Source organism: Conexibacter sp. W3-3-2 (assembly GCF_009707605.1).
In the GTDB taxonomy this organism is placed as follows: domain Bacteria; phylum Actinomycetota; class Thermoleophilia; order Solirubrobacterales; family Solirubrobacteraceae; genus Paraconexibacter; species Paraconexibacter algicola.
Window position 1 is genome coordinate 782,430 of record NZ_WLYW01000001.1, and the last position, 452,579, is coordinate 1,235,008.

The 452,579-nt window shown below is 72.3% G+C and carries 432 protein-coding genes, 8 tRNA genes, 10 pseudogenes and 2 riboswitches (1 of these 452 only partly in view); of the genes and pseudogenes, 190 read left to right on the forward strand and 260 right to left on the reverse strand.

Annotated features, from left to right (window positions below):
* The first annotated feature begins 52 nt into the window (after nt 1-52).
* Together GKE82_RS03970 and GKE82_RS03975 are read left to right on the forward strand one after the other, a co-directional pair.
* Nucleotides 53-1,189: an exonuclease SbcCD subunit D gene (locus tag GKE82_RS03970; RefSeq protein ID WP_107570832.1), complete on the forward strand. Its 1,137-nt coding sequence runs from the start codon at nt 53-55 to the stop codon at nt 1,187-1,189.
* Nucleotides 1,189-4,209, forward strand: a complete 3,021-nt coding sequence (locus GKE82_RS03975) for an AAA family ATPase (protein ID WP_154732391.1) — start codon at nt 1,189-1,191, stop codon at nt 4,207-4,209. The genes GKE82_RS03970 and GKE82_RS03975 overlap by 1 nt, the downstream gene beginning before the upstream one ends.
* An 80-nt stretch (nt 4,210-4,289) precedes the next feature.
* Here the strand turns inward: GKE82_RS03975 and GKE82_RS03980 are convergent, their stop codons facing one another.
* From GKE82_RS03980 to rpmB, 8 genes are all read right to left on the reverse strand, one after another.
* Nucleotides 4,290-5,309: a hypothetical protein gene (locus GKE82_RS03980; RefSeq protein ID WP_154732392.1), complete on the reverse strand. Its 1,020-nt coding sequence runs from the start codon at nt 5,307-5,309 to the stop codon at nt 4,290-4,292.
* A gap of 1 nt (nt 5,310) precedes the next feature.
* Nucleotides 5,311-5,607 (reverse strand): hypothetical protein, encoded by a 297-nt coding sequence (locus GKE82_RS03985; protein ID WP_107570460.1) that lies wholly within the window; start codon nt 5,605-5,607, stop codon nt 5,311-5,313.
* A gap of 35 nt (nt 5,608-5,642) precedes the next feature.
* Entirely contained in the window at nt 5,643-6,113 is a 471-nt protein-coding gene (locus GKE82_RS03990) for an ATPase (protein WP_107570461.1), read from the reverse strand.
* A 95-nt stretch (nt 6,114-6,208) separates the two neighbouring features.
* Complete coding sequence (coaD, locus tag GKE82_RS03995) at nt 6,209-6,718, reverse strand: pantetheine-phosphate adenylyltransferase (RefSeq protein ID WP_107570462.1); 510 nt, start codon at nt 6,716-6,718, stop codon at nt 6,209-6,211.
* Nucleotides 6,715-7,260 (reverse strand): 16S rRNA (guanine(966)-N(2))-methyltransferase RsmD, encoded by a 546-nt coding sequence (gene rsmD, locus GKE82_RS04000; protein ID WP_154732393.1) that lies wholly within the window; start codon nt 7,258-7,260, stop codon nt 6,715-6,717. Before rsmD ends, coaD begins: the two co-directional genes overlap by 4 nt.
* The gene (recG, locus tag GKE82_RS04005; protein ID WP_154732394.1) at nt 7,257-9,398 is read right to left on the reverse strand and encodes an ATP-dependent DNA helicase RecG; all 2,142 of its coding nucleotides are present in this window, start codon (nt 9,396-9,398) and stop codon (nt 7,257-7,259) included. The genes rsmD and recG overlap by 4 nt, the downstream gene beginning before the upstream one ends.
* A 47-nt stretch (nt 9,399-9,445) precedes the next feature.
* Nucleotides 9,446-11,131, reverse strand: a complete 1,686-nt coding sequence (locus GKE82_RS04010) for a DAK2 domain-containing protein (protein WP_154732395.1) — start codon at nt 11,129-11,131, stop codon at nt 9,446-9,448.
* 29 nt (nt 11,132-11,160) lie between these two features.
* A complete protein-coding gene (gene rpmB, locus GKE82_RS31205; protein WP_375336986.1) occupies nt 11,161-11,457 on the reverse strand; it encodes a 50S ribosomal protein L28 in 297 nt (98 codons plus the stop codon).
* Between rpmB and GKE82_RS04020 the strand changes: the two genes are divergently transcribed.
* Nucleotides 11,401-13,050, forward strand: a complete 1,650-nt coding sequence (locus tag GKE82_RS04020; protein WP_154732396.1) for a serine/threonine-protein kinase — start codon at nt 11,401-11,403, stop codon at nt 13,048-13,050. The genes rpmB and GKE82_RS04020 overlap by 57 nt on opposite strands.
* A 33-nt stretch (nt 13,051-13,083) precedes the next feature.
* Here GKE82_RS04020 and GKE82_RS04025 read toward each other — a convergent pair whose 3' ends face one another.
* From GKE82_RS04025 to GKE82_RS04055, 7 genes are all read right to left on the reverse strand, one after another.
* On the reverse strand, nt 13,084-13,416 hold the full coding sequence (locus GKE82_RS04025) for a hypothetical protein (RefSeq protein ID WP_107570467.1): 333 nt from the start codon (nt 13,414-13,416) through the stop codon (nt 13,084-13,086).
* A 49-nt stretch (nt 13,417-13,465) separates the two neighbouring features.
* Nucleotides 13,466-13,891 carry a 6,7-dimethyl-8-ribityllumazine synthase gene (gene ribH / locus GKE82_RS04030; protein ID WP_230316085.1) on the reverse strand — a complete coding sequence of 142 codons (426 nt, stop codon included), beginning with the start codon at nt 13,889-13,891 and terminating at the stop codon, nt 13,466-13,468.
* On the reverse strand, nt 13,891-15,186 hold the full coding sequence (locus tag GKE82_RS04035; protein ID WP_107570468.1) for a bifunctional 3,4-dihydroxy-2-butanone-4-phosphate synthase/GTP cyclohydrolase II: 1,296 nt from the start codon (nt 15,184-15,186) through the stop codon (nt 13,891-13,893). Before GKE82_RS04035 ends, ribH begins: the two co-directional genes overlap by 1 nt.
* Nucleotides 15,183-15,767 (reverse strand): riboflavin synthase, encoded by a 585-nt coding sequence (locus tag GKE82_RS04040; protein ID WP_107570469.1) that lies wholly within the window; start codon nt 15,765-15,767, stop codon nt 15,183-15,185. The genes GKE82_RS04035 and GKE82_RS04040 overlap by 4 nt, the downstream gene beginning before the upstream one ends.
* A gap of 5 nt (nt 15,768-15,772) precedes the next feature.
* Complete coding sequence (gene ribD, locus GKE82_RS04045; RefSeq protein WP_154732397.1) at nt 15,773-16,891, reverse strand: bifunctional diaminohydroxyphosphoribosylaminopyrimidine deaminase/5-amino-6-(5-phosphoribosylamino)uracil reductase RibD; 1,119 nt, start codon at nt 16,889-16,891, stop codon at nt 15,773-15,775.
* Nucleotides 16,892-16,964: 73 nt separating this feature from the next.
* Nucleotides 16,965-18,827, reverse strand: a complete 1,863-nt coding sequence (locus tag GKE82_RS04050; RefSeq protein WP_154732398.1) for a glycosyltransferase family 39 protein — start codon at nt 18,825-18,827, stop codon at nt 16,965-16,967.
* Nucleotides 18,814-20,340, reverse strand: a complete 1,527-nt coding sequence (locus GKE82_RS04055) for a hypothetical protein (protein WP_107570472.1) — start codon at nt 20,338-20,340, stop codon at nt 18,814-18,816. The genes GKE82_RS04050 and GKE82_RS04055 overlap by 14 nt, the downstream gene beginning before the upstream one ends.
* Nucleotides 20,341-20,509: 169 nt before the next feature.
* Between GKE82_RS04055 and GKE82_RS04060 the strand changes: the two genes are divergently transcribed.
* From GKE82_RS04060 to GKE82_RS04070, 3 genes are read left to right on the forward strand one after another with little or no spacing between them, the layout of a single operon-like run.
* Nucleotides 20,510-21,562, forward strand: a complete 1,053-nt coding sequence (locus GKE82_RS04060; protein ID WP_107570473.1) for a glycosyltransferase family 2 protein — start codon at nt 20,510-20,512, stop codon at nt 21,560-21,562.
* Complete coding sequence (locus tag GKE82_RS04065) at nt 21,559-22,191, forward strand: bifunctional 2-polyprenyl-6-hydroxyphenol methylase/3-demethylubiquinol 3-O-methyltransferase UbiG (protein WP_107570474.1); 633 nt, start codon at nt 21,559-21,561, stop codon at nt 22,189-22,191. The genes GKE82_RS04060 and GKE82_RS04065 overlap by 4 nt, the downstream gene beginning before the upstream one ends.
* Nucleotides 22,192-22,196: 5 nt before the next feature.
* Nucleotides 22,197-23,504, forward strand: coding sequence for a lipopolysaccharide biosynthesis protein (locus GKE82_RS04070; protein ID WP_154732399.1), 1,308 nt, complete (start codon nt 22,197-22,199; stop codon nt 23,502-23,504).
* Between the two features lie 5 nt (nt 23,505-23,509).
* On the opposite strand, the gene GKE82_RS04075 is transcribed toward GKE82_RS04070, so the two are convergent.
* Nucleotides 23,510-26,047 (reverse strand): ABC transporter permease, encoded by a 2,538-nt coding sequence (locus GKE82_RS04075; protein WP_154732400.1) that lies wholly within the window; start codon nt 26,045-26,047, stop codon nt 23,510-23,512.
* 9 nt (nt 26,048-26,056) lie between these two features.
* Nucleotides 26,057-26,797 (reverse strand): ABC transporter ATP-binding protein, encoded by a 741-nt coding sequence (locus tag GKE82_RS04080; RefSeq protein ID WP_154732401.1) that lies wholly within the window; start codon nt 26,795-26,797, stop codon nt 26,057-26,059.
* A gap of 85 nt (nt 26,798-26,882) precedes the next feature.
* Here GKE82_RS04080 and GKE82_RS04085 point away from each other — a divergent pair, with 85 nt between their 5' ends.
* Nucleotides 26,883-27,548, forward strand: coding sequence for an MBL fold metallo-hydrolase (locus tag GKE82_RS04085; RefSeq protein ID WP_107570478.1), 666 nt, complete (start codon nt 26,883-26,885; stop codon nt 27,546-27,548).
* Between the two features lie 25 nt (nt 27,549-27,573).
* On the opposite strand, the gene rpe is transcribed toward GKE82_RS04085, so the two are convergent.
* The 19 genes from rpe to GKE82_RS04180 all read right to left on the reverse strand — a co-directional run bounded on the left by rpe (nt 27,574) and on the right by GKE82_RS04180 (nt 46,882).
* Nucleotides 27,574-28,233 carry a ribulose-phosphate 3-epimerase gene (rpe, locus tag GKE82_RS04090; RefSeq protein WP_107570479.1) on the reverse strand — a complete coding sequence of 220 codons (660 nt, stop codon included), beginning with the start codon at nt 28,231-28,233 and terminating at the stop codon, nt 27,574-27,576.
* A 13-nt stretch (nt 28,234-28,246) separates the two neighbouring features.
* A complete protein-coding gene (locus GKE82_RS04095) occupies nt 28,247-28,471 on the reverse strand; it encodes a zinc-ribbon domain-containing protein (protein ID WP_107570480.1) in 225 nt (74 codons plus the stop codon).
* A 12-nt stretch (nt 28,472-28,483) separates the two neighbouring features.
* Entirely contained in the window at nt 28,484-29,674 is a 1,191-nt protein-coding gene (gene rsmB / locus GKE82_RS04100; protein WP_154732402.1) for a 16S rRNA (cytosine(967)-C(5))-methyltransferase RsmB, read from the reverse strand.
* A 50-nt stretch (nt 29,675-29,724) separates the two neighbouring features.
* Nucleotides 29,725-30,546, reverse strand: coding sequence for a methionyl-tRNA formyltransferase (locus tag GKE82_RS04105; protein ID WP_309233398.1), 822 nt, complete (start codon nt 30,544-30,546; stop codon nt 29,725-29,727).
* Between the two features lie 11 nt (nt 30,547-30,557).
* Nucleotides 30,558-31,193 (reverse strand): peptide deformylase, encoded by a 636-nt coding sequence (def, locus tag GKE82_RS04110; protein WP_230316086.1) that lies wholly within the window; start codon nt 31,191-31,193, stop codon nt 30,558-30,560.
* 32 nt (nt 31,194-31,225) lie between these two features.
* Nucleotides 31,226-33,304 carry a primosomal protein N' gene (priA, locus tag GKE82_RS04115; RefSeq protein ID WP_154732403.1) on the reverse strand — a complete coding sequence of 693 codons (2,079 nt, stop codon included), beginning with the start codon at nt 33,302-33,304 and terminating at the stop codon, nt 31,226-31,228.
* A gap of 73 nt (nt 33,305-33,377) precedes the next feature.
* Complete coding sequence (metK, locus tag GKE82_RS04120; RefSeq protein WP_154732404.1) at nt 33,378-34,598, reverse strand: methionine adenosyltransferase; 1,221 nt, start codon at nt 34,596-34,598, stop codon at nt 33,378-33,380.
* Nucleotides 34,595-36,097: a hypothetical protein gene (locus GKE82_RS04125; RefSeq protein ID WP_154732405.1), complete on the reverse strand. Its 1,503-nt coding sequence runs from the start codon at nt 36,095-36,097 to the stop codon at nt 34,595-34,597. The genes metK and GKE82_RS04125 overlap by 4 nt, the downstream gene beginning before the upstream one ends.
* On the reverse strand, nt 36,097-37,413 hold the full coding sequence (gene der, locus GKE82_RS04130) for a ribosome biogenesis GTPase Der (protein WP_154732406.1): 1,317 nt from the start codon (nt 37,411-37,413) through the stop codon (nt 36,097-36,099). Before der ends, GKE82_RS04125 begins: the two co-directional genes overlap by 1 nt.
* Nucleotides 37,410-38,003, reverse strand: coding sequence for a (d)CMP kinase (gene cmk, locus GKE82_RS04135; RefSeq protein WP_107570487.1), 594 nt, complete (start codon nt 38,001-38,003; stop codon nt 37,410-37,412). The genes der and cmk overlap by 4 nt, the downstream gene beginning before the upstream one ends.
* A 61-nt stretch (nt 38,004-38,064) precedes the next feature.
* Complete coding sequence (gene aroA, locus GKE82_RS04140; RefSeq protein WP_309233400.1) at nt 38,065-39,387, reverse strand: 3-phosphoshikimate 1-carboxyvinyltransferase; 1,323 nt, start codon at nt 39,385-39,387, stop codon at nt 38,065-38,067.
* Nucleotides 39,384-40,457 (reverse strand): prephenate dehydrogenase/arogenate dehydrogenase family protein, encoded by a 1,074-nt coding sequence (locus tag GKE82_RS04150; RefSeq protein ID WP_196189048.1) that lies wholly within the window; start codon nt 40,455-40,457, stop codon nt 39,384-39,386. Before GKE82_RS04150 ends, aroA begins: the two co-directional genes overlap by 4 nt.
* 11 nt (nt 40,458-40,468) lie before the next feature.
* A complete protein-coding gene (aroF, locus tag GKE82_RS04155) occupies nt 40,469-41,281 on the reverse strand; it encodes a 3-deoxy-7-phosphoheptulonate synthase (RefSeq protein WP_154732407.1) in 813 nt (270 codons plus the stop codon).
* Nucleotides 41,282-41,392: 111 nt separating this feature from the next.
* Nucleotides 41,393-41,515, reverse strand: coding sequence for a hypothetical protein (locus GKE82_RS29720; RefSeq protein WP_255450656.1), 123 nt, complete (start codon nt 41,513-41,515; stop codon nt 41,393-41,395).
* 34 nt (nt 41,516-41,549) lie between these two features.
* Nucleotides 41,550-43,070 (reverse strand): lipase family protein, encoded by a 1,521-nt coding sequence (locus GKE82_RS04160; RefSeq protein WP_196189049.1) that lies wholly within the window; start codon nt 43,068-43,070, stop codon nt 41,550-41,552.
* Between the two features lie 118 nt (nt 43,071-43,188).
* A complete protein-coding gene (locus GKE82_RS04165) occupies nt 43,189-44,274 on the reverse strand; it encodes a histidinol-phosphate transaminase (protein ID WP_107570491.1) in 1,086 nt (361 codons plus the stop codon).
* A 44-nt stretch (nt 44,275-44,318) separates the two neighbouring features.
* The gene (gene aroH / locus GKE82_RS04170) at nt 44,319-44,684 is read right to left on the reverse strand and encodes a chorismate mutase (RefSeq protein ID WP_107570492.1); all 366 of its coding nucleotides are present in this window, start codon (nt 44,682-44,684) and stop codon (nt 44,319-44,321) included.
* A gap of 14 nt (nt 44,685-44,698) precedes the next feature.
* Complete coding sequence (locus tag GKE82_RS04175) at nt 44,699-45,424, reverse strand: pseudouridine synthase (RefSeq protein ID WP_309233401.1); 726 nt, start codon at nt 45,422-45,424, stop codon at nt 44,699-44,701.
* Between the two features lie 132 nt (nt 45,425-45,556).
* Nucleotides 45,557-46,882, reverse strand: a complete 1,326-nt coding sequence (locus GKE82_RS04180) for an IS256 family transposase (protein ID WP_196189050.1) — start codon at nt 46,880-46,882, stop codon at nt 45,557-45,559.
* A gap of 289 nt (nt 46,883-47,171) precedes the next feature.
* Here GKE82_RS04180 and rlmN point away from each other — a divergent pair, with 289 nt between their 5' ends.
* Complete coding sequence (rlmN, locus tag GKE82_RS04185) at nt 47,172-48,152, forward strand: 23S rRNA (adenine(2503)-C(2))-methyltransferase RlmN (protein WP_154732409.1); 981 nt, start codon at nt 47,172-47,174, stop codon at nt 48,150-48,152.
* A gap of 21 nt (nt 48,153-48,173) precedes the next feature.
* Here the strand turns inward: rlmN and scpB are convergent, their stop codons facing one another.
* From scpB to GKE82_RS04240, 11 genes are all read right to left on the reverse strand, one after another.
* Entirely contained in the window at nt 48,174-49,124 is a 951-nt protein-coding gene (scpB, locus tag GKE82_RS04190) for an SMC-Scp complex subunit ScpB (RefSeq protein WP_154732410.1), read from the reverse strand.
* A complete protein-coding gene (locus GKE82_RS04195; RefSeq protein WP_233243920.1) occupies nt 49,121-49,885 on the reverse strand; it encodes a ScpA family protein in 765 nt (254 codons plus the stop codon). The genes scpB and GKE82_RS04195 overlap by 4 nt, the downstream gene beginning before the upstream one ends.
* Nucleotides 49,886-49,974: 89 nt before the next feature.
* Nucleotides 49,975-51,600 (reverse strand): calcium-binding protein, encoded by a 1,626-nt coding sequence (locus GKE82_RS04200; protein WP_154732412.1) that lies wholly within the window; start codon nt 51,598-51,600, stop codon nt 49,975-49,977.
* 22 nt (nt 51,601-51,622) lie between these two features.
* Nucleotides 51,623-52,642, reverse strand: a complete 1,020-nt coding sequence (gene trpS / locus GKE82_RS04205; protein ID WP_154732413.1) for a tryptophan--tRNA ligase — start codon at nt 52,640-52,642, stop codon at nt 51,623-51,625.
* Between the two features lie 102 nt (nt 52,643-52,744).
* Nucleotides 52,745-54,070: a hypothetical protein gene (locus GKE82_RS04210; protein ID WP_154732414.1), complete on the reverse strand. Its 1,326-nt coding sequence runs from the start codon at nt 54,068-54,070 to the stop codon at nt 52,745-52,747.
* A gap of 44 nt (nt 54,071-54,114) precedes the next feature.
* On the reverse strand, nt 54,115-55,503 hold the full coding sequence (locus GKE82_RS04215; RefSeq protein ID WP_154732415.1) for a hypothetical protein: 1,389 nt from the start codon (nt 55,501-55,503) through the stop codon (nt 54,115-54,117).
* Between the two features lie 23 nt (nt 55,504-55,526).
* Nucleotides 55,527-56,072, reverse strand: coding sequence for a DUF4333 domain-containing protein (locus GKE82_RS04220; protein WP_154732416.1), 546 nt, complete (start codon nt 56,070-56,072; stop codon nt 55,527-55,529).
* A gap of 20 nt (nt 56,073-56,092) precedes the next feature.
* Nucleotides 56,093-56,809: a hypothetical protein gene (locus tag GKE82_RS04225; RefSeq protein WP_154732417.1), complete on the reverse strand. Its 717-nt coding sequence runs from the start codon at nt 56,807-56,809 to the stop codon at nt 56,093-56,095.
* Nucleotides 56,806-58,158, reverse strand: a complete 1,353-nt coding sequence (locus GKE82_RS04230; protein ID WP_154732418.1) for a hypothetical protein — start codon at nt 58,156-58,158, stop codon at nt 56,806-56,808. The genes GKE82_RS04225 and GKE82_RS04230 overlap by 4 nt, the downstream gene beginning before the upstream one ends.
* Before the next feature lie 33 nt (nt 58,159-58,191).
* The gene (locus GKE82_RS04235) at nt 58,192-58,953 is read right to left on the reverse strand and encodes a hypothetical protein (RefSeq protein ID WP_154732419.1); all 762 of its coding nucleotides are present in this window, start codon (nt 58,951-58,953) and stop codon (nt 58,192-58,194) included.
* Nucleotides 58,953-59,699 (reverse strand): hypothetical protein, encoded by a 747-nt coding sequence (locus tag GKE82_RS04240; RefSeq protein WP_154732420.1) that lies wholly within the window; start codon nt 59,697-59,699, stop codon nt 58,953-58,955. Before GKE82_RS04240 ends, GKE82_RS04235 begins: the two co-directional genes overlap by 1 nt.
* 249 nt (nt 59,700-59,948) lie before the next feature.
* Between GKE82_RS04240 and GKE82_RS04245 the strand changes: the two are divergent.
* Nucleotides 59,949-61,185: pseudogene (locus GKE82_RS04245) on the forward strand (IS256 family transposase).
* Between the two features lie 601 nt (nt 61,186-61,786).
* On the opposite strand, the gene gcvPB reads toward GKE82_RS04245, so the two are convergent.
* The 17 genes from gcvPB to GKE82_RS30540 all read right to left on the reverse strand — a co-directional run bounded on the left by gcvPB (nt 61,787) and on the right by GKE82_RS30540 (nt 81,263).
* Nucleotides 61,787-63,298, reverse strand: coding sequence for an aminomethyl-transferring glycine dehydrogenase subunit GcvPB (gene gcvPB, locus GKE82_RS04250; protein ID WP_107570838.1), 1,512 nt, complete (start codon nt 63,296-63,298; stop codon nt 61,787-61,789).
* A 110-nt stretch (nt 63,299-63,408) separates the two neighbouring features.
* Nucleotides 63,409-64,809, reverse strand: coding sequence for an aminomethyl-transferring glycine dehydrogenase subunit GcvPA (gene gcvPA / locus GKE82_RS04255; protein WP_309233402.1), 1,401 nt, complete (start codon nt 64,807-64,809; stop codon nt 63,409-63,411).
* Nucleotides 64,810-64,840: 31 nt separating this feature from the next.
* The gene (gcvH, locus tag GKE82_RS04260; protein ID WP_107570506.1) at nt 64,841-65,227 is read right to left on the reverse strand and encodes a glycine cleavage system protein GcvH; all 387 of its coding nucleotides are present in this window, start codon (nt 65,225-65,227) and stop codon (nt 64,841-64,843) included.
* Nucleotides 65,228-65,276: 49 nt separating this feature from the next.
* Nucleotides 65,277-66,356 carry a glycine cleavage system aminomethyltransferase GcvT gene (gene gcvT, locus GKE82_RS04265; RefSeq protein ID WP_309233403.1) on the reverse strand — a complete coding sequence of 360 codons (1,080 nt, stop codon included), beginning with the start codon at nt 66,354-66,356 and terminating at the stop codon, nt 65,277-65,279.
* 100 nt (nt 66,357-66,456) lie between these two features.
* Entirely contained in the window at nt 66,457-67,542 is a 1,086-nt protein-coding gene (ftsZ, locus tag GKE82_RS04270) for a cell division protein FtsZ (protein WP_107570508.1), read from the reverse strand.
* A 221-nt stretch (nt 67,543-67,763) separates the two neighbouring features.
* Complete coding sequence (locus GKE82_RS04275) at nt 67,764-68,654, reverse strand: cell division protein FtsQ/DivIB (protein ID WP_154732421.1); 891 nt, start codon at nt 68,652-68,654, stop codon at nt 67,764-67,766.
* Between the two features lie 72 nt (nt 68,655-68,726).
* On the reverse strand, nt 68,727-70,073 hold the full coding sequence (gene murC / locus GKE82_RS04280) for a UDP-N-acetylmuramate--L-alanine ligase (RefSeq protein WP_154732422.1): 1,347 nt from the start codon (nt 70,071-70,073) through the stop codon (nt 68,727-68,729).
* An 11-nt stretch (nt 70,074-70,084) separates the two neighbouring features.
* Complete coding sequence (locus tag GKE82_RS04285) at nt 70,085-71,158, reverse strand: UDP-N-acetylglucosamine--N-acetylmuramyl-(pentapeptide) pyrophosphoryl-undecaprenol N-acetylglucosamine transferase (RefSeq protein WP_309233405.1); 1,074 nt, start codon at nt 71,156-71,158, stop codon at nt 70,085-70,087.
* The gene (locus GKE82_RS04290; protein WP_230316089.1) at nt 71,076-72,266 is read right to left on the reverse strand and encodes an FtsW/RodA/SpoVE family cell cycle protein; all 1,191 of its coding nucleotides are present in this window, start codon (nt 72,264-72,266) and stop codon (nt 71,076-71,078) included. Before GKE82_RS04290 ends, GKE82_RS04285 begins: the two co-directional genes overlap by 83 nt.
* A 121-nt stretch (nt 72,267-72,387) precedes the next feature.
* Nucleotides 72,388-73,629 (reverse strand): UDP-N-acetylmuramoyl-L-alanine--D-glutamate ligase, encoded by a 1,242-nt coding sequence (gene murD, locus GKE82_RS04295; protein WP_154732424.1) that lies wholly within the window; start codon nt 73,627-73,629, stop codon nt 72,388-72,390.
* A gap of 13 nt (nt 73,630-73,642) precedes the next feature.
* Nucleotides 73,643-74,611 (reverse strand): phospho-N-acetylmuramoyl-pentapeptide-transferase, encoded by a 969-nt coding sequence (gene mraY / locus GKE82_RS04300; protein WP_107570514.1) that lies wholly within the window; start codon nt 74,609-74,611, stop codon nt 73,643-73,645.
* The gene (murF, locus tag GKE82_RS04305; RefSeq protein ID WP_154732425.1) at nt 74,611-75,948 is read right to left on the reverse strand and encodes a UDP-N-acetylmuramoyl-tripeptide--D-alanyl-D-alanine ligase; all 1,338 of its coding nucleotides are present in this window, start codon (nt 75,946-75,948) and stop codon (nt 74,611-74,613) included. The genes mraY and murF overlap by 1 nt, the downstream gene beginning before the upstream one ends.
* A complete protein-coding gene (locus GKE82_RS04310) occupies nt 75,941-77,377 on the reverse strand; it encodes a UDP-N-acetylmuramoyl-L-alanyl-D-glutamate--2,6-diaminopimelate ligase (protein ID WP_154732426.1) in 1,437 nt (478 codons plus the stop codon). The genes murF and GKE82_RS04310 overlap by 8 nt, the downstream gene beginning before the upstream one ends.
* Nucleotides 77,378-77,392: 15 nt before the next feature.
* Nucleotides 77,393-79,054, reverse strand: a complete 1,662-nt coding sequence (locus GKE82_RS04315; RefSeq protein WP_154732427.1) for a penicillin-binding protein 2 — start codon at nt 79,052-79,054, stop codon at nt 77,393-77,395.
* A 4-nt stretch (nt 79,055-79,058) separates the two neighbouring features.
* Nucleotides 79,059-79,844, reverse strand: coding sequence for a hypothetical protein (locus GKE82_RS04320; protein WP_154732428.1), 786 nt, complete (start codon nt 79,842-79,844; stop codon nt 79,059-79,061).
* Nucleotides 79,841-80,713: a 16S rRNA (cytosine(1402)-N(4))-methyltransferase RsmH gene (gene rsmH / locus GKE82_RS04325; protein ID WP_309233406.1), complete on the reverse strand. Its 873-nt coding sequence runs from the start codon at nt 80,711-80,713 to the stop codon at nt 79,841-79,843. Before rsmH ends, GKE82_RS04320 begins: the two co-directional genes overlap by 4 nt.
* A 91-nt stretch (nt 80,714-80,804) precedes the next feature.
* Nucleotides 80,805-81,263 (reverse strand): division/cell wall cluster transcriptional repressor MraZ, encoded by a 459-nt coding sequence (locus GKE82_RS30540; protein ID WP_154732429.1) that lies wholly within the window; start codon nt 81,261-81,263, stop codon nt 80,805-80,807.
* A gap of 427 nt (nt 81,264-81,690) precedes the next feature.
* Between GKE82_RS30540 and GKE82_RS04335 the strand changes: the two genes are divergently transcribed.
* On the forward strand, nt 81,691-83,268 hold the full coding sequence (locus GKE82_RS04335; RefSeq protein ID WP_154732430.1) for a DUF3352 domain-containing protein: 1,578 nt from the start codon (nt 81,691-81,693) through the stop codon (nt 83,266-83,268).
* Nucleotides 83,269-83,314: 46 nt separating this feature from the next.
* Here GKE82_RS04335 and GKE82_RS30545 read toward each other — a convergent pair whose 3' ends face one another.
* The 9 genes from GKE82_RS30545 to GKE82_RS04380 all read right to left on the reverse strand — a co-directional run bounded on the left by GKE82_RS30545 (nt 83,315) and on the right by GKE82_RS04380 (nt 92,660).
* Entirely contained in the window at nt 83,315-84,163 is an 849-nt protein-coding gene (locus GKE82_RS30545; RefSeq protein ID WP_154732431.1) for a type II secretion system F family protein, read from the reverse strand.
* On the reverse strand, nt 84,160-85,011 hold the full coding sequence (locus tag GKE82_RS04345; protein WP_154732432.1) for a type II secretion system F family protein: 852 nt from the start codon (nt 85,009-85,011) through the stop codon (nt 84,160-84,162). The genes GKE82_RS30545 and GKE82_RS04345 overlap by 4 nt, the downstream gene beginning before the upstream one ends.
* Entirely contained in the window at nt 85,008-86,192 is a 1,185-nt protein-coding gene (locus GKE82_RS04350; protein WP_154732433.1) for a CpaF family protein, read from the reverse strand. The genes GKE82_RS04345 and GKE82_RS04350 overlap by 4 nt, the downstream gene beginning before the upstream one ends.
* A gap of 7 nt (nt 86,193-86,199) precedes the next feature.
* Nucleotides 86,200-87,360 carry an MFS transporter gene (locus tag GKE82_RS04355; protein WP_154732434.1) on the reverse strand — a complete coding sequence of 387 codons (1,161 nt, stop codon included), beginning with the start codon at nt 87,358-87,360 and terminating at the stop codon, nt 86,200-86,202.
* A 31-nt stretch (nt 87,361-87,391) separates the two neighbouring features.
* Nucleotides 87,392-89,338 carry a hypothetical protein gene (locus tag GKE82_RS04360; RefSeq protein WP_154732435.1) on the reverse strand — a complete coding sequence of 649 codons (1,947 nt, stop codon included), beginning with the start codon at nt 89,336-89,338 and terminating at the stop codon, nt 87,392-87,394.
* Nucleotides 89,339-89,686: 348 nt separating this feature from the next.
* Nucleotides 89,687-90,343: a Flp pilus assembly protein CpaB gene (locus GKE82_RS30550; RefSeq protein ID WP_107570526.1), complete on the reverse strand. Its 657-nt coding sequence runs from the start codon at nt 90,341-90,343 to the stop codon at nt 89,687-89,689.
* Nucleotides 90,340-91,080 carry a HAMP domain-containing sensor histidine kinase gene (locus tag GKE82_RS04370; RefSeq protein WP_154732436.1) on the reverse strand — a complete coding sequence of 247 codons (741 nt, stop codon included), beginning with the start codon at nt 91,078-91,080 and terminating at the stop codon, nt 90,340-90,342. Before GKE82_RS04370 ends, GKE82_RS30550 begins: the two co-directional genes overlap by 4 nt.
* Nucleotides 91,077-91,808 (reverse strand): response regulator transcription factor, encoded by a 732-nt coding sequence (locus GKE82_RS04375; RefSeq protein WP_107570528.1) that lies wholly within the window; start codon nt 91,806-91,808, stop codon nt 91,077-91,079. Before GKE82_RS04375 ends, GKE82_RS04370 begins: the two co-directional genes overlap by 4 nt.
* Nucleotides 91,809-91,898: 90 nt before the next feature.
* Nucleotides 91,899-92,660 (reverse strand): SDR family NAD(P)-dependent oxidoreductase, encoded by a 762-nt coding sequence (locus GKE82_RS04380; protein WP_154732437.1) that lies wholly within the window; start codon nt 92,658-92,660, stop codon nt 91,899-91,901.
* Between the two features lie 135 nt (nt 92,661-92,795).
* Here GKE82_RS04380 and GKE82_RS04385 point away from each other — a divergent pair, with 135 nt between their 5' ends.
* Nucleotides 92,796-93,260 carry a hypothetical protein gene (locus tag GKE82_RS04385; RefSeq protein WP_107570530.1) on the forward strand — a complete coding sequence of 155 codons (465 nt, stop codon included), beginning with the start codon at nt 92,796-92,798 and terminating at the stop codon, nt 93,258-93,260.
* Nucleotides 93,261-93,357: 97 nt separating this feature from the next.
* Here GKE82_RS04385 and GKE82_RS04390 read toward each other — a convergent pair whose 3' ends face one another.
* The 7 genes from GKE82_RS04390 to GKE82_RS04420 form a co-directional block, all read right to left on the reverse strand.
* Nucleotides 93,358-94,644 carry a Rho termination factor N-terminal domain-containing protein gene (locus tag GKE82_RS04390; protein WP_107570531.1) on the reverse strand — a complete coding sequence of 429 codons (1,287 nt, stop codon included), beginning with the start codon at nt 94,642-94,644 and terminating at the stop codon, nt 93,358-93,360.
* Between the two features lie 102 nt (nt 94,645-94,746).
* Entirely contained in the window at nt 94,747-95,439 is a 693-nt protein-coding gene (fsa, locus tag GKE82_RS04395; RefSeq protein WP_154732438.1) for a fructose-6-phosphate aldolase, read from the reverse strand.
* A 9-nt stretch (nt 95,440-95,448) separates the two neighbouring features.
* Nucleotides 95,449-96,369, reverse strand: coding sequence for a dihydropteroate synthase (gene folP / locus GKE82_RS04400; RefSeq protein WP_309233407.1), 921 nt, complete (start codon nt 96,367-96,369; stop codon nt 95,449-95,451).
* Nucleotides 96,366-97,232: a dihydrofolate reductase family protein gene (locus GKE82_RS04405; RefSeq protein WP_196189051.1), complete on the reverse strand. Its 867-nt coding sequence runs from the start codon at nt 97,230-97,232 to the stop codon at nt 96,366-96,368. Before GKE82_RS04405 ends, folP begins: the two co-directional genes overlap by 4 nt.
* Nucleotides 97,124-98,815 carry an RNA polymerase sigma factor gene (locus tag GKE82_RS04410; RefSeq protein ID WP_154732440.1) on the reverse strand — a complete coding sequence of 564 codons (1,692 nt, stop codon included), beginning with the start codon at nt 98,813-98,815 and terminating at the stop codon, nt 97,124-97,126. Before GKE82_RS04410 ends, GKE82_RS04405 begins: the two co-directional genes overlap by 109 nt.
* A gap of 57 nt (nt 98,816-98,872) precedes the next feature.
* Entirely contained in the window at nt 98,873-100,795 is a 1,923-nt protein-coding gene (locus GKE82_RS04415) for a PKD domain-containing protein (RefSeq protein WP_154732441.1), read from the reverse strand.
* A gap of 117 nt (nt 100,796-100,912) precedes the next feature.
* Complete coding sequence (locus GKE82_RS04420) at nt 100,913-102,637, reverse strand: glycerol-3-phosphate dehydrogenase/oxidase (protein WP_154732442.1); 1,725 nt, start codon at nt 102,635-102,637, stop codon at nt 100,913-100,915.
* A gap of 117 nt (nt 102,638-102,754) precedes the next feature.
* On the opposite strand from GKE82_RS04420, the gene GKE82_RS04425 reads away from it, so the two are divergent.
* Both GKE82_RS04425 and GKE82_RS04430 read left to right on the forward strand, forming a co-directional pair.
* Complete coding sequence (locus GKE82_RS04425; RefSeq protein ID WP_154732443.1) at nt 102,755-103,606, forward strand: hypothetical protein; 852 nt, start codon at nt 102,755-102,757, stop codon at nt 103,604-103,606.
* A 49-nt stretch (nt 103,607-103,655) separates the two neighbouring features.
* Nucleotides 103,656-103,841, forward strand: coding sequence for a hypothetical protein (locus GKE82_RS04430; protein WP_154732444.1), 186 nt, complete (start codon nt 103,656-103,658; stop codon nt 103,839-103,841).
* Here GKE82_RS04430 and GKE82_RS04435 read toward each other — a convergent pair.
* On the reverse strand, nt 103,838-105,649 hold the full coding sequence (locus tag GKE82_RS04435) for a hypothetical protein (protein ID WP_154732445.1): 1,812 nt from the start codon (nt 105,647-105,649) through the stop codon (nt 103,838-103,840). The two genes, GKE82_RS04430 and GKE82_RS04435, sit on opposite strands and share 4 nt — an antisense overlap.
* Before the next feature lie 65 nt (nt 105,650-105,714).
* Between GKE82_RS04435 and GKE82_RS04440 the strand changes: the two genes are divergently transcribed.
* Nucleotides 105,715-106,791: an SDR family oxidoreductase gene (locus tag GKE82_RS04440; RefSeq protein WP_154732446.1), complete on the forward strand. Its 1,077-nt coding sequence runs from the start codon at nt 105,715-105,717 to the stop codon at nt 106,789-106,791.
* Between the two features lie 3 nt (nt 106,792-106,794).
* Here GKE82_RS04440 and GKE82_RS04445 read toward each other — a convergent pair whose 3' ends face one another.
* A complete protein-coding gene (locus tag GKE82_RS04445) occupies nt 106,795-107,391 on the reverse strand; it encodes a TetR/AcrR family transcriptional regulator (protein ID WP_154732447.1) in 597 nt (198 codons plus the stop codon).
* A 115-nt stretch (nt 107,392-107,506) separates the two neighbouring features.
* On the opposite strand from GKE82_RS04445, the gene GKE82_RS04450 reads away from it, so the two are divergent.
* On the forward strand, nt 107,507-108,967 hold the full coding sequence (locus tag GKE82_RS04450; RefSeq protein ID WP_107570542.1) for an MFS transporter: 1,461 nt from the start codon (nt 107,507-107,509) through the stop codon (nt 108,965-108,967).
* A gap of 121 nt (nt 108,968-109,088) precedes the next feature.
* On the opposite strand, the gene GKE82_RS04455 is transcribed toward GKE82_RS04450, so the two are convergent.
* From GKE82_RS04455 to GKE82_RS04495, 9 genes are all read right to left on the reverse strand, one after another.
* Complete coding sequence (locus GKE82_RS04455) at nt 109,089-109,499, reverse strand: PPOX class F420-dependent oxidoreductase (RefSeq protein WP_154732448.1); 411 nt, start codon at nt 109,497-109,499, stop codon at nt 109,089-109,091.
* 190 nt (nt 109,500-109,689) lie between these two features.
* Complete coding sequence (gene pntB, locus GKE82_RS04460) at nt 109,690-111,108, reverse strand: Re/Si-specific NAD(P)(+) transhydrogenase subunit beta (RefSeq protein WP_154732449.1); 1,419 nt, start codon at nt 111,106-111,108, stop codon at nt 109,690-109,692.
* A 3-nt stretch (nt 111,109-111,111) separates the two neighbouring features.
* Nucleotides 111,112-112,638 carry a Re/Si-specific NAD(P)(+) transhydrogenase subunit alpha gene (locus GKE82_RS04465; RefSeq protein WP_107570545.1) on the reverse strand — a complete coding sequence of 509 codons (1,527 nt, stop codon included), beginning with the start codon at nt 112,636-112,638 and terminating at the stop codon, nt 111,112-111,114.
* A 293-nt stretch (nt 112,639-112,931) separates the two neighbouring features.
* Nucleotides 112,932-113,438: a prenyltransferase/squalene oxidase repeat-containing protein gene (locus GKE82_RS04470; protein WP_196189052.1), complete on the reverse strand. Its 507-nt coding sequence runs from the start codon at nt 113,436-113,438 to the stop codon at nt 112,932-112,934.
* Nucleotides 113,401-114,390: a DUF6580 family putative transport protein gene (locus GKE82_RS04475; RefSeq protein WP_154732451.1), complete on the reverse strand. Its 990-nt coding sequence runs from the start codon at nt 114,388-114,390 to the stop codon at nt 113,401-113,403. Before GKE82_RS04475 ends, GKE82_RS04470 begins: the two co-directional genes overlap by 38 nt.
* Complete coding sequence (locus tag GKE82_RS04480; RefSeq protein ID WP_309233409.1) at nt 114,387-116,042, reverse strand: ATP-binding cassette domain-containing protein; 1,656 nt, start codon at nt 116,040-116,042, stop codon at nt 114,387-114,389. The genes GKE82_RS04475 and GKE82_RS04480 overlap by 4 nt, the downstream gene beginning before the upstream one ends.
* Complete coding sequence (locus tag GKE82_RS26785; RefSeq protein WP_196189053.1) at nt 116,039-116,920, reverse strand: energy-coupling factor transporter transmembrane component T; 882 nt, start codon at nt 116,918-116,920, stop codon at nt 116,039-116,041. Before GKE82_RS26785 ends, GKE82_RS04480 begins: the two co-directional genes overlap by 4 nt.
* A complete protein-coding gene (locus GKE82_RS04490; RefSeq protein ID WP_196189054.1) occupies nt 116,917-117,888 on the reverse strand; it encodes a DUF4430 domain-containing protein in 972 nt (323 codons plus the stop codon). Before GKE82_RS04490 ends, GKE82_RS26785 begins: the two co-directional genes overlap by 4 nt.
* Nucleotides 117,889-117,893: 5 nt before the next feature.
* Nucleotides 117,894-119,090, reverse strand: a complete 1,197-nt coding sequence (locus GKE82_RS04495; protein ID WP_154732453.1) for a hypothetical protein — start codon at nt 119,088-119,090, stop codon at nt 117,894-117,896.
* A gap of 26 nt (nt 119,091-119,116) precedes the next feature.
* Nucleotides 119,117-119,291: riboswitch (cobalamin riboswitch) on the reverse strand.
* 32 nt (nt 119,292-119,323) lie between these two features.
* On the opposite strand from GKE82_RS04495, the gene GKE82_RS04500 reads away from it, so the two are divergent.
* Nucleotides 119,324-119,899, forward strand: a complete 576-nt coding sequence (locus tag GKE82_RS04500; RefSeq protein ID WP_154732454.1) for a cob(I)yrinic acid a,c-diamide adenosyltransferase — start codon at nt 119,324-119,326, stop codon at nt 119,897-119,899.
* Nucleotides 119,896-120,642 carry an adenosylcobinamide-GDP ribazoletransferase gene (gene cobS / locus GKE82_RS04505; RefSeq protein ID WP_196189055.1) on the forward strand — a complete coding sequence of 249 codons (747 nt, stop codon included), beginning with the start codon at nt 119,896-119,898 and terminating at the stop codon, nt 120,640-120,642. Before GKE82_RS04500 ends, cobS begins: the two co-directional genes overlap by 4 nt.
* Here the strand turns inward: cobS and GKE82_RS29735 are convergent.
* Complete coding sequence (locus GKE82_RS29735) at nt 120,612-121,508, reverse strand: phosphatase PAP2 family protein (RefSeq protein WP_154732456.1); 897 nt, start codon at nt 121,506-121,508, stop codon at nt 120,612-120,614. The genes cobS and GKE82_RS29735 overlap by 31 nt on opposite strands.
* Before the next feature lie 77 nt (nt 121,509-121,585).
* On the opposite strand from GKE82_RS29735, the gene GKE82_RS04515 reads away from it, so the two are divergent.
* From GKE82_RS04515 to GKE82_RS04540, 6 genes are all read left to right on the forward strand, one after another.
* On the forward strand, nt 121,586-121,798 hold the full coding sequence (locus GKE82_RS04515; RefSeq protein WP_107570552.1) for a hypothetical protein: 213 nt from the start codon (nt 121,586-121,588) through the stop codon (nt 121,796-121,798).
* Nucleotides 121,799-121,856: 58 nt separating this feature from the next.
* Nucleotides 121,857-123,200 (forward strand): serine protease, encoded by a 1,344-nt coding sequence (locus tag GKE82_RS04520; protein WP_154732457.1) that lies wholly within the window; start codon nt 121,857-121,859, stop codon nt 123,198-123,200.
* The gene (locus GKE82_RS04525) at nt 123,197-123,406 is read left to right on the forward strand and encodes a hypothetical protein (RefSeq protein ID WP_154732458.1); all 210 of its coding nucleotides are present in this window, start codon (nt 123,197-123,199) and stop codon (nt 123,404-123,406) included. The genes GKE82_RS04520 and GKE82_RS04525 overlap by 4 nt, the downstream gene beginning before the upstream one ends.
* Before the next feature lie 37 nt (nt 123,407-123,443).
* Nucleotides 123,444-124,337, forward strand: coding sequence for a calcium-binding protein (locus GKE82_RS04530; RefSeq protein WP_154732459.1), 894 nt, complete (start codon nt 123,444-123,446; stop codon nt 124,335-124,337).
* A 78-nt stretch (nt 124,338-124,415) separates the two neighbouring features.
* On the forward strand, nt 124,416-125,186 hold the full coding sequence (locus tag GKE82_RS04535; RefSeq protein ID WP_107570555.1) for a hypothetical protein: 771 nt from the start codon (nt 124,416-124,418) through the stop codon (nt 125,184-125,186).
* A 50-nt stretch (nt 125,187-125,236) separates the two neighbouring features.
* Nucleotides 125,237-125,473 carry a hypothetical protein gene (locus GKE82_RS04540; RefSeq protein WP_107570556.1) on the forward strand — a complete coding sequence of 79 codons (237 nt, stop codon included), beginning with the start codon at nt 125,237-125,239 and terminating at the stop codon, nt 125,471-125,473.
* A gap of 39 nt (nt 125,474-125,512) precedes the next feature.
* On the opposite strand, the gene GKE82_RS30555 is transcribed toward GKE82_RS04540, so the two are convergent.
* Entirely contained in the window at nt 125,513-127,396 is a 1,884-nt protein-coding gene (locus GKE82_RS30555; protein WP_309233410.1) for a PKD domain-containing protein, read from the reverse strand.
* Nucleotides 127,397-127,575: 179 nt separating this feature from the next.
* On the opposite strand from GKE82_RS30555, the gene GKE82_RS29740 reads away from it, so the two are divergent.
* Nucleotides 127,576-127,698 (forward strand): hypothetical protein, encoded by a 123-nt coding sequence (locus tag GKE82_RS29740; RefSeq protein WP_255450661.1) that lies wholly within the window; start codon nt 127,576-127,578, stop codon nt 127,696-127,698.
* Nucleotides 127,699-127,795: 97 nt separating this feature from the next.
* Here GKE82_RS29740 and GKE82_RS04550 read toward each other — a convergent pair.
* Nucleotides 127,796-127,868 (reverse strand) — tRNA-Glu (locus GKE82_RS04550).
* Between the two features lie 112 nt (nt 127,869-127,980).
* Nucleotides 127,981-128,580, reverse strand: a complete 600-nt coding sequence (locus GKE82_RS04555) for a hypothetical protein (protein ID WP_154732460.1) — start codon at nt 128,578-128,580, stop codon at nt 127,981-127,983.
* 113 nt (nt 128,581-128,693) lie between these two features.
* On the opposite strand from GKE82_RS04555, the gene GKE82_RS04560 reads away from it, so the two are divergent.
* Nucleotides 128,694-128,777 (forward strand) — tRNA-Leu (locus GKE82_RS04560).
* Nucleotides 128,778-128,832: 55 nt separating this feature from the next.
* Here GKE82_RS04560 and GKE82_RS04565 read toward each other — a convergent pair.
* Nucleotides 128,833-129,915, reverse strand: coding sequence for a hypothetical protein (locus tag GKE82_RS04565; protein WP_154732461.1), 1,083 nt, complete (start codon nt 129,913-129,915; stop codon nt 128,833-128,835).
* Nucleotides 129,916-129,969: 54 nt separating this feature from the next.
* Entirely contained in the window at nt 129,970-131,043 is a 1,074-nt protein-coding gene (locus GKE82_RS04570) for a UDP-N-acetylmuramate dehydrogenase (RefSeq protein ID WP_154732462.1), read from the reverse strand.
* A 99-nt stretch (nt 131,044-131,142) separates the two neighbouring features.
* Between GKE82_RS04570 and GKE82_RS04575 the strand changes: the two genes are divergently transcribed.
* On the forward strand, nt 131,143-132,834 hold the full coding sequence (locus GKE82_RS04575) for a B12-binding domain-containing radical SAM protein (RefSeq protein ID WP_154732463.1): 1,692 nt from the start codon (nt 131,143-131,145) through the stop codon (nt 132,832-132,834).
* Between the two features lie 644 nt (nt 132,835-133,478).
* Nucleotides 133,479-135,038 carry an ATP-binding protein gene (locus GKE82_RS04580; protein ID WP_196189056.1) on the forward strand — a complete coding sequence of 520 codons (1,560 nt, stop codon included), beginning with the start codon at nt 133,479-133,481 and terminating at the stop codon, nt 135,036-135,038.
* Nucleotides 135,039-135,048: 10 nt separating this feature from the next.
* Here GKE82_RS04580 and GKE82_RS04585 read toward each other — a convergent pair whose 3' ends face one another.
* From GKE82_RS04585 to GKE82_RS04635, 11 genes are all read right to left on the reverse strand, one after another.
* Entirely contained in the window at nt 135,049-135,444 is a 396-nt protein-coding gene (locus tag GKE82_RS04585; protein ID WP_154732465.1) for a hypothetical protein, read from the reverse strand.
* 54 nt (nt 135,445-135,498) lie between these two features.
* Nucleotides 135,499-136,107: a TetR/AcrR family transcriptional regulator gene (locus GKE82_RS04590; RefSeq protein WP_107570573.1), complete on the reverse strand. Its 609-nt coding sequence runs from the start codon at nt 136,105-136,107 to the stop codon at nt 135,499-135,501.
* 3 nt (nt 136,108-136,110) lie between these two features.
* The gene (locus tag GKE82_RS04595; RefSeq protein WP_309233412.1) at nt 136,111-137,034 is read right to left on the reverse strand and encodes a crotonase/enoyl-CoA hydratase family protein; all 924 of its coding nucleotides are present in this window, start codon (nt 137,032-137,034) and stop codon (nt 136,111-136,113) included.
* Nucleotides 137,031-138,638 carry an acyl-CoA dehydrogenase family protein gene (locus GKE82_RS04600; protein ID WP_107570575.1) on the reverse strand — a complete coding sequence of 536 codons (1,608 nt, stop codon included), beginning with the start codon at nt 138,636-138,638 and terminating at the stop codon, nt 137,031-137,033. The genes GKE82_RS04595 and GKE82_RS04600 overlap by 4 nt, the downstream gene beginning before the upstream one ends.
* A 58-nt stretch (nt 138,639-138,696) precedes the next feature.
* Nucleotides 138,697-139,239: a carboxymuconolactone decarboxylase family protein gene (locus tag GKE82_RS27850; protein ID WP_375336988.1), complete on the reverse strand. Its 543-nt coding sequence runs from the start codon at nt 139,237-139,239 to the stop codon at nt 138,697-138,699.
* Nucleotides 139,236-139,880, reverse strand: coding sequence for a helix-turn-helix domain-containing protein (locus tag GKE82_RS04610; RefSeq protein ID WP_309233414.1), 645 nt, complete (start codon nt 139,878-139,880; stop codon nt 139,236-139,238). Before GKE82_RS04610 ends, GKE82_RS27850 begins: the two co-directional genes overlap by 4 nt.
* 55 nt (nt 139,881-139,935) lie before the next feature.
* On the reverse strand, nt 139,936-140,142 hold the full coding sequence (locus GKE82_RS04615) for a hypothetical protein (RefSeq protein WP_107570577.1): 207 nt from the start codon (nt 140,140-140,142) through the stop codon (nt 139,936-139,938).
* 126 nt (nt 140,143-140,268) lie between these two features.
* The gene (locus GKE82_RS04620) at nt 140,269-140,751 is read right to left on the reverse strand and encodes a DUF6691 family protein (protein WP_154732467.1); all 483 of its coding nucleotides are present in this window, start codon (nt 140,749-140,751) and stop codon (nt 140,269-140,271) included.
* Entirely contained in the window at nt 140,752-141,213 is a 462-nt protein-coding gene (locus GKE82_RS04625) for a YeeE/YedE family protein (protein ID WP_107570579.1), read from the reverse strand. It lies immediately after the preceding gene.
* A 30-nt stretch (nt 141,214-141,243) separates the two neighbouring features.
* Nucleotides 141,244-141,684 carry a thioesterase family protein gene (locus tag GKE82_RS04630; RefSeq protein ID WP_107570580.1) on the reverse strand — a complete coding sequence of 147 codons (441 nt, stop codon included), beginning with the start codon at nt 141,682-141,684 and terminating at the stop codon, nt 141,244-141,246.
* Between the two features lie 22 nt (nt 141,685-141,706).
* Entirely contained in the window at nt 141,707-142,681 is a 975-nt protein-coding gene (locus GKE82_RS04635) for a fibronectin type III domain-containing protein (RefSeq protein WP_154732468.1), read from the reverse strand.
* A 72-nt stretch (nt 142,682-142,753) separates the two neighbouring features.
* Here GKE82_RS04635 and GKE82_RS04640 point away from each other — a divergent pair, with 72 nt between their 5' ends.
* Together GKE82_RS04640 and GKE82_RS04645 are read left to right on the forward strand one after the other, a co-directional pair.
* Nucleotides 142,754-143,665: an alpha/beta hydrolase gene (locus GKE82_RS04640; protein ID WP_154732469.1), complete on the forward strand. Its 912-nt coding sequence runs from the start codon at nt 142,754-142,756 to the stop codon at nt 143,663-143,665.
* Nucleotides 143,662-144,048 carry a VOC family protein gene (locus GKE82_RS04645; RefSeq protein WP_107570583.1) on the forward strand — a complete coding sequence of 129 codons (387 nt, stop codon included), beginning with the start codon at nt 143,662-143,664 and terminating at the stop codon, nt 144,046-144,048. Before GKE82_RS04640 ends, GKE82_RS04645 begins: the two co-directional genes overlap by 4 nt.
* 6 nt (nt 144,049-144,054) lie before the next feature.
* Here GKE82_RS04645 and GKE82_RS04650 read toward each other — a convergent pair whose 3' ends face one another.
* Nucleotides 144,055-145,362, reverse strand: a complete 1,308-nt coding sequence (locus GKE82_RS04650; RefSeq protein ID WP_154732470.1) for a glycerophosphodiester phosphodiesterase family protein — start codon at nt 145,360-145,362, stop codon at nt 144,055-144,057.
* Nucleotides 145,363-145,386: 24 nt separating this feature from the next.
* On the opposite strand from GKE82_RS04650, the gene GKE82_RS04655 reads away from it, so the two are divergent.
* Nucleotides 145,387-146,187 (forward strand): SDR family oxidoreductase, encoded by an 801-nt coding sequence (locus tag GKE82_RS04655; protein ID WP_107570584.1) that lies wholly within the window; start codon nt 145,387-145,389, stop codon nt 146,185-146,187.
* Between the two features lie 6 nt (nt 146,188-146,193).
* Here the strand turns inward: GKE82_RS04655 and GKE82_RS04660 are convergent, their stop codons facing one another.
* Complete coding sequence (locus tag GKE82_RS04660) at nt 146,194-146,970, reverse strand: alpha/beta fold hydrolase (protein WP_154732471.1); 777 nt, start codon at nt 146,968-146,970, stop codon at nt 146,194-146,196.
* Nucleotides 146,967-149,192, reverse strand: a complete 2,226-nt coding sequence (locus GKE82_RS04665; RefSeq protein WP_309233415.1) for a molybdopterin-dependent oxidoreductase — start codon at nt 149,190-149,192, stop codon at nt 146,967-146,969. The genes GKE82_RS04660 and GKE82_RS04665 overlap by 4 nt, the downstream gene beginning before the upstream one ends.
* Nucleotides 149,193-149,282: 90 nt before the next feature.
* Between GKE82_RS04665 and GKE82_RS04670 the strand changes: the two genes are divergently transcribed.
* The gene (locus GKE82_RS04670; RefSeq protein WP_107570587.1) at nt 149,283-149,861 is read left to right on the forward strand and encodes a hypothetical protein; all 579 of its coding nucleotides are present in this window, start codon (nt 149,283-149,285) and stop codon (nt 149,859-149,861) included.
* A gap of 9 nt (nt 149,862-149,870) precedes the next feature.
* Here GKE82_RS04670 and GKE82_RS04675 read toward each other — a convergent pair whose 3' ends face one another.
* The gene (locus GKE82_RS04675) at nt 149,871-151,580 is read right to left on the reverse strand and encodes an Ig-like domain-containing protein (RefSeq protein ID WP_154732473.1); all 1,710 of its coding nucleotides are present in this window, start codon (nt 151,578-151,580) and stop codon (nt 149,871-149,873) included.
* Between the two features lie 58 nt (nt 151,581-151,638).
* Between GKE82_RS04675 and GKE82_RS04680 the strand changes: the two genes are divergently transcribed.
* Nucleotides 151,639-151,941 (forward strand): hypothetical protein, encoded by a 303-nt coding sequence (locus tag GKE82_RS04680; RefSeq protein WP_154732474.1) that lies wholly within the window; start codon nt 151,639-151,641, stop codon nt 151,939-151,941.
* A 26-nt stretch (nt 151,942-151,967) separates the two neighbouring features.
* Here GKE82_RS04680 and GKE82_RS04685 read toward each other — a convergent pair whose 3' ends face one another.
* Together GKE82_RS04685 and GKE82_RS04690 are read right to left on the reverse strand one after the other, a co-directional pair.
* Complete coding sequence (locus tag GKE82_RS04685; protein ID WP_309233416.1) at nt 151,968-152,375, reverse strand: PPOX class F420-dependent oxidoreductase; 408 nt, start codon at nt 152,373-152,375, stop codon at nt 151,968-151,970.
* A gap of 13 nt (nt 152,376-152,388) precedes the next feature.
* A complete protein-coding gene (locus GKE82_RS04690; protein ID WP_154732476.1) occupies nt 152,389-153,429 on the reverse strand; it encodes an NAD(P)-dependent alcohol dehydrogenase in 1,041 nt (346 codons plus the stop codon).
* 87 nt (nt 153,430-153,516) lie between these two features.
* On the opposite strand from GKE82_RS04690, the gene GKE82_RS04695 reads away from it, so the two are divergent.
* Complete coding sequence (locus tag GKE82_RS04695) at nt 153,517-153,675, forward strand: hypothetical protein (protein ID WP_154732477.1); 159 nt, start codon at nt 153,517-153,519, stop codon at nt 153,673-153,675.
* Between the two features lie 9 nt (nt 153,676-153,684).
* Here the strand turns inward: GKE82_RS04695 and GKE82_RS04700 are convergent, their stop codons facing one another.
* A complete protein-coding gene (locus GKE82_RS04700) occupies nt 153,685-155,457 on the reverse strand; it encodes an LVIVD repeat-containing protein (RefSeq protein WP_154732478.1) in 1,773 nt (590 codons plus the stop codon).
* A 75-nt stretch (nt 155,458-155,532) separates the two neighbouring features.
* On the opposite strand from GKE82_RS04700, the gene GKE82_RS04705 reads away from it, so the two are divergent.
* On the forward strand, nt 155,533-156,126 hold the full coding sequence (locus tag GKE82_RS04705) for a metallophosphoesterase (protein ID WP_196189057.1): 594 nt from the start codon (nt 155,533-155,535) through the stop codon (nt 156,124-156,126).
* On the opposite strand, the gene GKE82_RS04710 is transcribed toward GKE82_RS04705, so the two are convergent.
* From GKE82_RS04710 to GKE82_RS04735, 6 genes are all read right to left on the reverse strand, one after another.
* Nucleotides 156,053-157,498 (reverse strand): ATP-binding protein, encoded by a 1,446-nt coding sequence (locus tag GKE82_RS04710; protein ID WP_154732480.1) that lies wholly within the window; start codon nt 157,496-157,498, stop codon nt 156,053-156,055. The two genes, GKE82_RS04705 and GKE82_RS04710, sit on opposite strands and share 74 nt — an antisense overlap.
* A 78-nt stretch (nt 157,499-157,576) precedes the next feature.
* Nucleotides 157,577-159,232 carry a GAF domain-containing sensor histidine kinase gene (locus GKE82_RS04715; protein ID WP_154732481.1) on the reverse strand — a complete coding sequence of 552 codons (1,656 nt, stop codon included), beginning with the start codon at nt 159,230-159,232 and terminating at the stop codon, nt 157,577-157,579.
* A 26-nt stretch (nt 159,233-159,258) separates the two neighbouring features.
* A complete protein-coding gene (cydC, locus tag GKE82_RS04720) occupies nt 159,259-160,890 on the reverse strand; it encodes a thiol reductant ABC exporter subunit CydC (protein ID WP_154732482.1) in 1,632 nt (543 codons plus the stop codon).
* A complete protein-coding gene (gene cydD / locus GKE82_RS04725) occupies nt 160,887-162,596 on the reverse strand; it encodes a thiol reductant ABC exporter subunit CydD (RefSeq protein WP_154732483.1) in 1,710 nt (569 codons plus the stop codon). Before cydD ends, cydC begins: the two co-directional genes overlap by 4 nt.
* On the reverse strand, nt 162,596-163,642 hold the full coding sequence (gene cydB, locus GKE82_RS04730) for a cytochrome d ubiquinol oxidase subunit II (protein WP_154732484.1): 1,047 nt from the start codon (nt 163,640-163,642) through the stop codon (nt 162,596-162,598). The genes cydD and cydB overlap by 1 nt, the downstream gene beginning before the upstream one ends.
* Nucleotides 163,643-163,679: 37 nt before the next feature.
* Nucleotides 163,680-165,086, reverse strand: a complete 1,407-nt coding sequence (locus GKE82_RS04735) for a cytochrome ubiquinol oxidase subunit I (protein ID WP_154732485.1) — start codon at nt 165,084-165,086, stop codon at nt 163,680-163,682.
* Nucleotides 165,087-165,281: 195 nt separating this feature from the next.
* Here GKE82_RS04735 and GKE82_RS04740 point away from each other — a divergent pair, with 195 nt between their 5' ends.
* Entirely contained in the window at nt 165,282-165,977 is a 696-nt protein-coding gene (locus tag GKE82_RS04740) for a response regulator transcription factor (RefSeq protein ID WP_309233417.1), read from the forward strand.
* A 45-nt stretch (nt 165,978-166,022) separates the two neighbouring features.
* Nucleotides 166,023-168,305 carry an alpha-N-acetylglucosaminidase TIM-barrel domain-containing protein gene (locus GKE82_RS04745; protein ID WP_154732486.1) on the forward strand — a complete coding sequence of 761 codons (2,283 nt, stop codon included), beginning with the start codon at nt 166,023-166,025 and terminating at the stop codon, nt 168,303-168,305.
* A gap of 14 nt (nt 168,306-168,319) precedes the next feature.
* On the opposite strand, the gene GKE82_RS04750 is transcribed toward GKE82_RS04745, so the two are convergent.
* Entirely contained in the window at nt 168,320-169,480 is a 1,161-nt protein-coding gene (locus tag GKE82_RS04750; RefSeq protein WP_154732487.1) for a DNA polymerase IV, read from the reverse strand.
* Nucleotides 169,481-169,563: 83 nt separating this feature from the next.
* On the opposite strand from GKE82_RS04750, the gene GKE82_RS04755 reads away from it, so the two are divergent.
* Nucleotides 169,564-170,325, forward strand: a complete 762-nt coding sequence (locus GKE82_RS04755) for a hypothetical protein (protein ID WP_154732488.1) — start codon at nt 169,564-169,566, stop codon at nt 170,323-170,325.
* Nucleotides 170,326-170,347: 22 nt separating this feature from the next.
* On the opposite strand, the gene GKE82_RS04760 is transcribed toward GKE82_RS04755, so the two are convergent.
* The 5 genes from GKE82_RS04760 to GKE82_RS04780 form a co-directional block, all read right to left on the reverse strand.
* On the reverse strand, nt 170,348-171,817 hold the full coding sequence (locus GKE82_RS04760; protein WP_309233418.1) for an MFS transporter: 1,470 nt from the start codon (nt 171,815-171,817) through the stop codon (nt 170,348-170,350).
* Between the two features lie 51 nt (nt 171,818-171,868).
* On the reverse strand, nt 171,869-172,984 hold the full coding sequence (locus tag GKE82_RS04765; RefSeq protein WP_107570604.1) for an ATP-binding protein: 1,116 nt from the start codon (nt 172,982-172,984) through the stop codon (nt 171,869-171,871).
* 53 nt (nt 172,985-173,037) lie between these two features.
* Entirely contained in the window at nt 173,038-173,223 is a 186-nt protein-coding gene (locus tag GKE82_RS04770) for a hypothetical protein (protein WP_154732489.1), read from the reverse strand.
* A 594-nt stretch (nt 173,224-173,817) separates the two neighbouring features.
* A complete protein-coding gene (locus GKE82_RS04775) occupies nt 173,818-175,245 on the reverse strand; it encodes an SGNH/GDSL hydrolase family protein (protein WP_154732490.1) in 1,428 nt (475 codons plus the stop codon).
* A 158-nt stretch (nt 175,246-175,403) separates the two neighbouring features.
* Nucleotides 175,404-176,312, reverse strand: a complete 909-nt coding sequence (locus tag GKE82_RS04780; RefSeq protein WP_154732491.1) for a phosphorothioated DNA-binding restriction endonuclease — start codon at nt 176,310-176,312, stop codon at nt 175,404-175,406.
* 533 nt (nt 176,313-176,845) lie between these two features.
* On the opposite strand from GKE82_RS04780, the gene GKE82_RS04785 reads away from it, so the two are divergent.
* Complete coding sequence (locus GKE82_RS04785) at nt 176,846-178,693, forward strand: hypothetical protein (protein WP_154732492.1); 1,848 nt, start codon at nt 176,846-176,848, stop codon at nt 178,691-178,693.
* Between the two features lie 235 nt (nt 178,694-178,928).
* Here GKE82_RS04785 and GKE82_RS04790 read toward each other — a convergent pair whose 3' ends face one another.
* On the reverse strand, nt 178,929-180,254 hold the full coding sequence (locus tag GKE82_RS04790) for an IS256 family transposase (protein ID WP_154732000.1): 1,326 nt from the start codon (nt 180,252-180,254) through the stop codon (nt 178,929-178,931).
* 100 nt (nt 180,255-180,354) lie between these two features.
* On the reverse strand, nt 180,355-180,633 hold the full coding sequence (locus tag GKE82_RS04795) for a hypothetical protein (RefSeq protein WP_154732493.1): 279 nt from the start codon (nt 180,631-180,633) through the stop codon (nt 180,355-180,357).
* Between the two features lie 111 nt (nt 180,634-180,744).
* Here GKE82_RS04795 and GKE82_RS04800 point away from each other — a divergent pair, with 111 nt between their 5' ends.
* A complete protein-coding gene (locus tag GKE82_RS04800) occupies nt 180,745-182,070 on the forward strand; it encodes an IS256 family transposase (protein WP_196189050.1) in 1,326 nt (441 codons plus the stop codon).
* Here the strand turns inward: GKE82_RS04800 and GKE82_RS04805 are convergent, their stop codons facing one another.
* Nucleotides 182,071-182,742, reverse strand: a complete 672-nt coding sequence (locus tag GKE82_RS04805; RefSeq protein ID WP_154732494.1) for a hypothetical protein — start codon at nt 182,740-182,742, stop codon at nt 182,071-182,073.
* A 21-nt stretch (nt 182,743-182,763) separates the two neighbouring features.
* Between GKE82_RS04805 and GKE82_RS04810 the strand changes: the two genes are divergently transcribed.
* The 4 genes from GKE82_RS04810 to GKE82_RS30560 all read left to right on the forward strand — a co-directional run bounded on the left by GKE82_RS04810 (nt 182,764) and on the right by GKE82_RS30560 (nt 187,679).
* Nucleotides 182,764-184,089 (forward strand): IS256 family transposase, encoded by a 1,326-nt coding sequence (locus GKE82_RS04810; RefSeq protein ID WP_154732000.1) that lies wholly within the window; start codon nt 182,764-182,766, stop codon nt 184,087-184,089.
* Nucleotides 184,090-184,377: 288 nt separating this feature from the next.
* Nucleotides 184,378-185,973 (forward strand): ATP-dependent endonuclease, encoded by a 1,596-nt coding sequence (locus GKE82_RS04815; RefSeq protein ID WP_154732495.1) that lies wholly within the window; start codon nt 184,378-184,380, stop codon nt 185,971-185,973.
* On the forward strand, nt 185,966-186,796 hold the full coding sequence (locus tag GKE82_RS27855; RefSeq protein ID WP_154732496.1) for a UvrD-helicase domain-containing protein: 831 nt from the start codon (nt 185,966-185,968) through the stop codon (nt 186,794-186,796). The genes GKE82_RS04815 and GKE82_RS27855 overlap by 8 nt, the downstream gene beginning before the upstream one ends.
* Nucleotides 186,786-187,679, forward strand: coding sequence for a 3'-5' exonuclease (locus GKE82_RS30560; protein WP_309233792.1), 894 nt, complete (start codon nt 186,786-186,788; stop codon nt 187,677-187,679). The genes GKE82_RS27855 and GKE82_RS30560 overlap by 11 nt, the downstream gene beginning before the upstream one ends.
* Before the next feature lie 49 nt (nt 187,680-187,728).
* Here GKE82_RS30560 and GKE82_RS04830 read toward each other — a convergent pair whose 3' ends face one another.
* Nucleotides 187,729-187,926 carry a hypothetical protein gene (locus tag GKE82_RS04830; RefSeq protein ID WP_154732498.1) on the reverse strand — a complete coding sequence of 66 codons (198 nt, stop codon included), beginning with the start codon at nt 187,924-187,926 and terminating at the stop codon, nt 187,729-187,731.
* 260 nt (nt 187,927-188,186) lie between these two features.
* Between GKE82_RS04830 and GKE82_RS04835 the strand changes: the two genes are divergently transcribed.
* The 3 genes from GKE82_RS04835 (at nt 188,187) to GKE82_RS04845 (ending at nt 191,594) form a co-directional block, all read left to right on the forward strand.
* Nucleotides 188,187-189,512: an IS256 family transposase gene (locus GKE82_RS04835; RefSeq protein WP_196189050.1), complete on the forward strand. Its 1,326-nt coding sequence runs from the start codon at nt 188,187-188,189 to the stop codon at nt 189,510-189,512.
* A gap of 680 nt (nt 189,513-190,192) precedes the next feature.
* The gene (locus GKE82_RS04840; RefSeq protein WP_154732499.1) at nt 190,193-191,212 is read left to right on the forward strand and encodes an IS110 family transposase; all 1,020 of its coding nucleotides are present in this window, start codon (nt 190,193-190,195) and stop codon (nt 191,210-191,212) included.
* Nucleotides 191,213-191,291: 79 nt separating this feature from the next.
* On the forward strand, nt 191,292-191,594 hold the full coding sequence (locus GKE82_RS04845; protein ID WP_154732500.1) for a hypothetical protein: 303 nt from the start codon (nt 191,292-191,294) through the stop codon (nt 191,592-191,594).
* Here GKE82_RS04845 and GKE82_RS04850 read toward each other — a convergent pair.
* Complete coding sequence (locus GKE82_RS04850) at nt 191,591-192,850, reverse strand: site-specific integrase (RefSeq protein ID WP_154732501.1); 1,260 nt, start codon at nt 192,848-192,850, stop codon at nt 191,591-191,593. The two genes, GKE82_RS04845 and GKE82_RS04850, sit on opposite strands and share 4 nt — an antisense overlap.
* Entirely contained in the window at nt 192,847-193,059 is a 213-nt protein-coding gene (locus tag GKE82_RS04855) for a helix-turn-helix domain-containing protein (protein WP_154732502.1), read from the reverse strand. Before GKE82_RS04855 ends, GKE82_RS04850 begins: the two co-directional genes overlap by 4 nt.
* Before the next feature lie 320 nt (nt 193,060-193,379).
* Here GKE82_RS04855 and GKE82_RS04860 point away from each other — a divergent pair, with 320 nt between their 5' ends.
* A complete protein-coding gene (locus GKE82_RS04860; protein WP_154735015.1) occupies nt 193,380-194,615 on the forward strand; it encodes an IS256 family transposase in 1,236 nt (411 codons plus the stop codon).
* Nucleotides 194,616-195,228: 613 nt separating this feature from the next.
* Here GKE82_RS04860 and GKE82_RS04865 read toward each other — a convergent pair.
* On the reverse strand, nt 195,229-196,464 hold the full coding sequence (locus tag GKE82_RS04865; protein WP_154735015.1) for an IS256 family transposase: 1,236 nt from the start codon (nt 196,462-196,464) through the stop codon (nt 195,229-195,231).
* A 43-nt stretch (nt 196,465-196,507) separates the two neighbouring features.
* Between GKE82_RS04865 and GKE82_RS04870 the strand changes: the two genes are divergently transcribed.
* Both GKE82_RS04870 and GKE82_RS31210 read left to right on the forward strand, forming a co-directional pair.
* Nucleotides 196,508-197,569 carry a site-specific integrase gene (locus GKE82_RS04870; RefSeq protein WP_154732503.1) on the forward strand — a complete coding sequence of 354 codons (1,062 nt, stop codon included), beginning with the start codon at nt 196,508-196,510 and terminating at the stop codon, nt 197,567-197,569.
* A 107-nt stretch (nt 197,570-197,676) separates the two neighbouring features.
* Nucleotides 197,677-197,898 (forward strand): helix-turn-helix domain-containing protein, encoded by a 222-nt coding sequence (locus GKE82_RS31210; RefSeq protein WP_154732504.1) that lies wholly within the window; start codon nt 197,677-197,679, stop codon nt 197,896-197,898.
* A 457-nt stretch (nt 197,899-198,355) separates the two neighbouring features.
* Here the strand turns inward: GKE82_RS31210 and GKE82_RS04880 are convergent, their stop codons facing one another.
* From GKE82_RS04880 to GKE82_RS04890, 3 genes are read right to left on the reverse strand one after another with little or no spacing between them, the layout of a single operon-like run.
* Nucleotides 198,356-198,961, reverse strand: coding sequence for a cadmium resistance transporter (locus GKE82_RS04880; RefSeq protein ID WP_154732505.1), 606 nt, complete (start codon nt 198,959-198,961; stop codon nt 198,356-198,358).
* A gap of 60 nt (nt 198,962-199,021) precedes the next feature.
* Nucleotides 199,022-201,205: a cation-translocating P-type ATPase gene (locus GKE82_RS04885; RefSeq protein WP_154732506.1), complete on the reverse strand. Its 2,184-nt coding sequence runs from the start codon at nt 201,203-201,205 to the stop codon at nt 199,022-199,024.
* Nucleotides 201,202-201,552 (reverse strand): metalloregulator ArsR/SmtB family transcription factor, encoded by a 351-nt coding sequence (locus tag GKE82_RS04890; protein WP_154732507.1) that lies wholly within the window; start codon nt 201,550-201,552, stop codon nt 201,202-201,204. Before GKE82_RS04890 ends, GKE82_RS04885 begins: the two co-directional genes overlap by 4 nt.
* Before the next feature lie 45 nt (nt 201,553-201,597).
* Here GKE82_RS04890 and GKE82_RS04895 point away from each other — a divergent pair, with 45 nt between their 5' ends.
* The 3 genes from GKE82_RS04895 to GKE82_RS04905 are packed head-to-tail and all read left to right on the forward strand — an operon-like array spanning nt 201,598 to nt 203,131.
* Complete coding sequence (locus tag GKE82_RS04895) at nt 201,598-202,044, forward strand: hypothetical protein (protein ID WP_154732508.1); 447 nt, start codon at nt 201,598-201,600, stop codon at nt 202,042-202,044.
* 3 nt (nt 202,045-202,047) lie between these two features.
* Nucleotides 202,048-202,650 (forward strand): isoprenylcysteine carboxylmethyltransferase family protein, encoded by a 603-nt coding sequence (locus tag GKE82_RS04900; protein ID WP_154732509.1) that lies wholly within the window; start codon nt 202,048-202,050, stop codon nt 202,648-202,650.
* Nucleotides 202,651-202,702: 52 nt separating this feature from the next.
* Nucleotides 202,703-203,131: an adenylate/guanylate cyclase domain-containing protein gene (locus GKE82_RS04905; RefSeq protein ID WP_154732510.1), complete on the forward strand. Its 429-nt coding sequence runs from the start codon at nt 202,703-202,705 to the stop codon at nt 203,129-203,131.
* Nucleotides 203,132-203,492: 361 nt separating this feature from the next.
* On the opposite strand, the gene GKE82_RS04910 is transcribed toward GKE82_RS04905, so the two are convergent.
* Entirely contained in the window at nt 203,493-204,656 is a 1,164-nt protein-coding gene (locus tag GKE82_RS04910) for an MFS transporter (RefSeq protein WP_154735016.1), read from the reverse strand.
* Between the two features lie 379 nt (nt 204,657-205,035).
* Between GKE82_RS04910 and GKE82_RS04915 the strand changes: the two genes are divergently transcribed.
* Nucleotides 205,036-205,212, forward strand: coding sequence for a hypothetical protein (locus GKE82_RS04915; protein ID WP_154732511.1), 177 nt, complete (start codon nt 205,036-205,038; stop codon nt 205,210-205,212).
* Nucleotides 205,213-205,319: 107 nt separating this feature from the next.
* Here the strand turns inward: GKE82_RS04915 and GKE82_RS04920 are convergent, their stop codons facing one another.
* Nucleotides 205,320-206,645, reverse strand: coding sequence for an IS256 family transposase (locus GKE82_RS04920; RefSeq protein ID WP_196189050.1), 1,326 nt, complete (start codon nt 206,643-206,645; stop codon nt 205,320-205,322).
* 116 nt (nt 206,646-206,761) lie between these two features.
* Between GKE82_RS04920 and GKE82_RS04925 the strand changes: the two genes are divergently transcribed.
* From GKE82_RS04925 to GKE82_RS04945, 5 genes and pseudogenes are all read left to right on the forward strand, one after another.
* Nucleotides 206,762-209,050, forward strand: a complete 2,289-nt coding sequence (locus GKE82_RS04925; RefSeq protein WP_154732512.1) for a cation-translocating P-type ATPase — start codon at nt 206,762-206,764, stop codon at nt 209,048-209,050.
* Nucleotides 209,050-209,517 (forward strand): annotated as a pseudogene (locus GKE82_RS31215) (ATP-binding cassette domain-containing protein); the annotation flags it as partial. The gene GKE82_RS04925 and the pseudogene GKE82_RS31215, both read left to right, overlap by 1 nt.
* A 268-nt stretch (nt 209,518-209,785) precedes the next feature.
* Nucleotides 209,786-210,427: a hypothetical protein gene (locus tag GKE82_RS04935; protein ID WP_154732513.1), complete on the forward strand. Its 642-nt coding sequence runs from the start codon at nt 209,786-209,788 to the stop codon at nt 210,425-210,427.
* 62 nt (nt 210,428-210,489) lie between these two features.
* The gene (locus tag GKE82_RS04940; RefSeq protein WP_154732514.1) at nt 210,490-211,131 is read left to right on the forward strand and encodes an ABC transporter permease; all 642 of its coding nucleotides are present in this window, start codon (nt 210,490-210,492) and stop codon (nt 211,129-211,131) included.
* On the forward strand, nt 211,049-212,278 hold the full coding sequence (locus tag GKE82_RS04945) for an alpha/beta fold hydrolase (protein WP_230316090.1): 1,230 nt from the start codon (nt 211,049-211,051) through the stop codon (nt 212,276-212,278). Before GKE82_RS04940 ends, GKE82_RS04945 begins: the two co-directional genes overlap by 83 nt.
* Nucleotides 212,279-212,810: 532 nt before the next feature.
* Here the strand turns inward: GKE82_RS04945 and GKE82_RS04950 are convergent.
* Nucleotides 212,811-213,470, reverse strand: coding sequence for a F510_1955 family glycosylhydrolase (locus GKE82_RS04950; protein ID WP_154732515.1), 660 nt, complete (start codon nt 213,468-213,470; stop codon nt 212,811-212,813).
* Between the two features lie 154 nt (nt 213,471-213,624).
* A riboswitch (cyclic di-AMP (ydaO/yuaA leader) is annotated at nt 213,625-213,766 on the forward strand.
* Between the two features lie 2 nt (nt 213,767-213,768).
* Here GKE82_RS04950 and GKE82_RS04955 point away from each other — a divergent pair.
* Nucleotides 213,769-214,872 (forward strand): peptidoglycan DD-metalloendopeptidase family protein, encoded by a 1,104-nt coding sequence (locus GKE82_RS04955; protein WP_154732516.1) that lies wholly within the window; start codon nt 213,769-213,771, stop codon nt 214,870-214,872.
* Here GKE82_RS04955 and GKE82_RS04960 read toward each other — a convergent pair.
* The 9 genes from GKE82_RS04960 to GKE82_RS27870 all read right to left on the reverse strand — a co-directional run bounded on the left by GKE82_RS04960 (nt 214,865) and on the right by GKE82_RS27870 (nt 220,399).
* Entirely contained in the window at nt 214,865-215,719 is an 855-nt protein-coding gene (locus tag GKE82_RS04960) for a class I SAM-dependent methyltransferase (RefSeq protein ID WP_154732517.1), read from the reverse strand. The two genes, GKE82_RS04955 and GKE82_RS04960, sit on opposite strands and share 8 nt — an antisense overlap.
* Nucleotides 215,720-215,761: 42 nt before the next feature.
* Nucleotides 215,762-216,049, reverse strand: coding sequence for a GlsB/YeaQ/YmgE family stress response membrane protein (locus GKE82_RS04965; protein WP_154732518.1), 288 nt, complete (start codon nt 216,047-216,049; stop codon nt 215,762-215,764).
* A gap of 39 nt (nt 216,050-216,088) precedes the next feature.
* Nucleotides 216,089-216,745, reverse strand: a complete 657-nt coding sequence (locus GKE82_RS04970; RefSeq protein WP_154732519.1) for an adenylate/guanylate cyclase domain-containing protein — start codon at nt 216,743-216,745, stop codon at nt 216,089-216,091.
* A gap of 70 nt (nt 216,746-216,815) precedes the next feature.
* Complete coding sequence (locus tag GKE82_RS04975; protein ID WP_154732520.1) at nt 216,816-217,469, reverse strand: DUF305 domain-containing protein; 654 nt, start codon at nt 217,467-217,469, stop codon at nt 216,816-216,818.
* 89 nt (nt 217,470-217,558) lie between these two features.
* A complete protein-coding gene (locus tag GKE82_RS04980) occupies nt 217,559-217,897 on the reverse strand; it encodes a hypothetical protein (RefSeq protein WP_154732521.1) in 339 nt (112 codons plus the stop codon).
* Between the two features lie 49 nt (nt 217,898-217,946).
* Nucleotides 217,947-218,894, reverse strand: coding sequence for a hypothetical protein (locus tag GKE82_RS04985; protein ID WP_154732522.1), 948 nt, complete (start codon nt 218,892-218,894; stop codon nt 217,947-217,949).
* A gap of 4 nt (nt 218,895-218,898) precedes the next feature.
* Nucleotides 218,899-219,279: a BlaI/MecI/CopY family transcriptional regulator gene (locus GKE82_RS04990; RefSeq protein ID WP_154732523.1), complete on the reverse strand. Its 381-nt coding sequence runs from the start codon at nt 219,277-219,279 to the stop codon at nt 218,899-218,901.
* Nucleotides 219,280-219,330: 51 nt separating this feature from the next.
* Nucleotides 219,331-220,107, reverse strand: coding sequence for a heparan-alpha-glucosaminide N-acetyltransferase domain-containing protein (locus GKE82_RS04995; protein WP_154732524.1), 777 nt, complete (start codon nt 220,105-220,107; stop codon nt 219,331-219,333).
* Nucleotides 220,108-220,162: 55 nt separating this feature from the next.
* The gene (locus tag GKE82_RS27870; RefSeq protein WP_309233420.1) at nt 220,163-220,399 is read right to left on the reverse strand and encodes a YibE/F family protein; all 237 of its coding nucleotides are present in this window, start codon (nt 220,397-220,399) and stop codon (nt 220,163-220,165) included.
* A 406-nt stretch (nt 220,400-220,805) separates the two neighbouring features.
* On the opposite strand from GKE82_RS27870, the gene GKE82_RS05005 reads away from it, so the two are divergent.
* The 13 genes and pseudogenes from GKE82_RS05005 to GKE82_RS05065 all read left to right on the forward strand — a co-directional run bounded on the left by GKE82_RS05005 (nt 220,806) and on the right by GKE82_RS05065 (nt 230,252).
* Nucleotides 220,806-221,561, forward strand: coding sequence for a GNAT family N-acetyltransferase (locus tag GKE82_RS05005; protein ID WP_230316445.1), 756 nt, complete (start codon nt 220,806-220,808; stop codon nt 221,559-221,561).
* 23 nt (nt 221,562-221,584) lie between these two features.
* Nucleotides 221,585-222,550 carry a hypothetical protein gene (locus GKE82_RS05010; RefSeq protein WP_154732527.1) on the forward strand — a complete coding sequence of 322 codons (966 nt, stop codon included), beginning with the start codon at nt 221,585-221,587 and terminating at the stop codon, nt 222,548-222,550.
* Nucleotides 222,547-223,380 (forward strand): prolipoprotein diacylglyceryl transferase, encoded by an 834-nt coding sequence (locus GKE82_RS05015; RefSeq protein ID WP_154732528.1) that lies wholly within the window; start codon nt 222,547-222,549, stop codon nt 223,378-223,380. Before GKE82_RS05010 ends, GKE82_RS05015 begins: the two co-directional genes overlap by 4 nt.
* Before the next feature lie 48 nt (nt 223,381-223,428).
* A complete protein-coding gene (locus tag GKE82_RS05020) occupies nt 223,429-224,403 on the forward strand; it encodes a L,D-transpeptidase (protein WP_154732529.1) in 975 nt (324 codons plus the stop codon).
* Between the two features lie 105 nt (nt 224,404-224,508).
* Nucleotides 224,509-225,291, forward strand: a complete 783-nt coding sequence (locus GKE82_RS05025) for an FkbM family methyltransferase (RefSeq protein WP_154732530.1) — start codon at nt 224,509-224,511, stop codon at nt 225,289-225,291.
* Between the two features lie 24 nt (nt 225,292-225,315).
* Nucleotides 225,316-225,565, forward strand: a pseudogene (locus tag GKE82_RS27875) (heavy metal translocating P-type ATPase); the annotation flags it as partial.
* A 23-nt stretch (nt 225,566-225,588) separates the two neighbouring features.
* Nucleotides 225,589-226,116: a hypothetical protein gene (locus tag GKE82_RS05035; RefSeq protein ID WP_154732531.1), complete on the forward strand. Its 528-nt coding sequence runs from the start codon at nt 225,589-225,591 to the stop codon at nt 226,114-226,116.
* Between the two features lie 205 nt (nt 226,117-226,321).
* Nucleotides 226,322-227,239 (forward strand): ArdC-like ssDNA-binding domain-containing protein, encoded by a 918-nt coding sequence (locus GKE82_RS05040; RefSeq protein WP_154732532.1) that lies wholly within the window; start codon nt 226,322-226,324, stop codon nt 227,237-227,239.
* 650 nt (nt 227,240-227,889) lie between these two features.
* The gene (locus GKE82_RS05045) at nt 227,890-228,099 is read left to right on the forward strand and encodes a hypothetical protein (RefSeq protein WP_154732533.1); all 210 of its coding nucleotides are present in this window, start codon (nt 227,890-227,892) and stop codon (nt 228,097-228,099) included.
* The gene (locus tag GKE82_RS05050) at nt 228,096-228,386 is read left to right on the forward strand and encodes a hypothetical protein (protein WP_154732534.1); all 291 of its coding nucleotides are present in this window, start codon (nt 228,096-228,098) and stop codon (nt 228,384-228,386) included. The genes GKE82_RS05045 and GKE82_RS05050 overlap by 4 nt, the downstream gene beginning before the upstream one ends.
* Nucleotides 228,383-228,688 carry a hypothetical protein gene (locus tag GKE82_RS05055; RefSeq protein ID WP_154732535.1) on the forward strand — a complete coding sequence of 102 codons (306 nt, stop codon included), beginning with the start codon at nt 228,383-228,385 and terminating at the stop codon, nt 228,686-228,688. Before GKE82_RS05050 ends, GKE82_RS05055 begins: the two co-directional genes overlap by 4 nt.
* Nucleotides 228,689-228,847: 159 nt before the next feature.
* On the forward strand, nt 228,848-229,066 hold the full coding sequence (locus GKE82_RS31220) for a helix-turn-helix domain-containing protein (protein WP_196189059.1): 219 nt from the start codon (nt 228,848-228,850) through the stop codon (nt 229,064-229,066).
* Between the two features lie 158 nt (nt 229,067-229,224).
* Nucleotides 229,225-230,252: pseudogene (locus GKE82_RS05065) on the forward strand (tyrosine-type recombinase/integrase).
* Here the strand turns inward: GKE82_RS05065 and GKE82_RS05070 are convergent.
* From GKE82_RS05070 to GKE82_RS05080, 3 genes are read right to left on the reverse strand one after another with little or no spacing between them, the layout of a single operon-like run.
* The gene (locus GKE82_RS05070; RefSeq protein ID WP_230316091.1) at nt 230,203-231,888 is read right to left on the reverse strand and encodes an NAD(P)/FAD-dependent oxidoreductase; all 1,686 of its coding nucleotides are present in this window, start codon (nt 231,886-231,888) and stop codon (nt 230,203-230,205) included. The pseudogene GKE82_RS05065 and the gene GKE82_RS05070 overlap by 50 nt on opposite strands.
* Nucleotides 231,889-231,921: 33 nt before the next feature.
* Nucleotides 231,922-233,325 (reverse strand): cytochrome P450, encoded by a 1,404-nt coding sequence (locus tag GKE82_RS05075; protein WP_230316092.1) that lies wholly within the window; start codon nt 233,323-233,325, stop codon nt 231,922-231,924.
* Between the two features lie 38 nt (nt 233,326-233,363).
* Entirely contained in the window at nt 233,364-233,684 is a 321-nt protein-coding gene (locus tag GKE82_RS05080; RefSeq protein WP_154732538.1) for a 2Fe-2S iron-sulfur cluster-binding protein, read from the reverse strand.
* A 138-nt stretch (nt 233,685-233,822) separates the two neighbouring features.
* On the opposite strand from GKE82_RS05080, the gene GKE82_RS05085 reads away from it, so the two are divergent.
* Both GKE82_RS05085 and GKE82_RS05090 read left to right on the forward strand, forming a co-directional pair.
* Entirely contained in the window at nt 233,823-234,413 is a 591-nt protein-coding gene (locus GKE82_RS05085) for a TetR/AcrR family transcriptional regulator (RefSeq protein WP_154732539.1), read from the forward strand.
* A 227-nt stretch (nt 234,414-234,640) separates the two neighbouring features.
* On the forward strand, nt 234,641-235,666 hold the full coding sequence (locus tag GKE82_RS05090; RefSeq protein ID WP_196189060.1) for a BtrH N-terminal domain-containing protein: 1,026 nt from the start codon (nt 234,641-234,643) through the stop codon (nt 235,664-235,666).
* A 9-nt stretch (nt 235,667-235,675) separates the two neighbouring features.
* Here the strand turns inward: GKE82_RS05090 and GKE82_RS05095 are convergent, their stop codons facing one another.
* A complete protein-coding gene (locus tag GKE82_RS05095; protein ID WP_154732541.1) occupies nt 235,676-236,344 on the reverse strand; it encodes a TetR/AcrR family transcriptional regulator in 669 nt (222 codons plus the stop codon).
* Between the two features lie 65 nt (nt 236,345-236,409).
* On the opposite strand from GKE82_RS05095, the gene GKE82_RS05100 reads away from it, so the two are divergent.
* The 8 genes from GKE82_RS05100 to GKE82_RS05135 all read left to right on the forward strand — a co-directional run bounded on the left by GKE82_RS05100 (nt 236,410) and on the right by GKE82_RS05135 (nt 246,598).
* Entirely contained in the window at nt 236,410-237,642 is a 1,233-nt protein-coding gene (locus tag GKE82_RS05100) for a cytochrome P450 (RefSeq protein WP_154732542.1), read from the forward strand.
* Nucleotides 237,643-237,678: 36 nt separating this feature from the next.
* Nucleotides 237,679-239,304 carry a GMC family oxidoreductase gene (locus GKE82_RS05105; protein ID WP_154732543.1) on the forward strand — a complete coding sequence of 542 codons (1,626 nt, stop codon included), beginning with the start codon at nt 237,679-237,681 and terminating at the stop codon, nt 239,302-239,304.
* Nucleotides 239,304-239,816, forward strand: a complete 513-nt coding sequence (locus tag GKE82_RS05110; RefSeq protein ID WP_154732544.1) for an SCP2 sterol-binding domain-containing protein — start codon at nt 239,304-239,306, stop codon at nt 239,814-239,816. The genes GKE82_RS05105 and GKE82_RS05110 overlap by 1 nt, the downstream gene beginning before the upstream one ends.
* Nucleotides 239,817-239,930: 114 nt before the next feature.
* Nucleotides 239,931-241,124, forward strand: coding sequence for an acyl-CoA dehydrogenase family protein (locus tag GKE82_RS05115; protein WP_154732545.1), 1,194 nt, complete (start codon nt 239,931-239,933; stop codon nt 241,122-241,124).
* 1,469 nt (nt 241,125-242,593) lie between these two features.
* On the forward strand, nt 242,594-243,181 hold the full coding sequence (locus tag GKE82_RS05120) for a TetR/AcrR family transcriptional regulator (RefSeq protein ID WP_154732546.1): 588 nt from the start codon (nt 242,594-242,596) through the stop codon (nt 243,179-243,181).
* Between the two features lie 41 nt (nt 243,182-243,222).
* Nucleotides 243,223-243,948 carry an Abi-alpha family protein gene (locus tag GKE82_RS05125; RefSeq protein WP_154732547.1) on the forward strand — a complete coding sequence of 242 codons (726 nt, stop codon included), beginning with the start codon at nt 243,223-243,225 and terminating at the stop codon, nt 243,946-243,948.
* On the forward strand, nt 243,945-245,174 hold the full coding sequence (locus GKE82_RS05130; protein ID WP_154732548.1) for a DUF445 domain-containing protein: 1,230 nt from the start codon (nt 243,945-243,947) through the stop codon (nt 245,172-245,174). Before GKE82_RS05125 ends, GKE82_RS05130 begins: the two co-directional genes overlap by 4 nt.
* A 263-nt stretch (nt 245,175-245,437) precedes the next feature.
* Nucleotides 245,438-246,598, forward strand: coding sequence for a CaiB/BaiF CoA-transferase family protein (locus tag GKE82_RS05135; protein ID WP_154732549.1), 1,161 nt, complete (start codon nt 245,438-245,440; stop codon nt 246,596-246,598).
* Nucleotide 246,599: 1 nt separating this feature from the next.
* Here the strand turns inward: GKE82_RS05135 and GKE82_RS31225 are convergent, their stop codons facing one another.
* Nucleotides 246,600-247,223 carry a TetR/AcrR family transcriptional regulator gene (locus GKE82_RS31225; RefSeq protein WP_196189062.1) on the reverse strand — a complete coding sequence of 208 codons (624 nt, stop codon included), beginning with the start codon at nt 247,221-247,223 and terminating at the stop codon, nt 246,600-246,602.
* 4 nt (nt 247,224-247,227) lie between these two features.
* Nucleotides 247,228-248,429 (reverse strand): annotated as a pseudogene (locus tag GKE82_RS05145) (lipid-transfer protein).
* Between the two features lie 121 nt (nt 248,430-248,550).
* Here GKE82_RS05145 and GKE82_RS05150 point away from each other — a divergent pair.
* Both GKE82_RS05150 and GKE82_RS05155 read left to right on the forward strand, forming a co-directional pair.
* The gene (locus GKE82_RS05150; RefSeq protein WP_154732550.1) at nt 248,551-249,012 is read left to right on the forward strand and encodes a MaoC family dehydratase N-terminal domain-containing protein; all 462 of its coding nucleotides are present in this window, start codon (nt 248,551-248,553) and stop codon (nt 249,010-249,012) included.
* Complete coding sequence (locus GKE82_RS05155) at nt 249,009-249,434, forward strand: MaoC/PaaZ C-terminal domain-containing protein (RefSeq protein WP_154732551.1); 426 nt, start codon at nt 249,009-249,011, stop codon at nt 249,432-249,434. Before GKE82_RS05150 ends, GKE82_RS05155 begins: the two co-directional genes overlap by 4 nt.
* Nucleotides 249,435-249,493: 59 nt before the next feature.
* On the opposite strand, the gene GKE82_RS05160 is transcribed toward GKE82_RS05155, so the two are convergent.
* From GKE82_RS05160 to GKE82_RS05290, 27 genes are all read right to left on the reverse strand, one after another.
* Nucleotides 249,494-251,047 carry a class I adenylate-forming enzyme family protein gene (locus GKE82_RS05160; RefSeq protein ID WP_230316095.1) on the reverse strand — a complete coding sequence of 518 codons (1,554 nt, stop codon included), beginning with the start codon at nt 251,045-251,047 and terminating at the stop codon, nt 249,494-249,496.
* A gap of 193 nt (nt 251,048-251,240) precedes the next feature.
* Nucleotides 251,241-252,377: an acyl-CoA dehydrogenase family protein gene (locus GKE82_RS05165; RefSeq protein WP_154732553.1), complete on the reverse strand. Its 1,137-nt coding sequence runs from the start codon at nt 252,375-252,377 to the stop codon at nt 251,241-251,243.
* Nucleotides 252,374-253,585 (reverse strand): acyl-CoA dehydrogenase family protein, encoded by a 1,212-nt coding sequence (locus GKE82_RS05170; RefSeq protein WP_154732554.1) that lies wholly within the window; start codon nt 253,583-253,585, stop codon nt 252,374-252,376. The genes GKE82_RS05165 and GKE82_RS05170 overlap by 4 nt, the downstream gene beginning before the upstream one ends.
* 16 nt (nt 253,586-253,601) lie before the next feature.
* Nucleotides 253,602-254,372 carry an enoyl-CoA hydratase/isomerase family protein gene (locus GKE82_RS05175; protein ID WP_154732555.1) on the reverse strand — a complete coding sequence of 257 codons (771 nt, stop codon included), beginning with the start codon at nt 254,370-254,372 and terminating at the stop codon, nt 253,602-253,604.
* A complete protein-coding gene (locus GKE82_RS05180) occupies nt 254,365-256,401 on the reverse strand; it encodes a biotin carboxylase N-terminal domain-containing protein (RefSeq protein ID WP_309233422.1) in 2,037 nt (678 codons plus the stop codon). The genes GKE82_RS05175 and GKE82_RS05180 overlap by 8 nt, the downstream gene beginning before the upstream one ends.
* Nucleotides 256,402-256,406: 5 nt before the next feature.
* Nucleotides 256,407-258,014, reverse strand: coding sequence for an acyl-CoA carboxylase subunit beta (locus tag GKE82_RS05185; RefSeq protein WP_154732556.1), 1,608 nt, complete (start codon nt 258,012-258,014; stop codon nt 256,407-256,409).
* A gap of 2 nt (nt 258,015-258,016) precedes the next feature.
* Nucleotides 258,017-258,325: a hypothetical protein gene (locus tag GKE82_RS05190; protein ID WP_154732557.1), complete on the reverse strand. Its 309-nt coding sequence runs from the start codon at nt 258,323-258,325 to the stop codon at nt 258,017-258,019.
* Nucleotides 258,312-259,712, reverse strand: coding sequence for an acyclic terpene utilization AtuA family protein (locus GKE82_RS05195; protein WP_309233423.1), 1,401 nt, complete (start codon nt 259,710-259,712; stop codon nt 258,312-258,314). The genes GKE82_RS05190 and GKE82_RS05195 overlap by 14 nt, the downstream gene beginning before the upstream one ends.
* Nucleotides 259,709-260,683 carry a MaoC family dehydratase N-terminal domain-containing protein gene (locus tag GKE82_RS05200; protein WP_196189063.1) on the reverse strand — a complete coding sequence of 325 codons (975 nt, stop codon included), beginning with the start codon at nt 260,681-260,683 and terminating at the stop codon, nt 259,709-259,711. Before GKE82_RS05200 ends, GKE82_RS05195 begins: the two co-directional genes overlap by 4 nt.
* Entirely contained in the window at nt 260,680-260,910 is a 231-nt protein-coding gene (locus tag GKE82_RS31230; RefSeq protein WP_154732560.1) for a zinc ribbon domain-containing protein, read from the reverse strand. The genes GKE82_RS05200 and GKE82_RS31230 overlap by 4 nt, the downstream gene beginning before the upstream one ends.
* A gap of 6 nt (nt 260,911-260,916) precedes the next feature.
* Complete coding sequence (locus GKE82_RS05210; RefSeq protein WP_154732561.1) at nt 260,917-261,834, reverse strand: SDR family NAD(P)-dependent oxidoreductase; 918 nt, start codon at nt 261,832-261,834, stop codon at nt 260,917-260,919.
* 107 nt (nt 261,835-261,941) lie between these two features.
* Nucleotides 261,942-262,691, reverse strand: coding sequence for a DUF4386 family protein (locus GKE82_RS05215; RefSeq protein ID WP_154732562.1), 750 nt, complete (start codon nt 262,689-262,691; stop codon nt 261,942-261,944).
* On the reverse strand, nt 262,688-265,015 hold the full coding sequence (locus GKE82_RS05220) for an MMPL family transporter (RefSeq protein WP_154732563.1): 2,328 nt from the start codon (nt 265,013-265,015) through the stop codon (nt 262,688-262,690). The genes GKE82_RS05215 and GKE82_RS05220 overlap by 4 nt, the downstream gene beginning before the upstream one ends.
* A 120-nt stretch (nt 265,016-265,135) precedes the next feature.
* Entirely contained in the window at nt 265,136-266,509 is a 1,374-nt protein-coding gene (locus GKE82_RS05225; protein WP_154732564.1) for an MlaD family protein, read from the reverse strand.
* Nucleotides 266,506-267,783, reverse strand: a complete 1,278-nt coding sequence (locus GKE82_RS05230) for an MlaD family protein (protein WP_154732565.1) — start codon at nt 267,781-267,783, stop codon at nt 266,506-266,508. The genes GKE82_RS05225 and GKE82_RS05230 overlap by 4 nt, the downstream gene beginning before the upstream one ends.
* Entirely contained in the window at nt 267,780-269,165 is a 1,386-nt protein-coding gene (locus GKE82_RS05235) for an MlaD family protein (RefSeq protein WP_154732566.1), read from the reverse strand. Before GKE82_RS05235 ends, GKE82_RS05230 begins: the two co-directional genes overlap by 4 nt.
* Nucleotides 269,162-270,343, reverse strand: coding sequence for an MlaD family protein (locus tag GKE82_RS05240; protein WP_196189064.1), 1,182 nt, complete (start codon nt 270,341-270,343; stop codon nt 269,162-269,164). Before GKE82_RS05240 ends, GKE82_RS05235 begins: the two co-directional genes overlap by 4 nt.
* Before the next feature lie 110 nt (nt 270,344-270,453).
* Complete coding sequence (locus GKE82_RS05245) at nt 270,454-271,983, reverse strand: MlaD family protein (protein WP_154732568.1); 1,530 nt, start codon at nt 271,981-271,983, stop codon at nt 270,454-270,456.
* Nucleotides 271,980-273,347 (reverse strand): MlaD family protein, encoded by a 1,368-nt coding sequence (locus GKE82_RS05250; RefSeq protein ID WP_154732569.1) that lies wholly within the window; start codon nt 273,345-273,347, stop codon nt 271,980-271,982. The genes GKE82_RS05245 and GKE82_RS05250 overlap by 4 nt, the downstream gene beginning before the upstream one ends.
* A gap of 4 nt (nt 273,348-273,351) precedes the next feature.
* Complete coding sequence (locus GKE82_RS05255; protein ID WP_230316096.1) at nt 273,352-274,218, reverse strand: ABC transporter permease; 867 nt, start codon at nt 274,216-274,218, stop codon at nt 273,352-273,354.
* 2 nt (nt 274,219-274,220) lie between these two features.
* Nucleotides 274,221-274,964 (reverse strand): ABC transporter permease, encoded by a 744-nt coding sequence (locus GKE82_RS05260; protein ID WP_154732570.1) that lies wholly within the window; start codon nt 274,962-274,964, stop codon nt 274,221-274,223.
* 241 nt (nt 274,965-275,205) lie between these two features.
* Nucleotides 275,206-276,063, reverse strand: a complete 858-nt coding sequence (locus GKE82_RS05265; RefSeq protein ID WP_154732571.1) for an ABC transporter ATP-binding protein — start codon at nt 276,061-276,063, stop codon at nt 275,206-275,208.
* Nucleotides 276,060-276,431: a hypothetical protein gene (locus GKE82_RS05270; protein ID WP_154732572.1), complete on the reverse strand. Its 372-nt coding sequence runs from the start codon at nt 276,429-276,431 to the stop codon at nt 276,060-276,062. The genes GKE82_RS05265 and GKE82_RS05270 overlap by 4 nt, the downstream gene beginning before the upstream one ends.
* A gap of 22 nt (nt 276,432-276,453) precedes the next feature.
* A complete protein-coding gene (locus GKE82_RS05275; RefSeq protein WP_154732573.1) occupies nt 276,454-277,398 on the reverse strand; it encodes a hypothetical protein in 945 nt (314 codons plus the stop codon).
* Nucleotides 277,399-277,411: 13 nt separating this feature from the next.
* Complete coding sequence (locus GKE82_RS05280) at nt 277,412-278,941, reverse strand: aldehyde dehydrogenase (protein WP_154732574.1); 1,530 nt, start codon at nt 278,939-278,941, stop codon at nt 277,412-277,414.
* Entirely contained in the window at nt 278,938-279,999 is a 1,062-nt protein-coding gene (locus GKE82_RS05285) for a zinc-binding dehydrogenase (protein WP_154732575.1), read from the reverse strand. Before GKE82_RS05285 ends, GKE82_RS05280 begins: the two co-directional genes overlap by 4 nt.
* A gap of 2 nt (nt 280,000-280,001) precedes the next feature.
* Complete coding sequence (locus GKE82_RS05290; RefSeq protein ID WP_154732576.1) at nt 280,002-280,397, reverse strand: SCP2 sterol-binding domain-containing protein; 396 nt, start codon at nt 280,395-280,397, stop codon at nt 280,002-280,004.
* 97 nt (nt 280,398-280,494) lie between these two features.
* Here GKE82_RS05290 and GKE82_RS05295 point away from each other — a divergent pair, with 97 nt between their 5' ends.
* Nucleotides 280,495-281,460, forward strand: a complete 966-nt coding sequence (locus tag GKE82_RS05295) for a LuxR C-terminal-related transcriptional regulator (RefSeq protein WP_154732577.1) — start codon at nt 280,495-280,497, stop codon at nt 281,458-281,460.
* Here the strand turns inward: GKE82_RS05295 and GKE82_RS05300 are convergent.
* From GKE82_RS05300 to GKE82_RS29745, 4 genes are read right to left on the reverse strand one after another with little or no spacing between them, the layout of a single operon-like run.
* Entirely contained in the window at nt 281,366-282,283 is a 918-nt protein-coding gene (locus GKE82_RS05300) for an SDR family NAD(P)-dependent oxidoreductase (protein ID WP_309233426.1), read from the reverse strand. The genes GKE82_RS05295 and GKE82_RS05300 overlap by 95 nt on opposite strands.
* Complete coding sequence (locus tag GKE82_RS05305) at nt 282,280-283,464, reverse strand: acyl-CoA dehydrogenase family protein (protein WP_154732578.1); 1,185 nt, start codon at nt 283,462-283,464, stop codon at nt 282,280-282,282. The genes GKE82_RS05300 and GKE82_RS05305 overlap by 4 nt, the downstream gene beginning before the upstream one ends.
* 34 nt (nt 283,465-283,498) lie before the next feature.
* Nucleotides 283,499-283,972 carry an enoyl-CoA hydratase/isomerase family protein gene (locus tag GKE82_RS05310; RefSeq protein ID WP_309233427.1) on the reverse strand — a complete coding sequence of 158 codons (474 nt, stop codon included), beginning with the start codon at nt 283,970-283,972 and terminating at the stop codon, nt 283,499-283,501.
* Nucleotides 283,969-284,301 carry an enoyl-CoA hydratase/isomerase family protein gene (locus GKE82_RS29745; RefSeq protein ID WP_154732580.1) on the reverse strand — a complete coding sequence of 111 codons (333 nt, stop codon included), beginning with the start codon at nt 284,299-284,301 and terminating at the stop codon, nt 283,969-283,971. The genes GKE82_RS05310 and GKE82_RS29745 overlap by 4 nt, the downstream gene beginning before the upstream one ends.
* A gap of 203 nt (nt 284,302-284,504) precedes the next feature.
* Here GKE82_RS29745 and GKE82_RS05320 point away from each other — a divergent pair, with 203 nt between their 5' ends.
* The 4 genes from GKE82_RS05320 to GKE82_RS05335 all read left to right on the forward strand — a co-directional run bounded on the left by GKE82_RS05320 (nt 284,505) and on the right by GKE82_RS05335 (nt 289,131).
* Complete coding sequence (locus GKE82_RS05320) at nt 284,505-285,677, forward strand: thiolase family protein (RefSeq protein ID WP_154732581.1); 1,173 nt, start codon at nt 284,505-284,507, stop codon at nt 285,675-285,677.
* 91 nt (nt 285,678-285,768) lie between these two features.
* Nucleotides 285,769-286,920: an acyl-CoA dehydrogenase family protein gene (locus GKE82_RS05325; RefSeq protein WP_375337037.1), complete on the forward strand. Its 1,152-nt coding sequence runs from the start codon at nt 285,769-285,771 to the stop codon at nt 286,918-286,920.
* Nucleotides 286,921-286,964: 44 nt separating this feature from the next.
* Complete coding sequence (locus GKE82_RS05330; protein ID WP_154732583.1) at nt 286,965-287,867, forward strand: MBL fold metallo-hydrolase; 903 nt, start codon at nt 286,965-286,967, stop codon at nt 287,865-287,867.
* Nucleotides 287,868-287,883: 16 nt separating this feature from the next.
* Nucleotides 287,884-289,131 carry a cytochrome P450 gene (locus GKE82_RS05335; RefSeq protein WP_309233428.1) on the forward strand — a complete coding sequence of 416 codons (1,248 nt, stop codon included), beginning with the start codon at nt 287,884-287,886 and terminating at the stop codon, nt 289,129-289,131.
* Here GKE82_RS05335 and GKE82_RS05340 read toward each other — a convergent pair.
* Nucleotides 289,115-290,671 carry an acyl-CoA synthetase gene (locus GKE82_RS05340; RefSeq protein WP_154732584.1) on the reverse strand — a complete coding sequence of 519 codons (1,557 nt, stop codon included), beginning with the start codon at nt 290,669-290,671 and terminating at the stop codon, nt 289,115-289,117. The genes GKE82_RS05335 and GKE82_RS05340 overlap by 17 nt on opposite strands.
* A gap of 178 nt (nt 290,672-290,849) precedes the next feature.
* On the opposite strand from GKE82_RS05340, the gene GKE82_RS05345 reads away from it, so the two are divergent.
* On the forward strand, nt 290,850-292,427 hold the full coding sequence (locus GKE82_RS05345) for an AMP-binding protein (protein WP_309233429.1): 1,578 nt from the start codon (nt 290,850-290,852) through the stop codon (nt 292,425-292,427).
* A gap of 65 nt (nt 292,428-292,492) precedes the next feature.
* On the opposite strand, the gene GKE82_RS05350 is transcribed toward GKE82_RS05345, so the two are convergent.
* Together GKE82_RS05350 and GKE82_RS05355 are read right to left on the reverse strand one after the other, a co-directional pair.
* Nucleotides 292,493-293,722 carry a cytochrome P450 gene (locus tag GKE82_RS05350; protein ID WP_154732586.1) on the reverse strand — a complete coding sequence of 410 codons (1,230 nt, stop codon included), beginning with the start codon at nt 293,720-293,722 and terminating at the stop codon, nt 292,493-292,495.
* A 70-nt stretch (nt 293,723-293,792) separates the two neighbouring features.
* A complete protein-coding gene (locus GKE82_RS05355; protein WP_309233430.1) occupies nt 293,793-294,761 on the reverse strand; it encodes an SDR family oxidoreductase in 969 nt (322 codons plus the stop codon).
* A 176-nt stretch (nt 294,762-294,937) separates the two neighbouring features.
* On the opposite strand from GKE82_RS05355, the gene GKE82_RS05360 reads away from it, so the two are divergent.
* The 4 genes and pseudogenes from GKE82_RS05360 (at nt 294,938) to GKE82_RS05375 (ending at nt 298,560) form a co-directional block, all read left to right on the forward strand.
* Complete coding sequence (locus tag GKE82_RS05360) at nt 294,938-297,055, forward strand: MMPL family transporter (RefSeq protein WP_154732587.1); 2,118 nt, start codon at nt 294,938-294,940, stop codon at nt 297,053-297,055.
* The gene (locus GKE82_RS05365; protein WP_196189065.1) at nt 297,052-297,498 is read left to right on the forward strand and encodes a PaaI family thioesterase; all 447 of its coding nucleotides are present in this window, start codon (nt 297,052-297,054) and stop codon (nt 297,496-297,498) included. The genes GKE82_RS05360 and GKE82_RS05365 overlap by 4 nt, the downstream gene beginning before the upstream one ends.
* Nucleotides 297,495-298,067 (forward strand): annotated as a pseudogene (locus tag GKE82_RS31235) (MBL fold metallo-hydrolase); the annotation flags it as partial. The gene GKE82_RS05365 and the pseudogene GKE82_RS31235, both read left to right, overlap by 4 nt.
* A 118-nt stretch (nt 298,068-298,185) precedes the next feature.
* The gene (locus GKE82_RS05375; protein WP_154732589.1) at nt 298,186-298,560 is read left to right on the forward strand and encodes a hypothetical protein; all 375 of its coding nucleotides are present in this window, start codon (nt 298,186-298,188) and stop codon (nt 298,558-298,560) included.
* Between the two features lie 29 nt (nt 298,561-298,589).
* Here GKE82_RS05375 and GKE82_RS05380 read toward each other — a convergent pair whose 3' ends face one another.
* Entirely contained in the window at nt 298,590-299,210 is a 621-nt protein-coding gene (locus GKE82_RS05380) for a TetR/AcrR family transcriptional regulator (protein WP_309233431.1), read from the reverse strand.
* A gap of 151 nt (nt 299,211-299,361) precedes the next feature.
* On the opposite strand from GKE82_RS05380, the gene GKE82_RS05385 reads away from it, so the two are divergent.
* From GKE82_RS05385 to GKE82_RS05395, 3 genes are all read left to right on the forward strand, one after another.
* Entirely contained in the window at nt 299,362-300,780 is a 1,419-nt protein-coding gene (locus GKE82_RS05385) for a wax ester/triacylglycerol synthase family O-acyltransferase (protein WP_154732591.1), read from the forward strand.
* Nucleotides 300,781-300,859: 79 nt separating this feature from the next.
* Nucleotides 300,860-303,457: an MMPL family transporter gene (locus tag GKE82_RS30565; protein WP_154732592.1), complete on the forward strand. Its 2,598-nt coding sequence runs from the start codon at nt 300,860-300,862 to the stop codon at nt 303,455-303,457.
* Nucleotides 303,412-304,161: an MMPL family transporter gene (locus GKE82_RS05395; RefSeq protein WP_309233794.1), complete on the forward strand. Its 750-nt coding sequence runs from the start codon at nt 303,412-303,414 to the stop codon at nt 304,159-304,161. Before GKE82_RS30565 ends, GKE82_RS05395 begins: the two co-directional genes overlap by 46 nt.
* Nucleotides 304,162-304,171: 10 nt before the next feature.
* Here GKE82_RS05395 and GKE82_RS05400 read toward each other — a convergent pair whose 3' ends face one another.
* Nucleotides 304,172-305,590 carry a cytochrome P450 gene (locus tag GKE82_RS05400; RefSeq protein ID WP_196189067.1) on the reverse strand — a complete coding sequence of 473 codons (1,419 nt, stop codon included), beginning with the start codon at nt 305,588-305,590 and terminating at the stop codon, nt 304,172-304,174.
* A 186-nt stretch (nt 305,591-305,776) separates the two neighbouring features.
* On the opposite strand from GKE82_RS05400, the gene GKE82_RS05405 reads away from it, so the two are divergent.
* From GKE82_RS05405 to GKE82_RS05430, 6 genes are read left to right on the forward strand one after another with little or no spacing between them, the layout of a single operon-like run.
* A complete protein-coding gene (locus tag GKE82_RS05405) occupies nt 305,777-307,102 on the forward strand; it encodes an MlaD family protein (RefSeq protein WP_154732595.1) in 1,326 nt (441 codons plus the stop codon).
* Nucleotides 307,099-308,613, forward strand: a complete 1,515-nt coding sequence (locus GKE82_RS05410) for an MlaD family protein (protein WP_154732596.1) — start codon at nt 307,099-307,101, stop codon at nt 308,611-308,613. Before GKE82_RS05405 ends, GKE82_RS05410 begins: the two co-directional genes overlap by 4 nt.
* Before the next feature lie 3 nt (nt 308,614-308,616).
* Complete coding sequence (locus GKE82_RS05415; protein ID WP_154732597.1) at nt 308,617-310,005, forward strand: MlaD family protein; 1,389 nt, start codon at nt 308,617-308,619, stop codon at nt 310,003-310,005.
* Nucleotides 310,002-311,543, forward strand: coding sequence for an MlaD family protein (locus GKE82_RS05420; RefSeq protein WP_154732598.1), 1,542 nt, complete (start codon nt 310,002-310,004; stop codon nt 311,541-311,543). The genes GKE82_RS05415 and GKE82_RS05420 overlap by 4 nt, the downstream gene beginning before the upstream one ends.
* A complete protein-coding gene (locus GKE82_RS05425) occupies nt 311,540-312,814 on the forward strand; it encodes an MlaD family protein (RefSeq protein WP_154732599.1) in 1,275 nt (424 codons plus the stop codon). The genes GKE82_RS05420 and GKE82_RS05425 overlap by 4 nt, the downstream gene beginning before the upstream one ends.
* Before the next feature lie 35 nt (nt 312,815-312,849).
* Entirely contained in the window at nt 312,850-314,226 is a 1,377-nt protein-coding gene (locus tag GKE82_RS05430; protein ID WP_154732600.1) for an MlaD family protein, read from the forward strand.
* A gap of 8 nt (nt 314,227-314,234) precedes the next feature.
* Here GKE82_RS05430 and GKE82_RS05435 read toward each other — a convergent pair whose 3' ends face one another.
* From GKE82_RS05435 to GKE82_RS05450, 4 genes are read right to left on the reverse strand one after another with little or no spacing between them, the layout of a single operon-like run.
* Complete coding sequence (locus tag GKE82_RS05435; RefSeq protein ID WP_154732601.1) at nt 314,235-314,846, reverse strand: TetR/AcrR family transcriptional regulator; 612 nt, start codon at nt 314,844-314,846, stop codon at nt 314,235-314,237.
* 7 nt (nt 314,847-314,853) lie between these two features.
* Nucleotides 314,854-315,318: a PaaI family thioesterase gene (locus GKE82_RS05440; protein ID WP_309233432.1), complete on the reverse strand. Its 465-nt coding sequence runs from the start codon at nt 315,316-315,318 to the stop codon at nt 314,854-314,856.
* A gap of 17 nt (nt 315,319-315,335) precedes the next feature.
* Entirely contained in the window at nt 315,336-316,379 is a 1,044-nt protein-coding gene (locus GKE82_RS30570) for a BtrH N-terminal domain-containing protein (RefSeq protein WP_154732602.1), read from the reverse strand.
* Nucleotides 316,376-317,590 (reverse strand): cytochrome P450, encoded by a 1,215-nt coding sequence (locus tag GKE82_RS05450; RefSeq protein ID WP_154732603.1) that lies wholly within the window; start codon nt 317,588-317,590, stop codon nt 316,376-316,378. Before GKE82_RS05450 ends, GKE82_RS30570 begins: the two co-directional genes overlap by 4 nt.
* Between GKE82_RS05450 and GKE82_RS05455 the strand changes: the two genes are divergently transcribed.
* From GKE82_RS05455 to GKE82_RS05480, 6 genes and pseudogenes are all read left to right on the forward strand, one after another.
* On the forward strand, nt 317,547-319,151 hold the full coding sequence (locus GKE82_RS05455) for an MFS transporter (RefSeq protein ID WP_196189068.1): 1,605 nt from the start codon (nt 317,547-317,549) through the stop codon (nt 319,149-319,151). The two genes, GKE82_RS05450 and GKE82_RS05455, sit on opposite strands and share 44 nt — an antisense overlap.
* A gap of 52 nt (nt 319,152-319,203) precedes the next feature.
* Nucleotides 319,204-319,353: a hypothetical protein gene (locus tag GKE82_RS05460; protein ID WP_154732605.1), complete on the forward strand. Its 150-nt coding sequence runs from the start codon at nt 319,204-319,206 to the stop codon at nt 319,351-319,353.
* Between the two features lie 361 nt (nt 319,354-319,714).
* Nucleotides 319,715-320,257 carry a TetR/AcrR family transcriptional regulator gene (locus tag GKE82_RS05465; RefSeq protein WP_154732606.1) on the forward strand — a complete coding sequence of 181 codons (543 nt, stop codon included), beginning with the start codon at nt 319,715-319,717 and terminating at the stop codon, nt 320,255-320,257.
* Nucleotides 320,258-320,308: 51 nt separating this feature from the next.
* Complete coding sequence (locus GKE82_RS05470; protein WP_154732607.1) at nt 320,309-321,121, forward strand: enoyl-CoA hydratase/isomerase family protein; 813 nt, start codon at nt 320,309-320,311, stop codon at nt 321,119-321,121.
* Nucleotides 321,118-321,990 carry an SDR family oxidoreductase gene (locus tag GKE82_RS05475; protein ID WP_154732608.1) on the forward strand — a complete coding sequence of 291 codons (873 nt, stop codon included), beginning with the start codon at nt 321,118-321,120 and terminating at the stop codon, nt 321,988-321,990. The genes GKE82_RS05470 and GKE82_RS05475 overlap by 4 nt, the downstream gene beginning before the upstream one ends.
* 49 nt (nt 321,991-322,039) lie before the next feature.
* Nucleotides 322,040-323,578, forward strand: a pseudogene (locus GKE82_RS05480) (FAD-dependent oxidoreductase); the annotation flags it as partial.
* A gap of 195 nt (nt 323,579-323,773) precedes the next feature.
* Here the strand turns inward: GKE82_RS05480 and GKE82_RS05485 are convergent.
* The 4 genes from GKE82_RS05485 to GKE82_RS29765 all read right to left on the reverse strand — a co-directional run bounded on the left by GKE82_RS05485 (nt 323,774) and on the right by GKE82_RS29765 (nt 327,913).
* Nucleotides 323,774-324,934, reverse strand: coding sequence for an acyl-CoA dehydrogenase (locus GKE82_RS05485; protein ID WP_196189400.1), 1,161 nt, complete (start codon nt 324,932-324,934; stop codon nt 323,774-323,776).
* Nucleotides 324,935-325,161: 227 nt separating this feature from the next.
* Nucleotides 325,162-325,764 carry a TetR/AcrR family transcriptional regulator gene (locus GKE82_RS05490; RefSeq protein WP_154732609.1) on the reverse strand — a complete coding sequence of 201 codons (603 nt, stop codon included), beginning with the start codon at nt 325,762-325,764 and terminating at the stop codon, nt 325,162-325,164.
* Nucleotides 325,761-327,224 carry an MMPL family transporter gene (locus tag GKE82_RS29760; RefSeq protein WP_154732610.1) on the reverse strand — a complete coding sequence of 488 codons (1,464 nt, stop codon included), beginning with the start codon at nt 327,222-327,224 and terminating at the stop codon, nt 325,761-325,763. The genes GKE82_RS05490 and GKE82_RS29760 overlap by 4 nt, the downstream gene beginning before the upstream one ends.
* Before the next feature lie 5 nt (nt 327,225-327,229).
* Nucleotides 327,230-327,913 (reverse strand): MMPL family transporter, encoded by a 684-nt coding sequence (locus GKE82_RS29765; protein WP_154732611.1) that lies wholly within the window; start codon nt 327,911-327,913, stop codon nt 327,230-327,232.
* A 198-nt stretch (nt 327,914-328,111) separates the two neighbouring features.
* Here GKE82_RS29765 and GKE82_RS05505 point away from each other — a divergent pair, with 198 nt between their 5' ends.
* The 3 genes from GKE82_RS05505 (at nt 328,112) to GKE82_RS05515 (ending at nt 330,742) form a co-directional block, all read left to right on the forward strand.
* On the forward strand, nt 328,112-328,549 hold the full coding sequence (locus GKE82_RS05505; protein WP_230316100.1) for a PaaI family thioesterase: 438 nt from the start codon (nt 328,112-328,114) through the stop codon (nt 328,547-328,549).
* On the forward strand, nt 328,542-329,588 hold the full coding sequence (locus tag GKE82_RS05510; protein ID WP_154732613.1) for an LLM class flavin-dependent oxidoreductase: 1,047 nt from the start codon (nt 328,542-328,544) through the stop codon (nt 329,586-329,588). Before GKE82_RS05505 ends, GKE82_RS05510 begins: the two co-directional genes overlap by 8 nt.
* 236 nt (nt 329,589-329,824) lie before the next feature.
* Entirely contained in the window at nt 329,825-330,742 is a 918-nt protein-coding gene (locus tag GKE82_RS05515) for an ArdC-like ssDNA-binding domain-containing protein (RefSeq protein WP_154732614.1), read from the forward strand.
* Nucleotides 330,743-330,748: 6 nt separating this feature from the next.
* Here the strand turns inward: GKE82_RS05515 and GKE82_RS05520 are convergent, their stop codons facing one another.
* Nucleotides 330,749-331,084, reverse strand: coding sequence for a hypothetical protein (locus GKE82_RS05520; RefSeq protein WP_154732615.1), 336 nt, complete (start codon nt 331,082-331,084; stop codon nt 330,749-330,751).
* A gap of 309 nt (nt 331,085-331,393) precedes the next feature.
* Between GKE82_RS05520 and GKE82_RS05525 the strand changes: the two genes are divergently transcribed.
* From GKE82_RS05525 to GKE82_RS05550, 6 genes are all read left to right on the forward strand, one after another.
* Nucleotides 331,394-331,603 (forward strand): hypothetical protein, encoded by a 210-nt coding sequence (locus GKE82_RS05525; RefSeq protein ID WP_230316101.1) that lies wholly within the window; start codon nt 331,394-331,396, stop codon nt 331,601-331,603.
* Nucleotides 331,600-331,890 carry a hypothetical protein gene (locus GKE82_RS05530; RefSeq protein ID WP_154732617.1) on the forward strand — a complete coding sequence of 97 codons (291 nt, stop codon included), beginning with the start codon at nt 331,600-331,602 and terminating at the stop codon, nt 331,888-331,890. Before GKE82_RS05525 ends, GKE82_RS05530 begins: the two co-directional genes overlap by 4 nt.
* Nucleotides 331,887-332,114, forward strand: coding sequence for a hypothetical protein (locus GKE82_RS05535; RefSeq protein WP_154732618.1), 228 nt, complete (start codon nt 331,887-331,889; stop codon nt 332,112-332,114). The genes GKE82_RS05530 and GKE82_RS05535 overlap by 4 nt, the downstream gene beginning before the upstream one ends.
* Nucleotides 332,111-332,602: an RNA polymerase sigma factor gene (locus GKE82_RS05540; RefSeq protein WP_154732619.1), complete on the forward strand. Its 492-nt coding sequence runs from the start codon at nt 332,111-332,113 to the stop codon at nt 332,600-332,602. Before GKE82_RS05535 ends, GKE82_RS05540 begins: the two co-directional genes overlap by 4 nt.
* Nucleotides 332,603-332,720: 118 nt before the next feature.
* On the forward strand, nt 332,721-335,603 hold the full coding sequence (mobF, locus tag GKE82_RS05545; RefSeq protein ID WP_154732620.1) for a MobF family relaxase: 2,883 nt from the start codon (nt 332,721-332,723) through the stop codon (nt 335,601-335,603).
* Between the two features lie 36 nt (nt 335,604-335,639).
* The gene (locus GKE82_RS05550) at nt 335,640-336,008 is read left to right on the forward strand and encodes a hypothetical protein (RefSeq protein WP_154732621.1); all 369 of its coding nucleotides are present in this window, start codon (nt 335,640-335,642) and stop codon (nt 336,006-336,008) included.
* A gap of 9 nt (nt 336,009-336,017) precedes the next feature.
* Here GKE82_RS05550 and GKE82_RS05555 read toward each other — a convergent pair whose 3' ends face one another.
* The 10 genes from GKE82_RS05555 to GKE82_RS05595 all read right to left on the reverse strand — a co-directional run bounded on the left by GKE82_RS05555 (nt 336,018) and on the right by GKE82_RS05595 (nt 346,737).
* On the reverse strand, nt 336,018-336,992 hold the full coding sequence (locus GKE82_RS05555) for a nucleotidyl transferase AbiEii/AbiGii toxin family protein (protein WP_196189069.1): 975 nt from the start codon (nt 336,990-336,992) through the stop codon (nt 336,018-336,020).
* On the reverse strand, nt 336,989-337,468 hold the full coding sequence (locus GKE82_RS26790; RefSeq protein ID WP_196189070.1) for a hypothetical protein: 480 nt from the start codon (nt 337,466-337,468) through the stop codon (nt 336,989-336,991). Before GKE82_RS26790 ends, GKE82_RS05555 begins: the two co-directional genes overlap by 4 nt.
* Before the next feature lie 341 nt (nt 337,469-337,809).
* The gene (locus GKE82_RS05565; protein WP_196189071.1) at nt 337,810-339,453 is read right to left on the reverse strand and encodes a type IV secretory system conjugative DNA transfer family protein; all 1,644 of its coding nucleotides are present in this window, start codon (nt 339,451-339,453) and stop codon (nt 337,810-337,812) included.
* A 25-nt stretch (nt 339,454-339,478) separates the two neighbouring features.
* Nucleotides 339,479-340,381, reverse strand: coding sequence for a lytic transglycosylase domain-containing protein (locus GKE82_RS05570; protein ID WP_154735027.1), 903 nt, complete (start codon nt 340,379-340,381; stop codon nt 339,479-339,481).
* A gap of 186 nt (nt 340,382-340,567) precedes the next feature.
* Complete coding sequence (locus GKE82_RS05575; RefSeq protein WP_154732625.1) at nt 340,568-342,784, reverse strand: hypothetical protein; 2,217 nt, start codon at nt 342,782-342,784, stop codon at nt 340,568-340,570.
* A gap of 17 nt (nt 342,785-342,801) precedes the next feature.
* Nucleotides 342,802-344,211, reverse strand: coding sequence for an ATP-binding protein (locus GKE82_RS05580; protein WP_196189072.1), 1,410 nt, complete (start codon nt 344,209-344,211; stop codon nt 342,802-342,804).
* A gap of 331 nt (nt 344,212-344,542) precedes the next feature.
* The gene (locus tag GKE82_RS26795; protein WP_196189073.1) at nt 344,543-345,196 is read right to left on the reverse strand and encodes a hypothetical protein; all 654 of its coding nucleotides are present in this window, start codon (nt 345,194-345,196) and stop codon (nt 344,543-344,545) included.
* Nucleotides 345,193-345,633: a hypothetical protein gene (locus GKE82_RS05585; RefSeq protein ID WP_196189074.1), complete on the reverse strand. Its 441-nt coding sequence runs from the start codon at nt 345,631-345,633 to the stop codon at nt 345,193-345,195. Before GKE82_RS05585 ends, GKE82_RS26795 begins: the two co-directional genes overlap by 4 nt.
* Nucleotides 345,634-345,814: 181 nt before the next feature.
* Nucleotides 345,815-346,051 carry a hypothetical protein gene (locus GKE82_RS05590; protein WP_154732628.1) on the reverse strand — a complete coding sequence of 79 codons (237 nt, stop codon included), beginning with the start codon at nt 346,049-346,051 and terminating at the stop codon, nt 345,815-345,817.
* 14 nt (nt 346,052-346,065) lie between these two features.
* Nucleotides 346,066-346,737 carry a conjugal transfer protein gene (locus tag GKE82_RS05595; protein WP_196189075.1) on the reverse strand — a complete coding sequence of 224 codons (672 nt, stop codon included), beginning with the start codon at nt 346,735-346,737 and terminating at the stop codon, nt 346,066-346,068.
* Between the two features lie 559 nt (nt 346,738-347,296).
* Here GKE82_RS05595 and GKE82_RS05600 point away from each other — a divergent pair.
* Nucleotides 347,297-348,004, forward strand: a complete 708-nt coding sequence (locus tag GKE82_RS05600) for a hypothetical protein (protein WP_154732630.1) — start codon at nt 347,297-347,299, stop codon at nt 348,002-348,004.
* Nucleotides 347,997-350,084, forward strand: a complete 2,088-nt coding sequence (locus GKE82_RS05605; RefSeq protein WP_154732631.1) for a DEAD/DEAH box helicase family protein — start codon at nt 347,997-347,999, stop codon at nt 350,082-350,084. Before GKE82_RS05600 ends, GKE82_RS05605 begins: the two co-directional genes overlap by 8 nt.
* On the opposite strand, the gene GKE82_RS05610 is transcribed toward GKE82_RS05605, so the two are convergent.
* Entirely contained in the window at nt 350,012-350,326 is a 315-nt protein-coding gene (locus GKE82_RS05610; protein WP_154732632.1) for a hypothetical protein, read from the reverse strand. The two genes, GKE82_RS05605 and GKE82_RS05610, sit on opposite strands and share 73 nt — an antisense overlap.
* A gap of 216 nt (nt 350,327-350,542) precedes the next feature.
* Between GKE82_RS05610 and GKE82_RS05615 the strand changes: the two genes are divergently transcribed.
* Entirely contained in the window at nt 350,543-352,504 is a 1,962-nt protein-coding gene (locus GKE82_RS05615; protein WP_196189076.1) for a hypothetical protein, read from the forward strand.
* Nucleotides 352,505-352,558: 54 nt separating this feature from the next.
* Here the strand turns inward: GKE82_RS05615 and GKE82_RS05620 are convergent, their stop codons facing one another.
* Nucleotides 352,559-357,142 (reverse strand): AAA domain-containing protein, encoded by a 4,584-nt coding sequence (locus GKE82_RS05620; protein WP_196189077.1) that lies wholly within the window; start codon nt 357,140-357,142, stop codon nt 352,559-352,561.
* Nucleotides 357,143-357,335: 193 nt separating this feature from the next.
* Between GKE82_RS05620 and GKE82_RS05625 the strand changes: the two genes are divergently transcribed.
* On the forward strand, nt 357,336-358,661 hold the full coding sequence (locus GKE82_RS05625; RefSeq protein ID WP_196189050.1) for an IS256 family transposase: 1,326 nt from the start codon (nt 357,336-357,338) through the stop codon (nt 358,659-358,661).
* 797 nt (nt 358,662-359,458) lie between these two features.
* Here the strand turns inward: GKE82_RS05625 and GKE82_RS05630 are convergent.
* The 3 genes from GKE82_RS05630 to GKE82_RS05640 form a co-directional block, all read right to left on the reverse strand.
* Entirely contained in the window at nt 359,459-359,602 is a 144-nt protein-coding gene (locus GKE82_RS05630; RefSeq protein ID WP_154732635.1) for a hypothetical protein, read from the reverse strand.
* Entirely contained in the window at nt 359,599-360,330 is a 732-nt protein-coding gene (locus tag GKE82_RS05635; protein WP_154732636.1) for a DUF6338 family protein, read from the reverse strand. Before GKE82_RS05635 ends, GKE82_RS05630 begins: the two co-directional genes overlap by 4 nt.
* 102 nt (nt 360,331-360,432) lie before the next feature.
* Nucleotides 360,433-361,758 (reverse strand): IS256 family transposase, encoded by a 1,326-nt coding sequence (locus tag GKE82_RS05640; protein WP_196189050.1) that lies wholly within the window; start codon nt 361,756-361,758, stop codon nt 360,433-360,435.
* A gap of 125 nt (nt 361,759-361,883) precedes the next feature.
* On the opposite strand from GKE82_RS05640, the gene GKE82_RS05645 reads away from it, so the two are divergent.
* The 4 genes from GKE82_RS05645 (at nt 361,884) to GKE82_RS05660 (ending at nt 367,131) form a co-directional block, all read left to right on the forward strand.
* A complete protein-coding gene (locus GKE82_RS05645) occupies nt 361,884-362,516 on the forward strand; it encodes a hypothetical protein (protein ID WP_154732637.1) in 633 nt (210 codons plus the stop codon).
* A 41-nt stretch (nt 362,517-362,557) separates the two neighbouring features.
* Nucleotides 362,558-363,496: a hypothetical protein gene (locus GKE82_RS05650; RefSeq protein ID WP_154732638.1), complete on the forward strand. Its 939-nt coding sequence runs from the start codon at nt 362,558-362,560 to the stop codon at nt 363,494-363,496.
* A gap of 302 nt (nt 363,497-363,798) precedes the next feature.
* Nucleotides 363,799-365,175, forward strand: a complete 1,377-nt coding sequence (locus GKE82_RS05655) for a hypothetical protein (protein ID WP_154732639.1) — start codon at nt 363,799-363,801, stop codon at nt 365,173-365,175.
* A 3-nt stretch (nt 365,176-365,178) separates the two neighbouring features.
* On the forward strand, nt 365,179-367,131 hold the full coding sequence (locus GKE82_RS05660; protein WP_154732640.1) for a DEAD/DEAH box helicase family protein: 1,953 nt from the start codon (nt 365,179-365,181) through the stop codon (nt 367,129-367,131).
* A 74-nt stretch (nt 367,132-367,205) separates the two neighbouring features.
* Here GKE82_RS05660 and GKE82_RS05665 read toward each other — a convergent pair whose 3' ends face one another.
* From GKE82_RS05665 to GKE82_RS30575, 8 genes are all read right to left on the reverse strand, one after another.
* Nucleotides 367,206-367,760, reverse strand: a complete 555-nt coding sequence (locus GKE82_RS05665; protein WP_154732641.1) for a hypothetical protein — start codon at nt 367,758-367,760, stop codon at nt 367,206-367,208.
* Nucleotides 367,761-367,824: 64 nt separating this feature from the next.
* The gene (locus GKE82_RS05670; protein WP_154732642.1) at nt 367,825-370,002 is read right to left on the reverse strand and encodes a hypothetical protein; all 2,178 of its coding nucleotides are present in this window, start codon (nt 370,000-370,002) and stop codon (nt 367,825-367,827) included.
* On the reverse strand, nt 369,999-371,261 hold the full coding sequence (locus GKE82_RS05675) for a sigma-70 family RNA polymerase sigma factor (protein WP_154732643.1): 1,263 nt from the start codon (nt 371,259-371,261) through the stop codon (nt 369,999-370,001). The genes GKE82_RS05670 and GKE82_RS05675 overlap by 4 nt, the downstream gene beginning before the upstream one ends.
* A 308-nt stretch (nt 371,262-371,569) precedes the next feature.
* A complete protein-coding gene (locus GKE82_RS05680) occupies nt 371,570-373,033 on the reverse strand; it encodes a hypothetical protein (protein ID WP_154732644.1) in 1,464 nt (487 codons plus the stop codon).
* Nucleotides 373,034-373,536: 503 nt separating this feature from the next.
* Nucleotides 373,537-373,610, reverse strand: a tRNA-Pro gene (locus tag GKE82_RS05685).
* A gap of 48 nt (nt 373,611-373,658) precedes the next feature.
* Nucleotides 373,659-374,072 carry a hypothetical protein gene (locus tag GKE82_RS05690; protein WP_154732645.1) on the reverse strand — a complete coding sequence of 138 codons (414 nt, stop codon included), beginning with the start codon at nt 374,070-374,072 and terminating at the stop codon, nt 373,659-373,661.
* Nucleotides 374,073-374,131: 59 nt separating this feature from the next.
* Entirely contained in the window at nt 374,132-374,758 is a 627-nt protein-coding gene (locus GKE82_RS05695) for a response regulator transcription factor (protein WP_107570617.1), read from the reverse strand.
* Nucleotides 374,755-376,062, reverse strand: coding sequence for a sensor histidine kinase (locus GKE82_RS30575; RefSeq protein WP_154732646.1), 1,308 nt, complete (start codon nt 376,060-376,062; stop codon nt 374,755-374,757). The genes GKE82_RS05695 and GKE82_RS30575 overlap by 4 nt, the downstream gene beginning before the upstream one ends.
* A gap of 115 nt (nt 376,063-376,177) precedes the next feature.
* On the opposite strand from GKE82_RS30575, the gene GKE82_RS05705 reads away from it, so the two are divergent.
* The 5 genes and pseudogenes from GKE82_RS05705 (at nt 376,178) to GKE82_RS05725 (ending at nt 380,990) form a co-directional block, all read left to right on the forward strand.
* Nucleotides 376,178-376,660, forward strand: coding sequence for a hypothetical protein (locus GKE82_RS05705; RefSeq protein ID WP_154732647.1), 483 nt, complete (start codon nt 376,178-376,180; stop codon nt 376,658-376,660).
* Between the two features lie 82 nt (nt 376,661-376,742).
* Nucleotides 376,743-378,431, forward strand: a complete 1,689-nt coding sequence (locus GKE82_RS05710; RefSeq protein ID WP_196189079.1) for a calcium-binding protein — start codon at nt 376,743-376,745, stop codon at nt 378,429-378,431.
* Nucleotides 378,432-378,535: 104 nt separating this feature from the next.
* A complete protein-coding gene (locus tag GKE82_RS05715; RefSeq protein ID WP_154732649.1) occupies nt 378,536-378,973 on the forward strand; it encodes a MarR family winged helix-turn-helix transcriptional regulator in 438 nt (145 codons plus the stop codon).
* Nucleotides 378,974-379,077: 104 nt separating this feature from the next.
* Nucleotides 379,078-380,516 (forward strand): annotated as a pseudogene (locus GKE82_RS05720) (MDR family MFS transporter); the annotation flags it as partial.
* 15 nt (nt 380,517-380,531) lie between these two features.
* The gene (locus GKE82_RS05725) at nt 380,532-380,990 is read left to right on the forward strand and encodes a universal stress protein (protein WP_154732650.1); all 459 of its coding nucleotides are present in this window, start codon (nt 380,532-380,534) and stop codon (nt 380,988-380,990) included.
* Between the two features lie 75 nt (nt 380,991-381,065).
* On the opposite strand, the gene GKE82_RS05730 is transcribed toward GKE82_RS05725, so the two are convergent.
* Genes GKE82_RS05730 through GKE82_RS27905 form a run of 3 tightly spaced genes read right to left on the reverse strand, consistent with a single transcriptional unit; the run spans nt 381,066 to nt 384,939 of the window.
* On the reverse strand, nt 381,066-382,100 hold the full coding sequence (locus GKE82_RS05730; RefSeq protein ID WP_309233442.1) for a beta-eliminating lyase-related protein: 1,035 nt from the start codon (nt 382,098-382,100) through the stop codon (nt 381,066-381,068).
* Entirely contained in the window at nt 382,097-382,837 is a 741-nt protein-coding gene (locus GKE82_RS05735; RefSeq protein WP_309233443.1) for an SDR family oxidoreductase, read from the reverse strand. The genes GKE82_RS05730 and GKE82_RS05735 overlap by 4 nt, the downstream gene beginning before the upstream one ends.
* Complete coding sequence (locus GKE82_RS27905) at nt 382,834-384,939, reverse strand: DUF6421 family protein (RefSeq protein ID WP_230316102.1); 2,106 nt, start codon at nt 384,937-384,939, stop codon at nt 382,834-382,836. The genes GKE82_RS05735 and GKE82_RS27905 overlap by 4 nt, the downstream gene beginning before the upstream one ends.
* 66 nt (nt 384,940-385,005) lie before the next feature.
* On the opposite strand from GKE82_RS27905, the gene GKE82_RS05740 reads away from it, so the two are divergent.
* Complete coding sequence (locus GKE82_RS05740) at nt 385,006-385,458, forward strand: Lrp/AsnC family transcriptional regulator (protein WP_107570847.1); 453 nt, start codon at nt 385,006-385,008, stop codon at nt 385,456-385,458.
* 299 nt (nt 385,459-385,757) lie between these two features.
* Here GKE82_RS05740 and GKE82_RS05745 read toward each other — a convergent pair whose 3' ends face one another.
* Both GKE82_RS05745 and rpsD read right to left on the reverse strand, forming a co-directional pair.
* Nucleotides 385,758-386,417 carry a hypothetical protein gene (locus GKE82_RS05745; RefSeq protein WP_154732651.1) on the reverse strand — a complete coding sequence of 220 codons (660 nt, stop codon included), beginning with the start codon at nt 386,415-386,417 and terminating at the stop codon, nt 385,758-385,760.
* Entirely contained in the window at nt 386,414-387,046 is a 633-nt protein-coding gene (rpsD, locus tag GKE82_RS05750; protein ID WP_107570627.1) for a 30S ribosomal protein S4, read from the reverse strand. The genes GKE82_RS05745 and rpsD overlap by 4 nt, the downstream gene beginning before the upstream one ends.
* A 91-nt stretch (nt 387,047-387,137) precedes the next feature.
* On the opposite strand from rpsD, the pseudogene GKE82_RS30580 reads away from it, so the two are divergent.
* Nucleotides 387,138-388,823, forward strand: a pseudogene (locus GKE82_RS30580) (DEAD/DEAH box helicase); the annotation flags it as partial.
* A gap of 11 nt (nt 388,824-388,834) precedes the next feature.
* Here GKE82_RS30580 and GKE82_RS05760 read toward each other — a convergent pair.
* Genes GKE82_RS05760 through GKE82_RS05770 form a run of 3 tightly spaced genes read right to left on the reverse strand, consistent with a single transcriptional unit; the run spans nt 388,835 to nt 393,430 of the window.
* Nucleotides 388,835-390,112 carry a CdaR family transcriptional regulator gene (locus tag GKE82_RS05760; protein ID WP_154732653.1) on the reverse strand — a complete coding sequence of 426 codons (1,278 nt, stop codon included), beginning with the start codon at nt 390,110-390,112 and terminating at the stop codon, nt 388,835-388,837.
* A 16-nt stretch (nt 390,113-390,128) separates the two neighbouring features.
* The gene (locus GKE82_RS05765) at nt 390,129-391,616 is read right to left on the reverse strand and encodes an NAD(P)/FAD-dependent oxidoreductase (protein WP_107570630.1); all 1,488 of its coding nucleotides are present in this window, start codon (nt 391,614-391,616) and stop codon (nt 390,129-390,131) included.
* Nucleotides 391,613-393,430 carry a DUF3556 domain-containing protein gene (locus GKE82_RS05770; protein ID WP_154732654.1) on the reverse strand — a complete coding sequence of 606 codons (1,818 nt, stop codon included), beginning with the start codon at nt 393,428-393,430 and terminating at the stop codon, nt 391,613-391,615. Before GKE82_RS05770 ends, GKE82_RS05765 begins: the two co-directional genes overlap by 4 nt.
* 176 nt (nt 393,431-393,606) lie before the next feature.
* Between GKE82_RS05770 and GKE82_RS05775 the strand changes: the two genes are divergently transcribed.
* Entirely contained in the window at nt 393,607-395,154 is a 1,548-nt protein-coding gene (locus tag GKE82_RS05775; RefSeq protein WP_154732655.1) for an acyl-CoA carboxylase subunit beta, read from the forward strand.
* Nucleotides 395,155-395,243: 89 nt separating this feature from the next.
* Here the strand turns inward: GKE82_RS05775 and GKE82_RS05780 are convergent, their stop codons facing one another.
* Entirely contained in the window at nt 395,244-395,612 is a 369-nt protein-coding gene (locus GKE82_RS05780; RefSeq protein ID WP_154732656.1) for a P-II family nitrogen regulator, read from the reverse strand.
* Complete coding sequence (locus GKE82_RS05785) at nt 395,609-397,021, reverse strand: ammonium transporter (protein ID WP_107570634.1); 1,413 nt, start codon at nt 397,019-397,021, stop codon at nt 395,609-395,611. The genes GKE82_RS05780 and GKE82_RS05785 overlap by 4 nt, the downstream gene beginning before the upstream one ends.
* 272 nt (nt 397,022-397,293) lie before the next feature.
* Between GKE82_RS05785 and GKE82_RS05790 the strand changes: the two genes are divergently transcribed.
* The 3 genes from GKE82_RS05790 to GKE82_RS05800 are packed head-to-tail and all read left to right on the forward strand — an operon-like array spanning nt 397,294 to nt 399,312.
* Nucleotides 397,294-398,238, forward strand: coding sequence for a sensor histidine kinase (locus GKE82_RS05790; protein WP_154732657.1), 945 nt, complete (start codon nt 397,294-397,296; stop codon nt 398,236-398,238).
* A complete protein-coding gene (locus tag GKE82_RS05795; RefSeq protein ID WP_107570636.1) occupies nt 398,235-398,879 on the forward strand; it encodes a response regulator transcription factor in 645 nt (214 codons plus the stop codon). Before GKE82_RS05790 ends, GKE82_RS05795 begins: the two co-directional genes overlap by 4 nt.
* Before the next feature lie 37 nt (nt 398,880-398,916).
* Nucleotides 398,917-399,312 (forward strand): PaaI family thioesterase, encoded by a 396-nt coding sequence (locus GKE82_RS05800; RefSeq protein ID WP_154732658.1) that lies wholly within the window; start codon nt 398,917-398,919, stop codon nt 399,310-399,312.
* A gap of 27 nt (nt 399,313-399,339) precedes the next feature.
* On the opposite strand, the gene GKE82_RS27910 is transcribed toward GKE82_RS05800, so the two are convergent.
* Entirely contained in the window at nt 399,340-400,281 is a 942-nt protein-coding gene (locus tag GKE82_RS27910; protein WP_309233446.1) for a helix-turn-helix domain-containing protein, read from the reverse strand.
* 359 nt (nt 400,282-400,640) lie between these two features.
* On the opposite strand from GKE82_RS27910, the pseudogene GKE82_RS31240 reads away from it, so the two are divergent.
* The 3 genes and pseudogenes from GKE82_RS31240 to GKE82_RS05820 all read left to right on the forward strand — a co-directional run bounded on the left by GKE82_RS31240 (nt 400,641) and on the right by GKE82_RS05820 (nt 403,497).
* A pseudogene (locus GKE82_RS31240) lies at nt 400,641-402,144 on the forward strand (flavin-containing monooxygenase).
* A complete protein-coding gene (locus GKE82_RS27925) occupies nt 402,141-402,983 on the forward strand; it encodes an SDR family NAD(P)-dependent oxidoreductase (RefSeq protein ID WP_309233797.1) in 843 nt (280 codons plus the stop codon). The pseudogene GKE82_RS31240 and the gene GKE82_RS27925 overlap by 4 nt, the downstream one beginning before the upstream one ends.
* Nucleotides 402,984-403,032: 49 nt before the next feature.
* Complete coding sequence (locus GKE82_RS05820) at nt 403,033-403,497, forward strand: hypothetical protein (protein ID WP_107570641.1); 465 nt, start codon at nt 403,033-403,035, stop codon at nt 403,495-403,497.
* Nucleotides 403,498-403,548: 51 nt separating this feature from the next.
* Here GKE82_RS05820 and GKE82_RS05825 read toward each other — a convergent pair.
* Nucleotides 403,549-403,619, reverse strand: a tRNA-Gly gene (locus GKE82_RS05825).
* Nucleotides 403,620-403,973: 354 nt separating this feature from the next.
* Here GKE82_RS05825 and GKE82_RS05830 point away from each other — a divergent pair.
* Nucleotides 403,974-404,384 (forward strand): hypothetical protein, encoded by a 411-nt coding sequence (locus GKE82_RS05830; protein ID WP_154732659.1) that lies wholly within the window; start codon nt 403,974-403,976, stop codon nt 404,382-404,384.
* Here the strand turns inward: GKE82_RS05830 and GKE82_RS05835 are convergent.
* Nucleotides 404,381-405,040, reverse strand: a complete 660-nt coding sequence (locus tag GKE82_RS05835; RefSeq protein WP_154732660.1) for a site-specific integrase — start codon at nt 405,038-405,040, stop codon at nt 404,381-404,383. The two genes, GKE82_RS05830 and GKE82_RS05835, sit on opposite strands and share 4 nt — an antisense overlap.
* A gap of 288 nt (nt 405,041-405,328) precedes the next feature.
* Between GKE82_RS05835 and GKE82_RS05840 the strand changes: the two genes are divergently transcribed.
* Genes GKE82_RS05840 through GKE82_RS05855 form a run of 4 tightly spaced genes read left to right on the forward strand, consistent with a single transcriptional unit; the run spans nt 405,329 to nt 406,111 of the window.
* On the forward strand, nt 405,329-405,493 hold the full coding sequence (locus GKE82_RS05840; protein WP_154732661.1) for a hypothetical protein: 165 nt from the start codon (nt 405,329-405,331) through the stop codon (nt 405,491-405,493).
* Entirely contained in the window at nt 405,490-405,663 is a 174-nt protein-coding gene (locus tag GKE82_RS05845; protein WP_154732662.1) for a hypothetical protein, read from the forward strand. The genes GKE82_RS05840 and GKE82_RS05845 overlap by 4 nt, the downstream gene beginning before the upstream one ends.
* A gap of 2 nt (nt 405,664-405,665) precedes the next feature.
* A complete protein-coding gene (locus GKE82_RS05850) occupies nt 405,666-405,920 on the forward strand; it encodes a hypothetical protein (protein ID WP_154732663.1) in 255 nt (84 codons plus the stop codon).
* The gene (locus GKE82_RS05855; RefSeq protein ID WP_154732664.1) at nt 405,917-406,111 is read left to right on the forward strand and encodes a hypothetical protein; all 195 of its coding nucleotides are present in this window, start codon (nt 405,917-405,919) and stop codon (nt 406,109-406,111) included. Before GKE82_RS05850 ends, GKE82_RS05855 begins: the two co-directional genes overlap by 4 nt.
* A 77-nt stretch (nt 406,112-406,188) precedes the next feature.
* Here the strand turns inward: GKE82_RS05855 and GKE82_RS05860 are convergent, their stop codons facing one another.
* The 7 genes from GKE82_RS05860 to GKE82_RS05890 form a co-directional block, all read right to left on the reverse strand.
* On the reverse strand, nt 406,189-406,578 hold the full coding sequence (locus GKE82_RS05860) for a hypothetical protein (RefSeq protein ID WP_154732665.1): 390 nt from the start codon (nt 406,576-406,578) through the stop codon (nt 406,189-406,191).
* Nucleotides 406,575-406,805, reverse strand: a complete 231-nt coding sequence (locus GKE82_RS05865) for a hypothetical protein (protein WP_154732666.1) — start codon at nt 406,803-406,805, stop codon at nt 406,575-406,577. Before GKE82_RS05865 ends, GKE82_RS05860 begins: the two co-directional genes overlap by 4 nt.
* A gap of 70 nt (nt 406,806-406,875) precedes the next feature.
* Nucleotides 406,876-407,553, reverse strand: coding sequence for a hypothetical protein (locus GKE82_RS05870; RefSeq protein WP_154732667.1), 678 nt, complete (start codon nt 407,551-407,553; stop codon nt 406,876-406,878).
* Nucleotides 407,550-407,945 (reverse strand): hypothetical protein, encoded by a 396-nt coding sequence (locus tag GKE82_RS05875; RefSeq protein WP_154732668.1) that lies wholly within the window; start codon nt 407,943-407,945, stop codon nt 407,550-407,552. The genes GKE82_RS05870 and GKE82_RS05875 overlap by 4 nt, the downstream gene beginning before the upstream one ends.
* Complete coding sequence (locus GKE82_RS05880; RefSeq protein WP_154732669.1) at nt 407,938-408,192, reverse strand: hypothetical protein; 255 nt, start codon at nt 408,190-408,192, stop codon at nt 407,938-407,940. The genes GKE82_RS05875 and GKE82_RS05880 overlap by 8 nt, the downstream gene beginning before the upstream one ends.
* The gene (locus GKE82_RS26805; RefSeq protein ID WP_196189081.1) at nt 408,193-408,822 is read right to left on the reverse strand and encodes a hypothetical protein; all 630 of its coding nucleotides are present in this window, start codon (nt 408,820-408,822) and stop codon (nt 408,193-408,195) included. It abuts the gene before it with no gap.
* Entirely contained in the window at nt 408,746-409,102 is a 357-nt protein-coding gene (locus GKE82_RS05890) for a hypothetical protein (protein ID WP_154732671.1), read from the reverse strand. Before GKE82_RS05890 ends, GKE82_RS26805 begins: the two co-directional genes overlap by 77 nt.
* Before the next feature lie 166 nt (nt 409,103-409,268).
* Between GKE82_RS05890 and GKE82_RS29785 the strand changes: the two genes are divergently transcribed.
* The 22 genes from GKE82_RS29785 to GKE82_RS05990 all read left to right on the forward strand — a co-directional run bounded on the left by GKE82_RS29785 (nt 409,269) and on the right by GKE82_RS05990 (nt 419,470).
* A complete protein-coding gene (locus tag GKE82_RS29785) occupies nt 409,269-409,403 on the forward strand; it encodes a hypothetical protein (RefSeq protein ID WP_255450666.1) in 135 nt (44 codons plus the stop codon).
* A complete protein-coding gene (locus GKE82_RS05895; RefSeq protein WP_154732672.1) occupies nt 409,403-410,779 on the forward strand; it encodes a hypothetical protein in 1,377 nt (458 codons plus the stop codon). The genes GKE82_RS29785 and GKE82_RS05895 overlap by 1 nt, the downstream gene beginning before the upstream one ends.
* Before the next feature lie 9 nt (nt 410,780-410,788).
* The gene (locus GKE82_RS05900) at nt 410,789-411,121 is read left to right on the forward strand and encodes a hypothetical protein (protein ID WP_154732673.1); all 333 of its coding nucleotides are present in this window, start codon (nt 410,789-410,791) and stop codon (nt 411,119-411,121) included.
* 3 nt (nt 411,122-411,124) lie between these two features.
* Nucleotides 411,125-411,250 carry a hypothetical protein gene (locus tag GKE82_RS29790; protein WP_255450667.1) on the forward strand — a complete coding sequence of 42 codons (126 nt, stop codon included), beginning with the start codon at nt 411,125-411,127 and terminating at the stop codon, nt 411,248-411,250.
* Nucleotides 411,250-411,543, forward strand: a complete 294-nt coding sequence (locus tag GKE82_RS05905) for a hypothetical protein (RefSeq protein WP_154732674.1) — start codon at nt 411,250-411,252, stop codon at nt 411,541-411,543. Before GKE82_RS29790 ends, GKE82_RS05905 begins: the two co-directional genes overlap by 1 nt.
* An 8-nt stretch (nt 411,544-411,551) precedes the next feature.
* On the forward strand, nt 411,552-412,241 hold the full coding sequence (locus tag GKE82_RS05910; protein ID WP_154732675.1) for a hypothetical protein: 690 nt from the start codon (nt 411,552-411,554) through the stop codon (nt 412,239-412,241).
* 15 nt (nt 412,242-412,256) lie between these two features.
* Complete coding sequence (locus tag GKE82_RS05915) at nt 412,257-412,406, forward strand: hypothetical protein (protein WP_154732676.1); 150 nt, start codon at nt 412,257-412,259, stop codon at nt 412,404-412,406.
* Nucleotides 412,406-412,708: a hypothetical protein gene (locus GKE82_RS05920; RefSeq protein ID WP_154732677.1), complete on the forward strand. Its 303-nt coding sequence runs from the start codon at nt 412,406-412,408 to the stop codon at nt 412,706-412,708. Before GKE82_RS05915 ends, GKE82_RS05920 begins: the two co-directional genes overlap by 1 nt.
* A 3-nt stretch (nt 412,709-412,711) precedes the next feature.
* Entirely contained in the window at nt 412,712-413,428 is a 717-nt protein-coding gene (locus tag GKE82_RS05925) for a hypothetical protein (protein WP_154732678.1), read from the forward strand.
* Nucleotides 413,429-413,459: 31 nt separating this feature from the next.
* Nucleotides 413,460-413,840, forward strand: coding sequence for a hypothetical protein (locus GKE82_RS05930; protein WP_154732679.1), 381 nt, complete (start codon nt 413,460-413,462; stop codon nt 413,838-413,840).
* A 10-nt stretch (nt 413,841-413,850) separates the two neighbouring features.
* On the forward strand, nt 413,851-414,093 hold the full coding sequence (locus GKE82_RS05935) for a hypothetical protein (RefSeq protein ID WP_154732680.1): 243 nt from the start codon (nt 413,851-413,853) through the stop codon (nt 414,091-414,093).
* Entirely contained in the window at nt 414,090-414,785 is a 696-nt protein-coding gene (locus GKE82_RS05940) for a lytic transglycosylase domain-containing protein (RefSeq protein ID WP_154732681.1), read from the forward strand. Before GKE82_RS05935 ends, GKE82_RS05940 begins: the two co-directional genes overlap by 4 nt.
* Nucleotides 414,782-415,516, forward strand: a complete 735-nt coding sequence (locus GKE82_RS05945) for a hypothetical protein (RefSeq protein WP_154732682.1) — start codon at nt 414,782-414,784, stop codon at nt 415,514-415,516. The genes GKE82_RS05940 and GKE82_RS05945 overlap by 4 nt, the downstream gene beginning before the upstream one ends.
* A gap of 5 nt (nt 415,517-415,521) precedes the next feature.
* Nucleotides 415,522-416,004, forward strand: coding sequence for a hypothetical protein (locus GKE82_RS05950; protein ID WP_154732683.1), 483 nt, complete (start codon nt 415,522-415,524; stop codon nt 416,002-416,004).
* On the forward strand, nt 416,004-416,468 hold the full coding sequence (locus GKE82_RS30350; protein ID WP_154732684.1) for a hypothetical protein: 465 nt from the start codon (nt 416,004-416,006) through the stop codon (nt 416,466-416,468). Before GKE82_RS05950 ends, GKE82_RS30350 begins: the two co-directional genes overlap by 1 nt.
* Complete coding sequence (locus GKE82_RS05960) at nt 416,468-416,959, forward strand: hypothetical protein (RefSeq protein WP_154732685.1); 492 nt, start codon at nt 416,468-416,470, stop codon at nt 416,957-416,959. Before GKE82_RS30350 ends, GKE82_RS05960 begins: the two co-directional genes overlap by 1 nt.
* On the forward strand, nt 416,956-417,267 hold the full coding sequence (locus GKE82_RS05965) for a hypothetical protein (protein ID WP_154732686.1): 312 nt from the start codon (nt 416,956-416,958) through the stop codon (nt 417,265-417,267). The genes GKE82_RS05960 and GKE82_RS05965 overlap by 4 nt, the downstream gene beginning before the upstream one ends.
* Nucleotides 417,264-417,557: a hypothetical protein gene (locus GKE82_RS05970; protein ID WP_154732687.1), complete on the forward strand. Its 294-nt coding sequence runs from the start codon at nt 417,264-417,266 to the stop codon at nt 417,555-417,557. Before GKE82_RS05965 ends, GKE82_RS05970 begins: the two co-directional genes overlap by 4 nt.
* Entirely contained in the window at nt 417,557-418,213 is a 657-nt protein-coding gene (locus GKE82_RS05975) for a hypothetical protein (RefSeq protein WP_154732688.1), read from the forward strand. The genes GKE82_RS05970 and GKE82_RS05975 overlap by 1 nt, the downstream gene beginning before the upstream one ends.
* A 12-nt stretch (nt 418,214-418,225) precedes the next feature.
* Nucleotides 418,226-418,756, forward strand: coding sequence for a hypothetical protein (locus tag GKE82_RS05980; protein ID WP_154732689.1), 531 nt, complete (start codon nt 418,226-418,228; stop codon nt 418,754-418,756).
* A gap of 8 nt (nt 418,757-418,764) precedes the next feature.
* Entirely contained in the window at nt 418,765-418,995 is a 231-nt protein-coding gene (locus GKE82_RS05985; RefSeq protein WP_154732690.1) for a hypothetical protein, read from the forward strand.
* Nucleotides 418,996-419,095: 100 nt separating this feature from the next.
* Complete coding sequence (locus tag GKE82_RS05990) at nt 419,096-419,470, forward strand: hypothetical protein (protein ID WP_154732691.1); 375 nt, start codon at nt 419,096-419,098, stop codon at nt 419,468-419,470.
* A 450-nt stretch (nt 419,471-419,920) separates the two neighbouring features.
* On the opposite strand, the gene GKE82_RS05995 is transcribed toward GKE82_RS05990, so the two are convergent.
* The 3 genes from GKE82_RS05995 to GKE82_RS06005 all read right to left on the reverse strand — a co-directional run bounded on the left by GKE82_RS05995 (nt 419,921) and on the right by GKE82_RS06005 (nt 420,276).
* Nucleotides 419,921-419,993 (reverse strand) — tRNA-Gly (locus tag GKE82_RS05995).
* Nucleotides 419,994-420,046: 53 nt separating this feature from the next.
* Nucleotides 420,047-420,118 (reverse strand) — tRNA-Trp (locus tag GKE82_RS06000).
* A gap of 76 nt (nt 420,119-420,194) precedes the next feature.
* Nucleotides 420,195-420,276: transfer RNA gene (locus GKE82_RS06005), tRNA-Leu, on the reverse strand.
* A 72-nt stretch (nt 420,277-420,348) separates the two neighbouring features.
* Here GKE82_RS06005 and GKE82_RS06010 point away from each other — a divergent pair.
* The 3 genes from GKE82_RS06010 to GKE82_RS06020 all read left to right on the forward strand — a co-directional run bounded on the left by GKE82_RS06010 (nt 420,349) and on the right by GKE82_RS06020 (nt 421,468).
* Nucleotides 420,349-420,837, forward strand: a complete 489-nt coding sequence (locus tag GKE82_RS06010) for a hypothetical protein (protein WP_107570642.1) — start codon at nt 420,349-420,351, stop codon at nt 420,835-420,837.
* 25 nt (nt 420,838-420,862) lie between these two features.
* A tRNA-Leu gene (locus GKE82_RS06015) sits at nt 420,863-420,944 on the forward strand.
* Nucleotides 420,945-421,069: 125 nt separating this feature from the next.
* Nucleotides 421,070-421,468, forward strand: coding sequence for a PPOX class F420-dependent oxidoreductase (locus GKE82_RS06020; RefSeq protein WP_158276931.1), 399 nt, complete (start codon nt 421,070-421,072; stop codon nt 421,466-421,468).
* Here the strand turns inward: GKE82_RS06020 and GKE82_RS06025 are convergent.
* Nucleotides 421,465-422,235: an inositol monophosphatase family protein gene (locus GKE82_RS06025; RefSeq protein ID WP_154732692.1), complete on the reverse strand. Its 771-nt coding sequence runs from the start codon at nt 422,233-422,235 to the stop codon at nt 421,465-421,467. The genes GKE82_RS06020 and GKE82_RS06025 overlap by 4 nt on opposite strands.
* Nucleotides 422,232-423,665 (reverse strand): amidase, encoded by a 1,434-nt coding sequence (locus GKE82_RS06030; protein WP_154732693.1) that lies wholly within the window; start codon nt 423,663-423,665, stop codon nt 422,232-422,234. The genes GKE82_RS06025 and GKE82_RS06030 overlap by 4 nt, the downstream gene beginning before the upstream one ends.
* Nucleotides 423,666-423,777: 112 nt before the next feature.
* Here GKE82_RS06030 and GKE82_RS06035 point away from each other — a divergent pair, with 112 nt between their 5' ends.
* The 4 genes from GKE82_RS06035 (at nt 423,778) to GKE82_RS06050 (ending at nt 428,878) form a co-directional block, all read left to right on the forward strand.
* Entirely contained in the window at nt 423,778-424,983 is a 1,206-nt protein-coding gene (locus GKE82_RS06035; RefSeq protein ID WP_154732694.1) for a M28 family peptidase, read from the forward strand.
* Nucleotides 424,984-425,067: 84 nt separating this feature from the next.
* Nucleotides 425,068-426,075, forward strand: coding sequence for a hypothetical protein (locus GKE82_RS06040; protein ID WP_154732695.1), 1,008 nt, complete (start codon nt 425,068-425,070; stop codon nt 426,073-426,075).
* Between the two features lie 54 nt (nt 426,076-426,129).
* A complete protein-coding gene (locus GKE82_RS06045) occupies nt 426,130-426,864 on the forward strand; it encodes a DUF4389 domain-containing protein (protein WP_154732696.1) in 735 nt (244 codons plus the stop codon).
* Between the two features lie 13 nt (nt 426,865-426,877).
* A complete protein-coding gene (locus GKE82_RS06050) occupies nt 426,878-428,878 on the forward strand; it encodes an acetoacetate--CoA ligase (protein ID WP_154732697.1) in 2,001 nt (666 codons plus the stop codon).
* Between the two features lie 985 nt (nt 428,879-429,863).
* Here the strand turns inward: GKE82_RS06050 and GKE82_RS27935 are convergent.
* The gene (locus GKE82_RS27935; RefSeq protein ID WP_309233450.1) at nt 429,864-430,793 is read right to left on the reverse strand and encodes a hydroxymethylglutaryl-CoA lyase; all 930 of its coding nucleotides are present in this window, start codon (nt 430,791-430,793) and stop codon (nt 429,864-429,866) included.
* An 11-nt stretch (nt 430,794-430,804) separates the two neighbouring features.
* Complete coding sequence (locus GKE82_RS27940) at nt 430,805-431,227, reverse strand: hypothetical protein (protein WP_230316103.1); 423 nt, start codon at nt 431,225-431,227, stop codon at nt 430,805-430,807.
* A gap of 158 nt (nt 431,228-431,385) precedes the next feature.
* Between GKE82_RS27940 and npdG the strand changes: the two genes are divergently transcribed.
* Genes npdG through cofE form a run of 4 tightly spaced genes read left to right on the forward strand, consistent with a single transcriptional unit; the run spans nt 431,386 to nt 434,382 of the window.
* The gene (gene npdG / locus GKE82_RS06060; RefSeq protein ID WP_230316104.1) at nt 431,386-432,060 is read left to right on the forward strand and encodes an NADPH-dependent F420 reductase; all 675 of its coding nucleotides are present in this window, start codon (nt 431,386-431,388) and stop codon (nt 432,058-432,060) included.
* Complete coding sequence (gene cofD, locus GKE82_RS06065) at nt 432,057-432,974, forward strand: 2-phospho-L-lactate transferase (protein ID WP_309233451.1); 918 nt, start codon at nt 432,057-432,059, stop codon at nt 432,972-432,974. Before npdG ends, cofD begins: the two co-directional genes overlap by 4 nt.
* Complete coding sequence (cofC, locus tag GKE82_RS06070) at nt 432,971-433,630, forward strand: 2-phospho-L-lactate guanylyltransferase (protein ID WP_107570653.1); 660 nt, start codon at nt 432,971-432,973, stop codon at nt 433,628-433,630. The genes cofD and cofC overlap by 4 nt, the downstream gene beginning before the upstream one ends.
* The gene (cofE, locus tag GKE82_RS06075) at nt 433,627-434,382 is read left to right on the forward strand and encodes a coenzyme F420-0:L-glutamate ligase (RefSeq protein ID WP_309233452.1); all 756 of its coding nucleotides are present in this window, start codon (nt 433,627-433,629) and stop codon (nt 434,380-434,382) included. The genes cofC and cofE overlap by 4 nt, the downstream gene beginning before the upstream one ends.
* A 24-nt stretch (nt 434,383-434,406) precedes the next feature.
* Here the strand turns inward: cofE and greA are convergent, their stop codons facing one another.
* Both greA and cofH read right to left on the reverse strand, forming a co-directional pair.
* On the reverse strand, nt 434,407-434,877 hold the full coding sequence (gene greA, locus GKE82_RS06080) for a transcription elongation factor GreA (RefSeq protein WP_107570654.1): 471 nt from the start codon (nt 434,875-434,877) through the stop codon (nt 434,407-434,409).
* Nucleotides 434,874-437,120, reverse strand: coding sequence for a 5-amino-6-(D-ribitylamino)uracil--L-tyrosine 4-hydroxyphenyl transferase CofH (gene cofH / locus GKE82_RS06085; RefSeq protein ID WP_154732699.1), 2,247 nt, complete (start codon nt 437,118-437,120; stop codon nt 434,874-434,876). The genes greA and cofH overlap by 4 nt, the downstream gene beginning before the upstream one ends.
* A 107-nt stretch (nt 437,121-437,227) precedes the next feature.
* On the opposite strand from cofH, the gene GKE82_RS06090 reads away from it, so the two are divergent.
* The gene (locus GKE82_RS06090; protein WP_158276932.1) at nt 437,228-438,187 is read left to right on the forward strand and encodes an ABC transporter substrate-binding protein; all 960 of its coding nucleotides are present in this window, start codon (nt 437,228-437,230) and stop codon (nt 438,185-438,187) included.
* 15 nt (nt 438,188-438,202) lie between these two features.
* Here GKE82_RS06090 and GKE82_RS06095 read toward each other — a convergent pair whose 3' ends face one another.
* Nucleotides 438,203-438,565, reverse strand: a complete 363-nt coding sequence (locus GKE82_RS06095; protein WP_107570657.1) for a hypothetical protein — start codon at nt 438,563-438,565, stop codon at nt 438,203-438,205.
* Between the two features lie 35 nt (nt 438,566-438,600).
* On the opposite strand from GKE82_RS06095, the gene GKE82_RS06100 reads away from it, so the two are divergent.
* Nucleotides 438,601-439,572, forward strand: a complete 972-nt coding sequence (locus GKE82_RS06100) for a folate-binding protein YgfZ (protein WP_154732701.1) — start codon at nt 438,601-438,603, stop codon at nt 439,570-439,572.
* Here the strand turns inward: GKE82_RS06100 and GKE82_RS06105 are convergent.
* A complete protein-coding gene (locus GKE82_RS06105) occupies nt 439,541-441,319 on the reverse strand; it encodes an exonuclease domain-containing protein (RefSeq protein WP_154732702.1) in 1,779 nt (592 codons plus the stop codon). The two genes, GKE82_RS06100 and GKE82_RS06105, sit on opposite strands and share 32 nt — an antisense overlap.
* A 121-nt stretch (nt 441,320-441,440) precedes the next feature.
* Here GKE82_RS06105 and GKE82_RS06110 point away from each other — a divergent pair, with 121 nt between their 5' ends.
* The 5 genes from GKE82_RS06110 to GKE82_RS06130 all read left to right on the forward strand — a co-directional run bounded on the left by GKE82_RS06110 (nt 441,441) and on the right by GKE82_RS06130 (nt 444,450).
* A complete protein-coding gene (locus GKE82_RS06110; RefSeq protein ID WP_107570660.1) occupies nt 441,441-441,659 on the forward strand; it encodes a hypothetical protein in 219 nt (72 codons plus the stop codon).
* 109 nt (nt 441,660-441,768) lie between these two features.
* Nucleotides 441,769-442,200 carry a hypothetical protein gene (locus GKE82_RS06115; protein WP_154732703.1) on the forward strand — a complete coding sequence of 144 codons (432 nt, stop codon included), beginning with the start codon at nt 441,769-441,771 and terminating at the stop codon, nt 442,198-442,200.
* A 26-nt stretch (nt 442,201-442,226) separates the two neighbouring features.
* Nucleotides 442,227-442,799 (forward strand): hypothetical protein, encoded by a 573-nt coding sequence (locus tag GKE82_RS06120; RefSeq protein WP_107570662.1) that lies wholly within the window; start codon nt 442,227-442,229, stop codon nt 442,797-442,799.
* Between the two features lie 68 nt (nt 442,800-442,867).
* Complete coding sequence (gene ccrA / locus GKE82_RS06125) at nt 442,868-444,124, forward strand: crotonyl-CoA carboxylase/reductase (protein WP_107570663.1); 1,257 nt, start codon at nt 442,868-442,870, stop codon at nt 444,122-444,124.
* Nucleotides 444,124-444,450 carry a hypothetical protein gene (locus GKE82_RS06130; RefSeq protein WP_107570664.1) on the forward strand — a complete coding sequence of 109 codons (327 nt, stop codon included), beginning with the start codon at nt 444,124-444,126 and terminating at the stop codon, nt 444,448-444,450. The genes ccrA and GKE82_RS06130 overlap by 1 nt, the downstream gene beginning before the upstream one ends.
* Before the next feature lie 89 nt (nt 444,451-444,539).
* Here GKE82_RS06130 and GKE82_RS06135 read toward each other — a convergent pair whose 3' ends face one another.
* From GKE82_RS06135 to GKE82_RS06145, 3 genes are read right to left on the reverse strand one after another with little or no spacing between them, the layout of a single operon-like run.
* Entirely contained in the window at nt 444,540-444,827 is a 288-nt protein-coding gene (locus GKE82_RS06135; protein ID WP_107570665.1) for an ATP-dependent Clp protease adaptor ClpS, read from the reverse strand.
* 11 nt (nt 444,828-444,838) lie between these two features.
* Nucleotides 444,839-445,702 carry an MBL fold metallo-hydrolase gene (locus tag GKE82_RS06140; RefSeq protein ID WP_154732704.1) on the reverse strand — a complete coding sequence of 288 codons (864 nt, stop codon included), beginning with the start codon at nt 445,700-445,702 and terminating at the stop codon, nt 444,839-444,841.
* On the reverse strand, nt 445,699-446,517 hold the full coding sequence (locus GKE82_RS06145; protein WP_154732705.1) for a class I SAM-dependent methyltransferase: 819 nt from the start codon (nt 446,515-446,517) through the stop codon (nt 445,699-445,701). Before GKE82_RS06145 ends, GKE82_RS06140 begins: the two co-directional genes overlap by 4 nt.
* 29 nt (nt 446,518-446,546) lie before the next feature.
* Between GKE82_RS06145 and GKE82_RS06150 the strand changes: the two genes are divergently transcribed.
* From GKE82_RS06150 to GKE82_RS06165, 4 genes are read left to right on the forward strand one after another with little or no spacing between them, the layout of a single operon-like run.
* Nucleotides 446,547-447,476 carry a YihY/virulence factor BrkB family protein gene (locus GKE82_RS06150; protein ID WP_154732706.1) on the forward strand — a complete coding sequence of 310 codons (930 nt, stop codon included), beginning with the start codon at nt 446,547-446,549 and terminating at the stop codon, nt 447,474-447,476.
* A 10-nt stretch (nt 447,477-447,486) separates the two neighbouring features.
* A complete protein-coding gene (locus GKE82_RS06155; protein ID WP_107570669.1) occupies nt 447,487-449,469 on the forward strand; it encodes a protein meaA in 1,983 nt (660 codons plus the stop codon).
* A 7-nt stretch (nt 449,470-449,476) separates the two neighbouring features.
* Entirely contained in the window at nt 449,477-450,439 is a 963-nt protein-coding gene (locus tag GKE82_RS06160) for a GTP-binding protein (RefSeq protein WP_309233456.1), read from the forward strand.
* Nucleotides 450,439-450,591, forward strand: a complete 153-nt coding sequence (locus tag GKE82_RS06165) for a hypothetical protein (protein ID WP_154732707.1) — start codon at nt 450,439-450,441, stop codon at nt 450,589-450,591. Before GKE82_RS06160 ends, GKE82_RS06165 begins: the two co-directional genes overlap by 1 nt.
* Here GKE82_RS06165 and GKE82_RS06170 read toward each other — a convergent pair.
* From GKE82_RS06170 to GKE82_RS06175, 3 genes are all read right to left on the reverse strand, one after another.
* Complete coding sequence (locus GKE82_RS06170) at nt 450,578-451,249, reverse strand: zinc ribbon domain-containing protein (protein ID WP_154732708.1); 672 nt, start codon at nt 451,247-451,249, stop codon at nt 450,578-450,580. The genes GKE82_RS06165 and GKE82_RS06170 overlap by 14 nt on opposite strands.
* Nucleotides 451,250-451,294: 45 nt before the next feature.
* Nucleotides 451,295-451,420: a hypothetical protein gene (locus GKE82_RS29795; RefSeq protein ID WP_255450669.1), complete on the reverse strand. Its 126-nt coding sequence runs from the start codon at nt 451,418-451,420 to the stop codon at nt 451,295-451,297.
* Nucleotides 451,421-451,505: 85 nt separating this feature from the next.
* Nucleotides 451,506-451,937 carry a hypothetical protein gene (locus GKE82_RS06175; RefSeq protein ID WP_107570671.1) on the reverse strand — a complete coding sequence of 144 codons (432 nt, stop codon included), beginning with the start codon at nt 451,935-451,937 and terminating at the stop codon, nt 451,506-451,508.
* Between the two features lie 24 nt (nt 451,938-451,961).
* Between GKE82_RS06175 and moaA the strand changes: the two genes are divergently transcribed.
* Nucleotides 451,962-452,579, forward strand: partial view of a GTP 3',8-cyclase MoaA gene (gene moaA, locus GKE82_RS06180; RefSeq protein ID WP_107570672.1) — the 5' portion only. 384 nt of this gene lie beyond the right edge of the window; 618 of the gene's 1,002 nt are visible here — the first part of the coding sequence; its start codon is at nt 451,962-451,964; its stop codon lies beyond the right edge, outside the window.

Sequence of the window (452,579 nt, forward strand, 5' to 3'; positions counted from 1 at the left end):
GCGCTTGCAGGACCGTCAGATCGCGTCCGGCGCGAGCGACATCCTCGGGGTGATGCGCCTGCTCCACACCGCCGACTGGCACCTCGGCCGGACCTTCCACGGGGACCCGCTCCTCGACGCCCAGGCGCGGGCGATCGACACGCTCGTGGACGTGGCGCGGGACGCCTCGATCGACGCCGTCGTCGTCGCCGGGGACGTGTACGACCGCGCGCTCCCGCCCGTCGACGCGGTCCGGCTCGCCGACGAGGCGCTCGCCCGGCTGAGCGAGCTGTGCCCGGTCGTCGTCATCAGCGGCAACCACGACTCGGTCGACCGGCTCGGCTTCGCGGCCCGGATCCTCGAGCGCGGCGGCGTGCACGTCCGCACCCGCGTCGACGACGTGGCGACCCCGATCCCGGTCGCCGACGGGCTCCTCTACGCGCTCCCCTACCTCGAGCCCGACCTGACCGCCACCGTGCTCGGCGCGCCCGCGCGCACGCACGAGGCGGTGCTGCGCGCGGCGATGGACCGGGTGCGCGCCGACCTCGCCGCGCGCGGACCGGCCCCGCGCCCGACCGCGGTGACCGCGCACGCCTTCGTCTCCGGCGCGGACGCGTCGCCCAGCGAGCGGGACCTCGCGGTCGGGGGCAGCGCCTGCGTGCCGGCCGGCACGTTCGCCGGGATCGACTACGTCGCCCTCGGCCACCTCCACGCGCCCCAGACCGCCGGGCCGGCGGGACGCTACGCGGGCTCCCTGGTGCCGTTCTCGTTCCCCGAGGCCACCCGGCCGAAGTCCTGCGCGGTCGTCGAGGTGCTGCCGCTGGGCACCACCTGCGACCTCGTGCCGCTGCCCGTCTGGCGGCCCCTGGCCAGCCTCCGCGGGACGCTCGAGGAGCTGCTGCGCGACGCGGCGCTCGCGGTGCACGAGCCCGCCTGGGTCCACGCGACCCTCACCGACGCGGTCACCCCGCGCGACGCGATGGCCCGGCTGCGGGCCCGCTTCCCGCACGCGGTCGCGCTGGCCTTCGAGCCCGTCGGGGCCGCGCCGCGTCCCGAGGGCTCCTACGCGGCCCGCCTGGAGGGCCTCGACGACCGCGAGCTCGTCGCGCGGTTCGTCACCGACGTCCGCGGGGTCGCGCCGACCGCGGAGGAGGCGCGCGTGCTGGACGAGGCGTTCGTCGCGCACCGGACCGAGCAGGTCGCGGCGTAGTGCGGCTGCACCGCCTCGAGCTGCGGGCCTTCCTGGCCTTCCCCGCGCGCGAGGTCGTCGACTTCGACGCGCTCAACGAGGCCGGCCTCTTCCTGCTGACCGGGCGCACCGGTGCCGGGAAGACCGCGATCCTCGACGCGATCTGCTTCGCCCTCTACGGCCAGGTGCCCGGCACGCGCGGGATCCGGCGGCTGCGCTCCGACCACGCCGAGCTGGACGAGCCGACCGAGGTCGTGCTGGAGCTCACGGTACGCGGCCGGCGGCTGCGGGTGACGCGCCGCCCGGAGCAGGAGCGGCGCGCGCTGCGCGGCGGTGGGCGCACGCTCGCCAAGGCGGAGGTCCGGCTGGAGGCCGTGGACCCCGACGGGTCCGTGGCGCTGCTGGCGAACCGTCACGAGGAGGTCGGGCAGGAGCTGCAGGACGCGCTCGGCATGACGCGCGACCAGTTCTGCCAGGTCGTGCTGCTGCCGCAGGGCGGCTTCCAGCGGTTCCTGCACGCCCCCACCAAGGAGCGGGAGCCGCTGCTGCGCGAGCTGTTCGACGTCGCCCGGTTCGGGGACCTGGAGCGCTGGCTCGACGGGCGCCGCGTCGACGCGGTGCGCGCGGCGGAGCAGGCGGTCCGCGCGATCCGCGACGTGGTGAGCGCGGCGGCGCACGTCGTCGCGACCGCCCCGGAGGGCACGCTCGCCGCGCCGCCCCTCGACGCGGAACGCGACCCGGCGGCCGCGGAGGGATGGCTCTCCGAGCAGGCCGTCGTCGCGGAGGCGCAGGCGACCACCGCGACCGAGGCGCTCGCGCAGTCCGTCGCGGCCCGCGAGGCGGCCGAGCAGGCCCACGCCACCGCCCGGGACCTGCACGAGCGTCAGGCGCAGGCGCGCGCCGCCGCCGAGGCGCTCGCCGCCTGGGAGGCGCGGGCCGACGCGCGCGAAGCCGCGCGCGTCCGGCGCGACGCGGCCAGGGCGGCGGCGCCCGCCCAGGCACTCGTCGCCGCCTGGGAGGACCGCACCGCCCGCGCCGCCGCGGCCGCGCAGGAGGCCCGGGACGCGCTCGCCGCCGCGCGCGCCGCCGACGTTCCCCTCCCCGCCCTGGACGACCTCGCCACGGTCGCACCGGCGCTCGGAGCGCTCGCAGACCGGCTGCGGACCGACGCGGGCGGCGCGTCCGCCCTGCTGCCGATCGAGGAGCAGGTCGAGTCCGAGCGGCTCGCGGTCGACGCCCTGCGCCGTCGTGCGGACGCGCTGGCGCGGGAGCGCACCGCCGACGAGGAACGCCTGCGCACGGCGCGCGCGGCGGTCGCGGACCTCGAGGCGCGCGACCGTGACGCGCAGGCGGCCGGTGACCGGCTCGACGCGCTCCGCGAGACCGCGGGGACCGCCGAGGTGCGCGCGCGGGACGCCGCGCGCCGCGACGCGCTCGAGGAGCAGGTCCGGACCGCGCAGCTCGACCACACCGACGCGCGCGAACGGGCCGTGGCGGCCCGCGAGGCACACCAGACCCTGCTGCGCCAGCACCTCGACGGCATGGCCGCCGTGCTCGCCGCCCGCCTGCGCGACGGCGAGCCGTGCGCGGTGTGCGGGGCGACCGAGCACCCGGTCCCCGCGCACGACCACGCGTCCGTGGACGCCGACGCGGTCGAGGCGGCCGCGCGGCACGCCGACGAGCTGACCGCGGTGCGCGACCGTCGCGCGGAGGAGCTCGCGACGATCCGCGCCGACCTCGCCGCCGCGACGGGGGCCGCGGGCGCCGCGCCGCTGCCGGAGCTCCGGGCCGCGGCGGAGACGGCCGCGCAAGCGGTGGCGGAGGCGACCGCGACCGCGGCGCAGGCGGGTGCCGTGGCCGAGCAGCTCGGCGAGCGCCGCACGGCGGTCGCGGCGCTCGAGGAGCGGATCCGTGCCGCGGCGCTCGAGCACGCGGCCCTGACGGCCGACGCCGACGCCCGCGGCGCGGCACTCGAGACCGACCTCGCACGGGTCCGTGCCGCCCGTGCCGGGGCACCGTCCCTGACCGCTCGCGTCGCGTCGCTGACGCAGGCCGCGACCACCGCCGACGAGGCCGCGAGCGCGGTCGCTGCCGCGGTCCGCGCCACCGGCGAGGCACAGGACGCCCAGGACGCGGCGGCGGACGCGGCGGGCGCTGCGGGCTTCGACGACCTCCCCGCGCTGCGGGCGGCCCTCCTGTCCACCGCCGAGCTGGCGGAGCTCGACGCGCGCATCGAGACGTACGACACCGGGCTGGTGGAGCGGCGCGCGGCTTCCGGGCGGCCCGAGCTCGTCGCGGCACTCGCGCAGCCGCCCGCGGCGGTCGAGGCATCCGCGGCGGCATGGCGGGGCGCGAAGGCGGCGGAGGGCGAGGCGCTCGCGCTGCGCGAGGCGGCGGTGAGCCGTCGCGGCCAGCTGCGCGGCCTGGCCCAGCGGCTGACCGCGGCGATCGAGCACAGCCGGCCGCTGCTGGAGCAGCGCGCGCTGCTGACCGACCTCGCGGAGCTCGCGACCGGGCGCGGCGCCGCGAACCGGCTGAACATGAGCCTCAGCGTGTACGTGCTCGCCGCACGGCTCGAGGAGGTCGCGGCCGCCGCGACCGACCGGCTGCTGGAGATGACCGATGGCCGCTACGCCCTGGAGCACGCCGACGACACCGCGAAGGGACGGTCGCTCGGCGGCCTCGACCTCGTCGTGATCGACCACTGGAACGGCACGACGCGGTCCCCGTCGACGCTGTCGGGCGGCGAGACGTTCATGGCCTCGCTGGCCCTGGCGCTGGGCCTCGCGGACGTGGTCGCCGCCCAGACGGGCGGCGTCCGGCTCGAGACGCTGTTCGTCGACGAGGGCTTCGGCTCGCTCGACGACGAGGGCACGCTCGACGGCGTGCTCGAGGCGCTCGACGCGCTGCGCGAGGGCGGCCGGACCGTCGGCGTCGTCTCCCACGTCGGGGAGCTGCGTCAGCGCATCCCGACGCAGCTGCGCGTCGAGCGCGGGCGCAACGGATCACGGATCCGCGCCGCGACGACCCTGCCGGCCTGACCTCGGCCCGTCGCGAGCGAGAACCCGGGCCGGACTGTCCATATCCGGCCCCTCTGGGGGCGGGAGATGGACAGTCCGGCTCAGGGTTCGCGGGCGGCGCGGGCGGCGTCCCGCGCCGCGGCGGCGGTCGCCTGGGCCGCGGCCAGTTCGTCCTCCGCGGTGACCAGGGCCGCGGCGGCGCGGTCGCGTCGGGAACGCGCACGCTCGAGCGCCCGGTCGGCGTCCCGCTGCGCCCGCTCCGCGCCCCGGAGCGCCGCCGCCTTCTCACGCGCCGCCTCCGCCTCACGCGCCGCCGCCGCCTCACGCGCCGCCTCGGCCTCACGCGCGGCCGCCACCTCACGCGCCGCCGCCGCCTCACGCGCCGCCTCCTCACGCGCGGCCGCCGACCCACGCACGGCCGCCGCCTCACGCGCGGGCGCCGCCTCGCCTGCCGCTTCCGCCTCACCCGCCGCCTCGCCGTCGCGCGCGGCCGCCGCCCTGCGCGCCGCCGCCCCACGGGACGCCGCCCCACGCGCGGACCGGGCCGGTCTCGCTGCCGCCCGACCGGTCCCGCCCGACGCGACCGCGGTCTCGGCGGCCTCGCCGGTCGCCGCCACGCTGCTGCGCGCCGCCGGGCGCGCCGGCGCGGCGCTCGCGCCGACCCCGGCCGCGATGCCGGAGTACCGCAGCTCGCGGACGAGCCCGCCGGCCAGGACCGTCTCGCGCGCCGCGGGATCGACCGCGGCGGCCTGGAACGTCTCGCGCACGCGGTCGACGACCCCGGGACCGACCTCCAGGACCGCCGCGCGCTCCCCCAGCGCGGCGAGGGCGGACCGCAGCTCGCGGGTCGCCGTCCGGGTCGCGGCGCGGTCCCCGGTCCCGGCCAGCAGCGCGTCCTGCGCGGCGATCAGGCCGTCGCCGGCCGCGACGAGGTCCCGGACGGCGTCGCGCGCGGTGCGGACGAGCTGGTTGACCGCCCACGCCGCGACCGTCGGCTTGCGCAGCGCGGCCACCGCGACGGCCTCGTCACGGCGGCCCTCCGCGCGCAACGCCTTGACGGCCGCGGCGCGCTCCGCCACGAACGCGTCGAGCGGCAGCGCGTAGAGGCCGTCGGCGTCCACGTCACCAGACGTAGCCGTTGAGGACCTCGAGCATCTCGTCGCGCGACACCGGCCCGAAGCGCACGATCCACGCGTCGACCCCGTCCTGGCGGAGCGACACCGTCACCCCGGCGTCGCGGAGCTGGCGGTCGATGACCTCGGCGCGGCGGAAGCCCGCCGCGCCGTGGAAGAGCACGTCGATGCCGAAGCGGTCGACCTCGACCGGCCAGATCGAGATGCGGTCCGGTCGCGTCGGACCGGGGAGCTGCGGGCCGCGGGGCTCGCGCTCGGGCGGGACGTGGCGGTAGATGCCCGGCACGTCCCAGAGACTACGGCCCGCGTCGGGCCGCGGTCTCAGGCGGCCTCGTCGTCGAGCTCCTCGCTCTTGCCCTGCAGCCGCTCGCGGCCACGCTGGACGGCCCCGATGAACTTCGAGAGGTTCACCTCGAGCGTGTTGAGGATCTCGTCCGCGTAGTCCTCGGCGCCCAGGCGGATCTCCCGCTCGCGGGCGCGCGCGTCCTCGATGATGTCCTCGGCGGCGCGCTCGGCCTGCTTGGTGATCTCCTCCTCGGAGACCAGCCGCTCGCCGCGCTCCCGGGCCTCCTTCACGAGGCGTTCGGCCTCGCGCTTGGCCTCGGCCAGCATCTCCTGGCGCTCCTTGACGATCCAACGCGCCTGCTTGATCTCCTCGGGGATCGTCGCGCGCATCTGATCGAGGATGTCGTAGATCTCCTCCTTGTCCACCCGGACCTGATCGGTCATGGGCACGCCCTTGGCGTTGTGGACGAGATCGTCGAGCTTGTCGATGAGGACCAGGACGTCCATAGCAACCCTTCAGTTCGCCGCGTGGCAGGGGGTTCCTGCCCACGCGCCGTCGAGTCTAGACATGTCGCGCCGCAAATCGTTCGCGCCGCAACGATTCACCCGCGGGACAGCTCCTCCAGCAGCCGCGCCTTGACGTGCTCGGGGACGAGCCCGTCGATGTTGCCGTTGAAGGTCGCGAGTTCCTTCACGCCGCTGGAGCTGAGGAACGAGTACTGCGGGCTGGCCATCAGGTAGAAGCTCTCGATCTCCGGAGCCTGACGGCGGTTCAGCTGGTTCATCTCGAACTCGTACTCGAAGTCGGAGATGGCGCGCAGGCCCTTCACGATCGTCTGCGCCCCGACCTGGCGGGCGAAGTCGACGATCAGCGTGTTGAACGGCAGCGGGCGCACGTTCTGCAGGCCGAGGTCGGCGGTCGCGCGCTCGATGAACGCGGTCCGCTCCTCGAGTGAGAACAGCGTCCGGCTCTTGCGGACCGAGTTGTTCACGATCGCGACAATCACCTCGTCGAACAGGCCGGCGGCCCGGGAGATGACGTCGAGGTGGCCGTTGGTGATCGGGTCGTAGCTGCCGGGGCAGACGGCGATCTTCTTCGCGGGCGGAGTCATGTGGTGGCGCTGTGGATGCGGATGAGGGTGTCGCCGTAGCGGCGGTCCAGCACGCACGGCAGTCCGAGCTCCAGCGGGGCCCGCCGGTCCATCTCGGCCACGACGCGCGCGCCGGGAGCGAGGAGGCCGGTGAGGCCGTCGGTGAGCTCGTCCCCGAGCGCCGGCGCCAGCCGGTACGGAGGGTCGAGAAAGACGAGACTGTAGTGGTCCCCCCTCTCCCGTGCGGTTCGCAGCGCCGTACGGGCGTCGCCGCCGCGGACCTGCGCCGCTGGCGCCGGGACGCTCAGGTCCGCGAGGTTGCGGCGCAGGACGGCGAGCGCGCGCCGGTCCTGCTCGACGAACAGGGCGCGGGCCGCCCCGCGCGACAGCGCCTCGATCCCCAGCGCCCCGGTGCCCGCGAACAGGTCGAGGACGACGGCGCCGTCGAGCGGGCCGAGCGCGCTGAACACCGCCTCCCGCACCCGGTCGGACGTCGGTCGGGTGCCGTCGCCCCGGGGGGCGTGCAGGCGGCGGCCCCCGTAGATGCCGGCGACGACCCTCATGCCGGGATCGGGACGGCGTCGAGCTGCGGGTGGGACCGGTGCAGCGCGTCGCGCAGCAGCACGTGCACCGGGTCGTCGAGCTCCGGGTCCTCGTCCATCAGCCGCTCGGCGACGCGCCGGGCGCGGTCCAGCAGGTCGGCGTCCGCGGGCAGCTCCGCCACCCGGAAGCTCGCCAGGCCGGACTGCCGGGTGCCGATCAGCTCGCCCTCACCGCGGAGCTCGAGGTCGATCTCGGCGAGCCGGAAGCCGTCCGTGTGCTCGGCGAGCGCGCTGAGCCGCGGGGCGTCCTTGGGCCCGAACAGCAGGCAGAGCGACTCGTACTCGCCCCGACCGACCCGGCCGCGCAGCTGGTGCAGCTGGCTGATGCCGTAGCGCTCCGCGTTCTCGATCAGCATCACGGTCGCGTTGGGGACGTCGATCCCGACCTCGATGACGGTCGTGGCCACGAGCACGTCGGACTCGTGCCGGGCGAACGCCTCCATCGCCGCGCGCTTCTCTGCCGGGCGCATCTGGCCGTGCAGGAGCGACACGCGGTGGTCGCGCAGCTCGCCGTCGCGCAGCCGCTCGAACTCGGCGGTCGCGGCACGGGCGGCCAGGGCGTCGCTCTCGGCGACGAGCGCGCACACGACGAACGCCTGGCGGCCCGCCGCGAGCTCCTCGCGGATCCGCTCGTAGGCGCGGGCGCGCTCCCGGTCCCCGGACGCGACGTGCGTGCGGATCGGCTTGCGGCCGCGCGGCAGCTCGCGCAGGACGGTGACGTCGAGGTCCCCGTACCCGAGCAGGGCGAGCGTCCGCGGGATCGGCGTGGCGGTCATGTGCAGGACGTGCGGGGCGAAGGGGGTGCCGTCCGGGGCCCTCCCCGCCTTCGCGTCGAGCGCGGCGCGCTGCCGGACCCCGAAGCGGTGCTGCTCGTCGACGACCGCGACGGTCAGGCGCTGGAACCGCACCGGCTCCTCGATCAGCGCGTGCGTGCCGACGACCATCGCCAGCTGCCCGTCGGCGAGCCTGCCGAGCACGTCGCGCTTGCGCGCCGCCGGCGTGGAGCCGGTCAGCAGCGCGACCGGCACGGCGAGCTCGCCCCAGCCGCCCAGCAGCGCCTGAAGCGTGGCGAAGTGCTGCTCGGCGAGCGTCTCGGTCGGGGCCATGAGCGCGGCCTGCGTGCCGTGTTCGACGGCACGCAGCATCGCGTGGAGCGCCACGACGGTCTTGCCGGAGCCGACCTCCCCCATGAGCAGGCGCTGCATCGGCTGCTCGCGCGCGAGGTCGCCCGACAGCGTCTCGATCGCCCGCTGCTGGTCCCCGGTCGGGGTGAAGGGCAGGTGCTCGGACAGCCACGGGGCCGTCAGCGTCGGCGGTCCGTCCAGCGCGGTCGCGCGCGCGGCCCGCTCCCGGGTGCGCCGCCGGACGAGGTAGGCGAGCTGGGTCAGGAGCAGCTCGTCGAACGCCAGGCGCCGACGGCCGCCCTCGGCGTCCCCGACGTGCGCCGCGACGAGCGCGGCGGAGCGGTCGGGCAGCTGCTCGGCGGCGCGCAGGAGGCCCGGGAGCGGCTCGTCGGCGTCCGCGGCGGCCGCGAGGTGCGCGCGGACGAGCGCGAGGATCTGCGTGGAGGACAGGCCCTCGGTGGCGGGGTAGTGCGCGACGACGTCCCCGGAGGCGGTGGCCTCGAGCGTCGGGGCGTGCGAGCGGACCTTGAAGCGGTTGCGGGCCTCGAACTCGCCGTGCAGCACGAGCCGCGTGCCGACGGGGTACTTCGACTGCAGCCACGGCTGGTTGAAGAACACGACCTTCATCGGGCCGGTCTCGTCGGCGACGGTCGCCTCGACCAGCGGCTTCATGCCGCGGCGGCGCACCGGCCGCGTCGTGATCGTGCGGACCTCGACGACGACGGTCGCGATCTCGCCCGGGACCAGCCCGGCGACCGTGCGCGCCTCGCGCCGGTCGCGCGGCAGGTGCTCCAGCAGCCGTCCGACCGTGGTCAGGCCGAGCGCCGTCGCGGCCTCCTGGGCCTTCTCGTACGGGAGCTGCGGCGCGGCGCCGAGCACCGCCGGACGCCGCCACCGCACCGGTGCCGCGAGCAGCTCGGCGCGGGACGGCAGCCGGCCGTCGGCGAGGCGACGCGGAGGGGGCGGGACGGACATCGTGGCGATCATGGCGGCCCGGGCGGACCGTCAGGTGCGCCGCGGACTCACTCGGCGCTGAGCAGCCACCAGTAGGCGGGCTGCCCGCCGCGGGGCTGCTCGAGCTCGATCGCGTCGGGCGCGAGCCCGGCGACGGTGGCGTCGTCCAACGGGGCCCCCTCACCGGCGATGCAGGTGACGAGCTCGGCACCGTCGGAGAGCCGGGCCATGACGTCCCGCAAGGTGTCCTGCGGGCTGCCCCAGGCGACGAGCTGGTCGTCGACGAAGCCGACGGCGTCGCCGATGCCGAAGCGGCCGTCGGGGTCCTGGCGGGCGGCGGGCGCGACGGCCCCGGTGCGCAGGTCCTCGACGGCGTCCGCCATCGCGGCGGCGTTCTCGTCGGCCGAGAGATCGGCGAGCGACGCGAACGCGGCGGCGAGCCCGGCCTGCAGCGAGCGGGTGGGCACGACGCGGACCGGCTTCTCCGCGAGCTCGGCCGCGCGCTCGGCGGCCATGATCACGTTGGGGCTGTTGGGCAGCAGGACGACCTCGTCGGCGGCGATCTCGTGGATGCCCGCGAGCAGCTCGTGGGTCGACGGGTTGAGGGTGGCGCCGCCGTCGAGCGGGTGCACGCCGAGGCTCGCGAACAGGCCGCGCAGACCGTCGCCGGCGACGACGGCGAGGACGCCGCAGCGGGTCCGCTCCGGGGCCGCGTCGCCGTCCGGACCGCCGAGGGTGCCGCCGTCACCGCCCGCCGCCAGTCGCGCCTCGCGGTCGACGACCTGCGCGTGCATGTCGGCGACGTCCAGCCGCGAGGTCTCCGCGATCCCGGCGAACACGCCGGTCGCGCGCTCGGGCTCGTCGGTGTGGACGTGGACGCGCAGCGTGACCGCGTCGCCGACGACCAGGACGCTGTCGCCGATCGCCTCGAGCTCGGGGACGAACCGCTGGGCCTCCAGGCCGCTGCCGGTGACCGCGAAGTTCACGCAGTAGCGGAACGTCGAGCTCTCGTGCTCGGGCTGCGTGATGCGGGCCGGGGCGACGTGCCGCGTGAGCTGCGGGGCGTCGTTGCCGCGGAGGACCGCGACGACGCCCGCGAAGATGACGGTGACCGCGTACCCGCCCGCGTCGACGACCCCGGCCTGCTTGAGCGCGGGCAGCAGCTCGGGGCCCCGGCGGACGGACTCCTCGCCCGCCTCGATCGCGCGCTCGAGGACGTCGGCGATCAGCGCGTTCTGCTTCTCGGGATCCCAGTCGGAGCCCAGCCGGGTCTCCGGCATGTGCGCCAGCTCGGAGGCGACGCGCGCCGCCATCTCGCGCATGACCGTGAGCATCGTGCCCTCGGCGGGCTCGCGGACCGAGTCGTAGGCGCGCTGGGCGGCCCGGGCCATCGCGGCACCGACGAGCACCGGGTCGATGAGCTCTCCGGGACGGGAGATGAGCTCCTCCGCGGCGCCGCGGACGAGCTGGGAGAGGATCACGCCGCTGTTGCCGCGCGCGCCCAGCAGGGCGGCCCGCGCGACGCGCTCGGTGATCTCGGTGCGCCCGATCTCGTCGATCAGGCCCTCGCCCTCGCTGGCGAGCGCGTCGAGTTCCTCGAGGCAGGCGCGCAGCGTGAGCGCCATGTTGTCGCCCGTGTCGCCGTCGGCGACCGGGAAGACGTTGAGGTCGTTGATCTCCGACCGCCGCGACTCGAGGTGCGCCAGAGCACCCTCGACGACGGCCCGGAACCGGACGAGACTGCGATCGGACATGGGAACCGGACCGCCGAAGGGCGGTCGGGTCAGGCGGCCTTGGTGACCTTGCCGGCCTTCAGACAGCGCGTGCAGACGTACACGCGGCGCGGCGCGGAGCCCACGAGGACCCGGACCTTCTGGAGGTTCGGATCGAACCGGCGCTTCGTCGCGACCATCGAGTGGCTTCGACTCTGGCCGAAGGCGGGACCCTTCCCGCAGCTGTGACAGACCTTTGCCATGAGGCGAAGGAGTGTAGCGAGGACCCGCAGTGGGAAGCTTTGCGGTCGATGGGTTCCGCCGATCTCCCCTTCGAGCTGCCTGCACGCTACCGCCCGCTGCGCCATCTGGCCAACGGCGGGATGGCCGCGGTGTGGGTCGTCCGCGACACCCTCCTGGACCGTGACGTCGCGGTCAAGGTGCTCTCGCCGGCGCTGGCCGCCGACGACGACGCCCGCACCCGCTTCACGCGGGAGGCGCGCGCCGCCGCGCGGCTGAGCGGCCACCCGCACGTGGTGACCGTCTACGACGCGGGCGAGCACGACGGGCAGGCCTACCTCGTGATGGCCCTGTACTCGGGGGGCACGGTCGCCGACCGCCTGCGCGACGACGGGCTGCCCCCGACCGCGACGGCGCTGCGCTGGCTGCGCGAGGCCGCCGACGGCCTCGACGCGGCGCACGCGGCCGACGTGGTGCACCGGGACGTCAAGCCCGCCAACCTGCTGCTGGACGAGCGCGACCGCGTCGCGGTCGGCGACTTCGGCATCGCCAAGGCCGCCTGGAACGCGTCGGTGACGCAGACCGGGTTGGTCGTCGGGACCGCCGCCTACCTGGCTCCCGAGCAGCGCACCGGGGGCACCGCCACCGCGGCGACGGACCGCTACGCCCTCGGGGTCGTCGCGCACCAGCTGCTGACCGGCACGCGCCCGCCCGACGGGCAGCTCGACCCGTCGCTGCCCGGACCGGTGAAGGCCGCGCTGGCGCAGGCGCTCGCCCCCGTTCCGGAGGACCGGCCGCCGTCCGCCCGCGCGCTGGTCGCCGACCTCGAGCGGGCCCTCGACGCCGACGACGGGGACGAGGCGACGACCGTGATGGCCGCCCGCGGCCGTCCGCGCCCGCGAGCCCCGCTGCCCGTGCCGGTCCCGGCGCCCGACCTCGACCCGGACACCGACGACGGGGCCACCGCCGCGTGGGACGTCGAGCCGACCGCACCGCGGGTCGTCGCCGCCCGCGAGCCGCGACCGCCGCGCCGCGGCGCCGGCACTCCCGCGGCACCGCCGCCCGACCAGCCCGCGCGCGCGGGCGGCGGGTCGCGCGCCCGGACGCTCGTGCCGGTCGCGGCCGTCCTGCTGGCGCTCGGCACCGGTGCGGCCGTGCTCGCCTCCGGTGGCGAGGAGGCGGACGGCGGCTCGGGCGCGACCACCGCGCAGCGGGCCGACACGACGGCCGAGCCGACCCCGACGCCCGAGCCGACCGCGACGCCGACCCCGGAGCCGACGGCGACCGCCACGCCGCAGCCGACCCCGACCGCCGAGGCCCCGGCCCCGGACGAGGACCCGAAGGCCCTCAACGACGCGGGGTTCGCGCTGTTCAACCAGGGACGCTACGCGGAGGCGCTGCCCCTGCTGGAGCGGGCGCTCGCCGGCCTGCAGAGCACGCCGCAGGACCAGTACTACGCGTTCGCGCTCTACAACCTCGGTGCGACACTCCGCCGGCTCGGCCGCCCGGCGGAGGCGATCCCGTACCTCGAGCGCCGCCTGCAGGTCAGCGACTTCAAGCGCGGCGTCGTCGAGCAGGAGCTCGCGGCGGCGCGCAGCGAGGCGGGCGGCGGACCGGGGGCCTCGGGACAGCCGCAGCAGGGGCCGAAGGGTCGCGGACGCGGTCGCGGGCCGCGCGACGCGGGCGACGTGCTCGACTTCTTCCTCGACGGCGACGACTGAGCTCGAGGACCGGCCCTGGGCCGGTCCCGCGAGCTACTCGGCGCCGGTGCGCTCCGGCACGCGGGCCGGCTGCGGGGCGTGGTCGGGGCGGCGCGCGGGACGCGGGTGCGCGTCGGCCAGGCGGCCGGGCTCGCGCAGACGGATGCGCGCGGGCGCCGACTCGGGAAGCAGGTCGGGACCACCCGGGAGCATCGGCTCGGGCTCGATCGGGTCAGGCCCGCCGCCACCGTCCTCGTCGTCCGGCCAGAGGCTGCGCCAGTCCGGCCGGTTGTCGCCGTCGAACATCGCCCAGACGAGGACGACCGCGCCGATGACGTGCACGACGAGCGTCAGGATGATGGCGGCGACTTCTGCTTCGAGGGTCACGGTCCGTCAGACCCTAACGCGCCCGATGCCGCGGCGGCGCCGAATTCCCCTACGAGAGCTGCTCGCGCAGTGCCACGAGCGCCAGGACCGCCTCGGCGGCGTGCGCGCCCTGGTCGCGCTTGCCGCCGCCCGAGCGCGCGAGCGCCTGGTCGAGGTTCTCGACCGTCAGGACCCCGAACGCGCACGGCACGCCGGTCGCGAGCTGGACGTCCATGATCCCGCGGGCCGACTCGCCGCAGACGTAGTCGTAGTGGGTGGTCTCGCCGCGGATGACCGCGCCGAGGCAGGCGACGCCCGCGTAGCGCCCCGACTCGGCCGCGTACTTCGCGACCATCGGGAGCTCGTAGGCGCCCGGCACCTCGAAGACGTCGACGCCCTCCGCCCCCGCCTCCTCGAACGCGCCGCGCGCGGAGTCGATCAGCCGGTCGGCGAGGTCGCGGTAGAACGTCCCGACCGCGATCGCGTAGCGCGCCATCAGGCCTGGTCCCCGGTCTCGCGCTTGGCCCGGTCGGCCTCGCGCTCGGTGTGCAGCAGCTCCTCGTCGAGGTTCAGGCCCTGGTGGTGCAGCATGTGCTCCATCCGCTCCTTCTTCGTGCGCAGGTACGCGGCGTTGTGCGGGTTCGGGGCGTGCTCGATCGGCACCTGGGCCGCGACCGACAGCCCGTAGCCCTCGAGGCCGCGGATCTTCTTCGGGTTGTTCGTGAGGATGCGGATCGACGACAGGCCGAGGTCGACGAGGATCTGCGCGCCGATGCCGTAGTCGCGCAGGTCGGCGGGCAGGCCGAGCTTGAGGTTGGCCTCGACCGTGTCGTAGCCCTCCTCCTGCAGCTTGTAGGCCTTCAGCTTGTTCAGCAGGCCGATCCCGCGGCCCTCCTGGGAGAGGTACAGCAGCACGCCGCGCCCCTCCTGCTCGATCATCGAGAGCGCCGACTCGAGCTGCTCGCCGCAGTCGCAGCGCAGGGAGTGGAAGACGTCCCCGGTGAGGCACTCGGAGTGCACGCGCACGAGGACCTCGTCCTGGCCGTCGACGTCGCCCTTGACCATCGCGACGTGGTGCTTGTCGTCGACGAGGCTGCGGTAGCCGATCACGGTGAACTCGCCGAACGCGGTCGGCATGCCGGTCGCGACGACGCGCTCGACGAGCTTGTCGTGGCGGCGCCGGTACGCGATGAGGTCGGCGATGGTGATGAGCTTGAGCCCGTGCTTGGCGCAGTACGGCACGAGGTCGGGCAGGCGCGCCATCGTCCCGTCCTCGTTCTGGATCTCGCAGATCAGGCCGGCGGGCTGGCAGCCCGCGAGGCGGGCGAGGTCCACGGACGCCTCGGTGTGCCCGGTGCGCTCGAGCACGCCGCCGTCACGGGCCTTGAGCGGGTGCACGTGCCCGGGGACGACGATGTCGGCCTTGCCCTTGGCGGGGTCGACGGCGGTGCGGATCGTCGTGGCCTGGTCGGCGGCCGAGATGCCCGTGGTGACGCCCTCGCGCGCCTCGATCGTGACCGTGAACGGCGTCTCGTAGGCGGACTCGTTCTTCAGCGACATGAGCTCGAGGCCGAGCTCGTCGCAGCGGTCGGGCGTGAGCGCGACGCAGATCCAGCCGCCCGCCTGGCGGGTCATGAAGTTGATCGCCTCGGGCGTGACGAACTCGGCCGCCATGACGAGGTCGCCCTCGTTCTCGCGGTCCTCGTCGTCGACGACGACGATCATCTTGCCGGCGGCGATGTCCTCCAGGGCCTCCTCGACCGTGGAGAACGCGATCTCCTGCGTGCTCATCGTCCCACCAGCTTCTCGACGTACTTGGCCACGATGTCCACCTCCAGGTTGACGGGCGCCCCGGGCGCCAGCGTCCCGAGCGTCGTGCGCTCCAGGGTCTCGGGGATCAGGGAGACGGCGAACGAGTCCTCGTCCACCGCCGACACGGTCAGGGAGACGCCGCTGACGGCGATCGATCCCTTCTCGACGACGTACCGCAGCAGCGACGGGTCGGCCGCGAAGGTCAGGACGCGCGAGAAGCCCTCCTCGCGGATGTCCCGCAGGGTCGCGACGCCGTCGACGTGCCCCTGCATGATGTGGCCGCCCAGGCGCGCGTCGGCGCGCAGCGCGAGCTCGAGGTTCACCGGCGAGCCCTGCTCGAGTGCGCCGAGCGCGGTGCGGCGCAGGCTCTCCTGGATCGCGTCGGCGGCGAACGTCTCGGCGGTCGGGTCCAGCGCGGTCAGGCAGCAGCCGTTCACGGCGATCGAGTCGCCCTGCCCCAGCTGCGCCGCCAGGCGCGTGCGCACGACGATCCGTGCGCCGTCGTCGGTCTGGTGCAGCTCCTGCACCGTCCCGAGATCTTCGACCAGTCCCGTGAACATTCGCTTCACCACTCCCGCAGTCGTGCGCTGATGAGGATGTCGTCGGCGATCCGCTCGGTCTCGAGCGTGAGCGCCCGCAGCGCCTCGGAGATCGTCTCGGCGCCCTCGCCCTCGAGCGGGTCGCGGGCGCTGCGGCCGCCGAGCAGCAGCGGCGCGAGGAACAGGCGGACCTCGTCGATCTCGCCCGCGTCCAGGAACGCGCCCGCCAGGCGCGGCCCGCCCTCCAGGAGGATCGAGGCGATCCCGCGGTCCCCGAGGGCGGCGAGCGCGGAGCGCACGCGCGCGGGCTCGTTCTCGCCCGCTGCGACGATCACATCCGCCCCGGCCATCTCGAGCGCGTCGGTGGCGGTGCGCGGTGCGGCGCGCGACACGATCACCGAGAGCGGCAGCTCGGGGGCGGCGGCGATGAGGGCGGAGTCCAGCGGCAGCCGGGCCTCGGAGTCGAACACGACGCGGCGCGGCTGGCGGGTGGCGCGCTCGATGCGCGAGGTGAGCTGCGGGTCGTCGGCGAGCGCGGTGCCGATGCCGACGACGACCGCGTCGACCGTGCTGCGCCACCAGTGCGCGAGCTCGCGGCTCTCCTCGCTGGAGATCCACTTGGAGTCGCCGGTCTTCGTGGCGACCTTGCCGTCGAGCGTCATCGCGCTCTTGAAGAGCACCCAGGGCCGGCCGGTGCGCGCGTGCTTGCGGAAGGCCTGGTTCTGCAGGCGGGCGCGGGCGGCGAGCTCGCCGCCGGCGACGTCCACCTGGATGCCCTCGTCGCGCAGGATCCCCAGGCCGCGCCCGGCGGCCTTCTCGCTCGGGTCGTCGGCCGCGACGACGACGCGGGCGATCCCGGCCTCGACGATCGCCTCGGTGCACGGCGGCGTCTTGCCGGTGTGGCAGCACGGCTCCAGCGACACGTACATCGTCGCCCCGCGCACGTCGGCGTCGCCGCAGGCGGCGAGCGCGGCGCGCTCCGCGTGCGGTCCGCCGAACTCGGCGTGGTGCCCCTCCCCCACGACCGTGCCGTCCTTCACGACGACCGCGCCGACGACCGGGTTGGGGTGCACGCGGCCCACCCCGAGCTCCGCGAGCTCGATGGCGCGGGCCAGGTGGACGTGGTCGGTCTCGGTCCGCTGCATGGGGCCACCTGCAGGATAGGGACCGCGGGCCTCGGGCCAGGGTCCGGGTGGCCCGCCGCGGGCGGGGCCGCGCCTACCGGCCCTTGAAGGCGCAGCGGCCGCCGGTCAGCCGGTACACGCGGATCAGCGGACCGGGCCGGTGGTAGGCCAGCGGGTAGTACTGGAACGACCAGTCGAAGTTGAAGTCGACCGGGTCGGCGCCCTCGCGGTACGGGGAGTCCTCGCGGACGAGGATCGACCGCTTCTCGAGCTCCTTGTAGTACGCGATCGCGCCGGGCACCTGCTCGGGCTCCGCCTCCGCGCGCCCGCGCTGCGTCGAGCCGGACACGACGTAGCAGTACTGGTCCTCCTCGTAGCGGTCGATGAGCTCGGGGGCCAGCGTGCGCTCGTAGTCCTCGATGTTCACGATCCGTCCCGGGTCGGGGATGAACGACCCGTCGTTGGCGATGTTCGAGCGGCTCGTCGGGAACTTGATCCAGCGGTTCCCGTTGCCGGTCGTCTGGCGCATGATCGACTCGGCGTCCTGGGCCCAGGCGTCGGGGACGATCGGCTCGACGACGATCTTCGAGCGCGGCGCGACGTTCTCGACCATCCACGCGCGCGTCAGGTTGCGGGTGTCGTCGCGGCTGAGCACGAGGCCGCTGTGGAGGCTGTAGAGGAGTCCCTGGCCGCACAGCAGCACGACGCCGAGGCTCATCAGGGCGGGCTTCCAGGTCGGGCCGGTGCGGCGGGCGAGGCGGTCGACGGCCCAGATGACGACGAACGCGGCGAGGATGCAGGCGATCGGGAAGATCGGCAGCAGCCAGCGGCCGAAGAACCGCTCCTGGCCGCCCATGAAGTAGAGGAAGATCAGCGGCGCGGGCGCGAGCACGACGGCCATGCGCCGGTCGACCGCCAGCAGCACGCCGATCGCGATCGCCGCGGCGAGGATCGGCACCCAGCCCAGGCCCCAGGTGAAGGCCCAGAGGTAGTACTCGATGCCGTTGTCGTGGGTCAGGCCGAGCTTGCCGAACGAGTCACCGGAGACCGTCGTCTGGTGCTCGAGTCCGTCGCGGAACTCGTCGAAGGCCAGGACGGCGTAGGGGTTCGCGGCGACGAAGCCGATCGTCGCCATCACGCCGGCCAGGAGGACGCGGCGCAGGTGCACGAGCGCCCCCTCGGTCGTGCCGGCCTGGAGCATCTGGAAGACGGTGGCGGCCAGCAGCGGCAGCAGCACGATGCCGCCGGTGTACTTCGTGGCGCAGGCGAGGCCGAGCCCGAGCCCGGCGACCACGTAGTCGCGGGTCCAGCCGCGGTGCAGGATCCCGGCGGTGCCCCACAGCGACAGGCAGATCGGGGCGAGCGTCGGGACGTCGTTGAGCGCCAGGTGGCTGTAGAAGACCGGCAGGAACGCCACGGCCATGAGCCCGGCGGCGAGCAGGCCGACGCGCCGGTCGAAGAACCGCTTGCCGGCCAGGTAGAGCAGCCAGATCCCGAGCGTGCCGAGCGCCGCAGCGGTGACCCGGGCGACGACCCAGACCTCGGTCGGGTCGCTGGCGAACTGGCTGGCGACCGCCTCGCGGCCGCCGAACCAGCCCGCGAAGACGATGTGCAGGACGTACGTGTAGGCGGGCGGGTTGACGAAGTAGTGCGGGTTCCAGCCGTGGCCGAAGAGGCCGATCGCCTTCGGCAGGAAGTGCGCGTTCTCGTCCGCGTTGTACGCGTACGGCATGCCGTGGTCGACGCCCCAGATGCGGACGAGGAACGACCCGAGCAGCAGCGCGACGATCGCCGCCGACCAGCGCGTGGGACGCCAGGCACGGGCCCGGGCGACGGTGTCGCGCAGCTCCGCCCGGGCGCGGTCGCGCGCGCCACGGCGGCGCGGCGGGACGCCCGGCGGCGGCGACGCCGGGGCGCGGTCGCGGTCGCGGTGCGTCAGGTGATCAACAGCGGACATAGGCCCCGTAGGCGTCCGAGGACGCGGCGTAGGTGTAGCCCGGCAGGATCGACGTCTGGGCGGGCGCGTCCATGCCGTCGGTGAGGACCTGCCGGATCAGGACCGAGCGGTTGGCCGCGTAGATCGCGACCCCGCCCTGCTCGGCGCGGCGCAGTCCGTCGCCGCCCTTCCCGGTCTCCTTGTCGGGGACGGTGTCGGTCCGCGCGACGACCTTGTCGGCCGGCAGGTCGAGGATCCAGCGGACGTCGGCGATGAGCTTGTGGTTGGGGACCGACACGACGCCGCACTTCAGGCCCGCCTGGACCGCGGGAGAGCGCAGGACGTCCTCGAGCCCGGTGCGGTACTCGCTGCGGAAGGTCAGCTCGTTGTCGAACACCTTCAGGTTCACGCGCGTCGCCGTGTAGAAGGTGCCGCCGAGGACGACGAGCACGGAGGCGACCGCCCAGGCCGTGCGGGCGCGGCCGGCCTGCAGCAGCGTCCAGCCGCCGAGCGCGACGGCGGCGAACACCATGACCATGAGCGAGGGCACCAGCAGGTAGCGCTGGATCACCGACAGTCCGGCGAGGCCGACGGCCGCGAAGGTGCCCAGGCCCACGAGGAACAGCGCGGTCGGCATCACGACGCGGCGCGGCACGAGGTAGGCGGCCAGCGCGAAGCCGGCGAGGCCCGCGATCGCGACGGGCGCCTTGTCCAGGCGGGTGAGGAACTCGACGGTCGCGGAGGGCACGGCGCCGATCCCGGAGGCGCGGCCCAGCTCCTCCGCCAGGCCGCTGGTGTGCGTCAGCGAGTACATCGGGTCGCCGGTGACGATCAGGTCGGTCAGCGCCCAGATCACGGGGCCGCTCGCGGTCCAGACGGCGTAGCGGACCCGCGTGCCCCAGTCCGCGGGCCAGGCGCACCAGAGGAAGTACAGGCCGATGATCAGCCAGGCCTCGGGGCGCAGCATCGCGGCGAGCGCCAGCAGCGCGAACACCGGGGTGCCGCGGCGCGGGCGCTCCTGCTCCAGGCAGGCGGCCCACACGATCATCGCGAGGAACGGGATGTCGAGGTAGCCGCGGGCCGCGAGGAACGGGAAGTCGAAGCGCGTGCACAGCAGCGCGGCGGTGATCAGCCCGATCGTGGGCGTGAACGCGCGCGCGGCGAGCCGGTACATCCCCATCGTGAGCACGACGAAGCTCAGCCAGGTGAACGCGATCATCACCCGGTCCGCACCCTCGCCCAGCGGCACGAGCGCGGCGCCGAACAGGATCGCCAGCGGGTGCTGGGTCGGCGCGCGGTAGGCCTCGAAGCTCAGGTTCGTGCCGTCGAGCAGCTCGCGACCCCAGACCAGCGAGTAGACCGAGTCGTAGTTCGGGTAGGTCGGGTAGACGAAGAACCCGACCACCACGGCGACCACGAGGCCCGCCAGCCCGAGCGCCGGGACGAGGCGCCGGCCGCGTGCCGGCAGGCGCGCGGCGAGGCCGGACCGCGCCTGCGGTCCGGACCGGGGCCGGGTGAGGGTCGCGGATTCCATGGACGAGCGGAGGACCGGCGCGAGCGCGTGCTGCCGGGCCCTCTGGGATACTGCGCGTCGAGTGTACGGCACATCGCCGACCCTTCCGCCGCCCGCGCCCCGGCGGGCAGGCACGCGCTCCGGCAGTAACTCGGGCGGACGGCGCGGGTAGACCGGGCGGACCTTCTCTATGAAACTCATCATCCAGATTCCCTGCTTCAACGAGGAGGAGCAGCTCCCCGCGACGCTGGCGGACCTCCCCCGTGAGGTGCCCGGCTTCGACGTGGTCGAGTGGCTCATCATCGACGACGGCTCGGTGGACCGGACGATCGCGGTCGCCCGGGCGGGCGGGGTCGACCACATCGTCAAGCTGACGAACAACAAGGGCCTCGCCGCGGGCTTCCAGGCGGGCCTCGACGCGTGCCTGAAGCTCGGCGCCGACGTCATCGTCAACACCGACGCCGACAACCAGTACTCCGCGGCCGACATCCCGCGCCTCGTCGAGCCGATCGTCGCGGGCCGCGCCGACATGGTCGTCGGCGACCGCGAGACCGACAACATCGAGCACTTCTCGCCGCTGAAGAAGCGGCTCCAGAAGGCGGGCTCGTGGGTCGTGCGCCAGGCGTCGGAGACGACGGTCCCCGACACGACCTCGGGCTTCCGCGCCTACAACCGCGAGGCGGCGATCCAGATGGCGGTCGTCTCGAAGTACACGTACACGCTCGAGACGATCATCCAGGCGGGCAAGCTGCTCGTCGCCACCGACCACGTCGCGATCGGGACGAACCCGAAGACGCGCGAGTCGCGGCTGTTCCCGTCGATGGGCTCCTACGTGCGGCGCAACGCCGTGGCCATCAGCCGCATCTACACGCAGTACGAGCCGCTGAAGGTGTTCCTGCGGATCGCCCTCGTCCTGGCGCTGCTGGCGATGATCCCCTGGATCCGGTTCTTCGTCGCGTACGTGCAGGACGACGGCGCCGGGCACGTGCAGTCCCTGATCTTCGGCGCCGTCCTGTTCAACGCCGCGGTCGTCGTCGCCGTCCTCGGCGTCATCGGCGACCTCCTCTACGCCCAGCGGATCATGTCCCAGCGGATCTTCGAGCGCGTGCGCCGGATCGAGCTGCAGCTGGGCGTCCCCCCGTCCCACTACGAGCCCGGCGCCAAGCCGACCGGCCAGCCGCCCACCACGGGCGCCGGGGCCGGCGCGCAGCGCACCGGGGAGCACGAGGCCCTCAAGGTATGACCCCCTCCACGACCACCGACGCCGAGGGCGTCGTCACCGGCAACACGTACGACAAGTACGGCTCGACCAACCCGGTCGTCAAGCGGCTGATGGCGAACTTCGAGTCGACCCTCGACGAGCTGTTCGAGGCCGCCGATCCGCAGTCGCTGCTGGACGTCGGCTGCGGCGAGGGCGTGCTCATCCACGAGTGGGCGCAGAAGCTCGGGGACAAGCGCGTCGTCGGCATCGACCTCGAGGAGGAGTCGATCCAGGCCGGCTGGGCCCAGCGCCAGGCGCCGAACCTCGAGTACAGGATCATGAAGGCGGAGGACCTCCCGTTCGCCGACGGCGAGTTCGACGTCGCGACCGCGATCGAGGTGCTCGAGCACGTGCCGGACCCGGCGCACACCGTCGCGGAGATGGCGCGCGTCGCCAGCCGCTGGCTGCTGGTCAGCGTCCCGCGCGAGCCGCTGTGGCGCGGCCTGAACATGGCCCGTGGCGCGTACCTCAAGGACCTCGGCAATACCCCGGGGCACATCAACCACTGGTCCAAGCGCTCGTTCGTGCAGCTGCTCTCGCAGCACGGCGAGGTCGTGCAGGCCCGCTCGCCGTTCCCGTGGACGATGCTGCTCGTCCGCCTCGCGAAGTAGGGCGCGTGGCGGCCGCGCCGGCCGCGCCGTCCGACGACGGCGCCTACGCCCGCGGTGCGCGGATCCTCTCGCTGGGGATCGCGTCCACGGGCGTCTTCACGTTCGCGTACTTCGCGGTCGCGTCGCACACCCTGAGCCCGTCCGAGTACGGGGCCGTCGCGTTCCTCTGGAGCGTGCTGTTCGTCGTGATGTCGGTGATCTACCGACCGGTCGAGCAGCTGCTGTCCCGCACGCTCGCGACGTCCCGGGCGCTGGGGGGCGAGGCCGCCTCGCTGCGGACCCCGCTGATCATCCAGGGCTCGTTCGCGCTGCTGTTCCTCGTCGTCGCGCTCGCGTTCAAGGGCACGCTGGAGGACCGGCTGGAGTCCGAGACGCTGTTCTGGATCTTCGTCGGGGCGGCGCTGGCGTACGCGGCCTCGTACTTCGCCCGGGGCTACTTCGCCGGGCACCAGTGGTTCGCGCTCTACGGCGGCCTGGTCCTGTTCGAGTCGATCGCCCGGATCCTCTTCCCGGTGGCCGTCGCGGTCGGGATCGCGTCCGGCCAGACGGCCGTCGCGCTGGGGATCCTCGCCGCGCCGTTCGCGTCGCTGCTGGTCGTGCCCGCCGCCCTCGTGCGGTACCGCCGCCGGGAGGCCGCCGGCGAGCTGCCCACGGCCCCGGCCGCCGCGCCTGCGGGTCGGGGCGAGCTGCGGGAGGGCGCGGACTTCGCGCTGTCGGTCGCGATGGTCCAGCTCGCCGAGCAGACGCTGCTGAACGTCGCGGTGCTGACCGTCGCCGCGTCGGCGGGCAACGCGCTGGCGGGCGTGGTCTTCAACGCCTTCATGATCGCCCGCGCACCGCTGCAGCTGTTCCAGTCGATCCAGACCTCGCTGCTGCCCCATCTCGCCGGGCTCGAGGCCACCGAGGGCCGCGAGGCGTTCGCCCGCGCGATCCGGGTGACCGTGCTGGCGATCACCGGGTTCGCGGCCGCGATCACGCTCGGGCTGCTCGTCCTCGGCCCGTTCGCGATGGACCTGCTGTTCGACGAGGCCTACGACTACGGGCGGCTCGGTCTCGCCGCCGTCGGGGTCGGGATGGGCTTCCACCTCGTCGCCGGGACGCTGAACCAGGCCGCCCTGGCGCGCGGCCGCGCCCGCCTGGCCGCGGGCGCCTGGCTGCTCGGTGCCGCCGTGTTCGTCGTCTGGATGGTCGTGCCGGTGATCGACGACCAGCTCGTGCGCGCGGAGACCGGGTACCTGGCCGCCGCCGCGCTGCTGTGCGCGCTGCTGACCGCGGTGTACCGCGGCGGGACGCCCGCGCGCCCCGCCGCCTGACCGGCCTACTCGTGGGCGAGCGCCTCGAGCACGTTCAGCCGCGCCGCGCGACGGGCGGGCAGGGCCGCGGCGAGCACCCCGGCGAGCGCGGACAGCGCCAGCAGCAGCACGAGCGAGATCCCCGGGACGTGCAGGACGATCTCGTCGATCGCCTGGGTGAAGACGATCGACAGCACGACCCCGACCGCGAGGCCCAGGACGCCGCCGATGACCGCGATGATCACCGACTCCTTGCGGATCATCGCCTTGACCTGCCGGCGTGAGGTGCCGATCGCGCGCAGCATGCCGAGCTCGCGCGTGCGCTCGGTGATCGACAGCGCGAGCGTGTTGACGATGCCGAACAGCGACACGATGATCGCGAGCGCCAGCAGCGCGTAGATCATGCCGAGCAGCTGGTCGATCTGGCCGGCCTGCTCGTCCTTGAACTCGCTCGCGGTCAGCACCTCGGTCTGCGGGAACGCCCGGTCCAGGACGCGCGCGACGGCTCGCTTGGTGGCGGCGGTGTCCGTCCCCGGCGCGTAGCGCAGGAAGACGTAGGAGTCGTTGGCCACGCCGACGTCGCGGGCGACGGTGGCGTCGGGCAGGACGAGGTCGCCGAGCAGGTCGGCCTTGTCCTCGAACGTCCCGGCGACGCGCAGCCGCAGCTGCGACCGCCGCGGGGTGCGCACGGTGAGCGTGTCGCCCGCCTGCAGGCCGCGGTCCTTCGCGAAGTCGCGGGACACCGCGACCTCCGAGTCCCCGAGCCCGGAGATCACGTCGCCGCCGCTCGTGACGTTGTAGACGCGGGTGACCGTGCGCGGGTCGACGCCGGTGACGTCCTCGTCCTCGCCGTCCAGGCGCACCTGAGCGAAGCGGAAGCCCGACAGCGTCTCGACGCCACGGACGCGCGCGACCCGGTCGGCGACCGCGCCGGAGAAGGGGTCGAAGCCGTTCTGGTGCTGGATGACCGCGTCGCCCGCGAGGCCCCGGTCGATGAAGCCCGACACGGTCTCCTTCGCGCTCGCGGCGAAGATCGACGCGAAGCTCACCAGCGCCACGCCGATCATCAGGGCCGCGGCGGTCGCGGCCGTGCGGCCCGGCTGGCGCACCGAGTTCTCGCGGGCCAGCCGCGCGGTGACCCCGCTGCCGAACACGCGGCCGACGACGGCGGCGATCGGGCCGACGAGCTTCGGGCTCATCAGGCCGACGCCGAGGAACGTCGCGGCGGCGCCCGCCCCCGCCAGCGAGAGCCCCGTCGTCGCGTCGTCGACCGCGACGAGCGCGACGACGAGCAGCACGATCCCGATCGAGGTCAGGACGACCGCGGCCGGGAACGCCAGCCGCGACGAGCGGCTCTCCGGCAGCGCGACGCCCTCGCGCAGCGCGGCCACCGGCGGGACGCGCGTGGCGCGCAGCGCCGGCGCGAGGCTCGCCAGCAGCGTCACGAGCACCCCGACGACGAGCGAGACGACGATCGTGCGGGTCTCGAGCACGGTGCCCTGCGACGGGAGGTCGAACCCGACGGCGTAGAACAGGGCCTTCAGCAGCTTCGCGACCCCGATGCCGAGCAGCAGTCCGACCGCGCTGCCGAGCGCGCCGAGCGCCAGCCCCTCGGTCAGCACGCTGCGCAGCACCTGGCCGCGGGACGCGCCGAGCGTGCGCAGCAGCGCGAACTCGCGGGCGCGCTGCGTCACCGTGATCGAGAACGTGTTGAAGATGATGAACGCGCCGACGAACAGCGAGATGCCGGCGAAGGCCAGCAGCGCCGTCGGCAGGAACGACAGGTTGTCCTTGATCGTCTCGGTCTGGTCGCGCGCCTCCTCCTGCCCGGTGCGCACGTCGTAGCGCCGGTCGGGCACCGCGGCGCGCACGGCGTCGCGCAGCGCGGACGGGCTCGTGCCGTCCTTCGCGGCGATCGCGATCTCGTCGAAGCGGCCCGCCTTGCCGGTGATGCGCTGCGCCTCCGGGAGCGTCATCAGCGCGACGGCCGCGCCGCCGTAGGAGTCGACGCCCGCGACGCCGACCAGACCGACCAGTCGGTAGGTCCGCCGCGGCTCCTTGGCGACGATGTCGACGGTGCCGCCGACCTCGAAGCCCTTGCGCTCGGCGGTCGAGCGGTCGAGCGCGACCTCGTCGGCGCGCCGCGGCAGGCGGCCCTCGAGCACGTCGAAGGACTCGAAGCGCCGGTCCTGCTGGATCGACGCGACGAAGTTCGGGGCGCCCGAGGACACCGGGTCGCCCTTGCGGTCGAGGATCGTCGCCTCCTGGTCGAAGACGCTGCCGCCGACCGAGGCGACCTGCGGGAGCGTGCGGATGCGGTCCGCCACGGAGGACGGGATCGACTCCGTCTGCCCGAACTGGGCGGCGGTGACCTCGTCGTCGGGGGTCACGACGGCGTCGGTCTGCGCGTAGGAGGCCGCGAAGATCCGGTCGAACGACGAGTTGATCGTGTCGGTGAAGACGTAGGTCCCGGCGATCAGCGTGACGCCGAGGGCGACGGCCAGCGCGGTCAGCGCGAGCCGGGTCTTGCGGGCGAGCAGCCCGCGGAGGGCGACCTTGCGCATCGTCGGCCCCTACGCGCCGGTCGGCACGCGCGGCGTGACGCGCTCGTCGGAGACGACGAGGCCGTCCTGGAGCGTGACGAGCCGGTCGGCGATCGCCGCGGCGTCGGGGTCGTGGGTGACCATGACGATCGTCTGACCGAACTCGTCGACGCTGCGGCGCAGCAGCGCCAGCACCTCCGCGGAGGTCTTGGAGTCGAGGTTGCCGGTCGGCTCGTCGGCGAACACGATCGCCGGCCGGGAGGCGAGCGCGCGGGCGACCGCGACGCGCTGCTGCTGACCGCCCGACAGCTCCGCGGGACGGTGGGTGAGCCGGTTCTGCAGCCCGACGATGCCGACGAGCTGGTCGATCCACTCGCGGTCGGGCCGGCGTCCGGCGATCGAGAGCGGCAGCAGGATGTTCTCCTCGGCGCTGAGGACCGGGACGAGGTTGAACGACTGGAAGATGAACCCGATGCGGTCGCGGCGCAGCTCGGTGAGCTTCGCGTCGTCCAGGGCGGTGATCTCCACGCCGTCCAGGCGCACGGTGCCGCCGGTGGGCCGGTCGAGCCCGGCGAGGCAGTGCATGAGCGTCGACTTGCCCGAGCCGGAGGCGCCCATGATCGCCGTGAACTCCCCGGCGGGGAACGTGGCGGAGACGCCCGCGAGGGCGTGCACGGCCGCCTCGCCCTCCCCGTAGCGGCGGGTCAGCTCGTGGGCGACGACGAGGTCGGCGGCCGTGGGCGCCGCAAGACCGGAAGGGTGGGTGGACATGACCGTCAGCGTCGCAGACGCGCGGGTCGTCGCCCATCGGGAACCTCCCCTACGGCACCCCGGGGAGCCGGGGTAGGGTCCGCGGATGCGCGAGATCGCCCCGGACGTCCACCTGATCACCGGCTTCCCGCCGCTGGCCGTCAACTGCTTCCTCATCGGGGACGTGCTCGTCGACGCGATGGGCCGGGGCGACGCCAAGCGGATCCTCAAGGCGCTGCAGGGGCGCACCGTCGCCGCGCACGCGCTGACGCACGCGCACCCGGACCACCAGGGCTCCTCGCACGCGGTCTGCGAGGCCCTCGGGATCCCCCTGTGGGTGCACGAGCTCGACGCCCCCGCGGTCGAGGACCCGTCGCTCATCCGGCAGCGTCAGCGGTCCCACCCGATCAACACGCTGATGGACCGGCTCTTCACCGGACCCGCGCACCCGGTGGCGCGCACGCTCGCCGAAGGCGACGTGGTCGGCGGCTTCACGGTGCTGGAGACCCCGGGGCACTCGCTCGGCCACGTCTGCTTCTGGCGCGAGTCCGACCGCGTCCTGATCGCCGGGGACGTCCTCAACACGCAGCACTCGCTGCTGCTGTTCCCGCGCGGCCCGCGCGAGCCGGTCGGCTGGTTCACCCCCGACCCGGAGACCAACCGCGCGTCGCTGCGGCGTCTTGGGGAGCTCGAGCCGGCGGTCGTGTGCGTCGGCCACGGGCCGGTGTGGACCGACACCGCCCGGTTCGTCGCGTTCTGCCGGTCGGTCTGAGCGGTCCGCGGCGCCGCCGCGCGCGTCAGGCCGCGCCGCGCGCGGCCGCCTCGATCTCGCGGAAGGCGGCGGCCGGGTCGGGCTTGGAGAAGACGGCGGAGCCGGCGACGAGCTTGTCCGCCCCCGCCTGCACGACGACCGGCGCGGTGCGGGCGTCCACGCCGCCGTCGACCTCGAGCGCGACGTCGGGACCGACGAGCGCGCGCATCCGCTCGATCTTCGCCGGGGACGTCGGGATGAACGGCTGACCGCCCCAGCCGGGGTTCACGGTCATGCAGAGCGCGAGGTCGACCTCGACCTCCTCGAAGACCCCGAGCGGCGTGCCGGGACAGACGGCGATCCCGGCCTTGACGCCGTGCTCGCGGATCGCCTGCACGACGCGGTGGCTGTGCGCGGTCGCCTCGGCGTGGAAGGTGATGACGTCGGCGCCCGCCTGCGCGAACGCGTCGACCTGCCGCTCGGGCCGGTCGATCATCAGGTGGCAGTCCAGGACCACGCGGTCGCCGAACGCCTCCCGCAGCGCGCTGACGACGATCGGGCCCATCGTGATCGGTGGCACGAAGACCCCGTCCATGACGTCGATGTGCACCCACGTCGCGCCGGCCTCGACGACCGTGGCGACCTGGTCGTGCAGGCGCGCGAAGTCGGCGGAGAGGATGGACGGGGCGATCTCGATGGAGCTCATGCCACCGGGGGTTCTACACCTCGGCGAGCATCGATGCCCCGCAGTGGTTGCAGAGCGTCATCGCCGTGGTGCTCATCCGCACGATCGTGCCGTGCTCGCCGCAGTCGGCGCACACCGACAGCAGCTCGAAGCGGTGCAGGCACGAGACGCAGCGGTAGCGGCCCGGCAGCGACGTGGGGCGCAGCCAGGGCTCCTTGCAGCTCGGGCACGCCGGCCCGATCTCCCACTCGGCGGACATCGAGCAGGGAGCCTACGGGGTCTCCCGGGCGACGTAGAACCCGTCGGTCCCGTCGCGGTGCGGGAGCGTCTGGAAGCGCTCGTCGCCGACCAGACGCTCCTCTTCCCGGGAGATCGTGCAGGTGGAGTAGACGAGCGTGCCCCCCGGCTTCAGGGCGCCCCGGGCGGCCTGGAGCATGCGGTCCTGCAGCGCGGCGAGCTGCGTGATCGCGGCCTCGGTCACGCGCCAGCGCAGGTCCGGGTGCGAGCGCAGCGTGCCCAGCCCGGAGCACGGCGGGTCCAGCAGCACGCGGTCGAACGGCCGGTCGGTCTGGAACCGCGACGCGTCGGCGACCACGACGGTGACGTTGCGGGCGTGCAGGCGCTCGCAGGTCCGCTGGAGCACCCCGGCCCGGCCGGTGTGCTGCTCGACGGCGACGAGGTCCCCCTCCCCGCCCATCAGCGCGGCGAGGTGGGCGGTCTTGCCACCCGGTGCGGCGCAGAGGTCGAGGACCCGCTCGCCCGGGCGCGGCCCGAGGAACCGGGCGACGCGCTGCGCGGCCCGGGACTGCGGGGTGATCGCGCCCGCGGCGAACAGCGGCGAGCCCGCCAGGTCGAACGGCCCGTCGAGCACGAGCGCGTCGTCCTCGCGGCGGCCGGGCGGCAGCTGCGAGGCGTCGACGGGGACGAGCGTGTTGATCCGCAGCACGAGCTCCGCGGGCTCGTTGTTGGCCGCCAGCAACGCCCGGGTCTCGTCCGCGCCGAGCTCGTCCCACCAGCGGCGCACGAGCCACTCCGGGTGGCTGTGGCGGATCGCGGCGCCCTGCGGGTCGGTGTCGGCGGGCAGCTCGATCCCCTCACGCTGGACGCGGCGCAGGATCGCGTTGACGACCTTGTGGCCCGGGCCGGGCTTCGCGAGCTCGACGCTCTCGGAGATCGCGGCGTGGTCGGCGATCCCGTCGAGGAACAGCAGCTGCTCGAGCCCGAGCCAGAGGGCGGCGCGGACCTCGGGCTGCAGGCGTCCCTTCGCGTGGCGGGAGACGATCCACTCCAGCGTGCCGTGCCGCTGCACGACCCCGAACACCAGGCGCTTGGCGAGCGCCCGCTCGCGGGGATCCAGGCCCTCCGCCTCGGCGCGCAGCGCCCGGTCGGCGTAGGCCCCCTGCTCGAAGACGCGCCGCACGACCCGCAGCGCGGTCGCACGCGCCGGGCTGACCGCGGACATGGGCCGGACGGTACCTCAGCGCCGACCGCGGAGGTCCTGCGCCGGGACGCTCAGCTGCGGCCGCGCAGGTAGTCCGCGTAGGACATCGTTCGCTTGCCGGGCGGCTGGACCTCGAGCAGCTCGAGCGTCCCGTCCTCCCCCACGCGCGCGTCGCGCACGCCGAGGAACGAGCCGTCGGGCAGCTGCAGGCGCGCGCCGATGTGCGGGCTCAGGGCGCGCACGACGCGCACCTGCTCGGCGGCGGGGGCGCCCGGGTCCAGCGTGCGGTCCTCGGCGGTGAGCTTCTCCGCGTAGGTGACGCCGTCCTCGACCTGCTCCTCGTAGACGGGCGGGTCGTCGAGGGCGCGGATCAGCAGCGTCGCGCCGAGGTCCTGCAGGCGGCGGGCGAGCGCCCCGTAGGTGTCGTCCTCGCGGATCGGCTCGCGCTCCAGCAGCCCGACCGGGCCGCTGTCGAGGCCCGCGGTCAGGCGCATGATCGCCACGCCGGTCTCGGCGTCTCCGGCCATGATCGCCCGCTCGATCGGGGCCGCGCCGCGCCAGCGCGGCAGCAGCGACGGGTGCACGTTGAGGATCTCGTGCGCGTCGAGCAGCTCCTGCTTGATCAGGGCGCCGAACGCGCACACGATCAGCACGTCGGGCCGGGCGGCGGCGATCCGCTCGCGGGCCTCGGGACCGTTGACGTCCTGCGGCTGGTCCAGCGGGATGCCCAGCAGGCGCGCGAGGTCGGCGACCGGCGGCGACTGCAGCGCGCGGCCGCGCCCCTTCGGGCGGTCCGGGCGGGTGACGACGAGCTCGGGGCGGTGCGGCGTGTCGGCCAGCCGGCCGAGGATCGCGGCCGCGAAGTCCGAGGTGCCGAGGTAGACGGTGCGCACGCGGACCGGGCTCAGTCGCCGAGGTCGGGGCCGCGGACCCCGCGCTCCTGCGCCTCGCGCAGCGCGCGCATCGCCTCCTTGCGCTGGGCGCGCGTGGTGCGGTCGAGGATCAGCACGCCGTCGAGGTGGTCCATCTCGTGCTGGATGACTCGGGCCTCGAGGCCGGACGCCTCGATGATCTGCTCCTCGCCCCACTCGTCGAGCGCGCGGACCCGCACGTGCACGGGGCGCTCGACGTCGACGACGACCGCGGGCAGGCTCAGGCAGCCCTCCTCGAAGACCTCGGTCTCCTTGCTGGACCACTCGATCTCCGGGTTCACCAGGGCCGCGAGCGGCGCCTCGGAGCTCAGCCGGTAGACGAGCAGGCGCGTCGGGACGCCCAGCTGCGGCGCGGCGAGCCCGATGCCCATCGAGTCCTCCATCAGCGAGCCCATGCGCTGCACCTCGAGCCGCAGCTCGTCGTCGAAGTCCTCGATCGCCCGGGCCTTCGTCTTGAGGACCGGGTCGCCGAACTGCTTGACGAGCTTCAGCGCCTCCCGGCGGCGCGCGAGCGCCTCGGGGTCGGGCGGCGGGACCTCGCGGGTCGGGCGGCCGCCGTCGGCCTCCTCGTCGGGGACCAGCTCGGTCTTCTCGTCGACGTCGGACATCACCCCAAGGGTATCGGCGCGCGGCCCCGGGCCTACTGCGGGTCGACGTCGACCGACAGGTTCGCGGTCCGGTGGGCCTTCGCGGCCCGGACGGCGGCGGCCGCGACCCCCGCCGCCTCGATCGCCGCGTAGCGGTCCGGGCCCTTGACGACCAGCTGGCTGCGCTCGCGGCCCCGCAGCCGGAACAGCGGTGCGGGACCGAGCAGCATCGCGCCGTCCCCCGCGCCCCCGGCCGCGTCCACGGCGGTCCGGACCGCGTGGGCGGCGGCGTGCGCGGCGCCCGGCTCGGTGGAGGAGCAGACGATCCGGATGAGTGTCGCGAACGGCGGGTAGCGCAGCGCGCGGCGGCGCTGGAGCTCGCCCTCGAGGAACCCGTCGCTGTCGTGCCGGACGGCGTGCATGATCGACGGGGCGTCGGGGTCGAGCGTCTGCACGAGCACCCGGCCCGCGCCCCCGCCGCGACCCGCGCGACCGGCGAGCTGGGTGACGAGGCTGAACGTCCGCTCCTCGGCGCGGAAGTCCGGGAACCGCAGCGTGCCGTCGGCGTCGACGACCACGCCGAGGTCGACGTCGGCGAAGTCGTGGCCCTTGGCGACGACCTGCGTGCCGACGAGGATCGCCCGGTCGGCGCGCTCGAAGCGCTGCAGCGCCTCGCCGGGGTTCGCGACCCCCGCGTCGAGGCGCACGACGGGCGCGATCCGCGCGAGCTCGTGCTCGAGCCGCTCGGTGCCGGTCCCGTGGCGGGCCAGCGACACCGAGGCGCACTCCGGGCACGCCCGCGGCACCGGCTCGCGGTGACCGCAGTGGTGGCAGGACATCGCGCCCTCCGCGCGGTGCAGCACGAGCGTGACGTCGCACTGCGGGCACTCCCACGTGTGGCCGCAGGAGCGGCAGGTGAGGAAGTTCGACCAGCCGCGCCGGTTGAGCAGGACGATCGCCTTGCGGGCGTCGACGAGCGCGTCGTGGGTGCGGCGGTGCAGGACCGTGCCGGCCGCGGTCGCGCGCATGTCGACGATCTGGACCGGCGGCAGACGCGCCCCGTCGGCGCGGTGCGCCAGCCGGATGCGGCGCAGCGCGTGCACCGACTCCGGGCGCGGCGTGGCGCTGCCGACGACGAGCACCCCGCCGGAGAGCTCGGCGCGCCGCTGGGCGACGAGGCGGGCGTCGTAGCGGGGGTCGCCCTCGTGCTTGTACGTGCCGTCGTGCTCCTCGTCGACGATCACCAGGCCGACGCCGCGCAGCGGCGCGAGCACCGCGGAGCGCGGCCCGACGCAGATCCGCGCCTCGCCGTCGCGCAGGCGCCGCCACTCGTCGTAGCGCTCGCCCTGGCTCAGGCCCGAGTGGAGCACCGCGACGGTGTCGCCGAAGCGGTCGACGAAGCGGGCGATCATCTGCGGCGTCAGCCCGATCTCCGGCACCAGGACGATCACGCCGGCCCCGGCGCGCAGCGTCTGCTCGGCGGCCCGCAGGTACACCTCGGTCTTCCCCGAACCGGTCACCCCGTGCAGCAGCAGCCGTTCCCCGGGCCCGGCGGTGGCGATCGCGTGCACGGCCGCCTCCTGCTCGGGGTTGAGGACGGGCGGGTCGCGGCGCGCCCCGACCGCGACGTGCTCGGGGGCGCGGCGGCGGTCCCGCGGTGCGACCGTGACGAGCCCGCGCTTCTCCAGGCGCCGCAGCGCCCCGAGGTCGGTTCCCGCGAACCGCGGCAGCGCGGCGAGCAGCGCGCGCTGGTTGTCGGTCAGGCGGACCTCCGGGCCGGGGTCGCGGCCCGCCGCGGTCGGCTCCGCCCACAGCTGGGCCTTCGCGCGCACCCCGGAGGGCGGCAGCATCAGCGACAGCGCCCGCGCGGGGGTCGAGCAGTACTCGCGGGCCATCCACAGGCCGAGGGCGACGAGCTCCGGCGGGATCGCCTCGGGCAGCACGCGGCGCGGCACCGCGAGCTCGTGCGGGCTGCTGTCGGCCAGGGCGGTGACGACCGCGCGAAGCGTCTGGCGGCCGAACGGGACCTCCAGCAGCGACCCGACCTCGGCGCCCTCCGGCCGGACGTAGTCGAACGGCCCGCGCAGTGCGCGGGCGGTCGTGAGCGGCTCGACCTGGACCACGGACTGCACGGACCGACCAGAGTACGGACGAGGGCGGCCCGACCGGGCCGCCCTCGTGGACGCTGCGGGTGTGGCGCGGGCGCTAGACGCCCGCGGCCGCCTTGAGCTCGTCGACCTTGTCCAGGTTCTCCCAGGTGAAGTCCGGGTCCTGGCGGCCGAAGTGGCCGTAGGCCGCGGTCTTCTGGAAGATCGGGCGGAACAGGTTCAGGTGCCGGCGGTACGCGAGCGGGCGGAGGTCGAAGACCTCGCGGACCGCGGCGTTGATCTTCGCGTGCGGGATCTTCTCGGTGCCGAACGTCTCGACGAGGATGGAGATCGGCTGCGCGACGCCGATGGCGTAGGAGACCTGGATCTCCGCGCGGTCGGCGAGGCCCGCGGCGACGACGTTCTTGGCGACCCAGCGGGTCGCGTACGCGGCGGAGCGGTCGACCTTCGAGCTGTCCTTGCCGGAGAACGCGCCACCACCGTGGCGGGCGGCGCCGCCGTAGGTGTCGACGATGATCTTGCGGCCGGTCAGGCCGGTGTCGCCGACGGGACCGCCGATGACGAAGCGGCCGGTCGGGTTCACGAGGAACTCGCCCAGCAGGGTGTTCTCGTCGTAGAGCTCGGCCGGCAGCACGGGCTTGACGACGTGCTCCCAGAGGTCGGCCTTGATCTTCGCCTGATCGCTGTACTCCGCGGTGTGCTGCGTGGAGATCAGCAGCTTGTCGATCGAGACCGGCTTGCCGTCGCGGTAGCGGACGGAGACCTGGGTCTTCGCGTCGGGGCGCAGGTAGTCGAGGTCGCCGTTCTTGCGGACCTCGGCGAGGCGCTCGGCCAGACGGTGCGCCTGCTGGATCGCCACGGGCATCAGCTCGGGGGTCTCGTTCGTGGCGTAGCCGAAGATGATGCCCTGGTCGCCCGCGCCCTCGAGGTCGAGGTCGTCGGCGGAGCCGCCCTTGTGCTCGGCGGCGTCGTCGACGCCGGCGGCGATGTCGTCGGACTGCGGGTCGATCGCGTTGAGGACCGCGCAGGAGTCGGCGGAGAAGCCCAGCGCCGCGTCGGTGTAGCCGATCTTGCGGATCGTCTCGCGGGCGATCTTCTGGATGTCGATGTACGCGTCGGTGCGGATCTCACCGGAGACGACGGCCAGACCCGTGTTGACGAGCACCTCGCAGGCGACGCGCGCCTTCTCGGGGTTCGGGTCGTTCGCCAGCACGGCGTCGAGGACGCCGTCGGAGATCTGGTCGGCGACCTTGTCGGGGTGCCCCTCCGAGACGGACTCGGACGTGAACAGGTATTCGTTGTCGGCGTAGGTGCTCATGGGATCGAGAGAAGGATCTCCGCGGTGGATTCGTCCGCACTGCCGCTCGAGCGGGCTCCGATCGCCCGGACCTTCACCAGGTCGTCGCGGACGGCCTGGTAGGCGCGGTCATCGTTGAGGCCGGTCTGCTCGGCGAGGCGCAGAAGCTGACTGAGGTCGAGAAAGACTAGCGAGGTGGTCGGCTTTCCGCCGTTTCCGAGCACCGCCCGCCACGCGTCGCTGCCGGCGAGGCCGCCGTCGGCGCGCCGCGCGTCCAGGACGCCGTCGCGCCGGGTGGCGATGAGGACGCGTCCCTCGTCGACCGCGTAGTGGACCTCGATGCCCGCGGTGAGCCGCAGCGACGCGACCCCGTCGGCGCGCGTCCAGCGCGGTGTCGGCCCGCCGGAGGGGGCGAGGATGCGGGCCAGCGGCGCCTCGACGCGGCGCAGCGCGGCGGCGGTCGCGTCGCGGTCGCGGGCGGCGACCGCGACGGTCAGGGTCGGGGCGGGCAGGCCCGGGGTGAGCGTCAGGCCGACCTCGCCGCGGAACAGGTCGAGCAGGTCGCGCTGCAGGCCGGGGGTCTGCCGGGCGAGCTCGCGGCGGGCGCGGACGAGCAGCGGGCCGAGGCCGGCGAAGCTGCCGCCCGCGACGTCGGCGATGCGCGCCAGCCCGCCGGAGACGCCGCTGACCGCGAGGTACGCGAGCGCACCGCGGGGCGCGGTGTCCTGCAGCCGCGGCGTGAACGGCCGGAACGTGCCGGCGGCGCCCGTCGGCCGCTCCAGGGCGGAGCGGACCGTCAGCAGGGCGCCGTCCTCGCGCGAGCTGACCGCGATCGCCGCCCCGACGAGCCCGGGCTGCGCCAGCAGGGTCCCCGCCCCGCCGAGCAGGCCGCCCCGGGGGGCGAGCAGCCGCGCGACCCCCTCGCGGGAGACCCAGCCGTCGGCGACCCGGTCGGCGGGCAGCTGCGCGGTGGCCCGGCGGTACCGGGCCTGCTGCGCCAGCGACCGGCCCTTGCCGCGGGCGAGCTCGCGGGCGAGCTGCAGCGTCTGCGGCTGCCCGACCGCGAGGAACCGACCGATGCGCGCGGTCTGCACCGGGCCGCACTGGCGGTCGCGCGGGGTGCCCTGCGGCTCGCGGCCGGTGTCGAGCAGCACGAGCGACCCGGCCGTCCCACCGCCGGTGTCGAGGAAGGCGAGCGCGGCCTCGGCGCCGCGGACGTCCGCCGCGCGCACGCCGCAGCTCGGGGCGGTGAGGCGGCGCACGACGTCGTCGCGCACGCGCGCGAAGCCGGGGAAGCGGCGGGCGATCGCCTCCGCCTCCCGGGTCCCGGGGCGCTGCGCGTCGGTCGAGAGGTGCAGGTAGACGAGCGCGTCCGCGGGGATCAGCGCGGTGGCGCGCGCCGCGGGCGGCGCGTCGGGCGCGTCGTCACCACCGGTGAGCAGCAGCACGAGCGCCGCCGCGACCGCGACGACGAGCGCCGCCGCGAGGACGGCGAGGAGCCGCGGGCGTCCCGCGGGCATCAGCGGTCGCTGCGCCGCTGGTCGCGCTCGTTGAAGTCGATGATCACCGGGACCCCGTCCAGGCCGTAGCGGGCACGGAGCCGATTCTCGACGAAGTACGCGTAGTCGCGCGTCACCCGGTTGCGGGAGTTCACCTGGATCGCGAACCGCGGCGGCCGCTCGTCGATCTGCGCCATGTACAGGAGCTTGAGCCGGTGGCCCTGCTTGGCCGGCGGCTGCTTGGCCTGCACGGTGTCCGACAGGAAGCGGTTGAGCTCCGAGGTCGGGATCCGGCCCTTCATGCGGTCCCCGAGCGCGATCGCCTCGGTGAGGATCCGGGCGACGTGCCGCCCGGTCTGCGCGCTGGCGGTGAGGACCTTCGGTCGCAGCCGCAGCTTGCGGGTCGCGTGCGCGCGCTCGTGGTCGAGGTCGGCCTCCTGCATCGGGGCGGCGTCCCACTTGTTCAGCACCAGCGCGGTCGCGCAGCCCTCCTTCATCGCCAGCTCGGCGATCCGCAGGTCCTGCGCGGTGATGCCGTCCTGCGCGTCGCAGATCACGAGCGCGACGTCGGCGCGCTCGACCGCGCGCTGGGAGCGCAGCGTCGTGAAGTACTCGACGGACTCCTGGACCTTCGCCTGGCGGCGCATGCCCGCGGTGTCGACGACGATGAGCTTGCGGCCGTCGACCTCCAGGGGCATGTCGATCGCGTCCCGGGTCGTGCCCGCGACGTCGCTGACGATCACGCGCTCCTCGCCGAGGAAGCGGTTGAGCATCGTCGACTTGCCGACGTTCGGACGGCCGATCAGCGCGAGCCGGATGACGTCGTCGTCCTCGTCGGCCTCGTCCTCCTCGGGCAGCAGCGCGGTGATCGCGTCCAGCAGGTCCCCGGTCCCGAGACCCTGGGCGGCACTGACGGCGATCGGGTCGCCGATGCCCAGCGCGTAGAACTCGGCGGTCGCCGCCGCCTGCTCGACGCTGTCGACCTTGTTGGCGGCCAGCAGCACCGGCTTGTCGTGGCGGCGCAGCAGGTCGGCGAGCTCCTCGTCGCCCGGCCGGATGCCCGCGCGCGCGTCGACGACCAGCACGGTCACGGCCGCCTCCCCCATCGCGGCCCGGGCCTGCGCGCGGATCGAGACGCCCATCGGGTCCTCGTCCAGCGCGTCCATGCCGCCCGTGTCGATGAGCGTGAAGCGGCGACCGTTCCAGTCGCACGGCAGCTCCTTGCGGTCACGCGTGATGCCCGCGCGCTCGTGCACCACGGCCTCCCGCGTGCCGGTCAGGCGGTTGACGAGGGAGGACTTCCCGACGTTGGGGTAGCCGACGATCGCGACCTTCATGCGGATGCTCCTGGTGTGCGCGGGACGAGCGCGACGATGGCGGCGACGACCTCCTCGATCGTCAGCCCGGTGGTGTCGACGTGCACGGCGTCCGGGGCGGCGACCATCGGATCGTGCTCACGGGTGGCGTCGCGCTCGTCGCGTTCGAGCAGGTCCTCGACGGGGATGCCGCGGCGGGCGGCGCGCTCGGCGGGGTCGGCGTCGAGCCAGACCTTCACCTCGGCGTCGGGGGCGACGACGGTGCCGATGTCGCGGCCCTCCGCGACCCAGGCGCCGTCGGCGATCAGCGCGCGCTGCCGGCCGACCATCGCCTCGCGCACGCGCGGGTCGGTGGCGACGCGCGAGGCGGCCTGCCCGGCCTCGGGCGTGCGGATCGCCTCGCTGACGTCCTCGCCGTCGAGCAGCACGCGGTCGCCGTCGAAGCGGATGTCGAGCCGGCCCGCGTCGGCGAGGTCGATCGCGTCGGCGCGCAGGCCGACACACCGGTACATGGCACCGGTGTCGAGGTACGTGTAGCCGAGCGCGTCGGCGACGGCGCGCGCGACGGTGCTCTTCCCGGCCCCCGCAGGACCGTCGATCGCGACCAACATGGCCCCGATGGTGGCACGCCGCCGCGTCGCGGGGCGGTGCGGCGCCCCGCGGCCGGTCGGCTCAGCGGCGCAGCAGCGCCGTGATGTCCTCGGTGAACGTCGGGTAGGAGACGGCGGCCGCGTCCATGCCGACGACCGTGACGCCCTCCCGTGAGGCGAGGCCCGCGACGGCGCCGAGCATCGCGAGGCGATGGTCGCCGTGGGACTCGATCGTGCCGCCGCGCAGGCCGCCGGTGCCGGTGACGACGAACCCGTCCTCGGTCGCCTCGATCTCGGCGCCGAGGCCGCGCAGGCCGTCGACGACGAGCGCGATCCGGTCGGACTCCTTGAAGCGGAGCTCCTCGGCGCCGCGGACGACCGTCTCCCCCTCGGCGAAGCAGCCCAGCAGCGCCACGAGCGGCAGCTCGTCGATCGCCAGCGGCACCTCGTGCGGCTCGACGACGGTGCCGACGAGCGAGCCGTGAGCGACGTCGAGGTCGGTGATCGGCTCGACCCCGGGGATCTGGCCGTCGCCCGCCGGGTCCTCGAGCTCGCCCAGGACGACGCCGCCCATCCGCTGCAGGATCCGCACGAAGCCGGTGCGCGTCCAGTTCGCGCCGCTGCCCTTGACGAGCAGCCGGGACTTCGGGACGAGCACGCCGGCGGCGATCGCGAACGCGGCGCTCGACGGGTCGCCCGGCACGGTGATCGTGTCGAGCACGAGCTCGTCCGCGTTGGTGACGGTGATGCGGTCGCCCTCGCGGTGCAGCGACACGCCCGCGGCGGCGAGCATCCGCTCGGTGTGGTCTCGGCTGGGGACCGGCTCGACGACCGTGGTCGGCCCGTCGGCGGTGAGCCCGGCGAAGAGGACGCACGACTTCACCTGGGCACTGGCGACCGGCAGCGTGTACTCGATGCCGCGCAGCCGCGCCCCGGTGATCGTGAACGGCGGGTAGCGCTCGTCGGTCGCCTCGATCGACGCGCCCATCTCCCGCAGCGGGATCGCGACGCGGTCGACGGGCCGCTTGCGGATCGACGCGTCCCCGTCGAGCGTGTAGCTGCGGCCCTCCTGGGAGGCCAGCAGGCCGGGCAGGAGCCGCATGAGCGTGCCCGCGTTGCCGACGTCGATCGGCCCGTCGACCTCGGAGGACTCGCGCAGGCCGGTGCCGCGGACGACGATCTCGTCCGGGCCGCGCTGGACGATCGCGCCGAGCGTGCCCATCGCGTCGAGCGTCGAGGTGGTGTCGGCCGCCTCGAGGTAGTTGCGGATGACGACCGGCTCGGTCGCCATGCCGCCGAGCATCGCGGCGCGATGCGAGATCGACTTGTCGGCCGGCGGGACGATCGAGCCCTTCAGCCGGCCCGCCGGATCGAACCGGACGGTGGTGCCCTTCCCTGCGCTCACGCTTCCCCCTCGATCTGCAGCCCCAGGCCGGCGACGAGCTCGGCGGCCCGCCCGGCCCGGTCGGCGGCCACCCACAGGGCGACCTCCCCGGTCCGCCGGTCGGCGGACGGCGACAGGGTCATGTCGTTGATGTTGATGCCCGCCCGCCCCAGGGCGAGCGCGATCTCGGCCACGATGCCGGGCCGGTTGGTGACGGTCACGCGCAGCTCGCGTGCCGGTCCCTCGCCGCCGGCGAGCCCGACCTGCAGCAGCGCCTCGCGGTCCGCGCGGGCCGCGTCGTTCCAGCGCGCGATCGCGCCGGCGTCCTGGGCGACGAGCGCGGCGCGGACGTCCTGGAGCCGCGCCACGGCGTCGTCGAGCTGGTCGACGAGCGCGTCGCGGTTGGCGAGGTAGATGTCCGTCCACATGGTCGTGTTGGCCCCGGCGACGCGGGTGGCGTCGCGGAAGCTGGGGCCGGTGGCGGGCAGCGACCCGTCGCCGCCGAGCGCCTGCGCGGCCTGGGCGACCATGACGTTGGCGATCACGTGCGGGAGGTGCGACACCGACGCCATCAGACGGTCGTGCGTGGCGGCGTCGATCGCCTGCGGGCGCGCGCCGATCCCGGCGACGAAGCGCGTGAGCCGCTCGAAGTGCACGCCCGAGGTGGCGGACGTCGGCGTCAGGTACCAGGGGGCGCCGTCGAACAGGTCGGCGCGGGACCCCGCCGCCCCGGCGGTCTCTGCCCCGGCGAGCGGGTGGCCGGCGATGAAGCGCGGGTCGGGCAGCGCGGCGACGACGTCGCGCTTGGCGGAGCCGACGTCGGTGACGATCGCGTCGGGGCGGGCGGCGGCGAGCGCGTCGGCGGCGACCGCGGGGATGCGGCCGACCGGCGCGCAGACGACGACGAGGTCGGCGTCCCCGACCGCGGCGGCGAGGTCGTCGGCGGGCGCGTCGAGCGCGCCGACCGCGAGGCCGGTGCGCACCGCGTCGCCGTCGGGGTCGTAGCCGACGACCTGCGCGCCCAGCCGCTCGCGGGCGGCGAGGCCCACGGACCCGCCGATGAGCCCTACTCCGAGGATGGCCAGACGCACGGGGGCGAACCCTACGCGACCATGGCCGACCCGGCGGTCAGCGCGCGCCCGCCGATGGCGGCGGCGTCGCGCAGTCGCGCGACGTAGGCGGGGAGGTCCCGCGTGTGGAGCTGCTGGGGCCCGTCGCAGACGGCGGCGTCCGGGTCCGGGTGCGTCTCGACGATCAGCCCGTCCGCCCCGGCGGCGATCGCGGCGAGCGACAGCGGCTCGACGAGGTCGCGGCGGCCGGCCGCGTGCGAGGGGTCGACGATGACCGGCAGGTCGGTCATCCCCTTCAGCACGGGGATGGCGAGGATGTCGAGCGTGAAGCGGTAGGCGGTCTCGAAGGTCCGGATGCCCCGCTCGCAGAGGACGACGTCGTCGCTGCCGCCGTTGCGGATGTAGTCGGCGGCGCTGACGAGCTCGGCGAGCGTGGCGGACAGCCCGCGCTTGAGGACGACGGGCATCCCGGCGCGCCCGAGCTCGGTGAGCAGCGTGTAGTTCTGCATGTTCCGCGCGCCGACCTGGACGACGTCGGCGACGGCGGCCACCCGCTCGACGTCGCGGGGGTCGACGCACTCGGTGACGATCGGCAGGCCGGTCCGCTCGCGGGCCTCCCGCAGCAGCTCGAGGCCCTCGGGGCCGAGCCCCTGGAAGCTCGTGGGCGACGTGCGCGGCTTGTACGCGCCGCCGCGCAGCATCGTGGCGCCCGCGGCGAGCACCGCGTCGGCGGCGGCGGTGAGCTGGGCGCGCGACTCGACCGTGCAGGGGCCGGCGATGAGCAGCAGCTCGTCGCCTCCCACGGTGTGGCCGGCGATCGTTCGGGGAGTGGTGCGGTGGGTCATGGCGGTGGCGTCCTTCGTCAACAGGGATACGGTCGGCGGGTGGAGCCGGGATGGCTCCGCGGCGGCGGCGCTCGGCCCTGAGGGCCTCAACGAGGGGCGATTCGCGCCCGGTCAGGACGACGAACGGCCGAGCGCCTGGCGAAATCGCCAGGACCGGGCATAGGACGCGGCGCGATGGGCCACGGGAGAGCCGACGGCGGTGCGGGTGCTGCTGCTGTCGGCGAGGAACGTCACGGGCGCTGCGAACCGTAGCAGCGCCCGCGCCCGGTCACGAGCGGCGCGGGGCGCAGACCCGGTAGGTGCGGGTCTGCACGAGGCGCGCACCCGTGCTGGTCCGCGCGACGATCCGCAGCGTCACGAGCCCGGGTCGGCGGCCGGCGAGCCGCACCCGCACGACGGACCGGCCGCGACGGTCGCGGCCGACGGCGACCCGGCGCCCGCCGAGCGTGGCGCGCACGGCGACGAGGCGTCCGCGGGCGGGGCGGCGCACGGCGACCGCGAAGGTGCGGCGTGGTGCGCACGGGCGGCCGGGTGCCACGGCGGGCGGGCGGGCGCCCGGGGTGGCTGACGGGGCGGGATCGGGCGGGACGGTGCAGGTGCTGTTCGCCGGGCGTCCCGCGAACCGGGCGGCGAGGAACCGCAGGGCCCCCGGCTCGCCGACGGCCACCTCGGTGAAGTGCTCGCCCGGGTGCTCGACGTGCTCCACGGGCACGCCGGCCCGGCAGAAGCGGCGCAGCAGCTCCCGCGAGGGGGCGATCGGGGCGAGCTCGTCGCCGGTCGCGTGGTAGTCGTAGACCGGGACCGCGGGGACGCCGGGATAGGTGAGCGGGCTGGCCTGCCGGAAGACCTCGGTGAACGGCTCGCGGTCGATCGCGCCCGGGTCGGTCAGGCCGTCCGCCGCCCGGAACGCGGGGTGCTTCAGGGCGGCGTCGACGATGCAGTCGTCCTGGCTGCGCGCGACGGCGGCCCGTCCCCGGGCGGAGAGGAACGAGGTGAGGCGCGCCTGCGGGTAGGCGCGGTCGAGGCCGATCAGCCCGATGACGATCGCGCCGCCGGCGGGCCCCCCGTCGAAGGCGCGCAGGCCCTCGCGGATGCTGGCGTTGTTGCCGCCCAGCGCGACGCCGACGAGCGGCAGCTCGGGCGCGTGGGTCGGGTGCAGCTGGGCGGCGGGGCTGGAGGCGATCGCGCCGCCGGAGTAGCCCCAGAGGCCGATCGGGGCGCGCGGGTCGATCCCGGCGGGCGCGAAGGCACGGGCGGCGCGCAGCCCGTCCAGGACGCCGCGGGCCTGCCCGTCGGCGCCGAGCCAGGCGGAGTCCGGGCCCTGGTAGTCGGGGACTACGACGGTCCAGCCGCGCTCGACGGCGGAGGCGACCGTCTGCGCGTCGGGCGTGGTGTTGGTGGGCGCGCGCAGGCCCTGCGTGAGCACCCACGAGGGGGCGCAACGCAGCCCAACCCCGTCTTCGGGCATCTGGTAGCTGAGGACCGGGCGCGGTCCGTCCCCCGTCCACGGCGTCCGGGGCCGCAGGACGGTGGTGAGGTAGGCCGAGGGCGCGCCGGTCGTGTCGCGGGTCTTGAAGCGGACCTGCCAGGCGTCGGCGTCGATCGGCAGCGAGAACCGGGTGGCGGTGACCGGTCGCGCGTCGATGACGGTCCCGTCGGCGAGGCCGGCGATGCCCGCGGGCACCCCGTAGAAGGGGTCGTCGTCGGGCCGGGCCTGGGCGGTCGCGGTGGCGACGGGCGCGGCGGACAGCAGGGCGGCGGCGAGCGCCAGGACGCGTCGGCGGGACATGCGCTCCTCCCCGGAGGCAGATCTGGTCACGGGCATGACCGGATGGACGGGGCGACCGTACCACCCCCGCCCGCGATCCGGCAAGCGCCCTGACCAGACGGCTGGCGCCGTCGGTCCGTCAGGCGCCGAGCAGCACCCCGAGCTCGTGGAGGAAGCGGTCGTTCTGCTGCGGCGTGCCGTAGGTGACGCGCAGCGCCCCCTCGCGACCGAGCGCGCTGCCTGCGCGCACGAGCACCCCGCGGGCGGCGAGGCCGTCGACGATCGCCTTCTCCTCGTAGCCGTCGGGCAGGTCGAACCAGGCGAAGTTCGCCTGCGAGTCCGCCGGGGTGATGCCCAGCTCGGCGAGTCCGGACTCGAGCTCGACCCGCGCGATCACCGCGCGCTCGACGCGCTCGGCCACGGCGTCCTGGTGCTTGAGCGCCTCGATCGCCGCCGCCTGCGCGGCCTGGTTGCAGAAAAACGGCTGGCGGACCTGGTTGACGGCGGTGGGGAACTCGTCACCGCCGCAGAGCGCGTAGCCGACCCGCAGGCCGCAGAGACCGTAGATCTTGGAGAACGTCCGCAGCAGCACGAGGTTGTCGTGCTTCTTCAGCAGGTCGATCGACGAGTCCGGGTCCTCCAGCGTGTTGTACTCGCAGTACGCCTCGTCCAGCAGCACGCAGACGTGCCGGGGCACCTTCTCGAGGAACCTGGCGATGTCCGCCAGCGGGATCGCGGTCGAGGTCGGGTTGTTCGGGTTGCAGACGATCACCAGGCGCGTCGCCGCGGTGATCTCCGCCGCCATCGCGTCGAGGTCGTGCTCCTGGCGGTCGTTCAGCGGCACGCGGATGCCACGCGCGCCCGAGGCCGCCTCCAGGTGCGGGTAGACGCTGAAGCTCGGCCACGCGTAGACGAGCTCGGCGCCCGGCTCGAGCAGCGCGTCACCGGCCGCCAGCAGGATGTCGCAGCTGCCGTTGCCGATCGCGATGCGGTGCGGCGGCACCTCGGTGCGGTCGCTGAGCGCGCGACGCAGCAGTGCGTTGGTCGGGTCCGGGTAGCGGTTGAGCCCGCCGAGGACCTTGGCGACCGCCTCCTGGACCGCCGGGAGCGGCGGGTCCGGGGCCTCGTTGGAGGCCAGCAGGGCGACGTCCTCGGGCAGCGCGTAGGCGCTGGCCGCAGGGTAGACGGGGATGCGCGCGACGCGCTCGTTGAACTCGATGGCCACGCCAGCAGGCTACCGCCCGTGCGCGCCGTCCCGGCGCCGTGCGGCTACTGGGCGGAGTCGAGGTCGGTGCGCAGGGCGCGCGCCTCCCCCAGGTACACGTGCCGGGCCTCGTGGCCGTCGGGCGCGTAGTAGTGCATCAGCACGCGGATGACCTTCGGGAGCGCGCCGGGGACCGGGATCTCCTGCGCGCACAGCAGCGGCACGCGGTCGAAGCCCAGAGCGCGCGCGGCGACGGCGGGGAAGTCGGCGTCGAGGTCGGGCGTGAGCGTGAAGATGCAGCTGACGACGTCGTCGGGGGTCAGCTCGTTGCGCTTCATGATCTCGCGCATCAGCCAGTCGGTCGCGCCGAGGATCGCCTCGCCGGAGTTCTGGTCGACGGACGAGGCTCCGCGGAGGGCGAACAGGCGCATGGACGCGGATTGAATCAGCCGCGCGGCGGCGGTGACGGGCGCCCCGCCGCGCGCAGCCGCTCGACCTCCGCGGCGGTCAGGCGCCGCGCGCGCCCCTCGGCCAGACCGGTGAGCCGCAACGGGCCGAACGCGACGCGCTGGAGCGCGACCACGGGATGGCCGACCTCCTCGAGCATGCGGCGGACCTGGCGCTTGCGACCCTCGCGCAGCGTCAGCTCGACCTCCTCGCGCGAGAGCGCCCGGGCCTTCGCGGGGAGCGTCATCCCGTCGTCGAGCCGGACCCCCTCGCGCAGGCGTCGCAGCGTCGCCTCCTTGACGGGCGGGTGCTCGACCCGCGCCCGGTAGGTCTTGGGGACCTCGAAGCTCGGGTGGGTGAGGTGCTGGGCGAGCTCGCCGTCGTTGGTCAGGAGCAGCAGGCCGGTGGTGTCGGCGTCGAGGCGACCGACGGGGTAGAGCCGCACGTCGGCGTCGACGAGGTCGACGACGGTCGGGCGCCCGTGGGTGTCGCGCGCCGTCGAGACGACGCCGGCGGGCTTGTTGACGGCGTAGACCACGCGGGCCTGCGTCGTCGGGGAGGCGATCTCCAGGCCGTCGACGGTGATGTGCTCGGTGCCGGTGACGTCGGTCGCCGGGTCGAGCACGACGACCCCGTCGACCATCACACGACCCTCGAAGACGAGCTTCTCCGAGGCGCGGCGGGACGCGACGCCCGCGTGGGCGAGATGCTTCTGCAGACGCACGCCCAGCACCGTACCCCGCCCGGGCCCTGGGGCGACCCTGCGACGCACCGCCCCGACGGCGCCCTGGGAGCGCCGCCGCACCCCTGGAGGATGTCCCGGTCGCCGTGGAACTTCTCGGCGGCGGTTCGGTGATCAGTGAGCGGGTGCGAGCGTAGCGGCCGGCTCGGGGGTCGTGGTGGACATGGTCGGCGAGGCGGTTGCGGAGCGTCGGGCGGCGAGGTCGCGCTCGACGGCGATCGTGAGTGTGGCGAGGTGGTCGACGCCGATGATTTTCCGGAACTGCTGTTCGGCTTCGAGCATGCCGGCGGCGGTCCATCTGAGGCACATGTCGCCGGACTGCCAGCGCTTCACGTTCCTGGAGGTGCGGCGGACGAACTCGATCATCGACTCGATCGGGTTCGTCGAGGCGAGGGTGCGGCGGAGTTGCTCGGGGCAGCCGAGGCGCTGCAGTGTGAGCGTCTCGGGGAGGCCTTCGCGCAGCGACGCCGCGGCTCCGGGATGGGAGTGGGCGAGTTCGTCGGCGAGCCGGTTGAGGCCGTCGAGCGCGAGCTCGTAGTTGGACTGCTTCCAGGCGGTGCGCAACCTGCGCTTGACGAGGTCGCGATCGGCCTCGGGGAGGTGGTCCAGGACGTTCCTCTCCTTGTGGCGGATGCATCGCTGGACGGGGACCGGGCCGAGGACCTGGTCGACCGCCGCGCGCAGCGCCTTTCCGCCGTCCAGGACGACCAGGACGCCCTGGTCGAGGTCCAGGCCACGGTCGACGAGGTCGGCGAGGAGGTGCCGGGCGACCGTCTGGTTCTCGGTGCTGCCGTCCCAGAGGCCGAGCGGGACCTTCACCCCATCGGTCGTGACCCCGAGGGCGACGACGCAGCAGCGGCCTTTGAGCTCGATCCCGTCGAGCATCAGCGCCGCCAACCGCACGTCGCCCAGGTCGCGCGACATGAGCGCGCGCAGGTGCTCGGTCGTGCGCCCGACGAACTCGCGGCTGACCGCGCTCTTGGAGGTCGACCGCTCGGCCGCGGTCACGTGCTCGCCGACCGGCTCCCGGGTGCGCGCGAACCGTCGCGTGGAGACGCCGGCGAGCATCTGCTCGAGCACGACCCGGGTGAGTGGGTCACGGTCGGCGAAGTGCGCGTAGGTCTGAAGGCGGATCTCGCCGCTGCCGTCAGCGGCCCGCACCCGCGGGCGTTGCACGCCGACACGCCGGCCGCCCAAGGTGACCTCGCCCGGTTCGTGGCCGTGGCGCACCGCGACGCGGTCCGGGTCGCGTCGGCCTTTCGGGCCGACGACCTCGGTGACCTCTTCTTCCATCAGCGTGTCCAGCACGCCGAGCCCGACGCCGACGCTCAACGCCAGCAGCCCGTCCTTGGCGGCATTGACGAGCTCTCCGAGCGCCTCCTGCACAGCGGGCGGCAGCGCGAGCTCGCGGCCGTCGGGGTCCTGCTCTACGTTCCTCACGGCGGTTCTCCTGTCTCGGATGGACTTCAAGCACCCGTCACGCTCCCAACGGGAGCGGACGAGGCGGGAGAACCGCCGCCTACAAAGTTCTACGAGCTACGGGACAACCTCCACCCCTGCCTGCCGGACCTCAGCTCGCGGGTCCCGCGAGCTGAGGTCCGGCGGGCCGCGCCGGCCCGCGGGTCGCGCCGAGCGAGCCACGGTCGATCGACCGGCCCACCGGACCTGCCGGTGACGTCGGGGAGGTGGCCGCGATGCCTCGGACGCCCCGCCGACCTACCATGGGCGGGTGGACCTCGCGCTCCTCGACAGCACGCTCGCCGACCTCGGCCAGCCCGCCTTCCGCGCCAAGCAGGTGTGGGAGTGGGCCTCGCGCGGCGCCGCCGGCTACGAGGAGATGACGAACCTGCCCGCTGGGCTGCGCGACGAGCTCGCCGCGCGCGTGCCGTTCTCGACGCTCGAGCTCGTCCGGGAGGCGCACGCCTCCGACGGGACGGTCAAGGCGCTGTTCCGCACGCAGGACGGCCGGCTGATCGAGGCGGTCCTGATGCGCTACCGGGACGGCCGCCGCTCGGTCTGCCTGTCCTCGCAGTCCGGCTGCCCGCTGACCTGCACGTTCTGCGCGACCGGCACGATGAAGTTCGGCCGCAACCTGTCCGCCGGGGAGATCCTCGACCAGGCCCTGCACTTCCGGCGGATCGAGCCGATCGACAACGTCATCTTCATGGGCATGGGCGAGCCGATGATGAACCTCGACAACGTGCTCACCACCTGCGAGCGGCTGCCCGACGTCGGGGTCGCCCACCGCCGTCAGGCGATCTCCACGGTCGGCTGGATCCCCGGCATCGACCGGCTCGCGCAGCAGGAGCGGCCGATCCGTCTCGCGCTGTCCCTGCACGCCGCCGACGACGCGCTGCGCTCGGAGATCATGCCCGTGAACGAGCGCTACCCGCTCCGCGACGTGCTCGCCGCCTGCGCCCGCTTCTACGCGCGCAAGAAGCGCAAGATCTTCGTCGAGTACGTGATGCTCGAGGGCGTCAACGACGCGCCCGAGCAGGCCGTGCAGCTGGCCCGGGTGCTCGACCCCAAGGTCTACAAGGTGAACCTCATCCCGTACAACCCGACCGGGTCCTACGACGGGTCCTCGCGCGAGGTCATCGACGTCTTCCGCGACACGGTCGAGGCGCACGGCGTCGAGGCGACCGTGCGGCTCACGCGCGGCCGCGACATCGACGCGGCCTGCGGCCAGCTGGCCGCGAAGTCCGCCTGAGCCCCTCGACCGCGGCGCGGGTCAGGCGGCGGGCGACGGCGCGGGATCGGGCTCGAGCCCGGGAACCGTGCTCGGACCGGTGTCCGCGTCACCCGGCTGGGCGACGGCGGTGGTGCCGGCACGGGCCTCGCCGGCGCGCAGCAGCCGCTCGCGCAGGTCGGCCTCCTCGTCGGGCGAGGGGTCCCACTCGGTGACCGGCGGCAGGTCCTTCAGCGACCGCAGCCCGAACAGCTTCAGGAACAGCGGCGTGGTGCGGTAGAGCACGGCGCCGAACTGGGAGCGGCCCGCCTCCTCGATGAGGCCGCGCTCGAGCAGTGTCTGGCTCGCGCTGTCGGCGCTGACGCCGCGGATGCGTGTGATCTCCGGGCGCGAGGCGGGCTGCAGGTAGGCGACGATCGCCAGCGTCTCGGCCTGGGCGGGCGACAGCGGCGGGGTGCGCGGCTTGGCGAGCAGCCGCCGCGCGGCCGACTCGGTCTCCGCCGCGGTGGCGAGCGCGTAGCCGCCGCCGACCTCGCGGAGCACCAGCCCGCGACGGCCCTCGGCGAGCTCCTCGCGCAGCAGCGCGATCGCGGCGGCCAGCTCGTGCGGCTCGCACTCGCAGGCGTCCGCGAGCTGCGGTGCGCGTACGGGCTCGGAGGACAGGAACAGCAGCGCCTCGACGCTGCGGCCGATCTCCGCGGCGCGCGCCGGGGCGACGTCCGCCGGGTCGCCCACGAGCTCGGGCTCCGCGGCCGGCACGTCCTCGGCCGACGAGACGGCGGGCTCCGCGTCGGCGGGCGGCGCGTCGGGTGCGACGTCGACCGCGGCGGCGTCGTCGGTCGCGACGGTCGCTTCCGGGACGGCGCCGTCGGCGGCGGGAGCGGGGTCCGCGTCCGCGGCGGGCACCGGGACGGGCGTCGTGCCGGGCGCGGTGGCGCGCTGGCCGAACGGGACGACGACGGCGCGGGGCTCGTCGCGGCGGTCGTCGCTCATGCGGTCACCGCGTCCCAGATCGGCCGCTCGTCCTGCCGCGGCGGGCGGATCGCGATGTCCCCGAACGGCTCGGCCTGCTCCCAGGTCGCCTCGCCCTGCTTGTAGAGCTCCAGCAGCGCGAACAGCGTCACCGCGACCGTCATCCGGTCCGCGCCGCGGACCGCGTCGTCGAACGAGCAGGTGCCGCGTCGCAGCAGCGAGCGCAGGATCGACAGCCGCTCGGCGACGGTGACCTTCGGGATGTTCAGGTGGTGCAGGCTGATGCGCTCGGGCATCTTCAGCAGGCCGCCCATGGCCTTGCCGAGCCGTCGCGGGTCGTAGACCGAGTCGGCCTCGTCCTCGCGGAACTCGCGCAGCCACCGCGGCAGCGGCGCCTCGCGGTAGCGGTGGTGGTGCTCGCCGGCCAGGCGGCGCTGCAGCTCCTCGGCGGCGCGGCGGTAGCGGACGGCCTCGAGCATGCGGGCCAGCAGCTCCTCCGCGGCCTCCCCCGGCTCGAGGTCCAGGAGGTCCTCCTCCTCACGCGGGAGCATCAGCCGCGACTTGAGCTCCAGCAGCGCGGCGATGAGCACGAGGAACTCGGTGGCGACCTCGAGGTCGAGCTCGCCCTTGGCCTCGAGGTGGTCGATGTAGGAGAGCACCACGTCGGCGAGCTCGACCTCGAGCAGGTCGACCTCCTCGCGCAGGACGAGGGTCAGGAGCAGGTCGAACGGCCCGCTGAAGACGTCGAGGTCGAGCTCGAGCTCTGCCACGGTGATCGGCACGCCCGGCACGCTAACGGCCCGATCGGACGGCGGCGAACCATTTCGGGAAGTCCCTGCAACCGTGATGGTTCGGACGTGAACGGCCCCGGTCAAGGGGCGAGCCGGGCGACCGCGACCGGCGGCCGGACGCCGTCCAGACGCCAGTGCGCGAGGTCCCCGCCGCGCAGCGCCGGACCGCGGAGGTCCCGGCCGCGCCCGGACGGCACGTCGAGCCGCCGGCGCAGCACGATCCGTCCGGCCCGCTGCACGGTGACGACACCGCGGCAGCGCCGGGCGTAGGGCCGCACGGGCGCGCGGTACACGCGCGGGCAGCGCACCCGCAGGCGTGACGGGGCGGTGCGGCGCGTCACGCGCAGCACCGGCCGCTGGCGGCCACGGACCTCGCAGCCACGCAGGTCGTCGACCGGGTCGACGACGACCTGGTCGAGCCCGGAGCCGCAGTCGAGCACGTCCCGGACGCCGTCGAGGGCGCTGATGCGATCGTCGCCGTCCCCGCCGTCGAGCACGTCCCGGGCGGTCCCGCCGACGAGCCGGTCCTCGCCGCCGAGGCCTCGCAGCGTCACCGGCGTGATGCCGCCCGCCAGGAGGTCCGCGGCGGTCGCCGTGCCCTCGACGATCTCGACGTCGCGGCCGATCCGGTCGCGCTCCCCGGACTCGCCGTCGTCGGCGATCTTGTCGAGCGTCACCCGCACCGGGCCGCCGACGAAGATCGAGGCGTACGCCACCCGGTCGACTCCCGCCCCGCCCTCGACGGTGTCGTCCCCGCGGTCCCCGAGGAGGACGTCGTCCCCTCCCCCGCCGCGCAGCACGTCGTCGCCGCCGCGGCCCGACAGCCGATCGGCGCCGTCGGAGCCGACGAGCAGGTCCGGGCCCTCGCCGCCGATGAGCTCCTCGATCCCCAGGAGGTTCCCGGTCGCCGCGCCGCGCGGTCCGTCGTTGGCGCGGCCGTCGAGACTCAGGACCATCGGGACGGACCCGAGGTGGCGCGCCACGTCCCCCTCCCCCGCGCCGCCGTCGCACACGTCGGGACCGGGCCCGCCGAGCAGGCAGGCGTCGTCGCCGGGCCCGCCGTCGAATCGGTCCTCGCCCGCCCCGAGGTCGACGACGTCGTCCCCGCCCCCGCCGATCACGGTCTCGTCGGCGTCGGTCCCGCGGACGAGGTCGTCCCCCGCACCGCCGACGACCACCTCGACCTCGCGCACGTCGTCCTGCTCGCCCAGGCGCCCGTCGTCCTCGCCGCCGCCGAGCGTGACCGCCACCCCGTCGTCGTGGCGGCCGTCGTCGTAGCGGACCGTGTCGCGCCCGGGGCCGCCGACGAGCCGCTCGGGGCCGGCGCCGCCCGTGAGCTCGTCGTCGCCCGGGCCGCCCGACAGCAGCGTCGGCCGGGCGACCCGCGTGACGAGCCGGTCGTCCCCGTCACCCGCCTCGACCCGCACCACCTCGACGGGCGCCGCGGCGCACACGACGGCGAGCGGCGTGTCGGGGGCGGCCGCGCAGCCGTCGCGCGCGACCGGTGGGGTCGCGGCGTCGGTCACGCGCACGAGCTCGCCCTGCGGCTCGACGAGCAGGTCGTTGCGCTCTCCGGGCGCGGCGGTCACGGTCAGCGCGCCGTCCCCGACCGCGACGGTCGCGGCGGCGGCGGTCCCGGGGAGCGCCAGCCCCACGAGCAGCGCGAGGACCGAGACCCTTCCGTGCCGCTGGACCCTGCCGCCCATGGCACGGACCCTACGCCGCGGGTCAGCGGCGCGGGCCGACGCCCATGACCTCCCGGACGTCCGCGAGGACCCCGGAGGCGATCGCGCGGGCCTTCTCCGCCCCGGCGCCGAGCGCCTCCTCGATGGCGGCTTCGTCGGGCCGCAGCTCGGCGTAGCGCTCGCGGACCGGCGCGAGCAGACCGTCGACCGCCTCGGCGGTCGCGAGCTTCAGGTCGCCGTACCCGCGGGCGTCGGCCATCGACGCCTGGGCGTCGGCGATGGTGGTCCCGCGCGCGACGGCCAGGAGCTCCAGCAGGTTGCTGACCCCCGGCTTGGCCGCGCGGTCGAAGCGGATCTCGTTGTCGGAGTCGGTGACCGCGCGCTTGAACTTCTTCACCAGCGCGGCGGGCTCCTCGAGGACGTAGAGCGTGCCCTCGATGCTGCTGCTCGACGTGGACATCTTCCGCGTCGGCTCCTGCAGGTCCATGATCCGGGCGCCGACCTCGGGGATGCGGTGCTCGGGCACGACGAGGACCGGCTCACGCTCGGCCGCGAACCGGGCGTTGAAGCGCAGCGCGATGTCGCGCATCAGCTCGACGTGCTGGCGCTGGTCGTCGCCGACCGGCACCTCGGTGGCGCGGTAGGCGAGCACGTCGGCGGCCATCAGCGTCGGGTAGAGGAAGAGCCCGGCGGACACGAGCTCGCGCTGCTGCGCGCTCTTGTCCTTGAACTGGTGCATGCGGTTGAGGTCACCGTGCGCGGTGACGCTGCACAGCAGCCAGCAGAGCTCGGCGTGCTCCTGCACGTCGCTCTGGCGGAACAGCACGCAGCGGGCGGGGTCCAGCCCGGCGGCGAGCAGCAGCGCGGTCGTGTCGTAGAGGCGCTCGCGCAGCTCGGCCGGGTCGTACTGGACCGTCGTGGCGTGCAGGTCGACGATGCAGAAGATCGCGTCCCCGCCGGCCTCGACGGCCCGCTCCTGGCCGGCGACGTACTGCCGGATCGCCCCGACGTAGTTGCCGAGGTGCTTGCGGCCGGTGGGCTGGATCCCGCTGAAGATGCGCATCGGCCGGTCAGCCTACCCCTCGCGCCCGGTCCCCCGACCCGCGGTGGGGGACGCGCGGCGCGTCGTGGCGCCCGCCCTGCGCGGGCGGACGCCGGTGCCGGTTCAGCGGACGACGATCGGGATGTTGACCCGCGCCGCGTTGCCCGTGCTCGGGACGTAGCGGAAGCGGATCGTGCGCGTCGAGTAGTTCGTCGGGTTGAACCAGGTGATCGCGCCGCGCTGGCGCACCGTGGCGCCGGACTTCGCCGCGAAGCGGCCGCGGACGATGTTCAGCACCTCGACCGCGGTCCCGGCGGGCGCGACGACGCGCTTGCCCCTGTCCCTGCAGGTGAGCGTGCCGCGGAAGCGGTAGCGCTTGCCCTTGGCGAAGATCGCCGCCCCGGAGGACGTGCGACCGACCGGCTGCTGCGACAGGCGGACCGTCAGCCGCGGCACGAGGCAGCGCCCCGGATCCGCGGTGAGCGGGAGCGCCTGGCCGAGCACGCTGCCGTCGGGCAGCCGGTTGACGGCGGGCGAGTTGTCGATCCGCACGTCGCGGTCGAGGATCGTGCTGACGTTGCCCGACAGGTCGGTCACCCGGACGACGAAGCGGTGCTTGCCGTCCGCGACGGTCTTCGTGTCGAAGCTCAGCGTCGGGGTCGCGCTCTTCGGGCACGCCACCCCGACGGCGAGGTCCACGCCCGGACGGGCGGGACCGATGTCGGCGCACGCGGCACCCGCGAGGTCGACGGTCTGCCGCAGCACCCCGTCGACGAGCAGCTCGACACGCTCGAGCCCGGTGCCCTCGTCGCTGGTGGTGGCCACGAAGCTCATCGTGTTGCGGCCGGGCTCGCTGAGGCTGCCGACCGAGCCGTTCGGGGCGCGGTCGTCGCTGACCGTGAGCGTCAGCGCGCTGACGTCGACCACGGCCGCGCTGCCGGAGCAGGCTGCGGGGAACGAGGAGGTGCAGGTCAGCGAGGTCTCGGCGAACGGCCCGGAGGCCGCGCCCGTGACGGTGCCGGCGCCCCCGGCGGCCGCGGTCGTCTCGAGCTGCTCGATGATCCCGCCGCCCGACGAGGCGAAGCGGTACACCCCGGGCTGACCGCCGCCGGGCCCGCCGAAGCCGCTCAGCGCACGCTGCGCCGAGGCCGCGGACACGGTGACGCCGCCGGGCGAGGTGATCCGCCAGGCCGCGCTGCTGCCGGAGGCGGGCGCCCCGCTGGTGAACGCGAGGCGCAGGCCGTCGCCGGCCGCGGTCCCGGAGCAGCCGGAGCCGACCGTCGTGGCGATCGCGTTGCCGGCGTTCGTCGCGAGGAGGCCGTCGAGGCCCAGGGCCTGTCCGGCGGGGCCGTGGCAGCCCCAGTAGGTGACGGTCCCGGCCTGGGCGGCGGCGGTCGGGCCGGCGAGGATCGCCAGCGCCACCGGGGCCGCGAGAAGGGTCTTGCGCATGAGTCGGTTCTCCTGGAGGTCGTCGGATCGGTTGCTGGTGCCGATCACGGCCCCGTGGCCAGGACGGTGAACGTGAGGGTCTTGCCGTAGGTGCCGGAGCGCAGCGGCTCGTTCGCGGCGATCTTCTGACGGATGTCGACGGACGTCGTCTGGAGCGTCGGGCCCGTGATCGGGTCCGTCAGGGTCGTGAGGAAGAGCGGCGCCCGCCCGATGGCCTCGTAGCCCGCCGCGCCGACCCGTGCCTCGAGCTTGCTCTGCAGCAGGCCCGGGGTGCCCTGGGCCGGGTTGATGAGGTAGCCCGGGTCGTCGCCGAGGTCCTGCACGGTGACCGTCGAGGGACCGGCATCCGACGTGACGCTCAGGGTCAGGGACCCGGTGTAGTCGAGGTTCGTGTCGGACGGCCGGAAGCCGAGGCCGTTGTTGATCAGCTCGCCGCTCCCGCTGATCGCCAGCGACACCGTCGGGATGACCACGGTGTAGCTGCGGCTCGCGGTGGTCGACGTCCCCCCGTTGGAGGCGGTGACGACGATGTTGTGGGTGCCCAGCGACGAGGTCGGCAGCAGGTCGCCGTCGGCGATCGGGGTGCCGTCCACGGTCGCGGTGCAGCTCGTGGCGTCGGTGCAGCCGAAGTCGATCGGCACGCGACGGTCGAGGCCGATCCGCTCGCCCAGGATCGGCCGGGAGATCGTCGCGGTCGGCGTCGGGACGGTGATCGTCGGTGCGACCGAGTCGCCGGCCACACGGGTCCGGAAGGTGAAGGACCCGCCGGCCGGGATCGTGGCGCGCTGCTCGATCAGCATGCGCGCGTCGCCCGAGGTGACCGTCGGCACCGGGCCGGCGTAGCTCAGGGTCGCCGTGAAGTCCTCGGGATTGATGCCCGTCCAGCGGCCGTCGGGGGTCTGCCCCGAGATGAAGGTGTAGAACCCGGCGTTGCCGGTCTGGCGCAGCCCGTTGGCCCCCTCGACCGCCGTGCTGTTCGACTCCCGCGCGGGGATGTCGAGGTCGACGTAGTGGTAGTAGGCGTAGGTGCGCGGGACGGCCTCCTGGTTGGTGACCGTCACCGCCCGGGTCATGTAGCCGGTGGCGCCGGCGTCGGTGACGCTGACCGTGGTGGCGACGGCCGTGCCGGCATCGCCGGACGGCGCGCCGTTCGCGGTCGCGGTCGACCCCGAGACCGTGGGCGTCGAGTACTCGATGAAGCGCTTGCTGGTGTCGACACCGATCCGGGCCACGCTCATCGTCTCCCGGAACAGGTCGTTGCGGCCGTTGATGAGCTGCAGCGTACCGAGCACCCCGTTCGCGCTCACGTTAGCTGCGACGTCACCGTCCTGGATCTGCTGCGCTGCCGACAGCCCAGGGGTCGCCGCGAGCACGACGATGGCCGTGACGGCACCTCGAGTCAGCGTGCGCTTCATGAAGTTGAACTCCCGCATGTGTATCGGTCCCCGTTTCCTGCTCAGGCCCTGAGCGTGAACGTGACGCGCCCTGAACCAAGCTGCGTCACGTCGTAGATGTATCCCTGACGTCCCGTGTCAGAGGTGGTCCCGTCCCCCGCCGCCTCGGTGCCGTAGCACGGGAAGCGGTCCCCCGCCTTGACGGCGCGGCGGAACGGGCAGGTGAAGTCGGCGATCGCCCCCTGCTTCGTCACCAGGTCCTCGGCGATGCGGTACTCGATGTCGCGCAGGAGCAGCCCGAGGGGGGCCGCGACGAACCCGCCCTTGGTCGACGTGAACCGTACGCGGATGGTCGTGGCGTCGCCGGTGGCGAAACGCGCCTTGCACCGCGAGATCGACCCGGGCGCGTAGCGCACCGTCGTGTTGCACTTCACGCTCGTGGCGGTGATGCGGAAGGTCGTCGTCAGACGCTCGGCGAGCCGCTTGGCGAAGACCGTCCCCTTGACGGTCGTGCCGGTGGTCGTCGTCGATGTCTGTCCGTGCGTGGCGGCCGGCGCCAGCAGCAGGGCTGCGGCGGCGAGCGCGGCGATGGTCGTCCGTGTGGGCATGCTGCTCCTGGTCTCCTCGGTCACGGCACCGGCGGTGCGATCGTGACCATGACGTGCTTCTGGCGCAGGTCCTTGACCTGCTGGCCCTTGCGGACGCGCTGCGTGAGCTCGACCCGCACCGGGCTGTTGGTGACCGCGTCGTCGAACTCGACGAGCGGCGGGCGCACGGGCTCGCTGAGCGCCTGACGGCGCCCGTCGACCGCGGCGACGATCGGCAGTCCGAGCCGGCCGGCGCTCGTGGCGATCCGTCCACGGGCGGCTCCCGTGCTGTCCGCGTCGTCCGCGCCGATCGTCACGCGATCGGTCGTGGTGACCCGGACGACGAGCGTGCTGCGCAGCTCCCGCAGCTCACCGACGAGGTCGGGCGTGAACTCCCAGCTGGTGGGCGTGCTGATCGCCGCGCCGATGATCCGACCGACGACCAGTCCGACGCCGCCGCCGAAGTCCCCGCCGGTGCCCTCGGGCACCGGGGTGGGCGTGGGCGTCGGCTCCGGGTCGGGCGTCGTGGTGACCTTGATGCCCTCGTCGGGAGCCGGCGTCGGCTGCGGCGTCACGACCGGTTCCGGATCGGTGGACGGCCCGGACGGCCCCGTGGGGTCGGTCGGACCGGCGACGCCGGTGGGACCGGTCGGACCCGTCGTGGCGGGGTCGGGGTCCTGCGCCCACGCTGGAGCGCCGGTACCGACCATCGCCAGGACCACGAACAGCAGCAGGGATGTCAGCCCGCCGCGCTTCACCGCACGATGATCCGCTGGGTCACGCGCGCCGCCGAGCCCGTACGCGGGCGGTAGCGGAACTCGATCTCACGGGTCGTGTAGTTCGCCGGGTTGAACCAGGTGATCTCGCCGCGCGTGCGCACCGAGGCCCCGGACTTCGACACGGCCTTGCCGCCGATGCGGTTGACGACCTCGATCGCCGTTCCGCGCGGGGCGATGACGCGCTTGCCGTTGGACAGGCAGGTCAGCTTGCCGCGGAAGCGGTAGCGGCGACCCTTCTTGAAGATCGGCACGCCGCGCCGGTCACGGCTGGCGGGACGCTGCGACAGCACCATCGTCAGGCGCGGGCTGAGGCAGCGGCCGGGGGCCGAGGTGAGCGGCAGCGACTCGGCGCCGACGAGGCCCTCCTGCAGGCCACCGCCGATGTTGATCGCGACCGAGGTCGAGCCGGGGCGCGCCGCCGAGTTGTCGACGCGGACGTCGCGGTTGAGCAGCTCGACCGCGTTGCCGGAGATGTCGGTCAGGGTGACGACGAACCGGTGGTTCCCGTTCGCCAGGCCCGTCGTGTCGACCGTCAGGGCCGTGTTCCCGGTCTTCGGGCACGCGACGCCGACCGGGAGGTCGTAGCCGGCACGGGCGGGGCCGATGTCGACGCAGGACGCGCCGGCGAGGTCGGCCGTCTGGCGGAGCACGCCGTCGACGGTGAGCTCGGCCTTGAGGAGCCCGAGGCCCTGGTCGCTGGCCTGGACGTTGATGCTCGCGGTGCCGCGGGCGGGCTCGGTGAGCCCGGAGACGCTCCCGTTGGGCGGGAACGCGTCGTTGACGGTGAGCGAGAGCGACCGCACGTCGACCGTCGGGAAGCCCGTGGTGCAGGTCGTCGGGGCCTCGCAGCTGAGCTGGGCCTGGACGAAGTCACCGGAGGCGGCGCCGCCCGTGCTGAGCGTGCCGTTGGCGGTGCCGTCCGAGGACAGGCGCTCCTCGACGGACGCGCCGGTGCCGGTACGGAGCCGGTAGGCCCCCGGCTGCGCGCTCGCGGTGCCGAAGCTGCCGAGCGTGCGCTCGATCGCCGCGGAGGTCACCGTCACGCCTCCCGGCGAGGTGATCCGCCAGGCGGCGAGGCTGCCGTTCTGCGGGGTGCTGGAGGTGAACGCCAGCCGCAGGCCGTCGCTCGCCCCGGAGCCGGAGCAGCCGCTGCCCGTGGTGTTGGCGATGGCGCTGCCGTTGCCGAGGGCCAGCAGGCCGTCGGTGCCGAGCGGGGCGCCCGTGGGACCGTGGCAGCCCCAGAGCGTGGCCGTGCCGGCCTGGGCGCTCCCGGCCGCGGCCAGGGCGATGGCCGCCGCGAGCGGGGCCGTGAGGAGGAAGTTGCGCATCGTTGGTTCTCCTGATGACGGTCGGGTCGGCGGCTACCCGCCGACGACGACCTGACGCTTGACGTTGGCCACGACGCGGCCGCCCTGGCTGAGGCGCGCGGTGAGGGTGTAGGTGCCGCGGTTGAAGCCGCGGGTGCTGAGGACGGGCACGTCGACGGCGTAGCCGGGCAGGACGCGGACGGCCTGGATCGAGCCGCTGCGGCTGCCGGCCGCGTTGGCGAGCCGGTAGGTGCCGGTGATCGGCGCCGCGGTGTTGCCCGCGTTGCGCACGGACAGCTGGAGCACGCGCGAGCGCACGGCGGCGGTGCCGGCCTGGACCCGGAGACGGCGACGGGCGGTCGACGGGTTCAGCCGCAGCGCGCCGATGAGGCGGTAGCTGACCTTGACCTGCCCCTTCTTCTGGCCGCGCGGGGTCGCGATGAACTCGGCGTTGCCGTACAGCGAACCCGTCGACGGCATCGACGTGAGGTCGACGCGCACGGTCCGCGAGCCCCGGGCGGGCAACGCGAAGCTGCGGGTGGAGAGCTTGACGCCGGTCAGGGACCGGCTGCGGTCGGGCGTCACTGCCCCGGTACGGGACTGCAGCCAGGGACGCGCCGCGACGCGGACGTCCACGGTCCGGCTGAGACCGTTGGTGATCGTGATCTGACCCACGCGACCCTTGGCCGCCTGGCGCTCGATGATCGAAGGAGAGAGCGTCAATCCGGACGCCGCCCCCGCGTCCTGCCGCCCGAGAGCGAGCGGCAGGACGAAGGCGACGCCGGCGAGCCCGGTGAGGAGCTGCCGGCGATGCATTACGGCGTGCTGGTCGAGAGCGTGAACAGGACCGGCATCGCGTACTGGCCGGTGCGGATCGGCTCGTTCGGGACGATCGACTGCTTGAACGAGACGCCGACCGACTTGTTGGTGACCGGGTCGTTGATCGACGCGATCTGGACCGGCGGGTCGGACTGCATGGACGCGTCCGTCACGGTGCCGGTGATGTTCGGGTCGACCGAGGTCGAGCTGATCTTCAGCGGCGTGTTGAGCGTGTACGGGCCCGTCACGTTGTTGTTGACGAGGAAGCCGCGACGCGCGTTGCCGACGGGGCTGCCCGCATCCTCAGCGGTCAGGTACGCCTGGTCGGCGGTCGAGACGATGGTCAGCGAGAGGCTGCCCGAGTAGTCCTCGTTGGCCGCGCTGGTGTTCGGACGGAACGCGCCGAAGCCCGAGTTGGTCAGCGTGGTGGTGCCGACGTTGGTCGGGGTGAGCGTCAGGACCGGGGCGACGTTGCCGACGACGGTCGTGGTCGACGTGGTCGACGTGCGGACGTCGAAGTTCAGGCCGAAGCAGTGGATGCCGTTGTTGTCCAGAACACGGAGGTGGTACGTCCCCGCCGTGGTCGGGACCGCGGACGGCGACACCGTGGTGCCCGGGCCCGAGGTGCCGCAGCCGGCCGGCTGCGGGCCGGAGACGATCTGCAGCGTCGTCGGACCGACACCGGAGAAGGCGACGTTGCCCGCCGGCGACTGGCCGATGAGGAAGTAGTCGTTGATCCCCACCGGAGCGTCGGTGATGTTGTTCAGGGTGACCGACGCGCTACCGGCGGTAGCGGTGATCGTGGCGGCGTTCGCCGCCGGCGCGACCGCGCCGACAGCGGCGACCGCCGCGGCCGCGACAAACGCGCGGCGCAGGTGAGGGTCACGTCGGTAGAAGTGGTGTAGGAGGACACCGGGTCCGGACGTAGTCCGACCACCGTGGTGTCCATGCTCGTCGGTCCCTTCCACAGGATCGATGAATGGAGCACCACGATGGCCGAGGACCGGATGATGACCCCTGCCGATGTCGTTGCGCGAGCGATGAGCGGCGAGCACGGAGATCTGTTGCGCGACGCGGTCGCGCTGGTCGTGCGTGAGTTGATGGAGGCCGAGGTCGCGCAGCTGACCGGGGCGGGCCGCGGTGAGCGGTCCGAGGACCGCGTCGCGAATCTCAACGGGTACCGCCAGCGGGCGTGGGACACCCGGGTGGGGGAGCATCGAGCTGGCGATCCCCAGGACGCGGTCCGGGCCGTCGTACTTCCCGAGCTTCCTGGAGCCTCGGAGCCGGTGTGAGCAGGCGATCGTGAGCGTGGTGATGGAGGCCTACGTCAACGGCGTCAGCACCCGCAAGGTCGATCGGCTGGTGGAGCAGCTGGGGATCGGGGCGATGAGCAAGGACCGCGTCAGCCGGCTCTGTCGTGATCTGGACGAGCTGGTGGCCGAGTTCCGTGAGCGCGAGCTCACGGACGCCTATCCGTACCTGTGGCTGGATGCCAAGCACGTCAAGGTCCGCGAGCGCGGCCGGGTTGTCTCGAAGGCGCTGGTGGTCGCCTACGCGGTCAATCAGGACGGGGTGCGGGAGGTGATCGGCCTGGATATCGGCCAGGTCGAGTCGGGCCCGTTCTGGGTGGCGTTCCTGCGCTCGCTGAAAGCCCGTGGGCTGCACGGGGTGCAGCTCGCGATCAGCGACCACCACGAAGGCCTGAAGGCGGCGATCGCGCAGGTCCTGGACGCGCCGTGGCAGCGCTGCACCGTGCACTTCGTCCGCAACATGCACGGCCACTGCCGCCGCAACGAGCGCGGCCTGATCAGCGCTGGCCTGCGCGAGGTCTTCCAGGCCGCCGACGGCACCGAGGCGCGCCGCCGCGTCGGCGAACTGCTCGATCGCCTCGCACCGGTCGCTCCGAAGGTCTGCGAGCTGCTCGATGCTGCCGAAGAGGACCTCCTGGCGTTCTACGCGTTCCCGAAAGCGCACTGGAGCAAGCTGCGCTCGACCAACCCGCTGGAACGGGTCAACAAGGAGATCGGCAGGCGTTCGGATGTCGTCGGGATCTTCCCCAACGACGCGTCCGCGATCCGGCTCTGCGGCGCCGTCCTGATCGAGCAGAACGACGAGTGGCTGACCTGCCGGCGCTACCTCTCCGAAGAGTCGATGGCGGTCGTCCTGGCGGGCCCCATCGAGGACGCCGACGAGGTCCACGACCTGGAGGTCGCGAGCCTTGCGGCCTGACCCCCTCCGCTGGAGGCTGCACGCGTTGGGGGTCTCGCCTCGGCTCGCCCTCCGGGCTCACCTCAGCGACACCCCCAACGCGATCCGAGAGGAGAAGAGCCCCCTCCACACGGCCTGACACGCCGCGATGTACCCGACGAGCGAGCTACACCACAACACGCGACTTGACTCAGGTGAGACGTCATTGAGATTCCTCTCGTCGGACCCTCCGGGCTGCGCCGATGTCGATGCACGCGGATTGCTGACCCGTGCACCTGACTTCCGTCCCCCGCCCCCGGCTGACCTATGGATGTTTGGACCTCCGGTCCGGGCCGCTCATCCTCGCGGTCCGAAACTGGAGATCCGGATTATAGCGACTCGCGCCGACGTTCCACAAGTCCCGGTGGATTCCCTGCACGAAAACCTGGTCCGTCGGACGGGCCAGGTGTCTCGTATCGGACGCGCGGCGGGGGAATCGCACGTCCTGCGCGGGACGAATGACGCTCATGCACCGTGTCCCACCCCACACAACGACGTGATCCACAACGACCTCGACCGCCATTCGGCGGTCGAGGACTACGTCATATGTCGTGCGTACTTCTGCGCGCGCGAACGCGCCAGGTCAGGCCGGCAGCGGCTGCCGGATCACCGGCTGCTTCGCCGCGGCGGCCTCGTCCAGGCGGCGGACGGGCGTCGTGTACGGCGCGTTCTGCGCGATCGAGGGGTCCTCCTGCGCCTCGCGCAGGATCGCGACGACCGCGTCGGCGAACGCGTCGAGCGTCTCCTTGGTCTCCGTCTCGGTCGGCTCGATCATCAGCGCCTCGTCGACCAGCAGCGGGAAGTACACCGTCGGCGGGTGGAATCCGTGGTCCAGCAGCCGCTTGGCGAGATCGAGCGTCTTGATCCCGAGCTCCTTCTTCATCGGCGCGCCCGACAGGACGAACTCGTGCATGCAGCGCTCGCCGAAGCCGAGCGGGAGGTACTCCCTGACGCCCTCGGCCTGCAGGCGGGCCAGCAGGTAGTTCGCGTTGAGCACCGCGGTCTGCGACGCCTCCTTCAGCCCCTCCCCGCCCAGCGAGCAGATGTAGGAGTAGGAGCGCACGAAGCAGCCGTAGTTGCCCTGGAAGCCGCGCAGCCGCCCGATCGACTTCGCCCCGGGCGCCCCCTCGGGCAGGCCCTCGGCGACGAGGTCGAAGACCGGGCCGTCCGCGCTGTCGGTGCGACGGATCACCGGCGTGGGCAGGTACGGCGCGATCCGGTCGCTCACCGCGATCGGGCCGGAGCCGGGGCCGCCGCCGCCGTGCGGCTGCGTGAACGACTTGTGCAGGTTGTAGTGGACGATGTCGAAGCCCATGTCGCCCGGGCGCGACACGCCCATGACCGCGTTGAGGTTCGCGCCGTCGTAGTAGAGCGTCGCCCCGACCTCGTGGACGATCCGCGAGATCTCCTCGATGTTCGGGTCGAAGATCCCCAGCGTGTTGGGGTTCGTGAGCATCAGGCACGCGACGTCGCCGTCGGCCTTCGCGCGCAGGTCGTCGAGATCGACGCCGCCGTCGGCGTTCGTGCCGACCTTCACGACGGTGTAGCCCGCCATCGTCACGGTGGCCGGGTTGGTGCCGTGCGCGGTGTCCGGGGTCAGGACCTTGGTGCGGACCTCGCCGCGGTCCTCGTGGTAGGCGCGCGTGACGAGCAGGCCGGCGAGCTCCCCGTGCGAGCCGGCGGACGGCTGCAGGCAGACGTGCGGCAGGCCGGCGACCTCCCCGAGCGCGCGCTCGAGGTTGTACATCAGCTCCAGCGCGCCCTGCGACCGCGACGGGTGCTGCAGCGGGTGCAGCCGCGCGTGGCCGGGCAGGCCCGCGACGCGCTCGTGCAGCCGCGGGTTGTGCTTCATCGTGCACGAGCCCAGCGGGTAGAAGCCCGAGTCGAGGTCGAAGTTGCGGCGGCTGATGCGCACGTAGTGGCGCACGAGCTCCGGCTCGGACACCTCGGGCAGCCGCGGCGGCGCCATGCGGCGCAGGCCCGCGGGCAGGAGCTGCTGGGGGTCGACCTGCGGGACGTCGAGCTCCGGGCACGTGAACGCCCGTCGGCCGGGCGCGCCCTTCTCGAAGATCGTGACGACGCGGTCGCGCTGCATCGGCGTCTCCGCCGTGGGGACGGACGGCGCCGTGGGCGACGCGGTGCCCGCGTCGGTGCCGAGCTCGCCGTCGGCGAACTGGCTGGCGGTCTGGGCGGACGGCAGCTCGCTCATGCCGGGACCTCCGTGCTCGTCGTGGCGGTGGCTCGCTCGGCCGCCACGGCCTCCGCGAGGACCTCGGCGAGGCGGTCGATCTGCTCGCGCGTGCGCTGCTCGGTCAGGGCGACGAGCAGGCCCGTCGGGTGCCCGCCCTCGTCGCGGCCGAGCGGGTAGCCGGGGTTGTAGCCCGCCGCGCAGCAGCGCGACACGACCCGCTCGACGCCCGCGAGGCCGTCGACGTCGAGGTCCAGCGCGAACTCGCGCACGACCGGCTGTTCGTGCAGCGTCGAGACGCCGTCGACCGCCGCGAGCGTCGTGCGCGCGTAGTGCGTGCGCTGCAGCAGCAGCTCGCCGAGCTCGACGATCCCCTGCCGGCCGAGCCAGCTCAGGTACACGACGCCGCCCAGGGCGTTGAGCGCCTGCGAGGTGCAGATGTTCGACGTCGCCTTCTCGCGGCGGATGTGCTGCTCGCGCGTCTGCAGCGTCAGCACGAAGCCGCGGCGGCCGTCGACGTCCTTCGTCTCGCCGGCGATGCGGCCGGGCATGCGGCGCAGGTAGGCCTCGGTCGCGCAGAAGAAGCCGAACGACGGGCCGCCGAAGTCGAGGCGGTTGCCGAGCGCCTGGCCCTCGCCGACCGCGACGTCGACGCCGCACTCGCCGGGCGGGGCGAGGATGCCGAGCGTGATCGGGTCGTACTGCCCGACGACGACCGCGGGCGAGTTCTTCGCCGCGTCGGCCAGCGCCTTGGCGTCCTCGACCGCGCCGAGGAAGTTCGGGTTCTGGAAGAACACGGCGCTCGTGTCCTCGTCGATCGCGGCCGCCCACGCCTGCGGGTCGGTGACGCCGTCCTTCAGCGGCACCTCGACGACCTCGATGCCGTAGCCGACGGCCAGCGTGCGCAGCGTCTGCGCGGAGTGCGGGTGCAGCCCGGCGCTGACGACGAAGCGGCCCTTGCCGTTGGCGAGCTTCGCGAGGTAGCCGGCGGCCGCGACCGCGGACGGCCCCTCGTAGACCGACGCGTTGGAGACCGGCAGGCCGGTCAGCTCGGTCATCGCGGTCTGGTACTCGAACATCACCTGGAGGCCGCCCTGGCTGATCTCCGGCTGGTAGGGCGTGTACGGCGTGAGGAACTCCGAGCGGCTCATCAGCATGTCGATGAGCGCCGGCACGTAGTGGTCGTACATGCCGGCCCCGAGGAACGTGACCTCGTCCTCGGCGGAGACGTTCTTGCGGGCGAGCTCGAGCAGGTGCGCGTACACGTCCTGCTCGGGCAGGCCCGCCGGGAGGTCCAGGCCGCCGTCCAGGCGCACCCCTTCCGGTATGCCGGCGAAGAGCTCGTCGATCGAGCCCACGCCGATCGCCGCGAGCATCTCGCGGAGGTCGTCGGGGGTGGTGCTGATGTAGCTGCTCACAGGCGGTCTGTCCCTCGGGTGCGTCGGGTTCTCAGGAGAGCGTCGCGACGTAGGCGTCGCGGTCCAGCAGGGCGTCCTTCTCGGCGGGGTCGGAGAGGCGGACCTTCACCATCCAGCCGGCGCCGTACGGGTCCTCGTTGACCGCCTCGGGCGTGTCGCCGAGCGCCTCGTTGACCTCGACGACCTCGCCGCTCAGCGGGGCGATGACGTCGGAGACGGCCTTCACGGACTCCACCTCGGTGTACGGCTCACCGGCCGTCACGGTGCTGCCGACCGCGGGCGCCTCGAAGAAGACGACCTCGCCGAGGGCGTCCTGGGCGAACCAGGTGATGCCGAAGGTGGCGACGTCCCCGTCGATCTGGGCCCAGTCGTGCTCGGGGTGGTACAGGAGGCCCTCGGGGTAGCTCGCGTCGGCCATGGTGGTGGTCTCTCTCCTCGTGTGTGGCGGGTCGGTGCGGCTGCGGAGGCTACGCGGCCGGTCGGGCGTACAGGGGCTTGGCGGACACGACGGCCTGCCGGGTCCGGCCGCGGACGTCGATCTCCAGCGCGGTGCCGACCTCGGCGCGGTCGGCGGGCACGTAGGCCATGCCGACGCCGACCTCGAGCGAGGGCGACATGGTGCCGCTGGTGACCTCTCCCCCGCCGAGCACCGGGTTGCCCTGGCGGGCGATGCCCCGGTCGGTGATCGTGAACGCGACGAGCCGCTCGGCGGGACCCTCGGCGCGGACGCGCGCGACGGCCTCGGCGCCGATGAAGCCGGTCTCCTCCTTGCAGGCCCAGCCCAGGCCGGCCTCGATCGGCCCGCGCTCCTCCATGAGGTCGTTGCCGTAGAGGTGGAAGCAGACCTCCAGGCGCAGCGTGTCGCGGGCCGCGAGCCCGGCGGGCACGGCGCCGCGACGGACGACCTGGTCCCACACGTCGGCCACGACCTCGGGGGCGCAGAGGATCTCGACCCCGTCCTCCCCGGTGTAGCCGGTGCCGCAGACGAGCGCGTGGTGGCCGGCCAGGCGCGCCGAGCCCGCGGTCATCCGGGACGGCAGCGGGCCGTCGGCGACCGCCTGCACGATCTCGCGCGCGAGCGGGCCCTGCACGGCGATCATCGCGTGCTGGTCGGCCTGGTCCTCGACGGCGACGTCGGGGAACGCGCGGGCCTGCTCCTGGAACCACGCGAGGTCCTTCTCGTGGTTCGCGGCGTTGGTGACCGTCAGGTAGGTGTCGGGCGCGAGCCGGTAGGTGAAGAGGTCGTCCAGGACGCCGCCGTCCTCCTTGCACAGGAGGCTGTACTGGGCGCCGCCGACCGCGATCTTCTCGACGTCGTTGGAGAGCACGCGCTGCAGGAACGCGAGCGCCTGCGGGCCGGAGGTCTTGATCTGCCCCATGTGGGAGACGTCGAACACCCCGGCGGCGGTCCGCACCGCGAGGTGCTCCTCCTTGATCCCGGCGTACTGCACCGGCATCTCCCAGCCCGCGAACGGGACGATCTTCGCCCCCGCGGCGACGTGGGTCTCGTAGAGCGGGGTGCGCCTGAGGGTCTGCGCCTGGGTCACCCGCTCCACGGTATCGGAGAGCGCCTCGACGGCTTGTCGAGCGGGCGCCGCCGCGCGGTCCGGGGGACGCCGTCGTGGCGCGCCCCCGGTCGGGCGGTGGCTAGCGCAGGAACGGCGGGATGTCGATGTCGTCGTCGCTGATCTCCAGCGACGAGCGCTCGACGCGCGGCGAGCGGTCCTTCGTGGTGCGCTCGGCGCGCTTGGAGGTCTCCTCGCGCGCGGTGCGCGGGCGGGCGCGGCCGTGGTCGAAGCCGGTGGCGATGACGGTCACGCGGACTTCGTCGCCCATGCGCTCGTCGATGACCGAGCCGAAGATGATGTTCGCGTTGGGGTCGGCGGCGCCCTGGACGATCTCGGCGGCCTCGTTGACCTCGAAGAGGCCGAGCTCGTGCCCGCCGGTGATGTTCAGCAGGATGCCGGTGGCGCCCTCGACGCTGTCCTCGAGCAGCGGGCTGGAGATCGCCGCCTTCGCGGCGTCGCCGGCGCGGTTCTCGCCGCCGGAGGTGCCGATGCCCATGAGCGCGGACCCGGCGTCGGCCATGATCGTGCGGACGTCGGCGAAGTCGAGGTTGATGAGGCCGGGGATCGTGATCAGGTCGGTGATGCCCTGGACGCCCTGGCGCAGCACGTTGTCGGCCTCGCGGAACGCCTCGATGATCGTCGTGCGGCGCTCGACGATGCCGAGCAGCTTCTCGTTCGGGATGACGATGAGCGTGTCGACGACCTCGCGCAGGCGGGCGATGCCCTCCTCCGCCTGGCGCATCCGCTGGGAGCCCTCGAAGGAGAACGGCTTGGTGACGACGCCGACGGTGAGCGCGCCGATCTCGTTCTTGGCGATCTCCGCGATGACGGGCGCCGCGCCGGTGCCGGTGCCGCCGCCCTCGCCCGCGGTGACGAAGACCATGTCGGCGCCCTTGAGCGCCTCCTTGATGTCGTCGCGCGACTCGGCCGCGGCGCCGAAGCCCACGTCGGGGTTGGCGCCGGCGCCCAGGCCCCGGGTCAGGTCGTGCCCGATGTTGAGCTTGATGTCGGCGTCGCACATCTGCAGCGCCTGCGCGTCCGTGTTGGCCGCGATGAACTCGACGCCACGAAGGCCCGCGTCGACCATGCGGTTGACCGCGTTGGTCCCACCACCGCCGACGCCGACGACCTTGATGACCGCGAGATAGCTGCCGCTGCTGTCCATGTAAGAAAATTCCGTCCGACTCTGGAGGGACACTTGAGAGTTTGGTGTTCTGTCCCCCGCTTGGGGGCACGCACGGTACGCGCGCCCTTTGCGTGGTGTCAACGGGAATCCTACCCCGCAATGGGCATTGCATGACGGCCAACCCTCGACCTGAGCAGGAGATTTCCGGCTCGGCCGAGGCTCGACCTGAAGTTGAGGGTTGAGGTGGGCGTGGCCGCCGGTTAGGGCGTCACCCCGTCGGTCGAGCTCGCCCCCGGGTCGGCCGCGCCGGTCGCCCCGGCCGCGCCGGTCACCGCCGCGCCGGGCGCCGTCGCCCCCGCCTCGAGGGTCTGCTGCTGCTGGGCGGCGACCTGCTCGAGGCCCCCGGCCGTCGGCCGCTCCGGCAGCCGGACGTCGAGGTAGGTCGCCCCGCGCGAGCTCGGGTCGGCGAGCACGCGGGCGACCGCCGCCCACTTCGCGGCGATCCGCTCGGTCGTGCCGAGGTAGAGCGCCGGCCCGGCGGTCAGCCGGACGGTCAGGCCACGCGGCCCGACGAAGACCTTGGAGAACGTCTCCCGCAACGGCGCGGGCGCGGCGCCCAGGGCGGCGACCACGCGGGCCGTCTGCCCGGCCGGGACACGGTCGCCGGCGGGCGGGGTGCGCAGCGGCAGCACCGGCAGGCCCTTGGCGTTGGAGCCGCGCAGCAGCGTGCCGTCGCTCGCGACCGGGACCCGTCGCCCGTCGACCCCCACGGCCGCGACCGGCACGTGCTCGACCACGTCGATGCGCAGCCCGTGCGGGAAGTCCGGGGTGGCGCGCACGTCCTTGACGATCGGGTACGGCGCGACCGCGGTGCGCAGCGCGTCGACGTCCACGTGCAGCGTCGTCATGTCCTGCGCGGCGGACTGCAGCGCGCCACGGATCCGCTCCCCCTCGCGACCGGCGACCCCGGTGACCTCGACGTCGCGGACGGCGACGAGACTCGACTCGCGGACGATCAGGAACGTCGCGACGACGAGCCCGGCGACCGCGAGCACGGCGAGCAGGCGCCGGCGCGCGTGCGGGCTGCGCGGCGCGACCGGACGGGCCGCCGACACGCGCAGGCGCGGCAGCGGGATGGAGCGGGCACTCACGACTCGGCGTTCGCCGCGCGGACGGCAACTCCTCCCCGCGGTGGACGCCCGGGCGACCCGGCGCGCGGGCGGTCAGGCCACCAGCGCGCGCCCGAGGGCGTCGACGTCACCGGCGCCCATGACGACGCAGAGGTCGCCCGGGCGCAGCAGCGCGCCGACGACGCGCTCGGCGTCGGCCAGCGACGGCAGCCAGTGGACCGGCATGCCCGGCCGGGCGTCGCAGGCGGCCTGCGCGATCAACAGGCCGCTGATCCCCGGGAAGTCCTCCTGGACCTCGCGCGCCGGGTAGATCGGCACGACCGCGGCGACGTCGGCCAGCGCCAGCGCGGCCCCGAACTCGCGGTGCAGCTGCTGCGTGCGGCTGAACAGGTGCGGCTGGAAGACCGCGACGACCCGGGAGCCGTAGGAGCGCGCCGCCTCGAGCGTCGCCCGGACCTCGGTCGGGTGGTGCGCGTAGTCGTCGATCACCGGCACCCCGAGCGCGGTCTCCCCCAGCCGGTCGAAGCGCCGGCCCGCGCCGCGGAAGGTCGCGAGCGCGGCGACCGCCTGCGCCTCGTCGGCCCCCGCCAGGCGGCAGGCCTCCAGCGCCGCGACCGCGTTGCGCGCGTTGTGCTCGCCCGGCACCGCCAGCGTCACCTCGTGGCCGCGCCAGGCGAAGCGGCTGCCGCCCGGCACGAGCGTCACGTCCGTGGCGTCGAACGGGACGACCGGTGTCCCGGGGTCGCGCAGCTCGAGCAGATCGGGACGGTCCCAGATCACCGCCTGCGGCGGGCCGTCCAGCAGCTCGCGGAAGACCTCCCGGACCTCCTGCAGCGACCCGTAGGTGGCGTGGTGGTCCAGCTCGACGTTCGTGACGACGGCGACGTCGACGTCCAGGCGCAGCATCGAGCGGTCCGACTCGTCGGCCTCGACGACCAGCCAGCCGTCACCCGCGGGCCAGTCGGCGTGCAGGCCGGTCGTCGTGAGCGCCCCGCCGATCAGGTACGCCGGGTCCGGGCCGTCGACGGCCAGCAGCACGTGCGCGGCCATCGACGTCGTCGTCGTCTTGCCGTGCGCCCCGGCGATCGCGAGCGTCCGGCGCAGCGCGCTCAGCTCGGCCAGCAGCTCGGCGCGCGGCACCGCGCGCAGCCCGCGCTCGCGGGCGGCGGCGCGCTCGGGGTTGTCCGCCGGGACCGCCGAGGAGTAGACGACCTCGACGTCGTCCCCCGCCGGGACGTTGGCGGCGTCGTGGCCGACGTGGACGTCCACCCCCAGCTCGCGCAGGCCCGGCAGCTGCGGGCCCTCCGCGCGGTCGCTGCCGCTGACGCGCGCGCCGAGCTGGGCGCAAACGCGGGCGTAGCCGCTCATGCCGGCGCCACCCACCCCGATGAGGTGCAGGCGGCGGTGGGACCAGGGACCGTCGGGGCGGGACGCGGGCATCGCGCCGCAGCCTACGACGCGCGGGCGGCGGCCAGCACCTCGGCCGCGATCGCGGCGGCCGCGTCCGGGCGGGCCAGCCCGGCCGACGCGGCGGCCATCGCCGCGAGCCGGTCGCGGTCGGCCAGCAGCGCGTCGACCTCGCGGCGCAGCCGGTCGGCGTCGAGCTCGGCGTCGGGGACGAGGACCGCGGCACCCCCGTCGACCATCCAGCGCGCGTTGCCGGTCTGGTGGTCGGCGGCCGCGTGCGGGTAGGGCACGAGCACCGCGGGCCGTCCCGCCGCCGCGACCTCGAAGACCGAGCCGCCCGACCGGGCGACGCACAGGTCGCAGGCCAGCAGCGCCTCGCCGAAGCCGTCGATGTACGGGCGCAGGTCGTAGTGCGCCGGCGCGGGATCGCCCAGGCGGGCGGCGAGGTCGTCATGGTCGCGCCGGCCGGCCGCGTGGAGGACCCGCAGGCCGGCGGGCGCCGCCGTCCCGTACGCGCCGATCGTCGCCTCGTTGAGGCTGCGGGCGCCCAGCGACCCGCCGAACACGAGCAGGCACGTGTCCCCGTCGGCCAGGCCGAAGCGGGCGCGCGCCGCGGCCCGGTCGGTGGCGGGCGGCGGCACCGGACGGCCGGTGACGCGGTAGCGGTCACCCTCCCGTCCGGGCAGCGGGAAGGCCAGGCAGACCCGGGTCGCGCGTCCGGCGAGCAGGCGGTTGGTCAGGCCCAGGTGGCTGTCGGCCTCGGTGAGGACGAGCGGCAGCTTCGCGCGCAGCGCGGCCGCGCCGACCGGGCCGGCCACGTAGCCGCCGCCGCCCATCACGACGTCCGGGCGCTCCTCGCGCAGGATCCGTCGCGCCGCGCGCAGCGCCCCCGCCGCGCGACCGACCGCGCGCGCGGCCTTCAGCGGGTTGGAGCGGCTGATGCCCTCGACGTGGATGCGGTGCAGCCGGTACCCGGCGGCGGGCACCAGCTCAGCCTCCGCGCGGTCCCCGCCGACGAACGCGACCTGGGCGCCCTCAGCCCGCAGCGCGTCGGCGACCGCCAGCGCCGGCACCACGTGCCCCGCTGTCCCGCCGGCGGCGATCACGACCTTCGTCACGGTCGTCCATCCTCGGTCGGCGGCGGGGAGCCTGACGGGCGCGCAGCCCGGTCGTCCCCCCGCTCGCGATGTTCAGCAGCAGGCCCATCGAGGCCAGGACGGTCCACAGGCTCGTTATCCCGTAGGAGACGAACGGCAGCGTGACGCCGGTGATCGGCGCCAGCCCGAGGACCGTGAAGATGTTCAGGCAGGCCTGGCCGAGCACCATCGCCGTGATGCCCGCGGCCAGGAGCTTGGCGCCCGGGTCCCGCGCCATCTTCGCCACGCGCAGGCCCGCGTAGCCGATGACGCCGAAGAGGAAGAGGATCCCGGCGATCCCGGCGATCCCGAGCTCCTCGCCGATGATCGCGAGGATGAAGTCGGTGTGCGCCTCGGGCAGGTAGTAGATCTTCTGCACCGACTGGCCGAGCCCGAGCCCGAAGAAGCCGCCGGATCCGAGCGCGATCTGTCCCTGGACCGACTGGAAGCCGGTGGTCCCCGCGGTGTCCCAGGGGTCGAGGAAGCTCGTGAGGCGCGCGCGGCGGTAGTCCGCCGACAGCGCGTAGAGCAGCGCCAGGAAGCCCGCGACCGCGACGACGACGAGCAGCCAGCGCACGGGCACGCCCGCGGCGACGAGCACCGCCGCGACCGTGAACGACACGACGATCGCGGTCCCGAGGTCGGGCTGGCTGGCGATCAGCAGCAGCAGCGGGCCGGCGACGACCGCGAGCGGCATGAGCTCGCGCGGGTGCTGCGGCGGGCCCGGCTTCACGGCGAGCATCCGCACCGCGTAGAGGATCAGCGCGAGCTTCGTGAGCTCCGACGGCTGGAACGTCAGCGGCCCGACGCCCAGCCACGACTGCGCGCCGCCGCCGCTGACGCCCAGCGGCGTGCGGACCGCGAGCAGGCAGACGAAGCAGAAGATCAGCAGGCCCGGGGTGAACGCGAGGATGCGCGGCAGCGAGGCGCGCGACAGCACGGTCAGGCCGACGAACCCGAGCGCCCCGAACACGAGGTACTTCACGAGGTAGGAGGTGCCGTCGCCGTGGCCCTCCAGGAGCGTGGTGGCCGACGAGGCGCTGAAGACCATGACGGCGCCCGCGGCGAGCAGGCACAGCGTCGCCGTCATCAGGAGGTTGTACTCCAGGGGGTGCGCAGGGGTCCTGCGCTTCGCGGTGGCGGCGACGCGACGCATCCGGACCTCTGTTCGCCGCGGCGTGACGGGTCCCTCCCGCCGCGGACGGTGTTCGCTACGGGTGGCGCGCGGCCACGAGCGCCGCGAAGTGCCGGCCGCGCTCCTCGAAGTCCCGGTACTGCCCGAAGCTCGCGCACGCCGGGGACAGCAGGACGACCTCGCCCGGACGGGCGAGCGCGGCCGCGGCGGCGACCGCACGCTCGAGGTCGCCGCGGTCCTCGCCGCGGCCGAGCGCGTCGCGCAGGCGCCCCGCGGCGGCCCCGACCAGCTGGACCGAGGCGGCCTTCGCGGCGACCGGGGCGCGCAGCGGGCCGAAGTCCTCCTGCTTGGCGTCGTCGCCGCCGAGGATCAGGTGCAGCGGGACGTCGAACGCGGCGAGCGCGGTCAGGGCCGACTCGACGTTCGTCGCCTTGGAGTCGTTGACGAACCGCACGCCGCCGACGGGCGGGAGCTCCTGCAGGCGGTGCTCGACCCCCGCGAAGGTCACGAGCGCCTGTGCGATCGCCTCCTCGGGGATGCCGCGCGCGCGGCACGCGGCGGTGACCGCCCGGGCGTTGACCCGGTTGTGGGCGCCCTGCAGCGCCGGCTCGGCGGGCAGCTCGACGAGGTCGAGGTCGATCGCCGCGCCGTCGCCGGGGAGCGGCAGCAGCGCCCCGGGGGCGATCGCCGTGTCGGCCGCGTGCTGGCGGGCGAACATGCCGTGGCGCTTGGCCTCCCGGTAGGCGTCGACCGTGCCGTGCCAGTTCAGGTGGTCGCTGCCGAGGTTCAGCAGGATCCCGACGTCGGGACGGAACGCGAGCGTGTCGTGCAGCTGGTAGCTCGAGCACTCCGCGATGACGGTGGCGCCCGGCTCGTGCGCGTCGATCAGCGAGGTGTACGCGGTCCCGACGTTCCCGACGACGTGCACCGGCCGGCCGGCGACCCGGTGCGCGTGGCCGAGCCACTCCGACACCGTGGTCTTGCCGTTGGTGCCGGTCACCGCGACGACGTCGAGCGGGACGAGCCGCCAGCCGAGCTCGAGCTCCCCCAGCACGGGGATGCCGCGCTCGCGGGCGGCGGCGACGACCGGGGCGTGCGGCGGCACCCCGGGGGACTTCACGACCGCGCCGATGCCGTGCGCGTCGAGCAGCGCGAGCCCGTCGCTGCCGCCGTGGACCGGGAACCCGGGGTCGGCGGGCAGCTCGGGCCGCCCGCTGTCGACGCCGACGACCGCGTGCCCGGCGGCGACCAGGGCGCGCCCGGCGGCGAGGCCCGAGCGGGCCAGGCCGACGACGAGGTACGGGCCGGGAGGCAGCACGGGCGCGGCGCGGCTAGGCGACGGACTGCTGGTAGATCGTGAAGCCGATCGCCGCGCAGACCGACGCGATGATCCAGAACCGCAGGATGATCTTCGTCTCCGACCAGCCCGCCATCTCGAAGTGGTGGTGGATCGGCGCCATCAGGAAGACGCGCTTGCGGAAGTTCTGGAACCAGAACACCTGGATGATCACGCTCAGCGCCTCGACGACGAAGATGCCGCCGAGCAGCACGAGCAGCTCCTCGGTCTTCGTCATCACCGCGAGCCCGGCGACGGCACCACCGAGGCCGAGCGACCCGGTGTCCCCCATGAACACGGTGGCGGGGAAGGCGTTGTACCAGAGGAACCCGATGCAGGCCCCGACCACGCAGCCGCAGAGCAGCGCGAGGTCCTCCTGGCCGCTGGTGATGAACGTGATGCCCAGGTAGGCGAGCATCACGATCGCGACGCAGCCGGCCGCGAGACCGTCGAGGCCGTCGGTGAGGTTGACCGCGTTGGTCGTGCCCGCCACCACGAGGTAGATGAGCACCGGGTAGAAGACGCCGAGGTCGATCGTGGCGTCCAGCGACCGCAGGCGCAGGGTCGGCGGCAGGTCGGCCAGCTCGACGGCGACGAACCACAGCAGCAGCGAGATGCCGATCGTGACGATGAGCTTCCACCGTCCCCGCAGGCCCAGGGAGCGACGCTGGAAGATCTTCTGGGCGTCGTCCGCGAAGCCGAGCATGGCCGAGAGGATCGCGACGCCGAACACACCGATCGAGCGCCAGTCGTAGTCGCTGAGGATCAGGAACGGGACGCTGATGGCGGCGAAGATGATGACGCCGCCCATCGTCGGCGTGCCTGCCTTGGCGTGGTGGCCGGCCGGGCCCTCCTCGCGGATGTGCTGGCCGAACTGGCGGCGGCGCATCCCGGCGATGAACCGGGGGCTGAGGAAGACGCAGATGAGCAGCGCGGCGGTACCGCCGATGAGGATCTCGCCCATCAGCGCGCCCCGTCCGCGGGGGGCCGGGCCGCGCGCAGCGCGGCGCTGACGGCCTCCAGTCCGACGCCGCGCGACGCCTTCACGAGCACGGTGTCTCCGTCCTGCACGAGCGTCGGCACGAGCCGCGCGGCCTGCTCGGCGTCCTCGACGGACTGCACGGCGCCCAGGCCGGAGCCGGCGCCCAGGTAGGCGGCCAGCGGGCCGACGGTGACGAGGACGTCGACCCCGACGTCGCGGGCGTGCACGCCGAGCTCGCTGTGGAAGCGGCCGCCGTCGGGGCCGAGCTCGAGCATGTCGCCGAGCACGGCGACCTTGCGGCCGGGCGCCGTCGCGGCGAGGTCGTCCAGGGCGGCGCGCATCGACATCGGGTTGGCGTTGTAGCAGTCGTCCACGACGACGACGCCGCCCTGCAGGCGCTCGCGCTGGCCGCGCATGGCGCTGAGCGCGACGTCGACCTCGCCCGCGGGCTCGACCCCGGCGGCGCGCGCGGCGGCGGCCGCGGCGAGCGCGTTGCGCGCCATGTGCGCCGAGGTGAGCGGCTGACCGGCGGACAGCAGCGTGACGCCGGGGAGCTCGGTGACGTCGCCGCCCGGCCCGAACCGCACCACGTGCAGGTCGTCGCGCAGGTGGGGCTCCAGCAGCGGCTCGTCGGCGGGCACGATCGCGGTGCCCCCGGGACGCAGGTCGTCCAGCAGCTCGGCCTTCGCGCGGGCGATCGCGCCGATCGACCCGAGCAGCTCGAGGTGGACGGGCCCGATGTTCGTGACGATCGCGATGTCCGGCTCCGCGATCCGCGCGAGCTCGGCGATCTGGCCGGGGCCGCGCATCGCCATCTCGAGCACGAGGACCTCGGTGCCGTGCGGCGCCGACAGGACCGTCAGCGGCAGCCCGATCTCGGTGTTGAGGTTCTGGCTGGTGGCGGTGACGCGCCGGCCCGCGGCCCGCAGCATCGCGGCGAGCACGTCCTTCGTGGAGGTCTTGCCGGTCGAGCCGGTGACGCCGATGACGACGGCGGCGAGCTGGCGCCGCCACGCGGTCGCGAGGCGCTGCAGCGCCGCGAGCGGGTCCTCGGTGGCGAGCACGACCCCACCGGTGCCGGGCGGCAGGCTGTCGGCGTGCCGGGGCTCGACGAGCACGCCCCAGGCGCCCGCCTCCAGGGCGGTGGCGGCGAAGTGGCCGCCGTCGACCCGCTCGCCCGCGATCCCGACGAACAGGTCGCCGGGGCCGACGCCGCGCGAGTCGATGACGACGCGGGTGGGGCCGTCGCCCGCGGACTGCGGCTCGCGCAGGTGCGCGCCCGCCGCGTCGGCGATCCACTGGGGTGATCGGTCAAGCATCGCGCAGCGCCTCCCGGGCCACCGTGACGTCGTCGAACGGGATCTTCTCGCCCCCGGCCAGCTCCTGCCCCTGCTCGTGGCCCTTGCCCGCGACGACGACGACGTCGCCGGTGCGGGCGGCGCTGATCGCGTGGGCGATCGCGGCGCGGCGGTCCTCGATGACGACGGCGTCGTCGCGCTCGATCCCGGCGGTGATGTCCGCGAGGATCGCCTGCGGGTCCTCCGAGCGCGGGTTGTCGCTCGTGACCACGACGACGTCGGCGAGGCGCGCGGCGATCTCCCCCATCAGCGGCCGCTTCGCGCGGTCGCGGTCACCGCCGGCCCCGAAGACGCAGAGGACGCGGTGCCCGGCGGCGAGCCCGCGCGCGGCGGCGAGCACGTTCTCCAGCGCGTCGGGGGTGTGCGCGTAGTCGACGAGCACGCCGAAGTCCTGCCCCTCGTCGACCGGCTCGAAGCGGCCCGGGACGCGGCCGAACGCCGCGAGGCCGTCGGCGATGACCTCGTCCGGCACGCCGTGCGCGCGCACGGCGGCGATCGCGCACAGCGCGTTGAGGACGTTGAAGCGGCCGGGCAGCGACAGCGACCAGGAGCGGCCCGCGGCGGTGAAGGTCGTGCCCGTGACGCGGCTGACGACGTCGGTGGCGCGCAGCGACGCGTCCTCGCGGTCGATCCCGACCGTCACCACGCCCGGGAGGTCGGCGGCGAGGCGGGCGCCCCACGGGTCGTCGACGTTGACGACCGCGGTCGCGGGCGGGCGGCCGGCGGGCGAGACGGGGACGAACAGCTCGCGCTTGGCGGCGAAGTAGTCGTCCATGTCGGGGTGGAAGTCGAGGTGGTCCTGCGTGAGGTTCGTGAAGACCGCGACGTCCCAGTGGATCGCGTCGGCGCGCCGCAGCCGCAGCGCGTGCGAGCTGACCTCCATGACGCAGGCCGCGTCGCCGCCGTCGAGCATCGCCGCGAACGTGCGCTGCAGGTCGATCGCCTCCGGCGTGGTGCGCACCGACGCCGTCTCCTCCCCGCCGACGACCTGGGTGACGGTGCCGAGCATGCCGGTGGCGGTGCCCGCGTGCTCCAGCAGCGCGCGGACGAGGTGCGCCGTCGTGGTCTTGCCGTTCGTGCCGGTGATGCCGATCGTGCGCAGGCGCGCGGTCGGGTCGCCGTGCAGGCGGGCGGCGGCCGGCGCCATCGCGGCGCGCACGTCGGGGACGACGACCTCGGGGACCCCGAGGCCCAGCGGCCGCTGCACGACGAGCGCCGCCGCGCCCCGGGCGACGGCGTCCGGGGCGAAGTCGTGCCCGTCGCGGGTGAACCCGGGCACGCAGAAGAACACGGTCCCGGGGGTGACCGTGCGGTTGTCGTAGGCGAGTGCGCTCACCTCGACGTGCGGGGCGTCGCGGGCGGCGTCGCCGATCACCTCGCGCAGCGTCATGCGTCGGGCAGTGTGTCAGCTGGGCGGGACGCGCAGGTGGGTCAGCGCGAACTCGGTGATCTTCCCGAAGGCCGGGGCGGCGATCTTGCCGCCGTAGATCTCGCCCTTGGGCTCGTCCACGATCACCGACACGAGCAGCTCCGGCCTGGCCGCGGGCGCGAAGCCCGTGAACGAGGCGATGTAGTTCGCCTTGGAGTACTCGCCCGTCTTCGTGTCGACCTTGTTCGCGGTGCCGGTCTTGCCCGCGAGCTTGTAGCCGGGGATCGCGACCTCCGCGGCGGTGCCGCCCGGGGCGAAGACGCCCTCGAGCATGCTGCGGATCTGCGCGCTGGTCGTGCGGCTGATGATCCGGGTGCCCTTGGCGCGCGGGACGCGGCGGCCGTTGACCGCGCGGATGATCTGCGGAGACCGCAGGACGCCGCCGTTGGCGATCGCCGCGTAGGCGGAGGTCATCTGCAGCGGCGTGACCGAGAGGCCCTGGCCGATCGGCAGGTTGCCCATCGAGGAGCCCGAGTACTGGTTCACGCGCGGCACGATGCCGCGCTCCTCGCCCGGCAGGTCGACGCCGGTCGGCGTCCCGAAGCCGAACTTGCGCACCCAGCGGTCGAACTCGACCTTCCCGAGCCGCTGGCCGATGAGGATCGACCCGACGTTCGAGGACTGGGCGAGGATCCCCGCTGTGCTCAGGGTGATCGGGCCGCGCGGGTGCGACTCGCCGATCGTGCGGTCCGCGACGACGATCTGCGGCGGCAGGTTGAACTGGGTGTCGGGGGTGACCTTGCCGTCCTCCAGCGCCCCGGCGACGGTGAACGCCTTGAACGTCGATCCGGGCTCGTAGGTCAGGCCGACCGCGCGGTTCTGCAGCGCCTCGGGCGGGGCGGCGCCCGGGTCGTTGGCGTTGACGCGCGGCCAGTTGGCCATCGCGAGGACCTCGCTGGTCTTCGGGTCCATGACGATCGCGGTGGCGCTCTTGGGCCGGTAGCGCTCGCCGACGTCCCCGAGGACGCTCTCGACCTTGCTCTGGAGGGCGGCGTCGAGCGTCAGCTCGAGGTTCTCGCCGGGCTTGGCGGTCCGCAGGTCGGTCGTCTCGATCGGCTCGCCCTTGGCGTCGCGGACGGTGCGGCGACGCCCGTCGGTGCCGTGCAGCTGCTCGTCGCGGAGGTACTCGATGCCCGCCAGTCCGTGCCCTTCGGTGCCGACGGTGCCGAGCACCTGGGTGGCGAGCCAGTCGCGCGGGTAGACGCGGCGGGTGCCGGGCGTGAGGTCGATCCCCTCGATCTTCAGGCGCTCGACGCGGTCGGCCTTGTCGGCGGCGACGCGGCGCGCGAGGTAGACGAAGCCGGTGTCGCGGCGCGAGAGCTTCTCGGTGAGCTCGGCGGACGGGATGCCGAGGATCGGGGCCAGGCGCGCGGCCGCCCGGACCGGGTCCTTGACGAGGTACGGGGTGGCGCTGACGTCGTCGGCCGGCTCGCTGACCGCGAGGTCGACGCCCTCGCGGTCGACGATGAGCCCGCGCTGGGCGGGCACCTCGGCGGTGACGACCTGCTGCGTGTTCGCCGCGCGCGCGAGGCTGTCGCCGCGCACGGCGCCGAGCCAGAACGCGCGGACGAACGCGAGCGTCAGGAGCAGCAGGAACGCCGCGAACAGCAGCGAGATGCGGCGGTCGACGATCGTCACGGCGCTATCCCGCCGTCGGGTCCGCGGCGACGCCGCCGGCGGTCGGCTGCTGCGCGGGCGCCGACGTGGTCGGGGTGCCGGGGGGCGCGGCCGTGCCGGCGGGGGCGGTCGTGGTCGAGGTCTGCGGCGCGGCGGTGGTCTGCGCGGGCGCCTGGGCGGCCTGCGCGGCGGGGTCGGGCGCGGTCGCGGCCGGCGCGGCGGCGGTCTGCGTGGGCGCGGCGGCCGGCGTGACCGCGGGCGCGGCGGTGGCGGCCGGGGCGCCCGCGACGCCCGTGGCGCCGGGCTCGAGCGCCTGCTGCACGACCGGTGCGGGCGCGGTGATCGAGCGGGCGGCGCGGGCGGCGTCGCCCGGGCGGACGGTCAGGTAGTTGCGGTCGCCGGGCGCGGGCATGACGAGGCCGAGGCCGGTCGCGGCGGTCTGGATGCGCTCCCCCGCGTCGAGCCGCGCGATCTCGCCGCGAAGCAGCGCGTTCTGGCGCTCGAGCGTCGAGGAGGTCTGCACCGCCCGGCCGATCCCGGAGTTGAGCTTCAGCAGCGACACCTGCAGGAACACGAGGCCCATCAGCGCGCCGGCGAGCAGGACGATCCACAGGCGGCCGCGGATGATCCGGTCCAGCAGCGTCAGCTGGGACCCGCGCGCGGCGGCGGGCCGGGCCGCCGGACGGGCGGCGGGCCGTCCCGGGCGCCGCGCGGGCGCCGGGGCGGGCACCGGCCGGGGCCGCGGCCGTGCGGCGGGCCGGCGGGCGGGGGCGTGGGTGCTGCGGGCGGCTGCCGCGGCGGGCGGGGTCATGCGACGGGTCCTTCCTGGAGCTTGCGGGCGGCGCGCATCCGTGCTGAGGCGGCACGCGGGTTGTCGGCGATCTCGCCGGGGGTCGGCACGACGCCGCGTCCCAGCAGCTCGGCCTGCGGGGTGCGCCCGCAGGCGCACACCGGGAAGTCGGGCGGGCAGATGCACCCCTGGGCGAGGTCCGCGAGGAACCGCTTCACGCGGCGGTCTTCGCCCGAGTGGAACGAGATACCTGCAAAGCGGCCGTCCACGCGCAGGACGTCCCACGCGACCGGGAGCGCGCGGTCGACCTGGCCGAACTCGTCGTTGACGGCGATGCGGATCGCCTGGAAGACGCGCTTGGCCGGGTGGCCGGCGGCGAACCGCGCCGGCGCGGGCACGGCGGCGGTGATCACGTCGACGAGCGCGGTCGTCGTCTCGAGCGGGCCGGCCTCGCGGGCCCGGACGATCGCGCGGGCGATCGGGCGGGAGAACCGCTCGTCCCCGTACTCCTTGAACAGCCGGCCGAGGGCCCGCTCGTCCCAGGTCGCGACGAGCTCGGCCGCGGTGAGCTCCTGGGTGGTGTCCATGCGCATGTCCAGCGGCGCGTCGTAGCTGTAGGAGAACCCGCGCTCGCGCGTGTCGATCTGCATCGAGCTCATGCCGAGGTCGAGGTAGACGAGGTCGGCGCGGACGCCCTCCTCGCGGAGCTCCTCGAGCCCTTCGGCGAAGCCCGCGCGCAGGAAGCGGGTGCGGCAGGGCAGCTCGGCGGCGAGCGCGGCGAAGCGGCCCTCGGCCTCGGGGTCGCGGTCGATGGCGATGAGCTCGCCGTCCGGCCCGAGGCGCTCGGCGACGAGCCGGGCGTGCCCGCCCGCCCCGAAGGTGCAGTCCACGGCGGTCTCCCCGGCGCGGGGGCCAGGAGGTCGATGAGCTCGCCGGCGAGGACGGGGACGTGTTCGCGGGCCACGATGTCGAGCAGCCGGCTCACGCCTGGCCGAGGGTCGGGAGGCGGGACGCGCCCTTGCGGCGGCGCGAGATGTCCTGGACGGCGTCGGGGAGCCGCTCGCTGCGCGCGTCCCAGGTGCTGCGGTCCCAGATCTGGATGTGGGTCTTGCTGCCGACGAGGACGACGTCCTTGGTGATGCCCGCGTACTGCGCGAGGCGCGAGGGCATCGCGATGCGGCCGGCGCTGTCGAGCTCGACGTCGTGGGAGCCGCCGACGAGGTGCGAGTCCAGCGTGGCGTAGTCCTCGTCGAGCGGGTCGAAGCCGCTGAGCATGTCGGTCGAGTACGCGTCGAACTCGGCCGGGATCCAGAGCGAGACGTTGCGGGTGAGGCCCCGGGCCAGGACGGCGCCCTCGGCGAAGTGGTGGCGGACCTTGGCCGGCACGGTGAGCCGGTTCTTCGCGTCGAGGGTGTAGTCGAAGGATCCGCGGAGGAGCACTGTCCCGCCCCTGTGAAGGAGGCGCGAACCGGGGGAGGAGGAGTGGGAGGAGCCCCTCCACCCCGGTTCGCTGGCCCGGGAAGCTAGCCCACCCTCTCCCACCGGTCAACACCTTTCATGCAACTTTTCCCACAGGAGTTCGTGCAAGGAGGACGACGCGGCGAAAACCTCAGTGTTCATCGGGGATTCCGCGTGGGACGACCGGCTCCTGCACGGGACGTTGCAGGCCTGACACCCGTCCACCCGCGGGCCCTCCGGGGGCTTCCGTCCGCCGGATGTGCGTCGGAGGGGCGTTCCGGTGGGGAATCGTGTGAGGAGCGGTGGGAGCGGGTGTGCGCGGGGGCCGCAGGGGGAACGGTGTGAGGCGACCGTCCCGAGGCGGCACTACCATGAGCGGGCCGTCGTCCCCCCGTCCGAGGAGCCCCGCGTGCCCGCCCCGACCCTTCCCGACCTCCGACGCCTCGCCCTCGGTGGCGCCGCCGTCGCCGCACTCGCCCTCGCCGGCTGCGGCGACAGCGAGAGCGGCGACGCGGGCACCGACCCGGCCGCGGTGATCCCCGCCAGCGCCCCGCTGTACTTCGAGCTGACGGTCCGCCCGGACGGCGACCTGCGCAGCGACGTCGAGGCAGTCGCCAAGAAGGTGCTGCGCACGCAGGACCCGGCGGCCGAGATCACCAAGGCCATCGACCAGGTGGTCAAGGACCAGGACGGGGCGAGCTTCGACAAGAGCATCGACCCCTGGCTCGGGGACAAGGCCGGCGTCGCGATCACCTCCCTGCGCGATCCGGAGAAGCCCGACTTCGCCGTCGCGATCGCCTCGAAGGACAACGACAAGGCGTTCGAGGCGCTCAAGGGCGACGGCAAGGACACCGTCGAGGCCGAGTACGACGGCGAGAAGTACCTGCGCGAGACCGGCGACGACGACATCGTCGCGGGCCCGGCCGGGGACACGTTCGTGATCGGGACCGAGGCGGGCTACAAGTCCGCGGTCGACGCCGCCAAGGCGGACTCGCAGCTCGACGACGCGGCCGCCTTCAAGAAGGCGCGCGAGAACACCAGCCAGGACGACGCGCTCGGCTTCGTCTACATCGACGTGCTGAAGGGCGTCCAGGCGCTGACGGCCAGCGAGCCGCTCATCGCCTCCCAGATCGAGCCGCTGCAGCAGGCGCTCGGCGGCGCGACCTCGGTGACCGCCGCGATCGCGGTCGACGACGGCGCGATCCGCATCGAGACCGCCCAGCAGGGCCTTCCCGCGCAGCAGGCGGCCGGTGACCCGGCGGCCGCGCTGGCCGACCTGCCCGGCGGCACCGTGCTGGGTGTCGGCCTCGGGGAGATCGGCGCGATCGCGCGTCAGGCGATCCAGCAGATCGGGGCGATCGGCCCGGTCGCCGGCCAGGACCCGCAGACGCTCCTGCGCGGCCTCGAGTCCTCGCTCGGCCTCTCGATCGAGGACGACCTGCTCTCCTGGATGGGCCAGGGTGCCCTGTTCGTGCAGGGCCGCTCGCTCGCGGACGTCGGCGGCGGGCTCGTGGTGACCTCGAAGGACCCGGCCAAGACGAAGGCAGCGCTGACGAAGATCGTGCCGCTGATCGAGCGGTTCAGCGGCCAGCAGGTCGTGCAGCGCGCGCCCGCCGGCGCCGACGCCGGGTTCCGCGTCCCGCTCGGGGACGGCGCCCCGTTCGAGCTGCTCGTCGGGCTGAAGGACGACCGCTTCGTCGTCGGCGTCAACCCGACGCTCGTGCAGAAGACGCTCGAGGGTGGCTCCGGCGACCGGCTCGGCGACCAGGCCGCGTTCAAGGCCGCCGCCGCGAAGGTCGGGGACGGGATCAAGCCCGCGTTCTACCTCGACTTCCCGACCGTCGTGTCGTTCCTCGCGCTCGGCGCGGGCAGCGACCCGAGCTTCCAGCAGGCCAAGCCCTACCTCGACGCGTTCGGCGCGATCGTCGCGGGCGCCAAGCGCGAGGGCGACACCTACCGCTCGCGCTTCGTGCTCACCGTGAAGTAGCCGGTCCGCGTCGCGGTCGGCGCCCCGGATCGGGGGCGCCGACCGCTCAGAGCGTGCTGACCATCGCCGCGGCGACCAGCAGCAGGACCCCGGGGACGAGCAGCAGCGCGATCACGAGCTGGATCTTCGGCGCGGCGCGGGCGGCGTGGTCGGCGAGCAGCCGGACGCGGTCGGCGCGCGCGTCGGCGGCGATCGCCGCCAGCGCCGGGGCGAGCGGCACCCCGTGACGCTCCGCCCGGCGCAGCGCGGCGACGAGCGCCGCGACCGCCGGGAGTGGGCACCGCGCCCGCAGCGCCTCGAGCGCCTCCTCCCGGCGCGTACCCGCCCCGATCTCCCGCGCGGTGCGCCGCAGCTCGGCGGCCAGCAGCCCCGGGTGTCGGCGGCCGACCTCCGCCAGTGCGCGGACGGGCCCGCGCCCGGCCGCCACCCCGACCCGCAGCAGGTCGAGCACGTCGGCGACCTCGACCGCCATGACCGCCGCCCGCCGGCGCGCGCGCAGGACCAGCCAGCGGTCGGGGACGAGGAAGCCTCCGCCCGCGACGGCCAGCAGCAGCGGCAGCGCCGCGGTCCCGCCGAGCGCCGGGAGCAGCGTCAGGCCGACGGCGGCGACGAGCAGCACTGTCGCGCCCTTGATCGCCATCAGGTCCGCCGGGGTGAGCCGCGCGTCGAGCCCCGCGGCGGCCAGGCGCCCCGCCAGGCCGCGGCTCGGCCGCGGTGCGCCGGTCCGGCGGCCGAGCCGCAGCAGCGCGGCGAGCGCCGGGCCCGGGGCCGGCGCGCCGCGGTCGGCGGCCGGCTCGGCGCGCGGCGGCCGCGCCGCGTGGGCCTGCGCCGCCGCCCCGAGCGCCGCGACCGCGCTCGCGGCCGCCAGTCCGGCGGTGAGCGCCGCGACGCTCACCGCGGCACCCGGGCGAGCTGCCCCACGACCACGAGCGCCGCGACCAGCAGCACCACCCCACCCGCGGCGAGCAGCCGCGAGAGCGGCTCGGCGAGCATCCCGGTGATCGTGCCGGGCGCCGCGAGCTCCGCGAGCGCCGCGGCCCCCACGGGCAGCCCGGCGACGAGGCGTGCGGTCAGCCGTGCCTGCGCGGTCGCCGTCCGGGCGTCGGCGGTCGCGCGGCGCCCCTCCTCCAGGTCGCCCGCGAGGTCGCGCAGGAGCCCGGCGAGATCTCCGCCGGACTCGCGCTGCAGCAGCACGGCGGCGACGAGCACGTCCGTGCCGGGGGACCGCAGGCGGGCCCCCCAGTCCTCCAGGGCGACCGGGGTCGGGCGGCCGAGCTCGAGCTCGCGGGCCAGCGCCCGGACCTCGACACCGGTGGCACCGCGCACCGCACCGTCCTGCGCGGCGGCGAGCACCGCGCCGCGCAACGAGCGGCCACCCGCGAGCGCGTCGGCGAGCGCGCGGGCCAGCAGCGGCACGCCCTCCCCCGCCCGGATCCGCCAGCGCTCGCGCCGGGCACGCAGCAGGCGCCCGGCGGTCCACGGGCCGGCGACCGCGCAGACGAGCGCCGGGCCGATGCCCAGCACGAGCCAGGCGGCGGCCGCGATCGTCGCGCCGCACACGATCCCGAGCCGGCGGCGCTCCGCGTCGGTGACGTGCCCGTCCCGCCCCGCCGAGCGCCACGGGTCCGTGAGCCGGGCCGCGAGCCGCCCGAGGCCGCCGGCCTGCACGACCCCCACGAGCTCGGCGAGCGCCAGCACGGCCAGTGCTCCCGCGCCCGCCGCGCACAGGACGGTCAGGCTCACGGCGCCACCGCCGCGACCGCCGCCCGCAGGCGCGGGTCCTCCGGGTGCCGCCAGGTCGGCCGGCTCGACTCGTCGGTGCGCAGCAGCTCCACGGGCTCGGCGCTGCCGTCGTCGCGGCGGCGGACCTCGGCCACCTGGACCACGCGGCGCGAGCCGTCCGCGTGCCGGGCCTGGTGGACGACGAGGTCGATCGCGGCGGCGACCTGCTCGCGCACGGCCGCGTGCGGCAGCCCGACGTCGGCCATCAGCGCGAGGACCTCCAGGCGCCGCAGCGCCTCGTGGGTCGATGACGCGTGCACCGTGCACAGCGAGCCGTCGTGGCCGCTGGACATGGCGGCGAGCATGTCGAGCGCCTCGGGCCCGCGGACCTCCCCCACGACGATCCGGTCGGGCCGCATCCGCAGCGCGTTGCGGACGAGCCGGCGGATCGTGACCTCGCCGCGCCCCTCGACGCTGGCGGGCCGCGCCTCGAGCCGCACGACATGCGGCTGCTGCAGCCGCAGCTCGGCCGTGTCCTCGATCGTCACGATCCGCTCGTCGGGCCCGACGAACGCCGAGAGCGCCCCGAGCGTCGTCGTCTTCCCCGAGCCGGTGCCGCCGCAGACCAGGACGTTCAGGCGCTGCCGCACCGCGGCGTGCAGCAGCTCCCGCGTGCCGGCCGGCCAGCTGCCCCGCGCGACGAGCTCGTCGGCGAGCAGCGGACGGCTGCGGAAGCGGCGGATCGTCAGCTGCGGCCCGTCGACCGCCAGGGGCGGCAGCACGACGTTCACGCGCGAGCCGTCGGGCAGCCGCGCGTCGCACAGCGGCTCGGCCTCGTCCACGCGCCGGCCGACCGGGGCGAGGATCCGCTCGATCGCGTGCCGCAGGTCGTCCTCGCGCGCGAACCGCACCGTGGTGGGCTCGAGCCGGCCGTGGCGCTCCACCCACACGGGGCGGGTGCCGCCGACCATGATCTCGTCGACCTCCGGGTCGGCCAGCAGCGGCTCCAGCGGCCCGAGCCCGAACGACCGCTCCGCGATCCGCGCGCACAGCGCCTCGCGCGTGTCCGCCGGCAGCACCGCCGCCTCGCGCTCGACCAGCCGCCGGATGCGGTCGGTCAGGTCGTCCGGGCCGTCGTCGATCGCCACCTCCCGCAGCAGGCGGTCGCGCAGCTCGACGGCGAGGTCCTCGACGGGGTCCATGCCCCCACTAGGGGGCGACGGCCTGCGACTCTCCCCCCAGGCGCACCGGCCGGACCAGCAGGACCGCGAGCGTCACCGCGCAGCACAGCGCCGCGATGCCCAGTGGCACGCCGTCCGCGCTCGCCTCGGCGAGTCCGCCGCCGAGGCCCGAGCCCGCCACCTGCCCGGTCGCCCAGGCGAGGTTGACGAGGGCGAACGCGAGCCCCTGCTGCAGCCGCGCGGACTCCGCGGCGTCGGAGAGCATCGCCATCGCGGGCGCCCAGAACGTGCCGAGCGCGGCGCTCGTCGCGACGATCGCGATGCCGAGCAGCAGCGCCGTCTGCGGCACGGTGACCAGCGCGAGCACGACGGTCGCCGCGGCGAGCCCGGCCCGGACGGGCACGAGCCGGCCGCGCCGGTCGCTGACGCGGCCGACGAGCGGGCTGACGACCCCCTCGACCGCGGCGGCGACGAGGAACGCGGCCCCGACGGCCGCACCGCCCGCGCCGAAGCCGTCCATCCGCAGCGCGCCGAGCACGCCGACCATGCCGAACGCGAACGCGGGGAGCGCCACGAGCCACATCGCCACGAGCACCGGCGCGGTGCGGACCGCGTCGACGAGCACGCGCAGCGGCTGGGCGTCGGGCCGTCCGGTGCCGGGGGTGCGGGCCGCGGCCAGCGCCAGACCGCCCGCGAGCACGACGACCGAGCTGAAGACCGCCTCGGGCGAGGTGGCCTCCGCGAGCGCCCCGACGACCGGGCCGAGCAGCGAGCCGCCGATCGCGGCGCCGAGCGCCGTGCCGATCACCGCGCCGCGCGTCTCGGGCGGCGCCGCCTCGACGAGCCAGGCGAGGCCGCCCGCCCAGGAGCAGGCGCCGCCGAGGCCCTGCACGAAGCGGGCGCCGTCGAGCACGACGACGTCCCCGGCGAACCCGAACGTCAGCGTCGAGACCGCGAGCAGCGCGAGGCCGAGCAGCACGGTCGGCTTCGCGCCCAGGCGCGCGGCGACGATGCCGGCGGGGATCGCCCCGATCAGCGTGCCGGCCGGGTAGGCCGCCGCGAGGATCCCCGAGGCGGTCTTGCCGAGGTCGAGCTCGTCGGCGTAGGTCGGCAGCAGCGGCGTGACCACCGCGTAGAACATCGTGTCGACGAGCACGATGGCGCTGACGAGGAGGACGAGGCGGCGCACGCGACGTGCACCGTACTCCTCCTCCCCGGGACTACGGGCCCTGCTGGTGGTGCGGGCTCTCCCAGTCCTCGTTGCGACCGTAGTAGGCGAGCGGCGCCTTGACGTGGCAGGCGTCGGAGTAGACCGGCTTGCACGGGTTGAACGGCTGCATCCGCGCGAGCTTGTCGGTCCCCGGGTGGCCGGTCGACACGTAGGTCGTGCACCAGTCCGACGGGCGGCCCTGCTCCATCGCGTTGGTGAAGCCGTCGTGGTCGATGTCGTCGGCCCCGTCCTTCAGGCCGTCGCCGTCGGTGTCCGCGTCGACGAAGTTCAGGCCCTGGTAGGCGGGTCCGGGGTACACGGACTCCATGTAGTCGGGCGTGCACTTGACCGACTCCTGGGAGGACCAGATGTCCCACCACTTCGGGTCGCTGAGCGACGAGTTCGCCTCGACGTCGTTGGCCAGGCCGTCGCGGTCGGCGTCCTTCTCGTTGTCGGAGAGGGTGCCGTCGCCGTTGTTGTCGTAGCCGGTGCCGACCGGGTAGCTGCCGACGGGCAGCTTGCCGCCGGTCCACTGGGTGCCGGCGCTGTAGCTCAGCGGCAGCGTGCCGCCGGTGAGCCGCCAGGCCTTGTACTCCTGCACGAGCGTCAGGCTGTCGCCGTCGTGGTCGCCGGCGCCGTCCTCCCCGTCGAGCGGGTTGGGGTACGGCCGCTTGCCCGGGTACGGGAGCGCGGCGGAGTTCAGGTCGATCGCCGAGTAGTACTCGTAGCCGTCGGTCACGCCGTCGCCGTCGCTGTCGGCGACCAGCGGGTCGGTCTTGATCCGGCGCTCGTCGACGTCGCTGATCAGGTCGCCGTCGTCGTCGGTGTCGTCGCGGTTGTCGAGGCCGTCGACGTCGATGTCGACGCCGCCGAGCAGGCAGTAGCGCGAGTCGGAGTTCGGGATGCAGGCGTCGAGGTGCCGGTAGCGGCGGTCCGCGTTCGGGGTCGCGAGCTCCTCGAGGTACTCCTGCAGGTTGGGGACGTCGTCGTGGTCGACGTCGTCGCGGTCGTCGCGGATGCCGTCCCCGTCGGAGTCGGCGTCGACCCAGTCGAGCGTGTCGACCTTCGAGACCTTGACCGCGCCCTGGTCCAGCGAGTCCAGGCAGTAGAACGGCACCTGGTTGATCCCGCCGCACCGCGGCTGCGTCTGCTTGGACTGCACCGCCGCGATCTTGTCCATGTAGGTCTGGCCGAACAGGCCGTACTCGAAGAACCGGGGGTCGTCGATGTCCGCGATCAGCCCGCGGGCCGCGTCGGCGGTCGTGCGCTGCTCGTCCATGTTCGGGATCTGGTCGCCGTCGGCGTCGCGCTCGAAGTCGCTGAGGAAGCCGTTGCCGTCGCGGTCCATGTAGGCGAGCGCGTCGGGCCGGCGGCTGCGGCCGTCCGAGGCGGGGCTGCCGCCGCTGTAGCTCAGGCGGCTGGTGAACGGGTCGTCGTCCTGCGGCTTGAGCGCACCGGAGTGCGTCACCCAGGCGATGTACTCCTCCACGTTGGTGAGCCCGTCGCCGTCGTGGTCGATCGCGCCGTCGGCGCCGTCGAGCGCGTTGGGGTAGGGCTTGCGGGTCGGGGCGGGGACGGCCTTGCCGTTGCGGTCGAGCGCCGAGTAGTGCTCCCAGCCGTCGGTCATGCCGTCCTTGTCGCTGTCGCGCAGGCACGGGTCGGTCTTCAGCGACGCCTCGGTCGTGTCGCTCAGGAGGTCGTTGTCGTCGTCGGTGTCGCGGGCGTTCTTCAGCCCGTCGCCGTCGCAGTCGTCGGTGGCGACCTTCACGTTGCGCGGCAGCGGCCCGATCATCGGGCTGGCTTTCGCGCTGGTGTAGCGGCGACCGAAGCGAGCGGCGAGGACGCGCACGCGGAAGCGGGTGGAGACCGGCTGGCCGGCCTTCTGCGCGAGCATCGGCAGCAGCTTGGCGGGCAGCAGGACCGAGATCCGCTTCGTCGAGGTGCCGGTGGCGCGCACGAAGATCGCGCGCTTGCCGTCGCGCTTGAAGACGACCGTGTTGCGGTTGCGGCCCTTGCGGAAGCTCTTGCCGGTGATGACGAGCCGGTCGCCGATCCCCGCCTGCTTGGGGCTGACCTTCTGGATCGACGGGTAGAGCTTCGTCGGCGTGGCGGCGCGCGAGGCGGCCCCGGCGCCCGCGGGGGAGCACCAGGAGCGCCAGCGCCGCGAGCGCGAGCAGCGCCGGGGCGAAGAAGCGGATGGGCGGGAACGGGCGTGGGATCATGAGCAACGGGCCTCCCTGCCCGTATCGGCGTGGTGCCGGATCCCTTGAGCGCCCGGCCCGGGCGTCCAGACCGGCTGGACGCCTCATCCCGCGCGACCGCGGTCCCCGGCAGCCCGCGACAGCACGCGCACTTCCCGGGCGTACTGCTCGGCGTCGGCGAGCAGCATCGCCTGCCGCACGGTCACCCGCAGGGACACGCGCACCCGCTCCCCGGGCTCGCGCGCGTCCCCGTCGACGGCCGCCGCGTCGAGCACCTCGGCGTCCTGCAGGGCCAGCTCGGTCCGACCGTCGCCGCCCTGCGGGCCGTCCCGGGTGACGAGGACGTCGACCCGCATGCCGGGCCGCACGAGCTCGGGCGCGCCGCGGGCGACGATGTCCGCCACGCGCTCCCCCGGCCGCACCGGCGCCCCCGGTCCCGCGTCGGCGCGACCGTCGTCCAGCAGCGCGGGGACGAGGTCGGTCCCGGCCGCGAGGTCGGCGGCGGCCCGTATGCCGGCGAGGCCGCGCGGGCGCGCGAACGCCCCGCGCGGGGCGTAGCGCTCCGGCACCTGCCGGACCGCGAGGCTCGCCGCCGGGATCGGGTCCCCGGCCGCGACCGGTGCGCGCAGCACCACGACCCCGACCACGGGCTGCAGCTGCCGCTCCAGCGCCCCCTCGCGGCGGCGCACGTCGCTCGCCGCCAGCACCCCGAGCACGATCGCGAGCCCGGCGAGGAGCGCGGCCCGCCGACGCGGGCTCACGCGACCAGCCGCCCGTCCGCGACGGCTGCGGGCAGCACGAGCGCCACCCCGTCCCCGGGCGGCGCGCTCAGCCGGCCACCGTGGGCGAGCGCGACGGCGTGCGCGACCGCGAGGCCGTGCCCGTGCTCGCCGGTGCCGCGGCGCGCACGGGCCAGCAGCCGCTCGACGGGCACGCCCGGCCCGGGCCCCTCGTCGCGGACGACGATCCGCACGGCGCCGGCCTCGCGGACCAGCTGCACGACGACCTCGCCGCGCCCGTGCTCCAGCGCGTTGGCGAGCAGGTTGCCGGTCGCCTGCGCCAGGCGCACCTCCTCCCCGGGCACCGGGCACGACGCCTGCGCCCCCTCCCAGCGCAGCGTCCGGCCGCGCGCACCCGCCACGGGCTGCCACGCGGCGACCTGCCGGCGCACGAGCGCGGCGAGGTCGACCCCGGCGCCGACGGGCCGGACGTGTCGGCCCGGCGCGGCCGCGCGGCGGGCCCGTGCGGCGTCGAGGTCGGCGAGCGCCGCGACGACGCGGTCGAGCTCGCCGCCGATCACGCGCGCCCGCTCCCCGACGCCGTCCGGCGGGATCCGGTCGAGCCCGGCGAGGCCGAGCATCACCGCCTGCAGCGGCCCGCGGACCTCATGCGAGGCGCGGGCCAGCGCGACGTCGCGCCGGTGGGCGCGGACACGGCAGACCACGAGCGTCAGCGCCGACGCCGAGGCGAGCAGCCAGCCGAGCAGCGAGACGGTCACGACGACGGCCCCGGCCCGTCGATGAGGCGGTAGCCGACGCCCCACACGTTCACGATGAAGCGGTCCCCGTCGCGCCCGAGCTTGTGCCGCAGCCGGCAGGCGTGCGAGTCGAGCGTGCGGCTCGTCCCGATCGCCCGGCAGCCCCAGACGGTCTGCATCAGCTCGTCCTTGGTCCGCACCCGGGTGGGCTCCTCCAGCAGCGCCTGGAGCAGCGCGAACTCCTTCTGGGAGAGGTGCAGCAGCTCGCCGTTGAGCCGCACGAGCCGCGCCCCCGGGTCGAGCTCGATCGGCCCGACCCGCATCCGCCCGCCGCGCCGCCGGACCGCGGCGCGCCGCAGCAGCGCCGCGATCCGGACCTGCAGCTCCGCGTACGCGTAGGGCTTGGCGACGTAGTCGTCGGCGCCGCGCTGGAAGCCGCGGATGCGGTCGATCTCCGCGGCGCGACCGGACAGCAGCATCACCGGCAGGTCGCGGTCGACGCGGTTGGCGACCCCGTCGCTCTCGCGGATGCGGTCCAGCAGCTCCAGGCCGGTGCCGTCGGGCAGGCCGACGTCGAGGATCGCGACGTCCGGATAGCGGGTCTCCGCGAGCCGCATACCCTCCGTCGCGGTCGCGGCGACGAGCAGGTCGTACCCGTCGGCGGTGAGGTTGTCGGCGAGGAACCGGCGGGTGAGGTCGTCGTCCTCCACCAGCAGGATCGTCGTCGCGGTCTGGTCGTTGTCGCTCATGGCACAGCCACTAGGGCGACCGCGCACGAACTCTCCCCCCGGCCGTGACGGACCGGGGCCGATCCGTGACGGTCGGCGGCCGGCCGCGGCTCAGGTGCGCTGGCCGGTGGGCCGCACGAGGATCTCGTTGACGCTCACGTGCGCCGGCTGCTCCAGCGCGTAGACGATCGCGGCGGCGACGTCCTCGCTCTCGAGCACCTTCCCGATCTCCTGGCGACGGTGCGCGGCCCCGGCCTGGACCATCGGGTCGGTGTTGTGGTCCAGCAGCTCGGACGCGGTGAAGCCCGGCTCCACGACGGTGACGCGGATCCCGTGGTGCAGGACCTCCTGGCGCAGCGCCTCGCTGAAGCCGCAGACCCCGAACTTCGTCAGGTTGTAGACCGCCGCGCCCAGGGAGGCGTTGCGGCCCGCCGTCGAGCTGACGTTGACGATGTGCCCGCCCGCCGGGTCGGCGTTGCGCTGCATCACCGGGATCGCCGCGTGGGTGCAGTAGAGGAGCCCCAGCACGTTGACGTCGATCATCCGCCGCCACTGCGCCGTGTCCGCCCCGGTGACCGCGCCCAGCAGCATCACGCCCGCGTTGTTGACCAGGCCGTCGAGGCGGCCGAACGCCTCGTAGGCGTGCTCGACGAACGCGCGCGCCTGCCGCTCGTCGGTCACGTCGGTCGGCAGCGCGACCGCCCGGCCGCCCTCCTGCTCGATGCGCTGCGCGAGCGCCTGCACCCGGTCCGCGCGCCGTGCCGCGAGCGCCACCGACGCGCCCGCGCGGGCGCACGCGAGCGCCGTCGCCTCCCCGATCCCGGAGGACGCCCCCGTGATCGCGATCGCCTGTCCGGTGAGGTCCTGGGCCATGTCGGCGACCCTATCCGGGCCCCCGCGGGCGCGGGGTGCAAGACCGGTTGCATTCCGTCCGTCCGCGCAGGGTTCTCCCATACGATGCCGACGCACCGAGGGGGCGATGCCCGCCGCCTCCGTGCCCCTCTATCTATGGACATGACCCGCCGCGGCAACTACGACTCCGGAGAGGACTTCGTCCTCGAGTACGGGGAGCTCCGCTTCACCTTCAACGAACGCGATTTCGCGGAGCGCTGCGAGCAGGCCGCCCTGAAGCTCGGCTTCGTCGGAGGCCGGCTCGAGGACCACGAGCTCGAGGACCTGGTGAACCTCGCCGTCAACGGCGAGATCCAGGACCCGGCCTCCGCGCTGGGCGAGCACGTCAACGACTGCTGGCCCGAGCTCGTCGGACCCTCGGACCGCTCGCTGGTCCACTGGCTGCGCCGCCTGGTCTTCCGCTCCGCCTGGCTGGACCAGCGCGTCAAGGAGGGCGAGCTGGACGTGCGCTTCGACGCGGACGCCCAGACCTTCGCGTACGTGCAGCCCGAGCGCGACGGCGAGCCCGTCGAGCTCGCCCCCGAGCCCTCCTGGGGCCGGGTCGCCTACTCGCGCCGCTAGGTCGCGCGGCGCCCTCTCCCCCTCCCGTCCGGCCGCGACCGGACGGTCACCGCGTGCGCGGCGCGACCCCGACCGGGGCCGCGCCACCGGCACGGCGCTAGGCCAGCGCGCTCGCGCGGGCCGAGGCGATCGCCTCGGCACCGGCGGCGCCGACCAGCAGCTCCGGCTTCAGCGTGCCCGACGCGACGAGGTCCAGGGCCGGCAGGCGGCCCGTGCTCGTGAGCGTCTGGTCGAGCGCGATCACGGTCGTCTCGCCGCCCAGCGGCGCGCTCGCGGTCGCGATGACGGTCAGCGAGCCGCCGTCGACGACGTTGCGGGCCGCGGCCAGCGCGCGCCGCGCGACGCTCTCGTGCACGCCGTCGAGCGTGTCGATCAGCACGACGGCGTGCCCGCCGCGGGCCACGACGCGCTTGGCGGCGTCGAGCGCGCGCTCGATCGCCTGGCCGCGCGCGTCGGCGCTGGCGCTGAACGGCAGCGCCGCGACGGGCTCCACGCCCTCCGGGGCGGAGGCGAGCTCCTCGGGCCGCACGCCCGCGAGCACGAGCGAGGTCTCGACGCCGTCCTGGCCGGCGAGCGCGCCCGCCAGGCGCAGCAGCGCCTCGGTCTTGCCGCTGCGCGCCGCGCCGCTGATCGTCACGCGCGAGCCGCGACCGATCGGGGTCAGCCACTCGATCGCCTTCAGGGTCACGTCCTCGCCGCCGAGCGCGAACCGCTCGGTCGGGAACGTCGCCGCGAGGTCCTCGAAGCGGGTGCCCTCGGCGACCTCGTCGGCCGGCCGGTCGTTGATCGTGTCGACGCGCACCAGCGACGGGTAGCGCTCCGAGCGGCGCGGCTCGCGCCGCGGACCGCTGACCGTGTCGCCGCTGACGAGCTCGCAGCGGCGCACCTGCGCGGCGGAGATGTAGACGTCGTCGTCGGACGGGTCGGGCGGCGACACGCGCAGGAAGCCCGAGCCGTTGCCGAGCACCTCGACGACGCCCGAGACGATCACGTCGTCGCGGCCGGGCGCCTCCTGGGACTCCTCGTCCTCGGCCGCCGCACGGCCGCGGCCGCCACGGCCGCCACGCCGCGAGCGGGGCCGCGGGGCCTCCTCGTCGGCGTCGGCGTCCTTGGAGGCCGTGTCCTCCACGCCCTCCGCGTCGGCATCGGCGTCGGCGCTCGCGGCCTTCGCGCGGCTGCGGCCGCCGCGGGTGCGGCGGCGCGGCGCGGGCGCCTCGTCGGCGTCGGCGGCAGGCGCGGCCTCGCCGCCGGCGGCCTCGAGCATCTGGTCGATCAGGTCGGCCTTGCGCAGACGGCGGAAGCCGTCGACGCCGAGCTCCGCGGCGATCGCGTGCAGGTCGGCGAGCGGCGACGCCTCGAGGGCGTCACGGGTCAGTACGGACATGGGGTCCTCCGGTGGGGATGGGTCGTCGGTCGGCGTCCGGACCGCGTTGGACAGCGGCCCGGCGACGCGTTGCCCCGGGGAGGCTAGCGCAGGAAGTGGCGGCTACGCAGGGGCGTTGGTCGTCGCGACCAGGCCGGCGAGCCACTCGCCGAACTCCGGGCGCGACTCCCAGTCCTTCTCGAACTGGGCGATCCCCGACGTGGTGAGCGGATGCTCGAGCATCTGCTTGAGCACCTTGCCGGGCAGCGTGGCGACCTCGCAGCCCAGGGCGGCGGCGGTCACGACGTGCAGCGGGTGGCGGATCGAGGCGGCCAGCACCTCGGTCTCGGTGTCCGACTGGCGCAGGACGTCGACGATCTCGGAGACCACCTGCGTGGAGTCCACGGAGATGTCGTCCAGCCGGCCCATGAAGCAGGAGACGTACGTGGCGCCCGCCTCGGCGGTCAGCAGCGCCTGGTTGGGCGAGAACACGAGCGTCATGTTCACCGGGTGGCCGTCGTCGGTCAGCTCGCGGGTGGCGGCGAGGCCCTCGGCGGAGAACGGCACCTTCACGCACACGTGCTCGTGCAGCGTGCGCAGCGCGCGCCCCTCGGCGACCATGCCCTTCGCGTCCTTGGCGACGACCTCGGCGCTGACCGGCCCGTCGACGAGCTCGCAGATCCGCCGGATGATGTCCGCCGGATCGCCGTCCTCCTTCGCCAGGAGGCTCGGGTTGGTGGTGGCCCCGGCGAGGACGCCCCAGCGGGCGATCTCCTCGACCTCGGCCACGGATCCGGTGTCGATGAACAGGCGCATGCCTCGAGACTACCCGTCCCCTGCGATGTCATCCGCCGACGCGCGGATCCACTTCAGGCGGTCGTCGTCGGCGTCGAAGTCCGGGACGGGCTCGTGCCCGTCAAGCACGAGCTTCACGTCGAGCAGGTCACGCGCGGCGCGCACGTCGTGGACGCGCAGCATCGCGGCGCCCCGGTCCGCGCTCCAGCCGACCGCGGCCAGCGTGCCGGCCAGCCGCTCGCCGGGCGCCCGGCCCGTGATCGCCCCGACGAAGTACTTGTTGGACACCGCCAGCAGGACCGGCAGGCCGGTCGCGTGGAGCGCGTCGAGGTCGTGCAGGCACGCGACCGTCTCGGCCGGGGTCTTCGCGAAGTCCGGGCCGGGGTCGAGCACGAGCTGCTCGTCGGCGACCCCACGCTCGCGCGCGACCCGGGTGATGTCGGCGAGGAACGAGCGCACGTCGGCGGCCACCGCTCCGCCGTAGTCGGCGAAGTGCACCTCCTTCGGGGCCGCCCGCGTGTGCATCAGGACGAGCGCCGCCCCGGTCTGCGCGCAGAGGTCCGCGAACTCCGGGGAGCGCAGGCCGCTGACGTCGTTGAGCATGTGCGCCCCGACGTCGAGGACGGCGCGCGCGACCGCGGGCTTCCAGGTGTCGACGGAGACGATCACGCCCTCCGCGACGAGCCGCTCCACCAGCGGGACCACGCGCTCGATCTCGACCTGCTCGGCGGTGACGCCGGTGTAGGTGACCCCCGACTCGCCGCCGACGTCGATGAGGTCCGCCCCGGCGTCCACGAGCGCGAGCGCGTGCTCGACCTGCGCGTCGAGCGTCGTCAGCCGCCGCGTGTCGGAGAACGAGTCGGGGTTCGCGTTGACGATCCCCATGAGCATCGGGCGGCCCGCGGGCACGGTGACGCGCCGGTCGCGGAAGCGGATGACGTGGTCCTTCACGGGTGCTCCCGGGTGTAGTGCAGGAAGAGGTGGTCGCCGGCGCGGTGCACGTCGGCGAGCGCGAGGTCGATGCCGGTGTCGCCGAAGCGGTCGCCGGTGAGCATGGTGAGCGTCTCCCCCGCGACGAGCTTCGGGGCGACGGTGACGAGCAGGTCGTCCAGGCACTCCTGGGCGATCAGCTGGCGCAGCAGGCCCGGGCCGCCCTCGCAGCTGACACCGCGCACGCCGTGGGCGTCGGCGAGGTGCGCGAGCACGCCCGGGAAGTCGAGGGTGCCGGGCGTGAAGCGGGCGACCTCGACGTCGGCGTCGCAGCCCTCCAGCGTGGCGGTCTGCTCCTCGGTCGCGACGACGATCGGGACGCCCGCCTCGTCGAACAGCGGGATCTCGGCGACCGGCACGTCGAGGCGACGGGACACCGTGACGACGACGGGGTGCGGGGCGCGCCCGTGCGCGAGGCGGTGCTCGCGCTGGTCGTCGTCCAGCAGCGTCGCGTAGCGCTCGGCGTGCAGCGTGCGGGTGCCGGCGAGGACCGCGTCGGCACCCGTGCGCAGCTCGCGCAGGAGCGCGCGGTCGGCCGCGTTGCCGAGCCCGACCGACCGGTCGGTCAGCTGCGCGCGCCCGTCGGCGGAGACGATCATCGCCGCCGCCACGCGCGGGCGGTCGCCGACCGGCTCGTCCAGCCGCAGGGCGCCGACGACGTCGCGGGCGGGACGCGGCGCGGCGGCCGCGTCCAGCGGGGTGAGGCGGTCGTCGCTCAGGACGGTCGGCGGGTCGGCGCGGTGGGCGCGCGGGCGGGCGCCGGGGCGAGCGAGCGCGAGCAGCCGGCCCCGGTCGGCTGGCAGCCGGTGGTCGTCGGCGCGCACGCGGTCGCGGTCGGGCGGCACGGTGCCGGGGTCGGCGTCGGGTCGGGCTGCGCGGTCGGGGCGGGCGTGGGCTCGGCGGTCGGCGCCGGGGTCGCCGCGGGCGCGGGATCGGGCTGCGGCGCGGGCGCCTGCGGCTCGGCGGTCGGGGCGGGTGCCGCGGGCGTGCCCTTCAGGGGATCGCGTCCCCCGGACTGGCCGCCGCTGCCGCCGCCCCCGCCGGAGGTGTCGACCGTGCCCCGTCCCGGCCGGGACGGACGGCGGGTCCCCGGGCGGCGCGTCGCGACGGGCGTCGTCGGCGCGGCGGTCGGGGCGACCGGGATCTGGATCGTCTGGGTGACGCCGGGGGCCACGACGACCGGTACGGCCCGCGTGCGCGGGCGGCTCTTGCGGTCGGCGGTGCGGCGCGTCGGCGTCGTGGCGGTGGTGGTGGACGCGGGCGTCGCCGCCGCGCCGGTGGGGCCTGGGGTCGGCGTGCCGATCGCGCTGGCCGGGGTCTCGGTGACGAGCCGCTGCGGCTCGTCGTCGGTGCCGGCGACGAACGCGACGGTGCCCGTCACGATCAGCAGCGCGGCGGCGAGCAGCCCGGCGAAGAGGCCGCGGCGTCGGCGGCGCTCGTCGTCGGCGACGTCGGCCGCCGCGTCGACCGCGGCACCGACCCCGGCGAGCACGCCACCGGCCCCGGCGGCCGCACCCGTGCCGGTCCCGGCAGCGCCCGCGCCGCCGTCCGCTCCCGGACGCCCGATGGCGCTCCAGTCGCTGCCGGTGAGCTCGGCGGCCTTGGCCATCGTGTCGCGGAACAGGAACGCCGCGGGAACGATCGGCGTCCAGGCGCGGTAGCTGACGCCCGCCTCCTCCATCGCCTCGACGCTCACCTGGCAGGTCGCGCAGGCCGCCACGTGCCCGGCCAGCCAGTCACGGTCCTCGCCGTCGCCCAGCTGCCCGTCCTGGCGCATCGCGATGAGCGGCAGCGCGCGCTCGCAGTCGGCCGAGCTCGCCGCCACCGAGGCCAGCGCGCTGCCGCGCAGCTCGTCCCGCAGCTTGATCCGCGCCCGCGAGATGAGCTGCGCGACCGAGTTGCGGTTCATGTCCATGATCGCCGCGATCTCGTCGTAGGAAAGCTCCTCGAGCTCGCGCAGGGCGAGCACCTCGCGCTGGCGCTCGGGCAGCCGCTCGTTCGCGCCGCGCACGGACTCCTGCAGGGCGCCGAGCATCGCGGCGCGCTCCGGGTCGACGTCCAGCGGCGCGCCGTCGCCGTAGACGGGCCGCGCCCCGGACTCGGGGATCTCGTCGACCGCGTCCGCCTTCTTGCGACGGCCGATCACGTCGTAGCTCGCGTTGCGGGCGGCGGTGAACAGGTACGCGCCGAAGTTGAGCTCGCGGTCCTGGAGCGCGGGCAGGCGCTGGAGCACCTTGAGGAATGCGTCCTGCGTGGCGTCCTGGGCGTCCTGCTCGTTGCCCACCAGCCGGAAGCAGAAGGTGTAGATCCGCTGCTCGTAGGCGTCGTAGAGGCGCGCGAAGGCCTGACCGTCGCCTGCGGCGGCGGCACGGGCGAGACGACCCTCGTCCAGCGGGCCCCCGGACATGGGCGCGATGCTACTCCCCCGCCCACCGGATCTCAGCCCTGAACACCGACATCGGTCCTACCTGCCGGCCTTTTTGATCGTGATGCGGCGGGTGACGGCGACCGCGTTGCCGGCCTTGTCGGTGGCGCTCACGCGGACGGTGAAGGTGCCGCGGCGGAAGCGGTGCGCGACGGTGCCGCGGTTGCGGCCGCGGACCGTGACGGTCGGGGTGCGGTCGCCGAAGTCGATCCGCACGAACGAGAGGCCGGACGCCTTCGCCCCGGTCGACGACGCGTCCGACGCGGTGAAGGCGACCTTCACGAGCCGGTTGGCGCGGCGCGTCCCCGAGACGGTGAACCGGACCGTCGGCGACGTCGCGTCGACGCGGAGGTTCTTCAGCGGCGTGACGGTCTGCTGGCCGCGGCGGTCCTTGGCGATCACGCGGACCCGGTGCAGACCGTCGGTCAGCGGCGTCGCGGGCGTGAGCTTCGTGTCCTGGGTGGTGCCGACCGACACGCCGTCGACCTGCACCTCGTAGGTCGGCGGGCCCCACAGCTCGAACGAGGGCGACCAGCTGATCGTCGGCCGGGCGATCCCGCGGACCTTCGTCGTCGTGTAGACGCGGAAGGCGCCGGGCGCGCGGTCGAAGCTCGCGGACATCAGCTTGCGGTCGCCGCCGCTGCCCTGGACGAACACCGCGACGAGGTCGCCCGCCCGGTTGCTGGCCGCGTCGAAGCCGCCGTCCGGGTCGACCGGGCCGAGGTCGGGGTTGCTCAGGGGGACGACGGGCGCCGGGGCGGGCACGGTGCGCTTGGCCGGGTCGATGTCCCACGTGCGCACCCGCACCTGGGCGCCGACCGGGCTCCCCTCCAGCCAGGTGACGTAGCCGTCACCGGTCTCCGGGAACGCCGGGACCGGCAGCGGCGCGACGGCGTTGCCGCCGTCGAAGCGCACCGACGGGAAGATCTTGTCGTCGTGCACCGGCGTGCCGATCGCGCCGAACTGGGAGACGGTGCCGGCGGTGATGATGCCCTCGCCACGGCCGTTCAGCTCGACCCGCGGCGTCCCGGCGGCCTCCCCGTTGCCGGTCGCCTGCCCGTCGACGACCGACGGCGCCTCGAAGGCCGAGCCGACGAGCCGCCGGGTGATCACGCGCGCGGTCGAGCCGAGGCCGTCGGCGAACGCCTGCCGGAAGGCGACCCACGCGAAGCTCGAGTCGTCCTCGATGTCCAGCTCGGGCGAGTCCGCGTCGCGCGCGGCGCGCCCGTCGAGCTCGGGCAGCGACAGGTCCTGCGGCGCGGCGGAGATCCGCTGGCCGAACACGCGGCGGCCGTAGACGTGGCTGCGCCCGTCGGTCCCCTGCTCGCCCCAGACGACCAGGCCGGTCCCGTCGGCGGAGATCGCGACCTTCGAGCGGCGCGGACCGTCACCCGCCTCGAGGCCCGGGACGATGTCGAGCGTGTCGGGCAGCACCGTGAACGCGGTCTGGTCGCGCTCCAGCCGCGCGACGCGCACGTCGCTCGGGGAGGCGCCCGGCGCGGTGAAGGAGAGGTAGGCGGCGCCGTTGATCGACATGTCGATCGCGGGGTTGGAGCCCGCGGACGCCACGAGCGTCGGGGCCGCGAACCCCGGGGCGCCGGCGGGCCGCGAGACCGCGAACAGCGAGCCGCCGCTCACGAACGCCACCGCCACCCGGCCCCCGTCGGCGGCCGCGACGACCGGCTGGGAGCCCGCGGCGCCCAGGTCGCCGTCGACGCGCACCGGCGCGCTCCAGACCCCGCGCTCCAGCCGCGACACGAAGATGTGGTCGACGCCGCCGTCACGCTTGACGTACGCGAGCGCCCCGGTCCCGTCGCGGGCGACGTCGAGGTCGCCGAACCGGACGATGTCCCCGCTCGGGCCGTCGATCGGCTCACCTGGGAAGAACCCGGCCTGGGCCGGCCCGGCCAGGGCGAGCGCGGCGGCGCCGGCCGCGATGAGCGTGGGGATGGTGCGTGACATGGACGTTCGTGACTCCGTTGCTGGTTCCGAGTGGGTGCGCGAACCGCCCGTACGCTGCCATGCGGGGCGGTCGCTCCGTGCCGGTTCCGAGGTTCCAACCGGCGAGTGGGCCAGGAGTTACGCCGCGGGTTCGGAGGATGTCGCGGCCTGCGCGACGATGCCCTCCGCGGCGGCCTCGGCCAGGAAGGTCGAGACCTCCTGCGCGACGCGCGCGTCGTCCCAGCCGAGCTCGGGCGCCATTGCCCGCGCGACGCGCTCGGCGGTGACGCCGTCGGGGGCCGCGACCTCGCGGGCGGCGGTCAGCCCCAGCCGGGTGCGGCGCAGCAGCACGTCGCCGACCGAGCGGGCCTGCTCGCGCCGCGCGGCGTGCACGACCTCGGCGAGGAGGTCGGCCGGGCCGCCCTCGACGACCGGCTGGGCGAGCTCGCCGCGCTCGGCGGCGATCCGCAGCACGTCGTGCGCGGCGTGGCCGTAGCGGCCGGCCAGCTGCGCGTAGGCCTCCTCGGGGACGCCCTCGACGCGCGGCAGCTCGTCCGCCCCGACCGCGAACCCCAGCGGGATCTCGTGCGTGCGGCACGGCGCGTCGCGCGCGTCGCGCTCGACCAGCCGGTCGACGGCCATCTTCGCCATCCGCCGCCAGGTCGTGAGCTTGCCGCCGGTGATCGTGATCATGCCGCTGGAGGTCTCGTAGAGCTCGGCCTTGCGGGAGATGTCGACCGACTTGCCCGGGTCGCCGGTGGAGATGAGCGGCCGCACGCCGGCGAACGCGCCCGTGATGTCCTCCACGCCCAGCGAGGTCCCGAAGAAGCCGTTGGTGGCCTCCAGCAGGTACTCGAGGTCCTCGGCGGCCGGCTGCACGTGGTCGAGCGCCCGCTCGCCCTCCGGGTCGAAGTCGTTGTCGGTCGTGCCGATCAGCGTGCTGCCCAGCCACGGGAGGGCGAAAATCGTGCGGCCGCCGCCCGCCGGGACGATCGCGCCGCTGACCAGCGGCACGTCCTTGGCGCTGAGCGTGATGTGCGTGCCGCGGGACGGCCGGATGCGCGGCACCTCGGCCTCGTCGTGCAGCTCGTCGGGGCGCAGCCGGTCCGCCCAGACCCCGGTCGCGTTGACGACGTTCGCGGCGCGCAGCGGGAACGTGTCGCCCGTCGCCACGTCGCGGACGTGGACGCCGGCGGTACGGCCGCCCTCGTCGAGCAGCTCGGTGACCTCCAGGCCGTTGCAGCACACCGCGCCGAACCGCTCCGCCTCGGCCAGCACGGTCATCACGAGCCGGCTGTCGTCGGTCTGGCAGTCGTAGAAGAGGTAGCCGGAGGTCGGCTCGCGGTCGGCGAGGGCGGGCAGCCGCTCCACGACCTCCTCGCCGCTGATGACGCGGTGGCGGTCCGGCGCCCAGTCGGCGAGGCCGTCCCCGTCGACGTCCTCGGCCACGTCGCCGCGGCGGCCCTTGCGACGCAGCCGCACCTTGTCGAGCGACATCACGTCGTAGAGGTTCAGCCCCGCGCCGACCTTCATGTCCAGGCGCTCGTCGTTGAACGCGGCGACCACGAGCGGCAGCGGCTTCACGAGGTGCGGCGCGAGCCGGACCATGACCTGCCGCTCCAGGAGCGCCTCGCGGACGAGGCCGAGGTCGAAGTTCTGGAGGTAGCGCAGGCCGCCGTGGACGAGCTTGGAGCTGCGGCTCGAGGTGCCGGAGGCGAAGTCCGCGCGCTCCACGAGCGCGACGCTGTAGCCGCGGGTGGCGGCGTCGAGCGCGACCCCGGCGCCGGTGATGCCGCCGCCGACCACGACGACGTCGTAGGAGTCGGCCGCCAGGGCGGCGAGGGCGGTCTCGCGGGCGATCACCCCTCGGAGTCTACGAATCGCGATGACGGGCTACAGGTTCGCCGGGGTGCTGCCGATAGGCGCCGTAGGAGCCCAGGGGAGGCTCCCGATCCACGTGAACCCAGGGGACCACTTGCCATGACGGCCCGCACCGCCCGCACCATCGCCCTCGCGGCACTCGCCTCCACCGCCGTCGCGGCGCCGGTCGCGAGCGCCGCGACCGCCGAGCCGCAGGAGCGCGCCCTCGGCGTGCCGCTCGCCGACGTCGGCAAGATCGTCGCGCAGCTCGGCAGCACGATCGGCGGCATCGTCGGCGGCACGATCCCCGGGGTCGGGGCGATCATCACCGAGACCACGAACTCCGTCGGCGGGCTGATCAGCGGCACGACGCTCGCCGTGAGCGAGTCGGTGGACGCCACCATCGGCCAGGTGCTCAACGACAGCGGCCTGGGCGGCATCATCGGCCCGGACACGCCGGGCGGCGGCGCCAAGGGCGGCCTGCTCCCGACCGACGCCCTGAACAATCTGCTCAAGACGCTCGGCATCCCGACGGTCGCCGGGACCGGCACCGGCCAGGCGGTCGCCCCCGACGGCACGGTCGTCGCCGACGCGCAGGCGCCCACGGCGCGCTTCACGGTGCTGTCGAAGCTCCGGGACGTGCAGAAGGACGGGAAGCTGCGCCTGCAGGTCACGACCGACGAGCCCGGCGTCGTCGCCTTCAGCAGCACGCTACGCCCCGGCGTCGCCCGCGCCACCGCCGCCCGCAGCGGGACCCGCGCCGTCGCGCACTCGCGGCGGGTCATCCACATCCCCACCGTGACGCTCGGCTTCCGCCAGGCGGGCACCCTCAAGGTGACCGTGCAGCTCGCCAAGACCGCGCAGCGCACGCTCGGCAACGCCAAGGACGCGCGGATCTCCGTCGGGATCGTCGCGGCCGACAGCGCCCGCAACCAGGTGTCCGGGCGCGTCAAGCAGACCGTCGGGCGCTAGACGCCGCCCGGCGCGACTGCACCGGCCGTGTCCCGGGAATCCCCCGGGCATGGCACCTCGCGGACGACCGGACGAGCAGCGCCGGCAGGCGAAGGCGGCGGCGATCGGCGGTCTCGCCGGCGTCGTCCTCATCGGCGTCGTGATCGTCCTGCTCGGCTACCCGCTCGGGCTGATCCCGCTCGCCGGGTCGCTCGTGATCCTCGGCATGGTCTACCGCGGCACGTTCGACCGCTAGCCCGCGGCGCCCTCGCGGCCGCCGGGACGCCGCCAGACCTCCCAGAACGGCCCGTCCCAGACGCGCGTGTAGCCGGCCGGCATCTGGCCGGGGGCCCCGACGCGGCGCACGAGCAGCGCGTAGACCGCGAGGTCGGCGGCGGCGACGCGGTCGACCGGGACCTCGGTGTAGTCCGGGGCCAGCGAGCCGTCGACGAGCCGCACGAAGCGGTCGCGGCGCTCGGAGGCGCCCTCCACGTCCATGTCCCGCAGGAAGTGGCGGGTCGCGTAGACCTGGTGGCCGAGGAACAGCGTCGGTCCCTGCCCGTCGAAGCGCTCGCCGATGTCGCGCAGCGCGGTCAGCTCGTCGCGCGGGACCCCCGGGGTGCTGCGGGCGACCGCCGTCGTCGACACGGCCACGGCGACCGCGAGCAGGACCGCGGCCGCGGCGGCGGACCGCCGGCCCCGGTCCACCGTCTCGTGCGCGACGAGCGCCAGGGCGCAGCCGAGCACGAACGGCGACGTGATCGCCAGCGACTTCGCGTCGATCCACGGGGAGCCGAGCGCGACGATCCCGACCGTGCCCGGCACGACGATCGCCAGCAGGACCGCCGGCGCGTACGCCCGGCGACGGACGCCGACGACGGCGGCCGCCAGGGCGAGCGCGACGACGCCGAGCGCCAGCAGCGTCACGAGCGTCTCGGCGCTGGAGGCGGTGCGGAAGTCCTCCTGCGGCCACAGGCCGGCGCCCTGCAGCAGGTTCAGCGGGGCGAGCAGCCGTCCGAGGCCCTCCGCCTCGGTGATCGCGTTGGCGCCGAACGTCGTCGGGCTCGTCTTCACCAGCAGGTCGGCCATCGACAGCGCCGGGAGCGCGGCGAGCCCCCCGACCGGGAGCAGCCAGAGCGCCGAGCGGCGCAGCACGCCCCGCTGCGCGACCACGAGCCAGCCGACGAACGCCAGCAGCACCGCGGGCAGGACCCACGGTCCCGCACTGACCCCGAGCGTGCCCGTGAGGCCGCCGACGACGAGCACGACCGCGAGAAGGGTCCGCTCCCCGCCCAGGCGCCAGGAGCGCGCGACCAGCGGCGCGAGGGTCGCGAGCAGCGCGGCGGCGGCCAGCTCCTTGACCCCACCCCACTGCGCGTAGCCGTACAGCAGCGACGCCTGCGCGGCCCCGAAGCCGACGAGCGCGGCGGCCACGCGGGAGGCGACGAGCGTGCGCGCCACCGCGTAGAGGGAGCACGACACGACGACCGCGTACATGCCGATCGTCGGCTGGTAGGCGTTGGCGACGTCCTGGCCGGAGAGCCGCGCACCGACCCCGACCGGCAGCAGCGAGCCGACCGGGTACCCCTGCGCGAGGTAGTCCTGCAGGACGCGGGTGTACGTCCCGGGCGGCAGGCCGGTGACCGCTCGACCCTGCTCGATCACGCGGTCGGTCAGGCCGAGCCAGGTCGCGGAGTCGTCCAGGCGCCCGTAGCCCGCGATGACCGCCCCGTCGAGGAGCGTCGGCAGCGCCTGCACGACCAGCACGCCCGCCGCCGCGAGCAGCGGCGCGGCCCAGAGCCGCAGATCCGCGCGCGCGAGCCGCTCGCGCCCGAGCACGAGACCCAGGACGGCGCCGGCCGCGGCGAGCGGCGCGGCCAGCGGCCCCGCGCCGTCGCGCAGCACGACGAGCCCCGTGGCGCAGATCATCGCCGCCAGGCCGACGCCGGGCAGCACCGCGGCGGGCAGCTCGCGGCCGGTCAGGCGGTCCACCAGCAGTCCCCAGCCGACGGTCACGACCGTCAGGACGAGCGGGACGAGCAGCCAGCCTCCGGCGGCGGTCACGGGCGGGTCGGGTCGGGCACGGGCGACCAGCGTAGTGGTCCTACAGCGGTGTACATTCCCGCGCCATGGCTCGCACGGTCCTCTTCACCGGGTTCCCCGGGTTCATCGGCGCCCGGCTCATCGGACGCGTGCTGCAGGACGACCCGGACGCGACCGTCGTGGCGCTCGTCGAGCCGCGGATGGTCGGCCGCGCGCGCGAGCTCGGCGCCGAGCACGGGCCGCGCCTGGAGATCGAGCCCGGCGACATCACCCGGCCCCGGCTGGGCCTGGAGCCCGACCGCTACGCGCAGCTCGCCGGCCGCGTCACGAGCGTCGCGCACCTCGCGGCGATCTACGACCTCGCGGTGCCGCTCGAGCTCGCCGAGGCCGTGAACGTCACCGGCACCCAGAACATCCTCGACTTCTGCCGCGCGTGCCCGAACCTCGAGCGCCACGACTACGTGTCCACCGCGTACGTCGCGGGGCTGCGCTCCGGCGTCGTGCGCGAGGACGAGCTCGCGGCCGGCCAGGCGTTCAAGAACCACTACGAGTCGACGAAGTTCGCGGCGGAGGTGCTCGTCCGCGCCTCGATGGACGAGATCCCGACGACGATCTACCGGCCCGCGATCGTGGTCGGCGACTCGCGCACCGGCGAGACGCAGAAGTTCGACGGTCCCTACTACGTGCTGCGGTACATCTCGCTGAACGCGGGCCGGCCGCTGCCGATGCTCCAGACCGGCAGTACCGCGTCCTCGTTCAACGTCGTCCCCGTCGACTTCGTCGTCGAGGCGATGGCCGCGGGCATCCGCGACCCGCGCATGACCGGGGAGACGCTGCACCTCGTCGATCCCGAGCCCGTGACCGCGGCCGAGCTCGTCGAGCTGCTGACGCGGACCTACAGCGGCCGCTCCCCGTCGCTGCGGCTGCCCCAGGGGCTCGTGGAGTTCACGCTGCGCCGCCCGCCGCTGCGGCGCTTCCTCGCCGCCGACACGCCGGTCGAGTCGATCGCCTACCTCAACCACCCGGTGACGTTCGCGACGACGCGCACCACGCCGCTGCTCGCCGAGCACGGGCTGCGCTGCCCGCGCTTCACCGAGTACGTCGGGGCGATGGTCCGGTTCTTCCAGGACCACGAGACCGACCCGGCCTACGTGGCCCACTGAGCGTCAGCCGGGGAGCGAGATCCCGGCGATCACGATCTCCAGCAGCCGCCGCCAGTCGTGGCGCTCGCCGCCGGGCCCGGACGCCATCAGCATCGCACTGCCCAGGGAGCACATCATCACCGGCATGTCGGTGACCGAGAAGTCGGGGTGCAGCCGCCCTTCCGCCTGCGCTCGCTCGATCAGCGCGCCGCCGATCCGCTGCAGCCGCAGCTGGGCGTCGAGGGCGTGCGCGAACGCCTCCTCGGAGCTCTCCCACATCATCCGCTGCTGGGCGACGTCGCTGGCCATGTGCTCGGCGCTCTCGCGGACGAACGCCTCGAAGTTGTCGTAGGCGGAGCCGGGCAGCTCGTTGTAGTGCGTGGCGCGCTCCACGAGCCGCTCGAACTTCAGCCGCACGAGCTCCCCGACCAGCGCGTCCTTGGTGGGGAAGTTCCGGTAGACGGTGCCGACGCCGCAGCCGGCGCGGCGGGCGACCTCGTCGATCTGCGCGAGTCCGCCGTACTCGGAGAACACCTCGCGGGCCGCGGCGATGATCCGCTCGCGGTTGCGCCGCGCGTCGGCGCGCAGCGGGCGGTCGTCCGTGGCCTGCGGGGTCGCCATCCCTCGACGGTAGCACGCCCCCTTGACAACCGGAACCGCTGTTCCGTATCGTCCCGCGCCGCACAACCGGAACCACGATTCCTCTTTCCCCTCTCCCCCCTCCCTCCCCTTCTCCATGACCGACACCACCGCCCCGGACCGCACGAAGTGGCTGGCCCTCGCCCTCCTGGCGATGGCCCAGTTCGTCGTCGTGCTCGACGCCTCGATCGTCAACGTCGCCCTGCCCACGATCGGCGAGAAGCTCGACTTCACGCGCGAGAACCTCACGTGGGTCGTCAACTCCTACACGCTCGTCTTCGGCGGCTTCCTGCTGCTCGGCGGGCGCCTCGCCGACCTGCTCGGCCCGCGCCGCATGTTCCTCGGCGGCATGGTCGTCTTCGGGCTCGCGTCGCTCGCCGGTGGCTTCGCCCAGAACGAGGCGCAGCTGATCATCGCGCGCGTCGTGCAGGGCCTCGGCGCCGCGATTATCTCCCCCGCCGCCCTGTCGATCGTCACCCGTACCTTCGCCGAGGGCAAGGAGCGCAACACCGCCCTGGGCGTGTGGGGCGCGGTCGCCGGCTCCGGCGGCGCGGCCGGCGTGCTGCTGGGTGGCGTGCTGACCGAGTTCCTCTCCTGGCGCTGGGTGCTGTTCGTGAACGTGCCGATCGCCGTCGCCGTCGTGCTCGCCACCCCGCGGCTGCTGCAGGAGTTCACGGGCCGCCGTGACCAGGCGTTCGACTTCGCCGGGGCGGTCACCGTCACCGGCGGCCTCGCGCTGCTCGTCTACGCGCTCGTCGACGCCGAGAGCGCGGGATGGGGCTCCACGCAGACGCTGGTCCTGATCCCCGCGGCGCTGGCGATCCTGGCGGCGTTCGTGGTCATCGAGACCCGCCAGAGCTCGCCGCTCGTGCCGTTCTCGATCTTCCGGCTGAAGACGCTGCGCGGCGCGAACATCGTCGGCCTGCTCGTCGGGATGGGCCTGTTCTCGATGTTCTACTTCATCACCGTCTACATGCAGTTCGTGCTCGGCAAGGACGCGCTGGCGACCGGTCTCGCCTACCTGCCGCTCGCGCTGACGATCATCTTCGCCGCCGGTGCCGCGTCGCAGCTGGTCACGCGCATCGGGTTCAAGAACACGCTGATGATCGGCCTGCTGCTCGTCGGTGCTGGGCTGTTCTGGTTCTCGCGCGTGTCCGCGGACGGCTCCTACGCGGCCGACGTGCTCGTGCCGTCGATCATCGCGGGCGCCGGCCTGGGGTTCTCGTTCGTCCCCGTGACGATCGCCGCGGTCACCGGCACCAAGCCGCAGGAGGCGGGCCTCGCCTCCGGCCTCATCAACACCTCCCAGCAGATCGGCGGGGCGCTCGGTCTCGCGATCCTCTCGACGATCGCGACCGCCTCGACCAACGACGCGGCCGGACCGGCCGGGCAGGTCACGCCGCTGGCCCTGACCGAGGGCTACCGCGACGCGTTCCTGGTCGGCTCGATCTTCGCGCTCGTGGCGGTCGTGCTGTGCCTGACGATCATCAGCAGCCGGGACTCGCGCGAGCAGGCCGAGGCCGCCCGCCGCGGCGAGGCCGCGCCGGTCGCGGTCTGAGCCCGGCCGGACCGCAGCTCGCGGGCCCCGCGAGCTGGCGTCCGCCATCCTCGCCCGCCGCCCGTCGGCGGACCCCAGCTCGCGGCGCCCGCGAGCTGGGGTCCGGCGGGCGGCGGCGCCGTCAGCGCACGTGCTGCACGCGCTGCGGGCGGATGCGCAGCAGGACCCGCACGTCGCCCTCGCGGTGGAACGGGTAGCGGTCCTGGCCGAGGTACTTCTTCGCCATCCGGTCGCCGTGCTCGAACGCGCCCTCGGTCGCCTCCGAGGCGACCTCGCCGCTGATCGACACGTACTCGTAGGGGTTCTCGCGGTCGGCGAGGGTGATCGTGATGTGGCCGCGGTCGCGCACGTTGTGCAGCCAGCGGCGCCGCTCCTCGGTGTTGAGGAGGACCTCGTCGCCGTCGACGTCCACCCACGTCGGGACGGTCAGGATGCTGCCGTCCTCGCGCAGGGTCGAGACGAAGGCGAGATTCGGCTGCTCGAGGAGCGCACGGACGCCGTCGTCGAGGGTCGGGTTCGGGTTCGTCGCCATGCCTCGAGGCTAGCGCGGCGCCCTCCACGCCCCACCGGCCGCCGGACGGCTGACCTGAGCTCGCGGGGCCCGCGAGCTGCGGTCCGGCGGGCACGGGTGCGGGAACGACCGAGGGGGCGATGCGACCGGTCCCCGCGCGCGGCGGGGTCGATCGCATCACCCCCTCGGGTGACGCAGGGCGACGGTGGCGCTACATCGCGCGGAGGATGTCCTCCACGCGGTCCTTCGCGTCGCCGAACAGCATCGCGGTGTTCTCCTTGAAGAACAGCGGGTTCTGCACGCCCGCGTAGCCCGACGCCATGGAGCGCTTGAACACGATGACGTTCTCGGCCTCCCAGACGTTGAGGACCGGCATGCCCGCGATCGGGCTCGACGGATCGTCGTTGGCCGCGGGGTTGACGGTGTCGTTGGCGCCGATGACGAGGACGACCGACGTCTCCGGGAAGTCGTCGTTGATCTCGTCCATCTCGAGGACGACGTCGTACGGCACCTTCGCCTCCGCGAGGAGGACGTTCATGTGCCCGGGCAGGCGGCCGGCGACCGGGTGGATGCCGAACCGCACCTCGACGCCCTGGTCGCGCAGCTTGCGCGTCAGGTCGGCGACGCCGTACTGCGCCTGGGCGACCGCCATGCCGTAGCCGGGCGTGATGATCACGCTCTTGGCGCTCGTCAGCAGGTCGGCCGCGCCCTGCGCGTCGATCTCGCGGTGCTCGCCGTAGTCCTTGGCCTCCCCGGACGGCGCCTCGATGCCGAAGCCGCCGGCGATGACGGAGATGAACGAGCGGTTCATCGCCTTGCACATGATGTAGCTCAGGTACGCACCCGAGGACCCCACCAGCGCGCCGGTGATGATCAGCAGGTTGTTCGAGAGCAGGAAGCCGGACGCGGCGGCGGCCCAGCCGGAGTACGAGTTGAGCATCGACACGACGACCGGCATGTCGCCGCCGCCGATCGAGGCCACGAGGTGCAGGCCGAGCGCGAGCGCCAGCACCGTGATGAGGATCAGGGCGACCAGCGTCGGGTCGGCCGTGAACCACACGGTCAGGACGCCGAACAGGCCGAGCGCCCCGAGGTTCAGGTAGTTCTTGCCCGGCAGGACCAGCGGGTCGGACTTCATCTTCGCCGACAGCTTCAGGTAGGCGATGATCGAGCCCGTGAAGGTCACGGCACCGATGAAGATGCCGATCGCGACCTCCGCGTGATGGATGCCGAGGAGGTCGAGCGCCTCCAGGCGCAGCGCCTCCTCCCCGTCGAGGTGGTTCTCGACGTGCAGGTACCCGTTCCAGCCGACGAGCACGGCGGCCATGCCGACGAACGAGTGCAGGAGCGCGATGAGCTCCGGCATCCCGGTCATCTCCACGACGCGGGCGCGCTGCAGGCCGATGGCCGCACCGATCACGGTCGCGGCGAACAGCAGGACGAGCCCACCGGTCTGGATGTCCTGGTCGATCGCCAGCACGATCGTGGCGATCAGGGCGGTCGCCATGCCGGCGATGCCGTAGGTGTTGCCCAGCTTGGCCGTCTCGTGACGGGACAGGCCGGCCAGGGCGAGGATGAAGAGCAGGGCCGCGACGATGTACGCGGCCTGTGCGGCGATGTCGGCGCTCATGGTCTAGCTCCTGGTGAACATGGCGAGCATGCGCCGCGTGACCGCGAAGCCGCCGAAGATGTTGATGGACGCCAGCAGGATGGCCAGCGCGGAGACGATCGTGATCGCGTCGTCGCCCTGCCCGATCTGGAGCAGGCCGCCGACGACGATGATCCCGGAGATCGCGTTGGTCACCGACATGAGCGGCGTGTGCAGCGCGTGGTGCACGTGCCCGATCACGTAGTAGCCGACGACGATCGCCAGCGAGAACACGAACAGCTGGTTGATCAGCGCGTTCGGGGCCTGCGAGACGATCAGGAAGAACACGAGCGCGGCGACGCCGACGATCGTCAGGCGCTTCTCGTCGGTCATCGGCGCGGGGGGCTCCGCCGCGGGCGCCGGGGCGGCCGCGGGCGCGGCGGCCGGGGCCGCGGAGACCTCGACCTTCGGCGGCGGCCAGGTCAGCTCGCCCTGGCGGACGACCGTCATGGCGCGCTGCACGACGTCCTCGAAGTCGAGCACGAGCTGCCCGTCCTTCTCCGGCGTCATCAGCTTCATGAGGTTCACCAGGTTGGTGCCGTAGAGCTGCGACGCCTGGGCGGGCAGGCGGCCCGCGAGGTCGGTGTAGCCGATGATCGTCACGCCGTTGTCGGTGACGACCGCCTCGCCGGCGACCGATCCCTCGACGTTGCCGCCGTTGATCGCGGCCATGTCGACGATGACGCTGCCCGGCTTCATGCTCGCCACCATCTCGGCGGTGATCAGGCGCGGCGCGGGCCGGCCCGGGATCAGCGCGGTGGTGATGAGGATGTCGACGTCCGGGACCTTCTCGGCGTAGAGCGCCGCGGCCCGCGTGTTGTAGTCGTCGGACATCTCCTTGGCGTAGCCGGTGGCGCTGACCTCGACCTCGTCGGACTCGACGCTGAGGTACTCGCCGCCGAGCGACGCGACCTGGTCGGCGACCTCGGGCCGCGGGTCGGTCGCGTAGACGATGGCGCCGAGGCTGCCCGCCGCGCCGATCGCGGCAAGGCCGGCGACGCCGACGCCCGCGACGAGCACGGTGGCGGGCGGGACCTTGCCCGCCGCGGTCACCTGGCCGGTGAAGAAGCGCCCGAAGACGTGGGCGGCCTCGACGACGGCGCGGTAGCCCGCGATGTTCGCCATCGACGACAGCACGTCGAGGGACTGGGCGCGCGAGATCCGCGGCACCGCGTCCATCGAGAGCGCCGTGATCGGCCGCTTCGCGAGGTCCTCGACGATCTCCGGCTTCAGCATGGGCGACAGCAGGCTGATCAGCGTGGCGCCCTCCTTCAGGCCGTCGAGCTGCGCCGCCGTCGGCGTGTTCACGCCGAAGACGATGTCCGCGGCCAGCGGGTCGCCGACGGTCGCGCCGGCCTCCGCGTACGCCTCGTCGGAGAAGCTCGCGGCTGCTCCGGCTCCCGGTTCGACGACGACCTCGTAGCCCAGCTTCAAGAGCTGCGCGACGGTCGCCGGAGTGGCGGCCACGCGGGTCTCGCCCGCCTGCGCCTCCTTCAGAACCCCGATATTCACGTCCTCATCACGTCGGCGAGGGTAACGAAACCGGGGCGTCGACGCCCCTCAGCGGGACACGCACCGTGACCGGTCAGAGCGTCCGAGCAGGGCGGCCCTGACAGGGCGCGTCGGGACGCCCTGTCAGCGGATGGGGAGCGGACGGCGCGCGAGCGCCGCGACGGCCTGCGCGGTCACCCACACCGGGGTCTGCACGCGCGTGCGCGAGTACCTGACGCTCCCGTCCCCCGCCTGCAGCGAGCGCAAGTAGGCCAGCGGCGAGCGGGACCCCCGGCGGGTCACGCGGTCGGGGTTCACCCCGGCGGCGAGGAACGCCTGGACGGCGAACGCGGTGGACTGCGCGTTGGACGCGCTGCCCGGGGACAGCGGGAACCCCCGTCGGCGTTCTGGCGGCGGCGCAGGAACGTGACGGCCTTGCTGATCGCCCCGCCGCGCCCGCGGCCGCGGCGCGCCGCGACGAGGCCCTGGACCGCCGCGGCGGTGTCGTCGATCCCGCTGGAGGCGCCCTTGCGGGCGAACGAGAAGCCGCCGTCGCGGTTCTGCTGGCGCAGGACGAAGCGGGCGGCCCCGACGACCGCGCCGTCCCCGGCGCTGCGGCCGCCGGCGCGCAGGGCGAGGATGCCGAACGCCGAGAGGTTCGTGAGACCGTCGAAGGAGCCATCGCGGTCGCGGCGGCCGACGAGGACCGCGATGAGGTTGCGGCCGCCGACCCGGCGCGGGTCGAGGCCGGCCGCGCGCGCGGCGAGGATCGTGCGCTCGAGGTCACCGGTGGCGGAGACGCGCCGGGCGACCGCGGTCACGTAGTCGCGGGCGGTCCGCCCTCCCCCGACGCGGACCGCGCTCGCGCGCACGCCCGCGGCGCGCAGGCCGAGCACGACCCAGCCGGAGTACAGGGGGCTCGACGCCTGCCCGCGGGCCCCGCCGAAGCCGCCGTCGCGGTTCTGCGCACGGCGCAGGAACGTGGCGCCGCGGCGCGCCGCGCTGCTCGCGGCCGCCCTCGGCGGTCGGCGTCGCGGCGCGGGGCTGCGCCGACGCGACCCCGCCGCTCCCGGTCACGGGCCCGGCGGCGAGCAGCAGGCCGCCGGCGAGCACGAGCGCGACGAGCGCCGCGGGCACGACCGGTGCGGCGCTCGCGGGGACCGCCGGGCGCCAGGTGATCTCGAAGCGCGAGCGGTAGCGCATCAGCGCGCGGACGAACACGGGTCCGAACGCCAGGCAGAACACGAGGTTGCCGATCGCGTGCGCGAGGTTGAAGGTCAGCGACGTGCCACTGATCGCCAGGTACTGGTCGAGGGTGTGCGTGCCGCTGTAGGACACCCAGGCGCTGAAGTCGAGGATCGCCCCGTAGATCAGGCCGGCGCCCAGGCACGCCAGGGCCAGCGGCCAGCGGCCCAGCCGACGGCCGCTGAGCGCTCCGAGGCCCGCGCCGATCAGGCCGCACAGGCCCCAGGCGCCCATCTGCCACGGCGTCCACGGGCCCTGCCCGAAGACGATGTTCGACGCCAGCGCTCCGACCGCGCCGACCGCGAAGCCGGGAGCGCCGCCGAGGACGTAGCCGGCGAGCAGCACGATGTCGGTCGTCGGCTTGACGTTCGGCAGCGGCGCGAACGCGATCCGGCCGAGCGCGGCGAGCGCGGCGAGCGTCGCGACGAGCGCGAGCACCTTCGAGGTCGGGTGGGAGCGCTCGTACCACCAGAACCCCGCGAACAGCGCGAGGCCGAGGATGGTGAACGCGGCGAGCGGCCAGGTCATGGTCGGACCTCCAGGGTCTGCAGTCGGCGCCGCAGCAGCTCGGCGCCCTCCTCGGGCAGCAGCGCGCCGCCCTCCCCGCCCAGGATCCGGGCGGTCTCGGTGGCGAAGTACCAGCCGCCGGCGAGCACGTCGCGCGGGGCGCCGTCGGCGATCGGCCGACCGTCGGCGAGCAGCACGACGCGGGTCGCGAAGGCGGCGGCGAACTCGGTGTCGTGCGTGGCGACGATCACGGCGGCGCCGTCGCGGGCGGCCGCCCGTAGGCGCTCGGCGAGGTCGCCCTTGTCGACCCGGTCCATGCCGCGCGTCGGCTCGTCGAGCGCGAGCACCGCCGGGGCGGGCCCGTCGCCGACGACGATCGCGAGCGCGAGCCGCTGGCGCTGGCCGCCGGAGAGGTCGCGCGGGTGGCGGTCCTCGAGGCCGTCGAGGCCGACCGCGTGGAGCGCCGCGGCGGGCGCCTCGTCACCGACGCGCTCGTGCAGCACGTAGTCGCCCGGGTGCTGGAGCAGCAGCGCGACGCGACCTGCGGCGCTGACGGTGCCGCGGGTGGCGTCCTGCAGGCCCGCGAGGTGGCGCAGCAGCGTGGACTTGCCGGCGCCGTTGCGGCCCATGAGCGCGACGCACTCGCCGGGCTCGACGCGCAGGTCGACGGCGCGGAGGATCGTGCGGCCGCCGGGCAGCTCGTGCCAGAGGTCGCGGGCGGCGACCGCGGCGCCGTCGTCGGACGGGCGGCGCAGCAGGCGGCCGACGGCGGCGAGCGGTCCGCCCGCGTCGACGGTCGCGCCTTCGGCGTCGGGAAGCGGCGCGGGACCGACCGCCTCCTCGTCGGCGAGCAGCCCGTGGCCGCGCAGGGTGCCGCGCGCGTCCTTGACCCCGGCGGGCGGGGGGCGCAGCCCCGCGCGCTGGAACAGCCGCGCCCCGGGGGTCAGGAGCGCCGGGTGGTGCTCGGCCGCCCAGTGCAGGAACGCGCGGGGCGCGGCGTCGCAGGCGATCCGCCCGTCCTGCATGACGACGACCCGGTCGGCGTGCCCGAGGCAGCGCTCGAGCCGGTGCTCGGAGAGGACGACCGCGGTCCCCCACTCCTCGTTGAGGCGGCGCAGCAGCCAGACGAGCTCGTCGCCGGCGACCGGGTCGAGCTGGGAGGTGGGCTCGTCCAGGAGCACGATCCGCGGGCGGCCGGCGAGCGCGGCGCCGAGCGCGACGCGCTGCAGCTCCCCGCCGGAGAGCTCGTGGGTGGCGCGGTCGAGCAGGCCCTCGATGCCGAGCGCGAGCGCCGCCTCCTCCACCCCGCGCGCGACGGCGGCGGGGCCGTGCCCGCGGTTCTCCAGCGGGAACGCGAGCTCCGCCCGGACGGTGCCCATGACGGTCTGCGACTCGGGGTCCTGGAAGAGGCTGCCGACGACCCCGGCGAGGTCGGCGGGTCCGTGCTCGCGGGTGTCGAGGCCGCCGACGAGCACGCGTCCGGCGAGCGTGCCGCCGTGGAAGTGCGGGACGAGGCCGTTGGCGGCGCGCAGCAGCGTCGACTTGCCGGAGGCGGAGTCGCCGGCGAGCACGACGAACTCGCCGGGCTCGATCGTCAGCGACACGTCCTGCAGCGCGGGCAGCGTCGCGTCCGCGTACGTGTAGGTGAGTGCGTCGACGCGCAGGACGCTCACGGCTCGATCCCCCGGCGGTCGAGGAACGGCAGGACGCTGACGAGCACGATCGCGCTGGCGACGGCGAGCTCGCCGGGCCCGACGGGCGCCTGCAGCAGCGGGTAGGCCTCGAAGCGCCCGATCCCGGCGAGCGCGGAGCCCGCGAAGAGCAGCACGAGGACGAGCGCGGCGGCGAGGAACGCGAGGTCGTGCCGCGACCAGGGACGGTGGGCGGGCCGGGCGCGGTGCGTGGCGCCGTAGCCGCGGACCTCGAGCGTCGCCGCGACGTCGACGGCCCGGTCCAGCGCGCCGGACGCGACCGCCCGGAGGATCACCACGCGGTCGGCGCGGCTGGGTCCGGCACCGTCCGGAGCGACCGCGCGCGAGCGGCGCGCGAGCTCGAGGCGGCGGCCGTCGCGGGCGAGCACGGGCACGAGCCGGGTCGCGAGCGTCGCGGTGAGCGCCGAGCGGAACGACACGCGGCGGAAGAGCTTCAGCAGCTCGTCCGGGTCGACACAGGCGGTGAAGAGCGCGAAGGCGAGCGCGACGACGACGATCCGCGCCCCGAGGATCACCCCGTAGAGGAGCGCCTCGACGGTGAGGTCGACCTGGCCGAACGGCGGGATCTCCCCGAGCCGCGCGAACACGGTGAGACCCTCGCGCACGACCAGCGGGTTGATGAGCCCGAAGACGATCGCGAGCGGGACGACGTACTTCGCGGTCCGGCCGAGGTCGGCGAGCACGCCGGCGCCGGCGGCGCTGACGAGGACGGCGGTGGCGACGGCGCCGAGCAGGAGCGGGTGCTCCAGCAGGGCGCCGGCCGCGAGCACGAGGCAGAAGAGGGCCCCGGCGGACGCGCGGGTCGCGTGCAGCGGGCTCGCGAGCCGCCGGTAGGTCACGGCGTGGCGGGCGCGGCGGTCGTCGGGACCTCGGGCAGCCCCAGACCGCCGTCGGGGGCGCCGCCGCCGCTGGCGTAGGCGAACTTCCGGGCGAGCGTCGCCGGGTCCAGGGCGCTGGTCGCGGCGCGCAGGCCGGTGTCGTCGGTGCCGGTGAGCACCCAGACGGGCGGGGCGTCGTCGACGCGCACGGCGGCGACGAGACCGGCACCGGGGCCGAGCGTCCGCGTCGTCCGGCCGCGCGGGTCCAGCACCGCGATCGACCTGCCGTCGGCGGCGGGTCGCGCGTAGACGCCGCTGACCTTCGGGCCCTGCTCGAGCTGGCGGACGGTCTTGTCGGCCCGGATCTGCTCGTAGCGGCCGACGATCACGCGGATCGTCTCGGCGGCGAGCGAGCGCTGCAGGCCGCCCTTGCCGACGACGATGCCGAGGCTGACGAGCCGGTCGCGGACGGCGTCGCAGGTCGTGCTCTCGAGCTCGACGCACTCGACGCGGACGGGCAGGCGCTTGCCCTCGACCCCGTGCACGAACGGCTCCGGGTAGGTGCCGACGACGGCGGGCACGTCGTTGGTGAGGCCCCAGTCGTGGTGGTCCCACCAGACGTGGTCGCCCTCCTTGACCTCGTAGGAGGTCGCGCCCTCCTGCGAGAGGACGCCGTTGACGTAGAAGAACCAGTCGACCGGCCGGCCGTCGCGGGTGCCGCCGGCGACGCCGTCGATCGACTGCACGAAGCCGCCGCCGTAGCGGGTCTGCACCTTCGCGTTGCGCTGCAGGAGCCGCATGACGGTGTCGGCGCCCCGGGACTGCGGGTCGTCGCGCTCGTCGAGGACCTTCGTGCCGAAGTCCTGGGTGATCGTCAGGCGGGTGTCGGTCGGGGTGGCTCCCGCGCCCAGCCCGCAGGCGGCGAGCGTCGTGCTCGCCCAGACGAGGGCGAGCAGCGCGGCGAGGCGGCGGACGGGACGCGGGCGCACGGTCATCAGGACACGAAGAACACGACGCGGTTGCGGCCGCGCTGGAGCGTGCGGTCGACGTTGCCGGTGCTGTCGGTGCTGCGGACGTCCAGAACGTAGCGGCCCTTCGGGAGCGCGGACGGCAGCAGGTAGGACCAGTCGGCGCTGGTGCCGGCGTCGAAGAACGTCGCGTTCGCGGCGCCGCACTTCTTGGTCGTGACGAGCCGCTCACGGGCCCCGTCGAACCGCTGGCAGGTCCGGCCGTTGGTGCGGGTCAGCCGCAGCTGGACCTTGGCGATGCCCTGGGCGTCGGTCGCGCGGCCCGCCAGGGTGCGCGGTCCCTTGCCGCGCGCGAACCGCTGCTGCTCGGTGACCGAGGCGATGCTGCCGCCGGGGGCGCGGGTGTCCTTCGTGCCGCAGAGCCCGTCGTCGCCGAGCGTCTGGCAGGGGGCGGGCAGCGTCGTCGGCTGCGGCGCGGGCGGCTGACCGGGCTTCGTGGTGCCGCAGAAGCCGTCGGCGCCGTCGGTGACGCAGACGGTGACGGCGGGCGAGCGCGAGTCGATCACGAGGCCGCCGGTCTGCGTGCCGGGCAGCGACGCCTTCAGCGTCGTCTCTCCACGCTGCGTGAGCGTGACCGTCGCCTTGCCGTCGGCGGCGGTCGTGACACCCGCGCCGCGGATGGTGGCGCCGCCGGCCGGGGCCTTGACGCCCTCGCCGGGGCTCCCGGTCGGCGCGGTGTACTTGTCGACCTGCACGGTGAAGGGGGTGCCCGGCGAGACGCGGGCAGGGGCGCCGGTCAGCGTCAGCGGGACGACGGTCGGCTCGAACGAGCTGCCGCTGACGTCGGCCATCATGACCACGCGATCGCCCTCCGCGACGACGTCGCTGCACGCGCCGCCGCCGTACTTCTCGTTGAGCCACTCGCCCCAGTAGTCGTTCTGGGTGAAGGTGTGGCTCTCGCCGAGGATCGTCGAGGTGAACGCCTGCCGGTCCCAGTTGCCGGCCGTCGCCTTCTCGATGGCGGCGGCGACCGTGTTGGCGGGGCAGTTCCCCGGGGCGGGCGTCGGGCGCCCGTCGAGCGTGACGGTCGTCTGCTCCAGCAGCGTCGCGCTGGCGCCCTCGATGCGGACGGTGACGGTGGGCGCCGCGAGGGAGACGGCCGGCGCCGCGAGCGCGACGGCGGTGAGGGTGGCGGCCAGGAGGCCGCGGGTGGCGTGCTGCATGGCAGGCAACCCCTTTCCACGAGGGTCGTGTGCTGGTGGTCGGAGGCAGGTCTCCTGGCTCCCGGGCCTACCCCTCCGCGCCTTCCCGTGGTCGATGACCCGGTGGCGTCGTGCGGGGGGCGTCCCCGGTCACAGTGGCGGGTCCGCGCCGGATTCGCACCGGACTTCCCTTCACCACCGACCTTGAACGCGGGGAAGTCTACGCGCGCGACGCATCTGACATCGTTGCGGCCATGACCGTCAACCTCACCCGCATCTACACGAAGCTCGGCGACGGGGGCGAGACGCACCTCGGGGACATGAGCCGCGTGCCGAAGACGCATCCGCGGATCGAGGCGTACGGCGACATCGACGAGCTGAACTCGCAGATCGGCGTGACGATCACGGTCGACGGGCTGCCGGAGCGGTACGTCGCCTGGCTGCAGCGCGTCCAGAACGACCTCTTCGACCTCGGTGCCGACCTGTCGGTCCCGGAGCCGGAGCCGGCCGCCGACGGGGAGGCGCCCGCGCGCGAGCGGCTGCGCGTGCGCCCTGAGCAGGTGGCGTGGCTCGAGTCGATCTGCGACGAGGTCAACGCGACGCTCGCCCCGCTCAAGAGCTTCATCCTGCCGGGCGGCACCGCGGCCGCCGCGCACCTGCACGTGTGCCGCACGGTCTGCCGCCGCGCCGAGCGCCGCTCGATCCTGGTGACGGACGCCAACCCGGAGGTCGTGCGCTACCTCAACCGGCTCTCCGACCTGCTGTTCATCCTCGCGCGCGGCGCCAACGGCGACGCCGAGCCCCTCTGGGAGCCCGGCCGCTACCGGTGAGCGGGCCGCTCGCCGACGCGCGGACCGCGGTCGCGTTCCTCACGCGCATCCCGGTCTCCGACGGCCGGACGCTCGACGCCGCCGGGCTGAGCCGGGCGGCGATGTGGTTCCCGGCGGTCGGGCTGCTCGTCGGCGGCGTGCTCGGCGGCACCCGGCTGCTCGCCGACCTCGCGGTCGATCCGGCCCCGGCGACGTTGCTGGCGCTGTTCGCCGCGATCGTGATCACCGGCGGCTTCCACGAGGACGGGCTCGCCGACGTGTCCGACGCCTACGGCGCGCACGTCACGCGCGAGCGGCGCCTGGAGATCCTGAAGGACTCGCGGGTCGGCACCTACGGGGGCCTGGCCCTGGTGTTCATGGTGCTGCTGCCGTTCAGCGTCCTGGTCGGCCTGTCCGGCGAGGACGTGCTGCTGGCCGCGCTGACCGCGCACGTGCTGGGCCGCTGGTCGGTCCTCCCCCACTCGCTGCTCGCGGCGCCCGCGCGCGCGGGTGGATCCGGGACGCTCGTGCGCGCGACGCCGGTGGGCCTGGCGGTCACGTCGGTCTTCGCGGTGGCGGTCGCGGTGCTGTGCGCCGGGGTCGGGCCGGGACTGCTGGCGGTCGGCGTCGCGGTAGTGCTGACGTTCGGCGGCGGGCTCGTGCTGGCCCGGCAGTTCGGGGGCGTGACCGGCGACAGCTTCGGCGCGGTCAACAAGGTCGTCGAGCTGGCGACCTACGTGGTGCTCGCGGCCGCCTGGTCCTGAGCGTCGGCGACCGGTCCGCCGAGCGTGCGTGCGAGCGCGGCGGCGAGCAGCGCGGCGAGCCCGGCGATCGCGATCGCCCCGGCCGTCCACGTCGGGCGCGTGAGCGTGTACTCGGCGACCTTGCCGGGTCGGCTGAACGCCACGGCCCCGACCATTGCGGCCGCGCCGGCGCCGAGCGCGATCGGCCCGACGGCGTCGATCGGCCGCGCCTGCCCGTCGCGGACGAGCGCCCAGCGGGGGCGGCGCTCGGGTCGGCGCTGCTCGGCGAGGGCGAGTGCGGTGACCGCGAGGAGCACCCACATCGCGGCGTTGAGGAAGCCGCCGATCACGTCGGACGGGAAGTGCCAGCCGAGCGCGAGGATCGAGTAGCTGACGCAGATCGCGAACGCCCCGCCCGCGGCCGCGGCGGTGGGCCGCAGGCGCGGCGGCATCGCGAGCACGGCGAGCAGGCCGAGCGTCATCGACGCGCTGGCGTGCCCGCTGGGCCAGGAGGCGGCGGCGATCTGCCCGTTGCCGAGCCAGTCCTCGTAGCGCTCGGTCGCCAGCAGCGGCTTGAGCAGCGTGGTGGTCGCGCCCGCGCAGACCAGGACGACGGGGATCAGCGCGGCGAGCCGCACGCGACCGCGGGCGAGCGCGACGAGCGCGAGCGAGAAGCCGATGAGGCCGTAGGCGTCGGGGTCGGCGAGGTGCGCGATGCGGTCGATGATCGGCGTGACCTCGGGCTGGTTGAGCCCGACGAACCCCTGCAGCGTGGCGCTGTCGCGGAACTGGGCGCGCGGTGAGAGCAGCGCGATCGCGCCCGTGACGGCGAGGCCGACGAGGCACATGAGGGCGCCGAGCGCGGGTGGTCCGGGACGACGGAGCACCCTTCCAGGGTAGCGGGCGTCCTGCACGGTCCCGCCCGGTCGCAGGGGGACGCCGACGCGCCGCGAACTCCCCGTCCATGAGCAGCGTCGGCGAGATCCCCAGCTGGGTCGGCACGCGCGTGGAGGGCCTCGACGGCCGTCCGGTCGGGCGCGTGGAGGCGGTGCAGATCGCCGACCGGGCGGCGTGCCCGACGGGGCTGCTCGTGCGCCTGTCCGACGGCTCGCGGGCGCTGGTGCCGCTGCAGGGCGCCCGCCGCGGTCCCGGGGTCGTGCGCGTCCCCGTGCACTGATCGACCGGATCCGCGACGATCGCCGCCAGTTCCGGGGCCGGCGGTCGTTCCCGCCTGCATGCCCCTCGCCCGGATCGCGCTCCTCGCGACGCTGCCCCTGCTGCTCCTGCCCGCCGCGGCGGACGCCCAGAAGCGGATCGTCGGCGGCGGGCCGACCGCGCCGGGCGCCTACCCGGCACAGGCGCACCTGCGGATCGACCTCGGCGCGGCATCCCTGTCGTGCGGTGGCACCCTCATCTCGCGCACGAAGGTCGCGACCGCCGCCCACTGCCTCGACGCGGCGAACTACGCGCTGCCGCTCGTCGTGCCCCGCCCGGTCGCGATCGCGCCGGAGCGCGTGACGGTGTCGCTGGGCTCCGACCTCGCCGGCCAGGGCGACCGGCAGGTCGCGTCCGCCGTCCAGCTGCATCCGGACTACGACCCGCGCACGTCGGCCAACGACGCCGCGGTGATCACGCTGCCACAGCCGGCGACCCAGCAGCCGCTGAGCGTCGTCGACCCCGCGGTCGACGCGGCGTCCTACGCGACCGGCCGTCCCGCGGTGGTCATCGGCTGGGGCCGCACGACCGACGGCGGACAGGCGTCCGCGCGCCTGCTCGAGGTCGAGGTGCCGGTGGTGAGCGACGCGGACTGCAACGACGCGAACTCCTACGCGGGCAGCCTCGTGGTCGACGTGATGCTGTGCGCGGGCCTGCCCGAGGGCGGGAAGGACTCCTGCCAGGGGGACTCCGGCGGGCCGCTGATGACGCGCTCGAGCGGGGCGCTGAAGCTCGCCGGGATCGTGTCGTTCGGCGACGGCTGCGCGGCGCCACAGAAGTACGGGGTCTACACGGAGGTCGGGGCGGCCGCGATCCAGGGCTTCCTGGCGACCGCGGCCGGCGCGCCGCCGAAGGCGACGGTCGACGCGGTAGCCGGGGCGGTCGCGGGGCGGGCCACGACGGTCCGCGTGAGCGCGAGCGATCCGACCCCGGGCGGCGGCATCGCCGCGGTGGCCTGGGACCTCGACGGCGACGGCGCGTTCGACGACGCCACGGGCCTGAGCGCGCCGTGGATCCCCACGGCGGCCGGTGACCAGGCGGTGCGGGCGCGCGCCAGCGACAGCGACGGGATGGTCGTCGTCGCCGAGCGGGTCGTGACGGTCGCCGCCCGCGGCTCCGAGGGCACGGCCGCGTCGCCGTCGGTCTCCGGCGCGTCGGCCGGGTCGACGCCCGCGGGGTCGACGCCCGCCGGGTCCCCCCGGCCGGGTCCGCGACGGCGACGACCACCACGGCGTCCGGTGTCGCCGCGGCCGGTGGGCCCGCGTCGCAGTCCGGGGCGGCGGGCACCGGGAGCGGGCGGGCGCGGCTCGCGACGGTCAGCGCCCGCGGGGTCCGCGGCACGCTGCGGCTGCGCGGCACCGTGACCGGGACGACCTGCCGCGCCGCGCGCGTCCGGGTGACCGTGACGCGCTCCGGGCGCCGCGTCGCGCGCCGCACGGTCGCGGTCGACGGGCGCTGCGCGTTCGGTGCGGCGCTGCGCCTGCGCGGCCGCCTGACGATCGGGCTGGAGCTGCTGCAGTCCGACGGCACGGTGACGCGGCTGGGGAGCCGCACGCGCCGCGTGTCCTAGTTCCCCGCGAGGCGGTGCGTCCTGCCAGACTGCTCCGATGGTCCGCATCTCCACCCTGCTGCTCGCCGTGGTCCTGCTGCTCGGCGCCTCCGTCGCCGTCGCCAAGTCCGTCGACGGCGGCCGCGGACCCGACCGCCTCGGCGGCACCGGCGCGGAGGACCGCCTGTCGGGCAACGGCGGCAACGACCGCCTGCGCGGCCTCGCGGGCGACGACCGGCTGAACGGCGGCACGGGCAACGACGACGTCGACGGCGGCCCCGGCGAGGATCAGATCGACGGCGGCCAGGGCGACGACAAGATCGTCGCCGGTCCCGGCAACGACACGGTCGAGGGCGGCGACGGCCACGACACGATCTACGGCGGCGAGGGCGACGACGTGATCCGCGGCGGCCGGGCCGGGGACACGATCTTCGGCGGTCCCGGCGACGACGTGATCTATGGCGGCAGCGCCCCGGACACCGTCGACTGCGGGCCGGGCGACGACGTCGCCTACTTCAACCTCAACAGCGAGCGGCGCACCCGCTACCGCAACTGCGAGACGCTGCGCAAGGAGGAGACCCAGCCGGTGCGCTCCTGCGCGGCGGGCGGCACGGGCGCGGCGGAGACGGTCATCGGCACCGACGGCGCGGACACCTGCTTCGGTCGCGGCGGCAACGACTACGTCGAGGGCGCGGGCGGCAGCGACCAGCTGTTCGGCGGCGAGGGCGACGACGAGCTGTTCGGCCGCTTCGGCGACGACCGGATGGACGGTGGCCCCGGGAACGACGTGCTCGAGGGCGGCCGCGGGAACGACACGCTCTTCGGCGGCGAGGGGAACGACCGCATCAACGGGGGCTTCGGCACCGACGTCATCGACTGCGGCCCCGGATCCGACATCGCCACCGTGAGCGGCGACGACCGCACCGTCAACTGCGAGAAGGTCAACCGCTGATCGGGCGCCCTGGCGCGCTTGCGCGCCGATTGTCGCAGTTGGGGTAGGAATTGGCCGGTTGCGGGGAAATACCGGTCCATGAGCGAAACCCCGACGACCACCCCAACGTCCGACGCTCCGGCCACGACGCCTGCCCCGACCCCGGAAGCGACATCGGTTACGCCATCGCCGACGCCTGATCCGGCCCCGGCCGAGACCACCGCGTCCGCGACGTCGACCGAGCCGCCCGCGGCCACGACGCCCCCGCCCGCGCCGCCGAAGCCCACCGGCCCGTCGCTCGGTGAACGCGCCGCCCGCAAGGCCGGTCACGGCGCGGAGAAGGCCGCGCGCAAGGCCGGCCAGGGCATCGAGCGCGGCACGCGCGCCGCGTGGCGCGGCCTCGCCGAGCGTCGCGGCCTGCGGGTCGCGCTCGCGGGCGCCGTCCTGCTGCTGGTGGCGCTGCAGCTCGGCACCGACTCGGCGCTCTCGGTGCCGCTGCTGGTCGTCGGCCTCGTCATGGTGATCGCCGGCTCGATGGGCCCCCGCCTGCGCGGCCGCTTCTCGCTGGAGTTCGGGCCCGAGGGCACGACGATCGAGGTGCAGACCCACATCGCCGCCCCCGGCAAGGTCGCGCAGCCCGCGCCCGCGCTCCCGGCCGGTCGCCCGCGCATCGCGCTCGTGCACTCCGCCCCGGCCGCCGTCGAGGCGCCCGACGCCGCGCCGCAGCCCGCCGCCTCCCTCGGCCCGGCCACGGACGCCGAGCCCGAGCCGCAGGACGCGCTCGTCGTGGAGGGCCACGGCGAGACGATCGAGATGGACGTCGAGCAGCTCCGCGCGCTGCTGGCCGCCGAGCGCGGCGCCGCGTCCTGACCCACCCGCTGCCGTCCCGCCACGCCGCCCGGCCCCGTACGCTGGGCGGCATGGCGCAGGACGGCTACCTCGACGTCGCCTGGATCGGCGGCCCCTACGACGGCGCCGACCTGCCGCTGCCGACCCTGTACCGGGGAGCCGCGGTGGTCGACATGCCCGATCCGGCGACCGCCTACGCCGACGGCGGCCTGGAGCCCGCGATCTACACGGGCCCGACGCACCGCTACGCCCTCGCCGACGAGGCGACGCAGCTGCGCGCGACGTTCCTCGAGACGTCGGGCGGCTGAGCGCCGGGCGTTGCTCCGCGGCGCTCGGCGGAGCCGCCGTCAGCGCCGCACGACGAAGGTCAGCCGCACCGGCGTGGACCGCTTGCCGTCCGCGATCGCGGTGAGGACGAGGCGGTAGCTCCCCGGGACCAGCCGACGCCCCTTGAGCCTCGGGGTGAACGCCCGGCGACGGCTCCCGGCCGGCAGCGTCTTCGTCGTCGGCAGGGACCCGACGGTCCGGAAGCGGGTCCCGCGGCGTCGCTGCAGCACGAACGCGACGCGCGCCCGCCGGTCGAGCGTGAACCGCAGCACGAGGCCCGCCTGCGTGGCGCGGAAGCGGCGCCGGGAGAGAGACGCGCGGGTCAGGCGCGGCGCGCGCGGCGCCGTGGTCGGCGGGGTCACGACCGGCGGCGGGGTGACGACGACCGGCGGTGCCGGCGCTGCGGCGACGTCGATCGTGCCGGTGGCCGTCGCCGTCTGGCCGGTCGGGTCGGTGACGACGACCTTCCACGTCCGCTGCCCTGGTGCGTAGCTGTGGCTCACGCTCGGCCCGGCGCCGCCGGTGCCGTCGCCGAAATCCCACGTGTAGGTGAGCGCGTCACCGGCGTCGGGATCGGTCCCGGTCGCGGTGAGCGTGACGACCTGGCCGCCGGTGGCCGTGGCCGGGACGGTCGCGGCCACCGCCGGGGCGCGACGCTGGTACTCGAACGCGCCGACGTCGGCGGCCGGCCCGACCTCGCGCGGGTCGCCGCCGAGGTCGAGCTCGCCGGGCGAGGCGACGAAGGCGGGCGGCTCGCCGACGTCGATCAGCGGCGAGTCGAACCGGAGCCGCGGGTCGCTGTCGGAGACGAAGCCGAAGCTCGGCGCGAGCGCGTCCTGGACGAGGCTGCCGCCGCCGCCGCTGGTGACCTTCGCGGGGCTGCTGTCGTAGGCGGAGCGCCGGGTGGTCACGGACATGGACCCGCCGGCGTTGCTCTGCTCGCGGCGGATCGAGAGTCCGAAGCCGCTGATGATCGAGCGCTCGAGGAAGACCTGTGTCGTGTCGGTGTTGTTCACCGCTGCGCGGACGCCGACCCCACGGAGGTTGGCCGCGGCGCTGCCGTCCGGGGGGCCGATGAGCGTCGTGTTGAGGATGTTCGCGGTGTAGCCGCTGTCGCCGCTCTGCACGTCGATGCCGCTCAGGGAGGCGGCGGGGGCGTCGATCCGCACGACGCTGTCCCGGACGGTCGCGGCCCGGGTGATGACCACCCCGGTGGTCCGGGCCGTGATCCGGAGCCGGTCGAGCAGGACCGGCAGGGCGGAGAAGCCGGTGGCCACGCCGATCCCCGCGTCGATCGCGACGTCGCGGACGAGGCTGATGTTGCCGCCGGTCAGGCGCAACCCGATACCGCTCGCGCCGGCGACGCTCGTCCCCCCGATCCACTGGAAGGTCGCGCCCGAGACGACGTTGTCGGCACCGACGCCGGCGGGCTGGTCGGGGTTGAGGACGTCGACGCGCTCGAGCGTCAGCCCGCGGGCGGCTCCGGAGGTCGGTCCGACGATGCCACGGTGCATCGCCCCGGGGGTCGCGCGGACGGTCAGGTCGCGGATCGTGGTGATCCCGGTCGCCACGTCGGTCCGCAGGACGTCGGCGGCGTTGCTCGTCGTCAGGACCGTCTGGCCGCGACCGGCCCCGACGACCGTCGTCGGGTCCGTGTTGTTGACGTCCTTGACCGAGAACGGAACGGCGGACGTGTTGGTGTAGGTGGCGGCTCCCAGCCGGATGGTGCTGGCCTCCCCGTCGCTGGCGGCCGTGTCGAGCGCGTTCTGCAGCTCGGTCTGCTCGAACGTGTCGACGGCCGCACAGCCGGTGGCGGGCTTGACGCAGAACGTGCCGGCCGAGGCGACGCCGGGGGCGCCGAGGCCGACGAGGAACAGGACCGGGACGAGTGGGAGACGGCGCACGGCGGGCAGTCTGCCACCGACGGGACCGAGGTGCGAGGCCTCGATGCACTTCGCCCCGGCGCTGCGATGGTGCGCCCGCCAGGTCGGCATGCGGGCGGCGGCCCGGCGGACCGTCCTGCGCCGCGTCGCGCCGTAGCGCGGGCAGGGCCCGCCTCCGGGCCACGACAGGGTCGCGCGGGATGCGCCTGACCTGGGCGGGACACGTGCGCGCCTGGAGCGCCGCGGTCCGGCGGTCGATCTCCTGGGTCGCGCTGTCGCAGGCGGGCCCGGTGCGCCTGCGCGTGGTCCTGGACGACGTGTGATGCCGCCGCGAGCGGCGAGCCGCGGGCGACTGCCGTGCACCCGGCAGCAGCCTCCCCGAGAACGACGAAAGCCCCGGTGTTCCGGGGCTTTCTGAGGTACCGCTACGGGGATTCGAACCCCGGTTTCCGCCGTGAGAGGGCGGCGTCCTAGTCCCCTAGACGATAGCGGCGCGGGGAACGGCAGAGTAGCAAGAGACGCGCGACGGCGCGGTGCGGGCGGTGGGACACGCCCGGCGCACCGCGCCGTCGGGCTCTCGGGGCGCGGTCGGGGACCGCGGCGCCCTACGACCCGGGGGTCGGGGTCGGGGCGGGGGTCGGCGCCGGGGCGGGAGCGGGCTTCGCCGGCTTCGGGTCGTCGAACTTCACGCGACGCAGCTCGACCTTCGGGGCGTCGGTCGACGCGTCCTTGCGGCCGTGGCGGTGCTCGACGCGGCCCTCGAGCTTCACGCGGTCGCCGGCGCGCACGTCGGCGAGGTCGACCTTCTGGTCACCGGTGCGGTCGTCGGTCTTCACGGAGAGCTTCGCGTCGTCGAGCGTGAAGGTCGTCTCCTTCGTCACGACGGTCTTCGGGCCGCGCTTGGCGGTCCGGACCTTCTTGCTCGTCTTCACGACGACCGTGCCGTCGACGGTGCCGTCCGGGTTGACCGTCAGCGCCTGCGACACGAGCGTGCCGTGGACGTCGAACGCGTGCCAGTGCGTGCGATGCCCCTTCTTCTCGCCGCGGTCGCCGCGGTCGCCGTCGTCCGGGCGGTCGTGGCCGACGGGCGCCGTCTTGACCGGCTTGACGTCGAGCTTCTCGGCGTGCTCGGGCTTGTCGGCGACGGCCGTGGCGCTCAGGGACAGGGAGGCCAGGCCGGCCAGGATCAGCGGGGACTTGCGCATCATGCGACTCCTCGGGTGGGGTACGCCTGTCCGAACGCGGCACCCGGCCGGAGGTTGGAGAGTGACGTCGGACGTCGTCGCGCGCGCGGTTTCGCTATCGTCGCCGCTCGCCTGCGGATGTGGCGGAATTGGTAGACGCGCGGCGTTCAGGTCGCCGTGGAGGTAACTCCGTGGAGGTTCGAGTCCTCTCATCCGCACTGCAGGCCCGAGGCCCCCGGCACCCGCCGGGGGCCTCGCCCGTTCCGGGGCGGATCAGCGACGCCGGGCGGTGAACCGGGCCGTGCCGCTGCAGACGCCCTGGGAGAGCTCGGCGATCCCGTCACGCAGCGTCCCGCCGACGAGCCGGCCGCTGATGCGCGTCGCGGTGCCCGACCGCGACGCGACGGCGACGAAGCTCCCGTCCGGGGCGATCCGCGCGCGCGGGACCAGCGCCGTCGCCGCCTGCGTCGTGAAGGCCGACACGAGGCCCGGGGTCGGGCACAGCAGGCTCACGGCGACGCGCAGGTCGCGGATCTCCCGTCCCACGACCCGCAGGCCCGTCACCCCGCCGCCGGACCAGCGGCCCGCGCGGACCGCCGTCCGCGGAGCCGACGCGGAACGCACCGCGACGGTCCGCTCCGCGCTCGTGAGCACCTGTCCACCGACGGTCAGCCGGGCGCGCACGCTCCCGCGGGGAAGGGTCGTGGTCACCCGGGCGCGGCCCGCGGCGACCGTCCCCCGCCCGGCGCGGACCCACCGACCGGCGGCGCGCCGCTCGACGTCGACGACCGTCCCGGCCGGCACCCCCGCCCCGGCCTGCACGGTCGCGATGACGGGGAATCCCGCGTAGCGTCGCGCCGGGAGCGCGAGCGCCGGGCGCGCCTCGGTGACGAGCCGGAAGCGCTGCACCGGCCCGGTCTCGAACGGCGGTGCGCATCCCGCGCACAGCCTGGAGACCTGCCAGTACCAGGTGCCGGGGGTGAGCTGCGGCGCCGGGACGGCGGTGCTGCCCAGGAGCGCCCGGCAGGTGTTCGGGTCCTGCGGGGTCGAGGAGCCCGTGACGCGGGCGACGGGGTTCGCGAGGCGGCCCTCCGCGTCGAGCGCCGGCGAGGCGGACATGAGCACCGCGTAGTCGGTCTCCCCCGCCAGCCGCGGGTTGCCGTCGCCGAAGTCCTGCGTGCGGTAGAGCGGGCACGCGTACGACACGGGGATGCCCGCGGCCGCGGTCGGCACGGTCGCCTCGGGCGCGGGCGACAGCGGCGTGACGGGCGGGTCGCCGGGCAGGGCCCGGGCGGTGCCGCCGCCGAGCGCGAAGAGGACGGCGGCGAGGAGCAGGGTCGGGCGTGCGCGGCTCACGAGACGCGATCGTAGTCGCGTCTGCCGCGGCCGGCCAGGTCCCGGCGGCGGGCCTCAGAGCGTGACGCCGACGAGCACCGGCTCGGGGACGAGCCGCACGCCGAAGCGGACCTCCACCCCGTCCCGCACGTCGCGGGCGAGCGTCAGCAGGTCCGCGGTGGTCGCGCCGCCGCGGTTGGTCAGCGCGAGCGTGTGCTTCGTCGACAGCGCGACCCGGCCCCCGAGCCCGGCCGGCCCCGCGTAGCCCTTCGCGAAGCCGGCCCGCTCGATCAGCCAGGCGGCGCTCGTCTTGACGCGGCCGTCCGCCTCCGGGTAGCGCGGCGGCTCGAGGTCCGCCCCGGCCCGCTCGACGAGCGCCGCGAACGCCTGCGGCTCGAGGATCGGGTTCGTGAAGAACGACCCGGCGCTCCACGTGTCGTGGTCAGCCGGATCGAGCACCATGCCCTTCCCCGCGCGCAACCCGAGCACCGCCTCGCGCGCGGCCGCCAGCGGCACGGCCGCTCCCGCCTCGACCCCGAGCGCGCGCGCGAGCTCCCCGTAGCGGGCGGCCCCGCCGTCCGGATCGCGGCGCAGCGCGAACGTCACCGCGAGGATCGCGAAGCGGTCGTCCCCCTTGAAGCGGCTGTGGCGGTAGGAGAACGCGCAGTCGGCGGCGGCGAGCTCGACCACCGCGCGCTCGACCCGGTCGTACGCGCGGACCGCGACGATCGTCTGCGCGACCTCCTGCCCGTAGGCGCCGACGTTCTGGATCGGCGTGGCCCCGGTCGCCCCCGGGATCCCCGCCAGGCACTCGACGCCCGCCAGGCCGTCGGCGACGCACCGCGCCACCACCGCGTCCCACGGCTCACCGGCCGCGACCTCGACGTGCACGAGCCCGTCCGCGCCGGGTGCGTCGCGCACCGTCACGCCCCGGGTGGCGACGTGCACGACGGTGCCGTCGTAGCCGTCGTCGGCGACGACGACGTTGCTGCCGCCCCCCAGCAGCAGCGTCGGACCGCCCTCCGGGTCGGGGGTCGCGACCGCCTCGACGAGCTCCTCCTCGGTCGTCACCGTGACGAGCCGGCGGGCCGGCCCGCCCAGGCGGAGCGTCGTCAGACGGGAAAGCGATGCGTCGGCGCGGAGGCTCATCGGGGTCCCGGATGATCGCAGTGGACGCTGGCGCGCCGCCCCTTCACGCCCTACTGTGCGCGAAACGGACGTCTCTTGGGGAAGGGATTCAGGGTGGGGATGAAGATCGCGCTGGTGTCGCTGGAGGACGGGATCACGGCCTGCGGGTTCCGCAAGTTCGCGGCCCGCGCCGCCGAGCTCAACGAGGACACCACGACGTACTACGTGTCGACGAGCCGCTGGGCCACGGTCCGCGGGGCGATCAAGGGCACGATGGGCGACCAGGGCGACCTGACGTCCGGCCAGATCGACGAGATCGTCGCCGGCCTGCGCGGCGCGGACCTCGTCGGCTTCAGCTCGATGACCGGCTACGCGAAGCTCACGCACCGCATCATCGAGCGGCTGCGCGAGACCGCGCCGGACACCTACCTGATCTGGGGCGGCATCCACCCGATCATCCACCCCGAGGACGCGATCACCGCCCCGGTCGACGCGATCTGCACCGGGGAGGGCGAGTTCGCGTTCGAGCAGCTGCTGCGCCGCCTCGAGGCCGGGGAGCGCCCGACGGACGTGAAGAACTTCTGGTTCCGCGACGGCGACGGCGAGGTCGTCCGCAACAGCTTCCTGCCGCTGATGACCAGCGCGATGATGGAGGAGCTGCCGTTCCCCTCCTACGGCGCGGACGGCGAGCAGATCTACCGGCTCGGCCACGGCTTCGAGGACATGACCCTCGACGACTACCTCGCCAACGACGGCCTGAGCTACACGGCGCTGTGGTCGATCGGGTGCCCGTTCCACTGCACGTACTGCGGCAACACGGCGTTCATCGCCAACGACCGCACCTACAAGAAGATCCGCCACCCCTCCGCGCGGTACATCGTCGAGGAGATCAAGGCGGTCCGCCGCCGCTTCCCGCACCTCAGCCAGGTCAGCTTCCTGGACGACTCGTTCATGGCCATCCCCTACCGGCAGATCGAGGAGTTCGCCGAGCTCTGGCACGACGAGGTCGGCCTGCCGTTCGCGGTCTACGGCGTGATCCCGAACTACGTCAAGCAGGACAAGTTCGAGATCCTCACCTGGGCCGGAATGAACCGCGTCCGCATGGGCGTGCAGTCCGGCTCCGAGCGGATCCTGAAGTTCTACCAGCGCCCCTCGCCGCCGCCGAAGATCCTGGCCGCCGGGAAGGTCATCGCGTCGTTCTCGCCGCGGTACCACATCCCCCCGGCCTACGACATCATCATGGACAACCCGATCGAGACGCGACAGGACGTCGTCGACACGCTCGAGCTGCTCTACGAGATGCCGCGGCCGTACACGCTGCTCATCTACTCGCTGAAGGTCATCCCCAACACGGAGCTGGCCCGCGCGATGGAGGAGGAGGGCATCGACCTCGAGGAGATCTCCTCCTCCTACCTGTGGATCCCGCCGCGCGCCGGGAACCTGCTGCTCTACCTGCTGGCGATCGTGCGCCCGCCGCGCTGGCTGTTCGACCGGCTGCTCACCCATGTGCGGGCGAGCAGCGAGCCGCAGAAGGAGTACCCGCGCCTGGGCATGGTGCTCCGCACCGGGTACCTCGCCAAGCGCGCGCTGCAGCACCTGTGGTTCATGGACTTCTCGATCATCCCCGGCCGGGCGGGCTACCTCGCCTGGCGGGTCGGCGCGGTCGGCTTCTGGCAGAAGCACGTGCGCCGGCGCATGGAGCGGCCGGCCCCCAAGCCGCGTCCCAAGCGCGAGATCGTGCTCCCGGACGTCGCGGTGATCCCGCCGTCCCCCGCCGATCCGGCGCTCGACAAGCCGCCGATCGTCGGCTAGGGTCGCACCTCCCGTACTCGCGGGAGGTTCATCTCATGACCGTGTCCCGGACGCACAACCGCCCCGATGTCCGACGCCTCTCCGGCGTCACGCATCGCGCCGCGTCCGCGCCCCGGTCCTGAGTCGAAGCTCTCCGGGTCCCGCGGGCGCCTCGCCGCCCAGGGACCCGGTCCTCCGCACGCCTCACGCGTGACGCAGCACCACCGTTCTCCGGGCGGTCGGCACACACCGATCACCACCACCAAGGAGCACGCCGTGCATCTGCTGCTGCAGAAGGAGTACCTCGACGCCACCGCATCCCGCGGGCGACCCGAGCCGCAGGACAGAGCCGTCCCCCGGCGGGGACGGCCACCGTCGTCGCCGCCGCGGCGCTGGCTCGCGACGGGCCTCGCCCGCGCGGCCCGTGTCGCAGATCGCGAGGCGGCGCGTCGCGCCGTCGCCTGAGCGCCGCCCCGTCGCCAGCCGGGCGCCCGACCGGGCGCCCGGCGCGCGAGGGACGGATGGCGTACGGACCCTGCGTCCGACGCTCTAGAGTGCCGGGTGATGAGCACCGGACCGATCAGGTTCCCGCCCCCGGGTCCCCGGGTTCGCCGGCGCTCGACCCGCAGCGCCGGCTCTTCGACGCGCTGTACCGCGACAGCCGCATGTTCAAGGCCATCGTGCTGGCCGACGGGACGCTCGTCGACGCCAACCCCGCGGCACTCGCCGCGGGCGGCCCGGCGGCCGCCGAGAGCCTCGACCGGCCGTTCTGGGAGGCCGCCTGGTGGGGGCCCTCCGCCGAGCAGCGCGAGATCGTCCGGGCGATCGTCGAGCGCACCGCCACCGGTGAGCGGATGGCGGGCGATCTCGCCTACCTCCACGCCGACGGCACACGACGGGTGCTCGACTTCACCTGCGACCCGGTGATCGACCCGGCGACCGGCCGTCCCGACTACCTCGTGTTCTGCGGCACCGACGTCGCCGGCCGCCGCCAGGACGAGCGGCGGCTCGCGCGGGAGCGCGCGCAGATCGAGCGCGAGCGCGACCAGGCCGAGGCCGACCACGCCACCACCACCGCGTTCCTGGCGAACATGAGCCACGAGATCCGCACGCCGATGAACGCGGTGATCGGGTTCACGTCGCTGCTGCTCGACACCGACCTCGACCCGCAGCAGCGCGACTTCACGCAGACGATCCGGTCCTCCGGCGAGCACCTGCTCGGCCTGATCGACGACGTCCTGGACTACTCCAAGCTCGAGGCGGGCGAGATGACGCTCGCGGCCGTCCCGTTCTCGCTGCGCTCGACGCTCGAGCGGTGCCTCGGCCTCGTCGCCGGGCCCGCGCGCGCCAAGGGCCTGCGGCTGCACGCCGTCGTGCAGCCCGGCGTCCCCGATCGGCTCGTGGCGGACGACCGCCGGATCCGCCAGATCCTCCTGAACCTGCTCGGCAACGCGGTGAAGTTCACCGAGCGCGGCGAGGTCGTCGTCGAGGCCGACGTGCGCCGCGGGCCCGAGGGACCGATCCTCGTCCTGCAGGTCCAGGACACCGGGCCCGGCATCACGCCCGAGCACATGGCGCAGCTGTTCGAGCCGTTCCGCCAGGGCGACCAGACGCTCAGCCGCCGCCACGGCGGGACCGGCCTGGGGCTGGCGATCTCCCGCCGGCTCGCCCGGCTCATGGGCGGGGACATCACCGCGGTGTCCGCGGCGGGCGAGGGCACCCGCTTCACCTTCGCGCTCGGCGTCGGCGTCTTCGGCCCCGGGACCGCGGAGGCGACGCCGGTGGCCGAGCAGCCGCCCTCGCCCCGCTCGCGCCGGTCCCCCGGGCAGCCCGTCGAGCCGGGCGACCGCCCGCTGCGCGTGCTCGTCGCCGAGGACAGCCCGGTCAACCAGCGGGTGCTCGTGCTGTCGCTCGGGCAGCTCGGCTACGAGCCCGACGTGGTCGAGAACGGGCTCGCCGCCGTCGAGGCGGTGCAGCGCCAGCCCTACGACGTCGTGCTGATGGACATCCAGATGCCGGTCATGGACGGGCTGCGCGCTACGCAGGAGATCCACCGCCGGCTGCCGCCCGAGCGTCGGCCCCGGATCATCGCCGTGACCGCGCACGCCCTGGAGTCCGACCGCTCACGCTGCCTGGCCGCCGGGATGGACGACTACGTGTCCAAGCCCCTGCGGCCCGGCCAGCTGCGCAAGCTGCTGGCCGAGACCGCGCCACTGCCCGTCTGAGGCGCGCCGCTCAGCGGGTCACGCGCACCGCGGCGCGCCGCACGACGCGACGACCGGCGCCGTCGGTGGCCGTGAGCACGACCGTGTACCGCGCACCGCCGCGCAGGCGGCGCACGAGCGACAGCCGGACCGTCCGGCTCGCGCGCAGCGACGTGACCGCGCTGCGCAGGACGGTCCGTCCGGCGCCGTCGAGGACCCGCAGGCGGGCCGCGCGCAGCACGCCGCCGCGCAGCCCGACGCGGACGCCGTCGGCGCGCAGCCGGGTCGTGTCACCGACCTCGTCGCCCGGATCCTGAAGCCCGACTGCCGCAGGAACCGCCCGACGTCGGTGTACGCGCGGTTGATGACGAACGTCTGCACCTGGGTGCGAGGCCCCGAACTCGCGGACGGCGAGCGTCTCCGGCACGGTGAACGGGGCGATGCCGCGGTAGTGGCAGCCCGGACCCGCCGGACCCGCCGATCATGCGGTCGCCGTCGCGGATCCGACGGCTCGGCGCGCGAACACCCGCAGCGCGGCGACGAGCGCCGCCGGATCCGGCCGGTCCTCCGCGGCGGGGGCGAGCGGTCCGACGAGCGCCTCGCCGACGGCGCCCACGAGCGCGGCGGCGGTGAGGTCCGGGTCCTGCGCCGGGATCTCGCCGGCGGCGACCGCCTCGGCCAGCAGGCCCGAGAGCAACGCCCGGTAGGTCTGCCGGTAGGCGAGCCGCTCGGCGTCCACGAGCGGGTCGACCGGCTCGGCCAGCAGCGCCCACGCCAGCCGCGGGTTGGCCAGCGCCCGGGTCGCGAACACCGCGAGCGTCTCCTCGACCCGCGCGACACCGGGCGCCCCGGTCGCCGCGACCGCCTCGGCGGCCCGCTCCATCGCGGCGATCTCGCGCCCGCAGACCGAGCGGAAGACCTCGACGAACAGCTCCGCCTTCGAGGGGAAGTGCCGGTACATCGCGCTGGCCGCCACCCCGGCGCGGGCCCCGATCCCGGCGACGCTCACGGTCCCGTAGCCGCCCTCCTGCAGCAGCGCCTGCGCGGCGGCGATCAGCCGCTCACGGGTCGTGCCGGTCGTCGCGACCACGCCTCAGCCCTTGAAGGTCGACGGTCCCGCGTCGCCGAACGGCCCGTCGCGCTCGAGGACCGCCTGACGGAAGCCGGCCTCCGCGGCCCGCTGCTGGAAGGCGTACCCCTCCTTCGTGTGGCGGGTGATGCCGTCCAGCAGCGTGCCGAGCACCTGCGTGGAGTGCAGGCCCTGGCTGTAGAGCTCCTGGTTGACGAGCAGCTTCATCATCTGCAGCTGGTTGACGGGGTTGCGCGCGATCCGCTGCACGAGGATCTCGGTGCGCTCGTCGAGCTGCTCCGGGGCGGGCGCCTCGATCGCCATCCCCCACTCGAGCGCCTCCTCGCCGCTGAGCGAGTCGCCGGTGAACAGCAGCCGCTTGGCGCGCTGGGCGCCGAGCCGGTGCGCCCACAGCGCCGTCGTGGGCGAGCCCCACACCCGGGCGGGCGGGTAGCCGATCTTCGCGTCGGCGGCCATCACCAGCAGGTCGGAGCACAGCGCCATGTCGGTGCCCCCGGCCACGCAGAAGCCGTGGACCTTGCAGACCACGGGCTTGGAGCAGTGGAAGAGGCTCATGAACCCGCGGACGTTGCGGCCCATCATCGCGTAGTCGACCATCGGGTCCCACGTGCCGGACGGATCGTGGTTGGCGGCCATCACCTGCGGGTCGATCGCGCTGCCCGCGGGCGGCGGGGCGAACGAGTCGCCGAGCCGGCCGGCGCCCTCGGCGCTCTCGACCAGGTCGTAGCCGCCGCAGAAGCCCTTGCCGTTGCCCGACAGCAGCAGCACGTGCACCGCCGGGTCGAGGTCGGCCTGCTCGACGCAGTGCTCGAGCTCCTGCACGAGCCGGCGGGTGATGCCGTTGCCGCGTTCGGGCCGGTCGAGCGTGATCCGCGCGACGCGGCCGTCGACCGCGTAGGTGAGCGCCTGCAGGTCGCCGACGCTCACGCCGGGAGGGCCCGGTCGACGATCGCGGCCGCGTCGACCCCGACGGGCAGCGTGCCGTAGGCGTGCCCGGCGCCGCCGGCGCTGAGCCGCGAGGCGCAGAACGCGTCGGCGACCGCGGCCGGCGCGTGTCGCACGAGCAGCGCGCCCTGCAGCGCGAAGCCGAGGTCCTCGACGATCCGGCGGGCCCGGAACTCCGCGTCCTGCGGGGTCAGCGTCGCGAGGTCGGCCTGCACGCGGTCCAGGTGCGCGTCCAGGCGCGCGTCGCCGCCGCGGGCGAGCTCGCACTCGGCCAGGAACGCGGGCAGGCCCTCGGGCTCCTTCACGAGCGCGCGCAGGACGTCGAGCGCGGCGACGTTGCCCGATCCCTCCCAGATCGACTGCAGCGGCGCGTCGCGGTACAGCAGCGGCAGGCCCGACTCCTCGACGAAGCCGTTGCCGCCGAGGCACTCGAGCGCCTCCCCCGCGTGCTGCGGGGCGCGCTTGCAGACGTGGTACTTCATGACCGCGGTGGCGAACCGGCGGAACGCGCCCTGCTGCGGGTCGTCGAAGGCGCGCGCGACGCGCAGGGCGGCGGCGGTCGCCGCCTCGGACTCGACCGCGAGGTCGGCGAGCACGTTGCGCATCAGCGGCTGGTCGACGAGCTGCGCCCCGAAGGCGGCGCGGTGGCGGGCGTGGTGGATCGCCTGCATGGTGCCGTGGCGCATCGAGGTCGTCGAGCCGAGCAGGCAGTCGAGCCGGGTGTGGTTGACCATCGTGATGATGGCCTTGACGCCGCGGCCCTCCTCGCCGACGAGGCGGCCGACCGCGCCGCGGAACTCGACCTCGCTGGAGGGCAGCGAGCGGGTGCCGAGCTTGTCCTTCAGGCGCTGGAACTCCATGCCGCCCTCGGCGCGGTCGACGAGGAAGCAGGAGAGGCCGGCGTCGGTCTGCGCGAGGACGAGGAAGACGTCGCACGGCGGGTAGGAGCAGAACCACTTGTGGCCGGTGATCGCGTACGTGCCGTCGCCGGTGGGCACCGCGACGGTCGTGTTCGCGCGGACGTCGGAGCCGCCCTGCTTCTCGGTCATCGCCATGCCGCCGAGCGCGCCCGCGTCGTAGTCGGGGAGCGTCAGCCGGTCCTCCCAGCGGGCGGCGAGCTCGGGCGCACCCGCCCGCAGCGCGGGGACGATGGCGTTGGTCATCGAGACCGGGCACAGGACGCCGCCGTTGGCGTGGCCCCAGGTGCTGAACAGGGCGGCACGGGCGACGTGCGCGCCGTCGCGCGCCTCGCGCCACGGGACGCTCGCGAGGCCGTGCTCGATCGCGGTGCGCAGCAGCGCGTGCCACGACGGGTCGAGCTCGACCTCGTCGACGCGGTGCCCGTAGCGGTCGTGGGTGCGGAGGATCGGCTCGTTGCGCTCGGCCCGCTCGCTGTGGGCGAGCGTCTCGGGCCGGCCGACGAGCTCGCCGAGGACGTGGACGCGGTCGTAGGCCCAGCCGCCGCCCTCGCGCTCGAGCGCCTCCTGCAGCGCGAGGTCGAGCGCGAAGAAGTTCGCGGGCCGCAGCGGGGCGGCCTGGTTGTGGACCTCGTGCGTGGCGTGCGAGGGGCGGGCGATGGTGGCCATGCCCGCAGCGTAGTGAATCCGGATTCACACGGTCAAGGGCCGCACCTGCGACGCCGGGTCAGCGCCGCGGCCGGTCGGGCTGCACGCGCAGGACGTGCAGTGCCGTCGCGAGCAGCTCGTAGTGCCCGGCGAGCATCACCAGCTCGATCAGGCCGCGCTCGTCCAGGTGCCCGCGCAGCAGCTCCCACGTCTCGTCACCGAGGTCGCGGGTGTGGTGCAGCTCGTCGGTCGCGAGGAGCAGCGCGCGCTCGCGCGGCGACCAGCCCGGCGCCTGCGGCCCGAGCTCGACGCGGTCCATCTCGACGTCGGTGAGTCCCGCCCGCGCACCGAGCCGGCGGTGCTGGGTGCGCTCGTAGGCGCTGTCGGCGAGGTGCGCGACCCGCAGGATCACGAGCTCGCTCTCGCGCCGCGGCAGCGTGCCGCCCGGCATCAGCCGCCCGGCGAACACGAGCCAGCCGCGGAACAGCGAGCGGTGCCGTCCGAGCGTCAGGAAGATGTTCGGCGGCGTCGTGCCGGTGACGCGGCCGGCGACCTGCGCGAAGGCCCAGGTGAGGACGCCCACGTCACGGCGCGAGCCCGGGCTGATCCGCGGCACGCTCACGCCTCCTCCCCCAGCACGCGCGCGACGAGCCCGACGACCGGGCCGTGCAGCGCCTCGAGCTCGTCGAAGCGCCCGGCGCAGACGCGCTGGGTCACCAGCGCGCTGATCGCGGCCACCAGCGCCTCGACGGCGAACCGCTCGGTGTCGTCGCGGGCGTCGACGAGCGGGGCCATCGCGTCGACGAAGCGGGCCTGCACGTCGACGCGCCGCCGCAGCGCGGCGTCCCCGGCGGCGTAGACCTCGACGAAGAACGTGCGGGCGATCGCGGGCTCGGCGGCCAGTGCGGCGAGGTAGGCGCGCAGCACGCGCGAGAGCTGCTCGAGCACCGTCAGCTCGGCGGCCGCCGGGTCCGCCTCCGGCTCCGGGGCGGCGAGCCCGGCGGCCATGATCCCCAGCAGGACGGTCGCGGCCTCGTCGTAGGCGGCGAGGAAGCAGTCCTCCTTGTTGGCGAACTGCTCGTAGAAGGACTCGCGGGAGACGCCGGCGCGGCGCAGGACCTGGGCGACGGACGTCTTGGCGTAGCCGTGCTCGGCGACGGCCTCGGCCATGGCGCGCAGCAGGCGCTCGCGCTGGGAGGCGGCGACCTCCTCACGGCTCAGGCCGTGGCGGCCGCGAGGGAGCTTGCGGGGAGCGGTGTCCACCCGAGCGAGACTACCGGGACGGTGAACACCGCTGTTCGTGGAGGGATCTCGGCGACTAGCCGAGGACGTCGAGCGCGCCCAGGGCCTCGCCGGGCGTGCTGTACGAGCCGATCATGCGCAGCTCGCGGGTCTCGGCGTTCACGTCGTAGAGCGTGAGCGTCTTGCGGTCCAGGACGACGTCGTCACCGAGGATGCACTGCGCGAGGTTCAGGTCGTCCAGGTAGCGGACGGTGGGGGCGGCAGCGGCGGCGGTCGGGCTCATGTGGATCTCCAGTCGGTGGTAGATCCCTCTCCTCGCCCCCGGTGAAGGAGGCACGAACGAGTGTTCCGCACCGCCGTCGAACACGGTGTGCGAGCGCGCACACAACGACCGACCGGTCGGTCAGGTCTACGCGGGCACCACCGCACGCGCGGACGGGTCGGGCGCGGCCGTCGCGTCGCTGGCCGGCTCGGTCTCCACCGCCCCCTCGCGGCGCATGTACAGCCAGACCCCGGCGAGCACGCCGACGAGCGTCACGAAGCCCCAGCCGATGCCCTGGCCGACCTGCGCGGCGACCGGTCCCGGGCACGCGCCCGAGACGCCCCAGCCGAGCCCGAACAGCAGGCTGCCGCCGACGTGCCGGCGGGTGGCCCGCTCCGGCGTCCAGGCGATCGGCTCGTCGACGAGCACCGCGCGCCGCTCCAGCCGCGCAAGGATCCGCAGGCCGATCGCGGCGGTCCCGACGGCGGACCCCATGAAGAAGAACATGTAGGCGTCCTCGAACAGGAGCGCCCGGCGGATGACGTCCGGGTCCACCATGCCGCTCCAGCAGAGCATGAAGCCGAAGACCAGGCCGATGAACGCCCCGGCGGCGTGCTGACGGGCGGCCATCTAGATCAGCGCCCGGATGACGAGGCTGACCACGATCGCCGTGCCGAAGAACGTCGCGGTGGACGCGAGCGCCGCCGGCGACAGCGTGCTCGTGCCCGCCAGGCCGTTGCCCGACGTGCAGCCGCCCGCGGTCTTCGCGCCGTAGCCGATCAGCACCCCGGAGACGAGCAGCAGCGGCACCATCCACAGCTGCTCCCCGCCCTCGAAGGTGCGGGTCATCCAGCCGTAGCCGTCGAAGCTCGTCGCGCCGTTGAGCAGCGCGAACAGCGCGCCCGCCCCGACGATCCCGAGCGCGAACCAGCCGCGCCAGTCGATGTCGCGGCGGCCCGCCGCGGCCTTGCCGATCAGCTCCGAGAAGCCGCCGGTGACCCCGAGGCGGGCATTGAAGAGGATCCGGCAGGCGACCACGCAGAGTCCCATGACGGGACCGGCGATCCACCAGGCGATCTGGTCGTCGAGCATCGTCCGAGGATATCCCACTCGTTCGGTGGACTATTCGGCGGCGGCGGGGACCGCCCCGTCGGCGCGCAGCGCGGCCGCCATCGCCTCCGGCAGCGGGGCCGCCCGCCCGGCGGCGTAGTCGTACCCGACCAGCGTTCCCCAGCCGTCCGCGACGAGCCGCCCGTCGGCCGTGCAGACCATCCGGAAGTCCAGGCGCACGCTCGAGCGGCGCAGCACCGCGGGGCGCACGTCGGTGCGGATCTCCTCGTCGTAGAGGCCCGGCGAGCGGAAGCGCACGTGGGTCTCGGCGAAGATCACCGGGAAGTCGTGGCCGAGCGTCACGTCGGCCTCGGGGAACAGGCGCGCCATGTACGCGATCCGCGCGCTCTCGTGGAACTGGTGGACCGCGACGTTGTTGAGGTGCCGGTTCGCGTCGAGGTCGCCGTAGCGGATCCGGTCGACGAACGAGAACGGCCAGGGCTGCTCGCTCATCGACCGGATCCTAGGCGGACGCTCAGCGCGTGCGCAGCCGGATCTCCGGCCCGACGGCGGGCGCGTAGCGGGAGTCGGCCAGGCCGACGAACACCCGGTAGGTGCCGCCCCGCGGCACGGTCACGCGCACGGCGTAGCGGGACGCGTCCTCGCGCAGCGTGCGGGTGATCCCGCCGCCGACCGTGACCCAGCGGCCCTCGCTGTTGCGCTTCTGCACCGCCATCTGGGCCGGGACCCAGGACGGCGAGACCGTGCCGGCGAAGCGCACGCGGCTGCCACGCCGCGGCCGGGTCGTGCTGACCGCCGTCCGCACGACGGGCGAGACCCCGACGATGATCGGCGCCGACACCAGCCGCTTGGGCTCGGTCGCGACGACGCGGAACTGCGCGTTGGAGGTCAGACCGAGCACCGGGATCGAGAAGCTGCCGTCCGGCTTCGTCACGACCGAGTTGCCGGAGTTCGCGAACCCCGACGTGTACGGGAACGCGTTGATCTGCAGCTGGATCCTGCGGTCCCCGCCGCCGGTGCCCGCGAGCTGCCCGGTGAGCGTCGTGGGAGCGCCGATCGTCACCGGGTTGGGCGTCGCGGTCAGCGACAGGGAGAGCGGCACCTTCTTCGTGCGGAACGAGCGGGTGCCGCCCGACACGACGCCCGACGCGTTGCTGGCGACGACGCGGTAGTAGTAGGTCGTGTTCGCCTTCAGCCCGGCGATGTCGGCGCGCGCGGTGATCGCCCGGGTGCCGCTGCCCGCGGGGGCGACCGGCGTCGAGGTGCCGAGCTTGCGGGTCGGCCCGTACTGGAAGTTGTAGGTCGTCGTCGCGCCGTTGGGGTCGACCTTTGCGTTGAGCCGTGCCGAGGCGCTCTCGACGCGGGTCGGCGCAGAGGTCGACACCGAGGGCTTGGCGGCGAGCGCCGAGGCGGGCGCCGCGACCACGGCGACGGCGGCGGCCGACGCGGCGATCGTCGCGAGCGGGAGAAGCGGGCGGGTCGGAGTCATCCCGCCAGTCTCTCCGCCCGGGCGCGTGTCCAGTCCTCCCTCTCACGGAACGCTCACGGATAGGCTGCGCCCATGCCCGGTCTCCCGCCCGACGTCGTCCGCGCCTCGCTGCGCCCGCTCGCCCGCTGGCTGCTGTCGCCGCGGATCAGCTGGGAGACCTCCCGCAAGCGGCTCGAGCTCGCGACGCTCGTGCCGCCGCCGCCGCGCGGGACGCGCATCGTCCCCGGCAGCTGGGGCGGCGTGCCCGGCTTCGACGCCCGTCCGGCGGGCGCCGACGACCGGCGCGTGCTGCTGTACCTCCACGGTGGCGGCTACTGCACCGGCACCGCGAAGGCGTACCGCGGCTACGCCGCACGGATCGCCGCGGCGGCCGGGGCGCGCACCGTCGTGCTCGAGTACCGGATGGCCGACGAGCACCGCTTCCCCGCCGCGGTCGACGACGCGCTCGCCGCCTACCGGGCGCTGCTGGACGAGGGCGTCGACCCCGCGAAGCTCGTGGTCGCGGGCGACTCGGCGGGCGGCGGGCTGTCGCTCGCGCTCGCGCAGCGGATCCGCACCGACGGGCTGCCGCAGCCCGCCGCGCTCGGGCTCATCTGCCCGTGGCTCGACCTCACCCCCGAGGCGACCGGCGGGCGACCGGACGCGCCGCGCGAGCCGCTGCTCAGCCGCTCGCGCATCGGCCGCTTCGCCGCCAGCTACCTCGGGGACGCCGACCCGCGCGACCCGCTCGCCTCCCCGATGTTCGCCGACCTCGACGGGCTGCCGCCGTTCGTCGTGCAGGTGGCGGGCGACGACTTCCTCGCCCCCGACGGCCGCGCGATCGCGCAGCGCGGCCGCGACGCGGGCCTCGCGGTCGACGAGCGCGAGTTCGCCGGCCTGTGGCACGACTTCCACCTGATCTCGCCGCTGCTCGCGGGCGAGGGCGCGCAGGCCCTGCCCGCGATGGGCGCCGCGCTGCGCCGCCACATGGACGCCGCCCGATGAGCGCCCTCGTGCGGCGACTGGACTTCCTCGGCGTCCCCTCCCAGGACGTCGACCGCTCGCGCGCCTTCTACCGCGACGTGCTCGGCCTGCGCCCCGACCCGACCGCCGCCTACGAGCAGTGGGCGGGCGACACGTGCTTCGCGATCTGGGAGCCCGAGGCGCAGGGCATGCCGTTCGTCGCGCAGCAGGGCAACCCGTGGCCGCTGGGTGTCGACGACGTCGCCGCGACCCGCGCGCAGCTCGAGGCGGCCGGGGTCGTCTTCTTCGGCGACACGATCGACACGGGCGTCTGCCACATGGCGTTCTTCGCCGACCCCGACGGCAACCAGCTCATGCTCCACCACCGCTACGCCCCGCCCGCGGGCGGCGACCCGGCGGCCTGAGCGCGCTCAGCGGCGCAGCGTGACGCGACGGGCGCGCTCGATCCGCGCGCCGTCGACGCGGGTGAGCGCGGCGACCGCGACCGGCCCGCGCGCCAGGCGCCGCCGCACGTCGCGCGCGACCGCGATCCGCGTGGTCGTCGCCGCGACGCCGTAGGGGAAGTGCAGCGGCGCGGTCGCGACGCGCCGGCCACCGCGGGTGCGCAGCCGCAGCGTGCCGCGACACGCCACGTCCAGCGTCGTCGCCGTGCGCGCGAGCCGGACCGTGGCGCGGCCCGCGCGGTCCACGCGCGAGATCGCCGCCACCTCCGGGAAGCAGGCCTGCGCGGCGCGCGCCGCGCCGCCGCCGCAGTGGTTCGGGTTGCCGGCGGGGCGCGGGACGCCGCGCCGGCAGAGGACCGCCTCCAGCGCGCGCGGCCGCGCGGGCATCAGGCCGTCGACCCCGAGGTCGAGCATCGCCTCGTAGACGCGCTCGGACTCCTCCTGCCCGCTGAACCAGACGTGCACCGCATGGCCCGCCCGGTGCGCGCGGGACACGAAGTCCGCGGTGACGATCGGCACCCCGTTGAGCTTCGGCGGGACCTGCAGCGCGACGGTGCCCGCCGGCGCCAGGCCGGTCCCCAGGAACGTCGCCGCCCCGAGGATCCCGGGCGCGGTCCCGATCTCGGGCAGCTGGGCGTGGAAGCGGTCGACCGCGTCCTGGTTGAACGAGACGACGACCAGCGGCCCGGCGGGCACGCGGCGCAGCAGCGCGACGAGCAGGTCGGCGTTGCGCAGGAACGAGTCGCGGTCGGCGTCGGAGCGGCCCTTGATCTCGATGTTCACCGGCACGTCCGGGAACGCGCGCAGGACCTCCTCGAGTGTCGGGATGCGGAAGTCGTCGGGCGTGTACCCCAGGGGGGCGGACCGCTGCCCGGTCCGCACGCCGCGCAGCGGGTACGCGTCGGCGGGCAGGCCCCGCACGGTGCCGCGACCGGGGACGAAGTGGAACGCCGCGTCGAGGCGCTGCACCTCCTCCACCGAGAGGTCGTAGACGGAGCGGTCCAGGCCCGTCGTGCGCTCGACGCTCTGGTCGTGCAGCACCATCAGCGTGCCGTCCTTCGCCGGCTGCACGTCGAGCTCGAGCATGTCGGCGCCGAGCGCCAGCGACTCGCGCAGCGCGTACATCGTGCCCGACGGGTGCTCGGCCTCCCCGCCCTGGTGGGTCATGTTCAGGACCCGTCGCTCGGTCCACGGCACGTCGGCCGCCCGGGCGGCGACGGGCGCGCCCGCGAGCACGATCAGGACCGTCGGGAGCAGGACGCGCAGGAGCCGCACGGGCGCCAGTGTACGGTCCCCGGCATGTCGCTTCCGAAGCCCGCCGCCAGCGATGCGGCCCTCGTCACCGGCGCCTCCTCCGGGATCGGCGTGGACATCGCCCGCGAGCTCGCGCAGCGCGGGCACGCGCTCGTGCTCGTCGCCCGCCGTGAGGACCGCCTCGCCGCGGTCGCCCAGGAGCTGCGCGACGCCCACGGCGTCCGCGTCGAGGTGCTCGCCTGCGACCTCGCCGACCCGGCGGCGCGCGACGCGCTGCCCGACCGCGTCGCGGCGCTCGGCCTCGAGGTCTCGATCCTCGTCAACAACGCCGGCTACGGGACCGTCGGCGAGATCGGCACCGTCGACGCCGCGAAGGAGACCGGCCAGGTCCGGCTGAACTGCGAGGCGGTCGTGGCGCTGAGCACCGCGTACGTGCCGGCGATGGTCGCACGCGGCGAGGGCGCGATCCTCGTCGTCGCGTCCTCGGCGGGCTTCCAGCCGATCCCCGGCCAGGCGACCTACGCGGCGACCAAGGCCTTCGCCCTCTCGTTCTCGGAGGGGCTGCACACCGAGCTGAAGGACAAGGGCGTCGCGGTCACCGCGCTGTGCCCCGGTCCGGTCGAGACGGAGTTCGCGGCCGTCGCCGGTGCCGAGGAGCTGTTCGCCAACGCGCCGTCGTTCGCGATGGTGTCCGCCGCCGAGGTGGCGCGGCAGGCGGTCGCGGGCCTCGAGTCCAACCGGCGCGTGGTCGTGCCCGGCGCCGCGATCAAGGCGGTCACGCTCGGCGGCCGCTACACGCCGCGCGCGGTGCTGCTCCCGCTGATGAAGCGCTTCTACCCGGTCTGAGCGCGGTCACGCCGCGAGGTGGGCGACCACGCGGTCGTTGACCTCGCCGGCGTGCGTTAGCGGCCCCATGTGGCCGGCGTCCTCGATCGTGTGCAGCCGGGCGTCCGCGAGGCCCGCCGCCAGGACCGCGGCGACGCGGCGGGCGGCCAGCGGCGACCGGCCGCCGCTCAGCAGCAGCGTCGGCTGGCCCACCGCCTCGAGCGCCGCGACCGTCGTGCGGTCGTCGACCACCGCGGCGATCCCGCCGACGAGCGTGCGGCCCGCGTGCAGGAACGAGGCGCGCCCCGCGTCACCGAGCGCGTCCCAGGCGCCCGGGCCGCTCCAGAAGTCCACGAAGACCCGCAGCCACGGCTCCAGGTCGTCCGGGTCGGGGTCGCGGAAGATGGAGTCCTCGGCGACGACCGCGAGGCTCGCGAGGCCCTCCTCGTCGGGCGGGTCGCGCAGCACGCCGAACGCGACCGGCTCGAACAGCGCGAGGCGGCGCACGGTGTCGGGGCGGCGCCGGACGAGGTGCAGGGCCACCAGCCCGCCGTAGGAGTGCCCGACGAGGTCGACCGCGGGGACGCCCGCCTCGGCGCGCAGTCCGTCGACGAGGTCCTCCAGGCGGCGCAGCTCGACCTCGAGGTCGAACGGGCCGTCACCCAGCAGGTCGGGGGCGTCCCCGTGGCCGAGCAGGTCCGGGGCGTGCACGACGCGCCCGTCCTGCTGCAGCGCGGCGGCGAGCCGCCCGAACTGCCGGGACGACATGCCGCCGCTGTGCAGCAGCAGGACCGGGACGCTCATCGACCGCCCGCGGCGAGCGCGGCGTCGTCCGCGGCGGCCGCCGCGTCGACCGGGACGGCCTCCACGCGGACGGCGACCGAGTTGTAGGCGGCGTTGCCGGTCAGCCGGTCCAGGACCGTCGGGTCGGTGATGTCGTTGACGCTCACGCCGGGCTTGGCGGCCGCGTGCGTCCAGCCGACGCCCTCGCGGCCGTGGCCGAAGCCGTGCGGGATCGACACGACGCCGGGCCGCAGCTCGTCGCTGACCTGCACCGGCAGGTCGATCGCGCCGACCCGGGAGCTGACGCGCACGAGCGCCCCGTCGGACAGGCCGCGGGCCTGCGCGTCGTCGGGGTGCAGCAGCGCCACGCAGCGGTCGGCGCCCTTCATCAGCCGGCGGCTGTTGTGCAGCCACGAGTTGTTGCTGCGCAGCGAGCGGCGGCCGATCAGCGTCAGGTCGAAGCCGTCGGCGGTCGCCTCCCCCTGCTCGCGCGCCTGCGCGTCGAGCCGCCGCGCCTCCTCGACGAACAGCTCGGGCGCGAGCTGCACGCGGCGACCGGGCGTGGTGAGCATGCCGGGCAGGCGCGGCTCGAGCGGCCCGAGGTCGATGCCGTGCTCGGCGGCGCGCACGCGCGCGACCGTCAGGCCCTTCAGCGGGCCGCGCCGCAGCACGCCGTAGGGCCCCATCGCCAGCGCCAGGTCGAGGATCCGCGCGGGGCTGTCGAGCTTCAGCAGCGTCGCGGCGTGCACCGCGCCGGCCACGCCGCGACGGCGCAGCCCGGTGCCGAGCCGGCGCGACAGGCCGTTGATGATCTGCCAGTCCTCGCGGCCACCGGGCCGCTTCGGGACGGCCGCCGGGCTGAAGCGCACGTGGTTGCGGACCGACACCGCCGGCATCACGAAGTCGAGGTCGTCGCGCTCCAGGGCGCTGACCGGCGGCAGGATGATGTCCGCGTGGCGGGTCGTCTCGGTGACGTACTGGTCGATCGCCACCATGAAGTCGAGCTGCGGCAGCGCCGCGTCGAGCGCCGCTCCGCCCGGGGCGGAGAGCACCGGGTTGCCCGCGTAGACCACGAGGGCGCGGACCTGGCCGTCGCCCGGGGTCGTGATCTCGTCGGCCAGGCCGGCGATCGGGAACTCGCCGTTCATGTTCGGCAGGCCGCTCACGCGCGCGTTGCGCGTGCGGTGCAGGCGGAACCCGGTCTTCCCGACGAGCTGCAGCAGCGGCGTCGGGTCCACCGGCGGCGTCGTGAACATCGCGCCGCCCGGCCGGTCGAGGTTGCCGGTCAGCGTGTTCAGCGCGGTGATCAGCCAGTGGGTGACGGTGCCGGTCTGCGTCTGGCAGACGCCCACGCGCCCGTACGCGACCGCGCTCGGGGCCGCCGCGAATCCGCGCGCCAGGCGCATGATCGTGTCGGCGTCGACGCCACTGTGCTCGGCGGCACGCTCCGGCGTCCACGCGGCGGTGAGCGCGCGCAGCTCCTCCACCCCGTCGACGTGCTCGGCGAGCCGCCCGACCGCGACGAGGTCCTCGGCGAAGAGGACGCCGATCATGCCGAGCAGCAGGTACGGGTCGCCGCCGGGGCGCACGGCGACGTGCTCGTCGGCCAGCCGCGCCGTCTCGGTGCGGCGCGGGTCGACGACGATCACGGTGCCGCCGCGGGCCTTCACGGCGCGCAGGCGGTCGCGCACGCCGGGCGCGGACATGACGGAGCCGTTGGAGACGGCCGGGTTGGCGCCGAGGACGAGCAGGTGGTCGGTGCGCTCGAGGTCCGGGATCGGGAAGACGAGCGGCGTGCCGAGCATCTCCGCGGAGGTGAGGTGCTGGGGCAGCTGGTCGGTCGAGGTCGCCGAGTAGTTGTTGCGCGTGCCGAGCACCAGCCGCAGGGTCAGGAACGCGAGGACCGACCAGCTGTGCGCGCCCGGGTTGCCGAGGTAGTTGGCGATCGCGTCGGCGCCGTGCTGCTCGCGCACGCGGCGCAGGCCGGCCGCGGCGGCGTCGAGCGCCTCGTCCCAGCCCAGCGGCTCCCAGCCGCCGTCGGCGGTCTTGCGCAGCGGCGTGGTGACCCGGTCGGGGTCCTCGTAGAGGTCCGTGAGCGCCGCCGCCTTCGGGCAGATGTAGCCGCGGGAGAAGTGGTCCTCGGGATCGCCGGTGATCCGCAGGACCTTCGTGCCCTGCACCTCGACGGCGATGCCGCAGTGGGCCTCGCAGAGGTTGCACTGCCGATGGACGGTGGTGGGCACGACGGACCTCCCTGGTGTACGACGGGACACACCGGAGTGTCGCGGAGCGGCACCGCGAGCGCCAGTCCGAGGGTCGTAGGCTGTGCGGTGATGAACAGCCGCAACCCGCGCATGCGCCCCCGTCCGGTCAGCGACGCCCAGCACGGCCTCCTCGTCAGCCTGCACGGCGACGCCGACGTCTCCGGCGTCCAGCCGCTGATCATGGAGTTCTACGAGCGGGCGGTCGCCGGGGAGCCGGTGACGCCGCGGGAGGTGCAGCGGATCATCGACGCGTTCAAGGAGCACCGCCGCCCCGACACCGAGCTGCCGCTCACGCCCAAGCAGCTGTGGTGGATCGAGAAGCGCTCCGGTGAGGAGGCCGCCGAGGCGGCCGAGCAGCTGACGCGCGACCACTTCCCCCGGCTGGTGCTCGAGGCGCTCGCCGCCGAGTACGGGACCGCGGACGTCGACGAGATCCTCGAGCTGCCGCTGGAGCAGGTGAAGGCGTGGTCGCTGCACCTCGTCGGCGGGGCGAGCCTCCTGTTCGGCGGCTCGCAGCGCGACCGGCAGACGACGCTGATCAAGGCCGCCGCCACCGCCCACGACCTCGCCGCCCCGATGAAGCGGCTGCACAAGGACGTGGCGGGTGCCGCGGCGCGCAACGCGCCGCCCGCCGACGACGAGGCCTGAGCGCCGCGGTCAGCGGCGCGGGCGCGCCTGGCGCAGCACGAACCGCCGCGTCGTCGTCGACGCCTGCCCGGACGCCGCGCCGCGCTGCAGGATCCGCACGTCGACCGCGAGCCGGCCGCGCCGGCGCAGCGCGGCGCGGGCGGCGGGCGGGAGCCGGAACGACAGGACCTGGGTCCGCAGCTCGCGGATGCGGTGCGGGCGCGCGCCGAGGCTGAAGCTGCGCGCGCCGGCGCGCGCGAGCAGCCCGGTGCGCCCGCGGCAGTCCCCGGGACCGATGCAGCTGAGCGTCAGCCGCAGGACGTCGCCGCGGCCGGGCGTGCGGGCGAGCCGGCGGATCGCAACGGTCGCGGTCGCCGGCACGCCGTGGGCGTGGCCGTCGGGCGCGATCGCGTCCTGCGTCATCTGCGGTCCGGTCGTCTGGGGCCCGGGCGGGCAGGTCGCGCCCGGTGCCGCGCGGGTGGTGAACGACCAGCGGTACGGGGCGCGGAGCCGCGCCCCGGCGTGGTCGCGCAGCCGCGTGGTGACCTCGGCGGTGTAGGTCGTGCACGGCGCGAGGTCCGCGGCGGGCCAGGCGAGGAACGTGTGCGCCCCGTCCGCGTAGCCGTAGGGCCCGGCCTTCGGGAAGCCCGGCTCCTGCGGGACGGGCCGCCCGCCCGGACCGAGCAGCCGGAAGCTGCCCGCGTCGACCGTGCCCTCCTGCAGCGCCGTGGAGATCGACGCCAGGATGCGGTTCTCGGCGCCGCCGCCGGCCGGCCCGGGTGCGGCGCGGACGGGATGCCAGGCGGTCGGCACGCCGGTCTCCCCCGGCTGCGGGTGCACGCCGACGACCTGCGGCGCCGGCGAGGTCCCGGTCGTGAGGGTCGTCCAGACCGCCTCGTAGTAGCCGGCGGCCGCCCGGGCGACGTCGAGCACGCCGCCCGAGCCCTCGACGTACTGGGCGGCGGCGGTCGGCATCGTGACCTTCACCCGCGGGTACTCGGCGGCGGTCCCGGCGCGCTCGGCGAGCGCCGCCGCGGTGATGATCGCGTGCCCGGAGCGGATGCCGTCCGCGGTGACGTCGTCGCGGCCGAGCGCCCGGTAGACCGCGAGCAGGTCGTCGACGGGCGGCGCGTAGCGCGGCACGCGCCGCAGGCGCCCGTGCTCGACCAGGCCGATGTTGTCGAGCGCGAACTCGGGCGTGTTGATGAACTGGCCGGGCGGCAGCGCGGCGAGCTCGCCCGCTCCCGGCAGGCCGGTGGCGATCAGCGCCGCGTAGCCCGGGTGCACGGGGCTCTCGCCGAAGTCCGCGAGCTTCGGCTCGAACAGCCAGTCCCAGCGCTCGTCCCCGATCCCGTGCGCGGCGGTGCCGAGCAGGTGCGCGACCTGCGCGGCGCACGGGCCTGCGGGCGCGGCCAGCGGGGCGCAGTCCGTGCGGGCGCGCAGCCGCCGCACGTACGCGCGCACGAACCGCTCCCAGTGGCTGACCTCGCCGTAGTCGCCGCCGGGCAGGCTGCTCGAGCCGTACCCGCCGTCGGGGTAGTGGGCGCCGGAGAGCAGCTCGTCGCGGTGGGCTTCGAGCAGCTGCCGCAGCTCCGGGGTGCGCACGAACGGGATCGCGGCCTCGGCCATGAAGGCGTGCGTGGTGACGCCGGAGGCGGCCGCGGGCCGCGGTGCCGCGGCGAGCGCGAGGACGCCGGCGAGCAGCACGGCGAGGGCGAGGGCGGGCGAGGACGGGCGCATCTCGATCGCACGCTATCCGGTGCGCTGCGGGCGGTTGTGAAGGCGTAGGGTGCGCGCGATGAGCGCGCCGACCCCGTGCAGCCACTGCGGCCGCCCGCTGCGCCCCGCCCTGCGCGGCTACTGCCTGCGCTGCGTCACGACGCCCGCCCAGCGCCGCCGGCTCGGTCGGCGTTCCGCCGAGACGCTGAACGCGGAGGGACCGCTCGCGCGGGCCGCGGACCTCGTGCTCGGCGCGGTCGGGATCGTGATCGGACTCGTCGTGGTCGTCGCGCTCGGGCAGTGGCTCGGGTTCACCGTCGCGCTCGTTGCGCTCGTGGTGCTGGCGCTGCTGTTCGCGGTCGGCCTGATCGGCGTCGGCTGAGCCGAGCCGACCGGGGGCGCGGCGCGTCAGCGGTCGGCGCGGAACGCCTGCCAGCCGAGCACGCGGTCGACCGCGACCTCGATGACGACGCGCCGCGGGTTCTCGCGCGGCTGCTGATAGCGGGCGGCGTAGCGCGCCTCCGCGTCGGCCACCGAGTCCGGGTCCTCGCGGACGACCGCCGGACCCTCGAGGGTCAGCCAGCGGCGCCCGTCGACCGAGCACAGCGCCACGCGCCCGGTGGCCCGCACGTTGCGGGCCTTCTGGCTCGTGCCGCTGCAGATGACGCGCGCGAGCCCCGCCGCCGGATCCCACGTGAACCCCGTCGGGGTCGCGTGGGGCGTCCCGTCGGCGCGCAGCGTCGTGCAGGTGCACAGGTGGCGTTCGGCGAGGAACGCGAGCGCGTCGTCGGTGAGGTCGGCAGCGGTGCTCGGCACGGTCAGCGGTACGTCAGAGGGTGGTCGTGTCGATCACGAACCGGTAGCGCACGTCGGACTTCATCACGCGCTCCCAGGCATCGTTGATCTGCTCGGCGCCGATCGTCTCGATCTCCGCGGCGATGCCGTGCTCGGCGCAGAAGTCGAGCATCTCCTGGGTCTCGGCGATCCCGCCGATGCAGGAGCCCGCGAACGTGCGGCGCTGCAGCAGCAGCGGGAACACGGCGACCGGCATCGGCTCCGGCGGCGCGCCGACGTTGATCATCGCCCCGTCGGTCTTCAGCAGGTTGATGAACGCGGTCAGGTCGACCTTCGCGCTGACCGTGTTGATGATCAGGTCGAAGCGGTTGCGCAGCTCCTTGAACGTCGCGCGGTCGCTCGTGGCGTAGTACGCCTCCGCGCCCAGGCGCTTACCGTCCTCCTGCTTGCTGAGCGTCTGCGACAGCACGGTCACGTGGGCGCCCATCGCGACCGCGATCTTCACCGCCAGGTGGCCGAGGCCGCCCATGCCCACGACCGCGACCTGCGAGCCGGGGCCGGCGCCCCAGTGGCGCAGCGGCGAGTACGTCGTGATCCCGGCGCACAGCAGCGGCGCGGCGACATCGAGCTCGAGGCCGTCGGGGATGCGCACGACGAAGTCCTCGTCAACGACGACCTTCTGCGAGTAGCCGCCGCGGGTGACGGTGCCGTCGCGGTCCGTGGAGCCGTAGGTCTGGATGTTGCCCTCGACGCAGTACTGCTCGTCACCGCGCTCGCAGTACTCGCAGACGCGACAGGAGTTGACCATGCAGCCGACGCCGACCCGGTCGCCCGCCGCGTACTTCGTCACCTCCGCGCCGACCGCGGCGACGACGCCGGCGATCTCGTGGCCCGGCACGGCGGGCCGGGGCGCGGGGCCCCACTCGCCGCGCGTGTGGTGGATGTCGGAGTGGCAGATGCCGCAGTAGCGGATGTCGATGAGGACGTCCTTAGGGCCGACGTCGCGACGGTCGATGGTGAGCGGGACGAGCGGCTCGTCGGCCGCGTGCGCCCCGTAGGCGTTGACGCTGAGCATCCCTCTACCCAAGCAGACCGGCCACCTCGGCCCGTGAGGACGGGCGCTCGCGGAAGGAGCCGGGCGGCGCGCGCCGAACCTGCAGCGGTGTTCATAACCGCGCTGCTGCTGGTGCTGCTGGGCATCAACCTCACCTTCCTGGGCGTGCTGGGCATCCTGCACGTCCTGCGGCTCGACCCGCTCGACACGATGACCTACTTCGGGCTCGCCGAGCTCGACCGTCCGCGCGTGCCGCGCCGCCGCTGAGCCGGCCGCTCAGCCGCGGCCGCGGCAGGTGAGGAACCGCCGCGTCTGCCGCACCGCGGTGCCCGCCTTCGAGCGACCGGTGACCCGCACCGTCACGGTGCGGACGGGCTGGCCGCGCAGGTCGATCCGCGCGCGAAGCCGCCCGCGCGTGCGCGTGACGCGCGCGCGGCGACCGAGGTAGGTCACGCGCGCCGAGGCGTAGTGGCGCGGCAGCGTGATCGTCACGGTCCGCTGCGAGACGCAGCGGGCGGGCGGCGGGTCGGCGGGCCAGGCGCGCTCGTCCAGGCGCAGGGCGTGGAAGCCGGAGGTCGCGTCGGTGTACCAGACCTCCCGCCGGACGGGATCGAACGCGGGCTGGCTGAGTGCGAGGTTGCCGGGCGTCGTCGCGGCGAGCCCCTCCCCGCCCTCGGGCGCCACGTAGTAGGCGACCTCGCGCGGGTTCTCCGGGTCGCGGACGTCGAACACGCGCAGTCCCGAGTTGATGAACGAGCAGGCCACGATCACCGGGTCGACCTCGCGCGGCGCGGCGCAGTAGTGCGCGGCGTAGCCGAACGCGAGCGGCAGCGCGACGGGGTCGGCGAGGAGCTTCGCGCGGGTCTCGGGCATGTTCGCCTCCAGCCGCAGGTTCGAGGTGACGCGCGGCGCGCGCGGGTCCTCGATGTCGATCAGCCGCGCCGCGCCGGCCCGGTTCGCGACGGTCGGCGGGTTGAAGCGGAACGCGAACTCGTCGAACTCGAGCAGGTACCGGCGGCCGCGGATCGTCAGCGGCACCGTGTTCTGCGGGACCGACACGGTGTCCCAGGTGATGCGGCTGAGCTGGCGGACGGTCGGGTCCGGCCGGCGGTCCTGGACCTCGGACACGTCGAGGATCCCGAGGTTGCCGTTGATCGGGTCGGTGTGGAAGAGCGTGCGGCCGTCGTCGGAGAGGTTCAGCCCGTGCGAGTACAGGACGCCACGCCAGACCGTCCGCGGGACGCGCGGGTCGCGCACGTCGACCGCGATGACCTCGCCGCCGCCGCCCGCGATCCAGAACGTGTTGCCGTCCGGGGCGAAGCCGCTCTCGTGCCCGTACGCGGTCGGCATCTCGGCCAGCAGCCGCGGCCGGCGGCAGTCGGTGGCGACGTCGTAGATCGCCATCGACCCGGGGAGCGTGAGGCCGTTGCCGACGACCGCGGCGAGCAGGCCGCGCCGCGCGTTGAGGTTCAGCGACTCGTGCGGGGCGAGCATCGCGAGCGTGGTGAGCAGCGCGGTGCGCTTCGGCTGCCGCGGGTCGCTCATGTCGAGCACGACGACGCCCGGGGTCGGGCCGGCGGCCACCGAGACGACGTTGGCGGGCGCGGGCAGCGACGTGTCGTAGAAGGCGCACTCGTGCCCGGCCGGGTCGACGTAGCGCCAGGTGCGGAAGCCGCCGGCCGTCGGGTAGCGGCCGAGCGGGCTGACGTTGCAGGTGTAGCCGCGGGCGGCTTCGGGGGCGTCGAGGTCGGCGCGGGAGACCCGGCCCTGGATCTCGCCCTGCAGGGGCCGGGATCCGGGACCGCAGTCGGCGCGCGGGACGGGCCGCAGCGGCGGCTCCGGCGCCCGGGTGGCCACGCCGAAGGACTGCACGATCTGCCCGCCGGTGAGCGACAGCAGCGCCTCGAGGTCGTTGGCCGGCAGCGTCGGTCCCTCGATCGCGGGCAGGGCGCGCCCGGGCAGGTGCGCGGCGGCGGGCACGGCGGCCGCGCCGACGGTGACGGCGGCGGTGAGCACGGCGAGCGCGTGCCGGGTCCTGCGCTGTCCCACGAGGTCTCCTCCTGCTGGGGTGCGGCGACCGGCGCGAGCCTATCCGGCGCGACCGGACGGGTAGGGTCGGCGGCCGTGCTGGTCGCCGTGTGCGCAGACGTCCATCTGCACGTGACGCGCCTGGCGCGGGTCGCGGCGCTCGCGCGCGAGGAGGGTGCCGACGAGCTGTGGTGCCTGGGCGACGTCGTCGACGCGCTGCTCGGCGCGCCGCCCGCCGTCCTCGCCGAGGCGGTCGCGCGGGCCACCGACCTCTGCGACCTCGTGCTGGCGGGCAACCACGAGCTGTGGGCGCTCCAGCGGGGCCTGTTCGACGCGGCGACCGCGGCGGCGGTGCAGGACTGGTCGGCGGTGGAGGAGCGTCACGGGGTCGGCCTCGTGCACGGCAGCCTCGACGACCCCTACCTGGAGTTCGTGACGACGCCGCTGCAGGCGGGCCGGCTGCTGCGCGCCGCGCCGGGCTGGCTGGCGCTGCACGGGCACACGCACACGCGGCGGCTGTGGGCCGCGACCGACACCGCGCCGCACGCGCGGAAGCTCGCGACGCGCGGCGTGGTCCGGGCCGGCGAGGAGCGGCTCCTCGCGTGCCCGGGGGCGCTCACGGGGTCGCGGCCGTCGTGGCTGCTGGTGGACCTCCGGGAGCGGACGCTCGTGTGGCGTCCGCTGCGCTGAGCGCGCCGGGAGGTGCGTCCGGCGCCGCGGCGAGCGTGAGCACGAAGCGGGTGCCGGGACCGGTCGCGGGGTCCTCGATCCAGATCCGGCCGCCGTGGCGCTCGACGATCCGCCGGCAGACCGACAGGCCGATGCCGGACCCGTCGATCTCGCGGCCGTGCAGGCGGCCGAAGGTCTCGAACACGGACTCGCGGTGCTCTGCCGGGATGCCGACGCCGTTGTCCTGGACGGCGAGCTCGACGCGGTCGCCGCGCCGGTGGCCCTCGACGCGGACGACGAGCCGCCGCTGCGGGTCGGCGAACTTCACGGCGTTGGCGAGCAGGTTCTGCAGCACGAGCGCGAGCTGGCCGCGGTCGGCGAGCACGGCGGGCATCCCGGCGACCTCGATCCGTGACCGGGTGCCGTCGAGCCGGGCCTGCAGCCCCCCGAGCACCTCGTGCGTGAGCGCGGCCGGGTCGACGGGCGCGAGCTGCGGCTCCTCGCGTCCGGCCCGGGAGAACTCGAGCAGGTCGTCGATCATCCGCTGCATCCGCGCGGAGCCGTCGACCGCCCAGTGGACGAACTCGCGGGCCTCGTCGTCCAGGCGGTCGCCGTGGCGGCGCTCGAGCAGCCCGAGGAACGAGGAGACGGTCCGCAGCGGCTCGGACAGGTCGTGCGAGGCCACGTAGGCGAACCGCTGGAGGTCCTCGTTGGAGCGGGCGAGGTCGGCGGCGGCGGCGCGGGCGCGCTCCTCGGCGACGAGCGCGCGGTGCAGCGCCTGACGCTGGCGCAGCCGGGCCTCCTCGCTCTGCCGCCAGGCGACGATCGCGAACCCGCCGGCGGCGGCGACCGCCCCGGCGTGCACGGCCGCCCAGCGCCACGGGTGCTCGACGGCGCCGGGGTGGTTGTAGACCGTCTCGGGCGCGAGGCCGCCCATCAGGCCGTGGTGCAGCAGCACGTAGCCGGCGGCGATCCCGAAGGTCAGCCAGTCCTCGTAGAGCGTCAGCGCGACGATCATCACGAAGAAGTGGAAGTGCGCCTCGATGTAGCCGCCCGACAGGTGCACGGTCACCGCGGACGCGCTGATCAGGCCGAGCGCGACGAGCGCGGCCGCGGGCTTGCGGGCGGTGAGCACCCAGGTCGCGAGCACCGCGGGCACGGCGACGACGAGCGCCTCGACCGTCGCGTGCGCGAGGCCGACGCCCTGCACGAGGCCGAGCGTGAGCAGGGCGGGCACGTGCAGCCACAGCAGGGCGAGCAGCAGCCGGTGGCGGCGCGCGAACTCCTGCGGCGGCAGCGAGGACCCGGTCGGCAGGCCCGCCCGCAGCCGCGCCCGGGCGGACGGCGGGTCGGCAGGGGACGGTGACGGGAGGGTCGCGGGGAGGTCCGGCATGGCACGAGCGGACGGGGTCCGTACGTGGCGCATCGGCGCGAGCGGCGCCGGGCTTGACCCCCTGCGGGCGCCGGGCGCTCAGTCCAGTGGCAGCGTGGCGGTCACGGTCGTGCCGGCCGCCCCGGAGCGGATCCGCACCGCGCCGCCCGCCAGGGCGGCCCGCTCGCGCATGCCCGCCAGGCCGAAGCCGCCGGGCCGCTCGGCGACGCCGCCCACGCCGTCGTCGCCGACGGTGACGACGAGCCGGCCGTCGACGCGGTCGATGCCGAGCGTCACGTGCGCGGCGCGCGCGTGCTTGGCGACGTTGCTGAGCGCCTCCTGCGCGATGCGGTAGGCGACGGTCTCGATCTCGGGCTCGATGCGCGCCTCCCCCAGCGACTCGGTGAGCGCGACCGCGAGGCCGTGGTCGGCGGCGGTGCGGTCCAGCAGCGTCCGCAGCGCGGCGACGAGGCCGAGCTCGTCCAAGGCGGCGGGCCGCAGGTCGCTGATGATCGCGCGCAGCGCCGCGATGTCCCCGTCGAGGCGGTCCATGGCGAGCGCCAGGACCTCGCGCGAGCGCTCCCCCTCGGTGCGGGACGCGGCGGTCAGCGCGAGCTTGAGCGACGCCATCCCCTGCAGCGTCTCGTCGTGCAGCTCGCGCGCCCACCGCGCGCGCTCGCGCTCGGCCCCGGCGATGGTGTCGCGCAGGCGCTGCGCCTCGACGCTGCGGGCGGTCGCGACCGCGCTCGCCGCGCTCGCCGCGAACGACTGCAGGGCGCGCTCGTCGTCGCGGGCGAACGTCGCCGTGTCCCCCAGCCGGTCGAACGCGGCGAGCAGCCCGAACGACCGGCCGCGGTGCACGAGCGGCACGAGCAGCGCGCTGCGCGCGTCGGCCATCCCGAACGCGGCGGGGCTCACGCGCAGCCCGGTGCGCACGTCGTCGATGCGCACGGGCCGCCCGTCGCGGATGACCTGGCCGGAGGTGGAGCCCTCCAGGGGGATCGCCGCGTCCGGCGGGACGCGGGCGCTGCCGTCGCTGGCGGCGATCCGCAGGTCGGGCCCGTCCTGCAGCCAGATCAGCAGCGCGTCCGCGTCGACGAGCGCGCGGGCGCGCCGGGCGATCAGCTCCAGCAGCGCCTCGAGGTCGGTCTCGCCGCCGAGCGCGAGCGCGACGTCGATCGTCGCCTCCAGGCGGCCGACCGCGGCCTGCAGCGAGGCGCGCTGCTCGGCCGCCTCCCCGTAGAGCTTGGCGTTGTGGACCGCGACCGCGGCCCACTCGGCGAGGACGACGACCGCCTCGACGTCGTCCTCGTCGAAGTCGTCGGCCCCGGTCTTCTCGGTCAGGTAGAGGTTGCCCCACGCCTCGCCGCGGATGAGGATCGGCACGCCGAGGAACGCGCGCATGGGCGGGTGGCCGGCGGGGAAGCCGAAGCTCCGCGGGTGCGCGGACACGTCGGCGAGGCGCAGCGGCTCCGGCCGGTCGATCAGCAGGCCGAGGATCCCCTGTCCGCGCGGGAGGTGCCCGATCGCCGCCTGCGTCTCGGCGCCGACCCCGGCGGTGACGAAGCGCGCGAGCGCGCGGCGGTCCTCGTCCAGGACGCCGATCGCCGCGTAGCGCGCCCCGGTCAGCTCGCGCGCGGTCGCGAGGATCCGCTCGAGCAGCGGCTCGAGCTCGAGCTCGGCGGTCAGCGACCGGCCGACCTCCAGGAGCCGGCCGAGCGCGGCCGCGCGGGCGTCGGGGCTGCGCGTGGGCATCGCGGGCAGGCTACCCCGGCGGCGGGTCAGCCGCCCGGGGTCAGGTGCACCTCGCGGTCGGCGAGCGCGAGCTCCTCGGGGCGGTGGGTGACGAGGAGGACGCCGCGGGTGGGGTCGGCGTCGGCGACGGCGGTGAGCGCGGCGAGCGCGTCCGCCCGCGGGAGCTGGCTGGCGGGCTCGTCGAGGACGACCAGGCGGCCGCCGCCGAGCAGGGCGCGCGCGAGGCCGATCCGCTGGCGCTCGCCGCCGGAGGCGTGCTCGCCGAGCTCGCCCAGGCGCGTGTGGATGCCGCGCGGCAGCCGGTCGAGCCACGGTCCCGCGCCGACGGCGCGCAGCGCGGCCTCGACGGTGGCGTCGTCGGCGTCGGGGGCCGCGACGCGGACGTTCGCGGCGATCGTCGTCGGGAAGACGTGCGGGTCCTGCGGCGCCCAGCGGACCGTGCGTCGCAGCGCGGCGCCGTCGGCACGGCTGACGTCCGCCCCACCGACCGTCACGGCACCACTCGCGGGGTCGGGGTCGACGAAGCCGAGGAGCACGTCGACGAGCGTCGACTTGCCGCACCCGGACGGCCCCGTGAGCGCGACGCGCTCGCCGGCGGCGACGTCGAGGTCGACGCCGTCGAGGATCGTCCGGCCGCCGCGGGAGAGCCGCAGGTCGCGGACGTGGACGCTCCCGTCGGCGGGGTGCTCGTCGCCCGTCCGTGGTGGCGCGTCGGGGACCAGTGCGGCGAGTCGCTGCGCGGCGGTCGCCACCTCGCGGCGGGCGACGAGGACGTCGGGCAGGCCGCCGAGCACCTCGGTGGCACCGAGTCCGAGGAGCGCGAGCGCCGCGACGAGGACGCCGTCGAGGCGGCCGTCGGCCGCGGCGGGCAGCGCGACGGCCAGCAGCGCCGCGAGGGTCCAGGCGCCCGCGGCGATGGTCGTGGCGGTCCCCCCGGACGCCAGGCGCGCGGCCCGGCCGGCGAGCGCGTCGACCCGTGCGCCCGCGGCGGCGACCCGGGTCGTCTGCCGCCCGGCGGCCCCCCAGGCGACGAGCTCCGCCGACGCGTCGAGCGTCGTGACGAGCTCCTGCTGCAGCGCGGCGCGCGCGGCGGCCCGCGCGTCGGCGTCGAGCGCCGCGGCGCGCCGGGCGGGGACGGCGAGCAGGAGCGCCTGGAGGCCGAGGGCGACGGCGAGCACGGGCCCCGCCGCCGGCAGCAGGAGCGTCGCGGCCAGGACGCACGCCCCGGCCGCGAGGGCGATCGAGCAGGCGGGCACGACGACGCGGACGGGCAGGTCCGCCAGCCGGTCGACGTCGGCGACGAGCCCGTCGAGGACGTCGGCGGACGTGCGCGTGCCGAGCCGGCCGGGCACGTGCGGCGTCAGCGCCTCGAACAGCGCGACCCGCTCGCGGCCCAGCCGTCCGAGCGCGAGGTCGTGCCCGACGAGCCGCTCGGCGTAGCGGGCCGCCGCGCGCAGGAGGCCGAAGAACCGCACGCCGACGATCGCCGCGCCGAGCGTCAGGATCGGCGGGGCCTGCGCGGCGCGGGCGAGCAGGAAGCCGGACAGCGCGAGCAGCGCGGGGGTCGCGAGCGTCGCCGCCGTCCCGAGCAGGACGGCGAGCGCGAGCCGGCGCCGGTCGTCGCGGTTGGCGTCGCGCCACCAGCCGCGCGCGGTCATGCGGCCACCGCCCGCGCGCGGGAGGCGACGCGCCCGGCGTCGAGCCGGACCGTGACGGTCGCGATCGGGAGCAGCTGCGGCTCGTGCGTGACGAGCACGGCGGTGCGGCCCTCGACGATGCGGGCGAGGGTGTCGCGGACGAGCGCGGCCGTCACGAGGTCGAGGTTCGCGGTCGGCTCGTCGGCGAGCACGAGCCACGGGTCGCGCAGGGCGACCCGGGCGAGCGCGAGCCGGCGGCGCTCCCCGGCGCTCACCGCCACCCCGCCCTCCCCCAGGCGCGCGTCGAGCCCGCCGGGCAGGGCGTGTGCCCACGTGGCGAGCCCCGCGTCGCGCAGGGCACCCCACAGGGCGGCGTCGTCGGCGTCGCCGCGGGCGAGCCGCAGGTTCTCGGCGAGCGTCGCGGGCAGCACGGCGGGCCGCTGGGGCATCCAGGCGATCCCGGCCCGCCAGGCGTCCGGGTCGAGGTCCTGCAGGTCGGTCGGCCCGCAGCGCACCCGCCCGGCGTGCAGCGGCTGCAGGCCCAGCAGGACGCGCAGCAGCGTCGACTTGCCGCTGCCGCTGGGCCCGACGACGGCGGCGATCTCGCCACGGCGCAGCTCGAGGTCCAGGCCACGCAGGACGTCGCGGTCCGCCCCGTCGGGCCGCACGACCGCGCCCTCGACGCGCACGACGGCCCGCTCGGCGTGCCCGGGGACGGCACGGCCGGGCGGGCGTTCCTCCCCCGTCGTGCCGAGGACGGCGAGCAGCCGCGTCAGTGTCGCGCGGGCGTCGGCGGCCGCGTGGTACTCGACGCCGGCGCGGCGCAGCGGCCCGTAGATCTCCGGGGCGAGCAGCAGGACGGTCAGCGCGGGCGCGAACGCGAGGCTGCCGTCGACCAGGCGCACCCCCGCGACGACCGCGACCAGGGCGGTGCCGAGCATCGCGACGAACTCGAGCGCGAAGCTGCTGACGAACGCGCTGCGCAGCGTCTGCATCGTCGCCGTGCGGTACGCACGGCCGGCCCGGTCGAGCTGCTCGGACTGGACGTGCTCGCGTCCGACGCTGCGCAGCAACGGCAGGCCGCGGACGACGTCGAGCAGGTGGGCGCCGAGGAGGGACAGGGCGGCCGATCGCTCCTGCGCGACGCGGCGCGCGTCACCGCCCGCGAGGACGAGGAAGAGGATCAGCAGCGGCAGCGTCGGGGCGAGCAGCGCAGCGCTCAGCGGGTCGAGCACCGCGATCGCGGTCAGCGCGACGCCCGGGACGGTGACGGCCAGCGCCATCTGCGGCAGGACCCGGCCGGCCCAGCGCTCGACCGCGTCGCCGCCCTGGACGAGCAGCACGCCGAGCTCGCCCGCACGCCGCGCACCGCGATCGGCCGCCCCGGCGCGGAGCGTCGCGCCGACGATCCGCGCGCGCAGGTCGGCCATCGCGGCGCCGCCGGCGCGGCGGCCGCGGATCTCCGCGAGCGCGGTGAGCGCGGCGCGGGCGAGCACCGCGCCCACGAGCGCGGCGATCGCGCCGCGGGCGGTCGACCAGTCGCGCCCGGCGAGTCCGGCGTCGACCGCGGCGGCGAGCGCGGCCGCCTGCACGACGATCGCCGCGGCGATCGGCAGCGCGAGCGCCCCGGCCAGGACGGCCTGCCGGCGCAGCGCCGGGATCGCCGCGAACAGCGACGGTTCGCGCGGCCCGTCGGCGGCGCCGCGGCGTGTCCGCGTGGGGCGCATCACGCGACCCCGCCCGCGCGGCGGTCCAGGAGGTCCAGCGGCGTGCGGACGTCGCCGGTGCCCTCGGGCCGCACGCGCGCCCGGAAGACCCAGTAGGTCCAGCCCTGGTAGAGGAGAACCACCGGGGTCATCACGGCGGCGACCACGGTCATCACGGTGAGGGTGCGGTCGGTCGAGGCGGCCGCCTGCATCGTCAGGTCGGGGCCGGGCCCGGAGGACACCATGACGTCCGGGAACAGGGTGGCGAAGAGGAGCACGACGGCGCCCGCGATCGCGACGGTCGTGAGCGCGAACGCGCGACCCTCCCGGCCGGCGCGGTGCGCGGGCAGCACGGCGAGCAGCGCGAGCGCGGCCGCCGCGGTGCCGCCCACCGCGAGCGGGCGCACGACCTGCGCGTCGGCGAGCGTCCAGACCGCGAAGCCCGCGACGACGAGCACGGTCGGCGCCCACAGCCGGGTGGCGAGCGCCGTGGCGCGGTCCCGCACCGGGCCCTCGGTGCGCAGCGCGAGGAAGTGCGCGCCGTGCAGGCAGAACAGCGACAGGGTCGTCAGCCCGCCGAGGACGGTGTACGGCCGCAGGAGGTCCAGGAAGTTCCCGGCGAACGAGCCGTCGGCCGCGAGCGGGCTGCCGCCGACGATGTTCGCGAACGCCACCCCCCACAGGACCGCGGGCAGCGCGCTCGACACGACGATCGCGGCGTCCCAGCGCCGGCGCCAGGCCGGGTCATCGTGCTTGTTGCGGTACTCGAGCGCCATGATCCGCACGATCAGCGCGACGAGGATCACGGTCAGCGCCAGGTAGTAGCCGCTGAACAGCGTCGCGTACCACTCGGGGAACGCGGCGAAGGTCGCGCCGCCCGCGACGAGCAGCCAGACCTCGTTGCCGTCCCAGACCGGGCCGATCGTTCGCAGCGCCTGCGCGCGCTCGGCGGGCGTGCGACCGACGAGGTGCAGCAGCGTGCCGACCCCGAAGTCGAACCCCTCGAGGATCAGGTAGCCGGCCCAGAGGACGGCGATGAGGACGAACCAGACGTCGACGAGGCTCATGGTGCGGGGCGCTTTCGGGTCGGGGCGGCGGACGGGGTCAGTAGACGAGGGCGGGCAGCAGCGCCTCGCCGTCGGCGGTGGCGCCGACCGGCTGCGGGGCGGGGTCGGGGCCGCGCCGGGCGACGCGGGTGAACAGCCGCAGCTCGATCACGGCGAGCGCCGCGTAGAGCAGCGTGAAGGTGACGAGCGACGCGAGCAGGGTCGTGGCGGGCAGCGGCGACACGGCGTCCTGCGTGCGCAGCAGGCCCTGCACGATCCACGGCTGGCGGCCCATCTCGGTGAACAGCCACCCGGCCGTGTTGGCGATCAGCGGCGCGAAGATCGCGGCGATCGCGGCGCGCGCGAACCAGCGTCCGGGCTCGCGGCCCCGGCGGCCGAGCCACAGGCCGGCGGCGGCGAGGGCGGCGAGCAGGACGCCGGTGCCGATCATGATCCGGAACGACCAGTAGGTCGCGGCGAGCACGGGCACGTAGTCGCCCGGCCCGTAGCGCTGCTCGTACTGCGCCTGCAGCTCGTCGATGCCCTGGACGCGCCCGCTGAAGCTGTTGGTCGCCATGAACGACAGCAGCCGCGGCACCTCGATGTTGAACGCGAGCTCCTCGGGGGACTTCTCGAATCCGCCGATCGCCAGCAGCGACAGGCCGGCGCGGTCCGAGGACTCGTAGAGCGCCTCGGCGGCGGCCATCTTCATCGGCTGCACGCGGGTCATCCACTGGCCGAAGAAGTGCCCGACGACCATCGTGGCGAGCGCGGCGACGAGCGTCGTGCGCAGCCCCCAGGCCAGGGAGGTGCGGAAGAACGCGGCGTCGTGGTCGGGGCGGCGGGCGCGGTGCCAGGCGCTGATGCCCAGGAGGATCGCCCCGGCGGTCGCCAGCGACGCGGTGAGCGTGTGGCCGTAGGCGAACAGCGCCGTGCGGTTGGTGAGCACGTCGACGATCGAGGTGAGCTCGGCGCGGCCGCTGACCGGGTTGACCGCGGAGCCGACGGGCCGCTGCATCCAGGCGTTGGCGGCGAGGATGAAGTACGCGGACAGGTTGGTGCCGAGGAAGACCGCCCAGATCGTGCCGAGGTGGATGCGCGCGGGGAGGCGGTCCCAGCCGAAGATCCACAGGCCCAGGAACGTCGACTCGAGGAAGAACGCGGCGAGGCCCTCGATCGCCAGCGGCGCGCCGAACACGTCCCCGACGAAGCGCGAGTACTCGCTCCACGCCATCCCGAACTGGAACTCCTGCACGATGCCGGTGGCGACGCCGAGCGCGAAGTTGATCAGCAGCAGCGTGCCCCAGAAGCGCGTCATGCGCAGGTAGCGCTCGTCCCCCGTGCGGTACCAGCGGGTCTGCATCAGCGCGACGAGGCCGCTGAGGCCGATCGTGATCGGCACGAGCAGGAAGTGGTAGACGGTCGTGATGCCGAACTGCCAGCGGGCGAGGTCGAGGGCGTCCATGCCGTGGATCCTGCGCCGCCGGTCGCGAGCGCTCTTCCGGTCGGTGCCGCAGGCCTGCGGCGGGGAACTACGGAGCGGGCGTCCGGGGTTCGGACGGGACGGTGCGGCCCGCAGGCGCCGATCCGTAGTTCGCCGCACCCCGGTCGCGGGGTTCCCCCGGACGACCGCCGCGTGGCGCGGCGCCAGACTCGGGCCGTGTCGTCGCCCTCTCCCAGCCATCCGCCCTGGACGGTCGTTCTCGCCGACGACCACGCGGTGGTGCGCGACGGCCTGCGGCTCCTGCTGGAGGGCGAGCCCGGCATCGTCGTCGTCGCCGAGGCCCAGACCGCCTCCTCCGCGGTCGCGGCCGTGGCGCAGCACCATCCGGCGGTGCTCGTGCTCGACGTGACGATGCCGGGCGGCTCGAGCCTCGACCGGCTGTCTGACCTGCGAGCCGCGTCGCCGCACACGGTGATCGTGATGCTGACGATGCAGGCCGAGCCCGAGTACGCGCGGCGGGCGCTGCGCGACGGGGCGCACGGCTACGTGCTGAAGGAGGCGGCGGGCGTCGAGCTGCTCGCCGCGATCGACACGGCGATGCGCGGCGGCACCTACCTGAGCCCGAGCCTCGGGGCGCGCCTGGCCGCCACCCCGGAGCGGCCGGACGCCGAGGCGCACGGGCTGAGCGCGCGCGAGCTCGACGTGCTGCGGCTGCTGGTGCTCGGCCACACCAACGCGGAGATCGCGCTCGAGCTGTCGCTGAGCCGGCGCACGGTCGAGACGCACCGGGCGAGCCTGCACGGCAAGCTCGGCGTCAGCACCCGCGCGGGCCTCGTGCAGTGGTCGATGCGCCACGGCATGCATCCGCTGAACGCCGCCGTCCCGCGGGGGACGGTCCGCGCGCTGCCCTGAGCGGCGGGGTTGCACCGCGTTCCTGCCCTTCGGCAGACTCGGGGAGTGAGGGGATCACGGGGTCGGGTCGCGCTGCTGGTGGTGGCGCTGACGGTGGGCACGGCGGACGTGGCGCGGGCCGCGACGCCCGAGCGCGCGTGCACCGCCACGCGCGCCGCCGGGGATGGGCCGGGCACCGCGGCGGTGCGTGCCGCGGTCCGGCGCATGGTGCCGCGGCTGGCGCCGTGCCTGACGCTGCGGCTCACCCCGGCCCGCGCCGACGGGCTCGACGCGCTGTCGGTGCGCGCGTCCCGCGGCCGGGTGCTGCTGCGCGGCAGCTCGCGGGTCGCGCTGGTCCGCGCGGTGCGCGTGTACGTCGAGGACGTGCTGCGCGGGGAGCTCTCGCGCGAGGCGCGACGCGTCCCGTCCCGGGCGCTGCTCCCCCGCCGGCCGCTGCGCCGCACGAGCCCGTACCGGGTCCGATACACGAACAACTTCACGGTCGCCGGCTACACCACCCCGTACTGGTCGTGGGCGGAGTGGGAGCGCGAGCTCGACCACCTCGCCTACAGCGGCATCAACGCGGCGCTGGTGATGGTCGGCCAGGAGCTCGCCTACTACCGGACGCTGCGCGAGTTCGGCTACGACGACCGCGAGGCGCGCGACTGGCTCGTCCTCCCCGCGCACCAGCCGTGGCAGTGGCTGGGCAACCACATGGAGTTCGGTCCCGCCCCGTCGATGTCGCTGATGGAACGCCGCGCGGAGCTCGGCCGGCGGATCGTGCGGCGCATGCACGAGCTCGGCATCGACCCGGTGATCCCCGGGTTCGCGGGCACCGTGCCGTGGGACTACGTGGTCCGCAACCCGGGCACGGTCGCGATCCCGCAGATCTACCTGGCGGGACCGTCGGCGCCGATGCTCGACCCGAGCACGCCCGGGTACGCGGCGTTCGCCTCGCGGCTGTACGTGCACCAGAACGAGCTGTTCGGGCGGATCGACTCGCGCACGGTCAACGTCTTCCACGAGGAGTCCACGCCGATCGCGCTGGGCGGCGCGGCCGCCGTGGCCCGCACGATCGAGCGGACGCTGCGCGACGCGTCCCCCGACTACCGCTGGTACCTGGAGGGCTGGAAGACGGTGCCGGGCCTCGTGTTCCCCGAGCAGCGCGGCGACCTGTTCGAGACGCCGCCGCAGGCGGTGCTCGACGTCGCCGACCGCTCCAGGCTGATGGTCGTCGACCTCACCGGCGAGGCGTGGAAGCACCGCGACGGCTACGGCGGCGCGCCGTGGCTGCGCGGCGTGCTGACGAACTTCGGGGGCCGCCGCCCCCTGTACGGCCCGCTGACGCAGTACGCGGAGCAGATCCCGCGGACCGCGGCCGACCCGGCCCGCGGCGCGTTCTCGGGCGTGGCGATCACCCCGGAGGGATTCGACACCAACCCGGTGGTGTGGTCGTTCCTGGCCGATCTCGCGTGGCGCGAGGGCCCGGTGGACGCGGGCGCCTGGATGCGCGCGCACGTGCGCAACCGCTACGGGCGCGACGACCCCGACGCGCAGGCGGCGTGGGCGACGATCCTGCGCACCGCGTACGGGCGCGACAACGGGCAGTCGGGCGCCTACGGCGGGGCGGACTCGCTGCTGAACGCGCGGCCGTCGCTGACCGCGGTCCGGTCGGGCAGCGCCGCGCCGAACGTCCTGCAGTACGACCCGGCGGAGCTCGAGGGCGCGTGGCGGCGGCTGCTGGCGGCCGCGCCGCGACTGGCCCGGACGGCGACCTACCGCTACGACCTCGTGGACGTGACGCGACAGGTGCTCGCCAACCGCGCCCGCGTGCTGCTCCCCCGGCTGAACGCCGCGTACGCCGCACGCGACCGGGCGGCGTTCGACCGGCTGAGCGCCGCGTACCTGGAGCTGCTCGACCTGCAGGAGCGGCTGCTGGCGACGAGCGACGGGTTCCTCCTGGGCCCGTGGATCGCGGCCGCGCGCTCGTGGGCCGAGAGCGACGCGGAGGCGGCGGACCTCGAGTTCGACGCGCGCTCGATCCTCACGATCTGGGCGCAGCGCGCGGGCAGCGTGTTCGACAACGTGCGGATCGACGACTACGCCAACCGCGACTGGGCGGGGATGACCGGCGGCTACTACCGGCCGCGCTGGGCCGCCTACCTGCAGGCGCTGTCGGCGGAGCTCGGCAAGCCGCTGCCGGCCGACCAGGCGACGGTCACCTCCCGGTTCGACTGGTGGGCGATCGGCGAGCGGTTCTCGCGCGACCGCACCGCGTTCCCGACGCGCCCGCAGGGCGACCCGGTCGCCGCGGCGCGCGCGGTCGAGCGGGCGCTGCGCACGGGCTGACCGGGGCGCACCGCTCAGGCCTCGTCGAGCGGGAGCTGCAGCTGCGCGGAGCCGCCGGCGTCTTGGGCGCCGGCGAGCTCGCGCTCGCGCCGCTCGACGTGCTCGAAGGCGCCGAGCCGCACGCCGAGCAGGCGGACCGGGTCGTCGGGGCGGTGCTGCTCCCAGAGGGCGAGCGCCTCGGCGGTGATGCGTGCGGGGTCGTCGGTGTAGTCGGGGAGCGTGGTGGCGCGCGTGAACGTGTGCCAGTCCCCGGTGCGGATCTTGACGGCGACGTTGCGGCCGCGGAAGGCGCGCCGCCGGGCGGCCTGCGCGACCTCGACGGCCATCTTCTCGACCTGGTCGCGCAGGGGTGCGGACTCGTCGCTGTCGGGCGGCACGTCCTGCGGGAAGGTGTGCTCGCTGCTGATGCTCTTGCGCTGGCGCACCGGCTGCAGCGGCACGTCGACGGTGAGGTCGGCGACGCGCGCGAGCCAGTGTCCGCGGCTCTCGCCGAAGGTGGCGACGAGCGCGCCGGGGTCGGCGCGTGCGAGGTCGGCGAGCGTGGCGAAGCCCTGGGCGGCGAGCGTCTCGGCGGCCTTCGGGCCGATCCCGGGGACGATGCGCAGCTCGCGGTCGGCGAGCCGCTCGAGCGCCTGCTCGCGGGAGAGCACGACGAACGCGGCGGGCTTCTCGAGGTCGGAGCTGATCTTCGAGATCAGCCGTGAGGGCGAGACCCCGGCCGACAGCTGGATGCCGGTGGTCTCGCGGACCTCGGCGATGACCGCGCGCAGGAACGCCAGAGGCCGGTCGACCTGCACGAGCTCGGCGTACGCCTCGTCGATCCCGGCCTGCTCGAGGTGCGCGATCGGCCCGTCCTCCTCGCTGTCGTACACGGCGCCGGCGTCGAGGAGCCGTCGGCGCACGAGGTCCCAGACGGCGCGGGAGGTGCGGGTGTAGAGCTCGCGGTCGGGCGGGATGACGACGGCGTCGGGGCAGAGCCGCAGCGCGCGGCTCATCGGCATCGCGCTGCCGACGCCGAAGCGGCGGGCGGGATAGGAGGCGGTGGTGACGATCGAGCGCGGCCCGCTGCCGCCGACGACGACCGGGCGGCCCTTCAGCGACGGGTCGAGCAGCTCGTGGCACGTCGCGTAGAACGCGTCGGCGTCGAGGTGCGCGATGACGCGACGGACGGGCACGGCGTCGTCGAGGCTACCGGCGGTGCCGGGCGGCCCCGGGCGGTGCGGTTCGCGCAGCAGCTGTCGCAGGTAGGCTCACGCGCATGCCGACGCGCCAGCTCGTCCTGCCCGCCCTCTGCGCCACCGGAGCGCTGGCGCTCCTGCCGGCCGCCGCGCCGGCCGCGATCGGCGTCCGGGCGGCCCCGTCGTGCGTCAAGCCGGGCGCGATCACGACCATCACCGCGCAGTACGGCCCGGTCGGCCCGACCCAGCAGACCCGCCAGCAGGCGCGCACGATCATCGTGCCGAACGTGTACGCGGCGTCGGGGACCAGCGGCGGCCTGCGCCCCGCGAACGCGGTGACGTTCCCGTTCGCGCCCGTCACCTACGCGCCGTCGGCGACGTTCCCCGGCGGCTTCGACCCGTCGTTCACGCAGCAGGTCCAGCTGCCGGCGGCGACGAGCTACGGCAAGCTCCCGGTGCTCTCCTACGACACGCGCGTCGAGGCGTTCGACGCGGCGGGCACGACCTCCTACGGCTTCGACGGCCGCACCACGACCATCGAGGTCGACGTCCCGCGCGTGATCCCGACCAGCACGCGCGTCCGCCAGGGCGAGTCGGTGAGCGTGCTCGCGGTCGGCTACGGCGCCCTGCGCAAGGGCTACCTGCACGTGGTCGGGTCGAACGGCAAGCGCCTGCGGCGCGTCGAGGTGCCCTCCTCCCCCGCGGGCAGCTGCGGGCGCCGGCTGGTGTTCGTGAGCTTCAAGGGCGCCCGGCGCGGCAGCTACCGGATCGTGCTGAACACGAGCCCGACGAGCCGCAGCGCGGCGGGCGGCGCCAGCACGACGGTCCGCGTCACCCGGTAGGGCGCGCGGCGAGGGGTTCCCCCTACGCGGCCTCGACCGCCGGGCCGGCGACGGGCGCGGGACCGGCGGCGCGCGGGAGCACGAACGCGGCGACGAGCAGCCCGATCCCGAACAGCACGGCGCCCGCGGTGAACGCGACGGTGTAGCCGTGGATCTCGGCGGCGCGCGCGAGGTCGGGCGCGGGCGCGCGGCCCTCCGCGTAGTCCTTGGCGGCGTTGGCGAAGATCGTCGAGAGGACGGCGGTGCCGACCGCGCCGCCGACCTGCTGGCAGGTGTTGACCATCGCCGACGCGACCCCGGCCTCGTAGCGGGCGACCCCGAGTGTGGCGGTCGCGAACGACGGCGCGAAGATGCACGGCATGCCGACCCCGAGCAGCATCAGCCCGGGCAGGACGTCGGCGGCGTAGGTGGAGTCGGGGTCGAGCTGCGCGAAGAACAGCAGCATCGCGAGCGCGCCGAGCGTCATGCCGGTCATGACCAGCGGCCGGACGCCGACGCGCGGCAGGATCTTCGTCTGGATGGTCGGGGCCATCACGAAGATCAGGGCGGTCATCGGCAGGAACGCGACGCCGGTCTTCAGCGGCGAGTAGCCGAGGTCGTTCTGGAGGAAGAACGTGAGGAACAGGAAGACGCCGAAGACGCTGGAGCCGGCGATGATGATCGCCGAGTAGGCGCCGCCGCGAGCGCGGTCCCAGACGATGTGCAGCGGCAGCAGCGGCTCGGCGACGCGGCGCTGGCTGAGCACGAACGCGGTGAGCAGCACGACCGCGGCGGCGAGCGAGACGATCGTGATCGTGGCGGTCCACGAGTCGGTCTCGGCCTTGCTGAAGCCGAACACGAGCGCGAACAGGCCGGTGCAGGCGAGCGCGACGCCGACGACGTCGATCCGCGGGCGCTGCGGGTTGGCCTCGTTGACGATCAGCCGGGCGGCGAGCACGGCGGCGGGCAGCGCGATGACGAGGTTGACGTACAGGCACCAGCGCCACGAGAGCGCGTCGGTGAGCGCGCCGCCGAGCAGCAGGCCGACCGACGCCCCGGCGGTCGCGACCGCGGCGAAGATGCCGAACGCCTTGGGCCGCTCGGGCGAGTCGGCGAACGTGACGGTGAGGATCGAGAGCGCCGACGGGGCGAGCAGCGCGCCGAACACGCCCTGCAGGGCGCGGGCGGCGACGAGCACCCCGAAGGACGGGGCGAGGCCGCCGAGGACGGAGGCGACGCTGAAGCCGACGAGGCCGCCGACGAACGTCCACTTGCGCCCGAAGATGTCGCCGATCTTGCCGCCGACGAGCAGCAGCGAGCCGAACGCGAGCGCGTAGGCGGTGACGATCCACTGCCGGTTGCCGGTGGAGAACCCGAGGTCCTCCTGGGCGCTGGGGAGCGCGATGTTCACGATCGTCGAGTCGAGGACGACCATGAGCTGCGCGACCCCGATCAGGCCGAGGATCGCCCAGCGTCGTGCGTGCTGCTGGTCGAGTGCGGGTGCGTCTGACACCCCGCGAGCATACGCGGGCGCATGTCCGGGCCCTGCGCGGACCGTCGCGGATCAGGCCTCGGGGTCGCGCAGGATCCAGTGCGGCATGAGCGGGTCGACGAACCGCACGGCGCTCCCCTCCCCCGTCCGCTCGAGGATCGCGGCGTCGACGAGCACGTCGCGCGCCCCGGCCTGCGACCCCTTCCCCAGGCCGGTGCGCTGCAGCGCCGCGGTGGTGAGCAGGCGGTCGTGCCCGTGGGCGACGGCGCCGAGGATGCGCCGCTGGTGGCCGGTGAGCGACCGCCAGGTCTGCTCGAGCCCGTCGGCGGCCTCGGCGACGGCGGCGGCGAGCGCGGCGGTCACGGGGTCCGGGGCGTCGGGCGGCTGCTCGAAGAGCATGTGGGCGAGCAGCATCGCGCGCTGCGGGTGCCCGGCGCTGAGCTGCACGAGCGCGTCGACCCATTCGACGAGGTCGGGCCGGCCGGCCTGCTCGAGCGTGCCGGCGACGAGGTCTCCGAGCTCGGTGGCGGGGAGCGGGCCGAGGGTCATGGAGCGGGCCTGGTCGAACAGCGGGCGGCGGCGGTCGCCGAACAGCGCGGCCATCATCGACGGCTGCGATCCGGCGAAGACGTAGGAGGCGACCTGGAGGTGGTGCTGCAGGTGGCTGCGCAGGACGCCGTCGAGGTCGTCGCCGACGGTGAGGAGGTCCTGGAACTCGTCGAAGATGACGAGCGACCGCTGGCCGGTGCGGGCGTGCACGAGCGCGGGCAGCTCGAGCACCTCGTGCAGCGCGGCGAGCGCGTCCCCCGTCCCGCCGCGCGCGGCGACCGTGACGGACGCGGACCCGATGCCCGGCAGCCCGGCCTGCACCTGGGCGCTGAGGCGGGAGCGCAGGTGCCGCCAGACGCCGGCGCTGAGCCGGTGCTCGTAGGCGCGCGCGACGCGGATCGCGACGTCCTGCAGGCTGGTGACGCGCGACAGGTCGATGTACGCGGGCACGAGGTCGTGCGCGCTCCACGCCACGTCGGCGAGGTTCTGCAGCAGCGTCGTCTTCCCGTAGCGGCGCGGGGCCGCGAGCCGGACGGACTGCCCGCCCTGCACGAGCGCGATGAGCCGCTCGAGCTGCTCGGCGCGACCGACCGCGCGGTCGGCGGGCAGCGGACGGTCGAAGACGAACGGGTTGACCACGGGTACAGTCTAACCGTACCCGGAGGTACGGCCTACCCGAACCTTCTTCGCGTTCAGCGCTGCGTGACGCGGACGGTCAGCGTCTTCTTGATCTTGACGTCGCCGAGGTCCTGCACGAGGTAGGTACGGCTGGCGGTGAACGACCGGGCGGTGATCGCCCCGCCGCGGGTGAACGCGAACGGCACCGTGCCGGCGACGATCTGCGCGCAGCGCGTGCGGTCCTTCGGCAGGAACTTCACGCCCACCTGGTTGCCGACGTACTGGGCGATCGAGAGGGAGGAACGGGCCGGGGACCGGGACGCCGGTGAGGCCGCTGACGGTCTTCCAGATCTGGCTGGAGCGGCACTGGATCGCCCGGACGCGCAGCGATCCCCCGCGGATCTCCAGCGGCGAGATGCCGTAGCCGGTGGCGCCGAAGGGCACGGAGTCACCGGAGAAGTTCGCGTAGGCCGGGGACAGGGAGGCCGGGTCCAGGACGCGCCAGCGCCCGCCGGAGCGGCAGGTCGCGACGCGCAGCGCGAGCGTTCCCATCGAGAACCGCGAGATCTTGTGGTTGCTCGTGCGCGGCATCCCGCCGCTGCTGTAGCTCTCGGAGAAGCGGTCCTCGGTCAGCTGGCCGACGAGCGTGCGGGACTGCCCCTCGACGACCTTCGAGCATCCGGCGGCCTGCGCCGTCGCGGGAGCCTGCGCCCCGGCGAGGATCGCCGCGCCGGTGACGGCGAGGACGGCGGGACGGAGAGCGCGACGGGTGTCGGAGATCGGCATGACCCGACCCTCGCGCGCGGCGAGGGCCGGGTCGAGGGGCCTCTCAGAGATCTCTCACATCCCGCGGCTCAGCCGAAGTACTGCGGGGCGACCTGCCGCAGCCGGGCGGCGATGGCCCGGTGACCGAGATCGTTCGGGTGGAACGACGCGTCCTTGTCCAAGGAGTCGACGTGCACGCCGTTCAGCCAGTCGACCGAGCCCTTGTTGCAGGCGGGGTGGTCCTGAAAGGTCCGCGTAAGGTCGACGTAGCGGAAGCCGCGTCGCTGCCCGATCGCTCGCCTGATGGTCCGGTTCATCGTGAGGACCGCGCGCAGGAGGACCGGGCCGTCCTCACGGGAGAGCGCACCGCAGCCCTCGATGCGGGACGGGTGGACGACGCGCGGGTACCCGAGGACGTAGACCTTGGCGTTCGGCGCCTTGCGACGGACCGCCGTGTACAGCGTGGCCAGGTCGCGACGGACTCGCGTGACGGCGGAGCGCTGGATCTCCTGGTTGACGGCCGCGTAGCAGGGGTTGCCGCCGGGAAACAGGCACGACTTCGCGATCCGTTCGAAGTTGAAGTCGTTGCCGCCGGCGGTGAGCGTCACCACGCGGGTCCCGCTGTCGAGCGCGTCCAGCTGGTCGGCCAGGACGTCCTTGGAGGTCGCTCCGGCGCAGGCCTGGAAGTAGAAGTCGCTGGTGATGATGCCCTGCTTCAGCCCGCCGCGCAGCTGCCCGAAGAACGCGCCAGGTGACTGCTTGCAGCCGCTGGTCTGGGCGGCGTCGGTCCCGAGGCCGGAGGAGTAGGAGTCCCCGATCGCCGCGTAGGTGCGGATCGGCTGCGGCTGGGTCACGCAGCGCTTCAGGCCGGCCGGGACGCCGTCCTGCCAGCGGTTGACGGCGTCGGCCGGGACGAAGCCGGCGCCGCGCCCGCGCGGGTTGGCGTAGAACCACAGGCCGCCCTTGTGGGTCATCGCGCAGCCCAGCGCGGTCCACGACTTGGCCGGCAGCGTCGTCGCGATCGGCGCGCCGCCGGGACGGTCGAGCAGCTGGACGTCACGCGTGACGCGGTACTCCTTGCGCGGCCCCCAGGGCTGCTTGAACCAGACGTGCCCGGCGCCGGGGTCGGCACAGGACGGCACGCCCTGCAGTCGCCCGTCGGTGTAGGTCTTGATCGCGTTGTCGATCACCCAGCCGACGCCGGGGATGCGGGTCCAGAGCCGGCGTCCGGACTGCGTGTCCGCGTAGAGCTGGCAGTCGATCGTGAACCAGCTGTCCTTCTGCGGGTAGGAGTACGGGTCGGAGCGCGCGTTGAGCTCCGTGTACGCGGTCGCGTTGCGGACGATCCGGTACTTCAGGTTCGGTCCCCAGGGCTTGAGGACCGTCACGTGCGTGGGGTCCGGTCCAGGAGCGGGGGTGCTCGGCCCCTCGCCTGGAGCGGGCTTGGCGGCCGCCAGGCCCGGCAGGCCGAGCGCGAGGATGGTCAGGAGGAGGATGGGTGCAAGAAGTCGTCGCATGTGCGACATCCTGCAATTCAGCGCGACGCGTGTCGCGCCGCTCTCACGGAGTTCTCACCGGGGCCTCATGGTGCTCTCACGAACGCTGGACAGCGCGTCGCATGTGGGGCACCGCGGGGTCGACCGGGTGGTGGCCGGGGGGCCCGGACCGAGGTGCGTTAGGCCGCGCGCGCAGGAGCCCGGAAGACCTGCGCGCGATGCCAGTCGGCGTGGTCGGGACGGATCGGCGGGTTGCCGGGTTGCGGTCGCCCGAGTGGCCGTCCGGCGAGCGCGTGGAGACCGTCGGCGACACCGGTCGATCCTGAGATGTGCTGGGAGACGAGCAGCCGGTACTCGTCGTCGATCGACAGCGCGCCGCGGTCGAGGGCGAGGTGGTGCAGCGCGCACAGGCAGAGGCCGTTGTCGAGCTCGTCCGGTCCGCCGTGCGTGTGCCACAGCACGTGCGCAGCCTCGAGTCCGAACGCGTCGGAGCCCAGGTAGACGTTCCAGCCGCAGGCCGCGCACCGGTACTCGTATGCGACGAGCACTCGGTGACGAAACGCCCGATCGCGTTTGCGCTTGCGCACCTCCGCGACGGTCGCGGCGGCCGCAAGATCGAGCCCGACGGAGCTCGCGATCGGGTCGTGCAGCGATGGCTCGAAGTGCCGATCGAGGACGGCGTGCGCCGCGAGACGCACGAGCTCCGGGTCGTCGCGGAGTGCGCGGTCGAACTCCTCCACGAACCCGCCCCACCCGGCGGCCCGCAGGGCGGTGACCCCGGGACGCCTGCTGCTCGGCCCCGTGTCGAACTCCTCGACCGCAGGCACGTCCCAGAGCCCGTCGTTCCGTAGGTGCCAGAACGGGTACCGCGGCTCGGTGGGACGCGGCGGGCCGAAGCCGTCGAGCAACTCCTGCAGCGGGCCCTCAGCCCCCGCGAAGGCCACGAGCCGCGGCTCCCCTGTCTGCACCCGCGCCAGCGCGTACAGCAGCAACAGCGGCTTGTGCGGCGCCCGCATCCCGTCGCGCTCCGAGACCCGGATCGCCTGCAGGCGATCCAGCAACTCCCCGCGTACCTGATCCCCGGGCATGACGGGTCACGCTAACCGAGGCGGTGCGCTGCAGCGAGCAGTCGCAAGGCCGGCATGCGCCGAAGTCCAAGGAGCTGCCCGCCCTCGCAGTTGTTCCGACGAAAGACGAGCACTTGCGCCCGGCTGTCCCCCCTCAGCAGGTCCGAAAGCTCCTGTACCTCCGTGGCTCTCGGCAAGTCCTGGAGACACGATTTGAACCTGCCACCGCCCGGCCCCCCAGCCCAAGACTGGTGATTCTGCTGGGTCGAAAACCCAGTGTTCATCGGGGTTCAGTGTACCTGAGGTGTCCTCGGTTTCGCCTAGTTGGGACCCCGTTCGGACCCCGCGGTGACGGGTTCGGCTGGGAGACGGGGCGACGTCGGACTCGAACCCCAAGCCGGCCCGGCCAAGACATGCGCGCGCGGTCCGTCGCGACCGGACGGACGTCCGTCACGCGAGCGATCATCGACGCGATGGGCCAGTCTCCAAGAACCGCGGCGGACTTGTTTCGCGCCATGCCTCCGTCCCGTGCACGAGACAGAGCAGAGGCCGGAATGCCGGACGCGCTCAAGCGCGCCCACCTCCCGGCACTCGACGCTGGGCCACGCGAGATCTCACAGATCAAGCGCGCGATCACCGCCGACCTCGAGCCCTTCGATGCCATGCACGTCCTGGCTTGCATCGCGGCGACGGAGATGTTCAGTCGCCCGGACATCTACACGGAGCTCGACGCGGATTCGGCGGCGACGATTGAGTACGTCGCGTCGATTCTTCTCGAGCGGGGAACGCCTGACCCGATTGGATCACCAGGCGACGATGTGGCAATGAGCCGGGCCATCCAGCAAACGCTGGATCGCACTCGCGGGATCACCATGCAAGCGATCTTCAGTGCCCGAGAGCGCGAGAAGAGCGCACAGGACCCCATCGAGGCGATCGCGGCAACAGTCGAGGTCCACGACGCGATCTCACGCTGGCCGGGCTATGCACAGCAAGCAGAATCCCTCCTGGCCCATCTGGGACAGGACGACGAAATAGCGAGTTGCCTCCAATCAGTCCTAGGCTTCGACATTGCTCAGGCGTTGGAACTCGAAGACGCAGTTGGACGCCTCCTCACGCGGCGGATGAATGCACATGGTGAGCGAACGGCTTCTCTCGCCAACGAAGTGCACGAGTCGATCGCTCGATCCGCCGACGGATCAGCAACTGACGCGGCCCTAGTTGACGCGCGTCTCGCGTTCGCTCGCGGCATGCGACTGATCGCCGACGAACATTTCTCCGTGAAGCTCAGGGACGCGCTGCTCGTCACCCCGACCGACTTGGCTGAGGAGGCGGGCATGGATCAATCGTTGGCCGAAGCGTTCTTGGATTGCTTTGCAAGCCGATTCGGCGACACCAAGGGCACCAACCTGATGACTGGTCGGAACCAGGTCCGTCGCCGCCCGTTCGTCTCAGACGGCACCGGGCGATATCTCTTGACCCTGCCCGGCAACCTCCTCTGGGAGTTGCGGCCGCGGATCGAGGAGGCCCTGAAGCGCACACCGCCCATGTTCCATCGGTATGAGGCGACGCGTTCGCGATACGTGGAGACCACGGCTGCAGCTCACGTCGCCAAGGCGCTGAAAACGGACCAGGTCTGGACCAACGCGTGCTATTGGCTCGACGGTATTCGGTACGAAGCGGACGTCATCGCGGTCATCGATGATCTTTGCGTGATCGTCGAAGCCAAGGCGGGAGCAATGGCGGGGACGTCGTGGCGCGGTCGCAAGGCCGACCTCTCGCGCGATCTCCAGGACCTTCTCGGGAAGAGTTCGGAGCAGTGCGCGAGGCTCGCCGCGGAACTTGACGGTGGGCTCTCGCCTTCGTTCTTCGATCGCAACACGAACGAACCGATCGCGATACCAGTCGCGGCTGCGACTCGTGTCGAGAGTGTTGTGGTCACGCTCGAAGGGCTGGGGTTCGTCGGGCTCGTCTTCCCGAAGCTCCGAGAAGCGGGGCTGCTCGGTGACGGCGAACCGCCGTGGGTTGTGTCTCTCTATGACCTTGGCGCCGTCGCGGACAACTCGACGTACGCTCCGCAGTTCACATCGTTCATTCGGCGACGGCGAACCCTGGACGAGCGCGTCGAGTTCCTGGACGAATGCGACCTGTGGATGATGCACCTCCGAGAAACGCTCGACTTCTCGTCGATTCGAGGACAAGCGATTCTTGTCGAAGGGCGCAGCGATCCGCTCCACCGGACCTGGATGTTCGGCGCACGTCCCCCGACGATGAAGCTCGACAAGGCTGCCAAGCGAAGGCTTCGCGAACTGGATCGCAAGCGCCCCTCTGGATTTCTCTCAGCCGGGGAACAGGTCGTCGCGGAGGCCCAGCGAGGCCGTCGTCCGAATGTCCAAGCTTTTTGACCAACCTCGCGGGACTAGTTAGGCATCAGGCGTTCGCGCGGTCGCGGCGACGCCCATGTCCGCCTCAACCAACGAGCAACTGTCTGGATTAGGAACGAGAAAATGGCCAGCTGAGGTCCGCACGCATCGCGTCAGCCCGAATGACTGAGACCTCGATCTGGTGGTCAAAGCGGTTGAGCGTCTTTTCAAGAGGATGTCCCGTTCGCCGTGGAACTTCTCGGTGGCGGTCCGGTGATCAGTGAGCGTGTGCGAGCGTAGCGGCCGGCTCGGGGGTCGTGGTGGACGGGGTCGGTGGCGTGGCTGTCGCGCGGCGTTCGGCGAGGTCTCGTTCGACGGCGAGGGTGAGGTTGGCGAGGTGGTCGACGCCGATGATCTTGCGGAACTGCTGCTCGGCTTCGAGCATGCCGGCGGCGGTCCATCTGAGGCACATGTCGCCCGACTGCCAGCGCTTCACGTTCCTCGAGGTGCGCCGGACGAACTCGATCATCGACTCGATCGGGTTCGTGCTGGCGAGCGTGCGGCGCAGCTGTTCGTGGCAGCCGAGCCGCTGCAGGGTCAGCGTCTCCGGGAGGCCCTCCCGCAGCGACGTGGCCGCCCCGGGATGCGACCGCGTGAGCTCGTCGGCGAGCCGGTTGAGGCCGTCGAGCGCGAGCTCGTAGTTCGACTGCTTCCAAGCGGTGCGCAACCTGCGCTTGACGAGGTCGCGATCCTGCTCGGGGAGGTGGTCCAGGACGTTTCTCTCCTTGTGACGGATGCACCGCTGCACCGGGACCGGGCCGAGGACCTGGTCGACCGCCGATCGGAGCGCCTTGCCGCCGTCGAGGACGACGAGGACGCCCTGGTCGAGATCGAGGCCGCGGTCGACCAAGTCGGCGAGCAGATGGCGGGCGACCGTGGCGTTCTCCGTAGAGCCGTCCCAGAGGCCGAGCGGGACCTTCACCCCGTCGGTCGTGACGCCCAGCGCGACGACGCAACAGCGCCCTTTCAGCTCGATCCCGTCGAGCATCAGCGCCGCCAGCCGGACATCGCCGAGGTCGCGGCTCATGAGGGCGCGCAGGTGCTCGGTCGTGCGGCCGACGAACTCGCGGCTGACCGCGCTCTTGGAGGTCGACCGCTCGGCCGCGGTCACGTGCTCGCCGACCGGCTCGCGGGTCCTGGCGAACCGCCGGGTCGAGACGCCGGCGAGCATCTGCTCGAGCACGACCCGGGTGAGCGGGTCGCGGTCGGCGAAGTGCGCATAGGTCTGAAGACGGATCTCGCCGCTGCCGTCGGCGGCCCGCACCCTCGGGCGTTGCACGCCGACGCGCCGGCCGCCGAGCGTGACCTCGCCCGCTTCATGGCCGTGACGAACCGCGACACGGTCCGGGTCACGTCGGCCCTTCGGTCCGACGACCTCGGTGACCTCCTCTTCCATCAGTGTGTCCAGCACGCCGAGCCCGACCCCGACCGACAGGGCCAGCAGCCCGTCCTTCGCAGCGTTCACGAGCTCGCCGAGCGCTTCCTGCACAGCCGGGGGCAGCGCAAGTTCGCGGTCGTCGCGGCCCTGCTCTACGTTCCTCATGGCGGTTCTTCCTTCCTCGTCGTGGATGACTTCGCACTCGCCACGCTCCCAACGGAAGCGGACGAGGCGGGAAGGACCGCCACCTACAAAGTTCTACGAGCTACGGGACAACCTCCTTTTCAAGGCCGTGGACTGTCTGCGCCCATTGCTCGGGCGCCGGCGTTGGATCGACGACGTAGATCAACCAGCCTCGCGCGGATCGCGCCGGCGCCGAAGCGCGGTACGCGTTCAGGATCTGGCTAGTGCGCTGAAGGCCCTGCACCGTCACCGACTCGGTGGCGTCGGGCGGGATCGCTCGGACTTCCACCACTACGTCTTCGAATCCCTCGGCCTGATCGAGAAGAAGCCCGTCTAGGTAGACGGTGTTGGCGCCAGGCAAGAGGTTGTCCCGTAGCTCGTAGAACTTTGTAGGCGGCGGTTCTCCCGCCTCGTCCGCTCCCGTTGGGAGCGTGACGGGTGCTTGAAGTCCATCCGAGACAGGAGAACCGCCGTGAGGAACGTAGAGCAGGACCCCGACGGCCGCGAGCTCGCGCTGCCGCCCGCTGTGCAGGAGGCGCTCGGAGAGCTCGTCAATGCCGCCAAGGACGGGCTGCTGGCGTTGAGCGTCGGCGTCGGGCTCGGCGTGCTGGACACGCTGATGGAAGAAGAGGTCACCGAGGTCGTCGGCCCGAAAGGCCGACGCGACCCGGACCGCGTCGCGGTGCGCCACGGCCACGAACCGGGCGAGGTCACCTTGGGCGGCCGGCGTGTCGGCGTGCAACGCCCGCGGGTGCGGGCCGCTGACGGCAGCGGCGAGATCCGCCTTCAGACCTACGCGCACTTCGCCGACCGTGACCCACTCACCCGGGTCGTGCTCGAGCAGATGCTCGCCGGCGTCTCCACGCGACGGTTCGCGCGCACCCGGGAGCCGGTCGGCGAGCACGTGACCGCGGCCGAGCGGTCGACCTCCAAGAGCGCGGTCAGCCGCGAGTTCGTCGGGCGCACGACCGAGCACCTGCGCGCGCTCATGTCGCGCGACCTGGGCGACGTGCGGTTGGCGGCGCTGATGCTCGACGGGATCGAGCTCAAAGGCCGCTGCTGCGTCGTCGCCCTCGGGGTCACGACCGATGGGGTGAAGGTCCCGCTCGGCCTCTGGGACGGCAGCACCGAGAACCAGACGGTCGCCCGGCACCTCCTCGCCGACCTCGTCGACCGTGGCCTGGACCTCGACCAGGGCGTCCTGGTCGTCCTGGACGGCGGAAAGGCGCTGCGCGCGGCGGTCGACCAGGTCCTCGGCCCGGTCCCCGTCCAGCGATGCATCCGCCACAAGGAGAGGAACGTCCTGGACCACCTCCCCGAGGCCGATCGCGACCTCGTCAAGCGCAGGTTGCGCACCGCCTGGAAGCAGTCCAACTACGAGCTCGCGCTCGACGGCCTCAACCGGCTCGCCGACGAACTCGCCCACTCCCATCCCGGAGCCGCGGCGTCGCTGCGCGAAGGCCTCCCCGAGACGCTCACACTGCAGCGCCTCGGCTGCCCCGAGCAACTCCGCCGCACCCTCGCCTCGACGAACCCGATCGAGTCGATGATCGAGTTCGTCCGCCGCACCTCCAGGAACGTGAAGCGCTGGCAGTCCGGCGACATGTGCCTCAGATGGACCGCCGCCGGCATGCTCGAAGCCGAACAGCAGTTCCGGAAAATCATCGGCGTCGACCACCTCGCCACACTCACGATCGCCGTCGAGCGCGACCTCGCCGCCCGACGCTCCGCAACCGCCTCGCCGACCATGTCCACCACGACCCCCGAGCCGGCCGCTACGCTCGCACCCGCTCACTGATCACCGAACCGCCGCCGAGAAGTTCCACGGCGACCGGGACATCCTCCCAGGCAACGCAACACGAGTCTGCATCGCGTAGGGCATCGGCACCAAGGCGGCAACTGCGGAGAGGACCTCGCGTTCGATGTCCAAGAGCCGATCGACGCGCTCCCGACGGGCGTTGGTGGACTCCGGCGCCGGAGCCTTCTCGTTGCGCACGCCGCTCTGCGCCGCGTCTACTTCTGCCGCCTCACGGCGAGCCTCTGTCTCGAGCTCCTCCTCGGTCTGGCGGCGAAGTCGTGACTGTAGGTCCTGCAACTCTGCCTTCGCGCGGTCAGTGTCAGTCTGTTCCTGCAGCTTGAGATCTGGGACCGACCACAGCAGCACACCCAGCCCCATCATGAGAAGAACAACCGCGATCGGCAGTGCTGCCTCGCCGATGTCGCTGGCGAGGCGCTGACGCCGCTCCAGTTCATCACGCGACGTGGCGTTTAGGCCAGCCAGCTCCTTCTCAGACACTCGCAGCACGGCGTTGTCGCGAAGCACGTATCCCGGGAGGGCAAACGCAGCGAGGCACAAAAACACGCCGACCGAGACGCGAGGTTGTCCCGTAGCTCGTAGAACTTTGTAGGTGGCGGTCCTTCCCGCCTCGTCCGCTTCCGTTGGGAGCGTGGCGAGTGCGAAGTCATCCACGACGAGGAAGGAAGAACCGCCATGAGGAACGTAGAGCAGGGCCGCGACGACCGCGAACTTGCGCTGCCCCCGGCTGTGCAGGAAGCGCTCGGCGAGCTCGTGAACGCTGCGAAGGACGGGCTGCTGGCCCTGTCGGTCGGGGTCGGGCTCGGCGTGCTGGACACACTGATGGAAGAGGAGGTCACCGAGGTCGTCGGACCGAAGGGCCGACGTGACCCGGACCGTGTCGCGGTTCGTCACGGCCATGAAGCGGGCGAGGTCACGCTCGGCGGCCGGCGCGTCGGCGTGCAACGCCCGAGGGTGCGGGCCGCCGACGGCAGCGGCGAGATCCGTCTTCAGACCTATGCGCACTTCGCCGACCGCGACCCGCTCACCCGGGTCGTGCTCGAGCAGATGCTCGCCGGCGTCTCGACCCGGCGGTTCGCCAGGACCCGCGAGCCGGTCGGCGAGCACGTGACCGCGGCCGAGCGGTCGACCTCCAAGAGCGCGGTCAGCCGCGAGTTCGTCGGCCGCACGACCGAGCACCTGCGCGCCCTCATGAGCCGCGACCTCGGCGATGTCCGGCTGGCGGCGCTGATGCTCGACGGGATCGAGCTGAAAGGGCGCTGTTGCGTCGTCGCGCTGGGCGTCACGACCGACGGGGTGAAGGTCCCGCTCGGCCTCTGGGACGGCTCTACGGAGAACGCCACGGTCGCCCGCCATCTGCTCGCCGACTTGGTCGACCGCGGCCTCGATCTCGACCAGGGCGTCCTCGTCGTCCTCGACGGCGGCAAGGCGCTCCGATCGGCGGTCGACCAGGTCCTCGGCCCGGTCCCGGTGCAGCGGTGCATCCGTCACAAGGAGAGAAACGTCCTGGACCACCTCCCCGAGCAGGATCGCGACCTCGTCAAGCGCAGGTTGCGCACCGCTTGGAAGCAGTCGAACTACGAGCTCGCGCTCGACGGCCTCAACCGGCTCGCCGACGAGCTCACGCGGTCGCATCCCGGGGCGGCCACGTCGCTGCGGGAGGGCCTCCCGGAGACGCTGACCCTGCAGCGGCTCGGCTGCCACGAACAGCTGCGCCGCACGCTCGCCAGCACGAACCCGATCGAGTCGATGATCGAGTTCGTCCGGCGCACCTCGAGGAACGTGAAGCGCTGGCAGTCGGGCGACATGTGCCTCAGATGGACCGCCGCCGGCATGCTCGAAGCCGAGCAGCAGTTCCGCAAGATCATCGGCGTCGACCACCTCGCCAACCTCACCCTCGCCGTCGAACGAGACCTCGCCGAACGCCGCGCGACAGCCACGCCACCGACCCCGTCCACCACGACCCCCGAGCCGGCCGCTACGCTCGCACACGCTCACTGATCACCGGACCGCCACCGAGAAGTTCCACGGCGAACGGGACATCCTCCGAGACGCGGAACTTCGTGTAGCTCTGTGGATCCGGCCGCCCGGGCACCACCCGTACGGTGTCAGGTTGCGCTAGGCGGTGCTAGACGTCGCATCGCATCGGCTGAGGCGAAGCGTCTGTCGGTGGCTCGCCGTGCGCTGTCTATTGGTCAATCGACACCGCCAGGCCATCGCAGCTAAGTGGCATGCTGCGGTACGTCAGACCCGGCAAACAGATGCAGCGTCGGCTAGGTTCTCGTCAGCATGCGTCTGGTCAGCGTCGAGATCAGAAACTTTCGGCTCTTCGTTGACTTCCGCCTCGATCTCAACGGCGACTCAGTGTCGGTGGTCGCGCCGAATGGCGGCGGGAAGACGAGCCTTCTCCGCGCTATCGCGTCCGCGCTGACGGGTCAGCGGATCACCGAGAAAGGCGACTTCCGTGACGTGACGCGCCCGATCGAACTGATTGCGACGCTCGATCAACTCAGCCCGTCCGACCAAGCTGCGTTCGTCGATGCTGTGGAGTTTGGCGGTGGCGCAGCGCGGCTGCGAATCGGCGTGCGGGCGGTGTGGGATGACGTGTCCGGCGAAGTCGACTCACTTTGGGGCTTTCCCGGGCTTGATTGGCAGCGCGTGGGGCGATCTGCGCGTGGGGCAGTCAAAATCATGTGGCTCCCCGCGGACCGCGATCCCGCGCGTCTCGTCGCCTTCGCCAGACCCCGAAGCCTGATGGATGACGTCTTGGCGACGCTACCGCTCGATCTAGCCCTGAACGCAGCCATCGCGTCGATTGAGACGGCCCTAAACGATGTGGTGGCCGACCCTGCCATGGCCGGTCTTCTCGGCGGGCTCGACACGCAACTGACGGCGCTGGTACCTGACGCCTACGCCGGCGCTTTCGACGTCGATACGGCGGTTCAGTCACCTCGCGATCTACTCGCTCAGTTTCAACTCGCGATGTCGTACCTCGGGCCGCACGCCGCGGTGGCCAAGCAAAGCAGCGGTTTGGCCCAGCTTGCTGCATTCATCGTGGGACTCCAACTGCTCGACGGGGACACGATCTTGCTGGTCGACGAACCCGAGATGTCGCTGCATCCGCAGGCTCAGCGGTCGGTGTTGCGCGCACTCTTGGCCAAGGCAGGACAAGGGATCATCGCGACTCACTCGTCTAGCTTGATTAGTTCCGTTACGCCGCGCGACGTCGTCCGTCTCAAGCGAGGTTCCGCCGACGTCGAGCCGAGGCGCGCAGTCACGCTTACGCCTGACGACTCCACGAAACTCCAGCGCTACGCAACGGCAGAGACCGCGGAGGCTTTCTTCGCAAGCACCGTGCTGTTTGTCGAAGGGGCGAGCGACCTCCTTGCGCTGAGAGTCATCGCCCGGACGATCGGCGTCGACCTGGATGCGCGCGGAGTGGCGGTGATCTCGCTCGATGGTGCAGGACTGCTGTCGACGTACTTGCGGTTGTTGGGACCGCAAGGCCTCGACATCGCGGTTAGCGGGCTCTGCGATCTTGATGCTGAGGCCGATTGGATCGCCAAGCTCGCCGGGGCAGGCCTTACGGTGACCGATCGCGCGTCGTTCAATACCGCGGGATTCTTTGTATGCGATCTGGACCTTGAAGCTGAGCTTGTTCGCGCGGTCGGTGCGCACCAAGTCGAAGCGGTCATCAATGCGGAGGGTGCGTCCCACCAGCTTGCGGCTTTCTGCGCGCTTCCGGGGAACACTGGCCTCTCACGAGACGACCAGTTGGCCGGGTTTCTCCGGAAAGCCAAGACCAGGTGGGCACCACTCGTCTCTGCTCTCGTGACGTCGACCAACGTCCCCAGCCCGATACATGACTTGTTGACTCATGTCTGACGATCAACCTCTTGACGACGAGCAGCGGGCCGCGGTGGAGGCTGACGACCGAGCGATCGCGGTCCTCGCCGGCCCCGGGAGCGGCAAGACCCGCACGCTCTCGCACCGTGCCCGTCATCTCCTTCGAAGCGATCAGGACAGCAAAGCTTTGCTACTGACCTTCACCAACAAAGCCGCGGCGGAGATGAAATCTCGCGCTGTCGGCGTTGCAGCGGTCCGCGCCGACCGAATCGATGCGGGGACCTTCCACAACTTCGGCATGCGGGTGCTTCGGTCTCATGGCGAGCTACTCGGGCTCGACCGTGAGTTCGACGTTCTCGACGAACTCGAAGCGCGCGAACTCGCCGCTTCGGTCGCGCTGGCGAACGGGACCGCGAATCACGCGCGGGCTTGGTCAACGAGTCGCATGCGTCAGCGGAAGCCAAGCGCCGCAGTCGCGGAGTTTGGAGAGTCGTACCAAGCAGCAAAGCTAGTGGCCGGGGTGGTGGACTTTGACGACCTCGTCGCACTGACCGCCCAACTGCTTGCGGAGAATCCAGAGATGGCGCGCGCGTACGGCATGAGCTACGCGCATCTCCTCGTCGACGAGTTCCAGGACACAAACGCTGCTCAGTTGCAGATTGTCTTGGCACTCGCCGACCACCTGTCGACGATCAGTGTCTTTGCTGATGACGACCAGGCCATCTTCCGCTTCGTGGGCGCGGAGAGCGCGAATATCAGCCGCTTCGTCGAGAAACTCGAGGCGGTCGAATGTCCCCCTCACGTGCAACTACCGCAGCAAGCGGAAGATCGTCGACGCAGCCAACCGCCTCATCTCAGCTGACCCCAAGGCAAGCGGGCGGAAGATGCGGGCCGATCGGCCCGACGGCGTTGTTGAGCTTCATTCGTTCTCAACGACAAACGAGGAAGCGGAGGCGGTCGCGGCCTCGATCGAATCAGCTCTCTCTCGTGTAAAGGCGCACGAGATTGCCGTGCTCGTTCGCTCCGGTTATCGCGCGGATGACGTCGTCGCCGCTCTCTCGCGCAGGCAACTCCCGATCAGTGACTGGCGCGGTGAAACGTACGAAGTCGGCGATCGTCGCACCCTCAGCGTTGTCCTTTCAGTGTTGAAGGGAAGGCTGAACCAGCGCCGAGCGCAACGGCTGTGCGAGTTCCTTGAGATCGAACTCGCCGACGACATGGCGGTGCATGACTTCCTCACGGCCCAAATGGAGCACCCTGCGTGCGCAGCGCTATTGCAGCTCAGAGAACGAGCTTTCGCCGGTGCATCGGCCAGCGAGGTAGTAGCCCGAGCGAAGTTCGTCATCGAGTGCGTCGACGCATCCCGCGCGATCAAGATTGACCCAGTGATCGAAGCGGTGCAGAACTTCGAGCGCCACGATCCTCAGTTTTCGGTCGATGACCTTCTCGCCGAGATTGCTCTCGGATCCGGCGGCCGCGCGCCCACCGAGGGCGGAGGTATCAAGGTCGCGTCGCTGCACAAGACCAAAGGCCTCCAGTGGCCGATCGTGTACCTGCTCGGCATGGAGCAAGGCATGCTGCCCGACCATCGGAGCATCGACGAAGAGTCGCTAAGGGAGGAGCGTCGCACGTGCTTCGTTGGCATCTGCCGAGCCGAGGACGAACTACATCTCACGTTCGCGCAGCTATCTGGAACGCACCGACGGACTCCGTCGCTATTCCTCCAGGAACTGGATGTGCTTTAGCTCGGCGAGTAGGCGACTACCGCCACTCCGTCGACGACCTGGAGGGCGCTCAGGCTGGTATGGAAACTGCCGACGCGTAGACCGTCTCGCCCACGGCGTTGCCATCGTCGTCCTGCGTGATGAGGAAGACGTCGTTGGCGGACTCGGGTTCGGCTTGGGCGATGCCGGCGAGGCAGTCGAGAGCGGCGGCGCGGTCGGTGAACGCGTCGAGGAGATTTCCGGTGCTGTCGAAGATCGAGTAGGTCATCTTCCGTTCCCAGGTTCGACACCTGTTCCCGCCATAGGTTAGGCACTAGGCGTCGATACTCACATCGACGACGCATTCCAGGAGTTGAGACGGACGCCCCCAGACGGACCAGTGGGCGGGGCCACCGGTCTTGGCAGGTCCGGGACGAGGAGGTTGTCCCGTAGCTCGTAGAACTTTGTAGGCGGCGGTTCTCCCGCCTCGTCCGCTCCCGTTGGGAGCGTGACGGGTGCTTGAAGTCCATCCGAGACAGGAGAACCGCCGTGAGGAACGTAGAGCAGGACCCCGACGGCCGCGAGCTCGCGCTGCCGCCCGCTGTGCAGGAGGCGCTCGGAGAGCTCGTCAATGCCGCCAAGGACGGGCTGCTGGCGTTGAGCGTCGGCGTCGGGCTCGGCGTGCTGGACACGCTGATGGAAGAAGAGGTCACCGAGGTCGTCGGCCCGAAAGGCCGACGCGACCCGGACCGCGTCGCGGTGCGCCACGGCCACGAACCGGGCGAGGTCACCTTGGGCGGCCGGCGTGTCGGCGTGCAACGCCCGCGGGTGCGGGCCGCTGACGGCAGCGGCGAGATCCGCCTTCAGACCTACGCGCACTTCGCCGACCGTGACCCACTCACCCGGGTCGTGCTCGAGCAGATGCTCGCCGGCGTCTCCACGCGACGGTTCGCGCGCACCCGGGAGCCGGTCGGCGAGCACGTGACCGCGGCCGAGCGGTCGACCTCCAAGAGCGCGGTCAGCCGCGAGTTCGTCGGGCGCACGACCGAGCACCTGCGCGCGCTCATGTCGCGCGACCTGGGCGACGTGCGGTTGGCGGCGCTGATGCTCGACGGGATCGAGCTCAAAGGCCGCTGCTGCGTCGTCGCCCTCGGGGTCACGACCGATGGGGTGAAGGTCCCGCTCGGCCTCTGGGACGGCAGCACCGAGAACCAGACGGTCGCCCGGCACCTCCTCGCCGACCTCGTCGACCGTGGCCTGGACCTCGACCAGGGCGTCCTGGTCGTCCTGGACGGCGGAAAGGCGCTGCGCGCGGCGGTCGACCAGGTCCTCGGCCCGGTCCCCGTCCAGCGATGCATCCGCCACAAGGAGAGGAACGTCCTGGACCACCTCCCCGAGGCCGATCGCGACCTCGTCAAGCGCAGGTTGCGCACCGCCTGGAAGCAGTCCAACTACGAGCTCGCGCTCGACGGCCTCAACCGGCTCGCCGACGAACTCGCCCACTCCCATCCCGGAGCCGCGGCGTCGCTGCGCGAAGGCCTCCCCGAGACGCTCACACTGCAGCGCCTCGGCTGCCCCGAGCAACTCCGCCGCACCCTCGCCTCGACGAACCCGATCGAGTCGATGATCGAGTTCGTCCGCCGCACCTCCAGGAACGTGAAGCGCTGGCAGTCCGGCGACATGTGCCTCAGATGGACCGCCGCCGGCATGCTCGAAGCCGAACAGCAGTTCCGGAAAATCATCGGCGTCGACCACCTCGCCACACTCACGATCGCCGTCGAGCGCGACCTCGCCGCCCGACGCTCCGCAACCGCCTCGCCGACCATGTCCACCACGACCCCCGAGCCGGCCGCTACGCTCGCACCCGCTCACTGATCACCGAACCGCCGCCGAGAAGTTCCACGGCGACCGGGACATCCTCGGGACGAGTTCGACCGTCGTCAGGTGCCCGCCGAGTTTCGGCACGCGTGCGGCCAGTTGGCGAGCAACCCCGACTGAGTCAAACATTGACAGCGCCATGTGGATGACTGCGGCTCGGTTCTCGGGTCCGCGTGGCGGACGCTCCAACTCGTAGTGCGACCGGAAGGCCTCCTCGAACGTGGGCGCCTCTCGTGACGCACTCACTCGGTACAGCCGCTTCGGCTCGGTCACGACCTCGACCTGAACCGTTCGAAGTATCGACATCCCGCGCGCCATCACCGGTCACGGCGCCCGCCGGCCGCCGTCGGCACCGCCCAGCGCGGCAGTTCTCCCGCATTCGCCTGCGACTTCCAACAGCACCAGACCCGCACACAGTTTCACTTGTTCAAAGTGCTGTTGTGGCGGGCGTCGGGAATGGGTCCGGCTCCGGTCGTAGCCTCGGCGCGGCGGGCTGACTCCAGACTTGCCTGTCCTCTTCCTGATTGAGAGGGAGAGTGACCTGCAAAGGGTCCTGTCGCCCGCCGCGTCAGAGGGTTCTCCGGCGTGACCTGATAGGAGCGTGGCTAGACGCCCCCAACCAGTGATGTCCGCCGAAGGGCCCGTCTCATCAGCGACATGAGAAGGGTGCGAGAGAGATGATCGTGATCGGGGTGGACGCCCACAAGGCGACGCACACCGCCGCGGCCGTGAACGGCTTGACGGCCGAGCTGCTGGGCGACGTAACGGTCAAGGCGAGGCAGCACGGGCACGCGCAGCTGCTCGCGTGGGCGAGCGGTTTGGACGAGCAGCGGGTGTGGGCGATCGAGGACTGCCGGATCCTCAGCAGCGGCCTGGAACGCGCGCTGCTGGAGGCCGGGGAGCACGTGTTGCGGGTGCCGCCGAAGCTGATGGCCAACCAACGCAAGTCGGAGCGGACGTTCTCGAAGTCCGACCCGATCGACGCGCTGGCGATCGCGCGGGCCGCCATCCGTGAACCGAACCTGCCGTCGGCGGTGCTGCCCGGGATCGAGCACGAGATTGGCCTGCTGGTCGACCATCGCGACGATCTGGTCAAGGAGTCCACCGGCTACCAGCGGCGGTTGCGCTGGCACCTGCACCAGCTCGATCCGGAGTACGAGATCCCCGCCCAGGGGTTCACCAACCCCAGCAACGTCGACAAGGTCGGACGCCGGTTGCAGCGCATGGAGCAGGTCACCCAGGTCCGGATCTGCCGCGACCTCGTCCGTCGCATCCGCGAGCTCAACAAGTACGCCAACGAGCTGCGCAAGGAGATCGGCCGGCTCGTGCGCCAGACCCACCCCGAGCTCCTGGCGATCCCCGGCATCGGGATCCTCTGCGCGGGCTCGATCATCGCCGAGGTCGACGGCATCGGACGCTTCCGCACCGAAGCCCAGCTGGCCTCCTACGCCGGCGTCGCACCCCTGGACGCCTCCTCAGGACGCCAACAGAGACACCGCCTCAACCGCACCGGCAACCGCAAACTGAACCGGGCCCTGCACATCGTCGCCGTCACGCAGATCCGGGTCTACCCGCCCGCCACCGAGTACTACGAACGCCGCAAGACCGAAGGCAAGAGCAACCGCGAAGCGCTGCGCACGCTCAAGCGCCACCTCGCCCGCAGGGTCTTCAACACCCTCCAGATCCAGACCGCTTGACACATAGGAGCGATCGCGAGTGACGCGTCTACGCGTATCGCCCGGGTAGACGACCGGCTGCTCAGCCGCCTAGGAGGACATGGGACGCCGGAAGCGCAACCGAATCCAGACCGCGGAGGTCACGGTGGGGCCGCCGCTCTCACGAATCGCACGGGTGCGCGTAGACGAGGCGACGTGGTCGGACTTCAAGCGGGCAATCGGCGACCGGTCGGTGGCTGAGGTCCTCGGCCGGTACGTCGAGACGGAGGTCGCGCGATGGAATCGTGACCTGGCGGTGCGTGAGGACGTCACGGAGCGAGAACTCGTCGACGCGCTCGCTCGGGCCGAGGTTCTGACCGACACGCTCAGCCGGATCACGCATCGGCTGACGGGACGCTTCTAGAAGCCTGGGAACTGCGGCGGTGATTCCGCGGAATCGTCTGGAGGCGTGATCGCGGCAATGACGTCGGGAGCGAACGCGTCGTTGACCATCGCGACCTCGTGCGCGCTCGGTGCGTAGTGCGAATAGATCTGTGTCGTCTTGGAGTCGGCGTGACCAAGCCACTCCTGGATGTTCCGGAGCGGAACGCCCTTGGCGGCAAGGCGCGTGGCGAAAGTGTGGCGGAGGTCGTGGAAGCGGACGACTCGGACGCCGGCTTCGCGGCACGCCGCTTGGAACTTCTTGGTGACCTTCGAGCCGTCGAGTGGCGCGTTGAGGAGCGGGTGGGCGAAGACGAGGTCGTCCGAGCCGGTGAACAGGGTGCGTCGGGACCAGGCGTTGAGCTCGGCGACGAGTTGGTCGCTCATGGGAACTGACCGACGCCGCGAGAGATCGGACTTGCCGTCGCCGGAGTGTTCGCCGCGGACGTAGGCGTTGCGCACTCGGATGCGCTGAGCCTCCCAATCGACGTCTCGCCAGCGAAGTCCGATCAGCTCGGAGCGGCGGAGACCCGTCAGGGCGGCCGTGCGGACGATCACACGGAGGACCGGTCCGAGGACATCGGGTGGCGGTGGTGGTGATGGGCCGCGCCGGCCTTTGCGAAAGGGCTTCGGCGCGGGCATGACGACCTCGTCCGGGATCGCGCGGATCACGGCCTCCAACTCCTCCAGTGTGAGGAACTGGAGGTCTGGATCGGCGTCGCCCTTGCGACGGCGGCGCGGGCGCGTGGCGCGCCGCACCGGGTTGTCGTTCGTCCACTCGAGATCGATCGCGTGCTCGAAGACCTGGTGCAAGAACGTGAGCGTGTTGCGGACCGTCTTCGGCGACAAGCCTTTCGAGGCGATCATGTCCTCGCCGAGCCGCTCGACGTCTCCACGGGTCACGCGGTCGAGAGTCTTCTCCCCCATCGCCGGACCAATGTGCAATCGCTGCTTGCGCTCGCAGCCGGCGGCGTAGGACTTCGAGACGCCGACGTACGCGAGCTTTCGCCGCAGCGCCGCGCAGGCGTCGTCGACCGTGTATTCGCCGGCAGCCTTCGGCGTGGGATGTAGGTCCTCCCTCCCCTGCAACAACCGGAACGCTTTCTCAGCCTCAGCGCGCGACAGCAACTCGGTAGAGCCGATCCGGCGATTCAACTTCCGGCCGTGCTCGTTCGTCCAACGCCCGTACCACGCGCCGTGCTTGACGTAGAGCGAGCCTGCCCCGCGTGGTCGGCTCATCGCTGCTCGACCTCCTCGATCCACGCGGCGATCGCCGACGCCCGGTAGCGGTAGTACCGGCCGAGCCGTACGCACGGAATCCGGCCGGCCCTCGTCTCGGCGTACACCAACGACGTCGTCACGCGCAGCATCGCCGCCACCTCGTCGGCGACCAGGAGCGTGTCGCGCGAGCGGCGAAGCTCGCCGTCGAAGTCGAGTTGGCCGTCCATCGTCGAACGTCCAAGGCGGACGACGCGACGGTCAGCCCACCCCCGAATCGAAACCAGAGAAAGCCAGCAGAACCCAGCCGCACGGACCCCGTTCGGACCCCGTGAGCGGAACTCAGACGGCCCTAGAACGCCGAAAACCCTGGAAGACCCAGGGCTTTCGAGAGTCGGGGAGACAGGATTTGAACCTGCGACCGCCCGGCCCCCAGCCGGTCACGTCGGTAGAAGTGGTGTAGGAGGACACCGGGTCCGGACGTAGTCCGACCACCGTGGTGTCCATGCTCGTCGGTCCCTTCCACAGGATCGATGAATGGAGCACCACGATGGCCGAGGACCGGATGATGACCCCTGCCGATGTCGTTGCGCGAGCGATGAGCGGCGAGCACGGAGATCTGTTGCGCGACGCGGTCGCGCTGGTCGTGCGTGAGTTGATGGAGGCCGAGGTCGCGCAGCTGACCGGGGCGGGCCGCGGTGAGCGGTCCGAGGACCGCGTCGCGAATCTCAACGGGTACCGCCAGCGGGCGTGGGACACCCGGGTGGGGAGCATCGAGCTGGCGATCCCCAGGACGCGGTCCGGGCCGTCGTACTTCCCGAGCTTCCTGGAGCCTCGGAGCCGGTGTGAGCAGGCGATCGTGAGCGTGGTGATGGAGGCCTACGTCAACGGCGTCAGCACCCGCAAGGTCGATCGGCTGGTGGAGCAGCTGGGGATCGGGGCGATGAGCAAGGACCGCGTCAGCCGGCTCTGTCGTGATCTGGACGAGCTGGTGGCCGAGTTCCGTGAGCGCGAGCTCACGGACGCCTATCCGTACCTGTGGCTGGATGCCAAGCACGTCAAGGTCCGCGAGCGCGGCCGGGTTGTCTCGAAGGCGCTGGTGGTCGCCTACGCGGTCAATCAGGACGGGGTGCGGGAGGTGATCGGCCTGGATATCGGCCAGGTCGAGTCGGGCCCGTTCTGGGTGGCGTTCCTGCGCTCGCTGAAAGCCCGTGGGCTGCACGGGGTGCAGCTCGCGATCAGCGACCACCACGAAGGCCTGAAGGCGGCGATCGCGCAGGTCCTGGACGCGCCGTGGCAGCGCTGCACCGTGCACTTCGTCCGCAACATGCACGGCCACTGCCGCCGCAACGAGCGCGGCCTGATCAGCGCTGGCCTGCGCGAGGTCTTCCAGGCCGCCGACGGCACCGAGGCGCGCCGCCGCGTCGGCGAACTGCTCGATCGCCTCGCACCGGTCGCTCCGAAGGTCTGCGAGCTGCTCGATGCTGCCGAAGAGGACCTCCTGGCGTTCTACGCGTTCCCGAAAGCGCACTGGAGCAAGCTGCGCTCGACCAACCCGCTGGAACGGGTCAACAAGGAGATCGGCAGGCGTTCGGATGTCGTCGGGATCTTCCCCAACGACGCGTCCGCGATCCGGCTCTGCGGCGCCGTCCTGATCGAGCAGAACGACGAGTGGCTGACCTGCCGGCGCTACCTCTCCGAAGAGTCGATGGCGGTCGTCCTGGCGGGCCCCATCGAGGACGCCGACGAGGTCCACGACCTGGAGGTCGCGAGCCTTGCGGCCTGACCCCCTCCGCTGGAGGCTGCACGCGTTGGGGGTCTCGCCTCGGCTCGCCCTCCGGGCTCACCTCAGCGACACCCCCCAACGCGATCCGAGAGGAGAAGAGCCCCCTCCACACGGCCTGACACGCCGCGATGTACCCGACGAGCGAGCTACACCACAACACGCGACTTGACTCCCCAGCCGGGAGGTACCACGTGATCTAGGAGGTTCTCAGGCCTATTACAAGGGCTTAGGGACGTCCGGGCCTATGGTCTACGCTCATATTGGAACCAAATTGGAACCAAGATTGGAGCAGACGTGGCGATATCTAACGGAAAGCGCGGCTACGGCACTGGATCCCTCCAGCAGATCGGGCAGGTCTGGTACGGCCTCTGGCGCGACGAAGCCGGCGCCAGGGTCAAGTCCCGCATCGGCTACATCAAGAGCCAGCAACACCCCGACGGACTAGTCAAGTCGCGTGTTGTGGTGTAGCTCGCTCGTCGGGTACATCGCGGCGTGTCAGGCCGTGTGGAGGGGGCTCTTCTCCTCTCGGATCGCGTTGGGGGTGTCGCTGAGGTGAGCCCGGAGGGCGAGCCGAGGCGAGACCCCCAACGCGTGCAGCCTCCAGCGGAGGGGGTCAGGCCGCAAGGCTCGCGACCTCCAGGTCGTGGACCTCGTCGGCGTCCTCGATGGGGCCCGCCAGGACGACCGCCATCGACTCTTCGGAGAGGTAGCGCCGGCAGGTCAGCCACTCGTCGTTCTGCTCGATCAGGACGGCGCCGCAGAGCCGGATCGCGGACGCGTCGTTGGGGAAGATCCCGACGACATCCGAACGCCTGCCGATCTCCTTGTTGACCCGTTCCAGCGGGTTGGTCGAGCGCAGCTTGCTCCAGTGCGCTTTCGGGAACGCGTAGAACGCCAGGAGGTCCTCTTCGGCAGCATCGAGCAGCTCGCAGACCTTCGGAGCGACCGGTGCGAGGCGATCGAGCAGTTCGCCGACGCGGCGGCGCGCCTCGGTGCCGTCGGCGGCCTGGAAGACCTCGCGCAGGCCAGCGCTGATCAGGCCGCGCTCGTTGCGGCGGCAGTGGCCGTGCATGTTGCGGACGAAGTGCACGGTGCAGCGCTGCCACGGCGCGTCCAGGACCTGCGCGATCGCCGCCTTCAGGCCTTCGTGGTGGTCGCTGATCGCGAGCTGCACCCCGTGCAGCCCACGGGCTTTCAGCGAGCGCAGGAACGCCACCCAGAACGGGCCCGACTCGACCTGGCCGATATCCAGGCCGATCACCTCCCGCACCCCGTCCTGATTGACCGCGTAGGCGACCACCAGCGCCTTCGAGACAACCCGGCCGCGCTCGCGGACCTTGACGTGCTTGGCATCCAGCCACAGGTACGGATAGGCGTCCGTGAGCTCGCGCTCACGGAACTCGGCCACCAGCTCGTCCAGATCACGACAGAGCCGGCTGACGCGGTCCTTGCTCATCGCCCCGATCCCCAGCTGCTCCACCAGCCGATCGACCTTGCGGGTGCTGACGCCGTTGACGTAGGCCTCCATCACCACGCTCACGATCGCCTGCTCACACCGGCTCCGAGGCTCCAGGAAGCTCGGGAAGTACGACGGCCCGGACCGCGTCCTGGGGATCGCCAGCTCGATGCTCCCCACCCGGGTGTCCCACGCCCGCTGGCGGTACCCGTTGAGATTCGCGACGCGGTCCTCGGACCGCTCACCGCGGCCCGCCCCGGTCAGCTGCGCGACCTCGGCCTCCATCAACTCACGCACGACCAGCGCGACCGCGTCGCGCAACAGATCTCCGTGCTCGCCGCTCATCGCTCGCGCAACGACATCGGCAGGGGTCATCATCCGGTCCTCGGCCATCGTGGTGCTCCATTCATCGATCCTGTGGAAGGGACCGACGAGCATGGACACCACGGTGGTCGGACTACGTCCGGACCCGGTGTCCTCCTACACCACTTCTACCGACGTGACCGACGGACTGAACCGTCGACAGGCGGAGGAGGCGTTCGCCAAGGTCCGCAGTGCCGACCGCCCGCCAACGGCAGACACGTCCTCCCGCATCACCGTCGAGTTGGCGGGCGAAGCGCTGAAGTCCAGCCTCGAGATCCGCGGGCGCCGGAAGAGCCACAAGCTCACCGTCGCGTCCGACCTAAAGAACCATCTCGCTCCGTTCTTCGACGACCGCGCACTGTCGGAGATCACGCCCGACGACGTCGAGCGGTACATCCGGGTCAAGAGCAAGACGCTCGCGATGAAGACGATCCGCAATCACGTCAACACCCTCCATTCGATCTTCGAGATCGGCGTCCGCAAGAGCTGGTGCGCATCGAACCCCGTGAAGGTCGCCGACCGTCCGCAGATCAAGAAGTCCGAGACACGGATTCGCTTCCTCGATCAGCCTCAGCTCGACACGCTCATCGCCGGCACGTTCCCCGACGATGTCTTCGGGACGATCGAGTCAACGCTCTACCTCACCGCCGCGATGACCGGCCTTCGCCAGGGCGAACTGCTCGGACTACGGTGGCGAGATGTCGACTTCACTGCACGCCGCGTACGCGTGGTCTCTCCGTACGTTCGTGGGGAGTTCGACGAGACCAAGAGCATCGACTCGAGCCGCTCCGTGCCGATGGCAAGCCACGTCGGTCAAGCCCTCTCCGATCTACGCGACCGCTCGCACTACTCCGCCCCGGGCGACCTGGTCTTCTGCCACCCCGAGACCGGCCACCCCCTCGACCGCTCCAAGCTCACGCGACGATTCGCAAAGGCCCTGGCGGCCAACGAGCTGCCCAAGGTCACCTTCCACGAGCTCCGCCACACCTTCGGTACCCGGATGGCCGCCGCCGGCGTCCCGATCCGCACCATCCAGCAGTGGATGGGACACGCCGACATGAAGACCACCCAGATCTACGCCCACTACTCCCCCACCGACAACGAAGCCGACACCATCGACGCCGCGTTCAGCTGACACCGGCGGCGCTCGCACCCCGATCGGCGCATGGTTCGAGCAAGACCACGACGGCGCTCGCGGGAAACTCGGGGGAGGTAGTTGGCGTCTCGCGCGACTGGATAAGCATGACGCTTTCCGACAACACCCCCCGTCACCTCCGATCACCGCAGGACGCCCTGCTGGACGCAGAAGCGGTTGCTCGGCTCCTGCAGGTCCCTGTCAGCTGGGTCTACGCCGAGGCCCGAGCGGGCCGCCTCCCCCATGTGTGCATCGGTCGTTATCGCCGCTTCCGCCGCGGGACGCTCGAGGAATGGATCGCCTCGCACGAGACGGGCTCACGCCGATGACACAAGGTCACCGACCCTGAGCCGCAGGAGCCTGCTGGCTCGTCCGGAACGGCAAGCGTCGGCGAACGAACCCAGAGCGCAACGCCGGCGGCTACGCACGTTGGTCCCGACTCAACCCGCAACGAACGCATCGCTCGGCGAAGCGCCGTCTCGATCAGCCGATCGGATGGCAGACCGCGCAGACCAGCGTCGGTCGCGTAGAGCACTTCAGACGGAGGTCGCTCCGTCTCCGGCCGTCGCCTCGACGTCGACGCCGTCGACACGCAAGCTGGGCGAGCCGAGGAAGCCTTCGCGCTCTGCGGCCTCGATGGAGTCCACCCCACGGAGCTCGACATCCTGTGTCTCGAGACCGAGCTCGTGCTGTTCACCGATCTCGTGGTGCAGTGACCGGGGGTCGTGCCTGCCGTCACCCTCGTCTCGCCTCTGGCCGTGGGTGCCGGCCGGGGGCGTGCCGCAGCTACAAGCCGAACGCCCCACCGTGGATGAGGATCGAACCGCCGATCACGCAGAGCACTATTGGGAGGAGGATGTGTCCCCAGCGCGCAAGGCCACGCGCAACGAGTGGCCGGGCTGCAACAGCCCGGCCAACGATGCATGCGGCCGCCACGCCCAAGAGGAACACGACCACGTAGGTCGTCAGTGTGGGCGTCGAGGCGGCGGTGAATACCGGCACGTAGATGCCGATGTTGTCGCCGCCGTTTGCGAACGTGACAGCTGCCACGGTCCACATGCTCGGCGCGACCCCACTCTGCGACGGGGCGGAGGGACCAGTCAGGGCCGTCTCGCCTTCGCGCGCTACGTCGTGCGCCGCTCTGAGCCCCAGCGCGAGAGGCACCAAGCCGAGGTAGGCAATGACCGAATCGTCGAACTGGCCGAGCCCCACCGCGGCGGCCAGAGAGACCGCGAGAATGCCCGTAAAGCCGACGTACTGACCGACGACGACGCGGCGAACCGCTCGGTGATGCCCAGTTGCACGCGCGAAGTACAGCGCCAGGAGCACGACGTCGTCGACGTTCGTCACCGCGAACATCACCATCGCGCGAACCACCGCTTCTGCGGACATACCGTCCGTCAGTACAGCAGCCGTGTGACGTGGCGCGGCTCGCCACGCACTGCTCGGCGTTCAGGCGCCTGGCTGTTCTCGTGCCTCCCGGTCCCCCGCTCCGGTGCGCATCCGCAGGAGCCGCAGGCCGTTGGCGGTCACGAGCAGCGAGACGCCCATGTCGGCGATGACGGCCACGACGATGCTGACGTAGCCCAGCGGCGCGAGCGCGACGAACACGATCTTGGTCGCGAGGGACACGGCGATGTTCTGCCGCATGATCCGCAGGGCGCGGCTCCCGTGCGCGAGGGCGTCGGGGACGCGGTCGAGGTCGTCGGCCATGAGCGCCACGTCGGCGGCCTCGATGGCGATGTCGCTGCCTGCGGCACCCATCGCGATACCGACCGACGCTGCGGTGAGTGCGGGGGCGTCGTTGATGCCGTCGCCGACCATGGCGACCGGGCCGTGCTCGTCGGCCAGCGCGCGGATCGCGGTGAGCTTGTCCCCGGGCAGCAGCTCGGACTGCCAGGTCCGCAGTCCGACCTCGCCGGCCAGTGCGGCGGCGACGCGGTCGCTGTCTCCGGTGAGCATCTCGACATGCTCCACGCCGTCGAGCTCGCGGACGCGTGTCAGCGCGGCGGCGGCGTTGCTGCGCGGGCGGTCGGCGAGACCGAAGACGGCGAGCAGCCTCGAGCCTTCACCGAGCATGACCGCGGTCTGCCCCTCGTCTTGCATCGCTCGAGCGTCCGGCGGCACCTGCGCCTCGTGCTCTCGTGCCTGGCGGGGGCCGCCGACCCAGAGCTCGCGTGTCTCGACGGTGGCCCGGGCGCCTCGTCCGGGCGACGCCGTGAACGCGGTGCTCTCGGGGATGGGGACGCCTCGGTCCTCGGCGGCCCGCACGATGGCGCGGGCAAGCGGATGCTCGGAGCGCCGCTCGACCGCCGCCGCGAGCGCGAGCGCGTGGTCGGGGTCGGTTTCGTCCAGCGGTTCGATGGCTCGCAGCTCGGGCCGACCCTCGGTGAGTGTGCCGGTCTTGTCGAGCGTGAGGACGCGGACGCGGCCGAGGTCCTCGAGTGCCTGACCGCCCTTGATCAGCACTCCGCGCCGCGCGGCGCCGCCGATGGCCGAGACGACGCTCACCGGCACCGAGATGACCAGCGCACACGGGCACGCGACGATCAGCAGCGCCAGGCCGCGGTACACCCACGTCGACGGGTCGCCACCGAACAGCGGTGGCAGCACCGCGGTCGCCGCGGCGGCGAGGACGACGATCGGGGTGTAGCGGCGGGCGAAGCGATCGACGAACCGCTCGGAGGGTGCCTGGGTGCCTTGGGCGTCGGCGACGAGCTGCGCGATCCGCGCGAGGGTCGAGTGCTCGGCGTCGGCCGTCACACGCAGCACGAAGGACCCGACCTCGTTGAAGGTGCCGGCGAAGACCTCGCTGCCGACGGTCTTGGTGACCGGGACAGCCTCGCCGGTCAGTGCCGACTCGTCGACCGCCGACTCCCCTTCGTGCACGACGCCGTCGAGCGCGATCCGCTCGCCGGGTCGCACGACGACCAGCGCGCCGACGGGTACCTGCCCCACGTCCACCCGGTGCTCGGCACTCCCGAGCAGCACGGTGGCCTGCAGGGGAGCGAGATCGAGCAGCGCCTCGACGGAGCGGCGGCTGCGATCCATCGCCAGCGACTCGAGCGTCGTGCCGATCGCGAAGAGCACGACGACCAGCGCCGCCTCGACGTGCTCGCCGATCGCCAGCGCGCCGACCGCCGCGAGCGTCATCAGCACGTTCATATCCAGGTGGCGTGCGCGGATCCCGGCCACCGCCGCTCGCGCGATCGGCCAACCGCCCAGCAGGATCGACGCGATCGTCAGGCCCTCGACGGCGCGGTCGGGCGCACCCAGTACGGCTGTCGGGATGGCCGCGAGGAGCAGCGCGGTCGCGCCGAGCGTGGATCGGGTACGGGCGTTCAGCCGCGGACCGGTGGACGCGCCCGGCGACGTGTCGCGGACCGTGAAGCCGGCGCGGCGAACCGCGGCGCGTAGCGCTTCGTCGCTGGCCGGCCCGTCGACCGTCATCACGCCCGTGCTGAACGTGACGGCAACGCGCTCGACACCATCGACGTCCCGGACCGTCCGCTCGAGGGTGGTCGCGCAGGACCCGCAGTCCATCCCCTCGATACGCAGGCGATGAACGCCGACGGGCGCCGGCGACGACGGCGCCGGGGCGGGCTGGGCCATCGGCAGCTCGACCGGCGCGTTCATGCGCGCACGCTCGTCGAGGCCACGACCGCGAGCAGTTCGCTGCCGCGGGAGGTGAGCGAGTAGAGGACCATGCGTCCCTCCTTGCGCGAGGTCGCCAGCCCTCCGGCGCGGAGTTGACGCACGTGATGGGAGACCAGTCGCTCCTGTCGGCCGCTCACCCACGCGAGGTCGCACACGCAGAGCTCGCCGCCGTCGCGCAGCGCCATGGCCAGACCCAGACGGGTGGGGTCGGCCAGCGCACGGACCTGCTCCGCCATCGTCTCGAGCTCCTCCAGCGCAGGCAGCTCTTGGCGCAGGCGCTCAGCCAGGTCGAGATCGAGGCACAGCAGGTCGCAGCTTTCACTCATTGCAACAATGTACCAACGTTCGTTGGTGTGTATCGTCGGGGTTGTATGCGACCTACTCCCCCCTTCGCCGCCCTCATCGGGCTCGCGCTGCTCGCCGGTTGTGGCGGTGACGCTCCCGACCGCGATCTGCGCTCGGACCGCCTGACCGTCCTGGACTGGGCCCGAGCCAGTCCCCGGGCACTGTGCGTCACGGAGGACGCCGCGCGCGCCGAGGTTGGCCGCACCGCGCTCCGCACGCAGGACGGTCCCGCGGGCAAGGAGTGCTGGATCGCCGTCGACTCGACCGAGCCGATCGCTTCGGGCGAGGACGTCGTCGAAGTGCGCACCGGCGACGACCGCGACGAGATGCGTTTCGATGCCGACGCTCGCAGACGACTGATCGCGCTCGGGACCGACTCACACGTCGGCGTCGTCTACGACGGACGCCTGCTCGACGTCGTCTTCCCGAAGGACGGACTGGTCCGCATCGCCGCGGCCCGAGCGGAGGGCTGACACATGACGACGCTCGCGCTCGGACTCTTCCTGATCTACCTCCTCGTCGCGTTCCTCGGCCGCGCACTGCTGCTCAAACGCGCCACCGGCACCGCCGGATGGCGCGGCATCAGCGGACGCCCCGGGTCGGCCGCGTGGTTCGGCGGCGTGCTCTTCGCCGTCGCGCTCGCCCTGGGAGTCGCAGCGCCCGTCGCCGACCTCCTCGGTGCCTCCGTCGTGTTCGAGTCCGACGTGCTGCGCGGGGTCGGGCTGGCAGTCTTCCTCGCTGGAGCGTCGGGCTCCCTCGCCGTCCAGCAGGCCATGGGCGCCACCTGGCGTGTCGGGGTCGACGCCACCGAGCAGACCGACCTCGTCCGTGCCGGGCCGTTCTCCCACGTCCGCAATCCGTTCTTCACCGCCCTGGTGGTCGCCGCGCTCGGCCTGACGCTCATGGTGCCCGGAGTCTTGGCCTTCCTCGGCCTCGGCCTCCTCGTGCTCGCCATCCAGCTGCAGGTCAGAGCCGTCGAGGAGCCCTACCTCCTGGCCGCCCACGGCGACGGGTACCGCGCGTACGCCGAGAGCACCGGACGGTTCGTCCCGGGCGTCGGAACACTCGGCCGCCGGTGAGCCTGAGCCTCCGAACCTGCTCCATCCCGTCGAGTACGCTCCCGCCGCCGTCATGCACTCGTTCCTCATTGCCGACCTCGCCGGGTTCACCGCTCTCACCGAAGCGCACGGCGACGAGCGGGCCGCCGACGTCGCCGCGGACTTCGTCGACGGCATGCGCCGACTCGTGACGCGACACGAGGCCCGGGAGATCAAGACGATGGGCGACGCAGTGCTGGTGCACATCGGCGACGCGGCACGAGCCGTATGCCTGGCCGAGTGCGCCGTGGGAGAACTCGGGAGCCGGCACGGATCGCTGGCGGTGCGCATCGGCGTGCACACCGGACCGGCGGTGCAGCGCGGCGCGGACTGGTTCGGCGCCACGGTCAACATCGCCGCGCGCGTGGCGGCCGAGGCACGGGCCGACGAAGCACTTCTGACCGACGCCACCGTCGTGGCAGCCGGTGAGTCCCGGCGGTGCGCCGGCGTCACTCGTCCATGAGGGCAAGTCGGTGTTGTTCTGCTCCACCGCGTGCGCTGCCGTCTTCGCAGAATCACCTGAGCTCTTCGCCGACCGCCTTGTGCCAGTACAAGGCGACAGTGCGGGGACCTCAGCACGCGTGCCCGGCCAGGAGCAACAAATCCGGGCAGGTGAATGACGAACTGCAACCGGGGCCGGGCTGCCACGCTGCGGGAGAGCGGCGCCGCTCCTCGGCCGTCCTCTGTAGGCGGGGGGCCACTTCCCGCGGCGGACGAAGTTGCTCGTGGACGCGCTCGTCGTCAGCCCGGAGCCGGTGATCGCACAGTGGCCGGGCGCCGCGATCGCACGAGCTGCTCCTGCGCGTTGCCGAAGGGGTCGGCCGTCAGCGCGTCCACAGACGGGACGCCAGCGCGACCGACACCGCGCAGCTGAGGCCGAGCCCGAGCGCCACCGGACCGATACCGACCACGGCGCCCAAGGCCCCGGCCACCGGGTAGGTGACTAGCCAGCATGCGTGGGACAGCGCGAACTGCGCCGCGAAGAGCGGAGGCAGGTCGTCCCGGTCCCCGGATCGCTGGATCAGCCGGCCGGCCGGCGTCTGGACCAGTGCCAGGCCGGCGCCGAGCACGACCCAGAGCAGGAGCAGCGCTCCGTAGGTGGGGACCAGGCCGACGAGTGACAGCCCGGCAGCGAGAACGAGGCCGCCGGTCAGCATGGCCGCGCGGTCGCTCACCCGATGCAGCAGGCGGGGTACCGCTGCTGCCGTGATGACAGAGCCGATCCCGGCGGCAGCCAGGGCGACGGCGACCGCGGTGCTGCTGCGTTCGAAGTCCTCACGGACGAGCGTGACGGTGTTGACGATCACCGTGGCACTGGCAGCTGCCGCGGCGAAGTTCAGCGCCAGCAGCCCTCGCAACCGTGGCAGGGTCCAGAAGCGGCGGGCGCCGAGCGTGATCCGCCTCCAGGACCGGTCGGAGACATCGCGGGTCGCCTTGGGGAGCGCGAGTCCGGCGATGAGCAGCGCGGAGAGGAGGAACGTCACGCCGTTGAGCGCGAAGAGCGCGTCGAAGTCAACGAGCAGCAGCATCGCTGCAGCGATCGCCGGCGCGAGAATCTCGCCGACGTCGTAAGCCACCCGCGAGAACGACAACGCGCGCGTGTAGTCCCCCTCGTCGGGAAGGACCTCGGGGATCGTGGCCTGGAACGCCGGGGTGAACCCGGCCGCGCAGGCGTTGACCACGAGGATCAGGACGAAGACCTGCCACACCTGCGTGACGACCGGCAGAAGAAACAGCACCCCGGCTCGAGCTAGGTCGAGACCGACCAGCAGGCTCCTGCGGTCGACGCGGTGCGCGTGCGCGGCGATCACCGGCGAGAGCCCGACGTACGCGACCATCTTCAGCGCGAGCGCGACACCCAGCACAGCGCCGGCGTTCGGGCCGGCCAGGTCGTAGGCGAGAAGTCCGAGCGCGACCGTCGTCACACCGGTCCCGACGAGCGCGATGACCTGCGCGGCGAAGAGCCGGCGGTACACCGGGTTGGCCAGCGGGCCCGACGCGGGACCGGACTGGTGTGGATAGCGGAGGTGGCGGTGCGGACCGCCGTGCGAGTGGGTATGCCGGTGCCCGCCGTGGGCGTGAGGCTGAGGTTCGAGCGCGTTCACCCAGGGGACTCCGGTCGGAATATCGATGGTGGCATGTCCGTGTGCACGGGGCTCAGTCGGTATCGCGTGAGCGGGCGAAGAGCAGTGCACCGACGACCGATCCCCGCTCGTCGCGGGCAGGCCCCGCGGAGCGACCCTGCACGGTGACACGCTCAACACCGACACTGCGTAGGAGCCCGCAACGATCTTGCGCCGGTCCACGGATGCCGACCCGTCCGCGCCCGCCTAGCGTCGAGGGACGCAAAACGACGAGAGGCCTGACATGAAGTCGAACCACATGGTGATCTGTGTACTGCTGGTCGTCGCGGGAGTGGTCCTGCTGTCGACCGGTGCCGGGGCGCTTGCTGTCCTGCCGCTGCTGCTTTGCGGGGCGATGATGGGCGGGATGATGTGGATGATGATGCGTTCGCCGGGCGGGTCTGACCGTGGCGATCGCTGAGCACGACATCGCGTCTGCCGAAGCACGCAGATCGGTCGCCGTCCTCCACGTCGGCGGTTTGGAGGATGTCCCGGTCGCCGTGGAACTTCTCGGCGGCGGTTCGGTGATCAGTGAGCGGGTGCGAGCGTAGCGGCCGGCTCGGGGGTCGTGGTGGACATGGTCGGCGAGGCGGTTGCGGAGCGTCGGGCGGCGAGGTCGCGCTCGACGGCGATCGTGAGTGTGGCGAGGTGGTCGACGCCGATGATTTTCCGGAACTGCTGTTCGGCTTCGAGCATGCCGGCGGCGGTCCATCTGAGGCACATGTCGCCGGACTGCCAGCGCTTCACGTTCCTGGAGGTGCGGCGGACGAACTCGATCATCGACTCGATCGGGTTCGTCGAGGCGAGGGTGCGGCGGAGTTGCTCGGGGCAGCCGAGGCGCTGCAGTGTGAGCGTCTCGGGGAGGCCTTCGCGCAGCGACGCCGCGGCTCCGGGATGGGAGTGGGCGAGTTCGTCGGCGAGCCGGTTGAGGCCGTCGAGCGCGAGCTCGTAGTTGGACTGCTTCCAGGCGGTGCGCAACCTGCGCTTGACGAGGTCGCGATCGGCCTCGGGGAGGTGGTCCAGGACGTTCCTCTCCTTGTGGCGGATGCATCGCTGGACGGGGACCGGGCCGAGGACCTGGTCGACCGCCGCGCGCAGCGCCTTTCCGCCGTCCAGGACGACCAGGACGCCCTGGTCGAGGTCCAGGCCACGGTCGACGAGGTCGGCGAGGAGGTGCCGGGCGACCGTCTGGTTCTCGGTGCTGCCGTCCCAGAGGCCGAGCGGGACCTTCACCCCATCGGTCGTGACCCCGAGGGCGACGACGCAGCAGCGGCCTTTGAGCTCGATCCCGTCGAGCATCAGCGCCGCCAACCGCACGTCGCCCAGGTCGCGCGACATGAGCGCGCGCAGGTGCTCGGTCGTGCGCCCGACGAACTCGCGGCTGACCGCGCTCTTGGAGGTCGACCGCTCGGCCGCGGTCACGTGCTCGCCGACCGGCTCCCGGGTGCGCGCGAACCGTCGCGTGGAGACGCCGGCGAGCATCTGCTCGAGCACGACCCGGGTGAGTGGGTCACGGTCGGCGAAGTGCGCGTAGGTCTGAAGGCGGATCTCGCCGCTGCCGTCAGCGGCCCGCACCCGCGGGCGTTGCACGCCGACACGCCGGCCGCCCAAGGTGACCTCGCCCGGTTCGTGGCCGTGGCGCACCGCGACGCGGTCCGGGTCGCGTCGGCCTTTCGGGCCGACGACCTCGGTGACCTCTTCTTCCATCAGCGTGTCCAGCACGCCGAGCCCGACGCCGACGCTCAACGCCAGCAGCCCGTCCTTGGCGGCATTGACGAGCTCTCCGAGCGCCTCCTGCACAGCGGGCGGCAGCGCGAGCTCGCGGCCGTCGGGGTCCTGCTCTACGTTCCTCACGGCGGTTCTCCTGTCTCGGATGGACTTCAAGCACCCGTCACGCTCCCAACGGGAGCGGACGAGGCGGGAGAACCGCCGCCTACAAAGTTCTACGAGCTACGGGACAACCTCGCGGTTTGTCCTACGCGGGCGAGGACGCGATCGTCGAGGGCGCGCTCTCACGCCGCCCTGGGGTGCTCGAGGTCGAGGCCAACGTCGTGGCCCAGACCGCGACGGTCGTCTTCGATCCTGGTCTGACGTCCGTCGAGGACCTCCAGGGATGGGTCGTGGAGTGCGGGTATCACTGCGCAGGCCAGTCCGTTCCGGGGCACGTCTGCGACCCGTACGCGCAGGAGGGTCTTCCGGGCCCGCGGGACGGCGCGGCGGTCGAGCGGGCCGGTAAGGCCCACGGCGACGGTGACGGCGGGCACGCCGGCATGTCGATGGACGCCATGGCCCGCGACATGCGCAACCGCTTCCTGGTGGCGCTGACCTTCGCCATCCCGACGGTGCTGTGGTCGATGGTGGGCGCGCAGGTGCTGGGCACGGAGCTGGCGACGCCGTTCGGCATGGACCGTGATGTCTGGCTGCTGGTCCTGAGCCTGCCGATCGTCCTGTACGCCTGCTCGATCTTCTTCGTCGGCGCGGTCGCGGCACTCCGTGCGCACACGCTGGACATGATGGTCCTGGTCGCTGTGGCGATCGGCACGGCCTGGCTGTACTCCTTCGCCGCGACGTTCTTCATCGAGGGCGACGTCTTCTACGAGGCGTCGGCGATGCTCGCCACCTTCGTGCTGCTCGGCCACTGGTTCGAGATGCGTGCGCGCCGCGGCACCAATGACGCCATCCGGGAGCTGCTCGACCTCGCGCCGCCGACCGCGGTTGTCCTCCGGGAGGGCGAGCCCGTCGAGGTGCCCACCGCAGAGGTCGTCGTCGGCGACCTGGTCCTCATCCGCCCCGGGGCGAAGCTCCCCGTCGACGCGGTGGTCGAGGAGGGGTCGAGCGACGTTGACGAGTCGACGGTGACCGGCGAGAGCCTGCCGGTCCGCAAGGGCGTCGGGGACCAGCTGATCGGAGCGACGATCAACAAGAACGGCACGCTGCGTGCCCGGGCGACCGCTGTCGGGGCGGACACCGCGCTCGCCCAGATCGTCAAGCTCGTCCAGGAGGCGCAGAACTCCAAGGCGCCGGGCCAGCGGCTGGCGGACCGGGCCGCCTTCTGGCTCGTGCTCGTCGCGCTGGTCGGTGGTCTCGTCACCTTCCTCGTCTGGTACGTGATCGTCGGCAGCGACGTCGAACGCTCGCTGCTGTTCGCTATCACCGTGGTCGTCATCACCTGTCCCGACGCGCTCGGGCTCGCGACACCGACGGCGATCATGGTCGGCACCGGACTCGGCGCCAAGCGGGGCGTGCTCTTCAAGCACGCGATGGGCCTGGAGCAGGCCGCGAAGCTCGACACCGTCGTCTTCGACAAGACCGGCACGCTGACGCGCGGCGAGCCGGAAGTGGTGAGCATCGCCACGGCCGACGGCTCCTCCGAGCACGACGTGCTCCGCCTGGTGGCGGCGGTCGAACGCGAGAGCGAGCACCCACTGGCCGAGGCGGTTGTCCGCGCGGCGCAGGCCCGCTCGCTCACGCTCCCTGTGGTCGCGTCCTTCGAGGCGGTCCCCGGGCACGGCGCGCTCGCCGTGGTGGAAGGGCACCGGCTCGCGGTCGGCAACGCGCGTCTGCTGGCCCGGGAAGGCATCAGCCTGGGCGGTCTTGGGCCGCGTGCGGCCGAGCTCGCGGGTGAGGGCCGCACGACCGTGCTCGTCGCGCTCGACGGCGCCGCGGTCGCCGTCATCGCCATCGCCGACGCGACACGGGAGACCTCGGCCGAAGCCGTGCAGGCGCTCAAGGACCTCGGCGTGCGGCCGGTCATGATCTCCGGGGACAGCAAGGCCACCGCTGAGCGCATCGCCGCCGAGGTGGGCATCGACGAGGTGTTCGCAGAAGTGCTGCCGGGCGACAAGGCCGCGAAGATCGCCGAGCTGCAGGCGCAGGGCCGCAAGGTCGCCATGGTCGGAGACGGCGTCAACGATGCGCCGGCCCTCGCGCAGGCCGACGTCGGCATCGCGATCGGCGCCGGCACCGACGTCGCCGTCGAGACCGCCGACGTCGTCCTGATGCGCTCGGACCCGTTCGACGTGGTCATCGCCATCACCATCGGTCGCGGGACGGTGCGCAAGGTCCGACAGAACCTCTGGTGGGCCGTCGGCTACAACTCGCTGGGACTGCCGATCGCCGCCGGAGTGTTCGCTCCCCTGGGCTTCGTCCTGCGCCCCGAGATCGCCGCCATCTCCATGGCGGACTCGAGCATCATCGTCGCCGTCAACGCCGTGATGCTCAAGCGGTTGCACATCCCGCGGCCACGTGGCCGGGCGTGATGCCCCAGGGATCGGCATCGGTCTCGCCGGCACCGACGATCCGAGCCGTGCCCGCGCCCGTGCTGGTGGTCTCGGACGTCCGCAAGGGCTTCCGCCGCGGGCCGCCGTGGAAACGACGACGCGTTGACGTCCTCCGCGGCGCGAGCCTCACCGTTGCGCCCGGCGAGCTCGTCGGGCTCGTGGGCGAGAACGGTTCGGGCAAGAGCGTCCTACTGCAGATCCTCGTCGGTCTGCTCGGACGCGACGCCGGCACGATCGACCGGCCCGAGCGGCTCGGCTACTGCCCGCAGCTGCCTCTGCTGTGGGAGAAGCTCAAGGTGCGAGAGCACTTCGAACTCTTCGCCGAGGCCTACGACCTCGAGCCGGCCCGGGCCGCCGGTTCGCAGGCTGCGCTACTGGTCGACCTGAACTTCGCCAAGTACCTCGACTACCGCGTCGAGGACCTCTCCGGTGGAACGCGGCAGAAGCTCAACCTCGCGCTCGCACTCCTGCACGATCCCCAGCTGCTGCTGCTCGACGAGCCCTACAGCGGGTTCGACTGGGGACCTACGTCCAGTTCTGGAAGATGGCCGAGCGGCGCCGCGACGAGGGCATGGGCATTCTCGTCGTCAGCCACCTGCTGGCAGAGCGCGAGCGACTCGACCGCCTCTACGAACTGCGGGACGGCCGCTGCAAGACGCTGTGATGCGGACGGCCACCTTCGTCCGCGAGCAGCTGCGCGACCCCTCCACGCTCGTGCTCCTCGTCGCGGTCCCGGCGATCTTCGTCGTCGCCGCCGCAGAGGTGCTGCAGGACTTCGCCGGAGCGCTCGGGGGCTCGCTGGCCGGTGACGCCGCCAGCACACTCGGTGCGGGCTGGGCGGCCGCGTTCATCGCGGGCACGCTCGGGCTGTTCCAAGCTACGTCCTCGCGGGGGGCAGACCGACGTCTGGCGCTGACGGGACTGGGCCCTGCTCGCGTCGCTGCGTCACGGATCACGGCCTCGCTTATGCTGGCGGTGATCGCCGCGTCGGCGGGGCTCCTCGCCCTCCTCGCTCGTACCGGCATCGCGCATCCGTGGCACGCGGCCGTGGCGGTTCTGGCCTTCGCCGTCATCTACCTCGCGATCGGCATCCTGGTCGGATCGTTGATCGACGATCCCCTCGAGGGGTCGCTCGCTGTGACCTTCATCTTCCTGCTGGACGTGTTCTCCGGCCCGGGCATGACCGCCGAGGCGGCCCCGTACAGCGTCAGCCGCAAGGCGGCCGACGTGTTGCTGACCGCCGGCCTCGGCGGCCGGACCGACACGTCGGCCTGGGTCGGCCTCGCGCTGATCACCTTCGGGGCGCTGGCCGCTGCATCGGGTGCCTTTGTGCTCGCATCCCGGAGTCGCGCATGAGCCGGGTCCTGACCGCGACGCGCATGGGCTTCGCCGAGCAGACACGTCGTCCGCTGCTGCTCGTGCTGCTCGTCGGGCTGCCGTTCTTCTTCATCACACGCTCGGTCCTGGCCACCGAACTGCTGCCCCGCACCGTGCAGCTCCCAGGCGGCGCGACGACGCTGACGACGATGCGCGACGTGCACGGCGCAGTGATGACCGCGATCACGATCTCGTTCCTGGCCGGGCTGGTCGGCGTCTTCGTCATGCAGTCCGCGCTGCAGGCCGATCGGCGCCTGGTGCTCGCCGGGTTCCGCCCCACGCAGGTCCTCGGACCGCGGCTCCTGGTCGTCGCGGCGACGACAGTGCTCGTCCTCGTCGTCTCGCTCGGGGTGACCGCCCTGAGTTTCACGCCGCGCCAATGGTCGGCCTTTGCCCTCGGCAACCTGCTCGTCGGTACCACCTACGGCCTGCTCGGCACCCTGGCCGGGGCCGTCGTGGGTCGGCTCGGAGCAACGTACCTCGTGCTGTTCGGCGCGATGCTCGACCTCGGCGTCGTGCAGAACCCGATGTTCGGTGCCGGCGAGCCTCCAGTCTGGGCCGCGGTGCTTCCCGGCTACGCCTCCGGACGCGTGATCGTCGATGGCGCGTTCGCCGATGACTTCCAGCGGGCACCGAACTCCTTGTCAGCGCGGGCTGGGTGGTGGTGCTCCTTCTCTGCGTGACCTTGGTGCTCCGTCGCTCCATCGCGGTCGCCGACCGTTGACGGCGATACCGATCGCGCTCGGTGCCGCTGCGCTCCTGGCCGGCGGACGGCTGGTGCTGACAGGGCGTCCCATGCAGCATCACCTTCGGTGGACCGCCGCGCTGATCGCTCTCGCCGCGATGCTGCCGATCGATCGAGCGAGGGATCCGGTCGGCGCGATAGGCCTCGCTGCGGCTCTCGTTGGTCTCTACGTGTGGGCGCTGCTGCGCTGGCGCCGCGCGCGCCGACAAGAGGTCGACGCGGGGATGCCTCCAGGGATCGGCATCGGCGGCGACGCCTTGCTGCGTCCGCAGCGTTCCCCGGAGGTCGTGCTGCTCGCGCACACCCGAGGAGGGCCAACCGATCAGGCGCCCGAGGTTCTTCTCCTGCACGGGTTGGCGGCTTCGCGGAGCGTCTGGACGCCCCTTGGCCGTCTGCTCGACGAGGCCGATGCACCGAACCTGCGCCCCGATCTACTCGGCTTCGGAGCCTCGCGATCGATCGGGACGAAGTTCGGCCTCGATGACCATGTGACCGCGGTGCTGCGGCTCCTCGATGCCGTCGGCGCACGCTCGGTCGTCGTCATGGGGCACTCATTCGGGTGCGCGGTCGCCGTCGGGGTCGCCGCCCGCCGCCCTGAGCTCGTCCGTGAGCTCATCCTGGTCTGCCCGCCGGTGTTCCGCAGCGGCGCGGCCGCGCGAGAGCGACTCGGGCGCGACGACTGGATGGCTCGGCACATCGTCAACGGATCACGCGTCGCGAGCACTGCGTGCGCCGTGATGTGCGTCCTGCGCGGCCCCGCCGCCGCGCTGGTGACCCACATCGCTCGCGAGACGCCGAGTGAGCTCGCGCGAGAGAGCGTGAACCACTCCTGGCCTGCCTACCGGGACGCGGTCGTGTCGCTGCTCGACGAGAACCCGCTCCCGTCGTGGATCTCGCAGCCCACGAGCGTCACGACGGTCGTACTGGCGACCGACGACTCGCGAGCACCGGCCGGCGACGTCCTCCGATGGCCGCACGAGTGCGTCCAAGTCCTCGAGCTCCCGGGCGATCATCTGCTCCCGATCACCCAGCCGGACGTCCTGGCGAAGCTCATCATCGAGGCGCGCAAGCACGACAGCCACTGAGCAGCCGCGCAGACCCTGCTCCACCTACGGTCGAGCGGACGCCGCCCCGCTGCCGCAGCCACAAGCCGGCCTTTCGGGCTCTGCAGGGGTCGAGCCGCAGCACGAGCCGGTCGACGGGTCGCGAGGGGCGTCCGTCGCTGCGCTTGCTCGGTCGGTCTCGAGGGCGGCTTCGATCCGCGTCGAGCAACAGCAGGCCGATGGGGTCGGTTCGCCTCTCGGCGCGGCGGGCGTGACGGGAAGGAGGCTCATGCTCCGAAGGTAGAGCCGCGGCCGAACCGCGTCATCGGTATCCGACCGTCGTCCGCTTGCGTTTTTCTACGCACGACGTCCCTCGACTCGCGAAGCTGGGGCGTCGCTGACTGACGCCGTGGCGCATCACCGGATCGGTTCGAGCGTCAAGCTCCAGGTTCGGCCGCCGTCCTTGCTGGCATGGACAGCTCCGTCGTCGGCGCCGACGAGGAGCCCGCGCCCGGATTCCACGAGCGCCGCAGGAACGACCGGTGCGCGACCGAGCTGATTGACCGTGCGCAGGTCACCGTCGATTCGCTGGACGACCTGATCCTGTCCGATCGCGGTGATTCCGTCGGTCCCCCCATGCGAGATGGCTCAAGGGCAGATCGACCACCGGACGGAACGTCTCTCCGCCGTCCCGGGATACCAGGATGCCCATCTCGGTCGAGACCACAAGCCGTTCCGGGTTCCGCGGGTCGAGCGCCAGGTCGAGGACCGGTGGCGTGCTTGCCGCGCGCCAGGTCAGCCCTGCGTCGATGCTTCGCAGCAGCTTGCCGCTGAGTGCGTCGAACGCGTAGACGCGTTGCCCGGCGACCTCGATCGCGTGCAGGTCGGCCTGACCTTCGAGCGAGATCGTGCTCCAACTGCGCCCACCGTCGGTGGAGCGGATGAAACCGACGGACGACGGACCACCGCGACGGACATCGGGATGGCCCGACCCGACATAGCGCCCAGGCGCCTCGACGGAGAAGCCCATCACATCTCGGCGCTCGTCCCCGACGGCGGTGGCGCGCGTCGCGCCCTTCTCGGCGCGGAACATGCCGTTGTGGGCAGCGACGAGGATGGAGCCATCCTGAGGATCAAGACCCACTGCGTGGACGTGACCGACCGGGTCGGTGACGACGAGCCCCGCTGCCTCGTCATCGCCTCCTCCGCACCCCGCGAGCAGGGCGGCGACCAAGAGAGGAATGAGAAGGCGGGACGACGAAGACCACATTGATGTCAATGTACTACGCGCTGTGGGAGATCCTTGCCAGGCCGAGAAGAGTGCTGGCGCGTCGTCTTGAGCAGATTCGACTCGACATAAGTCGGGGCCGTCGTCTACTCTCCTACGCGTCATAGGAGCGCCGAGTCCTCGTCGAGAGACGGGGAGCGGGGGACCCACTCACGGGGCGAATCGACCGGCTTGCCGGTTGTAGCGCAACTCTTTCAGCGCGAGCCCGTCAGCTAACCCCGTAGGCCAACGAAAGAGAGTCCCGTTGTCCTGCCGCAAGCTGGCGCGTGTTGCCGTACCCGTTCTCGCAGCATTGATGTTGCCGGGCGGCGCCTTGGCTGCCCCCTCACCGGGCGGCGTCGGCGTTCCCGACCCCGCGTCGGCGACGAGTGCCATGTGCGCAAGCGGCGAGGCATGGGCGTGCCGGGCCGGGCAGGACCTGACGCTGAGCGGCGGTGGCCTCGACGGCGTGGAGACGGTGGTCTTCCTTGGCACCAAGGGCGCGAAGGACGACAAGCGCGCCGTTCCACGGGCCGCCAGTCCGACCGCGCTGACCGTCGTGATTCCTCGCGGAGCCCGCAGCGGTCGTCTTCGGCTGGTGAGTCCGGCTGGCGGCAACGGGACGACCAAGACGCGGTTGCGCATCCTCGCTGGACCCGCGCCGCAGGCTGACGTCACCGGGCCGGCGGTCGACCTCCGTCCGGGCGAGGCGCTGATCGCGGGCTCTCGCAAGCGCGCGGTCCTCGAGTACTCGATTCAATCGCCGTCGACCGTTGACGCCGTCAGACTGAGCGACGGCGTCACCGTCCGCTCGTGGCCGGTCGCCGCAGGAGCCGGCGCCATTCGCTGGGACGGCACCGTCGACAACACGGTGGTCCCGGACGGCCGCTACGAACTTCGGCTCGCCGGCCAGGCGACCGCGTCGCAGGCCAGCACCGCGGCGGTGCTCGTCCACGACGCGATCTTCCCGATCCGCGGAAAGCACGACCTCGGGCAGTCGGACACCAACAATTTCGGCGGCGGCCGCGGCCACGGCGGGCAGGACATGTTCGCCGCGTGCGGGACGCCGCTCGTCGCCGTGCGCCCAGGCGTGGTGCAGTTCGAGGCCACCCAGGACCGTGCCGGAAACTACGTCGTGCTCCAGGACGCCACCGGGCAGTCCTACGCCTACATGCACATGCGCGATCGGGCGCTCGTCAAGAAGGGCGCGCGCGTCCAAGCGGGTCAGCGGATCGGTTACGTCGGCGAGACCGGTCGGGCGTCCGGCTGCCACCTGCACTTCGAGCTGTGGACCGCTCCAGGCTGGTACTCGGGGGGCGACGCAGTGGACCCGCTGCCCGAGCTTCGTCGCTGGGACTCGTTCAGCTGACGCTCCGCGCGATGGCGAAGCTGACGCCGTTGCCCCGATAGAAGTGTCCGGCAGCGGTGTAGTCGTGGTGAAGATGTCGGAGGTCGCGCGCGGAGCACAACTCCTCGAGCGCTGGCGTATTTTTCCCGTTGCTCGAGCAGATGACCGCGCCCGAAGACGATGCCGCCCACGCGGTTCTCAGCTCGTAACGTTCCAGCTGCGGCTCCGACGGAGTGTCGTGGACGAACAGATCAAGCTGACGCCCACGGAGGTTGGCCTCAAGAGCGCTCTGGGTGGTGGCTTGAACCCAGGTCCAGTGCGGCGCGTGCCGCTGGGGCACCATCCAGCCGGCGGTCGGGTCGGGGTCGAAGGAGATCAGCTTGCCGCAGCCATGCCCCTCTTCCGCGTTGCGCTCGAGCGCCCGCAGCATGACCATCGCCCCGAGGCCGTACCAGAGGCCGGTCTCCACGACGAGCGTCGGGCGCCGGAGTCGGATGAGCGCCCAGAGCAGCGGTCGATGGCCGAGTGCCATGTCCGGTCGCAGCTGTGACCAGCGACGCAGCTGACCGTAGTCGCGGCGCAGCTGCTCGTCGGACGCTGGCTCGTCCAGCAGCTCCCGTGCTCGAGCCGCGGACACGCCGAACCCGTCGGCGAGAAACGCAGCGGCGGCGTCGAGATCGGCCATGTGAAAGGAGAAGTCTCCGACCTCGGGATCCCAGAGAACGTATTTCGCCCGTTCGCTGGCGGACGCGCCGTTCCCTCCATAGGCCCGAAGGCTCTTTGCCTTGGCGTTCCACCGGATGCGGTTCAGCCGCCGCACCGCCGCTCGGACGCGGTACGACCTCTCGCTGCTGGATTCTGGCTGCATGTCCTACGAAGTGTAGGACAACTGGTGGGCGTCGCCCTCACGTCAAGAGAACAGCCTTCGGTCGTCAGGGGCGAACCGTCGCGTGATGATCCGCGTCACGGAGAGGATCACCAACGCCCCTACGAGGCCCGCGATGAAGCTCTCCGGCTTGAAAGCGTGGAACTCATGTCCACCGCTGATCCGGTGAGCGACCGGTGATCCCACGACCATTCCGATCACGCCGGCCGCGACCGCGAGCAAGAAGGGAGCGCGCGGCGCGGGCAGCATCAATCGCGCAGTGAGGCCGGCCAGTGTCGCGAGGATCAGGCCGGCGACCACGGCGCGCTCCATGCAGTCCGGGCAAGACGAGCCCGCGTGGTCGTCGGTCGGCTACGCATCATCGGACGTCGTTGGCTGTCCATAACGCCCAGGATCGACGATGAACTTGCCGGCGCACTCACCGGAGCAGAAAGCGAGACGCACACCGGCGTGCTCCAGCACGACAGCATGAGCAGAGTCCACCGTCATCCGACACACTGGGTCCACGAGCCCAATGTGGCTAACCGACCTGTAGGGGTGCGCGCGGTACAGCTGCACCGGGCTTGCGATGTTGCGCAGGGGCACCTCGCCGATGTCTATCCAGCCCACCGCGTCGAGGGATCTCGCGCCCATGAACGCTGCGTGGTCGACGAGGACCTCGCCCGCGCGGGCAAACGCGCAGATCCGGGATGCCCGATTCACCGTCGCTCCGAAGTACTCCGGTCCGCGAGTCGCGGCCGGGCCGTGCGCCATCCCGACGGCGAGTTGCGGCCATTGGTCGCGGTTGCAGACCCGGTCGCAGAGCCGCAGTGCGAGCAGCACCGCATCTGCTGGACGGTCCACACGGAGCATGACGGCGTCGCCCATCGTCTTCACGAACTCCGCCGAGCTGTCAATCTCGGTGAGCACGAGGGCTTCGAGTCCGACGGCCACGTCAGCCGCGAGGTCGTCGCCGTGATGGTCGATGAGGGCCGTGTACCCGACTAGGTCGGCGAAGACGAACGTCACCGGAGTAGGGGGAGCGGTTTCGCCGCTCCCCCTACGCTGCTGACGGGCTCTCGTCGCATCCGGCCTCCGTCTACATCGAGTGACCGGGCATGCTCTCGGACTCCGTGCTGTCCGAGCTTGTTTCCTCCGGCACGCCGCCCGCCGGTGACGCGGCGCCGTACCACTCCGCTCGCCAGGTGTTCATCTCGCCGATCTCTCGCGACTGAGCGTCGATGATGTCCTGCGCCAAGGCCTTCACCTCGTCGCTCTCACCCTTCTCGAGAGCCACACGCGCCATCACGATGGCGCCTTGGTGGTGAGGAACCATCATGTCGATGAACTCGCGATCGAACGGACTGGCCGTCTCGAGGGCGGTCTCGTCCCCGGACATGCCCATCATGTGCTCCGGGACGCCGAGTTCGCCGACCTTGACGCCGTCGGCGGTCAACCGCTTGGAGATCGCTTCCATCTGCGCGATCTCGGTGCTCTGGCTCTTGATGATGTCGGCTGCCAGCCCTTTGATCTCCTCCCGGTCGGACCGCTTCTGTGCGGTGGTCGCCATCGCCACCGCCGAGTTGTGGTGCGGCACCATCTCCTGGACGAACGCAAGGTCGACACCGTTACCGGTGGCCGAGGCGCTTCCCGGGTCGTCGGACCCGCACCCGGACACCACGACGGCCCCGAGCACTGCGATCAAGGCGGCGAGGACGAGGGTCGGTCGCCGGAGCGTGGACTTGGTCTTCATCTGAATCTCCTGTTTGTCTTGAGTGATCTGCGTGGACTGCCCGCTCTCGCGGGAGCGCTGCCGTCAGTCAGGGCGGCTGCGCCGCAAGATCACGTCAAGAAGACCTGGAGAACCGGGCCGGCACGGGCTCGCGCACCCGGTCGGGCTTCACGCCGCTCCGAGCGTCCGGTCGGCTCGAGGACGACGCTCCACCGGCCTGGCCGGATGGCAAGACGGCCGAGCGCCGCAGCGACGAACATCGCTGCGGCGGTCTCGCCGATGGCGAGACACATCGCCAAGGCGTCTGTCACCTGTCCGTCGTGCTCCATGTGACCGCCGCCGAAGGCCGAGTGCGCCGATACGAGCGCGAACGCGACGAACAGCAGGGCTCCCGCGAGCAACAGGCGACGACGGGAGCGACGCAGCGCGCGGTTGATCGAGACGAACACGACGTCCACATCCTACAGGCCGTCGGAGATTCGTCGGCGCCAGGCCTGGTCAGACGCAGTGCTGCACGATGACCGCCGCCGAGGCCGGGGACAGCGCCGCAGCCGGGAGCAGCGCGACAAAGGCGAGCGCCAGGAGGGCCAGCCACCCCGCAAGCAGCCACGCGGAGCGGTCGTCACGCTCCTCGTCGCCCCCGTCCATGAGCTCGCGCACCCGCGCGGCGACCGTCGACCCGCTCAGCGCAGTCAGCGCCGGACCGGTCGCGGGCCGCATCTCGGCGGCCTTGCAGATCGCGGAGGCGAGCGCGAGCCGGTCTCCTCCGCGAGCGATCGCCCAGCGGTCGGCGTCGCGCTCGAGATGGAACTGGATCTCGCGGACGCAGGTATGGGCGCCCGGGACGACGCGCCCGACCGCGCGGAGGAGTTCCGCTAGTAGGAGCAGGTACCGGTGGCGGCGGACCACGTGACCGCGCTCGTGGTCGAGGCTCGCCCGCAGCTCGGGTTCGTCCAGGACTGCCAGAGCCATCGGGCTGACGATGATCCGGGGCCGAGCCAGGCCCGCAGCCGCCACGAGTACGCCGGCCTGACCGACGATGACCGACCCGTCGGGCCCGGGTCCGACGGCCGAGCCGCGCACGAACCCGCTGACTGCTCGCGACGCTCGCACGAGCCCATGGCCCACGGAAACGAGTGAGAAGGCGAGCATGGCGATCGGGAGGACGATCGCGATGTCACCGACCGTGTGTCCGTCGAGGCCGAGGTGCGTCGACAGGCCTGGCAGGGCGGTGTGCCAGCACCAGTGGGTCAGCGCCGTGAAGGCCTCCGTCGCCGGGAGGAACCGGATCGTGAAGACGGCGGCGCCGAGCGCGAGGGCTGCGCGGAGCACGAGCGCCGAGCTCCAGACCGCGATCGCGAGCTGCGGGCGGACGCGGGAGAGTGAGAGGCGGTGCGGGATCGCCAGGCTGCAGGCAACGAGGACCGCCATGGCGGTGACGAACATCACGTCATCGGCGCTTCTCGTCGAGATCCTTCCGAAGTCGCCGAAGCTCGTCGACCTGATCGTCGTCCATCGAGCCCAGAAGCTGCGCGAGGACGGCATCACGGGCCCCGGACGACGCTCCCGCCAGCGCATGTTCGACGGTCGAGGCCACGTAGGTGGCCTCACTGATCGCAGCGCGATACTGGACGAGCTTGCCCGCCTTCCGGCGCTTGAGCAGTCCTCGCTCGACGAGGCGGTTCAGCACGGTCTGCACCGTCGTGTAGGCCCCGCGATAGCGGGGCGGAAGACCCTGCCGAACGTCGTCGACGGTGGCCTCGTCACGGCGCCACATCACGGCCATCACCTGAACCTGCAGATCTCCCTGCAGTGGGGACATCGCGCTCATCTCACCTCCGAGTATGCCACCGACGGTCGGCACTCGACCTACCCCCGACCATCACGACGGGTCGATCTCGAGGCCGACGATCGCGAGGATCGCGGCGATCGCCGCCACGAGGATCGGTTGATGGACTAGGTAGATCGGAAGCGAGTGGCGGCCCGGTCCCCCGGCCTTCGTGCCCAGACGGGAGACCCTCGGGAGCCGTCGCAGCAGGGGGCCGCGGCTGCCGTCAGGGTAGAGCCGCGTGCTGAGGGCGAGACCCAGCAGCGCTGCGCCCGCCCACGGCATCAGCGGGTACCAGTCGACGCCGTTCTCCGGGGGGACGAAGCCGAGCACCAGCGCTCCGGGCACGGAACTCTTCGCTTCGACCAGCAGGCCCGTCACGACGATCGCAGCGCCGAGCGCCGCGTTCCAGGCCCCGAGCCGGACGAGCAGCGGAAGCACCACGAGGAGCAGCACACCGATGAGGTGGAGAATGCCGAACCTGACGGCGTCCTCGGGCCCGAGTGCCACTCGTGTCGCCAGCGACACGGCCGCAGCGCCGGCGAGCACCTCGAGCGCCCGCGGGGCGTGAACGCACCACAGAGCCATCCCCGAGACTCCGCGTGAGATGGCGCGGGCGTGGCTGACCCAGAAGCTGACCCCGACGATCGCCAGGAAGAGCGAGCCGCAGATCACCTGCACCGCTCTCCACAGGCCGTCATACGGGTTGATCGCAACGTCGGGCGTCAGCAGGTTGACGTCGTAGCCCGCGTGGTAGACCACCATCAGGACGATGGCGAGCGTGCGGAGCGCATCGATCTCCCAGAGGCGCTCCGGCTTGGCGATGCCCACCGAGCCAGTCTACTACAGCTTGTAGGAATTGACCCTGCTCTGTCGTCGCACCTGGCTAGTGCGTGTGAGCGTGAACGCCGGCGAGCGTTTCGGGTCGTAGACGAACGGTCAGCGTGGCAGCCAGGGCGGTCGTCAACGGCACCGCGATCATCAAGCCGACCGACCCGGCGAGCATGGCGACGACCTCCTGAGCCACCGGTTCACTGTTGACGGAGTCACCGAAGCGCCCCACGCTGGCGCTGAGGATCAGCAGCGTCGGCGGTGATGACACGTTCGCCGAGGACTGCCCCACGCTCGGCCTCGGTTGCCGCCGGCTGGTCCGGGGTGGACACGGCACCGGGCCAGAGGAACGCCGCGCCAGCGAGCACCGCGACGGCGAGCAGGGCGACGACAGCGAGTGGCCAGCGAGGTTCCCGCTAGCTCATCGATCACCCCACTGTCCGTGGTGCGCGGCGGCGGCTCTGTGCGAGGGCGTCCCCGCCACCGTAGCGACGAGGAGGGAGTTTCGTCTGCCTATGTCCTACACTTTGTAGGAGATAATGCGACTCATTCCCTCCCACCACACGCGGCGAGCGGGGCCTCGTCCCACGACCGAAGCTCCGTGGGCCGTCGCTCTCGCCGTCACCGCCGCGTTCGCAGCGTTGTCGAGCTATGGCCTCCACCACGTCGGCCCGCTTGATCAGCACGTTCCGGTGGAGATGCTGCTCGCTCTGCTCGGCGCGGCATTGCTCGCGGTGAGCATCGGGGCCGCCGTCGCACCCCCGACGGTACCTCGGCCCATCCTCGTCCTTGCCGGCCGCTCAGCCGTCGTCGGCGATCTGACCAGGGAGCAGACCCGCTTCTGCGCAACGCTGCACGCATCCGCGCTGCCGCACGGATTCTTCGTTGCCCTGGGACCCCGGTTCCTGCGCCGGTACTTCGAGTCCTTCGCCGACTCGCCTCACGCGGTGGCGATGGTCGCAACGGTCGACGACCACCCCGTCGGGTTCCTCGTCGGTCCCGTCCGAGCGAGGTCACACCGGCAGTGGGTGGTCCGCAATCGGGGCCTGGGGCTCGCGCTCGCCGGCGCGACCGCCCTCGCCGTGCGTCCTGGTCTCGCCTGGCACTTCGTCCGGACGCGACTGACGCGCTACCGCGTCGCGCTTCGCCGGGATGCTGCCCCCGCACCGCATCGCGATGAGACCCCCACCAACGACGTCGCCGTGCTCAGCCACGTGGCCGTGCTCGAGGGAGCGCGGCACACCGGTGCAGGCACGCTGCTTGTCTCGGACTTCGAGGACGCCGCACGAGACGCAGGCATCCAACGCGCATACCTGCACACCCTCGACGGACCCGACGGCGCCGGTCCGTTCTACAGCCGCCTCGGCTGGCATCCCGGACCCACCCACCCCACAGCGGAAGGACGACGGATGCAGGAATGGACCAGAACCCTCGGCCGCGAGCCCGGCGCATGAGCCGCGGATGCGCGTCCGTCCTGGTGCTCGCTCTGCTCGTCGTCGGATGCGGGGCCGACGAGACGGTCCGGCAACCCGAGAGCGCCGAACCGCAAAAGCGGGCCGCGCTCGTGCCGGTGGTCACACAGGCGCCCGAACCGCTGCCCTCGTTCGCGCAGTACGAGCCTGGACCCGAGGAGCGGTTCCCCAACGCCAAGCGGGTCGCAGGGCAGGCTGCGCAGAACCTCCTGACGTACGAACGAGGTGCGACGCGTGCCGCGATCGCTGCACGGCTTGGACTGGGCGCCGAGGCGACAAGGCAGTTGACCGAGTCGCTGGGCGCGGCCGTCAAGCCGAACGCGGCGTCCGTGGCCGAGGTCATCTATCCGCAAATGGCCGGCACGACGGCGACCTCGTTCGGCGCAATGGTCGTCGTGCGCCAACTCCTTCAGGACGCCGCAGGTCGTCGCAACGCAGTGACCAGGACGGTCGACGTCCGTCTGCGGCGCTCCGGCGGGCCGTGGACGGTGCAGGAGATCGCGTCCGTCGGCGGCAACGAAGTCGAGCGCCCGCGTGACCTGCCCCACGCGGCATCCCGGCTCCTGGACGACGACCGCGTCACCCTCACCGACACTGCACGATGGGACATCTTCCGGGGTGCGGTGGACCCCGCACTCCTCGAGGCCCTCTCCCGCGCCGCCGAGCGGCACCGATTCTCCGTTGCCGTCCTCAGTTCCGGTCATCCGCGCAACGTTTGGCAGACCGACCGCCGCAGCGCCCACTCGAGTGGCTACGCGGCCGACATCTACGCGGTTGACGGACGACTCGTCGTCCGTCAACCGGGCGTCGGGACGGCGGCTCACCAGCTGGCGCAGAGCTTCGCCGGCAGCGGGGTCCGCCAGCTCGGCAGCCCATGGGACTTCGATGGCCCCGGCCGGGCCTCGTTCACCGATGACGTGCATCTGGACCACCTCCACGTGCAGCGCAGCGCGGTCGGCGAGACGCGGTGATCGCACTGACAGGAGCACCCTCCCCTCTCGCCGCGATCACGCTCGACGTCGCCCCCTCATTCGAGTTCGGCCCCGTCGAGCTCGCCTGGCACGGGGTGATGATCGCCATCGGGATGGCACTCGGCACGCTCCTCATCGCACGCATGGCCCCCGGCCGGGGCCTCGAGCGCGACCGTGCGCTCGACGGCGCCGTGGCCATCGCCGTTGCGGGCATCGTCGGATCCCGGCTCTTCTTCATCGCGCAGGACGCACCGGCTGACCTCGTCCAGCCGTCGGCCTGGCTGGGAACCCGAGGGTTCGCGTTCTACGGCGCCATGATCGCGGCGCCAGCCGCAACCTGGTTGGTGCTCCGTGGCACGCGACGGGTCCGTGACTATCTAGACCTCTACGCGCTGATCTTCCCGCTCGGAATGGCCGTCGGGCGCATCGGCGACCTCCTGTCCGGTGAGCACTACGGTCCGCCTACGTCGGCGCCCTGGGGATTCATCTACCCCCACCCCGACTCAGAGACTCCCTTGCGCGATGTCGCGTACCAAGCGGGCGCGTTCTACGAGATCCTTGCGGCCGCGACGCTGTTCGCCGTCGTATGGGCGGCTCGTCGGAGGTTCACCGTTCCCGGCGTGCTCGCGTGCGTCGTGGTGGCCGGCTACGCGGCGTCGCGCTTTCTCATCTTCTTCGTCATCCGAGACAGCCCCGAGATCGGCCTGGGACTGCGCCAAGCCCAGTGGACGAGCCTCGTGCTGGTCGCGGCGAGCATCGCCGCGATCGCGATGTTCCGCCACCAGGCGGCCATTCGACCCCACGCAAGCGTGACGGTCGAATCCCCCTGAGGCGCAGTATCTCCGACGTCACGTAGGAGTGATTGCTACCGTCAGGAGATGCTTCGCCTCCTTCTGGGCAGTCTCGCGATCCTCGCGCTGCTCCCTGCGGTCGCAGCCGCTGACGACCGGGTGATCGCCCCCGGGGTCAGTGCCGGCGGCGTCGACCTCTCCGGCCTCACCGTCGATGCCGCCACCGACAAGCTGAATCAGCAGCTCGCCCCCGCGCTCGCAGCTCCGCTGGACGTCCTGATCGCCGGACGTCGGTTCGCGGTGAGCGCCGAGTCACTCGGCGCGTCGTTCGATGCCGCCGCCACCGCACGTCGCGCGGCGGACGCGGGTACTCCGGCAAGCCCGTTGGACATCGGCCCGGCCGCCGCGACTGACGCGGCGGCCGTGGCGCGAAAGGTCGATGCACTCCGGAGCACCACGTCGCGCAAGCCTCGGTCGGCGCGGCTGCGCCGCATCACGAGTCGCGAAGTGATCTGGACCCGCGCCCGTCCGGGGATCACCATCGACGGTCGAACGCTCGCCTCCGCACTTGCTGCGGCCGCGGTGACGCCGGGCAACCGCCGCGTGATCTTCGCGGTCCGACGCCTCGCTCCTGCCGTCAGCAACGCCGCGCTGCGCGCCCGCCATCCGTCGATCGTGACCGTGGACAAGCGGACGTTCACGCTGCGGCTGTTCACGGGCCTGCGGCGTGCAGCGAGTTACCGGATCGCTCACGGCCAGCGGGCCTACCCGACGCCAAACGGGCGGTTCCGCATCCGCTCCAAGCAGGTGAACCCCAACTGGTACGTGCCCAACGCACCGTGGGCAGGCGAGCTGGCCGGCTCGGTCGTCCCCGGCGGATCGCCGCAAAACCCGCTCCGGGCACGATGGATGGGACTGGCCGGCGGCATCGGGATCCACGGGACTTCGGCCGAAGGCTCCATCGGCAGTCGAGCGTCGCATGGCTGCGTCCGCATGCGTGTGCGCGACGTCGTGCGCCTCTACCGGCGGGTCGCAGTCGGCACACCGGTCGTCATCGGCTGAGCCCACCGCAGCGGAAACACTTGACCCCGACATCGGGCGCCCCGGGTGGAGCCGCGACCCGACCAATCTCCTACATGATGTAGGAATTATCCGTACGCTGTTCCCATGAGTTCTCATCGGGAGCCGGACCAGTCGACCCACCCCTCCGCGTCGGACCGGTCCTCTGAAGAGCATGTCCGTGCGAAACCCCGCGACGCGTCGCCCGCCGTGGTCCGTCGTGTCACGAACGGGCTTCGACGGCGAGCCTTTGATGCCCTCACACGTCGCCAGACGGTCAACCCGGCGGCAGCGGCGTCCACGCTTGAGCTGTGGGGAAACGACTACGGCGGGTGGGTCGTGCCAGCTGATGAGATCGACGACGACTGGATCTGCGTATGCGCAGGGGCCGGCAGCGACGTCTCCTTCGAGAGCGAGATTCTGAGGCGCACGGGCGCCCGCGTCGTCAGCATCGACCCATTCGCGGTCTTCGCCGAGCAAGCGCGGAACCGCGTCGGGGAGTCCCATCGCTACTCGTTTCGGGTCGCCGCGCTCACGGCCACGGACGGTCCCGTAACGATGACCGGCCGCCAGGACTCGGTGGCCGGAAGCGTGTCGGCGCACGGCCTCCATCAAGGCGAGACGTTCGAGATCGAGGGGCTGACGCTGCCCTCGTTGCTCGCAGAACTGGAGGCACCTCAGGCTCAGCTGCTGAAGCTCGACATCGAAGGATCAGAGTACGAAGTCCTCGGCAACGCGGATCTCGCGGCGCTCGGCGTCCGAGTTCTGTGCGTGGAGCTCCACCACACGAACGGGGTGCGCGCGGGACGCGCGCTGCTCCGTCAGCTTGAGGCGCAGGGATTCACATGCGTGAGCCGGCGCGGAACGGACCTCACCCTCGTGCGACGCTAGCGGTCACGGACCGCCGCCCCGGGCCCCGGCGAGAAGGTCGTCACCGACGGCACCGTCGAAGAGGGCACCAGCGGCCGTCGACCAGTCGCTACTCACCGGCGAGTCGATTCCGGTCGAGAAGCACCCCGGCGACGACGTCGTCGGCGCCACCGTGAACGTCGGCGGACGCCTGGTCCTCCAGGCGACCAAGATCGGCAGCGACACCGCGCTCGCGCAGATCGCGCGGCTCGTGCGGACGGCGCTGGTCGTCCGCCACCAGACCCGGTCTCTGGCATTGGGCACTGCTACCGTCACCGCTTGCCGCTCGCCGTAACGTTGCTGCCGCACGACAGGGGGACGAGTCTCGTCTTCTTGCTCGTCTTGGCCGGCGCGGGCCTGCTGATCCGGAGCGACTCCGCCGAGCACTCGACGACCACCATCGGGATTGGGCTCGCGCTGCTGGGCGTCCTCGCGGCAACAGTCCCCGGGAATGCCGGGGAGGATGGCGTCCCGCTGTTGCCCGGGCTGCTTGCCGTCGCTACCGCCGGCGCGCTCGCGCGTGCCGGCACTGCGGCTGGCTGGCTTGCCATCGGGGCGATGAGCGCAGCTCTCCTTCTCGTGGCGATCGCCCCTTTCGACACCTCCGGGTTCCTCTCGGGAGACCTTCCACACCCTCGAGAACGTGCCTTTCTCACGGCGGGCCTCGGGAGTCTCGCGGCGCTCTGCACGGCCAGCTTCGCCCTCGGCCGCCGGCACTCTTCGCAGGCTCTCCGGATCATCCCGGCCGGGATCATGGCGGCAGCCATCGCGGCCTACGGTTACCCAGTGGTCGTTTCGCTGATCTGACCTGCGGCCACGGCGCCGTTCGGCTCGAGCGCAGGCACAGGTGACGTCACCATCGATGCCTGCGTGGGTTCCCGAGCCGGGGGCGCTGAACGAGCCACGGTGCACAACCGACCCCTCTCGATCGTGGCACGGCATCCCTGCCGTGCCTGGTCGTTGGGGATCGGCTCCGCACCGAGCGGGGCCACCGAGAGGTGGAGGACGTCGGATGTCCACGAAGACGAAGAAGCGACCGTCCGAGGAGACGGACGAGGAGCGCCAGGCGCGCCGCAACGCCGACCGGCAGCGAGCGCAGGAGGCGGTCGAGGCGTTGCGGTCCAGCGAAGGCTGGCAGCGATGGCTCGGGCTGCGCCGGCACTTCCATCGGTACTCGCTCTCGAACCAGGTCTTGATCGCGTTCCAGATGCCGGAGGCGTCGCGGGTCGCCGGGTTCCGCGCGTGGTTGCGGTTGGGGTACGCGGTGACGAAGGGATCGCGCGCGATTCGGGTGTGGGTCCCGATGCCGCCGTCCAAGCAGCAGCTGGCCGAGTGGCTCGAGGCGGGCGGGGCGCCGGCGGACAAGCCGCGCGTGCGGTTCCGGCTTGGCCCGGTGTTCGACCGCTCGCAGATCACGCCGCTCCCGCCGCCGGCGGAGCCGGTGCCGCTGGATCCCCCGATCATCGAGCCGGAGGGTGACTCGCTCGGTTGGGCGTTCCCGCGGCTCTGCGCGCTGGCCGGTGAGCTGGGCTGCGGGGTGGTAATCGAGCGAATGCCGGATGGCACCGGCGGGTGCTTCATGCCCGAGCTGCGGGTGATCTCGCTCAACGAGGCGAACTCGGTGAACCACCAGGTCAAGACGATGGTGCACGAGCTCGGGCACGCGCTGATGCGCTGGTCCATCGAGAAGGGCGAGGTCGAGCTGACCTACTCCCAGGAAGAGCTCGTCGTGGAATCCGTCGCCTACACCGTGTGCGGGTCGATAGGGCTGGACACCAGCGACTACTCGATCCCGTACCTCACGTCCTGGAGTGAGCGGACGCCGATGGAGATCGTGGAGCGCTGCGCCGCCTGGGTCGACCAGATCGCCAAACGCATCGAGGACTGCGTCGGCGACCCGCCCGGCGCACCGCTGGTCGCGGCCGCGTAGCCGCCGTCAGGGCTGGAAGCCGGCCCGCTCGAGTTGCTCGCCGGTCAGCTCCCAGGGCTGGCCGGCGACCCAGTCCCCCGCGATCTCGTCGAGGAACTCGTGCAGGTCCGCCTGGCTGGGCGGGCGACCGACCAGTGGCCGAGAACTGCGGTCGCGATGGTCGCCTTGTCGGCGGTCGTCTCCCAGTCAAGGATCGAACGAGGACCTGACGCCAGGACCGTCCCCGTGGTCGCGCCGTCAGGCCCCGACGTGGTGCAGGTGAGCTGCGTGCGCTCGCCTCCGTCAAGACCGTGGACATAGCTCCCGGCGTACGTCGTGAACCTCAGGGTCTCCGTTCCCATCACGCGAAGGTACCGAGAACCGAGTCAAAACAACGGTTTGAGGTAGTTCGGGGATCGAAGAGGAGGACAAGCGCCGGTCGCTGGGTGGTGGTCGGTCCTGTCCTTCAGGCGAGCACCCTCCGCCTATGGGTGTCAAGCCCCGCGGAGTCGCCTTCGGCGAGTCCTGACGGACCGGGGCTTGACACCCGTCGGCTCGGGCGCGTGCCAGCGGCCATGACCAACCACCACCCAGCGGCAGGCCGGAAGAACGGGCCGCCCCCAACCCCAAAGCAGCAGCGCTACCTGCGCCAGCTGGCCACCAGCAGAGGCGTGAGCTTCACGCCCCCCAAGACCAAGGCCGAAGCCTCCCAGCTCATCGCACAGCTCAAGGCCCGCACCCCCGACTCGCGCTCGGACCGCACCCGCGAGATCCGCAACGTCCAGCGAGACATGCAGACCCGCGGAGACGCGGCGCGCGTGCGCGACCACGAGCTCGAAGGCCACGGCAGCACCGCCGCCTGGAAGGAGCGCAACGCATGAGCCCGCTCGACGTCGTCCAGGTCGCCACCTACACCACCCACGCCGGCGAGCACCGCCTCCTCGAGGCCTCACGCACCCACCGCGGCTACCGCCTCAACGACCTCCCCGCCACCCCGGGCGACGGCGACTCCTACCTCGTGGAAGCCGACCTCCTCGACGTCGAGGAGCTCCGCGGCGTCGTCATGGACTACCTCGCCCAGACCGAGCTCAGCGGCCTCATCCCGATGGACACGCGCCGCATCTACCCCGACACCCCGCTGGACGACGACGAGCAGGTGGCCGCATGAGCCCGCTCGACTACCCCGACCCCGCCGAGCGCCTCGCCGCCGACGAGGCCGACCGGGCGCTCGCGCAGCTCCTGGGCGACTACATCACCCGCCGCGCGAACTGCACCACCCCCGAGGTCCTCGACCTCCTCACCGCCGCCGGCGAACACGGCCACCAGGCCATCGCCCAGATGCGCGACCTGCCCGGCTTGCCTCGGAAACACGAAAGCCTCCCGGCGAGAGGAGGCTTCCGGTCGGGGATGTTCCGAAGAACATCCCTAGTAGCGGGGGCAGGATTCGAACCTGCGACCTTCGGGTTATGAGCGTGATCTACGAGGTCAGCTCAGGCTTGTAGGCCGCGTTCAAGGGCTCCCGCGGGGTCTCCGATCAGGAGACATTCGCTCATGTTGCGACCTAGATTGAGACCCCGCCGATCGGAAACTCGGGGGGAGGTAGTTGGCGTCTCGCGCGACTTGGTAGGTATGACATCTACCAACAGCCAGCATCATCTTCCATCGCCTGACGACGCTCTGCTCGACGCAGCAGAGGCCGCCAAGCTCCTCCACGTCCCCACAAGCTGGGTCTACGCCGAGGCCCGCGCTGGTCGTCTCCCCCACGTCCGGGTCGGCCGGTATCGCCGCTTCCGCCGCGGCACGCTCGAAGAGTGGATCGCCTCGCACGAGCGGGGGCCACGGCGATGAGTACGACGAAGAAGCAGCGACGCGCGTACGGCGTCGGCACCCTCGAGACGAGGCTGAACAAGCAGGGCCGCGAGGTCTACTACGGCCGCTTCCGGGCCGGCGGGCGACAGATCCGTCGGAAGCTCGGCCTGAAGCGACGCGCCGGCGAGTCGACCGGCATGACCAAAGCCGAGGCCGAGCGCGCCCTACAGAAGCTCATCGAGGCCTACACGCGCCTCACCCCCGTCTCGGAGCGCATCGATCTCCAGGTCGCCGGCGAGCGCTACCTCGTCCACCTGGAGCAGGTGATGAAGCGCAAGCCGACCACGATCCAGGACTACGAGATCATGCTGCGCAAGCACCTCGTCCCGTTCTTCAAGGGCAGGTCCTTGGAGAAGATCGACACGCAGCTCGTCGCCGACTACCTCGTCGCCAAACAGCTCGACGGGCTCGCGAGCAAGACCGTCGGCAACCAGCTCACCTTCCTCCACGGCGTCTTCCGCCACGCCATGAAGAAGGGATGGGCGAGCGCCAACCCGGTCGTCGCGGTCGACCGGCCACGCGAAGACGTCACCGACCCGGACATCCGCTTCCTGATCCACGAGGAACTCGAAGCACTCCTGCGCGCCGTCGACGACGACGAGTTCACCCAGGTCGACTACCCGCTGTACCTCGTCGCCGCGACGTGCGGCCTGCGCCAGGGCGAGCTCGTCGCGTTGCGGTGGCGGGACGTGGACTGGACCGCCGGCGTCATCCGCGTGCGCCGTAATTACACGCGAGGCACCTGGGGCACGCCGAAGTCCCGACGTTCCAGTCGAGCCGTGCCGATGATCGACCGCACCGAAGGCGCCCTCGACCGGCTCTACCAGCAGTCGCGGTACCGCGAGGACGACGACCTCGTGTTCGGTCATCCCCAGCTCGGGTCGGTGCTCGACGCCTCCAAGCTCCGCAAGCGGTTCAAGCAAACGCTCGCGCGCGCGGGCGTGCGCGAATCCGTTTCCACGACCTCCGGCACACGTTCGGAACCCAGGCAGCAGCTGCCGGGGTTCCCCTCCGGACGCTGCAGGAGTGGATGGGACATCGGGACTACAAGACGACCTTGATCTATGCAGACTACGCGCCGAGATTGCAGGAACGGGAGATGATGGAACGGGCATTCAAGAGTCCCGAACTGAGCACGGATTGCTCCGTGCAGCACACAGAATAAGACCCCAGAGCACGCCCCCGAGGGCTGCCCGCTGCTTCCGTACGGTTGTCGAGACCGTCGAGCGGAGCCTAGGATCCCGCTCGCTAGACCCTATGAGGCGGTCGGCCCGGAGGGTTGACCGCCGAAGCTGGTGGCCGGACGCTCCTCGCGGGGGTTTGTCTGGCCGGAGAACGGCTCCGGCTGAGCCCAGGAAGATGAGGAGGTATCCCAGTGTGTACGCGCACGCCCCCGCCGAGGCACCAGCCCTGTGCCGGCGGGCAGAGGAGAATGGTCGGTGCCATCGCGACGCGCGACGTCCTGCGACTGATCGTCGCGGCGTCGCCCGCCGGACTCGCGGATATCCTCGGATTTCGGACCGACGCGGGGGCGAGGCGCCTACCCTGAGGGAGGTCGCGACGCCGCTCCCCGGTGCGTTGAGCAGCGCGGCCAGCGGCGTCTGGAGATCGGCCAACGCGGAGCGGTCCGGCGAGAGGCCCTCGGTGATGGCGCGCTTGCTGAACATGAACTCCTGCGCTCGGTTGACGCAGTCTGCGGCGATCAGGGTCTCGCCCGCGAAGTAGAAACAGGCGAAGTCGCGGCCGGTCGTCGGGTCGCCGCGCAGCACGATGTCGTCGTAGCCGGTGCTGAGTCCGGCGATCTGGAGTTTGATGTCGTACTGGTCCGACCAGAACCACGGGAGGGCGGAGATCGCCTTATCCTTGCCGCAGATCGTCGCGGCGACGCTCTTGGCGTGCTCGACCGCGCTTGCGACGCTCTCCAGGCGCACGCGGCGGTCGTACCGCGCGTCGGGGTAACTGGCGCAGTCACCGGCAGCGAAGATGTTCGGGTCCTCGGTGCGTCCGTGCGCGTCAACGACGATGCCGTCGTCGACCGCCAGCCCGGCGTCCTGGGCCAGTTCGACGTTGGGCAGGACGCCGACGCCGACGATGACGAGCTCGGCGGCGATGAGATCCCCGTCGGCGAGCCGGACCCCGCTGACGCGGCTCTCGCCCTCCAGCGCGGCGACACCGACCCCGAGGCGGAGGTCGACGCCCTCCTCCCGATGGACGCGGTCGTAGAACGCGGAGACCTCGGGAGCCGTGACGCGCCCCAGGACGCGGTCGGCCGCCTCCAGGACGGTCACCTCGACGCCCAGCTTCCGCAGTGAGGCTGCCGCCTCCAGACCGATGTACCCGGCGCCGACGATCACCGCTCGGCCGGCGGTCGCGAGGCTGCCCTTGATGGCCTCGATGTCGGCGGCGTCCCGCAGGTAGTGGACGCCCGCGAGGTCCATCCCGGGGATGCGCAGCAGACGCGGTCGGGCCCCCACGCAGAGCACGAGCCTGTCGTAGCCCACCGCCTCTCCGTCATCCAGGCTCACGGTCTGGGCCTCACGGCTGATCCCGGTGACGCGGGCCTGGCGGAAGACCACCTGCTCCTTCTCGTAGAACCCCGGCTTGCGGATGAGCAGGTCCTCGAGCGTCGTCGTCCCGGCGAGGAACGTCTTGGAAAGCGGCGGGCGCTGATAGGGCAGCGACGGCTCGTCACCGATCAGCAGGATCTCGTCGGTCCAGCCGTTCTGGCGCAGGCTCGCGCACAGCTGCGCGCCCGCGTGGCTGGCTCCGACGATGACCACCCGCATCCGGTTCGTCTCCATCGTTGCTCCCCGCCTGCCGCCGTTCGCCCGGGTTTAGCCGGCCGACTTGGGCGTGAGCTGGACCATCATCCGGTCGTAGCCCTTGACGAAGTTCGACTGCACGTACTCGGGCTCGCCGATCACGTCGATCCGGTCGAAGCGCACGAGGAGCTCCTCCCACAGGATCCGCAGCTGCATCTCGGCGAGCCGGTTGCCCATGCAGCGGTGCACGCCGAAGCCGAACGACATGTGGTTGCGCGCGTTCTTGCGGTCGATGATGAGCTTGTCCGCGTCCTCGAACTTCGTCTCGTCGCGGTTGCCCGAGGCGTACCACATGACGACCTGGTCGCCCTTGCGGATGAACTGCCCGCCGAAGTGCACGTCCTCCTTGGCGACGCGGCGCATGTAGGCCAGCGGCGTCTGCCAGCGGATGATCTCCGAGACCATGTTCGGGATCACCGACGGGTCGGCCTTCAGCTTCTCGAACTGGTCGGGGAACTGGTTCAGCGCGTAGACGCCGCCGGACATCGAGTTGCGGGTCGTGTCGTTGCCGCCGACGATCAGGAGCGTCAGGTTGCCGAGGAACTCCATCGGCTTGTTGATCAGGTCCTTCGTGTCCTCCGAGGTCTGCATCAGCGTGATCAGGTCGAACCCGTCGGGCTCGCCGGCGGCCCGGCGCGCCGCCTTGTCGTGCCACAGCGCGACGAAGCTGCGCGCCAGCTCCTCCGCGGCGGCGAACATCTCGTCCTGGTGGGTCGTGCCGCCGGTGCCCTCCGCGGTCCCGCTGATGGTGTCCGACCAGTAGGTGAGCTTGTGGCGCTCCTCGTAGGGGAAGTCGAGGAGCGTCGCGAGCATCCGGCCGGTGATCTCCTTGGAGACGCGCTCGACCCAGTCGAACGGCGCGTCGGTCGGCAGACTGTCGAGCACCTCCTGGACGCGCTCACGGATGAGCCCCTCCATCTCCTTGAGGTTGCGCGGCGCGACGACGCCCTGAACCGCCTTGCGCTGCACGTCGTGCTTCGGCGGGTCCATCGCGATGAACATCTCGATCTCCAGCGGCGGCTGCCCGAGCACGATGTACGGCTCGGCCGAGAAGACCCTCGGGTTGGAGTCGACGGCCTGGATGTCCTCGTAGCGCGTGATCGACCAGAACGGACCGAACGGGCTGTCGGCCAGGTAGTGGACCGGGGCCTCCTCACGCAGCCGCGCGAAGTACGGGTACCACTTGCCCTGACGGTTCATGAACGGGTTGCTGACGTCGATCTCCGTCAGCGGCACGTCGGCCGGGTCCGGGATCGGCTGCTCGGTGAAGACGAGTGGCTTGTCGAAGCCGGCCCTGCGCTTGGCCAGCTTCACGAGATGTGCAGCCCGGACCTGCCGATCGACCGGCACGGTTGACTGCACCTTATTGGTCACCTTGGCCATGGCCCGGTCGAGGACGCTGTCGGTCGTCGTCATGGGTCTCTGCTTCCGCCTGTCGTCGTCGAGATTTCGGTCTACATCTGGAATTCGGGAAGACGGACCGTGAGGCCGTCGAGTTCTTGGCTTGCCTCCATCTGACACGCGAGGCGTGAGTTCGGCGCGCACTCCGGGGACATCTCGACCATCGCGCTCTCCTCGGCCGACCGGGTCCCCGTCCTGGCAATCCACTCGTCGTCGACGATGATGTGGCACGTCCCGCACGACGCCTCGCCACCGCAGTCGCCGTCGATCCCGGGGATGCCGTTACCCGTCGCAAGCTCCATGAGCGACTCGCCGTCGACGAGCTCGACATCGTGCGCGGTGCCGTCGTATTCAACGAACGTGATGGTTCCCATCGTCTTCCCTTTCTGGAGGTCACGAGGAGACGGCCGTCGTGCGGCGGGGCGCCGTCGACCGTCCACGGCATGACCATACGCCGATAATTTACACGATGTCAAGTCGACTCGTCTATTCCTGGGGTGTACCGTAGCCGCATGGCCCTCCTGTCTCGTCGCTCCGAAAGCTCCGATGCCCGGCGCGCGACCGAGCAGGCCCTCATCGAGGCGACCCTGGCCTCCCTCGCCGAGGGCGCCGCGTATGCGGACCTGACGATCGACCAGATCGTCCGGCGCGCCGGCCTCTCGCGTCCGACGTTCTACTCGTACTTCCGCGACAAGCGAGCGCTCGTGCTGCACCTCGGCGTCGCGTTCGAAGAAGACCTCGCCGGCGTCGCGGAGCCGTGGCTTGACAACGCCGCCGGTGACGTCCGCGACACCCTCCGACGCGTCCTGGAGGTCTTCCAACGACACGCCGCCACTCTCGGCGCCCTCGTCGAGGCATCCACCTATGACGTGGAGGTCGCAGAGTTCTGGCGCGCGTTCCACCAGCGCTTTCGCCCCGGAGCCGAGGCGCGGGTGCGCGCAGGCACGCCGGACCTCGACGACGAGTCGATCCGCGCCCGCGCCTACACGCTCGTCTACATGACGGAGAGCTCGATCACCGAGCATGTCCTTCGCCCGTCGATCGGGGAAGACGCGCTCGTCGCCCAGCTCGCCTTCGTTTGGGACGCCGCCACCGGCGGCTGAGGATCGCTCCACTCTTCCGCTGTTCATCGGCAGTTGCTGCGCTCGAGCGCAAGGAGCATGTCCAGTCACGACGATCGAGGAGCGCCAGACGGTGCGTCGACATCCCCTCTTACACTCTGTCAGGCTATATGTCTGGCGGACCTGACGCCCGTTTCGAAGCAAGGAGATTCCGTGCGACACCCCGGACACCAGCCCGTCTCACCTCGCGCGCAAGCTCGGACGTCCGCATGACCGGCGCAGTGCGCTCGGTCGCAAATCGCTTCACGCATGTCCGGGCCGGCCACTGTGCGTCGGGAAGCCTGCGCGACGTTCTCGCCTTCCATGAGCTCGACTACGGCCGCGGCCCCCTGTCGGAGGGGATGTGCTTCGGACTGGGGAGTGGTCTGGGCTTCATGTACGCGCCGGTCCCGCAGGTGACGCCGCCGATCTACATCGTGGGCAGGACCGAGGCGCTCGAGGAGAGCTTTGCCCTGAACCTCGACGTCCCGCTCTCGATCAGAGACACCGACGACGCCGCGACCGGGCTGCGCTGGGTCCGCGAGGAGCTCGAGCGCGGCCGCCCGCCGATCGTGTGGTCGGACATCGCCGAGCTCGAGTACCTGCGGGTACGCATGTCCAACACCCGACACGCGATCGTCGTCGTGGAGGTCGACGAGGAGGCCGGTGTCGCGCTCCTGGCCGACAACGACCGGGACGGCCTGCAGCCGTGCTCGCTGGGATCCCTCGCACGCGCGCGCTCCTCCGGTGGCTTCCCCGGTCCCAACCTCCACCGCACCTTCGTCTACGACTGGCCGGACCGGCTCGGCGATCCCGCCGCGGCGATCGCGCGCTCGATCCGCGGGAGCATCGGGAACATGCGCGAGGGCGGGGCCCGGCTCGGCGGCATGGAGGCCCCGGCGGGACTCGAGGGCGTGGACCGGTTCGCCGAGGATTACGCGCAGTGGCCGCAGACCTTCGGCGAGGACCTTCCCGCCATCCTGTCCGCGCTGTCGATCTTCATCGTCAAGGCCGGGACCGGGGGCGCGCTGTTCCGCTCCCTGTACGCCGAGTTCCTGTCGGACTCCGCGATCCTGCTCGAAGACCCCACCCTGGCCGATACGGCCCGCACGGCGGACGGGCTCGCCGAAGGCTGGCGGTCACTGGCGGCCGCCGCACGGTCCGGAGACCACGAGACAGGGGTGGAAGTCCTCGCCGGTGTCGTGGCGGCCGAGCGCCGGCTCATCGAGGAACTGGAGCGCTGGATCGCCCGCTGACCTCGATCGTCACGCGCCGGCGGTGATCTCCGGCAGCACGGAGCGCCACAGACGCACCAGGGCGGCGAGGATGTCCTCGTCCTCGACCTGCGGCGCGTCGAGATGCTCGGCCAGCGACCGCTGTGTCATCCAGACCAGCGCGAAGGCGTCCGCACGAATGGCGCCGGCCGGACGATCCGGAGTGAGTTCGCTGGCGCGCTCGACCACGGCCTCGATGAACCGGGCGTGGAACTCCCGCCAGAAGACGGCGACCTCGGGGTCGTAGGTGGAAGCCTCGACGATCGCCCTGAGCGTGGAGTGGTCACCGCGGAACGCCTCGAGCACACCGCGCAGCGTCGAGTGCAGATCGTCGTCCCGCAGCTCGAGCCAGGCATCGGCAGCGACGTGCGTGCGTCGTTCGAAGCGGGCCCCCAGAGCGAGCATCAGGTCGCGCTTGTCCACGAAGTACGCGTAGAAGGTCGGCCTCGAGATCGAGGCCTCCGCCGCGATCGCGGCGACGCTGACCTCGGCGTAGGAGACCCCTCGCCCCAGCAGCTGCACGGTCGCCTCGAGGATCGAGTCCCGGTTGACCGCAGCGGTCTGACCGCTCGCTGGACGCTTGGAGAGCACGCTCATCGCCGGGACGATACACGACGTCGACCACGGACTTTTCACTTGTCTTGACGCAAATCTTGACATCGTGTAAAGTACTTTGTTAGGCTTGCTGTCGTCCTGAAGTCGCGAGTCGAGGAGAGCCGCCCCGCATGTCTACGTCATCGCCGGATCTGAAGAACGTCCGGGTCGCCGATCCGGAGCACTGGCGCGAGGGCGCGCCGCTGGAGCTGTTCAAGCAGCTGCGCGGCACGTGTCCCGTGCACTGGAGTTCGGGCATGACGAGCTTTCCCGACGAGCCCGGGTTCTGGTCGGTGACCAACCAGGAGCTCGTCCACGAGGTGAGCCGCAACTGGCAGCTCTACTCCTCCGAGCTCGGCGGCATGGTCGGGATGCCCTGGGTGCAGCTCGAGGTCCAGAACGGGATGTTCATCGGGATGGACCCGCCCAAGCACGGCCGCCTGAAGTCGCTCTTCCAGCGTGGCTTCACGCCCAAGCGGATCGCCGAGCACGAGGACAAGATCCGCAGGATCGTCGTCGCGAAGCTCGACGAGCTCGAGGGCCGAGAGGAGTTCGACGTCGTCACGGAGCTCGCCGCGCCGGCGGTCTCCCGCGTGATCGGCGACTTCATGGGGATCGACGAGGCCGACGACGCCATGTGGGCGCACCTGGTCAACATGCTCGTCGGCGGCGACGACGCGGAGCTCAACCCGGAGGGCCCGGACTCGGTCATCGAGAAGGTCATCCCGGAGATCGTCCAGCGCTGTCAGGTCCTCATCGACGACCGCCGTGCGAACCCGACCGACGACCTGATGAGCATCCTCGTCCATGCCGAGGTCGACGGCGAGGTGCTGACGGACTGGGAGATCGTGATGGGCTTCATCCTGCTGGTCACCGCCGGCAACGACTCCACGAAGGCGACGTTCTCCAGCGGGATCAAGGCCCTGATCGAGAATCCGGACGAGCGCGCCAAGGTCGTCGCCGACCCGTCGCTGATCCCGAGCATGGTCGAGGAGTGCCTGCGGATGTTCCCGGCGTTCGCGCACTTCCGCCGCACCGCGACGCAGGACACCGAGCTGGGCGGCTGCCCGATCAAGAAGGGCGAGAAGGTCATGCTCTGGTACCCGGCGACCGGGTACGACGAGGCCGTCTACGAGGAGCCCGAGGCGTTCCGCGTCGAGCGCAATCCCGAGCACCAGGCGTTCGGCGCCGGAGGCCGCCACTTCTGCCTGGGCACCGCGCTCGCCCGGCTCGAGCTGAAGGTCCTGTTCGAGGAGACGCTCAAGCGCTACCCCGACCTGGAGTTCGCGGCGACGCCGCGGTACGCGACCGCGATCTTCATCAACCAGCTGACGACGCTCCCGGTGCGGCGCGCCGCCGCCTGAGCCCCCGGCTATCACCGCACCACGAGGAGAGCTCCCATGGGTGAGACGTACGACAACATCGTGATTGGCGGCGGCGCGGCAGGCTGCGTCGTCGCCGCGCGACTGAGCGAGGATCCCGATCGCAAGGTCCTCCTGCTCGAAGCCGGCGGCCACAACCGCCGGCTGTCGGTGAAGGCGCCTGCGGCGTTCTCGAGCCAGTTCGGCACCAAGCTGGACTGGGAGTACTGGACCGAGCCCGAGGAGAACCTGTTCGGCCGCAGCCTGCACGAGCCACGCGGCAAGCTCCTGGGCGGCTGCTCCTCGATGAACGCGATGATGTACGTCCGCGGCAACGCCTACGACTACGACTCGTGGGTCCAGCAGGGAGCCGACGGCTGGTCGGCCGAGGAGGTGCTCCCGTTCTTCCGCCGTTCCGAGCGCAATGCCGACCTCGCCGGGCCCTATCACGGCACCGACGGCCCGATGAGCGTCTGCACGGTGACGCCGGACCCGGTCACCCGCCGCGTCGTCGACGCCTGTGTCGAGGCGGGGTTCGAGCTGCGCGACGACATCAACGGCGAGCAGCAGGAGGGCGTGACGTTCACGCAGGTCAATCAGCGAAACGGCGTTCGGCATGACACCGCAACCGCCTTCCTGCAGCCGGCGCGCAAGCGCCCCAACCTCACCGTGCGCACCGGAGCCCTCGTGCACCGCGTGCTCCTGCGCGACGGCCGAGCCGACGGCGTGGAGGTCTCCTTCGGCAAGGACCGCGAGATCTTCCGCGCCGCCGGCGACATCGTCCTGAGCGCCGGCGCGTTCGGCACACCGGAGATCCTGCAGCGCTCGGGCATCGGTCCTGCCGACCACCTGCGCAGCGTCGGCGTACCCGTCGCGATCGATCTGCCGGCGGTCGGTCGCAACCTGATGGAGCACCCGTTCCAGTTCGTCAACTGGGAGCTCGCCGGCACCGACCTCGGGCTCGCCGACATCTCCCACCCCAAGCACCTCGCACGCTGGCTCGCCACCCGCAAGGGCAAGCTGGCCAGCAACGTCGGCGAGGCACTCGCGTTCTTCCGCACCGACCGGTCGCTCCCGGCGCCGGACATGGAGTTCGTCATTGCACCGCTGTTCTTCTGGGAGCACGGCAAGCGCCAGCACCCCCGGCCGGCGTTCTCGATCGGCCTGTCCTACATCGCGCCGACCAGCCGCGGCTCGGTCATGATCCGCTCCAGCGACCCGACCGCCAACGCCCGCGTGCAACTGCGGATGCTCAGCGACCCCGCCGAGGTGATGGCGATCACCACCGGGATCGAGCGCGCGCGCGAGGTCGCCGTCCAGCCCGCACTCCGCGACATGTGCGGGATCGAGATCAACCCGGGCCCGTGGGTCCGGACCTCCGAGGCGGTCGGCGAGTACGTCCGCGCCACGGTCGAGCACACCTACCACCCGGCCTGCACCGCCCGGATCGGCTCCCCCCAGGACGGGGCCTGCGACGCCCGGCTGCGCGTCCACGGCGTCGAGGGCCTCCGCATCGCCGACGCCTCGGCGATGCCGACCATCACCCGCGGCAACACGCACGCACCCACGATCATGATCGGCGAACGCTGCGCCGACTTCGTGCGCGCCGGCAGCACCGACCGGCCCGCAGCATCGCACGGTCAGCTGATCGGCCAGGGCGCCTGATGAGCACGCCAGATCGGCGAGCCGACCGGGCCGGTCTCGGCGTGGAGCGGGCCGCGACGCCGCCGAGCGCCGAGCGGGCGCAGGCCGTGTACGACGCGTTCGTCGACGTGATGACGAAGGCCACGCTGCACTCGGAGATCAGCAGCCGGCTGAGCTTCGCGGACATCGTCGCGCACGTGCACCTGCGTGACGCCCCCCAGGAACTGGCGCTCACCCTGCTGTTCGATCGCTCGCCTGTCGAGATCGCCCACGGCGCAGTCGGGCAGGCCGACGTCGAGCTGTTCATCGACACCCAGGACGTCCTGCGTTTCTGGACCGGGGACATGCACCTGGCGATGGCCATCGCCGCAGGCCACGTCGCCTACAGCGGGCCCGTCCGGAAGCTGCTGCGCATCGTCCCGATCGCACGCCGACTCGTCGCCGACTTCGCAGCCCACGCGCTGGACAGCGGCCTCGCTGCCGAAGATGAGCGACGGGGGCGTGCACCGCTCGTCGCGCCCATCACCGACTGAGAGGAATCCGACCGTGTTCGCCCACACCATCGGTGGAGCGCTCCAGAAGCGACCAGCGCCCTCGTCCCCCCGGCAGGGCGCGGTCTGCCCGCGGCCTCCTCGTAGGCTCCGCCTATGACGATCGAGTCGACCGGAACCTCCTCGCCCTGGTTCGCCCTCGGGCACGACCACCAGCTCATCCTCGAGCAGGTCGAGCGCTTCGCCAGGGAGCGCTTCTGGCCGGTGCAGGAGCGCATGGACACCGAGGAGTGGTGGCCGGCCGACGCGTTCCCGGAGCTCGGCGCGGCCGGCTACCTCGGCTGCACGGTGCCGACCGAGCTCGGCGGTGCCGGCCTGGACTTCTTCTCGTCCGCGCTGGTCGCGCAAGCGCTGTCCAAGTGGAACCCCGCTGTCGGCCTTGCGGTCCTCGCCCACGAGAACCTCTGCCTCAACAACATCCTCGCCAACGGGTCCCCGGACCTCGTCGAGCGTTTCATCCCCGGCATGAGCAACGGGACGATCGTCGGCGCGCTCGGGCTCACCGAGCCGGGTGCGGGCTCCGACGCGCTCGGGAGCATGCGGACGACCGCCAGGCTCGACGGCGACCACTACGTCCTGAACGGCACGAAGCTCTACATCACCAACGGCCCGATCGCCGACGTCGTCCTCGTCTACGCCAAGACCGCCCCCGAGAACGGCGCGCACGGCATCACCGCGTTCGTCGTCGAGACCGACACCCCCGGGTTCGAGGTCGCGCAGAAGATGATCAAGATGGGCTTCCGCGGAAGCCAGACCGCCGAGATCGTCCTGGACGACTGCCGCGTGCCCGTCGAGAACGTCGTCGGCGAGGTCGACAAGGGCGTGCGGGTCGTGATGAGCGGCCTGGACCTCGAGCGCATCGGCCTGGCGTTCATGATGATCGGGATGTGCGAACGCGCGCTCGACCTGAGCGTCGACTACGCGAAGTCGCGCGAGCAGTTCGGAAAGGCGATCGGCACCTTCCAGTTCGTGCAGGGCATGGTCGCCGACATCTACGCGGAGACCGAGTCGCTGCGGGCCTTCTGCTACCAGGTCGGCGCCGAGGTCAACGACCTCGAACACGGCGCCAACCGCCAGCACGTCAGCAAGCGCGCAGCCGCCGTCGTCCTGCAGGCCGGCCTGGTCCTCATGCGCTGCGTCGACCGGGCCGTGCAGATCCACGGCGGCTCCGGGTACATCTGGGAGATGGAGGTCAACCGGCTCTACCGCGCCGGCAAGCTCCTGCAGATCGGCGCCGGCACCAACGAGGTGCGGCGGATCATCATCGCCCGGGACCTGCTGGGCCGCTGAACACTGGCGGAGGAGGTCGGCCAGCCGCTCGGAGCCGGCCGGCATGACGGACTGCGCTCAACGCTGCGGTCCTCGTCCCCGACTAACGCGGCCCCCTATGTCACCCGCTGCGCCGACCGGAAGCGGGACACGCTCCCACACCGCAGTCGGCGCCCCGGTGACGCATCGGGTCGCGGCAGACACGACCGCTGTGATGGGGCGTCTCAGTGGGCCCGCCACAGCCACCTCGACGTCGGCTCGCCCACCCGGGGGCGGCGAGCTAGCGGTGGCGGCGTTGTCGGAGCGGCTCGTCTCTTGCGACGAAACCCTGACGCACAGCTTCACATCAGCCTCCGCAGCCGCCCGGAACGGTGACCGAGGGGTCGGAATACCGAAACGCTTTCGCTGTCCCGGGTCGCCTAAAACCTCGGCGAGCTCCTGAGTCCCGCACTCGCCGCCGGCCTGCTCCTACTCATCGACTTCGAACCGCTGTTCGCCGTCAGCAGGGTCGCCTTCCTGCTGTCCGCCGTCCTCGTCGCACGGGTCCGCCTCCCCACCCGTCAGTAGGAATCCCTGTCCGACCGCACCTGGAGTCGGATCACGGTCGGCGCCCGGCTCTCCGCGAGTGTCCCGCGCCTCCGCGGACTCCTGGCCCTCAACCTCGCGGCCGCCTCCGCGAGCGCGATGACGATCGTCAACACCATCGTGATCGTCCGCAGCGACCTCGATCTCAGCAGCGCGGACGTTGCCGCCGCGCTCGCTGCTGCGGCCTCCGGATCGGTCGCCGCTGCTGCCACAGTCCCTCCCCCTGCTTCGTCGGGCTCAGGACCGGACGATCAAGTTGGCGGGAGGGGCGCTTCTCGCCTGTGCGCTTCCGCTTGTGGCAGTCGGCCCCTCCTACCTGGAACTTGTCGCTCTCTGGCTGATCCTCGGGGTCGGTCTCGCTCTCGTCCAGACGCCGACCGGCCGCCTCATCCAGCGCTCGGCGTCCGCAGACGAACGCGCGCCGCTGTTCGCCGCGCAGTTCGCCCTGCCCCACGCGTGCTGGCTTCTGACCTACCCTGTCGCCGGCGTCCTCGGCACGAGGCTCGGGCTGAGCACGGTCGCCGTCGCGCTGGGCGCCGTTTGCGCGGCTGCCGTGCTCGCTGCGGCACGCCTTTGGAGACCGACGCGTCGAGGCGACCGAGCGTCGGGTCTTCTCGGCTAGTAGTCGCCTTCGAGAACGTCGTCCGCTACCGAAGACATCGCTCCCAGAGCGGGCCCGTACCGTGCCGACGTTCGATGCGGTGATGGCCGCTGGCGCCGGTCGGCACCGCGGCAAGCACCAAGGGCCTCCAGCTCCCCTGCAAGGTTGATCTCGAGGTTCCGGCCCTCGACGGCGCCGGCCACCTGCTCTCGTAGTTGGCCTCGCTTCGTGGAGCACGCCGACGCCGTCGTCCGTCAGCCCGCCTTGACACATCCAGACAGAAGCAAGGGTTACAGTTCGCTCAATGTCCCGAAGCGAGCAGATCCTTGCGACCGCACTGACCCTCTTTCAGGAGCGAGGTTTCGCAGCTGTCGGCGTGGCCGAGCTCGGAGAGCGCGCGGGCGTGAGCGGGCCGGCGCTCTACCGTCACTTCGGCTCGAAGGACGAGATCCTCGCCACACTGTTCGACCGCGCATTGGATCGCCTTCTGATGCACACTCCAGCGACGCGACACGAGGATCCCGAGGAGGGGCTGCGGGAACTCGTCGCCGGCCAGGTCGAGTTTGTCCTCGAGGACCCGGCGCAGCTGGCTGTCTACATCCGTGAGGATCGCTCTCTTGCTGAACCAGACAGGCGACGGATCCACCGTCGGCAACGGGAGAACGCGGACCGCTGGGTCGAGGCTGTGCGCAGGGTTCACCCTGCCGCGGACGACGCCGAGATCCGGGTCGCCGTACATGCGACGATCGGGCTGCTCGTGTCGGTCGTCCAGTGGCCCACCGAGGCTCTGTCCGCCCCCGCGCTGCCAGAGAAGCTTACGCGCCTTGCGCTCGGGGCGTTGTCTGTCGTGACTGATCAAGACGACACGGCGAACTTGGTAGAGCGGAGCTAGCGAACACTCACAATGCCGGCGAGTTCGGCATACTCGGGCGCGTGAGTGACCACCGCGGACCGCTCTCGGGTTGGGCCGGGCTCGACCCGACCGGAACTCTCCCCCGGCTCGTTCCGCTCGTCCACCGGGTGCCCGGCGCAAAGGCGCTGGAGGAGAACGTTATCGCTCCGATCGAACGGACCCTCATCACGACTCTTGCCCGGCGCTTGGCCGCCGTGGCAGCGCCGCCTCGACTCAATCCACAGATCGACGATCGACTCGACGCCGCGAGCCAGACAACGGCCGCGTTGCGGTTCGAGCGGCTGCTCGACCGCTCTTCAAACCGGACGGCAGACGAGGAGCGGGAGCAGACCCTAGCCGCAGTCGTGGCGCAGCTCGTTCCAGATGAGGCCCGGATGCTCGTCGTCCTCGCGACGGGCCCGCCCGCCGCGGTGGTGCATGTCGTCGCGCCGGGACTCCCTGGAACCCCCGCCGATGTCGTCCTCGGGAACATCTCGAACATCGGGCGACGGGCAGGGATCATCCGTCAAGACCAGACCTCGAATCACATAGCGCGCTTGGCGAGTCTGGGTCTCGTCCAGGAAGGGGACGAACTCCCCCAACTCTCGACGGACTACGAGATCCTGCTCGCCGGTCGAGCCGTACGAGAGGCTCGCCAGGCCACGTCCCGCCGCCTGGCTCCTCGGGTTCGCCGCGCATCCCTGGAGCTCACGCCGCTCGGTCGCGAATTGGTGGAGATCTGCCTGGCGACCGTCGACGAGTCATGAGTATCGCGCTACTCACGTTCCACGAGCCGGCCTGGGTCTACATCTCGCTCCCGCTCGGGGCGGCGATCGTGGGATACCTCACGAAGCTCGTTGCCATCGAGATGCTGTTCCGGCCGCTGGAGTTCCGCGGTCCGCTCGACCCTTGGATCGGGTGGCAGGGCCAGATTCCGCGGCGCGCGGGCAAGATGGCGGCAATCGCCGTCGAGACGCTGACGGAAGAACTGCTGCGACCGGACGAGCTGTTCCAGCGAATCGATGTCGACGAGCTCCTGGCCGAGATCGAGGTACCACTACGCAAGTCACTCGAGCTCCTGACCGAGGAACTCGTCGACCAGTATCGCCCGGGGCTCTGGGACGCACTGCCAGACACAGCGCGACGACACCTGGTCTCGCGCGTCCAGAAGCAGGCGCCGGCGGCGGTGCAGCGGCTCCTCGACGAGATCCGCGCCGACATCGACCGCGTGTTCGACATCAAGCACATGGTCGTGACCAACCTCGTCCGCGACAAGGCGCTGCTGAACCGCATGTTCCGCGAGGTCGCCGCGCCCGAGTTCCGGTTCATGACCCGGGCAGGGTTGGCGTTCGGGTTCGCGATCGGCCTTGTGCAGACGGTGACGCTGCTCGCGACCGGTTCCCATCTCGTACTGCCGATCTTCGGGCTCATCACCGGCGGGCTGACCGATTACCTCGCGCTACAGATGATCTTCCGGCCGATGTATCCCGGGCGATACCTTGGCGTGCTTCCGTGGCACGGCATGTTCCACAAGCGCCGGGAACAGGTCGCCACCGACTACGCCGCGCTCATCGCTCAGGAGATCCTGACACCGCGAGCCATCCTCGCGAGCCTGATGGACGGGCCGATGTCCGATCGGCTGTTCGAGCTCGTCCAACGCGAGGTCAAGCGCACGATCGATGACCAAGCCGGCCTGACCCGTCCCTTCGTGGTTGCGGCCGTCGGCGGCCGCAAGTACCGACAGCTCAAGCGGAGCGCGGCTGACCGCGTCATCGAACTTATGCCTGAAACGGCCAGACATGCCGAGAGCTACGCGGAGCGCGCGCTCGATCTGGGCTCGCTGATCGCGGAGCGCATGCGGGAGATGTCGCCCGAGCAATACGAGGATCTGCTGCGCCCTGCGGTCAAGGACGACGAGTGGGTCGTCGTCGCGGTGGGCGCTGCTCTCGGGTTCCTCGTCGGCGAGCTTCAGGTGCAACTCCTGCTCGCCTAGCTCCGGGGTGGCCGGGGCAGCTGGAAAGGGAGAGGCGCTGCCCCGGCCGGTTGAGAGAGCCCCGGACCACGTCGCGGGCACGGATCCAACGACGTTCGAGCACCATATCATGTGATCGATCGCTCATGCGAGCCGCCCATAATGGGCATGGTCATTGACTTGCTGGAGAAGCAATCGGCGTAGCGTTCGTACACATCTCTGTCATACTCGTCTCCCATGATCAGCCCTGCCCCCGCGTCGACGACAGCCCTGAGGCGTCTCAGATGAGCGGCCCCCTCACTGGCTTGCGGATCGTCGAGATCGGCTCCATCGGCCCGGGCCCGTTCGCCGCCATGATGCTGGCCGACATGGGCGCCGATGTCATCCGTCTCGACCGAGTACGCGGCGGTGTCATCGCCGATCTCCAAGGCGGCGCGAACAACGTCATGCACCGAGGCCGGCCGTCCGTCGGCATCGACCTGAAGACCTCCGGTGGCCGCCAGGTCGTGCAACGGCTCGCCGAACAGGCCGACGGCCTGATCGAAGGCTTCCGCCCCGGCGTCATGGAGCGTCTCGGCCTGGGTCCGGACGAGCTGCACCTGCTCAACCAGCGCCTCGTCTACGGGCGGATGACGGGATACGGCCAGACCGGTCCGATGGCGCAGCAGGTCGGGCACGACATCAACTACATCTCGATCTCCGGTGCGCTCGGAACGATGCAGCGTGTCGGTGAGAAGCCGATGTTCCCGTGCAACCTCCTGGGCGACTTCGGCGGCGGCGGGCTGCTGCTCGCGTTCGGGATGGCCTGTGCACTCGTCGAGGCTGGAAGGTCGGGTCTTGGCCAGGTCATCGACGCGGCCATGGTCGACGGTTCCGCGCTCCTCGCCACAGCACTTTGGGGCCTGCGAGCTGGGGACATGTACGACCCGACGAGTCCCGGCACCAACTTCCTCGACACGGGCGCACACTGGTATGAGGTCTACGAGACCGCCGACTCACGCTACTTGGCCGTAGGCGCGCTGGAGCCCGAGTTCTACGCGGAGCTTCTCGCCGTGCTCGGGATCGAGCGAACCGCGCGCCCGCAGTGGCAGGACTGGGAGGCCGGGAAGGAGCAGTTCGCCGCCCTGTTCCGTACGCGTACGCTCGACGAGTGGGTGCGCGCGTTCGACGGCACCGACGCGTGCGTCACCCCCGTGTTGCGACTGGACGAGGCCCCCGCCCATTTCCACAACGTCGCCCGGCGGACGTTCGTGGAGGCCGAGGGGATCGTGCAACCGGCGCCGGCGCCGCGCTTCAGCCGTACGGAGGCATCCCTGAGTCGTGGCCCTTCCCCTGCGGGCACCGACACCCGGTCCGCCCTGGAGCAGTGGGGCTTCTCCGACACGGACCTCGACGAACTCGAGCGCGCGGGCGCGATCACCTCCATCAGTCGCACCGAGGCGTAGCTCACGCCGCCCCGGACGGCACGATCAGAAGCTCGGCAAGGTGCTCACGGGACGCCGCCCACTGCCTGTCCACGTGTTTGACCGGATGCCCCAGCAACCTCAGGAGCGCGGTTCCTCTCGAGGCGCTGATCGCCGTAGCCCACCGGTCCGGGTCGAGCTCGCCGCCGGTTGGCACCGCCACCTGTTCGCGCAAGGCGGTGATCGCCCTCCCCACGGTGCGCTCTGCATCATCGATCACCGAACGCAGCTCGACCTGAGAGCGCGCCGCGAGCGAGAGCTCGAGGATCGCTCGGAAGAGCTCGCCACCGTATTGCTGGTACGCGATGTCGAGGATCTCGACCGGCCGGGGACGTTTGCCGGGAAGCGCTGCAAGCGATCGCTCGAGTTGACGCGTCTGGCGGTCCGTCAGCTCGTGGATCACAGCTCGTACGAGCTCCAGCCGCGTCGGGAAGTGGCCCTGCTGCGCGCCACGCGAAACCCCGGCGCGCCGCGATACCTCGGGCGTCGACAGACCTGCGTAGCCGTCACGCGCCAAGACCTCGACCGCGCCGTCCAGCAGACGCAGCCGCGTCAGGCGGCTGCGTTCCTGCTGGGGCCCCTGCGCACCCTCGTCACGCGACGCCACCGTCTCAGGCAGCCGCCGGCGGCTTGTAGACCGTGACCACGGCAGCCCCCCGAGACCCAGGTTGTGCTGGACGGCGACCTTCGCTCCCGCGACCTGCCTCGCACCTGCGGTCCCGCGGAGCTGCCACGTCAGCTCGCTGCACTGCGCGAGCCCCGTGGCCCCGATGGGATGGCCCTTCGAGATGAGTCCGCCGGACGGATTGACGACCGGCCCGTCTCCGCCGTAGGTGGTGGCCTGCCGGTCGACGAGCAGATGGCCCTCGCCCTGGGCGGCGAACCCCAGCGCCTCGTAGGTGATGAGCTCGTTGGCGCTGAAGCAGTCGTGGAGCTCACAGACGTCGACGTCCAGGCCGGTGATCTCCGCCTCCTCGTACGCGGAACGCGCAGCGGCCGCACCCATCTCGGAACCGCAGATCTTCATGCAGTCGGCCGAGTCGTCGAACGTGCTCGCGAAGTCCGTCGCCATCGCCTGGCCGCTGATCTCGACCGCGCAGTCCCAGAGGTCGTGCTCGTCGACGAACCGCTCCGAGGCGAGGATCGAGCACGCGGCGCCGTCGCTCGTGGGTGAGCACTGCAGCTTGGTGAGGGGTGCGTGGATCATCGGGGCGTCCTTGACCTCCTGCAGGGTGTACTCGGTCTGGAACTGCGCATACGGGTTGTTCACGGAGTGCTTGTGGTTCTTCCAGCCGATCCAGGCGAAATGGTCGGGCGTGGAACCGTAGCGCTGCATGTGATCACGCCCCGCGTTCCCGAACATCTGCGGTGCGAACGGCGTCTGCTCGGGCGCCCGGAGCTCCGCCATGCGGCCCATGTGGAGGTCCATCGCGGGCGTGCGGTCCGTGTACTTCATGCCGATGGAACCGCGTTCCATCTTCTCGAAGCCGAGGGCCATCGCGCAGTCGACCTGCCCGCCCTTGATGGCCTGGCGGGCGAGGTAGAGCGCCGTGGATCCGGTGGCGCAGTTGTTGTTGACGTTGACGACCGGGATTCCGGTGGCGCCGAACTGGTAGACGGCGCGCTGCCCGTAGGTCGAGTCGCCGAAGCAGTACCCGGCGTAGGCGGCCTGCACGCGGCTGTACGGCACGCCGGCGTCCTCCAGCGCTTTCTCCCCTGCCTCCCGCGCCCAGTCCGGGTAGTCGCCGTCCTTGGTGCCCGGCTTGTCGAACTTGGTCATCCCGACGCCGATGACGAAGGTCCGGTTGCTCATGGAACGCTCCTCGTAGCCGCGTGTGCGGCTGCTTCTCGACGATCCCGAACGGCGACGAACGAAATCATCAGTGATTATTTTGAGGTACCTTAGCGTCTGCAACCCGACATGAGGAGGCCCGATGATCGATCCCTCGATCAAGGGACAGGAGCTCGACTCCGTGTCCTTCCCCATCGACCGCAGCAAGCTCGTCGAGCTCGCCCGCGCGTTCCACGATGACGACGCGACCTGGTACGACCTCGCGGCCGCCACCGAAGCCGGATTCTCCGAGCTTCCGGTACCGCCGACCGTCAGCGCGCTCGTGGATCACTGGCGCCCGGGAGGCGCGCTGAGCACCGCCAACGCGATCGGCGCGGATCTCGCCCGCATCCTGCACGGCGAGGCGTCGTGGGAGTACCACGCTCCCGTCCGGGTCGGGGACGAGCTCACCGCGACCTCGTCCGTGTCCGACGTCGTGACCCGCGAGGGCAAGCGCGGCGGGACGATGACGATGGTGATGATCGAGACACGTTTCACACGCACGGACGGCACGCTCGTCGTCGTCCGAAACGACACCCTGATCGAGACGGGAGCACCAGCATGAGCACGACCATCGCATCGCTGCCGACGGCGCCCGTCCCCCTCCGGGCCGGCGACACGATGACCGAGAACCAGGTAGGTCCGCTCTCGCGAACGGACTTCGTCAGGTACGCGGGGGCGGGCGGCGACCTGAATCCGATCCATCACGACGACGAGTTCGCCCGCGCCGCGGGCATGCCCTCCGTCTTCGGCATGGGCATGCTCCACGCCGGAATCCTCGGCACGCGCCTCGCCCGGTGGGTCGGGCCCAACAGCATCCGCACGTTCACGGTCCGTTTCAGCGGACAGGTCTGGCCCGGGGACGTCCTGACGTTCGCCGGGCATGTCGATGCGGTTGACGGGCAGCTGGCCGAGCTCTCGATGACCGTGACGCGTCAGACCGGCGACGTGGCGATGTCCGCCAAGGCGACGGCGCTCGTGGCCTGAGCGCGATGAGCGCCGCTGGGCGGCGGCGGTCCGCCCAGCGGCGCGGGTCGGACCCGCCGCTACTTCACGGCAAGGTCCTTGAGCCGGTCGCGCAGCTCCTTCTTCACGATCTTCCCCACGGGGTTGCGCGGGATCGCGTCGATCAGCTCCATCCGCTCCGGGAGCTTGTAGACGGCGATGCCCTGCCCCGACATGTACTCGACCACGTCGGCCAGCGTCGGCGGCGAGTCCGGGTCGAGCGGGACGACGAAGACGCAGACCCGCTCCCCGAGCACCTCGTCGGGACTGGCCACCGCGGCACAGTCGGCCACCCCGGGGTGGCCGCTGGCCACGGTCTCGACCTCCGCCGCGCTGACGTTGAAGCCACCGCGGATGATGATGTCCTTCTTGCGATCGACGAACCCGATGTGGCGGTCGTCCAGGACGGTGAACAGATCCCCGGTCCGGACGTGACCATCAGCGGTGAAGAGCCCCTCGTTGAGCTGCGGAGAGCGGAAGTACCCGGGGAAGACGTTCGGCCCGCGATACGCGAGCTCGCCTATCGCACCAGGCTCGGTGAGCTCGTTCCCCTCGTCGTCGATGACGCGCACATCGATACCGGCGACCCCTGAAGGCCACTCCGCACCGGCTCGCCCCCACCACGGGAAGTGGTTGGACCGCTTCCCGGGGTCGGGCACGTCGTCGGCCCCCGCCGCGAGGATCGTGCCTTCGTTCTGTCCGAAGACGTTGGTCACCTCGATGCCCCAGCGCTCCCGGAAGCCCTCGATTGCCCACGCTGGCGGCGGAGCCGAACCGGTCCCGATCGACCTCACCTTCGCCAGATCCGGGATCTGCTCCTCCGGGAGCTTGAGCAGCATCATGAGGATCGCCGGCACCAGGACGCTGAACTCCGCCTCGGGCAGCTGCTTGAGCAGCACCGGTAGATTCAACGGCTGGTGGAGCAGCAGGTGTCCACCCGAAAGCAGCCACATGACGGTGATCCCCACCCCGGTCATGTTCACGATCGGCGCGGGACCGAGGATCTTGTAGCCGTCCTGGAGCGCCGTGGCCTGGCGGAAGCTGCGGCCCTGGAACAGCCAGTTGTTGTGTGTCAGCGGACAGCCCTTCGGCTGGGCCTCGGTCCCCGAGGTCCAGCACAGGGTGAACGTGTCGTCGGCATCGATGGTCGGCAATCGGAGGTCCGGTGGGGCGGGCGTCTCCGCCGCCGCGGTCACCTCCGCCAGCTCGAGCCTGGTCACCGTGGGCGGCAGCGTCTCGTCCGCGTAGGCCATCAGCGGCGCGCCCTTCAGCTCGCGCGCTCCGATGTACATCGTCGCCCCGGTGAGCTCGACGATGTGCCGCAACTCGCGGCCGCGCCACTGCACGGGCATCGGGGCGATCAGTCCGCCCGCCTTGGCGATCGCGAAGTACAGGGCGGGAAGCTCCCAGACGTTGGGAAGCTGGACCACCACGACATCGTCCTTGCCGACACCGCGGGTGTGGAGCGCGGCGGCGAGGTTGTCGACGCGCTCGCCGAACTCGGCCCAGGTCAGGCTGGCCGGGGCGGAGCCGACGAGCTCCGCTCGATCGGGCGGGTCGTCGAGTGCCGGGTGATCAGCGCGATCGCGAGCCATCCCTTCGAGCACGTCGAGCAGGGTCGTCTCACCCCAATGGCCTGCAGCGGTATACCGGCGGACGGCGTCTTCGGTGTGAACGTGCATGAATCCCCTTCGTGGAGTGGTCGGTCGATTGTCGGTCGGTGGTTGTGCGCCGACATCCCGATTAGGTGGCATCTCCGTGTCCACCGTGAGAGGGGTCAGCGCCGTCTCATGGCGTCCCGGTGCTCGCGAGCAGCTCGGACGCCACGCGAGAGCTCGCGTCGTGGGTCCCTCCAACGAGCCGTGAGCTGACCTGCGCCCGACGGAAGAACAGCGGCGCGTCGTGCTCCCAGGTCGCGCCGATGCCGCCGTGGACGTTGATCAGCGCGCGGGACGCGAACGCCAGCGCCCGGCCGGCGCCGCTGCGCGCGGCGCTGGCCGCGAGTGCGAACTCCTCAGGTGCGCTCTCGCCGCTCCAGCCCGCGAAGTACTGCAGCGAGCGGGCGTTGTCCATGAGGCGCAGGATCTCCACGATCTCGTGCTTGATGGACTGGTAGGACCCGATCGGCCTTCCGAACGTGAACCGCTCCTGTGCGTACGCGACGCTCATCTCCAGGCAGGGCTGAACCGCGCCGAGCGACTCCGCCGCGATCAGTGCTTGCGCGAAGTACCAGGCCCGCGCCATAATCGCGTCGTCGACCGGGAGGACCCGTGCCGGCGCGTCGTCGAGCGTGATGTGGGCCAGGGCACGCGTGGCGTCGTAGCTGCGGACCGGTGCGACCGAGACCCCTTTGGCGGCCGCCTCGATCACGACGCAGATCGGCGCCCCGGACTCCGAGACCGCGACGGCCGTCAGGAGATCCGCCCCTGGGGCGTCGACGACGTGGCCCGCGGCACCGGAGACCACCGCGGTCCCTCCGCGGACCCGTGCCCGCAGCGCCGGACCGCGTCCGCCTCCGGTCACCGCATCGACAGACCAGGCCTCGTCCGTGGCTCGCGCCGCCGGCCGGGCAGGCACGTGGACGGGACGCCGCTCACCGGAGGCCACCGCCTCGCAGGTCTCGTCCCGCGCCGCGTCGAGCACCAGGGTCGCGGGGAGCAGGCCGAGCAGCGGAACGCCCGCCAGCGCCCTCCCGGTCTCCTCGGCGATGAGCAGCGCCTCGAAGATCCCAAGCCCCGCGCCGCCCCGTTGCTCTGCGATGACAAGGCCGGGCCACCCTGCGCCGACGGCGAGCGGCCAGAGGTCTGGCCGCTGGGCCTCGTCCTCGATCGCCGCGCGGGCTGCCTCGATCGTCGCGACCCGCGCGAGTGCTCCCTGCGCAGCCTCCTTGAGGAACTCCTGCTCGTCCGACAGCGCCAGGTTCATGCCGTGGCCTCCCGCTCACGTGACTTCAACTCGCGGAACGGGATGCCCTTGTCCAGCCGCGGCTCCGTAGGTAGGCCGAGCACGCGCTCGCCGACGGTGTTGCGCAGGATCGCCTCCGTCCCTCCGGCGGACTTCAGCCCCGGCAGGAACGAGATCATGTAGCCGAACTCGTTCTCCGGATCCAGGACCGCTGGACCATGGACGTCCGCGATCAGCTCGCCTGCGGCGATCGCGGCGTTCACCGTCGTCACTTTCGCGAGCCCCGCCTCCGGCCCCGGGATCTGGCCCTGGGCCAGCGAGGTCAGCATCCGGAACCCCGTGAAGCGGACCGCGAGCAGGTCCGTGGCCAGGTCGCCCAGACGCTCGAGGACCGCATCGGTGTGCGTCGACGACGGAGCAGACGCGACGGCGCGGGCGAACCGCTCAGCTTTGAACCCGAGGGCCTCGCCGCCCAGTCCGATCGTGAACCGCTCGAACATGAGCACGGTCAACGCGACCCCCCAGCCGTTGCCGACGCCGCCGACAACCGCGTCGGAGGGGAGCACCACGTCGTCGAAGAAGACCTCGTTGAACTCCGCCTCGCCATGGATCTGCCGCAGGCCACGGATCGTGATGCCCTCGGCGTCCATCGGGACGATGAACATGGTCAGGCCCTTGTGCTTGGGCACGTCGGCGTCGGTCCGGGCGAGCATCATCCCGAACGCGGCGAAGTGCCCATTGGTCGTCCAGACCTTCTGGCCGTTGAGCTTCCATGAGCCGTCGTCCTGCATCACCGCGCGCGACTGGACGGCTGCGAGATCCGAGCCCGCCGACGGCTCGGAGAACAGCTGACACCAGACCTCGTCACCGTGCAGCAGCGGGCCGAGGTGGCGGTGCTTCTGCTCCTCGGTGCCGTGGGCGATGAGGCACGGGCCCATGAGCCCGACACCGATCCCGTCCAGGACACCGGGAACCTCGGCAGCGCCGATCTCCTGGTCGACGATGACCTGTTCGATCGGACCGAGCCCGGAGCCGCCGTGTTCCGCCGGCCACGTGACACCGGCAAGGCCGCCCTGCGCGAGCTCGCGCTGCCAGGCGCGACGGGCCGACAGGTACGCGGCGTCCTCGACCGAGCCGACGACAGCAGGCGCATGCGCGCGGTGGCCGTCGAGCCAGTCGCGGATGCGCCGACGGTACGTCGCTTGTTCTGGGGTGTCGTTCAGGTCCATGGTGCTCCTATCGCGTTCAGGTTGCGGTCCAGCGAGGAGCGCGCTTCTCGCTGAACGCGAGCGGCCCCTCCTGGGCGTCGTTGCTGCGGTAGACCGGGTCCCAGATGCGATCGGCGACCTCCAGGCCCTCGGTCCAACCGCACTCGGCGGTCGCGTAGACCATCGCCTTGCTGGCCCGCACCGACAGCGGCGCGTTGCCGGCGATCACCTCCGCCATCGACTGCGCGGCCTCGCGCAAGCCGGCCGCCGGGACGACCCTGTTGACCAGGCCCAGCTCGAAGGCACGCTGAGCGCTCACCGGCTGCGCCGTCATCATCAGCTCCATCGCCACGCGCGGCGGGATCATCCAGCCCAAGGGCGCACCCCACGGAGCACCGCGGCCCCAGCGGGCCTCGGTCACCCCGAACTTCGCGGAGTCCGCCGCGATGCACAGGTCGCACATCTGCGCGAGGAGGAACCCGCCACCGAACGCGACGCCGTTGACGGCGGCGATCACGGGCTTCTCGACCGTGATGTTGCGGTTCAGGTGGGGAATGAAGTCCGGTGGCGGAGGCCCGAGCTTCTGACTCGACATCTCCTTGAGGTCCCCGCCTGCGCAGAACGCCTTCTCGCCCGCACCGGTGAGGACCAGCACCTGGGCGTCATCGTCGGCGACGAACTGGTCAAACCTCTCGCGCAAGCCGTCCCGCACGCTCGCGCTCAGGGCGTTGTGCGCCTCGGGGCGGTTCAGCGTGATCCACGCCACCGGCCCGTCACGGGTGTAGAGCACATCCTCGGTCTCAGGCATCTTCGGGTTCCTCGCTGTTCGGGTCCAGGATCACGGCGACCATCGCGCCCGCGTCGAGCTGATCGCCCTCGGCGACCAGGAGCTGCTCGACGCAGCCGCCATGCGGCGCCACGACCTCGTGCTGCATCTTCATCGCCTCGATGACCAGGACGACCTGCCCGGCCTCCACCTCGTCTCCGGCCGCGCACGCGACGCGGACGACCCGGCCGGGAACCGGCGCCGCGAGCGACCCGGCCACCTGCTCCTGGGTGCCGTCGCCGAACCGCGACAACTCGTCGAGGTCGACCTGCCCGCTCGGGCCGTTGACGTATACCCGGCCGCCCTGGGTCGAAGTCGTGAAGGCCCGGCGGCGCCCACCGCTGACCAGGACCACGTCCGTGGGCGTCGCGGAGACGACCGTGCACTCCCCGACGTCGACGCCGTCGACGGCGAACGCCGAGCGCCCGATGTCGTAGACGACCTCATGATCGACGTCGCCTCGTCGGTAGGCGCGGCGCTGCCCCGCCCCCGGGTTGTTGCGCCACCCCGACGGCAGTGACCGCCCGAGCGGTGCCCCGGCGCGCTCGGCGGCTTGCGCGGCCAGCGCGGCAGCGACCAGATACACCTGCAGGTCAGTCTCGGTCTCGACGAGCGGCCGCCCGAGCTGCTGCGCCTCGGGCCGATCGAGAAACTGCGTGTCGAACGCCCCACGCGCGAAGTCCTCGTCCTCGAGGAGCCTGACGAGGAAGTCGCGGTTGGTGGTGAGGCCATGCAATCGGGCATCGCGCAGAGCACTGGTCAGGATCCGCAGCGCGGCCGAGCGTGTCGGGGCGGTCGCAATGACCTTGGCGATCATCGGGTCGTAGTCCGGTGAGATCGTGTCCCCGGAGACCGGGCCGGCCTCCACGCGGAGCCCGGCCCGCGTGGGGATCTCGAAGCACGACAGCACCCCGGTCGCCGGCAGGAACCCTCGCGCGGCGTCCTCGGCGTAGAGCCGCACCTCGACGGCGTGCCCCGTGAGCACCGCGTCGCCGATGGCCGCGTCCAGGGTCGCCCCTTCGGCGATCTCGATCTGCGCGCGGACCAGGTCGAGGCCGGTGACCTGCTCGGTCACCGGGTGCTCGACCTGCAACCGGGTGTTGATCTCCAAGAAGAAGATCTCGTCGGTCTCCTGGGCGTACAAGAACTCCACGGTGCCGACGCTGCGGTACCCCAGGGCCCGTCCGGCGTCGATAGCCACGCTGGTGAACCGTCGTCGCAGATCGTCGTCCATCACGACCGAGGGAGCCTCTTCCACGACCTTCTGATGACGCCGCTGGATCGAGCACTCGCGCTCGAACAGGTGACGGACGTCGCCGTGGTGGTCCCCCACGATCTGCACTTCGATATGGCGCGCGCGCTCGACGTAGCGCTCGACGAACACCGTGTCGTCGCCGAAGGCCGACAGCGCCTCGCTGCGGGCCGCCCGGAGCCCGGCTTCGAGCTCGTCGGCCTCACGGACGATCCGCATGCCCTTGCCGCCGCCGCCCGCGGATGCCTTGATCATCGCGGGCAGTCCGACCCGCTCCACCAGGGCCGCGGCGTCGTGCTCAGCCCCGGACTCGAGGGTCACGGCCGGGGCGACCGGCACCCCGGCCGCCTCCATGATCGCGCGCGCCCGCACCTTGGAGCCCATGGCGTCGATCGCCTCGGGGTCGGGACCGAGGAAGCGGATGCCGGCGCGGGCGCAGGCCCGGGCGAACTCCGCGTTCTCGGCCAGGAAGCCGTAGCCAGGATGGATCGAGTCCGCCCCGGTGAGGACCGCGGCGTCGATGATCGCGTCGACACGCAGGTAGGACTCCGCAGGGCTTCGACCGCCCAAGGAGACCGCCTCGTCGGCCGCGTGCACGAACGGCGCGTCGGCGTCGACGTCGGAGTAGACCGCAACGGTACGGATGCCGAGATCACGGCAGGTTCGCTGGATCCTGAGGGCGATCTCGCCGCGGTTCGCGATGAGAAGCTTGGTGACCGGGGCCTGGGCATCGGTCGTGGCGGGGAGCGGGTTCGGCACGGTGATCACATCCGGAAGACGCCGAAGCCGAAGGGCGCACCCTCGACCGGCGCCGAGTGGCAGCAGGACAGCGCGAACCCGAGGACCGTGCGGGTGTCGCGGGGATCGACGATCGCGTCGTCGTACAGCCGGCCGCTCATCATGGGAGCCAGCGACTCGCTCTCGATCTGGTCCTCGACGGCTTTGGCCCGGACCGCGTCGGCCTCCAGGTCGAAGTCGACGCCGCGCGCCTCGGCCGAGGCACGGGCCACGATGCTCAGGACGCCCGCGAGCTGCGCCGGCCCCATCACCGCACTCTTGGCGTTGGGCCAGGTGAACATGAATCGGGGGTTGAAGGCCCGTCCGCTCATCGCGTAGACGCCGGCGCCGTACGCGGCGCCGGCCACGAGCGTGAGGTGCGGCACCTTGCTGTTGGACACCGCGTTGATCATCCGCGCGCCGTCCTTGATGATGCCGCCCTGCTCGTACTGCTCGCCGACCATGAACCCGGTGGTGTTCTGGATGAACAGCAGCGGGACGTCGATCTGGTTGGCCAGTTGGATGAACTGGGTCGCCTTGCGCGCCTCCTCGGAGAAGAGGATGCCGCGATCGTTGGCCAGCACGCCCACGCGGAAGCCGTGGATCGTGGCCCAGCCCGTCACGAGGTTGATGCCGTAGCGCGGCTTGAACTCGTCGAATCGCGATCCGTCGACGACGCGGGCGAGCACCTCGCGGGGGTCGAACGGCATGGTCAGGTCGGCGGAGGCGATGCCGAGCAGCTCCTCCGGGGCGTGCCGCGGCTCGTCGGGCTCGGCGACCGGGCCGGGACCCGCCTTGCGCCAATTGAGGTTACGGACGATCTCGCGGCCGAGGCGCAGGCAGTCCGGCTCGTCCAGGGCCATGAAGTCGGCAAGGCCGGAGACCCTGGCGTGCATGTCGGCCCCCCCCAGGGACTCGTCGTCGGACTCCTCGCCGGTCGCCATCTTCACGAGCGGCGGCCCGCCGAGGAACACCTTCGCGTTGCCCTTGACGAAGACGGTGTAGTCACACATCCCCGGGAAGTAGGCGCCGCCGGCGGTGGCGTTGCCGAAGACCAGCGCGATCGTCGGGATCTTGAGCTGCGAGAGCTTCGCCAGGTCGCGGTACATGGCACCGCCCGGGATCGCGACGTCCAGCTGAGTGGGCAGGTCGCCGCCCCCGGACTCGACGAGGTTGATCAGCGGGAGGCGGTTCTCCCGCGCGATATCCATCATCCGCATGAGCTTGCGGAACGACACCGGGTTGAGGGCTCCGCCACGCAACGTCGGGTCGTGCGCGATCACGGCGCACTCCACGCCTTCGACGTGCCCGATCCCCGTGACCACGTTGCCCCCGACCGGGAAGTCGGTGCCCCAGCCTGCGAGCGGCGAGAGCTCCAGGAACGGGCTGTCCTGATCCAGGAGCAGGTCGAGCCGCTCGCGAACCAGGAGCTTGCCGCGCTGACGGTGGCGCTCGACGTAGCGCGACCCGCCTCCCTCGCGGACGGCGGCGTGCGCCGCGTCGAGATCGTCGAGCTGCCGCAGCAGCGACTCCCGGTTGCCCAGGTAGGTCTCACCGCGGGTGTCGATCGCGGTCTGAAGGACGGTGGCCGGCATGACTATCGCTCGTCCACCCGCATGCGCGAGAGCACGGCGCACATCGACTTGCCCGTCCCGTCGAACTGCAGGGTCGCGGTCGCGCCACCGCCCAGGGCGCCGTGCATGACGATCTGGAAGGCGTGCAGGTTCGGCAGCGCGTGCACGACGATCGGCCCTCGCACCACGTCGCCGAAGTACTGCTGGATCCGCTCCGGGACCAGCGCCTGCTCGAGCTGCGCATACGCGTCGGCGTCCTTCGCCATGACGGCGACGTTGGAGATGTCGCCCTTGTCGCCCGAGCGGACGAACGCGAGGTCATGCACGTGCACGACCCACCTCCGTTCCGGCCGCGACGACGTCGACGTCGATCTTCACGCACTCCCGTGGGACGAGCGTCGGCCAGAGCGCGACGACCTTCCGAACCGGCGGTGGAGGGCCGATCGCCGTCCCCACCGGGCCCGCGGTGGCGAGGTGCACGATCGTCCTGCGGGCCATCTCGGCCTCCCGCCGGGTGTGGGTGCGCACGGCGACGCGCAGCTCGATCTCGTTGGCGTCGGCGAGGTCGCTCTCGGCCGCAGCCGATCCTGCGAGGGCGTTGACGCCCACGTGGTCGAAGCGGATCTCGCGCACGTCGACGCCGAGGTGCTCGAGTCGCCGCGTCAGGAACTCCTCGCTCCAGGCGACCTTGCGGGCGGCGTCCGGCCAGGGCTGGATGACGCGGCCCTCGGCGATGTAGCCGTCCTCGTAGCCGATCTGGACCTTGAGCAGCTTGGGGGGCGCGGCCGCCGTCATGCCCGAGACCGCGACGCGGTCCGCACCTTGCTCGGTGACGGTGACCCCGGCGAGGTCGACCACGCCGTCGGGCAGGCGATAGTCACGAGGATCGTGGACCTCGTAGAGCATCTGCTCCTTGATGGTCCACTGGTTCACGATGCCGCCGGACCCGGGGAGCTTGGAGATCATCGCCTCGCCGCTCTGCGTGACGTCGGCGAACGGGTAGCCCAGCCGCCACGGGTCCGTGGAGACCTCCCACTGCGACGACATCCCGCCGCTGCACGCGCCGCCACATTCCAGGAGGTGTCCGACGGTCAGCGCGGCACCGCGCAGCTCGTCGGAGCACGTCCACGGCGTCAGGCCGAAGTGATGCAGCAGCGGACCGGAGTACAGGGCGGAGTCGGCGAGTCGTCCACCGATCACGACGTCGGCGCCACCCGCCAGCGCGTCGATGACCCCGTCGCAGCCGATGTAGGCGTTGGCCGCCACGACGCGGTCGGCGATCGCGTCGATGTCCGCCTCGCCGGTGTCGAGGTTCTGGAAGGCCCACCCCTGGCTGCGGATGGCCTCGAGGTCGCCGAGGATGTCGTCGCCCTCGACCACGCCGATCATCAGGTCGAGGTCGCCGATGGTCTCGGCGGCCTGCGCGACCGCCCGCAGGGCAGCGCGCGGGTTCGCCCCGCCGGCGTTGGCGACGAGCGTCACGCCGTTGCGCCGGGCCGGCGGCAGCGCCTGCTCGAAGATCGCCTTGGTGTCGGGGATGTGGCCGCGCTGCGGGTCGCGCATCCGGGCCCGGGAGAGGGCGGAGACGGTCAGCTCGGCGAGCAGATCAAAGCCCATCGCGTCGAGGTCACCGTGCTCGAGCAGCTCGAGCGACGGCTCGAGCATGTCGCCCCAGTAGCCAGTCCCGGCTCCGAGTCGGAAAGTGCTGGTGTCGCTCACGGCGTGGTGCTCCTTCGTGGTTCGGTTCCTGCTCCGCCGGGTCGGCGGACGGTGATCTCCGACGTGACGCAGCAGCCGTTCGCGCCGCTCACACGCCCCTCGATCTCGACGATCTCGTCGCCGCCGTCGACAGTGCGGGCGACGACGCGGCCGTCGGCGACGGCGTCCTCCCCCGCGAAGAGGGACGCGCGGATCTGCAGCTTGCGCCGCATGACGACCGCGCCCGGGCCCGCCCACTCGGTGACGAGGCGATCCAGAAGACCCTGGAAGAACACGGTCGAGACGTAGATGGTCGGCTGACCCTGATCGCGCGCGTACGCCGGGTCGTGGTGTCCTGGGAACCAGTCCCAGGTCGCCGCGGCGTTGTGGCAGACGCGTCGGTGGTCGACGTGGATCCTGATCGGCGCCAGCCGTTCGCCGTCGCCCGCGGCCGCCGCGTCGCGGCGATCATCCACCGGCGGACGGTCCGAAGGCGGAGCCATCTCGGGCGTATAGCGGACCATCACGTTGTCGTTCGTGGCCACGACCTCGTCCCGCTGGTTGGAGAAGGTCATGCGCGTGGTGACGAAGGAACCGCAGCCGAGACGCGTGCGCTTCTCGTCGCTCACGGCCAGAACCTCCTCGACCATGGACACCGTGTCTCCGACGCGCAGTTCGCGCTCGAACCTCGTGTCGCAGGCCACGTTGATCAAGTAGCGGCCGGGTAGCGGGATATCCTGACCCAGTAGCGCGCGGTCCTCGCTCCCGCCGGGTCGCCACGGGAGGTCGAACGAGTACCCGAGCAGCAGCCCCGGAGGGCTGACGCCGTCGATCCAGTAGGCCGCGTTCCCGTCCTCCACGAGGGAGCAGAAGTTGCGGATCCCGAGCTCGCAGACCGGTGCCGGCGCCGTGCGGACCTCGCCGCGACGCCCGACCCAGTCACGGCCCTCCTCGAGCGTCCCGACAGCCACGCCCGTGTCGGGCGCGGTCATCGCCGACACCCGCAGCCGCCGCGGTGCGAGCAACTGCTCACGGAGCGTTCGAACGGCACGGCTGAGAAGTCCGAACGCTTGCGCGCCGGACCGCGCGTCGTGAACCGCGACCACCGACGGCCCATCGGCCCGGCGGCGCATCGCGGGCAGGTGGGCGGCGCAGCCCCGGCAGCGGCGAGGAGCTCAACCTCCGCACCGCAGGAGCAGGAGTACTCGTACAGCGGCATGTCCGCTCAGCGGGCCGGCGTGAGCCCGAGATCCGGGAACGGCGGCGGGCCGGCCTGGTCGCCGAGCGCATCGGCGACGAACGCCTCGATCTCCTCGACGGTCGGGGTCTCGGAGAAGCGCATCTCCGAGGCGACCGTGTACGGAGCGATCACCTGCGCCACACCTCCGCCGGCGACGAAGACCTGGCCGCTGTAGCGGCCGCCGGCGTCGCCCGCGAGGAAGGCCACGAGCGGCGCCACGTTCTGCGGACCCCAGAGGTCGGCACCGTCGGGACCGGTCGGCAGCTGCCCGAAGGTCCCCTCCGTCATCCGCGTACGCGCGCGGGGCGCGATCGCGTTCGCCGTGACGCCGTACCGGCCCATCTCTCGCGAGATGGTGACCGCGAACGAGGCGATGCCGCCCTTGGCGGCGGCGTAGTTGGCCTGCCCGGCGTTGCCGTAGAGCCCGGCCTCGGAGCTCATGCAGATGACGCGGCCGTCGGCGGGTGCGCCGGTCTCCTTCGCCTTGGCGCGCCAGTACGCGCATGCTGCCCTCGTGACGAGGAAGTGGCCGCGCAGGTGAACGGCGGCCACCGCGTCCCAGTCGTCGTCGGCCATCGAGAAGATCATCTTGTCGCGGAGGATCCCGGCGTTGTTGACGACGATGTCGAGGCCGCCGAGCTCGCTCACCGCGCGCTGCACCATGGCGGCCGCGTCGCCGGCCTCCGCGACATTGCCGCCGTCGACGATCGCGGTCCCGCCCGCCGCCACGATCTCCTCGCGGACCGCGGCAGCGGGGCTGTCGTCCGTCCCGTCGCCGCGCCAGTCGCCACCGAGGTCGTTGACGACGATCGCCGCTCCGCGAGCCGCTAGCGCCAGTGCGATCTCGCGGCCGATCCCGCGACCTGCACCCGTGATCAGCGCGACTTTGCCTTCGAGTTCCATGGTGCTCCTCGTTTCCATCGGTTCAGAGTGTTCGTTATCAGCATGACGTTTCGGATCAGGCCGAAAGAGCTAGGACCGCAGAACAAGCATGTTAGCGATCGCTCGCATCACGCGTCATCTGGTCGCGCGACCGCCGGGCTCGGCGGGACGTTCCAGGGCTCCGGTCGACCCGATGTCCAGCTCGGCGGGCGCCCGCCCGGCCAATAGCCGAGCGCCAGCAGCGCGACGCTCCCAGCCCAGCCGATGTACAGGGCGTCACCGATGGCGAGGAAGGTCCCGCTGAACGCGGCGATCAGTCCCCAGAGCCCCAGGAAGGACGTGATGAGCCCGACACGGCTGGCGCGCAGCGAGGCGTAGGCCAGCCAGCTCGCGAAGAGCAGCCGCGACACGATGTCGATCCACCGCACCGCGGTGAGCAGTCCGCTCGCGTCCAGCGCCTCGCGCTCGGTGCGGTACTCGCGGCCGACGAACGCGTCGGCCGCGTCGCGGAGCGCGAACCACCCCAGCATGGTGCTCGCGGCGATGAGGAGGCTCGCCGCCAGCCCGATGATCGCCAGCCCTCGAGGAACGGTGGGATCGCGCACGACGAGGATGCGCTGCAGGAACAGCACCAGCGGAAGGCTGAGCAGCAGGCCCGCGACGCGCAGCGACGCGGCCACCAGCTGGTCGTCGCGGTTGGCGGCGAACTGCCGCAGCGTCTCGGTGTCGCCGGTGTTGCGGGCAGCGGCCGCCGACACGAGGACGGCGGCGAGCGTGAGCGCCAGCCCCAGAAGCGTGAGCGGCCCGACCAGCCGGCCGAGCCGCCGCTCGCTGCGGAGCTGCTGGAAGCGGTCGTCGTGGGTGGCGCGAAGGTTCATACGGCAGCTCGTGCCAGGGGCGCGTTCGGGCCGAGCGGACGTTCGGGAGGACTCCGGCGCTCCAGCACGATCGTCAGCGCTGGGACCAGCACCAGGATCACCGCCGCGGCGAGCAGGACCTCCACAGCAGCGAGTGCACCGAACTGCCGCAGGACCGGGATGGGGCTCAGCACCAGCACTGCGAAGCCCAGAGCCGCCGTGACCGCCGAGGTGAGCACGGCGAAGCCGACCTGAGGCGGGGCCAGCGTCGCTGCCGCGATCGTCGATCCTGCTGTTCGGCGAGCCCCCGTGATGCGCATCTCCACGATGATCGCGAACTCGACCGTGATCGCGACGAGCAGCGGCTCGAGACTGGCCGAGAGCGGTGAGAGCGACACGCCGCTGAGGCTCAGCGCCAGCGATGAGGCCCCGCTCGCGACCGCAGCCGGCACGACGATGACCAGCGTTCGGCGAGCGCCGTAGCCGAGGGCGAGCAGGAGCAGGGCGATGATCCCGACCGCGGCCAGGAGCAGCCACGGTCGGCCGCCCTGGATGCCTCTGACGGCGTCGACCAACGTCGGCACGAGACCGCCTGCCGTCGCCGTGAAGCCCGCCGGGGCGGTCGTGAGGATGGCGTCGATCTGCGTCTGGAGGCCGGCGAGGTCCTCAGCATCCGTGAGCGGCGCGCCGAAGCTGAGCTCCGTCAGTTCACGTGATGGCGTCAGGAAGGCGCCTACGACCGTCGGAGGGGCGACCTTCAGCAGCGCGGCGCTCTCCGTCCCGTCCGGGATCCGGCCCCCGGCCGTGACCAGCTCGGTGAGGCTGGGCCCCGGCCGCAGCCGTGGGTCGAGTGCGCGGATCCGGGTCTGCGCGCCGCTCATCCACCGCAGGGCCGGCGCCGCGGTCACGTCGCGGCCACGCACCGCAACACGGATCTGCCCCGCCGAGCCGAAGACCTCGCCGGCGTCGACCGCGCGCTCGAGCTCCGGCAGGCCGCTGCTGGCCAGCTGGTTGGGGTCGCCGCTGATCCGGACACCATGGGCGGTGAGGATCCCGGCCACCAGCAGCACACCGCTGATCGCGGTCACGACCAGGGCGCGTCGGCGCGACCAGTCGAGTTTCCCCGCCACCGCGAGCTCGCGGGGCGCCAATCGACGGCGGTCGAGCGCCACGAGGAGCGCCGGCGTCAGCAGGAGCGCGGCCGCCACCGCCACCACCACGCCGAGCGCCAGCACGAGGCCCAGCCGCTGGACGAGCGGAACCGGGCTGGCGAGGAGCACCAGGAATCCTGCCGCCATCGCGCAGCCGGCGCGGATGATCAGCGGCCCCATCTCGCTGACGGCGACGGCCGCCGCGCGATGGGGCCTCCGCGTCGCGCGTGCTTCGCGGTAGCGGGACTCGATCTGGATGACGAAGTCGATGCCGAGCCCGAGGATCACCGGGAGCGCGGCGAGCGTTGCGGGCGTCAGGCCGAGGCCCAACGGCCAGCTGAGACCGGCGCAGACGGCGGTGGCGACCAGCGCCGGCACCAGCAGCAGCGCCCGCCGGCGCCCCGCGCGCTGTGCGACGACCAGCACCAGCATCATGATCGCGATGACGACGGGGAGCAGGATCCCGAGCTGACGGGTGAGATCTCGTGACACCGCTGCGGCGACCAGGGGCGCCCCGGCGACCTCGACGTGCAGGCCCCGCTTGCGCGCGTCACGCGCCGCAGTCTGCAGGTGCTCGCCCGCGCGCCGGATCTGACTGTCGTCAAGGCCCCGACGGAGACGGACGAGGACGATGGCGTGGTTGGCGTCGGGCAGCATCCATCGCAGCCGCGCCTTGGGCGCACCGCCGGCCCCGAGGGTGAGTGCCTGGACGAAGGCCGGGTTGGTCAGCGACGGAATGCCGACGGCGCCGAAGCGTGCGAAGAGCCGCTCGTACTCCTGACGCAGGGGCCCGAGGCTCTCAAGGCGCGCTTCCCGCGCGGCGGCGTCGGTGGTGGCCTTGTCGGCCCCGAGCTCCTTGGCGATCTCGATGGCGCGCCTTGCGGCGCGCTCGGCCGCGTCGGCCTTCGGTCCGAGCTCGGAGCGCACGATCCGCGCGATCTGCTCGATGGTCGTGTCCACGAGCGTCGCCGGACCGAACGCCGTCTGCACTCCGGGGACCCTGCGAGCCCTGCTCTCCAGCGTCTGCAGCGCGGTCATCCCCGGAGCGGAGAGGGTGTCTCCGAGCGCCCCGGTCACGACGAGCGCGACGGGCTCGCTCCCGAACGCGGACTCCACGGCCTGCGTCGCACGCCCCGTGTCCCCGCCGGGGTCCGTGAGGAGCGAGACCGACGCGTCGGACGAGAGCTGGGTCATGCCCGCCACCGCGAGGACGGAGAACGCGATGCCGAGCCGCAGGACGCGGCGCGGATGCGCAACCGCCGTCAGTGCGACCAGGGCAAGCCGATCGGGAAGGCTCCTGAGGCGCTCTAGCACCTACTTGCCCGGGATCGCGGACACGACTGGGTACGAGCCGTCCCTCCTGGGCGGGTTGTCGGCCGAACCGGGGGGCGGCGTGTAGTTCGTCTTCAGCCCGCCCAGGACCTTGAGCACCCCGGTCTGCAACAGGGCGTCCTCGAGCTTCGCCAACGACGGCGGTGTCGCGCCGAGCGACGCATTGCTCACGAGGAGCTGGACGCGGCCGCTCGCGACCTTCGCGTGCGGACCGGAGTGGCCGGGCTTCTCGCCCTCGCCCTCGAAGGCGAAGACGCTGCCCATACCGGCGCCCACCCCCCAGATGTCCCGCTTGTACGGCTCGAGAAACTCGAGCATCGGCACGAGGTTGCGCAGCAGCGGACCGACCGTGTCGGCGACCGGGGCCGCCTTTTGGGCCGCCGGCCTGAGCTCCGTCAGGAAGGGATCGGTGGCGCGCAGCGCGGCCGGGAGCCGTGCGACGAGCTTCCGTGCGTCGGCCGCCGTCGCCGGCAGGTCGTTCAGGACCGGGGTCAGGGCTGCCGCGGCGGTGCCGAGGTCGTCGGAGACGGGTGTCGTCTTCCGCGACAGGGCGCTGACCGCAGCCAGCGTGCGGCGGACCTGCGGGAGGGCCCGCGGGAACTCCTGGATGGTGCGGCGCAGGGCATCGTCGCGTGAGGCGACCGCCGTGGCCGTCTGGTTCGTGGCGCGGATCAGCGTGCGCAGCGCGTCCCCGCGGCGTCCGACGGCGTTCAGGACGCGGGCGCCGTCGTCGACGAGCGCGACGACGGAGTCCCGCTGCTCGCGCAGGGCCACCGTCGCCGGCAGGCCCAGGTCGACCGCGTCGGTGAGCCCGGAGAGGATCGAGTTGACGTCGTCGCCGCGGCCGTCGAGTCCTCGCCCGAAGGCGCGAAGGGTGCTCTGCAGCGATGCCCGCGTGTCCTTGTCCAGGGTGTTGAGGATCTTGTCCAGGGGCACGGTCTCGCGGGCGGCGTCGGGCGGCAGCAGGCCGCCGTCCTCGATGCGGCCGGCCGTCGGTGTTCCCGGGTCGACCTCGAGATAGCTCTCGCCCAGCAGCGTGCGTAGCCTGGTCTCGACGCGGGCGTTGCGGTAGATGCTCTGGTGCTCGGGCTTCAGGTCCATGGTCACCAGGGCGCGCTGGCCCTTGGCGCGGATGTCGTCGACCCTGCCGATCTTGACGCCGGCCCGGCGTACGTCGGAGCCGCTCACCAGTTGCAGCGGTTCGTCGACGAGCACCGACACCTTGTACTGGGCCTTGGAGACGCCGGGGACGCGGCCACCGGCCAGGACGGTGTACATGGTCACGAAGACCACGACGACCGTCGCCGAGTAGACGACGAGCGCGAGGATCTTCGGGAAGCGCTGGCGGTTGGTCACGGCGTGCCCTTGGTGGTCGTCGGGTTCTTGAAGCAGGGCCGCAGGCGACGCCAGCTCGGCTCGTTCACGAGTGCGCCGACCGCGAACAGCCCCTCGCCGGCCGTGGCGCGGGCGACGGTCCGAAAGCCGTCGTAGAACTTCGTGAGCGACATCGTGTGCTCGAAGAAGTTCTCGACCGGCTCGAAGCAGGGCGGCAGCTTCGCCACCGAGGCGTCGACCGGCGGGACCTGCCCGCGGAGCGTGCGCACGGCCCGGGTCAGGTCGGCCGTCGTGCCCGGCAGGGTCTGGGCCAGCGACGTGAGCCGGGTCACCGGCCGGCTCAACGCGCGGACGGTCGGGCGCCCGATCTCGCTGACGTCGATGAGCGCGTCCAGCGCCGGCGCCAGCTCGCCCGCAGCGGGAACAAGGGCCCGCAGTGCGGGGTCGAGGTGGCTCCGCGCCTGGTCCAGACGGACGGTGGCGCTGCGCAGTGCCTGGATCGCCCCGGGAAGCTCCCGCAGAGTGCCGGAGAGCGCCGTGTCGCGTCGGGCCAGCTCCCCCATCACCTCGTTGCCCGAGGTGACGAGCGACGAGATCTGCTCTTCGCGGCGGGCGAGCTCGTCGCTCAGCGTCCCGGTGTTGGTCACGACGCGCCGCACGAGCCTCGACCGCTCGCTGGTGACGTCGGTGAGCCGCTTGAGCGACGCGAAGAACGGCTCGAACTCCGCCAGGGCGGCCCGCAGATCCGCGCCTTCGTCGGGCAGTCCGCGGCCGAGCTCGTCGATGAGCGTCGCCATGCTCTCGCGCGTCGGTTTGTTGAAGACCTGCAGCACCCGGGAGATGTCGACCGGGGACGCCGTCTGCCGGCCGGGGACGACGACATCGCCGTCGAGCTCGCCCGCGGACGGCGTGCCGCGCCGCTCGATCGCCACGAACTTGTCGTCCAGCGGGGAGACCGGGCGGATCCGGAATGTCGCGTCCCGGTAGAGCGCGCCGTGTTTGCGGTCGATCTTCATCGTCAGCACGGCACGTCCGTTGCGCAGCTCGACGTCGGAGACCACGCCGATCCGCACGCCGGCCAGGCGGACCTGGTTCTTGCCCGGCGAGACGCCCTTGGCGTCGTCGAACGCAGCACGCACCGTGTAGGTCTCGACCCACGGCTTCTGGAAGTTCAGGTTTCTCAGAATGCCCACCCCGGCCACGGCGCCCATGGCGCTCGCGACGATGAGCAGGATGAACGGCGTCCGTGCCCGCCTGATCTCCAAACGGAGTCGATCGTTCTGGAACAGTCTCATCCGCCCGCATCCTCCGACTGGTCTTCCTCAGGTCCGAACTCCGGCTGCTCGCCCGGCCGTGCCAGGAGCGTGCCGAGGTACGTGCCCAGGTCCTGGCACACCGCGAGACGCTCGTCGTTGGGATCGGTGAGCAGCGTCTTGCACGGCAGGGCGGGGATCGCCGCCTCGCCGACGCCGGCCTCGAACTGCACGTAGGTGCCGTTCGCGTCTGACGTGGCCATGACGCCGGTCGCGGACGAGAGCGTCGGACCGATGAGCTCGTGCACCTTCATGTCCATCTTCTCGTTGCGACTCTGCAGCCACGGGATCACGTCCTTGCGGGTCGTGTCGATCGTGCGACGCAGTCCGTCGAACGTCGCCGTGGCGTCCGGCGCCAACCGGCGCAGACTGCGCAACGCCGGGTCCAGCCTGGTGAACAAGACGCGCGCGTCCTTCAGCACGGGCGTCGCCTCGCTCAGGAAGGGGCTGGTCAGGTCGACCGCGCGCTCCAGGCGCTCGGCACCGGGCTGCAGACCGACCGTGACGCGGTCCAGGAGCGGGAGTGTGGAGCGCAGGCGCACGAGCACGCGCCGGGTCGTGTCGAGTGCGGGCGGCAGCACGTCGAGCGTCCGCGCGATCTCCTCCGATCGGGCCGCGGTGACGCTCAGCGTCGTGTTCGAGTTGTCGATGAGACCGGCAAGGTCGTCCCTCTGACGGTCCAGCGCGGAGATCCATCTCGACGTCCGCTGCACGAGCCGCGGCAGGTCGTCGCCGGGCCGTGTGCCGCGCAGCGGCGGCAGGCCCTTCGCGATCGGCTTCGCCGAAGCTGCGAGGGCGTCGAACGCGTTGCCGGCCGCTTCGCCGCGGAAGCCGCCGTCGGTCGCCGCGATGATCCGCTGCATGCCCTTGCGGCCGTCGCCGTCGAGCGGTTGCAGGACCTCGTCGAGCTCGACCTGGGTCGTCGTGCTGGAGACCGGGATGCGGCCGGACAGCGGCGGCGCGCTCTCCGAGCCCGGATCCAGCTCGACGTAGAGGTTGCGGCCGAGCAGCGTGCGCCAGTAGATGCCGGCGCGCGCGTCCTGGTGGACCGCGACGTCGGACTTGTCGAGCTTCAGCTCGACGAGCGCGCCGCGCTCGCCGTCGGCCTGCTCGATGGCGCCGACCGAGCCGACGGTCACGCCCGCCACGCGGACGGGGTTGCCGGACTTGAGGGACTGCGCCGAGGCGAAGTGCGCCCAGACGCGGTCGCTGTCATCGGGCCAGAACGGGATGCCCCGGTTGACGCCGATCGCGACGAGCAGGACGAGCGCAGCAAGTGCGATGGCGCCGTTTCGGACGTGCCGCGGGCGGGCGCGGCCTGGCCGGTTCTGGAAGCGGTGGCGTCGAGCGGTCTGCTGGCTCATGGCTTGCTCAGGTGCTCCCAGCCGCCCTGGCAGGGCGCGGGGTAGGGGTTGCTGAAGATCTCCTTGCGCCGGACCGGATCGGTGCCCAGTGACTCACGGGACCCGATCGTCACGGTCGCCCGGAGGTAGTTGAGACCCTCGTCGCCGAGCGCGTCGTGCTCCGCCCAGTGGCCGAGGAAGCTGCGCAGATCGCACGAGTGGGGCGCGACTTCCTTGCTGATCGACAGGCCCGGCACCAGACCGCGGGCCAGCAGCGGCAGCTGGGTGTCGACCCGCCGCGCGAGCGACACCGTGGGCGACGTCGCCTGGCGGGCCAGGGTCAGGGTCTTCGGGATGCGCATCAGCACGGGCTGCGCCTCGGCGAAGAACTTCGCGGTGTCTCCGAATGCCGCCGGTGCCGGCCGCAGTGCGATGTCGAGCCGGCGTGAGAGGCGGTCGACACTGCGCAGTAGCGGATCCGTCACGGCGAGGTTCGCCCGCGTCTGGGCAAGGGTCTGCGGCGACTGCTCGAGGGTCGATCGCCAGTCACCGGCCTCGGTGCGGAACGGTGCGAGCGCGCGCTGGGCCGGTTCGAACGTCCGGGTCAGCTCGACCTTCGCGGGGTCGAGCGCTCCGAGGGCGCTCGACGCACCCTGGACGAACCGGGTGAGCGATCCGGGACGCGCGTTGACCGCCCCGGCAACGGATGTGAGGTTCTCCAGGTAGCCGGGACCCTGTCCCAGCAGCTGGTTGACGTCGTCGCCGCGGCCCGCGACGCCCTTGCCGAGCTCGCTGAGGAGCATCTGGGTCCGCTGACGGGTCGGGGAGTCGAAGGTCGCGAGCACATCGTCGAGCTGGACGGTGCTGGCCGAGCGCGACTCGGGGATGCGGCCGTTGTCCGGCAGGATCTCGCCCTTCTGACCGGGGACGATCTCCACATAGACGACACCGAGCAGGCCGCGCGGTCGCACGCGAAGGGTCAGGTCCGAGCGCAGCGGTCCGATGCCGCCGTCGAGCTGCAGCCGCGCGACGACCTTCCGGTTCTCGACGCGCGAGTCGAGCACCTGGCCGACGCGGACGCCGCCCATCTTGACGTCGGTGTGGTCCACGAGGCCGTCGGCGCGCTCGAACGTCGCCGTGAGGTTGTAGTAGTCGCGCAGCGGAAGCTTCGTCGGGGCGAAGTACCCGGTCAGTGCCATCGCGGCCCCGGCGAGGATGCCGGCGATGCCGACCGCCCTGACCAGGAGAACCGGCGTTCCGCGTCCGACGGGGCGGCCGCGGCGCCGGGGAGACGATCGTCGTGAAGGCATCATGATCCGAACAGGTAGTCCACGAGGGCATCGACGGTGGACGACGGGGCGGTGCCGTCTTTGCTGGAGGTGCCCAGCAGGCCGCCCAGCTTCGCGCTCGGCGGTTTGGCCTGCTCCTGCTCGGCCGCGCTCTTGGGACAGGCGCTCTTGTCGCGCCCGGGCAGCTTCGCGCCACCGAGGAGCCCGCCGACCACGCCACCGACCACGTCGGTCACGCCATCGACCGCGGTGCACACGAGGTCCTTGACCGCTGGGACCACCTCGGCCGGCCTCTTCACCGGCGGCGCCTTTGGCCGGGCCAGCGCCGGCGGCACCCGGGGTACCGGCGTGGCAGCCTTGGCCGGCTTCCGCTTGGCGTTGGCCTGACCTTCGCTGACCACCCGGTCGACGATCTGGCGGACCGTGTCCTCGGTGATCGTGATCTGCGCACCGAAGAGGTGACCGAGGCCGTCGGCGCGCTGCGTCACTCTGGCCCACGTCTGCAGGAAGTAGAGAGCGTCGTCCATCAGGCCCTTGTCGAGGTCCTGCACGAGCGGGTCGACCGCGGTCAAGGTCTCGCTGAGCTGGGCCGCTACGGGCGCCAGGCGCTTGACTGTCGGGCGCGTCTCCCGCGCGAGGCGGTCGAGGTCAGGTGCTGCAGCGCGGGCGGCACGCAGCGCCGGGACGCCGTCCTTCGCGAACCCCGGGAGTGCCTTCAGCGCCGCCTCGATCGGGGCCGCCGACGTGCGGATTCGGTCGGCGGCGGGCTCGAGGCCGGCCGCGGCGGTCTCCAGCAGCGCAAGCGACTTGCGCATCTGCGCAAGCGTCGACGGGGTCTCGCCGACCGCCTGTCCGAGCGCCGCTCGACGGTCGGCGGTGGTCGAGAAGGCGGCCGACGCCTCGCCGATGAGCTCGCCGAGCTCGCGGCGCTCGCGGGCAAGCGTGCCGATCACGCTGTCCCCGGCGTCGACGACCTGGCGAAGGCTGGCGTTGTCAGCCGTGGCCTGATCCAGCAGCGCTCCGACCTCGTCCATGCCCTGCGGCAGCAGCTCGAGGAACGACCGCACCTCGTCCGCGCGGCCCGTCAGCGCGACGCCCCCCTCGGCGAGGATCAGCTTCAGGCGTGCACGCGTACCCGCGTCGAGGGTGTCGAGGACGTCGTCCAGCTCGACCGGCGTGACGTTCTTGGACGGGGTCACCCAGGAGCCCGGGGCCGCCGGATCGTCGGCGTTGCCGGGGGTCAGGTCGACGTACTTCTCGCCGAGGACGCTGACGGACCTGATCCGCGCGGTGGCGTCCTTCCCGACGGGGCTCGCTCCCTCGTCGAGCTCCATGTCGACCTGGACCTTGTCACCACGGTCGAGCTCGACGGCGGTGATCTTGCCTGCGCGGACGCCGTCGATCTTGACGTCCTGGTCCTTGAGCAGGCCGGCCGCGTCGTCGACCCGCAGGCGCAGGGTGTAGGTCTCCTCGGAGCTGCCGCAGCCGGTGACCATCGTCGTGCCGAGCGCAGCGAGCAGCAGTCCAGCGATGACGGTGACGCGGGTCACTTTCGGTCCTCCGGGTCCTTGCTCGCGTCCAGTGAGTCCTCGGTGACGCCGCACTGCGGAAGGAAGAACGGCTTCTCCGAGCCGAGTCCGGGCGGACGCGGCATCGCGTACTTCTTGCCCAGCAGCAGCTGGCTGGTGCTCGGGGTGTTCTGCGGGTAGGCGTGCAGGGTCGTCGGGCTCGCGACGACCAGGACCCGCGCGTAGTGGGACTGGCTGACCGGGTTGATGCGGTTCGCCTGCGTCTGAACCGGAAGATAGTTCTTCACCCACGAGTTCCAGTTGACGAGCACGCCCGCCGCCTCGGGCGTGTAGGGCCGCAGGCACTCGACCATCGGCGTCGCGTCCGTGAGGATCGAGCGGATGTCGTCGAACATCGGCGTCGCGGTGCGCAACGTGGTGGTCAGGGGTGGAGCCGCCGCACGGAGCGTCCGCGCCACCTGGGCGCCCATCCTCGCGGTCGGCCGCAGCTGCGCCAGGGCCGGCCGCGCTGCTGTGGCGAAGGACGCGAGCTTGCCCGCTCCGGGCCGCAGCCGGGTCACGAGACCGTCGAGCTTGTCGACACTGCCGTCGACCCGGGCGAGTGTTCCGCGGGCATCGGCGATCGTTCCCGGGGCGCGCTCGATCGTGCGCTGGACGTCGCTGGAACTGACAGCGAAGGACTGCAGCGTGGTCGCGGCGACCCCGATGAGCTCGCTGATCCGAGCGTCGCGCGCAGCGAGCTTGGTGGAGAGCCGGGCACCCGAGCCGACGAGCGTCTTCAACGCCGCCGTGTCGGCCGACAGGTCGGAGGAGACGTCGCGGTATCCTTCGACGGCCTCGTCGAACTCCCCGAGTGCCGTGCGGACCTCCTTCGTCCGCGGCCCGAGGGTCAGTGAGGTGTTCTTCAGCGCGTCGCGCAGGTGCGTGCGGGTCTGCCGGTCGAAGGTGCTGAAGACCTCGTCGATCTCGACCGGGGCGCGCGCGTCATCTCCGCTGATGATCCCGCCCTCGCCGATCTCCTTCGCCGGGGCGGGCGCCGGGTCGAGCTCGACCTTCCGGGTGCCGCTGCCGGCCGGCGAGGGCCAGCGCAGCGTCGCCCTCGTACCCTGGCGCAGCGGCCAGAACCGCTCGTCCTCGATGCCGAGCTCGACGATCGCCTGCCCGTCCTCGAGCGAGACCTTGGAGATCTTGCCGACATCGAAGCCGTCGACCTGGACATCGAGTCCGGCGACCACGTTGACCGCGGCCGGGAAGGCGACCCGCACATGATGGTCCTGGTTGCGCGTGCCGACCGCCCACATCGTGAACGGGACGGCGGCGATGGCCAGGACGATGGCCCAGGGGTGGCCGGCCGCGACCCAGCGGGCTCGGGAGAGGGAACGCACGCCGTCAGCCTCCGATCGGGATCTTGGGGTCGAAGCCCCAGGCGACGAGGGTGAGCAGTGCGTTGACGCCCATCACCTGGATCAGGTTGAGACTCATTGAGCGGGCCGTCGCGGTGCCTACGCCGACCGGACCACCGCTGGCGTAGTAGCCGTAGTACATGCCGATCAGGACTACGAAGGTCCCCATCGTGTAGAACTTCAGCAACCCGACCGCGAGGTCGTACGGCGTGATGAACGCCCAGTGGACGGACCCCCAGCCGCCCAGCGACACCTCGCCGATCTGGACGATGATCACGAAGTACTCGCCCAAGAAGTTCAGAGCCATCCCGACGAAGAACCAGAACGGGATCACCAGCCAGGCGGCAAGCAGACGCGTCGTGACGATGTAGCGGATCGAGCTGATCCCCTGCGCCTCCATCGCGTCGATCTCCTCGTTGATCCGCATCGTCCCGAGCTCCGCCGCCAGTCCCGCACCGATCTTGGCCGAGGCGATGAAGCCGAACATGAAGGGCCCGGCCTCGCGGAGGCCGCAGAGCGCCGAGAACGCGCCGGTGTAGACGGAGGCGCCGAACCCGCGAAGGACATAGTTCCCTTCGGTCCCGCACTGGAGCCCGATCACGAACTGCAGTGACAGCAGGACGATCGACGACCCGAGCAACAGCAGCGCGGCCTGCCGCAGGACCTCGGCGCCATAACGCCACGCCTTGGGGATCTCGATGACCGCGCTCAGCATGAAGCGGGCCATGCGGCCGGCCTCGTCGAGCGTCGACTCCACCGGCGCCCGGAAGTTCCGGACCGCGCGGGTGCGGGCCAGCTCCGTCGCGAGCAGCGGCAGGCCGTCCGGCCCGGTGGGTGCGTTCGTCGTCGCCATGCCTAGCGGAGGTTGAGCGTCTCCGGGAACGCCGCGAGCAGCGTCGCCGTGAACATGTAGTTGAAGACCCAGATCGCGACGAAGGCGATCACCACCGCCTGGTTGACGGCCTTGCCGACCCCGACGGCACCACCTCGCACGTTCAGGCCCTTGTAGCAACAGACGACGGCGACCATGAAGCCGAAGAACGACGTCTTGAAGATGCTGCCCAGGAGGTCGGGCATCGTGAAGTTCAGCGTCATCGTCGACATGTAGCCGGACGTCGTCTCCCCGAACAGGAGGACCGCCGCCGCCCAGCCGCCGACGAGCGAGACCGCGATCGCGAGCAGGTTCATGGTCGCGGTCAGCACTCCCAAGGCGAGGAACCGTGGAACGACGAGCGTCTTGATCGGATCGAGCCCGAGAACCGCCAAGGCGTCGAGCTCCTCGCGGACCTTCCGCGCCCCGAGGTCGGCGCAGACCGCGGTGCCGGCGACACCGGCGACGATCATGCCAGTCGCCCAGGGTCCGGCCTCACGCGTCGCCAGGGTGGCAAAGAACGCGCCGAGGCGGTCGACGGATCCGAAGATGTTCAGGAGGTTGCCGCCCTGGATGCCGCCCGCGCCGGCGGTGAGCGCGATCACACCGAAGAACGTCGGGATCAGGGTGCGGCGGAGGAAGATGGTGCTCTCGATGAGGAACTCGTCCACCCAGGAGTAGGGCGGCGTGAACGTCGCGGCGACCGTCTTGCCGGTCAGCAGCAGCATCCCGCCGACCTCGTCGATGACGCTCAGTCCGGCGTCTGCGCCTCGGCGTGGCGTCGACCGCAGTCGCGCCCCCCGCCCAGGCGGCGCCGAGACGGGCGCTGTCACGCTTCTCGTTGCCACGTTCTGCCTCTTCTCCCGTTGAGGGGCGGATCCCACTCCGCCCCCGTGACCTCAACACTCCCACCGGCAGATGCCGGTGAACAGACTCAATAGGTGTCAGACACCCCCCTCTTAAGGGGTGTCATTCCATTCCCAGCGGTCCTCCGCGCTCGCGGTTGAGGAACTGGCGCACGAACGGATTGCTGGAATCGAACATCTCGTCGCGGTCGCCGCTCTGCACGATCCGCCCGCGCCACAGGACGCCGACGTACTGCCCGATCTGCCGAGCCGTGGCGATGTCGTGCGTGATCAGGATGTAGGTCCCGCCGTAGAGCGAGTGCATCGCCTGGATCAGGTCGCACAGCAGGAGCGTGCGGACCGGATCGAGGCCGGAGTCGGGCTCGTCGAACATGACGATCTCGGGCTCCATGACCAGTGCGCGCGCGAATCCGGCGCGCTTGCGCATGCCGCCGGAGAGCTCGCCGGGCATCCGTGTGCCGGCGGTCGTCAGGCCGACGTCGGCGAGCCGTGCCTGGACGAGGGCGTCGATCTCGTCCTCGGACTTGTCGGTGTGCTGACGCAGCGGGAAGGCGACGTTGTCGTAGACGTTCATGGAGCCGAACAGCGCGCCGTCCTGGAACAGGATGCCGAACCGGCGGCGCATCTCCAGCAGGTCGGCCTGGAGCATGTCCGGGACCGACTGCCCGTGGACGATCACGTCGCCGCGGTCAGGGAACATCAGGCCGATCAGGTGCTTGATGAGCACGCTCTTGCCAGTGCCGGACGGCCCCAGGACGACCGTGATCGTCCCCTCGGGAACGCAGAAGTCGAGTCCGCGCAGGATCGCGTTGCGTCCGAAGCTCTTGTGGATGTTCACGCACTCGATCGACCAGAAGTCCCCCGGGTCCCGTTCCGAGAAGGTCAGTGGCCCTTCGTGGTGTTCGAAGTCCGCGGCGGCATCGAGCAACTTCCGCTCCTCGGGCGTCTCCGTGCTGGTCATGCGTCCTCCTTGCGAGCGTGTCCGTAGTGTTCGTGATTGGCGGCAGCGATCAGGATCGGCATGATGCGCAGGAACTTCCGGATCGGGCCGTCGTAGGTCGCGCGACCGTCGATGACGGCCACCGCCATCCGGACGGAGCGATCCAGGATGCCGGCGAGGGCCGGGGCCTCGATCTCCAGAGAGCTCTCCGTCACCGTGCTCTCGTCCCCCTGATGGAGCTCGGGCGGCTGCCGGTCGAGCAGGAGGGTCAGCACCGCGTCCGGCGTCTCCCGGAGGCTGATCCGCACGGTGGTCCCCGTCCGCCCGAGTCGATCGGAGGTCTCCGGGTCCTCGATCGCCTCCGTGAATGCGGCGATGAAGGTCTCCATCGCGGCGGGCGCAAGCGTTTCGTCAGCCTTCATCTTCGATCCTCGGGTCGGGGGACTCGGTGGCCGCGGCGCGCGCCGCGGTCGAGGTGGACCACAGCTCGCGGATCAGGTCGGCCAGCTCCGTCTGGTCCTGCGCGGTCATGTCTCCCCGGGCCGCGCGGTCCGCGAGCGACGTGGCACGCACGGCCAGACGGCTGTCGGCACCGTCGGCCGTCAGCGCGACCACCGCTGGGAGCTGTGCGGCACCGAGCCGGTAGCGGCCGGCGCCGACGTCTCCGGCGACGCGGACGAGGAGCTCGTCACTCGGCCGGATCTCCTCTCGGCCGCCGAGCGCACGGGCGACCGCTTCGGCGGAGGGCAGCCGGTCGTGCCAGCGCGGCGCGGGCGGCAGCGGAAACTCGAACGCCTCGTCGAGCAGCCCGGCCGCGACCTGGGACGCGCCGGCGCTGCCGATGCGGGTTCGCCACACCTGATGGGGGTGCACCTCGTTGAGCGAGGGGTCGCCGTCGGCGATCCGCTGGGCGCGGATCGCGAGGTTCGTCACCGCGAAGGCCGCGAACACCATCCGTGCCTGCTCTTCGCGGCTGCCCATGAGCTGCCCTAGAGCGCGCTGGACGTCGCGGGGCTCCGCGAAGATGTGGTCGCCGCGGACGTAGGTGACCCGGTTGAGCCAGATCTCCTCCGCGCCCTCCAGCGACGTCAGTCGCCGGGGGCGCCGACGGAAGCCGCGGCGGTCCGGGAGGATCGGGGCGCCCACGGTCGAGACGATCAGGACGTCCCCGCCGCGGTCGCGCTCGGCCCCGGCGAGGAGCGCCTCGAGGACGGGCGCGTCGTCGGCTCGGCGCACGTAGTACCGGCCCGGCTCGATGCCGAGCACACCGGCCAGGTCGAACTGGACGCCGATGACGCTGTCCTCGAGCGGCAGGTCGGCGGAGCCGTCGGTGCGGAGCGGATCGTCTGCGGTCACGGTAGTCATGGTCTCAGTCGTTCGGGGGCTCGCTCAGGAGCAGGTCGTATGCGCGACGGTCGAGGGAGCCGCTGAGATCCAGGTGGACGTGCTTGCACTCGGTGTACTCGTCGAGCGCCCTCGGGCCCAACTCCCGTCCCAGGCCCGACTGCTTGTACCCGCCGAACGGCAGTGCGCTGTTGAGCATGTGGGCGTCGTTGATCCACACGGTGCCGGTCCGCAGTCGAGCCGCGACCTCCAGCGCCCGCTCGGCGTCGGTGCTCCAGACCGCGCCGGCCAACCCGTAGATGGAGTCGTTCGCGATCGTGACGGCCTCGTCGACGTCGTCGTACCGCAAGACCGAGAGCACCGGACCGAAGATCTCCTCCTGGGCGATCCGCATCTCGGAGCGCACGCCGGTGAAGATCGTCGGCTCGACCCAGAACCCGCGCTCGAAGCCGGGGCCTTCGGGAACGCCACCGCCGAGGACCAGCTCGGCGCCCTCCTCCAGACCGGACTGCACGTACCCGAGGATCCGCTCCTGCTGCGCGCGGGAGATCACCGGTCCGAGATCGGTGTCGAAGTCCCGGGGGTCGCCGATCTTGATCGTCCTCGCGCGCTCGACCAGGCGTTCCACGAACTCGTCGTGCAGCGCATCCGGCAGCAGCAGCCGGGTACCGGACTCACACGCCTGGCCGGAGTAGAGGAAGCAGCCGAAGAGCGCCGCGTCGACCGCCGTGCGCACGTCGGCGTCGTCCAGGACGACCACCGCGGACTTCCCACCGAGCTCGAGCGTCACTCGCTTGATCGTCTCCGACGCCGAAGCCATGACCTTGCGGCCGACCTCGGTCGAGCCGGTAAACGAGACCTTGTCCACGTCCGGGTGAGACGCAAGCCGCGCGCCGACGTCCGGGCCGCCGGTGACGACGTTGAGGACGCCCGGCGGCAGCCCACACTGCTCGAGCGCCCGTACGAGCTCGATCACCGTCAGCGGGGTCTTCTCGTCGGGCTTCAGCACGACGCTGTTGCCCGCCGCCAGGGCAGGCCCCACCTTCCAGACGGCGAGCGCCAAGGGGAAGTTCCACGGCACGATCGCCGCGCACACCCCAATGGGCTCCCGTCGCAGGACGTTGCGCGCCAGCGTGGGGTAGACGACGGTCGGCTGGGGCTCCTCGAAGACGTAGCGGGCCGCCAGTTCCCCGAAGTAGCCGAGGTGGGCGATCGCGAGCCCGACGTGGAAGCCGATGGCCTGCCGGACGGTCGCCCCGTTCTGCAGGCCCTCGAGCTCGGCGAGCTCCTCCAGCCGTTCTCCGAGAAGGTCGGCGGCCTTGACGAGCACCTGCGCCCGGACCTCGGGCGGGGTCGCCGCCCACCGGCCCTCGTCGAACGTCCGGCGGGCGACGGCGACGGCGAGGTCGACGTCGGCGACGGCTCCTCGTGCCACGGTCGCGACCCGTTCCTCCGTCGCCGGGTCGATGATGACGAACTGCTCGTCGGCGTCGACGGACCGGCCGTCGATGTGCATGCCCCAGTGCTGCACCGCGTCAGCGGACTCGACGCTCATCGCGTCGCTCCCGGCTCGAGGACGACCTTCAGCGCTTCGCGGCTGGCGAAGAGCTCGTAGCCCTGCGCCGCCTGCTCGAGCGGCAGGCGATGGGTGATGAGCGCGGTGGGATCGATGCGCCCCGCGCGAACGAGCGCGAGGACCTCGTCCACATGCGCCTGGATGTTGGCGACGCCCATGTGGATCGTGGTGTTGTGGATCCACAGCTCGCCGATCGGAAACTCGAATTCGTCGTCCATATAGACGCCCGGGATCGTCAAATGCCCTCCCATGCGCAGCAGCGGCATCGCGGCCTTGAGTGCGCTCTCGTGGCCGACCGCGTCGACGACGACGTCCGCTCCGCGCCAGTCCGTCAGCTCCAGGATGACGTCCTGGGCATCGGCCTCGTCGGCGTTCACCGCGATCGCTCCGAGCGATGACGCGAGGGCCAGCCGGGACGCGACCTTGTCGATCACCACGACCTGCGCGGCGCCGAGGGCCAGCGCCGACATCATCGCGAAGAGCCCAACAGGCCCGGCACCGACGACGGCGACGACGTCCCCTGAGCGCAGGTCGGTCTTCCGCACCGCGTCGTACGCGGTCGTGAGGATGTCCCCGACGAACAGCGCCTGCTCGTCCGTGACATCGTCGGGGATCTTGCGCAGCGTCAGGTCGGCCATCGGAATCCTCGCGTACTCCGTCTGCGTGCCGCCGAGATCGCCGAACGCCATGCCGAGCCCGAAGACCTGAGCCCCGAGGCACTTCGAGAACTCTCCGCGCCGGCACAGCCAGCACGCGCCACAGCAGGCGAAGAAGGAGCCGAGGGCACGATCGCCGACCTCGAACTGCTGCACGCTGGCACCCGCCTCCACGACGGTGCCCATGTACTCGTGACCCATCGTGAAGCCGTCCTCGGCATCCATCCGACCGGTGTACGGATGCAGGTCGCTACCGCAGATCGACGCCTTGTCGATACGGAGGATCGCGTCGGTCGCCTCGACCAGCGTCGGTGTCGGCACCTCCTCGACGCGCACGTCCCTGGCGGCGTGAAACACCAGCCCCTGCATCGTCGTCTCCATGCTCACGCCTCGTTCCGTCCGGCGGTCAGCGCCTCGTAGATCGGAAACATCGGTTTGGTCGCCGGAACGAGCTTGAGGATCTTGTTGACCGGCCCTTTGGCGCGGACCTGGCCCTTGGCGAGCCCCATCGGAATGCTGTACTTCCCCCTCCAGAAGGCGTCCGCGTCGTCGGCGCGCATGTACAGGTGGATGTCCGCAGGGGTCGACGCCTCACCAGTGGTGACCTCGATCGGGTCCGACATCTTGACCGTGATCTGCGCATCCGGGTCGGTGTAGTGCAACTGCAGGGTCGCGCCCACGTTTGCGAGCTTCGGGCCGACATCGGGGTGGGAGGCCGCCTCTCGGAAGACCCCTCCGACGTACTCGTACACCTCGTCAGCGCTGTTGAAGATCGGCATGTGGCGCCCTTTCACCCGAGTGGACCTCGGGGTTCGGATAGTGTGGCGTGGTCCGGCGTCTGACGTGCGACACTGACGTCGACATCGAGGAGGAGCAATGGGTCTTCAGGGTCAAGATTCTCCCCCGGAGGAGAAGTCTGCGGTCTTCATTGACGGGGCGGACGCCGAGCAGGCGGCCGACCTGCTCATCGGGGTCCGGCGCGCGGTCACCGAGCTGCAGTCGATCCCGAGCGTCAGAGCGCTGCTCGAGCGTGCGCCGGCCGTGCTCTGCGCCAACACCCTGTTCGAGCGCGTGATCGTCACGCTCGTCGAGGATTCCGCGCTCGCCCTGCAGAGCCTGCACTTCGACGGGGTCGACCCGGAGGAGCAGGAGATGGTCCGACAGCTGTGGAGGGCCGCACCACCGGCGCTCACCCATCTCCTCGTCGAGTCGGAGGTCATCCGCCGCAAGCGGGCCATCCTCGTCGTCAACGCCCGGCGCAGTGAGCGCACGATCGGCGGGGTCCTCGGCCGCAACGTCGACGCCGACTGCTACGTCGCCGCGCCGGTCACCGACGGAGAAACGGTCATCGGGATGGTTCACGCGGACCGGAAGAGCTCGGGGTGCGCGGTGGGCCAGTCCGAAGTTGAGGCCCTGTGGCTGTTCTGCCAGGCGCTGTCAATGAGCCTGCAGCGAGCGGAGCTCACCGCTCGGGTCGCGTTCCAGCGTGACGAGGTCCGCCGCCACATGTCCGCGCTGGACGCTGCGCTCGACAGCCACGGGGCTCGCGGAGCACGCGGAACGGCCCTGGCGCCGATGTCCGAGATGGAGTTGGCCGCCGCGGGCGTGGTCCTCGCACCGGAGAACCGGATTGCCTCCCTGCTCACCGCGCGCGAGCTCGACGTCCTGCGCCTCATGGCCGACGGCAACACCAACGCCCAGATCGCCTCGCGGCTGGTCATCACCGAGGGAACGGTGAAATCCCACGTCAAGCACGTGCTGCGCAAGCTGCGCGCCGGCAACCGCGTCGAGGCCGTCTCCCGCTACCTGCGGATCGCCGCGAAGGACCACTCGATGCTATGAGGCCCCTCCGCAGGGGCCTCACATCGCCATCGAGTACCCCCCCGTTGACCGGGACGGTCTGGCCGGTCACCCAGCCGGCGGCCGGCGTCGCGAGGAACGTGATCATCGCCGCGGGATCCTCGGGCTCGCCGATCCGCCGGAGCGGATACGCGCGAACGATCTTCTTGAGAGCATCCGGGTCCTGGATCGCCGCCTCGACCGGCGGCGTGCGAATCGCCCCGAGCGCAACGCAGTTGGCCGTGATCCCGTAGCGGGCCACGGCCTTCGCGTACCCGCGCACGAACCCGGCGGCCCCGGCTTTCGCCCCGGCGTAGACCGCGAGGTGCGGCTCGCCGACGCGTCCTGCGTCGGAGATCACGGTGACGACACGCCCACCGCCTTCGGCGATCATGCCTGGCGTCGCCGCGTGCGTGCAGTAGAGGACGCCGTTGAGGTTGACGTCCAGCCACCGGCCCCATGTGGCCGGCGACTCCTCCCAGAACGGCGGCGCGGGGGCCAGCGGCGACTCGTTAGGACCGGCGTTCCCTGCGTTGTTCACCAGGATTCCGACAGGCCCGAGCTCCTCGGTGATCGCCGCCACGTTCGCCGCCACCGCACCGTAGTCGGACACATCACCGGGGCACGCCATCGCGGTCGCGCCGGTGGCCCGGAGTTCGCCGACGACGGCCTCGGCGCGGTCGGCGTGATAATCGTTCACGGCGACCTTGGCGCCCTGCGCGGCGAGCATCAGGGCGACGGTCCGACCGACGCCCTGCCCCGCACCCGTCACCAGGGCTACCTTCCCGTCGAGCCGCAGCAGGCTCTCGAACGGACCGCCGCTCACGACGCTCCCCCCTCGAGCGCCTCGCGCCCGTAGAGGTGGCGGGCGATGACGAGCTTCTGGATCTGCGGGGTCCCGTCGCCGATCTGCATGCCGCTGATGTCGCGCAGCATCTGCTGCAACGGCAGCTCGTCCGACCACGCGACGTGGCCGTGCAGCACGATGCAGTCCTGGATCGCGTCGAAGGCGAGGCGCGGGACCCACCACTTGATCATCGACGCCTGCTTGGTGTGCGGGCGTCCGGCAGACCGCAGCGCCAGCGCCCGGTAGCTCAATGCCCGAGCCGCCTCGAGCATCGTGTCGTGCTCGGCGACCTTGAACGACACCCCTTGGTACTGCGCGATGGTGCGACCGAACGTCTTGCGTTCGCTCGTGTAGGCGATCGTCATGTCGAGCGCGCGCTGGGCACAGCCGATCGCCATGAGCCCGATCAGCGCGCGGGTGAAGTCGAACTCGTTCATCACGATGTTGAACCCGCGCCCGACCTCCCCGATGAGGTACTCGTCTGGGACGAACGTGCCCTCGAACGTCAGCGCTCCGCGGCCGAGCGGCTTGAAGCCGGGGTCGCGGAACGTCTGGCGGGCGACGGTCTCGTCGAGCGGGACGAGGAATGCCGTCACCCCGCGGGCGCCGGGGCCGCCGGTCCGCGCGAAGGTCAGCGCGGCGGACGCGTGGGCCGCTCCGGTGATCGAGCTCTTCTCGCCGTACAGCCGCCACCCCCCGTCGACCTTCTCCGCGCGCGTCGTGAGCGCGGCGGCGTCGGATCCCACGCCGGGCTCCGTGAGCGCCAGTGCGACGAAGTCCTGGCCGGTGATCGACCGGTCGAGCCACTCGCGACCGCCCGGGCAGTGCTGTTCGAGCAGACGCCCGGTGACCGCGCCCGAGAACACGAGGTAGCAGACGTTGAAGTCCGCCCAGGCGAGCTCCTCGCAGGCGATGCCGGCCGCGATCTCGTCGGCGCCCTGCCCGCCCAGGCCCTGACCGACCAGCAGCCCCAGCAGCCCTTGGTCGCCGAGTCGCTTGTACTCCGCCGTGGGGAACTCCTCCGACTCGGCCCGCGCGAGATAGCCATCGGCGAAGTGCTTGCGTGCGAAGGCACGCACGCTCTCTCGGAACAGGCCGTGCTCCTCGGTCTCCAGCAACGGGTGGGTGGCGGACGGGGCAGGGGTCGCGATGGTGCTCATGGTCTCTTTCGTGGTGAGGTGTCGGGGCGGACGGTCAGCGTCCGGGGAACTTCGGTGCGCGGTGGTCGTTGAACGCCGCCAGGCCTTCGGCGACGTCCTCCGTCCCGAGGTGGATCTGGCAGGCGTCGAGCTCCATCCGCAGCCCGCGGTCGACCGGCAGCGATTCCTGGTCGTTGACGACCTGCTTCATCCGCCGCACCCCCACCGGACTGCGCTGCGCGATCTCGGCGCAGATCGCCTGCACATCGGCCTCCAGCGCGTCGGGATCGGCGACGACGTCGACGAGCCCCCACTGCTCCATCTCGACCGCTGTGCGCGACTGCCCGGTGAAGAGCAGGAGCTTCGCCCGGGCGGTGCCGATGCGGCGCGGCAGTCGCACCGCCCCGCCGGCGCCGGGGAACAAGCCGTAGGTGGCGTGACCGTCGGCGATCCTCGCGGTCGACGACGCGACGATGAAGTCGCACGCGAGAGCCAGCTCGAGCCCGCCGGCGATCGTCAAGCCGTTCACGGCTGCGACCACCGGGAGCGGATGGAGCTCGACCTGCCGGAACACCCCCCGGCCCGCTCGAGGAAGCGCTCCATGGCCTTGGGGTCCTGCAGGGCGCCCTTGACGAACTTCAGATCAGCGCCGGCGCAGAACGCGCGCCCCTCGCCGGTGATCACGACGGCGGTCGCGCCGACGCGCAGCGACTCCGCAAGCCCGGCTTCGATGCCGTCGAGCGTCGGCAGGTCGAGCGCATTCATCGCGTCGGGACGCGAGAGCCGGATCCAGAGCGTTCCCTCGCGGAGCTCGTGCTGCACGGCGGGGGCGTCGTCGGTGTCGGTCAGGGTCGTCATGGAGCGTGCTCCTCGTCGGGGGAAGCGACCTTCGTCGGGCCGCCGGCTCGGCGTACTCTCGCAGTTACTCGTGTGAGTCACCACTCTCGTAGGGCGGAAAGAAGCACCTATTAGGAGGGTTGCTCAAGGCGTACCACCACGTTAGCGTACGCTCACATGATTCCTTCCTCCGTCGTTCCCTCCTGCGCTCAGTGGCGGCGCCCATGAGTCGTGACATCGTTGTCGCCGGTGTCGGCATGACCCGCTTCGGCAAGTTCGTGGATCGGTCGATCGCGAGCCTCGCCGCCGAGGCGATCGAGGCGGCCCTGAGTGACGCGATGACCGACGCGGACGCCGTCGACGCCGTGGTCTACTCCAACGCCGCCGCCGGGATCATCACCGGACAGGAGATGATCCGCGGACAGTGTGCGCTGCGCGACGCTCCGGCGCTGCTGGGGAAGCCCGTCTACAACGTCGAGAACGCCTGCGCGTCGGGCTCGACCGCCTTCAACCTCGCTTGCGCGCTCATTCAGGCGGGTCGCGCCGAGGTCGCGCTCGTCGTCGGGGCGGAGAAGCTCAGCCACGCCGACAAGGCGCGCACGTTCTCTGCCTTCGAAGCAGGGGTCGACGTGGAGCACTCCCCGTTCCCCGACGCTGCCAGCGATCAGTCGGTCTTCATGGATCTCTACGCGCAGATGTCGCGCGAATACATGGCCCGGTCGGGGGCGACCGCGGAGGACTTCGCGGCGATCGCCGTCAAGAGCCACGCCAACGCGGGGCTGAACCCGCTCGCCCAGTACCGCGATCCGGTCACCGTCGAGCAGGTCCTCGCCAGTCGGGTCATCACCGATCCGCTGCGCGTGCTGATGTGCTCGCCGATCGGCGACGGCGCTGCTGCCCTCGTGATCGCCTCCGAGGCCGGGCTCGCGCGAATGGGCGCGACGCCGTCCGTCCACGTGAAGGCATCGGTCGTCCTGTCCGGCAACGACAACGGTTCGAACATCGTGACCGTGGCGGCGCGGCAGGCGTTCGGGATGGCCGGCATCACGTCCGACCAGGTCGACGTCGTCGAGCTGCACGACGCCGCGGCACCGGCCGAGTTCATCGCCTTCGAGGAGCTCGAGCTGTGCGACCCCGGACAGGCGCCGGAGCTGTTCCGCGCGGGACACACCGCTATCGGCGGCGCGTGCTGCGTGAACCCGAGCGGCGGTCTGCTCTCCAAGGGCCACCCGATCGGCGCGACCGGCTGCGCCCAGCTCGTCGAGCTGACGCACCAGCTCCGCGGCACCGCCGGCGAGCGGCAGTCCGGCACACCGAAGATCGCCGTGGCCGAGAACGCCGGCGGCTGGCTCGGGAACGGCCCGGCCGCAACCGCGGTCACCGTCCTCGGCGCCTGACGCACGACACCCGAGCAGTCCACTTCAACCACCAGGAGCCCTGAGAATCATGAGCCTCGCACCGACCGAACACCTGACCGCCGGCCCCAACATCCCGCTGATCATCCCCGACGAGGAGCGCATGATCCGCGAAGCGGTGGCCGGCATCGCCGGCGGCTTCGGGCACGACTACTTCGCGGCGAAGGTCAAGGCCGGAGAACGGACCGACGAGCTCTGGGACGCCATGGGCAAGAGCGGCTACCTCGGCGTCAACCTGCCGGAGGAGTACGGCGGCGGCGGGCTCGGAATGACCGCGCTGGCCGCGGTTTCGGAGGAGCTGTCCCGCGCGGGATGCCCGCTCATGCTGCTCGTCGTCTCCCCGGCGATCGTCGGCAACGTCATCGCCAAGTACGGAACCATCGATCAGAAGGACCGGTGGCTCGGCGGGCTCGCCAGCGGCGAGAAGAAGTGTGCCTTCGCGATCACCGAGCCCGACGCGGGGTCGAACTCCCACAAGATCTCGACCGTCGCGACCAAGGACGGGAGCGGGTACCGCATCAACGGTACGAAGACCTACATCTCCGGCGTCGAGGAGGCGGAGGCGATGCTCGTCGTCACCCGCACCGGCGTTGACTCCAAGGGCCGCGGACGCCTGTCCCTCTTCATGGTCGACACCGACGCGCCGGGGCTGGAGCGCCAGTACATCGACACCGTGCTCGAGGCGCCGGAGAGCCAGTGGATGCTCTTCTTCGACAACGTCGAGGTCAGCGAGGACCGCCGGATCGGCGCCGAGGGCGAAGGCCTGCGGATCGTGTTCGACGGGTTGAACCCGGAGCGGATCATGGGCGCGGCCATGTGCATCGGCCTCGCCGACTACGCGATGGCAAAGGCGACGCAGTACGCGAACGAGCGGTCCGTCTGGGGGGTGCCGATCGGTCAGCACCAGGGCGTCTCCCACCCGCTGGCACAGGCGAAGATCGAGCTCGAGCTCGCCCGGCTCATGACGCGCCGCGCCTGCGCCGAGTACGACGCGGGCATCCCGGCGGGCGAGGCGAGCAACATCGCGAAGTTCGCCGCCGCCGAGGCTGCGATCAAGGTGCTGGACCAGGCGATCCAGACCCACGGCGGCAATGGCATGGCACGGGAGTACGGACTCGCCGACCTGTGGTTCATCGTGCGCCTACTGCGGACGGCGCCGGTCTCGCGCGAGATGGTGCTCAACTACGTCGCCGAGCACTCGCTCGGATTGCCGAAGTCGTACTAGCCGTGGAGCTGCGCGCCCCCGGAGCAGCCGACGATGCGGCCGCCGTGCCGGTTGCACCGGGGGTGATGCGCATCACGCTGCCCCTGCCCTTCACCACGCCGGATCACATCCACTGCTACCTGCTGGACATCGAGGGCTGGGACGGGCCCCTGCTGGTCGACACCGGGATGCGCGGATCAGAGGGCGCGCTGGCCTCGTGTCTGCAGGACGCCGGCAGCCCGCCCGCGGGCGTGCTGGTGACGCACAGCCACGTCGACCACTGGGGCCTGGCCGCGACCCTGACGGACGAGGTGTACGGCCACGAAGCCCTGACGGCGTTGCTGGCCATGGATCTCGACTCCGGGGTCTTCGGCGAGCACGACCAGGGTGTGCTCTCGGCGGAGACCGTGGCCACCGCGTTCCACCTGTTCCGCAAGATGACCGTCGGCCAGCCGCGGGTCCGGCCGGTCGGGGACGGCGACGTGCTCGGCGAATGGCGCATCCTATGGACCCCCGGTCACGACCCCGCGCACATCAGCCTGTTCCGCGAGAGTGACGGGGTGCTCATCAGCGGCGACGCGCTGCTGCCAGACGCGACGCCGAACATCCAGCCGGCGGCCGGCCGCGAGGACTCGCTCGCCGACTACATGGCGACGCTCGCACGGCTCAGCGGGCTGCCGGTCTCGCTGGTGTTGCCCTCGCACGGCGAGCCGTACATCGACCATCGCGGGCGGGCCGCCGAGCTCACGGCCTTCCACGCCAAGCGGCTACGCACGATCCTCCACGAGCTCCGCGACGGGCCGCTCGCCGTCGGCGACCTCGCGCGGACCCTCTTCGTCGTGCGCGAGAGCGCCATCGACGACATGCTCGCCGACATGGAGACGCTGGCGCATCTCGACAACCTGCGGCTGAAGGGGCTCGTGCTTCGGCGGCCCGACCACCGCTGGTGCCTGCCGGACCATCCCTGACGAAAGAGGACAGACAGTGTCCACGCAGTCCACCGACTCCATCGACCTGACGACGCTCGATCTCGGCCACGCACGCCACTGGGCGGACGACCCGCCGTACGCGTTGTTCCGCCGTCTGCGGAACGAGGCGCCCGTGCACTGGAGCCCGAACGAGCGATGGCCGGACGAGGGCGGCTTCTGGTCGATCACACGCCACGAAGACCTCCGGACCGTCACCCGCGACTTCGAGACGTTCAGCTCCGAGAAGCGCGGGATCATGCTCGTCGACGACGTCGGGGTGCCGCTCGCCGTCCAGCAGCAACAGATGATCTCGATGGATCCGCCTCGCCATGACCGCCTCAAGAAGATCGTCGGCAAGGCGTTCACACCGAAGCGCGTCGCGCTCCACGAGGCCGCGATGCGAAAGATCATCAGCGACGTCTTCGATCGCGTCGACGAGGCGGGTGACAGCTGCGACCTCGTCACCCAGGTCGCCCGGCCGATCCCGGCCCGCGTCATCGGGAGTCTGCTCGGGACGCCCCCCGAGGACGACCACAAGCTGGTGTTGTGGACCAACATGTTCACCGCCTTCGAGGAGCAGGAGCTCAACGACGAGATCGACGTGTCCTCGCAGCAGATGTATCTCGACATGTTCGAGTACGTCGTGGCGCTGAAGACCGCCCGGCAGGAAGACCCGCAGGACGACCTGATGTCCGCGCTCGTCCACGCCGAGGTTGACGGCGACCGGCTCAACGACATCGAGGTGGCGTTGTTCTTCGGCCTGCTGATGGCCGCCGGAAACGACAGCACCGGGGCCACCTACGGGTCGACGATGCTCGCGCTCCTGCGCGACCGCGAGCAGTTCGAGATGGCCCGCGACAAGCCGGAGCTGGTGCCGGCCGTCGTCGAGGAGGGCCTCCGCTGCTTCCCGGCGTTCGGCTACTTCGCCCGGGCCGCGACCCGTGACGTCGAGCTCGAGGGCCAGCAGATCAAGGAGGGCGACAAGCTCGCCCTCTGGTACATCTCCGGCAACCGCGACGAGACCGTCTTCGACGACCCTGAGCGGTTCGATCTCACGCGGCACGACCTCGGCGACCACATCGCGTTCGGGGCAGGTGGCCGGCATTTCTGCCTCGGCGCCGGCCTGGCGCGCCTCGAGCTGAAGCTGTGGATCGAGGAGACCCTGCGCCGCTACCCGGAGATGCGCCTCGACGGCGCGCCTCGGCGCGTGCAGTCCATGATCATGAACCAGCAGTTCAGCATCCCGGTCAGTCTGCGCGGCTGAGCTCGCGCAGGTACGTCTCGCGCAGCGCCGCCTTGTAGAGCTTGCCGGTTTCGAGTCGCGGCAGATGCGCGACGAAGTCCACCGAGCGCGGGACCTTGTATCCCGCCAAGGCGGCCCGGGCGAACGTCCTGAGCTCCTGGCCCAGCTCGGGCGAGGGATCGACGCCATCACGCAGCTCGACGACGGCCTTCACCTCCTCCCCCATCTCCTCGTTCGGCAGCCCGAAGACCGCGACGTCCGCGACGCTGGGATGGTCGATCAGCACGTGCTCGATCTCCTGCGGGTAGATGTTGACGCCACCGGAGATGATCATGAACGCCTTGCGATCCGTGAGGTAGAGGTACCCGTCGGCGTCGACGTAGCCGACGTCGCCGACGGTCGTCCACGTCGGGTGCCGCGGGTGGCGGGTCGAGGCCGTCTTTCCCGGGTCGCCGTGGTACTCGAACGGGGCCTGCGGAAGCTCCGAGTACACGAGTCCGGGTGCGCCGGTCGGGAGCTCCTCCCCGTCCTCGCCGCAGATGTGGAGCGTCCCGAGTACGGGCCGTCCGACAGTGCCGGGATGCGAGACCCAGGCCTCGGACGGGGCGTGGGTCATGCAGTTCAACTCGGTGGCGCCGTAGTACTCGTTGAGGATCGGACCCCACCAGTCGAGCATCGCGTCCTTGACCTTCGGTGGACAGGGCGCGGCCGCGTGGATCGCGACGCGCATGCTCGACAGGTCGTGGGCTGCCCGCGCCTCGTCGCTCAGACGCAGCAAGCGGACGAACATCGTCGGAACCCACTGGCTGTGCGTGACCCGGTGGCGCTCGATCGCGGCGAGCGCGGCTGCCGGGTCGAAGCGCTCCATGACGACGACGGTTCCGCCCAGCGCCATCGCGCCGGTCGAGAAGGCCAGCGGAGCGGAGTGGTAGAGCGGAGCGGGCGAGAGGTAGACCGACTGCTCGTCGATCCCGTAGAGGCCTGCGAGCAGCGGCTCGAGGACCCCGGCGTCCTGGAACGTCTGGCCGGGAGGCGAAGGCCGGCGCACGCCTTTCGGGCGCCCGGTCGTCCCCGAGCTGTAGTTCATGAAGTCGCCGAGCGGTTCGTGATCGAGCGGGTCCGAGGACTCCGCGGCCAGCGCGGCGGCATAGGACGTGAACCCGCACTCCTCCCCGGCGCCCCCGACGACCATCCGCACCCTGCAAGCCGGGGCGGCCGCCGCGGCCCCGGACGCCACGTCGACCAGGTCGCGCGACACGATGAACGCCTTCGCGCCGCTGTCGCGCAGGATGTACTCGATCTCGTCGGCCGCGAGGTGGCTGTTCACGGGCGTGATCACCAGTCCCGAGCGCATCGCCGCCCAGAACACCTCGAAGAACGCCGGCTCGTTGACGAGCATCGCCGCGAGACCATCCCCCGGACGCAGCCCCTGCGAGTGGAGATGTCGAGCCAGTCTCACGGACGCCTCGTCAAGGTCGGCGTACGTGCGGGTCTCGCCGGACCCGGCCATGATGAGCGCGGGCTTGTCGGGGTTCGATCGAGCGGGGACGGGGAAGGGCATCGCGGCCTCTCTGAAGGGAACAGCGCGGTCGATGGATCGCGCTTTCGTCAGCCTCACGATAGCGATCACTCACTATTGATGCGATCTATTTCGTTCGGTGACGACCGTCTCTATGCGCCTTCAAGTGTGCGAGCATTCACTTTACGTCTCGCCACTCTCAGGAAAGAAGGAGCCCGTCGTGCCCACCTCCCCCCGGTCCTACGAGCAGGCCGTCGCCGACCACGTCTGGGAGGTCCCGGAGCGCTACAACATCGCCCGGGACGTCTGCGACAAGCACCCCGCCGACCAGCTCGCGATGGTCCACGAGCGGTTCGACGGGGCGACCCGCGAGCTGACCTGGGGCGAACTGCAGGACCTCGCCAACCGGGCCGCGAACCTGCTGGCGGCGCACGGGATCGGCAAGGGCGACCGCGTCGCCGTCGTCCTGCCGCCGACCCCGGAGACCGCGGCGCTCTTCTTCGGCACGTGGAAGCTCGGTGCCGTCCTGCTCTCGATGTCGGTCCTCTACGGCGACGACGGCATCCGCCACCGCCTCCAGGACTCGCAGTCCAAGGTGCTCGTCACCGACGCGGCCAACGTCGACCGGTTCGACGCCTCCCTCGTCGACGAGGTGCTGGTGCTGGACGCCGACCTGCTGGCCGCCGCCGACGCGACGCCCGTGGTGGCCGACACGAGCGCCGACGACCCGGCCCAGCTCTACTACACGTCCGGCACGACCGGAACGGCAAAGGGCATCGTCCACGCCCACCGCTACCTCCTCGCGCACAACGAGTTCGTCCACTCCCACGACGTCCAGCCCGGCGAGCGCTTCCACGGCATGGGGGAGTGGGCGTGGGCCGCCGGCATCGCGCCGCTGCTCGGGCCGTGGCGCCTGGGCGCCGTGCAGTGCGTCCTCCAGCGCCAAGGCGGCTTCGACCCGAACCAGCAGCTCGACTTCCTCAGCCGCAACGCGGTCACGAACGTCTTCACGACGCCCACGGCCATGCGCTCGATGATGTCGATCGCCGACGCCGGCACGACGCACCCGCAGCAGTTCCGGGTCGTCTGCAGCGCCGGCGAGCCGCTGAACCCGGAGGCGATCCGCTGGTTCCGCGAGCAGTACGGCCTCACGGTCCTCGACTACTACGGCATGACCGAGAGCTACCCGATGGTCGCCAACTACCCCTGGATGGACGTCCGCGAGGGCTCGATGGGCAAGCCGATGCCCGGGTGGGAGATGGCGATCCTCGACGAGGACTCCCAGCCGATTACGACGCCCGGCGAGCGGGGCGAGATCGCGCTGAGGGCGCGGTCGAACCCGCACTACCCGCTCGGGTACTGGCAGCGCGACGAGGACACCGAGCGCGTCTTCGGCGGCGAGTGGTTCCGCACGGGCGATGCGGCGAGCGCGGACGAGGACGGCTACTACTGGTACGAGGGCCGCGCCGACGACCTCATCATCGCCGCCGGGTACCGGATCGGACCGTTCGAGGTGGAGTCCGCGTGCCTGGAACACCCCGCGGTCGCGGAGGCCGCCGCCGTCGGCTCCCCGGACGAGCGCCGGGGCCATGTGGTCAAGGCGTTCGTGGTGCTCGCCGCCGGCGTCGAAGGGGCCGACGAGCTCGCGGAGGAGATCAAGGCGTTCGTCCGTGAACGCCTGTCCGCCTACGCGTACCCGCGGAAGATCGAGTTCGTCACCGAGCTGCCCAAGACGCTCACCGGCAAGATCCGCCGGATCGAGCTGCGCCAGCTCGAGGAGGAGCGCGCGCGGAGCTGAAAACCCGCGCCCGGACGACCGTCCGTCGGCTCCGGGCCCGAGGCCAGGAGCCGACGAAGGGGGCCTCAGCGGAGCCGCACGGGCAGCGTCGCCAACTGGTTGGCGAACTGCGACAGCACGTAGGTCGGCTCACCAACGATCCTGATGTCCGGGAACCGAGCCACGGTCTGCTCGATCAGGATCGACAGCTCGAGACGGGCGAGCGCCGTGCCGAGGCAGAAGTGGCGCCCTCCGGCACCGAACGCCTGGTGCTCGGGGTTGCGGGTCACGTCGAAGACGTCCGGGTTCTCGTAGACCTGCTCGTCGCGGTTGGACGACGGATACCACAGAGCCACCTTGTCGCCCTTCTTGATCGGGCAGCCGCCAAGCTCGGTGTCCTTGGTGGCGGTCCGCCGGAAGTGCGCGAACGCCGGGAACATCCGCAGCGCCTCCTCGACCGCGCTGGGCACCAGCGACGGGTCCTCGATGAGCTGCTGCTTCTGCGTCGGATCCTCCATGATCGCGCGCATGCAGCTGCTGTAGGTCGACTTCGTCGAGTCGTTGCCCGCAGCCATCATCAGCACGAAGCCGGCGAAGATCTCCTCGTCGGTGAGCATGTCACCGTCGATCTCGGCGAACACCAGGACGCTCAGCATGTCGTCGGTCGGATTCGCGCGCCGGGAGGCCACGAGCTTCATGCACTTCTCGTACATGAGAGGGACGTCCTCGGCGATCAGCGCCTCGAGGCCCTTCGGGTTGAGGTTGGGGTCGCCGAAGCCCAGGAGCGAGTTGATCGCGACGGCCCACGGCTCGTCGTCCTCCGGATCGAGGCCCATGAAGCTCCCGATCACCCGCGAGACGACCGGCTGCGCGATCTCGGTGACGAGGTCGCATTCGTCGCGACCTTCAAGCCCGTCCATGACCCCGGCGGTGATCTCGCGGATCGCCGCCTCGTGTGCGGCGATCGCCTTTGGCGTGAACGCCCGCTGGAACAGCGCCTTGATGCGGTCGTGCTTGGGCGGGTCCATGCCGATGAACATGCCCTGGACCAGATGTAGCGGCACCGCGTGGTCGGTGATGATGATGTTCTGCGCCGACGAGTAGGTCTGCCAGTCACGACTCACGGCGAGGATGTCCTCGGCCTTCGTCACCGACCAGAAGCCGGCGTCCTCCGGAGACTGCGCGATGGCGGGGCTCCAGTGGACTGGACATTCGTTGCGCAGGCGCTTGAACACCTCGTGCGGGGGCCCGTCGCGCCAGAGAGCATCATCGGCAACCTGCAGCTGCTCGAGAGCGATCGTTTCAGAAGTTGACATAGAACGGAGCGTGACAGCCCGCACCTGGCACGTCAACCGTATCGTGCCTCGTCGGACCCGGAACGAACGCTCACATATGTGGCAGGTCGTCGTCACAGGAGGACGGATCCGGTGCCGCGAGGGCCGGCTGCTGCTCGGCCGGAGCGATCCGCTGCTCGTACGCCCCGCGGGTGGACGCGTCGATCTGCAGGAAGGCGCGATCGGCCCCCAGGGCCCGGTTTGCGGCGTCGCGCAGGCGACGGCCCAGCAGCGGCTGCGCCCGGAGCAGCGGACCCATGATCCGCGGAACGTAGACGTCGGGCCGTGGGTCCCGGATCACCGCGCAGACGGCCGCCGCGACATCTTCGGGTTCGACCGTCTTGATCAGCTTCGTGCCCGCCGTCCCCGTGATGAGCTCGGTGTTGGTGAATGACGGCATGAGGCAGGTGAACGAGATCCCGCGACCGCCGAACTCGACACGGGCGGACTCCGTCATCGACACCACCGCGGCCTTCGACGCCGCGTACGTCAGCCCACCTGGCACCGGTGCGCGACCGGCGACCGAGGCGGTGTTGATGACGTGCCCGCTCCCGCGCTCAAGCATGCGCGGAAGGACGGCCTTCATGCCGATGATGCACCCGAGCACGTTGATGTCCATCTGGCGCTGCGCCGTCGCCGCCGTCTCCTCGAGGAACGGTCCGATGGGCATGATCCCCGCGTTGTTGTGCAGGACGCCGATCGGCCCCTGCTCTCGCTCGACGAGATCCACGAAGCCCTCGAACGAGACCGGGTCGGTCACGTCCAACTGCAGGGCGAGGCACCGGCCGCCGAGCCTCTCCCCCGCGCGTTTGACGGCGCTTTCGTCGATGTCACCTATGGCGACCCTGCCCCCGCGTCGAGGACGGCGCGCGCAGTGGCGAGGCCAATGCCTCGCGCCCCGCCCGTGATGGCGACGGTGGTCGAAGTGAGAGTCGGCAGGTTGCTCATCGAAGGCTCCTAAGAAGGGTCGGGCTGGCGATACCGGCGCGCCGGACGATACCCGTAGTACGATGTTTCGCACCGTTCGGTACTCTTTGCGCTCGTACAGTGAGCGTTCGATTACTCTAGGACGAATAGCATCATGATCATCTCGTGGCGTCCCCAATCCGCCGCTCGCAGCACGTGAGCGACCACTCGCCCTCAATCGCGGTCGGCAGGGTCGGCTCCCTGGCGCTTTCGTGCATCCGCCGGGCACGCATGGTGGTCCTGATCTGGTGTCTGCTGGCTGCGGGGCTCGCCACCCAGTTCCCACGACTGCACGACGAGCTCTCCGGGGCCGGATGGGAGGCACTCGGCAGCGAGTCGGTCGACGTCCGCGCGGCCGTCGAGGAGGACTTCGACGTGCCGTCGTCCTACGCGGTCCTCGCTGTCGTCCAGAGCGACGCGGGCGCCGAGAACGCCCGCGACACCGCGATCCGGCGTGCGAGCGCCGTCCTGCGCGCCGATCCGGCGATCGCAGGCGTCTCGAGCCCGAAGGCCCTCGGCACGATCTCACCCGACGGGCGGACGGCGATCGTCGTCGGGCGTGCCGGTGCCGGCACGGCCGAGATGGTCCGTGCCGCAGACCGTCTTCGCGACCGACTCGGGGAGATCGACGTTCCTGGAGCCCGTGTGATGCGCACCGGGCTGCCGGCGCAGTGGGCGGACTTCAACGACAACCATGGACGTGAGGCGCAGAAGGCCGAGTTGATCGCGCTGCCGGTCACGATGGTGATCCTGCTGCTGGCGTTCGGGTCGCTGGCCGCCGCAGGCCTTCCGCTCCTCCTGACCGTCATCGGCCTCTCGATCTCCGGCGGGCTGCTGGTCGCCCTCGCGGCGTTCGGCGAGCTGTCGATCTGGTCGCAGAACTTCGCTTCCATCTTCACGCTGGCGCTCGGCATCGACTACGCCTTGTTCATCGTCATGCGGTTCCGGGCCGCGCTGCGCCCGGGCATCCCGACCACCTCGGCGGTCGCCACGACGATGGACACAGCCGGAAAGGCCGTCCTCTTCTCCGGATTGACGGTGCTCAGCACCCTCATGGTCATCCTGGTCGTGCCGAACACGATGCTGCGCTCCGTCGCCATCGGCATCCTCATCTCCGTCAGCCTCGTGCTCGCGATGGTCCTCACCCTTCTCCCGGTCGTGCTGAACCGCCTCGGTCACGGCATCGACCGCTTCCCGCTTCCTTGGCGGAAGGCCGGCTCAGCGCACCGCTCCCAGCGCCTGGCGGCGTGGGGCGCACAGCTCTGGGCGCACCCGCTGCGCTACGGCGTCCCCGCCGTCGTCCTGATGCTCGCCCTGACGTCGCCCGCACTCGGCATGAAGGTGGGGGTCCCAGATCTTGGGCTCCTGCCGGCCGACGCGCCGGCCCGGACCGGCGCCGAAGCCGCCCGCACCGCCTTCGGCCCGGGTGCGCTGGGGCCGGTCCAGGTGATCGGTCCTGCGAGCGAGACCGCTCGCATCATCGAGGCGTTTCGGACGCAGCCGGCTCTCGGACCGGCCTCCCAGCCGGCAAGCGACGGTGACGGCAACGTCCTGGTGCAGGCACCGCTGACCGCCGTGCGGACCTCAGATGACGCCGGCCGAGCGGTCGCCTCACTTCGCGCCGCGATCCCGGCGCAGGCCTCGGTCGGAGGCGTCGTCGCCGAGGTGAAGGACTTCCAGGACGCCGTGAACCGGATCACGCCCTACGCGCTGGGCGTGATGCTGCTCCTCGCCTTCGCGCTCATGCTCGTCGCGTTCCAGGCGCCCGTGGTCGCGCTGCTCGCGACCGCGTCGAGCGCCTTGTCGACCGGCGCGGCCTTCGGCGTGACCGTCCTCATCTTCCAGGAGGGGCACCTCTCCGGACTCTTCGGCTTCCAACCCCAGGGCTTCATCGACTTCTGGGTCCCCCTCCTGTTCTTCGCGATGATCTTCGCGATCACCATGGACTACACCGTGTTCCTCCTCTCCGCGACGCGGGAGCACTGGGACAACACCGGCGACGCCCGCGCGGCAGTCATCGAGAGCGTCGCGCGCTCGGGACCCGTCATCATCGCCGCCGCCTCCGTGATGGTGGGTGTCTTCTTCTCCTTCACCGTGGCCGACTCGCTGGCCGCCAAGGAGTGCGGTGCCGTCCTGGGCATCGCCGTGCTCCTCGACGCCTTCCTCGTCCGGCTCCTGGTGCTCCCCGTGGCGCTGCGCCTGCTCGGCCCGCTCGCCTGGCGACAGCCGGTATGGCTGGGTCGGATCCTGCCGTCGGTGAGCTTCGGCCACGGCGAGCAGTCCGACCCGGAGCACGGCCCAGGCCCCGAAACCCCGTTGACCACACACACAAGGACGACCGCCCGATGACGCCGGACACCTTCAGCGAGCGCTACAACCCAGCGATCGCGCAGACCATGATCGAACTGGGCAACGCCATGCCCGGCCTAGCCCAGTACCTCGGGATCGAGCTCGTCGAGTTCGGACCGGGCACGCTCCTCGCGCGCGCCCAGCTCGGTGAGAACCTGCTGACCCCCTCCGGCAACGTCCACGGCGGCGTCCTCGCCGGCATCATGGACCACATCACCGGCGCCGTGATCTACCCGCTCATGCCCGACGGGCACTGGGGTGCCACGACCGAGCTGAAGCTGAACTACATCGCGCCGGTGCAGGCCGGCACCGTCGACGCCCACGCGAGCGTCCTCGCCATGACCAAGCGCAGCGCTGTCGTCCGCGGTGAGCTCCAAGTCCAGGACCGGCTCGTCTGCGCCGGCCAGGGAACCATCACGATCGTGGCTCCCAGGACACCATGACCGGGCCGCGGCCCGCCACCGAGGTACGCCACCTGACACCGGTGGTCGCCCTGCCCTCCGACATCAGCGTGATTCCTCTGCCGACGCCTTGGCCGATCGGCCCGATCAACGCGTATGTGCTCCGCGGCTCGCCGCTCACGCTCGTCGACACGGGCCCGCGAACGCCGGAGGCCCTCACAGCCCTCGAGGCCGGTCTGGTGTCAGCCGGGGTCAGCACGAGAGACATCGAGCTGATCGTCCTGACCCACCAGCACCCTGATCACGTCGGGAACGCCGGCGAGATCGCGCGGCGCTCGGGGGCCCGGGTCGCGGCGTTCGGCCCACTAATCGGCGACTTCGCGGACCTCGCGGTCTCGCTGGAGCGCCAACGGGCGTACATGAGCATCCTGATGGCGCGACACGGGATGAGCGGGCAGGAGCTGGAGACGCTCGCGCGTAGGCAGGGAACGGAGATCGAGTTCACCGCACCGGTCGACATCGGCATCGGCCTGTCCGACGGCGATCTGCTCGACGCCGGCGATCGGACCTTTCGCGTGCTGCACCGCCCCGGCCATAGCCCCAGTGACCTGGTGTTCTTCGACGAGGCCGACGGCCTGCTCATCACCGGGGACCATCTGCTGCCCGCGATCTCCTCGAACCCCTTGGCAAGTCTCCCGCCCGGAGCGGTCGACGCCGAGGAGGCGGCCCGTGAGGGGGGCGCGGTCACGGCCGCTGATCGACTACCTGGAGTCGCTACGCCTGACCCGGGAGCTGGACGTCCTCTGCGCCCTGCCAGGTCACGGCCCGGTCTTCGCCGGGACCCGCGGCCTGATCGAGCAGCGCACACGTCATCACGAAGAACGCGCGGGCGAGATCCATGCGCACCTCGCCCACGGGCCGGCGACCGCCCGGACGCTCGTCGACGCCCTCTGGCGCAGCCTGCCGGAGGACATGCTCTTTCTCGCGGTGAGCGAGGTGCTCGCGCACCTCGACGTGCTCGAGGCGCGTGGCGGCGTCGAGCAGGTCGGCGGTGCGCGTGTCAGCTTCCAACAGGTCAGCGGTCCTCGACCTACGGCCGCCTGAGCGGCCCCCGGCGAGACACGGGCGCCGACTCAGCGATCGGTCGGGGGCGGTGCGCTCACCGCCGTCAGCCACCTCTGGAAGTCACGGATGCCCGCCTGGAGCTCGGGCGTCTCGCCGCGCTCGAGGTAGTCCAGGATCAGTCCCTGCAGTCCGGCCATGATCAGGACCTCCAGCGAGGATCGGCTGATGACCAGGACCCGGCCGCGCCCGAGAGCGTCGTCGATCAATCCGCCGATGAGCGCGCGGAGCCGGTCGGAGAGGTAGCGCGCGGTGACCTGGAGGACGGGGTCCGTGATCGCCTCCGCCCGAAGGCCGAACCAGGCCACCAGCAACGCACGATCGGTCGTGATCGCCGACCACAGCTCGGTATATCCCCGGTCCACGATGTCCGCCGGCTCCTCGAGCCCGGCCAGCGCCTCTTCCAGACGATCGAACAGCCGATCGCCCAGCGCCCGCACCACCGCGTCGAACAGGTTCTCGCGCGACTCGTAGTAGTAGAGGACGACCCGCTTGTGCACACCCGCCTCGTCGGCCACCCGCTGGATCGACGTCGCGGCGTACCCGTCGCGCGCCAGGCAGCGCAGTGCAGCGTCGAGGATCTCCGCGACGCGGAGGTTGCCCTTGCGGGTGAGATCGCCGGCGGCGCGCACTGAGGGCGACCTTATCGCCCGAACGCTCACTCTGATCGCTGAGCCACCCAGGCTCTTGGCCGAAGCTCGCGGATGCAGAGAGACGACCGCGGCCCGGTCGGCCTGACGTACTCGGATAGCGTTCGTTCTTTCACGTTCGGGAGGTTGTGAGATGGCACTACGACAGGTGTCCCCGTTGGACGCGGCCTGGCTCATGCTCGAGTCGCGCGACACTCCTATGCACGTAGCTGGGCTGTTTGAGTTCTCGCTGCCGCAGGACGCACCTGCGGACTATCTCGCCAACGAGGTCGCGGCAATGCGAGCAGCACGTTCGATCCCGCCACCGTGGAACCTCAGGCTCTTCGACGGGCCGATCGTTGGGACGCGGCTGCCGCTCATGCAGGACGACCGCGACCTGGACGCCGAGTACCACGTCCGGCACTCGGCACTGCCCCATCCAGGCGGCCAGCGCGAACTCGGTGCGCTCGTCTCACGGCTGCACAGCCACCCGCTCGACCTGCGTCGCCCCCTTTGGGAGGTGCACGTCATCGAAGGACTCGAACACGACCGGTTCGCCCTCTACATGAAGATGCACCATTCGATCATCGATGGAGTGAGCGGCATGCGAATGATCATGCGCGCGTTCTCGCCCGATCCCACGGAGACGGAGATGGCGCCGTTCTGGACGGTCCCGGCCGGGACACGACGTCGCCGTGAGAGCACGACATCGGCGTTGGGGCGGCTGACCGACAGAGCACGCAGCAGCGCGACGGGCGTCACCGGCCTCGGCAGGGCGGGCCTTGCGCTTGCCCGTGCCAGCATCGGCGGCCAAGATCTCCAGGCTCCGTACCGCACCGTCGGATCGGTGCTCGACGGCCGGCTGGCGGGACAGCGTCGCCTCGCCACACAGCAGTACGACCTCGCCCGCGTCAAGGCCCTCGCCTCTACGGCCGACTGCTCGCTGAACGACATCGTGCTGTACCTGTGCGGAACGGCACTGCGCCGCTACCTCTCCGAGCACTCCCAACTGCCGCCGCGATCCCTGACCGCCGGCATCCCCGTCAGCCTGCGAGACGCGAGCGACGAGTCGCTCGGCGGAACTGCCATCGCCATCATGGTCGCCACCCTCGGCACCAACATCGCTGACCCTGGCGCCCGCCTCGCCGCCATCTGCGCGTCGACCACCGAAGCCAAACGGCACCTCAAGAACCTGCCGGCGCCGGCCCGCCCGTACTACACGCTGCTCGTGAACGGCCCGTGGATCACCGGCCTGCTCGCGGGCCTTGGCGGTAGCGCACCCGTGCCGTTCAACGTCGCGATCTCAAACGTCCCCGGACCGCCCGAGACGCTCTACTTCAACCGAGCACGACTCGAAGCCGTGCACCCCATGTCTCTCCTGCTCCACGGCAACGCCCTCAACATTACCTGCGTCAGTTACGCAGGAACACTCAATTTCGGCTTCACCGGCGCCCGCGACTCGCTCCCCCATCTGCAGCGACTCGCCGTGTACACGGGCCAAGCCCTCGAAGAACTCGAGGCCGTAATCTCGCCGAGCACTCGGACGTCCCGGAGGGCCCGCAGCAGCGCGTGAACAGGTCCGGGACCGGGCATGGTGAAAAAACCACCACCTGGTACCTTCTTCTGATGGACGTCGCCTCAACGCCGAACTCGTGAGGCGCCTCGCGGCCCTCGCCCTCCGTCGGCCGAAGGTGACGCTCGCCGTCTGGGTGCTGGTCACGCTGGCGCTGTCGCTCAACGCGCTGTCGTTCGAGGATCGCCTTTCGCCGAGCACCGTCGATGTCCCCGGCAGTTCCAGCGCGCGGGCGCAGGCGGTGGCGGAGCGGACCTTCGGGATCGAGGCGTCGATCCCGATCCTGCTCGAGGGCCCGCAGCAGCAGGTCGACCGCCAGGGCGCTGCCCTGGCACGGACGCTCCGTCGGGACACCGGGCTGCGTGTGCTTTCGCCCTGGGACGAGGACGCCCAGGGAATCCCCGAACTGCGACCGACGCGTGGCGCCGCGCTCATCCTGGTGCTCGCCAAGGCGCAGAGCACCTTCGCGGGCGAGACGGGGCAGGCGATACGCGAGACGGTCGACACCTCCGTCGGACGCCCGGTGCGCGCGTCGGTCACCGGGTTCTCGCTCGTGGGCGGGGATCTGAAGGAGGAGTCGCTCCAAGCGGCCAGCGACGCTGCTCTCCTTGCTGTCCCGGTGCTGCTGCTGGTGCTGCTGCTGGTGTTCCGGTCGCCGATCGCGGCGGCGATCCCTGCGCTGTTCGGGTTGGCGGCGGTGACGTCGGGGTTCGGGCTCGTCGCCCTGGTGGCGACCTTCACGCCGATCACCGACGTTGCGAGCTCCTTGACGGAGATGATGGGCCTCGCCCTGGGGGTCGACTACTCGCTGCTGCTGGTGTCCCGTTTCCGTGAGGAGCTGCGCCACGGAAGCTCTCCGCGTGAGGCCGCGGCGGCGGCGGCGGACAGCGCCGGGCGCACGGTCGTCTTCGCGGGGGTGACGTTGATCGCCGCGATGGTCGTCGCGATGGCGCTCTCCCCGGGGGACTTCCTGCTCTCGGCGGCGGCGAGCGTCGCGCTCGTGGCGTTCCTCAGCGTCGCCGGTTCGTTCCTCGCGGCACCGGCCCTGCTGCTGCTGGTCGGTCACCGGATCGACCGCTGGCGAATCGGCGGCGAACCGCGGGAGGGCGGCGGTTGGGCGCGGTTCGCCGACGCGGTCCAGCGCCGGCCGCTCCTGACGGCGGGTCCTGCGCTCGCCGGCCTGCTGCTGCTGTCCGCGCCGGCGCTCGGGCTGACGACCGGCCCGCCCGACGTGCGGACGCTCCCGTCCGACAGCCGCGCGCGTATCGACACCGTCCGGACCGCCAAGGTCCTGGGCGCCGGCTGGACGGCCCCCTTCGAGGTCTACGTCTCGGACGACAGCGGGCCGATCACCTCTCCCGAGCGGCTGCGCGCGATGGCCTCCTGGCAGCGACGGATCGCCAAGCTGCCCGGAGTGCGGACGGTCATCGGGCCCGGCGCGATCGTCGAGGAGGAGCCCCGGCTGCTCACCGCCGACCGACGCGCCGCCCGCGCCACCGCTGACCTCCGCAAGAGCGGCCGCGACGCCCGCAAGCTCAGCCGCGGCCTCGGCCAGGCCGAGCGCGGCGTCGGCGACCTGCGCAGCGGGCTGCGCGACGCGCGCAGCGCGGCCGACCGGATCGCCGCAGGCGCCGGCACCGGATCGGGCGGGGCCGAGACCCTCGGCGCGGCGCTGCGCCGCGCACGGGACGGAGCCCGCGGGCTGCGCACCGGCCTCACCCAGGCGCGTGCCGGCTCCACGCGCCTGACCGCGGCTCTCACCGACGCGCGCAAAGGCACCGGCGCGCTGGCCGCCGGCCTCGACCAGGCACGCCCCGGAGCCCGCAAGCTCCGTGACGGCGCCGCAACCCTCCGCGATGGCCTGAAGCAGGGCCGCGGACAGCTCCAGCGACTCACCGACGCGTCACGGGACGCGCAGACCGACGTCGACGAACTGCTCAAGAGCCTCTCGACCATGACCATCGGACGAACGGACCCGCGGTATCGGCAGGCGCTCGAGCGCGCCGGCCGCCTGTCGGCGTTCTTCTCCGGCAAGGACCCGCGCGACGGCCGGCAGATCGATCCCGACTACCTGGGGCTCCCCGCCAGCCTGACCGCCGCTGGCGGCCAGATCGGCCGCGCGGTCGACGGCGCCGACGCGCTCGCCGGCGGCGCGCGTCAGCTCCTCGACGGCCTGACGAAGTTGCGCAGCGGCGCGCTGAAGCTCGATGACGGCGTGGGTCGCATCACCGGCGGCGCCACCGACCTCGAGAACGGCCTGCGCCGCATCGAGCGCTCGACCGCGCAGCTCCCCTCCGGTCTCGGCGCCCTGGCCGGCGCCACCGACCGACTCGCCGACGGCATCCAGCGGCTGCAACGCGGCAGCGACCAGCTCGCCGACGCCCTGGGCCAGGGCGCGAGCCGCAGCGCGACGCTGCAGGACGGCCTGGGCACCGCTCGCGACCGGACCCGACGCGCGGCCGGAAGAAGTGATCAGAGCGACGAGATCGCCCGGCTGCGCGACCGCTCCCCCGACTGCTGGACTCTGGGTACTTCGTCCTCGCCGCCCTGGACGGCAGCAGCCCTGGTGCCCGCACCCAGGCCGGCTTCGCCGTCAGCCTCGACGGCGGTGGACAGGCCGCCCGCATCACCATCGTCCCCGACAGCGGACCCAACGCAGCCGGCACCCGCGCCCTGAACGACCAGCTGCAGGGCGAAGGGGACCGACTGGCGGACGCCACCGGAGCCCGTGTGGACGTCGGCGGCGTCGCGGCCCAGCTCACCGACTACCAGCGCGCGCTCGGCTCCACCCTTCCGCTCCTCGTCGTCGCGCTGAGTCTCATCACGTTCCTCGTCCTCATCCCGATCCTGCGCGCGATCGTCCTACCGGCGCTGAGCGTCGTCCTCAACCTGCTCACCGTCGGCGCGTCATTCGGCGTGGTGGCTCTGCTCTTCCAGGGCGCAGACCCGCCGCTCGGAGGACCCGGCTACGCGGACATCCTCAGCCTCATCGCCATGTTCGTCGTCGTCTTCGGCCTCAGCCTCGACTACCAGGTCTTCATCCTGGCCCGGATCCGCGAGGCATGGCAGGACACCGGCGACCTCCATTACGCGGTCACCCACGCCATCGACCGGACCGGGCGCGTCGTCACCGGCGCCGCCGCGATCATGGCGGGCGTCTTCATCAGCTTCGCGCTCACCGACCTCACCGTCGTCAAACAGACCGGCATAGGCCTCGCCACCGCGGTCCTGATCGACGCGACGATCGTGCGCATGGTCCTCCTCCCCGCGGCACTGCGGCTGACCGGCCGCGCGACGTTCTGGATGCCCGGATGGCTCGACCGCGCGCTCCCGGCCTTCGATGTCGAGGGGACGAGCCGCCCCGCACCCTCCGCCGGCTGAGCCGCGTCCGCTACGCGGCGACCGGGGCTGCCATGGGCTCCCGGGGACGGCCGGTCATCCGGACGCCGTTGCGCGGACGCAACGTGAGCGTCGCCTCCGGTTGCACGGGGTGCCCGGGCACCACATCGAACACGAACCGCTGGGCCATCATCGCCGCGATCAGCGTTCCCTCCATCAGCGCGAAGGACATGCCGATGCAGACGCGCTGGCCCGCGCCGAACGGGAGATAGCAGAACCGGTGGCGGTCGGTGGCGGCCCCGGGAAGGAACCTCGACGGGACGAAGGCCTTCGGATCGTCCCACCAGCGCTCGTCGTGGTGCACCGCGTTCACCGGGATGGTCACGGTCGACCCCTTCGGGATGCGGTGGCCGTCGATCTCGTCGTCGACGACGGCGGTCCGTGGGATCACCCAGACCGGCGAGAAGTAGCGCAGCGCCTCCTGGAAGCATGCCGTCGTCCACGGCAGGTTCGGGATGTCCTCCGCGGTCGGGCGCCGTCCACCGAGAACCTCGTCGACCTCGGCGATCATGCGGTCGCGATGCGCGCTGTTGAGCGCGAGCAGGTACCACATCCACGCGAGCCCGTTGGCGGTGGTCTCGTGCCCGGCGACCATGAACGTCGTCGCCTCGTCACGGACCCGCTTGGCAGTCAGCGTCCCGTCCTCGTCGCGAGCCCGCAGCAGGAGGCCCAGGAGATCGTCGGTCTCCACCGGGTGGTCCTCGCGGTCGTGGATGACGTCCCAGATCATGGCGTCGATGACCTTCATGGTCGTCTGAGCGCGATCGAGGGGCCACGGCAGCAGAGGCGCGTGGTGCACGAGCTCGCCGAACGCCCGCACCGACCAGGCCGGCGGCGCCGCGACGATCGTCAGACGCGCGGCGATCTCACCCAGCCGCAACCCGGTCGTGACCGCGGGCCCGATCTTCCGGGCCACGCTTCCGAGCCCTCGTCCGAACAGCGCCGCTCCGACGACGTCGAGCGTCAACTCGGTCATGTCGGCCACCATCTCGACGTCGAACGGTCCGCCGTCGCCTCCGAGACTGTCGACGTAGTCGGCGATCGGGTCGATCATGAGGTCCACGACCCCGTTGAGATGCCGCCTCCCCATGAGCGGGTTCAGCATCATCCGATGCCGGCGCCATGTCTCGCCGTCGTCGGTGAACAGCGAGCGTCCCAGGACGGTGCTGACCAGCTGGTACTCCACCGACTTGTTGTAGCGATCCGCGTGCTTGCGGAGGACGTGCTCGATGTAGTCCGGGTGGGTGATGGCGAAGACGTGCCGGTGGCCGCTGCGCCACCGCACGATGTCACCGTCGCCCGCGGCATCGGCGACACGCGAGAACGCGGTCAATCCCGCCAGCAGCATGTCCGACGCCACCCTCGCCCCGTTCAGCGTCGGCGTGTGGCGACCAGCCTGCGCGGTGCTCATGTCGTTCTCCTGGTCGTGGCCTGGTTGAGCATGACCAACCCTCCTGGATTCGCCGTTCATGCGAACGGTGAACGACCGTAGCACGTCGATCACGTGATCGGTGAAACATCGCTCAACCGCACGGACCGCATGGCCGCGACGGTCGCCAGATCAATGTAAACCACCGCATGGTACGTTTCTGCGGACGTGCTGCGAACCGACCCTGACCCGCCCCGACGTCCCGCCAGGATCGTCGCCGCTGCAGCGCTCGTGGGCCTGGCGGCGACGTTGACGATCGTGCTGCTCGGTGGCGATGACCGCCGCCTGACCCTGCGTTTCGACAACGCCTCGCAGCTCGTCAAGGGCAACGAGGTCAAGGTCGGCGGAGTGGCCGTCGGCATCGTCGACGACATCGCGCTCGCCGATGACAACGCCGCCGAGGTCAAGGTCACCATCACCGACGACGACCTCTGGCCGCTGCACGAGGGCACCCGGGCCGAGATCCGCGTCGCCTCGCTGTCGAGCGTGGCCAATCGCTTCATCCAGCTGCACCCGGGCCCCAACAGCGGCGACGAGATCGCTGACGGTGGAACGCTGGCGACGAGCCGGACCGCCTCGGTCGTCGAGATCGACAGCCTCCTCTCGACGCTCGACTCGCAGACGCGGATCGCCGCCCAAGACCTCCTGCGCAATCAGCGCGCGGTCTACCAGGGCGCGTCCGCCGACGCCAACCGCGGGCTGATCGCGCTGAACCCGGCGCTCTCGCAGCTCGACCTCCTCTCGCGCGACCTCGGGCGCGACGACACGGCGTTGCGTGGCTTCCTCGTGCAGTCCGCCGCGGTCGTCTCCGCCGTCGCCTCGCGGGACGTCGATCTCGACCGCGGCCTTGAGGGTGCGGCGGCCACCGCCCGCGAGCTCGCCGACGACCGCGGGGTCATCGAGAGCATCCTGCGACGTGCGCCCGCGACACTGGGCGATGCCAGCGGGACGCTGCGCGAGCTCGACCGCACCTTCACCGCCCTGCGCCCGGCCGCGCGCGAGCTGCGCCCCGTCGCCCCGAAGGCCGCCACGCTGGTCCGTGACCTGCAGCCGCTGCTGCAGCGCTCCGGTCCGGCGCTCAACACGGTACGCGCGCTGCTGCCCGACCTGGGCGTGGTCCTGCGGCGTATGCCGGGCCTGCGCGACACCGCGCTCCCGGCGTTCTCCGCGACGCGGACCGCGCTCGCCGACGCCGACCCGATCATCCAGGGCGTCCGCCCCTACCTCGCGGACGTCTTCCACGGCGTGGTGACCGGCTTCGGCGGGACGCAGGTCAACTCCTACGACGCCAACGGGCAGTACGCGCGGATCACGCCGGTCGCCTCGCAGCTCTCCGTGACCGGTGCGCTCTCCGGCCTCACCAAGGGCCTGAACCTGCCGTTCGAAGGCGGGAACAACGCCCGCTGTGCCGGCGGCGCCTACCGGCAGGTCACGTCGTCGCCGAACAACACGCCGACCGACGGCTTCCCCTGCCGCCCCCAGGACGCGCCGTGAAGCTCTGGCTGCGCGCGGCATCCACCGCGATCCTGGCCGTCGGCCTCGGCCTGCTGCTGTCGGCCGCGTCGGGCGGCGAGGAGGACGCCGGCGGCTACCGCGTCGACGCGATCTTCCTCAACGCCGGGTTCCTGATCTCCGGGCAGGACGTGAAGATCGCCGGCGCGAAGGTGGGCAGCGTCGAGGACGTCACGCTGACCAAGGACCGCAAGGCGCGGATCAGCATGAAGGTCGACCCGGAGTTCGCACCGTTTCGCGCCGACGCCGACTGCACGATCCAGCCGCAGTCGCTCATCGGCGAGAAGTTCGTGCAGTGCAACCCGGGCACCCCGGCCGCCGGCACGCTGCCGACGCCCACCGACTCCGACGTCCCGACCGTGCCGCTGTCGGGCACGCGCTCGCCGATCGACCTCGACCTCGTGCTGGCGACGTTCCGTCAGCCGACGACGACCCGCGCGGCCCTGCTGCTGAGTGCGCTGGGCGGCGGACTCGCCGGCCGGGGCGGCGACCTCGACGCGGCGATCCGCCAGGCCGACCCGGCCTTCAAGGAGACCGAGAAGCTCCTGACGCTCGTCAACGGCGAGCGGCAGACCATCCGCTCGCTGATCAGCGAAGCCGACACCGTCGTGGGCGAGCTCGCCGATCGCCGGGAGGATGTCGCCGACTTCGTCAGCGGCGCTGCGCGCGCGACCGCGCCGACCGCGCGCCGCCGGGCGGAGCTGCAAGCCACGGTGCGCGAGCTGCCGGGCTTCCTCGCGCAGGCGCGTCCGGCGCTCCGCGAGCTGCGCAGGCTCGGGGAGGACGGCACCCCGGTCGTCGCCGAGCTGTCCGACGCCGCGCCTTCGGCGACCCGGCTCGTCACCGCGCTCAGCCCGTTCGCCGCGGCCGCCCGACCCGCGCTGCGCGAGCTCGGCCGCGCGTCGGCCGCCGGGCGCAAGGCGGTCAAGCCGGCCGCGCCACAGGTGCGCCGCCTGCGGCGCTTCGCGGAAGCCGCGCGGCCCGCCGGCACGCAGCTGGCCGCGTTCCTGGAGAGCTCGCGCGAGCAGGGCGCCATCGAAGGCGTGCTGCGGTTCGTCTACTACGCGACAGCAGCGACCGCGCGGTTCGACAGCGTGTCGCACATCCTGCCGGCGTTTCCGCTGGTCACCGACACCTGCAACCTCTACGCGACGACGACGACCGCGGCGTGCGACGCGCACTTCGACGCCAGCGCCGGCCAGTCGGGCCGCCCGGCCAACCCGCGCCCCGCGCGAGCGTCCACCCCTGCCCCGCCGATCCGCGACGGCCTGCCGCCGGTCGTCACGCCGACGCCGGCGCCGGCCGCGACTCCGGGCGCGCCCGCCGCGAAGCCGAAGGTCCCGACGCTGCCCGAGGTCGTAGGGAACCTGCCGCAGGCGCTGCAGGACACGCTGGACGGCCTGCTCGGCCCGCTCGGTGGCGCCGGCGGCAAGAAGGAGCCCGCGCCCGGCGCGACGCAGCAGAGCCTCCTCGACTTCCTTCTGGGGGACTGAGCGGTGGATCGTCGCAAGAGCACCTCTCTCGCCGCGAACCCGGTGCTGATCGGCGCGGTCACGACGTTGATCGTCGTCGTCGCGGTGTTCCTCTCGTACAACGCGAACAGCGGCCTGCCGTTCGTCCCGACGTACGACCTCGATGTCGTCGTGCCGGACGCGGCCGAGCTCGTGCCGGGCAACGAGGTGCGGATCGGCGGCTCACGCGTCGGCGTCGTGAAGGAGATCGAAGCGGTGCCCGGCACCGGTGACGGTCCTCCGGCGGCCCGGCTGAGCGTCGCGCTGGAGCGCGCGTCCAGCCCGCTGGCCGCGGACACCCGCGCCACCGTGCGCCAACGGTCGAACCTCGGATTGAAGTACCTCGAGCTCGTCCCCGGTCGCAGCGACCGCGGCCTCGAGCCCGGGGGCGAGATCCCGTTGAAGCAGGCGACCGGCGTCGTCGCCTTCGACGACGCGATCTCCGCGTTCGACGAGCCGACGCGGCGTGGCGTGCAGACCGTGGTGCGCGAGCTTGGTGGCGGGCTCGCGGGGCGTGGCGCCGATCTGAACGACGCGATCGGCGCGCTGCCCGACGTGGCCGGCGACCTTCGCGCGGTGGCCGCGAACCTCCGGGCCGACGGCACCGACCTCCGCGGCTTTCTCGAGGGCGCACGCGCCACGGCAGCCGCGCTCGAGCCGGTCACGCCCCAGCTGGGCTCGCTTCTCGAGGCGGGCGCCCGGACGTTCGAGGCGCTCGGCGCGGAGGACGCGGCGATCGACCGGACCCTCGTCATGGCCCCTGCAACCCTGCGCAACGCCGGCGCGGCCTTCCGCGACGCACGGCCGCTGTTCGCCGAGACCGCCGGGCTGCTGCGCGACGCGCGCCCCGCGATCGACGTGCTCGGGCGCTCCTCCGACAGGCTCACCGCGGGCCTGAACGCGACGACGCCCATCCTCCGCCGCACGCCGCGCCTGGGCACCGACCTGGGCCGCACCCTGACGCGACTCGACGCGCTGACCCGTCGTGCATCGCTGCCGATCGCTCTACGTCATCTCACGACGACCGTCCGGTCGCTGGGCAGCGCCCTCGAGGTCATCGTGCCGTTCCAGACGCGCTGCAACTACCTCGGCTTGTGGGGCCGCAACGTTCCCGGAGTCATCTCCGAGGGCGACGCGATGGGCACCTGGTTCCGCTTCATCCCGATCGTCCAGGGCGAGGAGATGCTGCAGGGCGCGCGCGCGTCCTCGTCGCTGCACGCCATGCCGGTGGCCGACACCGGCGCCGGTGGGGAGTGCGAGCCGGGGAACGACACGTTCCTGCCCGGGCAGCAGATCGGGCCGGCCCCGGGCGTGCAGCCAGGTGCGACGGAGCAGACGTCGCCGCCGGTGTTCGTCGAGGGGGCGGGACGATGAGACGCGGCGTCAAGCCGGGCATGAGCCCGTTCAGGGCCGGAGCGCTCGCGCTCGTGTTCGTGGCGGTGTTCACCTTCCTCGGGTTCACGAAGTTCCGCGTCCCGTTCAAGCCGCAGTACGAGATCAACGCGGTGTTCCCGACCGCAGGGACCGAGATCAAGTCGGGCTCGCCGGTGCGGATCGCGGGGGTGGAGGTCGGGAAGGTCATCGACGTCGAACGCGGCAAGGGCGGCACGGCGGTCGCGCGGCTGCGCTTCGCCAGCAAGGGCCGACCGATCCACCGCGACGCGACGATGAAGATCCGTCCGCGGCTGTTCCTCGAGGGCAACTTCTTCGTCGACGTCCGTCCTGGGACGCCCGCCGGTGGCGAGGTGCCCGACGGCGGCACCATCCCGGTCGGTCAGACGTCCAACGCCGTCCAGTTCGACGAGGTGCTCAGCGCGCTGCGCAGCGATTCGCGGGCCGACGTGCAGGCGACGGTCGAGAACCTCGCGACCGCGTTCGACGAGGGCGGCGCCGAAGCGGTCAACCGGGGCTTCAAGGACTGGGCCGGGGCGTTCAAGGGCACCGCGATCGTCAGCGAAGCCGCGCGCGGCACGCAGCCCGGCGACCTGACCAGGTTCGTCCAGGCGCAGGCGAAGGTGTCCAGCGCGCTGGCCGCGCGTGACGGCGAGCTCGCGGACCTCGTGACGAACTTCGCGACGACCGTCACCACGCTCGCGTCCGCACGCGAGGACCTCGGCGCGTCACTGCGCGCCCTCGACAGCACGCTGACGACCGCGCGTCCCGCTCTGGCGGACCTGCGGGGCGCGCTGCCGCCCCTGAGGCGCTTCGCGACCGCGCTGCGGCCGGCGCTGCGTGTGGCGCCCGGCGCGATCGACGACGCGCTGCCGTTCGTGCGCACCACGAGCGCGCTGCTGTCGTCCCCCGAGCTGCCCGCGCTCGTGCGCGACCTGCGGCCGGCGGTCAGCGGGTTGCGCACGCTGCAGCCATCGCTCGACGCACTGCTGGGGAAGGTCACGCCGATCGCACGGTGCGTCTCGCGGAACGTCGTCCCGACGCTCACCAAGACGCTGGACGACGGCGCGCTGTCGACGGGCCGGCCGGTGTGGCAGGAGATCGCGCTGATCGGGCCCGGCCTCGCGTCCGCCGGCAGCAACTTCGACGCCAACGGCACGGCGATCCGGTACTTCGCGGGCGCCGGCGAGAACCTCGTCAGCACGGCCCTTCCAGGCGTCGGCGACCTCGTCTCGCTCACGCCCGAGCCGCTGCTCGGCGCGCGCCCGCGGTACACGCCCAACGTGGTGCCGCCGTTCGCGCCCGGCGCCGACTGCACGGCACAGGATCTCCCCGACCTCCGCGCAGACGCGGCACCTGCGCCCGCCCGGCAGCGCGCGGTGAATGCCGCCACCCCCGGCACGCTCGGTGCGTCCGTCGGTGACGCGGTCAAGCGCCTGAAGTCGCTGACGGCGGACAAGAAGCTCGGCCGCGCGCTGAAGTCCGAGCGCGCCGCGGACCGGAAGGCGGGCGGACGATGAACCTCACCAGGCAGCTGCGCAGGCATTTCACGACGCTCCTGGCGATCATCGGCCTGCTGATCATCGCCACGGTCGTCGGCGGGTACATCCTGATCAACCAGCGGCTGAAGCTGCCGTGGGAGGACATCTACAGCGTCAAGGTCGAGCTGCCGACGGCTCAGGCGATCACGCCCGGACAGGGCCAGACCGTCACGGTCGCGGGCGTCAACGTCGGCGAGATCGGCGCCGTCGACCTGGTGAACGGCCGCGCCGTCGTCCGGATGAACATCGAGCGCGACAAGCTCGACGCCGTGCACGCCGACGCGAAGGTGCTGGTGCGCCCCCGAACCGGCCTGCAGGACATGACGATCGACATGGACCCGGGGACCGACAACGCACCGAAGCTCGGTGCCGACGACGTCCTCCCGGTCTCCCGCGCGACCCCGACCGTGAATGTCGACGAGGTCCTCGCCGGTCTGGACGGCGACACGCGCGGCTACGTCCAGGCCCTCGTGCAGGGCGTCGGCGACGGCGTCTCGGGTGACCGGGCGCTGAACCTCCGGGAGATCCTCAAGACGAGCCAGCCGACGCTTGCGCGAACGAAGGAGCTGACCACGGCGCTGTCGGGTCGGCGCAAGGAGCTCAAGCGGCTCGTCTCGTCACTGGCGTCCCTCTCGGGCCGCGTCGCCGGACAGTCCGACGATCTGCAGGCGCTGGTGTCGCAGGGCAACGCGACCTTCGGCGCGCTGGCGGCGGAGGACGACGCGTTGCGCCGTGGCCTCGCCGATCTTCCGGGCACGCTGCAAGAGGTCGACGGCGCGCTGGCCGCCGCGCGCCCCCTGGCGCGAGAGCTCAAGCCCGCGCTCACGCGCCTGGAGCCGACGGCGCGTCGCCTGGAGCCCGCGCTGCGCGACCTGTCGTCCCTCTCGCGGACCGGCGTCCCCGCGGTCCGCCAGCTTCGCGGCCTCTCGCGCGAAGCGCGGGGAACCGCCCGCCAGACGAGCGCCGCCATCACCCAGCTGACGCCGCTCACCGCGGATCTCGACCGCAGCATGGTCGTGGCGGGCCGGATCGCGAACACCCTCGCGTACAACCCGCCGGGCAAGGAGGAGGGCTACCTCTTCTGGCTCTCCTGGTTCGGTCACAACGTCAACTCGATGCTCTCCACCCAGGACGCCAACGGCTCGGTGTGGCGGGGCCAGGTCATCGCGTCGTGCTCGACCGTCAACCAGGCCGGCCTCCTGGTGCCGCTGCTGCAGCCGCTCGCCGATCTCGGGGTGTGCCCGAAGTGAATCCCTCCGAGCTCACGCGGTCGCGTCTCGCAGTCATGATCGTCTTCGCCCTGACGTGCTTCGGGCTGCTGCTGTTCCTCTGGGTCAGCTTCGGCGGCTCCACGCCGCTGAAGGCCAAGGGCTACCGCGCGGACGTCCTCTTCCCCGAGGCGACCCAGCTTGCCGAGCAGGCCGATGTGCGCGTGTCCGGCGTCCCGATCGGCAAGGTCGTCGACCAGCAGCGCGACGGCGACCGCACCCGAGCGACATTGCAGATCGACCCGCGATACGCGCCACTGCGCTCCGACGCCCGGGCGATCCTGCGGCAGAAGACACTGCTCGGCGAGACCTACGTGGAGATGACCCCCGGCACGAGGACCGCGCCCGAGGTCCCCGAGGGCGGCACGCTCCCGCGCGGGCAGGTCGCCGCCACCGTCGAGCTGGACGAGGTGCTCCAGGCGTTCGACGAGCCGTCGCGCGAGAACCTCCAGAAGTGGATGCAGGGCTGGGCCGGCGCGGTCGACGGCCGCGCGCAGGACGTCAACGACGCGGTCGGCAACCTCGGCCCGCTGCTGCAGGACGGCGGTGACGTGCTCGCCACGTTCGATGCGCAGTCGCGTGCGGTCCAGGGCCTGATCCGTGATGCGGGCACGGTCTTCCGCACGGTCGGGCGGCGCGACGTCGCCACGCGTGAGCTGATCACCGCGGGCGACGAGCTCCTCCGCACGACCGCCGCGCGCCGCGACGACCTGCGCGCGACCGTGCGGGCGCTGCCCGGCTTCCTGCAGTCCCTCGGGACGGCGGCGACGTCCACCCGTGCGCTCACGCGCGACCTGCTGCCCGCCGTCCGCGAGCTGCGCCCCGTGGCCCGCGACCTGAAGCCCACGCTCGACGGTGGCGCAGCGCTCGGCGACGACCTGCGGGGTCTGTCGAAGGACCTCGACCCCGTGCTGACCGCGGCACGGAGCGGCCTCCCGGCGACGACCGCGCTGCTCAACGCCACCGGTCCGCTGCTCGACCGCCTCGCACCGTTCTCGCGCGACCTCGAGCCCGTCGCCGGCTTCCTCAACGCCTACCGCAACGACTTCACGCAGTCCTGGGCCAAGGTCGCCGCCGCCACGCAGCCCACCGCACCGAGCGCGAGCGGCCGACAGGTCAACTACCTGCGCCTGCTGCTGCCCGTCTGGAACGAGACGCTCGGGTTCTTCTCCGAGCGCTCGCCCACCAACCGCAGCAATCCCTACCCGGCGCCTGGCGCGCAGGCGAAGATCGGCCCGAATGGCGGGTACGAGGCGTTCGACTGCTCGCACACGTCCAACACCCAGCAGATCCTCGCACTGGGCACGCCGCCCACCTGCCTGCAGCAGCAGCCGTTCTCGATCGAGGGCGGCGAGCCGACGCGCTTCCCCAAGCTCGCGCGCGCCCCCGAGTAACTCCCCTTCTACCGTGGCGCCAGACTGACCGCGGCGAGCCAGCCCTGGAACTCGGTGACGGCCTCGTGCAGGCCGGCGGTCTCGCCACGCTCGAGGTAGTCCAGGATGAGGCCTTGCGAGCAGGCCAGGATCATGACCTCGAGCGAGGGTCGCTCGATGACCAGGACCCGGCCGAGCAGCACCATCCGATCGATGAGGCCGCTGATCAGCGCCCGGAAGCGATCGCTGATGTAGTTGGCCGTCGACGCGAGCATCGGATTGGTGATCGCTTCGGCACGCAGGCCGAACCAGGCGACCAGCAGCGCACGATCGGTCGTTATCGCGGCCCAGATCGTGTCGTAGCCCCGCTCGACGATGTCCTTCGGGTCCTCGAGCTCGGCCAGCGCGCGACCCAGCGGGTCGAACAGCCGGTCCCCGAGATCTCGCACGACGGCGTCGAAGAGGCCCTCCCGAGAGCCGCAGTAGTACAAGACGACCCGCTTGTGGAGGCCGGCCTCGTCGGCCACGCGCTGGATCGACGTCGCGGCGTACCCGTCGCGCGCAAGACACCGGACGGTCGCGTCGAGGATCTCCCGGACGCGCAGGTTGCCCTTGCGCGTCAGGGCTTGGGAGATCGGCACGGCCCGGTCACCCTGTGGCACTGGACGAGAGCCACGAGTGCCACTCCGGCGGGATCGGTGCACCGGACTGGAGGAAATGCTCGAGGTCGACCGCCAGGAAGAGCGCGGTCGCCTGGGCCACGAGCGCGCCCGCCTGACGCATCTCCCCTCGAAGCTGCAGCTTGCGACCGGTGCGACCCTCGCTCCATCCCAGCAGCTGCAGCGGGGCGCCGAGCTTGACCGGTGCGCGGTAGTCGACCGACAGGTTCGCGGTGACCGCGGGCTGCTCGAGCAGCACGAGAACGCCGCCGAACAGATCGTCGAGCGCCGCCGCGACCACTCCACCATGGGCGACTCCAGGCGCCCCCTCGTGACGGTGGTCGAGGGTGACCTCGCCGAGCACGCGGTCGCCACGGACGAGCATCGCCATGGCCAGGCCGGCGGCGTTCTCGGGACCGCAGCCGAAGCAGTTCGGCTGGTGCGGGGGGATCACCCCGTCACTCCGGGGCTTCACAGCATCCCCTCCATGAGCTCGACACCGCGATGCTCCATCGACCGCACCACACCCACGAGAGCGACGCCGGCAGCGTGATCCCCGCGCTTGGCGGCATCTGCCAACGCGACCCAGGTCGCGGCGAGCTCGTCGTAGTGCTCGGCGAGGGACGTCAGGCGGTCGTCGCTCAGCCAAGCGGCCGCGTCGCGGAGGAAGCGAGCGTGCAGGGAGCGGAACATGGCGCCTCCGGTCCCGGCCTTGACGATGAAGACCCAGAGTCCGCCGAGCGCCTTCTCCAGGTCGGCCTCGTCGAACGTCTCCGGCCATGCCGGATAGCCGTCAGCCAGGGCGTCGACCGCGGCAAGCCCGAGACCGCCTCGCAGCCCGCCGACGCTCGGAGCGTCCTGCCCCATGTTCGCCACAGCGCGTGCGAGCCCGCGGTGCACCGCTTCCCGCGGCTGCACCAGTCGCTCTGGCCACGAGTAGAGGAAGGTCGTGTTGCGGTTCGGTCCCGGGAAGCCGTTGGACGTCCGCGCCGCGGCCAGCGACTCCATCGAGCACTGCTGAAGCTCTTCGCGGTCGTTGTCGGCGATCCACGCGATGCCGGCGTCGGGATCATGGCCGGCGACGACGATGTCGTGCCGCGTGTTGCTCATCCGGACCCGCAGGTACTCGAGTTCGGCGATGTCGGCCCAGACCATCGTGGGTCGGCCCTCGTCGAGCTCGGCGCGGACCCACGCCCAGCCTTCAGATGCGTCGTCGGTCTCCCGGACCTCCAGCCCGATCCCGAGGTTCGCCGCGAAGTCCCGCTCGAGATCGGCCGTACGGCCGACGAGATAGAACGGCGGGGTGAACGCGGAGTTCTCGACGTAGAAGCACCCCAGACCGCCGGCGAGGCCGAAGACCGCTCCCTCGCTCAGCGGTCCGTCGCCGTAGTCCAGCCCGTGGAACTCGAGGAGATCGCGCAGCGCCCCCGAACCGCAGTGCCCGGCTCGGCGGTGGGGGAACTCCGGCCCCTGTCCGTCCACGACGCCTCGGAGCTCGTCGGCGGCGCGAGTCACAGCGTCACCGGCAGGGTCTTGAACTGGTTGAGGAACGTCGAGCGCGTCCTGGTCGGCTCCCCGGCCGGCTGGAGGTCCGGGATTCGCGCGAGTGTCTCCTCGAGCATGATCCGAAGCTCGAGCCTGGCGAGCGCGGCGCCCAGGCAGAAGTGCCGGCCGCCGGCGCCGAAGGCCTGATGGGCCGGCTCGCGCGTCACGTCGAACACGTCCGCGTCGGGGTAGACCGTCTCGTCGCGGTTCCCCGAGACGTACCACAGGGCGACCTTGTCGCCCTGGCGGATCTCCTGACCGTGGAGCACCAGGTCCCTCGAGGCGGTGCGGCGCATGTAGGCGAAGGCCGGGAAGTACCGCAGCATCTCCTCGACGGCTCCCGGGATCCGCGAGGGGTCGCGGCGCAGCAGGTCCAGCTGTGCGCGGTCGGCCATCAGCGCGTGCATGCCGTTCGTGTAGACGGACTTCGTCGAATCCGTGCCACCCGCGATGAGGATCCCGAACTGCATGAAGATCTCCATGTCGCTGAAGCGGTCGCCGTCGACCTCCGCATGCGCGAGGGCGGTGAGGAGATCGTCCTGGGGCTCGGCGCGACGCTCGGCGATCAGCGGCAGGACGTACTCCCCTCCCTCCTGGACGAGCTCGTAGAGGCGCTCGAGGCTGGGGCGATACTCCGGGTCCTCGAAAGCGAGGCCGACGTTGGCCCACTGCACCAGCGTCTCGTCCATCGACGGCGCCGTCCCGAGCATGGAGCCGATGACCCGGGACGTCACCGGTCCGCCGACGTCCCGCACGAGGTCGCCCCCGCCCTGCGCGGCCACCCGGTCGATCGCCTCGATCACGATCCGACGCACCTCGGCCGCATGGGCGTCGATCGCCTTCGGCGTGAACGCGCGCTGGAACAGGCCCTTCACCCGCGTGTGCCGCGGCGGGTCCATGGAGATGATGACCTCCCGCTGGAGATCCATCGGGACAGCGGACTCGTCGGGCAGCATCATGCCGCCCAGCGACGAGCTGTAGGTCTCCCAGTCCATGTTGGCCGCGCGGATGTCCGCGTGGCGGGTCAGGGACCAGAACCCGGGCTCGTTCTCGTAGGTGGACATCTCGGTCCAGTGCACCGGCGACTCGCGGCGCATCGCCTGAAAGAGGTCGTGCGGGGGACCGTCGGCCCAGAGCGTGAGATCGCTCAGGTCGATCGAGAGGTTCGTGTCATGGCTCATTCCGCGAGCGTACCGAACGGTGGCTTTTTACGCACCTGTTGGTGTAGGATCGCCGCGGATGACGAGCCGAGGGATCGACGCAGACCGATGGCGCTGGGGCCCGCTCGCGGCGGTCTGCCTGGCGCAGATGCTGCTGATGCTCGACGTGACGATCGTGATCGTCGCGCTCCCCGACATCGCGCAGGACCTGTCCGGAGACCTGCAGTCGATGCAGCTCATCATCGACATCTACGCGCTCATGCTCGCGGCACTGCTGCTGAACACCGGAGCGCTGGCCGACCGGGTCGGCCGCCGCCGGGTCTTCGTGGCCGGCCTGCTCGTCTTCGGCGCCGCGTCAGCGCTGTGTGGCCTCGCGGGCTCACCGACCTCCCTCATCGTGGCACGAGGGATCCAGGGTGTCGGGGGAGCGATGCTCTTCTCCACGGGCCTGGCGATTCTGGGGGCCAGCTACTCTGGCGCGGATCGCGCCAAAGCTCTGGGCGCGTTCGGCGCGGTCTTCGGCGCGGCCGTGGCACTCGGTCCGCTCGTCGGTGGCGCGATCGTCGAGATCGCCGACTGGCGCTGGATCTTCTTCGTGAACCTCCCCGTGGTCGCGCTCGCCGTCTTCGTCGCGCGGCGCCACGTCCAGGAGACGCGCGATCCGGCCCCGCGACCGGTCGACTGGCCCGGGCAGGTGACCTTCACGGTCGGCATCGCCGCGCTCGTCGTGGCCCTGATCCAGGGTGGCGAATGGGGGTGGCAGGCAGCATCGACGACCGCTCTGTTCGGCCTCGCCGCCGCCGCACTCCTCGCGTTCGTCGTCGTCGAGCGGCGTCAGGCCGAACCGATGTTCGACCTGGACCTCCTGCGCGAGCGGTCCTTCGCGGGGAGCGCCGCCGCGGCCTTTGCGACATCCGCATCGCTGTTCGGGATGTTCGTGTACCTCACGCTGTGGTTCCAGCGCGTCGAAGGCATGGACGGCCTGGAAGCGGGATTGCGGCTGCTGCCCGTCACCATCGTGGCGTTCCTCGCTGCCGCCGGAGCCGGCCGGGTCTCGGGCGCCGTCCCGCCGCGTCTCGTCCTCACCGTCGCGCTCGGCGCCACATCAGCGGGCCTGCTGCAGATGACGGCGCTGGACCCCGGCTCCTCCTGGACCATCGCCCTCCCTGGCCTGGTCCTCTGTGGCCTCGGGTTCGGCCTGGCCAACCCGACCGTGGCAGCGGTGACCCTCGCCGTCGCACCTGCCGACCGCGCGGCCACAGCGACGGGCATGAACTCGACCTTCCGCCAGGTCGGTGTCGCCTCGGGCGTCGCCGGCCTCGGCGCGATCTTCGACCACGCGCTCGGCGATGTCGAGACGGTCCGGGCACTGAGCGCCGGCACGTCGCCACTCGTGAGCGCGGCCGTCCAGGACGCCTACGGGCTGGCCTTGGACCGCGTCTTCCTCACCGGGAGCGCGATCGCCGCCGCGGGCGCCCTCCTGGCCTTCCTGCTCGTCCGCGGCGGCGGACCGACGCCGGTGAGGAGCGAACCCGCCGGCCCCGACACCCCCGTGGCCTCGCTCGTCGAAGGCGCGAGGTGACTCCCCCATGTCCAACCATCACGCCCGCGCAGGGCACCACACTAGGAGACCCATGAACCAGAACACCCAGCAGGCCCCCAAAGGGAAGATCGCGACGCTCATCGAGGTGACCCGCCAGATCGGCGTGCGAAAGACGGTGGCGATGACGATGACCTACTGGCGGCAGACCCTCATGGCGCGGCTCCGCGGCACGAAATCCTGACGGGCGGCGCGTCTCCGGCGAGCCCCATGCTCATCCGTTCAGCCTCACAGGAAGGTGCTTGAGCCGGCTGGAGAACTGGGAGACCACCCACGTCGGCTCGGCGGCGATCGTCATGCTCGGGGTTGCGCGCGACGTCGAAGGGCAGCGCCTCCTCGACCGCCGACGGCACCTGCACAGGGCACGCGTTGCGCAGGTCGCGACGACCTCATGCGGGCGACCGTTCTCCCACAGCTCGCTGTCCGCGACCCGCAGCGTTTCAAGGCGTCGTTCTTAGTTGACGTGGTGTCAAGTTAGCTAAACGCACCGATCGGTGCAAACACTTCGAGGAACGACCGTTCCTCGGGACGACTACGGTTGCGCCATGCGCGAACGCAGCATCCTCGACGCCGCCAAGGCGCTGTTCTTCGAACGCGGCTACGACGGCGTCGGGGTCGACGCGATTGCCGAGGCCGCCGGCGTCTCCACACCCGCGATCTATCGGGTCTTCGAGAACAAGGAGGAGATCCTCGCCACCTTGTTCGACGAGGCGCTGGACCGCCTCATGACCAGGTCCGGAGCACCAGATGGTGACCCGGACGCCGACCTGCGACACCTCGCGCTGGTCCACGCCGAGTTCGCACTCGCAGATCGCGAGCTCCTCAGCATCTACGCCCGCGAGGACCGCTCCCTCACCGGGGCGCACCGCCGTCGCGTGCATCGCCGCCAGCGGCAGTTCGCCATGCGGTGGAGCGACGCGCTTCGCCGCGTCGACGAAACGGCATCGGACGCCGAGCTCACCTCGACGACCTATGCGCTGATCGGCCTCCTCCTCTCCGCCGCGCACTGGCCCAGGGAGGCATTGGAGACCGAGAACCTGGCGGCGCTGCTGGTGGCGCTGGTGGAACGCGCCGCACGCCCCGCCTGACCCGTGCGCGCATTCGGAACGATCGTTCCGAGTCTGGTACTACTCCCGTCCATGGATTACTCGGAGTACCGGCATCTGCTCTTCGAGCGTCGCGAGAACGGGGTGCTGCTGATCACCATCAACCGACCGGACGTGTACAACGCCACCGACGAGCGACTCCACTGGGAGCTCGCCAACGTGTGGTTGGACGTCGGGAAGGACGACGAGACGCGGGTGGCGGTCATCACCGGTGCCGGGAAGGCGTTCTCGGCGGGTGGCGACCTCGCGATGGTCGAGGGGCAACTCGGCGACTTCAAGGCGATCCGCGGGATCTTCGAGGAGGCGTCGGACCTCGTCTACAACATCGTCGACTGCCCGAAACCGGTGATCTCGGCGATCAACGGGGTCGCCGTCGGTGCCGGGCTCGCCGTGGCCTTGATGGCGGACATCAGCATCATCGCCGAGGACGCCAAGCTCACCGACGGCCACCTGCGGCTGGGCGTCGGCGCCGGCGATCACGCTGCGATCATCTGGCCGCTCCTCTGCGGGATGGCGAAGGCCAAGTACTACCTGCTCACGGCCGAGTTCATCGATGGTCGCGAGGCTGAGCGGATCGGCCTGGTCAGCCGCTGCGTCCCGCGCGACGAGGTCGTGGACACGGCCCTTCGGGTCGCCGACGGCCTCGGCCGTGGGCCCCAAGCGGCGCTGCGGTGGACCAAACGCTCGCTGAACAACTGGCTGCGCCAGGCCAGCCCGATCTTCGACGCCTCGCTCGCGCTGGAGATGCTCTCGTTCTTCGACGACGACGTGGTCGAAGGGGTGACGGCCATCAGGCAGAAGCGGCCGCCGGTGTTCCCCTCGACGCAGCCGGCCCCCGGGGCATGACCGCCACCGAGGAGTACCGCTCCGTCTTCGCGCCCAACCTCTTCGCGGGCCGGACCGTCGTCGTGACGGGTGGTGGCAGCGGAATCGGACGCTGCATCGCCCACGAGCTCGCGAGCCTCGGGGCCACCGTGGCCATCACGGGTCGCCGGCTGGAGCGTCTCGAGGCCGTGCAGGCGGAGATCGCGGCAGCGGGCGGCACCGCGACCTGCCACCCCTTCGACATCCGCGACGAACCCGCCGTGATCGCGGCGGTCTCCGCCATCGTCGAGCAGCACGGGCCGATCAGCGGCCTGGTCAACAACGCAGGCGGCCAATACCCGTCCCGGGTCGAGGACCTCTCCCTCAAGGGCTGGGACGCGGTGCTGCGTAACAACCTCACGGGCGGCTTTCTCGTATCGCGTGAGATCTACACGCAGTCGATGGCCGGTCACACCGGCAGCATCGTGAACATCATCGCCGACATGTGGGGCGGCATGCCGACGATGGCGCATTCCGGCGCGGCTCGGGCCGGAATGCTCAACCTCACCGAGACGTGCGCGTGCGAGTGGGCGAGCTCAGGTGTGCGCGTCAACGCCGTTGCCCCCGGATGGATCGCCTCGAGCGGCTTCGACACCTACGACGAGGACATGCAGAGCGAGCTCCGACGCCTCAAGGCAGAGATCCCGCTCGGCCGGTACGGCACGGAGGCGGAGGTGTCCGCCGCCGTGACGTTCCTGCTGTCTCCTGGGGCCGCGTTCATCTCCGGGTCGTGCGTGCGGGTCGACGGGGCCGTGCCGAACCACCGGCACACCTGGCAGACGGTGCCGACCGACCGCGCCGAGCCGTTCGCAGGTTTCCCGCTCGCGACCCTGCCCGACGCACTGCGCTGATGCGCGGGGACGGAGACACGGCGTCACTAGCCCTCCTGGAGCCCTTCGAATGACACAGCACGACTACGACTACCTGATCATCGGCTCGGGCTTCGGCGGCTCGACCAGTGCCCTGCGGCTCGCGCAGAAGGGCTACAAGGTCGCGATCCTCGAGTGCGGCAGGCGCTTTGCCGACGACGAGTTCGCCGACAGCACATGGAAGGCCTCGCGGTACTACTGGTTTCCGAAGCTCGGCATGCGCGGAGTGTTCCGCCTCACCCTGTTCAAGGACATCCTCATCGCGTCCGGGAGCGGCGTCGGAGGCGGCTCACTGGGCTACGCCAACACGCTCTATCGCGCGCGTCCAAGGTTCTACGAGGACCCGCAGATCGCAGGACTGGCCGACTGGGAGGCGGAACTGGCACCGCACTACGACGAGGCCGAGCGGATGCTCGGCGTCGTCACCTACGACCAGGAGACCGACGCCGACCGCCTCCTGAAGGAATACGCCGAATCGCTTGGCCGCGGGGACACCTATGCGAAGACCCGCGTCGGGGTCTACCTCGGCGAAGCGGGCAAAACCGTCCCGGACCCGTTCTTCGGCGGTGAGGGCCCCGATCGGACCGGGTGCATGCGTTGCGGGCAGTGCATGGTGGGCTGCCGCTTCGGCGCGAAGAACACGCTCGTCAAGAACTACCTGTGGTTCGCGGAAAAGCTCGGCGTCGACGTCATCCCCGAACGGACCGTCGTTGACATCAAGCCCATCGGAACTGCGGACGGCTCGGACGGCTACGTCGTGGCGCACGAGAAGACCGGCTCGTGGCTCAGGCGCGACCGCCGGCAGCTCCGTGCCCAGGCCGTCGTCGTCAGCGCCGGCGCGGTGGGTACCAACAAGCTGCTGGCGACCTGCAAGCTCCGCGGCTCCCTTCCCCGGATCTCCGATCGCCTCGGCTACCTGGTCCGCACCAACAGCGAGTCGATCCTCGCCGTGACCGCCCCTGACGACACCCGCAACTTCGCCCAGGGCGTCGCGATCACCTCCTCGATCTACCCCGACCCGGACACGCACATCGAGCCCGTCACCTACGGTCAGGGAGGTGACTCGCAGTCCCTGCTGTTCACGCTCATGACCGAGGCAGGCCGGCGAGGGACGCAGCCGCTGCACCTGCTGCGCAACCTGGCCACGCACCCGCTACAGGCCGTGCGGGCCGCGCGGATCAAGAACTTCTCCCGCCGCACGATGATCATCCTGGTCATGCAGTCGCTGGACAACTCGATGCGTCTGCGCGTCAAGCGTCGCTGGCCAAACGGGAACGTCGTCCTGACCACTGAGCAGGACCCCGACAACCCCAACCCCGACAAGCTCCCCGCCGCCTACCGTTGTGCCGAGTGGATCCAGGCCCGGATCGGTGGCACGGCGCAGGCGATGGCCACCGAAGCCTCCCTCTCCATCCCGACCACCGCCCATATCCTCGGCGGCGCTGTCGTCGGGGCCTCGCCACAGTCCGGCGTCGTGGACACGGACCACCGCGTGTTCGGCTACGAGAACCTCCTCGTCTGCGACGGCTCCGCCGTGCCCGCCAACATCGGCGCCAACCCGTCGCTGACCATCACGGCCATGACCGAGCGCGCCATGGCCGCCATCCCCGCCAAGGACCCGGGTCCCGCAGAGCCCACCCCCCCTCACGGTCCCGGAACCCGTCTGACCTGCAACGCGAGAACGTCAACGCAGCGCCGGGTGACGATCGCGGTCACCGGGGGTATCGCGCCAGTGGTCACCAGGCGTCGTTCTCCGACGGAGCCGTCAGTAGGAGCGCGGGAGCCCGAGCGAGTGCTCGGCGACGTAGTTCAAGATCATCTCGCGCGAGACAGGGGCGGTGCGAAGGAGCCGGACGACGAACCAGTAGTTCGAGAGGTTGTACTCGAGCGCCACGCCGTTGCCGCCGTGCACCTGGATTGCCTGGTCCAGGCAGCGGATACCTGCCTCCGCCGCGGCGAACTTCGCGATGTTGCTCGCTTCCGCAGCACCCGGAGCGCCGGCGTCGTACAGCGCCGCGGCCTTCTGGGTCATCAGTCGCGCCTGCTCGAGGGCGATCTTGGCCTCGGCGAGCGGGTGCGAGAGACCCTGATGGGTGCCGATCTTCTTCCCGCCCCACACCACGCGCTCGTTCGCGTACGCAGACGCTTTGTCCAGTGCGTACCGGGCAATCCCGGTGCACATCACGGCGGCCGCGATGCGCTCGGGGTTCAGTCCGTCGAAGACCACCTTCAACCCCTGATCCACGGCGCCGATCATCTGGTCTTCGGCGACCTCGACGTCGTCGAAGTAGAGCGTCCACTGCTTCTCAGGTGCTTGGAGCGCGGTCGGGATGTGCTGGAAGGTCAGCCCAGGGGTGTCGACGTCGACCATGAAGAGCGACAGCCGCCCGCGGCCCGTCGTCTCGTCGGTGCTCGTCTTTGCCACGACCAGGACGTGGTCGGCGTCTTCCATTCCGGAGATGTAGTACTTCTGCCCATTCAGCACGTAGCCCTCGTCCGTCTTCTTCGCGACGGTCGAGATGCTGTGCGAGTTGGAGCCCGCGTCGGGCTCGGTGATCGCGAACGCGATCTTTGTCTGGCCGGTGCCGACGCCCCGCAGCCAACGGTCCTTCTGCGCGACGGTTCCGTGGCGGGTCAGGATCGAGCCGGCGATCGCGGGTGAGACGACGATCAACAGCAACGGACAGCCGGCGTACGCGACTTCCTCCGCGACCGCGGCGAGCTCGTACATCCCAAGCCCGCCTCCGTCCCATTCCTCCGGGATGTTCACCCCAAGGAAGCCGGCCTCCGCGAGCTCGTTCCAGAGGGCGGTCGGGGGCTCGTCCGCGGCGGTCTGCCGAACGAAGTACTCCGGTCCGTACTTCAGCGAGATCGCGCGTACCGATTCACGCAGGAGCTTCTCCTCCTGGGTCGGAACGAGCGGCAGACGCGGCTCGAGGGCGTCGGCAAGGCTTGAAGGTGCCATGGAAGTCTCCTCAGGTGATCTGGACGTCCGACTACCGTAACAGTCGTTCCGGTAATCGGTCGCTGTCGCCTTCCGTGCTGCCAATCTGGCCGTCCGGTGACCGGAACGGTCGCTCCATGCAACGCCAAGGGTGAGGTGGGCCCTCGACGACTCATCTTGCCTCTCAGCCTCGTCGCGGCCGGGTTTCGTCAGGTGGCGACATGCACGACCCATGCCTGGAACTCGCCAATCGCGTTCTCCAGGTCCGGGGTGGTCCCGCGTGCCAGCCACTCCAGGGCCAGGCCCTGGATGCCTGCGAGCAGCAGGGTCTGAAGGGTTGCCGAGGGGATACGCAGCGCGCCGCCGCGAGCCTGATGCTCGGTGATCAGCTGGGCGAAGAGCCCACGCAGGCGCTGGGTGGCGGCAGCGACCACCGGCTGGAGCGCCGGGTTGGTGATGGCTTCGGTCTGCAACCCGAACCAGGCGATCATGAGGCCGCGGTCCCGCGTGAGCACATCCCAGATGGCGTGGAACGCGACGTCGACGATGGCCGGAGCAGCTTCGAGTCCGGCGACCGCAGCCGGAATCCGGTCGACGAGCCGCGCGACGATGGCCGATACCACGTGGGAGAAGAGCTGGTCGCGGCTGCCGTAGTAGTAGAGGACCGACCGCTTGGGGATCCCGGCTTCGTCGGCGATCCGCTGGATCGAGGCTCCCGCGTAGCCGTCGGTGGCCAGACACCGCAGGGTCGCCTCGATGATGAGACGCGCCCGGGCGTCGCCCTTGGCGGTCAGGTGCGCCGGGGTGCTCACGAGCCGACGGCGGCCGCGGGTTGTGGGGTATCGGTCGGCGCCACCGGCTGGGCCGGTCCTTCCAGGGCGAGGCGCGGCAGGAGTCGATCGAGCCACCCGGGGAGCCAGAAGCACCAGCTGCCGGAGAGCCGCATCAGCGCGGGCAGAAGGACGAGCCGGACGAGAGTGGCGTCGATGATCACGGCAGTGACCAGCCCGGCCCCGGGCTGGCGCACGGTTTGGAGCTTGGTCGTCATGAACGCGAGGAACACCCCGCCCATGATCGCGGCCGCACCGGTGATCACCCGTCCGGTCGCGTCGATGGATTCAGTGATCGCGAGGTCCAGGCGTCCGGTGTGGTCGAAAGCCTCGCGCATCCGGGCGAGAATGAACACCTGGTAGTCCAGGGAGAGGGCGAAGACGATCGCGAACATGCCGAACAGGGCCAGGATGTCGGCGAACCCGGCTCCACCGAGCAGCGGGTCATCGCCGGTGCTCACGAGCGCGAGGACACCGAGCGAGGCGGTCACGGTGATGAGGTTGAGCACGATGCTGATCAGCGGCAGCACCAGGGCGCGCAGGACGACGATGAGCGCCAGCAGCGCCACGAGGCTGAGCGCGGCGATCAGCACCGGCAGGCGGTCGGACAGCACGCGACGGTAGTCGTCCAGCTGCGCGGCGACGCCGCCGACCTGAACCTGACCGGCGGCGGGCGGCGCCGCGCGAGCCTGCGCGCGCAGCGTCTGCATCAGCGTGTCGGTCTGGGAGGAGTTGGCTGCTCCGCTCGGAATCACCGTGAGCGCGAAGACGCCTGCGCGTCCGCGTTCGGGACCGAGCACTGCGCGGACCCCGGGGACCGTCCGCAGCCGACCGCTCAGTTCCGCGACGGCCGCTGCAGAGGGGGCTCGGCCGCTCGCGTTCGGCGCAGCGATGATGCGGGCCGGTGCGATCCAGCCGGGTCCGATCGCCCGCGCGGTCGCCTCGGTGTCGAGTCGCGCTCGGTTCTCGGCCGGCAGCGTCCTGACGTCGGGGGGGCCTGTGTCCAGCCCGAGGGCCGGTGGAGCCAGGGCGAGCAGGATCAGGAGGCCGGCGGTGGCCGCCGGGATCGGCCGACGCTGGACGGCGTCGGCGTAGCGCGCCCAGGCACCGCCGCTGCGGCTCGGCCCGCCGATACGCAGCCGGTCGATGTTCGTCCCGAGGAGCGCGAGCATCGCCGGGACGGCCAGCAGCGCGCCGAACATCCCCATGATCCCGGCGGCGGACACCCCGACCGCGGCGGACAGCAGGAAGCTCCCCGGCGAGAGCAGCATGGCCGTGACCATCGTGACCAGGAGTGTCAGGCCGGCGAACACGACGGTCCGTCCGGCGGACTGGCCGGACCCCAGGGCGGCATCGGTCACCGATTGGCCCTGGGCGAGGAACTCCCGGAACCGCGAGACCATCAGCAGGGCGTAGTCGACCCCGAGGGCGAGCCCGAGCATGGATGTCAGGGGGTCGCGACGTCGGTGATGTCCCTGGAGCGGGCTACGAGGTCGACCAGCCCGTAGGCGGAGGCAACGGTCGCCAGGCCCAGGATGGCGGGGATGCCGGCCGCGACGGGCGAGCGGAATACGAGGAGCAGGACGATCAGCAGGATCGGGATCGCGATGAGCTCGGCGTCGTGGGCCGCCTTGACGGACTCCTCCGAGACCGCGCCGCCGATCGCGGAGAACCCGGTGACCGACGCGGTCACCGGCGCTGTCACGGTCCGGTCGACCACCGCGCGGATCCGGTCGGCCGCCTTGCCGTCGAAGCTCTGCAGTGAGGGGACGCGCGCGACGACGAGCTCTGACTGCAGCCCACCGTCAGCGGACCGCGGCAGGTGCCGTGCCGGAACGGCGGACACGTCGACATCCGTAAGCGCTGCGAGCGCCGCCATCAGCTCGTCACGCTGCTCGGCGAGCCCCGCCCGGGGGCCCGTGAGGAGCACCGGTACCTCAGTGCGCTCCCCGAACGCGCGCTCGTCGACCGCCGCGGCCCGCGCGCTGCCGGACCCCGGAACCTCGATCGAGGTCGACGCGAGATGCCCGGTCAGCTGGGTGCCGAGCGCTACCAACGCAATGGTCACCGTCGCCCAGATCCCCAGGGCGTGCCAGGGCCGCCGGACCGACCAGGCGGTGATGCAGATCATCGTCGTGCTCTGTGGTACGCGGGTCGAGCTCCCATCGAGCGGAGCGTACCGCCTGGTCGGGTTTTTTGTACCATTCGGTTACTTTTCGCTAGGCTCGATGCTATGTCACCCCAGGAACGCGGCCTTCGAACTCTTCGAGCCGTCAGCGATGACTCGGCGGGGAGCAGCGCTCCCGCCCGCAGCCACGACCCGATGTGCATGGCCTGCGGACCGGCGAACCCGAACAGCCTCGGCGTTTCCGTCTGGTTCGAGGGCGAACGCGTCCACGGCGAGGTCCGCCTCGACGAACGCCACAGCGGCGCCCCCGGCTACGCCCACGGCGGCGCCATCGCGGCGATCATGGACGACCTGCTCGGCCAGGTCCTCATCCCGCTCGACCGCCCCGCCGTGACCGCGACGATCACCGTCGACTTCCGCGGCCCCGCGCTGCTGGGACGCACGCTCACGCTCGAAGGATGGTGCGAGAAGATCGACGGGCGCAAGCTCCACATGCGCGGCGAGATCCGGGACGGAGACGCCCTGGTGGCCGAGGCCCGCGCGCTCTTCATCCACGTCGACGTCTCGCACTGGGAGGCCTCCGGTCAGCCGCTGCCCGAGAGCTGGCAAGGGTGGGGCGGGGAGGTCCGCGATGCCTGAGCCAGGCTTCGACGCCGCTCCGTCACTGTTGATCACCGGTGGTGGGGGGCTCCGCGACATCGCCGAGTCCGCCGCGCTTGCCGAAGACGCCGGATTCGCCGGAGCGTGGACCACCGAGTTCTACGACCGCTCCGCGACCGTCTCCCTGGCGGCCATGGCCGCCGCGACCCGAAACATCACCCTCGGCAGCGCGATCGCCTACGGCTTCGGACGAACCCCGCTCGTCTGGGCCGCCGAGGCGCGTGACCTCGACGAGCTCACCGGCAAGCGCCTGATCCTCGGCCTCGGTACCGGCACCCGCCGCATGCAGCAGGACTGGCACGGCCTCGACGGCGAGCACCCGGCGCCCCGCATGGAGGAGCTCGTGCCGCTGCTGCGCCGCCTGCTGCGGCTCAACGAGGGACCGATCGCCCACGACGGTCGGTTCTACCGCCTGCACGTCAAGCCGACGCTCCCCGTCGGGCCGCCCCCGCGGACAGACCTGCCGATCTACCTCGCCGGCGTCAACCCGCGGATGATCCGCGCCGCCGGCCGCGTCGGCGACGGGCTCGTCGGCCACCCGCTGTTCACCGCCGAGTACGTCCGCGACATCGCCCGTCCCGCGCTCGCCGCCGGCGCCGAACACGCCGGCCGGGACGTCGAACTCCCCATCGCCGGATACCTCACCTGCAGCGTCAACGAGGACCGCGACGCCGCACGGCAGGCAGCGCGCGCGACCGTCGCCTTCAACTCCACCGTCAAGACGTACCGCGTCGTCCACCGCCACCACGGATGGGAGGACCACGCCGAACGGATCCGCGAGAAGTGGATCGGCGGCGACTTCGCCGCCGCCGTCCAAGCCGTCCCCGACGAGATGATCGACGCCATCACCCTCGCCGGCACCCCCGACGAGGTCCGCGCCCGCTACGCAGAACGCTGGCAGGGCGTCTACGAGCACACCCTTCTCTGGCCGCCAGCGTTCGCAGGCATGGACGGCGTCCGCGCCGTCATCGAGACGTTCGCCCAGCCTGAGGCAGGCCGAGCTCCGGGGAGCCGGTAGTACGAAGCCCCTCGTCGCCGGGCTGAAAGTTCGCGACGAATCGGCGCTACCGGACTTAAACTCTGCACAGGGCCCGGACTTCTTATCGCCGTAACCCGCCCCGGCCGAAGGCGTCTGTCTGCCTCGCCCGCCGCGGATCGATCCCGCTGATCGTGGCACGGCATCCCTGCCGTGCTTGGTCTTCGGGGATCGGTCCCGCATCGGGCGGGGCCACCGAGATTCATCGGAGGCGTCGGATGTCGACGAGTACAAAGAAGGGCCCGTCCAAGGAGACGGAGGAGCAGCGCCAGGCTCGCCGCGAGGCAGACCGTCAGCGGGCGCAGGAGGCGGTAGAGGCGTTGCGGTCGAGCGAGGGGTGGCAGCGGTGGCTGGGGTTGCGCCGGCACTTCCACCGCTACTCGCTCTCGAACCAGATTTTGATCGCGTTCCAGATGCCGGAGGCATCGCGGGTCGCGGGGTTCCGCGCGTGGCTGCGACTTGGCTATTGCGTGGCGAAGGGTGAGCGCGCGATCCGCGTGTGGGTCCCAATGCCGCCGGCCAAAGCGCAGATCGCCGAGTGGCTCGAGGCGGGCGGGGCCGCGAACGACAAGCCGCGGGTCCGCTTCCGGCTGGGGCCGGTGTTCGACCGCTCCCAGGTCACGCCGCTCCCGCCGCCGGCCGAGCCGGTGCCCCTGGACCCGCCGATCATCGAGCCCGAGGGCGACTCACTCGGTTGGGCGTTCCCGCGGCTGTGCGCGCTGGCCGGCGAACTCGGCTGCGGCGTCGTGATCGAGCGGATGCCCGACGGCACCGGCGGGTGCTTCATGCCCGAGCTGCGCGTCATCTCGCTCAACGAGGCGAACTCGGTGAACCACCAGGTCAAGACGATGATCCACGAGCTCGGGCACGCGCTGATGCGCTGGTCGATCGAGAAGGGCGAGGTCGAGCTGACCTACTCCCAGGAAGAGCTCGTCGTGGAGTCCGTCGCCTACACGGTGTGCGGGTCGATAGGGCTGGACACCAGCGACTACTCGATCCCGTACCTCACGTCCTGGAGTGAGCGGACGCCGATGGAAGTCGTGGAGCGCTGCGCCGCCTGGGTCGACCAGATCGCCAAGCGCATCGAGGACTGCGTCGGCGACCCGCCCGGCGCACCGCTGGTCGCGGCCGCGTAGCCGCCGTCAGGGCTGGAAGCCGGCCCGCTCGAGTTGCTCGCCGGTCAGCTGCCATGGCTGGCCGGCGACCCAGTCCCCCGCGATCTCGTCGAGGAACTCGTGCAGGTCCGCCTGGCTGGGCGGGCGACCGACCCAGTGGCCGAGAACTGCGGTCGCGATGGTCGCCTTGTCGGCGGTTGTCTCCCAGTCAAGGATCGAACGAGGACCTGATGCCAGGACCGTCCCCGTGGTCGCGCCGTCAGGTCCCGACGTGGTGCAGGTGAGCTGCGTGCGCTCGCCTCCGTCAAGGCCGTGGACATAGCTCCCGGCGTACGTCGTGAACCTCAGGGTCTCCGTTCCCATCGCTTGAAGGTACCGAGAACCGAGTCAAAACAACGGTTTGAGGTAGTTCGGGGATCGAAGAGGAGGACAAGCGCCGGTCGCTGGGTGGTGGTCGGTCCTGTCCTTCAGGCGAGCACCCTCCGCCTATGGGTGTCAAGCCCCGCGGAGTCGCCTACGGCGAGTCCTGACGGACCGGGGCTTGACACCCGTCGGCTCGGGCGCGTGCCAGCGGCCATGACCAACCACCACCCAGCGGCAGGCCGGAAGGACGGGCCGCCCCCAACCCCAAAGCAGCAGCGCTACCTGCGCCAGCTGGCCACCAGCAGAGGCGTGAGCTTCACGCCCCCCACAACCAAGGCCGAAGCCTCCCAGCTGATCGCACAGCTCAAGGCCCGCACGCCCGACTCCAGGTCGGACCGCACCCGGGAGATCCGCAACGTCCAGCGCGACATGCAGACCCGCGGAGGCGCGGCGCGCGTGCGCGACCACGAGCTCGAAGGCCACGGCAGCACGGCCGCCTGGAAGGAGCGCAACGCATGAGCCCGCTCGACGTCGTCCAGGTCGCCACCTACACCACCGACGCCGGCGAGCACCGCGTGCTCGAGGCCTCGCGCACGCACCGCGGCTACCGCCTCAACGACCTCCCCGCAACCCCGGGCGAGGGCGACTCCTACCTCGTGGAAGCCGACCTCCTCGACGTCGAGGAGCTGCGCGGCGTCGTCATGGACTACCTCGCCCAGACCGAGCTCAGCGGCCTCATCCCCATGGACACCCGCCGCGTCTACCCGGACACCCCGCTGGACGACGACGAGCAGGTGGCCGCATGAGCCCGCTCGACTACCCCGACCCCGCCGAGCGCCTCGCCGCCGACGAGGCCGACCGGGCGCTCGCGCAGCTCTTGGGCGACTACGTCACCCGCCGCGCGAACTGCACCACCCCCGAGGTCCTTGACCTCCTCAGCGCCGCGGGCGAGCACGGCCACCAGGCCATCGCCCAGATGCGCGACCTCATCGCGTTCTACGAGGCGCTCAACGCGGGAGGCACGTCATGACCGCGCTACGCGGTGACGAGACCGCCCTCTACCGCCAGCACGCCGACCACCTCCATCGTGTCGTCCGCACCCGCGTCCGCGGCGGCGACCACACGCTCGTGGAGGACGCCTGCAGCTACGCGTGGATGCAGCTGCTGCGGTACGGCCCCGACCGCGACACGGTGTTCCCGTGGCTGGTGCAGGTCGCGACTCGGGAGGCCTGGCGGCTCGTCGCCCAGGACCGCTCGACCGTCAGCCGCGAGACGTCGCGCGCCGATACGGGGCACCTCGGCGCCGCGCCGGACATCGACGAGCAGGTGGCGTTTCGCGACCTCCTCTCCACGGCCGCGAGCCTTCCGCAGCGACGACGCCAGTGCCTCGCCCTGCTCATCGCCGGCCACAGCTACACCGAGATCGCCAGGGCCACCGGCTTCTCCCTGACCGCCGTCAACAAGCAGCTCGTCAAGGCCCGGTCCACACTTCGCCAGCACGGTCACGACCTCGCCTGACCACGACCCTGTCCAGCCTCCGCACCAAGGAGCAACTGGACCGGCATACAGTTGCACTCCCTTGAGTGCGGGCTCAATCCAGGGGGGAGTAGACGGCCTCTCGCGCGACTAAGTAAGTGTGCTGTCGATTGGAAAACTCGCCGCCGGCAAGGAGCAGTACTACATCGAATCCGTCGCCCACGGGCAGGACGATTACTACACCGGGAGCGGTGAAGCACCCGGGTCCTGGATCGGGACGGGCGCCGGCGAACTTGGTCTCAGCGGCACGGTCGAGCCCGACAAGTTCACGGCGATCATTGAAGGCACGACGCCGGATCAGAAGACGTCCCTGCGGCCCACGACCGCGAAGGTCACCGTCGACGGATACGACCTCACCTTCAGCGCGCCGAAGTCCGTCTCGCTTCTCTACGGCGTCGGCGACGAGCGGGTGTCCCTCCTCGCCCGCGACGCACACGACGTGGCCGTCCGCCAGGCCCTCGGATACCTCGAGCGCGAGGCTTGCCAGGTCCGTCGCGGAGCCGGCGGGAAGCGCGTGCTTCCGGCTTCTGGTGTCATCGCTGCTGCGTTCCGTCATCGCTCGTCACGTGCCGGCGACCCGCAGCTCCACACGCACACCGTCGTCGCGAACGCAGGCAAGGCGGAGGGCACCTGGTCGACGCTCGACGGCCGGATGCTCTACGCCCACGCGAAGACTGCCGGATACCTCTACCAGGCAGCCCTGCGCGAGCAGCTCACCCGCGATCTCGGCGTGGAGTGGCTCGCGGTCGAGAACGGCATGGCCGAGATCCGCGGTGTCGACCCAGGCGTCCTGCTGCACTTCTCGCAGCGATCGCACGAGGTCGAGGAGCACCTCAACGAGGTCGGCAGCCGAGGGCGCCGTGCGCGTGAGCTCGCCGTACTCGAGACGCGGAAGCGAAAGGACTATTCCGTGGCGCCCGACCGACTGCATCAGGTCTGGCGGGCGCGTGCGGCAGAGCTCGGCTTTGGACGCGATGAGATCGACGCGGTGTTGGGTCAGGCTCGGCCGCAGGACGACTCTCCCCGTCCTCTCCTCGAAGCCGCAGAGCGGCTCGCCAGTCCGCACGGCGTGACGAGGAACGCGAGCACTTTCGACAGGCGCGATGTCCTGCGCGACTGGGCGACCGAGCACCGCTCGGGAGCGTCGGTCGAGCAGCTCGAGCGGCTCACCGACGTCTGGCTCGCGTCCGACGCGGCTGTCCCCCTCCCCGCGCAGGCTGCCACCCCGGCCGGTGGTAGCCGGTACTCCACACGGGAGATGCTCGCCATCGAGCGCGAGCTCGTCGACGGCAGCCACCGAAGGCGCTCGGCGGGCGTGGCGCGCGCTCGACCGGAGGCCGTCGAAGACGCGATCGACGGCCGACCGACACTGACCCAGGAGCAGGCGGTGGTCATCCGCGGGCTCACCCGTTCCGGGGACGGCGTCCAGGTTGTCCGTGCCGCAGCCGGCACCGGCAAGACGTTCGCGCTCGACGCTGCGCGCGAGGCGTGGTCCGAGAGCGGCGTGCCCGTCGTCGGCTGCGCGCTCTCTGCCCGGGCGGCCGTCGAGCTGCAGTCGCAGTCGGGCATCCGCAGCGACACCGTCGCCCGCCTCCAGCGGCAGATTGCGCAGGGCCACGGCGTGCCGAAGGGCGGCGTCCTCGTCGTCGACGAGGCGGGCATGGTCGGCTCCCGCCAGCTCGCCGCTCTCGCCGCCGCCGCCGAGCGCGCCGACGCGAAGCTCGTCCTCGTCGGTGACGACCATCAGCTCCCGGAGATCGACGCCGGCGGCGGGCTCAGCGGCATCGCCAAGCGGATCGGCGCGCTGCAGCTGCGGACCGTCATGCGGCAACAGAGCGAGTGGGACCGAGAGGCTCTGGCGCACCTTCGGAGCGGGCGGATCGAGGAGTGGGCCGAGGCGTACCGGGACCACGGTCGGATCGTCTCGAGTGCCACCGCCGAGACCACCCGGCGCTCGCTCGTCTCCGACTGGTGGATCGCCGCCCGCGACCCTCAGCTGGACACGGTGATGATCGCCCACCGCCGCACCGACGTCGCCGATCTCAACCACCGCGCGCGGCAGCTCATGCTTGCCGACGGTCGCCTCGGGGACGCCGAGGTGACCGCGCACGACCGCGACTTCGCCGTCGGGGATCGCGTCCTTGCCAAGCGCAACGACCGTCGGCTCGACATCGTCAACGGCGCGCGCGGGGTCGTGGTGGACGTCGACCCGGACCGCCGCGCCGTCCTCGTGGACGTGGCCGGCGGCGACACCGTGAAGCTCGATGCCGGGTACCTCGACGCCGGCCACCTCGATCACGGCTACGCGCTCACCGCCCATGCCGCGCAGGGCGCCACCGTCGACAAGTCCTTCGTCCTCGGCTCGGACGACCTCTACCGCGAGTGGGGCTACACCGCGCTTAGTCGCCATCGCATCGAAGCTCGCTACTACACGGTCTCGCTCGGTCGACCCGAGCCCACCCTCCCCGGTGTCGAGCCCGATCCGGACCCGCTCATCGAAGACCTCAACGCTGCGCTCAAGCCCTCGCGACGCAAGCAGCTCGCGCTCGACTCGACCAAGGGTCAGGAGATCGACGAGAGCGAACGTCCGGTCGGGACATTCGGCGATCTGCGCGCTGCGGAGCGCGACCTGCGACGGGCTAGCGAGGAGCGTGATCGGATAGCCGCGCTACTCGCCGAGGCCGACGCACGTCAGCGCGAGCTCGCGGCAGAACTCGAGTCGACCCCGCGGCGGAAGCGGGCAGCGCGGGCCGCTCTTGGCGAGGCGCTGGAGCGACAGCAGGCGATCACCTCGGAGTGGCGAGGCCGGGGCGTTGAGCTCCTGGCCGATGTCGACGAGGCGCTCGGGCGGCATGGCTCGTTCGCGGCCGAGCTCGAGCTGCGTGGTCTCGACCTGGCGGACGCTCATACCGCTGACTTGCCCGAGGTCGACGCGCCGGACATAACTTCGCGAGTCGATGCTGGTCCTGACCTTGGGATGTAGGGGGGCGAGTTCTTCGCGGCGCCGCCTATCGAGAGCATGCTTCCCAACACCATCCAGGTCGTCGCGATTCCCGAGCAGTGCTACCGCTGCGGAGGCGTCACGCGCGGCATCGTCGGGGTCCTCGCCCCACGTTCTACGGGCACCGTGTTCCGTGAGTTCGACGACGTCGCCGAAGCGCTCGCGAACGTGCTCGATCCCGAGGTCCTTCGCGTCGGCGGGATCGGGCCGATCAAGCTGCGACGGTCACGCACCCGGGGTCGGTACATGAGCAACGGCTGCGTTCACTGCGATGCGATCCTCGGCAGCTTCCCGCTGTGGGAACGGCTGAACGAGGTGCTCTCAGAAGGCTTCCAGTTGCACGACTTCGCCCTGAGCGTTCGGGTCGGAGATCCCGCGCGCCAATAGCTCGATCACTCAGAGCAGATCGCGATATTCGGCGACGCGCTTGAGGATCGCGCCGAGGCTCGGCCAGACCGCGTCACGCGCGGCAAGCGCCCGGGCGCGCTCGTAGTTGTCTTCGAGGTAGTCGCGCAGGTCGGAGCCAGGGGGTGCCGCGAACGCGGGGCTGTCGGCGTAGCCACCGTCAGGCCGAGGGGTCGAGCCGCCGTAGTGGTTGGAGCTGATCCGGCGCACGTCCTCGACGACGCCCACGAAGGCCTCGCGGTCGGCCAGGCGCGCCAGCGTGTCGGCGTACCCGAGGATCTGGAATACGTCGTAGTAGTGGCGACCGAAACGGCCGTCGTTGGCGGTCGACGCGTCGACGAACTGCGCGCCGACGTGGTGCAGCACCGAGAGCTTCTCCAGCAGGGTTCGAACGGGCAGCAGCGCCCGGACTCGGAACGACTCGAGGTCCTCGTAGCTTTCGTCAGCGACCTCCTCGGCCTGCATGAGCAGCGGCGCAATCTCCACACCCTGGCTTGGCCACTCACCGCCGGCGTAGCCGGTTTCCAACTGCACGCCGCCGGCGATGACGCCCTCGATAGCCGGCGCCTCCAGCCTGGAGGGGTAGCTCAAGATGTCGGCGCGGTGGGGCCATTTGCCGCGACCGGGCGGCCGCGCCTCGTGCCGATCCAAGCCGAGCCGTCCAGCCACCAGCGCGGACATCTGCTCGAGCAGCAGCTCGCACTCTTTGCGACTCTGGGCCTCGGTCTTCTGCACGAGGATGTCGACGTCCTCGGAGAACCGGTCGATCAGCGCGTACCCCTTCGACACGGATGTGCCGCCCTTGAAGACGACGTCCGCCCCGTACCCTTCCGGCCCGCAGAGCACCCGCAGGACCTGGCAGACCCAGTAGTCCTTCTCGATGAAGATGGGCTGGTAGCCCGTGCGCTCCGCCGCCAGGCCGACGGCGCCGTCGAAGTCGTCGAAGTTCTCGCGCAGCAGCGTCATCCAACCAGGACCCGCAGCGCCTTGTCGGCGGTTCGCTTGTCGCGGGCGCGCGGAACCCGCCCGGCCGCATGAGTGTGCCCGGCGTACTGCAAGACCGCGCGCAGGCGCTCGCGCACCGCGGGCGGCTCGGTCGCGCTCGCGCGAACGACCCGGTCGAGGCGGACCTCGCGCGAGCGCAGCGCGCGGGCGAAGCAGTCCAGCGCCTCGTCGGCGGGAACCTCGACATAGCGGTCCCATGCGTCCAGGGCCTCCAGCAGCGTGACCTCGGCCTCATTGAGCCCCAACGTGCGTCGGCCGCGGCGCGCGTCGCGGCGCACCACCTTGACGTCGCGCGGCAGGTTACGCGGCGAACGCGTGGAAATCGCAAGCGTCAGCTGCCGCGGGACCTGGGTGGACAGGCCCAGTGCGTTGGTGGCGCTCCACTCGGCTGCGCCGATGGCCTCCCTGGTCGCCGAGGACCTCGCGGACGACGGCATGCCCCGGGGTGGGCGTCATCCCGAACTTGCTTTCGCGCCCACGCCAGTAGACGCCGCGCCGCACGCGTCGCAGCTGCTCGTCCTCGACAAGGCGGCGCAGAGCGCTGTTGATCGCGTCCGGCGTACCAAGGTCGTCGAAGTCCGAGACCGACCAAGCGCGCTCGCCGCCGGCGAGCACGCGGTGCGTGACCTTACGGGAGACGGAGCGATCTGCGGTGACCTTCGACATTCCTTAATGATCGTAACGCGTTACGCAAAAACGTCAATAGCTGATGTAACCCGTGACGCAAAACCGTCAAAACCCATCAACGTATGCCCGACGCCCGAGTTCGGGACGCGCGCTACGACCCTATGGTCGGCCAGTCTTCCCACCACGCGGCCGTAGTCAGCGTGGCCGGCTTCTGCGCGCCCTCGACGAGCAGCGCTCGGTCTCGCGCAAGTTGCTGGAGCTGCGGCGCAGAGGCAGCGCTGCGGGCGTGCTGAGACCGTGTCCGCGACGCGCGCGCGGCATCGCCGAATGCGCCGGCAACAGTCTTCGACGTCGTGACTTTGGGCTCTTCGCCGATCAGCCCTTGGACGAACCGGCGCGTCTTCTCATCGGTCACCGGTCCCAAGAAGAGCTTCGTCGTGCTGTTGGCGAGGACACCGTCCGCCCCTCGTGGGTAGCGCTCGTGGATCTGTGCGAGCGACTGCCAGATGGTCGCGATCCGGACGCCGTTCCCGGCCGCTTGCGAGAGGTGGCTCGGCAGGTCCCGTAGCGGCGCGATGTTCGCCGTCTCGTCGAGGAGTAGACGGAGGCTCCGCTCGAGCGGCTTCTGCTGCCGCGTCCGGTCCGCGGCCTCATGCAGGATCGACGACAGGAGACCGACGACCAGCGGCCCGAGGAGACGCTGATGTCGAGCACTCGCCACGACGTACAGCGTCGACTTGGCTTTGCTCAGAAACTCGTCGAGTGTGAACTCATCCCCCGCGCGCTCGAGCTCGGGGTACCGATACGCCGCGAGCAGGGAGCCGGCCGACATGTAGGTCGTCCCCTTGTTGCGGTCGTCGAGTTTGCTGACGGCCTCGATCTGGCGCTTGGCGTCCACGCGAGCCGCATCGCTCAGGATGCCGACCGGTTTCCGGATCTCCTGCGCATCGACCCAAGCGAGAACGGTCGACATGGTCTGCTTGTCGAGGGCGGCAGCGTGCAGCAACGGCGCAAGCAATTTCGCCGCTTCACCCCGCCAGTAGGCGGCGATCTCCGAATCGCCACCGTCGGCCGCGTCAGCGATCCACTGGGCCTGAGCCAGGGCGTAGCTCCAGTCATCGCAGCCACGGAGCGGAGACCACGTCGCTGACTCGGCACCGAACGGATCCCAGATCCAGACGCGCCCGTCGTCGCGCGCACGGGCCTCGGCGGTTGCCTCAACGACATCGAGCTTCGTGCTGGTGACGACAGCCGGACCGTCGTGCTCCAGCAGCCAAGGGATCACGTACCGCGTCGTCTTGCCGGACCGTGTTGGTGCGATGAGCGCCACGTGGGACTCAGGATGCGAGGCGATGAGCCTGCCGTCGAGGCGTCCGAGCGTGAAGCGACCCGGCTGGCGCGACCGGACGATCGCGTCGCGGAGATCTCGCCGGCGGGCCCACGTCCGCTGCCGGCTCCCCCGCGCGTCGTACGGTCGGCGCGCGAGCGATGCCCGGGAGACGTATGCATCGACGCGCCGCCAGGTCAGCGTGGCGGCGGTGCAGGCAGCGACCATCACGGTGGAAGCGATGAACCACCAGACGATCGGTCCTGGCATCGCCCCACGCGCTTCGGCCGGGAACGCCTGAGCCGGATCGGCCCAGTGGCCTTCAGCCGCGATCCGCAAGCTGCTGACCAGGGCCGAGACGACATTGAGGCCGGCGACCGCCCTCGCGTTGACGACCTGGGTGGCGAACGGAATCGCGACGAGCGTCACGGCCGCGGTGCCGAGGACGGCAGCCATCTCGATCGCCACCCACGGATCGTCTTCTGCCGTTCGATCAGCCATCGGTTCCGAACACGTCGACCCACGCCGCGGGTGGACGCCGGGCAGGGGCCGGCGCGTGATTCCACGACAGGTGGAGATGATGCCCGCGACCGTGGTTGCGGTCGCCGTCGTAACCGACCCATCGGAACGGCGCACGCGGCCTGCCCTGCTGCGGTTCTGCCCAGCGCGCCAGGCGGTCGATGTCGTCCCAGGAGCCGTTCGGTCCTGGGACTAGGTCGACGCCGAGACCCAGCGGATGTTCTCCATCGGCCGCGTGCCCGGACGGTGCGTAGCCGTCGGTCACCTTGAGGCGGTACGCGGCGATGAGCGCGAGGAGGTCGGGGAGGATGCGTTCGTCGATGCTCTCCCCCGGCATCCCCGGGATCCCGACGATGCGTCCGCCGCCGGTGATCCGGCGAGAGCCCGTCGCCTGTGTGACGATGCCGGTCTCGCAGGTCGGCTCGACTCCCGGCGCGCTCAGCCGCTCCGCTTCGCGCAGGACTTTGTCGACGTACCACTGAGCGTGGTTGTAGGCGAAGAGCGCGTCGCGCCACGAGCCGGGAGCTCCGCTTGCGCGAAGGTAATTCGCTGCGCTGTGGATCGCGTCAACGGCGTCGTACGGATCGCGCTTCCCGTCGCCATTCGCGTCGACGCCGTAGGCCATCCACGTGCTCGGGAGGAACTGGGTCCACCCGATCGCACCGGCACTCGACGGCCCCATGTTCTGCCCGAACCCGGACTCGACGCTCGTCAGCCCAGCAAGGATCGAGGGGCCACGGGGCCCGAGCTCGTACCGGGCCGCGGCATCTCGGAAGATCGGCCGGAGCTCCGGTGGGACCTCGCCGCTCACGGCTCCGCCGCAGGCCCCGGAAGCGCTGGCGGGCATCCCCGCTCCAGCACCGGCCGCCGCAGCCATCCACGCCACCAGGACTGCAGCCAGGAAGGTGACCGCGCCTGCGGCGGCTGCCGTCCCCAGTGCAAGAGCCCTGATGCTCACCGAGCTCTCCGTGGATGAATCTGCCGGGCGCGCCGGTCCGCGCGCATCCGCGCGCGTTCTTCCGCCGTGCGCCGGCGGACCAGCTGAGGATCGAAGCGGACTTCCTCACTCCCCCTCCGCGGCACGCATGAGTCGCTGCTCCTGATCGAGGTGCCCGCGGACGGAAGCTCGGAGCACCTCTTGCTCGGCTGGTGCGGCCGCCCGGTACGCGACAGGGTCGATGCCGGCGGCGCGGAGGTGGCGATCGTCGTCGAGCGGGAGCCCCGCGGCGTGATCGCGAGCGCGGGCCTGCCGGTACTCGGTGAGGTCGCGCGGACTGACGGGTGCCCCGCTCTGTGCGTTGCTTGTGGCTGCGCGTCGTGCGACCTGCTCGGCACGGACCGCCTCGGGGCTCTCGACATCCTTCAAGAGTTCTGCGCGACGCTTGAGGAGCATCGCCTGGTCGGCGTCCGGTGTCGGCACCGGCAGGCCTTCGGCACGGGCGGAGGTGTGAAGGTCGTCGTAGGACGCAAGCCGGCGATCGATCACGCGGAGCTCGCGTCGAGCCTGCTGCGTCCGGCCGACGCGCTTGGCCGCCACCGCTTGCTGCTGCGCCACGGCGCGCTCACCCTGAGAGTCGAGCGCCTCCGACGCGAGACCGGCGATCGCTGCACCGCGTGCTTCACGTCGCTCCCCCGCCAGAGCCCCCAGCTTCGACGCCGGCGCGGTCGCCGGCGCCGCAAGCTTGCGGCCGATTCGGGATCCCATCCAGGCGAGCTGGGCGCCGTGATACGCGGAGCTCATCATGGACCCGCTCTGCTGGCCGGCGAGCTTCTGGGAGGTGCCCGCGGTCGCGAAGCCGAGCAACTCCTGGCGCTTGAGGAAGACGCCCCACCACAGCGCGATCTGGACCAGCCAGACGCCGAACCAGCCGACGTCGAGCCGCGCCACCGTCGCCGCGACAGCAAGGACGACCGCGAGGAACACGGAGTAGATGAGCTTTGCGACCAGCGCCCCGGCGAGCCGCTTTCCCCACGCCACGAACGTCGCCCGTCCGGACTCGCCGAAGGCCGGAGCCAGCAGAACCACCGGCGCGAACAGCAGCAGCAGGAGGGTCAGGATGGATGCGAGGAGGAGTCGCACCCCGATGTACGCGAGGAGAACGATCGCCCCGGTCATGCCGACGGCGATCAGCGCGAGGAGGGCGAAGCGAGGCACGGTCCCTCCCGCCTCCTGCATGCTGGCCCGTTCGGGGTTCTTCGCGACGCGACCGCGAACCTCGTCCGGCAACTTCGGGTCCTCGCCGTCCCCGATCCCGACCGCGTCCAGCGCAGCTCCACCGAGAGGGCCGGCGAGCGCGTCGACGACGCCTGGTCTCCCGCCCCCTTCGGCATCCTCGCCCTTCAGCAGGTGGTAGAGACCGCGGCGCTGTCGTGAGGCCGCCGGGTACTCCAGCCACACGTCTGCGTTTGTGATCGTCCGCTCGCCCTTCGCGGCCTGATCGCAGTACTCGACCGACCCGAACTGCAGCGCGCACCACGGGTCGCGAACGGTCTGGTCGAAGATCCCTGAGACGGCATCCGAGAGCGCTCGCTCGGGATCGTCGACCGGGCTTCCGGTTGAGGCGGCGAGGATTCCGACCGCGGCGTCGTTGGCCAGCTTGGAGGCGTGGCCGACGGTCCCGAGTGGGTTGGAGACGATCACGAGCCCAACCACCATCAGTCCGACGGTTGCGCCCAGCCCCGTGATCGTCTGTGAGGTCCTGCCCTGAAGGAGCCCGCGCCACGTCCCCCACAGGGCGGCGACCGAGAGCGCCGTGATGAACCAGGACTCACCGAAGACGTCACGGTGCAGCCGGTCGAGCGTCTCGCGGACATCGGTCATCGCGGCGCCTAGCAAGTCGAGCGAGAACGCCCACTCAAGGAGGAGGAGCACCGCCTTCACGAGGTAGACCAACGCCATCCAGATCAGCGCGGCGATGCTCTGCAGCGCACCCAAGAAGCTGTCGCCGAGGTTCGTGACCGAGAAGCCGACCTGGACATCGAAGCCGTAGGCGCTAACCGGATAGGAATGTGCGACGGAGCCGGATCTCGTGCAGTTCGCGCGGGCGTGAGCGCCGCTGGGCCGGCGACACCCAGGCGACCCCGCCCCCAGCGCTGAGAGCGGGTCGGCGTAGTCGCCTTTCGAGGTCGACATCGTCGGTGCCGCCGGAACCGCGGTCGCTGCCGGAGTCGGCGCAGGCGTCGGGTCGGGCGTCGCCGCCGCTCGCGGCGTGGCTTCGAGGACGACCGCATCCGCGCCGGCGGACGCGGGCGCCGTCAGCGCGACGGCCACGAGGATCACGGCTCCGAGCCGCCGGGTCATCGTCGAGCGTGGGCCGGAGAGGTGTCGAGGACGGCGAGGAGGTCCTGGTCAGCGAGGTCGATCTGGACGGCTCCGACGCGGCCGTCGTAGTCGCGCATGAGACAGCGCCCGCGCCGGAAGCTCTGCAGGCGCGAGCGAAGTGGAGCGTCCTCGGGGTCGAGGCCGAGCAGGTCCAGGACCTGACGCGCTTCGTGGTCGGTCTCGACGCCGAAGCAGAACAGGGCACCGAGAAGATTGTCGAGGTCCCCGACGTCGGCAAGGGCCTGGGTGGCCAGGATCGGCGTCGCGTTCTGGCTTCGGCACAGTCGGTTGATGCGCTGGACGAGGGCGCGTCCGGCCGCATCGCCGAGCAGCATCCAAGCCTCATCGAAGAGCAGGACCTTGTGGCGGCTCGTGTCGCTCGCCATGAGGTGCGTCGCGTACGTGGCGAGCAAGCGCAGAAGCGCCTGTCCCGTGCGCTCGTCTGAACTCATCTCCGCGCGAGGCGTGCCTGGCAACGGGAGAACCAGATTGGCGATCCGCAGCACCGTCAGCCGCTTTGCGAGCGCCGGCCGTGTGGGGCTGTCCGCCTCGGCGAACGCGAGTCGAAGCAGCCCGCCTCGAGCGTAGGTCTCAAGGGCGCGCCCCGCCTCGGCCGCGTCGTCACGGCCGTTGATCAGCCGGTCCACGACCTCCGCGCACGACGCCAGAAGGCTCTCCCCCACCGCGTCCACCGCCCGCCGGATCTCGGTCTGCCACGACGCCGGGACCGGCGACGGAAGGATGTCGATCAGGAAGCCGTAGGCGACATCGGTGCGGGTGTCCTCCGGACCGATCCGCAGCGGATCCAGGAGACCGCGAAACTCGGGGTCCGGCGACAGTGAGATGTGCTCGACGTCTCCCGGGTCGACCACGGCATCGAGCCGGTGGTCTCCCTTCGGATCGACGCTGACGACGCGGGAGCCGGCGGCGAACGCCTGAAGCGCGAGCAGCTCCGCCGCCAGGGTCTTCCCCGAGCCGAGCGTCCCGGAGCACAGCATCGCCGGCGGCCTTGATGTCCGCGGTGCCTCCGTCAGGTCCATCAGCACCGGATGCGGTGCGCCCGTCAGCGTCGCGCCGATGTAGAAGCCGCAGTCCGAGCCGACCTGATGCGTCGCGGTCGGGACCATCGCTCCGAGCTGCTCGCACAGGAGGACGTCTTCGTACGCGCGCGTGCCCGCGCGCTGGCCGGGGAGGTGCGTCGTGAACAGCTCGAGCTGTGATCCCGCAGGACGATGCAGCGTGATCGGTGCGTACTGCGCGCGGACGCGCTCCACCGCATGCTCGAGCGCGTCACTGGTCGCTGCGCTGACCGCGAGCGAGATCGTCGATCGCAAGAGCGGCGGACGCTCGGAGGAGGTCAAGTACTCCTCGAGCTCGCGCGCCACGGTCGGGCGTGCGGCCGTCAGGGCGGTCGCGCCGTGGTGCCCGTCCTGCTCCTCCGCGAAGACGTTGTCGGCGTCGACGAGCCGGCGCCGGGCCAACGCGACCGCTCGGTCGTTCGCGAGCCACTGAGCCGTGAAGACCGCGTCGACCGGGAACGGCAGCGCCTCCAGCGGCGCGAAGAGCATCTCGGCCTGGCTGCCGGGGAAGGTCATGGTCTCCGGCAGCGCGCCCACGGCCAGAAGGGCCTGGTGGGTCTCCCCCAGGTCGGAGTGCGTCACGAGCGCCCGAGCACCGACCTCGATCGGTGCGTCGAACAGTCGGAGGAGGTCCGTCTCAAGCGGCTCGAATCGCCAACCGCCGTCCTCGTCGTCGCTGTCCAGGGACGAGAGCCTGCGGCAGCCACCGGGGATCGCACTCTGGCTCGCCCAGACCTCGGCAGAAGGCTCGGCGGACGAGCCACTGCAGATCCCCGGTCGTGGCTCGCTCGCAGTCCAGGAAGTCGGCCACGCGCGCGTGGACCTTGCTCTCTTCATGGGTCAGCTTCGCCATCGCGCGCGCCGTGAGCGCGCGCGGGTCCTGGAGGCCGAGCGCACGCGACACGCTCGAGCGCAGGTTGCGCGCAGGCTCGGCACGCAACGCGACCGCCAGGAACACCTCTGGGGTCGCAGACGCGAGGAGCGAGACCCGCGCCCGCTGCGCGGACACCATGCGATCGAGGAGTGCGGACTCCGACTCTGGGCCGGCCGCGAGTCCGTAGGCCATGTCGGTGTAGGCCTCCACCGACGTGGCTCTGCTGACGCGGAGGATCTGGAAATCCGCGGCGATCGTGTAAGCGAAGCCGGCGATCTCACCGAGCAGGTCCCGCTTGCGGGCGGACGTCAGCCCGGCGTACGAACGCGTGGTGAGTCGGTAGAGCGCCCAAGCGTCGTCCGCGCCTCCGGCACCGAAGACGAGGTTGCCGCGAACGAAGGTGATCGGCTGTTTCACCGGATCACCAGCCGGCGTGACCGATCGAAGGCGACCTCGAAGCCCGACTCGAGCGCTGCGCCTTCCTCGCCCCGCAGGGTGAGTCGGCGACCGCGCTCGTGCGCTGTTGCGGCAACGCGGACGACGGCGGTCGCCGGCCCGCGGACCCTTCCTCGTCGAAGTCGAGGCCCGCTCGCGTCGGGCGCGACGCAGACATCAAGGCAGCGGACCTCGCACCCGGGCTTCGTTCCGCGCTTCCACGCCGTCACGACCGTCGGTTGCATCCTCCATTTGAGGAGGGCGAGGAACGCGTCGTGCGCGGGCCGGCCGTCGACCTGGATCGACGTCAGCGCGTAGGCGGCCGCGCCCGGGATCAAGGCGAGGCGCACAGGTGCGGGCAGTGCGCCGACCACCATGCCAATGATCGGGAACTGCCCCGCCACGAGGACGAGCAGCAACGCGCCGGCCGCGTACCCAAGGCTGCGGAGTGGCAGCCCGTAGGGCAGGGGCAGCCGCCAGCGGTCGATCCGGTGGAGCCGTCGATCGAGCTGGAAGACGACCCGGAACGAGCGGATCACGATCTCGTCGCGCTCGCGCATCAGTCTGCGACCGAGCCCCAGAGGGAAACGATCACGCCCTTCACCTGGTCGGGGGCGAACGCGAACCCCCGACGATCATCACGAGCAAGGCGAGGACGAGCCCACCGTTGATGTCCCGCTTCGCGAGGACCGGGATCGACACGAGCGCCGCAACCCCCAACAGGAGGGTCGTGGCCCAGGTCTTGATCTCCTCCCCCAGGTTCTGCCCGACATCACTGGTCTCAGCCAGCGCCAGCGCCGGCACCGCCGCGTAGACGGCAAGTGCCGCCGCGGTCATCAGGACAAGCCTCATCACTGCACCTCCGGGTTGGTGTGGATCGCGCGTACGAGCCATCGCCCCGCCTGCTTCGTGACCGACAGCTCGTACCGCAGGGTCATCTGGACGCGATCGGCGTCCGTCGTGCGAACGGTCGTCGTCACCCGTGCGCCCGGGCGGACCCAGGACACCGGGTCAGCGGAAAGCACACGCAGGGCACGGTCGGGAAGCACGACCTTCGCGTCGCTCGCGAGATCAGCGCGGAGATCCGAGCCGTCGCGCGCGAGGTAGTTCCGTAGTGCGCGTTCGACCGCTGTGGCCAGTTGCGGCTCGGTGACCTCGCGCCCGACTCCTGGTCTCGACGGACGCTCGGCACGGGGAAGAGCGCCGACCAGCGCCGGCTGACCGACCACCTGGCGGGCGCCGGACGCGTCTCGCCGAACCGTCACGGACAGCGCGACCCTCCCGCTCGAGGTCTGCGCCACGACCGTGACGACCTCGGTGCCTCCAGTTGCGCGCCGGGCACCTGCGACGGAGGTCCACCGGACGGATTGCTCGATGCCGCTCGGCGGCCGAGCCGGGATCAGGTCGACGCCGTAGGCCGCCAGCGTCGTCGAGGATTCGGAGTCCGCGCGGTCCCATGTGAGGTACTCGCGAGCGAACGCCTCGGCAAAGGCCTGGGACCCGGGGTCGGCGTTCGTCGCCACCGGCTGTCGAGGCGCAGGCACGGGCGGCGCCGAGAAAAGATCTCGAAGCCCGACAGCACTCAGCACGGCGCACGTTGCGAGGAGCCCCGCGCGCGGCGCGCGCGAGCCAGCGCGTCGTCTGGAGCCGCTGCGTCGCAACCTCGAGCATCAGCGCGCCTCCACGAGACGTGGCTGGGAGTCGCGGGCGGGGGCAGGCCGATTCTCCACCCTCACCTCTCCGCTGGGAGCTGCGATGGAGAACGGAACCTGCTGGTCGTGATCCCCCCCTCCCCGTAGCGACGAGCCCTACAGCGGCGATGCTCGCGCCGATGGCCAGAATCGTCGCGAGCCCGCGGTGGGAAGCTGCAGGTACGGGGCGTCGCGCTGGCTGGACGGGGAGGACGCCGTCACCAGAGATGCGAAAGCCGCGCTTCTCAGTCGCTACGGTCGGAGGGGTCACACTTACTTAGTCGCGTGACTCGGGAACTACTCCCCCCTGAGTTCTTAGCGTCAGAACCCGCTCGCTTCGGTCGACTAGGCTCGCAGCCGCGCCGCCACGCGAAGGCCGCGGCAGCTACTCATGAGCCCATCCCCTCCCTGGTATCCGCGTTTCGGTGACATCCCCGGCATCGACTGGCCCTGCCCGCCCGGGATCGACCGACGAACACTGCGCGGCCACGATGCTCGTCCGCAGGAGAACGACTGGGGCTCCGACAGCACCTGGTGGCCGATCATTTACGAGCGGGATCGCGATGACCGCGCGAGCGTCGGCCTGACCTGGAGCGTCGACACCTCCGGCCGTCGCGACGACGATGACTTCGACGACGATGGGTCCACGGGGTCGTCTCCCGCCTCGCAGTACCCCGGCTTCACCGGACCGCGCAGCGTGGACGAGGAACTGCAGCGCATGTACGAGGCGCTTGAGCTGCCTGGGACGGCAGCGGACTACGAGCACCGCATCTCCGCCGCTGCCAGTTACCTCCACAAGATCCGCCTGCGCGAGGCGAATGCGATCGCCGAAAGCGAACGGCTGTGCCTACTCTCATTCGCCCTCGTCCGCGCATGCCCGGAGATCCTGAACCGCAAGGAGCGCTACCCGGACGAGGACAACATGCCGGTGTGGATGGCGACCGCACATCTGCTGACCCGCATCTACGAGGACAACGGCGACCTGGCCGAAGCGGAGCGGGCAGCCGTTACGGCTGCTGAGGAGTTCGGCCAGCGCGTGGACCACGCCCTGTCGAGGATCCGCGAACGCCTCTCGGTACTTCGCGCCGAGCATGCCTGAACCGCCGCACTGCGCGCTCCCAGCCGACTCGTTTCTCGAGTGGGCGTTCCTGCGGTGGGTGCTCGCGCCCGCGACCGCGCCGACCATCCTCCCGCGAGTCACCGCGCAGCGCGAGGTCGAGGTCGACGGCCGCCGCTACCGCCTGGACTACGAGATCGCCGGAGATCAGTTCCGCGTAGCCGTCGAGCTCGACGGCTACGAGTTCCACTCGTCCCGAGACGCGTTCACCTACGACCGACTGCGCCAGAATGACGTCCAGTCGACCGGCCGCACCGTCGTGCGGTTCTCCTACGACGCCGTCCGACACGACACCGCGCGCTGCATCGCGCAGCTCCAGGCGCTGCTCGCCCGCGACCCCTCGCTCGCTGAGCATGTCGTCGCCGACCCGGTTGTCGTGGCGCCGGACATGGACCCCGACCCGGTGCACGCTCTTGACCCAGCCCCCGGACGGCGTGCCCGGCGCGTTGCCGCGGCAGCCGACGACGACGCGGGCGCTCCGACGTACTTCGAGGCGGGACGCGACCGCATCGAGCAGAAGACGCTGCGCGACTGCCAGACACAGGCGTTCGCGGCGCTCGCCAACTACTACGGATCCGGCGGCGAGAGAGCAGCCTGCGTGATGAGCGTCGGCGCGGGCAAGACCGCGCTCGGCGTCGCCTCGACGCTTGCTTTCACCGGGCGCCGCGCGCTCGTCGTCACGCCCGGAAGCGTCATCCGCGGGACCTTCGACCGGGCGTTCGATCACCAGGCTGTTGGCAACGTCCTCTACGGATTGCCCGGCGGACCGCTCATTCCCGGCTGCCGGCCCCCGCGGGTACTGACGCTCGACGCTGACGACGGGCCGATCCGTGACGTCGACCACGAGCGGCTGCTCAGCTGCGATGTCCTGGTCACGAACTTCCACTCGCTCGGCGACGGCACCGACCCCGACCACCTGCTCACCAAGCTGCGACCCAACGACATCGACTTCATTGTCGTCGACGAAGCGCACATCGCAGCTTCAGCGTCCTACCAGCGCACCTTCGCGCACTTCGCCAGCGCTCGGGCGTTGCTGATGTCCGCGTGCTTCCAGCGGCTCGACGGCAAGCCGATCGACGCCGACGTCGTCTACCGCCACCGGCTCATCGACTCGATCGCCGACGGCAACGCCAAGAATCTCCGCGTCCACCGCTTCGCGCCCGACCATGCGCAGACGACGTACGAGATGGTCTGGCCCGACGGCGCCCGCGAGGAGATCGTCGGACGGGACCGACTGATCGCCGTGCTCGGCGACGAACGCAAGCTCTCGCGGATCACGGCCAAGTCGACGGAACCCATCCGGCAGGTCATGCGGATCGTCCGGGACGCACTCGACCGCCAGACCGAACTGCTCCACCCCGTCAAGCCGCGGGTGTTGTTCAGCGCGCTCGGCGAACGGCACGCCGAGCAGATCGCCCGCGTCGCGACCGAGCACGGCATCCCCTCCGCGCACCTGCACCACTCGATGTCCACAGGTCACATCCGCGACACGCGCGCTGCGTTCGAGAACGACGCCGGGAACCTCCAGGGCCTCGTTCAGCTGAAGATGCTCGGCCAGGGCTACGACTTCCCGCCGATCTGTGTCGTCGTGCCGATGCGACCGTACGGCTCCTTCAGCGAGTGCTACCAGTTCATAGGCCGCGGCATCCGCGTCATCCACCACCCGGCCCTCACCGGCCGTGTGGCTCCCGGCGAACAGATCCTTGACGTCATCTACCACGCCGAACTCGGCATCGACGAGCACATCGACACGATCTACGCCGAGAACGACATGGACCCCATCACCGAGCACGTCATCCCGGACGCCTGGACCCGCGACGACCGCGGAAAGCTGCCCGGAACGACCGGCCGGGAGACCGCCGCGCACCCCGAGACGTTTGTGCTCTTCGAGCGCGGCGTTGTGGAGCAGCGCGTCGTCCACGACGAGGACCGCATTGAGCAGGCCCGCAAGGAACGCGAACGCCAAGCGCTTGCCCAGCGCTACGCCGCCTACGTGCAGAGCACCGACGACCCGGTGTCCTTCGACCAGTACGCCAAGATCATGTCCCAGCTCGCCCAGTGACCGACATACCCGCTACCCACGGACGACAGCTGCTCGCCGCCGACGGCGCAGCCGCGCGCCTCGCGCTCGACGCGCACGCCGGCAGCCGCGACACGTTTGCCGGCATTGACCGCACCATCGACGACCTGCTCAAGCGCGGCCTGGCCGGCGAGCGGATCATCCTGGCAGCCGACCAACGCGACGACGAGACGATCACCCTCGGCGGGCTCTCCGACGCCGACTCGGCGCTCGTCGCGTCGCACGCCGACATCGACACGATGGAGGCCAAGGGCGCCTGGGCGCTACCCGACCGCGTCACCGTCACCTCCGGGGCCGGAAACCTCGCGTGGTGGCTCGCGCAGCAGCCGCGGTTCGGCGGGTCGCTCGCCGACGCCGACCGCCGTACGGTCACGCTGCGCGGCAACGCCAACGGCGCGTTCGCGTGGGCGGCGGTCTGCCCCGTTTTCGAGCTGCTTGGCGTGCCGCACGAACTGCGCTCCAGCAAGGCCGGCAAGGCGGACGCCGCCGCGCAGGAGAAGGCGTGGAAGCCCCTGGACGCGCTGCTCGCCCACTGCGGCTTCGACCTCGCAGACGAGCTCGCGCCGTTCCGGCCCCGCTCGGATTGGCCCCGCATGAGCGCCGCCGAGCACGCCGCTGCTCGGTCCGGACTCATGGCCGCGTGGGCGCGGCACGCCACCGATGAGTACGCGGCGCGGCTACGGGCGTGGATGATCGGCGGACTCGTCGATCGCTTCTACGCCAAGGCGAAGACGGCAACGCCGACCAGCCGGCAGGCGTTGACCAAGGCGTACTGGCGGCCGATGGCGGGCCTGTTCGGCGGCGACTGGCTCGCGTTCCTGGAGTACCTCGGCGAGCAGCCCAACCCGTCCGAGGAGATCGTTGGGTCGCTCCCCGAACCCAAGCTCTACGCGACCGGCGCCGACCGCGCGCGGCAGGCGGCCGCCGACGCCGGGATCGACGAGGCGGAGATCGAGCGGATGCTCGCCTCATTCTTCGGGAGCCACGACGCGTCAAGCCCGGTCGATCGCCGGATCGCCGTACTCAAGCGCGCCTGGGCGGCGCTCGACGGACTACACGCCTCCCTCACCCCGGCCCGAGGCACGCTCTGGGGCGTGCTCGACGAGCGCAACGAGATTCACGACGAGCGCTTCGACGAGTGCCGCACGGCGCTGCACCGAGAGGTCCTGCCGGCTGACCTCAACGACGACATCGCCGCGCTCTGGGGCACGCAGGCGACATCCAAGGATCCCGGCCGCCTCGTCACCCGATGGCTGCCGCATAACGGTGTCTACGACGCATTCGGTGTGGCTCTCCAGTTCTGGCACGAGATCGCGCTCACCGCCTTTGCGCACACCGAGACCCACGGCTTCTGGGAATGGGGCCTCTCGGAGGCTCAAGAGCGCCAGCAGTCGCGGCTCGACGAACTCGCCGCCGCCAGATGCCCCGTCGACGCGTCGTTCCTCAGGGAACTGGCAACCGCCGCGCGCGACCTGCCACCGATCGCGCACGAGCAGCACCGCAGCCGCGCCGAGCGGGACGGGTTCGCGATCGAGCTGACGTTCAGCGGCCGCGACCGCCTTCCACGTCCGGGGTTCGAGCAGCTGCGCGACGTCATCACGCGTCACCGCCGCGCTTGGGCGGAGCAGCACCTCGACCGCTGGCTTGAACATCGCTGGCAGACCGATCTGCGGGCCACCGCAGAGGCCTACAACCGGCGGCTGATCGCCAACGGCAAGGCTCCGACACTCCGCCAGGCGATCACCCTCGGTCAACCGGCGCTGGACCGGTGGTTCGGCGGCGACATCGGGCAGCTGCTCACCGCGATCGGGCAGAAGGGGCCTGCTGGCGCACCGGTGTACGAACGACGCCTACCAGGCGACCCGTACTCGTTCGGGCGAGCAGTCGAGATCGCGCTCGGCGGCCGGCAGCCCGAGGACGACCTGTCCGACTGGGACTCGGCTGACCGCGAGCGCCTCGACGCCCACCGGAAGGTCCGCGACCACAACTCCGCGCGGTACTACGCAGCCTTCACCGCCTACGAGTACGTCAAGGCGTGGGAGGCTCTCGGCCGCCGCCCGGAGATGAAGCAGGTCAAAGGCGGGAAGAGCGGCGCGGACTTCCTGGACCGTGCTGAACCTGAAGCTGCCTGGGCCCGGCTTGAGGCCGCCGTCCTCAACGTCGTCGACGACCCTTCCCTGCAACGCGCCGGCGCAGAAACGGCGACCCGTCACGATCACGCGACTCAACGACGTACCCAGCAGGAGCGGCCGGCCCCGGGCATCAGTCCTCGCGAACGTGAACTGCCTTCGCGCCCCGACGCAGACCCGAGATCCGCTGCCGATCCACAGCAGGCCGAACCGACCGCCGACGCCCCGGTGCCCAAGCGCCGTGGCCTGCTGCGTCGCATGCTCGACCGCTGACACGTCGACGCTCCGCCGCGCTCGAACCCGGCGGCGCGGCCCGGGTCAGCCGGCTCAGCGCCTTCGCCGAGACGGGCTGAACCTCTGCGCTGCGTTCTCAGCGGACGCTTCGGCGTGTTCCGGCACCGGCCAGTCGGCCGGGTTCAGCGGCGACCACTCGGCGACGCGGGTGAGGTTGAAGCAGCGGACATCGCCGCGTTTGTGGCACCACGCCCACATGAGGTTCCCGCGGATGACAAGCGGGTTGACGTTGCGTTCGCTGCCAGGGCCGGCGGCGTTCTTGGGGAGGTAGCGGATGCGGGCGGCGACCTGGTCGGCGAGCGCTCCCGTCGGCTTGGACTGCGGCGAGAGGGCCGCAGGCAGGGGCAACGGTGCCCGCGGCGTAGACGCGGCGCGGTACGGCATGCCAGCTGGCAGCGGCGGGACGATCGGCGCTGTTCTTGCGGGCGTCACTGTCGGGCGTGCTCGCTCAGCGACCTCGGCAGGGCTGAGGGGGCCGCGGTGCAGTTCGAGGGCCGCTTCGATCGCGGGACGGATCTTCGGCCCCGCCCGCTCGAAGCCCAACTCGCGGAGCGCTTCGGCGAACAGCTCATCCCGGGTGCGCGGAAGAGTGTCGGTCTCGATCCACTGCAGGAGCTGACGGATCGCGGCGGGCGAGTAAGTGTTTTGGATCCTCGGCCGGGCGCCGGCGCGCGGGCGGCTGGCCGTCTGCACCGGCGCCGGTGCTGGCGCTGGCGCTGGCTCAAAAGGGCCAGGGTCGTCCGCCTCCCGGTCGGCGTGCTGCACTGCGTCGGCATAAGCATTGAGGACCCGGGCGATCTCGCGGTCGCGGTCGTTGAACCAGTCCGAGGACCAGATCCGGGCGAAGCGCCAGCCGAGCCGTTCGAGGTGCTCCTGGCGGAGCCGGTCGCGTTCGCGGGCGGTCGGCGAGGAGTGGTAGCTCGCGCCGTCGCATTCGATGGCTAGGACGTAGCGGCCTGGTTCGGTCGGGTGAACGGCGGCGAAGTCGATGCGGTAGCCGGAGACGCCGTGCTGGGCGGCGAGGTCGAGGCCACGTTCGCTGAGCGCGTCACGGACGGCGATCTCGAACGGGTTCAGCTCGGGCGGCAGTTCGCTGCTGTCGCCGAGGGTGCGGCCTTCGCTGGCGGCGTACCCGAGGAAGCCGCGCAGGAGCTGGGCACCTTCCTTGTTGAGCTTCGCCGGGTCCATGTCGTCGGCGTCGAAGGAGGAGACAACGACCATGCGGCGCTTGGCGCGAGTGATTGCCACGTTGAGGCGTCGTTCGCCGCCATCGGTGAGCAGCGGCCCGAAGCGGTAGAGCATTCTGCCGGTGGCCGGTTCCTTGGCGTAGCCGACGGTGAGGATGATCGCGTCGCGCTCGTCGCCCTGGACGCGTTCGAGGTTCTTGATGAAGAACGGCTCGTCGCGGGTCTCGTCGAAGAACTCGTCGAGCAGGCCGGTGATCTCGACGTCGGTGAGCAGCTCGTCCGCGTCATCGTCCTCGTCGTCGTCGTCGACCATCGCCTCGGTCGGGACCGGGCCGTCGCGGCGGCCGTCACGCCACTCGGTGCGGCGGCGGGCGAGCTCCTCGGAGATGGCGGTGGCGTGCTTGAGGCCCATGGCAATGACGCCGAGGGTCTCGCGGGGGCGCGTGAGCGCGTGCTCGACGATCAGGTCGACGACTCGGCGCGCCTCCTGGGCAGAGGACTCCTCCTCGCCGGTCTGCCCGGGCTGCCACGGCACCAGCTCGTGGCGGATGACGTCGTCGGTGTGCACCCCTGGGAACGTCGTCAGCGACCGGTCGTAGATGTGCGTGTTGGAGAACGCGATGAGCCGTTCGTCCTGGCTGCGGTAATGCCAGGTGAGCATCCGCTCGGGTATGAGGCCGCCGAGGGCGTCGAGGATCGACTCGTAGCCGGCGGTGCCCGCATCGACGGGCATGTCCTCGTCGTCCTCGTCGTCGTCGTCGAGGGCTTGGGCGAAGAACGCGGTCGGGGGAAGCTGACGGCTGTCACCGGCGATGACCAGCTGGCGTCCGCGGAGGATCGCGGGGATGGCGTCGGCCGGCGTGACCTGTGATGCCTCGTCGAAGATCACTACGTCGAACAGGTCGCGCTGAGCGGGCAGCGTCTGGCTGACGACGAGCGGTGACATCGCCCAGCACGGCTTGAGCGCACGGAGGACGTCCGGGGCCTCGGCGAAGAACTCGCGGATCGGCAGGTGCTTGCGCGAGCGGGGCTTCAGCTTCGCCTGGCGCTCGACGAGGACCGCTTGCTCGTGATGCGCGTCACGGGCAGTGACCGAGGCGGTCGCGCAGGCTCGGAGAACCCGGGCGGGACCGGAGCTGATGTGGAGTCGGTCGAGCTGCTGGAACTCGGTGACGGTCTGCTCCGGGCCCTTGACGGCGGACACCCAGCGGTCGTTCAGCTCAAAGTGCTCGATGATCGACGACAGCCACACGTAGTCCAGGCGGGCGAGTGCGAGCTGCAGGCCGAGACCCTCGCTGCGGACCTGATGCAGGATCTCGCTGAGGCCGAGGTCCTGGAGCGCGTCGTGGATCGGGTTGACCTCCCCCATCGTGCTCGCCGCAGTGGGGTCGCGCGCCATCGCGTCCAGCAGCGCGACGAGATCGGCCCACGGCAGATCGCCGAGCGGCAGCGTCGGCGCGACCGCCAGGACGTCGCCGAGCGCGCCGGCGAGCTGACGCTCGGCGTCCTGCGCGGCGTCAAGGGACGCCGTGAGCATCGGAGTCGCATTCTCCGTCGATGCGGCACGCCACCGGGCCTGATGGTCACGAGCTGCGGTGAGCTGGGCGTAGAGACCGTCGCGGTCCAGGTCGCGTCCGTCGGCGGTGAGCGCGGCCTTCACCGTCTTCTTCGCGGCGCGGTAGTCCCCGGAGGCCAGCTGGTTCTTCGTGCGCGCCCAGCCGCCTTCGGTCGTTGGGGTCAGGTGCTCGCAGAGCACGGCGAGATCCTCGGCGTAGATCGACTCGTCGACGTAGCGGGTGCTGTCGCGGATGGCCTGGCTCAACGCAAGCTGCCGCGCCCATTCGTTCGGCGTCGCCGGGTCGATCAGGCCGGTCTCCTCGGCGTGCTGCAGACGGATGTCGCCGACCGCCACGACCGTCTGCACGGCCGCACGAACCGCGGCGAGCGCGCGAAGGCTCGCGTCACTGCCGCGGACGGTCGAGTGCGACCACGGCGAGTCCGTCGCGAAGAGATCGGCGGCACCGAGTGAGAACCATTGGCGCAGCAGACGCTGAGCCTTGGCGATCGCCTCAGACGTCAACGTCGACAGATAATCGCCCGGGAAGAGCAGGTCGGATCGGGCGGCTGCGGGCAGGCCTTCGAGCCGCACCCGCGCTTGAAAGACGCTAATGCCGAAGGGCGCGCGGGTGGCGGGCTGGGCGCTGGTGCGGGCGTTGAGGTCCTGCCGCGCGCGAAGCAGCCGCGCTTGGTCGTCAGCGATGTCCGGTTCGCCGCGGCCGCGGTGCGCCTGGATCGCCGCCATCAGCTCCTGAGCGAACGGCGCGCGCTGCTTCTGGCCGTCGTGCATGTCGAGTAGCAGTTGCTCAAGGCCGACCTTGCGGAGCCGCTTATGGACCGCGTCGATGGCGGCGCGCTTCTCCGCGACGAACAGGACGGTCTTGCCGTCGGCGACGAGCGCGGCGATGAGGTTTGCGATCGTCTGGCTCTTACCGGTACCGGGCGGGCCCTGGATGATCAAGTCCCGGCCCGCGAGGATCGTGTTGATCGCGTGCGATTGGCTGGAGTCCGCATCAAGGACGAGGTGCTCGTCGTTCGGCGGCGTGTGGTCCGGCTTGTCGATCGGGATCGGGTCGCCGGTAGCGTTGCGGTCGCGAAGCGATGCACGCGCATCGGTGTCACCGCACAACGCGGCGATGAGATCGTGCGCGGCGAGCTCCTCGCGGGCCCTGTCAAGGTCGAGGACCATCGGCAGCTTCGCGTACGAGAACGTCCCCAGGATCGTTCGCCGCTCGATCGCGAAGCCGGGCACGGTGTGCGCCAGCTCGTTCAGGCGCGGGAACACCGCTTCGAGGGCAGCGATGCTCGTCGCGTCGATCAGCTCGATGTCGAACTCCTCCGCGGCGAGCGGCACTCCGAACGCCGCTTCGAGCTTGCGCAGCAGCGTCGGGTTGACGCGCGGTTCGCCAGCCAGTCGGATCGTAAAGTCCGATGACCCTTGAGCGGTCGGCTCCAGCGACACCGGGACGAGCGCGATCGGCGCCGCCGGCGAGCGACGGCGCTCGGCGTCATCCTCGTCCCAGGTGGCTACGCCGTGCGCGAGGAACATCGTCTCCAGCCCGCGCTCCTCAAAGAGCTCCTTCGCCTTGCCGCGGATCGTGCGCGCCCGTTTGGCAAACGCGGTGCGCGGCGTCTCGTTTGAGAAAACGGCAGCAAGCGAAACCTCGGCGCCGCCGAGCAGCTGATCGACGTGATCCTCCTTGCCGGAAAAATTCAGCGTGCCCGCGCGCAAGTCCTTGAAGTACAGGAGGTTGTTGCGGGCGGTGAGATCGACGAGCTGGTTCTTCCAGCCACGGATCGCAGCGTCGAGCAGACGAACGCGCTCAGCGCTCGGCGGCGATGGAACGGCTGAGAGGTGGGTCGATTCTGGCACGGGTGGTGAACGTATCGGTGACATGGACCCTTAGCCACAGGGGTCGCGCGGAGAGTCGCTCACTGTTCCCGAAGCCTGACCGGAGGTTGTCCCGTAGCTCGTAGAACTTTGTAGGCGGCGGTTCTCCCGCCTCGTCCGCTCCCGTTGGGAGCGTGACGGGTGCTTGAAGTCCATCCGAGACAGGAGAACCGCCGTGAGGAACGTAGAGCAGGACCCCGACGGCCGCGAGCTCGCGCTGCCGCCCGCTGTGCAGGAGGCGCTCGGAGAGCTCGTCAATGCCGCCAAGGACGGGCTGCTGGCGTTGAGCGTCGGCGTCGGGCTCGGCGTGCTGGACACGCTGATGGAAGAAGAGGTCACCGAGGTCGTCGGCCCGAAAGGCCGACGCGACCCGGACCGCGTCGCGGTGCGCCACGGCCACGAACCGGGCGAGGTCACCTTGGGCGGCCGGCGTGTCGGCGTGCAACGCCCGCGGGTGCGGGCCGCTGACGGCAGCGGCGAGATCCGCCTTCAGACCTACGCGCACTTCGCCGACCGTGACCCACTCACCCGGGTCGTGCTCGAGCAGATGCTCGCCGGCGTCTCCACGCGACGGTTCGCGCGCACCCGGGAGCCGGTCGGCGAGCACGTGACCGCGGCCGAGCGGTCGACCTCCAAGAGCGCGGTCAGCCGCGAGTTCGTCGGGCGCACGACCGAGCACCTGCGCGCGCTCATGTCGCGCGACCTGGGCGACGTGCGGTTGGCGGCGCTGATGCTCGACGGGATCGAGCTCAAAGGCCGCTGCTGCGTCGTCGCCCTCGGGGTCACGACCGATGGGGTGAAGGTCCCGCTCGGCCTCTGGGACGGCAGCACCGAGAACCAGACGGTCGCCCGGCACCTCCTCGCCGACCTCGTCGACCGTGGCCTGGACCTCGACCAGGGCGTCCTGGTCGTCCTGGACGGCGGAAAGGCGCTGCGCGCGGCGGTCGACCAGGTCCTCGGCCCGGTCCCCGTCCAGCGATGCATCCGCCACAAGGAGAGGAACGTCCTGGACCACCTCCCCGAGGCCGATCGCGACCTCGTCAAGCGCAGGTTGCGCACCGCCTGGAAGCAGTCCAACTACGAGCTCGCGCTCGACGGCCTCAACCGGCTCGCCGACGAACTCGCCCACTCCCATCCCGGAGCCGCGGCGTCGCTGCGCGAAGGCCTCCCCGAGACGCTCACACTGCAGCGCCTCGGCTGCCCCGAGCAACTCCGCCGCACCCTCGCCTCGACGAACCCGATCGAGTCGATGATCGAGTTCGTCCGCCGCACCTCCAGGAACGTGAAGCGCTGGCAGTCCGGCGACATGTGCCTCAGATGGACCGCCGCCGGCATGCTCGAAGCCGAACAGCAGTTCCGGAAAATCATCGGCGTCGACCACCTCGCCACACTCACGATCGCCGTCGAGCGCGACCTCGCCGCCCGACGCTCCGCAACCGCCTCGCCGACCATGTCCACCACGACCCCCGAGCCGGCCGCTACGCTCGCACCCGCTCACTGATCACCGAACCGCCGCCGAGAAGTTCCACGGCGACCGGGACATCCTCCCTGACCGCGCCAACGGACACCAACAGTTGCTCAGGCACCAATACGCGCACGTTGGCGAGGGCGACCGGACACCGACCCCGCACCAGCATCGTTGATTCTCGCTCGGACCCGTATAGAGAAGGCCCTGAGCCCTGCAGGCCGGCCGTCCGTCGTCCGGCCGGCGGCGGCAGCGCCACCGACGTCGGCTCGACTACGCACGAGTACCGGGGGGCCGCTGTGATCTTCAGCGGTGAGGCGCAAAATGCTGCAGACATCGCGCAAGAACTCATCAACGCACGACCGCTGTGACGCCAAGATGGATATTGCGCCACTTCTAGGAAATTAGAACTGCACCACCGTCGCGGTGGTGACCGATGCCGTCGGGACGCTCGAGGTCGATCTGGATCTCGAGGCGGCGCCGATGCGCCGAGGTCCGCCGCGCGGCCGTTCAGAAGCGACACTGGGGTAGGTCGGCGTAGCAGCCGGCCTCAGCCCCCAAGGACCCGTTTCCTTGAAGGCGCGTTTTCGAGCGTGACCCGACGTCCTACTAGGCCGAGGACTTCGGCGGCGACGCCTTGGCCGAGTCAGCCGGCTGCTGCGGTGGACTTGCGGGTCGCGGGATCCGGGTGCCCGCACTCGGCGTCATCCCATGTTCCAGAGGACGGCCCGACATGCCCTTCCCCTCGGCACGCGGGCTCATGCCCTCCCGCAGGTCACGCTCTGGCAGACCGCCGGCGTCCGGGACCTCTTGGATCCGACGCTCGTCCGCCACTAGGACTTCTTCGGCGTCGATGAAGGCTTGGAATCCGACGGCTGCTTCGGCGGTCCGGACGGCCGGGGAACACTGCCCGTAGGCGTGTACCCGCCCTTCTTGACCCCGTCCGACGGCCGGATCATCTTCTCGGTCTTGCTCATTGCTCAACGGTAGCGGTATCAGCTGCCGTCTCCGAACCCTCGGCAGCTCCGCGTCCGGGCTCTTCCGCATCCTCCGGGGTCTTCGGGTAGTCATAGACCTCAAGCGAGACGATCTGGCTCCCGGGGACGTACAGGCCCAGCGTCTTGTCGGACGGCTCGATGAACCAGCTGTCGTCATTGAGGATCCAGCGTTCTTCGAGGAAAATGTCTTGGCCGTGCTGGCTGTAGCCGGCCATGCTCTCGCCACTGAACAACCCTCCGATGACACGCCCGTCGGCCAGCGTCATCCGCACGAGACAGTGCCTGCGCTGCCGGAAGAAGTGCTCCCATCCCGAGCGCGTCGCATGCGATGGATCCAAGCCAAGCTTCTTCACCATCCACGCTTTCGCCTCGGACTCGCCGAACCGTTTGCCGGCGATCATCAGAAGCACGGGCGCAATCACAAAGGCGAAGAGCCCCAGCGCGGTGTAGACGGCGAGCGTCGAATTCCCGCGGTACAGCTCGCGGACCTGCGCCGCCCCGAGATCTATGAAGACCCCGACCACCACGGCACCGACCGCGGCCGTGGCGTAGATGATCGCGCTGTAGTAGAGCGCGGTGAGCAGTAGTTCCAGCGCGTCTGTCCCGGCGCGCACGTGGTACGTCCGTTCGCGCAGAAGCACCGTCACGAAGCCCGGCAGCACGAATGCTGCGATCACGAGAACGGCTGTGCCAGTCTGCGGTGCCATCGCCACCGGGATGATGGCCCTACTAACGGACGCCTGACCCGATGCCCACCCTAACCGAGGATGTCCCGGTCGCCGTGGAACTTCTCGGCGGCGGTTCGGTGATCAGTGAGCGGGTGCGAGCGTAGCGGCCGGCTCGGGGGTCGTGGTGGACATGGTCGGCGAGGCGGTTGCGGAGCGTCGGGCGGCGAGGTCGCGCTCGACGGCGATCGTGAGTGTGGCGAGGTGGTCGACGCCGATGATTTTCCGGAACTGCTGTTCGGCTTCGAGCATGCCGGCGGCGGTCCATCTGAGGCACATGTCGCCGGACTGCCAGCGCTTCACGTTCCTGGAGGTGCGGCGGACGAACTCGATCATCGACTCGATCGGGTTCGTCGAGGCGAGGGTGCGGCGGAGTTGCTCGGGGCAGCCGAGGCGCTGCAGTGTGAGCGTCTCGGGGAGGCCTTCGCGCAGCGACGCCGCGGCTCCGGGATGGGAGTGGGCGAGTTCGTCGGCGAGCCGGTTGAGGCCGTCGAGCGCGAGCTCGTAGTTGGACTGCTTCCAGGCGGTGCGCAACCTGCGCTTGACGAGGTCGCGATCGGCCTCGGGGAGGTGGTCCAGGACGTTCCTCTCCTTGTGGCGGATGCATCGCTGGACGGGGACCGGGCCGAGGACCTGGTCGACCGCCGCGCGCAGCGCCTTTCCGCCGTCCAGGACGACCAGGACGCCCTGGTCGAGGTCCAGGCCACGGTCGACGAGGTCGGCGAGGAGGTGCCGGGCGACCGTCTGGTTCTCGGTGCTGCCGTCCCAGAGGCCGAGCGGGACCTTCACCCCATCGGTCGTGACCCCGAGGGCGACGACGCAGCAGCGGCCTTTGAGCTCGATCCCGTCGAGCATCAGCGCCGCCAACCGCACGTCGCCCAGGTCGCGCGACATGAGCGCGCGCAGGTGCTCGGTCGTGCGCCCGACGAACTCGCGGCTGACCGCGCTCTTGGAGGTCGACCGCTCGGCCGCGGTCACGTGCTCGCCGACCGGCTCCCGGGTGCGCGCGAACCGTCGCGTGGAGACGCCGGCGAGCATCTGCTCGAGCACGACCCGGGTGAGTGGGTCACGGTCGGCGAAGTGCGCGTAGGTCTGAAGGCGGATCTCGCCGCTGCCGTCAGCGGCCCGCACCCGCGGGCGTTGCACGCCGACACGCCGGCCGCCCAAGGTGACCTCGCCCGGTTCGTGGCCGTGGCGCACCGCGACGCGGTCCGGGTCGCGTCGGCCTTTCGGGCCGACGACCTCGGTGACCTCTTCTTCCATCAGCGTGTCCAGCACGCCGAGCCCGACGCCGACGCTCAACGCCAGCAGCCCGTCCTTGGCGGCATTGACGAGCTCTCCGAGCGCCTCCTGCACAGCGGGCGGCAGCGCGAGCTCGCGGCCGTCGGGGTCCTGCTCTACGTTCCTCACGGCGGTTCTCCTGTCTCGGATGGACTTCAAGCACCCGTCACGCTCCCAACGGGAGCGGACGAGGCGGGAGAACCGCCGCCTACAAAGTTCTACGAGCTACGGGACAACCTCCCCTAACCCGAGACATGGACCATGCGGCCGCCGTCGCGCATCTCCGCAAGGAGGTGGCGAACACGGCACGGGCCGAGACCGGAAGACTCGTGACCACGGGCGAGCCGGCGTTCTTCGGGGCCGTCCGCGCCGTCATGTCCGACCTCGATTACGTCGCGGCCCTGTACTACGGCTGGAACGGGGCGCGACGCGATCAGCTCGCCACGAAGAAGAAGACCGTCAGATTCATCCGCGAGGTCGTCAACGACGCCGCCGCCGGCCAGGGCTATGACCGCTGGGCATCCCACCTATACGAGCTGTACCGGACCGGCGTCGTTCACCTCCGTGCCCCGAAGATCCTCTCCAACGCTGACAATGACCCGCCGAAGCTCGGCTGGCTGCTCATGCAGCAGCGCGCCGAGCCGCTCCCCGCAGGCCTCGGCCCCGGCCAGGCTCAGCACCTTCGACCCGCGCACCGCAAGGGTCACGACACCCTCCTTCTGCCTCTGGCGATCGACGCGCTCTTCGAGGACTACCTTGCCGCCGTGGACCTGTTCGCCAACGGACTGCAGGACGAAGCAGCCGCCGACGAGACGCCCATGCTCGACCGCTGGCGCCAGACCGCCGACGCCCTGTGCGACCCGGATCCGTCGCAGCTTCAGTGGTGACCGCCGTCGAGCTGATCGCCGCTCGCGGTTAGCCTCGTCGCATGGAGAAGGAGACTGCCACGACCATATGGCGCACGAAGCTCCGCTCGACTGTCGAAGGCGTCGATCACGGCCAGCAGGTACAGCACTGCCTCGACCAGCAGATCGTAGGAATCGGATGGGGGATCAACGAGGCCGACGAGTCCTGGACGCTCGATCAGGTCGTCCAATGGGCCGACGCCCACACCACCGATGGCTGGGGCCACTCGGCGGCCATGACGATCCGTCGATTTGGTGAGCAGCTCCTGGTCGGCGATTTCGTCTGGACCCGCGACACCGCCGGCCGCTACCTGTTGTGCAAGGTGACGGGCCCGTGGCGATTCGATGCTTCGTCCGCTGCCTACGATGTCGACGTCCATCAGGTTCGCAGCGTCGATTGGGCTCCCCGCCCGCTGAACGATCTAGAGGTCCCTGGCTCGGTGATCAGAACGTTCGTGGGCACCGGGTCGAGCTTCAGCCGCGTGCTTCCGGACGGTGCCCGGCTCCTGAGCGAGTACCTCTGGGAGGTCCTCCATGAACGCGAACCCCCGCAGCTGGACATCACTGCCAAGGAAGTCCTGACCGAGCACCTGGACCCGTACGACGTCGAGGACCTCATTTATGTCTGGATGCAGATCGAACGAGGGTACGTCGCGTTTCCCCGCGCCCGCGCTCGGAACACCCCCGCGTACGAGTGGTCGATGTTGCATCGCAGCACGCTGCGCCGCGGGATCGTGCAGGTGAAGACCGGCGCGACCCCCGTCGACATCGACGAGCTACTCACTGCGGCAGATGCCGCGCCGACCGATACCTACGCCTACGCGACGAGCGCAAACTACGACGGCGACACCGGGTCGCTCACCCAATTGATCACGACCGACATGCTCGTCCAGTTCGCCCGTGAGCACGACGAGTTCTTGCCGGCTCGCATCCGGGCCTGGTTCGCCCTGGCTCGCGCGTGACCCGCACGAGCGTACATTGACACGCGCGGCCTGACCGCAGCGCGAAGGATCGACGGCACTCGGCCTTCGTTCTGGCGCTTACAAGCGTCCGTGACCGGCTTGTAGTGCTGTGAGTTCTTCGCAGTTTCCGGTTCGTTTGCGACGGCTGCTCGATTCCGACCTGGCCACGGTGTACCTTGAGCTGGCCTCGTTCTTCGGGGCACGCACCGACGCAGCACCCGCCGACGAGCCTCCGGTTCTGGGCGTTCCAAAATTCATCGCCCCCGGTTACACCGTTCAGGGCCTACATACAGGAGGAGCGCATGGCGCTCGTTTCCTTTTCCACTTCCTTGCCGTGCAGGCTCGGCCGCGCTTGGCTTGCCGAGGAGTATCTCGCTGGCCGCACGCCGCCAGCCGAGCTGGAATTCACGCTGGACACCGCGACACTCGACGGAGAGTTGAGCAACCGCGCAGCAGCGCTGATCGCGCAGGTGTACCGGGGCGGTCACGACAACCGGGTACTAGTCCACGGCACCGGTATCGATGCATCGGCTTACTGCGACGACCCGCACGCAGAAGACCCCGACGTCGACTACATGGATTGGCCTATCCGTGAGCAGATCGGCGACTGCCCCGAGATCCCGCGACCGACCACCAACCCGACGACCGTCATCGACGCCTACGAGAACTGGGTTGCGCAGTACCGCAGACTCGCCCCAAAGGCTCTCTCACGCTGGATCGACAAGTACGCGTCATCGATCGACGACCCCGACCATCTCGAACGCCATTTCGGATTCACGCCCGACCAGCTGCAGACTCGTGTTCAGTATCGGATCGAGGGTTCCGGCGAGATCCACCACACCCTTGTCGAAGGCACGAAAGATCTTGCTGCGTTTCAGCATGCGCGTAGCGCACTGCTTCTCCACCGCGTGACCATGGGCGGAATCGACGCATCGTCGGTTCAGGCGGCCAACTTGATCCATGGCAAGTGCCCGACCCTGCCGGCGCAGACGTTCAACGTGAGCGACCTAGTCGCCGCGTACGAAGCGTGGGCCCAGGACTGGGTGCGCATCGCTCGCCATCACCACGCAGGATTGACCGCGCAGCGTCGCTCCTTCGAGGTCGAGATGCTCAGGTGGGCACAGCAGCACGGCAGCGAGCAGTTGCGCATTGGGCTGGAAGACGGCTTTCGTATGACGAAGCTGTACCTCGAAGAACGCATCGAGCACACCGCGCCCGGCTTCTACGCCGCCTTCCAGGCGAAGGACGCCGAGCCGGTCTGGAAGCCGCGATCCGCCCCGAGCGAGACCGCCCTTCGGATGCGTCGAGCCGTCCAGGCGCGGTTCGAAAGCGCCGACGACACGGCCGATCTGAAAGTGACCATCGGTTGGCTGGACGCCGAGAATCTTCCGAAGGACATGATCCGGCTCGTTCCCGACTGGGGGCCCGACGATGATGAGTGGAAGTTCGAAGCGATCATCGTGCCGGACTGGCTGGGCCGTTACACCCTGATCGGCCCGGTCGGCTCCAGCGAGCACAACGTCCCCGGCCATGTCGCGTACGTCCTCGAGGAATCTACGTACGGGCTCGGCCCGTCAGAAGGATTCGGTGCTCAGAGCGCTGGAGGATTCGCGGCTCCCGTCGACGCGACTGACTTCACGCCCGCGCCGCCGAACGGCGACGACGACATCCCGTTCTAGACCATGAACGAGTCTGAATTTGACCCTAGGCGCCGGTTCTCCGGAGCCGAGCGAGCTGCGCTTTTTGCGGCCGCGGATGGTCGCTGCGCTCTGTGCGGCGACCTGCTGAACGTCGGCTTCCATGCCGACCACGAGACCCCGCACATCTTGGGCGGGCGCACTCACGTCACCAACGGGCAGGCGCTCTGCGCCCGCTGCAATCTCAGCAAGGGAGCATCGATGTCCTCAGCGTTCTCGTCCCCGTCCCCGCGGCGCGCCCGCGTTCGTGCGCTCCCCGCAGACCTGAAGCTCCGTGATTGGCAGGATCGCGCGCTCGCTGCCCTGCGCGTCCATGACGGTCAGGCGTTTCTGATTGCCGCTACCCCCGGCGGAGGAAAGACGATCCCGAGCCTCGTCTACGCAAACGAACTGCTCGCGGCAGGAACGATCGACCGGGTCGTCGTGGTGTGCCCGACTTCCAACCTGGCAAGGCAGTGGGCGCGCGACGCCCACCGGCTCGGCCTCAGCCTGGAGCCGAACTGGGACGGCGTAACCGAGCCCGCCGACGTGCACGGTGTGGCCATCACCTACGCGAAGCTCACCCACGCTGCGCTCGTCCTCGCCCGCGCATCAGGCCGCGAGCGCACACTGGTCATCGGCGACGAACTGCATCACCTGGGCCAGGACAAGTCTTGGGCGAGCGCCTGGGCGGAAGCGTTCGGGCAGGCGCACAAATGGCTGCTGCTCTCCGGCACACCATTTCGGTCCGACAATCTGCCGATCCCCGGGGTGCGCTACGACGAGGACGGGGTCAGCCGGCCTGACTTCAGCTACACCTACGGTCAGGCGATCGGCGATGGTGTCTGCCGCGCGATCGCGTTCGTGCCGATGAACGGGCCCCTCGTGTGGACGTCCGACGGACGACGCATCGAGGCGGACTTCACGGTCGCACTCTCGGCGAAGGAGGCGGCGCGTCGGCACCGCACCTCCCTGTCACCGCACCTCGCCGACGGCCTGCAGCGCATTGTCCGCGAGGCTGACGAGCGGCTTACCCAAGTCCGCGAAACGATGCCCGACGCCGGTGGCCTGATCGTGTGCGAGGAGATCGAGCACGCTCGCGCCGTCGCTGCGGTCGTGGCACAGATCACCGGCGAGGCGGCAACGCTTGTGGTGTCCAGTGATCCTCTGGCGTCGGAGCGTCTTGAGGAGTTCGCGCGGACGTCCAAGCGGTGGCTCGTGGCCGTGAACATGGTGTCTGAAGGCACCGACATTCCCCGGCTTCGGGCGCTGGTGTACGCGACGCCGAAGAAGACACCATTGCTGTTTCGACAGATCTGCGGACGGGTCGTGCGGACCTCGCCGACATCCGGCAACGATTGCTCTTTCGTTTTCATTCCCGCCGACCCGACGCTGCGGCAACTCGCTCACGACGTCGAACGCGAGATGGAGCACCGTCTTGAAGACGAGGACCCCGGTTCGGGCCCCGAGACCAATGACGAGGACAGGGCCTGCGACGAGCCGACCGGATCGTTTGCCGCGCTGGGCGCAGACTTGGCTCCGCAGGCCGCGATGGTTTCCGGCACCGAGATTCCCGATCCCGACACGGCCTTCCATATCGAAGCGCTCGCACGCGCTCAGGGGGTCACCGTCGAGGAGATGTGGCGGCGCATGAACGGGCGCACGGCCGCGTCGACGAGCACCGAGATCGCCGAGGAGCCCGACTACGTGCGCCGCAAGAAGCTGCGCAACCAGCGCGACGCTCTCGTGCGCCGGCTTGGCGAAATTCTGAATCGCACCGTTCCGTTCAGCCAACTGCACTCACAAACCAGTCAGATGTGCGCAGCCGGCCGGACGGTGAAGGAGCAAACCGTCGCGGAACTTGAGGCCGGAAATCGCTGGCTGGAGACTCGCATCGCCGCCGAGGTCGAACGACGGCGGCGCACACGCAGCGATGACCAAGCACGCATGGCGATCTAGAGGGCCCGTCAGCCGCTGTCGCCGACGCAGAACGTGGCCGAACCCTCTTCGTTGGCGCATCGGTCGGCCTCGGGTCAGCAGGCGACTATTAGATGGAACCCGAGGTCAGCCGCTGTGCCCGCCGCGTCGTAGGTCTGCACGGCCACTCCGCCACTCCCCGAATCTGCCACGGTCACCCGACCCGCCGGCGCCGGCGCCCCCTCGGTTGTCGCGAGCGTCGCCGAGAAAGCGCACGCGCTCACAGGACTCGGGAATGACACGAGGTAGGTCCCGAATCCACCGGCTTTGCCGCCGCTCGTTGCGTTGCCACGGGTGAACGTCCCGCTCGGTGCGACGACCGCGAAGAACTTGGCCGCGCCGGGCCCGGCCGGACCTTGCGCCCCGACCGGACCTGCGGGTCCAGCCAGCCCGCGCAAAGACTTTCGAGCGTCGAGGCTCAGGTCCCGGACACCAAGCGAACGATCCCGAACCTCGCTCGACCGAACCGCCGCGGTCCGGATCTGCTTGTCCCCGACGCTGTTCCGCGGCAGCGTGATCGCCGCGTAGGAGCTCCCGCCGAGGGCGACGAAGACCGCGAACGTCGCCATGACGTTCGCGTAACTCAGGTTGGCCTTGCATCGATCGATCACGTCGGTCCTCCGTTCCGCATGGTTTGCGTTCCTCGTCCTAGCGGCGTGCCGCAGGTTCTCTCCCCTACAACCCGCGAACTCGAACGCGGATGCTGCGCGAGCCGCCCGTGACAAACGGGTAGCCGCTCTCCCGCGGAACGCGCGCACGGAACCGGTACGTGACGCGCCCGTTGGTTCCGTCAAAGCGGTAGTCGTGTCGCCACGTGCCCTTCTTTCCCGTGCGCGTTGTCGCAAAGGTCCGCCACTTCCCGCGGGACAGCACCTGGACCTCGATCAGCTTGCCGGCCCCTGGGATTCTCCCCGTCGTCACCGCACCACGAAAGCGCACCGTGTCGCCGTTGACGAAGGAGCGGCGGTTCGGCCGGATCGTCGTACGCGAGCGAACGTTCAGCTTGAGGTCCCGGGTGACCGACCGTACCTGAGGCGCACCGGCGTAGCGGATCGTGATGCTGCGGCTCGGCCCCTTGCGCACGAGGAAGGAGAACCTGCCCGTGCGCGAGGTCTTGACGGTGGCGATGACGCGTGGCGGCGTCACGCCGTCGAGGACCTGCGAGACGGCCTGGACCTCGAGATCCTGCAGCGGGTTGCCTTCGGGTGACGTCATCCGGCCCCGCACGCGAACGAGCTGCCCGTAGCTGACGCGGGCCGCGGACACGAGCTTCTCCCCACGGCGGCTCCGCTTGACGACGCCGACGGCGAGCTTTGTTTTCAGCCGAAGCGGAAGCGTGATCTGGGCGGTCCGACCGTCCTTCATCGTTGTCGTCGACCGTTCGTTTCCGGCGTGGTCCGCTGCGCGAGCTCGCAGTTCGAAGAGCCCGTCGCCCAGGCCCTCGTCATCGATGCGCGCGATCAGGCGCTCGGCGTCGACTGTCGTCGCCAGCGCGGTCCACTCGGTCGCTCCGACCCGTCGCATCTCGATCGCCCCGGACACCAGACCAGAGCCGCGGTCGGACACCTTCGCAGTGACGCGCGTCGGGTCATCGGCGGTGAGCGGCTCCAGCTCGACCTCCGGGCTGGCGTCGTCGTAGCGCAGCGTCATCGACGGTGCGGCGAGCCGCTCCTCCTGATTGCCGGCCGCGTCTCGGAGCCAGAGCCTCAGCAGGTACTCGCCCGGCGCAGGGAGCTCGAGCTTGTCGAGCGCCTCGACGTCGGCCTTGTCCTCGCTGCCGCGCTTGCACTCCTTGCCGTCGGGCGTGCAGAGCTCCCAGTTCACGCCGGCGATGGGCGCGGCCGTCTGGTCGGGGTTGGTCCACCTGATCTTGAAGCCATTGCTCGGGCGCCAGCCGTCACCCCCTTCGACGATGACGTCCTTCGGCGCGTCAGGCGCGTTGTTGTCCACCTTGACGGCGCGGCTCGACGTCGATGCGTTCCCAGCGGCGTCCACTGCGGTGAGCGTGACCGTGTGCTCACCGTCGCCACCCCATCCGGATGTGTTCTGCGGCTCCTCGATGGAGGCCGGCGGACAAGGGGTCGGACGCGTGAAGTCACACGGCGGGGAGCTCGTCCCGACCCGCTTGCCGTCGACCGAGATCCCTATCTCGCGGATGCCCGAGGGGTCGCTCGCGTCGAAGCCCGCCGTGTGGCTCCCGGCGAGCCAGCCGTCACTGGTCCACAGCGCGCCGCGTCCGCCGGCCAGCGCCGGTCCGGCGTCGTCGCGAACGCGGACGAGCACGTCGCGAACCCGGAATGCAGCGATACCGGTCCGTGGGCAAATGCCCGCCCCGCAGCGAGTCTCGAAGCGCACGCGCGGTTGGTTGATCGCGAAGTCGAACCGGCTCGGGAAGAAGTTCGTCGGCCCGGGTGTCTGACCGGAGCCGCAGTCGACACCGGGAGCGAAACCCCAGACGCGCGTCCCGCCCAGGTCGTAGCCGCTCGCGACGACACCAGTTCCCCACGAGCAGTCGTGACGTTCGAAGCCCGCTTGGAAGTGCACGCTCTCGACGACGTTCCCACCGGGTGCGTCGAAGACCATGTACGCGCCCTCCAGGAACGAGCTCTGGCCGTTGTCCCAACCGTTGCGCACCGTGATCCCCTGGCCCGCAGGGCATTCGGCGAACGCCGTCAGACCGGCGTTGCTCAGCGGGAAGAACGCGTTGTTGGCTCCTCCGGCAACGGCCGGGTTGCACGCGTGCACGTCGTACGTTCCAGCTCGTGCCATGCCGGGGGCGACAAGCATGCCCAAGGCCATGACCACCAGCAGGTTGACCAGCCCGATCCTCATCTTGCTCCGCTCCTCGGTCATGGGGTGAACTCGCCTCCACCGTCTACAGGGGCCGCCGCCGGCTGGCGCGATGCCGGGACGGACCCGACTGAACCGGGCCCGAACTCGACGCTCCCGGCGGGCGCCGGCGAAGCCGCCGCCGGGCCGTTGGTCGTGGGAACGGGGGCTGAGGGTGTCGCGGCTGGTGCTGGTGCCCTCGGCTTCGAACGTTTCGGTGCCGCGGGCCGTGGCGTCGGCGTCGGCCTGGGTGCGACGGCCGCTACCCGCTCCTCCTTCGGAGCGGGCCGCTTCTCGTAAGGCTTCGCTTGGGCGTTCTCGGGCTTCGGGTCCCCGCCAACCACGCCTAGTTCGACGCACGTCGCTGCCCCCGCCCCCAGGCTGAGGCAGACGACGACGACCTTTGCCGCGCTCGCTGCGCCGGCGCCTGCCAGGCCGCCCGCCACCGGCTCGAGCGTCGACCCGTGGCTGCCGGACCGCCCGAGCAGTGATCCAACCGTCTCCCGAAGGCTGGAGGCCGCGTTCTGGACGTGGTCGAAGAACGGCACAGCACGATCGGTCTGCGCGTCGAGGACGACCGGCACCGGCAGCGCGGCTGCGACCTTGTCGAGGCTGGCGCGCATCTGCGCGAGCATCGCTCGGCACGCCGGATCGGTGTCGACGAGGTGCTGGGCACGCGCGCGCTGCGCTTCGCTGGCGATCCCGGAGAGGCACGTGTGAAGGAGGCTCCGCTGACGCCGGGTCCACGGCGCTTCCCCGGTCTCGTCAGCGAGGAGTTGCTCCTCGATCAGCCGGTAAGCACTTCCGAAGAGCTTGTCGAGACGCTTGCGACTGATTCCGAGCGCGCTCTCGATCTCGACCGAGGTCATGCCGAGGTCGAAGCGCATCTTTACCGCTGCGGCCCGTCGCTCGTCGAGCGCGTCGATGACGTTTCTGACCGCCTTCGCGTCGATGTGAACCTGGGCGATCTCGTCGGGGAGCGGGCCTATGTCCATCTGCTCGCCGAGAACATCTCCCTTGGGGTCCTCGGGTGCCGCTGCGACGTTGCGGAGCTTGTCTCTCGCGCGACGCCAAGCGATCAGCCGGAGGAACGCGCGGAGGTTCTTGACCTCGGTCCCTTGCTGGATCTTCTCCAGCGCCTCGACCCAGGCCTCTTGGTAGAGGTCCTCGTGGTCGTCCACGCCCGCGAACTCGAGGCGGAGCATCGACATGATCGCGGCGCGGTGCTCCTCGAACGCTCGGTCGAGTTCCGGGCGCTCGTCGGCCTGTGGCGCTAGTGCCACCGTCGGGCCTCCCAGGTGAACGCGTCCGGCACGGTGCCGCTCCCTTGCTCGCGGCGCGATTTACCCGTTCGCTCAGTTTGCGAATCGCCGCGCGGTACAACATTGCGACGATCGGGGGTCGGCCGCCTGAGGCGTGCCGTGCCGAGGAGGAAAGACTTGCCATACCTTCTTAGTCGCGCGAGAGCCGAACTACTCCCCCCTGAGTTCGTTGGTCGGCTAGTCATAAACCCGCGGCGGTGTCGCGCGGCTCTCGTGGCGCCCGAACGCATCGACGAGGCCGGGCAGCTCGTTCTGCCGGTAGAGGTGCGCTAATGGACCGGCAGCATCGAGCGCCAGGGAGCGGTCGATGCGCGCACAACATGCGGGTCCGATCCGCTCTCGGGTGGATACGTCGCTACTGCGCCCGGTATCGAGATCGCGCACGCCCGCGGCGCATGATCGCTTGAGGTCGCGTCATAGAGCACCGTGGCGGTCACGCACTCCGCGTGACCACATCTATCTCGTAGGTGCGCCTCAACGATCCAGACGTAATGCGGAAGATGTGCCAGCCGGATCGCCTGAAGCACCTCGTCGGACGAAGTCTGCTGAGCAATCTCCCGCTTGAATTCGCGGTTGCTCTTCAGTCGAGTTCGCAACTGGACCGTACCGTCGAGCAGTCCCTCGGCCAGCGACTGTGATGCCGCGTTGCCCGCCCAAATCGCCCGCAAGCTCAGAAACGCGTCATTCTCCGCAGCTTCTCCGGTCAGGAAAACGCGTGGCGGCAACGGGACCATGATGCTGTGCCAAGGAGATTTGTAGTGCTCCCAGGGATAGCGGATTTCCTCGTACGGTCCAACTTGGTCATCGCACGCAACGAAGGTGATGTGACCATTGCTCTCACGTTTCCACCCGACCACGACCCAGGCATGGTCACGGCCCGCGATCAAGACCGGGAACCCTGAGTTGAGATATCGGCAGATGATGCTGAAGCAGCGCTTGTCCCAATAGCCAGGCGCTAGCTCGTTCCCGTCCTCGTCGAATGCGGGCGTCGGGCCCGGGACCCCAACGACGTTTGGGAGCGCTGAGAAGCCGTAGAACAGAGCGGGCTGACCCGTCGCTCCGAACACCGCCTGCAGCTGGAGGAGGCTCAGCCCCTTGGAGGGCAAGGCGCGCTCCTGCGACAACAGGTCGGGCGTTAGAGCGACGAGCTCCGACGTCGACTGGCGCCCCACCAAACCGCGCCGATTCGCGGAGTAGTGGCAGACCCATGCGGCAGCGTGCGCACAACGAAGATATTCAGCGTCCTGTTCGCAGAACGGGACGCCAACGACTTGGAGGTCGTTGCCGAACAACGACACGGTCTCGGTCGCCGTGGCCACGGTCGCCTGTGCCAGACGTGGGGGGACCGCCAGGACCGTACGTCCGACACGCCCGACCTCGATCGGTCTCAGTACCGCGTATCCGAGATAACCATGGTCGGCAGGCAGCGCATGCAAGTCCGCGCTAGCAAGCTGACCCCGGAAGAAGTGGAGCCGTCGCGTGAACGGAGATCCGACGACGAACCGCTGTGCCCAGAAGGCCGCGTGTTCGCTTCGGTAGTCAACGTCGATGTAGCGATGTTCGACGACTACCGAAGAGCATCCCAACTCTCGAGCGACGGCCAGAACGCTCCGCCAGGCTCGTCCCCGCGCCGGGTACGCCGCTTCCAGCGCTTCCCAGTGCGCATCCGCCGTGAGCTCAACGACGTCGGCCCGTGTGTCCCCCGGGACCCAAGGATCGACGCCGGCGAGCACCTGTCAACAGACCTGAAGGAGTCCTTCGTGCGTCTCAGCGCTGCGGCGTGCCTCTACAACGCTGCGGCTCGCTTCGGCGTGCCGTTCCTGCTCATCTGCGGGCAGTTGAGCCCGCGCGCTTGCAACATCCTTCAAAACGGCGCTCAATGCATTGAACTCCGCCGTCTCTTGCCTGGCCATCTCCGTCAAGAGATCCGCCTTTCATCTCGCCCTGCAGGACCGACCCTAACGTCAGACCTGCTCCTCAATCCTAACCACACTGAGTCGATGGCGAGCCTAGGCTTCTGACCGGACGACGCGACGTTAGGCCTGGGCGTAGCGGGCGTCTCGCAGGGCCGCCACGGGAGGATCCCTCGCCGCCCTCGCAAGGACTGTGCCCGGCCGGACCCGAACCACTTGGGAAAACCGCTACGCCGAATTGGAACCAAATTGGAACCAAGTCGCCCACCGCGCGAGAAGCCACCAGACGGCGAAAGCCCCGCGTTTGCAGGGCTTTCGAGTAGTCGGGGAGACAGGATTTGAACCTGCGACCGCCCGGCCCCCAGCCGGGTGCGCTACCAGACTGCGCCACTCCCCGTGGTGCGTGGCACAGGGTACCGGCCCGGGGCCGAGGGGCGCGTCCCGGTCAGTCGGTGGTGCCGGCGAGGGTGGCGGCGGCGGTGCAGCTTGCGCCGCCGGGGCCGGTCGCGCGGACGCTGATGGCGTCGCTGCCGGGCAGGTCGCGGAGGGTGCGGCGGACGCTGAGGCCGCTGGAGGACGGACGGACGGTGAGGCGGGCGACGACGCGGCGTTCCTGCACGACGACGACGCGCCAGCGGGCGCGGGTGCTCACGCGCCGCGCGTCGAAGTCCAGGCGGATCGCGCCGTCCCGTGCGCGCAGGCGCAGCTGCGCGGTGCCCGCACCGGAGCAGCGGCCGCTGACGCGCGTCTCGGCGCGGTCGCCGTCACCGCCCTTGGCCGTCGCGACGCCCGCCCCCGGCCCGACGAGACCGAGACCGACGACGACAACGACGAGCAAGAGCGACGGGCGGCGCGGCACGTGCTGCACGCTGTCACGCCCCGCCCCCCACGGGCAATGGGACCTTGGTCGGACCGCGCTCATCCCGCCAGCCCGTGCCGCTCGGCCCACAGCGCGGCCTGCGTGCGGTCGGTGACGCCGAGCACGCGGAAGATCCGCGTCAGGTGCGACTTGACGGTCTTCTCGCTGATCTCCAGCCGGCGGGCGATGAGCTTGTTCGGCAGGCCTTCGACGAGCAGGCCGAGCACCTCGCGCTCGCGCGGGGACAGCTCCGCCAGCGGGTCGGGGGCGCTGCGCGCGTCGAGGATCGTGCGCGCCGCCCGCGGGTCCAGCGGCGACTCGCCGCGCGCCGCCGCGCGGATGCCGGCGGCGACCTCCTCGGCCTCCACGTCCTTGAGCAGGTAGCCGCACGCCCCGGCCTCCAGGGCGCTCATGATCCGGGGACGGTCGGAGAACGCGGTCAGCACCACGACGGCGGGCGCGTCGGGTCCGGCGGCGCGGATGCGACGGGTCGCCTCGATCCCGTCGAGCACCGGCATGTCGAGGTCCATGAGCACGACGTCCGGCGCCACCTGCGCGCACACCGTCACGGCCTCCTGCCCGTCGGCGGCGACCCCGGCCAGCTCCACGTCCTCCAGGGCGGCGATCAGCCGTCCGAGCCCGTCGCGGATCACGCCGTGATCGTCGGCCAGCACGACGCGGATCATCCCTGCGGCACCTCCAGCTCGACCGTCGTCCCCTCGCCCGGCACCGACGTGACGGCCAGCCGGCCGCCCGCCTGGCCGACGAGGCCCTCCAGCAGCGACAGGCCCACGTGGCCCTCCTGCGCCCGCCGCTCGCGCTCCCCGTCGGCGAAGCCGCGCCCGTCGTCGCGCACGACGAGCCGCACCCGGCCCTCCCCCGCGCGCACGGCGATCGTCACCGTCGCCGGGTCGGCGTGCGCGGCCGCGTTGCGGACCGCCTCGCGCGCCACCCGGTAGACGAGCTCCTGCCGCGCCACCGGCACCTCGCCGTGCAGGTCCAGGCCGGTCTGCACGCCCGCCCGGGCCAGCGGCGACAGCAGGTCGCTGAGCGCCACCTCCAGGCCCGCGGACGAGAGGTTCGGCGGATGGATCTCGACCAGGAGCGTGCGCAGGTCGCGCACGCCCTGGCGCAGGGTCGCGGTCGCGCCGTCGAGCACGCCGGCCTCCTCGTCCGCACCGCGTGCCCGGGCCGACGCGGCCAGCGGCGCGAGCCCGAACGCGACGCCCGCGAGGTCCTGCACGAGCCCGTCGTGGAGGTCGGCGGCGATCCGGCCGCGCTCGCGCGACGAGGACTCGACGGCGCTGGCCAGCAGCACCTCGCGCTCCTGGTGGCCGCGCTGCAGCCGCCGGGCCATCCGCCACGCCAGCGGCACCTGCAGCAGCAGCAGGACCACGACGCCGCCGATCAGCGGCGGGGCCATCGTGCCGAGCAGCCGCTCGGCGCTCGCGCTGACCGACCCGAACCGCTGGTAGATCTCGAACAGCACCTGCGTGCCGTTCGGGGTGCGGATCGTCGTGTGCGCCTCCAGCAGCTTGCCCTCCGGCCGCTCGAGCCGGTTCTCGGGCTTGCCGAGGTCGCTGAGTTCGGCCTCCGCCCCACCGGTCTCGAACAGCTCGCGCTCGTCCTCCCCGAGCGTGTAGCGGCGGCCGATCAGCGCTGGCTCGTCGGAGTAGAGGATCCGCCCGTCGCGCGTCCAGACCTTCACGCGCACGATCGACCCGGCCAGCACCTTGCCCAGCACGAGGTCGTCCAGCCGCCGCAGCGCGGCCGGGTCGCCGCGCAGCAGCCCGTCCTGCAGGCCCGCGGTCTCCACCAGCGACGCGATCGCCACGACGCGCTCGCGCGTGTCGCGCTCGGCCTCCTGCTCGGCGGCGTCGCGCAGCAGCACGAACCCGCCGACGACGATGACGGCCACGGCGACGAGGCTTGCGAGCACGAACCGCGCCACGGCGGCCCCCAGGCGCGGGGGTGGGGTCTGCGCGAGCACGGCCCGGATTCTCGCGGGGCGGGTCGCAGGCCGCCATCAGACCTTGGTCCCATTGAGATGCGGACCGCGGCCGCTCCACGATCCACCCATCCCGAAGCGACCCCCAGGAGGGACCATGTCTCGCACCACCCGCACCGCCGCCGCGCTCACGATCCTCGCCACCGCCCTCACCCCGGCGGCCGCGCTCGCCAAGCACGGCGCCGACGACGGCCCCGCCCACGACCGCGGCGACGACAAGGGCGGCCTGCGCGACGACCGCACCAGCGACGCCACCACGAGCAAGGGCAAGACCCGCAAGGCGCGCGTGCGCGTCACCGGCAGCTGCGACGGCGACTCCACCGCGAAGCTGAAGGCCAAGCCCGACGACGGCCGCCTCGAGGTCGAGTTCGAGGTCGACGAGAACCGCGTCGGCTCCGCCTGGGCCGTGACGATCACCCGCAACGACGACACCGTCGTGCGCCGCACCGCCACCACCCGCGCGCCCAGCGGCTCCTTCTCCGTGGAGCGCAAGATCGCCAACCCCGCCGGCACCGACCGCATCTCCGCCCGCGCCGTCAGCCCCTCGGGCGAGGTCTGCACCGCGTCGCTGTCGATCTGACGCTCCGGGCCGGGGTCCGAACCCGGACACCCGGCCCGAGAACCGCTCTGGGCCCGCCCGTGGCGCGGCTACCATGCCGCTCGTGTCCAGACTCCGCCTCAGCGCCCTCTCCGTCGCGCTCCTGCTCGCCGTCAGCGCCCTCGCCGCCACCGCCTTCGCGCGGACGATCGACGGCACGAGCAAGGGCGACCGGCTGACCGGCACCGGCTCGGCCGACCGGATCTCCGGGCGCGGCGGCAAGGACCGCATCGCCGGCCTCGGCGGCGCCGACCTGCTGGACGGCGGACCCAACGCCGACCGGCTCGACGGCGGCGCCGGCCGCGACCGGCTGCTCGGCCAGGCCGGCCTCGACACGCTGCTCGGCGGTGCCGGCGACGACCAGATGGACGGCGGCGGTGGCGACGACGACCTCGACGGCGGTGCGGGCAGCGACGTCCTGCTGGGCGGCACCAACGGCGACACGCTCGACGGCGGCCTTGGCAACGACACGCTCGACGCCGGGACCGGGGACGACACCGCCTCCGGTGGGGCCGGTGACGACGGCGTCGACGGCGGCGGCGGCGCCGACCAGCTCAGCGGTGGCGACGGCACCGACGAGCTCGCCGGAGGCTTCGCCAACGACCGCCTCGACGCGGGCCCCGGCAACGACACCGCCCGCGGCGACTCGGGCGACGACACGGTCGCCGGGGGCGACGGCGACGACCTCCTCAAGGGCGGGACCGGCAACGACACCGTCGACGGCGGCGCCGGGAACGACCGCATCGACGGGGACGACGGCGACGACACCCTCCTGGGCGGCGACGGCGCGGACTTCATCGTCGAGGCCCGCTACGGCAACGAGAAGCTCGTCGACGGCGGCGCCGGGGACGACTACATCCACACCAACCGCGGCCGCGACACGATCGTCCGCGGCGGCGACGGCAATGACGTGATCCGCACCGGCGGCGCGCCCGACGGCAAGGTGACGAGCAACGGCTCCCCCGCCCCCGACGCCGTGGTCGACGGCGGTCCCGGCAACGACATCCTCCTCACCGGCGGCTCGGCGGACCGCCTCAGCGGCGGCCCCGGCGACGACCTCCTCTACGGCGGCGGCAACGACAGCGGCCCCGACGCCTACGACTGCGGCGACGGCAACGACACCGTGTTCGTCGACGACGAGAACGAGGCCCGCGGCGCCGCCGCCACCGGCACCTGCGAGACGATCGTCATCGGCGACCCGTCCAGCGGCGACCCGCGCTTCGACGGCCTGAACGGCGCCCCGCACGCGGGCCTGGCGACCGGCGGCGCGGAGGGCGCCGCGATCCTCGAGGCGATCGCGGTGCAGGCCGAGAACCCGTCGATCCAGGGCACGGCCGGGCCGGACACGCTCAACGGCACCGTCGTCGGCGACTCGATGAACGGGCAGGACGGCGACGACGTCGTCAACGGCCTGCAGGGCGACGACGACGCCCGCGGCGACGACGGCAACGACCAGGTCTTCGGCGGCCTCGGCAACGACCTGCTGTTCGGCGACGCCGGGGACGACCTCCTCGACGGCGGCGAAGGCACCGACGAGCTCGAGGGCGGCGCGGGCGCCGACCGGCTGCTCGGCGGCCCCGGCGACGACCGGCTCAACGGCGGCCTGGGCGACGACGACGTCCAGGGCGGCGAGGGCAACGACGACATCACCGCCAAGGGAGGCGGCGCCGACGTGATCGACTGCGGCCCCGGCTTCGACAAGGTCGCCGTCGACCGCGCGGACCGCCACCGCAACTGCGAGTCGGTCTCCTGACGGCGACGGCCGGCCCCCACGCGGGGACGAGTCTCTCCACCCGCACGTGACATGCGTCACGCATCGCACCTGGACGTCCCTTCGCGGGTATAGTTGCTTGCATCATGCAAACAAAAGCCACGAGGCACGACACGATCGAGCTGCTGCTGCGCCGCATCTACGGCATCGGCATGGTGCAGCGCGAGCTCGCCCGCCAGGCCTCGCAGGAGCTCGGCTCCAACGGCTTCACCACGCTCGCCATCGTCCACACCCACGGCCCCCTGCGCATCGGCGACATCGCCCAGCGCCTCGGGGTCGACGTCTCCGTCGCCAGCCGCCAGGTCACCGCCCTCGTCAAGGTCGGCTACCTCGAGCGCCAGGCCGACGAGGCCGACGGGCGCGCCCAGCTCATCGCCACCACCGACGCCGGCACCACCGTGCTGCGCGACTGCCACCAGCGCATGGTGCGCGAGTTCGAGGGCGTGCTGGACGACTGGACCGAGCCGGAGATCGAGGCCCTGACCGCCGGTCTGGAACGCCTCAGGGAGGACTTCACCCGATGAGCCCGGACGCCACCCCCACGATGAGCCACCGCGCCGTCCTGACCGCGCTCAGCGGCCTGATGCTCGGCATGTTCGTCGCGATCCTGTCGAGCACCGTCGTCACCACCTCGCTGCCACGCATCGTCAGCGACCTCGGCGGCAGCCAGTCCTCCTACACCTGGGTGGTCACCTCCACCCTGCTGGCGCTCACCGTCAGCACCCCGATCTGGGGCAAGCTCGCCGACCTCTACGACCGCAAGCTGCTCGTCCAGACCGGCCTGACCATCTACGTGCTCGGCTCGATCCTCGGCGGCCTCTCGCAGTCGATGGAGTGGCTGATCGGCTGCCGCGTCCTGCAGGGCCTCGGCGTCGGCGGGCTCACCGCGCTCGTCCAGGTGATCCTCAGCGACCTCGTCTCCCCCGCGAGCGCGGCCGCTACGCCGGCTACCTCGGCGCCGTCTTCGGCGTCGGCACCGTCGTCGGCCCGCTGCTCGGCGGCGTCCTCACCGACGCGGTCGGCTGGCGCTCCACCTTCTACGTCGGCGTCCCGTTCGCCGCCATCGCGCTCGTGCTGCTCCAGCGCACGCTCGACCTGCCGCGCCGCCGCGGCGAGGTCCACCTCGACTGGGCCGGCGCGCTGCTCATCGCGGGCGGCGTCTCCTCGCTCCTGATCTGGGTCTCGCTCGCCGGGCACGACTTCGCCTGGCTGAGCACCTGGACCGCCGGGCTGCTCACGCTCAGCGCCGCGCTGCTCGTTGCCGCCTACGTCACCGAGCGCCGCGCCCGCCAGCCGCTGATCCCGCTGACGCTGTTCAAGGACCGCGCGGTCGTCATCGCCACGCTGTGCAGCATCTGCGTCGGCACCGCGATGTTCGGCACCACCGTGTTCCTCTCCCAGTACATGCAGCTCGCGCGCGGCATGTCGCCGACCGAGTCCGGCCTGCTGACGATCCCGATGGTCGTCGGCCTGTTCCTCGCCTCCACCCTCATCGGCCGGCGCATCAGCGCCACCGGCCGCTACAAGCAGTGGATGATCACCGGCGCGGCGCTCCTCACCGCCGGGCTCGCCGCGATGGGCACGATGGACGAGACCACGAGCCTCGTCGAGCTCAGCGCCTTCATGCTCGTGCTCGGCGCGGGCATCGGGATGCTGATGCAGAACCTCGTGCTCGTCGTGCAGAACGCGGTCGCCCACGAGGACATCGGGGCCGGCAGCTCGGTCGTCGCGATGTTCCGCAGCCTCGGCGGCGCCATCGGCGTCAGCGCCCTCGGCGCGGTGCTCGCCACCCACGTCGCCACGAGCATCGGCTCGGGCGCGTCCGGCGGCGACGGCGCGGTCCCCGACATCTCCGCGCTGCCCGAGCCCGCCCGGCGCGTCGTCGAGCACGCCTACGGCACCGGCATCGCGGAGGTCTTCCTCCTCGCCGCCCCGCTCGGCGTCGTCGTGCTCCTCGCGCTGCTGACGCTCAAGGAGGTGCCGCTCGGCTCGCGCAGCGGCATCGACATCGCCCGCGAGCGCGCCGCCCGGACCGCGGCGTCCGACCCCACCCCCACCCCCGCCTAGAGAACGGAGCACCCCATGCAGGAGCTGCGCTTCAAGAACCTCCTCGTCGCCGTCGACGGCTCCCCCGGCTCCGCGCTCGCGCTCGCCGCCGCCGTCAGCGCCGCCCAGCGCGACCACGCCCGCCTGACGCTGCTGACCGTCGTCCCGGACGTGCTGACCGAGACGACCCGCTGGGGCAACGCCGCCGCGCTGCCCACCGGTGACCTGCAGGGCGACGCCGACCGGATGGGCCGCGAGACCCTCCAGGACGCCGGTCGGGAGATCCCGCAGGACCTGCCCGTCACGCTGCGCGTCCGGCACGGCAAGGCCGCCGCCCAGATCGTGCAGGAGGCGCAGGAGACCGACTACGACGCGATCGTCATGGGCGCCCGCGGCCGCAGCCGCGTCGGCGCGCTGATGGGCAGCGTCAGCCAGGAGGTCCTGCACCACTCGCCCACGCGCGTGTTCGTCGCGCACGAGCCCGCCGCCGCCTGAGCCGCGGCGCGAACGCCGGAGAGGACCGGCCGACGGCCCGGACCGCGGGGGAGCGGGACCGGGCCGTCGGTCCGCTCAGCCGGCGGCGTGCCGGGCGATCGCGGCGACGAACCCGTCGACGTCGTCCTCGGTCGTGTCCCACGAGCACATCCACCGGACCTCGCCGGTCAGCTCGTCCCACACGTAGAACAGGAAGCCGTCCGCCCAGAGCGCCTCGCGCACCCGCTCGGGCACGATCGCGAACACCGCGTTGGCCTGGACCTCCTGCGTCACCCGGACCCCCGGGAGCCCGGTCACGCCCGCCGCCAGACGGGCGGCCATCGCGTTGGCGTGCGCGGCGCTCAGGCGCCACCGGTCGTCGGTCAGGAGCGCGTGCACCTGCGCGGAGAGGTAGCGCTGCTTGGAGGCCAGCTGCATCGCGGCCTTGCGCCGCCAGGCGATCCCGTCGGCGTGCCCCTCGTCGAACAGCACGACCGCCTCCGCTCCCAGGCCGCCGTTCTTGGTGATCCCCAGCGACAGCGCGTCGACGCCCAGATCGCGGGTGGCCTCGCGCAGCGTGCAGCCGTCGGCCGCCGCCGCGTTCATGATCCGCGCGCCGTCGAGGTGCAGCAGCATGTCGTGCTCGTGCGCGAGGTCGGCGAGCGCGCGGATCTCCGCGCGGGCGTAGCGGGTGCCCAGCTCGGTCGACTGCGTGATCGACAGGACCTTCGGCTGCACCGCGTGCTCGTCGCCGAAGCGCACGAGCCGCGGCGCCACGAGCTCGGGGGTCAGCTTGCCGTCCGGCGTCGCGACCGGCAGCAGCTTGCGGGCGAGCAGCCGCTCCGGAGCGCCGCCCTCGTCGACGTAGATGTGAGCGCTCTCCGCGCACACGATCGCCTGGTGGTGCGCCGGCGCGAGACTCTCCAGGCACAGGACGTTCGCGGCCGTGCCACCCCAGACGAAGAAGACCTGCGCCTCCTCCCCCAGGTGCGCGCGGACGAGCGCGACCGCGTCCTGGGTCACCGGGTCCGCCCCGTAGGCGGGCACGTGACCGAGCGCGTCGGCCTGCGCGACCGCGGCGAGGACCTCCGGGAGCGCCCCCGCGTAGTTGTCCGAGGCGAACGCCGTCACCGGCGCGTCCCGCCGTGCAGCTGCAGGCGCTGGCCGTTCATCGCGCTCGCCCCGTCCCCCAGGACGTAGGCGATCGCGGCGGCGATGTCGTCCGCGTCGGCGAACGTCCGGTAGGCGCTGTCGGCCTTGCCCTCGACCATCGCGGCGGTGGCGATCGCGTCGACCACGACGACGTTCGCCGTCGCGCGGCGGGGGTCGTCCGCCTCCTGCTGGGCGAAGCCGTCGGCGAGCGCGAGCGTCCACGCCTCCGCCGCCGCCTTCGCCGCCCCGTAGGCGGCGTTCGTGAACGTCGGCGCCTGCGCCTGCTTGCTGCTGACGAGCACGAAGCGGCCGTGCCCGCTGTCCAGCAGCGGCCCCGCGAAGGCGCGGCTCGTGTGCTGCACGGTCCGCACGAGCAGGTCGTGCAGCAGCGTCCAGTCCTCCAGCGGGGCGCTCGGCAGCGGCTCGCCGCCCCGCCAGCCGCCGACGAGGTGCGCGAGCCCCGCGACCGTCCCGAAGCGCTCCACGAGCGCGGCGGCCCAGGCGGCCGTCGCGTCGGGGTCGAGCAGGTCGACCGTGCGGACGTCCACGCGCTCGGCCGGGAGCGCGAGCTCGGCCGCGAGCGCGTCGAGCTTCGCGGCGTCGACGTCGGTCAGCGCGAGCGTCGCGCCGTGCGCGGCGAGCGCCCGGGCGACCGCCGGGCCCAGGCCCCCGGTCGCGCCGGCGATCGCGACGACGCGGCCGTCGAGCGCGCTCACGCGGCCACCAGGGCCGGCTCGAGCTTCGGCTGCAGCTGCGTGTAGAAGACGCTCAGCGGGAACTCGTCGTCCTGCACGGCGTCGATCCACCGCTTCGGGTCGGGCTCCTCGTGCAGGGCGCGGGCGCCGCCGGTCCACACCGACGTGACGGCGGGCGCGACGTAGGAGCTGACGAGATCGTGGGCGGTCATCCAGTAACGCACCTTCGGGAGATCGATGCCGGAGCGGTACAGCGCCTCCACCTTTGCACGAAGCGCGACGACGCCGTCCGCCACGTCGTTCCAGTCGATCGTCAAGCGGTTGTCGGTCCAGCGGATCGTGCCGCGCTCGTGCAGGAACGCGAACAGCAGCTGGCCGCCGAGCCCGTCGTAGTTGCGCACCCGCGAGCCCGTCACCGGGAAGCGGAACAGGCGGTCGAAGAGGATCGCGGTCTGCACGTGGCGGGCGAACGCGAAGCCCTCCGCCTCGAGCCCGACCGCCTCGCTGAACGCGGTCAGGTCGCAGCGCAGCTCCTCCAGCGAGTACATCCAGTACGGCATCCGCTGGCGGATCATGAACGGGTCGAACGGCAGGTCGCCGCGGCTGTGCGCCCGGTCGTGGACGAGGTCCCACAGCACGAACGCCTCCTGGCTGATGCGCGGCGAGGCCAGCAGCGCCGCGGCGTCGGCGGGCAGGTTCACGCCGAGGACCTCGACGGCGGCGCCGCAGACGCGCCGGAAGCGCTCGGCCTCACGGTCGCAGAAGATGCCGCCGAAGTGGTTGACGGTCGGCTTGCGCTCCCCGGTCGAGAACGTCTCCGGGAAGAGGACCGCGCACTCGCTGTCGTAGCCCGCCGTGCGGTCCACGAACGTCACCGGCACGAACTTCGGGTTGTCGTAGCGGGTGCGCTCGAGCTCGGCCAGCCACGCCGGCCACGGCACGCGCACGACGAGCGCCTCGAAGCGGGTGTCGCGCGACCCGTTCTGCGTGTACATCGGGAACACGACGAGGTGCTCGATGCCGTCCTCGCGGTGCAGGTCGGGACGGAAGTGCTCGAGCGCGCCGGTGAAGTCGGGGCGCGGGAAGCCGTCGGCGACCCAGCGGTGCAGGTCGGCGACGGTCGCCTCGACGTAGGCGGCCTGGTGCGGGAAGTGCGGGGCGAGCGCGGCGACCGCGTCGGCGATGCGGCCGACGCGCGCGGCGAGGTCGGCGGCGTCGTGCGTGGCGGTGTCGACCGAGCCGTCGGGCTCCTGCAGCAGCCGCAGCGCGTCGACCTCGGCCTTCAGCGTGGCCCAGTGCGGGTCGGCGAGGACCGGGGACGCGGCGGGCGTCCCGCCGGCGGCGGCGAAGGCGGACTGCGCCGCCCACGTGATCGTGTCGAGCCAGAGCGCGCGGTGGTCGAGGTCGCCGAGGCAGTCGTCGCCGAACAGGTCGGAGTCGGCGAAGAGGACGACGCGGCCGGCGCCCGCGGTCGTGGCGGCGAGCAGCGGCGCGCCCGCGGGGTCGGCCTGCGCGGAGGTCTGCAGCAGCGCGGTGGCGCCGTTGCGCAGCTCGAGGGCCCCGGCGCGGTAGAACGCGGCGCGCTCGACGCGGGCGAGCAGGTCGGCGCCGCCGACGGTGCTGCGGGCTGCGGCGCGCTGGGCGAGCACCCAGGCGGGGTTGCCCGTGTGCGCGTGCGTGTAGTCGTAGACGGTGGTGGTGGCGACGCCCAGGCCGAAGCGGGCGAGCAGCCGGTCGACGTTGGTGCCGTACTTCGCCTGCTCGGTCTCGCCGAGCACGACGAGGCCGCCGCCGGCGCGGACCCACGCCTCGATGGCGTCAATCTCGGCGTCGGCGAACACCGGGGAGGCGCCGTCGGTCTTCTCCCACGTCGCCTCCGAGGGGTGCGCGATGACGAGCACGTCGGCGTCGGCGAGCGCGTGCGCGTCGAGCGGACCGTGCCGGTGGGCGGCGACGGTCAGCTCGCGGCCGCGCAGGGCGTCGGCGGCGTCGGCGTAGCTCGAGTCCTGCGGATGGGCGGGCTGCAGCGCGGCGGCCCGCTCGCGCGAGATCGTCCACGCCTCCCCGTGGGACTCGTCGAAGAGGACGCGCGCGACGGCGGCAGGGGCGTTCACGAGGGCCATGCGGAAAGGCTAGGCGGGCCCGATGCGACGCTCAATGCCGATCCGCTGCCGAAGTCCGGCAGAATCCTGCGCATGGACGACATGGACCGGCAGATTCTTGCGCTGCTGACCGACGACGGCCGTCGCACGTACGACGACATCGCCCGGCGGGTGTCGCTCTCCTCCCCCGCGGTGAAGCGCCGTGTGGACCGGCTGCGCCGCGACGGGACCCTGCGCGGCTTCACCGCGGTCGTCGACCACGCCGCGCTCGGCTACGGCGCCGAGGCGCTGGTGGAGCTGTTCTACGGGCCCGGCGTGACGCTGGACCGCGTCGCCGCGTCGCTGCGCGCGGTCCCCGAGGTCGTGGAGGCCTGGAGCGTCACCGGCGAGGCCGACGCGATCGCCCGCGTGCGCACCCGCGACAACGCGGACCTCGAGCGCCTCATCCGCTCCCTGCAGGCGGACGGCACCGTCGTGCGCACCCGCTCCCAGGTCGTCCTCTCCCGCCTGGTGCACCGCCGCGGCGAGGACGACGCCTGAGCCACCCGCCGCACCCCCGTACCCATGGGGGGCGGTGAACGGACATTTCCAGCCCGTGGAGGGGCAGGGGATGGACAGTCCGGATGGGTTTCCGGATTCCCCGGCGGACGCGCATCGTGACGGACCGCAGTCAGACCCCTGGTCGAGGCGCACCCGCCGACCGGAGCGCCGCCGAGGCCGCACGCCCCCGCCGTCACGAAGCACCCGCCAGGCTGTCCATCCTCCGCCCCTCCAGGGGCTGGAAATGTCCGTTCACCCCCTCCAGCGCGGGGCAGGGCGGGGCCGGCGGCCGCCCGCGCTCAGTTCCAGGCCGACTGGGCGCGGGCGGCGTCGACGCGGCGGCGCAGGTGCTCGCGCGGTGGCAGCGGGAGCGCGAGGAGCAGCTCGCGGGCGCGCGCCCGCAGGTCCAGGCGGCCGATCTCGTGAGCGCGCAGCGCGACGAGGTCGAGCAGCGCGGCGGCCCCCTCGTGCGGGCAGAGCCAGGCGACGTCGCCGCCGTGGTCGAGGTCGCGGGCGTCGAGCAGCCGGCCCTCCTCGCGCGGGACGCTCACCAGCGGCAGATCGAGGTCCCGGTGGGCGAGGGCGACGAGGCCCGGGGACCGCACGACGTCCACGGCCCAGCCGGCGCGGTGCGCCGCCGCCGCGGCGACGAGCGCGACCGCGAGCTCGTGCCCGGCGGCGGTCGCGAGCACGCGGTCGGGGACCAGGTCGTCGATGCCGGCGGGGACCGCGCGCGGACCGAGCACGGCGAACGACGCGACGACCCGCTCGCCGAGCGCGTCGAGCTGCAGCGCGGGATCCCGGGTGGACACGGTGCGCAGGCGGTTGGCCAGCGGCGCGATCCAGTCCAGGCCGCCGGCGACGGACGGCGGGTCCAGCGCGCCCGACAGCGCGTGCAGCAGCGCCCCCAGCCCGGGGTCGCGCAGCCCGGCCACGCGGGTGAACGGCGCCGGGGTCATCGCCGCGCGTACCGCTCGACGACGTGCTGCTCGACCACGGGGACGTGGATCTCGTCGCGCACGGGCAGCCGCAGCACGCGGCCGGTGAGCGCGTCGAGGTCGGCCTGCAGCCAGGGCGGCACGGTCCCGACCTCCTCGGCGGCCTGCCGCGCCACCGGCTCGACCGGCGCGCCCGGCGCCAGGGTGATGACCGAGCCCTCGGCGACCAGCGCGGACGCGATGTCGCAGCGGCGCCCGTCCAGCCAGATGTGCCCATGGCCGACGAACTGCCGCGCCTGCGCGCGCGTGTTGGCGAGCCCGAGCCGGTAGACGACGTTGTCCAGGCGCCGCTCGAGCGTCTGCAGCAGCGCCTCGCCGGTGGTGACGTCGCGGCGGCGGGCGGCCTGCTCGACGTAGCGGCGGAACTGCCGCTCGCGCACGCCGTAGAGGAGCTTCAGCTTCTGCGTCTCGCGCAGCTGCACGCTGTAGACCGACGGGCGCCCTCGGCGCGCGGCCCCGTGCTGGCCGGGCGGGACGGCGCCGCGCCGCTCCAGGGACGTCTTCCCGAGCAGGCGTCGGGTGCCCTTCAGGCCAAGATCGACGCCCTCGCGCCGCTCGAGCTTCTCGACTGGTCCGGTGTATCGACCCATGTGTAAGGGCACCCTAACAAACAGCCGGGGCGCGGGGAACCGCCCCTGGCTGTCAGGGTGAGGAGGTGCAGGACGATCTCCCCCCACCCTCTTCACCGATCTCGGCCTCCGCGCCGAGCTCCTCGACGCGCTCACCGCCCTCGGCTACGAGGAGCCCACGCCGATCCAGGCGCAGACGATCCCGCCGCTGCTGGAGGGCCGCGACCTCCTCGGCCAGGCCGCCACCGGCACGGGCAAGACCGCGGCCTTCGCGCTGCCCGCCCTGGAGCGCCTCGCCGCCAGCGGCACCGAGGACAAGGCGCCCCGCGTCCTCGTCCTCGCCCCCACGCGCGAGCTCGCCACCCAGGTCTCCGAGGCGATGCACAAGTACGGGCGCGGCATCGGCGCCCGCGTGCTCCCGATCTACGGCGGCCAGCCGATCGTGCGGCAGCTGCGCGCGCTCAGCGGCGGCGTCGACGTCGTCGTCGCCACCCCCGGCCGTGCGCTGGACCACATCGGCCGCGGCACGCTCGACCTCTCGCGCCTGCACACCGTCGTCCTCGACGAGGCCGACGAGATGCTCGACATGGGCTTCGCCGAGGACATCGAGTCGATCCTCGAGGCCGCCCCGGCCGACCGCCAGACCGTCCTCTTCTCCGCGACGATGCCGCCGCGCATCGCGCGCATGGTGAAGAAGCACCTGACCGACCCGGTCCACATCGAGGTCAAGCGCGCCGCGACGCCGGAGGGCGAGGCGCCGAAGGTCCGGCAGGCCGCCTACGTCGTGCACCGCCCCCACAAGGCCGCGGCGCTCGGGCGCATCCTCGACCTCGAGGTGCCGACCGCCGCGATCGTCTTCTGCCGCACCCGCGCCGAGGTCGACGCCCTGACCGAGACGCTCAACGGCCGCGGCTACCGCGCCGAGGCGCTGCACGGCGGGCTCAGCCAGGAGCAGCGCAGCAAGGTGCTGCAGCGCCTGCGCGCCGGCACGACCGAGCTGCTCGTCGCCACCGACGTCGCGGCCCGCGGCCTCGACATCGACACGCTCACCCACGTCGTCAACTACGACGTGCCCGCGTCGCCGGAGACGTACGTGCACCGCATCGGCCGCGTCGGCCGCGCCGGACGCGAGGGCGTCGCGATCACGCTCGCCCAGCCGCGCGAGCACCGGATGCTCAAGACGATCGAGAAGATCACGCGCCAGCCGGTGAAGATCGAGAAGGTCCCGACGATCGCCGACCTCCACGCCCGGCGCCTGGAGCTCACCCGTGCGGCGCTGCAGGAGTCGCTGCTGCAGGAGGACGACCTCGAGCGCTTCCGCGTCGTCGTCGAGACGCTCGCCGACGAGTTCGACGTGATGCAGGTCGCGATGGCCGCCGTGCGGCTCGCCCACCAGGCCCAGGCCGGGGTCGACGAGGACGACGAGGAGGAGATCCCGCAGGCCTCGCTCGACCGCGGCCCCAAGCCCGACCGCGACCGTGGCCCTGCCCGCCCCGGCGCGGGCGGCGGCAAGCCCGGTGGCGGCCGCCGCCTCGACGCGGAGGGCCCGACCACGCGGATCTTCATCGGGGCCGGACGCAGCGCCGGGATCCGGCCGCAGGACCTGGTCGGGGCGATCACCGGCGAGTCGTCGCTGACCGGCCGGCAGATCGGCGCGATCGAGATCACCGACCGCTTCTCGCTCGTCGAGCTGCCCGAGAACCGGGCCGACGAGGTCATCGCGGCGATGCGCTCAAGCACGATCAAGGGCCGCAAGGCGACCGTGCGGCGCGAGAAGTTCGACCGCAAGCGCCGCTGAACCGCGGCGGGTCAGCCCGCGGCGGTCGCGGCCCCGCGCAGCCCGTCGAGCCCGTCGTGCAGCCGCAGCGCGATCTCGAGCTCGAGCCGGCGGTCGTCCAGCGGCCGCCCGAGCAGCTCCTCGGCGCGCTTGGCCCGGTACACGACGGTGTTCTGGTGGATGCCGAGCCGGCGCGCGGTCCGCGCCGGGCTCAGGCGCTCGTCGAGGTAGACGCGGATCGTCGCGCGCAGCCGCGCCATCGCGTCGGTGTCCGCCCCGAGCTCGCCGAGCTCGGCGACGACGAACTCCGCCGCCCGGCCGGGCTCGGCGCTCACCAGCGACGTCAGCGCGACCGACGGGTAGCCGATCAGGGTGCCGGCCCGGACGCCGAACGTCTCGCCGACCTCGCGCGCGGCCCGCGCCTCGCGGTGGCTGCGGCACATGCCCGCGACCCCGGGATGGACCGCGCCGACCGCGGCCCGCGCGCGCCCGCCGAGCGCGGACGGCCGGCGCGGCGCCGCGTGCGCGTCGAGCCGGTCCCCGGTCGTCCACGCCCACGCGACCCGCTCCCCCACGGGCACGATCAGCGTCTGCGTCCCGCCGAGCTCGCCGGCGAGCTCGCGCGCGATCGTCGTCGGCGCCACGGACGCGCCGATGCGCGCGCCCGGCTCGGTCCAGACGATGAACGCGAGCTGGCGTCCGTCGACGTCGTGGCGCAGGGTCGCGGCCGCGTCACGGTGGTCCACGGGCTCTCCCGCGACGATCGCCTGGACGAGCTCCGCCTGCTCGGCGGCCGCACCGCGCAGCCACTGCTCGCGCTCGTTCTCGTAGTCGTCGACGAGCTGGGTGCAGACCGCGTCGATGTAGATGAAGAGCTCGCGGCCCGCGTCGGCGAGCACCCGCCAGGCGACCTCGGGCTCGAGCTCGAGCTCCGCGGCGCGCTGCTCGAACTCGCGCTCGAACAGGCTGTGCCCGAGCCGGTACGCGCGCAGCAGCGAGGCCAGCGGCATGCCGCGGTGGACGAGCTCGTGCGCCCAGGCGCGCGCGTCGTCGGGCGCCTCGGTCGTGGTCGGCTGCATCGGGACGCCGCCGACGAGCGACTCCTGGATCGCGACGAGGTTCGCCGTGCAGCTCATGACGAGCCCGGCCCGGAAGTCCGGGTCGGTGGCGGGCAGGAACTCCGGGATCGTCGCCATCAGCTGCGCGGCCATGTCCTCGCCCATGCGGGCGCTGTCGATCCGGCCCGCGACCTCCGCGATCCGGGCCCGGACGACGTCCTGCAGCTCCGCCTCGACCATCCCGCGGAGCATCATCGCAGGCTCCCGGCTACCAGCCGCCGGCGTACTCGGGCTCGGGGATCGACGACTCCGACGCGTCGCGCACGCGGCGCGCGGCGGACGGGTCGATCCGTGCGAGCGCCGACAGCGCCGCGTTGTAGCCGCACATGCCGTGCGCGCCCGCCCCGGGCGGCGTCGCCGCGCTGCAGAGGTAGACGCCGTCGATGCCGGTCGCGTACGGGTCGAGCGTCGCGCGCGGGCGGAAGACCATCTGCAGCGGGTCGTTGGCGCCGGTGACGATGTCGCCGCCGACGTAGTTGACGTTGTGCTCCTGCATCGCCACGGCGGAGCGGACGTGCCGCCCGACGATGCGGTCGCGGAACCCGGGCGCGAAGCGCTCGATCTGCGCCTCGATCGCCGCGGTCGCGTCGCCCGTGTAGCCCGACGGGACGTGCGCGTACGCGTACAGGGGATGCAGGTCGCCATTGGCGCGCGAGGGGTCCGCGAGCGACTGCTGGCAGACCAGCACGTACGGGCGCTCGGGCATCTCGCCCCGGCAGGTCATGCGCTCGGCGGCCGCGGTCTCGCGCCAGTCCCCGCACACGTGCACGGTGCCCGCCAGGCGCGACTCGGCGTGCGCCCACGGCACCCCGCCGTCGACCGCGAACTCGACCTTGAAGGCGCCCGGCCCGTGCCGGAAGCGCCGGTAGGCGCGCGCGACGCGCGCCGGCATGCGGTCCCCGGCGATGTCGGCGGCCGCGCGCGGCGAGGTGTCGAGCATGACGACGTCGTGGTCGGCGACCTCCTCGAGCGACCGGACGGTGACCCCGGTCTCGAAGCGCACGCCGTGCTCCGTCGCGAGCGCGATCATCGCGGCGGAGATCGCCTGCGAGCCGCCCTGGGCGACCGGCCAGCCGTAGCGGTGCGCCGCGGTGCCGAGGGTGACGCCGATCGCGGAGGACATCGGCGACCCGAACGGCCGGAACGCGTGGGCGGCGACCCCGGCGAACAGGGCGCGGCCCTCCTCGGTCGCCCACGCCCGGGTCAGCAGCGAGGCGGGCAGACCGGAGAACGCGCCGAAGACGCCCATCGCGACCGGGGCGCGCGGCACGTGCAGCACCGGCTGCACGATCTCGGCGGCGAGCCGGTCGAAGCGGCCCTCCAGCCAGCCGAAGATCGCCTTCCAACGTCGCCCGTCGCGTCCCGGCAGCGCGTCAGCGGTGCGCTCCACCGACCGCCAGGCGGCGGCCCCGCGGCCACCGTCCAGCGGGTGGGAGTACTGCACCTCGGGCCACAGCCAGCGCAGGCCGTGGGCCCCGAGGTCGAAGCGCCGCGAGAACGGCGTGTCGAGTGCGAGCGGGTGCGCCGCGGAGCACTCGTCGTGCAGGAGGCCGGGGACGGTCAGCTCGCTGCTGCGCGTGCCGCCACCCAGTCGGTCGGCGGCCTCGAGGACGGTGACCTCGAGACCCTCCGACGCGAGCGTGAGGGCGGCGGCGAGCCCGTTGGGCCCGCTGCCGACCACGACCGCCCTGCTCATACCGGCAGTGCCGGGGTGTCCGCGTCGTCGCCGGCCGCGGGGACCGGTCGCGGCTGTGCCGGGTAGCGGACGCGCTCGTAGCCGTCCAGCTTCCACGTGACCGTCGTGTCGATCGGCCCGTTCGGCAGCCACGGCTGCTCGGCGACCGCTTCGGTCACCTTCCAGTAGCCGCGCTCGACGACGCCGACCGCGACGTCCATCACGAAGTAGTACTGCTTGTCCTCGCCGACGCGCTCGGACTCGACCCAGACGACCATGAACTCGCCCGGGGCGAAGTTGCACTTCTCCTGCACGGTGCGCAGGAAGTGCTCGTCGTGGAAGTGCCCGTCACCGAAGTTGAAGCCGGTGATCGCGTTGCAGGAGAACTCCGCCTCGCGCGGGATGTAGTGGTCCATGTCCGCGCCGAGCGTCTTGATCATCACGGAGTTCATCCCGCGGCCCTGCGAGTGCATCGCCCGCCAGCCGATGAGCTGCTGCATGATGACCTCGGCCTCGTCGTCCCCGTAGAGCGGGACGAGCTGCTGGCGCTGCATGAGGGCCGGCTTGACGAGGTGGTCGTCGAGCTTCTTCTCGGCGCCCGGGGCGAACGCCCACATCGCCGACGCCCAGTTGCCCGCGTACTGCCGCATCGACGGCAGGAACGACACCTTGTCGGGCCGCATGTTCCCGACGATCGGGAAGAACAGGCAGGCGGCGAACGTCAGGATCATCAGCGTCGTGTCCATGTCACCGAGCCCGAAGCCCTCGTGGTTGGGCCAGCCGATGAACAGGAACGCGGTGATGAAGATGAAGCCGATGTTCCACTCCAGCGGCACCGCGAGCGGGAACGTCGAGGTGATGAAGACGTGGAAGCAGATCATCAGGATCGCCGCGGCGACGCTGAGGGTCTCGTTGCCGCTGAACAGCAGGACGAGCGGCGTGCCGAACTCGACCAGGGTGCCCGGGCCGTGCGCGATGCGGACGGCGGCCTTCGACGGGCGGAGGTCCTCCGGGAAGTTGCGGTAGTGCATCTTCTTGACCTTGCGCGAGCTGAGCCACGGGGTGTTGGAGACCATCGGCGGGATGACGTTGCCGAAGTGGTGGCCGAACTTCGAGAAGGCGGCACCGCACCAGACGGTGACGATGAGGATCTTCGCCGCGACGATCATGTCGACGAACGGGAAGAACGCGAAGAAGACGAGCGCCGGCAGGTACTGCTCGGAGCGCGCCTGCAGGAAGGCGATCTTGTCGCGCAGGCCCAGCAGCGGCTGCAGGACGAGGATCGGGATGATCGCCGCGACCGGGAGCAGGTCGATGCCGGTCTCGCCGTCGGCGGTGCCGGGCACGGCGAGCGCGACGACGTAGGCGGCCATCAGGGCGATGAAGAGGCCCGCGTCCAGCGCGGTGCGGGTGCCGCCCTCGGTCCCGGGGACCTTGGTCGGGAACGGCGGGTTGCGGATCGTGCCGGTGCGCGCGTAGTAGAGGACGCCGCCCGTCATCGGCTTGAAGTGGCCGGCCAGCGGACCCCAGGAGCCGGCAAGACCCATGGCCTCTAGGAACGCCGTCCAGAGGACCACCTTCTGGTAGAAGATCGGCGCGTCCCACCACTCGCTCGGCGAGAACGGATCGAGCCCGGACGTGAGCGCGCCGACGAGGATGCCGCCGCCCATGTACAGGACGAGCAGCTTCACGATGTAGACGATCGCGGTGATCTTGGGGGCACCGAACCCGTACTCGGCCCAGTGCCGGGAGAGGACCTTGATCCGCTCCTGGTAGGGCATGTCCATGAACTTGGCCGGTTCGACCGGCGGGAACTCTCCCGTCGTCAGACCCATCGCTCTCTCCTCACGTCGTGTGTCGGGCAGCCGGACCGTCCCTCACGGTCCGCGATGGACGCACCGTAGGCGCCGGGGGCGGGGCCGCGATATGGAGCGGCGGGCTCAAGCACGCGGGGCTTTTGTGGAATCACCACAAACCGCTCGCCGGTGCGCGGTCCAGTAGAAGTCCCGGCATGGAGGATCTCGAGGAGCTGCTGCGCCGCCGGGCGCTGACCGAGGACGACGCGCGCCCCGAGGCGGTCGCGCGCCGTCGCGCGCGCGGCGGGCGCACGGCGCGCGAGAACGTCGCCGACCTCGTCGACGAGGGGTCGTTCGTCGAGTACGGCCGCTACGCGATCGCCGCCCAGCGCGGCCGCCGGACGGTCGAGGACCTGCAGGCCGCGACCCCGGCCGACGGCATGCTCGCGGGGACCGCCGCGATCGACGGCCACCCGGCCGCCGTGCTCGCCTACGACTACACGGTGCTCGCCGGCACGCAGGGCGCGCTCGGGCACCTGAAGAAGGACCGGCTGTTCGAGCTGATCGAGCGGCTGGCGCTGCCGGTCGTGTTCTTCGCCGAGGGCGGCGGCGGCCGTCCCGGGGACACCGACCACCCGGTCGTCTCCTCGTTGCACGTCCGCGCGTTCGCGCTGTGGGCGAAGCTCTCGGGGCACGTGCCGCGGATCGCGATCGTGCACGGCCGCTGCTTCGCGGGCAACGCGGTGATCGCGGGCTGCTCGGACCTGATCGTCGCGACGCGCAGCACGTCGATCGGGATGGGCGGCCCGGCGATGATCGCGGGCGGCGGCCAGGGCGAGGTCGCCCCGGACGACGTCGGGCCGGTCGACGTGCAGACGAAGAACGGCGTGATCGACGTCCTCGTCGACGACGAGGCGCAGGCGGTCGAGGTGACGCGGCGGCTGCTCGGCTACTTCCGTCCCGCCGTCCCGGACCGCGACGCGCCGGCGGGCGACCAGGGGCTGCTGCGCACGCTCGTGCCGGAGCGCGCGCGCCGCGCGTACAAGCTCGCGCCGATCGTCGAGGCGCTCGCCGACACGGGCTCGGTGACGCACCTGCGGCCGCGCTTCGCGCCGGAGATGGCGACCGCGCTGGCGCGGATCGAGGGCCGTCCCGTCGGGGTGATCGGCAACAACACGATGTACGCGGCGGGCGCGATCACGAGCGCGGCGGCCGACAAGGCCGCGCGGTTCCTGCAGCTGTGCGAGGCGTTCGGCCTGCCGGTCGTGTCGCTCATCGACACCCCGGGGATCATGGTCGGCCCGAAGGCGGAGGCGACCGGGCTCGTGCGTCACGCGTCGCGGCTGCTGCTCGCCGGGGCCGCCCTGACCGTGCCGACGGTCGCCGTCGTGCTGCGCCGCGGCTACGGGCTCGGCGCGCAGGCGATGGCGTTCGGCTCGCTGCACGAGCCGCTGCTGACGGTCGCCTGGCCGTCGGCGCACCTCGGGCCGATGGGCCTGGAGGGCGCGGTGCGCCTGGGGCTGCGCAAGGAGCTCGAGGCGATCGAGGACGAGGAGGAGCGCGAGCGGCGCGTCCGCGAGGTCACGGCGCTGGCCCAGGAGAACGCGCGGGCGCTGAACGCCGCGCAGCTGTTCGAGCTCGACGACGTGATCGACCCGGCGCAGACGCGCGACCTGATCGCGCGGACGCTCGACGCGGCCGCGCACACGGGGAACGGCGGCGGCGCGCCCCGGGGGACGCGCCGCTACGTGGACTCGTGGTGAGGCCGTCCGGCCCTGGGTGACGCCGACAGAGCGGAATTGCACTTCGACCCCATCCGGCGTCACCCAGGACCGGACGGTCCCGGGCACCGTCAGACGTCGGCGGCCACCCCCGGATGGCTCTGGAGGATCTCCTCCCCCGACTCCCCGGTCCGCACGCGGTAGGACTCGTCCACCGGGAGGACGAAGACCTTGCCGTCACCGACGGCCCCGGAGCGGCCGTGCTTCAGCACCGTGTCGACGACCGTCGCCACGTCGCGGTCGGCGACGACGCACTCGAGCTTGAGCTTCGGCCGCAGGTAGTTCGTGAGCTCCGCGCCGCGATAGCGCTCGGTGATGCCCTTCTGCCGACCGGAGCCCTTGACCTCGCTGATCGACAGCGAGGGGAATCCGAGCTGCAGGAGCTCCATCCGGATCGGCTCGAACGCCTCGTGCCGGATGAACGCCTCGACCTTCTTCATGCTTTCGCCTCCGTGGGGGTGCCGGCGCTCGGGGAGTACCCGACGAGCTCGGCCTCAGGAATGAACTGCTCGGGGTATCCGTACATGCCGTGGTCGGAGATGTCGAGGCCCGCGATCTCCTCCTCCTCGGTCACGCGCAGGCCGATCGTGTGCTTGATCGCCAGGAACGTGATGCTCGACAGCACGAACACGGTGACGAAGGTCAGGCCGACCGCGGCCGCCTGCGTCCCGAGCTGCCCGAGCCCGCCGCCGTAGACGAGGCCCTCCTTGCCGATGCCGATGTTCTCGGCCAGGCGCGGCGAGGTGAAGATGCCGCACGCCAGGGTGCCCCAGATCCCGGCGAGCCCGTGGGCCGAGGTCGCCCCGATCGGGTCGTCGATCTTCTTGTCGATCGCGAGGATGCCGTAGACGACGATGACGCCGCCGATGAGGCCGATGATCGGCGCCGCCCAGAACTCGACGTAGCCGGCGGGCGCAGTGATCGCGACGAGACCGGCGATGCCGCCGTTGCCGATCATGCCGACGTCGAGCTTCTTCACGGTCAGGGCGACCGCGATCATCGCGCCGATGACGCCGCCCGCCGCACCGAGGTTGGTGACCGCGATGACCTCGGCGAACGCGTTGCCACTGGTGCCGAGCGTGGAGCCGCCGTTGAAGCCGAACCAGCCGAGCCAGAGGATCAGCACGCCCAGCCCGAAGAGCGGCATCGAGTGGCCGGGGATCGCCCGCGGCTTGCCGTCCGGCCCGTACTTCCCGCGGCGCGGGCCGAGGAAGATGCACGCGGCGAGCGCGGCGGTGGCGCCGGTGAGGTGCACGACGGACGAGCCGGCGAAGTCCTGCACGCCGTCGCCGATCTCGGCGAACACCCCGCCGCCGAAGCCCCAGTGGGCGATCAGCGGGTAGATCACGCCGGCGAACACGAGCGCGAAGATCGGGTACACGGCGAACTTGATGCGCTCCAGCGTGGAGCCCCAGACGATCGCGAGCGAGACCGCCGCGAACATGAACTGGAAGATGAAGAACGACGCGGTCTCCCCGGTCGCGCCCTCACCGGCGACCTCGTGGCCGACCTGGAAGAAGAAGCCGCTGTCCCCCGCGATGGTGCCGTCACCACCGAACGCGATCGCGAACCCGACCGCCCACCAGGCGATCGCGGCGATCGAGAAGTTCACGAGGATCTTCGCGACCCCGGCACCCACGTTCTTGCCGCGGGAGAACCCGATCTCCAGGAACGCGAAGCCGGCCTGCATGAAGAAGACGAGCACGGTGGCGACGAGCACCCACGTGACGTTCAGCTCTCCGGCGACGACGTCGATCGGGGTCGGCTCCTGCGCCAGGGCCGCGGCGGGAAGCAGCAACGAGGCCAGGGTGGCCGCTGCGGCGCCGCGCGCGAGCGATCTGCGATGCATCGATAACTCCTCAGTCAAACGACAGTAGTTTTCCTGCGTCCTGCCGTGTGGAGTCTGCGGCGCGGCGGCGCGGCGCACCTTCGCCCGGTGTCGAACATCCGCGACGTGCGTTTCGCCCCACTGTCGAACACGTGTTCGCATCGTGCGCAGGGTCGGTTGCGACGTCCGTGGCGCCGTGGTGGTCCTGATCGTGGCGGCGAGCAGCCGCGCGGGACAGGGGGAGAAACCCGCGACGGTGCCCGCGGGGATCCCCCATCCGGGAGCATGGGGCGATGCGGACCTCGGTGACGTGGCGGATCCTCGCGTCGAGCGCCGGCGTGTTCCTGGCGGCCGCCGTGGCGCTGGTGCTGACGCCCGCGACCGTGAGCCGGACGGTCCAGGGCCACGAGATCGTGCAGCTCGCCCTCGGCGTGGCCGCGTTCCTGGCGCTGCACGCGGTGCTCGTGCGCCGCACGCTGCGTCCGCTGGGGGCGCTCGTCGCCGACATGCGCCGGGTCGACGTCCTCGCGCCCGGCACCCGCGTCGAGGTCCCCGGCGGTCCCGCGGAGGTCGAGGCGCTCGCCACCGCGTTCAACGAGATGGCCCAGCGGCTGGAGCAGGAGCGCCGCACCGCGGCCGGTGCGACCTTCTCGGCGCTGGAGGACGAGCGGCGGCGCATCGCCCGCGACCTGCACGACCAGATCGGCCAGGACCTCACGGCGCTGCTGATGCAGCTCGACCGCATGCGCGACCACCCCGAGGCCGCCGCCGCACGGGAGCTCGCGCGGGACATCCTCGGCGAAGTGCGCGGCGTCGTCTCGGCGCTGCGCCCCGATCCGCTCGAGGAGCTCGGGCTCGCGGAGGCGCTGCGCTCGATGTGCTCCCGGCTCGACGTCGTCGGCGGCCCGGCGATCGACTGCCGCGTCGAGGAGGACCTGCCGCCGCTCCCCGCCGACGGGCAGACCGCGATCTACCGCGTGGCGCAGGAGGCGCTGACCAACGCGCTGCGGCACGCCCGCGCCACCACGGTGTCGCTGACGCTCGGGACGGAGGGCGCGCAGGACGTCGTGCTGCGCGTCGTCGACGACGGCCCGCCGACCGGGCGCCTGGTCGAGGGCGCAGGGCTGCGCGGGGTCCGCGAGCGCGCACTCACCGTGGGGGCCCGCGTGACCGTCGGTGCGGCGGCGGGCGGCGGGACCGCGCTCGAGCTGCGGCTCGCTCCCGGGGTGCCGGCGTGAGCCTGCGCGTCCTGCTCGTCGACGACCACGCGCTGGTGCGGCACGGGCTGCGGCTGATCCTCGACGGCGACCGCGACTTCGAGGTCGTCGGAGAGGCCGGGGACGGGGCGCACGCGCTGGAGCTCGCCGACCGGCTGCCGGTCGACCTCGCGGTGGTCGACATCACGATGCCGCGCATGACCGGCCTGCAGCTGCTGCCGCTGCTCCGCGCGCGTCGTCCGGGCCTGCCGGTCGTCGTCCTGTCGATGCACGACAACGAGCGGTTCGTCCTGGAGGCGGTCCGCGGCGGCGCGAGCGCGTACGTCCTGAAGTCGGCGGTCGACCGCGACCTCCTCGACGCCTGTCGCGCCGCGGTCCGCGGGGACGCGTTCCTGCACCCGGCGGCGACGCGGAGCATGATGGCGGCGCTGCGCGGGGAGACCGCGCCCGCCTCCGCGGACGACCCGCGGCTCTCGCCGCGCGAGCTCGAGGTGCTGAAGCTCATCGCCGAGGGGCACAGCTCGCGCGCGATCGCGGAGCTGCTCGTCATCTCGGTCAAGACGGTCGAGGGCCACCGGGCGCGGATGGCCGAGAAGCTCGGCACCTCCGACCGCGTCGCGCTCACCCGCTACGCGATCCGCACCGGCCTGGTCGAGGCCTGACGCGGCGCGGCGCGCCGCGCCGGGTACCGTGCGGGCGATGAGCGTCGACGAGGAGGGCCGCATCGGCCCGGGACCGTTCGCCCGCCATCTCGGCTTCCGGCCGATCCGGGCCGACGAGGACGGGGCGGTCGTGGAGGCCGACCCGCGGCCGGAGCACCTCAACGGCGGCGGCATCGTCCACGGCGGCTACCTGACCGCCCTGCTGGACAGCACGACCGGGTGGGCGGTGCACGCGCACGTGCCGCCCGGGGTCGCGGCCCCGCACGTCCAGCTGACCGTGCAGTACGTGCGCGCCGCGGTCGCCGGCGAGCCGCTGGTGTGCCGCGGGCGCTGCCTGCGGGCGGGTGGCCGGATCGCCTCCGCGGAGGCGGAGATCACGCAGGGCGACCGCGTGATCGCGCGCGCGGTGACGAGCCACGCCGTGCTCGTCTGAGCGGCCCCGACGCCCACGGCGCGCCCGTCAGCGGGGGCCGAGCCAGTGCACGATCTCGAGCGCCAGGCCGACCTGCAGGCCGCGGCCGGCCAGCGGCGCGGGGAGCAGCTCCTGGGCGCGGGCCAGCCGGTTGAGGACGGTGTTGCGGTGCGCGTAGAGGACCTGCGCGGCGCGGGTGGCGTTGCAGTCCTCGCGCAGGTAGGCGCGCAGCGTGTCGCGCAGCTCGGCGGGCGCGTCGGCCAGCGGGCCCAGGGTGCGGCGCACGAGCTCGTCGGCGGCCTGCTCGTCGTGGGTGGCGAGCGCGACGACCTGCACCTCGTCGAACGTCGTCAGGCGCACGTCGGGCACGCGCTGCATCAGCCGCTGGGTGGCGAGCGCGTCCTGGTGGCTGCGGCGGAAGCCGTCGACCCCGGGGAGCGTGGGGCCGAGCGCGACCCGCACGGTCGGCAGCCCGGCGAGGCCGGCGCGCAGGGCGTCGAGGTCGGGGCCGTCCTGCCCCGCGGTCCAGGTCCACAGGGCGGCGGAGCTGGCCAGCACGGTCAGCGGCCGGCGGGCCCCGGACGCGCGCGCGAGCAGCTCGGCGCCCGCGTCGAGCTCGCCCTGGTCGGGCTCCGGGGCGTCGGTGAAGACGACCGCGGCGGTGTGGGTGCGGCCGAGCTCGTACCCCAGGCGCCGGCTGGCCCGGTCGGCGGCGATCGGGGCCCCGCCGAGGACGAGCGTCGTGACCTCCAGGCGCTCGGCCTGGGTGCCGCGGGTGAGGTGCGCCCGCTCGCGCTGCATCTCCTCGGCGATCCCGAGCAGCGTGCGGTCGACGAAGTCGAAGATCGAGCGGGCCGTCACGTCGAGCAGCTCGCCGAGCTCGGCCGGGTCGGAGGTGAGCGCGAACGCCTGCGCCATCCACAGCCGCCAGGCGGCGTTCTGCCCGGTGCGGTACGCGTCGACGGCGGTCTGGTCCAGGCCGCGGCGCACGAGGTCGCGCGCGACGCCGAAGGTCTCGCTGGGCGGTGCCGGGGGGGACCCGCTCCCCCGGCCGCTGCACGTTGACCCGCAGCCAGTGCGTGAGGTTCGCGCGGTTCGTCCGGCGGATCGCGGCGACGAGCGCAGGGTCGCCGAGGATCGCCGGGTCGAGGTCGGCGAGCGTGACCGCGTCGATCGCGTCGTAGCCCTCCTCGGGAACCGCGAGGAGCGCTTCGGCGGCCGTGCGGATGAGCTCGCGGACGGCGGGCGACGGCGTCGGCCACGACTCATGGGCAGGTTGCACAGACAGGATCGTACATCGGGGCAGATCGCCCTTGGTCCTGACCGATCGGTCGGTCATGCTTCCCGTCATGAGCTCCCTCACCGCGACCGACCACGTCGACGTCCTGATCGTCGGCGCCGGCCTCTCGGGCATCGGCACCGCGTGGCACCTCCAGGACAAGCAGCCCGGCAAGACCTACGCGATCCTCGAGGCCCGCGACTCAAGCGGCGGCACCTGGGACCTCTTCCGCTACCCGGGCATTCGCTCCGACAGCGACCTCTCCACCTTCGCGTACGCGTTCAAGCCCTGGACCGGCGAGAAGGCGATCGCGGACGGCCCCGACATCCTGCGCTACCTGCGCGACACCGCCGCCGACGCGGGCATCGACCAGCACATCCGCTACGGCCACCGCGTCACGCGCGCCAGCTGGTCGACCCCCGAGCAGCGCTGGACGGTCGAGGCGCAGCGCGCCGAGGACGGCGAGACCGTCCGCATGACCGCGTCGGTCCTGTTCTGCGCCAGCGGCTACTACCGCTACGACGAGGGCTACTCCCCCACGTTCCCGGGCGCCGAGGACTTCGGCGGACGGATCGTCCACCCCCAGCACTGGCCCGAGGACCTCGACGTCACCGGCAAGAAGATCGTCGTCATCGGCTCCGGCGCCACCGCGGTCACGCTGATCCCGGCGCTCGCCAAGCAGGGCGCCGCGAAGGTCACGCAGCTGCAGCGCTCCCCCCTCCTACGTGATGTCGCTGCCGGAGAAGGACGCGATCGCCGACGCGCTGCGCAAGGTCTTCGGGGACCGTCGTGGCCACGAGCTCACGCGTCGCAAGAACATCTTCCAGCAGCGCATGCTCTACAAGTTCTGCCAGAAGTACCCGGACCGGGCGCGCAAGATCATCCGCGCGCTCACCGACAAGCAGCTGCCCGAGCACATCGACGTCGACGTGCACTTCAAGCCGAAGTACGGCCCCTGGGACCAGCGGCTGTGCGCGGTGCCCAACGGCGACCTCTTCCGCGCCTTCCGCAAGGGGACGGCGGACATCGTCACCGACGGCATCGAGACGTTCACCCCGACCGGCATCCGGCTGAGCTCCGGCGGCGAGCTGGAGGCGGACATCATCGTCACCGCCACGGGCCTGAACCTGCTGCTGTTCGGCGGCGTCGAGGCCGAGGTCGACGGCGAGGTCGTCGACGTGACGAAGGCGCTGGCCTACAAGGGCATGATGCTCAGCGGGATCCCGAACTTCGCGTTCGCGATCGGCTACACGAACTCGTCCTGGACGCTGAAGGTCGACCTCGTCTGCGAGCACCTCTGCCGCGTCCTCGCGCACATGGACGCCCACGGCCTCGGGACCTTCATGCCCGTGCTGGACGACCCGGACATGCCGACCCGCCCGCTGCTGGACTTCTCCGCCGGCTACGTGCAGCGCTCCCTGCACCTGCTGCCCAAGCAGGGCGCCTCCGCCCCCTGGCTCCTCGCCATGGACTACAACGAGGACGTCCGGCACCTGCGCGACCAGCCGGTCACCGACCCGGCGCTCCGCTTCGAGCCCGCCGCCGACCGGCGCGCGGTCGAGGCCGTCGCGTGAGCGCGGTCGCCGGCAAGGTCTGCGCCGTCACCGGCGCGGGCTCCGGGATCGGGCGGGCGCTCGCCACGGGCCTCGCCCGCCGCGGCGCGAAGCTTGCCCTCTCCGACGTCGACGAGCAGGGTCTGCAGGCGACCGCCGACGCGGTCCGGGCGCTCGGCGCCGCGGTGCACACCGCGACGGTCGACGTCAGCGACCGCGACGCCGTCGAGGCATGGTCCGCGCAGGTCGTCGGCGAGTACGGGGTCGTGCACCAGATCTACAACAACGCGGGCGTCGCGCACTCGGCGACCGTGCTGGAGAGCGACTACGCCGACTACGAGCGCGTCCTGGGCATCAACCTGTGGGGCGTCATCCACGGCACGAAGGCGTTCCTCCCCCACGTCGTCGCCTCCGGTGACGGGCACGTGATCAACATCTCGTCGCTGAACGGCTACCTCGCGCAGCCGGAGATGAGCCACTACTGCACGTCGAAGTTCGCGGTCCGCGGCTTCACCGAGACGCTGCGGGCGGAGATGGCCGCCGGCGGGCACCGCGTCGGCGTCACGGTCGTGCACCCGGGCGGGATCAAGACCGCGATCGCCGACAACGCGCTCGAGCACGCGCGCGAGAGCGGCGTGGAGATCACGGCCGAGCAGGAGGCGCGCAACCGCCTCTACAACGAGAAGCTCCTGAAGATGCCGGCGGAGCGGGCGGCGGACATCGTCATCGGCGGCGTCGAGGCCGACCGGCCGCGCGTGCTCGTCGGCAACGACGCCAAGGCCGTCGATGCCCTCGTGCGCCTCCTCCCCGCCCGGCACCTGCCGCTGTTCGCGGCGCTGCAGAAGCGCCTCGTCCGCTGAGGCCCGGGTCCGGGGCGGGGCGGATCCCGCGGGCGGCTACCCTCGGTGGGTGCCCGCGGTGCGCCCCACCCCGCTGGTCGCGGCCAGCGACCTGAAGCGCCAGCGCGGCTGGACCGAGGGCCTCGTCGAGCGGCTGCTCGGGGCGCCCGACGCGCTGGCGCCCAACCCGCACGGCTTCCGGTCCCCGATGCGCTGGTACGCGCTGGACCGCGTCCTGGAGGCCGAGGCCGATCCGTCGTTCGTGCGCTGGGCGGCGTCCCTGGACGAGCGCCGCACCTGGCGGCGCGCGCAGCCGACGCGCACCGCGCTCCCCGCCGAGATCGACCGCCTCGAGTGGCTCGCCGACCCGCGCCGCATCGCCCTGTTCGTCGTCCCCCGTGTCCCGCGCCGCCGACGCCCCCGGCCCGCCCCGGACGCCTCCGCGGAGGCGTCCCCCGACCGCGCGGGCGGCGGCCGCGCCCCGGAGCCGCCGCGCTACGCGCTCGGGCGCTTCGAGGTCCTGCGGCTGTTCTGAGCCCCGTCGCGGACGCGCAAGAGCCCCGCACGGAACGGGACTCTCACTCGAAGCGGGCGACCGGGTTCGAACCGGCGACATTCAGCTTGGAAGGCTGACGCTCTACCAACGAAGCGACACGCTTGCGCCGCGCGCACGAGACCGCGACTCAGCGGCGCGAGCGCCGCCGGCGGCCGTGGCGTCGGAAGGCCGGCCGTGGCTCCGCGACCCCGCGATTCGCTTTTCCTCGTCACCTAAGTTGTAAGTCCTCCGAGCCTGAGGGGGGCCCCTACGGGGCTTCCCCCTCAGGCGATGAGGAGAAGGGAGAGACGCGTGCGCGCGGTTGCGGCGGCCCGGATCGCGACGGCCGCGCCCGCTGGCGGCCGCAGACGACGACGCGCACCGGCCCCGAGGACGGGGCCTCGCCTCCTGGGGGGTCGGATTCCGCTGGCCGCGCTCGGTGGGCGGGTGGTCACGGCATCGAGGGGGGTGGTGCGGTGGAGCGCCGCGGCGTCCCGGAGCAGCGCCGGGTGGTGCTGATGCTCGAACAGGGCTTCTTCGATCGGCTGAGGGGGCTCGACGGCGCCGAGCTGCTCGAACCGCTGCGGGACACCCGGCCGTTGGAGTACGCGCTGCAGCGGCTCGACCGCTACGCCCTGGGCGGCGAGGGTCGGGAGGGCGCCGGCGCCGAGGTCGCTATGCGGCTGATCGACGGCCTGGCGTCGGACCTGGCCAACGGCGTGCGGCCGCCGACGGGGTTCCCCCGGCACCTGGGCGTGCTGTGGCCGGAGCTCCACCGGCTCGGCTTCCGTTGGCGGGCGGCGGCCCGCCGGCGCGCCGCCGCCGAGCGGCGTGCGGCGCGCGTTACGGATTGCGGTCGCCCTGCTGATGCGGTGGCGCCGTGCTAGGCCGACCTTCGCACCGCGGCCGGCCAGTGGCGCCCCCGCATCATCTCGACGGCCTCCAAGGGCAGCAGGTGGTCCACGTAGCGCGCGGTGGTCGCCAAGTCGCGGTGACCGAGCACCTTCTGGATGTGCACGAGGCTGTGACCCTCGCGCAGCAGCTCGATGGCGACCGTGTGGCGGAAGCCGTGCGGGTGAACGCGCTTGTCGACCCGCGCGCGGCGCGCGGCCTCCGCGACGAGCCCGCGGACGTAGCTCGCTTTCACCGGCCGGCCGCGGCCGGCGGCGTCGCGAGCGGTCGTGCAGAAGAGCGGCGACCCTCGCGGGATCCGCAGCTCACGGCGGACGTCGAGCCATGCGCGCAGCTCGGCGACGGTCTGCGCATCGAGGCCGACGGCCCGGCGCTGATCGCCCTTGCCGTGCCGCACGAGGAGCGTCCCCGCGTCGAGGTCCAGGTCGTGCGGCGCGAGCGCGAGCGCCTCCGCGATGCGCAGGCCGGCGCGCCACAGCACGATCAGCAACGCGCGGTTGCGAGCCCGGACGGCGCGAGGTCGGCCGACGTGCTGCAGCACGGCGTCTATCTCGGCGTGGGTCAGGATCTCGGCGGGGAACCGCCGGCCCGCGTTAGGGGCGGGCTTCCCGCGCCGCAGCTCGGGTCGCATCGCCGGGGTGTACGGGCGTCCGAGGACGTCCACGAGAACTTCCCCGCCTTCGCTGGCGGGGTCATGACTGCGCACGGGCTTGCCTCCCGTTCGTGGGTGGATCACCGGGCCGACGGGTGCAACCGTCGAGCCCGGAACGTTGCCGCAGCCTACGGCCGCGGCGACCGTTTCCGCAAATGCGACGGGCCGCCGCGTTGCACCGCGACGGCCCGTCAGTCCTGCGTGGGGGCGGCCGGGGCAAGACCGGCCGCCCCCGCGCGGGACGCTACTCCCGAAGGAGGGTCCCCCATGGACCAGACGGACAAGAAGACGGCGTTGCCCAGCGTGGTCGTGCCGCTGCTGCGCGCCGACTATCAGGCGCTCGTGAGCCGGGCCGAGCGGATGGGCGTCGACCCCGACACCCTCGCGGGCCAGTACATCGCGCAGGGCCTCGCGCGCGGGGTCGGACGATGAGCACGGTCTACGTCACCGAGCCCGACGCGGACGGCGTGCTGCGCGCCGGCGTCGATCACCACGAGGTCAGCGAGGAGCTGCACGTAACCCTCGCCGAGGCGATCGAGCTGCGCAACAAGCTCACGCGAACGATCAACCGCCTGGCCGCCGACGTCGGCGAGGAGGTATGACGATGGCGACCACTGCACGTCCCGCCGGCGGCGTCGTTCGCGTGACGTCGGCGCACGGCCCGGTGAAGGGCTACCGGGTCGTGTGGCTGGCGGAGACCGTGGCACTATGTCACGGCCTCCGCCGGCGCGGCCTCGGCGGCCTGGCCGCCGCCGTGCACGCGATCGCCGCAGGTGCCGACGACGGCAAGGCGCTCAAGCTGAAGTTCCTGCACAGCGCCGACGTCGTAGACGAGGTCCTCTCGGAGATTCGCTCATGAGCGCGCCGACAGCGGGACAGCTCACGATCGCCGGCGCGACCGTGAAGCTGTGCGAGACCTGCGGGGGCGCCTTCGTGCCGCGGCGCTCGACGGCCCGCTACTGCACCAGCGCGTGCCGTCAGGTCGCCTACCGGATCCGCCGCGGCGCCGAGCGCGACTGCGGCCGTTGGACGGCGCGTCGCGCCACGTAGCCGTAACGCGCCTGCAGGAGCGTTACGGCACGAGCTAGTCCGTTCGGGCGTCCCGCCAAGGGGCGCCCGAACAACGGTCAGGCCGCGGGGGCGGCGGCGCCGAGCCCGGGGTCGGCGTAGGGACTCGAGTCGTCGCGCCGGATGAGGTCGCGCGCGATGGCCCGCAGGTCAACTGCAGCGCGCTCGCCGGGGCCGACGTCGGCCCCGCGCTCGCCCTCGCGCAGCGACTCCAAGGCGCGCGCCGCGACTTCGAGCGCGAGCGCGCGATCGGGCGTCGCGTACGCGTCGTTGCGCTCGCCCGGGAGAGGGTCCGCCGGGAACTGGACCTGTGGCGGGCCGACCCAGCTCGCGACGACCTCGAACAGCACGGCGCGGCCGCGCGTGATCGGGCGGACCTTGACGCGCGCCGCCCACGGCCCGGCGGGACCGGCCTCCCAGATCGGGCGCTCGGGCTTCAGGACGTTCATGCGGCGGTAGCTCCTCGGTGGGCCTTCATGGATAGGAGGGCCTCGAACGCCGCGAAGACGTTGTGGCCCAGGTACACCGGGTGATCGGTGCCGGCCGGCACGAGGTACCAGCCGGGCGCCGGCTCCGACCCGGGGTCAGGGATGGACATGTAGTAGGGCGGCCGGGCGGGTCGCAGATCCGCCGCGACTTCGCCCAGGCGCCGCGTCGCGCTCATGGTGGTGGCCATGGATCACCGTTCCTCTCGTCCCGCCAAGTCTAAGGCTCAGGTGGACGGTTAGCCAAGGCAGACGGGTGGCTCAGTAGCGGGCGACCTGGCGGCCGGGCCTGGGCGCCTCGGTGACGATCGACGTCGCGAGGATGTGCCGCGGCATCGGTGGCGAGACCGTTAGCCGGCGCGTCTTCTTCGCGTACCACACGAAGCTGTGTTCAGGCGCGATGTCCTGCGCCTTCGCGATGGCCGCCCGGACGTCGGCCCCGCCGGCTTCGCACATGCGCACGACGATGTCCTCGTCCTCGGGGTCCAGGCGCGGGAGCACGTAGAAGATGTGCTGGGCCTCGGTGCGCGCGATCCGCGGCATGCCCACGGGCCGCTGCGTGCCGCCGAGCAGGCCGCGGCCGTGCGCGCGGCCCTTGGTGATCCACCGCCTCACGGCGACCGGTGTGCGGTTGGGCAAGTGGTCGCAGAGGTCCGCGAGCTCGTGGACGCAGATGGTCAGGTTGGGGATCCGCCACGCGGCGCTGAACAGCTCCTGAGCCTCGTCGGGGCCGCCGTCGCCGCGGAAGTGGATCACCGGCCGGCGCCAGTCGATCGCCGCGACGTCGGTGACCGGCTCGACGTCGTGGACCTGCCACTCGTCCTTGGTGTCGTAGAGCAGCCGCTGATTGCGCAGCCCGGAGAACAGGACGTTGAGGACGGTCGACTTGCCCGATCCCGTCGGGCCGGCCACGAAGGTCCGTTCGTCGTAGCCGATCACGCGGGATCGTCCTCGGCGGCGGCGGTATCGGTCGTCACCGGCCCCGTGGGCTCGACGCCCAGCTCGTCGCGGACCTGCTCCTCGACGGTCTGGGCCTTCCCGGCGAACGCGCGCACGAGCGCGTCGGCGTGCTCGGACCGTTCGAGGGCCTCGGCGGCGACGACCTCGGCCTCGTGCAGCTTCTGGGCAAGGTCGCCGGCGGCGTCCTCCGCGACGATCGCGCGCTCGCGGGCACGAGACAGCTCGTGGCGCACCGCGCGCCGGTGGGCGCGCAGGGCCTCGCCGGCGCGCACGAGCAGCAGCCCGGCGACGGTCACGAGGAGGAACGCGCCGAGCGCGTTGCCCTCGGCGCGCATCAGCGTGCGGTTGGGGTCGTGCACGCGGCTACGCACGCGCCTCGACCTCCCCGGCGGCGGCCGCGGCCGGCAGCACGAGCAGCGGCGGGGCGCCGTCGCTGCGCAGGTCCAGGACCTTCTGCGCCAGCACCGTGAGGAAGCCGTCGAGCTGCTGCGGGTCCTGCGGGATGTTCCCGAGCACCGTGGGCAGCAGCTGCGGCACGAGGAGGTTGAACGGCGCGGGGATGTCGGCGCCGGCGAGCAGCTCGTGGACGGCCTGCTCGACCTTCTGCGGAGACAGCATTCAGGACACCTCTCCGAGGTCGACGGGGACGAACGGAACGCCCAGGTCCGCGACGTCGGGCAGCTCGCCGCCGGTCGGGTCCTCGGGGGCCGGCGTGGGGCCGGCGGCGTAGTCCGGGGCCGGTGACGCGGCGCCGTCGGCGAGCGGCCCGTCGGGCATCGTGCCGGCGAGCGGCTCCGCCGGCGCGGCCGCCCGCGCGGCCAGCGTCGCCTTGCGCTCCAAGTAGGAGCGCACGGCGTAGCCGCCCACGCCCGTGATGAGCATGACCTCGTCCCCCATGACGGCCGCGGCCGCGGTCGCCGGGTAGCGGTTCAAGATCCGCGTCAGCGGCGGCGCGATGGCGGACAGGTCGGCCTCGGTGTGCACCCAGTCCGTATCGCCAACGCCCACGAGCGTGTGCGTCACGCCGCCTTGGATCGTCAGCAGCCGGCGCACGTCCTTCTCTCGCCACGCGACGTCCGGCGGCGGCCCGACGGGCAGCTCGCCCGGGCCGGGCGCGTCGGGGGCCGGCTCGAATGCCGGGCCGGGGTCCCCGATGAACCCGCCGACGGGCTCAGTCGAGGCCGCTGCGGAACCCGTCGAGGAATCCGCGCTTGCGGGGCTTGGGGGCGTCTTCGGGGTGGTGCTCACGGTCGGGAATCTCCTGGGGCTCGGGGGCGGACTCGTCGGGGGCGGGGGCCGCGGGCGGCGTCTTCGGGGCCGGCGGCGGATCGGGGTAGGTCAGTACGTGGACGTCGCCGGCGGGCTCGGCGGTCACCTGCTCGGTTGCGGTTCGCGGCGCGGGCTCACGCGCCTTGGGCGTGTAGTCGGGGTCCGCGAGACGCGCGGCAGGGGCCTCCTGGCCGCGCTTGAGCCCGGCGAGCTGGCGGGCGCGCTTCTCGGGGTCCTGGGACAGGCCTCCGCGTGGCATAGCCAAGGCATACGCCTGATCGCCTTGGCAGAGAAGACCCGGGACCCCCGCACCCCCCCGGGGGTCCCGAGCCCCCGGGGGGTTCACAGCGGCAGCTCAGCGCCCTAGACCCGGTGCTCCCTCGTCTCTCTCGTCACCCCGTGTCCCCCTCGAAAGGACCCCCCTCATGCGCCTCGGCGGCGTCACCCTCCACGAGTTCCTGAAGGTCGGCCTGATGGCCAGCGTGTTCATCCTGGTCGCGAAGTACGTCGGCACGAAGACCAAGATCCCGGCCCTCCAGGCCACGACCGCGGCGCTGTGATGGGCGCGGTCCTCGACCTCCCCGCCGAGCAGCGGGAGGCGCTCGCCCACGCGGAGCGCTACGGCCGGCGCGTGAGCGCCCACGTCCTCCCCCACGGGCAGGACGGCAACCTCGACGCGGACGCCCTGGCGCAGCTCACCGGCGTCTCGTTCGCCGACCTCTGCCGCGACCCGCGGCAGCTCCTCGGCCAGTGGGACCGCGCCGGCTACGACATCGCCGACGCCCGGATTCAGGCGGCCGCCGCCAAGGGCCGCGGCCCGCTCGCCGGCGGCGCCCAGGGCGCGGGCTCCGCGGCCTACTTCCACAACGTGCCGCAGCAGGGCTCCTACGTGATGAACCCCGTGGAGTTCGCCAAGAACACGGAGCGCAACGACGTCCCGCAGGAGACGAAGGCCTTCACCGCCCTCGGCGGCTCGCGGATCGACCAGCGGATCGCGAACGTCGGTGTCCTGACCCACCTGCGCCTCACGCTCGTCGGCACGCTGACCGTGACGTCGGCGCTGACGCCCACGACCGGGTGGCCGTGGAACCTGCTCTCGAAGGTGACGCTGAACGCGAACGGTCAGACCTCGCTCATCCAGTGCGAGGGCAACGACCTCCGCGCCCGCCGTCAGCGGATCTTCCGCAACCCGATCGACCCCGTGGTGTCGGCGCCCTCCACCGACACGTACGGCAACAGCACCGGCGCCGCCATCTCCAACGGCACGTACTCGATCGTCCTCGCCTACGAGGTCCCGATCGTCCACAACGACAACACGCTCACCGGTGCGATCTTCGCCCAGAGCGACCAGAGCTACCTGCAGTGGACCGCGGTCCCGGCGCAGGCCAGCGAGCTGTTCTCCGCCGGCACGGCGACGTTCACCGGCACGATCTACCCGACCCTGACCTTCTTCGACATCCCCTACGTCGACACGCAGCAGGGCCGGATCGTCGTCCTCGGCGACATGCAGTGGCTCCACGGCTTCCTCGGCGTGGACGTGCCGTTCTCCAACAACGGCGACGTGAAGTCCCCGCTGATCCGCACCGCCGGCCAGCTCATCGCGCTCTACTGGTACATCCAGAACGGCGCGGCCGCGACGATCTCCCCGGCCGCGCTCGATGAGATCCGCTGGCAGTACGGCGGCAACCGGATCCCGCGCGTCTTCAACCCGCCGAGCGTCCTGCTCGAGAAGAACGGGCGGGAGTACAACGGCCTCGTCAAGCCCGGTCCCGTCTACGGCGTCCTCGACTTCGAGGGCGACAACCCGGGCCGGGACATCGTCCTGCCCAAGGGCCTGGCGGAGCTGCAGCTCGTCAACAAGATCGCGACCGGCACCACGATCAACGCGAACGCGCGCGTGCACATGGTCGAGGAGACCCTCTACGCGGGGCGCTGATCCATGGGCATGGTGAACATCGGCCCCGTCTCGGGCGTCATGGCGACGACCGACGTGCGGGGCGCCGGCGAAGGTGAGTGGGCAGCACTCACCGGGATGCCGGCCACCGACCCGCTCGTGGGAGCACACTCCCCGAGCGGCCTGCCCTACGACGTCGACGGGGCGAAGAGCCGCGTCGTCACCACGGGCGCGGGCTCCGCGGGCGACCTCGCCGCGCGGCAGCTCGACGACTGGCGCGACGTCATGAACTGGCGGGACAGTCCCATCTTCTGGATCGCGCTCATGAGCGTGCTCGCGTTCGGGCTCGTGTCCCTCTCGTTCGGCGTGAAGGTCGGCAAGTAGGCCGTGGACCAGTTCGCGGGCATCGTCCTCGTGGCCGTCGCGGCCTCGCTTCTCATCGCCATGGCGACGGGTGGGCCGGCCGGTGCCCGCAACTGGCTCCGCGCGAAGTTCCTGGGGCGGGTCGCGTGATGCGCAGCGCCGTCCTGCTCGTCCTCATCGGCGTCTTCGTCATCGCTCGGACCGTCATCAAGGACGACGCCGGCGAGAACCTCGTGGACCGCATCCTCGGCGCGAACACCAAGGTCGAGAAGGTCAACCTGAACGGCGTCCTGACCACCAACCAGCAGGTCGCCGACGCCCTGGCGCAGCTCATCGAAGCGAACAAGGACGCGGGTGGCACGACCGCCGCCGGCGCCCAGGCAGCCCAAGGCGCGCAGGCCGCGGGCGCCGCCGCCTACCAGAGCGCACGGGGACGACGCTGATGGCCGTCGTGCGCGATCCGATCGCCCGAGCACGCGCCGCCCGCACAAGCCGGCAGGCCGCCAAGCTCATCAACGAAATCACGCCCGAGCTGGCGCTGAACGACGACCTGCCGCCCGGCTGGGAGCAGGACGCAGAGGAGGCACTGCGCATCGTCAACGAGCGCTTCCCCGATGCCGAAGAGGTCAGCTACCAGCTCGACACGCCGACCACGACCTCGCGCCGCGCCAAGGCGAACCTGAGCCCGCCGGCCGACCGGGAGCAGCCCCGCAAGAGCGCCGCCGCCCGAGAGGGCTCCGGCGCGCCCGCCAAGGCCAAGGCGCCCGCCCGCCCCTCCCCCGGGCGGGCGCCCGGCCGCGCCCCCGCGCGCCGCGGCCGCGGGGGTGCCGCGCGCCGCGCGTGGCGCGCCACAGGCGTGCCCGCGGCCACCGGCGGGCTGCGCCGGACCGCGCTCAACCTCCTGGGCATGGCGATGGGGCTCGTCTTCCTCTACCTCGTGGTCTCGCGACCCAAGGGCGTGCAGGTCTTCGCCCGCGGGACGGCCGCCGCCGCGCGCGGCTTCATCGCGCCCGTCGACCCGCTCCGGCCCGGCGGGTGGAGCGGTGACCGCGCGAAGCCCAAGCCCACGAAGTCGTCCCCGGCGCGTCCGACCAACGGCCCGACGCGCACCACCGCCCCCTCACCCGTCCGCACCCGCTAGGAGCCCCACCCCCCCATGCGAGCCACGCTCACCCAGTTCATCGCCGGCGCGTTCGCGCTGATCGGCCTCTACCTCGTCGTCTCCAACGCGACCGGCTTCGGGAAGTCCGTCGCCGCGATCGGGGACGCGTCGTCTCAGGTCTTCCGGACCCTGCAGGCGCGCTGATGGTCGGCCAGCGCCACCTGCGCGAGCAGCACCCGATCGGCGCCGTAGCGACGCCGCAGGACCTCACCGGCACCAAGCACGGCGACGTCCTCGACTCCCTCATGGGCGACCCCGGAATCCGTCTCGCGGAGACCACCGGGCGCGCGACGCGCACCTACAAGGGCGGGTTCGACATCGAGGTTCAGCGCTTCTTCATGCCCTCCGGGCCGAACACCGACGAGGACCTCGCCAGCTCCGTCGTCTCGGTGACCCACAGCCCGGTCATCAACAAGCGCCGCGGCCACCTGCCGTTCGGGGACTGAGCCATGGACGTGCGCGCGTTCCTGGCCAGCCGCAACGGCAAGGTGTTCATGGGCGCCGCCGCCGTCATCGTGCTTCTGGCGCTCGTGCGCCGACGGCAGGCCGGCGGCGACACGGCCCCCGCCGCGTCGACCATCAGCGAGACCGCGTTGGGCGGCGACCCCAACCCCGCGTTCGAGGGTCCCGTCACCTTCGCGGACAACGGCGGCTACGCGGCCGCCCTCGGGGACAACGTCGTGGACACGCTCGGCACCTTCAGCAGCGCGCTCGAAGGCATGACCGACGGCTACCTCGCACAACAGGAGCTGCTTGCCGAGCAGATGGCATCGCTGAGCGCCCAGGTCGCCGCCATCAACGCCGCCCCCGGCCAGCTCGCCAGCGTCGGGCAGCCCGCCGCGGGCGTCGCGACGCCCGCGGCCCCGGCCAGCGTCACGACCCCCGCCGTCCTCCCGCCCGCCGGGGGCACCACCGCACAGCAGGCCGCCACCGCCGCCGCCACCGCCGCCGCGACCGCCGCCGCCAACCAGCAGGCCGCCCAGCAGGCCGCCGCCAACGCCGCGGCCGCCAACAACCGCCCCCGCCCGAGCGGCCCCGACTGGAACGGCAGCAACGTGTTCCGGCAGGACTCCGGCTCGCGCAAGGGCCTCTGGTACCGCGTCGTCAAGCACGGCAACGGCCGCAGCTACCGGCACTACGAGAACGGCGACGTCGTCCCGGTCTGACCGACCACCCAACCCCACAAGGAGAACCCCCGTGAGCACCACCACCAAGACCCCCGACTTCAGCACCTGGCCCAAGAAGGGCTCGCGCGCGTCCGCGGACCAGCCTTTCGAGGCCGACGACAACGGCGGCGTCGAGCTGACCGCGCACCCGATCCTGACCTCGGGCAGCGCCGACATCGCGGTCAGCGACCTCGGCAAGCGCCTCGCGGCCCTCGGGTTCGAGAACAGCGCGTCCCGCGGTGAGAACCCCTTCAACATCGTGGACGGCTCCGTGATGGCCGCCGTGCGCGCCTTCCGCAAGGCCTACGGCGTCCGCGAGCCCACCGACGGGTTCGAGGGCGACCAGGAGCAGGCCGACCGCCACATCGGCCCGTGGACCGCGACCGCGATCGTCCGCGCCTCCGACCGCTGACCCCAGCCCGATGTTCTACGGTCAGCAGCCGGCCGCCACGGCGTTCGGCGCGATGGGCATCGACCCGTGCCCCTCGTGCGGCACGACGGTCACGCACGCCCACGCGCCCGCCGGCGGCAAGCTCCCCGAGCACAAGACCCTCGTCTACGTCCGCGACTTCGCGGCCGCGCTGCTGATCGTCCTGGCCGTCCCGTTCCTGCTGCGCGTGCTGTGGCGCCGACCGCAGGACGTCGTCCGCGCGGTCGTGCGATGAGCGACACCGTCCTTCGTTGGGCCGGGCTCTACGAGGAGGCCTCGAAGGCCTACGGCATCCCGGCGAGCGTCCTCGCCGGGCTCGTCCAGATCGAATCCGGCGGCCGCCCCGGCCTGACCAGCAGCGCCAACGCGCAGGGCATCACGCAGTTCATCCCGGGGACCGCCGCCCAGTACAACGTGGACGTCCGTCCCGGCCGCGAGCGCTCCCAGGTCATGGGCGCCGCCCGGTACCTGCGCGACCTCGGATTCAGCCGCGACCCGACCAAGGCGCTCGCGAGCTACAACGCCGGCCCCGGGAACTACCGCGCCGGCCTCGGCTACGCGCGCAAGGTCCTCGGCGCCTCCCAGAGCTACAAGACCCTCGACACCCCCGGCGCCGCCGCAACGGGCATCGCCGGCGTCACGGCCTCCGGTGCGCTCGACCTCGGCACCGCCGCCGGCGGCAACGCGACCGCCGGCGTCGACAACGCGCCCATCTTCCTGACCGACGACCGCAAGGCCGCCATGGGTCGAGCCGCGCTGTGGCTCGGCCTGCTCGTCGCCGGCGCGGCGCTCATCGGCGTCGGCCTGACCCGAGCGACCGGCGCACGGCCCTCGTCCCTCGCCAGCGCGGCAACCCCCGTCGGGCGCGTCGCCAAGGCAGCCACCGCCCGCCGAGCAGCCAAGGCGACGACCGAGACCGCCGCATGAGCCCCGTAGTCGCCATCCCTGGCATGCCCGGCGAGACCATCGACAGCCGGGTACTCCCCGACGTCGAGTGGTTCATGCAGGCCTTCAAGGTCAAGATCACCGACGGCTACGCGGCGACCGGGCACGCGCCCAACGGCGAGCACCCGCTAGGCCTGGCCGTCGACATCGTCCCCGACGCGCGGCGCGGCGGGACCTGGGAAGACGTCGACCGCCTGGCCAAGCTCGCCAAGCTCCACCCCGACGTCTTCCCCTTCGTCGGCTGGAACGGCACCCCCGGCCATGGAGACCCCGCGCACGCAGGCGGGAACGCGCACCTGCACCTGTCGTGGAACAGCCCGCGACGCACCGGCCCGGACGCCGCGCTTCTCGTGCGCAAGCTGCGCGACAGCGTCGGCTACGGCGGCGGGCTGAACCTCCCCGACCTCTCCGACTCGGCGCTCGGCGCCGCCGTCGGCCTGACCGCCGGGCCGCTCGGCGCCGCCGTCGGCGCGGGCGCCGCCGCCGCCGGCGTAGCCGACGACGCGCTCGGGCTCGCCGGCGACGCAGCCGGCGCCGCCGGCGGAGCCGCAGCCTCCGTCGCCCGCAGCATCGTCGGGCGCATCTGGGACGAGATCGCAGGCACCGTCGGCAAGGGCGCCCTGTACGTCGTCCTGCTCGTCTCCGGCCTGGCGCTCGTCGCCATCGGCCTCACCCGCGCCACCGGCGCCACCCCGACCCCCTCCGGAGCCTGACGACCATGCCCGAGAAGAAGAAGACCGAGCCGCGAACGACCGACTTCATGCCCACGGCCCCGGTCCCCGAGTCCGTGCCCGGCGCCCGCGAGCACGCGACGCAGCTCCTGGCCGACGTCCAGAACCTGACCCACGCGCTCATGGCCCAGAACGCGCGCCTGGTCACGCCTCCCGCCTCCGCAAGCGTCGTCCTGACCCAGACGAACCCCAAGGTCCGCGACGACGTCGGAGAGGGCCTCGAAGCGCTCTCGTTCGCGATCTACAACCCGAACGACATCGTCCTGTTCGTCGGCAACGACGGCAGCGACCCCGCCCTCGGCACCCGCGGCGGCGCGCTCAGCGTCCCGCGCCGCTCGATGGCCGTCTTCCCCCTCTTCTGCCGCGACCTCGACATCGCGGCCGCCCCGGCCGACCTCGCCGCCGGCGACGCGCGCGTCTGGATCTTCCGCTACGAGACCGTCCAGGCCGCCTTCCTGGGGGCCGCCTGATGCCCGAGCTGCAGCCCTGGCCGCTCCCCAGCACCGGCGGCGGGGCCCCGACCGGACCCGCCGGCGGGGTCCTCGGCGGGACCTACCCCAACCCCGCGTTCGCCGCCGACATGGCGACTCAGGCGGAGCTCGAAGCGTTCTTCGCCTTCGCCAACGCGATCACGGCCAACGCCAAGGCAGCGAGCTACACCCTCACCGCCGGAGATGCCGCGATCCCCGTCAGCATCGACTTCACCGCCGCCACCGCTCAGACCCTGACCGTCCCGACCAACGCGGCCGTCGCGTTCCCCGTCGGAACCGTCATCGAGGTCGCCCGTCTCGGCGCCGGCACCGTCACCATCGCCGGCGCCGGCGTCACCCTGCGCGCCGCCGGCGGCGTTCTCACCCTCCGCGCCCAGTACTCGACCGCGTCCCTGCGCAAGCTCGCCGCCGACGAGTGGCTCGTGACCGGAGACCTCGGCTGATGCCCAGGGCGGCCCGACGCGGCAGCATCGCCGGATCCCGCCCCCGCGGCCCCGTCATCGCGCGACCGAACAGCACGATCCGCTCGACCAACTGGAGCGCCAACGGCGCCCCCACGATCCACCAATGCCTCTCCGAAGCCGTCCCCGACGACGGCGCGACCTACGCGCAGTGCGGCACGGCCGACACGCTCGAGGTCGGGCTCTCCGCGATCCCCACCCCTTCCAACCGCTCCGCGCACTTGGTGCGGATCCGCGCGGCGCGGTCCGCCGGCACCGCGACCTTCAGCAGCGTGCAGCTACGCGACGGCGCGACCGTCATCGCCACCATCCCCATGACCTACGGCGCCGACAACGCCTACGCGACGACCACCTACGGCCTCACGAGCGCCGAAGCCGGCGACATCACGAACTACGCCGACCTGCGCATCGTCGCCACGGTCAACAACCTCGCGTCGAACATCCGGATCACCCACATGGAGCTGCAGGTATGACGCTCGCGCTCGCCCTCGGCGCGTTCGTCGTCGTCGCGGCCGCCTGGGACGTCGTCGCCGGCGCCGCCGTCGCGGGCATCTTCTCCGTCGTCAACACGGTGCTGACCGCGTGGCTCGCCCGCGAGCAGCGCCGCACCCGCCAGCAGGTCGCAGAGACCCGCGACGTCCTCGAACAGCCCCGCCGGATCGTCTACGACCGCGAGGGCGAACCCGTCGGCTTCCTCGTCGCCAGCGCCCCAGACATGCAGGTCGTCCACCAAGCCCGCGACCGCCGTCGCGACCTCGCCCAGGAGCCCCACACCACATGAGCGCGTCGATCCCACTCCGCGACGTCACCAGCACCCGCGCCTACGTCGAGCTGCAGCAAGGCGGCGCCGTCTCGTGGAATCTCCACGTCTTCAACGCCGCCGTCTACGTCCAGACCGGCACCGGCCCCGCCGGCGGCCGCATCGACTGGCGCGACGAGGTCCTACGCGTTCCCGGCTTCCACACCTTCGACGGATCCGCTCGGCGCATCGACGCCATCCGCGTTAGGGCCGCCGTCGCCCCGACCAGCTCCACGAACACCCCGCGCATCACCCTCGACGCGGAGACCTGATGGCCGACAGCTCACAGCCGACGTTCATCAAGGTCGGCCCCAACGGCGAAATCTCCTACGAGTTCGACGGCCGACTCATCGCCCGCGGCGTCGACCTCCTGGCCGCGACCGCCGGCCCCGAACCCGCCGACCGCCTGATTCGATGGCTGCGCGAGGCTGACGGCGCCGTCGTCGCGCAGGTCGGCGCCGCCGCCAACGGCGCCGACCACTACACCCGCGTCGAAGACGGCTTCCAGTTCGCCGAGAACCGGCTGCAGCTCGCCACGGCCGACGGCTCCCGCTCCCGCGTCACCGTCCAGGGCGGCGCTCCCAGCTTCCCGCGCAAGGCACGCACGGTCATCGCCAGCACCGGCGGCAGCGCCTTCCTGCAGCTCGACAGCAACGCCCCCGACCCCGCCCCCAAGCGGAGCATGGTCGCCTCGGTCACGCTGACCTTCGCGGGCGGCACCTTCGCCGCGGGCGCGAACTTCTCCCACCTGTTCGGCGCCCCGGTACGCGCCATCGCCACGCAGCGGTTCACCGGCGCCCCGATGTGCGTCTGCAACTGCGAGAACGTCAGCCTGAACGAGATCGGGGTCCGGGCCGAGACCAACGGCCTAGGGAGCCCAGCGGCCGGCGTCCAAGTCGTCGTAGAGCTACTGATCATCGAACTCTGAGGAGCCACGCCCATGTCCAAGACCCTCACCCCACGCGGTCGCGCGCTGCGTTGGCTCAAGAACCACCGAGGCCTCACCGAGCAGCCCGCCGGCTCGAACACCGACCGCCGCAAGGACGGCATCCGCGCCGCCCAGCAGCGGATCGGCGCGTGGCTCGTCGGGCTCGCGTGGTGCGGCGTCTGGGCCGCCAACGCCGCGCTGGCCGGCGGCGTCCGGATCGCCGAGCCGTGGCGCTGGGCCAGCGTCGCGAACATCGAGAACGACGCCAAGGCGAAGCGCAACGGCTTCCGCGGCTGGACCACCAACCCCGCCAGCGTCCTGCGCGCCGACCTCGTCGTTATCGGCGGGCGCGGCGTCCACGTCGAGACCGTCCGCGAGGTCCACCCCCCGCGGCCCTGGCGCCCCTACTGGCTCATCGACACCGACGGCGGCAACACCAGCCCCGACCGCAACGGCTCCCAGAGCAACGGCGGCGGCTCCTACCGCCGACGTCGAACCATGAGCGAGGTCCACGGCTTCGCCCTCGTCAACTACCCCGGATAGGAGCCCCCATGCAGCTCGGCCTCTCCCCCAAGCTCGTCCCGACGATCTACCTCGCCGGGATCGGCCTCATCGTCGCCCTGGTGCTCGACCACGACGCCGGCCTCGCCATGCTCGCAACCGCCGCCACCGCCCTCGGAACCGGCTACCTCCGCCCCCCCGGCGACGTCGTCCACACCGGCCGGACCGGAACCCCCAACGACGAGCTGCTCGGCAACATCGAACCGCCCCGCCCTGCCTAGCCGTCTCGGATCCGTCCGACCGTGACACAAGAATGCCCCGCGATGAGTGGTGCAGACACTCAGCACGGGGCCTCAGGCACCGTAGCCAAAGGGTCGGACGATGCTTCGTAGCGTCGGCGCCGCGGTCTTGGCGGTCGTTCTCGGCGGGCTCGCCGGCTATGTCGTCCGGGGCAACGACGTCGTCACCGAGACCACCACGGAGACTGTCGCCCGAACGGTGACAGTCCCGCCGCTGCCCGTTCTCCCGACGGCAAACGCCTCCTTCGTCGTGTGCGATCGGCAGCGCCTTGCGTGCCAGCAGGATGGCCACGCGGTCTCCCCACCCGAGGTCAACGGCGCCGAGTGCAGGGCGCCAACGGAAGGTCAGACGTGGCGGTGGGTCGAGGTCTCAGACTTCATCTCGGCGCTGACGCCGAGCCTCGCGCGACGGCTCTTCGAGTACACCTACATCTGCTACCCGAGGTCTGCAGGGTGAGCACCGCCACCCGACGCAGGCAGCCCGCTGAGCGACTGCCGAAGCCGCCACGCAAGCCACTCCCGAAGCAGCTCGACCGCACCTACCTGTACTGGTTCATCGCGAGCGCTCCGAGCCGACAGAAGCTGGCGAAAGGGCCGGAGCCGAGGAAGGACCTCTTCGAGAATCTGGGGCTCGTGTATGACGCTCTGTGGCGCCACGCGCACGCGACCCAGACGGCGCACATCGCGACGACCCGCGCGCAGCTAGAGGTTGCCGTGGGCTACGAGACGGACAGCGGCCGCCGGCGTACTGGATCGGTCGAGAACTGGCTCAGGCTCCTGGCCGAAGTGGGCCTGATCTCGTATGGGGGAGAGAAGGACGAGTTCGGTCGGTGGCGGCGATTCCGTATCGAACTGCTGCAGCCGTCGAGCGTTACGCTTGCGTCTATCGAACACGATCTCATGAGAAAGCGGGCGACGGGTCTCGAACCCGCGACCTACAGCTTGGAAGGCTGTCGCTCTACCAACTGAGCTACACCCGCGAGCGTCCGTCGAATCTAGCGCGCCGGCGACGCGGGCGTCGCCGGGAGCGGAGCGGGGGAGCCGGGATTCGAACCCGGATTCACGGTTTTGGAGACCGCGCGTGTAGCCATTGACTCACTCCCCCAGGGGCCGCGGAGCATAGCGATTCGGGTGTCGGCCGGACCCGCCGGTCGCCGCCGCACGGGGCCGGGGGCACGAGATGCGGGCGGAGGGACTCGAACCCCCACGGCTTGCGCCACCAGGACCTAAACCTGGCGTGTCTACCAGTTCCACCACGCCCGCCGACCGTGCCCGGAGAGTGTCGCACCGCAAACCGCTGCACGGCGCCGCGACCGGAGGTATGGTCCCGGAGCCATGGCTGAGTCAGCGAAGCGCGACAGCGTCATCATCGAGCATCCCAACCGGGACAAGGCGGCGAGCAAGGCCACGAAGGCCACCGTCATCCTGCTCCTGCTCGCGTCCGCGGGACTCGTCGGGGTCATCACGGTCGGCGGCTGGGACGCGCTGCAGGGCGCGCAGTCCGTCCAGATCGCCTACATCGCGATCTACCTGGTGATGGCCTACTACGTGAGCATCTGGAACCGCGGGATCCTCCCGGTGGCCGCCGCGCTGGCGATCATCATGCTCATCTTCGCCGCGGTCGCCGCTCCCGAGTGGTTCGCGCGCGACAAGGACGGCTACACCGACCCCGCCCTCCCCGCGGAGCTGCTCGGGATGCTGACCGTGATCGTCATCCCCGTGCAGGCGCTGCTGATCGCGTTCGCGATGCGTGGCTTCGCGCAGGGCTGGAACGTCGAGGTCGAGCGCTACCCCGACGGCAGCGTGCACGCCCCCGCGACCTGAGCGGACGGTAGGATCCGGGCGGCCGGCCCGGATGGTGGAATCGGTAGACACGATGGACTCAAAATCCATTGCCCTCGGGTGTGCGGGTTCGAGTCCCGCTCCGGGTACCTGACGGTCGTCGCCCCGGCGAGGACCACGGCAGCACGCGACACGCGGTCCGGTCCGCACCCGTCATCGGACCGCGCGCCCACGCCGTATGGTCGGGGACACCATCCGCGAGAGAGGAGCCGCCGTGCCTGCCATCGAAGGTCGCGTCCGGGAGCTGATCGAGGCGAAGAACTTCGCCCACGTCGGGACCGTCCGGGAGGACGGCACCGTCCTGGTCGTCCCGGTCTGGGTCCACACCGACGGGGAGCACGTGCTGCTCAACAGCGCCGAGGGGCGCGCCTGGCCGGCGAACCTGCGCCGCACGGGCACCATCACCGTGACGGTGACGAACCACGAGAACCCGTACGAGTTCACGTCGATCACCGGGTCGCTGGCGCTCGACACCCACGAGGGCGCCGACGAGCACATCAACGAGCTGTCGAAGAAGTACATCGGCCAGGACGAGTACCCCTTCCGCCAGCCCGGCGAGCAGCGCGTGAAGTTCGCGATCTCCCCGGACCGCGTGAAGCTCCACGGCTCCTAGCCGACGAGCTCGAGCAGCGCGCCCGCGACCTCCGCGGGCGCGGCGAGCACCCCGGCGGGCAGGATGCCGTCCGCGGCGAGCGTGCGCACGGTCAGGCCGGCGCCCTCGCACAGCAGCGTGCCCGCGGCGATGTCCCACGCCTGCACGCCGCGCTCGTAGTAGGCGTCGACGCGGCCCGCGGCGCACCACGCGAGGTCCAGCGCCGCGCTGCCGGCCCGGCGCACGTCGCGCACCCGCGGGACGACCTCCCGGACGACGTCGGCCTGCGCGGCGCGGACCGCGGCGTCGTAGCCGAAGCCGGTCGCCACGAGCGTGCCCGCCAGCCCGAGGGTCGGGGCGCTGCGCGGGGCGAGCGGCACGCCGTCCAGGCACGGGCGCTCGCCGGCGACGACGGTGAAGGTCTCGCCGCGCACCGGGTCGTGCACGACCCCGACGCGGCCCTCGCAGGCGACCGACACGCACCACATCGGGATGCCGTAGAGGAAGTTCACCGTGCCGTCGAGCGGGTCGACGATCCAGCGCAGCCCGCTGGTGCCCGGGGTGTCCTCGCCCTCCTCGCCCATGATCGCGTCGTCGGGGCGGCGGTCGGCGAGCACCGCGCGGATCGCGTCCTCCGCCTCCCGGTCCGCCTCGCTGACCGGGTCGGTGCTCGTGGACTTCGTGTCGACGGTCAGCTCGTCCAGCGCGCCGAAGCGGGCCAGCAGCAGGCCGCCCGCGGTCCGTGCGGCCTGGGCGGCGACGTCGAGCAGCTCGTCGGGCGCGCTCATGCGGCGATCGCCGGTCGGTGCTGCGCCCACGGCCGCTCGCGCTCGAGCTGGCCGGCGAGCGCCAGCAGCCGCTCCTCCCCCGCCTGCGGGCCGAGCAGCTGCACGGCGACCGGGAGGCCGTCCCCATCGAAGCCCGCCGGCACCGAGCAGGCGGGCAGGCCGGTGACGTTGACCGCGGCCGCGTACGCCACCCAGCGTGGCGCCTGCGCGAGCAGCCGCGCGAGCCCGTAGTGCGCCCACGCGCCGACCGCGAACGGACCGCGGGGCATCATCGGCGTCAGGACGACGTCGACGTCGTCGAAGATCGCCGCGACCTTCCGCGTCATCGCCGGCTCCGCCTCGCGCGCCCAGCGCACGAGCCCGGGCGGGAGCGCCTGGCCGATGCGCGCGGCGGCCCGCACGCGCCGCTCGAGGCGGTGGCGCTCGGGCATCGCGTCGGCGACGTCGTCGCCGATGCCGCGCACGATCCGCAGGTTCACCGCCTGCCAGATCCGCAGCGGCCAGTCGATGTCGCGCTCCACGACGGTGTGCCCGAGCGACCGCAGCAGCTCGGCGGTCTCCGCGAGGCCGCGCTGCTGGTCGGGGCCGAGCGAGGGCGGCAGCGATCCGGCGGGGACCGCGGTGCTGAGCGCGATCCGCAGCGGCCCGGGATCGGACGCGGTCGCGGCGAGGAAGCCGCCCTCGGGGGCGGGGAGCGTCGTGGTGGCGTCGAGGAACAGGGCGGCGTCGGCGACCGTGCGGGCGAGTGGGCCGTTGACGCTCATGCCCTGCCAGGCGTCGTCGTGCGGGGCGAGCGGCACGCGGTCGCGCTGGGGCTTGATGCCGAAGAGGCCGCAGAACGCGGACGGGATGCGGATCGAGCCACCGCCGTCGGACCCCAGGCCCAGGCCGGCGAGCCCGGCCGCGACCGCCGCGGCGGTGCCGCCGCTGCTGCCGCCGGGGGTGCGGTCGAGCTGCCACGGGTTGCGCGTCGCCCCGAAGGTCATCGACTCCGTGTAGGGCATCGCGGTCATCTCGGGGACGTGCGTCTTGCCGAGCACGACGCCGCCGGCGGCGCGCAGGCGCCGCACGACCTCGGCGTCCTCGGTCTTCGCCGGCCCGTGGGCGGCGGTCCCCCAGGCGGTCGGCTCGCCCGCGAGGTCGGCGTCGTCCTTGATCGCGAGCGGGACGCCGTTGAGGATGCCGGGGTCCTCGGAGCCCTTGCGGCGCCGGCCGGTGGCCGTGAACGCCTTCGCGCGGCGGGCGTCCGCGGCGTCGGCCTCCGCGAGCGCCTGCTCGGCCAGGACGACCCGGTAGGCGTTGATCCGCGGGTCGATCCGGGCGATGCGCTCGAGCATCAGCTCGGTGAGCTCGCGCGAGCTCACCTCCCCCTGGGCGATGAGCTCCGCCTGCCGGGCGGCGCCGGCGAAGGCGAGGTCGGTGGCGTCCATTCCCGGCACCCTAACGACCGACCGCTGCCGCCCCGGCCGACCGTGGGCGGCGGCGGTGCCGCGCGGACGCGTGCCGCAGCTGCGGCCCGTCGCGGGCTAGGATCGCGCCCGCATGGGCACCCCGGACGATCTCGTCACGCGGCTCGCCGCGATCCCGGGGCGGACCGCGGGCTCGGACGCGGAGCGCCGCGCCGCGCGCCTGCTCGCCCGCGAGCTGCGCGCCACCGGACGCCGGGTGCGGGTGCAGACCGTCTGGGTGCGCCCGTCCTGGGGACCGGTCCTCGCGCTCCTGTGCGCCGCCGGGATCGTCGGGACCGTCGTCAGCGTCGACGAGCCGCGGATCGGGGCGTCGATCTGCCTCGTCGCGCTCGCGCTGCTCGCCGGGGACCTCTCCGGGCGCTTCGCGGTGCTGCGGCGGCTGACCGTCGCCCGCGCCACCCAGAACCTCATCGCCCTGGACGAGCGCGACCGGGCCGTGCGGCTGGTCATCACCGCCGCCGTCGACGCGCCCCGGTCGACCGCGCTCACCGCGGGCCGCGTCGCCCGGCTGGCCGCGCGCCTGCGCCGGCTGCTCGGCCCGCTGGCTCCCGGGGGCTTCGGGCTCGTCGCGGCCGCGCTGCTGCTCGCCGCGCTGCTGGGCGAGCTCCGCGCGCACGACCTCGACGAGAACCTCCTCGGGATCCTGCAGCTGCTGCCCACCGCGGTCCTGATCGGGGCGATCGGCGTCGCGCTCGACCACTGGACCAGCGACAGCGGGCCCGGTGCGGACGCGGACGCCAGCGCGTGCGCGGTCGCGCTCGAGCTCGCCGCCGCCCTGGACCGCCGTCCGCCCGAGCACCTGTCCGTGGACGTCGTGCTCGCGGGCGCCGGGCAGGCGCACGCGCTGGGCCTGTCGCGCTGGATCGACGCGCAGCGGCGCGGCGGGCGCCGCGCGGAGGAGGTCGTCGTGCTCCACGTCGCGGCGTGCGGCTCCGGTCGGCCGGCGTGGTGGACGCGCGACGGGCTCGTCCTGCCGCTCGCCTACCACCCGCAGCTGCTCGAGCTGACGGCGCGGGTCGCGCAGCAGGAGCCGCGGCTCGGGGCCCGGCCGGTCCAGGGCCGCGGGCGCACGGGCGCGCGGGCCGCCCGCGGGGTCGGCTGGCCCGCCATCGCGATCGGCTGCCTGCCCGACGGGGACGTGCTGGCCGCCCCCGGCCGCCCGCAGGACACGCCCGACCGCGTCGACCGCGCCGCGATGGACGCCTGCCGCGAGCTGTGCCTCGGCCTGGTCGACGCGCTCGACGGCGAGCTGGATCGCGGCCTCGCGCAGGACGACTGACCCGGCTCGCGGGTCGGACGACCGTCCAGCCGGCGAGCTGCGACTCCCGCCGCACCGGCCGGCGTGCCGATGCCGGTCGGGCCCGTGCCGCTCCCCGTCCGTCGCTCCGCCCTGCCCGTCGCCGCCCTGCTCGCCGTCGCCCTCGGCGTCACGGTCGCGGGTCCGGGCCCCGGGGCGAGCGTCGCGGTGGCCGCCGACGGGGGCACGAGCGCGAGCGTAACCCGGCTCGGCGGCGCGGCCGCCACCGGTGCGCGGGTGGCCGGCGCCACCGTGGCCGCGGGCGCCGTCGAGGCGGCCGGAGGCACCTCCGCGGAGGCGTCCCGCACGCCCGGGCACCGCACCGGCGGTGCCGCGAACACCTCCGCGGAGGCGTCCCGCCGCCCTCGCACCACCCGCGCCAGCACCTCCGCGGAGACGTCCCGCCGCCTCCGCACCACCCGCGCCAGCACCTCCGCGGAGACGCCCCGCCGCCTCCGCACCACCCGCGCGAACACCTCCGCGGAGACGTCCCGCCGCCTCCGCGCGGCCCGGCGCCGTGCGGCCCGGGCGGACCGCCTGGTGCTCGAGCGGGTCGGGGGTCGTGGGCGCGCGCCGGTCGCCGTCACCCGCGACCCGCTGCCCGCCGCCCGGGCGCCGCTCACCGGTCTGCCCGCGGTCGTGGACGCCCTGACCGACCAGGTCACCGCGGTCCTCGCGCCGATCACCGGCGGCGGCGCGGCGACCACCTCCCCGAGCCCCACGGCGACCCCGACCCCGACGCCGACCCCGGACCCGGCTCCGGTCTCGATCCCGGCGGTCGGCGTGGTCCTGCGCGACACCCCGGTGTACCGCGCCACGCTCTCGCGGCCCACCGTGGCCGCCGGTCGCCTGCGCCTGCAGGTCCAGAACGCGGGCGAGGATCCGCACGACCTCGTCGTGCTGCGCGACGAGGACGGCAGCGGCGCGGCGATCTTCCCGCTGACCGCGCCGAGCACGACGCGGACCTCGACCGTGACGCTGCGCCCGGGCACGTACACGCTCTTCTGCACCCTGACGGCACCGGTCGTCCACAAGGACGCCGGCATGCGCGCGACGCTGGTCGTCTCCGACTGACGCGCCAGCTACGGTGCAGGGGTCCCGCACACCCCGTCCCTGGAGTCCGCCCCCGTGGCCTACCCGATCACCTTCGAGGCCGACGTCGCCGAGCGCCGCAGCCGCCTGACCACCTTCTTCCGCGCGCTGATGGTGATCCCGCATCTGCTCGTGCTGCTCGTCTACGGGCTCGTCGCGGTGTTCACGATCGTCGGCGCCTGGTTCGCGCTCGTGATCACCGGCCGCTACCCCCAGGGCCTGTACACGTTCAACAGCGGCGTCCTGCGCTACATCACGCGCGTCTACGCGTACATGTACCTGCTCACCGACGCCTACCCGCCGTTCGGCACCGACGAGAGCACCGACTACCCGGTCCGGCTCGCGATCGCCCCGCCCCAGCCGCAGTACAGCCGCCTGAAGGCGCTGTTCCGGATCATCGTCGGGATCCCCGTCCTGATCATCAACTACGTGATGAACCTGATCCTCGGGTTCGTCACGATCATCGCCTGGTTCTGGATCGTGATCACCGGCAAGGAGTCCAAGGGCCTCCACGCCGCGCTGTCGTTCACGCTCTCCTACAACGCGAAGGCCAACGGCTACTTCTACCTGCTGACCGAGCGCTACCCGCCGTTCAGCGACGACGACGCCGGCACGCTGACCGCGGCTCCCGCGGGCGGCCCGCTGGACCCGCCCGCCCCCACCGGCCCGTCCACGTCGCTGGGCTCCGACATCGGCCTGCCGGACCTGCCGCCCCCGCCGCCGCGCGAGGACGGCCCCGGCGGGCTGACCAGCGGCGACCCGCTGCGCTGAGCCCCACCGCCCGATGAGCGATCCCGCGGCGGCGCCGCCCGTCCTCTGGTCCCCGTCCCCGGAGCGCGTCGCGCGCGCGGCGCTCACGCCATTCGCGCGCTGGGTGCAGGAGACGCGCGACGTGCCCGTGACGGCCGACTACCACGCCCTCTGGCGCTGGTCGGTCGACGACGTCGGCGGGTTCTGGGCGGCGATCTGGGAGTACTTCGACGTGCAGCACGACGGGAGCGCCGAGCCGCCGCTCGGCCGCGCGACGATGCCGCACGCCGAGTGGTTCCCCAACGCGGCGCTGAGCTTCCCCGAGCACGTCTTCCGCGGCAAGGACCCGGAGGCGCTCGCGCTGCAGCACACCTCCGAGCTGCGCCCGCTGGACGCCTGGAGCTGGGGGGAGTTGCGCGAGCGGACCGCCCGGATCGCCGCCGGCCTGCGCGCGCTCGGCGTCGGCGAGGGCGACCGCGTCGTCGCCTACCTGCCGAACCTGCCGGAGACCGTCGCCGCGTTCCTCGCCGTGTCCTCGCTCGGGGCGATCTGGTCCTCCTGCTCCCCGGACTTCGGCGCGCGGTCGGTGATCGACCGCTTCGCCCAGATCGAGCCGACCGTGCTGCTCGCGGTCGACGGCTACCGCTACGGCGGCCGCGACTTCGATCGCGTCGCGACGCTCGCCGGCCTCCAGGAGGAGCTGCCGACCGTCCGTCACACGGTCGTCCTGCCCTACCTCTCCCCCGCGCCCGACCTCGCGCCGCTGCGCGACGCGACCGCGTGGGACGACGCCTTCCCGGCCGGTCCGGCGGCCGCCGACCTGACGTTCGCGCGCGTGCCGTTCCGCCACCCGCTGTGGGTGCTCTACAGCTCCGGGACGACCGGGCTGCCGAAGCCGATCGTGCACGGGCACGGCGGCATCCTGCTGGAGCTGCTGAAGAAGCAGCACCTGCACCTCGACGCGCAGGCCGACGACCGCGTCCTGTGGTTCACCACGACCGGCTGGATGATGTGGAACTTCCTCGTCGGCGTGCTGCTGACCGAGGCGTCGATCGTGCTCTTCGACGGCAACCCCGGCCACCCGGATCTCGGCGTGCTGTGGGACGTCGCCGAGCGCACCGGCACCACGACCTTCGGCACCGGTGCCGCCTACCTCGCCGGCTGCCTGAAGGCGGGCCTGCACCCGGGCGCGGGGCGCGACCTGTCGGCGATCCGCGCCGTCGGCTCGACCGGCTCCCCGCTGTCCCCCGAGGGCTTCCAGTGGGTCTACGACGAGCTCGGCGCGGACACCTGGCTGTTCTCCACCAGCGGCGGCACCGACGTCTGCACCGCGTTCGTCGGCGGCGTCCCGACGCTGCCCGTCCATCTCGGCGAGCTGCAGGCCCCGTCGCTGGGCTGCAAGGTCGAGAGCTGGGACGAGGACGGCCGGCCGCACGTCGGCCGCGTCGGCGAGCTCGTCCTCACCGAGCCGCTCCCGTCGATGCCCGTCGGCTTCTGGGGCGACGAGGAGGGCTCCCGCTACCGCGACGCGTACTTCACGTACTTCGATGTCGACCCGCCGGTCTGGCGGCACGGGGACTGGATCGAGCTGACCGAGCGCGGCACCACGATCATCTACGGGCGCAGCGACTCGACCATCAACCGCGGCGGGATCCGCATGGGCACCAGCGAGATCTACCGCGCGGTGCTCGCGCTCGACGAGATCGTCGACGCGCTGGTCGTCGACGTGCCCGGCCGCGAGGGCTTCCCCGACGGCTGGATGCCGCTGTTCGTCGTGCTGCGCGAGGGCGCCACGCTCGACGACGACCTGATCGGCCGGATCGCCCGGCGCGTGCGCGAGGACTGCTCCCCGCGGCACGTGCCCAACGAGGTCCACGCGATCACCGAGGTGCCGCGCACGCTCAGCGGCAAGGTCCTCGAGGTCCCGGTCAAGCGGATCCTCATGGGCGAGGCGCCCGACCGGGCCGCGAGCCGCGACTCGCTCGCCAACCCCGCCGCGCTCGACTGGTTCGTGCGGCTCGCCGCGACGCTCTAGGAGCGGTCCCGCCGCCACGGCAGCGGCAGCGGGGTGTCCGGCAGCTCCGGCTCCCCCGGTGGGGGCGGCAGCGGCGTCGCCGGTCGCAGCCCGACGACGAGCAGGAAGAGCGACCCGGCGGCGAGAACGAGCGGCCAGCCGACGAGGCCCCCCGTCGGCCCCGACGACGAGCAGCCACTCGGCCAGCACCACGATCCCGACGACCACCGGTCCGCGGTGCTCGTCGACCGCGCCGTAGGCGACCAGCCCGAAGCCGGCGGCGAGCCTGAGCAGCTCCCAGCCCGTCCCGAGCCCCACCTCGACGCCGCCCGGCGGTCCGCCCGCGAGCCGCAGCAGGAACCCGACGCCCTCCAGCGCGGCGCTCGCCAGGATCGCCCCGACCGCGACCCCGGCCGCGTTGGCGAGCTGGGCGGCGTGCGCCGGACGCCGGTCGCGTCGCGCGAGCGCGACGAGCGCGAGGACGACCGCGCAGACGAGCAGCAGCCGCCGGTAGCCCGCCGGGGACGGGTCGCCGACCGTCTCGGCGGCGGAGAGCACGAGCACGATGCCCGACAGGGCCGCCAGCAGCGTCAGCGCCGCGGTGTACCGCGCCCGCGCCCACACGACCGCGACGGCCATCAGCACCGCGGAGGTCCACAGCAGCGTCGTCGCCTGCGCGAGCTCGGCGTCGAGCAGCTCGACCACGTCGCGGAGCGCGACGAGCGTCAGGAACCACGTGCACAGGTACAGCGCGACCTGGTAGCCGCGCGGGCTCGTGGGCTCGGTCGGGGAGCGCCACGCGATCGTCGCCAGCAGCGCCAGCACCACGACCGTGATCGCCAGTCGGCCGCCCGCCCCGAGGTCGTCCTGCAGGCGCAGGCTCAGCAGCCCGACGAGGACCGTCAGCGCGACCGCGCCGGCCGCGATCTGGTCGCCACGGAACGGCTCGGGGGTCAGGAGGCGCAGCACCGCGCCAACCTACCCGGAGCGCGCCCGCCCCGAGCGTTCAGCGGTGCCAGTCGACGGGGCCGGCCACGAGCGTGTGGCTGCCCAGCGGCCGGCCGAGCACCTCGGCGACCGCGCGCGAGGCCTCGAGCAGCTTCGCCAGGTCGATCCCGGTGTCGACGCCCATCTCGTGCAGCATCGACACGAGGTCCTCGCTCGCGATGTTGCCGGTCGCGCCCTTGGGGACCGGGCAGCCGCCGAGCTCCCCGAAGCTCGACTCGAAGCTCGTGCAGCCCGCCTCCAGCGCGGCGAGCGCGTTGGCGAGCCCCTGGCCGCGGGTGTTGTGGAAGTGCGCGGTGATCTCGACGTCGTCCCCGAGCCGCTCGCGCGCGGCGACGAAGAACTCGCGGACCTGCCGCGGGTTCGCCATCCCGGTCGTGTCGCCGAAGCCCAGCTCCTGCGCGCCCGCGTCCCGCAGCGCGACCGCGAGGTCGAGGACCCGGTCGCGCGGCACCTCCCCCTCGTAGGGGCAGCCGAACGACGTGGCGATGACCGCCTCCACCTGCTTGCCCGCCTCGCGCGCCCGCGGGATGACCTTCTGCAGGCCGGCGAGCGACTCGGCGATCGAGCGGTTGACGTTCTTGCGGTTGTGCGTCTCCGAGCCGCTCAGGAAGACCCCGCACTCCTCGAACAGGTCGGCGACGGCCAGCGCGTTGTCGAGCCCGCGCTCGTTCGGGATCAGCACGCTGCGCGACACGCCGGCGGGCACGTCGATCCCGGCGAGCACCTCGGTGTTGTCCGCGAGCTGCGGCAGGACGTCCGGCCGCACGAACGAGGTCACCTCGATGCGCTTCACGCCGGTCCGCACGAGCAGGTCGATCAGGCGGATCTTGTCCGCGGTGGCGATCGTCTCCGGCTCGTTCTGGAACCCGTCACGCGGCCCGACCTCGCGGACGTGGACGGACGACGGCAGGTCGGGCAGGGCGCTCACGGGCCGGTCTCCTACTTCGAGGACGTCTTCTTCTTCGGCGGGTCGGGCACGGTCTTCCCGATCTTCGTGCCGATCTCGAACGACGCGTACGCGTTGACGTGCTGGACGTCGAAGCCGAGCAGGTCGGTGGAGCGGTTCAGCCGCTTGGGCAGCGTGAAGCGCCAGCGCTTGCCGGTCTTCGTGACGCGCTTGGCCTCGCCCAGGGCGGTGATGACCTCCTCGCCCTTGCCGTCGATGCGCGCGGCGCGCCAGCGGATGTAGGTCGCCGGGACCTTCGTCAGCACGGTCACGTCCCCGTTGGGGCGCACGGTGACCGTGTTGGCGAACTTCAGCGGGTACTTCACCTCCGGCGTGCACTCGCCGCCGGTGCCGTCCGCCTTCGGGACGCAGTTGTAGCCGACCGTCGCCGGGGCCTTCTGCGTGGACGACTGCACGATCAGCGTGCGGTAGTCCTGCGCCGCCGGGGCCGCCGTGTTCTGCGCGAGGGCGAGCGAGGTGAGGGGTGAGCGTGGCGCCCACTCCCCCCGCCAGGGCCATCCGCGCTCTCCTGCCGTCGAGTCGCATGGACGACGAAATCTATACTCCGGCGCCCATGGCCGACCCCATCTCCATCATCGGTGGTTCCGGTGCACTGGGCTACGGACTCGCTGTCCGGCTCGGTCGCGCAGGCATCCCCGTCACCATCGGATCCCGCGACGCGGCGCGCGCGGTGGAGGCCGCCGAGCGCGCGGCCGCGGCCGTCCCGGACGGCTCGTTCACCGGGCTCGGGAACGCGGAGGCGGCCGCCGGGAGCTCGATCGTGATCCTGTCGGTGCCGTTCCGCAACCAGTCCGAGACGCTCACGAACCTGAAGACGACGCTGCAGCCCGGGCAGCTCGTCGTCGACGCGACCGTGCCGCTGGCCGCGGCCGTCAGCGGCAAGGCGACGCGCATCCTCGGCGTCTGGCAGGGCTCCGCCGCCCAGCAGGCGCAGGAGATGGTCCCGGAGGGCGTACGCGTCGTCAGCGCCTTCCACACCGTCGCCGCCGCCCACCTCGGCGACCTCGACTGGCAGCTCGACGAGGACATCCTCGTCTGCGGCGACAAGAAGGACGACAAGGCCCGCGTGATCGAGCTGATCGGGAAGATCGACGGCCTGCGCGGCGTCGACGCCGGCAAGCTCGAGATGAGCCGCATCGTCGAGTCGCTCACCCCGCTGCTGATCGGGATCAACGTGCGCCACAAGACGCACGCCGGCATCAAGATCACCGGTCTGCCGTCGGCGTGAGCGCCGGTCCCGTCGTCGTCCTCGCCGGCGGTACCGGCGGGGCGAAGCTCGCGCGCGGGATGCTCGACGTGGTCGGTGACGACCTCGTGGTGGTCGCCAACACGGCCGACGACGTCGAGCTCTACGGCGCGTACGTCTCGCCCGACCCGGACCTCTGCGCGTTCTGGCTGGCGGACCGCATCGACGCGCGCGGCTGGGGCCTGGACGGCGACACCTTCCACGTCATGGACGGGCTGCGCGAGCTCGGCCGCGAGGTCTGGTTCAACCTCGGCGACCGCGACCTCGCCGTCGGGCTGCGCCGGGCCGAGCGGCTCGCCGCGGGCGACCGCCTGACCGAGGCGCTGCACGAGCTGACCGCCGCCCTGGGGCTGACCGCGCGCGTGCTGCCGATGAGCGACGCGCCCGTGCGCACACGCGTGCGCACCGAGGGCACGTGGGCCCCGTTCCAGGAGTTCATGATCCGCCGGCAGGGACGCGGGCCGATCGAGGACGTCGCGTTCGACGGCATCGAGGCCGCGACGCCGCCCCCGGAGGTGCTCGACGCGATCGCCGCCGCCCGCGCGATCGTCATCGGGCCGAGCAACCCGGTCATCTCGATCCGGCCGATCCTCGACGTCCCGGGGATGCGCGAGGCGCTCGCCGCCTCCCCCGCCGCGGTCGTCGCGGTCAGCCCGATCGTCGGCGGCACCGTGGTGAAGGGACCGACGGAGCCGTTCCTCGCGTGGGCCGGGCACCCCCTGAACGCGTCGGGGATCGCCGCGCACTACGGTGGTGTCCTCGACGGTCTCGTCACGGACGAGGCCGGTCACGGAACCAGCGTGCCGATGCTCCAGACCGACACCATGATGGGCGACGCCGCCGCACGGCAGCGTCTCGCCCGACAGACCCTCGACTTCACGGAGGGTCTGCGATGAGCACGATCGCCGTCGTCCCCGTCAAGCGCTTCGGCGACGCCAAGCAGCGCCTGGCCGACCACATCGGCGAGCCGACCCGCAAGGCGCTCAGCGAGGCGATGGTCACCGACGTCCTCATCGCGCTGCGGCGCGCGCAGCGCGTCGACCGCGTGATCGTCGTGACGAACGAGCCCGCCGCCGAGGCGCTAGCCAACGGCTACGACGCCGAGCCGGTCCTCGACTCCGACGGGGAGACCTCGCACAGCTCGGCGGCGCTCGTCGGCGTGCGCTCCGCCCGCGAGCGCGGGGCGCGCCGGGTGCTGCTGGTGCCCGGGGACTGCCCGGCCCTCGACCCCAAGGAGGTCGACGCGCTGATCGAGGGAGCCGGCGAGGCGCCCGAGGTCCTCGTCATCCCCGACCGCCACGGGACCGGCACCAACGCCCTGCTGCTGAGCCCGCCGGACGTCATGGAGCCGTCCTTCGGTCCCGGGTCGGCCGCCCGGCACGTCGAGCTCGCCCGCGCCGCCGGTGCCTCCGCCGCGCTGCGCGAGGTCCCGTCCCTGGCGCTGGACGTCGACACCTTCGAGGACCTGCAGGCGCTGCGCGACGCGCTCGCCGGGGTGATCGGCGGCGCCGCGCACACGCGCGGGATGCTGAACCGGCTCGCGCGCCGGTGAACGGGCTGCTCGCGACCCCGGTCGCGGGCCTGCCGCCCCGCCTGCGCGCCGGGGACGACCTTGCCGCGCTCGTCGCCGACGCGGTCGCGGACTGGCGCGACGGGGACGTCGTCGTCATCGCGCACAAGGCGGTCTCCAAGTGCGAGGGGCGCACCGTGCGCCTCGCCGACGTGACGCCCTCGGCGCGGGCGCGGCAGCTCGCCGCCGAGCACGACAAGGACCCGCGGCAGGTGCAGGTGGTCCTCGACGAGTCCGCCGAGCTCGTCCGCGCCGACCACGGCGTGCTGATCACCCGCACCCGGCACGGGTTCGTCTGCGCGAACGCGGGCGTGGACGCCTCCAACAGCGGCGAGGACGACACCCTCGTCCTGCTGCCGCTGGACCCGGACGGCTCGGCCCGCGGCCTGCGCGCCGCGCTGCGCGCGCACACCGGGATCAAGCGGCTGGCCGTCGTGGTGACGGACTCGTTCGGGCGCGCGTGGCGTCACGGGCAGTGCGACGTGGCGATCGGGGTCGCCGGGCTGCAGCCGCTGGACGATCGGCGCGGCGGACGCGACGCGGACGGCCGCGAGCTGCGCGCCACCTGGATCGCGGTGGCCGACCAGGCGGCGGCCGCCGCCGACCTCGTCCGCGACAAGACCTCCGGCACGCCCGCGGTCGTCCTGCGCGGGCTCGGGCACCACGTGACCGCCGACGACGGCCCCGGCGCTGCGGCACTGCTGCGGCCGCTCGCGGAGGACCTCTTCCGCTGACGGCCGCGCCTCCGCGGAGGCGTCTCAGCCGATGCGCAGGACCGCCATCGGGCGGCCGCCGCGCGGGGTCTGCACCTCGACGGTGTCCCCCGCCTTCGCGCCCACGAGCGCGATCGCGACCGGCGACTCCGCGGAGAGCTTTCCGGCGGACGCGTCCGCCTCGGTCGGGCCGACGATCGTGTACGTCGCCTCCTTCCCGGAGGTCTCGTCACGCACGGTGACCGTCGAGCCGAAGCCCACGACGTCGGTGCCGGAGGCCTCGACGACGACCGCGTTGCGCAGCCGCTCCTGCAGGCGCAGGATCTTCGTCTCCAGGTGCCCCTGGTCCTCCTTGGCGATGTGGTACTCGGCGTTCTCCTTCAGGTCGCCCATGTCGCGGGCGAAGGAGATCCGCTTGGCGATGTCGGCCCGCGCGGTCGTCTCGAGCTCGTGCAGCTCCGCCTTGAGCGCCTCCAGGCCCTCCGCGGTGATCGCCTCGCCGCCCGGGGTGCTCATGCGGTCACCAGGTCGAAGCCGTCGAGCGTCATGCCGACGGGCGTGCGCCGCCGCACCGCGTACAGCGTCGTGCGCTCCGCGGCGGGGCGCCCGGCCGCGTGCGCGGCCTCGACGAGGTCCTCCGGGTCCAGGCGGACGCCGTGACGGCTCCCCGCCATGCGGCTGATCGACTCCTCCATGAGGGTTCCTCCCAGGTCGTTGACGCCCCAGCGCAGCGATTCGGTCGCCGCGTCCAGGCCCATCTTGACCCACGAGGCCTGCAGGTTGCTGATCGACCGGCCGAGCGCGAGGCGGAAGACCGCGGTGTGCTTGAGGTTCTCCTCGGCGGAGAGCTCCTCGACGCCGTGCGTGCGGCCGAGCATCGTCATGTACGGGATGAAGCTCAGCGGCACGAACTCGGTGATGCCGCCGGTGCGCTCCTGCAGCGCGCGGACGACGCGCAGGTGCTCGGCGAGCTCCCAGGGCTCCTCGACGTGCCCGAACATCACGGTCGAGGTCGAGCGCAGGCCCGCGGCGTGCGAGGCCTCGATCACCTCGACCCAGCGGGCGGCGGGCAGCTTGTTCGGGCTGATCCGCTCGCGCACGCCGTCGTGGAGCACCTCCGCGGCGGTCCCGGGCGTCGAGCCCAGGCCGGCGTCGCGCAGCTGCGCGAAGACCTCGGACAGCGGCAGGCCGCTGACCGTCGCCATGTGGTCGATCTCCATCGGCGAGTACGCGTGCAGGTGCAGCTGCGGCGCCAGCTGCTTCGCGAAGCGCAGCCAGCCGAGGTAGTCCTCGAACTGCCAGTCCGGGTGGATGCCCGACTGGATGCACAGCTCGGTGGCGCCGAACGCGACCGCGTCGGCGACGCGCGCCGCGAAGTCCTCCCGCGAGTGCTCGTAGGCGTCCGGGGAGCGCCGGGACTGCCCGAAGCCGCAGAACGCGCAGCCGACCGTGCAGACGTTCGAGACGTTGATGTTGCGGTTCACGACGTAGGTGACGTCGTCCCCCGCGAGCTCGGCGCGCAGCTCGTCGGCGGCCTGGCGCAGGTCCTCGACCGCCTCGGGCCGGTCCTCCGCGAAGAGCGCGGTCAGCTCGTCCTCGCTCAGCCACGCACCGTCGCGGCCGCGGGCGATCGCCCCGGCGACGAGGTCGCGGCGGATCGGGCGCGGCGGGTCGGTCCGCCCGGACCCGCGGCGCGGGATGAACGACCAGTACTTCTGGCGGATCGTGTCCATCACGCCCGGGGCGATCCACCCGGCGTCGATGAACGAGCCGTACACGCACAGCCGCTCGGTGAGCGCGTAGCCGCGCGGGGCGAGCTCCTTGCGGACCTGGTGCGGGGACGGGAAGGGATGCTCCGGGCTGATGTGGTCGCCGTTGGCCGACAGGCCCCCGAGGTCGGTGGCGCCGGCGTCGATCAGCCGCGGCCACCAGTCGGCGAGGTTCGGCGGGATCTGCACGCCGACGTCGGGCATGATCCGCCGCGCGTGGGTGACGAGGTCCTCCATCTCCTCGATCGTCACGCCGGTCGCCCAGGCGGGCAGGTCCTTCGCGGGCCGCTCGCCCTCGCCGTCCCACAGGCCCGTCGCCCAGGCGCGCCGGGCGGCCGCGTCGGCGATCTCCGCGACCTCGCGGCCGTAGTAGGCGTCGTGCGGGACGAAGTTCTGCAGGATGACCTCCTGCAGGTGCCCGTGCTCGGCGTGGACCGCGGCCAGCGCGTCGAGTGCCGCGAACCGGTCCTGCGCGGTCTCGCCGATGCCGACGAGGATGCCGCTGGTGAACGGGATCCGCAGCTCGCCCGCCCAGCGGATCGTCTCCAGACGGCGGTGCGGGGCCTTCGTCGGCGAGCCCTGGTGGGCGACGAGGTCGTCGCGGATCGACTCGAGCATCAGCCCCTGCGAGGCGGTGACCTCGCGCAGCCGCGCCAGGTCCTCTTTCGTGAGCACGCCGAGGTTCGTGTGCGGGAGCAGGCCTCGCTCGAGCGCGCGCTCGCAGGTCCACACGACGTACCCGGTGAAGTCCTCGTGCCCGTACGCGGCGAGCCGCGCGGCGACCTCGGCGTTGACCTCGGGCCGCTCGCCGGTGAGCACGAGCAGCTCCTTGACGTTGCGGCGCGCGGCGGCGTCGAGCTGCGCGATCACCTCGTCGGGCGAGTAGAGGTGCGCCTTGTGGGTCTTGAAGGCGCAGTACTTGCAGAAGCACTGGCAGGTTCGCGAGAGCGAGAGCGTGACGTTTCGCGAGAAGGTGACGCGACGGCGCATCAGCGGAGTGTATGGCGTCGCCGGACCGGTCCCGTCGAGGGCCGCGGACGCGCCCGGCGGCCGGCGCGGCTCCGCGGCGCGGGTCCGGCGACGCCTATCCTGGCGGCGTGCTCCGTCGCCTGCTGCCGCTCCTCGCCCTCCTCGCCGCGCTCGGCCTGGCCGCCTGCAGCGGCGGTGACGGCCGCCCCGAGGAGGACGCGACGCTGCTGCTGGACTTCACGCCCAACGCGGTGCACGCGGGCATCTTCCTGGCCCGGTCGCGGGCGTTCGACGAGGCCGAGGGCGTGCGCCTGGAGATCCAGCCGCCGTCGGACTCGACCGACGCGGTGAAGCTCCTGACCGCCAACCGCACCGACTTCGCGATCCTCGACATCCACGACCTCGCGATCGCCCGCGAGAAGGGCGCCGATCTCGTCGCCGTGATGCCGGTCGTCCAGCAGCCGCTGGCGAGCGTCATCACCGGGCCGGACGTCCGCCGCCCGCGCGACCTCGAGGGCCGGACCGTCGGGGTCACCGGCCTGCCGAGCGACGTGGCCGTGCTGCGGTCGATCGTCCGCGGCGACGGCGGCGACCCGGAGCGGGTGAAGACGACCACGATCGGCTTCACCGCCGTGCAGGCGCTGCTCGGCGGCAAGGTCGACGGCGTGACCGCGTTCTGGAACGCGGAGGGCGTGGCGCTCAAGCGCGAGAAGCCCGACACGCGCGTGTTCAAGCTCGACCGCTACGGCGCCCCCTCCTACCCCGAGCTCGTGCTCGCGGTCAGCCGCTCGACCTACCAGGAGCGCCGGCCGCTCGTGCGCGCGGTGGTCACCGCGCTCAAGCGCGGCTACGACGAGGCGATCGCCGACCCGGAGTCCGGGACGACCGCGCTCGTCGAGGCCCAGGAGGGGCTGCGCCAGGACCTCGTGCTCGAGGAGCTCGAGGCCGTCTCTCCCGCGCTCGTCGGCAGCTCGGTCGGCTTCGGCGTGTTCGGCCGGCGCGACGTCGAGGAGTGGGCCCGCTGGGAGGCCGAGGTCGGCATCACCGAGGAGCCCGTGAACGTGGCGCTGGCGTTCGGCCGGCCCTGACGGCCGGCCCGGGCGCTACTGGGAGCGCAGGCGACGGAACTCGTCGCGCACCGACTGCGGCCGGCCCCACATCTGCGTGACCTCGACGCGGCCGCTGCGGACCTGGCGGACCGCGAGCTCGCCGGCGATGCCGGCGTCGTCGAGCAGGCCGAGCGCGGTGCTCACCGCGGGCGCCGAGGCGGCGTGCCCGAAGCGGTGGGCGACGAGCAGGCGCCAGTGCCAGTCGTGCTGCGAGTAGGGCTGCGCGTTGCAGGTCACCAGGTACACCGCGGCGTCGATGTAGCGCTCCTCGTCGTGGATCCGCAGGTCGATCTCGAGATCGGTCCAGTCGTCGGGGAGCGAGTCGACGATCCGCTGGAAGGTGTCGGCGAGCGGCATGAGCAGGAATCTACCGTCTGCCATCCTCCGACCCCATGACCGTCCTCGTCATCACGGACACCGACCGCGAGGCGCTCACCACCGGCGCCGGGCTCGTGGACCGCTCCGAGCGCGGCAAGCTCGCGCTCACCGGCGCCGACCGTCGCAGCTTCCTCAACGGCCAGGTCACGAACGAGATCGAGGCCCTGGAGCCCGGCGGCGGCACGTACGCGGCGTTCCTCACCCACAAGGGCAAGATGCTCGGCGACGTGCGGGTGCTCGAGACCGGCGAGGAGCTCCTGCTGGACACCGAGCGCGTCGCGCTGCAGGCGCTGTTCGACCTCGTGCGCCGGTTCAGCATCGGCTACGACGTGCAGCTGCACAAGCGGACGCTGCAGACCGGGCTGCTGTCGCTCGTCGGGCCGCGCGCGGCGGCCGTCGCGGACGCCGAGGACCTGCCCGCCGAGGAGCACGCGCACCGGGCCGGGACGCTCGGCGGGCGCCCCGCACGGCTCGTGCGCACCCGCGCGGGCGTCGACGTGCTGACCGCGACCGAGGACGTCGAGGCGGTCCGCGCCGCACTGCTCCAGGCGGGCGCCGTGGCGGTGACGGAGGCCTCCGCGGAGGTGCTGCGCGTCGAGGCGGGCGTCCCGCGCTACGGCGTCGACCTCGACGACACCGTGATCCCGCAGGAGGCGGCGCTCAACGAGCGGGCCGTGAGCTTCACGAAGGGCTGCTACGTCGGCCAGGAGACCGTCGCGCGGCTCTTCTACAAGGGCAAGCCCAACCGCCACCTGCGCGGGCTGCGGCTGTCCGGGCCCGCCGCGCCCGGTGACGCGCTCGTGCTCGCCGGGGAGTCCGGGGAGCGCGAGGTCGGCCGCCTGGGCAGCGTCGCGGACTCCCCGCAGCACGGGCCGATCGCGCTCGCGCTCGTGCGCCGCGAGGCGGCGCCCGGGGACGTGGTGCGCGTCGGCGACGGCGACACGACCGCGGTCGTCACCGAGCTGCCGTTCGGCCCCGCGGACTGAGCGGCGCCGCGGGCGCGCCGCGCCGCGCGTCGGGCGCCCCGACGCCGTCGGCGGGCGGCTCGGGCACGCCGTGGGCGCGCAGGAACGCGGCGATCCGCCGCCGGGCCGGCTCCGGGTCGAGCTCGAGCGTCGGGACCACCCGGCCGCGCAGCCACGTCTCGGCGATCCGCTGGCGGCCGACGTCGGCGGGCGCGAGGTGCGGCACGGTCCCCGGACCGGTGTCGCGCAGCGCCCGGACCGTGCGGGCGACCCCGTCCTGCACGTCGTCGAGCGGCCCGTGGTCGGCGACGCGTCCGCCGACGAGCCAGAACGCGTCCCAGCCCCGCACGCCGCGGTGGGAGGCGAGCACGAGCCGCGGCCGGGCGTGCGCGGCGGCGACGTCCTCCCCCAGGGCGGCGAGCAGCTCCTCCAGGCGGGCGCGGCGACGCCGCAGCCACGCGGCGCGCTCGTAGCGCTCGGCGGCCGCGGCCCGGCGCATCTGTTCGTCGACGTGGCGCAGCAGCGGGTGGGTGGACGCCGGCACGCCGCCGACCGTGTCGCGCCGGGTGAACAGCGCCAGCGCCTCGTCGAGCTTGCGGCGGTAGGCGTTGGGGTCGAGGTCGCCCAGGCACGGGGACGCGCAGCGGCCCATCTGCCCGTACGCGGACGGGTGCGGCCGGCGGGGCAGCGAGCGGCCGCAGTGCCGCAGCCCGAACAGCGAGTTCAGCTGCTCGACGAGCTCGAGCGCTCCCGCGCGCGAGGCGAGCGGCCCGACGTTCACGGCGTGGCCGGGCGCGGGCTCCGGCGCCACCTCGAGCACGGGGAACGCGATGTCGAAGCGGCAGCGCAGGTATACGAAGCGGTCGCGGTGCTTGTCGCGGACGTTGCCGGGCGGCAGCAGCTCCCCGATCAGGCGCTGCTCCTCCAGCAGGGCGCCGAGCTCCGAGCGCGTCTCGACGTGGTCGACGGACTCGACCCGCGCCGACCAGTCCCCGTCGGTCGAGGACGGGGCGAAGTGCGCGGCGGCCCGTCGGCGCAGCGACACGGACTTGCCGACGTACAGCGGCTGGCCCGCCTCGTTGCGGAACACGTAGACGCCCGGGGCGTCGGGCAGGTGCCCCATCGCGGGGGCGCGCCGACGCACGCCCTGGAGCGTCGCGCCGCCGTCGGTGCGGCCGGCGCGCGCCCGGCGGGGCCGGGCCGGGCGCAGGAGCGCGACCGCGTCCGCGACGGTGATCGCGTTGGCGCAGAGCTTCGGGAACAGCGCGCAGAACACGCGCGCGCAGGTCTCGGCGTCCGCGAGCGCGCGGTGCGAGACCTCGACGTCGATCCCGAGCGAGCCCGCGAGCAGCGCGAGCTTGCGCTGGCGGGCCAGCGGGTGCAGCCGTCGCGCCATCGCGACGGTGCAGAGCGTCGGCGGGTCGGGCCAGTCCAGTCCCGCGCGGTCGAACGCCTGTCGCAGCACCCGGACGTCGAACGACGCGGAGTGCGCGACGAGGACGCGATCCTCGAGCAGCTCGGCGAGCTCGGGCAGCGTCGTCTCGGCGGCGGGCGCGGCGTCGACCATCGCCTGCGTGATGCCGGTGAGGCGCTGCACGCCGCGGCTCAGCGGCGCGTGGACGGCGCACAACGTCTCCCAGCGGTCGTGCAGCTCACCGCCCCCGACGAGGACGGCGCCGACCTCGGTGAGCTCGCAGGCGTCACCGGCCTTGCCGTTGGTCTCGGTGTCGACGACGAGGAACTCCTGGGTGAGCAGCGACTGGTGCACGATGCGAACACGTGTACGTGTCGGCCCGGACGGCACGCAGGACGACGTGCACCCGTCCGACCGCGCGGAGGGCTACCGTGGAAAGCGAGCACCCCGCCCTCCCCAGAGAAAGGCAGCGCGCATGACGACCGTCTCGCAGCAGGACGCCCTCCGCCGGCTCGAGGAGCTCGACGCGCTCGTGCGCGACGCGTGGGAGCAGTACCAGGCCGAGGTCCGGCTGCTCGACGGCGCCGCCTACGCCGTGGCCGAGCCCGCCGCCTGGGACGCCCTGCAGCTCACGCTCGCCGAGGTGCAGGCCGAGCGCGAGGCGCTCGCGGCCCCCGCGACCGGCAGCATCTGAACGTCGCCGTTCATCGCCGTTGACCCGAACGCCGGGTGTTCGGTTAGGGTTGCGCTCCGGGGGCCTGCTGTGGGCCCTCGAGGGCCCTGGGATGGAGAGCGATCGTCACGTGACCAAGAGGATGCGCCGGACGGCGACCGCGCTCGCGGCGACCGTGCTGCTGACCGCGGCCGGCTGCGGCGACGACGAGGACTACGCCAACGAGGAGCGGCCGCCCGCGCCGATCGTCGTGACGGCGGCGATCACGCCGTCGGGCGTCGCCGTGTCGCCCGAGAAGTTCGGGGCCGGGCCGATCAACCTGATCGTCACCAACCAGACCGAGACCTCGCAGCAGGTGACGCTCGAGACCCGCGACACGTCCTCCGGACCGGGCATCACGCAGCGCACGGGTCCGATCAACCCGCGGGACACCGCGACGCTGAAGGCCGACGTGCCCAGCGGCTCCTACCGGGTGTCCGTGGGCGCCGGGTCGATCGACGCCGCGACGCTCGAGGTCGGCGCCGAGCGGCCGAGCGCGCAGAACGAACTCCTGCAGCCCTGAGCGTCCGCGTCTGGCACGATCGGGGGATGCCACGCCCGCGCCGGACCGCGATCCTGGCCGCCTGCCTCGCCGCCGGGGCCCCGGCCACGTACGCGCTCGCCCAGACCACGGTCACCCCCGAGCAGGAGACGACGGGGAGCAGCAACCCCCAGGCGTTCTTCTCGCAGGAGCTGCAGGCCGACGCGAAGACGAGCTCCGCGATCAAGCGCCTGCTGTCGAGCAAGGCGGGCTTCGTCGACGCGCGCAGCGGCTTCGTCGACGTGACGGGCGACGGCAAGGCCGACGCGATCGTCCTCGTCACGATGCCCGGCCAGGCGGGCACGGTCGCCCTCTACCTCTTCTCGACCGACGGCGGCGCCTCGGGCAAGCCGACCGCCAAGCTGCGCGCGGTCTTCCGCAGCCAGCAGCTCTATCGCGCCACGTTCAAGCTGCGCAACGGCACGCTCGTGGTCCGCACCCCCGTGTACGCCAAGGGCGACGAGCCGCAGGCCCCCTCGAAGTTTGAGGAGCGCGACTACGTGTGGGACAAGGCGTCCACGACGCTGCGTCGCACCGCCCGGCGGGAGTTCGCCGGCCCGGGCGCGACGCCCCCGCGCTGAGGGCCCGCGGCCCGGCCGCGGGACGGCACCGCAAACTCACGCTGCGGCCGGGTAACCTCTCCGGTCCTATGGCAGTCGATATCTCCCAGGTGTCCGTCGTCGACACCGAGCCCGGCGAGCTCCCGGCCACGATGGCGGCTTGGGTCATCCGCGAGGACCGCTTCGGCGAGCCGCGCGATGCCTTCCAGGTCGAAGAGATCGAGGTCCCGGAGCCCGGGGCGTTCGAGGTCGTGGTCCGCGTGATGGCGGCCGGCGTCAACTTCAACAACGTGTGGGCCGCGCTGGCGGAGCCCATCTCGATCTTCCGCTACGGCGACCACCCGCAGTACGGCCACCACATCGGTGGGTCGGACGCGTCGGGCATCGTCTGGAAGGTCGGCGAGGGCGTCACCCGCTGGAAGCCGGGCGACGAGGTCGTGATCCACTGCAACATGGCGTCCTACGAGGATCCCGAGGTCCACGGCCTCGACCCGATGGCCGCCCCGTCGCAGATGATCTGGGGCTACGAGACCACCTGGGGCTCCTTCGCGCAGTTCACGAAGGTCCAGGCCCAGCAGCTCCTCCCGAAGCCCAAGCACCTGAGCTGGGAGGAGGCCGCGTCCTACGGCCTCACGTACTTCACCGCGTACCGGATGCTCTTCAACCGCGGCGGCCTGACCGCCGGCAAGAAGGTCCTGATCTGGGGTGCGGCCGGCGGCCTCGGCGTCTTTGCCGTGCAGCTGTGCAAGGCCGCGGGCGCGGAGTGCGTCGGCGTCGTCTCCTCCGAGGAGAAGGGCGAGCTCGTCAAGGAGCTCGGCGCCGCCGGCTACCTGAACCGCAACGACTTCAAGGGCATGATGCGCAAGGGCGGCGAGACGCCCGAGGAGGAGAAGGCCCGCTTCCTCGAGTCGCGTCGCTTCTCGCAGGCGGTCAACGAGATCCTCGGCGAGGCGCCCGACATCGTCTTCGAGCACGTCGGCACCGCGACGTTCCCGACCTCCGTCTACGCGGTCAAGCCGTTCGGCAAGGTCGTCATCTGCGGCGCCACCTCCGGCTACACGCTCGACTTCGACGTCCGCTACCTGTGGATGCGCCAGAAGGAGATCATCGGCTCGCACTTCGCCAACGCGTGGGAGTGCAACCTCGCGAACAAGCTCATCGAGGAGTCGAAGGTCCGCCCCGTGCTCTGGAAGACCCTCGGGTTCGACGGGGTCGCCGAGGCGCACCAGATGATGCGCGACAACCAGCACCTCGGCAAGATCGCCGTGCTCGTCGGGGCCACCGAGCCCGGGCAGGGCCGCACCGCCGAGGGCGAGGGCGCGATCATCGCGGAGGTGGGTGCCTGATGGCCGCCGGCGCCGTGCAGATCGGCTGGTACGCCACGGGCTTCCGTGGCGACCAGCTCCAGGAGGCGCTCGAGGAGATCTCGGCGATCGCCCCCCGCTACGGGTCGACGCACTACAGCGTCTACCGCTCGATGGACGACCGCTACCGCTTCACCCAGTACTTCCACTTCGAGAAGAAGGCGGACTGGGACGCGTTCTGGAACGGCCCCGAGTTCACGCGCTTCCGCGTCGTGACCTCCGGCTGGTGGCAGGTCCCGGTCCTCTACACCTGGCAGGAGGTCGCGTCCTTCGGGTTCGCCCCCGCCGTGGAGCCCGCCGAGGCGTAGGTGGTCCGCCGGTCCTGCGGGACCGGCCCCCACCGAGGATGTGCCGACGGGGCGCGGGAGACCGCGCCCCGTCGTCGTGCTGCGGGGCCCTAGGCCTTCTCGAGCGGGGCCATCGTCAGGCCCGCGTCCTGCAGCTGGGACCAGTAGTGCTCGGCCAGCTCCTGGTGCCCGGACCAGACGATCGCCTGGCCGGTGTTGTGGATCTGGTCGGCGATCCGGTAGCCGCGGTCCAGCGTGATGCCGGGGATGAACCGAGCGAGGGTGCTCGCGACGCCGTCGAAGGTGTTGTGGTCGTCGTTGCGGACGATGACGCGCCAGGCGCCACCGAGACCACTGTCGGGCCCGCTCGTGCGGGGGAGTTCGATCGTCTGGCTCACGTCGGCGGACGTTACCGGGATTCGTCGCGCTTTTCCTCGCGCTTGGCCCAGTACCGGGCCAGCCCCGCGTGGTTCATCGACGGCCGGTACGCCTCCTCGTAGGCGGCGCGCGCGACGGGGTCGTCGGTCTTGGCGTGGATCAGCGCCCGTGCGGCGGCGGAGAAGCCGTCCTCGTCGGTCCCGCGCGCGAGCTCGGCGAGCTTCGGCAGCGTCTCGCGCAGCTCGTCGAGCTGGTGCTGGACGTCGTCGCGGAAGCCGAAGTGGGTCAGCGCGAGCCGCTCCGGGCGCCACGCCTCGACGAGGTCGATCGAGGCCAGCCAGAGCTCGACGTCGATGTCCGGCGGCGGGGTCGGCGGCAGCGCCGGACCGCCCTCGATGCGCACCCCGGCGACGTCACCGGTGAACGCGGTGCCGGTCTCCTCGTGCAGGTACGCGACGTGGTGCTTGGCGTGCCCGGGCGTGTACGCCGAGCGGAAGCCGTCGATCGTCTCGCCGCCCTGCAGGACGCGGACGTTCTCCTGCGGGACCGGGACGACCTCGCCCCAGAGCCGGTCGAAGTCGGCGCCGTAGATCCGCTTCGCGCTGCTGACGAGCCGCTCGGGGTCGACGAGGTGGCGGGCGCCCTGCTCGTGCACGCAGACCTCCACGTCCGGCCAGCGCTGCACGAGCCGGCCGGCCGCCCCCGCGTGGTCGAAGTGGATGTGGGTCAGCAGGATACGGCGCGGCGCGGGACGGTCCTCCCCGCGCGCCGCGAGCATCGTAGCGTGCGCGACCTCGGGGCCGGGGTCGACGAGGACGTCGTCCCCCACGGCGTAGCAGCAGACGGCGCGACGCGCCCCCATGTGCTCGACGTCCAGTGCTCGGATCTCGGTCATGCGTAGGCCTCTCTCTCGGCGACGATCACGTCCTGGAACGACAGGTGCTCCTCGCGGCCGCACCACGATCCCGGGTGCAGGCCGATGAGCGTGAGCCCGTGACGGCGCAGCGTCCGGAACACCCACTCGTCGGCGTAGGCGACGGCCTCCTCGGGCATCGCCTCGTCGAGGATCGCGACCTCCTCCTCCGCGTCGAGGAACGGGAAGTGCGCGACCCCGTCCTCGATCAGCGTGCGGGAGGTGTCGTTCAGCAGGAAGAAGGTGGCGAGGACGCGGCCACCGGGCTTCAGGCAGCGCGCGATCTCCGCGAGGTAGTGGTCGGCCTCTGCCTCGAGCAGGTGCGTGAGCACGCTCGTGCAGAGGACGACGTCGAACGACCCGCCCGGGTACGGGAAGCGGTAGTCCGCCGCGGTGTGCGTCCCGCCCGGGTTGTAGCGGGCGTTGAAGAGGTCGGCGACGCGGAAGCGGAAGTGCGGGTGGCGGCGGTAGCGGCGCCGGCACCAGCCGATCCCGTCGACGTTGACGTCAAAGCCGTCGTAGCGGCCGCCGGCCTGCGGGTCGAGCACGCGGGTGAGCGGCCGGGCCATCCGGCCGATGCCGCAGCCGACGTCGAGCACCGCGTCGGACGGGCGCAGGCCCACGAGCCGCTCGAGGTGCCCGGCGAACTCCTCCCCGGTCTCGACGAAGTCCGAGTGCCCGACGAACTGCAGGCGCCGCGGGGGCACGAGCCGGTCGGCCCGCGGCGGGCGGCTCAGGTAGCGGTCCCGGACGTCGAGCGCCCGCAGGCGCGCGGACATGGCGACTCGGCGGGACACGGGCGCCCCAGGCTAGTCGATCCGATCTCGTGGACAATGCCCGCATCGACCTCGCTCGGCGCCCCCATCCCCTGCGCGCCCTCGGGCGTGCGATCGCGCGGTTCTGGCGCAAGGCCTACGACGACGGCGTCACGGGTCTCGCGGCGATGGTCGCGTACAACCTGCTGCTGTCGATCTTCCCGCTGGCGCTGATCGCGCTGTTCGTCGCCGGGCAGGTCCTGAGCTCCGAGGACCTCGAGCGGTCGGTGCTCGCCGACCTCCAGCGGCTCTTCCCCAGCGCGGCCGACAGCACGCTGCGCAGCGCGCTGAACAGCATCGAGCAGCGCACGACGACGACCGGGATCGTCGCGCTCGTCGCCTCGGTGTGGATCGGCTCGTCGTTCTGGGGTGCGCTCGACACGGCGTTCGGCCGCATCTACGGGACCGACTCGCGGCCGTGGGTCCGCCAGAAGCTGTTCTCCGTCTCGATGCTCGTCGTCGTGTTCCTGTTCTTCGTCGCGTCGCTGGCGATCCCGTTCGCGCAGTCGACGTTGCGCAAGGGCGCCTCGGGCCTGCCGTTCGGGCTCGACGACGTGCACGAGATCGTCTTCGGGATCACGCTCGCCGCCGGACTCGTGCTGCTCTTCGCCACCCTCTGCCTCGTGTACTGGCGGGTGCCGCGGGGGGCGATGCCGTGGCGGCGCGTCTGGCCGGGCGCGCTCGGCGCGACGCTGGCGATCGGCGTGGTCGACTACGCGTTCCCGCTGTACCTGACGAACGTGTCGACGATCGCCGAGGTCGGCCCCTCGGTCGTGTTCGCGCTGATCGCGCTGGTGTGGTTCTACGCCCTGGCGATCATCCTGCTGGCCGGGGCGGTGGTGAACGCGCTGCGCCGCACGCCCGAGGAGGTGCGGGCCGACGCCACCCGGGCCGCGGCGTCGGGCCCCGCCGCACGGGTGGAATCCGTCGTCCATCCCTAGAATCCTGCGCATGAGCGACCATCGGCTGCCGGAGCGGGACCGCCCCTGGATGATGCGGACCTACGCGGGACACTCGACCGCGGAGAAGTCCAACGAGCTGTACCGCTCGAACCTCGCGAAGGGCCAGACCGGCCTGAGCGTGGCGTTCGACCTGCCCACGCAGACCGGCTACGACCCCGACCACGAGCTCGCCCGCGGCGAGGTCGGCAAGGTCGGCGTGCCGGTCGCGCACCGCGGCCACATGACGACGCTGATGTCCGGCATCCCGCTGGACAAGATGAACACGTCGATGACGATCAACGCGACCGCCGCGTGGCTGCTCGGCCTGTACATCGTCGCCGCCGAGGAGCAGGGCGTCGCGCAGGAGCAGCTCCAGGGCACGACGCAGAACGACATCATCAAGGAGTTCCTCGCGCGCGGGACCTACGCGTTCCCGCCCGGCCCGTCGATGCGGCTGATCGCGGACATGGTCGCCTACACGGTGACCGAGGTCCCGAAGTGGAACCCGATCAACATCTGCAGCTACCACCTGCAGGAGGCGGGCGCCACGCCCGTGCAGGAGATCGCGTACGCGATGAGCAACGCGATCGCCGTGCTCGACGCGGTGCGCGAGCGCGTCGACGAGTCGCTCATGCCGAAGGTCTTCAGCCGCATCTCGTTCTTCGTGAACGCGGGCGTGCGGTTCGTCGAGGAGCACGCGAAGCTCCGCGCGATGGGCATCCTCTGGGAGGAGCTCGGGCGCGAGCGCTACGGCGTCACCGACGAGAAGCAGCTGCGCTTCCGCTACGGCGTGCAGGTCAACTCGCTGGGCCTGACCGAGTCGCAGCCGGAGAACAACGTGCAGCGGATCGTGCTCGAGGCGCTCGCGGTCACGATGGGCCGCAACGCGCGCGCCCGCGCGCTCCAGCTCCCCGCGTGGAACGAGGCGCTCGGCCTCCCGCGCCCGTGGGACCAGCAGTGGGCGCTGCGGATCCAGCAGGTCCTCGCGTTCGAGACCGACCTGCTCGAGTACCCCGACATCTTCGAGGGCTCGGTCGTCATGGACGGCCTCGTGAACGAGATGCTCGAGGGCGCGCGCGCCGAGATGGCCGTCGTCGCCGAGCACGGCGGTGCCGTGAAGGCCGTCGACTACATGAAGGCCGCGCTCGTCGACAGCCACCGCGAGCGGATCAAGCGGATCGAGTCCGGCGATCAGACCGTCGTCGGCATCAACAAGTACACCGAGAGCGAGAAGTCGCCGCTCGTGGACGAGGAGGGCGGCATCATGGTCGTCGACCTCGCCGTCGAGGCGCAGCAGCGCGACGCGGTCGTCGCGTGGCGGGCCGAGCGCGACCAGGCCGCGGTCGACGCCGCGCTGGCCGAGCTCACGCGCGTGGCCGGCACCGACGAGAACATCATGCCCGCGACGATCGAGGCCGCCCGCGTCGGCGCGACGACCGGCGAGTGGTCGGCGGCGCTGCGCGACGCGTTCGGCGAGTACCGCGGCCCGACCGGCGTCGGCGAGGCCGCCGCCGGCAGCGACGACCCCGACATCGAGGAGCTGCGCGAGGAGGTCGACCGCGTCAGCGAGGCGCTCGGCCGCCGCATGAAGATCCTCGTCGGCAAGCCCGGTCTGGACGGGCACTCCAACGGCTCCGAGCAGATCGCGGTCCGTGCGCGCGACGCCGGCATGGATGTCGTCTACGAGGGCATCCGGCTGACCCCGGCGCAGATCGCGTCGAGCGCGCTGCAGGAGGGCGTCCACGTGATCGGCCTGTCGATCCTGTCCGGCTCGCACCGCGAGCTGATCCCGGACGTCATCCGGGCGCTGCGCGACGCGGGCGTCGACGCCCCGGTCGTCGTCGGCGGGATCATCCCGGAGGCGGACGAGCAGCCCCTGAAGGACGCGGGGGTCTCGGCCGTCTACACGCCGAAGGACTTCGACATGCGCAAGATCATGCGCGACATCGTCGCGCTGGTCGCCGACCACAACGGCATCGGGACGGCGGCGTAGCCCCCACGTGCCCCTGGACGGCGCGGAGCTCGGATCGCGGCTGCGGCACGGCGACCTGTCGGCCGCGCCCGCGGTCCTGAACCTGGTCGAGAACCGCACGCCGGCGGCGCGCGAGGAGATCGCGCGCCTGCTGCGCGAGGTGTCGCCCGCGCAGCTCGGCCGGGAGGCGCCCGGGCACGTCGTCGGCATCACCGGCCCGCCCGGCGCGGGCAAGTCGACGCTGCTGAGCGAGCTGGTGCGCGAGTGGCGCTCGCGCGACCGCTCGGTCGCGGTGCTCGCGGTCGACCCGTCGTCACGGCGCTCGGGCGGCTCGCTGCTCGGGGACCGCGCGCGGATCACGTTCGACCCGACCGACCCGCGGACGTTCATCCGCTCGACCGCCGCCGGGGAGCGCCTCGGCGGCCTCGCCCCCGCGACGCGCGCGGCCGCGCACGCGCTGGCCGCCGCGTTCGACGTCGTCGTCATCGAGACGGTCGGGGTCGGGCAGTCGGAGACCGAGGTCTCCGAGGTCGCCGACACGATCGCGGTGATCGTGCAGCCGGGCTCCGGCGACGCCCTGCAGTTCCTCAAGAGCGGGATCATGGAGATCCCCGACGTGCTCGTGGTGACGAAGGCGGACCTCGGGTCGATCGCGCTGCGCGCCCGTCGGGACCTGAGCGCGGCGCTGCGCTCGGCGGGCTCGCGCGACACCGCGGTGGTCGCGGTCTCCTCGATCGCCCCGGTCGTCGGGATCGACACGCTCGTGGACGCCCTCGACGAGCACCGCGGGCGACTGGACGTGCCGTCCCGGCGGCTCGCGGCCCGGCGCGCGAGCGCCCTGGCGGACTTCACGGTCGAGCACGGCGAGCGCGGCGTCCGCGCGCTCGGCGGGCGGCGGCCGGCGCAGCGCTTCCTCGACGACCAGGACCCGGGCGCCGACGTGCCCGCGCTGGTCGCCGCCCTCGAATCCCGTGCGGAGACCCCACGCTGATGAAGCTCGACCTGCTCCTCCTGATCGCCGCGTTCGTCGTCGGGACGGTCGTCGCCGAGCTCGCCGGGGCCGTGAACCTCGGGACCGCGCTCGCGTTCGGTCAGCTGACGTTCGCGGCCGTGCTCGTCTGGGTGCTCGTCAAGCGGCCGTGACGTCGTCCGGCCGGACGTCCGGCTCGGGCGCCATCCGGTGGCCGCAGTGCGGGCACACGCGCGCGGAGAGCCGCACGCTGCGGGCGCACGCCGGGCAGTCCTTCGTACCGTAGCGCTCGGCCTGCTCGGCGGCCCGCTCGAGCTCGGCGAGCGTGGCGGCGGCGCGCTCGAGCGCGGCGTGGGCCGCCTCCCGCGCGGTCGGGGCCGCCGGTGCAGCGGCGCGGGGCGGCTCGGGCGCCGCGGCCTCGGGCACGACGGCCGCCTCGGGCGGCTCGGGCGGCTCGGGCGGCTCGGGTGCCTCGGGCGCCGCTCCGGCGCCGACGGGGCCGGTCGCCTCCCTGTCGTCGGGCGCCGCGGCCGCGACCGGCCCGGCGACGTCCTGCAGCGGCCACGGCAGCTCCGCCGACGGCGTCTGCCCGCCCGCGGCGCCGCGACGGCGTCCCGCGGGCCGGCGCAGGCCGCGCGGCAGCGCGCGGAAGGTCCGCTCGACGTCCTCGATGCGGGTCGTCGTCGGCCGCTCGCGTGGCGGGAGGCCGTGCTCGGCCCGGACCCGGTCCTCGGCCCGCCGGTCGACCCAGCGGACCCCGGCCAGGAGCAGCGACGCCCCCGCGACGAGCAGGGGCGTGAGCACCGCGAGGACGTAGAGCACGCCGGTCATCGAGCCCTGGAGGCTAGGCCTCCTGGCGGACGGCGCGCGCCGGTCTCAGAGGACGCCCGTGCCGCCGAGCGCGAGCAGCGCCATCACGGCGACGACGAAGGCGAGCAGGACGCCGTCGAAGCTGCGACGGCCGACGGTGGAGGTGTGCTGGGCGATCTCGTGGGAGGACATGCTCCCCACGTCGGCCGTCCAGCGCGCGCTCCTCAGTTCCGGTCCCCGACGTCGAACGGACGTCCAGGTGCGCGCCCGGTCGTGGTTAGGGCGCGGCGGGCTGGGGCGGCTGCGGCTGCGCCTTCGCGAGCGAGGAGATCCGCCACTCGCCCCCCTCGAGCGTCAGCTCGAGCGTGTCCTGCGAGTCGGGCTGCCCCTCGGCGCTGGAGCGGACCTGCACCAGCGCCTTGGACTTGTTGACCGTCACCTCGCCGACCTCGACCCGCGGGTTCTTCACCTCCTGGAGCCCGCGCTTGAACGCCAGCTCGCAGGGCAGGCCGACCGCCTCGACGCTGCGCAGCAGCTCCTTCGCGACGAGGTCGTCGCAGATCCGCTGGTAGTCCTTCTTCGCGCTCGCCTCCCCGTAGCTGCGCACCGTGTCGCGCACGAGGTCGGTGTCGGACTCCCCGCCGCAGCCGGCGGCGAACGCGCTGAGGGCCGCGAGCAGCGCGGCGAGACGCCTGGTCCGAACGGTCATCGCGCCGCAGAGTACAGTCCCTGCATGGGTCGAGAGGCACTCGTCGACGGGCACGGTCGTCGCATCGGGGACGTGCGCGTGTCGGTCACCGACCGCTGCAACTTCCGCTGCCAGTACTGCATGCCCGCGGAGGGCCTCCCGTGGCTCGAGCGCTCCGACGTCCTGAGCTTCGAGGAGCTGACGCGCATCGTGCGCCTCCTCGCGGAGATGGGCGTCGGCGGCGTGCGCCTCACCGGCGGCGAGCCGCTCGTGCGCCGCGACCTGCCGCGGCTCGCCGCCATGGTCGCCGCGCTGCCGGGGGTCGAGGACCTCGCGATCACCACGAACGGCTTCCTGCTCGAGCGCGACGCCCGGGCGCTCGTCGACGCCGGGGTGCGCCGCTTCAACGTGTCGATCGACTCGCTGCAGCGCGACCGCTTCTACGAGCTGACGCGCCGTGACGCGCTCCCCCGCGTCCTCGCGGGACTCGAGGCGCTCGCGGCGATCCCGCAGGCGCACCCGATCAAGGTGAACGCCGTCGCGCTGCGCGACTTCACCGAGCAGGAGGCGCTCCCGTTCGCCGCGTTCGCGCGCGAGCACCCGTTCGAGGTCCGCTTCATCGAGGTCATGCCCCTGGACGCGGACCGCCGCTGGACGCCGGAG

Bases quoted from the DNA above. Each gene is read 5' to 3' on its own strand.
- GKE82_RS04680 (WP_154732474.1), top strand. From the start codon at position 151,639: ATGAGCGCGCCGACCCCGTGCAGCCACTGCGGCCGCCCGCTGCGCCCC.
- GKE82_RS04865 (WP_154735015.1), bottom strand. From the start codon at position 196,464: ATGGCCGAGGACCGGATGATGACCCCTGCCGATGTCGTTGCGCGAGCG.
- GKE82_RS05270 (WP_154732572.1), bottom strand. From the start codon at position 276,431: ATGGAGACCTTCATCGCCGCATTCACGGAGGCGATCGAGGACCCGGAG.
- GKE82_RS05050 (WP_154732534.1), top strand. From the start codon at position 228,096: ATGAGCCCGCTCGACGTCGTCCAGGTCGCCACCTACACCACCCACGCC.
- GKE82_RS05890 (WP_154732671.1), bottom strand. From the start codon at position 409,102: ATGCCACGCGGAGGCCTGTCCCAGGACCCCGAGAAGCGCGCCCGCCAG.
- GKE82_RS04715 (WP_154732481.1), bottom strand. From the start codon at position 159,232: ATGCCCACGCGCAGCCCCGACGCCCGCGCGGCCGCGCTCGGCCGGCTC.
- GKE82_RS05290 (WP_154732576.1), bottom strand. From the start codon at position 280,397: ATGCCGATCTTCAACAGCGCTGACGAGGTGTACGAGTACGTCGGAGGG.
- GKE82_RS04055 (WP_107570472.1), bottom strand. From the start codon at position 20,340: ATGGAATCCGCGACCCTCACCCGGCCCCGGTCCGGACCGCAGGCGCGG.
- GKE82_RS04580 (WP_196189056.1), top strand. From the start codon at position 133,479: ATGTTCAAGGCCATCGTGCTGGCCGACGGGACGCTCGTCGACGCCAAC.
- GKE82_RS05760 (WP_154732653.1), bottom strand. From the start codon at position 390,112: ATGCTCCGCGGGATGGTCGAGGCGGAGCTGCAGGACGTCGTCCGGGCC.
- GKE82_RS06120 (WP_107570662.1), top strand. From the start codon at position 442,227: ATGCCACGCCCGCGCCGGACCGCGATCCTGGCCGCCTGCCTCGCCGCC.
- GKE82_RS04675 (WP_154732473.1), bottom strand. From the start codon at position 151,580: ATGCGCCCGTCCTCGCCCGCCCTCGCCCTCGCCGTGCTGCTCGCCGGC.
- GKE82_RS04975 (WP_154732520.1), bottom strand. From the start codon at position 217,469: ATGAAGACCAAGTCCACGCTCCGGCGACCGACCCTCGTCCTCGCCGCC.
- GKE82_RS05635 (WP_154732636.1), bottom strand. From the start codon at position 360,330: ATGGCACCGCAGACTGGCACAGCCGTTCTCGTGATCGCAGCATTCGTG.
- GKE82_RS04710 (WP_154732480.1), bottom strand. From the start codon at position 157,498: ATGCCGGACCTCCCCGCGACCCTCCCGTCACCGTCCCCTGCCGACCCG.
- GKE82_RS05155 (WP_154732551.1), top strand. From the start codon at position 249,009: ATGAGCACGACCATCGCATCGCTGCCGACGGCGCCCGTCCCCCTCCGG.
- GKE82_RS05655 (WP_154732639.1), top strand. From the start codon at position 363,799: ATGGCGCTCGTTTCCTTTTCCACTTCCTTGCCGTGCAGGCTCGGCCGC.
- GKE82_RS04625 (WP_107570579.1), bottom strand. From the start codon at position 141,213: ATGCTCGACGACCAGATCGCCTGGTGGATCGCCGGTCCCGTCATGGGA.
- GKE82_RS05110 (WP_154732544.1), top strand. From the start codon at position 239,304: ATGAGCACGCCAGATCGGCGAGCCGACCGGGCCGGTCTCGGCGTGGAG.
- GKE82_RS05070 (WP_230316091.1), bottom strand. From the start codon at position 231,888: ATGGAGACGAACCGGATGCGGGTGGTCATCGTCGGAGCCAGCCACGCG.
- GKE82_RS04985 (WP_154732522.1), bottom strand. From the start codon at position 218,894: ATGTTCGTCACCGCCATGGCGGTCCTCGTTGCCTGCAGCCTGGCGATC.
- GKE82_RS26790 (WP_196189070.1), bottom strand. From the start codon at position 337,468: ATGCCGTCGTCCGCGAGGTCCTCGGCGACCAGGGAGGCCATCGGCGCA.
- GKE82_RS04050 (WP_154732398.1), bottom strand. From the start codon at position 18,827: ATGTCCGCTGTTGATCACCTGACGCACCGCGACCGCGACCGCGCCCCG.
- GKE82_RS04880 (WP_154732505.1), bottom strand. From the start codon at position 198,961: ATGTCCGCAGAAGCGGTGGTTCGCGCGATGGTGATGTTCGCGGTGACG.
- GKE82_RS04845 (WP_154732500.1), top strand. From the start codon at position 191,292: ATGGGACGCCGGAAGCGCAACCGAATCCAGACCGCGGAGGTCACGGTG.
- GKE82_RS04535 (WP_107570555.1), top strand. From the start codon at position 124,416: ATGAGCGAAACCCCGACGACCACCCCAACGTCCGACGCTCCGGCCACG.
- GKE82_RS04570 (WP_154732462.1), bottom strand. From the start codon at position 131,043: ATGAGCCTCCGCGCCGACGCATCGCTTTCCCGTCTGACGACGCTCCGC.
- GKE82_RS04965 (WP_154732518.1), bottom strand. From the start codon at position 216,049: ATGGAGCGCGCCGTGGTCGCCGGCCTGATCCTCGCGACACTGGCCGGC.
- GKE82_RS03990 (WP_107570461.1), bottom strand. From the start codon at position 6,113: ATGGACGTCCTGGTCCTCATCGACAAGCTCGACGATCTCGTCCACAAC.
- murF (WP_154732425.1), bottom strand. From the start codon at position 75,948: ATGCTTGACCGATCACCCCAGTGGATCGCCGACGCGGCGGGCGCGCAC.
- GKE82_RS05970 (WP_154732687.1), top strand. From the start codon at position 417,264: ATGAGCGCGTCGATCCCACTCCGCGACGTCACCAGCACCCGCGCCTAC.
- GKE82_RS04895 (WP_154732508.1), top strand. From the start codon at position 201,598: ATGCGACCTACTCCCCCCTTCGCCGCCCTCATCGGGCTCGCGCTGCTC.
- GKE82_RS05255 (WP_230316096.1), bottom strand. From the start codon at position 274,218: ATGGCGACGACGAACGCACCCACCGGGCCGGACGGCCTGCCGCTGCTC.
- GKE82_RS04445 (WP_154732447.1), bottom strand. From the start codon at position 107,391: ATGGCGACCCCGCAGGCCACGGACGACCGCCCGCTGCGCGCCGACGCG.
- GKE82_RS05570 (WP_154735027.1), bottom strand. From the start codon at position 340,381: ATGGCTGCGGCGGCCGGTGCTGGAGCGGGGATGCCCGCCAGCGCTTCC.
- GKE82_RS04065 (WP_107570474.1), top strand. From the start codon at position 21,559: ATGACCCCCTCCACGACCACCGACGCCGAGGGCGTCGTCACCGGCAAC.
- GKE82_RS05960 (WP_154732685.1), top strand. From the start codon at position 416,468: ATGCCCAGGGCGGCCCGACGCGGCAGCATCGCCGGATCCCGCCCCCGC.
- GKE82_RS05385 (WP_154732591.1), top strand. From the start codon at position 299,362: ATGGCACTACGACAGGTGTCCCCGTTGGACGCGGCCTGGCTCATGCTC.
- GKE82_RS29795 (WP_255450669.1), bottom strand. From the start codon at position 451,420: ATGTCCTCCCACGAGATCGCCCAGCACACCTCCACCGTCGGCCGTCGC.
- GKE82_RS05790 (WP_154732657.1), top strand. From the start codon at position 397,294: ATGCGGACCTCGGTGACGTGGCGGATCCTCGCGTCGAGCGCCGGCGTG.
- GKE82_RS04850 (WP_154732501.1), bottom strand. From the start codon at position 192,850: ATGAGCCGACCACGCGGGGCAGGCTCGCTCTACGTCAAGCACGGCGCG.
- GKE82_RS05095 (WP_154732541.1), bottom strand. From the start codon at position 236,344: ATGTCAAGATTTGCGTCAAGACAAGTGAAAAGTCCGTGGTCGACGTCG.
- GKE82_RS04660 (WP_154732471.1), bottom strand. From the start codon at position 146,970: ATGAGCGTCCCGGTCCTGCTGCTGCACAGCGGCGGCATGTCGTCCCGG.
- GKE82_RS04455 (WP_154732448.1), bottom strand. From the start codon at position 109,499: ATGGCGACGAACCCGAACCCGACCCTCGACGACGGCGTCCGTGCGCTC.
- GKE82_RS05220 (WP_154732563.1), bottom strand. From the start codon at position 265,015: ATGACCCAGCTCTCGTCCGACGCGTCGGTCTCGCTCCTCACGGACCCC.
- ribD (WP_154732397.1), bottom strand. From the start codon at position 16,891: ATGCAGCGGACCGAGACCGACCACGTCCACCTGGCCCGCGCCATCGAG.
- GKE82_RS04450 (WP_107570542.1), top strand. From the start codon at position 107,507: ATGACCGACACCACCGCCCCGGACCGCACGAAGTGGCTGGCCCTCGCC.
- GKE82_RS05280 (WP_154732574.1), bottom strand. From the start codon at position 278,941: ATGAGCGTCGAGTCCGCTGACGCGGTGCAGCACTGGGGCATGCACATC.
- GKE82_RS05430 (WP_154732600.1), top strand. From the start codon at position 312,850: ATGATCGTCTTCGCCCTGACGTGCTTCGGGCTGCTGCTGTTCCTCTGG.
- GKE82_RS05990 (WP_154732691.1), top strand. From the start codon at position 419,096: ATGCTTCGTAGCGTCGGCGCCGCGGTCTTGGCGGTCGTTCTCGGCGGG.
- GKE82_RS04230 (WP_154732418.1), bottom strand. From the start codon at position 58,158: ATGCGCAACTTCCTCCTCACGGCCCCGCTCGCGGCGGCCATCGCCCTG.
- GKE82_RS05780 (WP_154732656.1), bottom strand. From the start codon at position 395,612: ATGAAGAAGGTCGAGGCGTTCATCCGGCACGAGGCGTTCGAGCCGATC.
- GKE82_RS04085 (WP_107570478.1), top strand. From the start codon at position 26,883: ATGCGCGAGATCGCCCCGGACGTCCACCTGATCACCGGCTTCCCGCCG.
- GKE82_RS05210 (WP_154732561.1), bottom strand. From the start codon at position 261,834: ATGGAACTCGAAGGCAAAGTCGCGCTGATCACGGGTGCAGGTCGCGGG.
- GKE82_RS05590 (WP_154732628.1), bottom strand. From the start codon at position 346,051: ATGACCGCGGCGGCACTTGCCGTCTACGCGGCGGTGCCGGCGCTGGCG.
- GKE82_RS04095 (WP_107570480.1), bottom strand. From the start codon at position 28,471: ATGTCCGCCGAGTGGGAGATCGGGCCGGCGTGCCCGAGCTGCAAGGAG.
- GKE82_RS05020 (WP_154732529.1), top strand. From the start codon at position 223,429: ATGCTTCGCCTCCTTCTGGGCAGTCTCGCGATCCTCGCGCTGCTCCCT.
- GKE82_RS04235 (WP_154732419.1), bottom strand. From the start codon at position 58,953: ATGCATCGCCGGCAGCTCCTCACCGGGCTCGCCGGCGTCGCCTTCGTC.
- GKE82_RS05075 (WP_230316092.1), bottom strand. From the start codon at position 233,325: ATGACGACGACCGACAGCGTCCTCGACCGGGCCATGGCCAAGGTGACC.
- GKE82_RS04290 (WP_230316089.1), bottom strand. From the start codon at position 72,266: ATGACGGCGACGCTGTGCCTGCTCGCCGCGGGCGCCGTCATGGTCTTC.
- GKE82_RS04040 (WP_107570469.1), bottom strand. From the start codon at position 15,767: ATGTTCACGGGACTGGTCGAAGATCTCGGGACGGTGCAGGAGCTGCAC.
- GKE82_RS04210 (WP_154732414.1), bottom strand. From the start codon at position 54,070: ATGCGCAAGACCCTTCTCGCGGCCCCGGTGGCGCTGGCGATCCTCGCC.
- GKE82_RS05860 (WP_154732665.1), bottom strand. From the start codon at position 406,578: ATGAACGTCCTGAAGCCCGAGCGCCCGATCTGGGAGGCCGGTCCCGCC.
- GKE82_RS05985 (WP_154732690.1), top strand. From the start codon at position 418,765: ATGCAGCTCGGCCTCTCCCCCAAGCTCGTCCCGACGATCTACCTCGCC.
- GKE82_RS04080 (WP_154732401.1), bottom strand. From the start codon at position 26,797: ATGTCCACCCACCCTTCCGGTCTTGCGGCGCCCACGGCCGCCGACCTC.
- GKE82_RS05670 (WP_154732642.1), bottom strand. From the start codon at position 370,002: ATGACCGAGGAGCGGAGCAAGATGAGGATCGGGCTGGTCAACCTGCTG.
- GKE82_RS06035 (WP_154732694.1), top strand. From the start codon at position 423,778: ATGGGCACCCCGGACGATCTCGTCACGCGGCTCGCCGCGATCCCGGGG.
- GKE82_RS05360 (WP_154732587.1), top strand. From the start codon at position 294,938: ATGGTGGTCCTGATCTGGTGTCTGCTGGCTGCGGGGCTCGCCACCCAG.
- GKE82_RS06100 (WP_154732701.1), top strand. From the start codon at position 438,601: ATGACCGTCCTCGTCATCACGGACACCGACCGCGAGGCGCTCACCACC.
- GKE82_RS04790 (WP_154732000.1), bottom strand. From the start codon at position 180,254: ATGAGGAACGTAGAGCAGGGCCGCGACGACCGCGAACTTGCGCTGCCC.
- GKE82_RS05975 (WP_154732688.1), top strand. From the start codon at position 417,557: ATGGCCGACAGCTCACAGCCGACGTTCATCAAGGTCGGCCCCAACGGC.
- GKE82_RS06110 (WP_107570660.1), top strand. From the start codon at position 441,441: ATGACGACCGTCTCGCAGCAGGACGCCCTCCGCCGGCTCGAGGAGCTC.
- GKE82_RS05980 (WP_154732689.1), top strand. From the start codon at position 418,226: ATGTCCAAGACCCTCACCCCACGCGGTCGCGCGCTGCGTTGGCTCAAG.
- GKE82_RS05055 (WP_154732535.1), top strand. From the start codon at position 228,383: ATGAGCCCGCTCGACTACCCCGACCCCGCCGAGCGCCTCGCCGCCGAC.
- GKE82_RS05505 (WP_230316100.1), top strand. From the start codon at position 328,112: ATGGCCTGCGGACCGGCGAACCCGAACAGCCTCGGCGTTTCCGTCTGG.
- GKE82_RS04755 (WP_154732488.1), top strand. From the start codon at position 169,564: ATGCCGACGCGCCAGCTCGTCCTGCCCGCCCTCTGCGCCACCGGAGCG.
- GKE82_RS05460 (WP_154732605.1), top strand. From the start codon at position 319,204: ATGAACCAGAACACCCAGCAGGCCCCCAAAGGGAAGATCGCGACGCTC.
- GKE82_RS06165 (WP_154732707.1), top strand. From the start codon at position 450,439: ATGAAGCTCGACCTGCTCCTCCTGATCGCCGCGTTCGTCGTCGGGACG.
- GKE82_RS04780 (WP_154732491.1), bottom strand. From the start codon at position 176,312: ATGCCCGGGGATCAGGTACGCGGGGAGTTGCTGGATCGCCTGCAGGCG.
- GKE82_RS29765 (WP_154732611.1), bottom strand. From the start codon at position 327,913: ATGATCTGCATCACCGCCTGGTCGGTCCGGCGGCCCTGGCACGCCCTG.
- GKE82_RS05660 (WP_154732640.1), top strand. From the start codon at position 365,179: ATGAACGAGTCTGAATTTGACCCTAGGCGCCGGTTCTCCGGAGCCGAG.
- GKE82_RS05135 (WP_154732549.1), top strand. From the start codon at position 245,438: ATGAGCGGCCCCCTCACTGGCTTGCGGATCGTCGAGATCGGCTCCATC.
- ribH (WP_230316085.1), bottom strand. From the start codon at position 13,891: ATGGCGCGCTACGCGATCGCGGTCGGGACGTTCTACCGCGACCTCGCC.
- GKE82_RS04390 (WP_107570531.1), bottom strand. From the start codon at position 94,644: ATGTCCGTACTGACCCGTGACGCCCTCGAGGCGTCGCCGCTCGCCGAC.
- gcvPB (WP_107570838.1), bottom strand. From the start codon at position 63,298: ATGCAGCGCGACCGCGTCGTCACGATCTTCGAGAAGGGCGCGCCCGGC.
- GKE82_RS05695 (WP_107570617.1), bottom strand. From the start codon at position 374,758: ATGATCCGCGTCGTGCTGGCCGACGATCACGGCGTGATCCGCGACGGG.
- GKE82_RS05105 (WP_154732543.1), top strand. From the start codon at position 237,679: ATGGGTGAGACGTACGACAACATCGTGATTGGCGGCGGCGCGGCAGGC.
- GKE82_RS29745 (WP_154732580.1), bottom strand. From the start codon at position 284,301: ATGACGACCCTGACCGACACCGACGACGCCCCCGCCGTGCAGCACGAG.
- GKE82_RS04735 (WP_154732485.1), bottom strand. From the start codon at position 165,086: ATGGACGCCCTCGACCTCGCCCGCTGGCAGTTCGGCATCACGACCGTC.
- rpsD (WP_107570627.1), bottom strand. From the start codon at position 387,046: ATGGGTCGATACACCGGACCAGTCGAGAAGCTCGAGCGGCGCGAGGGC.
- GKE82_RS05240 (WP_196189064.1), bottom strand. From the start codon at position 270,343: ATGGCACTGACCGGGTACTTCGCCCCGACGAAGCTTCCGCTGCGCGAC.
- GKE82_RS05775 (WP_154732655.1), top strand. From the start codon at position 393,607: ATGGAGGATCTCGAGGAGCTGCTGCGCCGCCGGGCGCTGACCGAGGAC.
- GKE82_RS05340 (WP_154732584.1), bottom strand. From the start codon at position 290,671: ATGCCCTTCCCCGTCCCCGCTCGATCGAACCCCGACAAGCCCGCGCTC.
- GKE82_RS29785 (WP_255450666.1), top strand. From the start codon at position 409,269: ATGCGCCTCGGCGGCGTCACCCTCCACGAGTTCCTGAAGGTCGGCCTG.
- GKE82_RS05535 (WP_154732618.1), top strand. From the start codon at position 331,887: ATGAGCCCGCTCGACTACCCCGACCCCGCCGAGCGCCTCGCCGCCGAC.
- GKE82_RS05945 (WP_154732682.1), top strand. From the start codon at position 414,782: ATGAGCCCCGTAGTCGCCATCCCTGGCATGCCCGGCGAGACCATCGAC.
- GKE82_RS05645 (WP_154732637.1), top strand. From the start codon at position 361,884: ATGGACCATGCGGCCGCCGTCGCGCATCTCCGCAAGGAGGTGGCGAAC.
- GKE82_RS04035 (WP_107570468.1), bottom strand. From the start codon at position 15,186: ATGAGCACGCAGGAGATCGCGTTCTCCACGGTCGAGGAGGCCCTGGAG.
- cmk (WP_107570487.1), bottom strand. From the start codon at position 38,003: ATGTTGGTCGCGATCGACGGTCCTGCGGGGGCCGGGAAGAGCACCGTC.
- GKE82_RS05175 (WP_154732555.1), bottom strand. From the start codon at position 254,372: ATGCCTGAGACCGAGGATGTGCTCTACACCCGTGACGGGCCGGTGGCG.
- GKE82_RS04555 (WP_154732460.1), bottom strand. From the start codon at position 128,580: ATGCGCAAGTCCCCGCTGATCCTGGCCGGCCTGGCCTCCCTGTCCCTG.
- GKE82_RS05040 (WP_154732532.1), top strand. From the start codon at position 226,322: ATGTCCACGAAGACGAAGAAGCGACCGTCCGAGGAGACGGACGAGGAG.
- GKE82_RS04415 (WP_154732441.1), bottom strand. From the start codon at position 100,795: ATGTCACGCACCATCCCCACGCTCATCGCGGCCGGCGCCGCCGCGCTC.
- GKE82_RS04630 (WP_107570580.1), bottom strand. From the start codon at position 141,684: ATGAGCGAGCAGCCCTGGCCGTTCTCGTTCGTCGACCGGATCCGCTAC.
- GKE82_RS05605 (WP_154732631.1), top strand. From the start codon at position 347,997: ATGCCTGAACCGCCGCACTGCGCGCTCCCAGCCGACTCGTTTCTCGAG.
- GKE82_RS05090 (WP_196189060.1), top strand. From the start codon at position 234,641: ATGACCGGCGCAGTGCGCTCGGTCGCAAATCGCTTCACGCATGTCCGG.
- GKE82_RS05895 (WP_154732672.1), top strand. From the start codon at position 409,403: ATGGGCGCGGTCCTCGACCTCCCCGCCGAGCAGCGGGAGGCGCTCGCC.
- GKE82_RS04830 (WP_154732498.1), bottom strand. From the start codon at position 187,926: ATGACCTACTCGATCTTCGACAGCACCGGAAATCTCCTCGACGCGTTC.
- GKE82_RS04775 (WP_154732490.1), bottom strand. From the start codon at position 175,245: ATGCGACGACTTCTTGCACCCATCCTCCTCCTGACCATCCTCGCGCTC.
- GKE82_RS05855 (WP_154732664.1), top strand. From the start codon at position 405,917: ATGAGCGCGCCGACAGCGGGACAGCTCACGATCGCCGGCGCGACCGTG.
- GKE82_RS30350 (WP_154732684.1), top strand. From the start codon at position 416,004: ATGCCCGAGCTGCAGCCCTGGCCGCTCCCCAGCACCGGCGGCGGGGCC.
- GKE82_RS06130 (WP_107570664.1), top strand. From the start codon at position 444,124: ATGGCCGCCGGCGCCGTGCAGATCGGCTGGTACGCCACGGGCTTCCGT.
- GKE82_RS05765 (WP_107570630.1), bottom strand. From the start codon at position 391,616: ATGAGCAGGGCGGTCGTGGTCGGCAGCGGGCCCAACGGGCTCGCCGCC.
- cofH (WP_154732699.1), bottom strand. From the start codon at position 437,120: ATGCGCCGTCGCGTCACCTTCTCGCGAAACGTCACGCTCTCGCTCTCG.
- GKE82_RS06025 (WP_154732692.1), bottom strand. From the start codon at position 422,235: ATGAGCGCGCCCGACGAGCTGCTCGACGTCGCCGCCCAGGCCGCACGG.
- GKE82_RS04810 (WP_154732000.1), top strand. From the start codon at position 182,764: ATGAGGAACGTAGAGCAGGGCCGCGACGACCGCGAACTTGCGCTGCCC.
- GKE82_RS04860 (WP_154735015.1), top strand. From the start codon at position 193,380: ATGGCCGAGGACCGGATGATGACCCCTGCCGATGTCGTTGCGCGAGCG.
- GKE82_RS06050 (WP_154732697.1), top strand. From the start codon at position 426,878: ATGAGCGATCCCGCGGCGGCGCCGCCCGTCCTCTGGTCCCCGTCCCCG.
- GKE82_RS05100 (WP_154732542.1), top strand. From the start codon at position 236,410: ATGTCTACGTCATCGCCGGATCTGAAGAACGTCCGGGTCGCCGATCCG.
- rsmD (WP_154732393.1), bottom strand. From the start codon at position 7,260: ATGAGGGTCGTCGCCGGCATCTACGGGGGCCGCCGCCTGCACGCCCCC.
- GKE82_RS05785 (WP_107570634.1), bottom strand. From the start codon at position 397,021: ATGCATCGCAGATCGCTCGCGCGCGGCGCCGCAGCGGCCACCCTGGCC.
- rpe (WP_107570479.1), bottom strand. From the start codon at position 28,233: ATGAGCTCCATCGAGATCGCCCCGTCCATCCTCTCCGCCGACTTCGCG.
- cydC (WP_154732482.1), bottom strand. From the start codon at position 160,890: ATGACCGCGCGCGGCTGGTGGCGCGACGCCAACCGCGACGACCGGCGC.
- GKE82_RS05915 (WP_154732676.1), top strand. From the start codon at position 412,257: ATGCGAGCCACGCTCACCCAGTTCATCGCCGGCGCGTTCGCGCTGATC.
- GKE82_RS05630 (WP_154732635.1), bottom strand. From the start codon at position 359,602: ATGAGCAAGACCGAGAAGATGATCCGGCCGTCGGACGGGGTCAAGAAG.
- GKE82_RS04690 (WP_154732476.1), bottom strand. From the start codon at position 153,429: ATGCTCAGCGTCAACGCCTACGGGGCGCACGCGGCCGACGAGCCGCTC.
- GKE82_RS04475 (WP_154732451.1), bottom strand. From the start codon at position 114,390: ATGACCTGGCCGCTCGCCGCGTTCACCATCCTCGGCCTCGCGCTGTTC.
- GKE82_RS05905 (WP_154732674.1), top strand. From the start codon at position 411,250: ATGCGCAGCGCCGTCCTGCTCGTCCTCATCGGCGTCTTCGTCATCGCT.
- GKE82_RS04220 (WP_154732416.1), bottom strand. From the start codon at position 56,072: ATGCCCACACGGACGACCATCGCCGCGCTCGCCGCCGCAGCCCTGCTG.
- GKE82_RS05130 (WP_154732548.1), top strand. From the start codon at position 243,945: ATGAGTATCGCGCTACTCACGTTCCACGAGCCGGCCTGGGTCTACATC.
- GKE82_RS04905 (WP_154732510.1), top strand. From the start codon at position 202,703: ATGCACTCGTTCCTCATTGCCGACCTCGCCGGGTTCACCGCTCTCACC.
- GKE82_RS04600 (WP_107570575.1), bottom strand. From the start codon at position 138,638: ATGGCCACCATCGCCCGCCCCTCGCACGCCACGCACGAGGTCCACAAC.
- GKE82_RS05320 (WP_154732581.1), top strand. From the start codon at position 284,505: ATGAGTCGTGACATCGTTGTCGCCGGTGTCGGCATGACCCGCTTCGGC.
- GKE82_RS04060 (WP_107570473.1), top strand. From the start codon at position 20,510: ATGAAACTCATCATCCAGATTCCCTGCTTCAACGAGGAGGAGCAGCTC.
- GKE82_RS04990 (WP_154732523.1), bottom strand. From the start codon at position 219,279: ATGAGCGCGATGTCCCCACTGCAGGGAGATCTGCAGGTTCAGGTGATG.
- GKE82_RS05400 (WP_196189067.1), bottom strand. From the start codon at position 305,590: ATGAGCACCGCGCAGGCTGGTCGCCACACGCCGACGCTGAACGGGGCG.
- GKE82_RS05835 (WP_154732660.1), bottom strand. From the start codon at position 405,040: ATGCGACCCGAGCTGCGGCGCGGGAAGCCCGCCCCTAACGCGGGCCGG.
- GKE82_RS05540 (WP_154732619.1), top strand. From the start codon at position 332,111: ATGACCGCGCTACGCGGTGACGAGACCGCCCTCTACCGCCAGCACGCC.
- GKE82_RS04655 (WP_107570584.1), top strand. From the start codon at position 145,387: ATGTCGCTTCCGAAGCCCGCCGCCAGCGATGCGGCCCTCGTCACCGGC.
- GKE82_RS04885 (WP_154732506.1), bottom strand. From the start codon at position 201,205: ATGAACGCGCCGGTCGAGCTGCCGATGGCCCAGCCCGCCCCGGCGCCG.
- GKE82_RS04375 (WP_107570528.1), bottom strand. From the start codon at position 91,808: ATGAGCGACAACGACCAGACCGCGACGACGATCCTGCTGGTGGAGGAC.
- GKE82_RS06155 (WP_107570669.1), top strand. From the start codon at position 447,487: ATGAGCGACCATCGGCTGCCGGAGCGGGACCGCCCCTGGATGATGCGG.
- der (WP_154732406.1), bottom strand. From the start codon at position 37,413: ATGAAGGTCGCGATCGTCGGCTACCCCAACGTCGGGAAGTCCTCCCTC.
- GKE82_RS05950 (WP_154732683.1), top strand. From the start codon at position 415,522: ATGCCCGAGAAGAAGAAGACCGAGCCGCGAACGACCGACTTCATGCCC.
- GKE82_RS04890 (WP_154732507.1), bottom strand. From the start codon at position 201,552: ATGAGTGAAAGCTGCGACCTGCTGTGCCTCGATCTCGACCTGGCTGAG.
- GKE82_RS05150 (WP_154732550.1), top strand. From the start codon at position 248,551: ATGATCGATCCCTCGATCAAGGGACAGGAGCTCGACTCCGTGTCCTTC.
- GKE82_RS06095 (WP_107570657.1), bottom strand. From the start codon at position 438,565: ATGCCGCTCGCCGACACCTTCCAGCGGATCGTCGACTCGCTCCCCGAC.
- GKE82_RS05920 (WP_154732677.1), top strand. From the start codon at position 412,406: ATGGTCGGCCAGCGCCACCTGCGCGAGCAGCACCCGATCGGCGCCGTA.
- GKE82_RS06010 (WP_107570642.1), top strand. From the start codon at position 420,349: ATGGCTGAGTCAGCGAAGCGCGACAGCGTCATCATCGAGCATCCCAAC.
- GKE82_RS05260 (WP_154732570.1), bottom strand. From the start codon at position 274,964: ATGCTGCTGCTGACCGGCAAGACGGTCGCCGCGACGTTCACGCCGCCC.
- GKE82_RS05305 (WP_154732578.1), bottom strand. From the start codon at position 283,464: ATGAGCACCATCGCGACCCCTGCCCCGTCCGCCACCCACCCGTTGCTG.
- GKE82_RS05285 (WP_154732575.1), bottom strand. From the start codon at position 279,999: ATGGAGACGACGATGCAGGGGCTGGTGTTTCACGCCGCCAGGGACGTG.
- GKE82_RS05725 (WP_154732650.1), top strand. From the start codon at position 380,532: ATGCAGGAGCTGCGCTTCAAGAACCTCCTCGTCGCCGTCGACGGCTCC.
- GKE82_RS05350 (WP_154732586.1), bottom strand. From the start codon at position 293,722: ATGTCAACTTCTGAAACGATCGCTCTCGAGCAGCTGCAGGTTGCCGAT.
- GKE82_RS05530 (WP_154732617.1), top strand. From the start codon at position 331,600: ATGAGCCCGCTCGACGTCGTCCAGGTCGCCACCTACACCACCGACGCC.
- GKE82_RS05515 (WP_154732614.1), top strand. From the start codon at position 329,825: ATGTCGACGAGTACAAAGAAGGGCCCGTCCAAGGAGACGGAGGAGCAG.
- GKE82_RS29740 (WP_255450661.1), top strand. From the start codon at position 127,576: ATGCGCCTGACCTGGGCGGGACACGTGCGCGCCTGGAGCGCCGCGGTC.
- fsa (WP_154732438.1), bottom strand. From the start codon at position 95,439: ATGCGCCTGTTCATCGACACCGGATCCGTGGCCGAGGTCGAGGAGATC.
- scpB (WP_154732410.1), bottom strand. From the start codon at position 49,124: ATGAGCGACGACCGCCGCGACGAGCCCCGCGCCGTCGTCGTCCCGTTC.
- GKE82_RS04945 (WP_230316090.1), top strand. From the start codon at position 211,049: ATGGCGCGTTCGCCGATGACTTCCAGCGGGCACCGAACTCCTTGTCAG.
- GKE82_RS05865 (WP_154732666.1), bottom strand. From the start codon at position 406,805: ATGGCCACCACCATGAGCGCGACGCGGCGCCTGGGCGAAGTCGCGGCG.
- GKE82_RS05900 (WP_154732673.1), top strand. From the start codon at position 410,789: ATGGTGAACATCGGCCCCGTCTCGGGCGTCATGGCGACGACCGACGTG.
- GKE82_RS05085 (WP_154732539.1), top strand. From the start codon at position 233,823: ATGGCCCTCCTGTCTCGTCGCTCCGAAAGCTCCGATGCCCGGCGCGCG.
- GKE82_RS05120 (WP_154732546.1), top strand. From the start codon at position 242,594: ATGTCCCGAAGCGAGCAGATCCTTGCGACCGCACTGACCCTCTTTCAG.
- GKE82_RS06170 (WP_154732708.1), bottom strand. From the start codon at position 451,249: ATGACCGGCGTGCTCTACGTCCTCGCGGTGCTCACGCCCCTGCTCGTC.
- GKE82_RS06140 (WP_154732704.1), bottom strand. From the start codon at position 445,702: ATGACCGAGATCCGAGCACTGGACGTCGAGCACATGGGGGCGCGTCGC.
- GKE82_RS04520 (WP_154732457.1), top strand. From the start codon at position 121,857: ATGCCCCTCGCCCGGATCGCGCTCCTCGCGACGCTGCCCCTGCTGCTC.
- GKE82_RS04310 (WP_154732426.1), bottom strand. From the start codon at position 77,377: ATGACGCTGCGCGAGGTGATCGGCGACGCCGCCCGCGACGCCCCGCAC.
- GKE82_RS04500 (WP_154732454.1), top strand. From the start codon at position 119,324: ATGACCGTCAACCTCACCCGCATCTACACGAAGCTCGGCGACGGGGGC.
- mraY (WP_107570514.1), bottom strand. From the start codon at position 74,611: ATGGGCGAGATCCTCATCGGCGGTACCGCCGCGCTGCTCATCTGCGTC.
- aroF (WP_154732407.1), bottom strand. From the start codon at position 41,281: ATGACCCACCGCACCACTCCCCGAACGATCGCCGGCCACACCGTGGGA.
- GKE82_RS04785 (WP_154732492.1), top strand. From the start codon at position 176,846: ATGCCGGACGCGCTCAAGCGCGCCCACCTCCCGGCACTCGACGCTGGG.
- aroH (WP_107570492.1), bottom strand. From the start codon at position 44,684: ATGCGCCTGTTCGCCCTCCGCGGAGCCTCGTCCGTCGACCAGAACTCC.
- trpS (WP_154732413.1), bottom strand. From the start codon at position 52,642: ATGCGCATCTTCAGCGGGATCCAGCCCACCGGCCGCAAGCACCTCGGC.
- GKE82_RS04530 (WP_154732459.1), top strand. From the start codon at position 123,444: ATGGTCCGCATCTCCACCCTGCTGCTCGCCGTGGTCCTGCTGCTCGGC.
- GKE82_RS05705 (WP_154732647.1), top strand. From the start codon at position 376,178: ATGTCTCGCACCACCCGCACCGCCGCCGCGCTCACGATCCTCGCCACC.
- def (WP_230316086.1), bottom strand. From the start codon at position 31,193: ATGTCCGACGTCGACGAGAAGACCGAGCTGGTCCCCGACGAGGAGGCC.
- GKE82_RS04215 (WP_154732415.1), bottom strand. From the start codon at position 55,503: ATGCGGGAGTTCAACTTCATGAAGCGCACGCTGACTCGAGGTGCCGTC.
- GKE82_RS31220 (WP_196189059.1), top strand. From the start codon at position 228,848: ATGACATCTACCAACAGCCAGCATCATCTTCCATCGCCTGACGACGCT.
- GKE82_RS04840 (WP_154732499.1), top strand. From the start codon at position 190,193: ATGATCGTGATCGGGGTGGACGCCCACAAGGCGACGCACACCGCCGCG.
- GKE82_RS04010 (WP_154732395.1), bottom strand. From the start codon at position 11,131: ATGTCCGATCGCAGTCTCGTCCGGTTCCGGGCCGTCGTCGAGGGTGCT.
- cydD (WP_154732483.1), bottom strand. From the start codon at position 162,596: ATGCGCCCCACGCGGACACGCCGCGGCGCCGCCGACGGGCCGCGCGAA.
- GKE82_RS05185 (WP_154732556.1), bottom strand. From the start codon at position 258,014: ATGCCGGCCACCGTCCTTCAGACCGCGATCGACACCCGCGGTGAGACC.
- GKE82_RS05470 (WP_154732607.1), top strand. From the start codon at position 320,309: ATGGATTACTCGGAGTACCGGCATCTGCTCTTCGAGCGTCGCGAGAAC.
- GKE82_RS05745 (WP_154732651.1), bottom strand. From the start codon at position 386,417: ATGACCCCGGCGCCGTTCACCCGCGTGGCCGGGCTGCGCGACCCCGGG.
- GKE82_RS04645 (WP_107570583.1), top strand. From the start codon at position 143,662: ATGAGCGCCCTCGTGCGGCGACTGGACTTCCTCGGCGTCCCCTCCCAG.
- GKE82_RS04915 (WP_154732511.1), top strand. From the start codon at position 205,036: ATGAAGTCGAACCACATGGTGATCTGTGTACTGCTGGTCGTCGCGGGA.
- rsmB (WP_154732402.1), bottom strand. From the start codon at position 29,674: ATGTCCGCGGTCAGCCCGGCGCGTGCGACCGCGCTGCGGGTCGTGCGG.
- GKE82_RS05555 (WP_196189069.1), bottom strand. From the start codon at position 336,992: ATGACGCTGCTGCGCGAGAACTTCGACGACTTCGACGGCGCCGTCGGC.
- GKE82_RS05840 (WP_154732661.1), top strand. From the start codon at position 405,329: ATGGACCAGACGGACAAGAAGACGGCGTTGCCCAGCGTGGTCGTGCCG.
- GKE82_RS05005 (WP_230316445.1), top strand. From the start codon at position 220,806: ATGCTGCTCGCTCTGCTCGGCGCGGCATTGCTCGCGGTGAGCATCGGG.
- GKE82_RS05925 (WP_154732678.1), top strand. From the start codon at position 412,712: ATGGACGTGCGCGCGTTCCTGGCCAGCCGCAACGGCAAGGTGTTCATG.
- pntB (WP_154732449.1), bottom strand. From the start codon at position 111,108: ATGAGCGCCGACATCGCCGCACAGGCCGCGTACATCGTCGCGGCCCTG.
- coaD (WP_107570462.1), bottom strand. From the start codon at position 6,718: ATGACTCCGCCCGCGAAGAAGATCGCCGTCTGCCCCGGCAGCTACGAC.
- GKE82_RS05200 (WP_196189063.1), bottom strand. From the start codon at position 260,683: ATGACCGCGCCCGACACGGGCGTGGCTGTCGGGACGCTCGAGGAGGGC.
- GKE82_RS04900 (WP_154732509.1), top strand. From the start codon at position 202,048: ATGACGACGCTCGCGCTCGGACTCTTCCTGATCTACCTCCTCGTCGCG.
- GKE82_RS04615 (WP_107570577.1), bottom strand. From the start codon at position 140,142: ATGAGCCCGACCGCCGCCGCTGCCGCCCCCACCGTCCGCTACCTGGAC.
- GKE82_RS04020 (WP_154732396.1), top strand. From the start codon at position 11,401: ATGGGTTCCGCCGATCTCCCCTTCGAGCTGCCTGCACGCTACCGCCCG.
- GKE82_RS31210 (WP_154732504.1), top strand. From the start codon at position 197,677: ATGACGCTTTCCGACAACACCCCCCGTCACCTCCGATCACCGCAGGAC.
- murC (WP_154732422.1), bottom strand. From the start codon at position 70,073: ATGCCCGCGTCCCGCCCCGACGGTCCCTGGTCCCACCGCCGCCTGCAC.
- GKE82_RS05550 (WP_154732621.1), top strand. From the start codon at position 335,640: ATGCTTCCCAACACCATCCAGGTCGTCGCGATTCCCGAGCAGTGCTAC.
- GKE82_RS05715 (WP_154732649.1), top strand. From the start codon at position 378,536: ATGCAAACAAAAGCCACGAGGCACGACACGATCGAGCTGCTGCTGCGC.
- GKE82_RS06175 (WP_107570671.1), bottom strand. From the start codon at position 451,937: ATGACCGTTCGGACCAGGCGTCTCGCCGCGCTGCTCGCGGCCCTCAGC.
- cydB (WP_154732484.1), bottom strand. From the start codon at position 163,642: ATGAGCCTCGTCGACGTCTGGTTCGTCCTCATCGCCGTCCTCTGGGCC.
- GKE82_RS04200 (WP_154732412.1), bottom strand. From the start codon at position 51,600: ATGGGCGGCAGGGTCCAGCGGCACGGAAGGGTCTCGGTCCTCGCGCTG.
- GKE82_RS05850 (WP_154732663.1), top strand. From the start codon at position 405,666: ATGGCGACCACTGCACGTCCCGCCGGCGGCGTCGTTCGCGTGACGTCG.
- GKE82_RS29760 (WP_154732610.1), bottom strand. From the start codon at position 327,224: ATGCTCGGGCTCGCCCTCGGGGTCGACTACGCCCTGCTGATGGTCTCG.
- GKE82_RS05800 (WP_154732658.1), top strand. From the start codon at position 398,917: ATGAGCGTCGACGAGGAGGGCCGCATCGGCCCGGGACCGTTCGCCCGC.
- GKE82_RS04575 (WP_154732463.1), top strand. From the start codon at position 131,143: ATGAAGATCGCGCTGGTGTCGCTGGAGGACGGGATCACGGCCTGCGGG.
- GKE82_RS04855 (WP_154732502.1), bottom strand. From the start codon at position 193,059: ATGGACGGCCAACTCGACTTCGACGGCGAGCTTCGCCGCTCGCGCGAC.
- GKE82_RS05475 (WP_154732608.1), top strand. From the start codon at position 321,118: ATGACCGCCACCGAGGAGTACCGCTCCGTCTTCGCGCCCAACCTCTTC.
- GKE82_RS05025 (WP_154732530.1), top strand. From the start codon at position 224,509: ATGAGTTCTCATCGGGAGCCGGACCAGTCGACCCACCCCTCCGCGTCG.
- GKE82_RS04495 (WP_154732453.1), bottom strand. From the start codon at position 119,090: ATGCAGCACGCCACCCGCGGCCTCCTGGCCGCCACCCTCACCGCCGTC.
- rpmB (WP_375336986.1), bottom strand. From the start codon at position 11,457: ATGGCGCAGCGGGCGGTAGCGTGCAGGCAGCTCGAAGGGGAGATCGGC.
- GKE82_RS04430 (WP_154732444.1), top strand. From the start codon at position 103,656: ATGGCACCTCGCGGACGACCGGACGAGCAGCGCCGGCAGGCGAAGGCG.
- GKE82_RS05265 (WP_154732571.1), bottom strand. From the start codon at position 276,063: ATGACCAGCACGGAGACGCCCGAGGAGCGGAAGTTGCTCGATGCCGCC.
- greA (WP_107570654.1), bottom strand. From the start codon at position 434,877: ATGAGCACCCCGGGCGGCGAGGCGATCACCGCGGAGGGCCTGGAGGCG.
- GKE82_RS06030 (WP_154732693.1), bottom strand. From the start codon at position 423,665: ATGGACGCCACCGACCTCGCCTTCGCCGGCGCCGCCCGGCAGGCGGAG.
- GKE82_RS05510 (WP_154732613.1), top strand. From the start codon at position 328,542: ATGCCTGAGCCAGGCTTCGACGCCGCTCCGTCACTGTTGATCACCGGT.
- GKE82_RS04320 (WP_154732428.1), bottom strand. From the start codon at position 79,844: ATGACCCCGCCCGCCGCGGCAGCCGCCCGCAGCACCCACGCCCCCGCC.
- GKE82_RS05845 (WP_154732662.1), top strand. From the start codon at position 405,490: ATGAGCACGGTCTACGTCACCGAGCCCGACGCGGACGGCGTGCTGCGC.
- GKE82_RS05450 (WP_154732603.1), bottom strand. From the start codon at position 317,590: ATGAGCCATGACACGAACCTCTCGATCGACCTGAGCGATCTCACGCTC.
- GKE82_RS05650 (WP_154732638.1), top strand. From the start codon at position 362,558: ATGGAGAAGGAGACTGCCACGACCATATGGCGCACGAAGCTCCGCTCG.
- GKE82_RS05170 (WP_154732554.1), bottom strand. From the start codon at position 253,585: ATGGACCTGAACGACACCCCAGAACAAGCGACGTACCGTCGGCGCATC.
- GKE82_RS05080 (WP_154732538.1), bottom strand. From the start codon at position 233,684: ATGGGAACCATCACGTTCGTTGAATACGACGGCACCGCGCACGATGTC.
- GKE82_RS05230 (WP_154732565.1), bottom strand. From the start codon at position 267,783: ATGAGACTGTTCCAGAACGATCGACTCCGTTTGGAGATCAGGCGGGCA.
- GKE82_RS04385 (WP_107570530.1), top strand. From the start codon at position 92,796: ATGGACATGACCCGCCGCGGCAACTACGACTCCGGAGAGGACTTCGTC.
- npdG (WP_230316104.1), top strand. From the start codon at position 431,386: ATGGCCGACCCCATCTCCATCATCGGTGGTTCCGGTGCACTGGGCTAC.
- GKE82_RS05160 (WP_230316095.1), bottom strand. From the start codon at position 251,047: ATGGCTCGCGATCGCGCTGATCACCCGGCACTCGACGACCCGCCCGAT.
- GKE82_RS05465 (WP_154732606.1), top strand. From the start codon at position 319,715: ATGCGCGAACGCAGCATCCTCGACGCCGCCAAGGCGCTGTTCTTCGAA.
- GKE82_RS05295 (WP_154732577.1), top strand. From the start codon at position 280,495: ATGGGTCTTCAGGGTCAAGATTCTCCCCCGGAGGAGAAGTCTGCGGTC.
- GKE82_RS04350 (WP_154732433.1), bottom strand. From the start codon at position 86,192: ATGGACCCCGTCGAGGACCTCGCCGTCGAGCTGCGCGACCGCCTGCTG.
- GKE82_RS05165 (WP_154732553.1), bottom strand. From the start codon at position 252,377: ATGAACCTGGCGCTGTCGGACGAGCAGGAGTTCCTCAAGGAGGCTGCG.
- GKE82_RS04440 (WP_154732446.1), top strand. From the start codon at position 105,715: ATGGCTCGCACGGTCCTCTTCACCGGGTTCCCCGGGTTCATCGGCGCC.
- GKE82_RS04380 (WP_154732437.1), bottom strand. From the start codon at position 92,660: ATGGCCCAGGACCTCACCGGACAGGCGATCGCGATCACGGGGGCGTCC.
- GKE82_RS04640 (WP_154732469.1), top strand. From the start codon at position 142,754: ATGCCCGGTCTCCCGCCCGACGTCGTCCGCGCCTCGCTGCGCCCGCTC.
- GKE82_RS05940 (WP_154732681.1), top strand. From the start codon at position 414,090: ATGAGCGACACCGTCCTTCGTTGGGCCGGGCTCTACGAGGAGGCCTCG.
- metK (WP_154732404.1), bottom strand. From the start codon at position 34,598: ATGAGCACCTACGCCGACAACGAATACCTGTTCACGTCCGAGTCCGTC.
- GKE82_RS05215 (WP_154732562.1), bottom strand. From the start codon at position 262,691: ATGAACCTTCGCGCCACCCACGACGACCGCTTCCAGCAGCTCCGCAGC.
- GKE82_RS05115 (WP_154732545.1), top strand. From the start codon at position 239,931: ATGACGATCGAGTCGACCGGAACCTCCTCGCCCTGGTTCGCCCTCGGG.
- GKE82_RS04125 (WP_154732405.1), bottom strand. From the start codon at position 36,097: ATGCCCGCGGGACGCCCGCGGCTCCTCGCCGTCCTCGCGGCGGCGCTC.
- GKE82_RS05880 (WP_154732669.1), bottom strand. From the start codon at position 408,192: ATGCTGTCTCCGCAGAAGGTCGAGCAGGCCGTCCACGAGCTGCTCGCC.
- GKE82_RS04425 (WP_154732443.1), top strand. From the start codon at position 102,755: ATGACGGCCCGCACCGCCCGCACCATCGCCCTCGCGGCACTCGCCTCC.
- GKE82_RS31230 (WP_154732560.1), bottom strand. From the start codon at position 260,910: ATGCCGCTGTACGAGTACTCCTGCTCCTGCGGTGCGGAGGTTGAGCTC.
- GKE82_RS05425 (WP_154732599.1), top strand. From the start codon at position 311,540: ATGAACCTCACCAGGCAGCTGCGCAGGCATTTCACGACGCTCCTGGCG.
- GKE82_RS05420 (WP_154732598.1), top strand. From the start codon at position 310,002: ATGAGACGCGGCGTCAAGCCGGGCATGAGCCCGTTCAGGGCCGGAGCG.
- GKE82_RS05965 (WP_154732686.1), top strand. From the start codon at position 416,956: ATGACGCTCGCGCTCGCCCTCGGCGCGTTCGTCGTCGTCGCGGCCGCC.
- GKE82_RS05935 (WP_154732680.1), top strand. From the start codon at position 413,851: ATGTTCTACGGTCAGCAGCCGGCCGCCACGGCGTTCGGCGCGATGGGC.
- GKE82_RS04870 (WP_154732503.1), top strand. From the start codon at position 196,508: ATGGACACCACGGTGGTCGGACTACGTCCGGACCCGGTGTCCTCCTAC.
- GKE82_RS27855 (WP_154732496.1), top strand. From the start codon at position 185,966: ATGTCTGACGATCAACCTCTTGACGACGAGCAGCGGGCCGCGGTGGAG.
- GKE82_RS03970 (WP_107570832.1), top strand. From the start codon at position 53: ATGCGCCTGCTCCACACCGCCGACTGGCACCTCGGCCGGACCTTCCAC.
- GKE82_RS05600 (WP_154732630.1), top strand. From the start codon at position 347,297: ATGAGCCCATCCCCTCCCTGGTATCCGCGTTTCGGTGACATCCCCGGC.
- GKE82_RS05235 (WP_154732566.1), bottom strand. From the start codon at position 269,165: ATGAGCCAGCAGACCGCTCGACGCCACCGCTTCCAGAACCGGCCAGGC.
- GKE82_RS04620 (WP_154732467.1), bottom strand. From the start codon at position 140,751: ATGGCCGCCCGTCAGCACGCCGCCGGGGCGTTCATCGGCCTGGTCTTC.
- cofC (WP_107570653.1), top strand. From the start codon at position 432,971: ATGAGCACGATCGCCGTCGTCCCCGTCAAGCGCTTCGGCGACGCCAAG.
- GKE82_RS04635 (WP_154732468.1), bottom strand. From the start codon at position 142,681: ATGACTCCGACCCGCCCGCTTCTCCCGCTCGCGACGATCGCCGCGTCG.
- GKE82_RS04075 (WP_154732400.1), bottom strand. From the start codon at position 26,047: ATGCGCAAGGTCGCCCTCCGCGGGCTGCTCGCCCGCAAGACCCGGCTC.
- GKE82_RS04960 (WP_154732517.1), bottom strand. From the start codon at position 215,719: ATGCAGCCAGAATCCAGCAGCGAGAGGTCGTACCGCGTCCGAGCGGCG.
- ftsZ (WP_107570508.1), bottom strand. From the start codon at position 67,542: ATGGACAGCAGCGGCAGCTATCTCGCGGTCATCAAGGTCGTCGGCGTC.
- recG (WP_154732394.1), bottom strand. From the start codon at position 9,398: ATGTCCGTCCCGCCCCCTCCGCGTCGCCTCGCCGACGGCCGGCTGCCG.
- GKE82_RS04160 (WP_196189049.1), bottom strand. From the start codon at position 43,070: ATGTCCCGCCGACGCGTCCTGGCGCTCGCCGCCGCCCTGCTGTCCGCC.
- GKE82_RS27905 (WP_230316102.1), bottom strand. From the start codon at position 384,939: ATGGCCCTCGTGAACGCCCCTGCCGCCGTCGCGCGCGTCCTCTTCGAC.
- GKE82_RS05365 (WP_196189065.1), top strand. From the start codon at position 297,052: ATGACGCCGGACACCTTCAGCGAGCGCTACAACCCAGCGATCGCGCAG.
- GKE82_RS05520 (WP_154732615.1), bottom strand. From the start codon at position 331,084: ATGGGAACGGAGACCCTGAGGTTCACGACGTACGCCGGGAGCTATGTC.
- GKE82_RS04670 (WP_107570587.1), top strand. From the start codon at position 149,283: ATGAACAGCCGCAACCCGCGCATGCGCCCCCGTCCGGTCAGCGACGCC.
- ccrA (WP_107570663.1), top strand. From the start codon at position 442,868: ATGGCAGTCGATATCTCCCAGGTGTCCGTCGTCGACACCGAGCCCGGC.
- GKE82_RS04515 (WP_107570552.1), top strand. From the start codon at position 121,586: ATGAGCAGCGTCGGCGAGATCCCCAGCTGGGTCGGCACGCGCGTGGAG.
- GKE82_RS04815 (WP_154732495.1), top strand. From the start codon at position 184,378: ATGCGTCTGGTCAGCGTCGAGATCAGAAACTTTCGGCTCTTCGTTGAC.
- GKE82_RS04410 (WP_154732440.1), bottom strand. From the start codon at position 98,815: ATGTCCGGGGGCCCGCTGGACGAGGGTCGTCTCGCCCGTGCCGCCGCC.
- GKE82_RS04540 (WP_107570556.1), top strand. From the start codon at position 125,237: ATGGCGCAGGACGGCTACCTCGACGTCGCCTGGATCGGCGGCCCCTAC.
- GKE82_RS05770 (WP_154732654.1), bottom strand. From the start codon at position 393,430: ATGGGTCTGACGACGGGAGAGTTCCCGCCGGTCGAACCGGCCAAGTTC.
- gcvH (WP_107570506.1), bottom strand. From the start codon at position 65,227: ATGGCCGACGCGAGCTACCCCGAGGGCCTCCTGTACCACCCCGAGCAC.